Origin of the sequence: Pontibacter silvestris, from assembly GCF_020907275.1 — a bacterium.
Classification (GTDB): Bacteria; Bacteroidota; Bacteroidia; order Cytophagales; family Hymenobacteraceae; genus Pontibacter; species Pontibacter silvestris.
This window is the reverse complement of sequence record NZ_JAJJWI010000001.1, coordinates 57672-427637: the sequence shown is the minus strand read 5'-3', so window position 1 is coordinate 427637 and position 369966 is coordinate 57672. Positions and strand designations below refer to the sequence as shown.

Here is a 369966-nt window from a genome sequence, read left to right as displayed (position 1 = left end):
GTCTGTCCCGGCCCTGTCTCTTTTTTATCCTCTAATGGAATCGACGCAGTTAGCTTTTCAACTTTCCACGTGGACTTACCTTAAATTTCTATCTCAAACAATCTCTCAAAGAACTTGCAGAAGAACATTTTTCTTCTCTTGCACCTCTTGTTACGAGGTCTCAACTATCACCCTCAAATAACTTTCGTTTATTTGGGAGTGCAAATATCAGAACATTTTCCGAATCTACAAAACTTTTTTTTATTTTTTTTCTTAACCCTTCTGATCAAGCACTCTTCCTACTGAATTGGGATGCAAAGGTAAGCATTTTATTTTATTCTGCAAGGAAATACCAAACCTTTTCTCCTTTTTCATTAACACATATTGTGCAAAGTCTGTGCCTATAACTACTAACTAGCTATAAAACAGGCAATAATATCATTAGGTTACCACCTTTCATTTTACCTACTTATGGCACCAAAGCTTAAGCAGGCTCTTGAAGTAGGAGTGCTTTTTACGTAATATGTAAGTTAGACAAACTTAAAACCTGCCTGCAATTACTCTTGTGTAGATTTTTGAGCTACTAGCCTCTCTCTTTTAACAGAACTTTATACATAGAACTGTAATACTGGCTTGGGATAAATAACAATAGTTTACTGGAAAAATTTAAGACAGGTACTATTTTCCAAAAAACGCTTTTACACAACAAGTCTAAGCTTATGGCACAGTAATCGCCCACTTTAACACTTAAACATATCTTCCTGAGTATTTTATATAATCGTGCGTCTGTTCAGGGAGGTATACTCTTTATCTTTACTTAAATTTACATCTACTTCACAATTACCCCTTCTTTAGGAAGATCAAGGTTAAACAGCTTGTTCAACCCTTCCAACAGTGCTTCAGGTTCGCCGCGCTGGCAAGCACCTTTTAATTCAAGAGCCGGCATCTTTACTATTTTGTTCAAAATACTCTTGGTGATGATTTCTATTACCTCCTTCTCTTGTCCATTTAACTTCTTCAGGTACCGTGCTACTTCCTGCTGACGAATTTGCTCCAACTGATTTTTGAACTGCTGAATGGCAGGTGACATTACCATTTCACGAGTCCAGCCTTCAAACTCAACTATAGCCTCGGCTATAATATTTTTTACCTGAGGAATAGCAGCAAAGCGCATTTCAAGCGCCTCTGTAGCTCTGTTACGAATGCTGTCAACATTGTAAACATAAGCATCTGGCAATGTTTCTAATTCATTGTCTATACTTCGTGGCATAGACAGGTCTATAAAGAACTTTGGCCTACTTAGTTTGCGGTTTTCTACTTCTTTTTTGCTGATAAAAAAGCAATCTCCGGGTACTGAAGAGATCACAACATCGGCAAGCTGTATCTGTTGCCACACATTTTCCCAGTATACTGCCTGCGCACCTGTTTTCTTTGCTAGCTCAAGTGCTTTATGGTAGGTTCTGTTGGCAATAATGATATTTTGTAGAGTTGATTTCTGAAAGTTATCACATACGTTAGCCCCGATCTCTCCAACACCAATCATCAATATACGCGGGTTTTCTATATCTCTGGTAAGCTCTTCTACCAACTCCACTGTTGCATAAGATACAGAGGCAGCACCATCACGAAAAGCTGTTTCATTAACTACCTGCTTGTTAGCTGCAAAAATAGTATGCAGCAGTCTGTGCAGGAAAGGGCCAGCCATGTCGGCATCGGCTGTCCACTGGTAGGCTTTCTTTACCTGGTTTAATATCTGCATATCACCTACCACCTGAGACTCCAGCCCTAGTGATACATAAAACAGGTGCTGCACAGCTGCTTCATGTTGAGTTATTCTTTTGAAATAAGGAGCAACTTCTCTTGTCGCGATAAAGCCCTTTTCAACTGCAATCAACTTAATCAGTTGCCGGGAAAGATCAATGTCTGCGGAATAATAGATTTCCATGCGGTTACAGGTGGAAAGGACCAGCACATCATTAGCACTTGTAAACTCCCTGATTTTATCAAGCAGGTTCTTACAAGCTATTTCGTTCAGTGCTACCGCTTCCCGTACTGCAATCGGAACGTCTTTATATGATAAACTAAGTGCTTTAAATCTATTTTGCATTATCTTTCAAATTAAGTAATACAAAATTCAGAAAACATATGGTCAGTAAATATGATAAATATCAGTTCCTGACAGGATCTTTATCACCATATGAATTTAAAAACATTACCAACTGTATCAGCCTGAAGCCTAGTTACGCATACGGCTAAGTTTATCCATATCCAGGATCGTTATTCTGCTTCCCTGGCTATCAATCAATTTTTCATCTTTGAAATCAGCAAGGGTGCGGATTACGGTTTCTTTAGAAGCTCCTACTATGCTGGCAAGATCTTCTCTTGAAATGGTAATCTGCTTCTGGGCTCCCTCCTCGCGCTGATACTGTTTCTCCACAAGCATCAGAGATTCAGCCACACGCTTTCTAACAGAATTATAAGCTAACTTAAGCAGGCGTTCTTCCCTGTCAGCCAGGTTATCAGAAAGTATTTTTATAAACTTACTGGCCACGTCGCGGTTGCGGTGCAGCAGGTTAAAGAAATCATCTTTAGGAATGATGTATACCTCCGACTCCTCCAGAGCCATAGCCGATTCACGATATGTTGTTTCTTCCAGCAGATCAAGATAGCCTATAAAGTCTCCGTCTTTGTATAGGTTAGTAATATATTCCCTCCCATCTTCGTTTGACTTAAAAGCCTTTACCTTGCCTTTATTTAAAAAAAACAGTGCATTGGGTCTGTTCCCCTCCATAAACAGGTACTGCTTTTTCTTAATAGAAGTCAGTCTACGGTTTTCTGAGATCAGCTTCTCCAGTTCTTCGTAGCCCTTTGCTTCCTGAATAAACTCATCCAGCCCCTCTGCATTCTTCTTAAACTCTGACCTTAATATTTCGCTCTTTTTAAGGCGAATCTCAATAGCATCCAATAATTCCACATCGTCAAAGGGCTTAGTAAGATAATCGTCGGCTCCCAGGTTCATTCCTTTGCGGAAGTCCTCTTTCTCAGATTTAGCAGTTAGAAAAATAAAAGGAATACTTGCCGTTACAGGGTTCTTGCTAAGCATGTGCAATACTCCGTAGCCATCCAGCTGCGGCATCATAATGTCACATACAATCAGGTCTGGAAGCTCTTTTTTCGCCAGTTCCACTCCTGCTCTTCCATGCTCTGCCTCTATAACTTTATAGTTTGCTAATGCTAAAATTTCAGATGTGTTCTCCCTTATTTCCTGGTTATCTTCTATAAGAAGTATCTTTTTCATAATTCTGCTGCTGCTGCTGCGTTTGGAATACAGATAGTAAAAGTAGTTCCTTGGTTTAACTCGCTTTTGTATTGAAGTGTTCCTCCCATTATCTCCACATATCTTTTTACAATATTCAGTCCTAAACCAGTACCTTGAATGTTTGTAACATTTTGTGCTCTGAAAAAAGGAGTAAATAAATGCGCCTGATCAGCTTTAGGAATGCCTATACCTTCATCCTGCACCGTAATATTTAGCTCGTTGCCCTGCATTTCTGTTCTTAGAGAAATAGTTTTACCCTCACCTGAATACTTACTACCATTGGAGAGCAGGTTAAGCAGTATATTCTTTAAGAGTTGCTTGTCGAGGTTTATTACTTGATCACTTTCATATTTGTAGTCGATAACCTGCCCCACTTTCAGATAGCCCTGCATCTCATCCACAAGTTCTGTTGCAAACGTGATTAGATTGAATGTGGTCGGAACATTATAAATTTTGCCTTCCTCAATCCTGCTGATAGACAAGAAATCGTTTAAGATAGAAGTAAGGTTGCTAACAGAGGATTTAATGCGCTCTACATGCTTTTGCCTCTTTTCATCGTCTTCTGTTGTCTTATATTTGCCAATAAGCGAAGCCGATGAAAGTACAGTACTAAGAGGAGTCCGGAACTCATGAGAGGCAATTGTTACAAACCGGGACTTTAACTCATGCAGCTCTTTCTCTTTCTGCAGGGCCTTGTGTATTTCCTGCTGTGCTTTGTAGAGGCTCCTGTTAGTGTGCTCTAACTTTTTTATAGCTTCTGCCAACTCCTGCGTGCGCTCTACTACACGCTGCTCCAGTTCAGCATTCAGCTTCTGAATTTCAGCAAGACTTTTGGCGTGCTCTATACTGTAACGGATGGAACGCTCGAGGTCGAAAGGATTGAATGTTCCTTTTACCAGGTAATCCAGTGCTCCGGCCCGCATGGCTTTTTCATCGGTTTCGCGGTCACTCTGGCCTGTCAGAAGTATAAATGGAGCTGTAGTACCTCCCTCTACAGCGGTAGTGATCAGTTCCAGTCCATCATGCACACCTAATCTGAAATCAACAAGATATACATCATACTGGTCCTGCTTAATTAGTTCCAGCGCCTCTGTGAAGGAAGCTGTCCAGTCCAGCAGGAAGCCTCGCCCCGGGATATCATCCATAATATCACGGGTGATTATGTAATCATCCTCGTCATCGTCGATTAATAAAACTTTTGTTTTATCAGACATGAAGTTCAGAGAGTTTAAAAGGGTTTGAAAGTCAGGAAGCTTTAAAAGCAGAAATATGGTAATGGTTATTCACTAACTTTTAAATTATCCAAACTTAGATTATTCAGGGTTTTGGCAGCTCTACAATTTCAAACCAGTATTTGCTTAAGGTTTTCATTACATCTACCAGAGAAGCAAAGGTTACGGGTTTAGTTATAAAAGAGCTAACCCCTAAATCGTAAGTTCTGAGAATATCTTCTTCTGCTTTAGAAGTAGTAAGCACAACCACAGGTATAACCCGAAGGTGCTCATCCTCTTTAATCTCCTTCAAAGCCTCACGGCCATCTTTCTTAGGCATGTTCAGGTCCAGCAAGATCAGGCCTGGCGTCGGGTACTTTTCTTTATCAGAGAACTTGTTGCGGTTGTGCAGGTAGTCCATCAACTCCTCCCCGTTCTCAACAAACTGTATTCCGTTTGTTAACTGGCTTTCCTCCAGAGCCTCTTTTACCAGCATCCTGTCCTCTTCGTCATCGTCGGCTATAAGTATAATAATTGTGCTTCTGTTTCGGCTCATTATTTTCTATTATTTTATTCCTGAAGGTGCTTTTTAGCTAATGTTACAATAAAAGTTGTACCTGCTCCTACTTGGCTATGAGCTGTGATATCTCCTCCGTGCCGGATGGCAATTTTACGACAGATAGCCAAACCTATGCCGGAGCCCTCATACTTCTGTCCCTCCAACCTCTGAAAAATGTTAAATATACGGTCCAGGTACTTTTCGTCGAAGCCAATGCCATTATCCTCCACGTGTATCTCCACTAACTCGTCGCCTGGCGTAGCAGTCAAGTGTGCTTTTAACTGTAACTGTTTTGCAAATATATTAATAACCGGCTTTTCATTTTCTTTACAAAACTTAATAGCATTACTGATCAGGTTCTGGAACAGCTGACGCATTTGTGTAGGATCTGCGTCTACAGTTGGCAAAGGTGTGTGAGAAACAACAGCTCCTTTTTTTTCGATGATGATTTCCAGATCCGACAGTACCTCAAGCAGCACCTTATCGAGGTTTACTTCTACAAAAGGCTTTGATTTGGTAGTTACCCTGGAGAAATCCAGCAGGTCGTTGATCAGGTTCTGCATGCGTGAAGCAGCGTTCAGCATTCGGTCTACATAGTCTTTGCCTTGGCCACTGAGTTTATCATACTCTTTGGTTTTCAGCCTGTCGCCAAATGCCTGAATTTTCCGTAACGGCTCCTGCAGGTCATGCGAAGACACGTAAGCAAAATCCTGTAGTTCCCGGTTACTTCGCTCCAACTCAGAGGCATAACGCCTCAGCCTTTCCTCGCTTAGCTTTTGATAGGTAATATCATGTATAAAGCCAGTGTATACTTTACGGTCTGTCAGCTGTACCTCACTTATGCTCAAGTACAACGGGAATATTTTACCTGTCTTGGTTATGCCAGACACTTCACGGCCAATACCAATAATGTGTTTCTCGCCTGTTACATGATAGTGGTGCATGTAGCTATCATGTGCACTTCTGTCCGGCTCGGGCATCAGTATATCTATTTTCTGCCCTAGCAGCTCGTGCTCTTCATACTCAAATAACTTGGCCGCGGAAGGGTTAACCATTTCAATAACTCCCCTCGTATTAATCGTAATAATACCATCTACAGCCGTCTGTATAATTGAGTTAATCTTACTTTCACTTTCGCGCAGTGCCTCCTCCGTCTTTTTCAGGTCCGTAATATCATGCACAATGCCTGTAAAAATAACTTTGCCCTGTAGTTTTACTTCCGCAATGCTTAAAAAGAAAGGAAAAACTGTGCCGCTTTTTTTCTTGCCAAGCACTTCCCGTCCTTTCCCTATAATCTGCCCCACCCCTGTCTGCCTATACCGCTCAATATAATTATCGTGCAGGCCATGATCCGGTTCCGGCATCAGCATACGCACATTCTGGCCTGTCATTTCCTCCGGCTCATACCCAAAAATGTTGGCAGCAGCCGGATTGACACTTTCCATAATACCGCTGCTGTCAATAGTTATAACACCATCTACAGCAGTTTCAATAATTGCTTTCAGCCGCGACTGACTTTCTATGCTCTTATTCTGATTTTGTGGTGAACCGTTCAATTGCCTTCCTTTTTTATAAAGGTACTTACTCTTGCTAAACTAGGCAAAATGGCATTTACATTTTAACCCATAAACAAGATTTAAAAATTATTTATCTGCTGTTTAATTACAAGCTATCAGACTAATCTTGTAACGGCAGAAACTCCATATAAAAAAGGGAACACGTTATTCCGCAAGTTTTATATCACCAGCTATTTCTAGTATGCAACAGGTTACACAAGTGCAGCAGTTGAACTTTGCTTATTTAATTCTTCTTTTATCAGCTGTAGCAGGTCTTGCTGTAAAGCCAGGCAACGATCCTGTGCATACCACGCATGTAGCTGCAAGGCAACTTCTTCTGGTGTATCATCAGGGTTGTCAGCCTGGTACTTTAATAGCTGTTCCTGAATGGCAGCAGGACGTGGGCCCCAAGTAAAAACCCTTTTTTGGGTATGGAGATCTTTACAGATGAGTTTTGGAATAGCACGGCTGCCGTTGGTAAGACAGCTATCCATCAGTAAAGGATTTTCATCGCGCAGTAATACTGTAAGTTCTATGCCTGGTATAACTGAGGCTATTCTATCAATGGCTGGTAACAATTGTGCGGCATCACCACACCAAGCCTCCGCCAATACAAGCCAATGCCAGTTTGGCTGCAATAGTATTAACTGATTTTCCAGAGCAGGCATAATCGAGAACTGCTTTTCGACCCGATTTATACGCTGCAGGTTTAACTTCGTGTAAGCTACCTTCTGCTCCGATTGCTCTGCTCCGGTTGTTTTACCTTTCTTTACCAGACCTTCTACTAAAGCTTTGTATGCGGTATAAGTTTGCGGGTTTACCAGTTGAATAAGAGATATAGTGCGTGTATTCATAGGTCCAAAACATTTAGGCAAGTCTAAGGCAATATGTTGATCTATAAAATGATAGAAATCATTTCCCTTCGTTTTATGCCTCCAACACCTGAAAAGAGCATTAGTAAGGCATATTTATTACTGTGACAGGTATTACTTGTTTGAAGAAGCCTATACTTCCACCTAATATCTTTTTCTCTAGATTTCAAATTTCCATATGATGTAAGGCATCATTCAATGAAGTTTAAAAGCATACCTTACATCATGTTGTTCAGAGATTGTACACATCAATAACGTTAAAACATATAGCCATGAACACAATACTTGTACCTATCGACTTTTCACAGAATGCAGAATGTAATTTTGTGTATGGACTTGAGCTAGCCAAAGCTGTTAAGGCAAGGCTTGTTCTATTGCACGTGTTTTATCCTATTATGTCACCACCGGCTGCCTATGATGCTACCGACGTAATTTATGCTTTGGAAAAGGGCAAAGCAAAAGAGCTTGAGCTTTTTGCAAGGCAAACAACAGAAGCCATGTCTTCTGATAATAACGATCAGAAGAATACCACAACCACATCTGAAATACAAATTACTTATGTAGCTAAGTTAGGTGTAGCAGATGAACAGATTATAAAAGTAGCCAAAGATTACAATACAGATTTAGTGGTAATGGGAATGCAGGGAGGCGGAGCTGTTTGTCAGACATTGCTAGGAAGCACTACTATTTCTGTTATACAAAGTAGTACTGTTCCGGTACTCGTTCTGCCTAAAGGAAGCCTGTTTAAAGGCTATAAAGCTACTGTGTTTGCTACAAATTTATGCAAGGTAACAGACGGTGCAGTACTGGATATATTGCAGAACCTCATCCAGCCTTTTGATACGATACTTAGTGTTTTGCATCTATACAAAAATGAGAAGCAACAAGCCGTACTTGACACACAGGAGGCAATTGAACTGATAAGCGAACATTTTACAAAGCTGGATTATAAAGTTTATATTCAGCACGCTGAGGATGTTGCAGCAGGCATTCTAGACTATATCCAAAAGCAAAAGGCAGACCTAGTTGCCCTGGTTCCGCAAAAGCATACTTTCTTTGAAAGACTATTAGATAAAAGTATCACAGGAAGAATAACTGCTTTGCCAGTAGTTCCGGTGTTAGCTTTGCCCAACAAGGTTCTTCAAAAAGCTAATCAGCAACAAGAAGTACTTACAGAAGATACTGCTGTCTAACCTTTGCTGTAGAGAAAGGTTTTTGAAGTACTGTTGAATTACAGACTTTAAGCTACCCTTTCGTTCAAAGAACTTGCAAAGCTTACAGGGGGAGACTACAATATATAAACCAATTTTACAGCTACTCCCCGTATGCTTACAAGAATGTTTCAGCTAATTTTCCTGTTGAACTATCAGAAAACAGATGCAACCTTATAAACAGCTGCAGCAGTGCTTCCTTATATACTTTTTGTAAATTTAAAATCCACTAAAAGATAATAAGTAAGTATTATCTTTCCACAAAGATGTTCTGTAGAAGAGCACGATCAGGAGAAAACTTTATCAGACAGGTGCAGCTGATTATAGAACTTATGATGACTATTTGCTTTGTAAGGAAAACTTGGCCTTTTTATCCCTATATTTACACCTGATACTAACCAAACAATAACATGTATACCGGATTACTACATTCACACTCTTACCTGGCATACCTGGTGCTTTTAGGGCTGCTAATTAGCTTTGGCAATGCATTAGCTGGTTTATTCGGCAACAAACCTTTTTCTGATAAAGACAGAAAGCTAAGCCTGCTCGGTCTTATTCCTGCGCACCTGCAATGGGTGATCGGCCTTATCTTATATTTTGTGTCTCCCCGCGGTGCTTCCCTCGCTTCAGGAGCAGCCATGAAAGACTCAGTTTCGAGGCTTTACTTTCTGGAGCACCCTCTTACAATGGTTATCGCCGTTGTGCTGATTACTATCGGATATTCACGTGCCAAGCGTCTACAGATAGATAGCAAGCGTTTCAAAAGCATTGCTATTTTTTATGGACTGGCATTAGTGCTTATCCTTATCCGCATTCCTTGGATTTCATGGCCAGGAAATTAATTCTAAAAACTCCTTTATGCACATTTTACAGTTATTCGTGTAGATAAACTGTAAGAGCTTTATAATATGCTATTGCCATTCCTGGTTTAACAACAAAGGGCATATCAATAGTTGATGTGCCCTTTGTTGTTAGACACTTTTTTCTTTTAGAACATTTATCTTATGTTGTTAAGCTAGGTTATTAAAGAAACAGTTGCTATACTTTTAGCAGTTAGGATACTTCACATCAGCAAACGTTACAATACTTGTCTGCTTTTAACGCAGTTATAGCTTTTACTTTAACAGAACCTGCTTTATTTTTTCCTGTGTAATAGGCTTTAGTATATAATCGTATACTTGGAAAGCTTCAGCCCTGGCACGATCATCAGGGCTGAAAGAAGATGTCAGCAGCACAACTCGTGGCATATGTATGGTACCTTCCTTGTGGAGAAAGTAAAGAACTTCTACAAACTCAAATAAATCTATACCAGGTGTGGCTACATCCAGAAATATTGTGTCAAAGCAGTTTTCCGCCTGACGAGAAACGCAGTTTTTATGTACCCACTCTAATGCCTGGTGAGGACAGTTTGCTATATCAATGTGCTCTGTTACATCCATTTGCCTAAGCAGGCGCTCATTCGTATAACCAGAAACAGGATCATTATCTACTAACAGTATTCTTCCCAAACTTTTCATTACAGGTGTTAAGATAAAACATGATATGTTATACGTATATTAAGTTCTGTTAGTAATAAGATAAGTACCAATACCTGTTTTACCCTAAGCAAAAAAACAACTCTTTTTATATATTAAATTTACAATATAACTACATCCAAAATCTCCCTCTCTTCGTATAAGACAAAAAAAACGGGTATAAGTAGAAAAAACCAGTATTGGTTAGCCTACTTAAGCATTTATTGGGTCCTATTAAACATATATATGATGGAGAAGTTTATGGAGTATATACTCCCTTTTCTAAAAGATGGGTATATTAAGTATTCTACCGCAGACAAAGGGGTACAAACAGTATCAGCTGATTATTTCAGAAAGAATTTCAGAAGGCTTGCCACTCCCATGCTGCAAAGCATAGACCAGTGCACTTACTATTATGAACGTGTAGATGAACCCAACCTTGTGATGCGCTTTATAATTTCAGAAAATGCCTATTCAGCTACGCTTATTTCACAGAAGGACTTATCAGCTGTAAAAACCTACCGACAGGCTATAGCCAGCGAAAACACAGCAAACAATTTAGGAATAATAAGACATGGCTCTCTTTCTTATTCTCTTTAAAACCTTTTAAAACTTAAATATTTTTATATAAGTATATAATGGTAAGTTTTCTTTTTTGCCTTTTGCTTTGACAGGGCTTCAGTAGTGAACGGCTGAAGCCCTGTGTTTTTCTTTATACTTCACTAAGCATTTTTACTCTACAAGCCATTCCAGCGCTTGGTCCTGATCAACAAAGTTCTTAACAGTAAACTTAGTTACTCCCAGCGCTTCTGCCCTTGTCACTACTGACTCTAAAGATAATCTGTGAAAAAGTGAACTTGGCAGTATCCGGGCTAATTTCTTTAGTGGTGTCAGAGACAACAGTTTATAAAATTTAGTTGACATCCATTCTTTCGCTTCAGGGTTGAGAGCGCCCAAGGCTTGCATATAAGCTATTGCTCGTTCCACTTTTGTATCGCAACACACTTCGAACAACTTTGTTCCACCGGTAATCATCTCTCTGTCATTTACATTTCTTAGCCATGTAGCTCTTAGTAGGGTGTTAGCAGCATCTACTTCTATTCTGTAAAAGTCTGACTCGTACTTTATTTCAAATGGCATAAGTTCTGTAGAATTTAAAGGCGACAGACTAAAGGCAAATGTACTAAACATATATATTAGGGTATAATTTATTTATCAGAGCCTTTCTCTCCATAATCCAGCTACACTACTTAATTACTTACTGCCTCTGGTAAAAATAGACCCCACGCAAAATGAAAGCTTTTGCTCCAGAATTATAACCACAATTTTTGTTAAACAATTCCTCCTTTTTCGTTTATTCTAACAATACCTGGCTGACCTTCAGCATTCGTCATGTTTACCTCATAAACAATTTTTCCTTCTGCGTCTCCTTCAGTTGGTAATACTTTATAAATATCTCCTACAGTCCAGTTTTTATACACATCACATTTCAAAGAGGTTTTAACTGGCTCTGGAAGCTCATATTGGCTAACTTTAACTTTATTTTCGTCCTGCATGTTTTGCTCAATTGCCTGTGCCTGTTGAGTTTGCTCTTGCACCTGCTGCGCACTAGCATCAGTTGAAGTTACTCTTAAAAATGCAATTGCTGTGGCTATAAATATTACTTTTTTCATAGTTTGATTCTTAAGTTTTAATTAAGATTATAATATAACTATGCCAAAACTGTTCAAGCCTATATAGCCTTGAATTACAGGAAGCTAAGCAAGTAATCAATTATACAAAGTGTGTGGAAAAATTTAACCTGTGTGTGCCTTTTTCTACATTCTGTAGAAAAAATCCTCAGTAGGAACCACATACATTTTTAAAGAACAGCCACTGGCTTTGTAAGGACACATAATGTAAAAAAGAGTACAAAACCAACTAACAAATTTAGTCATTTGTGTGCAAAACTAACTAAATTAGCACCACCTAATATAATAATGTATCTTTTTATCAGAAGCAGAGTTGTTTAATATTTATGATAAGTAAGACAGCTGCATGATTTAAGATAAGTCGGTATAAAATCACGTTGTTGTATTTGGCCCTTCATAAAAGAATCTAAAGTTAAATGGCAAGTACCTCATCTTTATTTATGCCTGAAGCATTAAGTGACTTTTTCAGAACCAGGCGCAGCTATGCGGAGACAAAACAGGAGATTCTTGAAAAGCTCTTCGAAATATGGTGCAGCACCCAGCTGACTGTTCAACAAGTACAAGTAAAGGAGCCGGTACCCCTGCTGTACCTCGACTTATATGCCGGACCAGCGGAAAGTGACTTAACTGAATGGATTACTTCACCAGCAAAGGTGTTGGAAAGCCTCTACCGTAGTACAGGTAAAAAGCATGATTTAAACGAATCCGTCCGAACTTTTTTCAGTGGGCCCAATAAGGAAATCCTTGATAAGCTGCAACTAGCGCTTAAAAACCTGTCTTATTATACATCGCTAACTCACCCGCCAATGTTGCTACCTGAGCCTACCAGCCAGGAAGTTTTAGAAGAGTATTTTAATGTAGGCTGCCGATCACTTATCTTCACGAACCCTTTCGAGTATAATTACGCACAGGAAATGCTGGTACGTGCTACGGACTTATGGCAGCCAGACCTGTTTATGTTATTTAACCCTGATAATATTAAAAAAGCTTTAACAGGCAGAAAAGCAAGCCCATATTTAACAGAACTCTTTGGTGAGCGGTTTACCCAGATAAAAGCATACTACAAAAAAGAAAAGGACAACGCAAAGCGGCAGGAGTACACCCTAAAGCTCTTTGTTTCCCTGCTTCAAGAAAAAGGCTATCTTACATTTTTGTTCAGGATCAATGAACCAAGTAATGAACATGCGGATCATTACCTGCTGTTTTCTACTTTAGACAAAGCCTGCTATAGGAGCTTTAAAGAAATGGTTTTGCCTTACAGTAATTTTGAGGAGGATGGGGTTCCTATATTTGTAGCTAATAAAAAAGCTCATCATCAGCTTTCTCTGTTTCCTAAAACAAGAATGTACTCCGTTCAAAAACTGATGGAGGATTTGGTAGACAAGGCCAGTCAATATAAGTACAAGGCTGTAGCATATATTTATGAAGAACACAGCGTCAGCACCAACTACATCAGGGAAAACTATCTGTCAGCTTTTGAACAGCTTCAGCAACAAGGAAAAGTAGAACTGAAGAATCCTAAGACTATGCAGATAATCCGGAAGCCTACTCCTGCCTCCATTGTTAAGTTTAATACACTAAGTTAAACCCTATGAGCTTAAAATGTCACTTCCAGAGGCGAGGCAACACGTTTGGCAAAACTAGCCAAATACGCATCCCATTCGGCCAAAGACTTGAACTGCCCACTCTTATCCCAGCCGAAGCCAGCGTAGTACACCAGCCTGTTGTTTCCTGGCTTTGTTATCACGTACAGGTGGCTCTCATCCTTTGCCTCTACCCGGTGATCACGGAACTCCTGCACCACTTCAGGCTCTACCACAATACCTGTTCCAAGATAGGAGTCATCCATCGGCTCCCAATAACGAAACCAACCCTGTTCCTGGTTGCCTTTCACTTCTCCTCTTTTATCATGAAGTGTAATGCCGATGGTCAGGTTCGGCAGCGGCTTATCTGTCTCCAGCACCTCCTCTACTCTAGTCATGTTGCTGCCTAGGTCCAGGCTAATGCGTTTCTTCTCGTTTATCGTGCGGCCGTTGGCATCCCAGGGGGCATAGGTAAGCTCAAAAACGGTGCGGATAGGCCCTTCTGCTATCTTCTTAGAAGAGACAAAGTTCTTGGACACATATAGCGAGTCTACCTCCCATACGCCTATGCCTCCCAAGCCCCTGCTACTGCCTACCAGGTAAGGGTCGTAACCTTCGCCTGTATCTTCATGGTAGGAGCCACTCTTGCTTATATCCTTCTCGTACCACTTGTCCAGCACCGAGTAAGAAACACGCTTGAGCCAAATGTCAGGACCGCTGCCGAAGGCGCCCCCTGGTTCCCCGGCCTCCACCCGCCGCTGCCCCTCAGGGCCATAGACGCGGAAGCCGATGCGGTCATTCTCCCAGGCATAATCATCCACCCGCTCGGGCACCAGTCTTGAGTAGGTGGTTAGTTCGCTCTTTGGCTGCTGCACAGCGCCATCTTCTGCACCTGAAACAACAAAACTTTTCTCTGTCTTTGCCTTGATGTCTGCCTGAAAGAGGATTTCATCAACAGTACCGTCAGCATCAATATCCAGTGCCTGCGTCACCAACAGGCTGTCTGTTTCAGCATCCCGGAGGAGCAGGTTTTCTACTTCAAACTGCTGCACCAGTCCTGCTACCTTCTCCACGGGAATGCTAATGGTCTCTGAGTTGCGGTCCAGGTCCAGGTTGTTTTTTACCGTGAAAGATATCGCATTGTCATTTTGCTGCTGACAGGAACTAAGCAACACAGCGCCAAGCAACAGAAACGCCCATTTACTTTTGGTAAGCTTATCAGGTACCATGCAGAATTTGTTTATGTCTTTTTAGTTGTTTAAAAAAGCTCAGTAATTCTTTTTAAAGGTAACACAGCCTTAAGGTAAGGGTTAGTGTGCTACTGTCTTCTCCAGTTCTTCCAAAGATTTTCCTTTTGTTTCAGGTAAGAACTTGACGACAAAAATTAGATGCAGCACCATAGCCAGCGCAAAGAAGGCAAAAGCAACGGCACCACCATAACTTAATTCAGCCACCACCGGAAATATCCAGGTCATAACGGCGGCCCACAGCCAATGTGTCAGACTCCCTAATGATTGTCCTTTGGCACGAACTGAATTCGGGAAAATCTCAGATAAGAAAACCCATATAACAGCACCTTGCGAGAAAGCAAAACTGGCAATAAAGCCTACAATATAAATCAAAACGGAATACCCAGTGAAGCTCTGCTGATAAAAGGCATTCGCCGTTAAGCTTAAGAACAGAATCATTCCTATGGAGCCTATAATCAGGAGTGTCTTTCTGCCAAGTTTATCAATGACAAGCATAGCCAGAATAGTGAATAGCAAATTAGTTACCCCCACAGCCACAGACTGAAGCAAAGCTGTATCTTCGGCAAGACCAGTCATTGAGAAGATACGCGGGGCATAATACATGATAGCATTGATGCCTGTAAGCTGGTTAAATGTAGCCAGGAGCACTGCACAAATTATGGGAAACCGAAACTTATTGGAGAACAAAGGTTCATCCACACCTGCTCTTTCCAAATCCAAGGAAGCAACTATTTCCTGCATCTCCTGCTCCGGGGCGTTACTTCCCGTAGCTTTCAATACCGCTAAGCCTTCTGCCTCACGTTTCTTCCTTATCAGCCAGCGCGGGCTCTCCGGTATCAGAAAAAGCAAGCCAAAGAAGATAAAAGCGGGTACTGCCTCTACCCCCAACATCCAGCGCCACGTATCTACCTCTATTATTCTGTTAATGATATAATTAGACAGGAATGAAAGCAGGATGCCAAACACTACATTGAACTGGAAGGTAGCCACCAATCGCCCACGTAAATGTGCAGGGGCGATCTCTGAGATATAAGCAGGCCCCAGCACTGAAGAAGCTCCTATACCCAATCCTCCTAAAAAGCGATAGAACAGGAACAGATACCAGGAATTTGTAAACGCGCAACCTATTGCAGACACTCCATAAAACACAGCTAACACAATCAGCATTCTTTTTCGTCCATATTTGTCTCCTGCAGTGCCTGCTACCAACGCGCCAAATATAGTTCCTATTAATGCAATAGCATTGGTGAACCCGTGCCAGAAACCATCTAAACTAAAAAACCGCTTTATAGACTGTTCAGCTCCTGAGATAACCGCTGTATCAAAACCAAAAAGTAGGCCACCCAGCGCAGCAACTACAACAGCAGTTAAAAGTTTTCTGTTCATACAACAAATTTGTCTGCTATGTCTTTATCTAAAAGGTGATAGCTTTATACTAAAGATATCAAAAATATAAATTTTCCCAAAATCCTATTTCCAGGCATTGCTAAAACATAACTTTTCAAGTAATCTTATACACTTTATTTAAGCTAAATAATTTCTGTTTAACCCATGTTTCAAGAATAAATACCTTGCTTTCAATTTTATTCGGAGTGAGTTTTAAATGGTACATCCTTTTCCATGAGAGTCCTGCATCCTGAAAACCTGACAGAAATCTATAAGCTAATCAGGAAATTGTGGGGTTTTCTGATGAGCCTGCCGCCAGCTAACGGTGCTTACTATAAATTGAATTGTGATTACCGAACCATAAACCACATAGTAACCAGGCAAGAATCCTGGAGCAGAATTCAGTACTACAGCAGGATGCACAAGGCAGTATTACATATGTATTGGGAATGGGCAACGACATTATGCATTGGGGTAAAAAGCGAAAAGCAAATAGCTTCAGCTGTTTTGACAATACATAGTACCTGCTTACTTTTTACCTCTAATAACACAGGTTCACTAGCCCTGAGCCATGCAAAGCAAAAGAGAACTCCGGTACTCAAACTCATATATCAGAAGGCCATAGCAGCAAGTTAATTACTGATGAATTATGCATCAGTTTTCATACTGTAAACGCCCACCGCCAAAAAATCATCGAAAATACCAAGACCAGAAGTACCGGAGGTCTTGTGTAATTCACTGTCAGCAATGGGCTGATCTAATATTGCCCCCCTATTCTCAATAAATCTGAGTAAACGCCTCTTGCAGTAACTTCAGCACCAGCACCGGCTCCCTGAATAATGATGGGCTGTGTTCCGTAGCTTTCTGTATATATTTCAAAAATAGAGTCTGCATTACGGATGTTACCCAAAGGTGAGTTCTTGCTTGCTTTTACCAGCGATACTGTCAGTTTATTCTCATCTACTTCCAGGTCACCAACGTAACGCAGCACCTCATCGTCTTGCAGCTTAGACTTGATGTCTGCAAAATAAGCATCTAAAGCCTCTTTGTTTGAAATAAACTCTGAATAATCTTTAATAGCAGCCAAACTTTCAGGAACAAGGCTTTCCACAGATACCTCTTCCAGCTCAGTTCTCAAACCAACTTCCCGGGCAAGAATAATCAGTTTACGCGCAACATCCAGCCCGCTTAAATCTTCTCTCGGGTCTGGCTCTGTAAAGCCTTTGTCTCTGGCTTCTGTCAGCACAGTTGAAAAGCTTTTGTCCTCTACAGAATAGTTATTGAAAATATAGCTTAATGAGCCACTAAAAACACCTCTTATTCTCTCAATTTTATCAGAAGAATTATGTAAGTGCTTAATGGTATCGATCAGTGGCAAACCTGCTCCTACATTTGTTTCATAGTAGAACAGTTTACCTCTTCTTTTTAAATCATTCCGTAAGTTCTCATAGAACGAGTAAGCAATGGAGTTTGCTTTTTTGTTAGAAGCGACAATGTCAAAGCCACTGTTTACAATCTCCGGGTAATGTTCTGTAAGCTCTTGTGATGAGGTGTTATCCGCTATCACAATGTTTTCTAAGCCTGACTCTTTCAGGCGGCTGATGATAGCATTGAAGTTATTTGACTCGCTACTTGCCGCTAGCTTCTCTCTCCAGTTCTTATTCAAACCATCCTCATCAAAAATCGCTTTTTTAGAGTCAGCAACACCTACAATGTTTATTTTCAGGTTCCGACGTTTTACCACATCATCGCCTGTTTCAATAAGCTGGTCCAGCAATTTACCACCGACATTCCCTTTGCCAAAGGCAAACAGGTGAAGTGTTTTGATAGCACCAAAAACCTGGTTGTGAACTACGTTAACAGCTTTCTTCAATGACTTTTTATCAACCACCAGCGAAATGTGCTCTCCATTGATGCTGTTGCTAATCAGGTACATCCAGATTTTGTTTCTCCTTAACCCATAAATAGCTTTTTCGAGAGAATAATTGTGGCGGCCAACAATAGCAATAATGGCCATATCATTATTTATCTGGATGCGGGAAATATCTCTATGCTCCAGTTCCTCTCTGAACTCAGTGTTAAGTACAGTTTCTGTTATCACGGCATCTTCTTTGTTGATTACAAAGCCTATACCTCTTTCGGAGGAAGCCTGAGAGATAAGCCTCACGCTGATATTTTTACTGCTCAGTGCACTAAATATACGGGCATCTATTCCTACTCTACCCAGAAGTCCACGGCCTTCGATGCTTACCAGCGACACGTCTTCGATAGTAGAAACTGCTTTAATGCCTTTTCCAGAGCTTTTCTCATCAATTAATGTTCCCTCTCGCCCGGGAGTAAAGCTGCTGAAAATTTTTAAAGGAATACAGCTTTCCACGAGAGGCAAAATGGTTTTGCCATGCAGTATTCTGGCACCAAAATTAGCCAGTTCGTTTGCCTCTCGATAGCTCAGGTGAGGAATCTTCTGCGCATTTTTCACATATTTAGGACTGGCAGTGTATACACCGTCTATGTCTGTCCAGTTCTGCACTTCCGAAGCCTGAATAAAACTAGCGATTAATGTAGCAGTATAATTGCTGCCATTTCTCCCAAGAGTTATAGTTTTTCCGTTAGAGTCAGAAGCTATAAACCCCGTAATAACCGGTACCTGATGTGCTTTTAATGAACTGAAAAAAGCTTTTGTCTTTTCCTCTGACTTAGAAAAATCAACGGCTACATCATTAAAACTGAAACTCGCGTTTAGCAGCTGACGGGCATCAACAAAAAGAGCTTCTACTCCTTCATTCTTTAATATTTCAACTACTGTTAAAGCACTTAGTATTTCTCCATATGCCAACACCCTGTCTCTCGATCTATCGTTTCCGACACCTATTAGTCTTAGTGCCTGCAGTAGATTCCTAAGTTCATCGTGATATGCTTCTAAATCCAGGCTTATATTTTCGATGTACTGGAAATTAATGAACTCTTTCAGGTCCTGCTCAAATTCATCACCTGCAATAGCTTTTGAGTACAAGCTAAGGAGTAAGTCTGTACTTTGCCCTCTTGCAGAAACAACTATAGCAATGGCATCTGTACTTACCTCCTTTTTTATAATGTCAATTACATTTCTGATAGGCTCGCCATTGCCTAATGATTTTCCACCGAATTTTAAAACCTTCATTATCGCTTCAATAATATTTCCCGCCCAATTTCCTATTTTAACAGACCATTCCCAAATTCTTTCTTGAAGTTGTATAAGGTTAAAGGCTCTGTCAGCTGTTTAACATAGAAGATTTCTGTTTCATTTATCAGTTTATATAGCTCTCTTCTTGAAACATAGTGCAACTGACTCAGGCTCACAACAGGCTCTCTGACTGCTTTGTAAAAAATGATAACATAAGGTATATGAAATTTAACTTTCTGTTTACATATGGTAGATAGGTAATTTGCTATTTTTGGACTTAAACCAATCAGCTATGTTAAAACAACTACAACATCTTGTGCGTCTTTCCCTGTTAGGATTGGCGCTTGTTTCCTGTTCTAAAGAGGACATGCAGCCGAATGCATCTGTGCAGCAAATCAGCACCGTTAGTAAGGTTGCGAACGCCTCTGCTTCGCGCGACAATAATCTGGCGTTAGGCAACCCTAGTAGCGCTGGGGCAAGTTACTCAAACTACCTTATCCAGAAAACACAGTACGCTATGTCTTACAACAACTACCGGGGCACACCTAACTGGATAAGCTGGCACCTGAGCAGCGCCTGGGTGGGCAGTACGCCACGTCAGGATGATTTCAGGGCAGACAATACCCTGCCAAGCAATTTTAATAAAGTGCAATCAAGCGATTATACAGGTAGTGGTTTCGACAGAGGCCACAATTGCCCTTCTGCAGACCGTACAGGCAGTGTAGCTGACAACTCTGCTACCTTTCTGATGTCAAACATGATACCTCAAGCCCCGAACAATAATCAGAAGACATGGGCAGGTCTGGAAAACTATTGCAGAGCTCTTATTGACCAAGGCAATGAACTTTATGTTATTATGGGCAGCTATGGCAAAGGAGGCGACGGTACTAATGGCTACAAAGAAACCTTAGCCGGAGGGAGTGTAACTGTGCCAAACAGAGTATGGAAAGTAGTTGTAGTACTTCCCGTTGGAACCAGCGACGTAAGCCGAATTACAAGCAGCACACGTGTTATTGCCATCGACACGCCAAACTCAAACTCTGTTAATACCTCCTGGGGCAGTTACCGCACTACTGTAGATGCCATTGAGGCAAAAACAGGCTATAACTTATTGTCTAATGTGCCAGCCACCATTCAAAACGCAATCGAAGCCAAGGTTGATAATGGGCCGACGCAATAGACAAGATTTTTTCAACAAAAAGCGCCTCCACTTTGCTATAATGGAGGCGCTTTTTTAATTGCTTAGGTTTCTACTAACAGTGTTTTATAACCTGCAATGTCTCCATTCTCTGCCCTGCCAACAATATAAGCAGTTACACTTACCTCACCGATACGATAAACCTTTACGTCCTGCAAGAGGCTTTTAAGTTTTGTTACCATAGCTCCAAACTGATTTACCTCTTCCTGCTGCGTAATGGCTGCATTTGGCTGTGCTTTCAGCATGTTTCTGAAAAAGTAGTCCAATTCCTCTACTTCTACCTTATTGCTTCCCTCCTGGCTGGCCCATGCAGCAACAGGCATTTCTCCAGCAGAGCTATCAGCATAATAAAATTCGAAAGGAGCGTCTGTCTCACTCATCATCCACAGGCCATCAGCTGCTTTCGTCAGTTCATTTTCCAGTTCTTCTCTTTCCATATCTGTAGCTCCTTAAGAGCAACATGAGCATTCAATATTTTTGATCAGTTAAATTAAACTGATTAGTTAAAGAAAGAGAAATGAAAAGATTAATTTTCTTAGCCTTATTCTAAAACTTTATTCTACTAATCTTCTCTCTCGATCTTATTTTGCTGAAAAGATGATAGTTATCATGTTATTAAGCGATTAATTTCATCCTAAATAAGTAATGGGACAAATTTAGGTTGAATCGTGTTTAGGTTCCATTATGGGAAAGATACGAGTGGTTGAGTTAAATGAAAAGGAGCGAAAAGCTCTTGCAGAAGGTTTTCGCACAGGCAAGAGTCACGCCTTTCGAAAGAACTGCCAGTTGGTACTGTTGAAAAGCGAAGGCCGGGCTTCAAAAGAGGTAGGCGGTATTCTGCAGATCAATGTCGTAACGGTAAACAGTTGGCTTGACCGCTATGAGGCAGAGGGTATAGAAGGGCTGCGGGTAAAGCCGGGCAGAGGCCGTAAACAGGTGCTGGATCCTGAAGCGGATAAAGAGAAAGTTCGACAAGCGGTAGAAAAGGAACGTCAGCGCCTAAAGCAGGCAAAGCTCATTCTAGAGCAAGACTTAGGGAAGCAATTCAGCCTAAAAACATTGAAGCGCTTCTTAAAAAAAGTGGCTGCCGATACAAAAGGATAAGAAAAGCCCCAAAGGGCAAGCCTGACAAGGAGCTTTATGAGGTGCGGAAGCAGGCTTTGGCCCTCTTGGAGCAACAGAGCCAAAGTGAGCACATTTTTCTGAGAATGCAGCACAAGCTATCTGTTCCGCTATAGCGTTGGCCAACTTAACCAGAAGTAAATTGCTTTTGGTTCATGTACTTCCCATGCAGGTATTAACTGCTACCGAAAGTCCAATGTACATTACGCCCATTCCTCTTTTAAAGGAATTTTATTCCAATAAACTTCACGAGCAGGTAAAACAGATTCAGTTAGAAAACGGCTTCAGGTTTGAAGTAGGCGGCTTCTGCGAACATGGACCTTTCAACCAGCTAATAAACGAACTAGTTGTAAGCGAGCAGGTGGATTTAATAGTAATGGGTACCAGAGGAGCAAACTCACTTTTAGACAGTGTATTTGGTACAACTACTGCCTCTTTCATAAAAGCAGCATTATGCCCTGTGTTAGCTGTTCCAGCAGGGACTCGCCTGCTGGGCTTAAAAAAAATAGCGTATGCCTCTGATTTTGCTAATGAAGATGAGATATTTTTAAAACAGCTCTTCCATTTTGCTGCACCATTTGGCTCTGAAATAAACATTGTTAATGTTAACACCGGAGCACACCAGCACCATGCAATAGATGAGCACTTGCTACAGCATATAGCAGGGCAGTACCCGAACAACAGGTTTAGCGTGGCAAAGGTAAAGGCAACTAACGTAGCAGCAGGCCTCAGGACCTTTGTGAACGAAAACAACATAAACTTATTGGCGGTGTCTATACATGAACGTAGTGTTGTGGAAGATTTCTTTCATAAAAGTTTAACAAAGCAACTTGCTCTGAATTTAACTACACCTCTGTTAAGCTTGCCAGAAAAGCCTTATAAACTGCAGAATGTAACGCTATTACAGAGTATAAAGACTATTGTTGATTAAAACATTCTCTCGTTAACTTAAAACACCATAGGGCAATGTTGATGAAACTCCTAATCTTAGGCAGAGAGTAACACAGCCATATGAAACAAACAAAAATGAAGGCTTGGTGTTGGTGCCTGTTATTCATCTTATTAATAGTAGCCAATGACGCCACTTCACAGCAGTAAGTGTTTTCTGTAGATGAGAATACTATGCTTTACACTTCAGATAAATATCAAAAACAGAACCTTTACCAACCTCACTTTCTAGTTCTATTCTCCCATCCCCGTTTTCAACCATTCGCTTTACTATAGCCATTCCTACTCCTGTGCCTTCAATATGGTCGTGTAACCTTTTGAACATACCGAAAACCTTCGCCTGATCTTCCTCTCTTATGCCAAGCCCATTATCCCGCACAGATAAAACAACGAAGGAATCTACAGCAAAGGAAGTAATAGTTATTTCAGGTTTTCTCTCCGGCGACCTGTACTTAATAGCATTTGATACCAAGTTATACATAATGCTACGGAGGTTCTTCCTAGAGTAAACCAGTTCAGGTGCTTTAGAAAAATCTACGGTTATTTCTGCCTCTGATTCTTCTATCAGGCCTTGAATATTGATTTTTACATCCTCCAGTATTTCCTGAAAATAGATTCTATCCTTTGCCTCTGCTTCTGTATACTGAGCTTTTGCTACTTCTGTCAGATCCGATAAAGTAGTCTTAAAACGGCTTACTGCATCATGAATCATTTCCATAATAGGAGCAACTTCTTCGCTCCCATTTATAAACTTTTCTTGCAGGGTTTCCTGCAGTGCTGCCACCAAACCTTCAATGTTATTAATAGGAGCCTTTAGATCGTGAGATGCAGTGTAGATGAAATTATCCAGATCCTTATTGATTCTGGTTAATTCTTTTGTACGTTCTTTTACCCGCTTCTCCAGTTCGTTATTTAGTTCCAGAGCCAGTTTATTGGCTTCTTTAAGCTCTTTTTTCTGAAGATAATATCTTACAAAAGACGATACTTTAGCTTTGGTGATATAGGGGTGTAAAGGCTTAAACAAAAAATCTACAGCACCGGCCTCAAAACCTTCTTCCACATGAGAGGATTGCTCGTCTATCGCCGTCACAAAAATGATAGGAATATCACGCGTTTTTGAGATATTCCGCAGGTAGCGGGCCACTTCATAGCCATTCATATCCGGCATCTGCACATCCAGCAGAATAAGAGCCAACTCTTCTCTCAGAGCAATTTTAAGCGCCTCATCACCGGAGCTTGCAAACAGGTAGGTTATGTTATCCCCTTCCTGTGTAAGTAAACTCTCCAGGCTGATCAGGTTTTCAGGCCTGTCATCCACCAAGAGTATCTTCACCGGGTGAACAGATAGCTCTTGTGGCAGAGCAGGTTTAGTAGAATGATTAATGATCATGCGAGGGAATTTAGAAATTCTTGTATACGCTCTAGTTTCATTATCTTACAATCCGGGACAAGTTCCAAAGCCGATAAAGGCATTGTGCTTACTTCAGCTTCTTCAGGGTCCTGTATAATAGTGATGCCTCCTGCATTTCGGATAGCCTGTAATCCGGAGCTTCCATCTTTGTTGGCCCCGCTCAGAAGAATTCCTATCATATTTTCATCAAATACTTCAACAGCACTGGTAAAGGTTACATCAATAGACGGTCGTGAATAATTCTCAAGTTCTGAAACATCCAGAGAAAAGGTTCTGTCCTTTTCAATCAGAACGTGATAATTAGCCGGAGCGAGGTACACGTGGCATGCTTTTATCTCTTCTTTTTCCTCTATCTCCTCTACCTTTAGCGCCAGCTTTTTCTCATAAATATGCTGCAACTCCCCTTCCATACTTCGTAGCCGATGCAACACCAGCACAATGGGTATTTTATAATTTGCCGGCAACCCTTTCAGAATAGACAAAGAAGCCTGTATTCCGCCCCAGGATCCACCTATCACAATTAGTTCCGGAGTTGCTTCCATTAGCTTGCTTTGCGGTAAATACGGTTATTTTTATCAACAAAGTTGTAGTTCCTGCTGATCTGGGACATCGCCAGAGTTTCTTTCTTCCCTAGGGCTAGATATCCTAATTCAACAAGACTATCATCAAATAATTTAAATACCTTTTCCTGGAGCTCACGGTTAAAATAAATAAGCACGTTGCGGCAAAGTACCAGATGAAACTCATTAAAAGAGGAGTCGGTAGCCAAGTTGTGGGGGTAAAAGACCACATTCTTTATAAGCGAAGAATCAAACTTCATGTTACCATAATTGCTCAGGTAGTAGCTCGAAAATTCTTTCTTCCCTCCCGATGCATAATAACCGGAGGTATAAGCAGCAATGTTAGATGTCGGAAAAATACCCTCTTTCGCCTGCTTCAGCACTTTCTGATTAATGTCAGTGGCATAAATCTTGGTTCTGTCCAGCAGCCCCTCTTCCTGCAATAGTATAGCCAGCGAGAACAATTCTTCACCGGTTGAACAGCCCGCATCCCATATTTTAATAAAAGGGTACGTAGATAACATAGGCAACACGTTATTCCGCAAGGACTGGAAAAAAGAAGGGTCCCGGAACATTTCGGTTACGTTAACAGTGATCTCCTGCAGAAAGCTTTCGAAGTAATAACTATCGTCCAGCACCTTATTTTTCAACTCTGCTACCGTACTTACATTTTTATTGTTCAGGAAACGCTTTACCCGCCGGTACACGGAGGCTCTGGCATACCCACTGAAATCGTACCCGTACTGGCTATAAATATCTTCGATCAATGCCTCCACCTCCTGTTCGAAAAATTCCTCCTTTTCAACTTTCATAAAGCCACACCCGCATTAATGTTAATAGTTTGTCTGTATCCACTGGCTTAGGGATATAGTCCGATGCACCTGCCTTTATGCAGTTTTCACGGTCTCCTTTCATGGCTTTTGCAGTTAAGGCAATAATCGGGAGCTGCGTCAAACGCAGATTTCCCCTTATTTGTTTGATTGCCTCAATCCCATCCATTTCAGGCATCATGATGTCCATCAGCACCATATCAATTCCTTTCTCTTCCTGTAGTTTTTCAATGGCTTCTTTCCCGTCGTAAGCCACAACCACCTCCATACCGTGCAGCTCCAGCAAACTGCTCAGAGAATAAACGTTTCTTACGTCGTCGTCTACCACCAATACTTTCTTGCTATGCAGTACCTCTTCCGGAACATGAAGTTTCATTTTAAAATCTTTGCCCAGCGGAAGTTTCTGGTTTACTTTATGCAGGAACAGCTGTACCTCGTCGAGCAGGCGCAGGTAAGAATATTCATTCTTAATGATGATGGTATTGGCAAACTCTTTCAGCTTAGCTTCCTCCTCCTCGCTTAAATCCTTACCAGAGTAAACAATAATTGGTATATCGGCCTGTCCTTTTTTGGATTTAATGCGCTGCATCCATTCATACCCTTTCATGCCTGGCAGGTTCAGGTCAAGAATTATACAATCTACCCGCTGTTTTGCAAGTTTCTGCTCTGCTTCTTCCGCCGAAAATGCGGAGGAAGATTTCAACCCATGTGCAAGCAGCAGTTCTGCCACGGCCCTGTTTTCTATTTCATTGTCCTCCACTATCAGAATTTTCTCAATTGATTTGTCTGAGCTGCCGGAGATAGAGGAAAAAGCTTTATTGAGCATTTCAAGCGTTACAGGCTTTGGAAGATACTCCTCATTCTCCTGGAAATCGCCGATCACCTCCTTATCGTAAGCTGACATAACATGCACGTTCACATGGCGCAAATCATTGTCTTCCCTGATCTGCTTCAGCACATCCCATCCAGAAATATCAGGCAGGTTTATATCGAGCAGAATAGCATCCGGCTTTTGCTCTGTAGCCAGCTGCAATCCATCGTTACCAGTATATGCCTGATGCACTTTAAAGTTCTTAGCCTGTGCAAAATCAGCAAGAATATCACTAAAACCCTTGTCGTCTTCAATAATAAGAACTGAAGTATCCTGCTTACCATTTGACTCTATTGCTTCAAAAGCCTGACTTACCGAAGTTATTTTATTTTTTTCAGGAGCAGACGGTGCTTTAACAGGGGCTTTTTCTATTTGCTGGGCAGGCACTTGTGGCAGGTAAAGCGTAAAAGTACTGCCTACGCCCTGCTCACTTTCCAGTAGAAGTTCACCGCCTAAAAGAGCCGCCAGTTCTTTATTAATGGTTAGCCCTAAGCCTGTGCCCCCATATTTACGTGTAGTAGAAGAATCTTCCTGCTGAAATGCTTCAAAAACAAGCTCCTGCTTATCCTTAGGAATGCCTATACCGGTATCCCGCACTGCGAAAGCAACAATATCAGCTTGCTCATTAAGCTGTTCCGATCTGAACTTAGGTTTTTGTGTAACCGAGTAAATTGAGAGTTCTACTTCTCCACCCTCTTCTGTAAACTTAATGGCGTTGCTCAAAAAGTTCTTAAGAATCTGCTCCAAACGGAAGCGATCTGTTGTAATTGTATCGAGCCTGCCAGGAGTATAATGCTCGCTGAACCTGATATTTTTTTTGAGAGCTAATTCTCTGAATACAGGCTCCAGCTTAATATCCTCCAGCTTCACCTCGTCCATTTCAAGCTTAATCATGCCAGACTCTATCTTAGATAGATCCAGTATCTCATTAATCAGTTTCAGCAGGTCATTGCCAGATCTATGGATAATCTGAGCATGGTCGATCTGTTTGGTACTTAGGGTCTTGTCAGGATCATCAGACAAAAGCTTAGAAAGAATTAGAATACTATTCAGAGGTGTGCGCAGTTCATGCGACATGTTAGCCAGAAAATCACTCTTATATTTGCTGACTGTCTCTACCTGCTGAATCTTTAGTTCTATGGCCTCTCTGGCATCTTCCAGTGCTTTATTTTTTCCTTCCAGCGCTTCATACTGTTCCTCTAACTGTTGGGCTTTTTCTTCCAGTTCTGAGTTCTTTTCCTGCAGTTCTTCCTGGTTTACCCGTAACTCTTCTTCAGAAGCTTTCAGTTCAGCGTTCAGCTGCCTCAGTTCTTCCTGCTGCGTTTCAAGTTCTTCAGCCTGGTTTTGTGTTTCGTATAGGAGCTCTTGTGTTTGAAGGTGCGCTTTTAACGTATGTACCATTACGGCAATGCGTTCCGAAACTGCCTCAAAAAACTTAAGTTCCAGCTGATCATACCTATGTCGGGCACCAAGCTCTATCGCACCTACTACAGCCGAAGCAAACTGCAGTGGTAAAATTATAATGGTAGACGGATCAATTTCTGCAAGGCCAGTATGAATTTTCATGTGCTCATCTGTAACTCCCTCCAGTACTTTTACCTGTTGCTCGCTAACAGCCTGCCCTATTTTACCTGCCCCCACTTTAAAAGATTCCAGCTCATTAGTGCTGTTCTTAATGCCATAGCTGGCGGCAGGTTCCAGTATTCCACCATCGCTGTTAAAGAACATTATGCCAACCTCTGATTTGGTGTAAGCACATAAAAAGGAAACCACTTTCTCTGCTACAGTTTCCAGTGAGGTGTCTCCGGTAATAAGATTATTCAGCTCCGAAACTCCTGTCAAAATCCAGCTTCTGTTCTCATTTTCTACAGTAAAGCGATGCAGGTTGTCCTTCATGTCTTTCATAGCATAGCTCAAGCTGTCTTCAGGCCCTTGCACCGGTACCTCTACATCATAATTACCTTCTCCAATAGCCTGTGCGACTCTTGTAAGGGAAGCGCTCCTTTTTAAAACACCTCTGAAAGACTCTGCCACTTCACCAATTTCATCCCTACTGTTAATAGGTATGGTCACATCAGTTGCTCCCACCCTGATACGATCTGCAGCAGTTCTTAATGAAGAAAGTGAAGTGGAGATAAGGTTAACAATGTAAAAGGAAAGCAGTGTTGCCAGCACAAGAATTAGCACGAGTGAGCCAATCATCACAACCATGTTCTGCTGCGTCTGGTCTTGCTCCTCATCCAGCTGGCTCCTGATTCTACTAACCAACAGATTCTCTACCCGTGCAAATTCTTCAATGCTGGCTGAAAACCCATTAAAAACAGCAACGGCATTATAAGTCGAAAGGTCAGTCTGCGGATTAATTTGAATGGCATGCATGAGACCTGCTATATCTCTATGATTTGCAGATGATATAATATCCTGCACATCTTTTGCAGCTTCTCTACTCGCATACCTGTTAAAGTCACTTAAGTTCTGATTATATAGATTAAGATAAGATGTGAAACTGGCATAATTCTCGTAAGTGAAGCTGCCTGATTCTATTACATTCATCATCAAACTTCTGATTCTACCTAATTGCACCTTTGCCCCCACTAGATACCTGAAGCTTGAAAGCTTACGCGATAACTCCACATTACTGCTGCCTATCGCATTCTCATCCATTCGGTCCAGCATGCTTTCCAGCAGCATAGAAGAATAATCTCTAAACTCTATAACATTAAGCTGGTTTCGGTCTACATCATTTCTATATTTTTGCAGTTCATTCAGCATCGCAAGATCAGAGAAAGCATGACCGGAACTCTCCAGAAAAGAATCCAATTCTCGTTTTACCACATCTGTCTGCCTACGTAAAGACTGCGCCTCAAGCAGGAATGCTGTATTCCCCTGTGAGGCTGCTAAAATCCTAGCTCTCTCCTTTTGAAAAGCATGAATAAGATCAGATATTTTTTCTGACTCCGTCAGCTGGACTGTTTCCTGTTCAATGCGATTATTCTCTTCTATTTCCCGCCGGACAGTAGAAACAACAAAATAAAAAAGAGGAATTAATAGTAAAACAAGAAGGATTAACAGCTTATCCCTGATTTTCAGATTCTTAATTGAATTCATCTATTGAACTTAAATTCCGGCTTAAATAGTGTTTGAACTTAAACTGCAATTTATATAATCTTTTTTAAATTATCTGCCAGAAAAGATGTGCCTGTTAGTTCATATGAACATATGTTGCCTGTTTATACTAAACTGAACTACTTGCACCTGCTGCGAATATTCGCCTTTATATCAACTTTTAGGCAGTACAGCATCTGAACAAAGACATTATTTAATACACCAAAGTACTTTAAAAGAGCATTAACAGGTTGTTATTACTCTTTTCTTTACTAAAGCAACAATATAAATCAGATATACTACTTCTCTATATAAGTGGCTGTGGCTGCTGCTGATGCTACTGACATCCATTGGATGCCTATTAACGATATAACTGAGGCACAACTGGTTTGATAGCGTACCATTAGCAACCCAACATTATTAGACAGCATGAACTCCTACTCATAAACCATAAATTGAATAATAGTACCACCCATTGGATTTACACTAAAGCAGAAGAGCCTGACAAGTTGTTTGCCTGGCTCTTCTGCTTTAGTAAAATACTCTTTTCAAATCCTCTGCTTAACAGCAACAGTCACTGCCGCACAGGTTATCGCTGCTTGCTTTCTCGAAACATTCACGGCCTTCCTTAAAGGCAAAATAGGCTATTCCTAATGTACCTATGCTATCTATATAGGGTACACCTGTAAGTTCGTAAATACCACTGGCTACCAGCAAAATAACTGACATATAAATGCAAACCCTTGTACAGCCTGCATCTGCTAAAATGGCATCAGAATTAAGTTTATTGCCTACATGCTCTTTAGCATAAACTAAAGCCCACATTACAGCAATAGAAATTACAGATATCACAACACCCCAGAAAGTAGTCTCTGGCTTATGACCGGTCCAGATATTATAAATGCTCGTAATGGTAAGGCCAACTACTAAAGTATAAAAGGCGAAGCCTGTTATGCGCAACGCTGTTCGCTCAAAAGTATCTCTGGTGCTGTTAGCGCTTCGCTGGATTCGCAGCACCATGTGCGCGATGCCTATGCCAGAAATAACCTCTATAAAACTGTCAGCCCCAAACCCAAACAACGAAAGACTCTCGTCCTCATATCCTAAGTAAGTAGAAACCAGACCTTCAATGGTATTATAGCCAATAGTAAACAATGCCAGCCAGAAAGCCGCTTTATATAATTTTACTTTATTGTCTGTATTGATAAATGAGATTGTATCCATAGTATGCTAACAAAACTTAAGGGGAAAAAGTCATATCCTGACACTTTTCTACAAAAAAGACTGCAACTGCTACATTTAAATACGGCCAATGCGGCTTGCTGCTTTATGTGCACGCACTATAACAGATTTAGCTTTATGCCGCCATTGATAACTCTGCCATCCACAGGCGCATAAATCTCGTTGAAGACTGGATTCGTTCTGCTGCCAGTATAGATGCTGTCAAATCTGCTTTGGCGTGTATCAAATATGTTTTCGAAGTTCAAGAACAGAGAAAACTTAGGGAACATTTTCTCCATCATAATGCCACTTATCCAATAGTCCCGTCCTTTGCTACCATCAGAAAGGCGTTGCGGGCTGAAGTAATAAGCCTCCAAACCTATCCGGAAATTATCCTCCTTTTCAAGCATCAGCACATTGTTTACTCTATGCTTAGACGTAAGAGGCATGTCAGTTACAATGCCATTGTAATGTTGCCTGGCATCGGTGTAGGTATAACCGAGGAAAAGTTTCACCCACTCATACCCGAACTTTATGTTCGCCTCCACTCCTTTTGTGTCTACATATCCGTTGGCGTTCTGAAATTCATAGAGGTTATCAGGTCGCAACGTAAGGATCAGAGGGTTGTTCAGGTAAGTATAGAAGAACATCTGGTTAATACTGAAAGTAACTTTATCGCCTATGATGGTACTATAGTTGATGTCAGCATTACCACCAATAGAAGACTCAGCTTCTGTCTCATTAGCATTTAATGGCAGAATGTTTCGGAAAGTGATATTCTCAGCTTCCTGTGTAAAGATAGTAGGTGTCTTATACCCCATACCGCCACCGATACGCGAAGACAGGCGATCGCTTATTCTGAATAATGCTGAAACACGCGGCAGCACAAACAAGCCCTTAGACTCATTTTCGGGCGAAGGTGAAACATAATCCGTACGAAGGCCGGTTTCAAGCACTAACCAATCTACAGGTGTAAAAGTATTTTGGGCAAATGCTCCGACAATGGTATTATCATAATCTCTTGCTCCCATAGCGCCCACATTCTGCTCCGAAAATTTATCTGTCCATAAGTTCGCACCTATTACCCAATCTGATCTGCCTCTGTTCAGGCTGTAGGCTACCTCACTAAAACTGGAAGTTTGCTTCCCTTCAAAGTCATAGTCAGGAACAGCTATTTCTCTGTTGAAAAAGCTAACACTGTTCTTAACATAAATCATTGCCTGGTCAGAAAGCTTATGCTCAAAGTTAAACTGTGTAGAAAACCGCTTTGTTTTGTTTTGCTCAAAGTAGTAACTTTCTTCACTTCCATCTATGTAGCGCAAATCTCCACCTAAGCGGTCTTCTTGTGTTGTGTTTACTCCAAAGTAAAGCTGTGTGCGCTCGTTTGGATAATAGTACAACCTTGGATTAACTGTGTAACGCTCGAATTCGGGAATAGCAGAGAAGCCAATATCGGCAGGATCATACGCTTCATTAGTATTTCTTGCGGCAAATACTGTAACGCCAAGCTTTCCGAACCTTTTGCCATAAAAGCTGCTAAGGTCTAGCCCTGACGCGCTGGTAACGTTCGCCATAAAGCTTAGTTCCCCTTCTTCTGTAGGTTTTTTAGTAATCAGGTTCACAAGGCCCGCTATCGCACCTCCACCGTAAAGTGTAGAGGAACTTCCTTTGATCACTTCCACCTGGTACAGGTTAAGCGGCGGAATCTGCATTATGCTAAGTCCACTGGAAAAACCAGAGTAAAGAGGAAAACCATCCTGTATAATCTGTGTGTAACGCCCGCCCAGCCCTTGAATACGGATATTTGCATTGGCACTGGTAGCAGAGGTCTGCTGCGTCTGAATACCAGTGCTTTCGCTTAAGAGCATTCTGATATCACCTGGTTTCATGTTACCTTTCTCGCCTAACTCTTCCAGCGTAATGGCTTCAATGCGTGTCGGTATGTCATCAATAGTGCGGCTGCTTCTAGTAGTTGAAATAACAACCTCTTCCAGTTCCTCTCCTTCATGCTGCAGCAGCACTATAATTGGTGTTTGCTGAGCAAGCGGAAAAGTAAGTGTATCTAACCTGTCTTCATACCCAACATAACTATACCTGATAACCTGCTGACCATTGGGTATGCCAGCAAGATTAATTTCGCCTTTAGCGTTAGAGCCTGCCCCTATGGTTGTTCCGTTGATAGATGCCGTTGCGCCAATTAATGGCTCTTTTGTTTCACTATCTTTTATGATAGCATTTAACATATTCTGGCTGTACGCCATGGTATTGCTCAGCAAAAGGAGCAATACACAGATGTATTTATTCATTTTTCTAATCTAATGCTATAAAACTTTAAGCGCGGTACAGACTGTACCACATATATGTACAGTGACAATGTCACAACTATGGCATTAGCTTATCTTGGGGGGCTGCCAGATGGGATGGTAGTATTGTGTAAAAGTTCTTTGCTTATAGTGTGCAAAGTAACTGCTTTTAAACAGACGAAATGGCTGAACTGACTCTAAAGAGCTGCTAGAGACGGTAAAACCTACGCAAGTAGCGCAACTGTAGAAAGGGGAGCAAGTGTCAACACCATTATCATGGTTATCTGTCTGCTCAGTCTTAACTTCATTATCACTACAACTACCAGCCATGCAGCAAGGCAAAACCGAGAGTGCAACTACTAATATTATTAATATGATAGTTAAGACTTTCACAGTGCAAAAATACCACTTTCAATTTAAAACTTCAAAGGAAAAGATCTGTAGGTAATTATCTATTCATACAAAGTTGATAGCAGAAACAGCAAGTTCTACTTCAGTAGACAGAAAACTTTCATTGGTTTTAAAGCTTAAGCACTTGTTTGGTGTTTTCTTCTGTTACCAATGATTGGCGGGTTCATACATAAAAAAAGCTCTCTATTAATAGAGAGCTTTTTTTATGTATGAAAGTATAGTTCTTTATTTTAGAGCTTTATCTTAAGGTACCTTGGTTTACATTCTCGGTTGGCATAATCACGGCGTCTATCACATGAATTCTACCGTTAGATGCTTCAATGTCGTTCTTCACCACCTGGGCACCACCTACAGTAGTTACAGAACCATTCAGGCGTCTTTCTACAGGTATATAGCTGTCCTCTGACATTTGAATGCGTGTATTATCCTCTAGTTGTGCTGATGATACATCTGAAGGCAACACATGAGCCTGCAGTACCCGGTAAAGCAGGGCTTTATTTTCAGGCATCAGAAAAGATTCAAGCTTTTCTTCAGGTATTTTGCTGAATGCCTCGTTGGTTGGGGCAAAAAGAGTTAGTTTGTCTACACGCTGCAGGTCATCGACCATGTCAGCTTGCTCAATTAACTTTACGAAAGTGGAAAGATTAGGCGAAGATTTAATCAGCGACATAACATCATACTGCTCAGTATCGTCGATATCTTCAAACATATCGCCGACTTCAACAAGGTTGTCCATTGTCAGCGCTGTGACAGACAAAGTCGCAACCGGAACCACTGCCTGCTCTTCTACTACCAACACATCTACATCGTCTCTATTGGTATCCGAGGCGTTCCCGGCCATAGTAGCAGTTTCACTCATAGATGTACCACCCATGGCAGTTGTTCCTAAATTTTCATTTGAACTAGCGCAGCCATACATAGTGAACGCAGCCAGCACCATGGCTGCCAAGGGGTTTAAAATTATCTTTTTCATAGCTTTTTATCAGTTTAATTTAAAACAATACAAGAAGTAAATATTTCTTCTTACTATATTTAACTGATTAAATGCAAAGTTGTTACACTATTGTTGTTTTTACATACTTAGCTCTTAAAATAGGAAGCATAACTTTTTGGCAGCTCTTTAATGCTTTTGATTTTAACATCTTTATAATACACTTCTGCTGCTTCGCTTTGTAGTTGAATTTTTCCTCTAGTAAGAGGTACTGGCTTGCCATTATCCATGTAGCGGGAATTTTGAAGAACCATTACAACATGTCCGTTTACGATATGCAGGCTCTTGTCTCGGAAGCAAACTAATTCAATTTCTGTCCATTCTCCTTCCGGGCTTTCATGGTCTTCGCTACGCAGGCAAAAACCTTCTGTGTCCGTTCCTGCACCAAGAGCAAGAAAAGGCCTTCTGGTACTTGCTACTGTATTCATATTTCCTTCTGGTATGAAAGCACGCACATCTATGGCTGAAGAAGCAATTGTCCAGTAGTCCCCCATGTGACCCTCCATTATCTGGAACTCCTGTGAAAGCATCCATGCACGCCAATAGTCTTTTCCGCACGCACCAATCGAATGATATAGCACGCCAGAATCCTTTAACTTATCAGTTCTTGGCACCCACTTTTTGTCTCCCCATTTTACTTTAAGTTTCAAATGGTAATTTTCAAATTCCTGCTTTGTAAAAACACATCCGTATATTTCACCACTTATCTTCAAGACTGGTTCGCCGTTTTCCTCCATCACAGTGAATACATTATTGGTGTTCTTGTTGTACCCGATAGGTTCTATCGGCCTCCCATCCTCCTCTTTGGGCATTTCTCCGTTATAACTGTCAGTATGTCGGTAGCTCAGGTACATCTCCCAATTTGATAGGTCTCTGTCAAGCAAAGGCACCCATTCTTCTCTCTTATAAAAAGAACTCAAGCAAAACATTAGGCACAGTACAGAAGCACTGGTTATATAGCCTATTATAACTTTAGGTGTAATTTTCATATGGATCATTAGGTTAAAACTAAACAGTATGTAAGCATCTCCACCTTAAACAGAAGGATGTAGTACTGACTCGTATTTGATCAATTTTGCCAGTAAACAGATAATCAGTCTCAAAAGTAAAAAAAGGAATTTGCTGCACTGTTGTACAAATCCATTGTTTTATGGTAGGTCTGCATATTTATTTGTACTTTCATTCTATGAGGCGCTACATTCAATATGAACCCTTCAATATTTACTTGTTCGACACGAGCAAATGGCAGCACCCTGTTCATAAGCATAGCTATTTTGAAATTATATTCATCAGGAGCGGACGAGGCCTTCATGTGATAAACGACAATACTATTCTATACACAGCTGGCGATGTGTTTTTGCTCGGTCCAGAAGATTATCATTATTTTGACATTCAGGACCATACTACCTTCTGCTATATTCGGTTTACAGAGGTTTATATAAAAGATGAGGTAAAACTACGTGCTGCTGACTGGACACAGGCAATAGAATATCTTCTAAACTCCCCCTATCAGTGCAATGGGTCTATCGTTACCGATACTAAAGAGAAGGAACACCTAGACCGTTTACTTTCTGTGCTGCTTTATGAATATAGCCATCGTGGAGAGGGCTCCTGCGAACACATCATGTGTAGCATTATGAAAGCTATGCTTGGCATTCTGTCAAAAAACATGGTACGGCAGAAGCTAGTTGAAAGAGATAAAACAAAACACTCCCGGCTTATCGAGGACATTATGCTGTACATTAGCCAGCATATTTATGAACCTGATGCTTTGCGTTTAGAGCGACTGGTGGAAAAGTTTAATTACTCTGCTAGTTACCTGAGCATTTTTTTTAAGAAGCAAACTGGTGAACCTTTGCAGCAATATATTTTAAAGTATAAGCTTAAGATGATTGAGAGCCGCCTGCAGTTAAGTGAAACAAGCATCGCTCAGACTGCTTATGATTTTGGTTTTGCGGATGGGAGCCACCTTAATAAGCTGTTTAAGAAGTACTATGGTGTTGCCCCTGGTGCTTACAGAGTTAGTAAAACTATTCATAAAACGAAATAAGATTTCCGGAATGCTTTCTGATTAAGAATAATTTTAAGCTCAGGTAAATACACTTTATCCACTAACAGTTCTAGCCTAGATATAGGCAGACTGTATTATACTGCATTCAGACAGGGGGAGCGTATTTAGTCATCTTCTTTCAAAGATTCTATAGCCATTCAATGAATTTTCAATGCAATCTATTTATCTATGCGGCTTAAGTTGTACTTGCTATCCTGGCTTTACTGATAAAGTTACCATCAACCCCATTAATTTTAGCTTCAATTGTCTTTTCCATTGCAAGATACAGACTATCTGTCTTTTGAACACCCTTCACGTAAGCAACATATACACCATAAATTATCGCTTTCAGCACAGTATCAAAAGTTAATTTCATAATCGTATATGGGAGCATGAATAACAAAAAGAGGTATAACAGCTTCTGTTTTTTATCTATAATTATTGATTTCAGCTATTATTATGACTCTATTTACAATTACTTAATATGGCCTGATTCTTGTCGAGCCTCACCATAAAACAAAACCAGCTCTGAGAATTACTGGAGTTGGCATTTATAACAAACTGACCCGAATAAAGTAAAAGCCCAGGTGGCTTTGGTTAATTGTTGGTATCAAGAAAGAACATGAGGCGTACGCTGTTAAAGATCATCAGACTATTAGTTTACGGAGTTATTTCACCTGTTGTGAAGCTGTTAAAAGTACAGCTGCATCAATTTTATCTGAGTCAGAAACCAAAGCTTACCCTTTCATATTGGCACCACAAATGGTCAATGTTCCGGCAGTTTAGCTGGAAAGAAGCAAACGTTACTGACTTTATGAAAATCTTTAGACTAGCTTATAAGTTTGGCTTGTGGTTGCTTCTGTTTCTTGTTATTTTCTATGGAGCAATATATATCGGGGCGCTGGGACACATTCCGTCCCGAAACGAGTTAAAATCAAACATCACGAATACAGCCTCAGAAGTTTATTCTGCTGACAGTGTTCTACTAGGTCGTTATTACATTCAGGACCGGACGAATATAAAATTTGACGACATAGCTACTCCTGCCATCAGTGCTCTTATAGCCACAGAAGATGTGCGGTTCTATGAACACGAAGGCGTCGATGTCAAAAGCTTGTTTCGGGTACTGGTAAAATCGATTCTGTTGCAGGATGAAAGCTCTGGCGGCGGCAGTACATTAAGTCAGCAGCTTGCCAAGAACCTGTACCCTCGCAAAGATTACTGGTTTTGGGATATGCCGGTAAACAAGATGCGTGAGATGATTATAGCACGTAAGCTGGAAGGCATTTACTCTAAAGAAGAGATATTGGAGCTATACCTGAACACAGTGCCAATGGGTGGAAACCTTTACGGCATTGAGCGGGCATCACATCGCTTTTTTAACACCTCAGCTGATTCTCTTAAAACGGAAGAAGCAGCTGTACTTATTGGGATGCTGAAAGCGACTACCACCTATAACCCTCGTCTGAACCTGGAGCGTTCGAAACAGCGGCGTAATGTGGTGCTTAGCCAAATGGCCAAGTACGGCTATATTGCTCCGGCAGAAGCTGACTCACTTAAGCAGTTACCTTTAACCTTACACTACCGCTATACGACACACAACGATGGAATAGCGCCTTATTTCCGGGAACAGCTACGCCAGGAACTAGTTAGGTGGTCTGCCTCAAAACGCAAAAGAAACGGCGACCATTATAACCTGTACACAGACGGGCTAAAGATTTACACAACTATCGATGCCAAAATGCAGGTGCATGCTGAGCGTGCCTTGCATCGTAGAATGGCATCACTGCAAAAACAATTCGATGCGCATTGGAAAGGCCGCACTCCGTGGGGAAATGATATTAGTGTCGTAAAGAATGCTGTATTCCGATCTGACAGGTATAAAAAGCTGAAAGCTGAAGGCATGTCTGAAGAGGAGATTGTAGAAGTTTTTAAGCAGCCTGTACCTATGAATGTGTTCAGCTGGAGTGGAAACACAAAAAAGTCAATGAGTCCACTTGATTCTGTCGCTTACTACCAACGCTTTTTGAACGCAGGCTTGCTCTCCGTAGAACCCGAAACTGGGTATGTCAAAGCCTGGGTAGGAGGCATTGACCATCATTTCTTTCAGTACGACCACATAAAATCGCGGCGACAGGTAGGCTCTATTTTTAAACCAATTGTGTATGCGGCTGCCCTGGAAAAAGGTATTGCACCCTGCACTTTTTTCCCAAATGAGCTTAAGACTTATCCTGAATACGATAATTGGTCGCCACATAATGCAACTGAACAGTATGGAGGAGAATACTCTATGCGTGGCGCACTTGCCCATTCTGTAAATACTGTTTCGGCTCAGCTTATAATGCAGGCTGGTGTAGACAAAACAGTAGCTTTAGCACACAGAATCGGGATTCAAAGCGATTTACCTGCTGTACCATCGCTGGCTCTAGGTACAGCTGACCTGTCATTATTTGAAATGGTAAGTGCTTATTCATCTTTTGCCAACAATGGCAGGCATGCTACACCTGTATACATCAAAACGATCACAGACAGTAATGGTAAAGTATTATTGCAACATGCCCCAGGTAAAGATGCAAGACGTGTATTGTCTAAGAAAAATGCTGCTATTATGCTGCAGCTAATGCAGAGCGTTGTGGAAGAAGGAAGTGGCAGGCGGCTGCGCTCAGAATTTGGATTGGCGATGGACATTGCCGGCAAAACAGGCACTACGCAAGATCAGGCAGATGGCTGGTTTATTGGCATTACTCCTAATCTGGTAACAGGCGTTTGGGTAGGTGCAGAAAGCCCTAAAGTACGTTTCAGAACCCTTGCATTAGGACAGGGTTCTAACACTGCTTTACCTGTCTGGGGCGAATTCATGAAGCGGGTGTCTCAGGATAAAGCCTTTGCAGAGCTGCGGAGAAGTAAATTTCAGCCATTACCGGCCAACCTGCAGGCCAGCTTATCCTGTGAGTCGTTCCGGACAGGGCCTCCGCCAAAAGAAAACTTTTTTGACCGGCTCTTAGACAACGTTACCGAAAAGGCGGTTCAAACTTATGAAGAGTGGAAAGAGAAGCTGAGGAAACGTAAACCAAGAAAAAAGAACAGGTAGTAATAGATAAACTACTAAGACTTTACTAATCACTTTTTAAATGAACGGAGAAACAAACCTTGCTATTCTTTTAAACCAGATGACACCCGAACTAAATGAGGGAGAATATGTTTTCTGTCAGGTCTCAAATTCAATCAGTTTTGATACTGCTGATGCAATTTGTCAGTTCAGAGAAAAAGAAGGTTTAACAGCAATACTTCCAAGGCAAGTGGCTGACAAATTACAACTGAAATATTCCTTTATCGCCTCCTGGATTACTCTTACAGTTCATTCCTCATTAGAGGCAGTCGGACTTACTGCGGCTTTCTCCAATGCTTTGGCTGAAGCGGGCATAAGCTGTAATGTTATTGCAGCCTTTTATCATGACCACATTTTTGTATCAACTAAGGATTCACAAAAAGCAATGCAGGTATTAAAAGCTCTAACTGAGAAACATTAAGCCAAAGGCTCTACAGCCAACTGGCAATAATGGAGTGAAAAACAGATAATTGAGGTTGCTAATAACAAACAGGTTGTAGTTTCTCTTTTTAAACTGAAGCCAAATGTCTTCTACTCTTGCAAAAGTTACACTTGCAGTGGTTAAATTAAGCAGTTGTTGAGAACGCGGATGTTATACATTTCAATGTATAACTTTTACTTTTACCTAAAAGCTTTATTTAGTAAGAATTATTACTTAAGAACGCCTCCTAAATAGGCCCAGGTAATCATCTCGTTCGGGTGCTTCCGATCCAACTTGTTTAACATATTCTGGAGGCTAACTTCTACTGCTTTTTCTGTTACACCAAAGACTTCACCTATCTGCTTATTTGTAAGCCCATCTGCCAAAAGCATTATAATTTCACATTCCTGTTCATTAAGAAGTTTCTCATTACGATTCATAAACCGGGCAGTTTAAGGCCATATTTCCTTTACCAGAATCAAATATCGACATATCCTAATAAACGAACAATACCTACTTCTTGGTATTTCCTTACGTAAAATAACTGTCCAATTTGATAAATCTTTTACAAAGGAATCAACCCTAAAACAAAACTACCTAAAGCAAGCGACCTCTCATCACGAAGCAACTATTATTTTAATTTTTAGCAACATATTAGTATCAACGTAAAACCACTAAGTTTTTCGACAAAGGCGCGTTTAACTCTTTACAAAGACTAATAAAAATATTCAATACTATTTCTTTACCGAAAGAACTTTTAGCTCTTCATCAATGCGTTGGTTCCATTGTTGTTGCGCCACCTGGTTAATACCATGCTGCGTTTCTTCGTCATACTGTTCCTGCAGGTGGTTCATCTCCCGAAAAGATTCAATATATTCATACTGGATGATACTGTTGTAGTCTGCAACGGTTAAGTTTTCAGGCTGTATTTTTTTTCGGAACCTCTCCGCAACCAGTTTGGCTATATCAAAATGTCGCTGCTCATGATTAAGCCCATAAGCATCTTTGGCATTTGCCTTCACCCAGGAAGAATGCTGTAGTACATACACCTTTAAGGTCAGATTTAAATGTATGATGCCATTGATAACCTCAGTTTCACCTTCGTATGCAAAACTAGGAAAAACGGCCGCTGCATAACGACCGGCCCTTGGTGCAGCACGAAAATCATCCCAGACAAGTGGTCTGTTCAGGGCATAAAAAACAGTGTCATTCACTGGATTCATAGCATAATCAGTAAAACTTACTTTTATACCTTTAGCCAGTTTTGGGTTGCTGTTCGCTTCATGGTCCATCCAGGTGTTCAGGTACTTTAGGGCCTCTACCAATGACTGCCGGAGTGACGGCTCTACAACTGTATTATGGCTGGCAGGGCGGTTATAACGGGCACCTCCTTTGTACTCCAGCAGAGGAATTCTTTCTCCATCGCCCTGCAAATCAAAGGCCATAGCTACTATTACCTTACCATCTACACGCCCTTTGTCACCAACTGTTTCTGTAACACGGCATTCTTTTAAGCGCACTACCACAGGGCGCAGCTTCACATTGCGGGGCGTTCCCTGCCAGATAAACTGACGGATAGCTGTTAAGCCTCCCCCTTGTAAATCAACAGAACGTGTTTTAACAGATTGAGCAGCACCAACAGCATCTGGAAACAACCAGGCTACAGCTGTCCGGTTTTCACGTTCATCAATAACTTCAGAAATATAATATTCTTTCGGAGTAAAAGGCATCTGCTCTGCCAAGAGCGTGATAGGCTCATTATCTGCCACTGGCTGTCCGGCCGCAAAAAATAGCACTATCAGAAAAATAGCAGAACCCCAAAGGCTTACCTTTCCCCATAAAGCAGGCTTGTTTACCTGCACATGCTGTTTACCTAAAAGCTTATTTATCATTAAAATTAAAGTAGAGAGTAGTATTAGAGACACTAACCATGGCTTATGATGTATAAGCAATCCACTATTATGCCTCCCCAAGTAGATGAACACTAACAGATTTGTTTTTGGTTCGCTACCAAGAATTATAATAGTAGACTAAATATCCCTCCGAAAGCTAAATTAACACAGCTGCTCTTTTACTGTCTGCAGCAGTTGCTACAGAAACTACTCCACTAGACATAGTTGCTTTTACCCTCTTTTACAGCAAACGTCAAAAGAGCCGTTACTTTTAAATTTGTCTTGCTTAAATTAGAGGCTTATTAAAACCTATGATGAAAAAGATTGCTTGTTCTCTCTTCCTGTTCGCAGGAACATTTTTTTCAGCGATGGGGCAAAATGAACCCTCATGGCTGCGTTATCCTTCCCTATCTCCAGATGGAAAAACAATTGTATTCACCTACAAAGGAGATTTGTACTCTGTTCCTGCAACTGGTGGTAATGCTTACCCCCTGACATTGCACGAAGCTCACGATTTTATGCCTGTCTGGAGCCACGATGGCAAGTCTGTTGTTTTCGCCAGTGATCGCTATGGTAATTTCGACTTGTTCAAAATTCCGGCTACAGGTGGAGAAGCACAACGGCTGACTTACCATTCGGCCAATGAGTATCCGTATGAGTTCAGCCCGGACGATAAAACTGTTTACTTCGGGTCTACCAGAATGGATGCAGCCAGCAACAGGCAGTTCCCTACTGGCTCTATGCCTGAGCTTTATAAGGTAGCTGTTACAGGTGGCCAGGTGCAACAGGTGTTAACCACACCAGCTGAAGATATTAAGTTCAGCAAAAATGGCCAGGTAATGCTCTATCACGACAAGAAAGGCGGAGAAAACCAGTGGCGCAAGCATCATGTTTCTTCTGTTACCCGCGACATCTGGATGTATGACACTCAAAGCGGGAAGCACACCAAACTGACTAGCTATGCCGGTGAAGATCGCAATCCTGTTTTTGCTGATAACGAGAAAACCATTTATTACCTGGGTGAAACCAGCGGCACATTTAACGTGCACAAAATGTCAGCCGATAATCCGGCAGCAGCTACACAGGTAACATCTTTTACCAAACATCCGGTTCGCTTCTTAAGCGCCTCAAATAATGGCACCCTTTGCTTTAGCTATGATGGGCAGCTCTATACCAAACAACCTTCTGGTGAAGCTCAAAAAGTAAATATCCGTATAGCTGCTGATGTCAAATCTAACAACAACCAGATCATTTCTGTAGGCAGTGGTGTCCGTGATATGGCTGTATCTCCGAATGGCAAAGAGGTGGCCTTTGTTTTCCGTGGTGAGGTGTTTGTAAGTGCTGTGGAAGGCAGTATGACTAAAAGAATCACTAACACACCGGAGCAAGAGCGTACCGTTAGCTTCTCCCCAGACGGAAAATCTTTATTGTATGCCAGCGAAAGAGGCAAGGGCTGGAAAATCTATCAAACAGATATAGTCCGCAAAGAAGAGCCTTACTTTTATACTTCTACGGTGTTGAAGGAAACAGCTATTATAGATAACGAAAACCAAAACTACCAGCCGCAGTACTCTCCAGACGGCAAAGAAATAGCATTTATTGAAAACAGGGCAACCTTAAAGGTTTATAATGTAGCCAGCAAGCAGGTTCGTACACTTCTCACCACAAATGAACTGTTTTCGATGCGCGACAACGACCAGTACTTTACCTGGAGCCCCGACAACAAGTGGCTTTTGTTTGAATATTCTGAACCTGGCTTTGCCAATGGTGAAGTAGGCATTATTGCGGCAGATGGGAAAAGCAAAAAGATAAACCTTACCCAGAGCGGCTTTCAGGATTTTGCACCCAAATGGATGATGGATGGCAAAATAATGATCTGGAGCAGTACTCGCGATGGCATGCGTAGCCAGGCTAACAGTGGTGGTGCACAGGCTGATGTTTATGCGATGTTTTTCACACAGGATGCTTTCGATAAGTTTCACTTGAGTGAAGAAGAGTACACGCTTTTAAAGGAGCAGGAAGAGAAAGCTGAAAAAGAAAAGAAAGAACAGCTTGAAAAACATAAAGACAAAAAGAAAAAAGATAAGAAAGAGGAAAAGCCAGCTACAGAGTTAGTGAAAATTGACTGGGAAGGGCTAGACACCAGAAAAGAAAAACTGACGCTTCATTCTTCTAACCTATCAGACGCTTTAGTGTCTAAAGACGGTGAGACACTGTACTACCTGGCTAAGTTCGAAAAAGGCTATAACTTATGGAGCACCAACCTCCGCACCAAAGAAACAAAGATTGCAGTTACGCTTAATGCCCAGGGAGCCAGCATGGCATGGGATAAAGAGCAAAAGAATATTTTCTTATCAACAGGTGGTAAAATAATTAAACTGGACCCTGAAAAAGGGAAGCAGGAACCTGTTAAAATTAATGGTGAAATGCACCTTGACATAGCTGCTGAAAGAGCTTTTATGTTTGACCATGTATGGCAACGTACAAAACAAACATTCTACACAGCAGGTTATCATGGCGCTAAGTGGGACGAGTTGAAAACAGATTATGAAAAGTATCTCCCGCACATCGGCAACAACTATGAGTTTTCTGAAATGTTAAGTGAGTTATTAGGAGAATTGAATGTTTCTCACTCAGGTTCCAGCTACTATGGCAACTCCGAAAATAGCGATGCCACAGCTTCTCTAGGTGCTTTTTATGATCAGACTTACACAGGCAGTGGCTTAAAAATAGAGGAGATAATAGCAGGAGGTCCGTTAACGAAGGCTGGTTTAAATCTCAAAGAGGGAATGGTTATCGAAAAAATTGATGGAGAAGCGATTACACCGGACAAAGATTATGCTCAGTTCCTAAACCGTAAAGCAGATAAAAACACACTCCTGACAGTTTATGACCCTTCTGCTAAAAGCAGGAGAGAAGTTATTGTGAAGCCGGTTTCTACAGCAGATGAAAACACACTGCTATACAAGCGTTGGGTTCGCCGTAATGCCAATGAAGTAGATCGCCTGAGTAACGGCCAGTTGGGTTACGTACACATTCCTGGCATGAACGACCCAAGCTACCGTACTGTTTACGAAGAAGTAATGGGTAAGTACGCCAACAGAAAAGGTATGGTTGTAGACACCCGAAACAACGGAGGCGGTGACCTGGTAGCAGACCTTGCCATGTTCCTGAGTGGCAAGAAGTTCTTGGATTATACCACAGATACTCGTTCTAACGGTACAGAGCCTTTCTTCCGCTGGACCAAGCCAAGCATTGCCCTTGCTAACGAAGCAAATTACAGCGACGGCCATTGTTTTGCCTTCAGCTATATGGACCTGAAACTGGGGAAACTCGTCGGCATGCCAGTACCAGGCACCTGTACTTTTGCCGGCTGGGAAGTACTGCAGGACAACAGCGTTCGTTGGGGCGTTCCACCATTAGGCGTGAAAGACGTGCAAGGTCATTACCTGGAAAACCTGCAGACACAACCAGACATTGTGGTGATGAATGAATACGAGCAGGTAAGTAAAGGAAAAGATCAACAGTTAGAAACAGCCGTTAAAGAGTTATTGAAAGAGGTAGAATAGCAGCTTTTTCATATTCCTATCCGAGGCCTCCTGAGTTTACACTCAGGAGGCTTTTTTTGCTCCAGTGATCTCCTAAAACCCAAAACCACCCCTAGGCTGGCATCAAAGAAGCTAATCAACAAAAACGATTTTAACATTTGGGCGGTATAATATTACGTGTAATAGTAAAACAGCAAAGTTAAAACTGGTATTGTGTGTTTGGTTATAGCTATCAAAAATTCATCTAAAGGAGCAAGAACCATCACAAAAAACGGCTCAACTATATGAGAACATTTATTACAGGTGCTACAGGGTATATAGGAGAACAACTAGCTACAAAACTAGCCTCAGATAACCATCATGTTGTTGCATTGGTAAGGTCACCTGAAAAAGCCGGAAGTTTAGCTGCAGCCGGAGTAGAATGTGTAACAGGGGACTTGCATGATCAAGAGGCCATAGAAAACGGCATGAAAGGGTGTGATACGGTTTTTCATCTCGCGGCATATGCAAGCGTTTGGCCTGAAGATGAAGAAGTCTTCAGAAAAACAAATGTGCTGGGTACCAAAACCATACTGGATGCAGCCATTAAAAATGGTGTAAAAAAAGTAGTGGTCACCTCTACTGCTGGTGTTTACGGACCATCAGATTCTGCAATTTCGGCAGTAGATGAAAACACTACCCGCTCCTGCCCTTATTTCGCTGCCTATGAGGCAACAAAAGCCAAGGCTGAAGCATTAGCCAAAGAGTATGCTAAAAATGGGCTTCATGTTGTAATTGTAAACCCCGCCAGAGTATACGGACCAGGCAGACGCAGTGAGAGTAATGCCATCAATAAACTTGCACAGCTATACCTCGAAAACAAATGGCACTACATTCCTGGAAGCGGCAAAAGCACAGGCAGCTACTGTTATATAGATGATGTGGTGGACGGGCACATAAAAGCATTGGAACAGGGCCGTAGCGGAGAGGTATATTTATTTGGAGGAGAAAATGCTTCATATGACAGGTTCTTTCACCTGTTGCAGAAGCTCTCCGGCAAACAAAAGAAACTCTATCGTATCCCTGTCAACCTTTTGGTTACGGCAAGCCGCCTGATGGTTTTCTGGGCACGTACCACTAATACAAAACCATTGATTACGCCCAACTGGGTAAAGAAGTACATGTACAACTGGAGTGTATCAAGCCAGAAAGCAGTACATGAGCTAAACTATACGATTACACCTTTAGAAGAAGGTTTGAAAAGAACGTTAAATCATTTAAAATATGAGTATAGATAAGAACTACACTTTAATAACCGGTGCCAGTGCAGGAATAGGTAAAGCAATGGCGGAGGAGTGCGCTAGAAGGTTGCAGAACCTTATCCTGGTTGCCTTGCCTGGTACTGGTTTAGAGACTGTAGGAGATTTTCTCGGAAGTAAATATAAGGTTGATGTAAAGACCTTAGAATTGAATCTTGTAAAGCCACATGCCATTTCTTATTTATATGATTGGTGCCAGCAGCAAAACCTTAGAATTAACATTTTGATTAATAATGCCGGTACCGGAAACTACAGTTCATTTGTATCTACTTCGTTAGAGCAATACCAGAAAATGATACACCTGAACTCTGCAACAGTTGTATCTTTAACTAAAATGTTTGTTCCTAAACTTATGGAGCATTCGAAGTCTTATATTTTAAATGTTGGTAGCTTTGTTTCGTTGATGTCTGTACCTTATAAAAGTGTCTACTCCGCTACCAAAAGTTTTGTGCTAGCCTTTTCCAGAGCCTTACAAAGCGAACTGCAACAGCATGGGGTCTATGTAAGCTGCATTTGCCCTGGCCCTACCAGTACAGAAACTGTTATAAAGCGAAACAAATCTTTAGGCCGTAAATCAGACATATTGATGCAAACACCTGGCCAAGTAGCCAAACTAGCTATTGATGGTCTTTTAAAGAAAAAGGGATTGATCATTCCGGGGTGGAAAAACAAAGTTATCCTCAGGCTTGGCCCTCTTTTACCTTTCAGGCTCAGAAGCTATATCCTCGAAAGTATATTCAAATCTGGAATACAAAAGCAATCTGAGGAAGAGACCGGCTCTGTCAATTTGCGAACTTCTGAAGAAGAAAAGAAATGTCTCCCTCCTTTTATAGGAATCAGGTCTTATAGTAACTATATGTTTAAGAAAAACTTCTCTGAGGTAGCATAAGACAGAAGATTGATTCCAGGAGGTGTTATAAACCAAAGTAGCTTTATTATCTCGCTAGTATGAAAAGATAAATATTTAGTGCAGTATTTATTAATCTATATTTTGATTTTGGCAATGTAAAGATCATGCAGAGAATACTTGAATTAAGACACTGCAAGAATAATACAAAGCATTTTTTGCCATTTTTATAAAATTACTACCTTAAAATAAGTTTATTTTAACAAATATTTCATTTGATTAAATAAGTAAAAATTAATCTTTGTTAATATGTTTGGGTCTTATACATTTGCACCCTCTACAAACAATGTAGGGTGTTGAAATTGGCAGACAAGCCCTCCTATCTCGAGGGTGGAGGTTCTAGTACAAAGCAAGCTATTGCCTAACTACTCCGTGGAGGTTCGAGTCCTTCCCCTACAGCAGAAAAGTCCCTCTAGTAACTTAGAGGGACTTTTGCTTTTATCCCTAAAATACATCCAACAATAAAAGCTTGTTGAAAAGAAGACAAGTAATAAAACTATTCCATCTATCCTTTGCAATAAGCCTTACATATCTGTAACTGCGTTTAAAATACTATAACCTAGGTAATAAAGGTGGCTATACAAACCCATACCCGGCATATGCAATACTTAAACTCATGAACAAATGTTTATATTTAACATAATAAACAAACTTTAAACATTTAATAATTCCTCCTCCTATTGTTTAGCTATTCTTAAATAAGCAACTTGAGCAAAACAAAAAGAATTGATGTTGTTAGCACACCCTCCTGCCCCTGAAGTAATGTCCGTACTATCTCATGATCCGGTACTGACCCATATAATAGCCAATGGTAAATCGTTGAAATCAGCTAAATCAGAAGACCTGTACTTTAAACTGCTCAGTTCTATAGTGTCGCAACAACTCTCTACTAAGGTAGCGGCTACCATTTTCAGAAGGTTTTTAGAGTTGTTCCCTGAACAGTATCCTTACCCAGACCTTGTGCTGTCTGCACCTAACGAGACACTACGTGGGGCAGGTTTATCTTTCCAGAAGATTGGTTACTTACGAAATGTTGCCATGTTTGCAGCCAAGGGCAACCTTAACCACGCCATCATTGATGCTTTGGAAGACGAAGAACTTATAAAGCACCTGACACAAATTAAGGGAGTAGGTCGCTGGACAGTTGAGATGCTACTGATGTTTGCCTTAGAACGACCTGATGTGCTACCTGTAGATGATGTCGGAATACAAAATGCAATGAAAAGACATTATGGTTTAACAGAAACTGGCAAAGCATTACGTGTTCGAATGGCTGAAATCGGCGAAAGCTGGAGACCTTACAGAACAATAGCCTGTAAATACCTATGGCAGTCTTTGGATAACGAGCCGAAGTAAACAGTATTACAGCTTAAACAAATTTACCCTGTATGGCAAGATATTAAAAATGATAAAACGGTTTCAAAAATCTTCTATCCAAGAAAGGACTAAACTATAAATTTGACGCAGTATAATGCATTTACTACGACACAATTTGTAGCAACCTCCTCTCTATGTAATTAATCTTTTTACTTCACCTTAGCCCGCTTCACCAGGTAAGAATACAGTACCTTATCAAAAGGCTCACTGATATCAACCGGCACAAAATCTATTTTATACTGTCCGCATTTCAGCAGTAGATCACGCTTATAATTTTCGACAGCAGCGCGGTAGTGCTCTTTTACCTGAGAAGGCTGTAATTTTATCTCCTGCCCTGTTTCAACATCCACAAACACATAAGGCTGCTCGGCAAAATCAAATTCTTCCTCTGTTTTGCGGTCCATTACATGGAAAATAATCACCTCGTGGTTCTGGTGCTTCAGGTGTTGCAGGGCGGCAAAAATTTCATCGCTGTCTTCGTGGCGGCTCAGCATATCGCTAAAAATAATCACCAAAGAGCGCTTAGGTATCTGCTGGGCAATTTGGTTTACCACTACTGTTACATTGGTGTCTTTGCCTACAGGCTTGGCTTCCAGCTGCTTTTGCAAAATAAGCAAGAGCGTGTGCAAATGTGAGGACGTAGAACGAACAGGAGTTTGCAGCTCAATTCTATCAGAAAAAGTAACCAAGCCTACGGCATCTCTTTGCTTACGAAGCAGCGTAGCCAGGGCAGCAGCACAAAGAGCGCTAAAAGTAATTTTGCCGTGGCTATCGGTTGGGTAATACATAGAGGGGGATACATCCAGGAGCAGATGGCATCTAAGATTAGTCTCTTCCTCGTAACGTTTTACAAAAAGCTTATCAGTTCTTGCAAACACTTTCCAGTCGATGTGACGGGTGGTTTCACCACTGTTATACAGGCGGTGCTCTGAAAACTCTACCGAAAAGCCATGATACGGCGACTGGTGCAGGCCAGTAATAAAGCCCTCTACCAATTGCTTCGCCAGAAACTCCATGTTTTCGAATTTCTTAACATCAGCAAGGGTAAGAGGCTTTTTCATAAGAGAGGTTTTATTTTGTAGTAGCTGCTTTTGAAACGGCCAAAGGCGAAACTTGTTGCCCTGCGTTTTCCTCATTTATGATTTCCAACCTAACCTTTCCTATTCCATCCCGCACCATATCTATTTTCCTGGCAGCAGCCTTTGAAAGATCAATGATATGGTAACGACTACGGGCCATACGGTCGTTAATCTTAACGATGACACTTTTACCGTTTTTGTGGTTGGTTACCCGCACGCGTGTATTGAAAGGAAGCGTTGCATGCGCAGCTGTAAGCTGGGTTTTATCGTAGCGCTCACCGCTTGATGTCCGGTGGCCTTGCATACGATCGGAGTAAAAAGAAGCCTTACCCTCAGTTAAATAAGTGCTTTTAACGTTGAAAAACGAAAGGAGCAATACTAGTATAATTGAACATATATTCATGCTATACTATGTTGGTTCGTACACAAATATAGTAAGAAGAAAAAATATTCAAATTTTAAATTCAAAAACTTTTATATATCGGATCAATATGTTACTTTTATGTTCATAAAGTTGAATTTAACGTCTATTTAAACGGTGGAAGAGAACAACGAAAAAGCAGAGATTTATTCCCAAAGAGTAAGAGCAGGGAAGAGAACGTATTTCTTTGATGTGAAGTCAACTCGCTCTAATGACTATTATGTGACCATCACAGAGAGTAAGAGAAAGTTCAAAGACGAGAGCTTCTCCTATGAAAAACACAAGATTTTCTTATATAAAGAAGATTTTGCAAAATTTGTCGAGGCTCTACAGGGAACAATTGATCACGTTAAATCTGAACTTCTTACAGAAGAGGCACTTGCCACGCTAGAAGCACAGGTAGAACCAGAACCAGCAGCTTCATTTGACGAAGAACTTAAGTGGGAGTAGTTATTAAACTACTTCTCTTTTGAAAATAACTAGCTTATGGTATCCTCCATAAGCTTTTTTTATTTTGTACAAACCTTAGTTTCTCAAGGTTAAAACCTCTATTCCCTGTGCAGGGTATATTTCAAATAACTTATCAGCTATTTGTTATTGCGGTCAGTTTAAATGTATAATTCCAGTATTTTATACAGACTTAAATACACTCTGCTATCACGTGTATTGCCGCATAACCAGCCTTTCATTTATAAAATACCCGATAACAAGTTAGTTATAGTTTGTAGCAAAGCCTAAAGAGTATAAATGACGCTGCACACGTAGTTAAATTGTTGTATATTTGCGGCTGATTTTACTATAATTCAGAAATTAATGGGACTCAGATGCGGAATTGTAGGGCTGCCAAATGTAGGTAAGTCTACTTTATTTAACGCTATTTCTAACGCCAAGGCAGAATCTGCCAACTATCCATTTTGTACCATAGAACCAAACGTGGGGGTTATTACTGTACCTGACGAACGCCTGCAAATATTAGAAGAACTGGTTCATCCTGAACGTGTACTACCTACTGTAATTGAGTTTGTTGATATTGCAGGTTTAGTACAAGGTGCCAGCAAAGGCGAAGGTCTGGGTAATAAATTCCTGGCAAATATTCGTGAAGTAGATGCCATTATTCACGTAATACGTTGTTTTGAAGACCCTAATATTGTGCATGTTGCCGGCAAAGTAGACCCAATCTCTGACAAAGAAATTATTGATACTGAACTGCAACTAAAAGACCTTGAGTCTGTTGACAAAAAAATACAGAAAGTAATTCGTTCAGCAAAGTCCGGTGACGCAAAAGCTAAAAAAGAGCTGGCTAGCCTGGAAAAGTATAAAGCACACCTGGAGGCTGGCTTAAACGTCAGAAGCCTAGACACTACTGAAGAAGACAAAGAAGCTGTAGACGATCTGAAGTTACTGACAGAAAAGCCTGTTATATATGCTGCTAACGTAGATGAGGACGCTGTAAACACCGGCAATAAATTTTCCGACGCCCTAACTGAGTACGTAAAGAACGAAAATGCGCAGGTAGTACTTATCAGCGCTTCAATTGAAGCACAGATTGCAGAGCTAACGGACCCTGAGGAAAAAGAGATGTTCCTGTCAGAGTACGGCCTGCAGGAATCTGGTTTAAATAAATTGATTAGGGCTTCTTACGAACTGCTTGACCTTATTACATACTTTACAGCTGGCGTGAAAGAAGTACGCGCCTGGACAATTGGCAAAGGTTGGAAAGCTCCGCAGGCAGCCGGTGTCATCCATTCTGACTTTGAGAAAGGTTTTATCCGTGCAGAGGTAATCAAACTAAAAGATTACCAGGAACACAAGTCTGAAGCTAAGATTAAAGAAGCAGGCAAAATGGCTGTGGAGGGTAAAGACTATGTGGTACAGGATGGCGACATTATGCACTTCCGCTTTAATGTATAGTTTTTCATAAACCTGCAATAAAAAAGGAGAGTAGCTTTGGTCTGCTCTCCTTTTTTATTGCAGTATATCCTTTCTTGTAAATTAGTAACCTAACCCCTGGCTTCAGGAGTAGTTATAACTTTCATTAAGATAGCAAGGCTCACTCCACTCCTATCTTTGCGCCTGATTATCGGCAACAAAGTCAGCTCACTTAAAATTTACTTATACCCCCTGCACCAGCCAATACCACACAGCCAGTGTCAGAAACGAAACTGGTATGCCAAAACCAATCATCATGTTAGCCAGGCGAGGTTTTAAACCATAAGTGGCAGCTACAATAGAAGGCGTAATCATGGGAGCCATCGCTGCTTCTAACACACAAACCTGTACTACCTCTCCCCTGGCTTTAAACACCCACACATACAGCCCATAAATTATGGCCGGGGAAATAATTAACTGGTAAGCCAACCCCAAAGTAAGAAAGCCCCAATGCTTACTCCGCTTTTCAATACGCAACTGCATTCCAACTGATACCAAAGCCAAAGGGGTAACGGTGGTTCCTAATCGTTGAAATACATCATTTAAATCATCAGAGAAATGTAAACCAGCTATGTTCATAGCTAACCCCACAATAAAGGCAACTAGCGGTGGAAAAGTAAACACCTTTTTCAAAATAGCTTGGGCACTTGCCTTACCTCTAGAAAAGGAAGCTGCCACCGCTATGCCTAAAGTAGAAAGCACAAGAAATGAACCCGGTTGATCTATGATAATTGAGGTTCTCAGGCCCACGTTACCATAAAGTGCCTCCATAACCGGAAAACCAATAAATGATGTATTTCCAAGTCCTGCCATTAGAATAAGGCAGCCAGTAAGCTTCCGGGACCAGCTGTAGATCTTTCCCAAGCTCCAGAAAATAAGGGCTGAACCGGCAAAGCAAATCCAGGCTACACCTATCGGAAGAAAAAGCGTTTGGTCAAGCTTTATTTCTGGTATAAAGTTTAAAGCCAGTGCTGGCAGCGATATATATATAATAAACTGGTTCAGCACCAAAGGGGTATTAGAAGGAAAATCCCGCACATGACGAAGCAGAACGCCTATCGCCAAACACAGAAACAGCAATATAAAACTACTCATAACTAACCTTTAAATTAGAACGACCAAAAGTAAGTAGCTTCAATACAGTATCAATGTTGTTTGAACAATAGAATTTGCATCAGATCAGCTTAATACAGCAAAACCAGAGAAAGAGGTTTCTCTGGTTTTGCTGTATGTTTAAGGGTATAGGCATTACCTCTTATACTTAAAGTTCCAAATGCTTCGAATAAGCAACTTCCTTTAAAACACAAACCTTACTTGCTTACTACCTGGTTCTTATTTTGAGTAGCTGACAAAGAGATCTTTGAACATCTTAATCTGGAACTCTGGAGAAAAGCCATTCTGAACTCCTTCCTCTATGTCTTTATTCATTTGCTCATAGGTTAAGCCAAACTCCTCCCCTATATTAACCTTTAGCTCATGAAAGGTATAATCTGACATAAAAGGCGTACGCAATACCTCAAAAACACGATCAATTTCTTTTCTGTACTTAATTGCTGACATATTGTTGAAAAGTAAAAGGTTACTAACTCTATGATAAGAAATTAAAATCTGTTTTCATAACTTTTCAGGAACTTTCACACTTAAATCATCAGCTTAAAGTCCTAAGGATGCACTTTTGAACTTTAGCTGCAAAACACTACTTACATCTGCCAGGGAAGGCTAAGCTATAGTAAGAAACAAATGCATTAACGTACCTCTTGCAGTAGTTTTAACTTAGCTAATTGCTTTACCATATTCTGCCTTTGGTACCAATCATTGCTAACAAGCTCTACTTCATGTACTAATGCTGTACCAAAGTCATGGTCTCTGTATTTCTCTAACACCTCATTAAAAACCTTGCTATTAGTTGGCAACTCCTTAAACCTAAGCACAGTGCTATGTGCCGTTACAATTGTATACCGTGTGTCCATTGTCTGCTGAAGGCCTGAATCTTTAAAAGCAACTCTCAACTCGTCTCTCAGTTCTTGAAGGGAATCACCATTAGGGAAGCCTTGAACCATAATGCAGGACGGAGAAGCGGTAATGCCACTAAAGTGCACCTGGAAGGCTGCAAGCTTAGCCGTAATGCTTTGTATTAAGGATACATACTCCTCGACCTTAATCATGTTAAGGTGGAAACCAGCATAACAGGAAATAAAAGACATAACAGTAATGTGCAGGTCTGATGCAGGATAAAAATACTGCCCAGGCTCATGCAGCTTTAGCTTATCCAGAAACTTCAGAATATTTTCTTTTACTTCCGGAGATAGTCGGGCTAATAATGTAACACCATATCTGGTATCATCTTTTACATCAATTAATGGATCCAGCTCATAAGCTCCTTCTTCAAACAAATTAAAAGATGTATCCCACATCTTCTTATAGTGGTCGTGAAGATCAATTTTAGCGGTCATGCTGATGATGTCTTATTCAGACGAAAAGGTACGATTAACCTTGTGTCAGGTCTTTTTCCATTTTTACATAAGCCATTCCGCCTTTTGTAAAGGTTTTATTGGTTTTCTGCAAGCCAAACCTCTTATAAAAACCAGCCTTATCCGCACGCGCGTTACACCACAAAGTCTTTACAGTTAGTTCAGAAGCAACAGCTATAACATGTTTCAATAAGACAGAACCGCAACCTTGTCCTTGCTTAGCTGTTAATGTGGCAAACTTTCTAAACTGTGCTTCTTCACCCTTTACAAACAAAGAGACAACTGAAGTTAAAACGTCATTCAGGAACAGCCCATAATGTAGCCCTGTATCATCCTCCTCAAGCTTTACATAAGCAGTGTCCTTTTCTGGCCACATAACGCTTCTTCTCAATTCTAGTGTATCTTCTCCTTTTATTATTTTAATATGAATTTCAGGCAGACTCAAAGCTTTATTTTAAATGTGTGGTTCCATAAATATCACAATTATTCTGCATAAATAAAATAACAAAAAGAATAAAGCCTTAGCTAACTGATAAGCAGTAGCTAAGGCTTTACATATTATAAAATTTTAATTAGTCGCTGACTAACAACTACCAGGACTTACCCGAACAGGTTGTTGGTAAACTCCACTTTAATGTTTGACTGAAAATTAGAGATAGTCTTGAAAATCTCTTTCAGCGTTACCTGCTCAATTTTGGTCAAGCTCCTGATGTCAATATAATTATCTGGCTCTGATTTATCATTTATGATCTGGCTGGCCTGTTTCTGCAAGCGCAGACTCATCAGGTAATAATATGACTGCATAAGTTCATTATATTCCCTGTCAGTAAACACTCCTTTATCTTTTAAAGCCTCTAAACGTTCTCCTGTATTGGTTTTAAAAATCCTGTTCTTAAGGGCATAAGCTCTGACAAGATCCACTATAGGTGTCATGGCTTTTTTTATGTTGATCACCTGCTGTGTTCCCTTGGTAAAGGTTCTTATGTTGTTAAAGAAAGTCAAAGGTGGCTCGTACTGCAAAGCATTGTTTCCCATGTGGAATAGAAATCTGTTCAAAGGCTTTTGCAACTCCTCATCCATAAATTCCTTCAACTCATCCATAATAGACACTTCGCCATAGATGTAACGGCAGTCGAAGAAGGTAGAGAAATTCATAACAGTTTCCGGCACAGACTGCCGCATCCAACTTTCATAATTACGTTTCCAATGCGACAGGGAATGTGTCCATTTAGGGTTCTTTGCCATAAAACCACCTGTGCAAAAGCTAAAACCAACATGGTTAAGCCTTTCTGAAACCATATCAGCAAACTTAAGGAAATACTCCCTTACCAGTTCCCGCTGTTCGTTTGCTTTGTCTTCGTAAATAATGGCGTTATCCTGGTCTGTTTTAAGCGTTTGCTCTTTTCGTCCCTCACTACCAAGCACCATGTACACAAATTTAGCAGGAGGTGCACCCACTTCATCAATTACGCTTTCTATTACCTTCAGGGCAATAGTATCAGACACAGTGGTTATGACCTGATTTACAATTTCGGCCTTTACTCCGCGGGTAAGTAACTGCGTTACTATATCAGGCACCTTTTGCCATTTCTTTTTAAGCTCTTCTACAGAACGGGCCAACTTTACCGACTGTATAAACACAAACGGAGACTGTGCCTGCTCGCTTAGCAGTTTGTTACGGCTGATAACCCCTACATATTGTCCGGCTTCCTCAATAAGCAAATAGCGTGTCTTTGTCTGGAACATCAGCAAGATGGCTTCATACACGTAAGCCTGCGTATCGATAGACACAATGGGGTTGTCCATTATACTAATGATAGGTTGCTGTACATCCACTTGCCTTGCCACTACATTGTCCCGGATTGTGATATCTGAGAGGTAACCTATAATCTTTTCCGCTTCATCTTTCACAAACAGGCAACTGGTCTTTTGTTCAGCCATTACCTTGGCAGCTTCATAAATAGGTGTTTCGCTTGTACAGGACACAATATCACGATATTCCAAGCTTTCAATTTTCCTGGAGTACATCTGCTCAGAGGCAATGTAATTTTCCTCCATCGTCGTAATTGGGCGTTTCACAAAATGCGCATACTCATCGTTCAGCATCCGTTTACCGAACTCACCAGTAAAGAAGTGGAAGAATTCTTCATTCGCCTGACAAAGTGCCCTAAAATCCCTTCTGTGCAAAAAATATACGAGCGTGTCTTTTTTGGCTATAACTGTACGGAGCGATTTCTTTCTGTTAAGAAGCACAGACAGCCCCCCATAGCAGTAACCTGTTTTATGGTGTTCTATCACTCTTTTATTCTGCTCACTATCATAAAAGAATGCTTCATACTCTCCCTCTACAATAATGTCTATCCCTCTCATTTTAGTAACCTCCTGGTGATAGATGAAAGTCTCTTTTGAATAACGAACTTCCTGTAACAAGTCAACTACCCCTAACAGCACATCATCTGATAGTACATGAAATGGCTTTACCGTTTTAAGAAATGCCAGTTTATCTTTCATAGCCAGTTAATAACTAATAAAGTACAAATTAAAAACAATAATATAATTGAAACACCACAGCCTAATTTATGCTCCGTCTTTTCTTCTTCCTCTTTAGATAATTGCTGCAGTTCTATCTGGTTGTCATCAATGTCGCCCTTCTCTAGTAACCTAAAGAAGCATTTTGCGGTTGCTTTTGCATCTACTAAAGCATCGTGCTGCTGCTCCAGCGGAATACCAAAAAGCCTTTCGTATAAATCGCCTAACCTTAAAAACTTCTGGTATGGATTAAAAACATAATTGGCTGTAGCCTTCATAGTACAAAATGTAGGAAGCTCTTTAATAGGGTTTTGCATGCCTGCCCTGTAAAAGTCAGCTCCCAGCATATGAAAATCCAGTAGCATAAAATGCCCTACAACCATAGGCTTGTATTGAAGTAGATCCTCTGACAGACGCGCCATAACAACATTTCTGTCTTCACCATTCTTCAGAAGGAAGTCATGTGTAATGCCGTGTATCTTTCTGGAGGCAGCTTCGATCTTGAAGTCTTTGTCTTTGATGAAGTGATTTTCCGTCTTAACCTCCTGCCCCTCTTTTGTGTAGATCGTCCAGGCTACCTGAACAGAGTTAGGCCAGTTACCTTCTTCAGAATAAGGCTTGTTCCATTCTTTAGGTAATCCAGTGGTCTCGGTATCTATAAACAACAAATAGTCTCTCACAGCCTGAAAATACCGATTAAATTTATCGAATAGAAAATACTGGAATTATATTTTTAATGTGTATACGCACGAATCCCGACCTTGGCGTTCAGGTGCGTTAGCTAACAGCCTGTTTTAATTTTAGTTGGATGTTTTTGTATGAAATTTATCTTGACTATCGCCCCTTGCTATTTAAGTGTACGTTACCTACTTGTTCAGCTAGAGTCTATACTAGTGAAGTTATAACAAAGTCTACCTGCCCCTTTCCTTTTTCTATATAATTAATGGACTCCATGTCTTCTATAAAGCCTTGGAGAAACATTGCTTGATTGTTTTAATGCAGCTACTATCAATTTTTAAACCCAGGCAAGCTACGTCTGAGTTAAATGTATGGGCAAGTTCAGTATAGTCTATAGATATAAATCAGCTACATTGTTTTCAGGAAAAAAGCCACTATTGCAACTGCCCGTAAGCAGTAAGCATAAAAAGTTATAGGTTTTAATTAACTCTATATCATCTGAGGGCCAATATATTGATAAATAGTTCATATTTTTAGGCAATAATATTATATAACACAACAAAACATTATATCTTTTAAATAAGTAATGTAACATTTACTTTGAACACATAGATTCTGTTTTCACAACTTTGTAAGAATGAAATATATTAGCTCTAGAATCGGCCTTGCAGGCGATAGATATCGCTCCAAGGAAATCAATGCAGCAGATCTTACAGGTGTATTAACTATTAACATCATTTCTTAGCTTAGAATACCTCCTAAGCATATGCATATCATGAGTTTACTTAAGCATTCTTTAAACAAATTGAAGTTAGCTAAATGGGGCTGCGTAATATTATTTTTAAGTTCTGCTTGCCAAAAGACTGACAAGGAAATAGGAGAAATACTTAAAGACCCAACTCCCTACACACTTGTTTATCCAGCTACATTAGCACCACCTACAGTACCAGCCGATAATCCTTTAACCGAAGAAGGAGTTAAGCTAGGGCGGATTCTATTTTATGAAAAAAAGCTATCGGCAAAGGGTAATATTTCATGCGGCTCCTGCCATATACAAAAATTCGCTTTCTCAAGTGGTACAGCCTTAAGTGAAGGTACAGACGGATTAAAAGGCACCCGCAATACTATGCACCTTGCTAATATAGCCTGGGATAGCAATTTAACCTGGGATGGATCGGCTAAAACGTTGGAAGAGCAAGCCCGCATTCCGATAACCAATCACCTGGAAATGAACACTTCTTTAGATCAGGTCGCAGCTAAGTTACAGCAAACAGATGCCTACCCTAAGTTGTTTATGGATGCTTTTAAGTCTCCGGTCGTCACTCCGGAAAACATTCAGAAAGCTATTGCACAGTTTGAAAGAACGCTGATTTCCTCTAATTCAAGGTTAGATCGGTATCTGAGAAATCAAGCTACTTTAACGGCAGAAGAACTGGAAGGTATGAAACTCTTCATGACGACTCCTGTACCCGAGCAAGGTATACGAGGTGGCAACTGCGTTACCTGCCATACCGGAGCGTTGTCGGGGCATAAATTTACGAATATTGGCTTAGAGGAGCATATTACAGACAAAGGCTTAGGTCTGGTAACGGGAAACATCACAGATAATGGTAAGTTCAAAGTACCCTCCTTACAGAATATAGCTTTAACCGCACCGTACATGCATGATGGCCGCTTTAAAACATTAGAAGAAGTCTTAGATTTTTACAACGAACATGTCCAGGTAAACAGCCCCAACATAGATACTATTATGCTACAAACATCAAATGAGGTTAATGGCAAGACGCTAAAGCTGACAGAGACTGAAAAAGCGAAAATAATTAAGTTCCTGTTTACTTTCACCGACTCGTCTTTTGTCAACGACACCCGTTATTCCCCGATAGACCTCGAATAAACTTCTTCTGGCTTATTACTCCATACATAGTAACTTTATGAAGTTTCTGTGTTTTACCACCAACATATAACTACATGGAGAAACATGGTTGCCATGTGTGATTATAGGAGATTCCATAGGCAGATAAACACTCTTCTAAGTGCTAAAGAAAGGGTACTGAGGGTGAATAATCAACTTGTTATGAATATTAATGCTGAAATTCATAAAAAGTTAAAATAAGACCATACGCTAATATTTTTATGGCATATACAGTAGTAATATTAGAGGATACTGTAATAAATCTATTACTGCAGCATAAACAAATGCTCATCCCTAAAAGCTATTTATCATAAATAACCAAGGAAATCCTAAAACTTATAAGCAGGCACCTACAGCTAGTTTCATACTAGAAAAGAATATTATAAGCTCATTAACTTGTATTTAAGTAAATGTATAAAAGCAGCAAGCTTGATAGTATGGCTGCGTTTACAGAACATTGTTCCTTTCATGAAGCTTTCCATCAGACACGACATGAGCTGGGTCTTCAAAAAAACATCTAAAGAGAGTTCTGCAGTATTTTTGGCACTGTATTTAGTATATTAATAATAGGATGCACCTTAATTAATAAAACGGTATGGAAACGATAAAGAAAATATGGATCAGCTGCTTAATTGCTTTGTTGGCTATCAGCATTGTTCTTCCTGAAAAAGCAAAAGCTCAGGTAGGAGTCAGTATCTCTTATCAGACTTTTTACGATGAGCTCTCTCCGTATGGTCGATGGATAAACTATCCTAATCAGGGATATGTATGGATACCAGATGCCGGACCTGACTTTCAACCCTATGCTACAAACGGGCATTGGGTGGTAACTGAGTATGGCAATACATGGGTTTCTGATTATGATTGGGGCTGGGCTCCATTCCACTATGGGCGCTGGCTGTACGATGACTTGTATGGATGGGTGTGGGTACCGGGAACAGAATGGGGACCAGCATGGGTTAGCTGGCGTTCTGGTGGTGGATATTATGGCTGGGCACCCTTAGGACCTGGGGTTAATATTAGTGTTAACATTAACATTCCTATAAGACATTGGGTGTTTGTACCTCAGATGTACATTACCAGCCCTAGAGTTTACACCTACTGTGTACCAGGAACACGTGTTATAAATGTGTACCGAAAAAGCAACTTTATTAGAAACGAGTACAGACACAACAATCATGTGTATGCTTATGGCCCCCGCCGTGATGAGATAGAGCGTGTAACAAGAAGTAGAGTACAAGTACATAGAGTTGATAATATGGACAGGCCCGGCCGCTATGATGTAAGAGGGGGAGCCGTGAGAGTATATAGGCCAGACGTTGCTGATAACAGGCATAACACGGGACGCCCTGAACGTATTGCAAGTGCTAATACAGCCGGCAACAGAATAGGTACCTCTTCAGAAAACAGAAGCAGGCCTGATAGCAGAACGACTGCTACTTACAGCAGAGATCGTGCTATAAGAAGTAACACTAGTGTGCGTAAATCTGAAGGATTAAGCAGAACTGAAAACGTGACAATAAATCGTAGTGCTAACCCTACTACACAACGTCAGGAGTATCAGCGAGCGGAAAAGACGGAGTTTGGTAGAACCAGCAGAGGAGAAGCAATAAGAAGCAGGTCTACACAACAACCTACTTATGAACGGTCTCAGCAACAAAGATCTCAACTTAACAGAGAATCCGTACCTAACCAACAGCGTACGCAAAGAGAAGTGCAAACACAAAGGTCTCAGACCAAACAGAGAGAAGCCAGCACTGTAAGGTCACAAAGGTCGCAGCAAAGAAGCGAAAGACAACAGACCCAACAAAGAAACTCTTCCCGCACCGAAAGAAGTAGTAGCCACGAAAGAGACTAAGGCTGTTATAATATAATCAGATAAGAAGGAAAGCAGTACCTCGTTTGAGGTACTGCTTTCTATTATTGCAGCTGTGCTTAAGCTAAATAGCCTTTGCTTTCTCTTTTAGCCAGTTTAGCTCGCTTTCACTTAAATGTGGCCCGAGCTTCTCCACAACCTGTTGGTTATAGTTATTCAGCCAATTGATATGATGATCCTCCAGTAATTCTTTTTTAACCGGGGCAGTATCTATAAGGGCAACCGTCAGATGTTCAAAAGTGTAGAACTCACCGAATTCATTTACCTCATCCTCTACCGTCAGCACCAGGTTTTCGATGCGAATACCATAGCGGTCAGGGCGATAAATTCCAGGTTCCACCGAACTGATCATGCCTAACTCTATATCAACTGGAGTTGGTGTAGGATTGAACACATGCGGCCCTTCGTGTACGTTAAGAAAAAAGCCAACTCCATGGCCCGTACCATGACCGTAGTTGCGGGCATAATCCCAAAGAGGTTTACGCGTAATAGCATCAATTTGGTAGCCCCTAGTGCCTTTTGGAAAATGAGCCGTAGAGCCATCAATCATTCCTTTCAGCACTAAAGTATAGTCTGTCTTTTCTTCCTCCGTCAGGTTACCTAACGATACCACTCGGGTGATATCAGTTGTACCGGTTTGGTACTGCCCACCGGAATCCAGCAGGAAAAGCCCATCTGCTTTAAGGGCTACATTACTTTTTTCTGTGGCTCTGTAATGCGGCAAAGCTCCATGTGCTTTGTAACCTGCTATGGTATCAAAACTAGGGCCAACGAAGCCTTCCTGTGCTGCTCTGAACTGGTATAGCTGTTCCTCCGCCGATAATTCTGTTATTTCAGTATTACCAACATTCTCTTCCAACCATTTAAAGAACCGGGTTACAGCTACACCATCTTTCACCATTGTTTCACGGGTGTGAGCTACTTCTACCTCATTTTTAATAGCTTTAAAGAAGGTAGTTGGGTTGGTATTCTGAATTACACCAACAGAAGTTGGCAGCTGCTTATATAAAGCAAAGCAATTCCGCTTCGGATCTATAAAAATAGTTGAGGCAGCCGGAAGATTAGCCAGAGCTCGTTCAATTAAGTCATAAGGTTGTAGCTCTACGCCCGCCTCCTGTAACTGCATTCTATCTGATTCACTTAATTTAGTTCCATCAACAAAAAGCAAGGCTTTATCCTGGCTGATTAAAGCAAAATTAAGCACAACCGGATTGCACTTCACATCACTCCCACGCAGGTTAAAAAGCCATGCAAGATCATCTAATGAAGAGATCAGATTATAATCAGCTCTGTACTTTTTCAATGACTGACGCAGCCTCGTAAGTTTACTTGAAAGAGACTCTCCTACTATGTTTTTCCCTACTAAAAAAGCTGGTGCAGTTGGTAAAGAAGGTCTGTCTTGCCAGATCGGCTCCAGGTAATCTTTATCGCTTATGACTTCGGTACCTAAAGGCAGCAACTGCTGTTCTAATAACTGCGCCAACTGAACAGATATCAATTTAGCATCAAAAGCTACCACAGCCCCATTATCTAAGCGCTCAGCCAGCCACTGTATATATTCAGGAGCATTCTGCACGTTCAGTTTCACCAGTTCAAAACCTGTATCTGTTAACTGTTCTTTTGCCTGTACAAAATAACGGGCATCTGTCCAGAGACCGGCAAAGTCTTCTGTTATCACCAAGGTACCCGCTGAGCCTGTAAAACCAGACGCAAAATTAATGCATTTGTATCTATCAGGCACATATTCACTAATATGTGGGTCCGCTGAAGGGATAATGTAAGCACTCACACCTTCCCCTTTCATTTGGGCTCGTATGGCTTCTAATCTTTCTTTATAGGTCATATCATTGTTTTCTGGTCAAAGTGGCAAATTAAAGAAAGATCAGGAGAAATGCCCAAAACGTAGTGCTATAGCACAATTCAAAGGCATATTTAAAACTTCTACGCACTTACCTAACCTTCAGATAATATATACAAAATACAATTTATATAAAATTTTAATTAATTATAGTTAAAATAAATAAAGTTAAATTTAAAACACTAAAAACCCTGTTATATTAAACCACAAACACATTTTAATTGTATAACATGAAAATATTTCCTATTCCAGTATCCTGATAAAAGCAAAAACCATAACTTTACGACCGGCTTAAATCTTTAAATAATTCACATGCCCATAAATACTATAAATGATAAACCTATTGCCACAGCAGGAGAGCATGTGCAATTCGAAAAAGTGTGCAACTTAACATACCTTAAAAAGATGTCGAGCGGCAATAAGGACTTTGTGCAAGAGATTATCAAGTTATATTTAAAACAAGCACCAGTAGAACTAGCCAAGTTACAGAAGGCAATAACTACTGACGACCAGGAAGCTGTAAAAGTTATAGCACATAAACTAAAGTCTTCAGCCTCTATGCTTGGAGCAGACAGTATTGTCTTGCGGCTTAAAAGATTGGAAGCCTTAACTGTATCAGAAGCTGCAGATACTGAAAGGGTACAACTTTATAACGAGCTTGAAGCACTTAACAAACAGGCTACAGAAGAAGAACTACTGCCACTCATAATCCATACATAAAGTAGCAGTTCCATATTAACATTACTTAATCATAAAACACTATGAAGATCCTTGTTGTTGAAGATGATGAAATGGTTCTACGTGCGTTAGAATTCAGGATGAAAAAGGATGGCTATGAAGTTGCTGCGGCCAGAACAGGTAAGGAAGCTTTGGGAATGCTGAAATCTGACACTTTTTCTTTGGTTATCACAGATCTGATGCTACCTTTTGTAACTGGCATGGAGGTATTGTCTTATATAAAATCTTCTCTCCCAAACCTACCAGTTATCGTGCTTTCCGGTGCCGATGAAGAAGGAACCATAATGGACGCTTTTAAATTGGGAGCTGATGATTTTATAGCCAAACCTTTTAGCCCCGGTGAACTGACCTTACGGGTTAAGCGGCTTTTAATTCGCAATACTTCATTATAAGATTATGTCCCGAAAGTGGCGCATAGGGGCTCTAAGCCTTATAATAACCCTCCATATTATTACAAAAAAAGCTTTTGCTCAACATATAGCGCCTGTCGATTCACTTTTTAAACAAGCACAGGAGTTAGCTAAAGCTGGCAAATATAAAAATAGTCGTAAGCTGGCTCGCCAGGTTATAAGCATAGTACCACAGCATACCGATGCGGTTCTTCTTATTGGCAGAACCTTCGCCTGGCAGAATATGTCCGATTCTGCAAAGGCAACACTTTTACCCCTTATACAACAGGCTCCTCCAAACCAGGAGGCTCTGCTGGTATTAGCTGATGCAGAACTTTGGGCGGGAGAACCTGAACAGTCTTTACAGTTTGCAGAGACTGGCCAGAAAGCTTTCCCTGCCTCCCCCTTTTTTCTGCTTGCTAAAGCACGCGCATTACACCACTTGAAAAGGTATAAAGAAGCAACAGAAGTAGTAAGAGCTATCCCAGAAGAACAGCCTCAGTATGAAGCTGCCTTAACACTGCTTGAAAAAATAATAGATGCCAGCATGGTTAACCGCCTGAGGGTAGTGCACCAGAGTACAGTTTTTATGGAAAGTATGTCTCCCTGGCATCTAAGTTCTATAGAATATACCCGCCTTGCTCCTAAAGCTAAGTTTCTGGCTCGGGCAAGTTATGCACAAAGGTATTCGAAGCAAAGTATACAAGGTGAGTTGGAGACATACCCTCAGCTAACTAAAAATACATATGTTTACTTAAATGCTGGCTTTTCAGACAATAAGCTTTTCCCGACTTACCGTGCAGGAGCTGAAGTTTACCAGGTACTTCCTTTCAAAATAGAGGCTTCGCTTGGTGCAAGAACGCTCTTTTTCCCATCCGAAACGGTCGTGTTATATACAGGATATTTAGGTAAGTATTTTCAAAAGCAATGGTTATCATTCCGGCCTTACTTTCAAAAGCAACAGGATGGCTGGCAAACCACTGGTATTGTACAGTTAAGGCAATACCTGAAGCATGAGGATGAATATTTAACACTAACCCTGGCAAAAGGCTCCACTCCTTATAACCTAGTTGGTTTTGAGGAGATAAGCAGGTTAGATGCTGCCCGCGTTGGCATGGAAGGTCAATTCCGCTTAGGAAAGAGCTACTTAGCAGGTGGAACACTTATGTATGAGCAGGAAGAGTATGAATCGGATGCGTCTCATAACCGCATTACGATGGGCTTGTCTTTCCAGGTTAAATTTTAGTGTGTATGGGTAAATTCTACAAACTCCTAAACATTTTCGCAGGATTGCCTGAAACAGTAGATATGATTCTGCATATTTCACTTAGCTTTTTCGCTGTTACCTTTGTGGTCTTTCTCTTCATCATTTTCAGCAGAATAAAAGAAGGAATGCAGTTAAAGCGGCAAAAATGGCTTGAAAGGGAGTCTCAGGAATTCATTACTTCCTTTCTTTTTGATGAAGAATGGACTGGGGAGCGTACAGCCCTGTTTAGAGCTAAAACTCTTACGACTACCTCAAGCCGCCAGATTTTCCTGGAAAACCTGATCCGTATGCACAAGAACATCATCGGAGAATCTTCCAATAAGCTCAGTGTTCTGTATCAGGACCTGGGGCTATATCAGCATTCAAAACAGAAGCTGTACTCAGACTCCTGGGATGTTATTGCCACAGGTATAAGCGAATTAGCCGAAATGGGAATGCGGCAGGACACTGAACTTATCCGTTCATTCATTAAACAGTCAAATACAATTCTAAGGTCAGAGGCACTGGTCGCTTTGGTAAAACTGGAGAAAGATGTTCCTTTTTCTTTTCTGAATGAACTATCAGAACCACTATCAGGATGGCAGCAAATGCAACTGGCTAAAGCAAGTCATAAAGCTCATTTTGTTTTACTGCCAGAGTTCAAACAGTGGCTAACTAATCACGAAGAAAGCATTGTTGTTTTCAGTACCCGCATGGTTGTACAACATGCACAGCATAAAGCTATTCCAAGTTTAATAAAACTATTGCAACATCCTTCAGCAGAGGTTCGGAAAGAGGTAATTATAGCACTGCGGCAATTAGAAGCTTCTGAAGCCACCGAAAGCCTTATTGGCATCTACCCTGCTGAAACAAAAGAAAACAAGCTGCACATACTTAAAGCTCTTCCTATCATCACATTGGATGATACATTTGAATTTTACGAAACAGTACTGCGCGATAGCGACAAAAGTTTACAGATTGCAGCTGCCAGAGCTCTTATCAAAAGCGGAGGAACAGACTTTTTATTTAACATAAAAAATGACCTTCAACACGCACTACAGTCTGTAGCTGCCTTTGTACTTGACCCTAGAATATAGCATGCACTTACAAGATATTATACAGACACTAGCCAATCTCTTTAGTTACCTGGTCATGTTTTATGTTATCGGTATCTACTCCAGCTATTTTATACTAGGGCTTATCTCGGCCATAGCCATGGCTGATTATAAAAAGAAGAACAGCTTTGTTGACTATCGTTCAATACTTTCCTCAAAGTTTGCGCCCTCAGTTTCGCTTATCGCACCTGCCTATAATGAGTCTCTGACCATAGTAGAAAATGTCCGTTCACTGCTAACGCTGCACTACAACAACTATGAGGTTATTATCATAAACGATGGCAGTAAAGACAACACTATGCAGTTGCTCATAGAGGCTTATGAACTTGAAAAAGTAGACTTCATCTTAAGTGAGCATGTAGTAACTAAACCTGTAAGAGGCATTTATAAAGCAAAAAATCCTGCTTATCATAAGCTGGTAGTAGTCGATAAGGAGAATGGCGGGAAGGCAGATGCTCTGAATGTTGGTATTAATGTTTCAGTAAATAAACTAATTGCCTGTATTGATGTTGATTGTGTTCTGGAACACGATTCATTGCTAAAGCTGGTAAAGCCTTTTATGGAAGAAGACAGGAAGGTAATAGCAACTGGAGGCGTAATACGCATTGCCAACTCCTGCGTGGTAGAAGACGGGCGCCTGACACACGTTCACGTACCTGACAAATTCATAGCACGGGTACAGGTGCTGGAGTACTTCAGGGCATTCTTGATGGGACGCATGGCTTGGGCACACATGGATGCGTTGTTACTCATTTCAGGCGCGTTTGGCATGTTTGATAAGGAAACTGTAATAAAAGCAGGCGGTTATAATCATAACACGGTTGGCGAAGATATGGAGCTACTGGTAAGAATGCGGCGACTCATGTACGAGGAGCAAACTCCTTGTAAAGTAGCTTTTATACCTGACCCGCTTTGCTGGACAGAAGCTCCTCAAACCTGGAACATTTTAAAAAGACAGCGTAACCGCTGGACAAGAGGAACAGCTGAAACCCTGATGCTACACCGGAAAATGATTCTGAACAAACGCTATGGAATACTGGGTTTGGTGAGCCTTCCGCTGTGGGTGCTTTTCGAGTGGTTTGCTCCACTTTTCGAATTTTTTGGAATGCTTTTTTTCATGTGCATGGCCATTGCAGGATATGCAAACTGGCTCTACTTCTTTTCTTTTTTTAGCCTGATATACAGCTTTGCAATCATGAATTCGCTGTTTGCCATACTTTTTGAAGAATTGTCTTACAAACAGTACAAGCGCCTGACTCACATGTTAAAGCTAATTGGCACAGCTTTACTTGAGCCTATCCTCTATCACCCTGTAACAGTTTGGGCAGCAGTAAAAGGAAACTATGATTTAATTACCGGCAAGAAAAGCTGGGGGGAGATGACTAGAACAGGTTTTGTTCAGAAAGGGAAATAATAAAACCAACGGCCTTGCATCTTAAAACAACTTAAGATTACATTACCATTAAGTCAAATACAGTAACAAACTCTTTTCATGGTTACCTGACTACTTTTTTTTAAGACAACTGTTATTCCTGTTGCCCAATTTACTTTGTCAGAAATAGCTACTCTCGTATTCATAAAAATTTCTGAACACTCATTTCAAGTATAAAAACCATAAAGTAAATAACATTCAATCAAACATCAAAAACTGATATTAATGACACGAGAGTTGGCTACATAGTAGCCTGCAACAAAAAACAGAACTATGAATTGTTACTTTCAGCCTTTGCCAAACAAGCTACTAAGTGGAAACCCATCTGGCAAAATAGCTAACATCCTTAAGGTTTGCTTACTGTAAAGCTTAAAACAATCTTGTGACTTTTGATCTTTTTAACAGCTAAACATATATTGTATTAAAACCACATACAACGAATGTTACAATTTTAATAAATTAATAAGATTAATTTTATACACAACTTTTTTAACAAAAAATACGTAGCATATTTGCTCAAGTTTTAATTTATATCCCTATATTGTACCTATATATAGTTATCAAGCTTATGGAGTACAATATAATCATAGCCCCCACCCTTGAAAGTTTAGCTGTAGAAGTTTCCGGCTTTTTACCTAAGGGCTGGAAATTAAAAGGAGGTATTTTAGAGCACAATGATGGTTATGCTCAGCAGTTAATACGTAACCCATCAGAAAGCATTAGAAGCCAGGCTCGTAAACCAGTTGTGGCTACAAAGCCCAAACGCACTAAGTGGATTGAATAAGTAAGTATATCTTTAAATTTTAACTTTAGCCATTAAAGCCACTGCCTAAGCACATAATGTACTTAGGCAGTGGCTTTGATTTTTTAAATTTGAAAGTCCATCGCTGCTTAACTAACTTAACTAAGGTGTGTTTCTTTTACCTACGCCATTTTCTACCAACCTATCCCCTTTGTCATTCACAGTTTGGCTTTACTGTTAGAAATAGCGTTGACAATTATGATAGCTGTTGCTACTAAGCTGTTTATTTAACCCTTCTTTGTCTTTTTATCAACAACTTAAATTAAGTGCGGGTAAAGCTTTACAGTTTCAACTTGCTCTCGTCGCGTAAAAGGGGAGGCTAAAGCACCAGAACCTGTTCCCATAGGCAGCTGTTATACAAATTAACCCGGCTGACATAAACAACCTTTGATATAGCATAAAGCAGTTTTGTTAGCAACATCAGCACTAAAACACGCCTGTTTGACTCTTACAACGACATTCCTATAACTAAGTATCTATATATCTTGTGCAAATAGTATACTAAAATATGAATCCTTTTCAAATCAACAGCAGTAAAAGCAAGCAACAAAATCAAAAAAAGATTTGGATACCACTCTTTATTCAATCATATATGCTGAAAAAGTTTTTTTACCTGGTTTTATTTATCACAGTATCTTCTTGCGTATCAAACAAAGACCTAATATATCTACAAAATCAAAAGCTGTCTAAATTAACGCCAACAAACGTTGCCACAGCAGACTTTGTATATAAAATAAAACCAAGTGACGTGCTGTCTGTAAAAGTACAAAGCATTCAGCCCGAGATAACCAATATCTTTAACATTACTATTGGTCAGGCCGGTACGGTTCAGTCAGACCCAGGTAACCTTTACCTTTCCGGTTATGTAGTAGATGAAAATGGCTTTATTAATCTGCCCACTGTTGGCAAAGTAAAAGTTACAGGTTACACCGTAAATGAGGCACAACGCGTAGTACAGAAAGAAGTTGATAAGTACATCAGAAATGCAAACGTGATTGTGAAACTTACCAGCTTTAGGGTAACCGTATTAGGCGATGTCAATCGCCCGGGGCAGTACTACATCTTTAATGCAAAAGCTACCATACTGGAAGGCCTTGCTTTGGCTGGAGACCTTTCTGAATCAGGCAGCAGAAAGAATGTTAAGCTCATCCGCCAGACAGAAGGAGGCTCTGAAGTTGTGCTGATCGACCTGACTGATCCTGACCTGATGCAGTCAGAGTATTATTATTTACTGCCTAATGACGCGTTATACGTACAACCACAGACGGCTTACATAAAGAGAAACAACCTTACATTGCTTGGTGTAGTATTTTCTGGTATAACAACAGTTGTCTTGCTTTACAATGCATTCAAATAAGTGACATGAAGAGGAATAAGAGAGAGAAAGAGATTGACCTGAAGAGCTGGCTCTTTAAGTTCAGGAATAAGTGGTATTATTTTGCTTTGTCATTAGTAATACTCTTAGGCTTAGCTTTTCTATATGTTAAAACAACTACACCTCTTTACCAGGTTAAGTCAACCTTAAAGCTTGGTGATAAAAACACTGGTTCTAAAGAGGCACAGGAACTATTGTCTTTGCTAGGAACACAGGAGCAAGGAGTAACGGTAGAAGATGAGGTAGGTGTGTTAAAGTCTAAGACAATGCTGTATAACACCATTAACAGCCTGGACTTTGATGTATCATATTACCATATAAAAGATAACTGGATAAATACCTTTGGCAATCTGGTTGTGGAGGAGCAATATGAAAACACGCCTTATAAAGTAGTGCTTGACTCAACTTCAAATCAAATTGTTAATCAGCCTATCTACATAACAATGCTGCCTAACGGCAAGTACAGGTTTACGCTTACAGCCGAAGATGCTTCTATATACAACTTCGATAACCGGCGCGTTGTAAACATGCTGCCTATTGTTGAGCTGGATAGAGAAATGGAATTTGGAGAAAAGTACAATGATGGCAGCCTGAGCTTTACGATCTACAAAAACGACTCTACGGCAGCTTCTCCTGCAGCCAGCGCTGGTACATCTTATTTCAAAATTAACGACCCTACATCTCTTGTTACTTCTTATCAGAAAAGGCTTGAAGTAGTTCCTATTGGTAAAGATTCACGCATTCTGGATTTGCACCTCCAGAGCCCGGTGCCTAATAAGGACATTAAGTTTCTGGATGCTCTGGCAAAGCAGTTCAAAGCCCATGACCTGAACCAGAAGAATGAAACCGGCAAAAAGACCCTGGCTTTTATAGAAGAACAATTAGGCACTATAGCTGATTCGCTTGAGAAGAGTGAAGAGGCACTCACCTCCTACCGTTCTTCGCAGAACATTACAGATGTTGCTGTACAGTCCAGCACTGGTTTACAGAAACTAAACGACCTGGAAGCTGAGAGAGCTAAGCTCATGGTCAACAAGAAATACTATAGCAGTATTCTAAGCGGAGTTCGGAATGACAATGATTTAAGTAACATATCGTCTCCTCCTTCGGCTGAAAGCAGCCCTATTCTCAGCAGCCTTATTATGAAACTAACTGAGCTGCAAAGAGAGAAGGCCGGATACAGCATAAGCGCTACTGACGCTAACCCTGTAATCAAGGTAATGAACGAGGAGATCAGAAACACTAAGAATGCTCTATTAGAAAACATATCCAATACCATAAAGTCTATTAATATATCTCTTGCTGAGGTAGACACCAGAATAGCCACTGTAAGAACAGCATTGAACGCTTTACCGGAAAATGAACGCCGGTTGCAAAGCCTGAGAGGCAAGAGTGCTTTTAACGACAAAAACTATGCTTTCCTGTTAGAGAAACGCACTGAAGCATCTATTACATTAGCGACAAATGCATCAGACATAGAAGTTGTGGACCAGGCTCATTTGTCAGACACTAAACCTGTAAACTCTAAAGCAAGCGGCATTTTCGCTCTGTCTTTCTTAGTAGGCCTGATACTACCTGCAGGACTTATTATACTATCTGACAAAGCTGATGACACGATAAAAGGTAAAGATGAATTGAAAGCAATTACCAGTATACCTTTCTTAGGTGTTGTAGCCCATAACCCGGATAAAGACGATAAACTGGTGATGCTGCATAATAACAGGTCAGCTATTGCAGAATCGTTCAGGTCTGTCAGAATAAACTTTCAGTACCTCTCTTCCAGTACAGGAAGTAAGGTGGTAGGTATAACATCCTCCATTTCCGGGGAAGGAAAAACATTTTGCTCCGTGAATCTTAGCTTGGAATTAGCTTCTGCCGGAAGAAAAGTAATATTAATAGAGACAGACTTACGTAAGCCTACTTTTAGCAATTACTTTAATATTAATAATGAGATTGGCTTATCGAACTATATTACTGACGATATAAACCTGCGCGATGCCATACAACCCAGTGAGCATCCTAACCTCGATATAATATCATCAGGACCTATACCGGCAAATGCCATTGAGGTGCTGGAAATGCCGCGCATGCGAGAACTTGTGCATTTACTGCGTGAGCAGTACGACTATGTTATATTAGATACACCACCTGTTGGTTTCGTGTCAGAGTATTTCATTATGATGAAATACACCGATGCTACTATTTATGTAGTACGACAGCAATACACACAGAAGAACCTGTTGCAGCCAATCAACGAGCTCTATGAAGATGGTAAGATACAGAATATCTCGATGATTATAAATGACGTTAATTATAGCAAAACGTACGAATACGGCTACAAAACCAAAGCAAAGGGTTATTACGTATAGCTCTTGTTTCTACTAAATAGTTATTACTGGCAGTGCTCAATAACTGGAGTCATATAGCTCTCTTAAAGCACTACCAGTTTCATTCTTATGCCTGGGGCCTAAGGAGGATGATCACCTAAATATATAATGAGTCAGAACCTTACCTCTAAAACAGTAAATGGCTTAAAATGGAGTTCTGCCGCAACGGCTACAAACTCTCTGATGCAGATAGGTTATACAGCCGTAATGGCTCGTTTGCTGGACCCTGCAGCGTTTGGTTTGGTTGCCCTGGCTGGTGTAGTTTTAAGATTTGCCGCTTATTTTGCACAAATGGGTATGGGGCAGGCCTTAATTCAGAAAAAGGAGCTTGTTAAAGAAGATATCCGTTCTGCATTTACCTCTTCTCTGTTGCTTGGTGTTATTTTCCTGGGGCTTGTCTGGCTACTGGCTCCCTTTGCCACGCTTATTTTTGATAACAAAGGAGTAGTGCCAGTAGTAAGAGTAATGGCTTTTTCTTTCCTCATCACAGGTCTTTCTACCACCTCCGTTAGCTTGCTACGTCGCAACATGCAGTTCAAGTCAATAGCTATCATAGAGATAATTGCTTATGTGGTGGCTTATATAGGTGTGGGGGTTAGCCTAGGCTACCTGGGGTATGGCGTATGGAGCCTTGTCTATGCCAGCCTTACTTCAGCAGCCATTATAACGGTTTTGTCATACCTCGTAGTGCGGCACAATGTCATCTTTCTCTTTAGCTGGAAACACTATAAACCCTTTTTCGAGTTTGGCAGTAAGATATCTTTTATTTCATTCCTGGAGTTTCTGGCTTCAAACCTGGATACCATTATTATAGGTCGATTGCTTGGGCCTGCTTTGCTGGGTATCTATAACAGAGCCTTTATGCTAATCAGTTTGCCAATTAACTATTTAGCTAACAGCATATCAAAGGTTCTTTTTCCTGCCTTTAGCAAGTTACAAGGGGAGGTTGGGAAGCTAAAAAATATTTACCTGTCTACTGTCTCGCTAGTAGGCTTTATTATTATCCCTGCCTGTGCAGGTGTATGTGTGGCCGCTGATACCATTGTGCACGTACTATTAGGCGATGATTGGTTAGCGGCTATACCCGTACTGCAAATTCTGGCACTTTCTGTTCCTTTAAGCTTCCTTGCCCACTTTGGTGGAATTCTATGCGACGCCACAGGAACTCTGAAGCATAAGATTTACCTACAGATGGGCACCTTAGCTCTATTACCAGTTTTATTTTATCTGCTTTACGGCTACGGGTTACCAGGCATTGCCTTTGCCATCTTACTAACTACCGTAGTTAAACAACTCGCCTACATAATTGTAACAAAGTACATATTACATTTCAGCTTAAAGGAAGCTCTTTCCATGTACATCCCGGGCTTGTTTTCAGCTATAATTACGGGTGTCGCCATTTTTATTGTAGAAGCCCCCCTACATGCCATTGATGCTCCAAAATTACTGATGCTGCTGATAGACATAGCCATTGGGGCCATAACACTGTTCCTGTCGCTTTTCCTTAGCCCTAACAATAAGCTTAAGAAAGAAATTGGGAACAGGCTGGAGAGTGCTTTCCCGATCGGCAAAGAGGTTACTTCTTTTAAAGACAAAATTATATCCCGCTCCATTCAGATTTTAACATAAAAGCAGCAGCTACATTGTACAGGTAGTAGTGTTCTTCCTCAAGAGAAGCTAAGGCAAATCAGCTGATATTAACAGGTTATTAATAAAGTTTATTACTTGAGTATTGCGATTTTTTTCACTAAATAAGTGTATTTAAATACAACCATATTTTAAGAAAAAAGTAAAAACTCGAGGATAAGTTAACTAACATATGCTATGTTTAATATACATCCTCTTAAGGTAAATGTCTATAACCTGAAACAGGTTCCTGTTTCAGGTTATAGACATTTACCTTAACAATTTACCCAAGCGCTAAAAATATATAAGCAAGAGATTAACTTTGGTAAAAGCAACTCTCTCCAGTACACCTGTGGCTACCAATAACTACATCTGTCTCCTTTCAAACTTAATGTAATTAAAGTTCTACTTCGTGCAATTTTATGTATTCATATTATACTCATGTTGCTTATGTAGAACTCACCTAAAGTAGCAGCCATTAACGCTGTGTTATTATAATTCAGTAAACCTGATCTATGGAACAACAAACTACGCAAAAGAAGAAAAAGACAGTTTATCAGAAACTAGATGTTTTCCCGGTTTTTCATAAATACCATAAAAAATATCAGAAATTGCGGCAATTGGTTACACTAAAATGTGTTTCTTATATCCTTTTAAAAGAGAAGAAAATTAGCCTGCCCCAATACTCTAAAAAGATTCTCTTTTATCCGGAACTTCCGGGACCAGGTCATATTATACGATCAGTTTGTCAAGTTCTTGGTTATACTATCACCAATGATCCTACAGACAATTATGAGTTCATTATTAGCTACGAAGACAAGACAACCAGGAAACCTTCTCCTGTATTGGATACCCTGAGCCTTACCTATAAAATGCTTAACAGCAAATGTATGGACATTAGCAAGGAAAAGGTTGACAAGGTTCATGAAGCTTGCTACGGCTATAGCACAATAGTAGATCCTTTTACATATAAAGGGGTTTGTGTAGAAAAGAGCAGCAAGAATGGCACTCATGATGGTATTGTTGTTCAATGCCCTATCAAAGAAAAGAAGCCAGGAAAGTTTTACCAGCGCGTAATTAATAATCAAGTTAATGAGCAGGAAGTTGAAGATATACGCGTACCCGTTTATGGTGATATCATTCCCTTTGCCTTCGTAAAATACAGGTCTGTTTCTACCAGGTTTTCTACCTTTAACAGAATGGTTAAGTTGGTAAAGCCTGAAGAGGTACTTTCTCCGGCAGAGGTAAAACAAATTCTGAAATTTTGCCGCAGCATGGGCATCGATTTTGGAGAACTCGATATATTAAGAGACCGAGATGACAATAAACTATATATTGTAGATGCGAACCCTACTCCCGGAGGGCTTCCCAGCAGTGGTATAACCCGCCTACAGGGGCTTAATTGTATTTATTTGCTTGCAGAGGCATTCAGTAAGTCCTTCCTAAGAAAAGTTCCTGCCGAAAGAGTAAACACTGTAGCACCTCTAGTTACTGAAGTGCATGCAGCAGTTAAACAAGCATAAGGTATCTGTGTTATCAAAATCATTGCTATTAATCAGGACAGTAAACACCTGCATTATAAAACATTCATACATAAAATATAAAGAAGCTCCTCACATCTAATTTTTAGCAATAGGTAATTTAACCTGTAGTTACAAAGGAAAACCAAACTTATATATTTCTATATACCTGATTAATTCTAAACTATGGGTCTTATATAACGTAGAAAGAGTATCTGTTTCAGGTAGATATTCTTTTGCGTACCGTCATGCCTATTCTTAAAAATACATCTTTTCTTGCAGGCTATAGCAGGACCAGAAGATCTGTATCTTTTTTTGAATATGCTTTAGTAAAATCCTTTATTAACCAATGCAGCCACAGCTTACTAAAAAGATAGGAATTGCAAGCCCTATACAAATCAGCAGCCTTGCAAAACATCTTGATAATCTTTCTCCTGAACATTTAACACTGGGATTAGGAGGTACAGCTGTTAACACGATCATTAATGGCCTTATAGATAATGGTGTGTCTGTTTCGGTTTATACCCTAGACCAGACAAAAGAAATAACCAAACCCCTGGTACTGAGAGGCCCACAACTGACAGTTTATATTGGCACTTACCGGCCTAAAGGCAGGCACCGTATGCTGGACTTTTTCAGATATGAGGCCAAACAAATTCAAGGCTTTATTGAGCAAGACAAACCAGATATTGTAAATGCACACTGGTCTTATGAGTTTGCCTTAGGTGCCATCTGGTCTAAATACCCACACCTGATAACATTTCGTGATACTGCTTCTGAGATATTGCGGCTGCACAAGGACCCTTACCGGCTGGTCCGGTTCTTCTTAGACCTACAGGTAAAAAAAACCGGCTCTAATTTTAATGTAAACTCTGTTTACCTGCAACAAAAGCTTCAATCACCTAGACTGGAGCTACCAGTTATTCCAAATCCTGTTAATGAGGCTTACCTGGCAGAGCAAAGCAAGCACCACCCTACAGGTACAGTTAAAATTGTTGCCGTACTTAACGGCTGGAGCAAAAGGAAAAATGCCACCAAAGCTTTACAAGCCTTCAAGCTTTTGCGACAGGAGTTCGGAGACAAGGTAATGTTTGATATTTATGGACCTGGTTATGCAGAAAAATCTGAAGCGCAGAAATGGGCACAGCAGAACAACTGCGTGAATGGCGTAAGGTTTATGGGTTCTCTTGAGCATACAGAGTTGATGGATAGCGTAAAAGACTATGATATTTTATTGCATCCGGCCATTGAGGAATCCTTTGGCAATACTTTACTCGAAGGCTTAGCACTGGGATTGCCTGTAGTGGCTGGTGAGAGCAGTGGAGCTGTGCCCTGGGTATTAAACTTCGGCAAAAATGGACTTCTGGTGAATGTAACAGATGAACATGAGATATATAAGGCGCTAAAGAAGCTAATAACCAATTCTGTATTGTATGAAGCGCTCAGCCAAGAAGGTATCCATTATGTTAAAGAGAGGTTTACATCAAAAATGATAGCAGCCTCTTACCTAAGCCTTTATGATAAAATAATAAAACAAAGTCATTCAAATGGCTCAATTCAGAAAAATAAATCTAAAAAAGTACCGTATAACAGCCCGTCCTAACAACAAAGAGAAAAGTAAATCTTAAGCAAGGAAGTAAAGCCTTATACTAAACACATAAAAGCTTTACAGATACAGCATGCTTAATTTACCATTTCATGCTATGAAACATATAACAACTTCCTGAAGATTTATAACGAAATTACTATATTATGAAGAAAGTGCTGCACATTCTTGGTCATTTAAGATATAGTGGCGCTGAGGTAATGCTAGCCCTGGCAGCGCCTTATTTTAGAGAACAGGGTTTAGACACCCATATTCTGAGTATTGGCGAAGAGAAAGACTATGCTCCGGTTCTTGAAGAACGAGGTTACACGCTACATCATATCCAGGGAACTAAAACACTGTCTTACTTTATAAAGCTATATAAGTTTCTGAAAGAACAGAGGTACGATGTTGTACACATACACCCAGAATCAGTTTCTTTCTGGCATGCTCTTACCATAAAGCTTGCAGGGAGTAAAAGCATCGTAAGAACAGTTCATAACGTTTTCCAATACCAGGGTTTTTTACGTTTCGTAAGGGCCTTTCAACGAATAGTAGCCAGAAAGTTCCTGAGTGTAAAGTTTTTTTCCATCGGCCCCTCAGTTGAGGAGTTTGAGCGAAAACACCTTTTTAACGAAACAGTTGTTATCCCCAACTGGATAGACATGAACAGGTTTATGCCGGCTAAAGATGAGCAGGAAATTCTTGTTAACCGGCAAAAGTTAGGAATAGGAAGTGATGCTTTGGTATTAGTGTCTGTAGGAGCTTCTACAGAAGTAAAGAACCAGAGAGACATTATCACAGCAACGGCAAACCTCCTCAAGCAACGTAAAGACATATATTATATACATGTTGGTGATGGGCCTTTACAACCAGAACTAAAAGCCTATACAGCTGAACTTGGTATTTCAGACAAAGTTTATTTTGTAGGCCAGACCAGGCAAGTGCGGGAGATATTGATAGCCAGTGATATTTTTGTAATGCCATCCCGGTTTGAGGGACTGGGAAACTCTTTACTGGAAGCACTAAGTTGTGCTGTTCCGGCTGTCGTTTATAATGTTTATGGTTTAAAAGATCTGGTTGAAAATAAAAAGAATGGTTACATCGTAGAGCAAGACCCTACTCTTCTGGAAAATGCTATTGCCAAGCTGGCTGATGATAAGCAAATGCGTAAAAAGATGGGTAAAGAAGCAAGGCAAAAGGTGCTCAGAGACTATGACATGAAAAAGTCAATTGATAAAATGCTGGTCTATTATTAGCCATTGGCCACAGGAGAAATAGCTAACACCATACCTGCTCTTGATCTTTGCTTTGTCTGTTTGTTGTGTGCCTGTAGAAGGTTATTTTTTTGAAGCACTTCTCTCCTATTGTTAGTAGTGGTAACTCCTGAACTACAAGTTGCTCTTCATTAGCACCAGGAGCCTCTGCACCTATAGGTTTACAGATAATTACCAAAAAGCACAATAACCCTGTATAAAAGGGCTCGTATAAATTCCTATATAAAGCGACTTTAATATAGCTCAAAACAAAGTCATGAGGTCATAAAAGCAGCTATCGAGATAGTATAAATTACATTGTTCCTTTACTGCTCTAAAAAAGTTAAAGGTGTTATGTAGTTTTAGTAACACGAATTTATAATGAAGATAACCTACGGGAACCTAAGTGTTTCAACGCGCAACTTCTACATAATTGCTATTTTCCTGCTTTTCCTGACAGATAACCTCTTTTATTATTTACTAGTAGGCGATCAGGGACCGGAGGCAGGCCCTCCTGCTATTGACCCCGAAAAGTACCTTGCCATTATAGCACTAATAGTGCCAATACTCCGGTTTAATACCTACAGCCCTTTTATGCGTGCTTGGCTCGCAGTTATTTACCTGTACTTTTTGGCGCTGGTTATTGAGTCTTACTTAAACTTCGGGTCTTTTTTAATTTATCCGCACGTGTTTGCCAAAATCATGACACTGTGCCTGATCTTTATGTTCTTCTCTTTTTTTACAGAACCAGAAGACAAGCAGGCAAAGAACATCATGTACCTTATTGTGGCGGCTTTTTTTTTACATATACTTCTTTTTAAACGTGATGCCATCAGTTTTGCAGCCTTTGTAAGCACAGAACGTGCTATTTCGGCAGAGGCTACTTATTTAGTATCCTTGCCTTGCCTGTTTTTCTTTATCAGGTATCTAACCAAAGAACACCTGCTAGATCTTGCTTTCTTCTTTGTACTGTTTGGTTTTATACTTTTTTTACAACACCGCACCGTATGGGTAACGACAACTATAACCCTGGTATTAAGCTTCATTTTCCTGAAACTTAAAAGTAAAGCCAGGCCTTCTGTTACTTCAATCTCGTTACTCGTACTTGTGCCTGTTGTCATAGGTATTGCGGCTTCAACATTCATTTTTGTGGAGAAGCCAGAAATCCTAGACCAGTTTGCAAAAAGATTTTCTGATATAGAAAACGTAGAGGCTGAAGGCAGCACTAGTAGCTGGCGATTGCTGCAATTTGAATCTTACCTGCCATACATAAAAGACAATATTGTTTTTGGCATGCGGCTACAAGGCTTTGAGCTTCCTATACAGTTCTTTAACCCTGAAGCAGGTACGGCTTATTTTGAAGCTGGCACAGGACATCACTTCCACAGTTTTTATGTAGACCGGCTTTTCTACTTTGGAGTTTGCGGTTTGATAATCGCTGTGGTGCCTGCCATTTATGTTATTGCGCTTTTCCTGAAAAAGCCTTACCTCAGCACCCCAGAAATTGCACTGCTTGTTTTTATGATCAGTGGGTTTGTTTTTGGCTTATCGTATAACTGGCCTTTTTATTATTATGGGTTAATAGGGTTAGCAATGGGCTTTGCAGAAAGAGCACCGGAAGAAGAATTTGAAGAGTTTGAGGTTACCGAAGAAACAGATGCCTCCGACGAAACTACGCCACAGGTGTTTTCTCAGGTGCCATGGTAAAAGTTATTCAAGCTAACGATTTAATAAGTATTATGATTTTTATAGTAATACCAGTATTCAACAGAAAAGAGCTAACCAAAGCATGCCTTGTATCGCTATACAACCAAAGCAGTCCTAACTTTAAGGCAATAGTTGTAGACGATGGCTCAACAGACGGGACTGACGAAATGCTTGCGCAGGAGTTTCCGGAAGTAACTGTTTTAAAGGGTGACGGCAATTTGTTCTGGACAGCTTCTGTGAATATGGGTATTAAAGAAGCCTTAGCACAAGGAGCCCAATATGTACTTACCTTAAACAATGATGTTGTTGCTGACATACATTATCTTGAAAGCATGCAGCATCATTTAAAAGATACCAGCAAGGCTCTGATAGGTTCTTTTGCCATAAACTACAAAACCAAAGAACCAGACTATGGTGGAGCCATTATTGATTGGCGGTGGAATAAAACTACCTATCTTTTAGATGTACTTCCGAAGGAGCAACATTATGGCCTGCACCGGGTTAATCATTTCCCTGGCAGAGGCTTATTGATTCCGGCAGAAGTGTTCCAGAAAATCGGTCTCTTTGATGAGGTAAGCTTTCCGCATTACTATGCCGACTACGACTTCACCCACAGAGCCGACAAAGCTGGCTTCCCTGTTTTCTGTAGCTTTGATGCCAAACTCTTTACCTACCCTGAAGAAAGCGGAGATCGCCAGAACAGAAGGAAGAAAACCCTAAAGAACTACTACAACCATTTATTCGGCATTAAAGGCGGAGGCAATCTTGTAAATTTCACTAAATACACCTTACGGCACTGCCCACCTCAGTATATGCCCACTTTTCTGACACTAGGATATGTCAGGCGGCTGGGCGGGTACTTCTTGAAATAAGTAAGTAGTTACTCCAAACTGCGGCAAATTTTACATCATGTTAAAAGCAGATTAACAGGAAAAAAATAAACCCTACTGTTCATTTCCGTATGCCTAAATAGGCAGTTAATAAAAGCAGGCAGTCACTTTTAATCAGACTTAACTTTTGAAAAGTTTTCAATTGCTGTTTTACACTAAAGCCATTATGTTCGCGATTTTCAAGCTACCTTAACAGTACATTTTTTGTTTTCAACAAACTTAAACATGATAAGAATGATCTTTTTATTATTGCTTTTATTGTGTTTTTGTAACCAAAAAGAGAACAGACAGGGAAGTGATAAAACAGCAGAACAGCAAACAAATGCTATACATATAGCTGATACAGTTCACTTTAAAAAGCCAGATGGATATTTAGGCTTGCACTACACAAGAGATGAACTTGCAGTATGGCGGCAACGAGCTAAGAAAGGCCCTTATAAGAGTTTCGGTGATGCAGGAATAAATACACCGGGTGACTGGGATCGCATTCAGAAACAGGCAGATCAGTTTCTTCTTAATCCCTCAGCAGAGGTTTGGGAGGGACCGGAAGGGCAAGGGAAAAGCCCTATGACTGTAGGTATTAAATTACGCGATGCTGCTTTCGTATATCTTATCAAGCAGGACACTATTTACAGTAATGCCGTACGCAAAGCATTACTATCGTCAGCTTCGAAACAGGGAAACAACCCTTCTAGCTGGCCCAGGTTTGGAGATACCAATGGCTGGGGTACAGCAGAATGGCTCACCCGACTCCTTTTTGCCTACGATTATACTAAGGAAACTATCCCAACTTCAGATCGGGAAACTCTGGAAGATTGGTTCAGGAAAGCTGCTACAGTTATGGCTAACAACGTTCACGATGATATATACCAGAACTTCCCGGGCAGGCTTTCCGGTGACTATAGCCACTTAGGTTCTGTGGCAGAATCCGGAGAAACAAAAAGTACCTACACGCATATTAACCCCGATGGCAGCAAAGGCAACATGGTACCAAGGCTGTCTATCTGGCACAATAATCGCCGTTCACAACAAATACTCTTTGCAGGGCTTACAGGTGTTTTCCTCAACGACCCAAACCTGATACACCATGCTAAAACATATTATAAGGAGTTCTTCAGGTACAGTGTTTTTCCGGACGGAACGCAGGGTGAATACTACCGAAACGAACCGGACTATCCTCAGAAAGGCACTATTTATACTACAGTTTCCATGCAGGCCATGGCAGCTCTGGCAGACGTAATGGCCAGAGTTGGTGATACAGAGCTGTACAATTACTCTACTTCAGAGGGCATGCACGGTACAGAAGGAGGCAAGAAAAGCCTTCGTATGGCTTTTGAAAGTTACCTTCACCTAGTCGATGGCTCAAAAAAGATCTATGCTATTTCAGTTAAACCAGAACACCTTATTAATAACACTAGCACCAGCAAAAAACAGCATTGGGTTCACGACATTTATGCAGCAGTGCCTAATTTATACTGGCAAAGTTCCTATATACAGCATGTATATACTCGTAAGGCCTCCGGTACAGTTTCATATCCCAAGCCAGGTGGAAATATTAAGTTAGCTTCGGCAGGTCCTATCGCTGTGCCCTGGGGGGGGACAGCTGCTCTTTACCCAGGTGTGTTATTTATGTTCGGACAGATGGAGGGGAAAGTATGGCCTTATCCAGAGAGTAATCCTCACAAGAAATTAAGCTCTAATTAAAAAAGCTTTCTATAATGGGGCCTAACAAGATGAACTTTATCAGTATTTTATAACAGTCTCGTTAGCTTATATTTTTGAACTTAAGGTATCCGCATAAGTATTCGTTCGAATAACTTTTTTACCTCCTATCCCTTTTTCAACTAAGTCTGTCCTCTCTCTCCTAAAATAAGTCGTTAGTAGTCACTCTAACATTAATGTATAGAATCTCTCAAGAACGAGAAAACTTCTACTCCTGAATATACTCCCTTTACTATAATACTTACTTCCTTAACACAGAATCATCTTCTTTAAAAATATATTATCCCTACATTGTTGAACATTATATAGGGATGTACTATTACATAGGTTTTGTATAGACTTTGTTCTTGCGCAATTTCACCACCTGCACATTAGCTGTACTTACTGCTAAGCCTAATTTATTTAAATTGAATTATTCCAACCAACAAATTAACACCCGTTCTTTACTATTATACTTTTACTGTAAACACAGAATCAAAACCTCCCTTCAAATCTACTTTTCAAATAGCATTAAAATTACTCAGCTAATTAACCTACCCTCGTCAATACAAAGCATCGGTACAATTAATAATCTAAACTTTTTATTAAAAATACTGTATATATTAGGTTTAAAATATTTATAATTATTAACAAGCAATTACATAACATTCACCTTAACAAAGCATTCCTTTACTTAAAGTTCTCTCTTAATACCGCGTTTTAATCACCAAAAGCAATTACACTTCCAAAATAATGTTCTATTTTGCGTCACCAAAGAATGTAGAACTACGGATAATTTACAAATATGTTATATAAATTATCAAAGAATATAAAGGCAAAACATTTCAACTACATTTTTTTGCATACTTTTGAGTCAACTTTATTTTTAACATAAACAAAATATAACGTTTATGAGAAAACAACTTTTAGCCATAAGTTTATTTCTTATTACAATCTTCAACCTAAACGCACAAACGCGTCTGGGACTACATTATACCAAAGAGGAGCTATCAATATGGCGGCAGCGAGCTAGCAAAGGTCCCTACAAGAGCTTTGGTGATGCCGGGCGTAACAGCCCAGGAGATTGGGATCGTATTAAACAGAATGCAGACGCGTTTCTTTCTAAGCCTAACGACGAAGTATGGGAAGGCCCTGAGGTGAACGATGGAGTACATCAACCTCACCAACAAGGGATCAAGCTTCGTGATGCAGCCTTTGTGTATCTTATTACTCAAGACAACAAATACAGCGAAGCAGTACGCAAAGTTTTACTACAGACAGCAGCAAAAAGAGGGAATAACATAGCTTCATGGGGCTATTTTGGCGATACTAACGGCTGGATATCTGCTGAGTGGCTAACCCGCCTGCTCTTCGCTTATGATTATATTAAAGAGACAGTCCCTACCACAGACCGCCAGACACTGGATAACTGGTTTCGCCAGTCGGCCACAGCAATGGCAAACAATGTTCACAGCGACTTGGGGAAGAACTTTCCGAACCGCCTTTCCGGCAACTACAGCGTTACAGGCTCAGTAGCAAAGGCTGGTAGCATGAAGTCTGAATATACACATATTAACGCCAATGGCAGTAAGGGTAATAGAGTATCTAACCTCGCCATCTGGTATAACAACCGCCGTTCTCAACAGATTCTTATAGCAGGCCTTACTGGTGTATTTCTTAATGATGCGAACCTGAAAAATCATGCAAAAACGTATGTAAAAGAGTGGCTGAAGTACAGTGTATACCCTGACGGAACCCAAGGTGAATATGCTCGTAACGAAAGTGGCTATCCTCAAAAAGGGGCGAATTATACCACTGTCACACTACAGGCCATGGCCGCTCTGGCAGACGTAATGGCCAGAACTGGTGACACAGAACTGTATAATTACTCTACCTCAGAGGGTATGCACGGTACAGAAGGAGGCAAGAAAAGCCTTCGTATGGCTTTTGAGACCTATCTTAGCCAGGTGGATGGTTCTGTAAAACGTTATGCTATTTCTGTCAAATCCAACAACATTATCAACCACATCAGCAAAGATAAAAAACTGCACTGGGTAAAAGACATTGCAGCCGCTGTACCGAACAACTACTGGAAAAGTTCTTATATCAGAGGCGTTTATACCCGTTCTGGTTCGGGCTCTGTAGCTTATCCTGGACCTGGCGAAAAACCATCATTGGCATCAGAAGGCCCAATTGCATGCCCTTGGGGGGGAACCGGAGCCATATACCCGGGTATCTTGTTCATGTTCGGACAAATGGATGGCAAAACATGGCCATATAGCGGCAGTTATTCAGACACACCAGCGGCAAACGCTGCTCCCACAGTTAGTGCAGGTACCGATATAGCTATACAGCTACCAACCAACACTGCCAAACTACAAGGATCTGCCAAAGACAGTGATGGTTCTATAGCCTCCTACTCCTGGTCTAAAGTTAGCGGTCCGACAGCAAACTTAAGCGGCGACAACAGTGCTGTGCTTACAGCGTCCAGTTTGGTAGAAGGAGAATATGTTTTTAAACTTACTGTTAAAGACAATACTGGGGCTACAGCATCTGATGAAGTTGCTTTAACAGTAGCAGCAGCAGAACTCAGTATAAAATCGCCATCAGCAGGAAGCACAAACAGCAGCAATACGCAGGGTAACATTATATGGGAAATCTGGAAAAACATTAAAGGAGAAGAAATCTCATCTATCCCCCTAAATAAAACTCCTGATGAAACAAAAACATTAACAAGCTTCGCAACTCCAAGCAATACCGAAAACTTCTATGGTAGCCGAATAAGAGGCTATATCACAGCTCCTGCCACTGGTAACTATACCTTTTGGGCTGCCGGTGATAACTCAGTTGAGGTATGGTTAAGTACTGACGAGAGCACTAGCTATTCACAACAGATCATTTCCTTTAAAGGCTATACTGAAGCCCGACAGTGGGATAAATACAGTGAGCAGAAGTCCAAGAAAGTTAAACTGGAGGCAGGCAAGCGCTATTATGTTGAGGTATTACACAAAGAAGATTGGGGAGGCGACCATGTGGCACTTGGCTGGGAATTACCAGACGGAACAAAGGAAAGGCCAATAGCAGGAAACAGGCTGTCTGCTTATAGTAGTGAAGCTTCTACAGCCTCCACCCCTACAGCAGCAATACAATCTGCCTCGGTTACTGGCAGTATTAACTGGGAAGTCTGGAAGAATGTTTCTGGTGAGAAGATATCTTCAATTCCATTAACTAAAAGCCCGGACGCTGTAACAGCTCTAAAAAGCTTTTCAAGCCCTAGCAATACCGGAGACAACTATGGTAGCCGAATAAGAGGTTACATCACAGCTCCTGCCACTGGCAACTATACCTTCTGGGCTTCTGGTGATAACTCAGTTGAGGTATGGTTAAGCACAAACGAGAGTACCAGCAATAAACAGCAAATTATCGCATTTAACGGTTTTACTAATGCAGAACAATGGGATAAGTATGCCGGGCAAAAGTCTAATAAGATCAAGCTAGAAGCTGGCAAGCAGTACTATGTTGAGGTACTGCACAAAGAATCAGCAGGAGGCGACCATGTGGCACTCGGCTGGCAATTGGCAGACGGCACTTACGAGCGTCCTATTGCAGGAAACAGGCTGTCGCCATATGGAACAAGCAATACCCTGGCTCTTACAGCTGAGGCTAACTCTAACCTTACAGCAGATGTAGAAGAAGCTACCGTTTACCCTAACCCATTCAGCGATAGAATTGCCATTGTTCTTCCTGAAGGCACTGCAGATGTGTCAGCCGTTAACATAAAAAACCAGACAGGTAAAGAAGTTTACAAGATGTCTCAAGCTATGCCGACTAATCAGAGAATAGATATTGACTTATCGTATCTTAATCTTCAGAACGGGCTTTATTACCTGACATTGGTTTATGCAGACGGAAGCCAAAAAGTAGTAAAGTTAATTAAACAGTAGTACATACGTAAAAACACAAAAAGCCTGGCTCATGGAGCCAGGCTTTTTGTGTTTTATTAGCGGTTATATTCAGTATTAAAAGATTGAAGGATTGCTTTATCAAGCTATCAGCAACAAAGCCACATCATTAGCTTACCGTAGTAGTTGACTTAATATTCTTTTACTTCTGAATATTTAATCTATACGAGTATATTTTTGGACTTACTTAATCCGGCACTGGATAAACACTTTTATATTACGCTGAGAGGGTCAGTACCTTAACAGAACACTTTCATGTAAAAAGCCTTCTGCACCCGGAACTTAATATGCTAGATATAGTATATTAAAACAACATTAAAAATACTCCGAAGTACTTCAAATGTTAAAGAATGTAACCTTCTCTTATTTCATGAATAGAGAAAAAATTAATATAAAATAAACCAGCCACAGAGGCTTGCGTTTACTAGCTGTTTCTAAATGTACTGTCATGATAAATAAGAATTTACTAAAACTGAAAAGAAAGGTAAAAGATGTAATAAGGCGAACCATACGACATAACTACCATTTAAAGCCCTGTGGCTTCTACCGTACATCTAAAGAATACATTGACAATACATACTTTAAAGAATCTGTATATACAGAAATTACTCCTGAAGAAACTACATACCTGCCGTTACCGGAGGAATTGTTCAACACGCTGAACGATTATGCCAACCCGGATGCAAAATCAAACAGCAGGAAAAATACGCTGGTCAGTAAAACAAAAAACACAATGCTTAGTCTCCCTAAGGGGCGTTTGTATACTAATAACATAGATTGCATAGCCGTAATAGGACCTGACAACAAGCTTATAGCAGATGTATCTTTCCAGTTCAGCGAAGTTCGTGTTACAGAGCCGTATGAGAATAAAGTATTCGAGCTTTCCTACTTCGATAAGCCTACTTACTACCCAGGTATTGCCTTTAGTATGCTATCAGGCGGAGGGGCTGCCGTTAACTATGCACACTGGTTTGTTGATGCTTTTCCTCGCTTACATCTTTTAAAAGAGAGTGGCCTTTTTGATAAGGTAAATTGGTTTATAGTTCCTGCTTACAAATACGACTACCATATTGACTCTTTAAAAATGCTGGGTATAGAAGCAGATAAAATAGTTGTTGCAGATAACTACACACACCTACAGGCAGACACTTTAATTGTGACCTCACACCCTAGAGGCCTTCGTAATGTAACCGCACCTAAGTGGATCACCGACTTCCACAGAAACACATTTCTTCCTGCAAAAGGGAAAAGCAATAAGTCAGCAAAGCGTATCTATATTAGCAGACAGGACTCTTCTTTACGGAAAGTAACCAACGAGGAAGAGGTAATCGAGATGCTTAGCAAATATGGCTTTGAAACCTATGTGCTCAGCAAGCTGTCTTTTCAGGAAAAGATAGATCTTTTCTCCTCTGCAGATGTTATTGTAGCCACTATGGGAGCTGGTTCTTTTAACTATGCTTTTGCTAACAAAGAGACTACTATTATAGAAATGTTTTCTCAGAGCTTTGTACAGCATCTCTATTATAGTCTTGCTCATGCGGCTGGCGTTACTTATCATCCCATCATATTTAAGGCAGAAAAAGTAGCCCAGAGGTTTAAAGACGGCCATGTAGACGATATAACAGTAGATATAAAAGAGCTTGAACGCTTAGTACACCGTGTTATTACACAAGAGAGTGCAAAAGAGGAACCAAATTTACTGAACACAATTTAGGCTTAGAGATCATATAAGCTATACCCTTACATGAGCAAGAAAGTAGTTATCATCCAGAAAATTTTACCTCATTACCGTATTGACTTCTTTAACAGACTTAAAAACGCTCTTCAGAAATACCAGGTAGACCTGCATTTAATCTATGGCAAAAGCAGCAACCAGGATGCCTTGAAGTCTGATGAAGTGGAACTGGACTGGGCTACGTATGTGCCTAACAAAGTATTTAAGATAAACACAAAGGAGCTTTACTGGCAGCCTTGCTATAAATTCTTGACAGGAGCAGATTTAGTTATTGCTGAACAGGCCAACAAGCTCCTTATTAACTATTTGCTCTCTTTTCAGCGTTTAACCACTTCCAGAAAATTTGCTTTTTGGGGCCACGGCCTAAACAGGCAGGATGATCCTTCTTCGCCTGCTAACCGCTTTAAATCATTTTTCCTATCTCAGTGTGACTGGTGGTTTGCCTACACTGAAAGCGTGAAACAATTTCTGATATCAAACTCATCCTTTCCAGAAGAAAGAATTACCACCGTTCAAAATGCCATAGACACAACCGCACTTTTAAAGGCTTATGCTGAACAATCTCCTCAAAATGCGCTTAATACAAAAGAAGAATTAGGCATAAATTCTGAGCATGTTGCCATTTACTGCGGCGGAATTTATAAAGAGAAAAGAATTGATTTTGTGATAGAAGCATGTGATATCATCAAAACTAAAATACATGACTTTCACCTGATTGTTATTGGGTCCGGGGCTGATGCAGCTATAGTGAAAGAGGCAGCGCGTAGTCGCCCATGGATTCATTACCTAGGCCCTAAATTTGATAATGAAAAAGTTAAGTACTTTAAAATTTCTACAGCGTTTTTAATGCCTGGTTTGGTAGGGTTAGCCGTACTAGATGCATTTGCCTTACAAACACCAATGGTAACGACAGACTTTCCATTTCACAGCCCGGAAATTGAGTACCTGGAACATGAGGCAAACGGCCTTATCACAAAAAACAATTTGGATGATTATGCCTTTAATGTGGTTTCCCTTCTTTTAGATAATGATCAACACAGCAAGCTGGTAGCAGGATGTAAGAAGGCAGCAGAAAAATATACACTAAATCAGATGGTGAATAATTTTACAGAAGGAATACTCAGGTGCCTTGCAATAGAAACTGCAGCTATTGACTCTCTTCCTGTTAAAACAGCACAACTGTAACCAACAGTTTATCCTAAAAGACAATATTAGCAAGTATAACGTTATATTCTATCTTCATACTGCATCAATCAAAATGCATCAATTTTAATTCTGTCTTTTATATAGCCAACTTTGTAGAATAGCCTGCTGACTCTTCTGAATCTGAGCCAATAACATCATGATAGACAGCCATTAATAGTTCATAATTTCCTTCACGCGTATATTTTCTTTCAAATGTTTTACGAGCTTGCTTGTACAAGAATCTCTGACTTTCATCTATATCAGGATTAAACGTTTTTAAAGCATCAGCAAGTGAGTCAGAATCGCCAAGTCTGAAATGAATGCCGTTCACATTATTTTCGACAATTTCATTTATATTATCAATGTCCGATGCTATTACAGGTGTGCCTGTAGAAAATGCTTCCAGTATTGTAATTGGCATTCCTTCGTACCATACCGAAGGAAATATTAAACCTTTACTCTTCTTTAGCATTTCTGTAATAAACGAGCTGTTCTGAAAGCCACAATACTCCACATCATCATATTTAGCAGCATACTCCTGCACAAGTTCTTCTAAGGGCCCTGTTCCAATAATTTTAAGTTTGAAAGGAAATCTATCTCTGGCTTTAAGTAAAACATCTATACCTTTTTCCTGAGACAACCTTCCTACAAAAACAAAATAATCTTCTCTGTCATTAGGTAAGGTATAGCCATTATCAGGAACACAATTTGGTTTAACAGCAATTTGGTCACTTTTTAGGCCCAGACTTGAATTATGCAGCTTACGTTTAGCAAAATTGTTTAACACAATATAGCGCGTTACTTTCTTTCTCCAGGTTCCTGCAAGTTTATGAAAGGATGTCATACAAGTTAAGTGTGCTGTCTGCATTGCTGACCCTCCATAACACCCGTGTATAATACCATCAACAGGAAACTTACTGTGGATGCACTTCTCACATACTTTGCCATCGCGCAATAGCAACGCACCTGCACATATCATTCTGAAGTTGTGAACAGTAAGCACAACTGGTATATGATGTTTGTGTGCTACATAAAAAACAGCAGGAGAAGCTATGTAAAAGAAGTTATGTACATGAATAATCTGTGGCCGGAACTCCTGAATTTCTTTCTCTAAAGCAACAGCAGAATCTGAGTTATAAAACAACTTATAAGATAACTTAATGGTTGTAATAAGAGATGAGTCTATCACATCATTATCAAAAATCAGAGTACGCACCTTATGGCCATGCTCCCGAAGAAGGCCTGTCTCTGTCTCAAAACAACTATCTTCCCCTCCCCTGATTTTATACTTATTATGTATGACTAAGATGCGCATGTGTACTGTTAAAATCGCTGTTCAAAAGCCTTATTCCTTGGCTGATATTTACAAGTTATTTAGAACAGGTGTCCGTATTTTGTAAAGGAATGACAACTAAAACCTAATTATAGCTATAGTCAAAGTCTTCCATATTAGCATATCAGCCTATACGCTTAAACTTTAATAACGGACAATATTATTTAGGTTTGATTGTCTGGTTATGAACTTAAAAACCTTGCGCATTCACCCAGAGAGGAGCCAGACAATAATTGCAGTAACTAAACTCATCTGCTAAAAGTTTTGCTTATTTAAAGTTTTCGTGTTGTCAATAACATAGCATAAATACCTATCACCCTTCTAAATAGAACCTGAATAAGCAGTACTTCATTACTGAACTCTTATAAGATTATTTCTTTCAAAAACGGATGTTCATGTCTATGAACACCTGATTATAATATACAAATAGTTATATATTATACTGTTTTAACTTTTAACATTGAATATTTTTATCTATTCTTTTACAAAAATTGTTTGTTTATCACTATTTATTTATAGTTTTAGAAATACAATTGAAGAATACTTCACCCTGAAGTACCTCAATTAAATCAAACAAACTATTTCTAATTTTAAAAAGTTGTAACGTTTAATCGCGCTTATGAAATCACGCTACAAATCTAAAGTCCTTTATGGGCTAATGTTCTCTCTTACAGCGAGCTTTGGCTGTAGTACAGTAGAACAGGAGGTAACACCAACAGCCAGCCTTAGCCAGAGCATTGAAAGCGCTGTGCAGGATGGCTCCCTGAACCCTGCTGTAAAATTAAAAGGGAACAACTACATTGTTATTTCATCTTCTAACAGCCTCCCTTCTGACCTAAAAGGTCAGCTGAAATCTATAAAAGGTGAATTGACCAGCAGCATGGACAAAGTAGGTATCGCTACTGTTACCTCTACTGACCCTGAGTTCGCCACCAAAGCAGGTAAAATAAAAGGTGTCAGCTCTGTTATCCGCGATGTAGAAGTGCAGTGGTACAACCCGGCTGATGAAAAGGTAGTGGAGATAGAAGCCATTTATGGAAACCCTCCTTACAGCGGTGACAACGATCGCTATTTTGATTTGCAGTGGGGGCATGATGCTGTTAATGCTCCTGAAGCATGGAATGCAGGTGCTCGCGGCAAAGGTGTTCGTGTAGCAGTTCTGGATAGTGGCTTTGACCTTGACCACCTCGATTTAGCTCCTAATATTGATTTGGCTGCCAGTGCTAACTTTGTACCTGACGAAGTATTAGAATACAGACTTTCAGATGTTGGTAGCCACGGTACACATACAGCTGGTACTATTGCCGCTGCCGACAATGGTATAGGCATTATTGGTGTAGCTCCTGAAGCACAGCTTATTCTAGTAAAAGTTTTACGTGACTCTGGTTCAGGTTCTTTTTCCTGGATGATGCAAGGTATCTTACATGCCGTGGAACAAGGTGCTGACGTTATTAACATGAGCTTAGGTGCTGCCCTTCCACGTAACGGTAAATATTTAGATGACAATGGCACACCAGATGACACTTCCGATGACTTTATTGTAAATGACACCAAGGCTACACAAGAGTTAATCAATGCTATTAGCAAAGTAACCACCTATGCCACACAGCAAGGTGTTACTATTATTGCTTCAGCTGGTAACGATGCCAACAATGGTAACAAAGACAAGTCTTTGGTTCATATTCCAGCTGGTGCACCAAATGTAATCTCTATTTCAGCGACTGCGCCTCAAGGCTGGGCTTTGAACCCATTAACGGCTAATCTTGATTACCTGGCTTCTTATTCTAACTATGGCACATCTGATATTGATTTTGCTGCTCCGGGTGGAGATTATTCTTATCCAGGTAACGAAATAGTTACTATTGGAGGAGTTACGCAGTATGCTTACGTTTTTGATTATGTGTTCAGTTCTGGCAGTAATCTTGATCCAACAAGATCTTCTTACTATTGGTCAGTGGGCACAAGTATGGCCGCACCACATGCAACAGGTGTAGCCGCTTTGATTATTGGCCAAAATGGAGGACAGATGGCCCCAGCTAGAGTTGAGGCTGCCATGCGTGCCTCAGCTGACGACTTAGGCAAATCAGGCCGTGACCCATATTACGGACATGGCCGCTTAAATGCGCTTAAAGCTGTTACAGCCATTCAATAAACCGCAATTTCTCCTTTTATACAAAAGGCTGCCCTATCTGGGCAGCCTTTTGCTTTCCTGTCATTCCCGGGCCTTTTCAACCTCTGTTTTTAATGGTTCCTCTAAATGTTGGCCTGCCGGCTTATCTCCCTTATCAATAGCTGAGGCAAGGCTTTCAGAGAATTTGGCAGCTACCTTTGGTGTAAGTGTAACTATTTCAGGGTCTGTAACTGCTTCAAATACAACTGGCCTGTCTGCCTGTAAAGCCTTCTCCCATGCAGCCTCTACCTGCTCAGGATGATCAACACGAATACCGATCAAGCCCAGAGACTCTGCATATTGCGCATAGTTAAAATCAGGCAACACCTGTGACGCATCAAACTTTGGTTCCCCCTCCATTAGTCGCTGCTCCCAGGTAACGAAATTAAGGTCCTGGTTATTTAACACGACAATAATAAGGCGTGGATCGCTCCACTGTTGCCAATACTTTTTAATGGTGATGAGTTCTTCATTCCCATTCATCTGCATAGCGCCATCTCCGGCAAAACCTATTACCAGACGTTCAGGATAAGCAAATTTAGCTGCTATCGCATAAGGCACAGCGCAACCCATAGTTGCCAAGGTTCCTGAAACAGAAAACTGCATGCCATCGCGCATCCTTATATGTTGTGCCATCCAACTGGAGGTGGAACCAGAGTCCGACATTAGAATACAATTATCAGGTAACTTAGGAGAAAGCTTTTCAAAAACCAGCCGTGGGTTCAAAGGATTTGCTTCCTTGCTTGCCAACTCTTCTACCTGTTTCCACCATTCTTTAATGTTACGCTCAATCTTTTCCCTCCAAGAACGGTCTTCCTTCCTTTTTAGCAAAGGAATCAATGCCCGCAACGTCTCAGCACTGTCACCTGTCAGTGGCACCTCCATAGGATAGCGGATACTAAGCATGCGGCCGTCAATATCAATCTGAACCCCTCTAGCCTGCCCTTCCTGTGGCAGAAACTCGGCATAAGGGAAGCTGGAGCCAATCATAAGCAACGTATCACACTCAGTCATCATCGCATGCGTGGCATCAGTACCAAAAAAGCCTATGGCTCCCGTTACAAAAGGAAGTTCATCGGGTAAGGCAGCTTTTCCTAAATAAGCTTTTGCTACACCAGTACCCAATATATCAGCAACCTGTGATACTTCTTCAGCTGCTTTCATAGCCCCTGCTCCTATCAGAATCGCTACCTTCTTTCCGGCATTCAATACTTCAGCAGCTCTTTGCAGGTCTTCATCGCGCGGAATAATACGAGGTTCTGAATAGCCAATACCGGAGTGAACTGTTTGATGTTTGTGAGGAGGATCCTGATACTCCAGCTCCTGTACATCGTTCGGAATAATAACACAGGTAACAGTACGCTGTGCTTTGGCTATGCGTATGGCTCTGTCTACCAGGTGGCGCACCTGACTGGCATCCATAGCCATCTGCACATATTCCCCTGCCACATCTTTAAACAAAGACATCAAGTCCACCTCCTGCTGCGCATGTCCTCCCAAAGCAGTTCTGGCTTTTTGCCCCACAATGGCCACCACCGGCTGATGGTCCAGCTTTGCATCGTACAACCCATTGAGCAAATGAATGGCTCCCGGACCAGAAGTGGCAAAGCAGACGCCTACTTCCCCTGTAAATTTTGCATGCGCACAAGCCATCATAGAGGCCATCTCCTCGTGGCGCACCTGTATAAACTCCAGCAGGCCATCAGCTCTATTCATCGCCCCCATAATGCCGTTTATACCGTCTCCAGGGTAACCGAATATTCGCTTAATACCCCACTTTGATAACCTTTCAACTATAAAATCACTTACTTTCTGCTCCATGAGTTAGAATTTCTTAAAAGATAAATAACTGCCTCTCTTCAAGCAAGGTAAACACTATGGCCTGATCTCCTTAAATATTAGAAGCAAGCCATACTGTACTGAACATCAATCAGTAAACCTTAAAAGATACGACAGCATCAGGATAATGTTGAAATACCGTGGGTTCTAAAGAACTCCAGATATTATGTCTCCTAAAGAAACACTTCCTTCTCCTTAGACAGTTAGAACTGCAAGAGGTGCTTTGTATTAAACTTAAGCTCTAACTAAATAAGTAATTATTGGCATGTTAAGATATCTTTGCAGTTCTAACTAATTTATTGACAATTAACTTCGTTAAAATCACCTGTGAAAAAGCTTCTATTAATTGCCTTTCAGCTTGTCTTAATTTCTTTTGAAGTGGCTTTTGCGCATAATGGCTCAATAAAAGGGGGCGTGTTTGGTAAAGCAGATAATGCACCACTGGCAGGAGCCACGGTGGTAATAGCAGGTACCCAGAAAGCCACTACTACTGATGTGTTCGGAACTTACACATTTACAGAGCTCCCGGAAGGAAAGTATGAAATTCGGGTATCTTATCTTGGTTACAAATCTGCTATACAAACAGTAGAAGTAAAAGACAGCGAAACCACATTGGTAGCCACCCAACTGGAACACGGTGAATTTAATTTATCAGAAGTAGCCATAACAACTAACCAGGAAAAACCACTTAGCACTATCAGTGCTGTTGATATTAACCTGCGCCCGATTCAGAACTCTCAGGAGGTCTTACGTATTGTACCCGGCCTTTTTATAGCACAACATGCCGGAGGAGGTAAAGCAGAGCAGATATTTCTACGAGGTTTTGACATAGACCATGGTACAGACATCAACATTTCAGTTGATGGCATGCCTGTTAACATGGTATCGCATGCGCATGGGCAAGGCTACGCTGACCTGCACTTTCTGATACCAGAAACTATAGAGAATGTAGATTTTGGTAAAGGTGTTTATAAGGCAGATAAAGGGAACTTTGCAACAGCAGGTTATGTGGATTTTAATACCCGTTCCAGCCTTAGCAACAGCAGTTTAAAACTGGAGGCGGGTCGCTTTGACACGTACAGGGCTGTAGGCATGTTCGATTTATTAGGTGATGCAGCAAAACAAAAGCAACAAAATGCTTACCTGGCGACAGAATATATGTTTACAAACGGCTATTTCGACTCTCCTCAAAATTTTAACCGTCTCAACCTTTACGGTCATTATCAAGGTGTGTTAAATGGCAATAAGATACTGACTGCTTCTGTTTCCACTTTCCGTAGTAAATGGGATGCTTCCGGGCAGATTCCGGTACGAGCAATAGAAACAGACCTTATCAGCCGGTTCGGTTCTATAGACAATACAGAAGGCGGCAGCACCTCGCGCCAGAATATAAACCTGCATTTACAGACTTTGCTGGACAATGGAGCAATACTGGAGAACCAGGTCTACCTTATTAATTATGATTTTGAGTTGTATTCTAACTTCACTTTTTTCCTGAACGACAGCACCAATGGCGACCAAATACGACAGAAGGAAAGCAGGAACATTTTTGGCTACAAAGGCTCTTACAGCAAAGAGCTAACCTTGTTTAACAAACCACTCCGCAGTGAGGCAGGCTTAGGGTTGCGCTACGACATAGTGCAGGACTCAGAACTATCCCGTACAAAAGGTAGGCAAGTTACACTATCTAACGTTACAAAAGGAGACATAGAAGAACTGAATGCGTTTGCTTACTTAAGCGAGACACTGGAGCTTTCATCTAAACTGACTCTAAATGCAGCTCTGCGCTTCGACCAGTTCCAGTTTGACTATATAAGCCATCTGGCAGAGGATTCTACCTTTAACAGGCAAACAGCTGCACAGAACAGAGTAAGCCCTAAGCTAAACGTTTACTACACCTATTCCCCTACGTTACAGTTCTATGTCAGCACCGGTATGGGCTTCCATTCTAACGACACAAGAGTGTCGGTAGTAGCTGATAAGGATGAAATTTTACCGGCAGCCTATGGCACAGACATTGGCTTTATATATAAGCCATTCCCTAACCTGATTCTGCAAACAGCGCTTTGGGCACTGGACCTGGACCAGGAATTTGTATACGTAGGCGACGAGGGCATTGTGGAGCCATCTGGTAAAACACGCCGCTATGGATTGGATGTATCAGCAAGATACCAGTTGCACAACTATATTTTTGCAGATGCAGATGTAAGCTTAGCTAAACCAAGATCAAGAGAAGAGGATGAAGGAGAAAATTATATTCCGCTCGCCCCTACTTTTACCAGTACAGGAGGTATCACGTACCGCAATAACAAAGGCTTAAACGGAAGCCTGCGCTATCGCTATTTAAAAGACCGTCCAGCAAACGAAGACAATAGCCTGACAGCTGAAGGTTACTTCCTGCTGGATGCTGTGGCAGGTTATACCATCCGTAACTTAGAGTTTAAACTGACAGCAGAAAACCTGCTAAACAGCAACTGGAGAGAAGCCCAGTTTGAAACAGAGTCAAGATTAAGAACAGAAACAGAATCTGTTACAGAAATACATTTTACCCCAGGAACACCCTTCTTTTTAAAAGCAGGTATAACCTATTCTTTTTAGACTTTCGGAAGTCTGACCGGATTAAATCAGCTGAGAGCAACATCATAAAAAAAGCCCTGAAATTACTTTCAGGGCTTTTACTTTTTAAGGATTAGTAGACCACATACCAGCTTCTTTGATAAAAATACGGCGGTTGAGTTTTAATTGGGAAATGATAAACTCAGCTAAGTCCTCAGGCTGCATTACTTTTTCAGGGTTGCCGTCTGTTAACTTGTTGCTATAGGCAAGTTCAGTAGCCACTGTGCTTGGAGTAAGTGCACTTACGCGAATGTTGTGCTTCCGAACCTCCTGCATCAGAGATTCCGTTAAGCCCATCACGGCAAACTTAGAGGCACTATAAGCACTTGTTACAGCAGCACCACGCTGACCAGCTGTTGAGGAAATATTAATGATATCTCCTGTCTGGCGCTCAATCATTTCTGGCAATACAGCTCTGGTGACGTAGTAAACGCCCATCAGGTTTACTTTAATGATATTCTCCCATTCTGCCGGCTCCAGTTCCAGGAACTTGCCAAAACTGCCTATTCCTGCATTGTTAATCAGAATATCAATGGCACCTAAGTCACTTTTAACTTTTTCTACCGCTGCGTTTACACCTTCCATATCAGCGACGTTGGCTGTGGCGAAAGAGGCTTTTACTCCAATAACTTCTATTTCTGAAGCAACTTCTTCTAACTGGCTGGCAGTACGTGCCAAAAGGCCGACATTAACTCCTTCATTGGCAAGCGCTATGGCAATAGCACGGCCTATACCTTTTCCGGCACCCGTTACTATGGCATTCTTTCCTCTTAATGATTCCATATCTATTTTTATTTGTAATGATAACTTATGTTAATACATGCAAATATAAAACAAAAGAGTGTAAACAGTCAGAACAGACTAGGAAGCGATAGCTTCTGTTGTTTTACAGATATCCTGGCTAACCTTCAGCATAAAAGTTAACTGCTCCTTTAGCAGGACATCATCTTCGTTCAAAGCAGCTTTTTCTGGCACCTCATACTCTGAAAAAGAGACATCCTGGAAAGGCTCCTGAGGTGCTGCTACAGCTAAGCGTTTCAACCCCTCCTGTAGTGCTGCAATACTTCGCCTGACCTGGCCTGCATATTCAGCCGGATAAATCTGGGCATCCTTTGCCAGCAAGGCAGAAGCAGCAGACGCAATATTCGATGATAGTATATGATTCAGCACTAAAAAATTATAAATAGATTCCCCGAACCGCTGCTTTCTTTTTGGCTCAGAAATCATTCGCTGGAAAGCAGCCGAAAGGTTAGCAGAACTTACATATACATCTTTTCTAGCCAACTTGTATTCAGTTGCACCTACCCTTTTACCTAAAAAGCTCTCTGCTAGTTTTTGAAGATAATTTATATTGGCACGAATCATTTCCTGCATAAAAACATTCAGTTTATCCGACTCCCAGTTAGGGAATATTAAATAACTGGCCGTAAAGGCAATAACACAGCCAATTAACGTATCCACGATGCGCTCCTGAGCAACGGTAAAGTTTGACCCTCCCAAAAAACCAAAAATGATCAGAATAAAAGGTGTCATAAAAATGACACTAATTACATAATTTATGCGCTGGAAGCTGAAAGTGCCTATCATAAATATCACCAGCAACATAAACTGCGCCACCTTGTCTTCTATAACCGCCAGCATTAAGACACCTATTCCCCCTCCTATTATAGTACCGACCAGGCGCTGATAGTTTCGTAGTTTGGTAAGGCTAAAGGCAGGCTTCAGAATAACAATAATAGTAAGCAAAACCCAATAGCTATGGTGCCCTAAAGCAACTGATTTGGTAAGAATAAAACCTAAGAGGCACACAAATGCCACCCGTAGCGAATGCCTGAATATCCCTGATTCAGGAGTCAGATTATCAATAAACTTTTTGAAGTCATAATCCTGAAACGCCACAAACCTAGTGTACTCCAACTCTTCGCCAGCACTTGCCACTACACTGCGTGACTTTGCATCAAAATAGCTTTGTATGGCTTTGAGCCGCTGTGCCATACTACGAATGTTAACCAGAATCCTCTTCAGCACCAGGCTGCTTACCTCTAAGTTACCTGCCTGTATTTTATCAAATTCGATTCGAAGCAACTCAATCTCCTTATTCAGGTCAAGTTTAGGAGTAAAACGAGTATTCGACTGAATAGCCCAGCCTATATCATTCAGTTCATCAGCAACAAGCCTTATCAGCCGGCCAACATGCTCTAATACACCCGTTTTTCCCAATGACTCCCTCATGGCAGCATAATCATACTGTATGGCTGCGATCTGCTCATAGAGGTCAACAACATCCACAAAAGTTAGTACCAGCATACGCCCCTGCACCGTAGACTCCTTCATCATTAATCTACTCTTAATCAACAGTTCCCTAACAGCATCCTGTTTCTCGCTAACAACAATCTGCTGCAGCACCACTTTACGATAGTCTTCATCAAGATCTGTTATAGGGCTGTAAAACTCGGCCTTAAGCTTTAGGAACTTAGCCACCTCACGAATACACTCTCCTAAAGCATGCTGCGCCGGGCGATAAGGCAAAATATGGGAGAAGAGCATACTCAGCAACAAATACCATACACCTCCCGCTGCCAGTAAGCCTCCAAATACCCATATGTTCTCAGGATGAAGGCCCATTACCAGAATCATGACCAGCAGTGCGGCAGTTCCCACCACAGCAGCCCGGTTGCCATACACGGTAAACATGGAAAAGAAAAAGCAGAACAACAGGATCTCCAAGCCCATTGTAAAGTTATGCAACCTGGCAACCCCTGTTACCAGAGCTACTAAAAAAACGATCAGGACACATAGCAGTACACCATTACGCTTATGCTTTACAGGTCCGGGCACATCTGTCAGGCTGGCGCAAAGAGCTCCAATAGAAATAGGAAAGCCTGTTTGCAGTTGTCCGAACTGGGTAAGGATTAGGGCAGGCAAAAGAACTCCTATTGTCGTGCGTACACCGTCTGCGAAATACTCACTGAAAAGAAAATGCTTACTTGTCCGGATCAGTTTATCCATTTTAAAACGTTAGGGTGCGAATATACCTTTCGTGGTTGAGATTTCCATCAGAAGGGTATTAACGAATAATGAAAAGCTTTATCTGATTAACTAAGTACTTGTTCCGTAAATTTCAGTTCAATCTTTGTCCGCTTTAACAGCTATTCTGTCCGTTTTAACAAATTGACCCCTTATTATACAGATGTACTGCAAGCTTTTCATGGATGAGTGAAATCCATTGGTAATTTATATTCGTACAGCCATCTGTACCCTAAACTATTAAAGTTATCGCATCTGCAAAACATATCGGACTCATCTTTCTGAAAGTGCTAATGTGGCTATTACTGGCAATAGTCGGATTAGTGATACTTATTGTTATTGCCCTGCAATTTCAACCAGTACAGAACTTTTTAGCACAGAAAGGCGCCTCTTATCTTTCTAATACACTGAACACACGTGTAGAAATAGGAGGTTTTACTACTAACTGGCGCAACACACTTGTGTTGAAAAATGTGTATGTTGAAGACCAGCAACAGGACACCTTATGGTACAGCGAGTACCTGGGTGCTGACTTACGGATCTGGTCTTTGATCAGTGGGGAGGTAAATGTAGGTGAAGTAAATCTTGAGCATGCAACAGCTAATATTCACATCAGACCCGACAGCTCTACAAACTATGACTTCATTACAGAAGCTTTTGCCTCCGACACTGCTGCTGCACAACCTGCAGATACAGCATCGTCCAGTATGGCTATAAGTGTAGGGGAAGTCAACCTGGAAGATATTTATGTTAACTTCAGAGATGAAGCAGGCGGCAACCTGGTTCGTGGCCGGGTAGGGCAGTTAACCACTACCATGGATGAAATAGACCTGGATGCACAGCGCTACATTGTCGATGAAATTGAGTTAAGCAACACTGGCCTGAACTACGTTCAAGCCAAGCTACCTCCACCTGATACTACCGAAAGTGAACCGCTGGAAATGGAGTTTGGAATTAGTAGAGTAGCATTAAATAATATTGATTTAAGCTATGTAAGCCAGCCAGCAGAGCAGCGCATTGAGTTAAAGCTGGGGCAATCTGAACTGACAGCTGATAATATTGACATTCCCAATGCCAAAGTAAATCTTAACACATTCGAGCTGCACAACACTTCTGTTGTTTATGCCCAGGAAAGCAGCAAACCAATTGACTCTCTTGCAGTAAACCCAGCCCGCACAGAGGAAGAACTGGATGAGTCTGTAGAAACATCACAAGGGCAGCCAATGGACTGGGTAATAGGTTTAAATAACATGAATGTCAGTGGTCTGCAAATTATTTTTGATAACTTCAACATGCCAGCGCAGTCGCAAGGCATGGACTTTAACCACATAAGGTTTGATAGCGTCGAAGTTAAGGCAGGGGACATCTTGTACAGCCAGAACCGTATGGGGCTTAACATCGACCAGTTCAGAATGGTAGAAAAAAGCGGTTTCCGTTTAGAGAACCTACAGGCAGCCATAACTGTAGATTCTACCAGTGCCCGCATTGCTGATCTTGACCTTCGTACCGGTAACAGCCGACTGACAAACGAGTTGGCAGCAACATACCCATCCTTAGATGCTGTTGCTGATAATCCGGAGCAGGTGGCCGTGGATTTAAATATTGCCGACAGCTATATTGGCATGCAGGACCTGAAATATTTTGCACCAGACCTGGTTAGCGACCCCTCGTTCAGAGCTGTTGCTAACTCTACAATAAGGTTAGAAGGGCAAGCCGAAGGGCAGCTGGATAATATTACCATACCTCGTTTCCAGGCAGCAGGATTAAAAGGCACTGTAGTAGACATTAGCGGCAATGTTCGCAATGCGATGAATCCTGACCAGCTGTTCATGAATCTGGATATTAACCGCTTCGCTACCACCCGAACAGATATACAAGCGTTGTTACCACCGGGCACTTTACCGCCTGATATCCGAATTCCTGGCAACATTAGCATGACTGGTAACTTCCGGGGTGGCATGACTGAATTTGATGCCCAAGCCGATCTTCGCAGCTCTGCCGGGAACATTTATGCTGTCGTAGATATGGATCAGGACACGGAAGCGTTCAAAGCTACTATCCGGACCGGCAGGTTTGACCTTAGCCAGGTAACTGCACCTGAATTAGGACTTGGTGTTATGGCACTGGAAGTTAATGCCAATGGCCGTGGACTGACACCTGAAACCATGCGTGCGGAAGCTCAAGCCCATATTCAGGAGTTCAACTATAACAATTATACCTATAATGATATTGATGTTAATGCCAATATCAATCAGAACCTATACACAGTAACGGCCACAGCAGAAGATGAAAATCTTGCTTTTGATCTGAACGGTGATTTTAACATGCGCAACAGCGAGCAACCTGCTTATGCCTTTAACCTTGATCTGGAGGGAGCCAACCTGCAGGCATTAAACCTTTATTCAGAAGAACTCCGGCTACAAGGCCAGGTAGCAGGTAACTTTACAGGTGCTGATGCCAGTTCAATCAGTGGTACACTGGAAATGAACGAGTTTATTGTCCAGCATAGCGGGCAAACCATACCAGTAGACTCGCTAGTACTTGCAGTTGACCAATCTGGACCAGGTGCCGAAGTAACACTTAACTCTAACCTGTTAGCGGCTGACATGCGCTTTGCCAATAGCTTTGATACTTTACCAACCGCGTTACAGAAATATTTCTCTAACTATTTAGATCTGCAGCCTGACCCTCCTTACCCAACTGATGTTAACCTAGGAGATTTTGTATTTGAAATGGAGCTACTCCGACCAAGCGTGGTTACATCTTTTGTTCCCGGCTTAGAGAATTTTCAACCAGCAGGACCTATTACAGGCAACTACAATAGCAGCAGTCAGCAACTGGCGGTGCATGCTAACTTCAGCAACATCACCTACACCGACTATGCTTTACAGGACCTTGCGTTTCAGATAAGAGGTAACAGAGAAGAACTTGGCTATAGCCTGGAACTTGACAGACTTGTGTCTCCATCTTTCAGAGCAAACAATATTTCTTTATCGGGTGCAGCCGGCGAGGATGCCTTAACAGTAAGATTGGCAATGGCAGGAGACTCATCTGCCAGCCAAGAACAGTTTGTACTGGGAGGTACGCTAAATAGCATCGGCAATGGTTTCCGATTTTCCTTCAATCCTGACCAGTTGGTTATCAACGGCGACCAATGGACAGTACCTCAGGACAATTACCTGCAGTTTGGCGGAAATGTATTATATGCAAACAATATCCGGTTACAGCGTAACAATAGCTTCCTGCTTCTTAACAGCACAGGTGAGCTCTCCCCTACCGCACCACTCCAGGTACAGTTCGGCGATTTTGATATAGGCTACCTGTTGGAGACATTCCAGCCATCGCAGGACAGCGTTAATTTAGTAGACGGTACCATTAACGGCGAAGCTACATTAGAGAACCTGATGGCAGGAACGCTTTCCTTTACTTCAGACCTTACTATTACAGAATTAGCTTATATGGGAACACCTGTAGGCACAATAGGTTTAGAAGCAAACAGCTCTGGCAACAACCGCTATAACATTGATGCCTCCCTATCAGGTAACGGAAACCAGGTGCTGATAAATGGCTTTTACGAAGCGCAGCCTAACGCCAATTTACTTAACCTGGATGCCAACATTAACAGCTTGGCCTTAGCCTCACTGCAAGGGTTTACCCAGGGCATGGTAGAAGATATGGATGGCAGTGCTAATGGCAGGCTGCGCATTACAGGTACCTTAGATGATCCAAACATCATTGGTGACCTTAACTTTAATCAGGCGCAGTTTAACGTTAGCATGTTAAACTCCATCTATCGCCTGGAAGATGAGCGCCTGGCTTTCACCGAACAGGGTATCAATTTCCCTAACTTTACCTTAACAGATACATTAGGTAATGACTTGGTAGTAAGTGGTAATGTACTGACACAGGATTATACAGATTATAGCTTTGATCTGAATATTACCACAGATCAGTTCCTTGCCATGAACTCCACTTCCCAGGACAACGACTTGTTCTACGGCACGGTACTGCTTGCTGCTGATGCATCTATTACCGGTAATATGACACAGCCTGTAGTGGAAGTAGACGTAAGTGTGTTGGAGGGCTCAGAGTTTACGGCTGTGGTGCCTGCTGATGAGGCAGGCGCGGCAGAAAGAGAGGGCATTGTAGAGTTTGTAAACCTGAATGAATCTCTTTCGGCAATTACAGGAGGCCAGGAAGAAGAAGATTCAACTCAAACGACAGGCTTTGTTGGGGCAGATATTGAAGCGCAGGTAAGAGTAACTGACGAAACGCCTATCACTATTATTATAGACCCGACAACAGGTGATAATTTAGTAGTGCGTGGCACAGCAGATCCTCTCTACGTGGGTATTACCCCTAGCGGTCAGATAAACATGACAGGGCGCTATGAAATTACAGATGGTAGGTATAGCATGGATTTTTACGATCTGGCATCGCGAGAGTTAGATATTGCCGAAGGCAGCTACATTGCCTGGACCGGAGACCCATTACAGGCTGACCTGAATATAACAGCTATTTATCGGGTTGAAACAGCCCCTACTGAGTTAGTTGCGTCACAAATTGGAGGAGACACACAGGACCCATCACTAAGAAACGATGTTCCTTTTGAAGTACTTGTCGAAGTTGGAGGTGAAATTTTAAGCTTAGATATAGACTTTGATATTCAGCTACCGGAAGAGCAGCGTGGAAACGTAGGAGAACAAGTTACAGCCAGTCTTGCCAGTTTACGTCAGGATGACTCGCAGCTCAACAAGCAGGTGTTTGCTTTACTGGTGTTAGGACGTTTTCTGGCACCTGATCCACTGCAAAGTGCTGGAGGTGGAGGCATTGCCAGTGCTGCCCGTAACAGTTTAAGCCAGGTAATGACAGACCAGCTGAACCAACTTACCAATAAATATGCAGGAGGTTTGGGCCTAGAGTTAGGCGTAAACTCTTATGAGGATTACTCTTCCGGATCTGCCGAGGGTCGCACAGACCTTAATGTAGCTTTAAACCAGCAGTTCCTAAACGATCGCCTTACCGTACGTGTCGGCAGTGATATAGGCCTGGAAGGACAAAGTGAATCGACCAACTCTATGAGTGGTTTCGGCGGAGACATTTCTGTAGAATATTCTCTGACAGAAGATGGCCGCTTACGCCTGCGGGGTTTCCAGCGAAACCAGTACGAAGGTTTTCTGCAGGGAGATGTTCGGGCAACAGGTCTGTCACTCATATTCGTTCGGGATTACAACAATTTCTCTGACCTTTTCAGAAGCCTTGAAGGCCGCAAGGAAAGAGAAGCCGAGCGCCGTAAAGAAAAGGCGACAAGCAACAACAGTTCAAAATAACACAGAGACAAAAGCACTTTTATGATACCAGTAATATCTCGTAGGCACTTGCTGAGCTACCGTACCCTATTATTTCTTTTCGTAGTTATAATATTATCGGGTTGTAGCAGTACTAAAACAGTACCTGAGGGAGATGCTCTGTTTGCAGGATATGATATAAAGGTAAAGAATGAGGAAGACAGCAGTAACAGAGAATTAGGAACTGACTTAGATGGCCCTGTAAGGCCAAAGCCCAATGCATCTATACTAGGCCTAAAGCCCAAATTGTGGATTTATAATGCTTTCTACACAGAAAAGGAAAAAGGCCTGAAGCACTGGATACAAACAAAACTTGGCGAACCTCCTGTGCTACTCTCAGAAGTAGATACCAGTTCGATTAATGACATTATGCGAAACCAATTGCTCAACAAAGGTTACTTCAATAATTCTGTAGAAAGTACAACAACCATTGAAAAGAAGAAAGCCAATATTGAATGGACCACTTCTGTAAGTGAGCCCTACCGCATCAGAAAAGTAGAATATACACTCAATGACTCTTTGCCCGTACACCAGGCTATTCGTGCTACAAGCTCAGAGTCATTACTTATTCCGGGTGAGCCATATGATCTGTCTACTATGACAGCGGAGCGGGTAAGAATTGATGGAGAGCTTAAGGAAAAAGGATATTACTATTTCAGCCCTGAAAATCTTATTTTTAGTGTAGATACTACTGCGGGTAACAGGCAGGCTGATGTACTGCTACGGGTAAAAAGAGATGCCCCTTCCCAGGCTTTACAACCTTATACCTTAGATGATATTTATATATTCGCCAACTATTTTCTTGGCGATAGCTTATCTACCAGTGATACCATTGATGTTAGAGGCTACCACTATGTACCTAACGAAGACTATGTAAAAGCCAAGCATCTGCTAAGAGGCGTTTTTCTGCGGCAAGACAGCCTTTATACCCGGAGTGATCAGCTTCTTACTGTGAACCGCCTGATGGGCCTGCCTGCCTATAAGTTCGTGAACGTTCAGTTTGAAGATGATACCGCCAGCAACAATCAGTTAGACGCATTTATATACCTTACGCCGGCCATGAAAAAGTCTTTGCGGGCCGAAGCCAGAATGGTAAGTAAAACAAACGGTTTTGCAGGGCCAGGCATAACAGCCTCTTTCCGGAACCGCAATACTTTCAGAGGCTCAGAACAGCTTAATGTAGAGTTAACGGGTAGTTTTGAAAATCAGATAGGCGGTAACAGAACATCCGGTGAGGATACTAATTCAGAAACTGACACTAATAACAACGGCTTAACATCTTATGAGTTGGGAGTGCAAACAACACTGACTTTCCCACGCATTATGTCTCCCTTCCATTTACCGAACCTGCGAACGGAGTTTGTTCCTAAAACAAGAATTGGCCTTGGCTTTAATTTTCTGAACAGAGTGCAGTATTTCCAGATGAACTCCTTTAATGCTACTTATGCCTATAATTGGCGGCCTAAAAAGACACTGACTTTTGATGTAACGCCTATTAACCTGCAATATGTGCAGCTGGCTAATACTACTCCTGAGTTTGATGCCCTTTTAGCTGACAGGCCTTATTTACAGCGCAGCTTTGAAAATCAGTTTATCATCGGCTCTATCTATCAGGCAACATTTAGCACGCAGGTGTATGAGGACCATACGCATCAGTTTTATAATAGCACAACCCTAGATCTTTCAGGCAATGTTGTGAATGCATTATATTCTCTGTTTGGCTCTGAAGCGCCACAGGAGGATTACCCCCGAACACTACTCGGACAACGATACTCGCAGTATACCCGCATAGACAATGACTTCCGCTATTACCTGAACATTGGTGAAGAAAGCCAGATTGCTACCCGCTTTATAGCTGGTGTAGGCTTCCCTTATGGTAACTCCAGTGTAATGCCTTATGTAAAGCAGTTTGCCATTGGTGGCCCCAACAGTATCAGAGCCTTTCGTGCACGAAGCATTGGTCCGGGCTCCTATGACTTCTATGCGAATCAAACAGATAACAATCTATCTTACTTCGACCAGACCGGTGACATAAAACTGGAAGCAAACATAGAGTATCGCTTCCCGATAGTAGGCTTTTTTAAAGGAGCCTTGTTTGTGGATGCCGGTAATGTGTGGCTCATTAAAGATACCTACACCGAAACTGGTGAAGTAGAAAAGCCGGGAGGTAAGTTTGAATTTAACAATTTCACTAAAGAGTTAGCCGTTGGTACTGGCTTTGGCTTGCGTGTAGATGTAGAATTCTTCGTCCTACGCTTTGACTTTGGTATACCTGTGCAGGTACCTTATCTGCCGGAGGGCCAACGCAATGTCTTAAACGACTTTAAATTTGGCTTTAGCGGAGAAAACAGCATGACTCTTAACATCGCTATTGGCTATCCTTTTTAATAATGACGTCAGATACAGCTCACAAAAGTTTAGATATTAAAGAAAGGCCTTAGCTCAGGAAAGTTTATAACATGCTTCAAATCAACGCTGTTCACCACATTGCTATTATCTGCTCCGACTATGGAAGGTCTAAAGCATTCTATACAGATGTGCTGGGTTTAACTGTTATCAGAGAAATTCATAGAGAAGAGAGGCAGTCTTATAAGCTCGACCTTGCCTTGAACGGAGAATATCTTATTGAGCTGTTTTCCTTTCCTACTCCACCAGAGCGGGTAAGCAGGCCCGAAGCAACAGGCCTAAGACATCTTGCTTTTGAAGTAAACAAATTAGATGCAGCAGTTGAGGCTTTAACAGCTAAGAATGTTTCGGTAGAACCTATCCGAACAGACAAAACAACAGGTAAGCGCTTTACCTTTTTTGTCGACCCTGATGATCTGCCTATAGAGTTATATGAACTTTAGTAGATAAACATAAAACATATAAGGCACCAAATTAATATTAAATACCACAGCTTTCACACATCATAACAAGGTGTTAAACGCACACCTTTTAGCATATTGCCTGTTTTTTTCTGTTATGCCTGTTGGTAAAATCATAGTGGTACTACATATCTACTATAAAAAAAGTATTTATCAGATTTCTCCTATTACGGTCTCTCTATCTGGTAAATACCTCTTGCAGCTATAGTAGTTATAAGGGTTAACTTCATCTTTTACGCTGTAAGAGCAATGTAATCTCAATATTACAGGTAACTTTCAAAATAAGATAACTTCTTTGTTATCTTAGGCCTTTCTGATTCCTCTTTTCGTATACGCTGCTCCTTATGCTCATCCACATGCTCGTCTCTGGATATCCAGAATTTAAAGTCATCCTTACTCTCCCACTTAGAAACCAGCACATATTCAACTGTTTCAGAATGCTCACGTTTCCATACTTCAAAAGATACTAACCCCTTCGCATTTTGGCTCTTCTCATAATCCTTCTGTGTTTTGGCTTCCAGCACCGCCTCGTTAGGTTTATCAATTTCAAAACTGGCATTAACTATATAAAAGCTCATTTTGTACTTCTTAATTTAATATTGATTTAACCGACAAAAACACCATGTTAATTTCAAAGAAAACACTTTGCCTTAAGAAAAACGACTCCTATAGAAAACCTGGCTAAACTTGCCAGGTTTTACTGTTCTAACTGTTAGCGTCCGAAATCATCCTGCACTCGAACAATGTCTTCTTCATCAGAAGGATTGTCAACATCGGTATGCTGCCATATTTCTGAAAGTACACCCCAGTCATCAAGACCTACTAAACGGTGACGTTCTCCCTGCTTTAATGTAATCAGTTCACCAGGTGTAAATATCTTTACTTCCCCCTCTTCGTCTGTATCGCTGGTAACTACACCAACATTTCCTTTAACCACCCTCCAGATTTCGGCACGACGGTGGTGATACTGCCAGGACAAGCGCTTTTGTGGTGCAACAATTAAAATTTTAGGGCTTAGTTTACCAGAAATCTTTAACTGGTTTACATCCATGCCATCAAAATAAATATTGGCAAACTGCTGTGCCTGATCTTCATTGATTACAAAAAAACCACCCCATGGGCGAGTCTGGTCTTGTTTATCAATACTGAACCCTTGTTCCTTTAATGTCTTCTCTGTTTCTTCAAAAACCTTTAGCTTCTGGCTATCAATGCTCATAGTTTGAATTAAGATTTATAAAAATTTTAACAACAAAACTTTCTGTTTAATTATGTAAATATGCACATTATATTTCATTTGCCATATTCTATGAATAAGGGTTGAGTAAATTAAATACCTCGAAAACTACTTTGGCCTTACATCATAAATATTTCAGAAATTTAGTTCTTATTTTTTTGAACCAAGAGAACTATGCTTACATTTGCAGTGTTCTAACTACAGATAAGGAACAGCAAAAAATGACATTAACAGATAAACAGAAAGCACTGATAGAAAAGATAGGCATTTTTCATGAACAGTCAGGCATGCAGCCTGCAGCTGCGCGTGTAATGGGCCTGCTTTTTGTAGCAGATAAACCAGCGCTGGCTTTTGATGAAATAACCGATGCGTTAGGCATCAGCAAGAGTGCCACCAGCAATTCGATCAACCTGCTCATCCAAACAGACCAGATTGATTATACCACCTTCCCTGGCGACCGCAAAAGGTACTTCAGGCTGAAAATTTCGAACTGGCGTGATGGCTTTTCGAAGCGCATAGAACAGATGACAAGCTTTAAAGAGCTGCTACGGGAGGTACTAGAAGAGAAAAAGAGTGAAAACACTACCTCCAATTGCAGTGACCTGGAGGAAGTAATTGGCTTTTTAGATTACCTGCACCAGGAGCTTCCGAAGTTGCTGGATAGATGGGAGAAAAGCAGAGCTTAATTTTTACTCAGATAGTTCATTAATTTCAGAACAAACTGCATAAACAAAACTAAAAAACTTAAGACCATTCTAGCTTAAAAAGAAAGAAACATGTCTAACAAAAAGAAACAACAAAACCGCTGGCGTGGCTGGACAATCCCAGTCCTTCTTTCATGCTTTTTAAGCATGCCTGCCATAGCACAGGATAACACGGCAGTTTTTTCCATAAAAGATTGCATAGAGTACGCCAGGCAGAACAACAGCAACATAAAAGTTGCCCGCTACGACGAGGATATTGCACAGAAACAGATAAACGAGATTAAAGGCAGCGGCCTGCCGCAGGCTAACATCACAGGCGGTTTTGTAGATAACTTAAAGCTGCCACAGCTGGTATTAGCTGGAAACGCTTTTCCTGGAGCAGGTTCCGGTGGGGACAACGATGGCGAAGACACAGGAGCAACGGCTATTACATTGGGCCAGAAGTATAACTCCTCGCTGACAGGAGAAGTGACACAGATGGTCTTTAATCCGTCTTTCTGGGTAGGCTTAAAGGCAGCCAAGCAGTCTACGCAGCTCTACCAGCAAACAACGCAACAGGTAACCGAAGAAACTGCTTACGATATTGCCAATGCTTACAACCAGGTAATTGTAGTAGACAAGCAACTGGCTCTACTGCGCAGCAACCTCAATAATACAAATAAGATTCTTCAGACAACAGAGCTGCAGTTCGAGAACGGTGTAGCTAAAAAAGTAGACGTAAATCGTTTACGTGTGAATGCCAGTAACTTAGCTTCACAACTACGCCAGGCAGAGCTCAATAAGGAACAGGCCCTAAATGGCCTCAAATACCAGATGGGCATGCCACTGAACCAGCCTATCTTACTAAGCGATACTACCCTTAACTACTCAGCAGACATGAGTGCCGTTGTGCTGGAGAATGTGGCCGATAACTTGCAGGAAAACAGGATTGAATATCAGATTCTGCAAACTAATTTAGAGCTTCAGAAGCTGGATAGGAAAAACATTGCGGCAGGCTACCTGCCAACTATTTCAGGCTACGCAAACTATGGTTATACAGGCCAGGGAGCAAATTTTGGTTTTTTCGCAACCGAGAACAATGGCTGGATAGACTATACAACTTCCTCTATTGGTCTGCGTCTGAACATACCTGTATTTGACGGTCTGCAGCGAAACGCCCGCATTCAGCAATCAAGAATCAGGGCAAGACAGTTAGAGGAGCAAATAAACCTGACGACTCAGGGCATTAACCTAGAAGTTTCGAATGCCATGACGCAGTACCGCAACACGCTGCAGCGCATAGAGGCCGAGCAGCAGAATGTGGGCTTGGCACAGGAGGTGTATGAAGTAACGCAATTGGAGTTCAGGGAAGGCGTTGGTTCTTCTACAGATGTGGTAGAGGCTGAGACTTCTCTAAGAACAGCGCAGAATACTTACATCAACACACTGCTTGATTTGTATACAGCCCGCCTGAACCTGGAAAGAGCCAAAGGCAGCCTGATAACTTATATTAACTCAAAATAATAAAGAAATATCCAACCCAAATGAAAAGAATTATCATCATTGTCGTTATCGTCGGATTACTTGGCTTGGTTGCTCTCCGCTTGTTCAGCAACAAAAAGGAAATTGATGCCAATAACCAGATTGTTGATAACACCAACACAACCGTAGCCGTAAGCGTGGCCCCTGTTGAGAGCCGCATCAGCGAGCGCAACCTGGCCATGGTCGGAACGGTGGTCCCAAACAAAGAAATTAATGTGCTGTCGGAAGTACAGGGGCAAATCACCAGCCTAAACGTGGCACTGGGTGACTTTGTAAGAAAAGGAAGCGTGATAGCCAGAATCGACGACCAGATCAGAGCATTAGGTGTTGCCAATGCAGAGCAGTCGCTGGCCGATGCCCGCCAGAACTACGAGCGTTACACCAACCTGTACAACGGTGGCGCCGCTACTAAAGCGCAGCTAGACCAGTATACGTTGGCATACGAAAACGCTCAGAACCAACTGAAGCAGGCTCGCAAAGAGCTTTCTAACACCACCATTACAGCTCCTATCAGCGGTTACGTTACCCAGAAACCAGTAGAGACAGGTGCTTTCGCCAACATCGGCACACCTGTTGCCACGCTGGTGGATGTATCGCAGCTAAAGGTGCAGCTAAGCGTACCGGAGCGTAATGTGTACGCTCTGAACGAAGGTGACCCTGTTACCATCACCACCTCGGTTTACCCAGGCGTGAAGTTCAACGGAAAGATTACCTTTATCAGTGCCCGTGGCGACGAAGCGCATAACTATCCGATTGAGATCGCGATTCAGAACCAGGACAAAAACCCGCTGAAAGCAGGTACTTACGTAGACATCACCTTCAACAAAAAGAATGAAGTACCTACCCTGCAGATTCCGCGCGAGGCGCTGGTGGGAAGTATAAAAGATGCCCGTGTGTATGTGGTGAACAGCAATAACATGGCTGTAGTTAGAAACATAACCATAGGTGCTGACAACGGTACTTCCCTGGAAGTGCTGGAAGGCCTGCAAGAAGGAGACCGCGTGGTAACAACAGGTCAGATTAACCTGACCGACAGCACTAGAGTGCAAGTTGTATCAGCCCAAAGACAATAATAGCGGCAGGCCTTAACAGCCTGCGAAAACAAAATTAAGGAAAAGAAGAAATGTCAATAACCGAATTATCCATTAAACGCCCTGCACTGATCATCGTGATTTTTACGGTGCTGGGCATTTTGGGGATCATCAGTTATAACCAACTGAGTTATAACCTGCTCCCCAAATTTGATGCGCCTGTGATGACGGTGGCCACCATTTACCCTGGTGCCGCCGCCGGTGAGGTGGAGACATCCGTTACCAAGAAAGTGGAAGATGCGCTCTCCTCGCTCGAGAACCTGGACAAAATCCAGTCTACCTCGCAGGAAGGGGTTTCTATTGTAATTGTAAGGCTGAAACAGGATGCCGACATAAACCAGTCGGTGCAGGATGCCCAGCAGAAGGTAAATGGCATTCTGGCTACCCTGCCCGATGATGTGGACGCGCCGACGATCAGCAAGTTCTCTACCGACGACTTGCCTATACTTCGCCTGGGCGTAACTTCCGACATGAAGCCTACAGAGTTTTACAAGCTTATAGAGGACCGTATACAGCCTGCTTTGGCCAAAGCCGAAGGTGTGGGCCAGATCCAGATCATCGGCGGTGACCAGCGTGAGATACAGGTAAATGTAGACCCCGAGAGGCTGCGGGCTTACAACCTGTCCATCAACCAGGTAATGCAAACGGTTATCAGCGCCAACCAGGATTTCCCTACGGGTAAGGTAGAAAACACAAACCAGCAGTATAGCCTGCGTGTGGCGGCTAAATTTACGTCGCTGGACCAGATCAACAACCTGGTGGTTTCTTACCAGCCAAACGGCAGCCGCATAACAGTAGGTGACGTGGCCGAGGTAGTAGACGGTGTGGCCGAGCGCACTACCCTTAACCGTATCAACGGACGTTCTTCCATCGGTCTTAGCATCCAGAAACAGACAGACGCAAACGCCGTGGAGGTAAGCCGCTTGGTGAAAGTACAGATTGCCGAGATTGAGCGGATGTATGCAGATCAGAACCTGAAGTTCAGCATTGCCAGTGACAGCTCTGTCTATACGCTGGCCTCAGCCGATGCCGTAATGCACGACTTAATGCTGGCTGTGGTAATCGTAGCCTTTGTGATGCTGATCTTCCTGCACAGCTTAAGAAGCTCCCTGATCGTGATGGTGGCTCTGCCAACCTCAATGATCTCAACTTTTATATTGATGTACGTGGCAGGCTTCTCGCTGAACCTGATGACGCTGATGGCGCTCTCGCTGGTGGTGGGTATCCTGGTGGATGACTCGATTGTGGTACTGGAAAATATTTACCGCCACATGGAAATGGGCAAAGATAAACGTACCGCAGCCCTGGAAGGTCGTAACGAGATCGGCTTTACGGCCATGGCGATTACCTTGGTGGACGTGGTAGTGTTCCTGCCGCTCTCGCTGGTGCCTGGCCTTATCGGTAACATCGTGCGCGAGTTCTCGCTGGTGATCGTATTCTCTACGCTGATGAGTTTGTTCGTGTCCTTTACCATCACACCGATGCTGGCCTCACGTTTCGGCAAGCTCGATCACTTTACCAAAAACACGCTTTGGGGCCGCATCTCGCTTGGCTTCGAGAGCTGGTTCAAAGGCTTGCAGGATAGCTACGGCAACATCCTGAAATGGAGCCTGAGCCACCGCTGGGTAGTTTATTTAGCAGTTGTGGTCTTGTTTATCGGTTCCGTAGCGCTTGTTCCTGCTGGCTTTATCGGTAGTGAGTTTACTGCGCAGAGCGACCAGGGCGAGTTGGTAGTACAGTTGGAGATGGAGCCGCAAACTACGCTTTACCAGAATAACCAAATAACGGCCCAGGTAGAGAAGATGATTATGGAGCACCCTGAAGTGGAAAAAGTGTTCAGTAACGTTGGTTACGGTAGCTCACAGATGTCTGGTACTTCCACCAACTATCTCTCTGAGATTACCGTGATTCTGGTGGATAAAACCGAAAGAGCCGTTGGTATAGACGAGTTTGGTGATCAGTTGAAGGACGAGATCCAGAAACTACCTGGTGTAAAGGCAAAAGCTGCCCCTACCGGTATTACAGGTAACGCCAACAACGCGCCTATCCAAATTATACTTAAAGGTGCTGAGCTGGAAAACGTACAGCAGGCGGCTAACACGGTGCTGAATGTAACGAAAGGTGTAGCCGGCACTACCGATGTAGAGTTCTCGATAGAGGACCCACGCCCAGAGCTGCAGGTGCACATCGACCGTGAGCGTATGGCTGCCTTAGGCCTGAACGTGGCCGATGTGGGAAGCACCCTGCGCACAGCCTTCAGCGGCAACGACGACTCCAAGTACCGCGAAGGCGGCTACGAGTATGACATCAACGTTTCGCTGGACCGTTTCAACCGCTCTAACCTGGAGGATGTAAGCAACCTGACCTTTATGAACAACCAGGGTCAACTGGTTACGCTGAGCCAATTTGCAACGGTAACGCAGGAACTGGGAGCCAGTAAGCTGGAGCGTAACGACCGTATGACGTCTATCTCTGTGAATGCACAGGTGGTAGGCCGGCCAGTGGGTACCGTAGGTGCCGAGATTCAGCAGGCGATGGCCAGCAAAGATTTGCCGAACGGTGTGACGATTGAGTACGGTGGCCAGTTGGAGCAGCAAGGCGATGCCTTCGGTAGCTTAGGGCTGGCTATGTTAATAGCAGTAATATTCGTGTACCTGATTATGGTGGCGCTGTACGACTCGTTTATCTATCCGTTTATCGTACTGTTCTCGCTGCCTGTGGCCCTCATCGGTGCTCTGCTTGCCCTGGCGCTGGCTTTCGAGAACCTGAGTATCTTCTCCATGATCGGTATGATCATGCTGATGGGTCTGGTGGCTAAAAACGCGATCCTGCTGGTAGACTTTACGAACAACCTGAAAGCAGAGGGCATGCCAGTGCGTGAGGCCTTGATCGAAGCGGGCCGCGAGCGTCTGCGCCCGATCCTGATGACAACGCTGGCGATGGTGTTCGGTATGCTTCCGATTGCCTTAGCCTCCGGTGCCGGTGCCGAAACAAAGAACGGTCTGGCCTGGGTAATCATCGGTGGTCTTACTTCCTCGCTATTACTGACGCTGGTACTGGTGCCTTCGGTTTACCTGACAGTGGAGAATGCGATTGGTAAGATCAAGACACGCTTCGGCAAGAAAACTGATGATTTATCACCGTCTTTCAACACGCCAGCTCATGTGATAGCTGAAAGAAATCAAGAGTAAGCTTTAGCTAATAACTAAAGATGACAAACCGGGTAAATTGCTTTAGAAGCAGTTTACCCGGTTTGTTATAAAATAGTTAATACACTTTCAGGCGGTCTTCCTATAGCAGCCTTGTCACCTTTCACCACAATAGGCCTTTCAATCAGCATTGGGTTCGCAGCCATAATATCAATTCACTCTTCATCTGTAAAGCTTTTGCCTTTATAAGTTTCCTTATAAAGCTTCTCCCCTTTCCGCAGTAGTTGTTCTGGCTTTATGTTCAGCTTTTGCAAAATGCTTTTTAACTCATCAGCAGTAGGTGTTTCTTTTAAATACTCTATTACCTCTACTTCCTGCCCTGAGTTCTTTAGCAGTTCCAGTGTCTGACGACTTTTGCTGCACATTTTATTATGATAGATCTTAAGCATGCTCTTCCATATTTGTTGGTTAAAAATATGAAGGATAAGTTTAGTTTCAAAAGTAGATAAGCTTAACTGAAATTTGACATCTTATATGCAACCATATATTATCCTTCTGGATCATTGAATTGTTTCAACTAAATCCACCAAAACAGTATTACTATGAAAAAGACTTTATTGCCGACAGCCTTGCTGTTTCTTTTGCTTCCGGCCATAGCACAGGCACAAGATGAAGAAATTCAGACATTAGGTGGCAAAGCAAATATTACCGGAGCCTATGGTGCTGTAAGTAATAAGTTCTCTAGCATTAACGGCGACTTTGCTAATTTAGTAGGAGGTTATGGGGGCATACTGCTTAACAAAACTTACTTGCTCGGCTTGGGTGGCTACGTAACAGTAAATCCTGTTTATGAAAACATTGCCCCCTTAACAAGAAAGAAAAATGAACTGGTATACTTCGGTATAATGAATGAATATACCTTGCGCCCCAGCAGACTGATACATTTAAGCTTTAGTGCTCTGGCTGGCGCAGCGCTTTGGATAGCTCAGGAACAAACCAGAGAAACAATTAACAATGACTACTGGAACTGGGGCATGACAGAAAGAGCCAAAGGATATGTAGTAGTGGACCCTGGCGTAGAAGTAAACATCAACATCCTTAAAAACCTGAAAATAGCAGGAGGTGTATCTTATAGAGGCATTTTAGGTAATGACACACATAATGCAAGCGAATTTGCCGCTCAGGTTACCGTTAAAGCAGGTAAACTTTACTAATAAACAATGCTCCTGATGCTTGTACTAAGCATCAGGAGCATTGTTTTAAATTATAAATATATTAAACCTCCAGAATATAAAAAGGATACTCATACCCTTGCTGCTCCAGGATTGGTTTAGAAACGTTAAAGACTTTTACACCTTTAGATGTTTCTCCTTCGAGAGTACCAATGTGGGCGTGGCCATGAAAAACAGCCTCTACTTCCCTTCTATTGATTGGTTCTGCCAAACGTGACGAACCCAGGAACGGAAAAATCTGTTCCGGCTCTCCTACCACTGTTGCTTTTATAGGCGCATAATGCAGCAGCACTACTTTCTTAATATCAACGTGTTCGCTGTCGAGGCGCGCAAGGGCTCCATCCAGTTTAAGCGATTCGTCTACTGCTTCCTGTACAAACTCTTTCATCTTCTGCTCGCCAAACATGCCCAGCATAGCTTTATCAAAGCCTCCACCAAAACCTTTTACACCGGCAAACCCTACATTACCAATCACTACACTGTCACCATCCAGCATGTTTATGTTCTCCTGCAGCAATAGCTGTCTAATATCCCCCTGCTGCTCGCGTTCATAATCATGATTACCGAGTACGGCTACAACAGGTATAGAGCAGGATTTAAGTTCTTTAGCAAGCACTTCAGCTTCAGTAGCCCTTCCTGTATCGGTCAGGTCGCCACATAATAGCAGCACGTCTGCTTTCTGCGAAACTTCTCTGAAAAACTCTTCCCATTTCCCCTGATCGGCTTCGCGCACATGTATGTCACCGACAGCGGCTATTCTTGTTTTAGTTGTGTTGTCTTTTGTATTTGCCATTCTTTAAACTGATCTGATGGTTACTACCTTATAGTCCCAATCTGTAATATCGTTTGCATATTGTGTCTGGTCTATCAAAGGACCACGGCATATTTTTTCTAAAGGTATTGGCATATCGTACTGTTCCTGAGCACGATTTATCATTTCATCAAACAGCCACTTCGGAACTATATCCCGCTCTGATGGGTATACAAACTGGAACTGCAGTACCTGTGCCAACAGAAGATGCCAATGTTGCTCCATGTGCATCCAAAGCTTTTTCCAATCAAAGTGTTTACCGCAGCGCAACCAAACGTGGTTAATGTCTGCACCATCGTATCGTTCTCTGTTCTGCACATAAAGCTTAGACCAAACCAATTCTTCGGCAGGAATGAGCAGCACCTTTGAGCCAAAAATCTCACCTTTTGTAGCACGCTCAAACCAAGTGTCGTCTACAATGCAGTGGTTACCGGGGTTGTTAAAAATCAGGTCGACAAAGTGTTCTCCCTTTTTTGCTTTGGCTAACCAGCGAGCATCAGTAAACTCTGTCTCATAGCCGTTTTCAGCAAAGTGTTTCAAAATGCGCGGACAGTCTCCTCCTCTGCAAAACACATCCAAGTCTTTTGTATCACGAATAATACCCGTGTACTGCCTTAGGGCAAAACCACCGCCAACCATGAAATCATCTTTGCTGTTGATTAATACTTTTAAAGCATCACTGTAAAACTCATGGGCAGCCTGCTTATTATTATCATCTTGAATATCTATTACTTTTGTCATAACTCATCTATATCAGTCTCTCTTGCACCCTGAGCTTGAATGATTGCTGGTTACCTTAAAAGCTAAAGCTTTAGCAGCAACAACTTTTTGTACTACTCTAACCCAAAGGGTGTAAGTACATTTACTTATTTGAGCCAACTTGGGTTATATATAATTGGTTTATGAGCTGCAAAAGCTAGTAAAAAGGCGTTGCCGCAGCTTATGGACCTAAAGTAAAAATTGCAATATAAACAGGCTATATCAAGCATCAGTAGCTTGTAAGTACCGTAGAAGAGCAGGAATTTACCATGGCAAATTTTCATTGTGAGGAAGATTTGTTCAGCAAAAACAGTTAATCCAATTTTAGCCAACCACTGTTATCACACTTCGTTTACATAAGTAGAGATTAACTTATAATGATCACATTCAAACTTAAAGCTATGAACAGAAACGATTCAGATCGCTACGGAAACAACAAGGGCAGGTATCAGTCACGACGTTCGGAACAATACCGCCATCCGGAAAGAGACAGAGGCAATGACTTTAGAAAAGGCAGTGACTTTAGCTTTGATGATTATGGTTCATCAGCACGTGGTGGTTATGGAAACGAAAGTTATGGCGGCACTTTTGGCAACCAAGGCAACGAAATGGGCGGCTCCAGAAATGTAAGTAATTACGGCTTACATGATACTTCCAGCACGTCGAACAACTATGGCAACATGGGCAGTTATGGCGGAGCACAGGGGTTTGGTTCTTCCAGAGCTGGTTTGCCGTCACAGCGGGACTATGATTCTGATGTCAACTACAATTTTGACAGCGGCATGGGCTCACCCAGATCTGCCCGTGAACATCACTATAGCCCAGCCGGGCACCGTGCCTATGGCAACGAAAGAGACAGCGATCAGTACAACCGTGGCCGGGGCTCCGACATGGGACTAAGCTCAAACTCAAACAACAGAGACCTTTACGGAAACGACACATCCAGAAGATTCCAGGGCAGTGACCAGGGAAGATATGACTACAACCGTGACGATTTTGACTCTCCAAACTATGGTGGCTCCGAGGGTAAATATATGGGCAGCGGTTACGACCGCCATATACCTCGTGGACAATATGGCTCAAGAGACGGCAACTACGGATCAATTGGCGGATACGATGGCAGAAGAGACCATTACCGGTACAACGAGAGGTATAGGGAGCCTTATGGCGTGAGGAATGACTCAAGTGAAGGTTATAGATATAGATCCGGCTCTTCGGACAATGATTACATTCCTAGCCGAAATCGCAATCGCAGCCTCGACCATGATTATAAAAGAGAGCGTGACTTTGACAGAGACTATTAAACTACAAGTTAACATAAACCTGTAATACTTTTAAAGCTGTCATTTCTAATATTTTTAGAAATGACAGCTTTTTTATAGCTTCTCTTTAATACAAACACTTCTTAACTCGCGCATACTGCCGTAGAACACATTACAATCTACAATGCCTTCTATACCATCCACAGCACCGGCATCAGTATGCTGCCAGAAAGCCAGCTTTACAGTATCATTTCGCTCCAGCCGTGGCTTAGGCACCTTATAATGCGCAATCCATAGGTGGTAATCATCAAAATAACCTTGCAGGTTGTCTACATAAAATTTGTAATTGGTGTAGATAATAGGCTTTGCGCCATAGGCCTCCTCAACCAATGCTAACCATACCTGCAAGTCTTCCCGAAGCTTTTTTTTAGACTTCAGCCCCTTTACCTCCACATCCAGTACAGGAGGCAGGTCTCCGGGTTCCAGGGGTACTGTAGCTATAAAATGCTCTGCCTGCTTTTCTGGTTTTACATGAGGTCTGTAAAAATGATAAGCTCCTCTTATGATGCCAGCCTCACGCGCATTCTGCCAATTCTGCATGAAGTTCTTATCTCTTAAAGATTTTCCTTCTGTTGCTTTTAGAAAAGCAAAGGCAACTTCATTTAATCGTACTTTTTCCCAGTCAATGTCCCGCTGGTAATGCGATACATCTATACCATACACGCTGTAGCCTTCTGGCCAGATAGGCTTTTTCTTCTCTACAAAGATCTCAAAATAAAGCACAAACAGCACCAGCCCCACAAAACCAGCCAGTCCAACCCAGAACAAGACGGGAGACTGTTGCTTCTTTGGTTCTTTCCGCTTATTTCGCTTAACAGGTGCTTTAGCTGTTTTCATTTTAACCTCCAGTACAAAAGTAAAATTTTGGACTTTAATTCACCTCTACTCCCCCCATAAAAGATTCAGCACGTTTAACCTCTTATAAAAAAGACATTACTTTATAGAACTCATGCACTTGCTCGTTTAGCAAAATTCCTACAATCATCGTAAAAGTTACTATCCTGTAACACCAACCTTCAGCATCAAACCAGCTACAAGCCACCTTAAAAATTTGGTAAAAATGAGCAATAGTAAAGAAAGATTATATCAGCACGTGCAAAAGCTTACATCTATAAAACCATTCAGGAACTATCAGAACATGGATTCTTTGAATGAAGCAGCAACTTATATTAAAGAAGAGTTCTCAAAGCTTAATTGTTTAGTTATAGAACAACCATTTGAAGTAAGTGGCAAAACATACAAAAATATTATAGCCACTTTTAATGGTGCAGAAAGTAATGAACGGATTGTAGTTGGGGCACATTATGATGTTTGCGGAGACCAGCCCGGTGCCGATGACAATGCCAGTGGCATAGCTGGTTTATTGGAAACAGCACGACTCCTGGACGAGCAAAATCCTGAACTACATTACCAAATAGATTTTGTGGCTTTTTGTCCGGAGGAACCTCCTTTTTTCGCCACTGAGAACATGGGTAGCGCAGTGCATGCCAGATACCTTCACGAACAAAGCGTAAAAGTAAAGGCAATGGTTTGTTTCGAGATGATTGGCTATTTTTCAGATGAACCAAACTCACAAAGATTTCCGCACGATGAACTGAAGCAATATTACCCTCACACTGGTAATTTTATAGCGGTAGTAGGCAACCAGGAGCAGAAGGCATTTACAGAGCAGGTACGGGACCTGATGCGCCAACATACTACCATTGATGTGCAATCGGTTAATCTTCCTGCTGGTTTTGGCCTGGTTGGTCTATCAGATCATCGTAACTACTGGAAGTACGGCATCAACGCCATCATGATTAACGACTCATCGTTTCTCCGCAACCCACACTACCACCGGAACAGTGACACTATAGATACTTTAGATTTTGACCAGATGGAAGCAGTGGTTAAAGGAGCCTACGCAGCCATTATCAGATTATAAAACCACCCGCACAAGTACTTCATTACCAATGCGGGTGATTAAACTATTATCGGCAATAAACCCTCTGTTCCTAAAGCTTTCGTTAAACGCAAAAAGAGCATTGGTTGACTGCTGCTTTAACTATAGGCAGCAGAAAGAATCGTCTAGTAAACTTTCATCTCATTCATCGGTACTCCCGACAGGTGCTCCAGGCGTTCACCTTCTAAGGTCATGTAGCCTTTCATCAGGTCAGCTGTAAGACAAGAATGAACAGGCAGGAAAAACATCAGGTCACCAATATGGTATTTCTCGAACTGCTCTCTGCTAGCACGTACAATGCCATGCTCCTGCGAAAGAGAAACCAGCTCCAATCCTTCAACAGGCGAAGACCATCCGCTATTTGTCAGCTCTACACCTACCCCATAGTTTGCATTGCCATTCTCTAACATTAAAACATCTTTAGAAAAATGTACACTGCCACCGTAAATAATTATTTCATTTCGGCGTGGGTGCTTGGCTACTACAGGGCAAGCCATACAAACTGCTACGTCATCATAAGAGCATGAACCAATTCGCTGCTGCGTAATGTCATAAAAGACAAAGTTGCCTGGCCTGATCTCATCTACACCGGAAAGGTTTTCCAATATACTACAGGATGGGGTATCACCTATGGAAAGCTGTATGTGAGGGAAACGGCTCTTGTAACGGTTCTTAAGCAATTGCAGCAGGTAAACACTTGTATTATGTATGGTTTGTATAGCTGCCGTATCAGATTGCTTATAAGTGTGTCCATCATGTGCCAGAAATCCTTCAAAACGCAGCATCTTGCAGTTCTCAAAGAACTCAATCAGCCTATCAAGGTCAACATGGTTATGTGGCAGAATTCCTGTTCTACGATAGCCTGTATCGGCCTTAATCCAAATCTTTACCGGATGGCTTAACCCTTCCTCCAGCGCTTCTACTGTTTCCAGATTAACGGCTATTAAGTGCAATTTTACACGGGAAGCCAATTCATTAATCACATCCATTTCCAGTACATTAGCAGGAAAGGCCACCATAATGTCTTTCCAGCCGTGGTTAGCAAAGTAACGTGCCATTTGCACAGAAGACACCGTAATTGCTTCCACGCCAAGATCACGGAACCATTCCCCTACCTGCGCTGACTGATGTGTTTTAAAATGCGGTCGTAGCTGTATTTTATTTCTGTCTGCCTTTTCAACCATTCTACGGATGTTGCTGAGGCATTTATTTTTATCTAATAATAAAGTAGGTATCGTAATTCTCATATATTAATTAAAAACCCAGATAAACCAATTCTTGTGAAGTTATAAATCTTTCGTCAGATAAACACGCCTAACTACTATATTAAGGTGATGAATATCATTTTCTGTGCAATTCCTATTTGCGACTTTTGTTCTGTGCAAAGTTTAAAATCCTTGCCAGTTGAGTTTGAACAAAAAAGATTATGATATGGTTGCGCCTGTTACCTCCACCCCTGCCGAACTATTAGCTAAATATGATGTTCCATCGCCACGATATACCAGTTATCCTACTGTTCCCTTTTGGGATGACAAACCGCTGACACAAGAGCGTTGGTTACGACATGTAAAACATTGCTTTCAGAAGACAAACCAGAAAGAGGGCATTAGCTTATACCTTCACCTGCCATTTTGCGAGCAACTTTGTACGTACTGTGGCTGCAATAAGCGTATTACTAAAAACCATACGGTAGAAGAACCCTATATAGAGGCACTACTACAGGAGTGGGACATATACCTGGCTTCTTTTGGTAATATACCCCGAATAACAGAGTTACATTTAGGTGGCGGCACTCCTACTTTTTTTAGTGCCACCAACCTGAAAAAACTGTTAGAGAAACTATTGGAGAAAGCAGAGCTAACTCCAGAAGCCTCCTTAAGCATGGAAGTTCACCCCAATGCCACTAACAACGAACAGCTACAGGTGCTGTACGACCTTGGTTTCAGAAGACTTAGCGTTGGCATACAAGATTTTGATCCGTGTGTGCAGTTTATCATTAACAGGATTCAGACATTTGAGCAGACAAAAGCTGTTTTTGATGCTGCCCGAGCCATAGGATATACGTCTATAAACGCTGACATTATTTATGGTTTACCACAGCAGACTTCGGAATGCGTAAGCCAGACAATTGCACTCGTGAAGCAACTACACCCGGAACGCATTGCCTTCTATAGTTATGCACATACCCCCTGGAAGAGCAAAGGACAACGCCGCTACAACGAAAATGACCTGCCCAGCCCTGCTGAGAAAAGAGGCTTATACGAACTTGGCAGAAACCTACTTGAAGAAGCCGGGTATGTAGAAATAGGATTAGATCACTTTGCTCTGCCAGAAGATGAGCTATGTCTGGCAGTAAAGCGAGGAACTCTGCACCGCAATTTTATGGGCTACACACCACAGCGCACTGAACTATTAATTGGTTTAGGAGCTTCCAGCATATCAGACACAGGCACTGCTTTTATGCAAAACATAAAGGAAGTCGAAGCATACGAAGCAGCTGTTTTAGCTGGTCAGTTGCCTTTGTTTAAAGGGCATGAGTTGAACTCTGAAGACTGGGTAATACGCCAGCATATATTAAACCTGATGTGTCGCATGGAAACCACATGGAGCTTCCAGAACCAATCCTTTTTTACTGATGCTCTTGTGCGGTTGCAGCCTTTAGCTGAAGATGGTCTTGTAGAGTACAGCCAAAAGCATGTAAGAGTGTTGCCTGCCGGCAGGCCGTTTCTGCGCAATATCGCCATGTGCTTCGACACTAAACTTTGGAATGCTAAACCTGCCACACCAGTTTTCAGTAAATCTGTATAAAAAGACATGTTTTAAAGAGGCCGCAGTTACTATCCATGCCAAAGGATAAGTACTGCGGCTTTCTTTTTGGCAGGCTATCAACAGGAACAAATCCTTAATTAAACCATTTAATACCGTTACCTTTGCAGAAGCAAATAATTCTCTGAAAAAGATGAGCTTCTTTTACATTAAAGCTTTACATATCATATTTGTGGTGACTTGGTTTGCAGGCCTTTTCTATATTGTGCGTTTGTTTATATATTATGCCGAAGCTGCTGAAAAGTCTGAGCCGGAACGCTCCATATTGTTCAAACAATTTAGCCTAATGCAGAAACGCCTATGGTATGGTATTACCTGGCCTTCCGCTGTGCTTACACTTATTTTCGGACTGACTATACTGCACCTGTATGGCTCCATCCCTTCCTGGCTTGTCTGGAAACTTTGCTTTGTTGTGGGGTTATACGTTTACCATTTCCTGTGCCACCATATTTTTAAGCAACAACAGCAGGGCGTTATTAAATACAACTCTACCCAATTACGCATCTGGAACGAGGTGGCTACGCTCTTTCTGATTAGTATTGTTTTTCTGGTAGTTCTAAAAAGTTCCTTGAGTATGCTTTGGGGAATAATCGGGCTTATCCTGTTCTCTGCTATGCTGATGCTGGCGATTAGGATTTATAAGCGGTTGCGCGAACCTGGCGAAAGAGGTTAAGCAAGCGGCAATTTTATGTACATCTGCAAGAGTTCTGCATATTTTGTACCTTTGATAAAACCACACACTTATGAACCAACCAGCACTGAAGCAAAACGAGAGAGAACTAATAAAACTAATCCGCTTTTTTAGCAAAAGAGCCGGACAGCTAATGCAAACAGGAGAGCTAAGTGCAGAACACTCACAATTAACGGAAGCCTGCCAGAACCTGGAGACACAGCTTTATAACCATGCCAACAACCGGTCAGCCATTTTAGATAAACGGGAGCGGCTAGAGAATATTATTGATGATAATGCCGCTTGCCCAAAATGTACTAAAGCAGACATGCTGAAACGCACTGGAAGCACTACCACAGAACACGGCTGGAAAATTAACACGTATAAGTGCCGTCGCTGCAATACCTCTTTTACCTGGAATAAGCCCAATAACCCCTGGCACATGGTAGAGTTTCTGGAGATGTATATAGCGGAATTACAACAAAGCCTTCTTACAGAAGAAAACGCAGAGCTACGCAAACATGTTGAAGCTGCAATTGTGCAGCTAAATGATAGCTTAAATCGTTTACGCCCTGTACTGGAAATCTCTAATGAAGAAGTAGTGGCTCTTCATCAAAAGGAGCAGGAAATGGATAAGCTTATTCATCAATTTAAAAATTACCTGCAGATCGAGAAGATCAAGATCAATAATCACTATGAGTATCCTGATTCAGCTCAGGAATAGAGAGTGGAATGGTAGAAGAAAATGGCTTTGCTTATGGTGTTGTGGCTACTGCTTATCCAGCTACAAAAAACACCTTAGTAATATTCGCCTATTTTATGCCTTTTATCCAGAAGAAAAAACTTGAGTGCCTGCCGCCGAGGCAAATATTCATAAAAGGCTAAAGCCGATGCTAGAGAAACCTTCTTAACCTACTTTCATCATCAACACCTTTTAAGAGCAGCTTAAGTTAGAGCAACAGATCTTATTCTCTAGACTCATAAAGTTGGCCTGCAAAGTCTGCATGAGCTTTATCTTTCTCTGAAACCAGCTGAGGCTCCAACGGCCATTCGATTCTAAAAGCAGGGTCGTTCCAGCGGATGCCCTGTTCAGCACCAGGTGTATAGAACTCTGAAACCTGGTAAGTTACTTCTGTGTTATCTTCTAAAGTCAGATAGCCGTGAGCAAAGCCTTCAGGAACGTATAGCATGCGGTAATTATCTGCGGTTAACTTTACCCCCAGCCACTGCTTGTATGAGTCAGAACTAACACGTAAATCTATAATAACATCAAATATAGCTCCTCTGGTACAGCGCACCAGCTTACTTTCTTCATGGGGCTTCACTTGATAGTGCATCCCTCTCAACGTACCTTTCTTTGGGTTGAAAGATACATTTGTTTGCAATACCCGGTCAGCAAGACCATGCTCCGTCATTTCGTTCTGGCACCAGGCTCTGGCAAAGAACCCTCGCTCGTCTTCTATTTTTTTTAACTCAATTATGTATGCTCCTTTTAACTTTGTCTCTGTAAAAATCATACAAGCTGTAATTACTTTATGGGTATCGTTATAGCTGAAATGCAGGTAATAGTAATACTGCTACTGATTCAGACGTTATTTGTTAGCAGGTAACTACATAAATAATAGCAATGGCTAAGAGCTCAAAACTTTTCTTGTGACGTTCAGCCATTCCATCTGTTTATGCTGTAATATATTATGCAGAAGTATCTCCAACTACTGAAGCTGGTAAGTCAGCTAAGGTATAACGGAAGTCGAACAGGCGCTTGCTTTGCAGTAAGTCTTTATTTTCTTTGAACTCTGGCCATGCGGTTAGCAGTACCAGGTCGTCTGCCTGCTCCACAATATCTTCTAAAGAACCTACATACTTAATTGGGAAGTTATACATCTTATCAAAAATCTCATTAGCCATAGGGTCATAGGCAACAATATTTGTATAGCCTTTCGCCAGCAGCTTTTCAATGATAAACTTACTAGGTGTTAGACGAACATCATCTGAACCGCTTTTAAAGGCAAGGCCAAGTATAGCTATGGTGTTTTCTTTTGGAACAACAGCTGCAATTTTTTCTGCTACAAAGTCCTTTATCTCTTCATTAATCTTCAGGTTTCCTTCCAGCACTTTTGGCTCAAAGCCATGGTCTTTCGCAATGCTGTTGAGGGCAGCTGTATCTTTGGGTAAACAGTAACCGCCATAGCCACAGCCAGGGTATACATAACTTGCCATGGCGGCAGGTGTACCATACCAGCGCTTATCCTGGTGCAGTATCTTAAAAGCTGTCGGCACATCAATATCTCCAATATGATCGGCGATCATAGCCATCTCGTTAGAGAAACTGATCAGCGTAGACAACAGCGTGTTGGAAAGGTACTTGATAAACTCTGCAGAATTATAACTCACATAATGCACAGGAGCATTAAAAGGGATGTAAACCTGGTTCAGAATCTCTTTGGAGTCTTCATCTTCCACTCCTATTACCACCCTGTCTGGATTCATGAAGTCGTTCCAGGCATGGCCTTCGCGTAAAAATTCCGGGTTAGATGCTAAACCTATGGGCTTGTTGTAAGCTCTGTTCATCTCCTCTACAAAAGGCTTTACTTTTTTTGAGATAGTAGACGGAGGAACTGTAGACTTGGTAACAATAACTTTAAACTCCCCCTCGCTTGCTTTAAAAACACTTTCTACGGCGCTAAAAATATAAGACAAATTAGCACTTCCGTCTTCGTTACTTGGTGTGCCCACACATATAATTACTGCTTTGCTATTATTTACGGCTTCTTCAAGCGGAGCGTCCACAACAAAGTTATTGCCTAATTCCTCCCTCAACGCCTCGTCCAGGTGTGGTTCGTAAAAAGGGATGTTATAGTTGCTGATACTGTCAACTCTTTGTTTGTCGAGATCAATTCCATATACTTTAAAGCCTTTCTTACTAAAGCCTAAGGCTGTTGTAAGGCCCACAAAACCAAGTCCGAGTACTGTTATCATACTATACTAATTTACCTCTGTTTATATGTAAAAACTCTAAAAAGCGGGCAATGCCATCTTCTACATGCACCGACGGGTTATAGTCCAGCAACTGCTTAGCTTTGCTGATATCAGGGCAGCGTCTGTTAGGGTTATGCGTTAGGTATTCTTTGTCTTCCGGTTCCTGGAAAGTTATTTGCCCGCTATAGCCCCATATTTCGTTTCCTTTCCTATTAAATATCTCTGCAAACTCCCGCACCGAAAGCTCAGGTTTGTCCATACCTATGTTGAACACATCAAACTTTCCATGCAGCATCACCTTCAGGTAACCAGTAATGGCATCTGAAATATAGCAGAAAGTACGGGTGGGTGTGCCGTCAGAGAAAATTTCAAGGTCGCGCCCCTCCACAATAGCTTTGGCAAAGTCAGCAGGCAGCCGTTTGTCGTTTATGTTCATACCTGGGCCATAGTTATTAAATGGCCGGGCTACCCCAATTGGCATCTTGTGCTTTTGTGCAAACAGATAGCAAAGTGTCTCTCCAAAACGTTTAGCTTCGTCGTAACAGGCACGTGGACCAATAGTGGCTACATTACCTCGATAATCTTCTTTTGTAGGAATGAACTCAGGAAACGGATCTCCATATATTTCGCTACTGGAGAAGAACAGAAATGCTTTTACAGATTTTTCAGCATAAAAATCAAGCAGACGACGCAGACCGGTTATGTTCGCATCTACGGTTTCAATAGGGTAAATACGATAAAAAGTGGGCGATGCAATAGACGCCAAATGTAGGACCACGTCAGCCTCAGCAGCACCTGAAATATCTGCTACATCATCTGTTATAACGTTAAACTCATGTAAAGAAAAAACCTCCGGGTTACTACCTATCAGGTCATCCAGCCAGTCTTTCGTACCTGTCAGAAAGTTCTCCAGGGCTATTACTTTCTTTAACTGTAACTCCTCGGCAAATGCAGCAAAGAAGTGCATAAAGTAATAGCCCAGAAATCCTCCACAACCTGTGATCAGCACTGTGGAATTTCTAAGTTTATCTTTTTCTGCGGCTGAAAGGTTCTGAAAAATGTTTTCCATGTCTTCCTGCAAAACCTTATTAGTCTTTTTAGCCGCAACAGTATTCTCCATAGATATAGGTTATTCGTTCTTTATAATCTCTTTCCTGACGCTATGCTGGCACGTTCTCCTTATAGTGTTCAGGGAAAAAAGTTTTTAGCTGTTCTTTGTACAGGCGCTGTACCAAATTTTCCTCTGGTAGCTCTACATCATCAAAAGTAATTACATGGTCCCGTGGAAGATCGCGCTTGACAACTGCACCCTCAGCCAGCCCAACAGGAAGCAGGTTCTCCTGACGAGCTGTTGGCGCATTTTCACACTGCCCGTAATAATCGTATCCGCCAATGCCATTCAGCTTCTTGCCGGCTTTCAGTTCTGTTTTAGCCATGGTGATAACCTCTACCACAGGACCAGCAATAGGAGCCATGATAATGTCATTGAAAAGCACCATTCTGGCAATAGAATGTGGAATCTCGAAGTAAATAAGGTGGTATGGTGTATAGAAACTATAAAGAGGCCCCTCTCCCAGCTTACCATAGTTAAGGTAATGTTTTGTTTTAGGATCGGTGGTGGTGGCATATACAAAAACGCCTGGCCCAGGTTTAGGCCCCACTACATAGTCAACAATGCCTCCCAAGCGCTCCAGTTCTTCGGCATCGTACATAGTCACCATGTCATCAATGTGCCCTTTGTAATGATAACCAAGCATGCCGCGTTTAGCAACTCCCATTCCGGTAGCATTTGCCACACATGCCTGCTCAATAGATATCTTAGTTCCGTCTGCAAAGGAAGTTACCATTTCTGGTGTCAGGTGCCATTGCGCTGCAAAACCTGCCTGCGTTGTTGGGTTACGGTAAAAGTCCTGCAGCCCTTTAATATTTCCGCACAGCACAGGCTTCAGACCTATGCTTTTTACAAAACGGTAAAGATTCATGATAACGCCCGGCTGATCGCCATCGCAGCCGCTTAGCATAACACCAGCTTTATCGGCATATACCTTTAAGATAGGTCCAAGTGTGGCATCAACTTCCGGGTTAAACATAAGCACATGTTTCCCATTCTCAAATGCTTTCAGAATCAGGTTAGCTGCATATTCTATAGTACCTGTAGCTTCAACTAATATATCAAGTCCGTTTACCTCACACAGTAGTTCTGCATTAGTTGTTACAGCATAGCCTCCTTTATCCAGGCAATGCTGCAATGCTTCTAAATCCTCACATACTTCCGCTTTGGTATCAGTGTACTCATAAGCATCAATCGCTTTGCTTAAAGTTCTGTTAGCTATTACAGCCACCTCCATGCCTGGTGTGTATCGCATGATTTGGTTAACCATACCTTGTGCCATCTCGCCGGCACCAAACACGCCAACACGAATAGGGTTTCCTTCCCGCTCACGGGCTTGTAAATAGTTATCGACTATAATCATAATGTAAAAGTCTAGTTAACAGCCTCGGATAATACTTTATGCCAAACATTCCATGGTGCTTTTCCGCTTTGCCAAAGTTCTTCCAGCACATTCTTATCCCGCAGGGTATCCATTGGCTGCCAGAAACCTGTATGCCGATAGGCAGATAGCTCTCCTTCCTCAGCCAGCATTTCCATTGGCTTACGTTCCCAAACGGTACTATCATCTTCTATATAATCCATGACACCCGGTTCTAAAACAAAGAAGCCTCCGTTAATCCAGGGCATATCGCCACCCTCGGGCTTTTCCTTAAACTGGTTTACTTGTTTTGCTTCAGCAGATAGTGTGAATGCTCCAAAACGACCAGGTTGCTGTACAGCAGTAAGAGTAGCCAACGTGCCTTGTTGCTTATGAAATGCTATAGCTTCGGTTATATTCACATCACTTACTCCATCTCCATAAGTCAGGCAAAAGGTCTCGTCGCCTATGTACTTTCTTACCCGTTTCAAACGTCCGCCTGTCATAGTGCTTTCGCCGGTGTCTACAAGCGTTACTTTCCAAGATTCTGTATGGTTCTTATGTACTTCCATACTGTTCTTGCGCATATCAAAAGTTACATCGGAATTGTAAAGGCAGTAGTTGGCGAAATATTCTTTTATAATGTGTCCTTTATATCCACAGCAGATAATAAATTCATTTATACCGTGATAGGAATATATTTTCATTATATGCCATAAGATAGGCTTTCCTCCTATTTCTACCATTGGCTTTGGTCTTACACCACTTTCTTCGCTTATCCTGGTGCCAAAACCACCAGCAAGTAAAACTGCTTTCATAAGAAACGGGTTGGGGTAACATTCAATAATTTAATGCTAGCAATAGCTTACATTCTGTCAGCTACTGAGTAAATACGCGAATCAATATATTTTGATTTAACATATTTATTTTTTTGACACTTAATAAAGTCTGGCCTCAGGTAAAACAGAAGAACAAAAGATTAAAGACAGTAAAACCAAATAACTCAACCAACATATCATTCAGGTAGTTGTTACAGGCCAAGCTTCTATCAAAATCTGATATACTGTTACTGTTTAATTAGATTTAAAACTGTGCAACAAGCCAAAGTTGGGAAGCTAAGAGACCTCATAATGAACAGCCTGCTTCTCCTTACAAAATGAAAATACAAAAGCACCAGATAAAGGACACTAACTAAATTGTGTCTGATGAGTATCTTTCAAAGAAAGAACCCAGAACTTTAAGCACTGTCTATTAGCTCTAATGATATAATTTTAGACTACTAAATAATCTGATTCTGATTCATCAGATACAGCCTAATACAAGAGTTATTCCGGAAGGAGCTTATTACTTTTGTTGGTTTTATGTTGCAGTAATAGCTTCAATACTAATAGGATAAACATACTATTGGTGATCAGGTAGCGCTTCCACAGGCGACGAGGCTCCAGCCACAATCTATAAGTCCACTCCAAAGACAAGTTCCTAGCCCATTTAGGCAATCTTTTTTCCAGTCCTGCATACGTCATAAAGGCCTGCCCTACCCCTAACATACAGGCGTTTACCTTATCTTTATGCTCCTGCATCCATCGCTCCTGTTTAGGGCAGCCCAATGCCACAAATATAAGGTCGGGTTTAGCCTCATTTATCATATTTATGATAGCTGTATCTTCTATATGAGACAGCTTACGGAACGGCGGAGAAAACGAACCAGCTATTTTTAAAGCAGGAAATTCTTCTTTAGCCTTCGAGACTAAAGTATTTAACACGTCATCTGTGGAGCCATAAAAAAAAACAGACTTACCTCTGTTAGCAGCTTCCTTCAATAAACGGGGCAACATGTCCATGCCCGCCACCCTGTCCTGCGACTGCCCGTAAAGCATATGTATCAACTTAGAGACTGGGCCTCCATCGGGCGTAGCTACATCAGCCTCATTAAGTAACTTGTTAAACTCTTTATCATGATAAGCTTCCATCAGCATATGTACATTGGCAAAGCATACATAAGATGAAGGCTTATTTTCGGAAAGCCAGAATATATGATTTACAAATTCATCAAAAGTACCGACCGATATTAAAGATGTTAAGACCTTATACTTCTGTTTTAATGGTGGTTCTTGTTGTAATGTGGGCTCAGGTATGTTAGTAAGCATTTTTCTCTCCTTTGATCATATTCCAAACTGTCAGAAAGATAATTTTGATATCCATCATAAAACTCCAGTTTTCCATATACTGCACATCATACTCTACACGCTTTTCCATTAGTCGCATGTCTTTTGTTTCTCCACGAAAACCACTCACCTGTGCATACCCTGTAATACCTGGCGTTACAAAATGACGCATATTATATTTCGATATAAGTTTAGAATAGTGTTCCAGCTGTGATACCAGATTCGGACGCGGACCAACCACAGACATATCTCCTAAAAGGACATTGAAAAATTGCGGCAACTCATCAAGACTTGTCTTTCTAAGGAACGCTCCTACTTTAGTTATGCGTGGATCATTTAAAGTAGCCTGTAACTCAGTACTGTTGTTTACAGACATTGTCCGGAATTTGTAACACAAAAAAAGCTTGTTTTTCTTTCCGGGGCGTAGCTGTCTGAAAAAAACAGGCCCTTTAGACTCCAGCTTGATAAGCAATGCTATTACAGGGAAAACTATTGGAAACACTAACAGAATAACAGCCAGCGAAAAGGCAATGTCGAACACCCTCTTAGCTATACGATTAGGCACATGCACAAGCGGCTCCTTACGTACACTTATGATAGGCATATTGTGGTAAAAGTACATGTTCACTTCTTTCTGTACAAGACCACTAAAATCAGGCACTATTCTAAAGTAAATAAAGCTTTCGTCAGCAAAATTCGTGAGTTCTTCTATATGTTTTCTGTTATTTAATGGAAGTGTGTAATAAATTTCATCAATATTGTTTTGCAGGCAATACTCTTTTAAATCAGACAAAGAACCTTTCACTTGGTTGTAACAGAGGCTTTCTTCATCAGGATCATCATCAAAAAAACCCATAAACTTGTTGCCAGGGTTATCATCTCCTTCAAAAGTATGCAGCAAAGACAGGGCCGTCTGGCCTGTACCTACAATTACGTACCGGGAGTAAGCCATGTCGGACTTTGTAAAGAAGCGGTTCAGTTGAAACAGAAGAAGCCGGCTTGTACCAATAAGAAGAGCTGCGGAAATGTAGGTGTAGAGTAACAACAAGCGGGAAAGCTGCTCCAGGTTAAAAACAACAATGCAACTTGCCAGTAGAAAAGCATGCAATATAAAGGCATTGATTACATTTGCCAGTTTCTTTTCTATTGAGAAAAAACCATCTACTCTAAAAATAAAATTCTTAAACCCGGATACTATCCACCAAAAAATAGCAAACAGTATAAAGAATACATTGTACTGGTAACCCATTAATAAATCACCGTACCGGAAGTAGTTAGATATTTTAAAAGCAAAAGCAATCAAAGTAATATCTAACACCAAAAGGATAACTCTATTTAAACTATAGTAATGTCGGTACCTACTCATGGCGCATATATAACTAACTTAACTACTTGCCCCTCAAGTCTCCTGTTTATGGCTGACAACTCAACAACAAATAATTGTTATTTTCAATAAAAACAGAACAAAGTATTACTAAACCACCCTGTGAACCTCTTTTATCAGAAGCTTAATAACCTTTATTCAAAACGAAACTGGTTGCTGTTTAAAATCCTAGATAATCTTATTTCCATTATCCTTGGTAGCTATCCACAAATACGACCAAATCCAGATAATGTTTATCATTATTCATATATACCAAAAGCAAATATTCTGGCATGACCGCTAATACTAACAACTACAGTAAATCATTCAGCCTAAATCTTTAATAGTACCTCATCTTCAATTAAAATATAAATAATATTATTTATATATAGAATAAAACCTTTATATGCTATATATAAAGGTTTTATGCTATACCCCAGCCGCAGTTTATTATATAATATTTAAAGTTATTTTTTTGATTTTTCAGACTCGGTTTTCACTGAATAAAATTGTAATTATTTATTTATTCTTAACATTAAATAGAAAATATATAACAAAAGGATTAAATCAAGTTCTTATTACTTTATTAAAGCTAATACTTATATGTTAAATCCAATTACAAAACACTAATCAAGATATTTTAAAATGATAATATTAACTTTATCATATACTTAACTATGAACTTTTTAAACAGAAAAAACTTTTGCATTTCTAGCCATATTACTAGATTAGCAGAAAATATACCACATGAAGGCTGAACATAAAATTGTTAACTCAAGAATAATATTTAATATAGCAAATTTCACATGGCAGTTTAATCCACATAGATAAATACAAAATATGGATAAACTTTATACACCACAGTCATTGCATTTAATTTTGACAGATTAGTTGCCAATTTTAGTTCATAAATAGAACTAAACAATTTAAGCAAAACATATTATATATAAATATAAGTATATAAATATTGCATAGTAATTAAAACCCGCACAGATTAGCTGTCCCAGATGCTCTTATGTGCAACCTTTACTGCTGAAGCCGTTCAAGGCTTCAGCATTTTTACCATAACATAAAGACTTTATATTAAAACAAACTTTTACAGCTTTTAACCATGCAGCCAATATTAAAAGGCATTTTGTTAGTACTGCTCATTTTGTTCTGTGGGCTTAATAGCAGAAATGTGTACGCTCAGGCGTTAAGTACTGAGGACTGTGATGATGTGGATGCCAATATCATAAACACAAACTTAACAAAGAACTTCATCTATTGTAATTACAGTAGCAGTGGTGTTATTTCTGTTAGATTTGATTTTGAGAATACCTCTAGTACGAAAGATACAAATCTAAGCTATCATATTAGTTGGGGAGACGGCAATGAAAACACCTATGGGCCAGAATTCAGCAATGTAAGCCATGTCTACGAAACAGATGTAGCAACCTCCTTTGAGTTGGTGCTTACAGTTACAGGAGCATCGGGCTGTAAAGAAGTTAAAAAGGAAACAGTTTATATTGGCAGCAACCCCAATGTGTTGGTAGACGTCGGCGGTAGTTCTTATTTATGTGCGCCTGCTACTTATAAATTTACCGTTAAGGGCTTCAAAAAGAACCCGCCCAACACGCTTTATACTTTCACCATCAATGATGGCTCCGAAACTATTACACGCACACACCAGGAATTACTGCAAGATTCTGTTTTAGAACATACTTTTACACAAGCTTCAACGTCTGGCGGCTTTTCTGTAACTGGTGTAGCATCTAATAATTGTAGCAGTTCAGAAAGTACCTGGAAAGGTATTAGAGTGACCGAAGGCCCTAAGGCAGAAATAGGATTAACCAGCAGGAGTAGTTACTGTGTTAATCAGGAAATTATTCTGGAGGATAACTCTACAGATGGCTTGGATGGTAATGGCAATACGATGCCTTACACTGCCAGTTGGGAAATAACACCTGAAACAGGCTGGAATATTACTACGAGCTCAGAAGGAGCCAAAATCATTTTTACCCAGCCCGGAGATTACACTGTGGTGCTTACTGCATCTCCTGACGATCCTAATACAAATTGCCAGGCCAGCTCTGCAGACATGTCCTTTAAAATTGTAGCTCCTCCGGTAGCTGATTTTACACTGCAACCCTCTCCAACAACTAATTGCATCAATAATACGGTAAGCGTTCTAAACACCTCTACCGGGGAAGATGTCTTCTGGAATTGGGCGGTAACAGACTTAGATGGTCAACCTGTAAGCAATTGGGGCAACATGGCAGGTGGCGACGAAACTTCAAAAGAGCCAGTATTTAACTTTACTAAACCCGGCCAGTATAACATTACCCTTACAGCCAATAATGGCTGCGAACCAAGTACTAAAACAGAAACTATCACCATAAAAGGTAAGCCTATAGTTACTTTCCCAACGGCAGATCAATCCTATTGTGAATCACAGATAGTAAACTTTAGTGTTAATAACGACATGAAGCATCATCCACAGTATGATGCTCAGTTTGGCAACATCAGTTCTTATACATGGGAAGTGAATGTGATTTCCGGGCAAGGAGATTATTCCTTTGATAATGGCACTGACAGAAATTCTAAATACCCTGTTATCAACTTCAAGACGCCTGCTGTTTATAAAGTCTTGGTGTATGCCACAAACGAATGTGGTGTAACCTCTGAGGCTGGTGTACAAACCATAACGATCAATCCGCTACCTGATTTACAGATAGAAGCTCCAATAACTACTATCTGCGAAACGGAGAGCATCAGGTTAAAAGCTACCGGTGCTGATACGTATACATGGGAACCTGCTCCAGGCTTATTCACCACCGACATAGATGCTGAGGTAATAGTTGCTCCAACAGAAACGACCACCTACACCGTTACAGGTACCAATACTACAACAGGTTGTATTAGTACCCAATCTGTAACCGTGGTAGTAAATCCTTTACCTACAGTTACTGTTAAAAACTCTGCTGCAGAGATCTGTTTTGAGCAAGGCACAGCGACACTTATAGCATCAGGTGCAGATACTTATACATGGTCACCTGCTACTGGACTAAGTGCCACAGAAGGCAATAGTGTAACAGCATCTCCTAAAGAAACAACCATTTATACTGTAACAGGCTATAACTCAGAAACCACATGTAGCAACACAGCAACTGTTACTGTTACTGTAAACCCTCTACCGGTTGTTAATGCTGGCCCGGATATGATTGTATGTGACAACCCTACGCCAATACAGTTAAAAGGCAGTAGTCCTGCAGGCGGTACATGGAGTGGAGAGCATGTTAGTGCCGATGGCTACTTTGTTCCTGATGGGCACGGCTTCTTTGTTCTAAGGTATACTTACACTGACGCCAAAGGCTGCACTAACTTCGATGAGAAGACAATAGAGGTAAGGGATGCTTTTGAAGCCAATGCAGGAGTTGACAGAGAGGTATGCCTTAACAGTGGCAACATTAATCTGTATGGAACTCCTGTAGGTGGTTCGTGGAGCGGGTCTGAGTATGTGTCAGAAGCCGGAACTTTTACCCCAAGTAAGGCAGGAACTTATACGCTTACCTACACTTACTATACTGGCTCCTGCTCCACTACAGATGAGATGCAGGTAACAGTAAAGCCTCTTCCTGAAGCACCCGTAGTAAACGGCAACACCAATATCTGCTATAACAGCACAACCACATTAAGTGTAAACACAACAAATTTAGTTAAGTGGTACAGCGTAGCAAGCGGTGGCTTGCCTTTACCAACTAACGAAACAAATAAATACACCACTTCACCGCTTACTAAATCTACCTATTTCTACGCTGAGGTTACAGGCGAGAATGGCTGCGTAGGACCCCGAACACAAGTAATCGTAACTGTTAGGCCGCTAATACCTGCTCCTATAGTAGAGCCATATAGTATGTGCGGGCCAGGAGAGGCTGTGTTAGTGGCAGAAGGAATGTCCCCAAATGGTACAGAACCTATCTATAACTGGTACGACAGCGACGGTAATTTACAGTTTACAGGTAAAACATTTACTCCTTCTCTAACAGCCAGTGGCACTTACACTTACTATGCTGAAAGCGAAATTGATGATTGCGTAAGCCCTCGTACGGAGGTTAAGGTAACGGTTTACCCTGCCCTTGATAATAACACTATCGCTGTCACCGATAATGCTACCACCATATGTTATAACCAGGCACCAAACAAACTCATCGGCTCTGGGCCAACACCTAATGGTGGAAATGGCAGGTACACCTACAGATGGGAGTCTAAATCAGAAGAGGCTAACAGTGTATATACATTAGTGTACAGAGCAACTGACCCTTCTTATCAACCAGGCTCTCTTACCAAAAGCACATGGTTCAGAAGAGTTGTTATGTCTGCAGGTTGCGAGTTAGCATCAGAACCAATATTGATAACTGTACTACCCGAAATCTCCAACAATTACATAAATAACGTTCCAACAATTTGTGAAGGAGACGTACCAGCAACTATCACAGGTGAAATACCAGAGGGAGGCGAAGGCCCTGATTCTTACAAGTACACCTGGGAAATCAGTACAGACAATGGTGTTAGCTTTACCGCTGCTCCAGGCGATAACACCAAATATGATTATACAGCTCCTGCACCCTTAACTATTCCAACCTTGTACAGGCGCTCTGTTACATCAGGAGCATGTCTTAACAACTTAAGTAATGTTGTCAGAGTCAATGTTCTTCCTAAGATAGAGAACAACACCATCAGTATGGTTAATAATACTGTTTGTTATGGAGGACGACCCGGTTTAATTTCAGGTGTCAAACCATCAGGTGGCAATAACAGCTATACTTATTTGTGGGAGTATAGTGAAGATGGTGTTAACTATAAAGTAGCCCCTGCACCTAATACGAACATAACTTATGCTCCATACGAATTAACAAAAACTACATTATTCCGTCGTAAAGCAATATCCGGAGAATGTTATGACCTTTCGGATCCAGTAGAAGTTGTTGTGCATGATTTAATAGCTAATAATACCATTACTGCCAGCCAGGCTATTTGTACCAACACAGCTCCAGAAGAACTTATTGGCTCAGACGTAACTGGTGGCACAGGCTCTTATGACTTTGTTTGGGAGTACTCTACTACAAACACACCTGGGTCATTCATACCAGTGGCTACTGGCGGCAGAGGTAAGCATTACAAGCCGGGGGCATTAAAAGAGACCACTTACTTCAGACGCTCAGTTACCTCCGGTGCATGCGCCGAACCTTCTAATGTGGTTGAGATTTTAGTTTATCCGGAAATAACACGAAACACCATTACGCTATCTCAGAATATTTATTACGGACAGATTCCTGCTCCGTTATCAGGCTCAGTTCCTGCAGGAGGAAGAAGTGAAAATTATACTTACCTCTGGGAGTACAGTGAGGACGGCACTAACTTTACTCCTGCCGCAGACCCAAATACAGGTAAAAATTATGCTCCAGAAGCTTTAACAAAAGATACTTGGTACAGACGTATTGTTTACTCTGGTGGATGTGAAAACATATCTAACCTTGTAAAAATTACTATAACTCCGCCAATAGCAAATAACCTCATACAAGCAGACCAGATTATATGCTATAATAACCGACCAGCTACCATTACTGGCAATGCTCCGACTGGTGGTTATGGCGACTATGAATACCTGTGGCAAGCAAGTATTCAGGGGCCTGGCAGAGGCTGGGTAACAGCAGCAGGAATAAGCAATGACAAGGACTATACTCCACAAGCTTTAACACAGACGACATGGTTCAGACGCCTTGTTATTTCTAACACCCGAACAGATGAGAGTGCAGCTGTTATGATTACTGTAAACGCAGTGTTAACTAATAATGAAATAAGCACAAGCCAGACAATCTGTTATGATACAGCGCCAGCTACCTTAACAGGAACAGTACCTAGGGGAGGAAGCGGAGATTATAACTATTTGTGGGAATACAGCATCGAAGGGCCCAACAGTGGCTATACCATTGCACCCGGAGCAAACAACAGGAAAGATTATAACCCGAGGGAGCTCGTACAGAACACTTGGTTCAGACGAATAGCCACCTCAGAATCGTGCGAAGAACTGATAAGTAATACGGTTATGATAACTGTTACACCTCTTCCAGCAGCACCAGTTGTACATGATGCATCTATTTGCGGAGGCAATGCGGCAACCCTTACAGCTGCAGGCACAGGAGGCAGAATAGAATGGTACGCAGGCGCGTCCGGGGGAACTCCAATAAATGTTGGCAGCACCTTCACAACACCTGCACTTTACCACACTACTACCTATTATGTGCAGGAAGTACACTCATGCGTTAGCCCACGCATAGAGGTAACAGTAAATGTGGTGGAAGTTACGGCAAATGCCGGCCCTGATATAACTATTATCGAAGGTAGAAAAGCAGAACTTTACGCCACAGGAGGAATAAGCTATTCCTGGTCTCCGGCAATAAGCCTTAATAACCCGAATATAGCCAACCCGGTAGCTACACCTGAAAAGACTACTACTTATATTGTGACAGTTAAAACAGAAGAAGGGTGTGTTTTCACAGATGAAGTTACAGTTACTGTGCTGCCTTTAGTATCGGTGCCAAACACTTTTACTCCAAACCGGGACGGCATAAATGATATATGGATGATAGAAAACATCTCAAAGTACCCTAACTGTAAAGTGCAGGTATTTAACCAGTGGGGTAATCAGGTATTTATATCCGATGGTTATCAAGCCCCTTGGGATGGTAGTCAGAATGGTCAGGAACTGCCTCTGGCAACCTACTATTACATTATCCAACTAGACAAAGATGAGAAGCCAATAACAGGCAGTATAACAATTGTGAAGTAACTAAACATCTATGAACAAACTTCTAGCTTTTGTAACCGTGCTTTTACTGTCTGGCCAGGTGCTTGCACAGCAAAAGCCACAATACACGCAGTATACGCTTAACAACTACCTCCTGAACCCTGCCATTTCCGGTATAGAGGATTACGTGGACCTGAAACTGGGAACACGCCAACAATGGTCAGGCTTAGAAGGCGCACCGGTTTCCTATTATGCTACTATTCATACCCCTATCAATAAGGATATGACCAGCACATACAGCAGGAAACAAGCAGGAGGAAAATCAAATGAGATCAGCAACAAAAGCACAAATGTTTACCGCCGGGTAAAAGCGCACCATGGTGTGGGCGGCATGCTTATGACAACCAAAACTGGTCCTTTAAAGCGTAGTAGCGCCAATGTTAGCTATGCTTATCATTTACCAGTTTCCCGTACCACACGAGTCTCTGCAGGCATAGCACCTGGAGTTATTCAGTACAGCCTGGACCAGAACTATGTCAAAACAGGAAACCCAATGATAGATGACCCGGCTATTGTAGATGGCCGCGTGAATGAACTAAAGTTTAATCTGGATTTGGGTTTGTGGCTTTATTCCCAGAATTACTATTTAGGTGTAGCAGGATCACAATTAGTCCCTAGCAAACGACAGTACATAGATACAGGCTCGCCAGAATATAATAATGCTGAACTACAGAAACATTATTTTGTTACAGGAGGTTACCGCCTGGATGTAATGTACAATTTAACGGTTATACCATCTGTCATGATTAAAATGGCGCAGCCTAGCCCCGCTTCAGTAGATGCCACTGTTAAAGCACTTTATGCAGAAAGGCTGTGGGCAGGCATATCATACAGACACAAAGAATCTTTTGCAGCTATGGCAGGCATAAATGTGAGCCACTTAATGGACATAGCCTATTCTTACGATGCCAGCACATCACCTTTAGGTGTTGGGCATGCTGGTAGCCATGAGGTTGTACTTGGGTTTAAGTTACGCAATTCGAAGAAAGTAATATGCCCTAGTTGGGCCTGGTAATCTAATTATCAAATAAAAGCAGTGAGGGAAGGTTTAACAACCTTCCCTCACTGCTTTTATAGCACTTAATATCGGTTATGTGTTCATTTTTTATTAAGTTGATGTGGTTGAAATTACTAATCATATAACGCATGACCTTTATAAGAATTTGGGCTTTTACATTAGGCTTCTGCTTTCTAGGCTTTGCCGCAGTACAGTATAATGACCCGGATGCGCTCGCCTGGATAATAGTATATGCAATAGCAGCACTTTTAAGTTTTGCTGCAGCATTTAATAAAATTAACAAAGTAGTATTGTATGCAGCTTGCATTATATATGCCGCCGGAGCCTTCTACTGCTGGCCTGAACATTTTGAGGGAGTTTCTGATAGTATGCGTGACGCGACAACAGGATATCTTATTAAGAATGTTGAAGAAGGGCGGGAAGCGTTAGGCTTAACAATATGCAGTTTGGCTATGTTAAGCTATGGATTATTAATAACCTTTACTAATAAGCAAAACAGACCAATTATAAATGAAGGTGCTTAATTTAAAGGTTACAACTATTATCAGGTTAAAGCTGTTCAGCTTTAAAACCTACTTTCTCAACGGTGCCTTTTATAGTTTCAGCCTCCAGCATGTTTGCCATAACTTCTTAAAGCTTATCCAGGTTCTCAGTGTTTACTTTCGAGCCCTCTGCCCCATCGAATTTGTTTGAAGAAAGTATCTCTGCTTTAACACAACCACCGCAGTTTATGATGGATTAAAATCTGAGTATTGCCTTTATTCCCTTAGGTTTACAACCATAAAACTTATTTTTTAAGCTTTATGCCCTCTCCTAACTAAATGTGCAGCAACTAAGACATATAGCCAGATTCAGCTGATTCTAACCAGCTACATTAGCTGTATATAAAATCAGGTTTATCTATAGAAGCAGGAACCTTAAGCTTTTCCCATAGTCTCTCATGCTGAAAAAAATCATCCTAAAAAAACATTACAGCATGACTTATCTTTCGTAGCATGATCAATATAAAAGGAACCTTAGCTAGCAGGCTCATCTTGTTATTAAAATAATTATATAATTACTTTAAATAATATCTTATACTAAACAAAGTTTCTTGTGTTAAGGTTATGTTATCAGATTTTTAACAAAATAAGATATATATTTTAACACCTATATTCTGTCCGTTCGAAATAAAATAATTAATTTAAAGCCTGAAAGTGAGTTTTTAATTTCAAAATCATTTTTAGGCATTAATATATTAAGTACTTTTGCACAAACGCTTAAACCTTAAAGCTTAAGCATTTAAGCAATACTTTCACTAAGACACAGCACAACTAAACAAACTTAAGATATGGTTTGCTGAATAAGCAGCTGTATTATTAAAATTAAAAATGAACTTTAGTAATAGCAAAATAGGCTTTATAAATTGTCCTGATATTGTTGGCAGAAGTTTTTCTTTTGTTTTGATTGGTTTAGCCACAATATTAACTATTACCAGTATATACTCCTTTTACAACATCAATACAACAAAAGAAAAATACAAAAATATATCAAATTCGCTCCTAAGTCTGCAGTTGTTAGCCGATTCTCAGCATAATTTAGCCGTAACACATCAAGAATTACTGGCTCAACTTGCTATAACAAATCCTTCTGCTAAAACTATATATCATAGAAAGACAGATAGTAGTACAAATACATTAAAAAAGCTCCCAGTGCTATTAAAAGGCATAATAAGCAGAGACTTACTTGCCCAGCTCAATGCCAATAAAAAAGTATATTTTGAAGTTGCCGATAGTTTAAAAAAACTACATGCACAGCATAAGACTCAGGAAGCTGTTACCTACAGTGAAATGAATCTAGAACCTGCCTACCAGGCTTACCAGTATCTTCTTTCCGATCTTTATAACAAAGTACACCTGTATGCGCAGGGAAAAGATAAAGCTACTGTTACTTCTATTAATGAAATGGCTAAGCACCAGGCACTCTTATTATGCTTAGCTTTTATAACAGCAGGTATAGCTACGGTATTTTATAAGCGGGTATCTAAGCAATCAAGACAAAAAAGCCTTTCCCTAAGCGAAGTGGTTGACGAGAAACAGCTACTTGATAACAGTTTACTGAAAAGCAAACACCAGTATCAGATGCTTTTTGATAAGAACCCAATTCCAATGTGGGTTTTTGACCAGAATAGTTATAAATTCCTACAGGTTAATGAAGCTGCACAAAGAGAGTATGGCTATTCTCAAGAAGAGTTTCTTCAAAAAACCATATTAGAAATACGCCCGGAAAGCGATACCGACGAAGTCATTAAAAGGCTATCAGAAATTGGCAAAGAAAACTTTGCCTCTAGCGTACGTCGCCATAAGCGGAAAAATGGCAGCATTTTTTATGCTGAGGTCAGTTCTCATGCTCTACCACCTGAAGGCAACACCCAGCCACGACTTGTAGCCGCAGTTAATATACACGAGCGTGTACAAGCCTTAGAAGAGATTAATAAGCGGGAGAAACAGTTAAAAGAAGTCAGCTCCAGTATACCAGGTATCGTTTATCAGTTCAAGCTTAGTAAGCGGAAAGAATATGCTTTTACCTTCATCAGCGAAGGGATTAACAAACTGACAGATGTTTCTCCTGATGCAATATATCAGGCTCCTGAGTTACTCTTGCAATATATACACCCTGAAGACTTAGCCCTGGTAAAAGAAAGTGTTGAATGTTCTTATAAGAACCTGACCCCATGGGAGCTTGAATTTAGGGTAAATCATCCTAGCACAAAAAAAAGCATGTGGCTACGGGGACACAGTATTCCTACCTATGGGGAAGATGAAGAGGTTACATGGAATGGCACCTTCATTAATATTACCAAGCTTAAAGAAGCACAAGTGAAGCTAATAGAAAGTGAAGCCAGCCTTCACGCTTTGCTTAACAGTTCTCCTCAGGCTATTTTTTCTCTAGATCAGGAACTGAATATTACAATGTTCAATGCTGTGGCTGCCAAGGAAATAAAGAAATTCTTCTTAAAGGATTTAGCTACAGGTCAAAACTTTCTTGATTTTATAGTCCCTGAGAAAAAAGCATGTGTGACAGATTCTCATGCACGAGCACTGAAAGGTAGAACGGTGAAGTTTGAAGAAGCCGTAAATGACTTTTTCTATGAGATAATATTCAGACCAGTACTTAACAAAAATGCTGAAGTACTAGCTGTTTCTATCATTCTAAGGGATATATCAGAACATAGAAATGCCATTAAAACTATAAAGCAGAATGAGGCACAACTCGCTAGAGCACAGGAGTTGGCCAAAATGGGCAACTTTGAGTACAATGCTTTAACAGATACCCTCACCTGGTCTGATGGGGTTTATAAAGTTTTCCAGGTAACAAAAGAAACATTTACCCCTACCTTACATAGCTTTAAACAACGTATACACCCTGAAGACAGAGATACTCTGCAGCAAGAAATTAACAGGGTGTTTTCTCAAAAGCTAATTTCTAATATAGAATATTGCATTCTGCTCCAGAACGGATCAACCAGGCATGTTTATCAAATAACAGAACCTACCCTCGATGCAAATAACAACATAATTAAAATATCAGGGTCAATACAGGACATAACTGAACGTAAGCTGGCTGAACGTGAAATAACTGAAGCTAAGAACTTACTGCAGTCGACTATAGAAAACGTTCCTGAGGTTATTTTCTCCTTTGACACGTCGCTTAATATAACTTATGTTAGCCCTCAATCAGTAGAAATAACAGGTTATAACGAAAACGACTACAGAAATAATGCAGGGCTTTGGTTGGAAACCATGTACCCCGCGGATAGAGATAAATTTCTAAACCATGTAGTACCAAACCTGCTGACAGGAAAAAGGCAGCAGCAGGAAGTTCGTAAAATTGGCCGCACAGGAGAAATGAAGTGGTTACTGCTACGCATCTCTCCCATGAAGAACGAGAAAGGAAAAATTATCCGGTTTGATGCGTCAGCCTCTGATATGACCCAATACAAAATTGCTGAGGCGAAACGAAATGAGCTAACCGAACAACTAATACGCCAGAACCAGAACCTGCAACAGTTTGCCTATATTGTTTCTCATAACCTGAGAGCTCCAATAGCAAACATTCTAGGCTTAACGTCTATTTATGACCGGGCAAAGGCAGAAGCTCCTATGAACCAGCGCGTAATTGACGGGTTGGTAAAATCTGCACAGCTTCTTGACACGACAATACAGGATCTAAACGATATCCTCTCTATCAGAAATGAAGAGAACCTTGTTAAAGAAGAGATTGCCTTTGAAGATGTGCTCAAAGATGTACTGGAGAGTATTTCAGAGAAAGTAAAAGATATAGATGCTTCTATTGAATACAACTTCAAACTGGCTCCGACTGTTGTTAGTGTGCGAAGCTATGTGTATAGTATTATCCAGAACTTAGTTACAAATGCAATAAAATATAGATCATCTAATAGAAAACTGCATTTGAACTTAAATACAACAAAAGATAGTGACTATATTTGCCTCCGCATTAGTGACAATGGTTGTGGCATAAATTTAGCCAAGGAAAAAGATAAAATTTTTGGACTCTACAAACGCTTCCATTCCAATACCAGCGGCAAAGGTATTGGACTTCACCTGGTAAAGACACAGGCAGAAATGCTTGGAGGCAGAGTCGAGGTTGAAAGTGAGGTTAATGTAGGTACAACTTTTAAAGTTTATATAAAAGCATAGCTTAGTAAATGGGTTCCTTAAGAAGAGTAGTATTGATTGATGATGATCAGATTAATAATTTCGTTTGCGAGACTATTATTAAAAATAATAATTTTGCAAACGAAGTTTTAAGCTTTGAGTGGGCAGAAGATGCCGTAGCTTTTCTTTCAAAAGTATCACAAGAAACCCCTGAAAATTTTCCTGATTTGATATTTCTTGACATAAACATGCCAGGCATGGATGGGTGGTCTTTTATTGATGAGTATCGAAAACTACCGGAAGAAATAACAAATAAATGCTGTTTGTTTATGCTTTCGTCAGCTGTAGACAGAAAGGATGTTATTACAGCTAAGAATATGCAGGAAGTAAAAGATTTCTTTTCAAAACCACTTTCTCCTGAAATTTTGGATTTTATAAAAGATGAATTTATTAGCGAGTAGTAGTATACCATTAGCTTCTATATACCCAGTCTACAGTATTTAACCCTGTCTCAGATAACATAAGATATAAATTTTAAGCCCTGCAGTCTGTAACTTCAAAGCAAAACGCTTTAGCATGTAAGGAGGAAAAAGAAGAAGGTTGCTGAAAAATTTCAGTAACCTTCTTCTTTTTTATAAATAATAGTTAGCGTCTGCTAAAATCTGCATCGCTCGATTTCTCCTCATCCTCACCTAGAGGTTGATCACCACGCCGTATTCCAGATACACTATCGTCCATGGCTGTATCGCTTCCCTCGTACTCATAACCTGGGCCCTGAGCAAACGACTCAACACTGCTATGGTCATTATCACCATAACCTGTAGTTTCATTGCCACCAATGTGGAGGTTCTCCAACTTATCTTTTTGTCCAGCTCTCTCTTGTTCACCACCAGGTCCGATGTTACGTTTTGCTGAAGGGTCTGGTGTGTTGCCCATCGACATACGCTCGTTATAATCGTCGTTATTAGTCTTTGTGCTAGTTGGTTCTATTTTTTTATTTTTATCTTCTTCACGATTTTCCATAGTCAGTTTGTTTTAAAGTTATAGTATTTGTATACGCTAAGGCATGGGACATGTTGTAAACAAAAGAATGCTGTTTAACATGCATACATTAACTTACAGAATCCAAGATATGTTGTACCTGAATATGAATCCCTAATACAACTAGTGCTCGCTTTTGTAAGAACTTTCCAAAATACAGGAAGTAGTTGGCACCTCTCTTGCTTCTGTTTTGTTAACTTTAAAACCAAATAAACAGAGCGACAAATGAAATTATCAAAAGTTTATGACCCAAAGGAGATGAACTCCTACCAGTTTGTAGCTGCAACAGGCTTAGTTATGACTATCGTAGCCCATATTATTCTGGCTTTGGTAGGCAAAACAGTACAAACCTTTGAAGCGTTGTACATTTGTTGGGCTGTTTTTTTCACCTTAGGCACTATTGCTAACTTCAATTCCAAGCCTGACGACCATAGCCATCATCACCATCATTAATCAATATATTTTAGTTCTACTTTAGGAATTTCAACAGTGCCTGATGAAACTTATCTGTGGCCTCTAGATGAGGTATATGACCTACATTTTTTAGTTCTACAAGCTTCGCATTAGGTATAGCACCTGCAGTCTGCTGCCCGAGTAGGGGATATTGCCCATGCTGCTCCAGCTTCTGCTTGTCTTTTATGTAGCCTTTGCCCACTATTGTTCTGTCTGCCTGCCCAATTATCAACAGTGCAGGCACTTTAATCTGGCTAAATTCATACACAACTGGCTGTTGGTAAATCATAGCATAGGTTAGTGCCGAGGACTTTGCCACTTTAGGGTAATCCGGGCTTTGCAGCTGGGCAGATGGTACTCTTACCCACTCGTCATAAGACGGCTTCCAGGATGTGTAGTAGCTTTTGTGGTAGTTGCGTGTAGATTCTTCTGTTCGCTTCATTTCGGTTTGGTACAGCTCTTCCAGATTCTTGTAGGGTACAAAGAGCCTGTAGTCTTCCAGCCCGATAGGGTTCTCTAATACCAGTTTTGAAGTCATTTCAGGATACATGAGCGTAAACCGTGTCGCCAGCATACCTCCCATAGAGTGGCCAAGCACTACTACCTGTTTTACTCCCAGGTATTGCAGTAAATCATGCGTGTTTTGTGCCAACTCATGAAAGTTATAATATATAGCAGGCTTATCTGACTTTCCAAAGCCAATCTGGTCAGGCACTATCACACGAAACCCGTTATCTGACAAGAACTTTATTGTCTGCCTGAAATAAGCACCAAAAAAGTTCTTCCCGTGTAATAACATTATTGTCTGTGGGTTTTGTACTTGTTTGGAAGGAGCCACATCCATATACGCCATCTGATACTTCTCCCCTTCCACACCTACACTTACAGGCAGCTTTTTCACTTCATGAGGGTACTCATAACCGTCGAGTGTGGCATTGTAGGTTTGCTGCTGGGCCTGCACAAAATTTATAATGAGCAGTTGCAACGCTACAACTACATAAACTTTACATGAATTTATTATTCTCATCGTTTTTAATTTTTAGCTATTCTTACTTTAACAGTTTTAGATAGGTTTTAAGCAATATCAGCTATTAGATGTAGATGCCGTTGTATCAGGGCCAACTGTTATGTAAAAATCTATTTCAGATGGCGCTGTAATAACATTAGGTTTGTTGATTGGCACCTGAGAATCAACAAATCCTGTAACCACCACAATTACTACACACAAGAGTGGAAAGTGATCTATTATGGAAGTACAATTTACTGCCTGTGGTAGTATTGAGCAGTAGCAGATAGCTTCTGACTAGCATGCTGATAAAAAAACTCTTTCAAAAAGTCATAAATCAGTTTTGTTAGAAGCAGGTAATCTTGCACCTTAATCTACCCTGATATTACTGTTAAAGAATATCATCATCTGCGATAAAACCTTTAACTAATAAAAAAAGCCAGCCACTGTACTATTCCAGGGCTGGCTTTCCATCACCATAAACATTATAATAAAAATATTTTAGAATGAATAACCGATGGAAGCTTTAACAACACGATTGTAAGTTTCAAAACTTCCATTGGCATCAATTGGGCTTAAACCTAAGTCGTAGCCAGCACTAACATTAAAACCATTAGTAAAACGGTATCCAAGGCCACCACTTACAGCAAAATCAACCTCACGAAAACCACTGTTCATATCAAACTCTTGGTTAAGGGCATTAAATCCTAAAGCTCCCGCTTTTGCTTCTACTTTGTTCGACACCAAGTACGAAATCTGCGGCCCGGCATAAATGTTAAATCCATTTCCCACATATAGTCTGGCTAGCACAGGCAGATCTATGTATTCGGCTTTGTTGGTGATGGTTACATTAGCATTCAAAAAATCAAGTCCATCCACAGGCATCTTACCTGTTAGCTTAGTTCCTTTTTGCGAATACTGCAGCCCTGGTTCAATCTCAAACCCTGGCGCTACAGGTATGCTTACATAACCTCCTACATGAAAGCCTTCCCGCATACTACTGCTTACAGATCCTTCAGATAAACCAATAAGACCCTGCGCACTGTTCATTGTTTCGCCTTGCCAATCTGCCAGGTTAACACCTGCTCTTATTCCGAAATGCACCGGCTGTTGCTGCGCATTTACTTTAGTGGTTGCAAAACCCAGCACCACTATTGCTATTAGTAAGAATAACTTTTTCATCCCACATAAATTTAAAAATCACACATTCATTACTTTAAGCTGCGCAGCTTACTTAAGCAAATGGAAAAACCGTGCCAGAAATGAACTTATTTCAAATACTAAATTATCCCCAAAGTATAGTTAACTGATTATCAACATTATATTAAAAAGACTTCTCTAATACAAACTCAACACTTGATCATCATAACATTTTTATAGCTCATAATTTTCCTACCTTTGCGGCCTCTAAAGCATAACAATTATGAGTGAAAAAACACAGGTACGCTTAAAACAGCTAGCAGTACATAGGGTTGGCAATAAAGCGAAAGATGAAGGGGTGATTGTAGCCAAAGAGCTTGTAAACCTGCAAGATGAGCAACTGACAGACCTGCTACTTAACTATTTTCTGACGCCGTTTAAGCAGGAAGAATTCTTTAGATTTACACATACCTCTGACTTAGCTTTAAACGAGATGTTTGCCTATGCTACTCTCATATTTAATGAACCTGCTAAGTTTTACGAGTACTCGGTGCACATTCTGAACCACCTGTATGAGCAGTCTGATCACCCTAAGGTAAAAAGCGGGGAACTTTATGTGGTTCATTTTTCCGGTTCTGTTATGGAAGCAGAAATAGTAGATGCAATTGGCATCTTCAAGTCTGAGAACAAAGACACGTTTTTAACATTTCAGGACAGCAATGACGACCTTAATGTGAATTACCACTTTGGTGTTAACCTTAAAAGCGTTGATAAAGGCTGTATGATTTATAATACAGAGGCTGAAGATGGCTACCGAGTAAAGCTGATAGATGCCAATAGTACAGATGCTGTTTTCTGGAAGGATGACTTTCTTGGCGTTGCCGAAATAAAGGACACCAACTTTAACACTAAAACTTACCTTAACTTATGCAAAGACTTTTCGGAAGAGATTTTCGCGAAAAGCGAAAGCAAAAAAGAACAGGTAGATTTTATCAGCCGCTCCGTTGACTATTTTTCTAAGAATGACACCTTTGACCTCGAAGATTTTACCAGCAGCGTAATTGAAGAACCTGAGTCAGCCGAGCGTTTTAAAAACTACAGCCAGAACTTTGCGGAGGAACGAGACATTGAAGGCTTTCATAATTTTGCTATCAACAAGAATACAGTGCGTAGCATGAAGCGTAAATTCAGGAACTTTATCAAACTTGATACACAGATTGAAATTAAGTTCAGTGGCTATAACCCGGAACAAAGCGAGCAATATGTAGAGCGTGGCTTTGATGAGGAACGTGGCATGCACTTTTATAAGGTGTTTTTCTACAACGAATCATGATTTAATTAAAGAACTATACCCACAGCGACATTGTTTGTAAAACAATCAGATTGAAATAGGCTTTGGGTACAAAACTTGCACCTAAACAGAGAAGGAAACAATTTCTTAAACATGAAGAAGATAACCGTAGCTATATTTTTTGCTTTAGCCACTACAGCTACTTTTGCACAGGCACCAAAGATACAGCAAGGCTTACAGACAACTGCCCCGGCAGAAAAGACTCTGGAGCAAAGAGCAAAAGAAATTACAGTTGGTATGGCTAAAAATTTACGCCTTACTCCTGAGCAAACAGCCAAAGTAGGAGCTGTAAACCTGAGTAGTATGCAATCAGCTGAAGACGCGCAGAAGAAGTACAAAGCTGACCCAGCTAAAATAGTGCAACAGATGGATATTATAAATTATACACGCCTGTCTCAGTTAAAAGATATACTAACACCACAGCAGTTTACCCAATACCAGAGCCGGCGTGAAGAAAAAATGGGTGTGCCTCGTGAGGCCCGAAGTAATCCTGCAGCCAGGCAACAGAGCTCAGCTTATCAGGAATATTAAATCAGTAGAAGCATGGTTAAGGCCATGCTTTTTTGTTATTCTGCTTACTAACTGTTATTCCATAGCTTAGAAGATTATGTTATTTGTGCCTACACCGTTAGCCTGGCAGCATTAACAGAAAGCCTGATGCAATAAAACCAGTGCTGTTAATAGGTGCTACTGCCCGAGCTTTGTATTTTTGCCTTGTAAATCATAATGGTATGCAAATCAGAAAAAAAGTAAAGGTCACGCTGCCTGCACAAGCCTCACGCTTTGCCGCACTGGATATATTTGTAAAAGCAGCAGAAAAAGAAAACTGGACAGAACAGGAAATTCAATCGGTAATAGACGAGATAGTAGAGGCCGAAAATGATAAAGAAGGGCTAGAGATACTGAAAGATTATAGCTTGTAAAAGTAAAGCACAGCACCTAAACTTACTGGTGCTGTGCTTTATAGCCTAGGCCTGCGCACCCGCTTCAGGCTGAAGTAGTAGTTCTTCCTGGTATTGCTGTAATACATTAATTATAAAATCAATATGCTCCTTTAGCTCTACACCAAATAGTTCGGCACCAAGACGTACTTCTTCACGATCAACGGAAGCGGCAAAACTTTTCTGCTTAAGCTTCTTTATCACTGATTTAGCTTCCAAGCCCTCCAGCCGCTGTGGCCGTACCTGTGCACAGGCCACCACAAATCCTGTCAACTCATCGCAGGCAAGCAGCCCTTTGTCTAACAAGGTATCATAAGAAACACCCCATTTTGTGTAATGTGCTGATATGGCATGTGCAATTTCCTCTTCGCCACGCTCCCGCATCATATTTACAATAATGTTGGGGTGCTGCTCCGGATACTCCTGGTAATCGGCATCATGCAGCAGGCCAGTAACAGCCCACTTATCAGCATCTTCGCCAAACTTGTTAGCATACGCCTCCATTACCAGCTCCACAGTTCGTGCGTGGCGTAATAAGCTTTCGCTGGTGGTCATCTGCTGTAATATGGCTTTAGCTTCTTCTCGTGTCATAGTCTTGATAGTTTAAATATCTAAAATACTCATTTTACCTTTACTGCCAAAGCCTTTGTAGTACCTGTTCTAGTCTGTACTGTACTTACTCATAACAGACAAAGAAACAGGGCAACCTTGCGTGCTCCCCTGCACCACAAAACTGCCCTGTTTCTTTTTGCCCTGATAATATTACATCTTAGCAATATTAACCTTTTTCCAAAACCCCATTACGTCATCGTCGCTACCCACCAATATATCAATTCTATTCTTAATCCGTCGGTTCATCACATCCCGGACAATATACAGACCATCCAGTTTATCAGATATACCTGTCACTAATAAAGAATCTCCATAGTCTATTTCACCCCCCCACCGGCTGTGTAAATCTCTTGAAACAGCTATCCAGCGATGTTTACCCGGATTTCGTTTACTGATTTTAGAACCGTCTGCTGTTATAAAAGGTGTTCCATCGGTCTGGCCAGGAACCGGGTAATAAACAGAGGCCGAAACGGTTAGGGCCTGCTGCGGCTCATCTTCTTTCACTACTTCTTTGTCTTCTTCAATAGAATGGTGAGCTAATCTAATTGGCCAGTCTAGCTCGCTTTGTTCAATTTTAGGAGAGGGGGATTCAGCCTTTAATAGGGAAAATTCTTCAGCCAGAGCTACCAATACGGAGAATACTACTGCTAGTAATTTGTACCTAAACATAAGCAATCCTTTTCGTGGAACATCAATTTCATTAATTACAAACACGCTTTAACGTCTTAAATTCTTAATGGTTATGCAATGTACCCTTAAGGCATCTTTAGGCTATTTTTTCTTACTGAATCTCAACCATATACTTTTAATTAAATTCAATATTGTTAATGTTATAGCTACTGAAGTCATAGCTACTTTTAAGGCGTACTTTTTAGGCTGAAGGAATCAGAAAAAGTGGATTTAATGTCAAACTTCTTTCGTGAAACATTAATAAAAGAGCAGTATTAATTTGGTACAAAACAAGCATCCTATTGCACAACGAAGGCAATAAAAAAGGCTAGCTGAATGTCTCAGCTAGCCTTTTTTATTGCTTTAATATTTAATTACTTTTTTGTTTGTACTGTTGTTAATATCTCCTGCACAGCACGCTCCAGCTGCGGGTCTTTATTTTCTAACCTATCTTTAAAAGTATTTTTCACATAGATATCCGGCATTACTCCTTCTTTTTCTATGTTCCTGCCATCTAAAGTATAGCACCCCCAAGACGGAAGACGGAAATAAGAACCATCTACCAATTGCTTGCCAGATGTAAAAATAATCCAGCGGTAAGTATCGGTGCCTACAATTTTACCCAGCCCCATTTGCTTGAAGCCTGTAGCCGTCATTTCTCCATCGCTAAGTGTTTGCTCGTTCATCAACAGTACTATTTGGCTGGCAGCTGGTGTAAAGTTAGGCTGGCTGGTGAGTGTACCTCCGCGATACTTCCACTGCAGGTAGGGCTTCTGAGCCAGGAATCGCAACACATCGTCATGTACATTACCACCCGTATTATAGCGCAGGTCTAATATTAACCCATCCCGCTGATAGCCCTCTGAGGTCATTTCGATCAGGAACTGCTCCAGTGCATCGGTACTCATGTTTTTCATGTGTACATAAGCTATCTTCTTACCGGAAGCATTATCTACATACTTCTGGTTTTCTTCTACCCATTCGTCGTAAAGATTCTCTTTTTGGCTGCTGGAAGCCTCCGGATGTACTTTTACAGTAAAAGGTTTACCATTCCGCTCAAAAGTAAGCTCTGTTTCATCCAGCAACGAAGGCTTCGCAAAGTAGTATTCCCTGTTCATGGCTTTATCCACCGGATGCCCGTCGACTTTCACAAGTATGTCACCGGCCTTTACATCCTTATCCATTACATCGAGAGCGCCTCTGTGTACGACAGCCTTTACTTGGTAAGGGCTGCCTTCTTCGAATAGTAGACCTGTAGCCAATGTGCGGGAACTGTAATATGGCTTTTCTTCTGATCCGCTTGAAGAGAAGCCCATGTGTGAGGAGTTTAGCTCGCCCAGCATGTCGTTGAGCAACAGACGAAGATCGGTACGGTTACTAATGTATGGCAACAACCTAGCATACGATTCTTTCTTCTTTTTCCAATTAACACCGTGGAAGTTATCGTCATAAAAGTTTTCCTCTACCCCAGCCCAAACTTCGTAGAACATCTGGTTAAATTCATCTTTCAGATTTTTTCTGAAAGAATGCGCTATATCAATCTTTTCTACCTTACTCCCATCTAGATTCAGCGTATTTATATTGCCGTCGACCAGCATATAATAAGTACCATCAGCACTAGCCAGTTCTATAGAGCGCGTACTAGCCCCTTCTATTTTTTCTGTTTTAGGCTTCTCAAAAGGGCTTGTCATCAGTTTCCAGATGTTGTACTTGCCATTACCATGGTCCGAAGCAAAGAGCACAGTAGTTTTATCGTCTTTCTGCAACACGTAAGGGTTGTATTGGGAACCAAAGTTCTCCCCTATTTGCTCCCAACGGTTTTGCAGGTCTTCGAATTCAACTTTAACAACAGACGCTTCAGACTTCTTCTCCTCTGTTTTTACTTTCTTGCCTTTACCCTTACTGTCGTCTGCCTTTTCTTCTGGTTTAAATAGTTCATCAAACTTATCAGACCTGTAGGGCTTGTCTGTTTTATTCAGGGCCAAGCGGTAAAGATCCGGGTCTTTCATACCATACGGATAGCTTGGGCTGGTACGGTCAGTGGTAAAGTAAATGTAATTCCCGCATGGCGACCAGAACGGATCTGACTCCGTAACACCCGTATTAGTTAAATTGTAGGTTTTGTTGCTTGCCAGATGATGAATGAAAATATCCTGTTCGAAATTTCTGTGTGCAGTATACATAACATATTGCCCATCCGGAGAAAATGAAGGATTAGAATTCTGAATAGCCCAGATTTCATCTTCGGCAATAGTCTTTGTTTTAAGAGTAGTAAGATCAATAAGTTTTACCTGATTCCGACCGCTATAGTACACGCCTTGGCTTCTACCTTTGTTCAGCACCAGGTTACGGTTGTTCTTCAGTTCTTCTGTCAGCTGTTTTGCCGAAGTACTTCCATCGGCTGATATTATAAACCAGTTGAGATAGCCATGAATGGTCTGGCTGTAGATAATGCGTTTATTATCGGCCAACCATTTTACTTCGCTTACCCGCTCTGCCGGATTTGTCTGTAACTGACGTACAAACTCACCTTTAGCGTCGGAGACAAACAGCACTCCCCTCGACACAAAAGCCAGCTTTTTATTATCAGGTGATACATCAAAATGGCTAATGTTACCTGCTGTTTTAAAGTCTTTCTCTTTTTCTAAAGTATTATTATTAAGAACATTCGCCTTTACCTTTTGCGCCTGCCCAGAAGCTACATCATAAATATACAGCTGGTAATCTTTCTCAAACACTATCTTTTCGCCGTTGGCACTTACTGAAGGCCACTTAACTGATGTGTCAAAGCTGGTCAGCTGCGTCTTTTTACCGTCTTTGAAAGTATAAAGGTTATACTCCCCGTTGGCTTCATCAGAAACAAAATAAAACTTTCCTTTTCCGTCTATGGTTACCCAGAAATCTTTTCCTTCATAATCAGTATAACGCTTATATTCCCCGGTTTTCAGGTTATAAGACTGCACGTCCGGGTTATATGCACCTTTATAGCCTTTACGTTGGGCAAAGGTTTTACTTTCCCATGTTTCATCAAAGAAAATTTCTCCGCTGCTTGGGTGCTCAGCCACATTGTGTACCGTATGGAAGTAGTGCTGAAACATGCGCTGCGGAGTACCTCCTTCGCGGTTTACTTTATAGGCAGAGAAGCGGTTGGCACGGTCAGAGGTAAAATAGATCGTCTTGGAGTCCCAGCTCCAGGATTCTACCTGGTCAGCACCTTCATGAAAAGTAAGCTGCTTTATACTACCACCTCCCATTGGCATTACGTACACATCTTCGTTACCATATTGAGAGGAAGTAAAGGCTACCCATTTACCATTCGGCGAAATACGTGGCCGTGACTCATAGCCTTCCATTCCGGTAAGGCGGTTTGCTGCTCCACCACCGGAAGCAATCTGCCAGAGATCACCTTCATAACTAAAAATGATGTTTTTTGCATCGGGAGTAATAGTTGGGTTGGTAGCAAAATATACTTCCTGTTGCTGCCCCCATACAACAGAAGTACTAACTCCCAATAACAATGAGAGTAAAGCTTTCTTTTTCATAAAGTAGAAATACTGTGTTAGGATATCTAATTAGCACAATATTCTTATGTTCTGCAAGTCACTCATTATTTTTGATATACTTATCGTACACAATATAACCTATAAATATCGCCAGGCTGACGGCAGACACCCATATCAAGCCTGTTTTAAGTCGCTCATTATTTTCACCCAGCCATGCCAACAGAATAGCCAGAGGAGTAATACCAGACAGAGTCGCCAAAATAAACCGCCAGTAATTCATACCTGCCAGACCGGCCACAAAACTAACAGCATCATTAGAGAGAAAAGGAGAAACACGTGCAATAACAATGGCCCATATACCGTACTCTTTCATAAAGTCGGATACTTTATGCTCTGCCTTTGGGCCTATCAGTTTTTGCACGCCAGCCTCTCCGACACCTCGCCCAATAAAATACCCTATAGTAGAAGCAACTAGCACAGCACTTACTGCTATAACAGCTCCCCAAACAGGGCCATAAGCAATAATAGCCACCAGCATTAGCAGTACTACGTTTATGACCAGCAGGAACATCTGCGCAACCATTGCTAAAATAATAAAAAAAGGCCCCCAAAAACCAAACTTCCCTACCCACTCCGAAATGCGTTGCTCATCGCCACTAGTCAAAACCTCCCAACCTTCTTTTATAGTGTTCTGGAAACTTGGGAATAAAAAGTATGCGGCAATAAGTGCTGCTATAAGTAGTCCCGTTATAATCAGGGGCCACCTGCTTTCCTTTGTTTCCTGCCCCTGTTGTTCACCTTGCTGAACTTTCCCTGTATGATTATCGGCCATGGGTTTTCTTCATATTTTCTTCTTCTTAGTAGACGTTGAAGCTTTTTTATTGGTTGGGATAAAGAGCCCGTAATCGTTTGGATTTAAATTATAGTGATAATGCTTTTGTTCTTCCTTATCTGATGAAATTATATAGTTGATCTTAAAGTAGCTGTACTGTTCACCTAAGGTACTGCTCCTATGTTGCTCTATCTCATCCAGCGCTTCAATTTGTTGCCCCTCTGTACCAGTTTCTCCATAAACAACAGCAGCTATAAAGCCTGCTACCAAACCTGCTATATGTCCCTCCCACGACACACCTTCATCATTCGGAAAAAGTCCGTAAAATAGTCCACTGTATAAAAACAGCACTGCAAACGACACCGCCATGGCTCCTCTGTTCCTTCTGATAAAACCGTTAAACAGTAAATAGCCTGCCAGACCATACACCACACCACTTGCCCCAATGTGGTAAGCCTGCCGCCCGATAAGCCAGGTCAGGAACCCGCTTAACAGGTACACCAGTACAATTACCCGCAGTGCCACCCGCCTGTGCAGAAAGAGAATAAAGCCAGAAAGCAACACCAATGGAAAGGTATTGGACAACAGGTGCAACAAGCCACTATGAATAAGCGGCCCTAAAAACACACCCACTATGCCATAAAAGTTTCTGGGCAGCACTCCCAGCCAAACCAGGTTAGCATCTGTCAGGTAAGAAAGCAGGGCAATTAGCCAGAGCAGGGCTACAAACAGTAAACCAGGGAAAAAACTATATCCAAAATGGTTCTTCTCTTCCGCTAAAGACTCGCTTTTTTTATTGTAGGGTGTCAGGTGCATGAACGTTAATATGAATCTGCAATTGATATGAAAGATGAAACTATATATTAAATGAACAATTAACTTTTTTGTATGCTTTCATAACACAGAAGCTTTAAAGCTTTTTTTCCTCTGGTGACTAATTAACTTAAGTTACGATTTACAAAAGCAGGATAAGTATAACATGCAGTTTACCCACCCTGCCATCTCCGAGGAGGGAGCAGGGGTGGGTTCAATTTCAACATAGCAAATAAATCGCAACTTGAGTTAATAAACTAACACACCATTAACAGAAAGAGCGTATAAACTCTGAATTACTTAAAGAATATATGGCTCAGTGGCATTCCTTATATAGCATACTTATAACCTTATTTGGCATCGGCCCCACAGCCAAGCTACGTGTGCACAATTTAATGGTAGTGCTTCTACCAATATTGCTCGTGTCTTGTGAGGGTTCTGATGCACAGCAAAGGAGTTATAAAGACAATACGGATACCTTAAAGCAGATGATCCGTGAACCTTATGCCCGTCCGACTAACATTATCAGCGCCCTCGAAACTTCATCTCCCTGGGTAGACTCTGTTTTTAATACACTTACAGTTGATGAGCGTATTGCACAATTGATTGTTATTGAAGCTTTTTCGAATAAAGGACCGAAATATGAGGCAGATGTAATGCACCTGGTAAAGAAATACAAGGTGGGTGGCATCATCTTTTTTCAGGGGGGGCCTGTGAGGCAGGCTATCTTAACCAATCAATACCAAGCTGCTTCTAAAGTTCCTTTGTTAATTTCTATGGATGCCGAAACAGGAGTAGGCATGCGCCTTGACAGTACCATACAGTACCCTTACCAGCAAATGCTAGGTGCTATCGCAGATAATGGCCTGATTTATAGAATGGGAACTGAAGTAGCCTCAGAGTTTAAGCGGTTAGGAATGCATGTAAATTTTGCTCCGGTAGCAGACATCAACAACAATCCTGACAACCCGATTATCAGCTATCGGTCATTTGGAGAAAACCGCTTGGATGTGACCGCTAAAAGCCTGGCCTATATGCGAGGCATGCAGGAAAATGGTATTATGGCTGTAGCAAAACATTTTCCAGGACATGGCGACACAGACATTGATTCACATTACGACCTGCCTGTTATCCCATTCTCCCGCCATCGTCTGGACTCTCTTGAGTTGTACCCTTTCCAGGAATTAATTGAGTACGGTGTTGGAGGCATTATGGTAGCCCACATGCATATACCACAATTAGACTCAACAGAAAACCTCCCTTCTACCCTCTCCAAACCCATTGTTACTGGGTTGCTTAAACACCAGCTAAAGTTTAAGGGACTCATTTTTACAGATGCCATGGTTATGAAAGGTGTTACAAAATTCTTTTCCCCGGGTGAGGCAGAAGCACGTGCCCTGATGGCTGGAAACGATATAGTAGAGCGTTTGAATAGCGTACCCAGAGCCATTAAGGCCGTAAAAGCAGCCATTGCAAAAGGAGAGCTAAAGCAGGAAGAAATTGACCGCCGTTGTAAAAGAGTGCTTGCCGCTAAGCAGTGGCTGGGGCTGGATAATTACAAACCTATTGATCTGCAGAACCTGCACCAGGATTTAAAAACTTCACGTGCAGACAGTACCAACACAGCACTTGCAGAAGCTGCACTTACGCTCCTGCGTAATAAAAAGAACATGTTGCCTCTTAGACAGCAAAAAAGTAAGTCAGTCGCAACAGTATCTTTTGGTGCCAGGCGCCCTACACTTTTTCAACGGCAAGTGAAAGAAACAGTACAAACTACTGACTTTGTTATTTCACGTAAGGCAAAAGCTAAAGAAGCCCGGAAGCTCTGGAGTAAACTCCAGCGCTACGATGTCGTGATAGTCGCGTTGTATGGTCCTGGCTCCTCTAGCCCGAGCAATCATTTAGGTTACTCAAAAGACGCTGCTGCACTTGTAAGCAAGCTGGCTCATTCCAACAAAGCTATCATCACCTTATTTGATAACGCCTATACATTAAACCAGTTCAAAGGCATAGAAAACAGCAGAGGGTTGTTACTTGCCTATCAGTCGCACTACCATGCACAGGTAGCCGCAGCTAAACTGCTTTTTGGCGGCATACCGGCCCGGGGTAAATTACCTGTAACGGTAAACGAACATTTCCGATATGGAGATGGCATCAGTAAAGATAAACCCATCATTCATTCGGCTCTAAACTCACTGTAAAGTATCCTGTGGTATTGCTTTCCGTAAGAAAGGCTAGGATAACAAATCCACTTTAAGATAAACAACATGGATACTTTAAATAAAGCTCTAAAATTTACATTTGCCAGTTGCTTTGCCTTACTTCTTCTTAGTTGTGAGGGTAACCGGGAAATAAGCGATAACAATGAAATAACAGTAGATGCTGACACTTCAGAAGATACTGCCCGCGTTGTTAAGACTGGTGAGACAACCGAAGAGAAATTGGAAGAATTCCGGGGATGGCTTAATACACAGGCTGCCAAAGGGGACACAGCCATTAGGAGTGAGTGGCCGGAAGTAAAAGATAAACTGCGGCAACGAAATGCAGAGTTAGAGCAAAACTTTGAAAACTTATCGGCCCAATCGAAGCAGGAGTTCAGAAATCTTCAGAACAGATATGAAGAGTGGGAAGAGCGACAAGACCAGCGCCAACAGCAACCGTTAGATTCTGATGTGGCTACTCAGTGGCAGGACCAATTACTTGGCGAATATGATGAAATTGATAACATTACGCCAAACAATATTCGCGAAGCCTATCTTACTTTTATGGGAGTGGTACGCACCAAACGCCGCAATTGGTCTCAGAACGACTGGGACTATGTAGACCACATTTACTCTAAGCTTAACCAGCGCCGTCGCCAGATAGAAGATCAGATTGGCACCAGAGATAACCTGAAGATACGCTCTCTTCAGGCAGAATATCTAACATTGGAGAGTGCAGCAGATGCCGGAAGTTTAGCCAGTGGTGTTAGTGATGACAACTAAATCTAAAACAACAAAAGCTGGCATTTGCTACCAGCTTTTGTTGTTTTAGATTATTCGCAGAGTCATTTCTTGTGTAACCTCGCCCACTGCTGGGCAATAATAGTTTTTGCATCCTGGAACACCTCCTGCTGTAGTTCACCAGCCGAAAACCTTACAATCTCGATTTGTTCGTTTTCATGCGGATTCCCACCACCTTCCGAACGCTGCTCTGAAACTTCGGCATAATAAAGCTCTACGTGCTCTGTACTACCACCCGGCGAAGAGTAAAAAGTATGCAGATGCTCCAGCTTGTCAACATGATAACCAATCTCCTCCTCAATCTCTCTTCTGATACTTTCTTCGGGTTGTTCACCTTCGTCTACCATGCCAGCTACAATCTCTATCATTTCTGCTTCCGGCCCGATACGAAACTGTTTTGCCAGAATGTACTGCTCCTGCACGGTATCATATACAAGAGCTGAAACAGCATGTCCCCTATCAAACTGTTCACGTGTAAAGGTATTACCCTGCTGCTCTACAGTCAGTTCGTATATTTTAAAGTAACCATCGTAGGCTTTCTCTCTCTTTTTAATTTCCATAGTTAAATCTGTCACCTGTTTTTAAGGCGACATTGAATTTACAAAAAATATAGATAGTTGTTTATATCAAAACTCGTTGTTTTGCTTCGCAGCTTTTTGCGTGCGCTTCGTTAACGGCGACATCGAAAGCGGAGATTCGCTCTGATAGCCTTTTGCCCTGTCTTTACCAATGCCTCCCTCACCTGGCAGCACCATGTTTACCAGCCCTAAAATTTCGGTCATAAGCTCAGGAGACAAGTTGTGCAACATAGCACCCAGTTTAGCAGGCAACGTCGTTATTACTTCTGCATCACCATGTCGCAAAGCATTTAAGATACTTTTTGCTGACGACTCGGCAGTGGTTGATGTGAGCGGGTTGGAGCCCATCAGTTTAAACAAAGCATATTCTTCTTTATGATGCCCTTTTACAAGCGCCTGCCGCGGGCTTCCTGTTTGCATCAGTCCTGGATTAGCGGTAGTAACAGTTATATTATACTCTTTAAGTTCAGCCCGCAACCCTTCTGACAAGCCTACCAAAGCAAATTTGTTGGCACTGTAAGGTACCAGGTGCGGCACACTAATTTTCCCCCCAATAGATGCAATATTTAAAATGCGTCCTTCGCCTCTGTCCTTCATCCCTGGCAATACGGCCAGGGTAGTATAAACAGGTGCCCAGTAATAAATATCATTCGCCTCTTTAAATTCTTTGGTCGTCATTTCCGTTACGGGCCCTGCGTGTATAACACCTGCATTATTGACCAACACATCTATCTGGCCAAACTCATTCAGTATGCTTTTAACCATAGCGTTTACTTCCTGCTCTACAGTTACATCACAGACTTGCACCATCACATCAGCACCATTATCTGCCAGTTCCTTGCGGGCTCTTTCAAGTTCCTCATTATTCCGGGCACATAGCACCAGCCTCGCTCCCTCCTCTGCCAACTGCCTGGCCATCACCAAACCAAGTCCACGGGACCCGCCTGTTATCAGCACTACCTTTCCTTTAAAATTGTAGGCATTCAACTTTCTGCTAATAGCTCTTGCAGCCAACAATGCTCCGGCTCCGGCAGCTAAATACCATAGTTTGTTTGTGTCTTTTGCTTTTTTCATAGTCATAGAAATTAACAGCCGTTACAGCTACTTCCTCTACGACACTAGAAAGCAGTAGTTAAATAAAAATAATACAGGTTATTATCTGCCATGTCTTTTCCCGGAAAAAAGCGGATTCTTTACAACTGGAGTATAGAGTACTTTAACAGCAGCAACTCCATACCCATCGTTACGCATAATGCTTGTGTTCCTCATATCCTGAACCGTATTATCCAGATAATCAGTAGAGGTAAAGTGATAAATAAGCTCTCCGGCAATACTTATTTTGTCTGAAAAACGGAAGCGTAAGCCACCTCCAACTGGTACAACAGCCGCCAGTGCGGGATATTTGCGGGCCGGATCATATTTGGTTTGTGACTCATCAAGCTCTCCCTCCCCAGGGTAAGAAGTAGGCGTGTAATGTATAAAACCTACTCCGGCCTTTACATAGGGTACTATAAAACGCTTTCGTAAAGACCTGTACCCGCCTGAGCCAACATAACTGTCAATAAGATTAACATCTACTGTACCCGTAACAGCTACAGCTTCCGTTTCGAATGACATACTATAAGTTCTAGCTCCAAACTTCACATTATCCAGGCTTGCACTTACACTTACGTATGGCGATATTTTATAAAGAGCTCCTAAACCCAGGTAGCGGCCAGGCTTGCTACAGCGCCAGTTACAAAAGTCGCTTACTGCAGTAGAAACACCTCCACCTGCTACAATTACTAATCCTTTTTCCGGTGTTTTACTAATACCGCTTTTTCTGATAAAAGAAGGCTGTCCCTTTGCCTTCTCAGCAAGAGTTATCAGACATAAGAAAAACAGGACCAGGCAGTAAAGATTCTTATTCATACACAAGTAAAGAAGCAGACAATACTACAACATTTTTCACGAAACAGGAGACGAAAGCCCACAGAAATAGCTTTTACCAGATATTAAACGTTAATGCTCTTGTAATGGTCTGTAAAATAGAATATTCTTTCCTTCTTCTTTCTTGAAGCTTGTAGCGAATCAGGTTCTTTGCAGCCTAAGGATAAAATATGTTAAGTTGAAGCGTTTCTTCTTGCTCCCTCTTAGATTTCTTGCCTCTGCTGTTAACTGCATTTATAAACCTTAACTCTAGCCTTGGTAGTAACATAAAGATAATTTAACGTTTGCTTCATGTTCTCCTAACAGTCCATCTATAGGTTTGTAAAAAATATGAAGAAAGTTTTATATTTATCTTGCTACACTGCCTAAAGCATCAGCTTTGCACAATGCATTGTTGCGAGTGTTGAGGTAATGGCCACTTGCCCGGACGGTTTCCCATACCAGGCGATACAGGTTTGCTCGTAAACACTTCTATTTCAGTCGCAAAGCTTCTAAATTAACTAATTTAGTACTAATTATGCACCTCTTCTACCATCTGATTTACAAGGCTCACTTTTGGCTCCTATTTTCCACCCTGTACTTACTAATTACTAACACAGAGGCCCAGACCAAAGATTATAAAGCGGAATATGCCAAAGGGTACAGAGGTGGGTACATTAAGAGGCTGGAATCAGTGGATGGGGCACTGGAGTTTGCCTTAGTCGGTGATTGGGGGCGTGGCGGAGAGTATTACCAGAGAAATATGGCTACGCAGTTAGCCAAAGCTGTTACAGGTGTTAATGCCAGTTTTATAGTTTCTACGGGAGACAATATTTACCCCAATGGCGTAGCCAGTATACACGACCCTTTGTGGAATTTGTCGTTTGAAAACCTTTTTTATCAGTACCCTTTGCATCGCAGTTGGTATGCCGTATTAGGTAACCATGATTATCATGGGAATGCCCAGGCTCAGGTAGATTATACCAACATTAGCCAGCGCTGGAACATGCCGGCCAGGTACTACTCCTTTAAGAAAAAAGTGGGCAAAGACGCTGAGGCTTTATTTGTTTTTCTGGACACAAATACTTTTGATGGCAACGCTTACCAGTCTTCCTATGGGCAGGAACTGGTGCAGCAGGACAGCACAACTCAGAAGCGTTGGCTGGAGCAGGTTTTATCCGATACCAGTTCAACTGTGAAATGGAAAATAGTCATAGGACATCACCCGCTGTATACTGCCGGGAACAGAGCCCTTGATAAACCAGTTATGCGTAATTCTCTTGAGCCTGTTTTAGAAAAGTATAAAGTTGATATGTACCTATCGGGGCATGAGCATCATTTGCAATATTATCATCCCAAAGAAAAGCACACCCACCACTTTATTTCAGGAGCAGGCTCTGAGGCAAATGAAAGCTTGAAGCCTCGCGGACCACATGATTTCTTTGCTCCCATTCAGGGTTTTATGACATTCTCTATATCAAGTGATTCAGTTCTGATGCAGGCTGTCAATAGAAAAGGAAAGGTGCTCAAGAAAGTTCAGATCAGTAAAGCAAACAAAACAACTCCTGATGTTTAAGCAGCTACTACATACAGTACTTACAGATAAAACTTTTACTTATGAAAATCAGATTGCTTCTTAGTGTAATGTTTTGCACCACCCTCTTTGTTGATGCAACAGCACAAATGAAAATTACATCCTCCCAAAAGCATAAAGGCGTTAAAAAAGAAACCATTAGCAAAAGCATACCTCTAAACCAGATCCAGGTTATTGGCTCGCACAACAGTTACAAACAACCTATTGATGCTCCTTTATTTGAAATGCTTAAGCAATCGGACTCTACCCTGGCCAGGCACATAGAGTACAGCCACATAAGCTTATCCAATCAGTTATCATTAGGGCTAAGGAACCTTGAAATAGACGTTTACGCTGATGCAGAGGGAGGTAAATATGCTCATCCGAAAGGACTGGAATGGGAGAAAGGTCACAAAGAAGTACCTCCTTATGACCCGGAAGGGCTTATGACTAAGCCAGGCTTTAAGGTTTTCCATATCCAAGATATTGACTTTAGAAGTAGTAACTTAACCTTTGAAAAATGCCTGCAGGAACTAAAGGCATGGTCAGAAGCAAACAAAGACCATACACCTGTATTTATCACTTTAGAAGCGAAAGATAATGTTATAAACAGACAAGGCTTTACCGTACCGGAACAGTTTACTGCTAATGTATTTGATCAGCTAGATAAAGCGCTTATCGAAAACCTAGGAAAGGAACATCTTATTACTCCTGATGATGTCAGAGGAAGTTATAAAACACTGGAAGGCGCTGTACTGAACGGCAACTGGCCAAGCCTGGAAAAGGCAAAAGGCAAGTTTATTTTTGTTCTGGATGATGCTGGAGCGAAAAGAGAAACTTATATACAAGGTCACCCATCCTTACAAGGGCGTGTACTGTTTGCAAATGCAGAACCAGGCACTCCCGAGGCTGCTTTTCTGATATTGAATGACCCGGTGAAAGATCAAAATAAGATTCAGCAGCTGGTCAAGAAGGGTTACCTTATAAGAACCCGGGCAGATGCAGATACTAAGGAGGCCCGCAGCAATGATATGAGTAAGTTTGAGGCAGCTTGTCAGTCAGGAGCCCAGATTATTACCACAGACTATTATGCTCCCAGCACACATTTTAAGTCCGACTATTCAGTAAGTTTTAGTGGGAAAAAGTACTTCAGAGTTAATCCATTATTCACAGCTCAATAGTCTGTCGCCTGCTATAAGCTCCTAAGATTTTTTAAAAGTGAACGCTGATTTTGTAAGCCATTAACAATTAGGTTAAAGCTTATAAAATCAGCGTTCACTTATTATAGGCTGTCCTGCTTTACATCCACCAGTTTCAGGAAGTCAATCACTAGTGAGGCTGCATCAGGATAAAAGGCTTGGTTAACTTGTACAAACTCATCAGTCGGCTTATGGTAGTGTGGGTGATCTTCTACACCAAAATAAACAAAGGGAATATCTCGCTTATGAAACTGGTAATGGTCCGACTGGGAGGTCCAGTCGTCGTGCCCTTGCTCTGGCAGGTCGTGCCCCAGCACCAGCTTTGCCTCTGCCCGTGGTGCCACCTGCTCCAGGTAAGGTTTCAGCTGCGGATAATGATACGCTCCACTGGCATAGAGTTCACCTTTGTCATTAATGCTCAGCATATCCATATTAACATTCAACAGCATATTCTTAAGCGGAACCGGAGGGTTCTCCAGGAAAGCATCGGCTCCACGCAGACCAAGTTCTTCCCCGTCTAAGGCTACAAAAATTAGTGTGTGTACTGGCTTATGCCTTTTAAAGTAAGAGGCAGCAGCTAACAATGCTCCAACTCCCGAAGCATTATCATCGGCTCCGTTGTAAGTTTCGCCATCACGTTCCCCAACATGGTCGTAGTGGGCCGTTATCACAATGGCCTTAGTTGTTTTACCAGCAATGTAGCCTATCAGGTTAGTGGCCTGATCTACAACAACTTTCTTAGACTCAAGCCGGAAGTGTTGCTTATAATCACCATTATAGGGTTTGAGCCCAATCTGCTTAAAACGCTGCACAATATAATCCTGAGACATTTTATTACCAGTGCTCCCGCTCAGCCTACCTCCCATAGAATCGGCAGAAAGTATTTTGATATCCTTTAATATTTGCTGCTTATCCAGTACAGGCTTTTGTGCCAGGCTTAACAAGGGCAGCAACAGCATTAATAAAAAAGAAAAACTTATTTTCATTCTATCTTTATAAAACACTAAAATAAGTAAGCTGTATCAGTAACGTCTCTACATTTTAGCTATAGCTTAGCAGCCTAAGCCCTGACACAGCTTTAAATTTACAAAAGAATAATAAAAAGAAAGCCAAACTTGCATCTGGCTTTCTTTTTATTATTCTTTAATATTGATGAACCTGGGTATTTCTAAAGGACCAACAGAGGTAGCTATAGTTGGCTTAATCTGTAAAGTGACTTTTGGCCGCTGCCCCTCTTCTTTGTTCAGCATAGTTGCCAGCCTGAGCAGATTATTTAAACTGGCTCCTCCGCTTTCTTCAGAGAAAGTAACAGGAGTTTTTACAGTGATAGTATTAAGCCCATCATGCAGTTCAACCGGCTCACTAACCAATCCGCTTAATGTTTGCTGATCATCCAGCAACAGTTGCCACTTGAGTTGTGTAACCGTCATGGTTCGGTCTTTACTGCTTTCATCTAAACTTACATTAAGGCCTAAAGTAGAGGTAGCGTTCAGCTTATTATCTGAAAAAGCAGAAATAAGCGCTGCAGCCTCGCCAAAGGAAAAGTCTTTGCTATTCTTTATTTCCAGTAAATTAATACCATTTACGCGTACTTCATCCAGGCTTTCCAGAGAGTAATCAGCTTCTTTGAAAGCCTCTATATCATTTTTGGTACTACATGCCACACTGAACATCAAAAGCATGAACACTATCACGTAATTTTGCAATCTTCTTGTCATTAACTTAAAAATATATTTTAACTCTTAATAACTTTACCGGAGCCAGACACATCTGAAATTATATCAGGCTCACCTTTATAATAAACTTTACCGCTACCGCTTATTTCTACTTCCAGGTCTTCTTCAACCGCTACTTCGGCACTGCCAGACCCAGAAATATCTACTTCTGCGGCATTAGTCTGTAAGTCATAAGCTCTTACTTTACCGGAACCAGACAAGCCTAGCTCCAGCTCATTGGTGATGCCTGCTAACAAAATTGAACCGGAACCGCTGGTACGGGCTGATATGTTGTTAGCGGCTATCCGGGCCACTATTTCACCAGAGCCTGACACACGAGCCTTAAAATCATCTGCTCTGAAGCTATCCTGCAGTTCCACTAAACCGGAACCGCTTACTGCTGCATATTCCAGTTCCGGCATAGTAATATATACTTTAACTGTTTTATGGTCACTAACACAGCCATTAAAGCCTACCTGAAACACCTCATCATTATCAATCTCAGTCTCCAACAGGTCCAGAATATTAGCTTGCCCTTCCAGCTCAACCCGCTGTTCATTTCCCCGCTGAATGTACACTTCTGTGCTACCACTAACACTTACTCCTGTAAAAGTATCTAAATTCAGGTTCCGGGTTACCACATCTCCTTCGCCTTGAACACAATTTATACCAAAGTTACAGGAAGTAAACAGCATGCCTGACACTACCGAGGCAAGAGAAAGATTTAATAATTTCATAGTCCTGGGGTTTATCTGATTTAACTTAATAAAGCAAGTTAGAAAAATATAATAATCGGACTATTAAAAAAGGCTACACCTATAAGAAATTATAAGTGTAGCCGTATCTGACAATGCATGTTACAGCTTAGGTAAAATACCCAACCCGTTGCCCTTTCTTATTAACGACAGCACCTCTCTCAGAAACGAATAATGTCTGCATTACATTGCTTTGAAAATAATAAGGATAATCAGGGTCATTTGTACGGGCCAGTTTACCTATCACTTTTATTCCCTTATCAGTTACATGAACCAGTTGAAGGCGTGTGGTAACGTAAAACTCTTCGTTTGGCGCATTAGAGAAATGTACCTTTGTTAATATATAACGGCTATCAACACGGCTGCTTGCTGTTCTTCTTTGCTGCGCAATGGCAGGCCTTTGCTGTGTTGGCCTCGTGGCAATTGCTGTCTGGTCAGGCTGAGGGGCTTTGGCACTGGCTACCAGCTGGTCATTTGCGCTGCGCCAGCCTTTGCTAATGGCTGCTAAGCGGTAGTTTCTGCCTGGGTGGGTAGAAGATGTTTCTTCTTCAGATAGTAAATTGATAGCTGCCTGTGCCTCGGCAAGACTGGCACCAAGTTTACGCAATACAAACCCAGAAAACTCATCAGCCTCTAGCTCATCTGCCGGATTGCTTCCTCCTCTGGCAAGCGTATGTCCGTTCAGGTGGTGCCCAATTTCATGTGCAATGATGCTTACTCCGCCCCAGTCGGTATGCACTGCGTTATTGATTTCGGACAGGAAGCGTTCGTTATAAAGAATATAACGTTTGCCATTATACACTACAGCAGCAGCATTGTCTATATCAGCAGCACGAAGTTCAAAGCGGGCCTTCAGGCCAACTACGTTAATAATCTCCTGCACAATGTCGCGTGCACCTGTTGTGGCTACATCAGAAGATGGAGTCCTAGTATCGGTAACTAAGCCATCAGCAGAAGCTAAGGCTGGCACAAGTGCTATGCCCAGCATCAATATAAGTTTGTTCAAATAAGTTGTCATGTATTCTAAGTATCAGATTTCAGCTCTAGCAAAACGAAAATTGTGATGCCTACGGTATGTGTTTAATAGCAAGTTTTTTGCCAAAAATTTTAAGCTGTATCACTATTCCGTCATAATGCTGATAAGGGCTGCTTTTTTTAGGTATGACAGACTCTATAACTGCCTTATTTCACTAGCTAACATTACTTGATGAAGCATTTACTACTTGCACTAAAGCAGCTAACGAGTTCTTATCTGTTAAAGCTCCTGTAACTGCCTTAGGTTAATGTTCTTGAAAACAAACTAACCTTAAAACAAATGCCACATCCGTTACAGGAATTCCTGCACTCTCGCAGGTCCTTTCTAATGAAAGCAGGGCAAAGTGCCGCTGCAGCAAGCCTGACCACTATGTTACCTATTGTTACAGCATCCGATTCTATGGCACAAGGGCAGGCACAGCTTAACCAACAGGATACGTTACCGCCAGATAAGAAGCTCGGGTGGCCTTTGGTTGGTTTGGGAGCATTTGCCACAGAACAGCTTATTCCAGCGTTTCCGCTTTGCAAAAAATCTAAACTGGTTGCTTTGGTAAGTGGCGACGCAGCTAAAGCGAAGCGCATTGCTAACGAACAGGGTATTCCGGAAAAGAACATCTACAACTATCAGAATTACGACAGCATCAAAAATACCCTGATGTTGACGTGATTTATATTGTGCTACCAAACAGCATGCATGCAGAGTACACCCTTAGAGGTGCTCAGGCTGGAAAACATATTATGTGTGAAAAGCCTATGGCTACTTCTGTAGAAGATTGCCAGCAAATGATAGTTGCCTGTAAAAAACCGACAAAAAGCTAATGATTGCTTACCGGGCACAATACGAACCGTACAACCTGAAATCTATAGAAATGGCACGGAACGGAGAACTAGGCAAACTGCAGTTTGTAACCTCCGACCATGGCCGCATTCTTAACCCGGAAATGCCAAAGGATAAATGGAGAACTCAAAAAAGAATGGCAGGAGGAGGCTCTTTAATGGATATGGGTATTTACAGCCTTCAGGCAGCACGCTACATTACCGGCGAAAAACCAACAGAAGTACAGGCTATGATTTATTCTGACCCTACTGATCCTCGTTTTAAATAAGTAGAACAAAATGTAAGCTTTATGCTCCGCTTCCCGAGTGGTGCAATGGCTAACTGCACCTCCAGCTATAACACTCACAATGTAAAACGCTTCCGGGCATTCGGAGATAAAGGCTGGCTGGACTTAGATCCTGCTACCGAATATTATGAACACGAGATGAAAGTAAGCAAGGATAACAATATTCAAACTAAAAAGATAAAAGAAGAGAGCCAGTTTGCAAATGAGATAGACCATCTGTCTGAATGTATCATGGAGAACAAAAATCCTAAAATCACTGGTGAAGAGGGGCTACAGGATGTGCGCCTGACGATGGCTATTTATGAGTCAGCAGAAGCATATCTGAAGCTTGTCGGTGAACATTTTACTGGTCTGAAAGCTTTAGCAAAACAGCGGCTTTGGACATTTGCAGCACAGGGAGTTAAAAAGGCTTAAAAAATACTAACAAATGTTTGGATGTAATAAAAAAACCTATTACCTTAGTGTCAGAAGTTAGTAATAAAGCAAGTGCAATAATTGGTTAGGTTAGATTTTTTAGGTGATTTTAAGCCGGGGCTCTGAAGGTGTGCCTCGGCTTTTTCCTTTAGCAGGTATTATCACTACAAAGCCAAATAGCATTTAGCAACCTATGTTAAGTAAAATTTGCTACACCAAATTACGGTTTTAGTAAGGCTTTACTATTTTAGCAGTTAAAACTGTAGCCATGCTCATTACTTTTGTCCTTCTTTACCTGCTTCTGAATATTGGGATCGGATTCTGGGCCTCACGCCGTGTACATAATACACAGGACTTTTTACTGGCTGGTCGTAAGCTACCATTCTACATTTCCACAGCTGTGGTATTTGCCACCTGGTTTGGCTCCGAAACTCTTATGGGTGCTTCCTCTGAGTTTGCAGAACATGGCTTGCTAGGTGTAATTGAAGATCCTTTTGGGGCTGCGCTGTGCCTCGTGCTGGTAGGTTTGTTTTTTGCCAAAAAACTGTACCGCCTCAACCTGTTAACGATGGGTGATTACTACCGCATACGCTATAACCGCACTACGGAACTAATTGCAGCCTTTTTTATGGTGATATCTTATTTTGGCTGGATTGCCGCACAAATGGTGGCACTGGGTATTGTGATGAACCAGGTACTTAGCCTCGATACCAAAACCGGTATATTGGTCGGAAGCTGCATTGTTGTCGGCTATACTTATCTGGGAGGTATGTGGTCAGTTTCTGTTACAGATTTTTTGCAGACGGTTATGATTATCGGAGGCCTGATCCTTATAACTTATAACATTACGCAGGAAGTACCTTTACAAACCATTACAGCCACACTGCCTGACAACTTTTTCCGGTTTGTTCCTCAACACCATAGCTATAGCAACTGGCTCAATTACATTGCTATGTGGATTACTATCGGACTAGGCTCTATACCGCAGCAGGATGTTTTCCAGCGGGTAATGTCTGCAAAGTCAGAGCGTATAGCGGTTGCCTCTTCTATCAGCGCAGGATTTCTGTACCTCACGGTGGCTTTTTTGCCACTTGTACTGGCACTTTATGCCAAAGTTCTTCACCCTGATTTACTTGAGCAGGATGCACAGTTACTTGTGCCGGGCCTGATTTTGAATTATGCCTCGCCATGGGTTAAAGCCCTGTTCTTTGGTGCTCTTATTTCTGCCATAATAAGTACAGCAAGCGGAGGTATTCTGGCTCCTGCCTCCATTCTTAGTGAGAACCTGGTGCGTCCGCTCCTGAAAAAGCAGATTAATGATAAACAGCTACTACTCCTGTCTCGCCTGAGTGTGCTGGTAGTGGCACTGGTATCGTTGGGAATGGCTATGATGAGAAGTAATATTTATGAACTCGTAAGCGAGTCTTCCGCTCTTAGCCTAGTAAGTTTGTTTGTACCATTAGTAGCTGGAATGTTTTGGAAGAAGCCTAATGCTGCAGGTGCTGTAGGCTCTATGTTAGCAGGTATGGGGGGATGGCTTATAGCTCTAAATTTAAGTACCGAAATAAACCCTTTGCTTTATGGTTTGGCCGGAAGTGTAGCAGGCTTGCTTACGGGGCAGATTTTATTTCGTGAAACCTCCTCTAAAACAGTGCAATTTTCTTTTTCAAAAAATAACTAATCAAAGATATATAGATTTAAAACATTATTTTACTAAAAACACTTTTGTACAATTTTAAATTGCACTAATTTTAACGCCTAAACCTGTAGGTGCTAAGTAAAATTAAATGCATTTAACTATTAAAAATCTTGTGGTTCACCTCAGCTCAGCTGAAACAACCGTAAGCCATGACCCTGAACTGCAAATATTGCACCTTACATCAAGAGGTAATATTTCAAGCAGCCTTTATAGGTTAGGCCTGACAACAGCATTACAGGTTACTCAAAAGGAAAACCTACATTATTGGATAACTGATAATTTAGAAGCCGCTTATATATCTCCAACAGATCAAGATTGGTTTAATGAGGTTATAGCTCCTGCCCTGGCTAACTCTACAGATTTAAAGAAAATGGCGTTAATAGAGCCTAAAGATGTATATAACAGGATGATATTAGAGGAAATGATAGAAATGTTCATGCATACGTTTCCCTTTCCGATGCAATTTTTTAATGATGTTCCCAGCGCCATTGAGTGGTTCCATGATAGCAACTCCTTACTCCTTTTGTAAATGAACCTTTCTTCTCGACACGCAACTACCTAGCGAAGCCCATTTGACAACACTTATACTAACAGTAAGCCATAGCGAACTTATTCATATATTATACTTTTGATCCACACCACTAGCTCGGCTAAAATACTATTGGATATTTACCTTTTCCAGTCATACAAACCCACATTAACCTTAACAATATTATATAAAACAGTTTTAGTCATTTCCACCTATAATATCATTATATCATTACAAACTCCCCAGCTATTAATAATAGTTCTTTAGGTTATAGATTTTAGACTTTTTATTGTGTTTCTCCATTACTAACCGCCACCTCTGCCGGCTTCATTACAGTAATAAAACTTGGTGATTCAATGTTACCTACGGGCGTTTGTACAGTAGGCTTAATCTGGAAGGTTACATGCTGCCTGATATCTCTCTGCTGACCTATAAGTGTTATAAGCCTTGACAGTCCTGTATAATTTGGCTGCCCATCATTTTCTGTTAACTGCACAGGAGTGTTGAATGGAACAGTGTTTAACCCATCCTGCAGTACAATATCTCTGTTAATAGTTCCTGTCAGAGCTTCTTCTCCATTTACAAGCAGCAGCCACTTAAGTTTTGTTAATGTCAGGGCTCGCTCTTCTGTCTGATCCTGCAAATCAACGTACAGAGCCATAACAGCGCTTACTTGCAAACTGTTATTTGTTATAGCATTAAGCAGACTATCCTGCTCATTATAAGACAGATTTCGCTTCGTCTGCAAACGGTCCTCCAGATCTATGCCGTTCAATTTTACATCCTCTACCCCTTGTAAACTATAGTTTGCCTCCGTAAACGCTTTGATATCCTGTGCCTGCTTACATGAGAAAAGCAAAACAGTCATCGTTAGCAAAGCTGTAAAAATTGATATCTTCTTCATATTTCTTTCTTATCACCAACACCTTTCAACAAAATACGAACCAATGAGGCAGAAATGTTCCCGAATGTTACGCCTCCTACTCCAACATAGAGCAATAAAACAATAACGCCAGGCATAAGTATTATACCTGGCGTTATTTAGAGACAATAATAATGGTTAAGGAGTGAAAACTACACGCATACAGTTATCTGTTTTCTTTTTAAACATTTTATAACCCTCTGGTCCCTGATCCAGGCTCCATTTATGTGTAAGCATGTACGATGGATCTACCTCACCAGCCGCTACTCTGTCCAAGAGTTGCGGTATATATTTCTGCGCATACATCTGCCCCATTTTAAAAGTAAGTGCTTTGTTCATAGCCGCTCCCATCGGGAATTTATCAATCAGGCCTCCATATACACCCACAATAGACACTGTACCACCTTTACGACACGCCATAATAGCCTGTCGCAGCACAGCCGGACGACCAGTCTGCATGCGTACAGCCTGTTTCGCCCTGTCGTACACCTGCTCTACTCCTGTTGTATGCGCCTCCATACCTACAGCATCAATACAACGGTCTGGCCCACGACCTCCAGTCATCTCTTTCAGCGCTTCCAGCACATCCACTTTTTCATAGTTTAATACTTCTGCTTTTGCGTGTACTCTAGCTTTTTCTAAGCGGTCATCGAATCTATCGATGGCTATTACCCGCTCTGCCCCTAACAGGTAAGCACTTTGCATGGCCATCTGACCTACACCACCGGCACCCCATACTACTACCGTGTCGCCACGCTCTATGCCACACATATCGGCTGCCATAAAACCAGTAGGAAAAGCATCTGAAGTGAACACGGCGGCTTCATCTTTTACGCCCTCCGGCACTTTAAAAGAACCATGATCGGCATAAGGCACCCTAATATATTCGGCATGACTTCCAGCGTAACCTCCAAATGCATGAGAGTATCCAAAAATACCAGCTCCGGCATGGCCGTAAGCTTTCTCTAATATCTCAGGATTTGTATTAGAGTTATCACACAACGACCATTGATCTGTTTGGCAGAACTCGCAACCACCGCAGCCTAGCACTGAGCCCACTACTACGCGGTCACCTTTCTTTAGTTTCTTTACACCGGGGCCTATCTCCACCACTTCGCCCATAAACTCGTGCCCGATAATATCACCCTCTTTCATGGTAGGAACATAGCCATCCAACAGGTGCAAATCTGAACCACACACAGACGACATGGTAACACGAACAATCGCATCGCCTGGGTTGAGTATAGACGGGTCCGGAACCCGCTCTACATTCAGTTCATTGATGCCATTCCAGCATAATGCTTTCATAGTTTATTTCTTAATAGGGTTAAAAAATGATTATCTCACGCTAGGCTAGGCTTTATGCTCTCCCAGATGGTTGTCCTTCTATAGTCGAGATTTCGCCTGTTTCCATTAACCGTTTGAAACGGCGCAGATCTTCTTTTACTATCTGCTTGAACACAGGGTTTAGCAGCTTAGCTACCCCTCCTCCCACAGCGCCAGCTGGTGGACGGTAAGAAATAGTGGCCTGTACAACAGTACCTCTATTTGCTGGAGCATCCATAAAGCGGACCTCTCCTGCGTTGTCGATATCTGAACCAGGTAAAGACCGCCAGGCCAGCAGCGTATTTTTCTCTTCCTGAATAATGTCAGCATCCCATTCTACAGTACCAATACCTTTGGGCATACGGGCAATCCAATGAGAGTGCTTAGGTCCCATCTGGCGCACGTCCTGTAGATGTTGCATAAAGTTTGGCAGGTTTTCCAGCTGTCGCCAGTACTGGTACAACTCATTGCGAGGCTTAAGTATAGTAAGGCTTCGGGTTATTTCAATAGCAATACTTTCATTTTCAGCAGTATTAAGGCCAATAGCCCCACTTACTGGGCAGTACCCTGTAGCCCCTCTAAACAACAATGATCCACCTACAGCAGCCATCGCTAAACCTAATGTGTTAGGTTTTCTAAGACCATAGTAGGTTAACAAAGCACCACCAACAGCTGAAATTATGCGCTCGGTATTTCCAACATTTATTTGACTGGAGCCTGTAATTGGCGGTGAAATGTGAGCCGTATCAAACTGCTCAGAGAATGTTGAGTTGTATGTATCCATAAATAAAAGTTTCTTCTTGGATACGTATAACTTTGTACACGATGTTACTACACTGGCAATATTAAACAGTTAATTTGTGTTTTTAGCTAAAAATCAGCCAACAAGCGCATTGCTCAAACTTGATTAGGTTCTTCTTTATTTACAAATTGCTATTAACAGTCAAATAGGAACGGCCTGAAGTTGCTATTCTTTTCTTGTATTTTATAGAGAGTTGAAAATTAAAAGAGATATTCGGGCCTGTAACTTACTCGATGTGATGCAATCAGGGTTTTAGCTTAAATCTGAAGTACTTCAAACTGTTCGGATCTCACATTTGCCATCTACATTGTGCTCCCAAACATATTCACCTTGCCTGCAATAAGTAGATAGTTATTGATACTTCATAAATCGAATCGGTATACTGCTTACGTTAACTTTGGCCCCTTTCTGAATGAGGGGGCCAACAGAACGAGCAAAATCCTGCAGCCAAACTCTGTAAAGGTAAAGGCTAATAGAGTTACCTTTAAGATATCAGAAATACAGGGTTCTTCTTATTTGGCTAATCAAGAACTTACGTTTTAGGTACACGGCCCATGACTTTTATTGTACAACTCATGCTTAGCTCATTTTGCCCTTTCGATAAGCTTTATTAATGTGTATGCACAAAAAAGCACTTACAAGCTAAAGCTTATAAGTGCTTTTTTCAGTGATCCAGTTTGGACTAGAACCTATAAGCAACATAGAACATAGTAAATCATAAAAGCCTCTTATTTGGCCTAAATAAAGGGTTCTTACTTTAACACAAGAAACATAAGACAACAAAATACAGCATAAAACTTGACCTATAACTTGACCCATATTACCTTTCAGAAAAAATTAAAAGCAAAGGAATGGCAACCACAAAACTTATCATCCGAGAAAATAAACCAAACAAAAAGGGGGAGTGTATAATCTATGTTCGTTACACCCATGACCAGAAATCTATCCAAGTAAGTACAGGTGAAAAAATACTGCCTAACTATTGGGATGCAGAGAATGAGAAAGTAAAAAGATCTTTTCGTGGTTACACTACTCTTAACAGTGCTATTGAAGCTAAAGAGGATGAAGTTAAAGAGATTGCCAATATTGCTAAATCTATAGGTATTGATCCTACTGTAGAGTACATCAGAGAAAAAATAAGTGAATCTAAGGCACCTATCAGTAAAAAAGAACCTGACTTTTATGCCCTGTATAAACAGTGGGTGGAAGAAAATAAGGGGAGAAAAGTCGCAGGCTTTCTAGCTCAGCAGTTGAGTACTTTAAACCTTATAGAAGAGTTTGAAAAAGAGAAAGGCTACAAGATAACTCTTGATAGGATAGACATGGCATTTTACAATAAGTTTACAACCTGGCTAATGGTAGAAAAAGAGCGAACCGCAAACACAGTAGGAAAGCACATCAAGCACATCAAAGCCTTCTTAAACCATTTAACGCATCTTGGTATTAACCAAAACCTCGCATTTAAGAGCAAGAGCTTTAAAAGGCTTAATACAAAAACAGATATTATTTACCTTACACGCCAAGAGCTAGATAAACTATTTGAATTTGACCTTTCAAAGGATAAAAGGCTGGAACGTATTAGAGATATCTTTATATTTGAGTGTGCAACAGGGCTAAGGTATTCTGACATAGAAAACCTGAAACCAGAGAACATAAAAAAAGATCATATCGAGTTTACTACAATAAAGACCAGAGACAAGCTAATTATTCCTTTAAGTAAATATGCTAAGCATGTTTTAGCTAAGTATGATGGGCAACTGCCGGAAACCATCACAAATCAGAAAATGAATAAAGCTTTGAAAGATCTAGGAGAACATTGCGGCATTGATAGTACAGAGCAAAGGGTTACCCATGTTGGCAGCAAACGAGTCGAGATGAGCATTCCAAAATATCAACTTTTAACCACTCATTGCGCAAGAAGGACTTTTATCACACAGAGTCTAGAGCGCGGACTTAGACCAGAGGTTATAATGAAGATAACAGGACATAAAGATCTTGCGACAATGATGAGATATGTTAAAATTACCCAAGATGTAGTGAAAACTGAAATGCTTAAGGCTTGGGATTAAATAATATTATATTATATGTTTTTTTGGGAGATGTGGTATCTGGATTTATCTGGATCAGGGGAATCAAAAAGTATTGTATTAGACCAGTCTTACGTTAGCGAGTTTAAGTATAAACATGATGAATTTTTAACACTAGACTCTATTTCTGAGAAGTTAGAATTTTATGATGACAACAGACACCTTTTTGAATTTCCCTATAATGAATTTATTGTAAGAGACTACTTTAACATACAATATACCTTCAGCTTTAAGCCCGCTCCTCACTTTTTAGAAATCCACATTTACAATCCCTGGTTCATTGAACGCAGCATAGAGTATCTATCCCACATGAGTTACATAACAACTGGTATACCTTTTCATTCATGTGAACAACTCTGGGAAAATTTTATAGAGACAAAAGACAGCCTACCCTTGCTTAAGAAGTTTATTAAGCGTGAAAAGAAAAGGCTCAAAGCACTATGTGAAGTGCATGCTCCTGGCAGGTTTGAATACTGGTATGAATATAAAATTATTGACGCAAAGGTTCTGGGGCCTCGACACGAGTTAACCAAAGACTACTGGAAAGAGCTCTTTGTTAAAGAACTAGTAGATTATATTATAAAGCTTGAAAAGTATAACCAAGAAGATAAGAATAGCATATCAGCAGTAGAACCTCAGACTGCTAAAATTCAAAGGAGCTTTACCACTTCTTCTGAAGAATTTAACGCCAAGACTAATTCAACTGTAAATAATGACTTAACCTTCCTTCAATTATTCCGAAACAATCAGGAAAACGTAGACAAGTTTATTAGTATTCTAATTAAGCATGAGTATTTAACTCCTGAAGCTAAATGGAATTATGAGCTATATAAGCCTGGGTATCTAATACCAATTATTGATCACATTGAGAATGAAGGTATTATAAAGAACATTGGTAACAAAACTCAGATTAGCAGAATATTTAACCTGCAACTTAATATGGATATGTCATCTAGAAACTACAGTAAAACAAAAAAGACAATAACAATCGATTTGAACCTTTTAAAAGATTTAGAAGGCCTAAAGAGGTAAGCTACGACCTAAATTTGTTCCGATTGGTTCCTATCGGAACAACCTACAATCAATGAAATAATAAAGGTCTTTCTTGCTGAAAATTTCAACCACTTAATATTTTCAGCAATGACAAACCTATTATTAACACCAGTTCCATTAAATGAACTCGCCCTGATAATGCGGCAAGAGTTCGAAACAGCCTATCGTAAAATCTTAAAGGAAACGCCCACAGCTCCCGCTGTACCTCTAAAAGAATTCTTTACTGAGCCCGAGTCTCGAGAATTCCTTGGTGGTATCAGCCGCTCTCTCTTCCATAAGTTGAAGAAGGAAGAAAAGTTTAACACCTATCATTGTGGTGAAGGCCGCTGCCTTTATAGCCGCGAAGAACTCATTTTGTATATCAAAACTAACAAACCATCTGCTAAACAACAATAGCAGATAGTTTGTCAAACATACTTTATAAAAAATGAATCATCCCTTTTCTTCAACTTTAAAATTAACTTCCATGAACTTATTAGAACAGCAAGTAATGGATATGTATGATGCAGGACACTCATATCGCGAAATATCAAATCTACTGAACATATCCCTTTCAAAGGTCCAACGCATTATCCAAAAGCGTAAGGCTTCATCCATTTACGTCGATACAAATGATGATACACCATGCGATGACACACCTGATACAGTTATTGAATCAACCCTTGATACACTGAATGATACAGGCGATTCAGCTCATAAAACAGCTACTGATACACTCTCTGATACAGCCAATCATATTAAAATGAGACAGAACAGCAGTGAAAAAGGACATGTATCGGCTAAAAGAAGCTATTCACTTGCTGAAGTAAGAATCATGATGATGCAGTCAACTCTTTTGAAAGAAGAAATACATGATTATGTCTCAGAAGTATTGGATTTGCATTCCGGTGACACGTCAATTAAGGTCACAACCTACAGTTTCTATTTAAGAAGAGCCAAACGACTGATACAGTCAGCGCAACTATTAGCTGTTCAGCTTCAGGAAGACAAAGAAAACTATCCAGCTATCAAGTTGCTGCAAGAGATAAAGTCAACAATACAAAACATTCTCTCCAACGAGAAGAAATATCTAGATAACGATGGGCAGGTTTGGTTAGACATTGATGAACAGGATACCGATACGTGGCAGGATTATTTAGATGCTGACTTCTATCAACCCATAATATAGCAAGTATGGAAACAGATGTAAAGCAGAAGAATGGTACAGTAGTTGCCATGGCAACAAACAAAAGTGACAATGCTTATACTATTACAGTAAACGTATCACCAGGAACAGATTTAAATACCCCTATTCCGTCCCAACCTTGGAACGAAATAGGCCTTAAAGCTAACAAAAGGTTTCCAAATGAAGTTTATGAAAACCTTCCCGAACTACAGAGGCTGCTTTGTCAGAAAATAATTGACACCAATGAACGAGAAGTGCTTTTTGTAGGACTTTTGGGTGTTGTTAGCGGAATTCTCCCCAATGTCTGCGGCTACTACGGTGGTAAGCTGCTGCAGCCTAACCTATTTACTTATACACTCGGGCCTTACGGTGAGGGTAAAAGCGGTCTAATGTGGGCCAGAAAGATCGCAGAACCCATACATAAGGAGAAGCATGAGATGGCAAAGGAGCTAAGGAAAGCTCATAGAGACGAAATGGCACGCTACAAGAAAGAGTTTAAGCTTTTCGAGCAGGGTAAACTAGATAAAATGCCAGAACAGCCAGAGCAGCCGCCTCATTTAAAACTTTACATTCCCTCTAATATTGGAAAAACAGGTATGTTACAGCTCTTAGAGGAAAACCAAGGCAGGGGCATTCTTTTTGAAACAGAAGCTGATACACTTGCGGATGCCATAAAGCAGGACCATGGCGGATTCTCAGATGTATTGCGGCAGTCTTTTGGGCACGAGCCAATTAGTTTCTTTAGGCGCACTAACAATGAGGATGTTGAGATTCTATCTCCTGCTCTTTCCGTTGTTTTGTCTAGTACACATGATCAACTCCTGAAACTTATACCGACCATCGAAAATGGCTTGTTCAGCAGATTTCTGTACTACGAGTTTGACTCTACGCCTGAATTCAACGATGTGTTTGACAAGAGCAAGAATGGCTACAGTAGGTACTTCTCTGAAATGGGCTTACACTTCAAAGAGCTCTACGACAAGTTAACAGCCCTAAGCAGTCCATTTTTTTTTGAGCTGCAGCCGCACCAGGAGAAGAAGTTTCTCAAAGTTTTTTCGGAACAGAAAAGTGAGATGCGTGAATACATCAGCTCAAGCTTGGGAGGCACCGTTAATAGGATGGCGATGATCTGCTTCAGGATAGCAATGCAGCTAAGCATATGCAGAGCCTTTGAAAAAGGGTACTTACCACTTGAATTGGTTTGCTCCGATCAGGATTTTGAAAATGCACTAAGGATCAGCAGCACCTTTTCAAAACACACTATAGCTGTATACGACAAACTTCCCAAAGCTAGGAGCATAGTGTCTGAACAAAGCATTGACAAGGATGCAGTTAAGTTGGAGCAGAAACGCCAGTGCCTTGAGTTGTACGATAAGGGAGTGAAGAGCGTCAGAGAAATATCCACCATTGTTTTTGGATCTGAAGGGCCAAAGTCTACTGTACACCGATGGATAAAGGGCTTATAAACCACAATTTGTGTCCTGTCCCAGAAGTGGGACGGGACAGGGCACGTAATTCTGTACTAGATGTAAAGGTGAGCTGCTTTGCCAGCTACACCACACCAACTAACTCAGTTTCTATTAACCTGCTCACTTGGCTCTCATCAGCCAAGTACAGATTAGAAGTTGAAAAGATTAGAGCTACTGAGGATAAAAGCATCCGTGATAGCCTAAAGAGCAGGCTTCCTGCCATCACTCCTAGTGGCATATTCTCCGCTAGAAATGAAAAAAGTTTGATTAAGCACAGTGGCTTGATCCAATTTGACATAGATCTGAAGGAGAACCGACAAATAGGTAACTTTTACGAACTGAAGCAGCAGCTAAGCAACATCCCCAATGTTGCCTACTGTGGTCTCTCTGTTTCTGGCCAGGGCTTTTGGGGGCTTATTCCGATAGCCTTTACTGATAAACATAAGGAGCATTTCAGAGCGCTTAGGAAAGCTTTCCTGCAGATGGGCATAATAGTAGACGAGAAACCGAAGAATGTAGCAAGCTTGAGGGGATATAGCTTTGACCCTGAACCTTATTTTAATCATCAGGCTATTATGTTTAAGCTAAATGAGGCACCGTTGAAGCAAAAGGGTAACTCCTACTCCAACCTTAAAACTTTAAAAAGCTTTACTTCATCAATTAAGGATAAAGTAGAGGCTTGCATTGCCGAGATAGAGCGCACAGGAGTTGACATTACCTCCTCTTACGCTGCCTGGTTTGAAATTGGCTGCAGTTTAGCTTCTGAATTTGGGGAGAATGCCAGAGGCTATTTTCACCAGATAAGTCAATACCATCCTGAATATTCTTATACTAAAACAGATATGCAGTTTAATCGATGTTTAAAAGGAGGCTACAACTTTTCAATTGGTACTTTTTTCATGCATTGCAACAATCTGTAAAAGTTGGAAACATGGTAAAAGTCTTTTATTTTCCTTACAACTACAGCATATAAATTGCTAATTCTAACATACTTTACAACCACTTTCACATTTTATCAAGTGCTAATGCTTCAAAAGTAAATACTATTGTTGTAAATGACATTTTATAAATTATATTTTATTTTCTATATTTAGCTAATTAACTTTAGCTGTTCATATAAGCCACAAGCTCATACTTGAAAACAAACAATTATTTTTGATGCTAGGACAAGTTAACTTTCCCTTAGGCTGTGTTTATAAAAGCGGAAGAGAAGATGAGCCACTTAATTTTTTTGTTGAAGCACTACCTAAAAGTAAATCTTTTGATCTCCTATTAGGATATTTTAGCTTTTCTGCAGTCAATGTTCTCGCTCTTGGTTTTGCCCATTTTATTGCAAATGGAGGCAAAATGAGAATGGTGATCAATGATGTGCTTTCCATTCAAGATAAAGAGACTATAATAGATGGACAGAACAAACAGCTTCATTTAATTAAAGACTACAGCAATGACTTTAATGCTTTAAAGGAGAGTCTTAGTGGATATGGTGAACATTTCTTCAATTGCCTTTCATGGTTGATTGCAAAAGATAGAATAGAAATTGTTGCAATCAGACCCAAAGGAGGAAATGGTATTTCTCATTACAAATCAGGCTCCTTTTCTGACGGAGTAGATAAAATTCACTTTACAGGTTCATGTAATTTTACTGCAAAAGCACTTCTTGAAAACCTTGAAGAAATCACAATAAGGAGATCTTGGATTTCAAATTCTGATAAAGAATATGTTGATGTCTGTGATGATGAGTTTAATACTTTGATACATGGAAAAGCCGATTATGTAGAGTATGTAGATGCTTCTGAAATTAAAGGAATCATTCGTGACCAATATGGAGATAAGGACTTAGAAGAGCTACTAATTGAGGAGGAAAAGCTACTTAAATTAAAAAAGAGCAAGGTGAACAATAATCTGAAACTACAGAATCTACTGGGAGAACTAGAGATTAGCTACGACAACCTTAAAAATGAACCCAGGTTTCCTTTTGCTGAAGGGCCAAGAGATTATCAAAAGGAGGCTTATGATAATTGGGTAAAAAACAACTACCAAGGCGTTTTTGCAATGGCTACGGGTACAGGGAAAACAATTACTTCCCTCAATTGCCTTTTGCAGGAGTACCAGAAAGGGGAGGAACAGGTATATCACGCATTGATCCTTGTTCCCACCATTACTCTAGTTAATCAATGGGAGGAAGAAGCCAAGGAGTTTAATTTTAAAGAAACTATTAAAGTTTCCTCCAAGTATTCATGGGAGAAAGAACTAGCGACTGCATTATCTACATCCAAAAGAATTCCTACTTCTTTTATCGTTATAGCTACTTATGCTTCCTTCATTAAAACTAAATTCAGTAAGTATTTAAAAGACTTTCCAACTGATACAGTTTTCATTGCTGACGAGGCGCATAACATAGGCTCTCCTTCGATATTAGCAAACCTTTCCTTAATCCATTTTACAAAACGAATAGGATTATCTGCTACTCCTAAAAGGGTATATGATCCTTCAGGTACAGCAGCTATGTCTGCCTTCTTTAATGATGAAGAGCCTTTCACCTATTCGTTTACAATGGAGAGAGCTATTGATGAAGGTATACTCTGCAAATATTTTTACCATCCTCATCTTGTGAAATTAACAAAGGATGAAATGGAAAAATATATTGAAATAACTAAAAAATTAGCAAAGTTCTATAGTGCTGATAAGGGAGTTTTAGAGTCAAATGATATAGTGGAGAAACTGCTTTTACAGCGCAAAAGAATTGTTCATAAAGCAGACAATAAGCTTGACTTAACAACAAGCATACTAAAAGAAAGATTTTCAAAAGAGAAAAGCCTAAAATTTACTTTTGTGTATGTTCCAGAAGGCAGCAAGGAGGATATCTATGAAGCAGATACTGGCAGTGATGAAGATGTTCAGATTATAAAAATGTATACCAGAGAGATAGCTAAAATTGATGACTCTCTTATGGTTAATCAGTTTATTAGTGGAATGGCAGATAGGAATGAAATTCTTGAGCAGTTCAAAGAAGGTAAAATACATGTAGTTGCTTCTATGAAATGTTTAGATGAAGGAGTAGACATTCCAAGAGCAGAACACGCCATCTTTTGTTCAAGTACAGGAAATCCACGGCAGTTTATTCAAAGAAGAGGTCGTATTCTTAGAAGACACCGAGATAAGGATTATGCAGTTATTCATGATTTAGTAGTAATCCCAAGTATTACATCTGGCAATACATCGGATACTTTTAGAGTAGAAAGGAGCCTTGTAAAAAAAGAGCTAGAAAGAGTAATGTATTTTGCCTCTCTATCCTTAAACCCTTACGAAACAGAAGAAGTGCTCAAAAAAATATGTGAGCACTATGATCTAAATATTTATACCATTTTTGCAGAATTAAAAGCATCATGACAAAAGAGGAAGTACTGAGGTCTTTTTTAGCAGATCCATTATTCATTGAACAATGTATCCTGAAGCCTGGAGAGGCAGATAAGATAAGATGGAGTGATGACAAGAATAACGACTTTATTAAAGTGATTAAAATTGCCATCGAAGGTGAGGTTTCGAAAGAATCAAAAACAGTTACAGCAAGAAAAATAAATCAACTTTTGGGATAGCATTTATGATTTTACAGAGTATTGAGTTGAATAACTTTATGTGTTACTACGGTGAAAACAAGTTTGTCTTTACCGAGGGCATAAATGTTATCATAGGAGACAATGGTTATGGAAAATCTAAACTTTATGACGCATTTTACTGGGTCATGTACGATAGATGCTTCGATACTTCAAAAAAAGAATTTAGGCAGACAAGTCATCTTAAAAGGTTGATAGTTTCTGATAAAGCTTGTAAAGAAGTCGTTGATGGTTCAGTTACTACATATGTTAAGCTTACTTTTCACGATCAAATTAAAGACAGTGTTTATATAATCGAAAGGTCTTACAAAATTCACAAGAATGGCGATGAAATTAGAGAAGATAAGGATAGCCTGCAAACTATCTATAAGAAAGATCTAGCCTATTTGAATGCTAGAGAAGTAGATGATCCTTTTCAAATTGATCAAATCAAAAACCTTATACTTCCAGAAAACATTAAACCATATATGTGGTTTCAGGGGGAGCAGGTTGAGTCTATTATTGATTTTAATAAGCAAGACACGTTAACACAGGCTATCAATGTACTTTCTAACATAAGTAGATTTGATGACATCAAAGAGTTGGCAACCAGCCTTAACGATAATGCAGCTGCTGAATTAAACAGAAAAGTTCGATCCTTAAGTAAAGATAAAGGAAAGAGTGAACAGCTTGAGTTAGATAGGCAAACCCTAATCGAGCGGACTAAGGGATTACAGGTTCAAGAGTTACAATTAAAAGATAGCTTAGCTAAAGCTGAAGAAAATTCAGAATTACTTATCAACAAGCTAGAAGAGGCTCAAAAGATACGACAGTTAGAGGAGAAGAGGAAGAATATTGAAAAACAGCTATTAGAAGTTATTGCTGAGCTTGACCAAGAACATACTTCGCTTCATAAGAAAATGTTTACCAATAAATGGGTATTGAAGGGATGTGAACATTTATTTGAAGATTATAGCAAAAAGTATTCAGACTATGATTTCAACAAGCTGAAGAAGAAAGCTGAATTACAGGCTAGAATTGATGCAGAAAACGCTGTTTTGGCTGAATTACAAACGCGGCTACCTATCGATGTGCCTGAGCCTATTTATGTAGAGAGGATGTTGGAAGATGAACATTGCCTTGTTTGTGACAGAGAGGCAAAAAAAGGATCCGAAGCCTGGAATAAGATCAATGAATTACTTACAAGACAAACTGCTAAACTACAAACACTCAGTCCTGAAGATATTAGTACACATAATTTTAGTGGAGACTTTAAGAAGCTATATCAAAATGGCTTAGGGCTGCAATACAGTATTGGCAATGTTGATAAGGATATTGCAGATACATTTAAACGTCAAAGAAGAATTAACAATAAGAGAAAAAATTTACATACAGAATTAGTAGCAATTGAAAGCCAGATTCAGAATCTTATTTCTGAATCTGGTATAGGTATAAACGAAGCTAAAGACTTGCTTAGTAGTTACACTATTCAAAACGACTACGCTAAGAGCTATCAAAGACAAGTTTCTGATTTAGAAAACAAAATCAGAAACAATCATGAGAAGCTAAAGACTATTGATGAGCAACTTAATTCTCTAGTAACAGGAGAGATTCCTAGATCTTTACTTAGTAAGGTTGAGGTTTTGAAGGATTTCGAACATGTAGCAACAGCTACCAGAAATAGAGTATTCAGTCAGTTAGTCAAGATGCTAGAGGTTGAAGCGAATCACCATTATAATGATATGACTCAAAGCAATTTATCTGCTAGGGGCATCATTAAGTTGAAAGAGTTAAGTAATGGTAACTTTATGCCAGAACTTGTCGACAGTGATGGTAACGTTCTCCTCCAGTTAAATACTGGTAACATTATTCTTATCAAATTAGCCACTATAATGGCTATCATATCTGCTAGACAGGGGAGCAGGGCAACAGATTTATACACGTTAATTACTGATGCTCCAATGTCCGTTTTTGGTGAAGATTACACCATTGGATTCTGTAAAACAGTCAGCAAAGTTTATAGGCAAAGCATTATTATGAGCAAAGAGTTTTACAGGAATGAGAACCTAAGAAATGAACTTTTAAATAACCCTGAAATTACAGTTGGAAGAGTTTATATGATTACTCCATCTATACCTGAAACAGAGCGATCAAATCGCGAAAGCTTAACAACAAACATCAAAGCATTAAATTAAAATGGAGTTTCTGAAGCGAATAAAAGATAGAGCGCCAGAATATGATGCCTCTTTTGAAGAGATAATATTAGACTTCACCTTAGAGCAAGGTGGCAAGATGGGTACGTCTACAGAAGCTGATAAATGGACTAAAGGCAAATACTTCTCTACGAAGTATGAAATATATATGTATGCTGCGTTGCTAGGGCTTAAAACAAACTATTCTCTACCCATTTCTTATGGAACAGAAAAGAAGAAGTTTATAGAAATGCGTTCTTGGCAGCCAATGGAAATTACAGATTTTGTTATCATGGCTGTTCTTGCTAAATCAGATATTGACTTTAACGAACTTGAAAACTTAGAAGAAAAGGAAATCGAAAAGAAGCTTACTGAAATGAAGTCCATTTTAGAAAGCTATGCTAATGGTGGCTTTGATATGATTAGAGCAAAGAGGGATGCAGATCCTGCATTCTTTTTGCAAAATGAAAATTGTTTTCTTGATTTTTTGGAGCAATAAGCTTCTTGAAATATTACCCCCTATTAGTACTACTCAACATAATATTAATAGGGGGTAATAAAACTGAAAATACGATTCTACTGTATCAATACTATGGGAAGTAATTATGCAAAAGAATAGTATAATCTAATAAAACCTATCTATGCAGCATAGTATCTTTGGGCTATTGGTTCCAATTGCTTTTTAACAGTTGGTAGGTCTAAGCGATTTTCTTTAGACTGAAGTAGCATCCCTCGAAGGAGATTAAATAAATCATGATCATCCAACAAAAAATCTGATAGATCTAGTTGCCCAACTGGAATCCTCCCAACAAAAATATACCAGAATAATTTTCCTAGTTGGAAAACATCAGATTTTTCATCTATCAAAGAATTTGAGGATTCTTGATAATTAGAAGTTTTCTTTTTCCTTTCAGCATAATATTTATTCATCACCTCAGGTGATTCCCACCCAAATGCTCCAATCCTATTACCATATTCATTAAGAGTATCATTCTCTCTATGCCTAATCAAACCTAAATCCCCTACTTTACATTGCCCCCCACAAATTAACATGTTGTCATGTTTGATGTCACGATGGTAAATTCCAATTTTATGCAAATCCTCTATACCACGGAGTATTTCTTTACAGAGAACGATCTTTTGTTGTGTTCCTATCTCGTTTTCTGATAGATGATTAGTTAAATCATTACTTGCATATTCCATGGTATAGTAATGATAGGATTTTGTATCAATTATTATAGTACCAGATGAGTGTATTTGAATAACTCCTCTAGACTTAGCCGACTTAGCTTTCTTTAGAGCAGCAATTTCCCGTAAAAATCTTTTGCGCAGAATAGAATCTCTCTTCTCTTCAATAGGATAATTACATACTTTTAAAACTAGTGTATACTCATCAACTTCTCTAATGTCAGGATCAAGTAATAAGAATACATTAGAATGACCACCTTTATTACCTGGAGAGGTTAAATTAAGGTATTGTAACTCATAATCTACGCCTTCGAGCGCTATATAATTTTCATAGACATCATCTGATAATATTATCTGCCTACCTTCAAAATGTAAATCTTGTGATGTTACTATAGTTGACATAGGAAGATTAAATTATTGTTCATTAATAACTTTGAGTTTATCAATGTCGAAAACACAGAGGTCATACTTATTTACAACACTGTTCTTTGTTAGCTCAAAAAAATCTATTATATCCTTTTGTGTTTTGCTAATGTCACCATTGTCACCTAATAAAATTTCTGATACTATTCTTAAACGGTTTTTTCTTGCATCTTTTGAATTTGATTGAGTTACGCAATTTCTAGCATACTCTCTAAGTGGGGGGCAAGTGCTTGCAGATGGAGAAACTTTAGGAGCAAGTTCTAAGAGAACTGAATATAAATACGTGAAGGCTTCTAGGCTTAAAGTTCTATTTTCATGTATAAAATTAAATAAAGTAAAAAAGTCATTCCTTTGTCTAAATCTCGTTTTATTAAGCTTACAAATATCATTGAAGCTAGCTATTATCTTTATAGTCTCTGCAAATTTTTCCTTAGTCGTGTTATACTGCTCTTCCGTTATATCTTTTTCATAATAATGATCAACAGCATCTTTTTTATCATAAAGCTCATTCTTAAGCAAATATGCAGTCAATTCTGAAACTAAGTCAACATCATTCATTCTGTTTGATGCTGTTTCTGTAAACAAGTTTAAACCTTTGAAGGTTGAATTACTAGCTAACTCTTCATTTAAACTCAAATATTTCGTTTCATAAAACTCTGCCTTATTAAGCTCAGGTTTGTTCATTTTAAGGCCAGTTTTATTGACCTTAGCATAAAAATCTTCGATAGATTCATGTTCTGATATATCAGAAATGATTGTAACTGTAAGTTTGTATTTGTAGAATGCTTTCTCTTGTTCTTGTTCTTCAGCGTTTAGCTGCTTAGAAAAATAATTAGAGCCAAAATAACCTAAAATAGTGCGAATTCTTTGTTGTCCATCGACCACCTCTAGTTTATCGGTACTAATTTCGTACATAAAAAGATTAGGTAAAGGATAGCCTAATAAAATTGATCTAATTAAATCATCTTGATCTTTTTTTGACCAAATAAAATTTCTTTGATAAGGTGGACTCAATACCAACTTTTTTTGTTGGTGTTTCTCAATGAGTTCTTCTATCGTCCATTCTGTAGTAAAATATTTCATTTTGTTACCTTATTGTACATGAACTACATCTATGATAAATTGCATCTAACTATAAATTAAATGAAACAAGCTGCACAACCTTCACCTTCAGAATCATCCAAAATATCTAAAAGGTACTGTGATTTAATTGGTGTAGCTTGCTCTTGACGTTTGATGTAATCTTCCTTTATTTGTTTTATTCTTTCTGGCCTAATCAACTCTGAAAGACTTTCTTTTTGGTTCCAATTATAGCCATCCTTCTCATACTCTACTGCTTTTTGATATAGCTCTGGATGCTGCTCATAAAGCCAAACCCATTCAATTTTTTGCTGAAAGAAACAGAAATAACAGCCAGAGCGACTACGAGAATATTGCCCTTTTTTGCCTCCTTCTTCGAAATCTACTTTTTTATAGTACGATGGCACACCTACACCACTTTCTTCTAAAATTCTGAAGACATCATCACGTACTATCACATCTTCATTATCAAGCAGAGGAAAATCGCTTTCCTTTGCTAAAGGGTAACTAGTTGTTTTTAAGAATTCAAATATGAGATAATTTGTCTCCTTAACTCCCTGATTAAGTAATTCTGAAAGCTTACTTTGTTGATTGTATTTAGGAGTAACCTCTTTTGCAAGGACATCTATGAAATCAGCCTTTTTCTTTCCTAAATATACAGTATCAGTAAGTGCAACAGCTTTCTCTAAATCAAAATTTAAGAATTTTAATACAACATCTTCACTCCAAATATTTTGGCGATAAGGGAAAATCGACTGGATATTTGTACGTCTTGAAATATACCCCTCACGATCTTCGTCACCACGAATTCCTACATAAGAAACTACAAGATCTTCTCCAACATACTTCTCAAAAGGCTCCAGCTTAAGCTTCTTCGTACACCAACGCGACATAGACGAAGGTAAATAACCACCGTACGATTGCAAAAAATGGTCGAAAGGATCTAAATGACTTCCTTCTGCACCCTTTAATATTTGAATTGGTTTACCCAGATATATTTTTAGATTCTCAATCAACTGATATGTTTCATCAAGCTCTTTACCTGTATCACTTGTGTAGTACTCTATATCAAGGTTAGGGTACTTATCTTTCATATAAATAGCTAAAGCTGCGCTATCCTTACCCCCTGATATCCCTAATACATGTCTTATTTTAGCCATTCTGAATCAATTCTTTAAGTAGTTTAGCTAAAGCAGCGATATTGACTCTTGAGTCACTTGACAACGATTTCTCAAATGTCTTCTTTACCTCATTTATCTCTGATGCTTTATCCTTTGGTAATCTAACTAAACTCTTCTTTATTCCATCAACAAAAGTACTGAACTGGATACCTAAAACTTCTTCCTTATCGTCATTTATGTCTTGTTTAGAAATTTCTGTAAGGCTATCCAGTTCTAAGATCAGAGATCCAAACTTGTTATAGAGCTGCATCTCTTCCTTATCGCTTATAGTATCAAGAGGTTTGCCTATTATTGCTTGACACAAAGATTCTAACCAAGCTTTCCTTTCATCTATTTCTGAGCCTAAACGTTGGACAAAAGTTTTTTGATAGCCGACTAACATATGTTTCTTTAACTTCTTGAACCTCTTTTGTAGTTGCTCTTTATATTCTATAAAAGAAAGGCTGTCACCAATAATCTCGCTTTGTATGTACTCCTCAATCCTATTTAATAACCGATCATAGCTTGTTCTTAACTCTGTAATAGCCTCTTGTAACTTTGGAACATATTGATTTAGTGAAGAAGCATTCTCCTGGAGTTGCTGTGTTGACACGCCAAGAGCTGCTGGAAAAGCAACAAAGAAGGTTTCTTCAGGGTCTTTCGATTTAATGATAGCTTCTCGAATAGCTAAAGCCTCTTTTGTTAATCTGTTCGTATTCTTAGAGTACTCTGGGAGTTGCCTATAGAAAACAAGGAAAGGCTTGATTGTTTCAATAAACGCCTGATTTGAAAATATTTCTCTTGTCTCTTGGTTAAGGAGTACTCTGTAGCTATTGAATAGGTCTAGTTTTACTCCTTCTAAATCAAAAGCTTTAATCCAATAATCTTGAGGGTCTTTAGAAATGAGTTCTAAAGTTTGTTCTGTAAGTTCAGGTATATATCCATCCTTGCCAAACAAGGCAAAATCATGTCTCTTTAAGAACAAGAATACTGGGATCCACACGGAAATTAAGCCTTCCTTCAACTTAAAAGGCCTTCTTCCTAATCCTTCGGCAAATCTCTTTAGATTTGTCTTTTCTTTCTTTGCTTCCTCTAGGAAACTAAGACTGTGATCCCAAACGCCTTTGAAGGAAGACTCAGCAGCAATGCTAATTTCTTCCCCTCCGATTTCTAGACCATTAACCTTTAATAGTGTAATGTAAATAGTTTTCTCAGGCGGAAACTTGCCTGGAGCAAAAGCTAAATCTATATTGTTATGATGTTGTACTAGAGCTTCAAAAAGGTTTTTCTTAGCTGAATGTATAGCAGTAGAAACTTTATGCTTGTTTACTAGCTCATTCTTAAAAATAGGTGCCTTTTTATATACTTCCTCACATATATCTGATAGTAATGAGTTGAACAGCTTCTTGGAGTTTCGTCTAACTTTTTGACCACCCCAATACCAAATTATATCTGAGCTCTTACTATATAGATTATCAACCAAGTAATGGTTTAGAAGCTTCTTCTGATGTTCAATGATACCACTTAACTCTCGCTTCGCCACTCTATCACCTTCGTTATCTTCTAGCACCTTTTTACTCTTCTCAATATCTAGTAGTAGCTTCTTTATATCAGCTGAGTTTTGATAATAAGCGTACAGAATAGCCTCTTTTTGGCTCTCTGAAACTTTTTGAAGCTCATCAATGCTTAGGGATTCATTGAATATAAGATTGATGAAACCATCTACTTCTCCTTTTGGCTGGGTATCAATAGGAGAATCAGATATAACAAATTCAAAAGCTCTCGGAGTACCTTTTTTATAAGATTCAGCTTTAGCTAGAACAGGTGGTAATGAGATATACTTTTCTAATGCTGACTTTATATTTTTGATATCACTTACTTTTCCAACTGCTTCCTTCATTGCAGCTTGGATATCAAGATCAGTACCCTCAAAAAGAATATACCTTTGGCTATAATTGCGGAAGAATATGATCTTCTTTGTTTCTAGATTCTTTAGAAGGTCATCAGCATTTGGAATTCCTAAGCTTAAGGATGCATAGCTTGTCCAGAAGTTTCTGTCCAAAACTGCACCAGAGGCAGCAAATACATTTACTAAACCAATAGCTTTAATTAACTTTATATAAGCTGCTAAGTCAGTTGTTAACTCTCTCTCTACAATCTCTAAAGAAGACTTTATTGAAGCCCAAGCTGCAAAGTCATCATTAAACCTAGACGTTAAGTACGAATAGAAATTAAAATGTAAGTAGTCATACACATTAGCTAGATTGTAGAAAGGATCTTGTGCTGTCCTATGGTGTGCAAGGCTCGTATGGTCCGTACTTTCAAGAAAAGAAAACAAGGACCTCTCATTTTGTCCATAACGCTGTAGCGCAAGTGTTAGCACATTAGCTGATATTAAATCCAAAGGATATACCTTGGAATTTAATTCTTTACTAAAGCCTTCATTATAGCTAAAGGCTTTCGATTCTAAAAAGAGATCAAAAGAGTGTGTAAGGCTATTCTGATTAGTGTTAGTCTTTCTTGCTTCAGTTATGTGCTCAGAAGCTAAGTACAGCAACTGCTCAACAGGCTCATTGAAAGTCACATCTCTGAACCTTCCTTTAACTTTTGTCCACTCCTGCCTTTGCGAATCAGATAGTGCATATCCATAACTTTCAAAGCTTTGGTGAATCGTTGTTATGAGCACAAAGTTGTACTTAGTGTCATTTGCAAGTTCAGCAAGCTGTTGAATAAAGTAAAGCTCTCGCTCTGGCTTATTTTGCGCAGCATATTCAAGAAGTTTACCGAATTCGTCAATCACAATAAACAGCAACGGCTGACTACCTAAGCTTTTGTAGAAGCTAACTAACTCCGTAAGAATGTTATCAGTAACATCTGTATCAACAGTTATGTCTAGCTGATTAGCAAAGGTCTCAATAATGCTCTTGTAAGAACCTACAATTTTGAGTGTCCCAAAGTTCTGATCCTTTATGAAGGGCACACTAAAGTAAGGCTTAGTGCCCTTCAAGCTTAGCTCAAGTGCAAGAAGAAATGAAGACTTACCTGTGCCGTAAGAACCAATTAAATTAAATGAACGAACTCCATTTCTAAAGTCCTCAATAATTTGGCTTACTGTACGCTTTGTGTTAGGTGTAGGTATATATGTAACTTCTCTATCAATATCACGAATGATATTGATAGAGGGGGTGTAATTATTTCTCATAATAAGAAGTAAGCATTTCTATCGGATCAACTTTTCTCTTGAACTGTAATTCTTTGATACCTGCGTGATCAGTATAGATGATGTCTGAAGGGTATTTTTCTTGAGCTTCCTGTATTTTTGACACAAGGCCAGCTCGGCTCAACGCAAATACGTTTCCAGGACTATTAAAATCATTCTCAAGCGCTGGTAAGCTTATAGAAGTGCTGTAATTAGAGTTATCAAGTATAGAGTAAAGTAAAATTTCTACGGGTAAACTCTCTCTCTCTCTGTTATTAATGAAAAGGAGCTGTCTTGTCTTCTTCCTCGTTTTATCAGAATCGGAGCTTTCTTCTCTTTGTACAGTACCTACCAAGTGCAAGTCAGTAAGTATACCTATAAAACTATCATCAAAATTTTTATAATCTTCTGCAGAAGACACATACATCTTCTTGAAGATATCAAAGTCACTTTGGATTGTATTAGAGTTAAAATTGAGACCAGGAATCACATCTGATTTTCTCTTGATGAAAGCTTCATAGTTATCAGAGTTAAATTCCTGCCTTTCCTTTCTAAACTCATTAAATATCAAAGAATAGGTAGAAGCGAAATTTGTCTTAACTAAAAGGTAGTGTAATAGCCAAAGACTGGCATCGTCTTCCAAGTACTCATCAAACCCCTTATCATTCAATAAAAGCTCTCCAACTTCCGTTATTTGGTCTTTAGCGTCTGTTATACCAAAAGCCTTAAGCCAAAATCGAATAGAGGCAACCATGTTTTTACCAACTCCTAAATCTATTACAGCATCCTCATCTGTAAAAGATTTGTTAAGTTGTAAGTAATCATACCCTTTCTTAAGCCATAGATGCCTGCACTGAAATTTCTCGTGTCCTGAAAAGGTGTATTTTATTTGTGGGTCTCGCTCTAGTATCATAATAAATTAAAACATCATAAAATCTGCGATGCTTTCAAACGTGCTTAACAAAGATAGCAAACCTATATCTTTGTGCCCACATATATTAAGGAATTAGGACTACTGCACCCTTAAAAAATTATTGATGGCACTCGACAACTAATTCATAATCAAAAGCCACTTTGTACTTCCATTTAAGATAAACTAGTATTCAATAGTAAAGAATTGGTGTGGCACATTCTCTGCAGCTACCAGTAAACATCTATAATATACAAGCCTTCCATCTAATATATACATCTCGAAGTTGATTATATATGATTTCAGTTCCTTAGGCTTAAGTGAGAGATACTATACCGAGAAAAGGAATAAAAGAAAGCTAAAGAACTGAGCTGTAATTAGAGAATTAAAAAACAAGCTAAAAAGTAGTCTACCTTAGTGATGAATCTAATTAAGACACCTCCTACTTAAGAGTTTCAAAGGCGAGCAAATTTTATTGAGAATATCTGTTTAGGTTAAATCTTACATCACCATCCCAATAGAAACTCTTATTTCTCAAATTGTTTGCGAATAAAAAAGCGTCTATACTCTGAATAAATAGTGTGGGCACTTAAATATCAATGTGGCCCACTTAGGGTAGAATCAGGCACCTAATGATTATGAATCAGCAGTTGCGCTACTATACCCTTATCCTTACTGCTAATATCTAAATCTTTTCAAACCTAAACTTGACCTATAACTTGACCTAACAAAAAAAGCACCTGTAAATATTTGATTTACAGGTGCTTTTTTTGTTAAATGTGATCCCGTTTGGATTCGAACCAAAGACCTACTGCTTAGAAGGCAGTTGCTCTATCCAGCTGAGCTACGAGACCAGTGTTTGTGGGAAAGTAGTGAACTTCCTATAAACAAAAAATTTCGGAATTACTTCCGAAATTTTTAAGTCGGGGTGGCAGGATTCGAACCTACGACCTCCACATCCCAAATGTGGCGCGATACCGGGCTACGCTACACCCCGAACTTTGCTTTTAACCAGTTAACTTTAAAAGTTTAGTGGTTAATTGCGGTGCAAAACTAAGTGAAGTTTTTTAGAAATCCAAAATGTTTTTCTAAATATTTCCACTTGCGGAGAGAGGGGGATTCGAACCCCCGGTACCCTTACGAGTACGGCAGTTTAGCAAACTGCTGGTTTCAGCCACTCACCCATCTCTCCGTGGTACTTTCTGCTAAAGTGATGCAAACATATAACATTTGTTTGAACTAAACAACACTAATACTTAAATTTTGTGCATTCAACGCCTATTCTATCCCTGATATTAGCTTAACAAGAACATAAACTCCTGATTCTATTAAGCTTCCTCTTCCAAGGTGTTTTCTAAAAAAAAATTAAGTTTTATATGTTATCAGTTAAAAGTACTTTAAGCGTTATTGCTTGACAATATTACACAAACGTTGCTGTATCAGCATCTGTATTTAGGCAATTGTAAAGCAGCCTTTAGTATATTTGCAAGCTGCAACACAAATTATATTTGCAGACTTTTTTAAATCCATGACCTGGTACCAAAACATTACACTACTTGAAATTCTTTTTGGAACGCTGTTCCTAGGACTTTATGTGGGGTATTTATTACGAGTAAGGCGAGTCGCAAAATTTTTCCGGCAGTACCCGCACAGCATTTGGATTAAGTTTATCATACGCCACCTGTATGTTGTGCTTATCCTTATCTCTATACTGGGGCCATCGTTTGGCGCTATGAAAAAGGAAATAAAAACAATAGGCAAAGATTTATACATTGCTGTAGACCTCTCTAGGTCTATGGACGCAATCGATGTACAACCATCAAGACTTGTTAAAGCACAGCATGAAATGTTGCGTCTTATCAGTAGGTTCAACTCCGATCGTATTGGTCTGCTTATATTTTCTGACGAAGCTTTTATCCAAAGCCCCTTAACCTATGACCAAAACGCACTGGAACTTTACATACAGACACTGAGAACAAGCCTCCTCCCCTATTCCGGCACTAACTACGCCCCAGTATTACAGCTTGTACAGGAGAAGTTTAATGTAAACACCTATCCGGAGCAGGAAGAGCAGAAAGCACATGTGCTGGTACTTATAAGCGATGGCGAGGATTTCGGAGAAGCTACAGAAGTGATGGCAGAACGCTTAAGAGAATCAAACATTCGTGTGTTTACCTTAGGTATTGGAACAGCAGAAGGAAGCCGAATACCTATCAGGCAAGATTTTAAAAGAGACAACGATGGTAAACCAGTTATTACAAAGCTAAACCCAGAGCCTCTTGTTCGCTTAGCAGAGCTTACAGGTGGAAAGTACTTTGAGGTAACAGACCGGATTAGTGAAGTTAGTAGCCTGATCAATGCCATAAATAACATTGAGGGTGAACTACGGGAAAGCAAAACAATAGACGTAACAGCTAACAAGTATGTATATCCGCTTGCACTGGCTCTTCTTCTTATTGTGTTGGATGTGTTGCTAACAATTAAAATCATCCGGATATGAGGCTTTTGCTCTATATCTTGTTTCTGGTCAGCTTGCTTAATGGAGGCTTACAAACGATATCAAGAACAAATCGCTTCACCAAAGAGGCCGCTGCTGCCTATGCTCAACAAGACTACATTAAGTCAATCACAGCTTATGACTATTTACTAAACGACTTAGAGGTTGAGGATGACCAGATCCGGCTCAACTTAGCTCACTCATATTACAGAGCAGGCATGTTAACCAAGGCACAGGAACAGTACCGTTTATTAGCAGATAATCCTTCCCGTTACCTCCACTCAGTTGTTCACCTACAGCTTGGGAATATAGCTACTTCACAAAATAAATTTAAGCACGCAACAGCTTTATACAAACAGGCACTGGAGTCTGATCCTTCAAACGAAAGTGCCCGTTATAATTTTGAGCTGCTCAAAAAATACCTGCAATTACACCCTGAGCAGGCTGAAGATGTCGGACAGGACAAGTTACCTGAGAATCAAGAATCAAACCAAGAAGATAGCCAACAGGCTCCCCCGCCAGTTAAAGAGAATTTAGAGCCTCAGCCAAAGAAAAAGCCTGATGACAAGGGTACAGAACAGGAAGAGATGGATAAGCCTCAATCAGACCCAAATGGTCAGAATCAGAAAAGCGGTGGTAGTTCACTGCAAGTCCCGGATCAGGATGGTCAACCGGTAGAGCAGGAAAGAGAGGGGGCTGCAGGAAGAAACCCAGGAGACACTCAGGGCCAGAACCTGAACAGCACTTACGATCAGCAGCAGCAAACTCGTGGCAGCAGTCGGGAGTACCTACCAGAGGATGAACAACGGGCACAAACGCAACGTACACGGCTGCAACAAATGAATATTAGTCCCGAAAGGGCAAAACTATTACTGGATGCCATGCGAGATGCCGAACTTCAGTACATACAGCAACTGCCAAAAAAAGCGACCCGTAAGCCTGATAAGTCTAAACCTGACTGGTAATCAGCAAAAGCTCATAAAGAGGTAACACCGTTTTAAGGTGTCGCCGCCAGTAGAAATCACCCTATACTTAATTACTGTACAGCATGCACGGTTTTATTTTTTTACAATTCAAGAAGTTTATTCAGCAGGAAAAAGGACTTCAGGCTTGGCACTCTTTAATACAAAACTCTAACGTTTCACGAGGTCAGTTTGCGGCTACAGAAATATACCCAGATGAAGATTTAAAGGCGCTGGTTAATACCGCCGCAACCACATGGAATATACCTGTTAGTACACTCCTGGAACAACTTGGTTCTTTTTTAGTACCTGATTTAATTGATATTTACCAGTTGTACATTAATCCCACATGGCGCACGCTCGACCTGGTTGAGCAGACAGAGAATTCTATGCATCGGGCAGTACGCGTAAGCGCACCAGAGGCTACACCACCTGTGTTACATGTCACCCGCATCAATGCCACTAAACTTATTATAGATTACCATTCCCAACGCCGAATGGCACAACTGGCTATTGGTATCATAAAAGGGGTCTCCACTTATTACAATGAGGCAGATAAGATAAGCATTCTTATGCAGGAGTACAGCGGCGGTGATCGTGTACAAATTGAAGTTAACTATACACCATAAAAAGCTTCTGATTATTTAGAAAAGTGTGTCTTACAAAGATAGCTCAGGGAAAAGCATGCAATATAAAGAACTGGAAATGGAAACAGAAGAACATTATCAAAAGCTTGAAATGCTTTACCATTCAGCCAATATTCAGGAGTTTTATAGTGACAGCAAAATACATGTGGCACATGAAAAAGCTGAGATCCTGTTACCAATTGAACCAAAATTTTTTCATGGATCGCAGGCTATACATGGCTCTGTGTACTTTAAACTACTTGATGATGCCGCATACTTTGCTGTTGCGTCTTTAGTGAAGGATGTGTTTATTGTAACATCTTCTTTTCAGATTAACCTGATACGGCCTGTGGATAGAGGTAATTTGAAAGCTATAGGTACCGTACGTTCTAAAGCGAGGAATCTTTTTGTAGCAGAAGCTACCTTGTACAGTGATAAAGGAAAAGAAGTAGCTTTTGGAACGGGCCAGTTTATGAAAACACCAAAAGCTTTAACAGAACTGGAAGGTTATTCATAAGTTATCCTGTTCACAAAAATAAGTTCTAAGTAACAATAAAGGCTTTAAACAAAAATTTATAGCCATGTACTGTTATTAGTGCATGGCTATAAACGTAATTATGAAAATAATACTTGAGAGCTAAATTATTTAAGCAGTTGCTGCCATAGCATTTGAACTGGTTTGATATGTCAGATTAGCGCTTAATTCAGAATAAAGCTTTTTAGCTTTAACACGCAATGAGAAACTATCAAATGTATTTCTGAATACCTCAAAATTTACCCCTTCAATAATACCATTGACTCCTGATCTTTTTAGTGCAGTAGCTAATATTTCATCTTTAATAAAAAAGCTTCGGATCACAAGCCCCTCCCTTACAAAAGAGCACTCCAGTTGATTTCCATAGTCCTTCATTAATAAGATGCTGCTGTTCATTAAGCCATCGCGGAGTTTGTCAAGTTCGTTCATAAGTAATTTAGACTATTAGCTACACAAAAATTTATATTCAGATATTATAAATGCATTATACTTGTTTCATTTACCAATTTTAGGCAAAACGTGAAGTAGAATAAAGAAGAACCCTATTAATCGTTAGTTTCTGTTATATTAATGTACAAAACAAATTATTAGTTTCCTAAACTTCAATAAAATATAATTTAAATTTGTAACAATTGTCTTTATATAAGATAACAATTATCTTCTGTTACAAACTAGGCCTTCAATTATAATATAAATCAGCACTCTATACTACAAGTTATTATTTCACAAGAAATTAGAGTTTGCTATATGCTTTTGTCAAGCCTGGTCTCCCTTTTTAACACAATACGCTTCAACTAAATCGTCTAATAAAAGGCAACTTTAACATCAATAACTATAACTACTTCTTATACGAAGGCACTCAATTTTTGTTAGTAAAACTGTGCAATTTTTGGTGATGCCAATAAAAAAATAATTCAGTGTACTTATGACAGTTTAGTAGGCAAAATTGCCATCTCTCTATAAATAACATGGAACAGGAAGCTCCCCCTCTGAACACTGTTGAGCTATAAACAGCTGCATTTTGCAAAAAAAGTATATAGTAATAATAAGGCGGCGAGGCCATTAAGAGCTTTTAGAACACCCTTTGTTATATACACGCATCAGACATAACACACATATTATCAAATAGTAAAAACATAGCAAGCATAGACTACATTACCCTTTCCTTCATTAAGCTATTATAGAATTAGTACAGCTAAGACTTCTTTAATCAGCTAATTAATATTCATACAAAACAAAAAGGGGAGCAGACTTTCATCAGCTCCCCTTTCCAAAAAGTCTCAGATTATTTATTCCGTTGCTTCGCCTGCCACATCTGGTTTAACAGACCAAAGCCATCGCCATCCCCCTGCTGCGGGTTCACCGTAAACATTACATAATTACCGTTGTTTGAAATTTCAGAGTTCCTCACACCTTTCCAGCTATCGTAGACATCGTGCGTGAGCGGCTTTTTAGCAGCTGCCTGCTGCCAGTAATAGTCGTTTCATTATAAAGTAAGTTAGGTTGCTTAGAAATTACTGATTATAAACGCCCGAGGTAACCAGAGCATAATTAGATTTATATATGCAAAAGGTTTATTTTCCAAAAAAACCTGGAAGAAAGATGCTCATAAAAGCAAGCCGCATAAAACTTGAACAACAGAGCCAACTGAAACTCGAATTAATTGCAAACAATAATCAATCTTTTGCTCTTTTGACACTCCAGTTCACCTAACAATCGTTTTGCTTTTGCACTCAATTCTCCTAATTTCACATAACTAACAAAGTATATAAGGTATTATGCAAATAAAAGAAGTCTATATTATTTCGGCAGTTCGCACACCAATTGGCAGTTTCGGAGGAGCTTTAGCCAGCCTTTCTGCTACACAGCTAGGTGCAACAGCCATAAAAGGTACTGTCAAAAAAGCAGGAATAGATAAAGCCCTAGTGCAGGAAGTAATCATGGGTAATGTTCTTTCTGCCAATCTGGGGCAGGCTCCTGCCCGGCAGGCAGCTGTCTTGGCAGGACTTGGCCATGAAGTGGAATGCACTACTGTAAACAAAGTATGTGCCTCAGGTGCAAAAGCTGTTATGTTTGCGGCACAAGCTATTATGCTGGGTCATAAAGACATAATAGTGGCTGGTGGCATGGAGAGTATGTCTAACGTGCCGTTTTACCTGGACAAAGCACGCTGGGGCGGTAAGCTGGGGCATGGGCAAATGACAGATGGCTTATTAAAAGACGGCCTGTGGGATGTATACAACGATTTCCATATGGGTAACGCTGCTGAAAACACTGCCCGTGAAATGAAAATTACCCGCGAAATGCAGGACGAGTACGCGACAGCCTCTTATAAGAAAGTAGCAGAAGCCGCCGAAGCAGGTTACTTGAAAGATGAAATTGTACCGGTGGAGGTCCCGCAACGTGGCAAAAAACCTATGCTGGTTACGGAAGATGAAGAATACAGGAAAGTAAACTTTGAAAAGATGGCTGGCTTACGCCCTGTATTTGATAAAGCCGGCACGGTAACAGCTGCCAATGCCTCAACACTTAATGATGGTGCCGCAGCCATTCTGCTTATGAGTAAAGAAAAAGCGGAAGAACTTGGTGTAAAGCCTATTGCTAAAATACGTGGCTTCGCCGATGCAGAACAGGATCCCATCTGGTTCACAACAACGCCATCGCTGGCTATACCAAAGGCACTTAAAAACGCAGGTGTTGACGCGACAGAAGTAGACTATTACGAAATTAACGAAGCCTTTTCGGTCGTGTCCATAGCTAATAACCAAAAACTAGGTCTGGAGGGACATAATGTAAACGTTTATGGTGGAGCTGTATCTTTAGGACATCCTTTAGGTGCCTCAGGTGCCCGTATTTTGGTTACGCTCTGCAACGTCTTGGACAAAAAAGGTGGCAGAATTGGCGTTACAGGTATATGCAATGGCGGCGGCGGTGCATCATCCATCGTGATAGAGAAAATGTAATCTTACTTGCGGCATATATTTTGCATAAAGCCTTACGTTATCACACGTAGGGCTTCTTTATTTTAGAGCAGGGGCAGGATAGTTTAATGGAAAAGTGAATTACTTACATTTTCTTAACACGAACTTAATTAACAGATAATGATAAACTTCCATATTTGGGTATGGAAGAACTAATCTTGACTTATTGTAGTTTGATAGGACTGATTGTCCTTGGCATGCTAGGCATGTTACTGTGTGCTGATGATAAAAGCGAATTTGGTAGAAACACATTATCATCTGTAGATAAATGGATGATGGCAGGCAGTATGATGGTAGGAATCATGATCATTCACATGAACCTGCTTACACTGCCATCCCGCTCCCATGATTTAAGCTTTATTGCAGGATTGTCAGGCTTTGCTTTTTTAGTCATCTTATTGACCACCTATACTTGCTGGACCATATTGTTCAGCAGAAAAGATGTTCAGGCTAAAGAAAAAGTTATAAGAATAGCAAAGTCTGATGACAGAACTTCCTGGTGGCATGTCTACATCAAGCAAAAAGACATGCCAAGTAAAGTTGGTCATAGTGGTCCGAAAGGTAAAATAGTGAAGCAGCCTTAGCACCAAAGTCGGGGTTTCTCTTTTGCTTTAGGGTTTTTAAACAGTTATAAAAAGGAAGCAGCAGTTAAGCTTACCCGGTTTACTTTAGTATGAATAAATTTCTTTCAGCATTGTTGGTGTTAGGCCTAATACAAACAGTGGCCTTTGCACAAAAAAAAGTTATCACTTATCACGACGAGAGTAAAACTTCAATCAAAGAAGTATACTACATCACTCCCGATTCAGCCATTGTGGGCTTCTATAAGCGCTATTATCCTACTGGTGAACAGGAAGCTCTAGCTAAATTTGTAGAAGGTAAAAAGGATAGCATCTTCACAGAATTTTATCCTAATGGAAATCCTAAAATGCAGCTAACATATGTTAAGGATGTAAAGCAGGGACCTTTTAAAGCTTATCTCCCTAATGGAAGATTACTTCAGGAAGGTAGCTTTGAGGATAATCAGCAAAGCAACTTATTCAGAACCTTTTATGAAGATGGCACGATAAAGAAAGAGGCTGAATTTGTAAATGGCTTTCCGGAAGGGCTCGTCAAAGATTATTACAAAAACGGGAAACTTAAGTCTGAAATTAACTACAAAAACAGCAAGCAAAACGGGCTTGCCAAAACCTACTTCCCTAACAGGCAGCTAGAAACGGAAGCAACCTATCGTAATGGTATGTTAGAGGGTTCTTACAAAACCTACTTCGACAATGGCCAACTTGAAACTGAAGTAACAAATGTTGCCGGGCAAAAAAATGGTTCTTTTAAAAGTTACTACCGCAACGGCAGTTTAAGCACTGAAGGAAGTTTCATAGCTGGAAAAATGCATGGACCATCTAGATCTTATTATGAAAGTGGTAAAACCCGTAGCCAAATAACATATAAGAATGGTGAGATTAGTGGCTTGGCTCAATATTTTGCAGAAGATGGTAAACTGACAAAAGAGATAAACTCCAGCAACAATGGCGCAGATAGTAAGATAACACTTTACTACTCCTCTGGAAACATTCAGGCTGAGGAGCTGTACAAAGACAAGCAGAAGCATGGCAACTGGAAATCTTATTTTGATGCACCAGGCAAAAAAGTAGAGATAACTGAAACATATGCAGCAGATAAACTAACTGGAGATCGGTTCTCATACTATGAGAATGGTCAGGTAAAAGAGAGGCAAAAATATGAAAGCGGAAAGGTTATAGCACCCAGCTACATTTACTATCCATCAGGCAAAACCAAGTCCGAAACAAACTACAAAGACGGTCTCCGCTTTGGAACTTACAAACAGTACTTTGAAAACGGCAAAACGGAAGTTATAGGTCAGTATAGAAATAACCGTGAAACAGGCGAATGGAAGTATTATAGTGAAGAAGGAAAAGTAACCCAAACTGTTACGTACCGCAATGGCGAGATTATAGAAGGGAAAGCTAAATAAACATTCTTCTTTCAGTTCAGGTGAAGCATCTGTGCCTTTATGGCATAGATGCTTTTTTTATTAAGTAGTACTCCTAACTCCCGCTGTATTGAGCAAGCATACTGAGTTAACAGAAGCAATAATATGTTATTAATTAAATTTCCTCTTTTTTCAGCAATCAAGCAAAAGAACTTACCTTTACACTCTGTACTGCTACAAAATAGATGTATCTGCAATAACACATCAAACATAATTGTTCATATACATGAGTAAACTAACAATAAAAAGCTTCGAAGAACTTGCGCAATATGAAGGAGCTGAAATGGGGTTTTCAGAGTATCATACTATCACACAGGATCAAATAAACCAATTTGCCGATGCTACACTAGATCACCAGTGGATACATTTAGATACAGAAAGGGCTAAAACTGAATCTCCCTTTAAAAGCACAATTGCTCATGGTTATCTTACAGTATCGCTTCTTCCATATCTGTGGGGACAGATTGTATCTATAGAAAACCTGAAGATGCAGGTAAATTATGAGATAGAAAGCCTGCGGTTTAACCAGGCTGTAACTGTAGATAGTCAGGTAAGACTTCGGGTAAAACTCCTTTCCTTAAAAGATCTTAGAGGAATTGCCAAAGCACAACTAGAGGTAACTATGGAAATTAAAGACAATAAGAAACCTGCATTTACGGGTGTTATTACTTTTCTGTATCACTTTAACTCCTAATAGAATTGAACTACCTATCATTAGAAATCCTTTATTTCACCTATAAGGGCGTTCTTCTGGCTTAAAAGATAAAGCAGATGCCATGAAGCATCTGCTTTATCTTTTCTTTCTTACTTGTATCTAGATCTTTGTAACTATCTTTCTTCTGAGCTATACTCAGCAACTGGTTCTTCTGCCTTTTGGGTTTGCAGTGGTTCCCGAAGTTCTACATTACCAGGGATAAACAACATTGCTACCCCATAATTATAGATATAATGAAGTAAGGCATAGATAAAGACAGTTACTCCTACCATTTCCATCAACTCTTCCAAACAGTAAAGCAACTGATTGTAAATGTGGTTTAAGCCATATAATTTAAAAAAGTATCCTTCAAACAGCTCAAGTCCAATAGCCCCACCCACAAAAAGAAAAGCTGATAGTATAAATAGATTCCTGGTAAAAGCTGGTAGCGTTATAACAAATTTAAACAAATAAGCAGCCACAGCCAAAAAGAAAAGGAAGTAAGGTACTACCCATGCCCAATGTAATAGGCCATCCAAGTCATTCTTCAACAAAGGCCTCACAAGATTTGAACTTGCTTCATGTATTTGTACACTTTCATCTAAGGCCAGGAAAGAAAAGATGAGCCCCAATACAAGCCATTCTTTTTTCCCTTTACGATTAAATTTAAGCTTGGTCGGTGCATAAATAGAGTATAAAAGTATGCTGGCAAAAAACAAAAGAAGTGATGAAAAAAAGGATGGAAGATTATTCTCCCCATTAAAATTGAAAAACTTATCTAGTAAACGGGCTTGCCAAGCATTTTCAGGCATATTATACTGTACTACAATGTTAATAATATTAAATATTAACAGCAATAATACTATTACAGAAAGGTACTTTACAATCTTTACTGGATTAATAGCAACTTTATATACATTATCAGTATCTAAAAAACTTTTCATACATTTTTTTTCACAATTTGTGATTAAGGCAAAGTAACTGCTTTAATCATATTATTACCAAATTATAACCAATTTGTTGTCAAAACATCTATATAAAATATATTCCATTGAATTAAACTATTTCTATCCTCTAACCATATCATTTATTTCTGCAACATTTACCCTATCAAATTCTCAATGCTAACCTTTTAAAATCATCTTTATTAAAAATCACCATTATAAACAGGAGAAACAGTTCACTTGCAGGTTTAACATTAACCCCGTTTTAATTTAGTTCTTATGGCACCGGTTCTACCGAAAAGAGCCAGAACAAAGCGTCTATTGATAATGCTTATAATGACTTTACGCTATAAGAAATAACTATTGATGAACCCCTGCAAAAGATGCAGAAGGGGAGCTTGCAGCCAGATCAATCACCAAAATGTACCTAAAGCACCTTTAAGCCATAGCCAAAGATGGCTCAAAGGTAAACTCTTTCATAGAAGTAAATCCCAATACTTTAAGCATAGCTGATGCTATGGATAAAGAACGGCATTCTTGTAAAGTAAGAGGGCTCTTATATGGCATTCCGGTACTGATAAAGGATAATATTGATACGGCAGATAATATGCGAACTTCAGATCTACCAGGTCAGCAAGTGGGTGGTTTTGTTCTCAACAAATTCACAAAACAATTTTTCCACAGAGAAGGTACAACAGCAGAAGCAGTTAGCTATTTATCCACCACTTCCCAAGGATTTATGTATTTTTAATTCCTAAATCTTCAAATTACCTTCGCATTCTAAATTACTAGTACCATGACGCAAAACGGACAAAACAAAGACATCCGCAACGACTGGAGTCTGGAAGAAATAAAGGCAATTTATAATAAGCCGGTATTGGAATTAATTGTAGAAGCGGCAAACATCCATAAGCAATATCAGGCTACTGGCGAGGTGCAGGTCTGTACTTTATTATCTGTTAAAACAGGAGGTTGCCCTGAAGATTGCGCTTATTGTCCGCAGGCGGCACGTTACCATACTGGTGTTGACGCTCACAAGCTACTAAGCCAGGAACAGGTGCTGGCATCAGCACGACGTGCGAAAGAAGGTGGCTCTACTCGCTTTTGCATGGGTGCTGCATGGCGTGAGGTACGCGATAACCGCGACTTCGACCGTGTATTAGACATGGTAAAAGGAGTAAATGACATGGGTTTGGAAGTTTGCTGTACATTAGGCATGGTAAACGAGTATCAGGCACAAAAGCTTAAAGAGGCGGGCTTATATGCCTATAACCATAATCTGGATACCTCAGAAGAAAACTACGCCAGCATCATTACCACCCGCACTTACGAAGACCGTCTTCAAACCATTGACCACGTTCGTGAGGCTGGTATATCTGTTTGTTCAGGAGGCATTATAGGTTTAGGTGAAACAGACGAAGACCGTATTGGCATGCTTTTTACCCTTTCTAATATGGTACAGCACCCGGAATCGGTGCCAGTAAATGCATTGGTGCCTGTTAAAGGTACTCCACTGGAAAACCAGCCACGGGTATCGGTGTGGGAAATGGTGCGCATGATTGCCACTGCCCGTATCCTGATGCCAAAGTCAATGGTGCGTTTGTCAGCAGGCCGGGAGCAGATGAGCGTAACGGAGCAGGCGCTTTGCTTTTTAGCCGGAGCTAACTCTATCTTCACAGGAGAAAAACTACTTACAACGCCTAACCCTGATTTTGACGCTGATAAAGCTATGTTCAACCTGTTAGGGCTTACACCAAGGAAATCGTTTAAAGAAGAAAAACAGTCAGAAACAGTAGTTGCTTAAAACCCAGACATAGCTTGAATATGAGGCTTTACTTTGTCTAGGTAATAATATCTATAGTATCCTATGGATCTGAATAAGAGACTACAGCAAAAGCTGGCAGAACGAGCAGCACAGGGCAATCTGCGGCAGCTTAGGACCACAGCTAACCTTGTAGACTTTTGCTCCAACGACTACCTTGGCCTTGCCAGGTCAACTAAGCTGCGTGACCTGATAAAAGCGGAAGAACAGCGCTACAATTATTTACCTTCGGGAGCAACCGGCTCCCGGCTTTTGTCTGGGAACCATTTGCTGTTTGAGGAGTTGGAAAAAACAGTAGCGACCTTTCATCAAACTGAAGCTGCACTACTTTTTAACTCTGGTTATACAGCTAATGTTGGGCTTCTGTCGGCCCTGCCACAGCGGGGCGATACAATATTTTACGACGAAGCCAGCCATGCCTCCATGAAAGATGGCATGCGCCTTAGCTTCGCTAAAACATACGCATTCCGACACAATAGTGTGCAGGACCTGCGGCAAAAGCTAAAGTTTGCAACCGGGCAGGTGTACGTAGTAATAGAGTCGGTATATTCTATGGATGGCGATAAAGCGCCCTTGCAGGAACTGGCACAGGTTTGCCAGGAGCACCAGGCAGCTCTTATTGTAGATGAAGCTCATGCCGTAGGATTGTATGGAGAGCAGGGAGAGGGTTTAACGGTTGCACTTGGTTTGCAGAACCAGGTGTTTGCACAGATCATTACCTATGGTAAAGCCATGGGAGGCCACGGAGCAGCTGTGGCCGGATCAGGTATCTTGAAAGCATATTTGATTAACTATAGCCGTGCCTTCATCTATACAACAGCCTTGCCTACGCATGCTCTGGTTGCTTTAAAAAGTGCATATGCTTTGCTACCTGAAATGCAAAAGGAACGGGAAAAGGTAAAGACACTGGCAACGAAACTACACGAGCAGTTAAACAATATAAGTGGCATCTGCTGCAGACCAGAGGATAGTATTATTTTATCTGTTTTTCTGCCAGACATAAAGCAGTTGAAAACAATGGCTGCCAATTTGCAAAATAAAGGATATGATGTACGTCCTGTCATGAGCCCGACGGTGCCAGAAGGCAAAGAAAGACTCCGCTTAATAGTACACGCATTTAATACAGAAAAAGAAATTGATGGTCTCGTGAAGACTATAGCTCAAGGTACATGAAACGATATTTTGTTACAGGCATAGGAACGGACGTTGGCAAAACAGTTGCCGCAGCCATACTTACCGAAGCCTTAAACGCTGATTACTGGAAGCCCGTGCAGGCGGGAGGACTTGATTTCACTGATACAGATACAGTGCAGAGCTTGGTCTCTAACCCTGTGTCTGTTTTTCACCCGGAAGCATACCGCCTGAAAATGGCTGCTTCCCCTCATAAAGCCGCCGCCGCCGAAGGTATTGAGATTGACATCAAAGCCATGCAACTGCCACAAACCCAAAATAACCTTATTGTGGAGGGTGCCGGTGGTTTAATGGTTCCTCTTAATAAGCGTTCTTTAGTAATTGACCTTGTACAGCAACTGGGCCTGGAAGTAGTGCTAGTTTCCAGAAACTACCTTGGCAGCATTAACCATACCTTACTTACAGCAGAAGTATTACGCTACCGCAAAATACCTGTGGCAGGTATCATATTTAATGGTGAAGAAAACGCTACTTCAGAAGACTTTATTATCAAATATACTGGCCTGCGTCGTTTACCGTCCATTCGCCAGGAAGCTGATTTCTGTAAAGACACTGTAGCCGAATACGCCAAAGAATTTACATCTTATTTATAAGTAGACATCAAGACATTAGATTACAGACGCTAGAATATTAATATTAAAAAGGGAACAAGTAAAACATATGATTAAGGGATTCCTAGTTAGTATCAAGACAAAATAAGCTAAACCCAAACTTGATATCTATTTAAGCATGTAATTAACAGTATATTAATTCCAATATAGCTTAAAGTCTTATGTGTTAATACTTTTGTCCTTTCACTTATAAACAGTTAGCATGAACTTAGCATCTAGTATCTAGTGCCTACCATCTAACTTCTAATAACTGACAATGAATTTAGCCGAACGCGACAACAATATTATCTGGCATCCTTACACGCAGATGAAAACAGCTGCACTGCCTGTGCCCATTGTGCGTGGAGAAGGAGCACTTTTGTTTACAGAGGATGGCAAAACTATTATTGATGCAGTTTCATCCTGGTGGGTGAATCTGTATGGGCATGCCCACCCTCATATTGCCCGGAAAGTAGCAGAGCAACTGCAAACGCTGGAGCATGTAATATTTGCCGGTTTTACTCATCCTGCCGCTGTCACGCTGGCAGAAAACCTGCTAAAGGTTTTACCGGAAGGCCAAAATAGAGTATTTTATTCTGATAATGGCTCTACCGCTGTTGAAGTAGCCCTGAAAATGGCAATTCAGTACTGGGACAACACAGGTAATCCTAAACATAAAATTGTTGCTTTTCGTGATAGTTACCACGGCGATACATTTGGAGCCATGTCGGTTAGCAGCCGCAGTGCTTTTACGGCTCCATTCTGGTCTTACCTTTTTGACGTAGAATTTATCGATGTGCCTGTTCCGGGTAAAGAGGCGCAAGCAGTAGAGCAATTACAGCAGATAGCACAGCAACAGGATATAGCAGCTTTTATCTATGAACCACTGGTGCTAGGCACAGCCGGGATGGTGATGTATAGACCAGAAGTACTGGACCAGTTACTTTCCATCTGCCATGCAAACAACATTTTAACTATAGCCGATGAAGTAATGACTGGTTTTGGCCGCACAGGCCGTACATTTGCCAGCCATTACCTGCAGCAAAAGCCAGATATAGTTTGCCTTTCCAAAGGCTTGACAGGTGGTACTATGGCTTTAGGTGTAACAACCTGCAATGAACAAATCTATACTGCTTTTCTGCATGACGATAAAGCCAAAACATTTTTCCACGGCCATAGTTATACAGCCAACCCAGTAGCCTGCGCCGCCGGACTGGCCAGTTTTGACCTGCTACAGCAGGAAGAAACACAGCAGAATATAGCTCGCATCACAGCACAACACGCAGCTTTTGCACAGCAGGTAGAACAGCTGCCTCATGTGCAGGAAGTAAGGCAACAAGGTACTATTATAGCTATTGAGTTCGAGGCAGGAGGCACTTCATATTTTAGTAGCCTTCGTGATAAACTATATAATTTTGCCCTGGATAAAGATGTTCTACTGCGACCTTTAGGAAACATCATTTACATTATACCCCCTTACTGCATTACAGACCAACAACTACAGCAGGTGTATGAGGTAATAACAGGTATGCATGACTTGGTAGCTGAAGCCAGATCAGCAGAATAGGTATTGTTTTGGGAAACGACAACCAACAAATAGTAATCAGGGGAACAGGCATAATTTCCCCTCTTGGTTTTAATGAAGCAAGTATTGGAGCAGCTTATAAAGCTGGCAAACCGGCTTTTTCTACTGTAACACATCAAGGCCAGCGTATACCTGCTGCCCTCCTCTCCCCTGCTGCCAGGCTACTTTTACAGGAGCTTTTACAGCAGAACCCAGTTTACAGGCAGTTAGACTGCTCTGTGCTAATGGCTATTTACGCAGCTAGGCAAGCTTGCCAACAGGCTGGTTGGCTGCCCTCTGACGAAGATCGCCCCCTGTCCGATGATTTAGCTGTTAATATCGGTTCCTCTCGTGGAGCTACAGGTTTATTTGAGCAGCATTATGAGGCTTATCAGCAAGAGCAACTTTCTTCCAACGCCTCCCCTACTACTACCTTAGGTAACTTGTCTAGCTGGGTAGCACACGCAGTAAACGCTGGAGGTGGGCAAATCAGCCACTCCATGACTTGCAGCACTGCCCTGATGGCGATAGCAAATGGCGCAGCCTGGCTTAAAGCAGGTATGGCACAACGTTTTCTGGCTGGCGGCACAGAAGCGCCTCTGACAGATTTTACCATTGCTCAAATGAAAGCAGTTGGTATTTACTCCAAACTCTACGAAAATGCTTTTCCATGTCAGCCTTACGCCCTTGTAAAGCAGAATACATTTGTGCTTGGCGAAGGAGCTGCTGTGTTTGCTTTGGAACAGGTTCTCAGACATCAGCTAAAGTCGGGTGACATTGTAGTAGAAGCAATAGGAATGGGGTTTGAAAAAATATCCAGCAAAACCGGAATCAGTCCTGATGGTACTAATTTCCAGAAGTCGATGCGGCATGCTATTTCACAACTACCCACTGAAGATAAAACCATAGACCTTATTATCACCCACACACCTGGCACCTATGCCGGAGACAAAGCTGAATTAGCTGCTATAAAAACTGTTTTTGCTGATGCTGTTCCCGCCATCACCACAAATAAATGGCTTATCGGCCACACACTTGGAGCTTCCGGGGCTTTAAGTTTACAGTATGCTATCAATGTTTTAAAAGAGCAAGACTTCCCTTTTCTTCCCTATCCTTCAGCTGTTAAAGCATCATCTATTACCTCTATAAAACGTGTACTTATTAATGCCGCCGGATTTGGTGGCAATGCTTCATCAGTCATTATAACTATAATATAGTTATATACATATAATTATATTATTAAAATTAAAAAACAGCCCCCCTAACTGATTATCATCTTTATAAATAATAACCAATTTTATACTCACAACCCTCTCTATCAACATCTTATAGTTCATCAAATATAAAAAAGCTTATACAGCTAATTCTCACGCTGACATTATCTAACATTAATTTGTACATTCTTAGTTGCATATTTGAAGATTGGTGATTATACTAGTATAAATATAAATTTCCTCATACTTAATAGTAAGCAATACGTATAGCTTGCTGTAAGCTTTCTTTGTTACTCCAAGTCCTCATTTAGTATGAAAAAATCTTTACCACAGTTTTTAGCTGTACTTATTGCAACTGCACTTGTTTTAATAGTACAGTTCCCATCTCAGGCCCAAACCCCAGGCCTTATCTACCGTCCGGCTACTTCCGGGGGCAACAGTGTTCTAGACCCAAACGGTGACGGCTATGTTTCTACAACAACAGCAGGATGGATAGCAGGCACAAGAGACGAAGGTGTAGGCTACAGCGAAATTCCATACCGCTCTTTTCCAGCATTAGCCAATGAACCTGTTGGTGACTTAACAACAGGGACTTCCGGTGGACATACAGATCTGGCCCCACCACCGACATATCAAGGTTCTACAGGCTCTCCTATCTCAGCTTACTTTGATGGACGAAACCTGATGTTTCGGGTTAGGCTCGGGGGTGCATCTACTGCGTCTAAAGGGTACAGCATCATGATAGATTCAAATAATCAATTTGGCAACTTAGTAGAAGACGGCAATGCTGCCACCACACCTAATCCAGGCTTTGAGTTTGAAGTGGTACTGGCTTCTAATTTTGATGTAAGCATATATGATCATAGGAACAAACCTGCTGGTGGAACAAAAGCATGGGCCGGATCAGCCAGTCAGTATTCCCAAAAAGCTGTAGCAGCATCTACCTCTGGAGACAACACAGACTATTTTTACGATTTCTATGTCCCTCTTTCTGCTTTCCCTACAAACGGAACTGATTTAATAGACGCCTCTACTGCCCTTCGTATGTCAGGCGTAACCATTACCAGTGCCCAAAGCGGTATTAGCGGAACAGTATCAGATGTGGGTGGTGTGAACTTTGCATCTTACGGATACAGTAAACAAGAAGCATGGGCCGATGTTATCAACTCCTTTCCGCTTACAAGCCTGAACCAGTTACAGACTGGAAGTTTTTCTATGATTCAAGCCTTTGCACCAGTAGTAAATAGTAACATATTAGCTAACAGTACTTCCATATCAGGCACATCTGTAGAGGCTTCTGGTTCAACTATAACAGTATATAGAACTACAGACGAAACAAGTACAGCAATAGGTACAACAACTGTAAACGCTGATGGCACCTGGACTTTATCCGGTATCTCTGGTAGCTTACTGACCGAAGGAAACGTTATCACAGCTACAGTAAGGCCTCCAAACAAAACAGAGTCTCCTCTGTCTGCTCCGGTTACTGTTACTTCCGGAATATGTACAAGTACACCAGCCCCACGGCTTACTGGTATTACTGGGAATACTTCCGGAAGCCGATATCTTACTGTCATACCAAGTATTAGTGGTAACCAGATTATTACAGTTTATAATTTAACAGCAAACACCACTCAAACAACACCTGTATTAAACTTAACGGCTGGCACTTCTTTTCCTGCAGCAGCAGCTAGCACAAACCCAGCGGTACTTCTAGTTGCTCAGTCAAGTAATTATGTTGTTACTACTACCCCTACAGATGCTGCAGGTAACCCTATAGGCTGTCCTTCTCTGAGGTCAAACCAATTATGCTATTCCAGTGAAGATAACTTTACGCTGAACCGACATACAGTAACTATCACAGGAGTTACCTTCGATGGGGTTACCAACAGCAATATTAATACTACTAGCACTACTGAAGTGCCCGCAAACCTTAGTTCCATAACAGTTTCATTAAACTTTGGGACATCAACACAAGCGGGAAATCTGGTACTTTACAGAAATGGAACTGCCACTAACATCACAGTCCCTTACACTCTTGGTACAAACTCACAAACCATAAATGTTTCAGGTTTATCACCTGATTTAACAGCAGGAGACATACTTAGTGTCAGAACAGTTCAAACCAGTGGTTGTGCTGGCGCATCAACACCATCAAACTTTTTAGCCATACAGGATGTCTCCTCTACACCAACCATCAATCCATTAAACTGCGGTTTCGTAACCAGCGTCTCCGGTACTTCTTCTGAACCAACGGGAACAGTAATACAATTTTATACAGCCGGTACAACAGGACAGCGAGACGGAGCAGTTTTAACTCTGAGTGGCAATACTACACCTGTTACAGCCATTGTTACCTCCCAAGGCACATGGACTGCCGATCTATCCGGTATTGGTGGAAATGGCGTAGCAGCAGGAATCCCTATTAGTGCAAGGGCAAAAGCACCGGGCAAAGTGCAAAGCCTTAATTCTGAACCTGTAACTGCTTCTGCCGCACCGCAAGGTTCGCCAATTATAAATGGGGCTGTAGTTGAGGGAACTACCGAAATAACAGGAACAGCACCGGCAGGCACATTGGTAACACTTTATATTGAAGGAACACCTTTTACTCCTGTAACCACCGACCAAAGCGGAAACTGGACAGTAGAGGGTTTGTCTCCTTTAGAAGTTTTTGCAGGAGCCTCCATAACGGCAACTTACAGCGCTCCAGATGATGATGAGGATAACGAACAAGAAAATCAATGTGAAAGCGCTCAGGCAACAGCTGTAGTTGTAACCTGTAATGCCCCATCAACAGCACCAACTGTAACTCCAACAGCCCTTACTATTTGTAGTGGTAGTACTGCAGAAGTAGTGGTAGGTGCCTCAGAACAAGGTGTTTCTTACAGGCTGCTAAGCGTTAATGGCACTACAGAAACACCTACAGGTAGCTCTGTGTTGGGTACAGGGGGCAACATAACTTTAACATCAGACATTATAACTGATGCCACCACATTAAGAGTTAGAGCCAGAAGAATAAGCGGCACAGCTTGCGATGCCATATTAGCCGGTAGCGTATCTGTTGCTGTCAGTTCAGTTCCTGATAACAATTATACTCTCAGTATTGACAACTCATCTGGCTGTGCAGAAGCAAGCCCTACCATTACAGTAAGCGGAACTCAGCCTGGTTTTTCTTACCAGCTCATAGACAATGAAACTAAAGAGCCTGTACTCTTAGCCTCTGGAGGCACAGATGCTATAGCAGGAACAGGCGGTGATTTAGAATTCACAGTTGCATCAGCAGGTACCACCACCACCTATAGCCTGTTTATACTAGACACCTCTCAGGCAACTAACTGCCCCGTAGAAAATGTAAATACAGTAACTTACACTGTTGAAGGACCACAAACAGATCAGTCTGTTTCTATAAATACTAATCGTATCTGCGCAGGAAACGAGGCTACCATTTCTATTGTGACAAATGCTGATGGCCATACTTATCAAGTATTCAGCGCTCCTGATAATACTCCGGTAGGTGATTCATTTATCGGCCAAGGACAGAGACAAGAAATAAAAGTGAGTCCTACAGCCACAACAACTTATTATGTTCAGATTTCTGGTGCGGGATGTACTGCCAACATTTTAAACCGTGTTGTGTTGGAAGTTAGTTCTTCAAGTGCTGATGTTATAGCAGGAGAAAACCAGACATTATGTGGCAACAGTGTTACTTTACAAGGTAGCGACCCGGCTCCTGGTACTGGCTTATGGACAATAGAAAGCCCTGAGGATGATCCAAGCATTATTATTGCAGACCCTACAAATCCGAATACTACTGTTACAGGTTTGTCTTCAGGAACTTATGTATTTATCTGGACAGTGACTACAAATTGTGATGGCTCTGACACCCAAGTAAGTGCCAGTACAACTGTTCTTGTAAATTGCCCGGCTGTTTATAATGTTGCTCCTCCGAAATACCAGGTTCAATATCAGGTTAATGACATACTAGCATCTGTAGAAGATCCGGATGGAAATATTGGTGGAGCTGTTTTAGCAGCTAACAGTAACCCTCTTCCTTGGGGAACAGAGCTACTAAACGATGGTACCATAATAGTGTCTAACCCTGCTTTACTTGTAGCTGGCACATATAATTTCAGCATTACCACCACTGACGAAATAGGTGGAACTACAACCTCTTCCATTTTTATCCAGATTTATGGAGAAGTGCCCACCACCGGTGTATTCCCTGTCGAACTTGTTTACTTTACAGCCATAGTTCAGCAACAGTCAGTGTTGTTGCAGTGGGAAACAGCTTCAGAAGAGAATAACAAAGAATTTATAGTAGAGCGAAGTGCAGATGCAAAGATGTTTGAGAGTATTGGTACTGTAAAAGGAAATGGCACAACAAACCAGCTAATCAAATACAGCTTTACTGATAAGAACCTATTGTCTGGCATTGTTTATTACCGACTGAAGCAGATAGACTATGATGGCGCTTATGAGTACAGCAAGGTTATTGCTGTTAGCAGCCAGGGCATTACCCATAAGCAACAGCTACAGGTGTACCCTAACCCTGCTACCACTAAACTAAATGTTATCATAACCTCAAAAGTAACAGGGCCGGCTACTGTACAGCTTTTTGATTTGCAAGGCAAGTTAGTTTCCAGTAAAGACATCGAACTTAAAGAAGGAGTTAACGAACTGGAACAGTCGCTGCAAAGCTTAAGCACAGGAATCTATATCTTAAGACTTATTGGAGAAAACATGGAAGAGACTGTTAAAGTGATGAAAACGCAATAATAACAGCATAAGAAGCTTAAAAAGAGGCTGGCCAACAGGTCAGCCTCTTTTTTTGTAAAACAAGTAGCTAAAGCCCTAAGAAAGGATGTTTACTTTTTGCTAACTTTGCTGTATAACAATTTTTCATCTTTTATAATATTAAATGAAGATATTGAAGTTCGGTGGCACCTCTGTAGGGTCAGCCGAGAGGATGAAGGCTGTTGTTAATTTGATTAACAACGAAGAGCCTAAAATTGTAGTGCTGTCTGCTATGTCGGGTACTACAAACACTTTGGTGCAAATTGCTGAGAAGCTGTACCAGAACGAGAACCAAGAAGCAAACGAGATCATCAGCTCATTACACGATAAATATAAACAGGTAGTAGAAACACTCTACACCTCTGACGAAAAGAAGAAGCTGGCTTATGAACTGCTAAATGAACACTTTGACTATCTGAAAGCTTTTACCCAGGATCTGTTTACAGTACATGAAGAACGTGCTGTACTGGCTCAGGGAGAATTGCTGTCTACGGCGCTATTCCAGCTTTTTCTGGAAGAGCAAGGTATAAACTCTGTGTTGTTGCCTGCACTCAACTTCATGAAGATTGATGAAAACGAAGAGCCTGATGCAGCCTACATTGCCGAACATCTGAAAAAGGAACTGGAAAAATACCCTGGTGTTAACCTTTTCATAACGCAAGGCTATATCTGCCGTAACACCTTTGGCGAAATCGATAATCTGAAGCGTGGTGGTTCCGACTACTCTGCCTCGTTGATCGGTGCTGCTGCCGATGCTACTGAAATCCAAATATGGACAGATATTGACGGGATGCACAATAATGACCCGCGTGTAGTAAAGAATACCCACCCTATTGCAGAGCTTTCTTTTGATGAAGCAGCTGAGCTAGCTTATTTTGGTGCTAAGATTCTGCACCCGAGCAGTGTGCTCCCCGCCAAACAGAAGAACATACCCGTGCGCCTGCTAAACACCATGCAACCTGAGGCGAAAGGAACTACTATTCTTTCTGAAAGTGAGGGAGGTAAAATAAAAGCGGTGGCGGCAAAAGATGGTATCACAGCTATCAAAATAAAGTCAAGCCGAATGCTGCTTGCTTATGGCTTCCTGCGCAGCGTGTTTGAAGTATTTGAGAGATACAAAACACCAATTGACATGATCACTACCTCAGAAGTTGCCGTTTCGCTTACAATTGACAACAATAAGGCACTGAATGAAATATTAGCAGAACTGGCAGAGTTTGGCCAGGTGGAGGTAGACCAGGATCAGACGATAGTTTGTGTAGTAGGTGATTTTATTTCACAGCGCAGTGCTGCCAACCTTAAAATATTTGAATCACTGCAGCAAATTCCGATCCGCATGATTTCTTATGGTGGCAGCAAAAACAACATCAGCGTGTTAATTGACTCAGCAAATAAAACAAAGGCTCTAACAAAGCTGAATGAAGGTATTTTTGAAAGAGACATAACGAATGCTTAAAGAGAACTTACAGGAGTTGCATCAACAAACAACTCCTTTCTATGTATACGACATGAACCTGCTTCGGCAGACACTTCAAACAGCAAAGAAAGAAGCAGATAAGTATGATTATCATGTACATTATGCCTTTAAGGCGAATGTAAACGCTCCAATTCTTAGCGAGGTGCTTAAGAATGGCTTCGGTGCTGACTGCGTAAGTGGTAATGAGATAAAGGCTGCCATAGAAAATGGATTTTCTCCGGAAGATGTGGTTTTTGCCGGAGTAGGTAAGTCTGATGCAGAAATTAATTTTGCGTTAGACCAAAACATCTTCTGCTTTAACTGCGAGTCCAGCCATGAACTGGAGATACTTAACGAGCTTGCTGAGAAAAAGAACAAAACAGCTCGTATAGCTTTGCGTATCAACCCAAACGTAAATGCCAACACGCATAAGTACATTACCACTGGCCTGGAGGAGAATAAATTCGGTATCAACTCATGGGAGATTGATAATGTTCTGGAATTACTTCAGACGCTGAAACATATTGAGCTCATAGGCATTCACTTTCATATCGGCTCACAAATCACAGACCTGACAGTGTTTAAGAACCTTTGCACGCGTGTGAACGAGTTTCAGGAGTGGTTTACCTCTCATAACATTAAACTACAGCACCTGAATGTAGGTGGTGGTTTAGGGGTGGATTATTACCATCCTGAGGAGAATGCTATACCTGATTTTGCTGCTTACTTTGGCCTGTTTAATCAGTTCCTGGAGTTAAGACCCGGGCAGCAGGTTCATTTTGAATTGGGCAGATCCCTGGTTGCGCAAAGCGGTACGTTAATCTCCAAAGTACTCTACATCAAGAAGGGCATAACCACAAACTTTGCCATTCTTGATGCTGGTATGACGGAGCTGATCAGACCCGCACTTTACCAGTCTTACCATAAAATAGAAAACCTGACCAGCGATAAGGCAGCAGTAAAGTATGATGTGGTAGGCCCTATCTGTGAGTCTTCGGATTGCTTTGGGAAAGCAGTAGAGTTACCCGAAACTAACCGCGGTGATCTAGTTGCTTTAAGAACAGCAGGAGCTTATGGCGAGGTAATGGCCTCGAACTACAACCTTCGCGAAAAAGCAAAGGCTTTGTATATTTAATATCAGGCCTTCTTTGTTCGTGTATAGCAAAGGAAAATTAATCAAACAAAAAGCCCCGCCTCTAAAAAGAAAGGCGGGGCTCTTTGTTTGATATAGTATCTTTTTTTACATGTTAGTCATAACTTTCAAGTTTAAAGAGTTTCAACTTAAAACCTATAGAGAAACTACGAAATCAGGTTCAGCTTTTATAATGCCTGCTTCATTTTTTAGAGTGTTAGCTATATCTAAAGCGTTACCTATCGAGCTTTTATCTACTTTTACAAGATAAGTATCAGCACCTATAGGCTTTAATACATTTAGCTTGTAGGTTACTGCCAGCTTTTTCAGGTTATCATACTCACCTGGTTTTATTGTAACAGTTGCTTCATTGCTAACACCCAATAACTGCAGACTTCCGTTTACATCTGACAAAAAGTATGGAGCGGCATACGTTATTTTAGAGTCCTTTGCCAAGTCTTTCAATGCTTTCTCTACTTGTTTGCAGTTCATACCATCCACCAAGTTTAACTCGTACAACATAGCAGAACTAGTGCTTTGTTGCCCTTTAATACCTTCTAAAAAACTGTAGGCATCAATTAGTTCTTGCTGTTGCTCATAAGTTACACCATCGGCAAAGGAAACAAGTATCTGTTTTGTATAAACAGAGCCTAAACTTTTCTGGTCGGCTCCCTTAAAGTAGCTGTAGCTAACACAAGCGCTTCCGTCCATTATCCTATCGCCATCAGTAGGTTGGAAACGCACATTTTTTATAGGAGAAGCCGTTTCTTGCCTGCAAGAGCTAAAAGCAAATGCTACAAGTAATAAGGAGAGGAATGGTATAGATATTCTTTTCATTTTCGTACAAATTAAAATCACTGAACTGAGTATGTTTTGTACGAACAAGAACCAAGAATAGCTACGATTATTACCAAAATTAATTTTACTATTTAATGACACGGCATTTTAACCTTCATTAAATCCAGTTTATCAAGCTATAATTATAATATAATCTCTTGTATTTCTAAATAATTGATAATAAACCAATTAATATTAAATAAGCTTACACATATTAAGATAGTGCAAGACTTAAGAAAAATTCCTTCAAATAAAAATGCTCTGCCTTCTGATATTTAGGACTATTCTACAGCAAACGACAGCCTGTTCCTGATCAGCTATAACTTGCAGCACATTGCCAAGCTTTACATGGTCTGGCAAACATGCAACAAATGCTCTGGCTTTTCAAGTACATTTTCTTGTTACTTCAAGTGTAATACTTAGAATATCAGTGCACTATACAAGCCAAGCTATTAAATCATTCACAAAAGAATCTGTTCTTGCCATGTTAACTCTACAAAACTGATGCATCAGCACGTTAACAAGCCTTAACTAAAGTAGCATTTTCAGAAAGAACAAAACCTGTATTCCTTAGCCTATGATAGCATAGCTTCTTCAAGCACCAATAACATCAGTCTTTCAATGCTCCTCTAGTTAACACTTACCACCATTAACTACACTTCTACTGTTTCTTCTTTATAAAATTTTTCAATAGCACGTGTTATTTGGCTTGTCTCTACCAAAAAGCCATCGTGACCATGATTCGAATGTATAAGGGCAAGCGTAGAATCAGGCACGTGCTCATGCAGCAACTCCTGCTCCTCTATCGGGAAGAGCAGATCGGAGTCTACACCTATAAAAAGGCTCTTCGCCTGTATATGAGCCAAGGCTTTCTGCACTCCACCACGGTCGCGCCCCACATTGTGCGAATCCATTGCTTTTGATAGCAACCAATAAGTATAGGCATTAAAACGCTTTGCCAGCTTTTCACCCTGATATACCTGATATGAGGCGGCTCTGTAATCGTCGGTAATGCTGTTGCCTGGCTCCTGCTGCGACTGATTATAGCAAGCGTAGTGCCGATATGAAAGCATAGCGATAGCACGTGCTGTTTTCAAACCCTCCAAGCCAGCTTTTTCAGTATCTGTAGCCCAGGTTGGGTCCTGCCGGATGGCCATACGTTGAGTTTCATTAAAGGCAATACCCCAAGGTGAGTGGCGGGCATTAGATGCCACATGTATTAAACGCTGAAACACTGTTGGCTTTTGTATTGCCCATTCAAGTGCATGCTGTCCTCCCAAAGAAGCTCCTATCAGAGTATGAATCTCCTCAAGTCCTACATTCTGGCGCAACAGGTCAAAAGCGGCTACTATATCACGATTAGTCAGCTGCGGGAAATCATGGAAATAGGCTTTACCAGTAACAGGATTAACAGATAAAGGACCTGTAGAGCCGTAGCATCCACCTAAAACATTGGCACAGACAATAAACCAATCTTTAGGGTCATACAATTTACCTTCACCGAAAATGTCTCCCCACCAGTCTGAAAAATCTGAATTCCCGGTAAGGGCATGGCACACCCAGATAACGTTATCACGGTTGCTATTTAAGCGGCCAATAGTGGTATAGCTTAGCTGGAATTCCGGCAACTTAGCCCCTGACTCCAGTACAAACTCATTCTTATATTTAAATATATGATGCTCTGGCATTGGTATTCTTACTATTTAATGGAGGCTTCTGCTTCTTTTACTTTAGCAAAAGCCTGTTCAAAGTCTGATTTAATGTCGCCCAGGTATTCTATTCCAACAGATACCCTTAATTGTGTTGGCTCCACACCTGCACTTAGCTGTGCCTGCTCTGAGAGTTGTTGGTGCGTAGTAGAAGCCGGGTGAATAATAAGTGTTTTCGCATCGCCTACATTAGCCAGATGGCTTACCAACTGAAGGTTGTTCACAAATCTTTCTGCTTCCTGTTTATCACCTTTCAAGCTGAAAGAAAGTACACCGCCAAAGCCACGCTTCAGGTACTTTTTAGCAAGACTATGGTATTTGCTACTCTCCAGGCCCGGATAGTTCACTGTTGCTACCTGCTCATGTTGCTCCAGCCACTTTGCCAGTTCCAGCGCATTTTGCACTGTTCTTTCCACACGCAGCGAAAGTGTTTCCAACCCCTGAAGCAACAGGAAGGAATTGAAAGGGCTTATAGCCGGCCCAAAGTCACGAAGGCCTTCCACACGTGCCCTGATAGAGAAAGCAATGTTGCCAAAAGGCCCATCTGTTCCAAAAGTTTCCCAGAAGTTAAGGCCGTGGTAACCTTCTGATGGTTCAGAGAACTGTGGAAACTTACCATTTCCCCAGTTAAAGTTACCGCCATCTACTATTACTCCTCCAATACTTGTACCATGGCCACCAATCCACTTAGTTGCTGAAGCTACAACTACACTAGCCCCATGTTCCAGCGGGCGGAACAGGTAACCGCCAGCGCCAAAAGTGTTATCCACTACCAATGGGATACCGTATTGCTTAGCGAGGGCAGCGACTGCTTCAAAGTCAGGAATGTTAAAACGAGGATTACCGATGGTTTCAACATAAATTGCTTTTGTATGCGCATCAATCAGTTTCTCATAACTTTCAATCTCATCATCTTCTGCAAACCGTGCTTCAATGCCAAGCCTTTTAAAAGAAACTTTAAACTGGTTATAGCTTCCGCCATACAGGTTGCTGGTAGAAACAAAATTATCGCCTGCCTGTAATATATTACTTAAAGCAATGAACTGCGCAGCCTGCCCCGATGCAACAGCAACGGCAGCCACACCACCCTCTAATGCAGCCATACGCTTCTCAAATACATCCGTAGTCGGGTTCATAATACGGGTATAAATGTTACCAAACTCTTTCAGGGCAAACAAATTAGCTCCTTGTTCTGCATTTTTGAAAACATAAGAAGAAGTCTGGTAGATAGGAACAGCTCTGGATTGTGTAGTAGGATCTACCTCCTGGCCTGCATGTAGTTGTAATGTATCGAAGTGTAAGGTATTATTAGACATATTGCTTCTGATTTGATAAGTCTGGAAAATTATTGGACAATAGGTTTATCAAGGAGGCTGCCAACTGTAACTGCTTTGCTGGCTCTGATGATAAAGAATGTATTGTAAGCGTATTAACTACTTAGCAACGAAAGCAGCCACGCATGCACATGAGTGTGCGGATAAAACCAGAATTACCCTTATAAGAGTTGGCGAATGACGGCAGATGGGCTGCCGATAATGAAATAACTGATAGTTGTGCTTGTGTGATTCCCTTTTTCATTTTCTTATCAATTTATATTCTTCCGCTATTACGGAATCAGGAATTAGCACCTTTACCTCGTTGGTAGGTTGCTAGAGTTTCACCGAGCCTGTCTCTCCACTCTTCTTTATAAATCAACATCCTTATAAGGGATATTTGACTTGATATCGCAATGTTAAGCGATTTTTATTTCATACGCAAATTTCTACTTCTTTTGTTGCTGCAGTTATTAAAAAATGCTTTCAGAAGTAAGCTGTAGCTATCATATTACTACTACAACTTATGATCAAGTATTATCATGAAACTATTTCCTTCTAAAAGCTAATTCATGCAGAGCTGTCAGACGTGATACTATCAGGTTATTTCTTGGCCAGACATATTAAACCCACAGAGGCCTTCGTTACTTATACCATGTTCTTTAAACAACAAATAAAAATTCTATATATTATGCAAACTATAGACTGTTTAGTATAAAACTTTAAACCCCTCTTATAGTATAAGAGCAACATTACAGACAGCACAAGTTTCTTAGGTTATTTGAGACAATAAATGAACTGACTTTTAAAATATTTCTTGCCCTCTAAAATATACTTAACTTTGCTTGCTTATAACTCAACTGAATTAATGGAGGCTATAAAAGAAACAAATTTCTCCTTCCCTGGCCAGACTGGCTTTTACAGAGGTAAAGTACGCGATGTGTATTACTTTGAGGATAAACTGGCTGTAGTCGCCACGGATCGCATTTCTGCTTTCGATGTGGTGCTTCCCCGTGCTATACCTTATAAAGGACAAGTGCTTAACCAAATAGCAAGCCTTAACCTAAAAGCTACGGCAGACATTGTACAAAACTGGGTAATAGCAATACCAGACCCCAACATAACTATTGGCCACCGCTGCGAACCATTTAGAGTGGAAATGGTTATACGTGGCTATCTGGCCGGGCATGCCTGGCGAGAGTACAAAGCAGGTAAGCGTACTCTATGCGGGGTAACGCTACCAGAAGGGCTACGTGAAAATGACAAATTACCTGAGCCAATTATTACGCCAACTACCAAAGCTGACCAAGGGCATGACGAGGATATTTCCAGAGAAGAAATTCTGGACAAAGGCCTTGTATCTGAGCAGGACTATGCTAACTTAGAAAACTATACCAGGGCGTTGTTTGCTCGTGGCACAGAGCTGGCTAAACAACGGGGTCTGATTCTGGTTGATACAAAGTATGAGTTTGGTAAGTTAAATGGACAGATTTATTTGATTGATGAAATCCACACGCCTGACTCATCACGATATTTTTACAGTGACGGCTATGATAAGCGCCAGTCTGCAGGAGAACCGCAAAAGCAGCTTTCGAAAGAATTTGTGCGGCAATGGCTGATTGAAAATGGCTTTCAGGGTAAAGAAGGCCAGTCTGTACCAGAAATGACAGACGAAGTAGTTAGTAAAATTTCGGAGCGGTACATAGAACTTTTTGAGGCTGTAACAGGACAGCAATTTGAAAAAGAAAGCTATGATAATGCACTCCAACGGATTGAACGACACGTAAAAGATAACAATTTTTAACATTAAAACTTACATAAGTAAGGAGATTTTGGTACATTCGCATTTAAATCCTTATTGGTAGATCTATGAAGTACACGATTGATAAGAAAGAAAACTATACAATAATCACGATAGATGAGAAAAAGCTAGATACTTCAATTGCGCCAGATCTTAAGTCTGAGTTCGTGAAGTTGAATGCCGAAGGGATCAACAACCTGATTCTGGATATGTCTAATGTAAAATACACAGACTCATCCGGCCTTAGCTCTATTCTTATTGCAAACAGGTTATGCAACTCTTCCAGTGGTTTGTTAATTATGACAGGTCTGCAAGATCATGTAATGAAATTAATAACCATCTCTAAATTAGAGTCTGTCCTTAATATTCTGCCTACAGTAGAAGAAGCCATTGACCGTGTATTTCTGCACGAGATTGAGCAGGACTTAACTAACAAAGAAGACTAAGCCCAGCTGCCGCCCGTGGAATTCGAACTCAGGATACTAGGAAGTTCGTCCGCCACTCCTACGGCAAACAGGCATCATACTTCTCAGGTATTAACTATCGGCAATCAGTATCATTTAATTGATTGCGGAGAAGGAACGCAGATGCAGCTGATGCAATATAAGATAAAGCATCAGCGCATCTGCAATATTTATATAAGCCACCTCCACGGCGACCATTATTTCGGGCTTGCAGGTCTTCTGTCTACGATGCACCTACAAAACCGCCAAATGCCTCTGCATTTATTTGGCCCTCCCGGCCTTTCTGAAATTTTAAGCCTGCAGTTTAAGTATTCTGGCACAAACCTGTGCTTTAAGCTTATTTTTCATGAGCTTGATACTTACGCCTATCAGCAGATTTTTGAAGATAAGGACATTACGGTGCATACTATACCTATGCAGCATCGGGTGCCCTGCTGCGGTTTTCTTTTTCGTGAAAAACCAAAGCCCCGCCCGCTGATCAAAGAAAAGCTCCCTTCCTTTTTAACGCCACCCCAACTCATAAACCTGAAATGGGGACAGGATATTAAGAACGAACAGGGTAACATACTAGTACAAAACACTGATGTAACCTTAGAGCCAAAGCGTAGTCGTAGCTATGCTTATTGTGCTGATAGTCGTTTTAAACCTGACCTTATTTCTTACCTACACAAGGTAGATTTGCTGTACCACGAAGCTACCTTTACTGACGACCTACGGGAGCGAGCAGCTTATACTTTTCATAGCACTGCCCGCCAGGCCGCAGAAATGGCCGCTGCCGCTCAGGTACATCGTCTTATACTTGGGCACTTCTCTGTCCGGTACAAAGACTTAACTCCTTTGTTAACAGAGGCTAAAGAGCTATTTATAGAGGTAGAACTAGCTACAGAAGGGAGTATTTTTAGTGTAGAAGAGTAAGGTGCTTGATCTCATCTTCAAAAGACACAAATAGCTATGTCAGTAAAACCCAAGTTAAAAGATACGTTTTACCTCACTCTGCTTTGAGTAAATGTTCATAAAAATGACAAAGTACATCTGGTGCCCGTAAAAGTGTTTTAGCAGAAAGTCAAATACAGTAATAAAACGATGATAGCGAAAGTACTTATACTACCTGGTTTAGGAAGCTCTGGTCCCGAGCACTGGCAAAGCCTATGGGAAGCAAGAAACCCCATGTTCAAGCGAGTAGAGCAGGAAAACTGGGATGCACCAAACTGCAAAGATTGGGTCAGGAAGCTACAAGAAGAAGTGCAGCAGTTTACAGAAGACATTGTTTTGGTTGCACATAGCCTTGCTTGTATAACAGTTGTTCATTGGGCTAGGCAGTATCCGCGTTCAATAAAAGGCGTACTGTTGGTTGCCCCTCCCGATGTAGAAAGAGAAGACTTTCCGAACGAGGTAACAGGTTTTTCACCAATACCCTTAGTAAAACTACCTTTCAAATCAGTTGTGGTTGCAAGCACAAACGATGAATATGTAAGCATAGAAAGAGCCAGGTTCTTTTCTGAGAACTGGGGCAGTGAGTTTATCAACGTAGGTGCCTTAGGGCATATCAATTCTGCCTCAGGCCTTAGTGATTGGAAAGAAGGACAGGAACTACTGCAAAAGCTTCTTTGAATAGCCCTAAGTTTATTAAACAATGTTAGTACGACGGTTGCTTTATCAAAGCTTTAGCTGGCTATCAGGTGTAGCAAGCCACTTTTTATCAACTCAAAACTTATACATGTTGCTGTCGGAGCCAAAGAAGTAAAATATTAGTATCTTGCTATTATCTTTTAAAGCAACCTAGGAAAAATGGATATAACCTCTACGCTAACTAAAAAGCGTACGAATCTGTTTCTGATATTAAGCGGTATCTTTATCTCTAACGCTCTGCTTGCTGAGCTTATCGGGGTTAAAATATTTTCTGGCGAAGCTGTTTTTGGGCTTCCGGGTGCTCAACTAGGCATTCTGGGTTCCAAGTTAGATTTTAACTTAACAGCTGGTGTCATTATATGGCCTGTAGTGTTTATCACCACTGATATCATTAATGAATATTTTGGGAAAGAAGGCGTAAAAAAAATAAGTATCATTACTGTCGCACTTATTCTTTATGCTTTCCTGGTGATTACTATTGTAACAGGTCTGCCTCCAGCACAATTCTGGCTCCATGTAAATAGCACTGACCCGCAAGGAAACCCTTTTAATATTGACTATGCTTTTAACAGCATCTACCGGCAGGGTTTAGGCATTATTATAGGTTCAGTGGCCGCATTTCTTATTTCGCAGTTCCTCGATGCCACTGTGTTTCATTGGCTGCGCCGCTTTACAGGCAACAAAAAAATATGGCTTCGCGCAACAGGTTCAACACTCGTTTCTCAGCTAATAGACAGCATTGTTGTACTTATTATTGCTTTCTACCTTTTTGGTAACTGGCCACTTATACAGGTGCTTTCAACAGCTATATTAAACTACATTTACAAATTTATTGTAGCCATTGTTCTTACGCCACTGCTTTATCTCGCACATTATCTTATTGATAAGTATCTTGGTGAAGTGCAATCGAAAGAGTTGCTAGAAGAAGCTGCGACACAAGATTAAGCATCCTGAAACCCTAATATTAATTATATACAGCAGCTGGGCAGCATCCAGCTGTTTTTTTATTCGTAATTTCTTAAATAAAATTTTATTCATAAGCTTTTCCGCTTACCTTTGCAGCCCTGATAAAAAAACAATGCCTGCACATTTAGCACATACACAGATTTTTATTACAGGCTACGAGCTACACGACTTCTAGGAGTTGCTTCATTCCCGTGTTTTTGGAGGTCCATCAGACCTCTGTTAATTCCATTTTCCCGTCACTTTTTATTTTACAGGGACAAATTATGTTCAAAGGGATCGTTTTGGTTTTTCTTGGAGCATGCAGCTTCGGTGTTCTTTCTACTTTTGTTAAACTAGCATATAAAGAAGGCTTTACCTTGGGAGAAGTTACTGGATCTCAGGTATTTTTTGGGTTGGTTATTCTTTGGGTACTTGTGTTGTTGCGGCAGCTATTCGCTGCGAAAAGCAACAGCACAACGCTCAAGGAAAAAATAAAGCTGGCTGCTATGGGTACTAGTACAGGCCTGGTTAGTATTTTCTATTACAAGTGCGTACAAACAGTGCCTGCTTCCATTGCCATACTGCTACTCATGCAGTTCACCTGGATCAGTTTACTGTTTGATGCCATCATACACAGAAAAGCGCCAAGTAAGGTACAAATTGGCACTGTCATTTTAGTACTTCTAGGCACAGCTATGGCTGGCCGTTTGCTATCTGGCTCCATACCGGACTTCAATTGGGCCGGCATTGGTTATGGCTTTCTGGCTGCCTTTAGTTATTCTTTTTTTTTGATGATAAACGGTTCGTATGGCAACAACATGCATCCTACCACAAAGAGTGCATTAATATTAACCGGAGCAGGATTATTGGTCCTCAGTATTTTTCCTCCAGATTTTCTCATAAACGGGGCTTTAACAAAAGGGCTTCTAAAATGGGGGCTGTTGTTATCTCTGTTTGGAACAGTAATACCTCCCCTGTTCTATGCCTATGGTATACCTCGCGTAGGGCTTGGGCTTGGGGCCATTATTAGTGCTGCGGAGCTTCCGGTAGCTGTACTTATGTCTAGCTTTGTACTTCAGGAGGAGGTGTTGTTTGTACAGTGGGCAGGAGTTGTACTTATTATAGCTGCCATTATGTTGTCTAACCTGCATTCGCTACAACATAAAAGGCAAATGCAAGCTCATGTAGTAGAACAACAGTAGTTTTTTCGTTAGTTAATAAATAGTTATTTCAGTATGTTAGTTGATTTTTTAATGGGCAGATGGGCTACTATCTGCCCATTTTTGTTTCCTACTATTAACATCAGACAAGCTTACCTTAAGTTCCTGGCCTCTCTTTTTGTTTAGCTCACATACGCAAACAGTTCTTTAACCTGAAAATCCTGAACAAGTAAAATAAAACTATCTTTTAGCGGTTTAAGTTAGAGAGATTAGCCGTAATAGGCTTTAGAATAACAATAGATATTTAAACAAAACATGATCAATATTTTAGCTGTTGCCCTACTTTCAGTAGTGACGCATATACCTGATACAGATTTAAACTCAAACATATTTACTACTTCAAGCAGAGCTATAGAGACGCAACCGCTTAACCAAGCTAAACCAGTGGCTGTAACAACAGGAACCTATGTTGGTGTTATTCCTTGTGCTGATTGTGAGGGTATAAGAATGGAGCTTATCTTAAACAAAGACAAGACCTTCAGCCTGAAGCAAACCTATAAAGGAGAAGCAAAAGGGAAAAATAACCTGGAGGTGAAAGGAAAATGGTTTGCAGCAAAAGGAAACAGCCAGAATCCTAGTGCGGTTATCATTCAGCTTATTCCGGCAGGCAATCATGATCCTGCTTATTTCAGACAGGTAAGTAAAACAAGAATCAAAATGCTGGACAGGCAGCAAAACGAGATCAAAAGCAAACAAAATTACACCTTAGAAAAGCAAGGCTAATAAGTAAGCTAGCAATAACAAAGTTTAACTAGGCAAATTTCCGGCATTTTGCGTTATTTTTGCGCCTGAACACAAATATACTGTATATGGCACGTTACCTTACCGGAATCCAAAGCACGGGCAGACCTCACCTGGGCAACCTGCTGGGGGCTATTATCCCTGCTGTGGAGCTGTCTAAAACCTCTGATCAGGAAGCATTATTCTTTATTGCTGATATGCATTCGCTTACAACCATCCGCGATGCGGAGGTACTGCGACATAATACATACTCAGTTGCTGCAGCCTGGCTTGCCTTTGGTTTCGACACTGATAAGCACGTTTTTTACCGTCAGTCTGATGTACCAATGGTAACAGAACTAACCTGGTACCTGAGCTGCTTTGCGCCTTACCCAATGCTGGCTAATGCACATTCTTTCAAAGATAAGTCGAGCCGACGTGGCCTGTCCGATGTTAATGCAGGCTTATTTACCTATCCTGTACTAATGGCCGCAGACATATTAATGTATGATGCCAATGTTGTACCTGTAGGCAAAGACCAGATTCAGCACCTGGAAATTACCCGCGATATCGCCAGCTCCTTCAACCACATTTATGGGGAAACATTTGTTTTGCCAGAAGCAAAAACTGATGAAACCGTAATGACGGTGCCTGGTATCAACGGCGAAAAAATGAGCAAGTCGTATGGCAATATTATTGACATCTTTGAGGCTGACAAACCACTTCGCAAAACCATTATGAGTATCATCTCGGACAGCACCCCGCTGGAGGCTCCTAAAGACCCTGATAATGATACGACGTTTAAATTGTACAGCTTGTTTGCCTCCCCTGATCAAGTGGCCACTATGCGACAAAATTACTTAAATGGAGGCTACGGTTACGGGCATGCCAAGCAGGAGCTGTTTGAGCTTATCAAAACCAAATACGCAAAAGAGAGAGAACTCTTTAATTACTATATGTCTAACTTAGCAGAAGTAGACAAGAAACTACATTTAGGTGCTGAAAAAGCCAAAGCAATTGCAACGCCGGTTTTACAGCGCGTGCGCCAGAAGTTAGGTTACTAAAATTAGTGCAAAAGCAAGAGCGGCCACTATACTCCAGTGGCCGCTCTTGCTTTTGCACTAGTATAAATTTTTATCTTATCTTGATGCTTCGCTCTCAGACAGAGCCGGAAAGCGTGCTGGTGCTTTCCGGTGCTTTGTACCTTGCTCATATGAGTAAGTATACTTAATTAGTGTCGGTTCATCAAAAGGCCTTCCCAGAAACTGCAGCCCAGCCGGTAAGTTATCATAAGTAAAACCCATAGGCACAGTAAAAGCAGGCTGCCCTGTATGTGGCGCAATAAGTTGGCTGTTGTCTCCTTTGTAGCCTTCAAAGTCTCCCACTTTGGCTGGAGGATTGTTCCAGGTAGGGTAAACAACAGCTCCTAATTTATATCTATCCATTACCTCTACCATAGCCTTTCTGAAAGCAATTCGTTTAGGATCTGAGTAAGCATCGGAGCAGGCATGAAAACCAGCTTCTGCACTGTTCTCATGGTTCAGGTGGTACTTTAGGTTCTCTTCTATGTAAGGAGCATATTTACCGGAAGAAACAATTTCCTGCAGGTTCTTCACTGGCACATTCTCTCCCAAAGATGCCAGATACTCATTTACATCATGCTGAAACACGGAGCACCACTGGTCCGAACTTAAACTGTCGAAGTTTGCTATTTCTATGGGGTCTACAATTTCGGCACCTAAGTTTCTCAAATCCACAATTGCCTGCTCAAACAGCGCTTTAACCTGCGGGTCTGGGTTCTTTTCACTTAAGACTCTAAGTACTCCTATACGGGCACCTTTTAATCCGTCTTTGTACAGGAACTGACGGTAACTGGAAGGCACTTTGCCCTCGCTGTGTTTGGTAAGCGGATCAGCAGGATCATACCCGGCAATTACCTCTAATATCTTAGTCGCGTCTTCTACCGTTCTGGCCATTGGCCCTCCTACATCGTTGCGGAGATACAGCGGCGCTATACCTGCCCTGCTGGTTAATCCTAATGTAGAACGAAAACCAACAAGCGCATTATGAGAAGATGGGCCCCTGATGGAGTTACCAGTGTCTGTTCCAAGACCTACAGTACCGAAATTAGCTGCTACGGCAGCAGCTGTACCTCCACTGGAGCCAGCCGGAACATGGTTCAGGTTGTAAGGGTTCAAGGTTTCGCCTGCAATGGAACTGATAGTTACCATAGGGCTGAAAGCCCACTCCGCCATGTTAGACTTAGCCAACACGATAGCTCCTGCTTCCTTCAGTACCCTAACCTGGTAAGCATCATCTGATGGCTCAAAGCCTTTCAGGGCCAGGGAACCAGCTGTGGTCTGTAAGCCTTTTGTATTATAGTTATCTTTAACAATAACAGGTATACAATGCAGTTTCCGCAGCTTTTGGGAGCTGGCATATTCTGCGTCCAGTTGCTTGGCTATAGTAAGTGCCTCCGGATTGGTAACTACAATAGCGTTGAGCTTACTTGGCTGATCATATTTTTCAATACGTTCCAGATAGGCTGTCACTAACTGTTCGCAATTGCAGTTTCCTTCTTCAAAAGCCTGATGAATACTGGCTATGGTAGCCTCCATAAGTTTAAAATCTTTCGCGGAGGCCGTTTCCGTGGTTTTGGGGCTGCAACTGTTAATCAGGCAAAAGGCAATGAGCAGGTAAAAGGTTAAGACAAATCTTTGGGGCATAGGTTAGAAGTTAATTTAGGTTAATAGTTAGGCTGTAATTATGTCCTTATTTTTCAGAGATTAATGTTCGGCAGCGTAGCCATTATTATCCAGCACTGCTGACATTCTGTGCTTACTTTGAGTTTGCCTGAAACACTCTTAGTAGATTGCCTCCAAGGATTTTATTGATATCTTGCTTACTGTACCCTCTGGCAACGAATTCTCTGGTGATAACAGGCAAATCTTCTACACCATCCAGTTGTTGCGGAGCTGACGTAATCCCATCAAAATCTGACCCTAAACCTACATAATCAACACCTACCAGATTTATGATATACTCCAGGTGGTCCATCAGCAGTGATAAAGGAGGACGCACATCTTTTGCCTCTTCCGGATACTCTTCTTCCATCCACTCCCATATCTGAATACTGGATTTATTTTGCTGATTTAAGGAATCGATCTCTGTCTGATGCTTTTGAATAAACTGATCAAGGCGATCATTAAAATTACAGTCCAGGAACCCGGAATAGAAGTTAAGCTGAATGACACCACCATTTTTGGCAACGGCTTTTATCTGGTCATCTTTCAGGTTTCGGAAGTGAGAGCAGATATTATACACACAGCTATGTGAAACGAGCACAGGCTTAGAAGTAGTGTTAATGGCATCCCAGAAGGTCTGCTCCCCCACATGACTAAGATCTACCATCATACCTAAGTCATTCATGCGCTGCACTACCTGCTTGCCAAAGTCGTTTAAGCCTTTTTCTGGGTTTGGTACTGTGCCTTGTGCCTCGTCCATGGCAGAAGATGCCCAGGAGGTGGAATTATTCCAGGTTAAGGTCATGTACCTGACCCCACGACTGTACAGACTATCCAAGTATTTAAGATTATGTTCTATCATGTGTCCACCTTCTACACCAACCAGGCTTGCCAGCCTTTTCTGCTTTACAGCAGCATTAAGCTCAGCCGGAGTTCTGACTTTCATCATTTTGCCCGGGTTTCGAGCAATAATGGCATCCAGAGAATCTATCTGTTCATTGGCAAATTTAAAGGCAGTATCCTCTCCGTAGCTCTCATCACACCAGACAGAAAAAAACTGAACATCCACTCCACCCTCTTTAAACCTTGCCAGGTCTGAGTGAGTTTTACCTCTAAGATCGTCTTCTATTTTCAGGCCTTCCAGTACAGAGATAAGCACGTCGTTATGAGTGTCTACCACAACAGCATTCTGGTGCAGTTTTTTGTACGACTGGGCACTAACCAAATGACTCGTAAAAAGAGAAATTGAAAAAAGGGCACTCGTGATTAGTAATTTTGGACTTTCCATTAATTAATTAGTTGAGGTGAATATACTACAGCAAACTGCTGCAGAATAAAACTAAGTAAGAAACAGAAAGTAATATAGCTATTAGAAGTTAATTCTCCTAAGGCTTCCGCTGCAGTTGACTCTTTCTCAACAGCAAAGGCGACACTATTAAACTTATAAGTCCGGCAGAGATAGATGTGATGAGCAGATCCCGGTGTTCATGCAGGTCTAAACTTGTTTTAAGCCTGAAAACAAGAACTACTAACGCCACTAAAGCTACCGTAACCCAGTACTTAAGCATTTTGCCATAACTGTTTTGCCTTACTGTTTCATCTTTAGGCAGCAGCATAATAGCATAAAAAACAATTAAAGCTCCTATAAATGATCCTCCAAACTGCATCAGGTTATAAATTGCAACCCAACGGTGCCCTATTGGCACTCGGGCTTTCAAAAAAGGTAGCCATCTAACGAAAGCGCCATGTGAGTGGGTAAAACTATCGAGGGCAATGTGTGATACAGCACCAATAATAATAGAAATAATAATAATGAAATAGTGTTTCCTGAAATGGCTTCGCCAATCAACATTCTTAAACCTATCGAGCCTCTTCTTTAAAAAGCCAGGCAGATTATCTATCAGGACATCCCGTACTATTATATGAAACACAAAAGAAAGCACAATGCCCAATGGCAGGTTAAACCAGAAAATACTTTGCCATGTGTGGCTGTTGGTATTATGAGCGCCCATCCTAATAAACTTCTCAAAGTCAGGTGCCATACTACCAATTATTAAACCTGTCATAGAAAACCATCCTTTAGGCAGGTAGTTTAAAGGTAACACAACAGCTGGATGTGAAAATGTAAATGGCATTTATCTGGTTTTATCTTAAATAACAGTTATAACAATAAGTAAGCTTGTTTTATAAAAGGCGCAGCTCTTAAAAGATACGCTCTTCAGGTTAAGAGAACTGTAGTTCCTGATGAGCCTAAACAGACTTAATTTTACTTGCTCTTAATGCCCCCATATACCCCTAAAAGATTCCTTGCCGACAGGAAGTGCTTTCAGGTTTTCAATCAGCATAACAGAACGATCTATGCGCAACTGACAGCTTTTAACGGAAGAAACATATTGAATGATATACCTTTGCTTACCCGGTGCCAATTTTTTAAAACGCCTCCTCCCCTCGTCGTCCTGCTCCAGCAACTCTGCCAGTTCCTCAGGCATTTCTACGCCAAACTCGCTGTTATCTTTCTCCAGTAACACCTCAACTTCATCTCCACTCCTGGCTTTCAACTGCTTCATCCGCTTATTGTTGATGCTGATATAAGCCATACCGCCTCCCAAAGCAACCAATCCACATGGAAACGTAAGCGTACTATTGACAGTGCATAGCAACCTTACCTTAAATTTGCCACTTAATTGCTGCACTACTTCCTGCGGAATCTCCAGGTAATGTACTCCAAGCAGATGCTCTAGGCGGTTGATGCATGTACGAAACTGAACTATTGATGACGGAGGCATAACTTTAAATTTACATCAAGTTTATAACTGAACACTTTAACTAAGGCAGGCTTGAACGCTTCCAATACTAGTCCTTGACTTCTCTCCCAATATCATAATACACAAAACATTACTCATCTAATATAAGTATTTCTACCATTTACACCCATACGTAACAAGAACAGGGCAGCAAACTTCTTAGCTAATAACAAAGCCGCACCTACCTCTGCTACTGCATTGGAAAGTGCGGCTTATAAAAGCCCTCACTTAAAAAGTTAAGACAAAAAATCAGTTGTAGATAAAACTATTATTCTGCTGTCCAGAGTACACGCTGCTGGTCTCCGATAAGTACGACAAAGCGGGCAGGGTTTGCTATTAACACCAGGCGCATTTCCACATTCGGAAATTCATCTGATTCTATCCAAACGCCTTCTTTCTCACCACTTGGCGTTACAGCAGATCCATCCAGAGAACTAGTCAGGTAAGCAGTTGGTAACAGAATATCAGCATCAGAACGCAGTTTACCATGTACGTCCTCCAGCGCATCTTCTAAATAGTCACCATAATCATCGTTGAAATCGTCTTCCAGATCATGCAGTTCCTCCTCAATGTCATCGTAACGTTCATCGTTGTAATCAAGGGCATTCAGTTCTTCTTTCTTCTTTATGATTGCGACTAAAGCGTTATTTAAGGCAGTTGCGTCCATAGATTTTGCGTTGTTTTTTTACAAAGTTGAAACTATGCCCTAGCAATTGCAAGTAAACAAAAGATAATTTACAGAACAGGGGCAATTTATAGCCTCCGGGCAACACCGCAGCGTAACGCTAAAACTATAATTAATAACATTTTATGCTTATGTAGCTTAAGTATATTTTAGTAGTCGCTCTACCAGTGAAAACTTTCAGCCTCTCTGGTTGCTTAAGTTTAAGCAACATTATTAGCCGTTTTTAAGTACTCCTTTGCATCTGTTGCCTAAGGCTGGCTTTTCAGGTAATTTAATCTAAAAATATTGTATTACGCCATGTAATATTAAGCTAAAATGCTTTATTTTGATTTTAATATATTTACAAGAACTCTTATAATTGTTATAGGCAACATAAGAAACAGCGTAACTAATTACTGCTCTTGTAGCACTATCACTAAGGGAAATATAAAACACTATGATTGAGACTAGTATACGTCAAAAAATTGACTCGTGGCTATCAGGCAACTATGATGAAGCCACCAAAGCTGAAATCAGAGAGCTGCTTGATAAAAATGAAGATGATGCTCTTGCAGATGCTTTTTACAAAGATTTAGAGTTTGGAACGGGTGGCTTGCGTGGCATTATGGGTGCAGGCAGCAACCGTATGAACCGTTATACATTGGGTATGGCCACACAAGGCCTTTGCAACTACCTGAAGCAAAACTTCCCTGACCAGCAGATAAAAGTGGCTATAGCCCACGACAGCCGTAACAATTCAGATAAGTTTGCCCGCGTAACAGCAGATATTTTCTCTGCAAACGATATTAAAGTTTACCTTTTTGAAGCACTTCGCCCAACTCCAGAATTGTCTTTTGCTATCCGCCACCTGGGTTGCCAAAGCGGAGTAGTGATAACAGCATCACATAACCCCAAAGAATATAACGGCTACAAAGCTTACTGGAACGACGGTGGACAGGTTGTTGCTCCTCACGATAAAAATATCATAGCAGAGGTAAATAAGATCACTTCTATAGATGATGTTAAATTCGAGGCTAAGCCGGAGAATATAGAAATGGTTAGTGAGGAAGTGGATAATGCTTACCTCGAAAGGGTACAGAGCTTGTCTATCTCACAGGATGCTATCAAGCGTCAGCAGGACCTTAAGGTTGTTTACACTCCGATTCACGGTACAGGTATTACATTGGTACCAAAGGTACTAGAGCGTTTCGGCTTTAAGAATATTCATGTTGTAGCAGAACAGGCTGAGCCAAATGGTAACTTCCCGACGGTTGTATACCCAAACCCGGAGGAGAAAGAGGCAATGACTTTAGCCATGAAAAAAGCAGAGGAGCTGGATGCAGACCTCGTACTGGCTACTGACCCTGACTCTGACCGAGTGGGTATTGCCGTTAAAAACCTGAAAGGTGAGTTTGTCTTACTGAATGGTAACCAGACTGGTTCTTTACTTATTAATTACCTACTTCAGGCTTGGCAGAAAGCTGACAAGCTGACGGGCAAAGAATATGTGGTAAAAACAATTGTTACGACTGACCTGATTAAGAAGATTGCTGATAGCTACAATGTCAAAATGTACGAGACCTTAACCGGTTTTAAATATATTGCTGCTATTATTCGTGAGCTGGAAGGCAAGGAAACCTACATTGGTGGTGGAGAGGAGAGCTACGGTTACTTGGCAGGTGACTTTGTACGCGATAAAGATGCCATCTCGTCCTGCGCCTTGATTGCTGAAATGGCTGCCGTGGCAAAAGACAATGGTCAGAGCCTGTATGAAATGATGGTGGAAATGTACAGCAAATACGGCTTCTACAAAGAAGAATTAGTGTCTATCACTAAAAAAGGTATGCGTGGTGCCGAAGAGATTCAGCAAATGATGTCTGAAATGCGCAGTAACCCACCTCAGACATTGGCTGGTTCTAAAGTAGCAGTTGTGAGTGACTACAAATTCAGCACGCGTAAAAACCTGCAAACCGGCGAGGAGAGCAAATTAGACCTGGAAAGCTCCAACGTGTTGCAATACCTAACTGAAGACGGCAGCAAAATTTCAGCGCGTCCTTCAGGTACAGAACCAAAGATTAAGTTCTACATCAGCGTGAATGAACCTCTTTCTTCAAAAGAAGATTTTGACGCCACTGAGCAAAAACTAAAACAGAAAATTGATCAGATTTTAGGCGAGCTTAAGCTAAAATAAGTCCTGCTTATTGAGCAATTAAAAGGCTAAACTGCCGGAGATTTTCCACCCGCAGTTTAGCCTTTTTGTTTTTATTTAACCTTTACCTGTCTATTTAACTATAAAAGAGATCAGATTATGCTGTACATCTTTAGAAAGGCAGCTTACTTTTGCAGACAACATAATACAGAATGTAATAATGAATGAATTATTCTCAAGCATAAGCAATGTTATTCAAAACAGGAGAACTGTAAAGCCGCCCCAGATGAATGGGCAGCACATTCCGGATGAGCAGGTAAAACAACTGCTGGAACTTGCAGACTGGGCACCAACGCATGGCTACACAGAGCCTTGGCGCTTTAAAGTTTATGCTGGTGACAAGGTAAAAGATTTCTGTCTGGCACATGCCGAGCTGTATAAGCAGAATTCGAATCCGGAAAAGTTCCTGGAAGTAAACTATGAAAAACTCCTACACATGGGTGATGCAACCTCACACCTGATTGTAGCCATTATGCAGCGTGGCAGCTTGCCTAAAATTCCTGTGCTGGAAGAGATAGCAGCTACCTCCTGTGCTGTTCAGAACTTGCTATTAGGCGCTACAGCCATGGGCTTAGCTAGCTATTGGGGCTCTGGCGGTATGGCTTACCATCCTGCCATGAAAGAATACCTTAATCTACAGGAAGAGGACCTCGTGTTGGGTATTCTATACCTGGGCTATACTGATAAACCCGTACCCGAAGGTAAACGCACTGTACCTCTGGAGGAAAAGGTGGAGTGGGTTTCGTAGTTTTAGCATTATCAACAACACAAAAAGAAAGAGCCACTGCTAGTTTGCAGCGGCTCTTCAACCTTTGGCGTCGGTTGCTTATATCTATATAAACTACTCTTAAAAAGGAGGTTCTTCGTCAAAGTTTGAGGTAGGAAAGCCTCCTCCACCATTGCTGCCACCGTCGTTCATGCGGCTACCTAAGCGAATAGCACCAGGGACATCATCATCAAAGTTACTGTTTGGCAAAGGATTGAAGCCGCCCATGGCATCGCCTCCAAAGTCACCATCCAGGTTGGTAAACTTGGTGTACTTGCCAATAAACTTCAGTTGCACGTTTTCCAGTGAACCGTTACGGTGCTTCGCTATAATAACCTCTCCTACTCCGGCTGTTGGGTTACCCATTTCGTCTTCTGTGATGCCATAATACTCCGGGCGGTACAGGAAGAGTACCATGTCCGCATCCTGCTCTATGGAACCAGATTCTCGAAGGTCAGACAGCTGTGGTCGCTTATCACCACCACGGGTTTCCACGGCACGGCTTAACTGTGACAGCGCAATAACGGGTACATTAAGCTCTTTTGCCAGCATTTTTAAGGCACGTGAAATAGAGGCAATTTCCTGCTCCCTGTTTCCTCCGCCTTTGCCCTCGGCATTACCGCTCATCAACTGCAGGTAGTCAATAATAATCATCTGGATATCATACTGAGCTTTCAGGCGGCGGCACTTCGTACGCAACTCACGAATAGAAAGACCAGGTGTATCGTCAATAAAGATAGGCGCTTCAGTTAATTTAGATATCTTATGATTCAGCTGTGCCCACTCATATTCCTCTAAGCTACCTTTCTTAATCTTCTCTGACTCCAACTCTGCTTCAGAAGATATCAAACGATTTACAAGCTGCAGCGAAGACATCTCCAGCGAGAAGATAGCGACACCTTTTCTAAAGTCAACAGCGGCATTCCGCATACAGGAAAGCACAAAGGCTGTTTTACCCATCGCAGGCCGGGCAGCCAGGATAACTAAGTCAGACTTTTGCCAGCCAGAAGTTACACGATCCAGTGCCGTAAGGCCACTTGGCACGCCCGTTAAACCATCTGCCTGCTTGCGCTTTTCTTCCAGCTCCTGCAGGGCCTGGTGCATAAGAGAACGCATGTCGTCGAAGTTTTTCCGGATGTTAGACTCCGATACTTCATATAGCTTTGCCTCTGTTTTATCGAGCAGTTCAAACACGTCTGTCGTATCTTCAAACGCATTGGCAAGCACTTCTGAGGAAATTGAAATCAGATCACGCTTTATAGAGTTCTCTGTAATGATACGTGCGTGATACTCAATGTTAGCCGCAGAGTTAACGCGTGTTGTAAGCTGCGTTACATAATAAGCTCCACCAGCCAGCTCAAGTTCGCCCTGCTTACGCAACTCGTTCGTAACCGTCAGAATATCAATCGGTTCCGACTTATCAAACAGGGCAATAATGGCTTTAAAAATACGCTGGTGCGCCTCTTTATAAAAACTCTGAGGGCGCAGGATATCAATAACAGTGGTTAATGCATCTTTTTCCAGCATTAGAGCGCCTAGCACAGCCTCTTCCAAATCAAGTGCCTGCGGCGGTTTTTTACCCAGCTCCGAAACTACAGGTGCTTTTTTATTCCACCCGTTATTACGGTTTGTCGCTGGCCGCACGTTCATTTTCATTTCCTCCATAGCACAAATTTAATACACAAAGGCTCCGAATCAATCCACAATTCATCAAGAGTAATCCACAAAATCAAGAAGATATCCACATATTAGCGTATAGCTATTTTAATTTAGGGAAGGAATTTTAAATTTGCTGGCTTGCTAACCATCTTAGCACTGAATATGGAGAAGAAGGAATTACAGTACATCCACCTGATTGCCATCGGTGGAAGCATTATGCACAACCTTGCACTGGCGCTGCACGACAAAGGGCTGAAAATTACCGGCTCTGACGATGAAATTTTTGAACCTGCTAAAAGCAGACTGGCTGCTGCCGGCCTGCTTCCTGAAAAGGAAGGCTGGTTTCCTGAAAAACTGGACACCAGTCCCGATGCAGTTATTCTTGGAATGCATGCCCGTGTAGATAACCCGGAACTGGCAAGGGCACAAGAGCTTAATATTCCGATCTATTCTTTTCCGGAGTTCATATATGAACAGAGTAAAGACAAACAACGCATTGTAATTGGCGGAAGTCATGGTAAAACAACCATAACCTCAATTATTATGCACGTGCTCCGGCACCAGGGCCGCCTTTTCGATTATGCTGTTGGTGCACAACTGGAAGGCTTCGACCGCATGGTAAAACTAACAGACAAGGCGCCTATTATTATTATTGAAGGGGATGAATATCTGTCTGACCCTATTAAGCGAATCCCTAAATTCCACCTGTACAACCACCACATTGGGGTAATAAGCGGTATTAGTTGGGACCACATGAACGTATTTCCTGACCCTAAGATTTACCTGGATCAGTTCCGTATTTTTGCGGAAATGACACCTAAAGCAGGAACGCTTATTTACAACCAGGATGACGAGCAGGTACAACTGGTAAGTGTGCCGCGCAACCCGTCTGACATTGCTTATATTGGTTATACCGTACACGAACATTCTATCAGAAACGGCAAAACCATACTCCACACAAAAAAGGACGGAGACATAGAAATACAGCTTTTTGGCGAGCATAACCTGCGTAATATTAGTGCTGCCAAAGAAGTTTGTAAAAAAATCGGCATAAAAGGACATGACTTTTACGAGGCATTAAAAAGCTTTAAAGGTGCAGCAAAGCGGCTGGAGAAAATAGCAGAAAGTGAAGACAGTATTATTTTCCGTGATTTTGCCCACGCGCCTTCTAAAGTTAAAGCTACAACAGAGGCTGTAAAGAAACAGTATCCGAAGCGGGAACTAGTTGCCTGTATAGAATTACATACCTTCAGCAGCCTGAACAAGAACTTTATTCCTCAATACGCTAATGCTCTGGATGCAGCAGATGAGCCCATTGTTTATTTCAACCCTAAAACCATAGAGCACAAGCGCATGGAAATGCTGACAGAAGAAGAACTGAAAGCAGCTTTCCAGAACCCGCGCCTGAAAGTATTCACGGACTCGCAAGCGCTGCAGAAACATCTTGCAGCTTATAACTGGCAAAGCACAAACCTGCTGCTTATGAGCTCAGGCAATTACAATAACATTAACATAGAGGCGCTCACTCAAGCGGTTCTGTAACAGAAACTATCCTTATTATGAAGCTGAACCTGAAACGCCCTATTGTTTTCTTCGACCTGGAAACCACTGGCACCGACATCTGCAAAGACCGCATTGTAGAAATAAGTGTACTCAAGATTAAGCCTGACGGAGAAGAAATTCTAAAAACAAGAAAAGTTAATCCCACTATTCCTATTCCCCTGGAATCAAGCCTTATTCATAAGATATATGATGAGGATGTAAAAGACAGTCCTACTTTTCAGCAAATCGCTAAAGACCTGGAGCAATTTCTGAAGGGCTGTGATTTGGGAGGATACAACCTGGTGCGTTTTGACATTCCGCTGCTGGCAGAAGAGTTTTTACGTGTAGGAATTGATTTTGACCTGGACAACCGCCATGTGGTAGATGTTTGCCGTGTATTTCACATGATGGAGCAACGCACACTGTCTGCTGCCTATAAGTTCTACTGCGATAAGAAGCTGGATAACGCTCATAGCGCCGAGGCTGATACTGTAGCCACGTATCATATTCTGATGTCGCAACTGGACCGCTACCAGAACACTCCTCTGGAGGTTACAGAGGGTGTGGAAGAATATCCTATAAAAAATGATATGGCTGAGCTACATAAGTTCACGTTTCAGAAATCAGCTGATTTATCAGGCAGAATTACTTATAACAATACAGGACAGGAAATCTTTAATTTTGGCAAATATAAAAATGTGCCTGTAGAGGAAGTGCTACAAAAAGAACCAAGCTACTACGACTGGATGATGAAGAGCGAATTCCCGCTTTACACCAAGAAGATACTGACCAGAATCAGGTTGCGTGGCATGCAGGTTTCGTAACACCTGTGTTCGGTGCAGTATTTTTGCAGTAAGGTTTATTTTTTCCTTACATGGTTACTTTTCCTATCAAATTAAAAAGAGCGGCTTTCAGATTAATACCGGAAACCGCTCTTTTTAATTTAGCTCTAAACTGTCAGGTAGTGTGGCTAATCTTTTCTTGTATTCCGAAGCTCCACTCCTTGCAGCAGGTTATTAGTCTGGCTAACTGTATGTCTACAATTCGTACCCGCCTCACGGCTGGAGCACTCACAACCAATAATTTTGTTACCTGAAAAAGTAAAATAGCAAAAGTTACAATCTATTGCAGCCTCACAAATATGCTTTTCCCCCTTACTACTGAGGTATAAACTATTATCAGAAGACACATCCAATTCGAGCGCCATAGATTTAAAAGCACCATTTAGTATCCCTAATCCTACCAGATAATAGGCAGGCTCATCTTCCTTGCTCTCCTGCACTTTGTTTATCATTACCTTGTCTACTACTGTGCCATCTCCGAACTCACGGATAAATGGTTGTAGCAACTCCTGGCGTGGCGCTATATAATCTATACTATCAAATACCACCTGGGCCAGCAACTTCCCGTCATAAGGTTCTTCTTCTATAACCTCCTCTCCTTCTGCCTGAGCTTCGCTTTCCTCTGAAAAAGCCTCGCGGCCTGAACAGGCACTTCCGACGCAAGCAAATAGAAGCAAAAGAATAGAAAGTTTTAGTACAGACAGAAGCCTGTTATAAGTTGGGGTGTTATCTGACATATGGCTTTAGCTATTAATTTCCATTATAGTATTTCAGGGCCTCTGACATGTAATTCTGCAGATCTCTCTGGCGCGTTTCAGGGCTAGGGTGCGTTGACAGAAACTCAGGAGTTCCGGCACCACCAGCCTGCTGCTCCATACGTTGCCAGAAAGGTACGGCAGCTTGCGGATCGTAACCTGCCATAGCCATAAAGACGAGCCCCAGCTTATCTGCCTCTGATTCTTGTTGGCGGCTATACTTTAGCAACAAGCCTTGTGAGCCTACGCCATAGATGGCATAAACCAAACTCTGCGCTGTTGATGGATTTGTTCCTGCCAAAGTAGACAGGGTTTGGCTACCAAACTGTTGCGCCAGTTGCTGGCTCATACGTTCGTTACCATGTTTGGCAATAGCGTGCGCAACCTCGTGCCCCATTACCACAGCAAGACCCGTCTCATTTTGCGCCACTGGCAGAATACCACTATAGACTACTGTTTTACCTCCAGCCATGGCAAAAGCGTTTATCTGGTCGTCCTGCACCAAATTAAATTCCCACTCAAACCCGGCCAGCTCATCAGACAAATTATTCTGCGCCATGTATCGCTCCACGGCATCTTTTATCCTTACTCCAACACGTTTAACCATGGCTGTAGCCTGGGCATCATTTGAAATCTTGCTCTCACTTATAAACTCATTATAGGCAGCATAGCTTTGCTGTTGCATCTCTGCATCAGACACCAGGTTAAACTGCCTGCGACCTGTTATAGGCACTGTTGTACAGGCCACCATCATTAAAACGGCTATTGAAAAAGTAATAATCTTCTTGTACATAATTTTAAGGTTTAAAGTTAACGGTGAAAATTAATTCAAAATTTGAACCAATTTTCTGAAAACTGAACATCATTTGTTGCTAAAATGAAAAAAATAGCTATTCCTATACGTATTGTTTCAGGCTTGATAATCTGAAAATCAAAAAATATGATGCCTAAAAATTTCTGCTATGTATACGACTGCAGCTATGTCAAAAGTTATAAACTGTCTTCATTATAATATTTTATTGATACTGCTGTTACATACACCATAGAAGCTTCAACAGTTAAATGCAATAGCATGTTTTCTCAAAAGCATATATCTATCATGTTGCTTATCATTGTTTTGTTTGAGGCCCATCTTAGCATACATAGTGAGGAGAAAGATGACAGATTTTACCATCAATTCGGCTACAAATGCTAACTTTTTTCTGCACAAACCAATAGAAAGCCTATTTTTGAACTTTAGAACAAAACATAAACAAACTACTATATGAAGATATTAGCCATTGGGCGAAACTATGCTGCACATATTGCAGAGTTACAAAATGAAGTACCCGATGAACCTGTCATTTTTTTTAAACCTGATACAGCTGTTTTGCGCAATAACGAGCCTTTTTACTATCCGGACTTTAGCCAGGACATTCATCACGAGATAGAACTGATTCTGCGCATCAGCAAAGAAGGCAAAAGCATTGACAAGAAGTTTGCCCACAAGTACTATGATGCCATAGGTTTAGGTGTAGATTTCACAGCACGCGACATTCAAGCTAAAGCAAAAGCAAAAGGGCTTCCCTGGACACTGGCCAAAGGCTTTAACGGCTCTGCCCCTGTTTCAGAGTTTCTTCCGCTGGACCTGTTCCCTGACCTGCAGAACATCAGCTTTAAGCTGGATGTGAACGGAGAGACAAGGCAGCAAGGCAATACTAAAATGATGCTGAACACATTTGATGACATTATTGCTTACATCTCACGCTTTATCACACTTAAAAAAGGAGATATTATTTTTACAGGCACGCCAGAAGGTGTAAGCCCTGTGCAGATTGGAGACAGATTAGAAGGGTATGTGGAAGACAAAAAACTGCTGGACTTTGAAATTAAATAAACGCTTATCACTATTCGTACTTAGTGCTTTTACCTCGCTGAGCCTTGCCGCACAGCAAACACCTACGCCAGGTTATTTTATGTTCCCGATTAAGCCCGGTGAACGAAACTACTTATCAGGCTCCATGGGCGAAATACGTTCTAACCACTTTCATGGAGGTCTGGACATTAAAACAGATCAACGAATAGGGCTAGATGTTCATGCAGCAGCCGACGGCTATATTTCGAGGGTAAAGCAGTCTACTTATGGCTACGGCAACATTATCTATGTTACGCACCCTAATGGGTTAACAACGACTTATGCGCACCTTTCGGCTTATTACGAGCCACTGGCAAACTACATGCTACAGCAGCAGTATGAGAAACAGACATTTGAGCTGGAGCTTTTCCCGGAGCCCAGTATGTTCCCTGTAAAAAAAGGCGATGTCATAGCCTTGTCAGGTAACACTGGTGGTTCAGGTGGCCCACACCTGCACTTCGAAATTCGTGACGATAAAGATAAGCTGTACAACCCGCTCCGCTACAAGTTCTCTGAAATTATAGACACCACTCCTCCTGATATATTCAGCTTAGGAATTCAGACGCTCAATATACACGGCCGTGTAAACAACGAATTTGGCCGTGCTGAATTTACACCTGTTAAAAAAGGCAACAGCTACATAATTGCCGACACCGTTTATGCGCATGGCTTACTGGGGTTAGAACTCCAGACAACAGACAGGTACGATGGAGCCTCCAACAGAAACGGAACGCAGGAAGTAACACTATATGCCAACAACAAGCCTGCTTACCACCATCTGATAGAGGCAGTACCATTTGAACTGTCCCGGCAGGTGTCGCAGCACATAAACTACGAGATGTATAAGCGCCGTGGCCGTACCTTTCAGAAAGCTTTTGTAGACGATGGAAACGACCTGCCTCTTTACAACACCAATGCCCGGCAAGGTAAGCTGAGTATTAAACCAGACTCTGTTTACCAGATTCGTATAGAGGCGAAAGACTCTTATGATAATACCTCTACACTTAGCTTTATAATAAAAGGGCAAAAGCCTGCCTTTACCAAAACGTTGGCTAAAAGCGTAAAACAGCCACAGTTAGGATTTGAGCTAGTGGGCAACGTATTACAGGTAAATGCAACCGACACCAGCAGCACACCCCGCAATGTAGAGTTGTTTCTGGGGGATAAGCGTTATGACCTGGTGCCAAGTTATACCAAGAACTCAACCTCTGTGTGCCTTTACGATTTGCGTGCCGGAGTGCCAGATTCAATCAGCTTCTGTGGCATAAGCAGAAACATACCTGAGTTTGATGCAGTAATTCCTTCAGGCAAGGAAATCAGTTATTCTAACAGCTTTCTGCATGCGCTCTTTTCAAAAGAGTCGCTTTATGACACACTATATTTCCAAACAAAGAAAGAGGGTGATGTGTATACTATAGGAGACTATTTTACACCACTACTTAAGGCCATTAAAGTTACTATAGCACCAGAAACACCTATAACAGACAAGTCTAAAGCTGCAGTATACTTTTTAGGAAACAATGGCAGAGGCCGTGGGTATCAGGGCGGCACATGGAACGGGAACCGAATTACCTTTACAACCCGCAATATGGGTAAGTTCAGAGTATTAGAAGACGTTAAAGCGCCTACTATAAGGCTATTAAGTAAGAGTAAAGATCAGATTAAATTCCGTATCGGCGATGACCTGTCTGGTATCAATTCTTTTAATGCTTACATAAACGGGCAGTGGCTGCTGATGAAGTACGAACATAAAACAGCTACTATTTACTCTGAAAAAATCAATAAAAATATATCTTTGTCAGGTGAGGTTGTTCTGAAAGTAAAAGATAACGCAGGCAACGAAGCCACCTATACCACAACTATTTAGATACTCAATGGAATTAAAAATTGGCGACCAAGCCCCGGATTTTGAAAGCAAAGACCAAAATAGTAATATTATTAAGTTGTCTGACTACAGAGGCAAAAAAGTAATATTATACTTCTACCCCAAAGACAATACTTCTGGCTGTACGGCACAGGCTTGCAACCTCCGCGATAACTATAGCGATATCAAACAAGAGGGTTATGAAGTAATTGGAGTGAGCACCGACGATGAGAAATCTCACCAGAAATTTATCAGCAAATATGAATTGCCTTTTACTCTTGTTGCTGACACAGACAAGAAAATTGTGGAGCAATATGGTGTATGGCAGGAGAAATCTATGTATGGCCGTAAGTATATGGGCACCATGCGTTATACGTTTGTGATTGATGAAAATGGTGTTATTCAGGACATCATTACAAAGGTAAAAACCAAAGAACACGCTGTACAAATACTGGGTAAATAACAGGCTCCGGTGCATTCAGCTAGGATATTATCATAATATTTGTATATTTGACAATTATAAATTCATAAACCTTAATTAAAAGAAGTGAATCCACACAACAAGAGTATCGATGAGCTAAAGCAGGTTGCGGCGCAGGTGCGGCGTGATATCGTGCGCATGGTGCATGCCGTTAACTCCGGACACCCAGGCGGTTCCTTAGGATGTACTGATTATTTTGTATCGCTGTATTTCCGTGCAATGAATTACAGTACAGACTTTGACATGAATGGCGTTGGTGAAGACCTATTCTTCCTGTCTAATGGTCACATTTCCCCTGTATTCTATAGCACCCTGGCGCGAGCAGGCTTCTTTGATGTGAAAGAGCTGGCCACATTCCGAAAAATCAATTCCAGAGTACAAGGTCACCCTGCAACAGAGGAAGGTTTACCTGGTATTCGTGTTGCTTCCGGCTCACTTGGCCAGGGTTTATCTGTGGCTATCGGAGCTGCTCAGGCCAAAAAGCTAAACAATGACGACAGCCTTGTTTATGTACTGATGGGAGACGGAGAACTTGAAGAGGGCCAGATTTGGGAAGCTACAATGTATGCCGCTGGTAAAAAAGTAGATAATCTTATTGCCACTATAGACAGAAACGGCCAGCAAATTGATGGCTCTACAGAAGAAGTAATGCCATTAGGAGATTTGAGAGCTAAGTTTGAAGCTTTCGGGTGGCATGTATTAGAAGCTGATGGTAATAACTTTGAGACTTTGCTACCTGCGCTGGATGAAGCCAAGGGAGCCACTGGTAAGGGTAAACCTGTTATGATATTAATGGATACCCAAATGGGATATGGCGTGGACTTTATGATGGGCTCTCATAAATGGCATGGCGTGGCTCCTAACGATGAACAGCTGAAAGTCGCACTTCAGCAACTGTCCGTAAATATAGCTGCTGATTATTAATATATTAGAACTATCTTTCAGTGTTCTTTAAATTATGGCTGAAAGTATAGTTTATTCAACAATCGTACAGGCAGCCATGACATACTGGCACAGAACGTTTGCTACACTTTGCTTTTTAGTGGCATTTTCAGTAACTGTACCTGTGCTTGCACAGGAAAAAAAACCACAGCAGACCACCCGCATTTTGTTTTTACTTGATGCCTCCGGTAGTATGCTGGCAAAGTGGGAAAGCAGTGACCGTATGGAGATTGCCAAAAGCTTGCTAGCTAACCTGGTTGATTCACTGCAGAGTTACGAAAAAGTAGAGGTCGCACTGCGGGTGTACGGCCATCAGTTTGGGCGTGAACGCAACGACTGCAAAGACACGAAGTTAGAAGTGCCCTTTGCAGCAAATAATGCTGAGCCGGTTAAGAAGAAACTGCTGCAGATTATGCCACGTGGCAATACTCCGATTACTTACTCGCTACAGCAGACGGCTGGCGACTTTCCGGAAGACAAACAGGCACGGAATGTAGTTATTTTGATTACAGATGGCTTAGAGTCTTGTGGTGGTGACCCTTGTGCTACCTCGCTGGCACTACAGAAAAAACGTATTTTTCTGCGCCCTTTTGTTATAGGCATAGGCATTGACCCCAAGTATGAACAGCAACTTAGCTGCATTGGTCAGTACTTTAATGCCGCAGATGTACAGACATTCCAGAATGTACTTTCTGAAATAGTAGCACAGGCCTTAACACCTACCTCTGTTTCAGTTGAGTTGGTGGATGAACAGGGCAAGCCAGTGGAGAGTAATGTAAACATGACATTTCTAAATGCACTTACCAATGCACCTGAGTACAACTATGTGCATTACTTGGATGCTCAGGGTAAGTCAGATGTGCTTGATGTGGATGCTTTGCTGTCTTATGATCTGGTAGTAAACACCACACCACCGGTTGTGGAGCCTAAGCTTCCTATTACCCCTGGTAAGCACAATGTCATTAAAGTTAAAGCACCACAAGGAGAACTACACTTGCGCCAGGATGGTCCATCGCCTTACGGACAGTTAATAGCTATTGTCCGGCAGCATGGCTCTGAAACGACCTTAACTGCACAGCAATTTGGCAGCAGGCACAAGTACCTAGCCGGAAAGTATGATTTAGAGATTTTAACTTTGCCTCGCATCTTTGAAAAAGGTGTTGAAATTAAACAAGGGCAGACAAATACGATTACTATACCACCTCCAGGTCAGTTGTCGGTGCCCTCACAAATACAGGGCTACGGCAGCGTTTACCTACTGGAGAATGAAGGTAATCAGCGTTGGGTAACGAACCTGCCTGAACAAAGCAATGGAGTAGTAATGGCACTGCAGCCAGGAAAGTACAGATTGGTTTACCGCATGAAAACAGCCCAGGCGAGTAAATTTACTGATGTGCAGGATTTTACCATCAGATCGGGCGCAACAACAACTGTAAAAATTTTCAATAGATAATGAAAGAATATACTTATACAGAGAAAAAAGACACACGTTCTGGTTTCGGGGCTGGCTTACTAGAGCTTGGCCGTACTAACCCTAATGTAGTAGCCCTTTGTGCTGACCTGGTAGGGTCACTTAAAATGGGAGATTTTATCAAAGAAAACCCTGATCGCTTTTTCCAGATAGGTATTGCAGAAGCCAATATGATGGGCATAGCTGCCGGATTAACTATCGGCGGCAAAATTCCTTTCACAGGTACTTTTGCTAACTTCTCTACAGGTCGTGTTTATGACCAAATCCGTCAGTCTATTGCCTACTCTGGCAAAAATGTAAAAATATGTGCTTCTCACGCAGGCCTTACTTTAGGTGAAGACGGCGCTACACACCAGATATTGGAAGATATCGGTTTGATGAAAATGCTTCCGCATATGACAGTTATTAACACATGCGACTATAACCAGACGAAGGCAGCTACTATTGCTATTGCTGACTACGAAGGTCCGGTTTACCTGCGCTTTGGCCGTCCTGTTATCCCTGTCTTTACTCCAGCCGATCAGGAATTTGTAGTGGGTAAAGCAGTTATGCTGAACGAAGGTACTGATGTAAGTATTTTTGCTACAGGCCACTTGGTTTGGAAGGCTATACTAGCAGGAAAAATACTAGAAGAAAAAGGTATCAGTGCAGAAATCATCAATATTCACACTATTAAGCCTTTAGATGAAGAAGCTATCTTAAAATCAGTAGCTAAAACTAAATGTGTAGTATCTTGCGAAGAGCATAACCGCCTTGGTGGTATGGGCGATAGCATTGCACAGTTACTCATTAAAAATACTCCACTCCCAATGGAATATGTAGCTGTAGACGACACCTTTGGTGAGTCAGGAACTCCTGACCAACTGATGGAGAAATATGGCCTGACAGAAAATGATATTGTTGCAGCAGCAGAGCGTGCCATTGCCAGAAAACAACAATAGAAAAGCAAGGTTTACGTTTGTTAGTAAAAAGAGAGGATGGAACTCCAGTTTGGTTTCATCCTCTCTTTTTTATTAATAAATTACACCGTGCTAAAGAATACCACTATCTGCCCCCGTGGAAGACAAAGAGCTTTTAGAAAAATTTGCCCACCCCGAAAGCCGTAATCTGGCTTTTAACCAGCTTGTCCGGAAGTACCAGCAGAAAGTGTACTGGCAAATTCGGAAAATGGTAATCGACCACGACGATGCCGACGATCTTACCCAGGAGGTTTTTTTTAAAGTGTGGAAGAACCTGGAAAACTTCCGCCAAGATGCCCAACTCTACACCTGGATCTACCGCATAGCCACCAATGAGTGTCTTAATTTTCTTTCCAGTAAAAGAAGAAAGTTTTTTCTTCCTTTAAATGATGTCGCGGCCGAATTAGCAGAAAAGATAGACTCTTCCCCTGACATTACCGGCGATGAGATACAACTGAAACTTCAAAAAGCCTTACTACGTCTGCCTGATAAGCAACGGCTCGTCTTTAATATGAAGTATTATGATGACATGAAGTATGAAGAAATTTCTGAGATATTAGGTACCTCTGTAGGTGCTTTAAAGGCATCGTATCACTTGGCAGTGAAAAAAATTGAAGAATTTATCAAGTACCATTAAACTATAAGTGTTTATTCTTATCTAATAGCTATAAGAGCGTTTGCATGATGAAAGAGGATTTTAAACTAAATGATATACCAAAACGCAATGTTTATAAGGTGCCTGAAAATTATTTCGACCGTTTACCGATGCGCGTAATGGAGCAAACTGCTGCCCAAGAAGAAGCTACTGTTAGTATAAACTCAGCAAAGTGGTGGCGACTAGGCAGAATAGCTATAGCTCCTTTAATGTTGCTCCTTTTATTTGTGTGTGTGTATTTCTATAACAATAACCGGGAAGCAGAACAAAAAGATACATTTGCCATTCAGCAGATTCCTGCACAGGACATAGTGGAGTATCTTGATACTTATGCCACATTAGAGGCAGCAGATTTTGAAAATTTATCTGTATCACATAAGGGACTTGCAGCGGAGTTCCTGAATGTTAGCCCTACTTCAGCAGAAGAAGAGTTAGAATATTACACGCTTGATGAATCAAATCTCTAAACTTTTATATGAACCAATTAACCCTTATTTTATTTCTTTTCTTTTCCACCCTTACTGGCTTATCGGTATTTGCTCAATCCGATAGCTCACATGAGAAAAGAGAGAATATTGCAAGTGCTAAAGTGGCTTTTTTAACTGATAAAATGGAACTTTCACAGGATCAGTCGCAAAAGTTCTGGCCAGTTTACAACGAGTTTGAAGCAAAACGTCGTGAAATAGTAAAAGCTTACCGTAGCCGGCACCGCCCTGACCTCGACACGATGAATAACCAAGAAGTTAAAGCCATGGTAGACAATTATTTTATAATGCGCGAAAAAGAGCTGGCCCTGGAGAAAGAATACGCTGCAAAATATCAGAAAGTAATTTCTGTAAAGCAGCTAGTAAAAATGTACCGGGGCGAGCGTGAGTTTACAAAACTCCTCTTAAAAAAGCTTGATGACAAAAAATAGGTGAGTATCAAATCAAAAAAGAGAAAAAGCCTGGACTACTTTACTTGTAGTCCAGGCTTTTTCTCTTTTTTGATGAGCAAATCTGTTATTACCCTTTAGTTTAAGCAGCAGTAAGCATTACCTTACCTTTTACAGGCAAGTATAAACTACAATATAAACAAAAGCATGTTACAATATGCTTCTGTTATTTTTGCTGCTCAATCCACTCATTCATATGATTCTCCAGCACGGCCAGCGGCATTACGCCACCTCTTAATATCTCATCATGAAAGGCACTGATGCTAAACTTAGTACCTAACTCTTGCTCTGCTTTATGCCGTAGCTCTTTGATTTTCATTTCACCTATCTTGTACGATAATGCCTGCCCTGGCAGAGCCATGTAACGTTCTATTTCGGCTGTAGCAGCTTCTTCACTTGTAAGCTCGTTCTCCAAAGAATACTGTATAGCCTGCTCTCTTGTCCAACCTTTAGCATGCATGCCTACATCTACTACTAAGCGAATAGCACGGTGCATTTCCTCACTCAGGCGGCCAAAGTACTGATACGGATTAGTATACAGCCCCAGTTCTTTGCCTAAACTCTCAGAATATAAAGCCCAGCCCTCTCCAAAAGCACCATACCAAGCGTACTGCCTAAAGCGAGGCAGCCCCTCCTGCTCCTGCTGCAGAGAGATCTGGTAATGGTGACCAGGTATAGCCTCATGCAAAAACAAAGACTCCATGCCCACAGCATTATATTTAGTGGCATCCAGAATAGGCACATAAAAAATGCCCGGGCGGGAACCATCCGGTGCGGGTGGATTATACTCAGCACTAGCCGAAGCTGCTCTAAAGGCTTCTGTCTGCCTTACCTCAAAAGCCGATTTAGGCTGCAGGCCGAAAAGCTCATTTAACTGTGGCTGCATCAGGTTATGAATGGCTGTAAAAGCGGCCAATATTTCTTCTGAGGTTTTGAAAGGTGTAAACTTTGGGTCTTCATTTACATACTTAAAAAAAGCTTGCAGATCACCTTTAAAGCCTACCTGCTCTTTTACTTTCTCCATTTCACTGCGGATGCGAGCTACTTCACTTTGCCCCGTTTCGAAAATCTGGTCAGGTGTAAGCGCTGTTGTTGTCCAATAGCGTACCATGTAGCGATAATTATCTTCACCGCCTGGCACACCACTTATGCCAGATGTACTACGGCTTTGCGGCAGGTACTCCTGTTGCATAAACTCATACAACTTCTGGTAAGTAGGTACCACCTGTTGTGTAATAGCTTTAGTGTAAGCCTGCGAAATACTATCTCTCTGTGAAGAAGTAAAGCCTTCCGGCATGTTTTTGACAGGTTCCCAGAATATACTTTTAGTAGGGTCTTTTACCACCATCGACTGCAGTTGTGGCAGCACCTTAAGTGTTAGTGCCCGGGGCAATACTACACCGACTGCCATGCCACGCTTCATGTTGGCTACAGCCGTGTCGCCCCAAACCTGAAAAGCCTGAATACGGCCCAGGAAATTTGTATAGTCTTCTGGCGTTTTAAAAGGTTGGTTACCAGCACCGGAACCTAATTGCGCCATGGTAATAGGTAAACTCCAGAACTGATTAACAGGCATTAATTCTGTTGGCTGTTCCAGCCCTTCCAACGACATCTGCATCTCATATTTAAAAATATCATAGCTTATTTGCTCCTGCCCTTCCAGCATCTCCCTGTCTACCTGATTGATCTGATCCAGGTATTTCTGGTAAAATGCTTTCTGTGTTTGCTTATGCTCCTGTGTAATGTCATTTGGCAGCTGGTCGTTGTAACGATTATCTGCTATTGCTGTAGCCTCTAACGGAAATAGTTGAAGCCGCTCTTCATAGTAACTCTCAAATATCTGACTTAAGTCCTGCGCAGACTGTACAATAGTAGTTTCCTTACTTTCTGTGGTACGCGTGCAACTGGTTCCTACACTTGCTACAGCCAGTAGTGCAGCAAAGGTCAAGTGGTGTTTTTTCATATATCTTTAACAGACGTTTAACATTTCTTCTCTAAAATATAGCTTTTTCAAATGAAACGGTAAAATATCTGTCTGATGATCAAAATACCAATAAGAGGAGAGACAGATTGCCTCTCCTCTTATTCGAGCTTATTTCCAGAAGTACAATGAATAAAGTCTGCTTTTGATTTATGTTCTTCTAAACAGCCTCCAAAAGAAAGTTTATATCATCCTCAGGTTTGAACTCCTGTGGTTTTTGACCTTGTAGAAACACACGTGCAGTCAGAGAGCCTTTCAAGGTTATTCTGTCTCCTGAAATATGTAACATACTTCCCTCACGCAAACCAACAACAGGCTGTGTATTATGTGTATGGAACTCTTTGATTCTGGTCTCACGTGTCTCACCCATGTGAGTGGAACCTGGCTCAGGGTCCTGGTAGTGCGGGTTTAAATTAAACGGCACCAGTTGCAGCGCCTCAAATGACTTGGGAAACACAATAGGCATGTCGTTGGTGGTACCTATTGTTTTGCCAGCTACATTAGAGCCTGCACTAGTACCCATATAAGGCGTACCTTGCTTTACACGCTCCTGCAATGGTTTTATAAGGTTGTTCTGGTAAAGCTGCCTTAACAGCAAAAAGGTATTACCACCTCCTATAAACACCGCTTCTGCCTCTTTTACAGCAGCCACCGGGTCTTTCGCTTCATGCACGCCCGTTACGCTAATTCCCCACTTTTCAAATGCTTCTCTAACCTTGGCTGTATAATCTTTATGTGATACACTATCCGGACGGGCATATGGAATAAACAAGAGGCGGCTTTTCCCTTGCAAAAGATTTTTGATTTCGCCTTCGGCATGCTCCAGATAACCTGTGCCGTGTGTAGTAGAAGTACTGATTAAAAGTATATTTCGGCTCATAATTCACTTATTTTCCCCAAAAATAGCAAAACAAGAGTAAACAAGATATTTGTCTTACAAATGTTAAACTTACAAACTGAAAGATGCTAATTAATTAAGAGGGACAAGTTGAGTTTTATTTATTAATGATGGACAGCTTCAGCTTGATTGTTTCGACGTAAGGATCCAGAGAGGTATAATTAGTAAGAGCACGCACAAGGCCGATACTCTTGAGGTCGTAGAGAAACCACACCTCCACATAATAATCATGTAGCCAATATAAATCTATTTTACACCACCCCCGGATGCGGTGATGCAGATAATGTCCCTGCTCCAACACTAACTCTGCCTGTTGATGCGGCGGCAACTGATTAAATTCATTAGCGCTTAACATAAAATTCGTTCTGCTCTTATCCAACAAAGTATTAAAAAAGGCTGCACAGGGCAGCCTTTGGTAGTTTAACGATAATATCCTGATTTAGGTCTAATTCAGGTGTAAAGTATATAGCTCAAACCGATTGGAGGAAAAACTCCAGTGTGATGAAGATGGATGAATTTCGATACCATCCTCATCCATTATGGTAATAGCAAACCCTTCACCTTGGTTTAGAGGCTCCGTGAAGTGCTTCACCGGGTACACCTTTCCTTCCTCAATCCATTCTTCCGGCTCAAAAGCAGGCATGGCCGCATCTATGCACTTTGCATAAACGGCCATATAGCTAGGGGGTACAAATAAGTTAACCATATCTAATAAACTTTTCAGAAAGATAAAAAATTCCTATTAATCAGAAAATGAACACATGTTAATTTCTGCCATCATTATAACTTTTTTAAGATACTAAAATTATACCTCACACCCAAGTAAAACCACAAACTATATTGACAACAACTATTACGGCTTCAATGTTTACATTATACCTATATAGCAATTAATAAATTATATTACGTATCATTTTTAGTTTAGATAATTATAAATGCATCACACAGCCTCTTTTACGTCTACTCCGTACCTTATACTTTAATCTGATTTTGTATTTGTACATTAAAAAAATTTATGGTGGCATCAGGAGACAAGCTTAGACTAAGTAATAAAGATTCGTTTTATGTAGCCCAGGGAGTGTGGGGACTGAAGACAATTCTGGTGAATTTATACTTTATAGAAGACAAAGATGGTTCATGGGTGCTGGTAGATACAGGTATGTATGGGCATGCGCATAAAATTATACAAATGGCAGAGGAAATCTTTGGAGAAAATACCAGGCCCAAGGCCATCATACTCACACATGGTCACTTCGACCACGTAGGGTCATTAAAAGTACTGGCAGAAGAATGGGATGTGCCTGTATACGCTCATTCGCTGGAGCTACCATATTTAACAGGCCAGTCGAGTTATCCTCCACCAGACCCTACTGTAGGACGTGGCGCGGTAGCTTACATGTCTTTTATGTATCCTAAAAAACCTATTAACATAAAGAACAGAATAGAACTACTACCACCTGATGGAAGTGTACCCGGCCTGCCAGGTTGGAGCTGGATACACACGCCAGGCCACACACACGGGCACGTCTCCTTTTACAGGGATGAAGACAAGACTCTTTTAGCAGGTGATGCTTTTATTACCCGACACGGAGAGTCAGCGGTGGCCGTAATGACCCAGAAACGAGAAGTACATGGCCCTCCTGCATACTATACTTCAGATTGGGTGGCTGCACATCACTCAGTAGAGAAGCTTGCTAATCTTTCCCCGGAAACAGCTGCCACCGGGCATGGTCTGCCAATGTATGGCAACGAACTACAAACGCAACTAGATACACTGGTGAAAGATTTCTGGCTGAAAGCTGTTCCGACACGTGGCCGCTACGTAAATGAGCCATCTGTAGCAGATGAGCAAGGCGTAGTTTCAGTTCCTGACAGCTCTTTCCCTAAAATATTAGCCGTAGCTGGCGCTCTAACAGTTGCAGGGCTGGCAGTTATAGCGTTAAATAAACGTAACACCAGCAACAAGAGCCATCCTAAGGGCACTCAACGGCCATTTTCACATAATCGGGTTGCAACTGGCATACCGCCAACCATTGACCCGGATCATGATGACCCGACAGAACACTCGAATAATTACCCTTGATAATAACCAGAGTAGCCGGATGAATCTCACCCGGCTACTCTGGCTTTAAAGTGTTTATACTTGCTAACTTATATGGTTAGCTCGCCGAAACCACTCTTTTTACCACCTCCATCTTGCTTGTTAACAGTAGCCCAAGCTCTTTTCTCGGCTTCATCCTTACTTACACCTCTTGTTTCATATCCTTCTTTAACGTGCTGTGCTTTACTTTTCTGCTTACCTGTGTAAGCCGATTTATCACCTTAGAACATGTAAAATGTTCAGGTAAGCCTGATAAGGCCCCTCAGCTTTATCCGAAGCGATCGTTCAAAAGGAGAATCATTTAGGCTGTTACATAGACTGGTGGCAACACAAAGAGTATCTTCTGCCTTCAGCTATCTCAAAAAGTACTACCTTTGTACTCTACTATACATATTTATGATCAGGTTAAGCAGGACATCCAGCCACGACAAAGACTTTATATATTTAACAAAGCTGTTGGATAAGGTTTTGTGGGATAGGTATGCTGATATACAGGCGCAGTATGAGCAGTTTAATAGTATTGAAAACATTCCCTCCGTTATAATTGCTTACCTGAATGGTGAAGCTGTTGGTTGCGGGAGCTTTAAAAAATTTGATAAGCAAACTGCTGAAATAAAACGTGTATTTGTAAAACCAGAGCACAGAGGCAAGGGTATTGCAGCTGCTTTGCTTGCAGACATTGAATGTTGGATGCACGAATCTGGATTCACAAAAGCTGTTTTAGAAACAGGTGACAGACTTCAGGAAGCTATAGGCCTCTACCGAAAGAAAGGATATGAAGTTATAGAAAATTACGGACCTTATGCTGAAATGGAACACAGTATTTGCATGAGTAAAGAACTGGCAGCAACTGCAAACAATTAGTCTACCATTGTGCGAAGGCTAAAGCAGATATTTAAATATCTTTCTTTCCTAAATTGAAGAATACCTGAAAGACAGCCCCTTTTCCTACCTCACTAGTAGCTTCTATTCTATCTCCAGTGTTGTCCAGCATTCTTTTAACGAGGTAAAGCCCTAACCCGGAGCCCTCGACATGTGTATGCATACGCTTGAACATAGAGAACATTTTCTTCTTTTGCGAGGTTTCAAAACCCAGCCCATTATCAGCAACAGACAGCATCAAGGTATCAGCATCGGGCATTTCCGTTTTAATAGTGACAACAGGGCTTAAACCAGGAGAAGAATATTTTAAGGCGTTAGAAAGTAAGTTATAAAGAATACTTCTGAAGTTTTTCCTCGAATACCGCAAAGTTTTAAAAGAAGCTATGTCTTTAATAATTTCCGCATTCTTTTCACGTATGGTTTCTTCCAGGCTTTCTTCAATTTCCTGCAGCGTTTCCTCTATGTTTACTTCTTCATTATTTAGGTGATTCTGCTGCTGCACTTTTGTTATTTCAGTCAGATCACGAATAACATTATTCAGCCTGCTGATTGAGCTATTCATGCGAGAGAAAACATCCTGATATTTAGAAGCCTCTGTACCTATTTCATCTTTCAGTAAGCGTACTAAACCCTCCAGGTTTGCAATTGGAGCCTTAAGGTCATGCGAAGCCGTATAAACAAAATTATCCAGGTCAGTATTTACTCTCAACAGCTCCCTGTTTTTTAGCATCAGTTCTTCGTTACGTCTCCGCTCAGATAAATCTTTAGTTATTTTAGTAAATCCAAAAAGCACATTATCTGAATCGAACAAAGGTGTGATAACAACATGTGCCCAAATGGCTGAACCGTCTTTCCGAATACGCCAGCCTTCGTCTTCAAAGCGGCCATTTGACACTGCTTTACGCAGTTCATACTCAGGATAAGCACTGTCAATGGCTTCGTTACTATATATCATTGAAAAATGCTTCCCAACAGCTTCTGATGCACTGTAACCTGTCAACCTTTCAGCACCTACATTCCAGGTAACAATATTTCCTTCGGGGCTGAGCATAAGGATAGCATAATCACGGACACTCTCAATTAACAATCTGGACCGCCGCTCATTTTCCTGCAACTCCAGGTTAGCCATAGCTAATTTGTCCTGTAACTTCTTACGCTCCGTCAGGTCATGGGTAATTTTAGAAAACCCAATAAATTCATTGTTATTATTAATAATGACAGTTATGATAACATTGGCCCAGAACAAAGTGCCATCTTTCCGTACTCTCCACCCTTCATCTTCATAGCGTCCTGTTTTTCTGGCCTGTTGCAGTTCGTACCCTGGATAATCTCTGGCTATATCTTCTTCAGTATAAAAAACAGAAAAATGTTTCCCAATAATGTCTGCTGGCTCATAGCCTTTTATTCTTTTAGCTCCATCATTCCAGGTAACTACCTTGCCCTCAGTATCCAGCATAAAAATAGCATAGTCACGTATGTTATCCACCAACAGTCGATATCTTTCTTCACTTTCATGCAGTAAAGACGAGGTGTCATCAAAAGCTCCAAAACTGCTATTCATAAGAAAGTTACTATAAATTTCATAGCTAAAATACTATCTAAACTAAATAGAGACCTGCGTAATTTACAGAAAAGGCTTATTAAACTATAACTTCTACAAGTAATTCTCAAAACTAAACTTAAACGAAGCTACAGCATAACACCTTTTTATTAGCTTTTTTCACAATAGAAACATTGCGTAGTACGCAGAAAGAGGATATTAAGTAAGCAGTTTAATGAGAAAAAGATGTTAAAAGTGCTTTCTCAGCAACTCCTGTTTTGAATGAGATCAAAAATTAAAGTTGATACTTCTGTTATGTTACGCACTTCACATCTTTCCTACATAATTACCTACCTTTGCACTATGATTTCGATGAGACAATTATTTCTGCAGCACCAGGCGCAGACATCAGACTTTCCGCTGATGATAGAGATAGAAAAGGCAGAGGGGGTATACATGTACGGCAGTGAAGGCCAGCGTTACTTGGACCTGATTTCTGGTATAGGTGTGAGCAATGTTGGGCACCGCCACCCGAAAGTGTTGCAGGCTATACATAACCAACTGGACAAGTACATGCACCTAATGGTGTATGGCGAGTTTGTACAAGGGCCACAGGCACAGCTTTCACATGCACTTGTACAGACCTTACCTGCCAGACTTGATAACGTATACATTCTAAACTCTGGAGCAGAAGCTATAGAAGGCGCTCTGAAACTAGCAAAACGGTATACCGGTCGTACAGAACTTATCTCCTGCTACAATGCATACCATGGCTCTACACAGGGTGCTTTGTCGATAAACGGAAGTGAAAGCTTCAAAAACGCTTTCCGTCCGCTTTTACCAGACACGCGCCTTATACGCCACAACGTTTACGAAGACCTGGAGCACATTACCACGCGCACTGCCGCTGTTATCATGGAAACAATACAGGGCGAGGCTGGTTTACGTGTTCCAGATAAAGCTTACTTGCAACAGTTACGCAAGCGTTGTACCGACGTAGGAGCCTTATTAATTCTGGATGAGATACAGAGCGGCTTTGGACGCACTGGCACTTTCTGGGCATTTGAACAATTTGGGATAGAGCCTGATATACTTACCTGTGCCAAAGGCATGGGTGGCGGTATGCCTATCGGAGCTTTTATAGCTCCCCAGGAAATAATGGCAGCCTTCAAAACAAACCCCATCCTGGGCCATTGCTCTACATTTGGAGGACACCCGGTTTCATGTGCTGCCTCGTTTGCGACCTTACAAGTTATACAGCAAGAGAACCTACTCAATGGGGTAAAGGCAAAGGCAGAATTATTTAAGCAACTACTGGTACACCCACGTATAAAGGAGGTAAGAAACTGTGGTTTAATGATGGCTGCAGAATTTGAGTCTTTTGAAGTTTTAAAGGCTGTGATTGATCGCGCTATTTTGAATGGCGTGCTAACAGACTGGTTTCTCTTCTGCGACAACTCTATGCGCATCGCCCCGCCACTTACTATCACAGAAGAACAAATTAGAGAAGCATGCTCAGTTATTCTTCAGTCAATTAATGAAGCTACAAAGGCTCAGTAAGCAATAAAACAGGTGATTGGGTTCACTCGCAAATTTTAAAACGAGCTGATCTTAAAATTAAGTTTAAGGTCAGCTCGTTTTCTATAAACACACCTCATCAATAAAACTTTTTTCATCTAATTGTACATCAAGGATAACAGCCATACGTAAAAGCCGAAATTATACTAACTTATAGTATTAAATCCCATAACTTCCATGGAAATAGCCCTTGTGCTTATATTGCTGTTAGCAGCCGTAGTGCTTTTTGCTACAGAAAAATTATCTGTAGAGATTGTCACGCTGGTTATGCTGATCATCCTTGCCAGTTTCCGTATCATCACTCCTGAAGAAGCTTTTGCAGGATTCAGCAGCGATTTCATCATCATAATTGCCTCCATATTTATACTCAGCGCAGCACTGGAAGAAACAGGTATATTAGACTTTGCTGTAGTACGGCTAGTGCGGCTGGCCCGGAAAAGTACGAGCCTGATGCTGTTTACCATGATGATGATAACAGGTCTGATATCAGCTTTCATGAACAACACTACCGTTACAGCCATGTTTGTAACGCCACTTATAGGTCTTTCAAAAAGAATAAATACAAGCCCGTCTAAATTACTGATGCCTCTGGCTTATGCGGCTATACTTGGTGGCACCTGTACATTAATTGGCACCTCTACAAATGTGGCTGTAAGCGGGTATATAGCTAAAGCAGGTTTAGAGCCTGTTGGTCTGTTTGAAATATCTGGTGTTGGGTTCATTATTTTTTTAGTAGGCTTGGCTTACATGTTAACTATCGGGCAGCGCCTGCTGCCAAGCCACGATGACCAGCAACTGGCAGAAGAGTATAAATTGCAAAAATACCTTACAGAAATTGTCGTAATGCCGGACTCACCGTTAGTCGGGCAATTGGTTTTTGCCTCAGACCTCACTTCTCTAAATTTCCGGATGCTTAATATCATCAGGCAGGAAGAGAATTTCCTGCCTGATTTTCGTACCCGAATTGCGGCCAATGACATTTTACTGGTGGAGGGCGATCTGGATAATCTTATAAGAGTAAAGGAAACAAAAGGCATAGAAATTATGGCCGATGTGCTGGTGTCAGAGGACTTGGAGAGTGAAGATATCCGGCTGGCAGAACTAATGGTTACCCGCCGCTCAAACCTGATTAACAAAACGGTTAAAGAGGTTGAGTTCTCGCGCAGGTTCGGCCTTGTTGTTATTGCCATTTCCCGCTACGGAGAAACCCTTCGCAGTAAAATTGGCAGCATCGCTCTTAAAATGGGAGATGTACTGTTGGTGCAAGGTGCAGCTTCCAGGTTAGACCAGTTGCGAAGCTCCAGCAATATAGCTGTGCTTGATAAGTTTGAACCCGTACTCTATAAAAAAAGGAGAGGCATTACTGTGATAGCATGCTTTGCTGTGGCTATTCTGGCTGGCACTTTAGAGCTGTTACCGCTATCTATTGCGTTTCTGATGGCTGCTATTGCCAGTATATTGTTTCGTTGCATCAGTTCTACCAAAGCCTATGCTGCTATAGACTGGCGCCTGCTTATCTTAATTGGAGGTATGACTGCGTTTGGTACAGCAATGGAAAACTCAGGTGCTGCTGATTTTCTGGCAGAGGGAATCGTAAGTCTGTTGGGTCCATTAGGTAAGCTGGCAGTGCTTGCCGGATTTGTAGTGCTGACAGTTTTACTTACCCAGCCTATGTCTAACGCTGCCGCCGCACTGGTCATTGTTCCGGTGGCGCTCCGCACCGCAGCAGAGATGCAGTCAGACCCAAGGTCTTTTGCTATCGCGATTATGCTGGCCGCATCAGTATCGCTTATTACGCCTTTTGAGCCAGCCTGCATTTTGGTATACAGCCCCGGTAAATACCGCTTCAGGGATTTTATAAAGATAGGCTCACCGCTCACGCTTCTGTTAGTTATAGTGATACTCTTTCTGGTGCCGGTATTTTGGCCTTTGTAACAGCTTGCCTGTAACATCAGTATCCATATAATAAACCTTTGAAGATGAAAGCATCAATTAACATACTTTTCGCCTCCCTGTTATTAACTTTTTCCTGTTCTCCTAAAAATGAAGAAGTCCAGGACGAACAGGTAGAGGTTGGGCCACCGGCTCAGGCATTAGACTCTATAGTAGACACCAGAAAAGATGGTGTCAGAACTGATGAGAACGACACAAGCCCAACATTACCCCTACCCCAACCCGTACTTCAGCTTTTGTCAGAGGAGTACCCTAACTACAGGGAGCCAACTTTAACCAAAGAAGTTAAACAACATGCCGACAATCATGAACAAGGGCCTACCCTGGTACGTGGAGACTTCAACAGCGACAATAACCAGGATTATGCACTACAGCTACAGCAGGATAATAATATGGTAGTAGCAGCAGCTGTAAGTGACTCAGACAGTTCCTGGACGCTTCATGAACTAAAACGGGATATTCTTTTCAATGAAAGAGGCACCTTAAAAACACTTTATTACATTTATTTAGTTGATGAAGGAACACAGTTACAAAGTGAAGAAACAAGCGGCGAGATTGAATCACCACGCGATGCCGTTGCAATTGGTATAGAAAACAACACTACTACGTATTTATACGAGAACGGCCAGTTTGCAACTTATAATGTTGAAGACTAAGAAAGCCAAAAGCTGTTAAAGGGAAACCTGTATTTATTGTAAGTAAAACAGACCTGTTACTATAAATACTCCACCTAAAACAGCAATAACAAACATACTTTTTACGCAGCGCTTGCAAAATATTTTATCAACACCAGACAGGTGATAACGGTTTAGATAAAGGTAAATACCAAAAAATAACAGGGCTGCAGTAAAACTGAGGAACCAGAAAATACTAAACCGTAAAATAAATTCGATGGGCAGGCCTCTATTCATACTGCGTAGTAGAAATTTATTACGCAGTATGAATAGAAATGCTATGCCTATTAGAGAACAGGCATAAACAGTATATAAAACTTTGTTAGTTAAAATGCTGCTTCTCATTATTACCGTTTTCTCTAGCAGTCCAGGAAGTCTTCAGCATCTTGTTTTATAAGCTCACGCGCTAGCCCATCTTTCACTCCGATAGAAATCTTCCGCACCAGCACGCCTACAACAGTCTCTTTAAACCCAAGTTTAGAAGCCATGTTGATGCAGAACTCCATCTCACTTTCATCTACAATGCCATCAGCAAGCATCATTTCCACCAGATCATAAATCTGGTCAAAGCGCTCTGAGTCATTAGTAGGTAAGTGAGGCATGCTCTTGCTGGTATTGGAAATCAGATTACGAACCTCATCCGCTTTCATGCCGTGTTTTTTACCAATAGAGATAATATAGTTCATCTCAGTAGGATCTACGTGGCCATCTATCTTGGCCAAAGCGCCAAGGTTAGTAATGTGACTTCTTAATTTTTTTGTTTCTTCACTTTCAAAAAAACTAAACATACGTTGCCTCTGTTATTTAAATGTTATTAATTAGCTGTTTCTTGTTTGTTGCTTTTAGCAAAGGGATGCGTTGTTCTCATAACTTTATCCAGGGTGACACTATCGGCTGCACTTATAAGACACCCTCAGGCATTAATTTTTAATACGGTTCTTTGTATTTATGGGGCATGCTTTTATTTATTTTTTTGATTTGCCGTTAAAAACATGTACCGACCTATGATATTATGGTAACGACTTGTCCTATAAATAAAATATTCTAAACTTTGCACTGCTTAATCGCTTAACAAAACAACGATCGCAGAGCTTCAAAATTCTAATTAAGAAAAAAATTATACAACCATGAAAAAAATTGGCGTATTTACTTCAGGCGGCGACGCTCCCGGCATGAATGCATGTATCAGGGCGGTTGTACGTACTGCTGTTTATAATGGACTGGAAGTATACGGCATAAAGCGTGGCTACAATGGTATGATCAAAGGAGAGATTACCAAAATGGAGTCATCATCAGTTAGCAATATCATTCAGAAAGGCGGCACCATACTAAAGTCTGCTCGAAGCACAGAATTCAGAACTAAGGAAGGACGTCAGAAGGCTTATGAGCAACTGCAGAAGCATGGTATTGAAGGGCTAGTGGCCATAGGCGGCGATGGTACGTTTACAGGTGCCAACATCTTTTACGAGGAGTTCGGCATACCTACGGTAGGTGCCCCAGGCACCATCGACAACGATCTTTATGGCACAGACTATACCATTGGGTACGATACTGCCGTGAATACTGCTATAGATGCCATTGACAAAATCCGTGATACAGCAGACAGCCATGAGCGTGTGTTCTTTATTGAAGTAATGGGACGCGACTCAGGTTATATTGCTATTCCTTGTGCCATTGGTGGTGGTGCAGAAATCGTGATGATCCCGGAGGCAATTACATCCATAGAAGCTGTAGTGAATGCTTTACGAGCCGGTTACGACCGTTCTAAAACTTCTTTTATTGTTATTATAGCTGAAGGCGAAGTACCGGGAAATGCTAATGTGGTGGCTGCCAAGGTACAGGAAGCTCTTCCTAATATGGATGCCCGTGTTACTACGCTGGGCCACGTTCAGAGAGGCGGCTCCCCTAGTGGCGCTGACCGTATGCTGGCAAGCCAGTTAGGTATAGCTTGTGTGGAAGGTTTGCTGGCAGGTCGCAAATGCGAAATGGCCGGTATCATTAACTCTGAACTGGTTTACACTCCGTTTATTGACACTATCACTAAAGATAAACTAATAAGCCCACGATTACTGCAGATGGTTGAAGTACTTTCTGTGTAAGCTTTTTAAATGTTAACAGAATGATAGAATACTGAATTTGATTACAATGTTTCATTTGAACTGTAGTTAATTATTCAGATATTCTTTCATTCACAGTTAACTTACCTTCTCATCAATATACCTTACAATCTCCTGCCACTGGTCTGGATGGAACCAGGTGTAGTCGGGGTATTTATGAAACCAGGTTAACTGACGTTTTGCATAGCGGCGGCTGTTTCTCTTTAACAAACGCACTGCTTCCGGCCAGCCATATTTTCCTTCCAGAAAATCGAAAATCTCTTTGTACCCCACCGTCTGCAATGCATTGTGGCTTCTATAAGGATATAGTGCTGTAGCCTCTTGCAGTAGCCCCTGCTCCAGCATAATATCTATTCTGCTGTCGATGCGGCTGTACAGTTCTGAGCGCTCCCTGTTTAGCCCAATTTTGATAATGTTAAAAGACCGTTCCTGCTTTTCACTTCTCCGGAACGATGAATAAGGCTGTCCGCTACTCAGGCATACTTCTAAAGCACGTATTACGCGCTGTGAGTTAGCTTTGTCTACCTGTTGATAATACACAGGATCCAGCTCTTTTAACTGCTCCAGTAAAGGCTGAAGCCCCTGTTTTTCCAGTACATCACTGAGCTGCTCCCGTATCATTAAGCTTGTTTCAGGCATTTCATCCATACCATCTGTAACAGCTCTTATGTACAAGCCTGACCCACCCGTAAGCACAACCACGTCCTTCTCCTGAAAAAGCCTCTGTAACAACGCCAGCACATCCTGCTCAAAAGCTCCTGCATTATATTCTTCCGCAATACTATGAGAATCTACAAAATGATGCACCACCCCCATCTGTTCCTCAAAATCGGGCTTTGCAGTACCGATGGTCATTTCCTGAAAAAACTGCCTCGAATCTGCAGAGATAATTTCGGTGTTATAATGCTTTGCCAGTCGTACACACAGGGCTGTTTTACCAACAGCCGTAGGCCCTGCAACTACAATCAGATGTTTGTCATTTTTACCCTCTGCCATGATATAGTCTATACACTCTACTCTTCATAAACAAATAACAATTGACTCCTTTCGCGCTCACACTCTATACTTTAGCATTATTTCTGATAAAAGCTTAGCATAAGCTGCACCAACCACATCATAATATTGTTTATCAGGTTTTAGAAAGTAGTCAATGATGTATTTTTTTGCTAATTTATCGCTTAAATGCCGTTTGTTTGCATAGGATTGAGTTGCAACAGTCTTAATCCTGATTAAATACTTAAGTTTATAAACATAATGCCAAATACTACAAACTGGCAACCAACTGAGCAACTAAAACTGCAGGCTGAATTATTACTTAACCTGTTGGCTCAACTGGCCCAACCAACTCAAGGTTTACTTATAGCCTTGCCAGACGGGCGAGTGCTGGCTGCTGATGCTCAAACCCTAAATATTGAGCCTTCCGGTATAAATTTTACTTCCATTAACCATCTTCAGGAGCTACTAAATGTCTCTAAAGAAACATTTGAACAACAGATGGCTGATCTGCAAGCTCAAAAGAAAATTAGCGGTTACCTGAAAACAGATAAAAACTCCTCATTCAATTACCTACAATACATTTTTAAACTGGTTCAATATCAGAATGAAACCTTTATATGCGTAGAGGTTTCAGAGGCAGGCCAGGCATCTACATTTTCACCTTTAGATAGTGAAAACTACTATAGTGTGTTCGAAAACAATTCCGAGCCACTATTTATACTTAACAGCAACGGCAATTTTATTGACGCGAATCATGCAGCCCTGTCCCTTGTAAATAAGGAAAAGGATCAGCTGATGGGCCAGTCTATATTCCAGGGATTTAACCTTAACCTGTTTGAGCGTGTTGCGCTAAAAGGCCAGTTGCAACAAGTACTTGCTGGCGAACCCCGTAAGTTTGAGTGGTGGTTGCAAGAGAAAAACCAGGAGCTGCTTCCGATAGAAGTAGCCCTGCAAAAAGGAAACTTCAAAGGACAGGAAGTAATATTAGGTGCTGTAAAAAATCTTCTTAAAGTTGCCGGTACTGAACAGGAAATACGCTTCCGTAATCACCAGTTAGAATTTGTTAACCAACTCATAACAAAGCTATCCTCTTATGACAGCCAAGAGAATGTATTAAAATACACATTAGAACAGCTCCTGGAAAAGAGCAACATGACCGATGGCTGCGTTTATACTTACCAAAGTTCAGAGAGTAAGGCTTCTCTTTTATGTACTGTTGTAAGCACCAACAATTCAGCTCTTCCAGCAGAAATAAGTATTGATTCTGAATTAGTAGCTACACTTCTTGCACCTGATAAACGCAAATCGCTGAATAAACTGCGTCTGGCTCTACAAGAGCAAATACAGGAGAAAATCATAGTCGTTCCAGTCGCAACTGACCAGGAGCTTCTAGCCCTTATCCTGTTCTGGCCAGGCGATGAAACAAGTGCAACAAAATCATTTCTTTCCTTACTTGCTTTTGTTGGCAGTACCATCGGAAATTATATTGTACGCCATCAGTTACAACAACAACTTACCCTTACCGAAAACAGGTATAAGTTTCTTTTTGAAGCTTCTTATGATGCCATTCTGCTATTTTATAACGGTGTAGTTGTCGAGTGCAATAGCAAAGCTACCAATTTCTTTGGCTGTACACGTGAGGAGCTGATTGGACACTCTCCTACACAATTTTCGCCGGAGTTTCAGCCAGATGGAATGAAGTCTTCCGAAAAGACAGCCCTTATTATGGAAGAAGTATTAGCCACAGGCAAGCCTGCCTTGTTTGAGTGGCTGAACGTACGAAAAGATGGTAGTACCTTCTTCTCTGAAATAAATGCCAACAGACTTATTATTGACGGCAAGTATTATATACAGGTCTTCAAGCGAGATATCACACAGCAGAAATTAGCTGAGGCGGCAAAGAAAAGGGATGAAATATCTCGTGAGTCTATGGCTCAGTTCCGTAGCTTTTTAGAGAAAGTAAACCTTATTTATTACAGCTTAGATACAAAAGGAAACTTAGCCTTTGCCAATGATTATTTTCTGAAATACATTGAATACTCCAGAGAAGAAGTTATCGGGAAAAGCTTTTATGATGTATTGGTATCTGACACAGACAGAGAACAACGCCGGAAAGATTTCTTCAATATTCTTGAAACCAAGCATTTAAGTAACTACTACGAACGCGATATATTAACAAAATCCGGTAAACTGAAAACTATCCGCTGGAACAGCATGCTGGAGTTTGGGCCGGATGGAGAAGTGAGAGGACTTACCGTTGTCGGTAAAGACATGACCGACAAACGTATTGCGATGGAGGCTTTGAAAGACAATAAAATTCGTCTTCAGGACCTTTTTGATAATGCGCACGACCTGATTCAGAACATCTCTGCTGACAATAAATTTATATTTGTAAATAAAGCCTGGAAAGACAGGCTTGGCTATAGCGACCACGATATAGAGTCGTTAACGCTAAACGAGATAGTACACCCTTACTACAAAGCTAAGCTGATTTACCAGTTGCGTAATTTGTATAAAGGTGAGAATGTAAATAAAATAGAAACCGTTTTCCTTACAAAAGCCGGAAAACCAGTTCACCTTATAGGGAGTATTACCTGTAGCTGGCAAGATGGCCGCCCGGTTGCTACACGTGCCATTCTGCACGATATTACAGACCGCATTAAGGCAGAACGGCTGCAGAAAGTTTATTATAGTATAGCTAACCTGGCTATCAGCAGTAAGGACTTAAACTCCCTTTATAGCGCCATTCACCGTGAGCTCAGTAAGATTATTGAGACACGCAACATCTACATTGCACTTTGCGACCAGGAACATAAGTTTCTGAATTTTGTCTATCTGGTAGACCAGTTTGTAGATAAAGCTGATAAAGTACAGAAACGACGGCCATTCTCTTCTGGGCTCTCTGAATACATAATAGAAACAGGGAAACCGCTTTACATACAAAAACAAGAACTGCTGGAGCTGGCAGAACAGGAAAACCTGAATCTTTTCGGTACTATACCTGAAGTGTTGCTTTGCTCTCCATTAGCCATCGGCGATCGAATTATCGGTGTTATAGCACTTCAGGATTATCAGAACCCTGAAGCTTATGTAAACACAGATATTGAGATATTACACTTTATTTCAAACCAGGTAGCTCTTGCCATTGAACGTAAGCGAAACGAAGAGCAGATAAATAACCAAAACGCCAGGCTCAAAGCAATTTTCGAGAGTGGTACACACCACATGTGGTCACTGAACCGCAATTTTGAACTGACCTCTTTCAACAGAAACTTTGCCAATGATTTTGAAGCAAGAACAGGAGAGGAATTAGAGTTATACACTCCTCTTAACCATAAGGACATCATACCGCTACATGAAAATTCTTATGAGTTCTGGAAAGGTTATTACGAAAAAGCATTCGAAGGCGTACCACAACATTTTGAAGTGTCCCTGCAATACCAGAAAGGCTGGAGAGAAGTGTACTTAAACCCTATCTTTCTGGAAGATGGTTCTTTTGATGAAATTTCAGGTATAGCACTTGACATTACGGATAAAAAGGAATCTCAACTTGCTTTGGTACATAGTGAGGAAAAGTTCCGTCACATATTCGAATCATTCCAGGATGTTTATTATCGTATTTCAATTGATGGTACTTTAGAGCTTGTCAGCCCGTCCGTTCATCACCTGCTTGGCTACCGTGAAGAAGAAGTAATTGGCAAACCTACAGCTAACTTATATGTTAATCCAAAAGACCTGGAGGGGATAAAAGAGAGTGTCCTGACTAAAAAAATTATGAGGGACGTAGAAGTTGAAGTGCTTTGCAAAGACCAGACTCCTAAAACTGTTATACTGGACTCCCGCCTTATTACAGATGAAAATGGTACACCAACTGGCATGGAGGGAGTAATCCGTGATGTGTCTGAGCTAAAGCGAACACAGGTTGCCTTACTTAAAGCGAAAGAGGAAGCTGAAAACCTACTTAAGGTTAAAACGCAGTTCCTGGCAAACATGAGCCACGAACTGCGCACGCCTATGAATGGCATTATTGGCATGATTGATCTTCTGAATCAGGTAAACACTGATCCGGAGCAGAGTGAGTATATTGAGACATTACGTAAATCTTCAGATGCCTTGTTAGCTATTCTGAATGATATCTTGGACTTATCTAAAATACAGGCAGGCAAGCTGGTACTGCATGAAAACAGTGTTGATGTTCATGAAACACTTGAAAAAATACACTCACTGTTCATAAACAGAGCGCAACAGAAAGACCTGCAGTTTACCTACCAGATCTCTCCAGATACACCCCAATACATCTATACAGATGAGACAAGGTTGCTCCAGATACTTTCTAACCTGACTTCTAATGCCATTAAGTTTACTAATAGTGGAGCAGTTGGTATAAGTGTAAGCAGTGTTAAAATAGATAATGATTATTACCAGTTACATATCAGAGTTAATGACTCAGGCATAGGTATTAGCCCTGAAGACCAGGAACTGTTGTTCACTGACTTTACTCAACTGGATAATTCATCTACCAAAACCTTTGGAGGAACAGGCTTGGGCTTAGCTATATCCAAGCAACTGTCAAATTTACTAGGCGGCGACATTGGTGTAGAATCGGCACCAGAGACAGGCAGTACTTTCTGGTTTGATATAGTAGCCCGAAAAGCCACACCTGATGAAATAGAAAGTCAGATTCAGCATCAACAACAGTCCAGAGAAGAAGTAGAGGCATTGGAAAGCCACCCTACCATTTTGTTGGTTGATGATAACCAGATAAACCAGAAAGTAGCACAGAAACTACTGGAGCGCTTAGGCTGTATAACAGATGTTGCATCTAATGGGTATGAAGCCATAGAAAAAGCCTGTACAAAGGACTATAACATTATATTCATGGATATCCAGATGCCAGAGATGGATGGTGTAACAGCAACAGGGCACATTAAAGAAAGATTAGGAACAAACTGCCCTCCTATTATTGCCATGACAGCATATTCTATGAAAGACGATGCCAGTAAATTCATGAATCAGGGTATGGATGACTATGTTTCTAAGCCTGTCAGAAGCACCGACCTCCATTCTATGATTAGCAAATGGGAAAACAAGAGTTGGAGTAAGCAAAGCACCGAAGAAGTTGTAGCAGAAGAAACTCAGCCAAAGGATAATTTGCAACCCATTATAGATGAGAATGTTCTGGAACAGCTTAAGATGATTGGCGGCGAAGAATTTACAAAGCAACTGTACATGGAATTTGAGGAGGAAGCTGCAGGGCTACTCCAGGAGGCCAAAAAAGATCTTGAGGCACAACATTACAAGAGTATTTTGAGTACATTGCATCAATTAAAGGGGACTGGATTTACTTTAGGCATTAATCAATTAGCTGAACTTGCCAAGCAGCTGGAACACGATATCAAGCAAGACCAGTTAGAGAATGTTAAGGAAAAATTCTCTTTGTTACTGGAACAATACGAAAACTACCGGAATTCATACAAGGATATAATAACTAGTTAAAAAACATGGCTGATAGCAAAACCATTCTAATTGCAGAAGATAGTTCTGTAATCCTGAACCTGACCAAGAAGATCCTTGAGCTTCAAAACTACAAGATTCTTACTGCCAAAAATGGTGGTGAGGTAATTAAGCAAGTAGAAAGCGGCAAGATCGATACCATTCTGATGGACCTTAACATTCCTGTTAAGAACGGGATGGACTGCACACGTGAAATTCGTGCACATGAAAATAAAGACATTGCGAATATTCCGATAATAGCTGTTACAGGCAATGCCAACAACTATTCCATGGAAGACTTTAAAGAAGCAGGTATCAACGCTTATTTACCTAAACCACTGGATTTCGATTTACTGGTAAAAACTGTAAAACAGTACACAGCTTAATAGTACTACATGGAGCTAAAGTATACGCGGCCATTTTTAAACAAATTAGAGGATATTTTTGCAGAGTCGGATTTTGTGCTGCGCTACGAAAAAGGCAACTTTAAAGCAGGCTATTGTGTGCTGAAGGACATGAAAGTGGCTGTTGTAAATAAATACTATAGCCTGGAGGGCAAAATAAACTGCCTGTATGACATCCTTCGCACTATTGCAGTAGATGAAAGTTGCCTGAGCGAAAAAAACCGACAGCTCTACCTCGAAATCTGTAAACAAGAAAATTAGCTTGAAAATCACATTCCTAGGAACGGGAACTTCGCAAGGCGTACCATTAATCGGGTGCACCTGCGAAGTTTGCAGTTCAGTAGATTACCGTGATAATCGCTTGCGAGTATCAGTGCATCTGCAGGTCAATGGGAAAAGTATTATTATTGATTCTGGGCCTGACTTCCGGCAACAGGTACTGCGAGAACGTATAAAAAAACTCGATGCCTTAGTCTATACGCACGAGCATAAAGATCATATTGCCGGTCTGGACGATATCCGTCCCTTCAACTTTATGCAAAACACAGACATGCCACTCTATGGAGAGGAGCGTGTACTTGAACGGATTAAGCAGGAGTTTCCTTACATTTTTGCGGAATACAAATACCCAGGCATTCCCAAAGTAGAGCTTTATCCTGTTATCAATGAACCGTTTGAAGTAGCAGGTGTGGAGTTTATACCTATTCGGGTAATGCATTATAAATTACCGGTATTTGGCTACCGCATAGGAGACTTCACTTACATTACTGACGTAAGCTTTATTGCCGAAGAGGAAAAAGATAAAGTAAGAGGCTCTAAGGTGATTGTACTGGACGCACTTCGCCACGAACCACATATTTCTCATTTTTCTTTACAGGAAGCTATTGCCCTGCTAACAGAGCTAAAGCCTGAGAGAGCGTATCTTACCCACATTAGTCATTTACTGGGTTTACATCGGGAGGTAGAACAAAACTTGCCTGATTTTATTCGCCTGGCTTATGATGGCCTACAGATAGAAGTATAAGTGCATCAGAACTACTACTTTTTAAGGCAACTCACACAGGCACTGCAACCGAAACTAACCGGTATGCATGTGGCAACGTGTTTTAGCCAAAACAAGGATGAGCTAATCATTGGCTTTGCCAAAGAGAAAGAAGAGCTATATATACGGGCGATGCTTACCTCCCATTTCGCAGCCCTTTCTTTCCCGAATGAGTTCAGACGTGCTCGCGCAAATAGTGTGGAACTGTTCGAGCCAACGATAGGGCAAACAGTTGAAGGTATTGTACAGCACGAAAACGAACGCAGTTTTTACTTAATGTTAAGCAACAACATGTTGCTGCTATTTAAGCTGTTTGGTAATCGCTCCAATATTATTTTGTATGAGGATAATGCATCTGTAACGCTGTTCCATAAGAAGTTCGAAAGTGACCTGGAGCTAAACCCATTGCAAATGCACCGTAGCCTGCCTCAGAACTATGAAGCATTTGCGGCAGCTGGTGGCAACTTAAAAAAGATATATCCTACTTTTGGAGATATTCCTGCTTTGTATCTGGAAGAGAAAGGATACAAGCAACAGCCTGTGGAGGAAAAGTGGGAAATGGTTCAGGAAGTGCTGGATTTACTGCTGGCACCAGAGAGCTATTACATTATCAGGCTGGAAGGGAAACTAAGATTATCGCTGCTTCCGCTTGGTGAAGTGTTGCAGCAGATTGCTTCGCCTATAGAGGCTCTCAATACATATACCCGTACATACCTTTCTGAAACAGGTTTTGAGCGCCAGTATGAACAGGCAAAGCAACAATTAAGTAAAAAGTTACATGCTTCGCAATCTGTTTTGGAACAGTCCGAAGCAAAACTGAAAGAGCTTCGCCATGATAGATCCTACTCCCAAACGGCAGACATTATAATGGCCAACCTGACTAACATTCCGCCACGCGCCACACAAGTAGAACTATACGATTTTTACACCGACCAGAACCGCACGTTTAAACTAAAACAAGACGAAACCCCACAAAAGCAGGCAGAACGTTACTATCGAAAAGCAAAAAACCAACATGTAGAGGTCAAACAACTGGAGGAGAAAATAGAACGGAAGCTGGAGGAAGTGATTATTTTTGAAGATGCCTTAACTACTTTATCAGAGGCAAAAGATTATAAAGCCCTCAAAAACTTCCTCCACGATTATGCTCATTTGCTTACAACGAAGCAAAAGGCACAGCAGGAAATTCCTTTCCGTTTGTTTGAGACGGAGGGCTTTAAAATACTAGTCGGTAAGAGTGCCAAGAATAATGACCTGCTAACTCAGCGCCACACTTATAAGGACGACCTCTGGCTACATGCCAAAGATGTCTCCGGCTCTCACGTGGTTATTAAATACCAGGCTGGAAAAACCATACCTGTAACTGTGCTTGAAAAGGCGGCTCAGCTGGCAGCTTACTATAGCAAGCGAAAAAGCGACTCTTTATGTCCTGTGTTGTATACTCCTAAAAAATATGTCCGAAAGCCTAAAGGCTCAGCACCTGGTGCTGTGGCAGTAGATCGGGAAAAGGTCCTTCTGGTAAAGCCTGAAAACCCCTTTGAACGAAAAGTCTAATATAATCCAAGACTTTTACAATTTAGCTTATTTGCTGTTTTTTCCGGAAGTTTAAATTAGGCACTTCTAACGTTATAAGCGCCGACGCTCTTACTTTAAGCTACTAATATCATAACTGATATAAAAAACGGTCTGTGTACCACAGACCTTTAAGAAGAAAACAAAAGCAATAAAAGGTTAATTAGCTTTTAAAGTAGTAACGGAACCGGATACAGTAAAACCGGAGCTTAATGTACCTGCTGTATAAGTACCACCTTCATACAAACCATCGGAAGCAGTGCCAGAAGAACTGCCGCCAAGGTAAACAGAGTAGGAAGTACCTTGCACCAGGGAAGCAGAAGAGAAAATCAGAGACTGATAATCTTTGGCTGGACTAAAGGTTAATACATCATTTCCATTGCTATCCTGCACATGAATCAGCTGTTTAGCCTGCTTAGTTGAACTAAAGGTTGCCTTTACTGAATTTTGAGTAGACGATTGGCTTGGTGCCTGTGCCATGCCAGAGCTACCCACAGCTACTAACAGACCACCGGATATGTTGAAAGTTTTGTCATAATCGATAGCAGCATTGCCATTTCCAGTAGGCCCATTTACAACTACCACTCCACCTGTCATTTCAATATAACCATTTGAATCTATTCCATCTCCTTGGGAATTAATGTAAAGGTAGCCACCATTCATATAGAAGTGATTAGTAGACACATCATCTCCTGAAGAAGCATTTAGTCCGTCATCAGTTGATGTCAATTGAATACGCGTACCGTCATTGATAGTAATATCAGCGCTTTCCACCCCTTCCTCCGACTGTGTGATTAGAATGTCGCCACCATTAAAGATCAACGATTCTTCGCCATGAATACCATCATTTCCTGTAGCAAGAGTAAAGGTGCCCCCATCCACAATAATGTTTTTATTGCTTTTTATGGTTGATTCTGCTGCGGTAATATTATACTCTCCTTCCTTGATGATCAGGCCTCCTTCACTAACTATACCTCCATCTGCGTTTCCTGTAACAGTAAGAGATCCTGCACCAAACACAGACAGCTTTGCTGCACTATAAAGAGCTCCATCCAGCGTGTTTGCACTTCCATCCGTAAGTGAGTTTTCTGTTTCTGGAGTTAAATACAGAACAACCTTATCAGCACTTTTAACATAAAGTGGTACACTCGTACTGGCTATATTAACTCCATCCAACATAACCTTTACTTTATCAGATGTAGCGGCATCTACAATTATCTGTCCGTTTGACAGGCTACCGCTTACGTTATAGGTACCGGCTGCTGTAATTGTTGCCACAGCACCTTCTGTTGTTACACCGCTGCCTGTAACAGAAACAGATCTTCCATTCAGGACAATGTAAGTTATTTCACTGTCTAATATATAATCGTCTGAAGCTTCCTCGTTCGTTTCAGGAGACAGTTCAGTAGAATTTTCCGGCTCAGGGTCAGTTTCTGTGTCTGAATTATCGCAGGAAGTAAATAGGAACAGCACAAAAGCCAATGACATCAGGTAAACCTTTATTCTCATCATAATAGTTGCATTTTTTGCTTAACTAACGCCAAAAAGCACCCTTTTAATTTCAGAAGAGTCGAATGTATCGGTATATAACCAGATTGTACCGACCAATGAAGGGTCGTATTAATTTTTATCACCTTACTATTACCGCTTTCCCCTTATGACAGAGGTTAAGAGTAACAGTACACGAGACCTACTTCTTCTTCACAAGAGAATATATAGATTGATCAACATGAATGCTACTGTTATCAGTAAACAAAGAAGGCGTTCTGCGTGTGATTTAAATAGTGCTCCATATGTTGTGCTGTGTTAAGTTTGCTGAAAGCATTGTGCAACTTACAGTAAACATGTTCGACATAAGTTAGTATTGGTCCTTTAAAGGAAAGAGCGTTCTTATTTCAGGTCAACTAAGTATAGATTAACAGTTGAAATGAGTAGGTAAGATTGGCTAAAGGAATTGTAATTGGTTGCTTACTACGTAGCTAAACAAAAAAAGCACCTAAGATATTTAAGCAGAAAAAGAAAGGAGTGCGCACGGGGAGATTCGAACTCCCACACCCGAAGGCACCACCCCCTCAAGATGGCGTGTCTACCGATTTCACCACGTGCGCAAGGAATTGTGGCTGCAAAAGTAGCTAGCGGTTATTTAATTTGCAACTAAATCCTCCTCCACCAGCACAATTTCCCCTGTTAATTAACCATTCACTTGTCCAGTATGTAGCGTATTCCCATATATGTTCTTCTACCCTGCAGTGGTGCGTAATTATATTCCGTATCAAACGTGTAGTTATTGGGGTTATTAACTGCTATTTGCTTATCAAAAGGGTCAAAAGAGCGCATTAGCGGATAATCAGGCATAAAGTTAAAAATGTTCTTAAGCCCACCATACACTTCTAAACCACCGGCAAAAGCCTTAGTAAGTTGTATGTTTTGCAAAGTAAACCACGGAGACTTCTCCGGTCTGAAGTCCTTTTCCTGTACAGGTAAATACATAGGTCCTTTCACACTGCCAGTATAATCCAGGCTTAGTCCTGCATTTCTAAATGTATATGATAAGGCAAAATTGCCTGAAAAGGATGGCGCATGCAGTTGAGGTACCCGTTCCTCCTCCCCTTTCCTGTTCTTCTGTACCTGGTATACATCTATAAGTGTAACACCGGCGTTAAGGCGTAGCGGAAATGTAAAGGCAACTTCTGCATCCAGTGCTACTCCTTTTGAAACAGCGTGACCATGCAGGTTATCGTAGATAATCTTGTTGTTGTCTGTCAGGAAATCACCCACAATCCTATTTGTGAAGTAGGTATAGAAAGCTGTTCCCAGCAAATTAATATAGCCACCGTTCAAGTTCATGTACTTGTTATAGTTCAAACTTATGTTGTAAGACCGCTCTGGCTTCAGTTTATTTTTTATAACTACCTCACGTGCTCCGGTTAAAGCTGCATGATCTTCCGTGAACAAATTGACCACTCTATAGCCATTACCTAAGCTCAAGCGAAGAATATCAGCTTCACCTGGCGACCACTTCAGGTTTAACCGGGGCGTAAATATGCTACCATGCTCCGAATTATAATCATAGCGCAAGCCCGTGAGCAAAGTAAACACTGGTGAAAACTTTAACTCATCTTCCAGAAAGGCACCTGGTAAGGAAATATGTGAGGCTTGGTTCTTAAGTTCCTGCTCATCAGGTGACTGAGTAGCAGGAGTGTTATCATCATAATAAGTATAACGATAGGAGGTACCAACTAATAAGTTATGGCGCTGGCTTAAAGGCTTATCCCAAATGAGTTGCCCAACAAGTACACGCTGTTGCGCCTTGTAAAGCTGCTCGCCATAAGCCGAGTTCTGCTTATGATCGTTGTAAGAGTATCGTAGCATGACTTTTTCTAGCAGAGGCAACTGGTAAGCTCCTATAAGTTCATAACGACGTGTGTAGACGGATTCACCATAGATATCGTCTCCTCCTCTGTAGGCTGGCGTCCATTGCAGTTCACCTCCAAATCTGTCTTCGTAATAATAGCGTGCCGCCACTGTTGCCAAACGATTATGCTGGCGGTTAAAGCTCCACTTGTTAAACACCGATACCCGATGCTGCTGCGGAATATCCGTGAAGTTATCTTTGTTTACATCGCGCCAGTCCTGAAACCGGTAATAGTTTGTACTTAATATAGTGGATGCATCTTTATAGCGCCTACTCCAGCCAATATCAGCATTTAATTCTTTATGTGATGTATAAAACACATCTGCTGAAACAGCGGGTGACTTTGCAGATGCTTTGGTAATAACGTTAATGAGCCCAGCCATTGCTTCTGAGCCATAAAGAGTAGAAGCAGGACCTTTCACAACCTCTATGCGTTCAATTAAACTGTTGGGTATGCCACTCAAACCATATACTGTAGACAAAGCACTTACAATAGGCATTCCATCAATCAGCACCATTGTATAAGCTCCTTCCATGCCATTGATATGTATATCGCCAGTTCCACATACGTTACAGCTAACCTGCGGCTGTACGCCATTTACCATTTCAAGTGCCTCAAAAATGGCCGGAGTAGGATTCCTCTGAAAGTATTTGGGTGTGTATATTTCTACGGGCACCGGCGACTCCAACTGATAGGTCTCGCGCATAGTACCAGTTACCACTACTTCATTCAATCTGGAAGCACTTTGCCGTAGCACCACGTATACCGTTGTAGTCTCGCCAGCTTTAACCTTGATCTTTTGGCCTTTACTGCTGAACCCAATGGCTGAAATGTTTAACATATAAGAGCCTGCAGGTATATTATTGATATTAAAAGTACCTTCTTCTGTAGTAGTAGCTCCTGCATTTATTCCTGCAATACCTACACTTGCATACGCTACGGGACCTGTTTCTCCTGTTATCTGACCACTTATACTACCAATTTGTGCCTGAGCTATAACTGGCATCAATATAAATACCACAATGTTGTACAGTTCTTTCATACATACTTCGATTAATCTAAACAAGATACGCAACAAATAAAATATTAATAACAATAAAAATCAAAATTAATTTTAGATTAATCTAAATATTAGAAAATAAACAGCTAAATGACTATTAAATAACCTTTATGATTAAATACTTTATAAAGTAAGCGACTAACAGAAACCTTATATGGGATAGGAAATGTTGTGATAGCCAAAGCACAGGAGGAATAGCACCGTCCTAAGGTGTTGCAATTACTGACTCACCATTTAAACATTAATTCTAGGACTATAAAAGGTTTATCTTTAAATTTAAACACGTACAGGAAACATTAACATGCGCTAAGCTTACTATCAATCGGAGAACAAATGGGCATCGAAATAAAAGGAATAACAAAAGCATTTGGCAAGAAGCAAGTGTTGCAGGAAATAGACCTAATCATTGAAAAAGGTCAATGTTATTGTCTGTTAGGCAAAAACGGTGTAGGTAAAAGTACGTTTCTTAACTGTATCCTGGATCTCATAAAACCTGATAATGGTACTGTCACACTGTTCAATAAAGATTATACAAACAATAACCTGGACGTAAAGCAAAATATGGGGGCTCTGTGTGAAGATAACCCTCTGATTGAGGAGTTTACAGGCTTAGAGTATTTAAATTTCGTAGCTAAGTTATACCAGCTTCCTTTAGCTGAAGCTGAGGAACGTATTAAGAGTCTTACGAGCTACTTTTTTAATGATAAAGAGTCGCTGCACAAAAATATTGCGGGCTATTCTACCGGCATGAAAAAGAAAATAGGTATTGCCGCTGCTATTTTACATAAACCTGCTGTGCTTGTACTCGATGAACCTTTTACAGGCCTCGACCCTATTGCGGCTCAATTGCTGGTACAATTGATACGGAGCTATCGTAACACGAACCGTGTTATCCTGATTTCGTCACATGACCTGAACTATGTTGAAAGAATAGCCACACACATAGGTGTACTGAATGATGGACAACTAATGTACAATGGTTCCATTCAGGAATTTACCATGAATGGCAAGAACCTTATAGATCAGGCACTCTTCCAACTGCTGCTCCCACAGCATAATACCGAAACCAACATCGACTGGATGCTTAACTAGCCCAACTTAAGAATTACCCTGAAAGGCTGTACTATTATAAGTTGCAATTTATAGCGGTGACCTCTAAATTTTGGAAAATGTACAGGAATTACCTATGGATTTAATTATATTCTCGTGCAAAACACGCCTTGCCAGCTATTTTCGGCAGAAAAGGCTACAGCGTATATTGCTCTTTATGCTTGGCATTGTTGCTTCCGGCTTTTATAGCTGGATATTTTCTTTCATGCTGCAAAATACCCAGGAAAGTGAAATTAACCTTACCTCAGAGAAAGTGATTGGCTATGCGAATCTTGCACTATTGGCTATTACGGTTTTACGGGGCTTTTTTCCTGCCTATATTGCCCGAGTAGAAATTATTCAGCGCATTTACCCTATAAAGCCTCTGAAAAAGTTTTGGGTAGAAATGGTGGTAGAGCTTGCATCGCCATTTTACTTTATTTTGCTCAACTTCCTGTTCCTGCTTTTTTTAATGGCACCGTCCTACTCATTCCTGCACTTGATGCAAAGCGTACTGGTTCTGCTAACAGCACATGTTATAAAAAGATCGCTGCAAATATTTGTAGAACGAAAAATGCGCTGGAGCCATAAGCATTTTATCGCATCGGCTGTATTTACAGGGGCCTTTATAGCTTTACAAGTACGTACTCCGATGTATGAACCTGCTGCTTCCTGGTTTTTTCTCATTGCACACACAGTTGCTTTTGGGTTCTTCATAGCTGCTAACTTTTTCTTAGAACAGGCAGCCGCTGAACCACGGCGTAAAGTTGTAAACTATAGCCACAATGGGAGACGCAGCCTGAGCTGGAGGCTTTTCAAAAACCATAAACCAGCAAGACAGCTAATTATTTTTGGTTTGGCCTTTAAGGTCCTGATGTTAGCTGCGGATGCCGGAGCCTTCGCAGCAAAAGGGCACCATTTGTACGACCAAAATAAGGTAATCTGGATGTTCATGGGGCCGCTCGTGCTGTATACTTATGTATTTAATAATGTGTGGGGCTTTTACAAGAACTTGTGGCTTACAACAGAGCGTACAACAGGCAATTATAAAGATTTTCTTAAAGCTATCCTGCTGCCTTTAGCAATTCCATTGTTAGTTGATGCTATCGTATCTATTTTATATGCGGCATTCTTTAACCATGAGAATATGTTGTTTATTTTATTAATGTATGTTACCTCTGTACTGGTACTAACACCTGTGGGCATCGTTGCTTCATTTGTAAGCCCTAAAGTTGTAAAAGGTAGTTTAATGAGCTTCGGCTCCAAAACATCCTATCTCTACACTTTCATATCGATGACACTGTTTGCGATGCTGTTTTTACCTATGTTACACCCTCTTCTGTACCTTATTTACCCTTTACTGATTGCGGGAGCTCTCTTTGCTTTGGTTGCAGTGCTTAAAGAGTACCCGAAGTATAAGTATAAGCTCTTTGAAACATTATATAAAGCTGAAGATTAAATTTCAAATTTACAGATAAACAAAAGCTCTGGCTCAAGAGCCAGGGCTTTTGTTTATAAGCGACAGGATCAAAACCCTTATTAGTTCTTAAACTCTGAATGCTTTTCTTCAACTACTTTTTCACCAGCTGTTATAGTTAAAGGCAGCATATTGTCTTTAGGAGGTAAAGGGCAGGTAGCAAAAGCCGTGAAAGCACATAGTGGATTGATCTCTTTATTAAAGTCCAAAACAGTTTTTCCATCCCACCCCGGCTTATCTACATACAGAAAACGACCTGCACCATACGTCTCAGTTCCATTTGTCTTATCAGCAAAAATCACAAATAGCTGATTCCCGCCATCTGTTGCCTCCAAGTGATACTCCTGCCCCTTAAAACTGAACACTAAAGTACCTTTAGAGGCTTCTGTCTTCGTTTGTCCTAATACATCTGTTAACTGAACTGTACGAGGCAAAGCGGGTTCATCTAACCGTGCAGGTATGCTCCACTCAGCAGACACAGGGAAACGGTCAATGTAACTAAAGTTCTTTAAAGCTTTATGCCATACTTATCACCCCGTTTTATAACCATTTAGTTTAAGCTATTATGCTGTAGCACAGGAGCATGTTCCTTTTGCTGATAGATAATGTCTTTACCAGTTACCGGTTTATTATTAAGAGTGATGTCTGTTTGCGGTACAGCATCTAAGGTAACCATTCCTTTGTGCAGTATAAATGTACCAGCACTACCTTCAATTTTCCGGCTGGAAAAACAACGTCATTATCAGCGTTACCCCCAAAGGAGTTTTCTCCTTCTTTTAGCCAGTAAAGACCAGCTAAGGCAAGCCAGCTATTACCTTTTTTCAAAGAAGATATTCTGTGCTGGTGCCACTCCTCAATTTCATTTTGATATGCAGTAATATTATTAACTGAAGCAGATGGCGAAATCATTTTCTTACGGGCAACAAAAAATGTAAGCAGTAATAAGCTACCTAATATAACAGCAGCAAACAAGGTTTTCTTATTCATAGTTGTAGCCGATTTAACCCAACTTTGGATTTTCTACTTCAAACTTTTTTAAAGCGTTAGCTTAAGATCTGTCTTACGTAGCAAATGTTGAAAACAAAATGTGGGGTAAGGTATGTTTCTTTAATAGAAAGCATACCCTACCCCACATCTTCTAACTTAACAAGAACTACTGCACAGAGAATTTATAGCTTGTCGTTGTGCTATAAGTTTCTCCTTTGTCTAATGTAGTTGATGGGAAGTTTGGCTGGTTTGGAGAATCCGGGAAGTGCTGAGTTTCCAGGCAGAAAGCTGTTCTGAATTCATCTTTGTTACCACCTTTTATGGTGTTAGCACCTTCTAAAAAGTTACCGCTATAGAACTGGATTCCAGGCTCCTCAGTATACACATCCATTACAATGCCGGTTTCGTTTCCAATAACCTTTGCAGCATGTGTCATTCCTGGCTCCTGGCCAGTGTTTAACACAAAGTTGTGGTCGTAACCATTACCAAACTTAATTTGCTGGTTGTCCTGATCTATTCTGGCTCCAATGGCTGTTGGCTCACGGAAATCGAACGGTGTACTTTCTACAGGTGCCAGTTCACCAGTTGGTATCAAAGTAGAATCTACTGGTGTATAGGTGTCGGCAAAAATCTGCATTACATGCTCGCCTACAGTTCCGCTTCCTACGCCGTTCAAATTAAAGAATGAATGGTTGGTAAGGTTCACAACAGTTTTTTTGTCTGTTGTTGCCTTATAATCGATTTTTAATTCATTATCATCTGTAAGCGTATAGGTAACAGTTACATTAAGATTTCCCGGGTATCCTTCTTCCATATCTTCAGACAGGTAAGTAAGCTCCAATGTCTTATCATCTACTTGATTTGCATCCCATACAACACGAGAGAATCCTTTGTCTCCACCATGCAGGTGATTGGCTCCGTTGTTGGTTGCCAATGAGTATTCCTGCCCGTCCAGGGTAAATTTACCATTTGCAATCCGGTTACCATAACGACCAATTGTAGCACCAAAATATGTATCTGCTCCTTCGGTAAAAGACGCTACATCATTGAAGCCTACTATTACGTCTGTCATTTTACCATTTTTGTCTGGCACAAGTAAACTTATTACGCGTCCGCCATAATTCGTTATCGCAGCCTGCACATTGTTCTTATTCTTTAAGATATACAGGTCTGTTTGCTTGCCATCAATGGTTTGCTGAAAATCCTCCCGTGCAGGCAAAGTTGCTTCCTGTGAGGTGGTTTCTTCAGTCGCATCAGTTGTTTCCTGGTTATTAGACGATTGGTTACATGATTCTAATGTAAGAATGCATCCGCTCAGCAGGCACAATGCTGCTTGTTTAAATCGTAGGTTCATTTTGTTTTATATTAATTTAAAAGACTATTAAGGTTTGGAGAAAAACATAGTAGCATGTTTATACTATTAAAGATACTAACTTTCTACTGCTATCGGAGCTTATGTACAGGAAAATCTATATATAGTTTCATAAAACAAGCTTTAGCCACATCAACTCCAGGACCAGGTTCTAATCACTAAACAAATTACTTCTCTATTACTTCAGGCCAGCCCTTATTCCAGACTATTTTTTCTATCCTCAGTTTTGGTTTACCGTTATCTGCAGCATCGTACCCATGGAAAACAAGGTAGTCTTCTCCATCAAAACTACACACAGCGTTATGTCCGACTCCATGCCAATTTTCATTTCCTTGAAGCAAAATTGTACCACCTCCCTTAGCCATAGGCGTTCCGGATTGGTCTACGTAAGGGCCTTTAACATTCTTTGATCTACCTACTATCATTTTATAGGTGCTGTTTACACCTTTGCAGCAATAATCAATAGAGGCAAACAAGTAATAATTACCATCTTTTTGAAAGATAAAGGGAGCCTCAATAGCGTTACCACCTGCATCTACAGGGTTATCGTCTATGGCAGGAGGATTAGGCTCTGATGGGGCTTTCTTGCGGCTGGCAATGGTTAGCAGGTTATCAGGACTTTCGGCAATACTCATCCGGTCTTTGCTCAATTTTACAAGCTTTAAACCACCCCAGAACGAACCAAAAGATAACCAGGCTGTCCCAGATTTGTTTGTTATCAGATTAGGGTCGATGGCATTCCAATTTGTTTTACCTGGTACAGACTGTATCACCATTCCACGATCTATCCATTTATAATCTTTACTAGCTGGGTCAAGCGTTTTATTCGTAACCAGACCAATGGCAGAAGTGTTTTTACCAAATGCCGATATGGAATAATACAGGTAGTAGTTACCTTTATAATAACTGATATCTGGAGCCCATATATGGTTCTTAAATGTCGGCACTGCCTCCTCTGCCCATTCCGGTGCTTCCGGAAAAACAGGCTCTTCCCGCTTCCAGTTCTGCATGTCTTTAGATGACCACATGGCAATACCCGGACCAGTGCAAAACAGGTAGTAAGTATCTTTCTGCTTGATCATTACCGGATCATGCACCATAATATCTTGTTGTAACTTCTGTGCCTTAGCTGACAAACTAAACATCAGAAGAAGAACTAACCAATATGCCGATTTAATGTTCATAGGAGTGTTCATTAAGTTTTCAATAGAGTGTAGTGTAACATTCGGTCTCACTAACACCAGACATTAGAATAAACATCCCCCGCTGCAGGCAACGGGGGATGTTAAATTTTCAAGAAAATTATCTTATAGCCAACAGCTGAAGATTATTATCAAAGGCTTAAGACATTTTTACTCTAACCACATTTACAGAGTAAGGCTGCATGTTCAGTTTTACTTTTTTGTCCTTTACCTGCACCTGCTTTTGTGTCGGGCTAACGGCGTTCGGATTCGCAAAAGAATTCTCCTGGTTCAGGTTATCGCTTCTTAATACAGTTACAGTTCCTTTCTTATTTAGCTTCTTCACACCATCAACCACAAACTCGCTGGCAAGATCCTTATCTGAAGTGTTTACAACTTTCAGGATCAGCTCATTGGTATTCTTGTCAATTGTAGCTGAAGCAAATGTACCATTCTGGCCTGTTACTGCTTCATTATTAAGAAGCACTGGTACCACATGAGTACCTTTATTAGTAGAAAATATCTTTTGCACCTGGTAGTTTGGTGTACCGTAAGAACGCAGGTTATCTACCCAGATCATATCTGGTGTCCACTGCCACGCTTCTGCATGTGCAAACAGAGGAGCATAAGACGCCATTACAACCACATCAGCATTACGCTCTAACCCTGTCATAAAAGCAGCTTCAGACATGGCACCGTTCCAGGTATTCTTGTTATCCGGACTGGCGATAGCAACTGTTTGAGAAGCATATTCACCGGCAAAGATTTTAGGGCCGTTACGATCATAGTTGTCATATCTGGTTGCATTCTCCCTAAACCACTCTGGTGCACGATAATAATGTTCGTCAATGATATCTACTCTCGCATCTTTCATGCTTCTCAGCGTCGTGTTCAGGTATTCAAACTCTTCACCATCAGGGAAAGGTCCTGTTGTGGTAATAAGCTTAATATCCGGATACTTTTCGGTAAGGGCTTTTTCAAAAGCTTTGTAGCGTTCAATATACTGCTCACCCCATTGCTCATTACCAACACCCAGGTATTTCATATTGAAAGGCTCCGGGTGGCCCATATCAGCACGTTTTTTGCCCCAGGTTGTTTCTACAGAACCATTAGCAAACTCAATCAGATCAAGCGCATCCTGGATAAATGGATCAAGCTGATCCATAGGCACCAATTCACCTGTGTTAAACTGGCAAGCCATACCACAGTTCAAGATAGGCAATGGTTCAGCACCTATATCTTCTGACAACTGGAAATACTCAAAAAAACCTAGCCCAAACGACTGGAAATAGTCTGGTGTAAGGCGATGATTGAACTCAGTATTCCATCGGTTTACAATCAGTTCTCTGTCTTCCACAGGGCCAATTGTTTTTTTCCACTGGAAGCGTTCATCAAGGGTACGACCTTCTACAATACAGCCTCCAGGAAAACGAAGAAAGCCAGGCTTCATATCAGCTAATAACTGCACCATGTCGGCACGCAATCCATTTGGGCGTTCTTTCCAGGTGTGTTGCGGGAACAGGGAAATCATATCCAGGTCAACAGTACCTTCACCTTTTGGCCAGATGTTTAACTTTGCTTTAGGTTCTGTTTCAGTAGCCGTAAAGCTAGCTTTATATTCTTTCCACTGCTGCCCTTCCGGTGTTACAGTAGTAGTACCAATTACTTTTCCATCAGGGTTAACCAGTTCAACAGTAAGAGCTACATTATTGCCCTGCTGCTGACGCGCCAGAACAGAAAAGTTATACTGCTCTCCTTTTTTTATACCCATGCCGCGGAAGCCTTCGTTCGTCAAGCCATAACCATCTCCTGGTTTTGACTCTACACGAATGTAGCGTCTGTTTGCAGGGTTTATAGCTTCTCTGTTATGTACTAAAGCTTTTCCGGTAGCACCTTCTTTCTTCTGTTCTTTCCAGCCCATCATAGGTGTATCAAACTCAAAAGAACGGTTCTTTACCAACTCGGCATAAATGCCTCCATCTGCCCCCATGTTAATGTCTTCAAAAAAGAGTCCCCACATGGTTGGCTGTACAGTAGCTTTTACTTCGTTGGCTTTTACAGTGTAAACATTATTACTCTGTGCATTACTAAACGTAACGGGTGATAATGCACTTGCAGCAACAGCACAGAGAGCTAAAAACTTATTCTTCATCCTATTCAATTTATCACTTCATTTAAAGTCCATTATTTATTTGCCTTCAGATTAGCCAATGCAAAAGAACTTTCCTGTTATTTTAGTTCCAGTACAACTACTGAGAACGGCGGAAGCTTCACGTTTAATGTGTTGCCTTTCAACTTAGCTCCTTTAAAGTTCTCTGGCTTGATATTGTCAGGCTTTTCAAAGGTGTTATAATCCTGAATGCTTTTTGATGTCAGAATACGTCCGTTTACTGACTTATATTTGGCACCATCTATATTAACGGCTACTTCCTGTGCTTTCTTAGGATCAATGTTAGTAAGCGAAACGTGTGTTACTCCTTTGTTATCTTTAGAAGCTGATGCAGAAACTGCAGGAAGAGATTCGTTACCAACTGTAAAGTTTTCGCTCTTCACATTCATTGGTAAAAGAGTAGCATCCTGATGTACATTATACATCTCCATTACATGATAAGTAGGAGTTAGTATCATTTTCTCCTCATCTGTCAGGATAACAGCCTGAAGCACGTTTACTGCTTGTGCCAGGTTGGCCATTTTCACTCTGTCGCAGTGGTTGTTGAAGATGTTCAGGGTTGCTCCGGCAATCATGGCATCACGCATTGTGTTCTGCTGATATAAGAAACCTGGATTCGTTCCTGGCTCTACATCATACCAGCCTCCCCACTCATCAACTACCAGGGCAACTTTATGCTCAGGATCATATTTTTCCATGATAGCTGTGTGCTTGTTGATCAGTTCCTCCATAAATAAGGCACTTTTCATAGTAGCGAAGTACTGCTCATCTGAAAAACCTCTGGTTGGTCCTTTTTTATTCCAGTCAATAACAGAATAATGGTGCAGTGCCACTCCTTCTATTAAGGATTTTGGGATGTTCTTCATCAGCACTTCTGTCCAGTTATAATCGGCTGAGTTAGCGCCTGAAGCAATTCTGAACAAGCCGCCGGAGTTATTCCAGTCAGACACGAACGTAGCGTACTTGCGATACTCATTTGCATAGTATTCAGGTGCCATGTTTCCACCGCAACCCCAGGCTTCGTTACCAATACCCCAGAACTTCACATTCCATGGCTCATCACGTCCATTTTCACGACGCAGCTTAGACATTGGGCTCTCACCTGCAAAATTTACATACTGCACCCAATCAGATAGCTCCTGCACCTGCCCTGTTGCCATGTTACCAGCAAGGTAAGGTTCAGCACCCAATAATTCGCACATATTAAGAAAGTCATGCGTGCCAAAGCTGTTGTTCTCAGTAACACCTCCCCACCAGCTATTTACAATAGTAGGTCGTTGCTCTTTAGGGCCGATACCGTCTTTCCAATGGTAAGTATCAGCAAAGCAACCGCCCGGCCAACGCAAATTAGGCACCTTGAGTTTTTTAAGCGCCTCTACTATATCATTTCTGACTCCGTTCGTGTTCGGTATTTTAGTATTGTCTTCACCTACATAAAAGCCACCATAGATGCTACGTCCCAAGTGCTCTGCAAAATGCCCGTAAATATGACGACTGATTTTTAAGTTAGAATCGCCCTGCGCATTAAGGGTAGCTGTATTCTGCGCATAAGCGGAAGAAAGGCCGCAGAGCAAAACAAGTAGGCTTAATATTTTTTTTCTCATTAGTAATTTAGTGTGGTACATGATTAGTCTATTACTTTTCTAGTGGGGAATGTAGCTTTTATCTTAAGCTGAATATTAAACGTATTTTTTACGCTTATAAATATAACCCACTAATCCTTTATATAATAAGAATATTAAATATTTTTTCATTTTGGTAGACCAGCTATGAAGAGCAGAATAGTTCCTGTACAACTACCGTTTCAAAATCAGTTTACTATCAAGTGGTCTATTCCCCTGGTGATCTGCTTATATTTATCTAATTTTAACAAACGTTCATTAATAAATAATGCTTGATGCTAACATTTTAGCCTTTACAAACGCCAAGTTTCCTTCTGTACCAACACTCAGGCTTGAAAAGCAGAAAGTTGATAAATGATAAACTCACGAGTAATTGTTAGATTAACTATCGTAAGTACACATATCTGTAATTGATATAAGAGTTACAAGTTCATAAGGACTATTCTGTTCAATATTTGTGGTAGCATATTGAACAGAATAGTTTGGCAGGAAAATTATTTTGCAGGCTTTATACCTTCAGTCGTCATAACAACACGCTTCATAGAACCGTCTTTATTATAATACAGCCGATCGATACAAACGGATCTTCTAAAACTGCCGCCATCTGGTTGAATACCACCGTTATGATAGATAAAGTATGAGTTACCCTTAAAATCAATAATTGCTTGATGATTTGTATTAGAGTTTCCGGCGAGCTCGTTTAAAATTCCTTTATATTCCCAAGGCCCTTCAATACTGCGGCTCATTGCATAAGCAGTTTTCTCAGGGAACTGGTACGCGTAAGACAGATAATACTTTCCTTTGTGCTTGTGCACCCATGGCGCCTCAGTAAAGTTAGGCAACTTGATTGTTTTAATTGGCCCGTCAAGTTCTGTCATGTTATCCTTTAATTTAGCATAATGGCACACAGTATTCCCCCAGAAAATGTATGCCTGTCCATCATCATCAATAAATACAGCCGGATCTATATCATCCCAGCTAATATCAACATCGGTGGTCATGTCGTTGGTGATCAAGGCTGAACCACGAGCATCTTTGAAAGGTCCTGTAGGGCTATCAGAAACTGCTACACCAACTGCCTTTCCAGGAATGTCTTTATGGGTAACAGTAGCATACCAGTAAAACTTACCGTTTCGCTCCACCACATGCGAAGCCCAAGCATCGCCACTGGACCAGGCAAAGTCTTTTGGAGCCAACGGCACAGCATGTTCTGTCCAGTTTACCATATCCGGAGAAGAAAACACCAGCCACTCATTCATTACATACCCTTCGCGTCTGGCAGGAGCCTCGTCATGACCGGCATATAAATACACTTTGTCTTTATGCACTATAGCCGCCGGATCAGCGGTGTATTTATGTGTAATAATTGGGTTGCTGTTAGCTTTAACTGTGGTATCAGCAGGGTTTATTATTGTTTTACTTGCCATTGCAGGAGAAACACCAAGTACACCTGCTGCAAACAATAAGCCTGCAATTACACCTGTTGATGACTTTCTGTGATTATTGATCAATTTGATACGCATTATGTTGTCTAGAATTTAATACTACTCTGGATGCAGCTACTTATATTAAACAAATGGCACAAACTAAAGAGGCCTGGTTATTATCCTGAAGAGAACAATAACCAGGCCTGTAATTAGATGTTACTCTACTTTTTTAAGCCAGATAGCGGTGCCTTCACCATTAAAACCTGTCATTGCAATGGTAGAGGGTATCTTATTCTCCCAATCGCGTGCCCTAGATACATACAATTTATCTAGATACACTCCACCCCATCTCAATTCCAACCAAGGAGCTTCATATGTCCAAGTATTGTTAGGATCGTTATTAATAGTCCCATTAGAATTCAAGATGGTGATACTTGCGATAGAAAGGTTTGGATCAATCTGCTCATTACCAAAACCAGGTATAACAGGCTGCCATAGAACAATTTGTTCGTAATCTCCTGCTATTTCTTCTGTGGAAACAGGCGTTTGTTCTACATTAGCATAACGTTCAGGAGAAACCATAGGCCACCCATCCGGGGTCCAGAAAATTTTACGCACGTGCATCACCATAAAAGCAGGGTCTACAGTTGGTCTTCCCTGATGCGCCATAAAATACTGGCCATTATCTTGAAAAACAGCACAATGAGACACTCCTTGCCAGCCTCCATGATTCATAAACTTGTAAGGAGACAAAATCATGGGGCCATTATCAGCAAGATTATCCACATCTACTCCATTCCAATCTAAGAAAGGGCCATTTGGATTGTCTGAACGAAAAACTCTTACATTATATTTGGTAGAGAGCCAGTCATAAGCGACAAACAAGTAGTACTTGTTTGTCGCAGAATTATAAATGATTTCTGGTCCCTCTAAATTTCCATTCACCATTCCACCTGTCCACCCTCTTCTGGCAATGCGGGTACCTTTATCACCCGATTGTAAAGCAAGACCAGTAGCAGGATTTAGCTGAAGTACAAACAAACCATCCCAGGAGGAACCATATACCATCCAATGTTCACCAGACGGGGTTACGACCACAGACGGATCAATTGCATTTGTACCAGGGCCTTCGTTTACAGAAGTTACAGCCAAGCCTTTTTCCACCCATGGCCCTTCAGGTGAGTTGGAAGTGAGCAGACCTATGGCACTGGTACGTTCCTCAGTAGGTGCCAGTGAATAATAAAGTCTAAACTCACTCCCGACTTTCATAATGTAAGGTGCCCACAAACCCTGTGTAGGAGTTGCTCCATTAGAAGTAACATAATCTACCCCCATGGCCGGCAACCCATTCAAAGCCCAATCTAAAAACTGCCAGTTTACAAGGTCTTTTGACTTGCGCACCATAATACCTACACGAGGGATGGCGCCATAAGCAACATCAGTACTATAGCTGTAAAACCATTCTCCATCTTTTATAACAGAAGGGTCATGCGTGTTGTATGGCCCCCACTTTTTGTAGAGCGAGCTTGCAGCTATGTCTCTATAGGTATCACTTAAAGCATCTATATCAAAAGGTTGCTCTGTTGAAGAGTCAGGATCAATTTCTGCTACCGTTTCATCATCTTTCTGACATGCGCCAAGAAAAACTGTTGTCAGCATGATCAATCCCAGAGCCCTTTTAATTAAGATGTTCTTCATAATGATACCTGGTTCTGTTCTAATTAACTGAGATTACACTTTTAAATAAATCTTCAGCAATACTGGAATATTAATTAGCTGGATTGGTAGCTAAGTTGGGGTTTACATCAAGTTCCGTCTGTGGAATTGGCAAATACTCATTTCCAGGTGTCCAGGTGTTAAAATCAGCATCGTGCTGCTTAAGCATTGCTAACTTCTCAGGATCATACAACCAGCCCCAACGAATTATATCATTGATGCGCTGTCCCTCAATAGCAAACTCTAAAGCCCGCTCATGTGCAAGCTGATCACGCATTTCTTGCTGTCCCATTACGGGTTTTGTAGTTGCCAGGTCAGGCAGGTTCGCCCTGTCTCTTACCTGCTGAATGTATTGATAAGCCTCTGATGTTTGGCCTAATTCATTTAAAGCCTCAGCATACATTAACAGAATATCGGCAAAGCGTAGCACTCTGTAGTTGATACCTGAGTTTTCAATCCCCCCCTCATCTGTCCATCCGGGAATACCGTCATGAGTGTACTTTCTAGGGAAGATTCTATCTTCAGCAAATGGCCAAGGTGTACCACCATATACTGTTGTTGAATTATCTTCTGGCTCATAAGAAGCAATTGTCTCCAACAGACGAGGATCGCTATTACCATTGACTGTTTTTTCTTCCTTAAACTCATTGTAAATCCACCTGGTAGGTAAAACGTCTGAATAACCGTATCCTTCCATAGCATAAGTATAGCCTTGTGATGACACCTGTTGCCAGGTAGAGTTAGGATCTCCACCATAATTTCTGGTTGAACCACCCACCTCTTCTACCGACCCAAATTGGACTTCAAATAATGACTCAAAATTATTTTCGTTCGTTGGCTTAAAATTATCACGATAGTCTTCTACTAAGCTGTACCTACCTTGCAAGTCACCGGTAAAGAACTGTTCAAACTGGTCAGCTGCATTTTGCCACTGCTGTCTGTATAAGTAAGCTTTACCTAACATACCTGTAGCAGCTCCTTTAGTAGCACGTCCTTTCTGCCCCTGATCTGGCCCACTTACATTATCATAAGATATAGGCAGCAACTCTTTAGCCATTTGAAAATCAGAAAATATCTGATTCCACAACTCTTCCTCTGTTGCTGTTGCCGGATAAGTTTCGACCTGCACAGCTTCATCATCTGATATTACTGTTTGTGCTGTAGTAACAACAGGAACTACTTTATAAGTATTGGCTAAGTTAAAATATGCTAATCCACGCAAAAAATAAGCCTGTCCAAGTATCCTGTTTTTTAATGCCTCATCCATTTCAATAGCAGGTACATTATCCAAAACTTGGTTTGCGCGCCATATCAACTGGTATTTGGCTCCCCAAATCCATTGAACCGGGCCTGATGTAGTAGGAATGGTAAAATTACCTACCTGCGCTATATCCAACCAAGGCGTATCTCCTGTTATATCATCACCACGTGTGTCTGTTAATGTAGGAAACATCCTCATGTAGGTACCATCCAGAATCAGGCTATTGTAAATAGCATTTACGCCAGCCTGAGCCTGATCCTGTGTCTGCCAATAATCTGCTATTATTTGCGTATTAGGGTTCACGATATCCAATTTATCATCGCAACCAACTAAAGCCAGCAATAAAAATGAGAAATAATATTTTATCTTTTTCATGATTTGTACATTCATAAACTTTATACAACTCCTTAATGCCTAAAAACCAACCTGCACGCCTAACATAAATGTTCTTGGTCTAGGATATGATCCGTTATCATACCCAGGATTGAAAACTCCTGAAGTAAAATCAGGATTATATCCTTTGTAGGCCTGGAAAGTGTAGAGGTTTTGAGCTGTAGCGTATACTCTTACATTATTGATGTGCTTGATAAGCCCTGTAGGTAAGTTATACCCAAGAGAAACTGTATTAATTCGAAGATAGTTTCCACTCTGCAGCCATCCTTCTCGATCTGAGTCACGACCATTGTCATTAGGATCTCCAGCCACTAGCCTTGGTACATCTGTATTTGTATTGGTAGGAGTCCATCTATCAAGAGCATCCTCATGATAGTTCATATAGTCTGAGGTGTGCATCAAAGATCTGTACTGTCTGCTGTTAATCAAGTAACCTGTCGCACCCGATCCAAAAATTGTTAAATCGAAGTTCTTATAGGCTGCACTAAAGTTGAGACCATAAGTGAAGTCAGGTATTGCGCTCCCTAGGTATGTTCTATCTTCAGCATTGATTACTCCATCCTCATTCAAGTCTTTAAATATAAGATCACCTGGCGAAGTAGCAGCACTTTGAAAAGCATGATTAGCAATCTCATCCTCTGACTGGAAAATACCCTCTGTTACGTAACCATAATGTTCCCCAATTTCTCTTCCTACCTCTGTTCTGGAACCAGTACCATAAATTGGCTCATTATTCCCACCTAAGGCTAAAACCTTGTTTTTCACTGTTGTACCGTTTGCAGAAATATCAAAGGTAAACTCTCCTTCGGTTTTATGATAAGTAGCAGTAAACTCAAAGCCAGAGTTTCTTAAACTACCTGAGTTTACAATAGGAGCTGTATTGACTGAGCCAGTACTAGAAGGAATAGGAACACCTACCAGAATGTCAGTTGACTTGCTACTATAGTATTCAGCTGTAAAATCGAACATACCATTAAGTAAAGCAGCATCTAAACCAATGTTGGCTGTAGTTCTTGTTTCCCATTTTATATCTTGAGAAACCAGGTTTGTCTGCAAACCACCTGCTACAACTTGTCCACCAAAATTGTAGAGAATATTGGAATTCAAATAAGGTGTGTACAAATAGTCTCCGATGTTCTGATTACCTAATGAGCCGTAACTTCCTCTTAATTTTAAGTCAGAGATTGCATCTGGAAGATTAAGAAACTTCTCATTTGAAAGTTTCCATCCTAAAGCAACAGAAGGGAAGTAACCAAATCTATTGGTAGGCGCAAACCTAGAAGAGCCGTCTCTTCGCATGGTAGCAGTTATTAAATACCTATCATCATAACTGTAGTTTACTCTTCCCAGAAAAGAAGCTATTGTATTTTCAGTATCATATGATCCAACAGTCTGACTTCGTCCGTTGGCTAAAACAGGATAATATGGTTTAGAAAAGCCTTCAGCATGTCCGTAGCGGATATTATAACTGTTAACCTGGTACATCTGCCCTATTAAAACAGCTAAGGAGTGTTTATCAAATGTTTTTTCGTAGTTCAGAGTGTTCTCAACCAGCCCCATGCTGTATATCCTGGTATTATCATCTAGACGAGCAGTAGACTGTCTAAAGAAATAGCCCAAATCAAACTCCGGCTGAAATGAATAATCCCGGGTCAAGGTACGGTCATAACTTAGATTCAGCTTATATTTCAGGCTGTGTCCATTCTTGTTTATCAAATCTAACTGCCCCCATGCATTAGCAAACGTACGGTCTACATCAACCCAGTTTTCCAGCAAACTGTTAGCACCTACCACGTTTAGCACAATGGCCTCTTCCACCCCATTGGTTGTACCTGCAAATCCACCTTCTCTGTTAGGATCATAAACACCCATAGTTGGTATAGCCAGCAACATATCAATAACTAGTGGAGGCCGCCCACCTGTCAAGGCTGTTGTATTGTATGTCAGAGAGTTTTCATGTGAATGTGTATAAAACATTGACTCCCCAAAACTAAATATCCCTTTTTGCCCATTTGTGTTTGCGCGTACTGTATAGCGGTCATACGTAGGGCCATTTCCTTTCAACACCCCATCATTACCAAAGTAGTCTAAAGAAACATTATATGACGTATTTTCGCCACCTCCTGAAAAGTTTATGGTATGGTTTTGCCTAGTTCCTGTTTTAAAAGCTTCTTCCTGCCAATCAGTATCAATGTCATCTATAAACAAAGGAGAATTAGGGTCATTGGCGGGGGCTATTGCAGCACCACCATTTAGCTGAGATTCGTTATTCAGCATTTGATATTGAACTCTGTTTGTAACAGGTATTCTCTGCCAAACCTTATCTATACCATAATAACCACTGTAATTAACCTGCAAAGGAGTGTTCTTCTTACCTCTTTTCGTAGTAATGATAATAACACCATTAGCAGCTCTTGAACCATAGATAGCTCCGGCTGAAGCATCTTTTAGCACTTGAATAGACTCAATATCGTTTGGGTTAAAATCTCGCACACCAGTAGCTACAGGCACGCCATCAACAACATACAAAGGTGTATTATCACCAAAAGTAGTTATACCACGTATTCTGACATTAGGCGCAGCACCAGGCTGCCCATCACTTGTTACGTTAACACCAGATGCTCGCCCTTGCAATAATTGCGACACATCATTAGTAGCATATTTCTTCATCTCCTCTGGTTCCACCACAGCCACAGACCCTGTAATATCAGACTTCCTTTGTGTACCGTAACCAACAACTACCACCTCTTCCAATGCTTTTACATCAGGGGCAAGCGTCACATCAACTGAAGAGCGGCCATTCACAGGCACCTCCTGTGTTTCGTAGCCAATAAAAGAGAAAACAAGGACAGCACCATCTTCCACCTCTGGCAATGTAAAGCTACCATTGATATCCGTTGCTGTGCCCTGTGTTGTACCCTTAACAACAACGGTCACACCGGGCAATCCCACACCATTCTCATCTGTTACTGTTCCAGTTACAGTAGCTCTTTTTAACTTTCCAGAAATCATTAATCCTTTTTCGGCAACTGACGTGACCACACTTGCCTTAGCCACATTATCATAAGCCTTCAAGGGGGCATAACTTACAACCACCCCCAATACTGTCAACAAAACAGTTCTTCCTTTAAGAAGGATATATTCTGCGGATTTAAAATGCAACAACTCTCGATTCATAAATATGTATTTGTATATGCATTAAGATTTAACTATTTATTTAATATTGTTTGAAGCACATTTAATAAAGCTTTTCGCTTTTTCACTCCTTTCAAACCCACCTTTCAGTTTTCTTAAAACTATTTTTTTATTTGGATTTAAAGTTATCAAGGTGCAAAAGCAACTTTAACTGTTTTTATTACATTTATAAAGGTACAAAAAACATTTCTACATACAACTGTTAGTTGATATTTTTTTTTTAAAAAAAGCACCTACTCCAGAATAATCAATTTCAAAGCTTGCAATATACACCTAAAAGACAGCCTAAACTTTTCACTTCCTGAGCAAATCGGTCTAAACGTTGCATAACTTGTCAATCATTATAAATCAACCTAACCCTCGTACGTATAATCAAGTTAATAGTGTTACTTTAACCTTTATTTCACAAATAATAAAGCATCTGCCACTATCAAACAGTAGTTTGTTAAATTTATTTTGTATCTTTTCAGCATCAATATAAATTATACTGATAGTGTTAGTCTGTTACTTCTAAAATAGCAAGAACAACAGGCCGATAAGTGATACAATTTTAACGAGCAGAAGTTAGTCTTCCATATGGTTAATCGTATTAACAAATAAAATATAACCTTCATAAACTTAATTAACGCTTATTGACATAAGGAACTAAAACATTTTATCAATAAGCGTTAATTAAACAATTATATTATATTTGTATTAATACTTTTGCTTTACACGCTATTGTATATTGCTAGTATATAGAAACAGAAGTATAACCTATAATTTCTAATTAAGATATGCTGAAATACTCAGGACAGACGAGGATACTGGTAGCTGTAGACTGCGTAATATTTGGCTTTGACGGTGAAAACTATAAGTTACTGCTAATTCAACGAGGATTTGCACCCGAAAAGAAAAGATGGAGTCTAATGGGTGGATTTCTTCAACCTGAAGAGAGGTTAGAGGAGGCTGCCAACCGCATTTTAAAGCAACTCACAGGTTTAGAGAATGTGTATATGGAGCAGCTGCATGTTTTCAGCGATCCGCAGCGAGATCCTGTAGAAAGAACGGTTGCGGTAACTTACTTTGCTTTAATTGACATACAAAAGTATGAGAAACAATTAAGCAAAGAATTTCATGCAGAGTGGTTTCCAGTAAAAGAAATGCCGGAACTTATATTCGATCATGAAAAAATGGTAGAAACTGCTAAACACCGGCTTCGTTATAAGGCTGCGCTTCATCCCGTTTTGTTCGAACTGCTTCCAGACAAGTTTACACTACCGCAGCTGCAGGCACTATACGAAGGACTTTACGATACAACTTTTGACAAGCGCAATTTCAGCAGAAAGCTTCTTTCCACAGGACTGTTAGTCAAACAGACTGATAAGGACAAAGAAAGTTCTAAGAAGGGAGCCTTCTATTTTAAGGTTAACAAACAAAAGTATGAAGATGACTTTCAGGCAATTTTAAATCTTATCCCTAAACCTGACAAGTTATCTAACAGTGCTGTAATATTAAATTAGTTAGGTTTATTATATTATAAAATCAATATCCATAAATAAGATTGAAACTGACCTTACATAAATCACTAAAAAAATAAACCATACCTGTGAATAGAGACATATATGTTATAGGAGTCGATTACGGATCAGATTCCGTTCGCTCCGTTCTTGTTAACGCTCAAAATGGGCAGGAAATAGCCTCTTCTGTATATTACTATCCACGTTGGAAAAAAGGAGACTATTGCGTTCCTGCAGAAAACCAATTCCGGCAGCACCCTTTGGATTATGTAGAAGGGTTAGAAAAAACAATAAAGGACTGCCTGAGCCAGGCCGGAGACGAGACTATAGCCAAAGCAGTTAAGGGTATTTCTATTGATACTACTGGCTCTACTCCAGTTGCTGTAGATAAAACGGGTACTCCGCTGGCTTTGCTTCCAGAGTTTAAGGAGAACCCTAACGCTATGTTTGTACTCTGGAAAGATCATACCTCTGTAAAAGAGGCATCAGAGATAAATGAACATGCTAAAAAGTTTGACACAAACTACCTGAAATATGTAGGCGGCATCTACTCTTCAGAGTGGTTTTGGGCTAAGCTGCTGCATGTTTTAAGAACAGACGAAAAGGTACGCGAAGCTTGTTACTCCTGGGTAGAGCACTGTGACTGGATTCCTTTCCTGCTTACGGGTGGTGATAATGTACATGAAATGAAACGTAGTGTATGCTCTGCTGGTCACAAATCCTTATGGGCAGAAGACTTTGGAGGGCTGCCACCAGAAGAGTTTTTCACGTCGTTAGACCCACTGCTCAGTGGATTCACTGAAAGACTATTTACACAAACATACACTTCTGACAAGCCTGCCGGTAACCTGAGTCAGGAATGGGCAGAACGCCTCGGCCTGTCTTCAGATGTAGTAGTAGGTGTAGGCGCATTTGATGCACACATGGGAGCCGTAGGCGGACAGATTGAGCCTTATCATCTAAGTAAAGTAATGGGTACCTCCACCTGCGACATGTTGGTTGCACCTATACATGAAGTAGAAGACAAGCTTGTAAATGGAATCTGCGGACAAGTACCAGGCTCTGTAATTCCAGGCATGATGGGCCTAGAAGCTGGTCAGTCTGCTTTTGGTGACACCTACGCCTGGTTCAAAAGAGTACTCATGTGGCCTTTGCAAAACCTTCTTTCGCAATCTACCGTTATCGATGCCGAAAAAGCAGAAGCGTTACTTAATGATATATCTGATAAAATTATTCCAGAGCTAAGCAAACAGGCAGATCAGATTCCGCTGTCTGAAAACAATGAGTTTGCTGTAGACTGGTTTAACGGTCGTCGTACGCCGGATGCAAATCAAATGCTGAAAGGTGCCATTTTGGGCTTAGGACTTGGTAGTGATGCTCCAAGAGTTTTCAGAGCACTAGTAGAGGCTACGTGCTTTGGAGCCAAGAAAATTGTTGACAGGTTTAATGAGCAAGGTGTGCCGGTTAAAGGTCTCATTGGTTTAGGAGGTGTTGCTAAAAAGTCTCCGTTCATTATGCAGATGATGGCCGATGTTATGAACATGCCTATACGTATTCATAAATCTGAGCAAACCTGTGCTATAGGCGCAGCCATGTTTGCAGCGACGGCAGCTGGGATATTCTCCAGAGTAGAAGATGCTATGGCTGCTATGGGCCAGGGTTTTGACGCGGAATATCACCCGGACGCAGAGCGTGCTAAAGTATATGCCAAAAGGTATATTAAGTATTCTGAGATGGGTGGCTTTATAGAGCAGCACTCCTCCCCTGCCAAACCACAGCAAGTAGCTGATGTACAAGAAGAAGTTGTTAGATAATATTTATAAATGAGTAAATACGAACATATCAGACAAGCTGCATACGAAGCCAACATGCAGCTGCCTAAACTAGGACTCGTACTTTTCACTTTTGGCAATGTTAGTGCCGTAGATCGTGAACTTGGTGTTTTTGCCATCAAGCCGAGTGGAGTCCCTTATGTAGATCTTTCACCCGAAAAGATGGTTATTGTAGACTTTGACAGCAACATAGTGGAAGGTACACTACGTCCGTCTTCAGACACAAAAACACATGCAGTGCTTTACAAGCACTGGGAAAAAATTGGCGGTATCGTACATACCCATTCCACATACGCCACAGCCTGGGCACAGGCGCAACGCGACGTTCCGATCTATGGTACTACTCATGCAGACCACAATACTGTAGACATTCCGTGCGCTCCGCCAATGGATGATAAAATGATTGAAGGAAACTATGAGTATGAAACAGGCTTCCAGATCATGAATTATCTGCAAGAGAAAGGCATGAGCTACGAAGAAGTCGAAATGGTACTGGTGGGCAACCATGCTCCTTTTACCTGGGGCAAAACAGCAGACAAAGCTGTGTACAATAGTGCTGTGTTAGAGGAGGTTGCCAGAATGGCCTACCTGACGGAGCAAATCCGGTCAGACGTACCTCGTCTGAAGGATTCTCTTATAAAGAAACACTTTGAAAGAAAACATGGTCCAAATTCATACTATGGACAATAAAAATCTTGTGGTAAATCACTCACTAGTTTGTGTTTAAATATATAATATGAATATATTTAAATGATTTATCATATTAAACCATATAAACCCTTTCAAAATTTCAAATGACATCTGGATTCTCAACACTAGATTACGCCATCTTCATCCTATACGCCCTCGTCATACTATTCATGGGCTTATGGGTATCAAGATCTAAAACAGGCGTGGAAAAAACTGCTCAAGAATACTTTCTGGCGGACAAATCCCTTACCTGGTGGGCCGTAGGTGCCTCGCTTATTGCCGCTAACATTTCAGCAGAGCACTTTATCGGAACGTCAGGATCAGGCTTTGCCATTGGTCTTGCTATATCTGCCTATGAGTGGATGGCAGCCGTTGCCCTTATTGTTGTTGCCAAGTACTTTCTGCCTGTGTTTATCGACAAAGGCATTTATACCATGCCGCAGTTTCTTAACCAGCGGTTTAACAGAGGTGTAAGTACAGCTTTTGCCGTATTCTGGCTATTGGTTTACGTTTTCGTAAACCTTACTTCTGTAAGTTACCTTGGAGCCCTTGCAATGGAAAACATAATGGGAGTTCCTCTTGAGTACGGTATTATTGGCCTGCTTCTGTTCTCTGCTATTTACTCTATTTATGGAGGCCTAGAGGCTGTAGCCTGGACAGACGTAGTACAGGTAATCGTACTTGTTGGTGGTGGGCTTGTAACAACTTTCCTTGCCCTGGATGCAGTAGGCGAAGGAAGCGGTATACTTGCCGGTATTGCTAACATTTACGAAAAAGGCCGTGACCACTTTACAATGGTTCTTCCTCAGGGGCACCTTTTTGTTCCGGATGGTGAAACCGGAACAAGAGATGCTTTCATAGACCTACCGGGGATAGCAGTAATTGCAGGTGCTATGTGGGCAACAAACCTTGGTTACTGGGGCTTTAACCAATATATCATTCAAAAAGGACTTGCAGCAAAAAGCATTAACGAGGCGAAACGTGGCCTTCTTTTTGCAGGTTACCTGAAGATATTAATGCCGATTATTGTTGTTATTCCGGGTATTACTGCTTACGTACTACTTAATGCTCATACACCAGAAGAACTGGCTTCTATTCTTGGTAAATCAGTAGAAGCTATCGGTACTATTGACAAATCGGACCAGGCATACCCTTGGCTATTAAAGAACTTTGTGCCAACCGGTGTTAGAGGCCTTGCCTTTGCCGCCCTGGCTGCTGCTATTGTATCATCTCTGGCTTCTATGGTAAACAGTACTTCTACTATCTTCACCATGGATATTTACAGACCCTACTTTAAGCCAGAGGCAAACAACAAAGAACTGGTGTTAGTAGGTAGAGTTGTTGCTGTAATAGCGCTGGCCATTGCAGCTGTTGTAGCTCCTCAACTAGCGTCTCTGGATCAGGTGTTCCAATACATCCAGGAGTACACAGGTTACATTTATCCTGGTGTGATTGCCGTGTTCGGTATGGGCTTATTCTGGAAACAGATTACGCCTAACGCTGCTCTATGGACAGCTATTGCCACTATCCCGGCAGGAATACTGTTCAAAGTAGTTAGTCCGAACATGCCATTCCTTCTGCGTATGGGATATGTATTCATCATACTTTGCGTAATTGCTTCACTTATTAGCTTCGCCGAAAGAGGCAAAAAAGTTAAAAAGGATTTACCCGAGCCAGGAAGAAGAAAAACGATTGCAGGATATTCTTACCTTTTCTTTGCTCTTGGTATAATTGTGTTCATTGCAGCATTAGTATTTGGCGATGAGCTAAGCTACCTGGCTTTTGCTCCATCTATGTATTTCTTAGGAACTTTCCTTCTTATGATAGGCATCATTCTGTATACTAACGCTAACATGGAAGTTGCAGACCCGAAAGCGATCGTATCAGACCCTGTACTATTTAACACAGGTACTCCGTTTAATTTAGGAGCAGCTGGCATAGTACTTATCATCGGATTGATTTATTATTTCCTTTGGTATTAATTTTCAAGCGTTGCAGCGTAACTGCTGCAACGCTTTTTTTGTGGTTAATTAATTATTGTAAAATATACATTTTATTTTCATGATAGATTTAAAACAGTTTGAAGTATGGTTTGTGACAGGCAGCCAGCACTTATACGGCGAAGAAACTTTAAACCAAGTTGCAGCACATTCACAGGAGATTGCTAACAGCCTTAATCAGGCATCTCAAATCCCGGTTACTGTTGTGTTTAAACCAACGGTTAAAACAACAGAGGAAATATTTCAGATATGCCAGGAAGCAAACGTAGCTGAGAATTGTATCGGTGTAATTACATGGATGCATACCTTCTCCCCTGCTAAAATGTGGATACGTGGACTAGGCATTCTAAAGAAACCTCTTCTGCACCTACATACACAGTACAACCGCGATATTCCTTGGGATTCTATTGATATGGATTTCATGAACCTGAACCAAAGCGCCCACGGCGACCGTGAATTTGGGTTTATGGTATCCAGAATGCGTATCAACCGCAAGGTAGTAGTAGGCCACTGGCAGGAAGAATCTGTATTGGAGCAAATAGGCGGCTGGTCAAGAGCAGCCTGTGGCTGGAACGATTGGCAGGGGGCTAAGTTTGTACGCTTTGGAGACAACATGCGTTTTGTTGCCGTTACAGAAGGCGACAAAGTGGAAGCAGAAATGAAGTTTGGCTTTGCTGTGAACACACATGGTATCGGTGACCTGGTAGAAGTTATCAATAATGTAAGCGATGAAGCTATTGACAACCTGATAGCTGAGTACGAAGAAAAATATACCGTAGCAGATTCTCTGCGCAAAGGCGGCGAGCAACATAGTTCGTTAGTTGAAGCAGCCAGAATTGAAATCGGCCTGCGCACATTCCTGGAAAACGGAAACTACAAAGGCTTCTCCGATACTTTTGAAGACCTGCACGGCATGGTGCAACTACCAGGCATTGCAGTACAACGCCTGATGAACGATGGCTATGGTTTTGCCGGGGAAGGCGACTGGAAAACAGCTGCCCTTGTAAGAGCCATGAAAGTGATGGGTACAGGCCTGGAAGGTGGTAATGCCTTTATGGAAGATTATACTTACCACTTCGAACCAAACAATTCAATGGTACTGGGTTCACACATGCTGGAGGTGGATGAGTGCCTTGCCACTGATAAACCATCCTGTGAAGTGCATCCGTTAGGTATTGGTGGCAAAGCTGATCCGGTTCGTTTAGTATTTAACTCAAAAGGTGGTTCGGCTCTTAATGCATCTGTTGTGGATATGGGTAACCGTTTCCGCCTTATAGTAAACGAAGTGGAGGCCGTAGAACCACAACATGATCTGCCAAACCTACCGGTGGCCCGTGTACTCTGGAAACCACTTCCTGACATGAAAACAGGCGCAGCTGCCTGGATACTGGCAGGAGGCGCTCACCACACCTGCTATAGCCAAAACTTGAGCTCTGAAATCCTGCAGGACTTTGCAGAAATGGCTGGAATAGAGTGCGTACTTATTGATAAAGACACAAAACTAACTCAGTTTAAAAATGAGTTACGCTGGAGCGAGGTATACTACCAAGTTAGCAAAGCCTTCTAAGCTCTTTTATAGTTAAACATCATAAAACAGCAGAAGCGGACTATCAAGTCCGCTTCTGCTGTTTTATGATGTTTACAAGCCTATTTTCCAGCTTCTTGTAAAAAGTAGTCCTCAATATATGAGTCAGTATAATCTTTAATGAACGTAATTACATTATTATACTGGCTGAAATCTTCCTCAGGATGAGCAGTAGTTATAACCACGCACTGCATACCTGCATTCTGTGCCGCCTCTACACCCTTAGGGGCATCTTCAAATACAATACATTCCGCTGGTTCTGCCCCTAGCTTCTGCGCTGCTTTAATAAATGTCTCCGGGTCAGGTTTACTTCTTGTTACATCCGCAGCGCTGACTATAGCATTAAAATAATGCCGGACATCCAGGTTATCTAACACAAAGTCTATGTTAGAAGGAATGGCAGCCGAAGCAATGGCCATTTGTATGTTATGTTCCTTTGCCTTTTCCAGAAAACTATCCAGTCCGTTAATCAGTTTTAAATGTGGACGGAATGCTTCCTGATAGTGTCTCTCTTTTTCTTCAGACAGCTTCTCAACTTCTTCCTCAGAAAAATGCTCCTCTCCAAAAATGCGGGCCAATACTTCGCCATTCTTCCCATACATCTGCACTTTTACCTCATCCCAAGTCAGGTTAGCATTAAGGTCGTTGTTAAGCACCTGGTACCATGCTTTTGCATGATAGTGCATGTCATCAATAACTGTTCCGTTAAGGTCAAATAAAAATGTTTTAGGGGAAGAGTCCATCGTTATCAATTTCAATTTGGTTATAGGTTCAACTGTGTAGGTAAAAAGTATTTCCTTCTTAGTACGTAAAAAAGATACTTAATTTATCTGCTGCACAAAAGTTCTTGAACTGGATTTAAGAGTTTTTGTTTCTTAACATACATTCAGAGTCTCAAAAAGATACAGTGTAAGCATACTAGGGCAGCTCAAGTATTATTAAAAACAGCATTTAAAGCTAGACAATACAGCTTGATAGGAGACGGCACAGAACCAACTTTATACTTTATGGAATAGTATAGACATAGTGTTTGCTATAAACAACAGCATCCATTACAGACTTAACCAACTTAGCACCTCAAATGGAAAACAATAATATACCTGATAATGCCTTTATAGAACAGGTCACGCAACGGTTCGGACAAATATACTTTAGCTACGATATTACTGGAAGCGAATTCCGCTATATCTCACCGATCTTAGAAAAGTTTTGGGGCATAAAACCAGAAAGCATTCTTTCTAACCCTGCAACTTTTCTTACTTCTGTTCATGATGAAGATAAAGAATTCTTATCTCACCAATACCAAAAGCTATTGGTGAGTCATGAACAAACGCAGGCAGAATTTAGGATTGTACTGTCTAACAAGGAAATCAGGTGGGTTTGCCTTTCTGCCTGCTTTTTGCAGGATGAGAAGAACCACCAGAACCTGATAGGAGGATTTGCAGAAGATGTGACAGCACATAAAGAGTACACCACTAATATAATGAAGTACAACAACAAAAAGAACTCTACGCTTGAAATACTCTCCCATGATCTGGCTACCCCTTTTGCTAACATACAAGGCATAATAAGCGCCATTGAAGAGCAGATGAACCAGGGTGATGTGAATATACAGCAACTGTTAAGTTACATAAAGCAGGATGCCTTGAGAGGATCTGACATGATCCGGGATTTTGTGAATAACGAGTTTCTTGAATCTTCCCAGGTGGTACTGCATAAAGAACGGGTGGACTTAGCCAGTAAGATTACGATTATGATGGATAATTATAAGGACCAGGAACAGCTTGTTGCCAAAAGCTTTAAGCTTGTCTCCCCCAAAAAGCCAATCCTCATATACATTGATATGATGAAGTTCATGCAGGTAATGAACAATCTTATATCCAATGCCATTAAGTTTACGCAGGACAATGGAATTATTACTGTGTCTTTGGAAGACAAAGAAGAGCATGCTTTAATAACGGTGACTGACAACGGTATTGGCATCCCAGCAAAAATGCAACCGTTCCTGTTCGACAGGTTTACGCCAGCCCGTAGAGCAGGCATAAGAGGCGAGAAAAGCGTTGGGTTAGGCATGTCTATCATTAAAACCATTATAGAACTCCATAGTGGGGAGATATCCTTTGATAGTGAGGAAGGGGCTGGTACAACTTTTTACATTAAAATTCCCAAGGAGTAACCAGCTTCTGGTTCACAGCTTAATCTATAATGCTCTGTAACTTTTCCTTTGTTAAAGGCTTGCTTAGAAAGGCGGTTACGCAACTTTTCGTTGCCTTCTCTTTTTCCCATGGGCTTTGTGAACTGCTGAGAAGAATAATTATTGTATCGCTCAGGTTAAGATTCTGGAGTCCCTCTAGCCCCTCCAAAAAGGCAAAGCCATCCATTACCGGCATTTTAATATCCAGCAGTATAAGCTGAGGCAAACATTCATGTTCAACAGCTTCTTTTAAAATGTTTAAACCTGCTAATCCATTTAGCGCTGTTTGGGTACAATTATTAATTCCAATGCTGCTAAGCACGCGCTTAATCAGGAAAATACTGGTCTCATCATCATCTATAACTAAAACTCTCTCTATTGGCTTCATTCAAAATAAGGGTGAATCTGTGTTGTAACGGTTAGTCAGATACAATACGTAAAAACTCAGGGTTTGGTAAAAAATGAAGAATTTTAGCAGCAAAAAATTATAAAAGCAAAAGCCTCATAATCAATTATGATTATGAGGCTTTTAAACTCTAGCCATTTGGCTTTAANTAAATTTAAAAAAGCAAAATTTAATTTTAGATTCTTAGCGCTCCTCATTTCAAGAGTCAGAGAAAATATAAGCCTTCATCGTTTTAAAAAGGCTTATATTTTCTACTTGTGATCCCGCTGGGATTCGAACCCAGGACCCATACATTAAAAGTGTATTGCTCTACCAGCTGAGCTACAGAATCTTTTCATTAACTTGCTTTCTCAAGGGCGTTTCCCTTATTTGCGATGCAAAAGTAACAGCTTAGTTTTTAAATGCAAAACCTTTGGTTCAAAATATCTGCCTTTTTAGCTATTTTTTTGACATTATCAGCTAAACCAGCTTATTCTCAGGAAGATAATTTCACATTAAATAAAGCTGATTCTCTCTTCCAAACACAACACTACACCGATGCTCTTAAGCTTTACGAGCAAATCTTAGAGAATGATCAGCTTTACTCACCGCAAATGCTCCTGAAGATGGCTTACATTAAAGAGGGTCTGCGCGATTATACGGGAGCCATGTACTACCTGCATCTCTTTTACACAAAAGAACCCAGCCGCTCTGTATTAAGAAAGATGGAGGAACTTGCACAGGCACACAGGCTCAGCGGCTATGAGTACAATGATCTTCAGTTCTTTAAGACACAGTTTAGTAAGCACTACATGCGCATACTGGAACTGATGCTAATACTAGCTGTGGTAACTGTAACTGTTGCAGCACTGCGTTGGCGCCAGGGGTATCGGTTCAGTAAAAGCTTTAAAGTAGGTTTTGTTGTTTATTTGCTCTTTATCCTCTACTATGTCAACTTTCTGAACCTGGGAGATGCAGGCATTATCAAGAACAATTATGTCGCCATTATGTCGGCTCCATCGGCGGGTGCTTCCTGGTTAGCCACCGCCAAACAAGGCCATAAAGTACCCATTATTGGAGAACAGGATATCTGGTACGAAATTAAATGGAAAGGCAAAACTGCTTATATCAGGAAAAATAACCTGCTGGAGCTTCCTTGAGGTTAGGCATCTTAAGGAGAAAAGAACAAAAGGCCAGGAAATTAGCTTCCCAAGCTTTTTGTTCTTCCTCTTTCTGAAATGCTTATCGTTTTAGCGGAGAATCTTTTTCTTTCGCCATTACATTATAAACTAATCTATCGGCAAGGCCGGGGAATAGCTTGTTTACCCAAACAGCCATTTTGCCTTGCGTGGTCATCACTAAATCGCGTTTACGCTGTTTGGTCGCTTTCAGAATTCGGTCTGCCACTTCTTCCGCGCTCATCATCTTTTCTTCTTCGCGTGGTGTCTCTCCTTGTTGTTGTCCGTTGGCAGCCAGTGCTGTATTCCGGATGTTAGAAGCCGTGAAACCAGGGCAAGCCAGCAACACATGTACCCCTGAATGCAGTAGTTCTGTACGGAGGGTTTCTAAAAAGCCATGCATTGCAAATTTAGAGGCGGAGTAGCCAGTTCGTGCCGGTAAACCTCTATAGCCAGCAATAGACGACACGCCCACTATTGAACCTTTAACAGCCATAATGTGCGGCAAGGCAAATTTTGTTGTATACACGGTACCCCAGAAGTTCGTGTTCATCAGCCTCTCTATTACCTCCAGGTCCAGGTCCTGAAATAGCGCCCGCATAGAAATGCCTGCATTATTTATTAACACATCCAGGCGTCCGTACTTCGCTACCGTCTCCTGCACCATTCGTTCACAATCATCCTTTAAACTTACATCGACTTTTATAGCAAGGTGGTCTATACCAGCCTCAGCAAGTTCCTGCGAAGTCTGCTCCAGGTTCTGCAGGCTACGACCCGATACAGCCACTTTCGCACCATCTTTACCAAAAGCAAAAGCCAGGGCCTTACCTATACCGGAGGTACCTCCTGTAATTAGTATTACTTTATTTTTCATCCCGAATAAAAACTTTAAGACACAAGTATCAACACATCAGGCACAGCATCTTGTTAGAACAGAGTAAATTTACCAGACTCCGCCTGTTGTTTATGTTATGGTAATTAGTGCAAAGCTACTACTTTATTCAGAGACAAGAACATCCATCAGGCAGAAGTACTAACCAGTGCAGGTTCAGATTTTTAAAGTACAGTTGGTACTGGAAAAGTCATCAGGAAATCATGAACAGACATGGAAACCAAAGGCTTTAGCTGGTGTACAGGCGGGAAAAAGCTGGCATCGCTATAAATGCTTTTCAGTGAAGACAGTTGTGTTTGCCCCCTGGCATCCAGGCGAGTTAGCAGTAACTGGTCGCGGAGCTGCTGTATTACCCGAACCAACGGAAGCACCTTAGTTGTAATTGGTAACCGGATGCCAAACGGCTTTAAAGAGGCTTCGAAGAAGGTTTTGTCATTTTTACTCACCTCAAACTCTTTGGTACCATCAGCATATGTTGCCACGCTAAAATCAGCAAGTTCCTTCGGAATTCCCCAATTCTGTATGCCGTTCCACACACTGTCGTAAGTAGACACATATATCTTGGAGATAGAAAATGACAGTTTACCATTTAGGTCAAACAAGCCAGGAATAAAAATCAATTCCCGGTATGGCCCCACTCCCGAGGTTTTATAATCTACCATCATCACAGCTCCTACCCAACCTTTATAGGCTTGTTGCTGGTAATCTGCCATAAAGCTATATTGCTTGTTAAACTCATCCGGGAAATGATATAGGAGGACAACTCCATCTCCGGTAAGCTGCCAGGGTGGAGGAGAGACAAGGTTTGGTTGCATAGGCTATTCTGCTTAAGTTGTTATTTCTCTTCAAAACGAAAGACTACTAAGGCTGTTACGAGACAATACTGTATGCCATGTTTCTTTTTCTGCAATTACTAAGCAAAGATCTATAAGGCATTTATATTCAGGAACGGCAACAGCATTCAGAATATCTCAATAAACACGTAGCATGTCTCTCCCTTCCTGCTTCATCCTCTCCTGTACCATCTCCTTTAATTTTCGTACTTTTGCAGAGATAAAGATGACGAGACAATGAGTAATTATACGCCATTAAGCGAATTAGGCGAGTTTGGCCTGATCAAACTGATAAACGAAAAGATAGAGCTTACCCAAGCGTCTACGGTAAAAGGCATAGGCGACGATGCTGCGGTTATTGAACCCAAGGAAAAACAGATTGTCGTTTCTTCTGATATGTTGCTGGAGGGAGTACATTTCGACCTGACTTTTTGCCCGCTGAAACATTTAGGCTATAAAGCAGTGGCCGTAAATGTATCGGATATTGCAGCCATGAATGCGAACCCGACGCAAATTACGGTAAACATAGCCTTGGGTGCGCGATACACTGTAGAAGCTGTTGAAGAACTCTATGAAGGCATCAGGCTGGCCTGTGAAGATTATAAGGTAGATTTGGTTGGCGGCGACACAACCTCTTCCAGAGCAGGCTTAGTAATTAGTGTGACAGCTATTGGGGAAGTGGCAAAAGATGAAGCTGTTCTACGCAGTGGAGCTAAAGTAAACGACCTTATATGTGTTACGGGAGACTTAGGTGCTGCTTACTTAGGTTTGCAGGTTCTGGAGCGCGAAAAGCAAGCTTTTCTGGCAGACCCGGAGATGCAACCGGAACTGGAAAGCAAACAATATGTTGTGGGGCGCCAGCTGCGGCCACAAGCCCGTATGGATGTTATTCATGAGCTGAAAGAGCTGAACGTTAAGCCAACTGCTATGATTGATGTATCTGATGGATTAGCTTCTGAACTGTTTCATATATGCACCCAATCTAATGTAGGCGCTACTATTTACAAAGACAACCTGCCTGCCGATCAGCAGATGCTTGAAACTGCTGTAGAGTTCAACCTTGATCCTTTTACTTGCATTCTGAACGGTGGAGAAGACTATGAGCTACTCTTTACAGTGCCATTGTCAGACTACGATAAGGTAAAGAACAACCCGGACATTAGCATTATTGGCAAGATCACAGAAAAGAGCGAAGGTATAAACCTGGCAAATAAGCACGGCCAGGCATTCCCTCTACAGGCACAGGGCTGGAAGCACTTTTAGATACTATACTTTAGATAAAGCAAAGGCAAGCTTCCTTTCATTAGCTTGCCTTTGCTTATATAGATTGGTTTAATGCTTTTAGCCTAAACGGTGTTATCTAATACCTTGCCTCCTAGTCTTCTGGAAACGGAATAAATACAAAATTCTGGAAGTCTCCGTCTACCACAAACAGGCAGCAATATTCATCTGCATCTTTGTAAGCGGCTTTAAATTCGTCTACCTTCTCTTCAGTTATAAGCTGGCGCTGTACGAAGTCCTCCAGATAAGAGGCATTAATATGCCACTCCAGCGCCACTTCTTCTTTCGCTAAAAATACAGAACCCACAGGTACCTGGGTGCGGCTAAACACAAAAATAGGGTAATCAGATATTTTACGCTTCCGCACCTGGTATGATGCTTCTTTCAACGTTTCGGCCACTACCACAAAGTCCTTTGAAATAGTGCCTAAGTATTTACCATTTAATTCCGGATCGTTTTCCATACTTTATTTTAGATAATAGATGTCAGACTTTAGATGCTAGATTTTTCCTGTTATTGATAACTTACTTATTCTGATGTCTAACAACTAACGTCTGGTATCCAGGTTCTAACGTCTGTTCAACAGTACAATATTTTCTACGTGATGCGTCTGCGGGAACATATCAACAGGCTGTACACGTGCCACGTCATATTTCTCTGAAAGCAGTTCCAGATCACGTGCCTGCGTTGCCGGGTTACAGCTTACGTACACAATACGGTTCGGATGCACCTGCAGCAGTTTCTCCACTACATCTTGGTGCATACCAGCACGCGGCGGATCTGTGATAACCACATCCGGTCTGCCGTGGCGCTCAATCAGCTCATCAGAAAGAATATCTTTCATATCACCGGCATAAAAAGTAGTGTTCGAAATATTGTTGATCTGTGAATTGATTTTAGCATCTTCAATAGCACTCGGCACATATTCAATACCGATTACTTCGCGGCACTGTCTGGCTACAAAGTTGGCAATAGTACCGGCCCCTGTATAAAGGTCATAAACCAGCTCCTCCCCTGTCAGTCCTGCAAATTCACGCGTCTTCCTGTAAAGCTCATAAGCCTGATCAGTATTGGTCTGGTAGAAAGACTTCGGCCCTACACGGAAACGGATACCTTCCATCTCTTCATGTATATAAGGTAAGCCTTTATAGCAAACTACCTCCAGGTCATGAAATGTCTCATTCCCTTTCCCGTTTACCACATACTGCAGCGACGAAATTTCCGGGAAGGTCACCTGTAAATGATCAAGAATACCAGTTATTGCCTGCTGATCATCATGCTTCACCTGTAGTATTACCATTACCTCGCCCGTGTTTGCTGTACGAACGATGAGGTTTCGCAGAAAGCCTTCTTGCTTTACCAGATCAAAAAACTCCAGGTTATGCTCTCTAGCATACTTTCTTACTTCCAGCCGAATGGGGTTAGACGGGTCAGGCTGAAGATAGCAGTTCTGAATGTCCAGTATCTTATCGAAGCGCCCTGGTATATGAAATCCCAGTGCATAACGATCAAACTCTTCCCCTGAATTAATCTGCTCTTTGGTTAGCCAGCCGTTCCCAGAGAACGTAAACTCCAGCTTATTGCGATAATACCTATCTTTTGCTGAACCCATAATAGGATCAAAAGCAGGCAAAGCTACTTTCCCAATCCGCTCCAGGTTATCTTTCACCTGCTTTTGCTTATAAAGCAGCTGAGTATCATAGCCGATGTGTTGCCACTTACAGCCGCCACAAACACCAAAATGCTCGCAGAACGGCTCTACGCGCAGCTCTGAATAGGCATGAAACTTAACTGCCTCTGCCTCCAGAAAACTTTTCTTTTTGCGGGTTATACGCAGGTCCACCACATCGCCGGGAGCCACGCCCCCCACAAATATAACCATGCTGTTATGGCGCGCCAGGCATTTGCCTTCGGCCACCATTTCCTCTATTCTGATATTTTCGAGAATCTCGAACTTCTTTTTATGTTTATTTCTCACAATACTGCAAAATTAAATATTTTTTAGGAGATGTAATGAGAACTGATAAGTTCCTCCTATACAGCACAAAGGCAGGCCTCTATAATTCCACAACCAAAGCCCCCTTATCCACCACATCATAATAAGGCAAGCCTGCAGCAGCTAACTGCTCATGCAATTTCTGCCTGTACCAAAATGAGCTGGATCCATCTAACACGATGTTATTAAATGTATATCTCTTGAACTCCTCTGGCTTCAAGCGCACGTTGTTTTTCAGGATGATAAAATCAACTTTAACCTCCCCCACTGGTTCAAATTTTGGAGTTTCCGATAGCAGCAGCACCTTTTGCCCATTCCAGACATACAGCTTATTCCCATCCGGGAGCAAAGAAGAAGCCACACCTTCAGAAGCCGTTTCCCATTCCTGTAGCTCAGGAGCGTAAACTCCAAGATGCCATAAATGAGGTTGAATATTGAAAGTATAGTTATCTGGGCTTATCAACAAAGAAGAATCTGCCAATACGGTTGCCTGCTGCCCTTTTACAAATGAAACAGCCGTAGCACCACGCACATTATACACTGTCAGCTCCTGCTGATGCTTTTGTTGTATAACCTCTGCCAATTCCTGAATAGACAAAACTGCTACTACACAGACAGCCATTGCAAAATATTTAATCCGACGACCTGCAAAAAAGAATATCAGTAGCAGAATGAGCACATACAACAGCACCGTTTGCAAAAGGTTAATGTCTACGCCGTTCATTATTGCATAAGGTAAACTGGTCAGCAACAGGTTAAACTTGTTCATGCACCAGATTAAACCAGTATGAATGGCAAAAAGCAGATCTCCCAGCAGTGGTACCCACAAAAATGCCAACGCTGCTATCCCAAAATAGAGCACAAAAGAAGCCAATGGAACTACTATTATATTAGCAAACCAGAAGTACACCGGGAACTGATGAAAATAAAATAAACCTAAAGGAAGGGTAGCCAATTGTGCTGCCACAGCTATTGAACCTAACTCCCAAATTTTATCTAGTAATTGATTATCTAACTCCAGTAATTCTTTTAAGCGAGGCTGCAGGTACACAATACCCAGCACGGCCAGGAAAGACAACTGAAAGCCAACTTCAAGCAAGCTGTAAGGGTTCCAGCAAAGCAGAACAAGGGCAGCACAAGCCACTGTATTGTAAATGTTTCCGTTCCTTCTGCTTGCTTTTGCTACGGTAACAACACTAAACATCACCACTGCCCGCATAACCGAAGGAGATAAACCTGTCATGAGGGCATACAGTCCGAGTGCCCCTAAAATGATAATTGCCGCACTTAGCCGTTGCCACCATTTCCCTCCTATATAACGGCTGAAAAACAGCATAAGCAGGCCATAGATAAGCCCTACATGTAACCCAGACACAGCCAGCACATGCATGGTACCAGTATTAGCATAAGCATTTCGGATAGCATTATCCAGGTCATCTTTTATGCCTAGTACAAGAGCCGACGAAATATCGTACTGCTGCTTTCCTTCTATCCGCTCCCGAAGAATATTGTCTAGTTTGCGACGTAACTTAATACCGAAGCTTAAGATGGGGTTAGGTGGCGCAGAGGTAACTTTTTGAAACTGCAAAGGCTGCAGGTAATGCCGAAAGTGGATGCTCTTGTTGGCCAGGTACTGCCGGTAGTCGAATTGATTGGGGTTAGCAGGAGATGCTACTGGATCTGGTGCTCCTTTTATGAGCAGCACATCACCGTAATTTAATTCATACATCTGCTCCGAATCGTGCGGCACCGATAACTGTATCCTGCCTTCCGCACTTTGCCAGTTACTATTTGCCTGCACTTGCAGTACTTTTAACACAGTACTCTGGTAGCCAGGTTTCTGAACCACATAATCATCTACTACACCTAAATAATACTCTGGCTTTTGCTCCAGCTTACTCAGGTGTTTTGGGTGATGTATTTCTGTATGGTAACCGGTAGCCCAGATGCCTGCTGTTACAAAACACAGCACAGCCACTATGCCTGCTATATTAGTAGCAAACGTCGTTTTTAGCCTTTGGGCAGCAAAAAGCGCTGCCATAAAAGCAACGGCAAAAAAAGCAAACAGTTCAGTGCTATACCTAAACTCTCTACCGGCGCTTATGTAAAGCAGAATTCCTGCTATAAAGGCAAGCGTTACACGAACTAAAGGATATGGCGCCCAGCGCAACATCAGCCTCTGTAGTACATTTTATAATGTTGGATATCGCACTCACTGAACATATCACCTTTGGCTACAAAGCCATGGCGCTTGTAAAAGTTTACTGCAGGCAACTGAGCATGCAGGTACACATTTTTATCTGCATGTGTAGCAAGCACGTCTTTTAGAACTTTCTGCAATATGAGGCTGCCAACATTCTTGTTTCGATACTCCTGCAATACAGCAAAACGCTCCAGTTTTATGCCATGCTCTGTTATGCGCCAACGGGCAGCACCGCAAGGCACTCCTTCACAGGTAGCCAGGTAATGTTTCGCTATTTCCTCAAACGAGTCATATTCAGCATTGCGGGGTACTTGCTGTTCCTGCACAAATACTTTTTCTCTTACACTGAAAGCAGCATTTAAATCCTGCTCGCTTTCTGCTCTTATAAGCTTAATCATCTAAAATATAAAACGCAAAGCTAAGCATTTAGCAAACAAAACCCGGCAACTGATGAGAGTTGCCGGGTTTTAATATCACTTCATTCTGTTAAACTTCAGCTTCTTTACTGGCTGTTTTTTTACGGCCTCTTGTTGGTTTTGGCGCTGCATCTTTTTCATCAGCAGCTTTAGCCTCTTCCCTGGCAGCGCGGCGTTCTTCCTCCAGTTTGGCATAGGCATTTACAATGTCTTTTACCAACCTGTGACGCACCACATCATCTGCACTCATTTCTACAAAGCCTATACCTTTTACACCACGTAAAATGTTCAGTACCTCCATTAACCCAGAGCGCTGGTTTCGCGGCAGGTCTATCTGAGACCAATCACCATTTACCATCACCTTAGCATTCGGCCCCATACGGGTCAGGAACATCTTCATTTGGGCAGGCGTGGTATTCTGCGCCTCATCCAGCAACACAAAAGCATTGTTCAGGGTACGACCACGCATGTAAGCCAGCGGTGCAATCTCTATAATTTTATTTTCCTGGTAATACTTCAGCTTTTCAACCGGAATCATATCCTCCAGAGCATCGTAAATCGGGCGAAGATACGGGTCAACCTTCTCTTTCATATCACCGGGCAGAAAACCAAGGCTTTCGCCTGCTTCCACTACTGGCCTGGAGATAATAATTTTCTTTACCTCCTTGTTCTTAAGCGCACGCACAGCCAATGCTACAGAAACATAGGTTTTACCTGTACCGGCAGGTCCAAGCGCGAAAGTCAGGTCATTTTTAGACACCGTATCAACCAGTTTTTGCTGGTTCGGTGTTTTTGCCTTGATGACACCCCCTTTACTGCCATACACAATTATATCCGGAGAAGTAACAATTACCTCTTCGTCAGTAAAAGAATCGTCAGAAAGGTATCTGTTTACGCTATTTTGCGTAATCTTTCCAAACTTATGATAATGATCAATCAACGAGGAAAGTATTTCGTTTATCTTAGTGATCTCAGGCGTCTGGCCTTGTATCTTTATTTCGTTACCTCTGGATATAATCTTGCTGCTTGGAAAAGCAGCAGCCAGTTGCTTGATGTTCTGATTCTCTGTCCCCAGAAAATCAATCAGAGAAATATTCTCTAGAGTTATTACTTTCTCAACCAAATGTTTATCTCGTATATAGTACCTTAGTAATATTTCTTTTAATATAACTATATTTGTTATATATTAATACAAATCTACTTAAATTATAGTTCGTATTATGGCTGTAATTACGTTTCTGTCTGATTTTGGGTATAGAGACCACTATGTTGCTGCGGTGAAAGCTAAAATTCTTTCCAAGTATCCGGAAGCCTCTATCGTGGACATTTCTCATGCTGTACAACCTTTCAACATTGCCCACGCGGAGTATACGTTAAATTCGGTTTATGGTGAATTTCCTGAAGGAACCATACACCTAATTGCCGTAGATACACACGGTAATAGAAGTGGCAAATATCATGCAGCAAAGTACAAAGGGCATTATTTTTTAATGGCTGACAATGGTCTTCTCTCACTTATAACAGACAACAAGCCTGATGTTCTGGTAGAGTTGCACACAGATAACAGCTTTATGCCTTTTCCGGCAAAAGATCTGTTGGCTTCGGCTGCTGTTTTTTTGGCTAAAGGAGGAGATATAGAAGTCTTGGGCGAACGTACAAACCAGTTCAGGCAACTGCTCAACCGCCAGCTCCGCCTGAACGATCATGCCATTATGGGCCATGTGGTACACGTAGACCGCTACGGCAACCTAATAACAAATATTACCCGTGAAAGCATCGATACGATTGCCCATGGCCGGACTTTTACAATTCACTTCGGCCGTGAAACCTTGGGGCGCATTTACTCCAACTATAACCAGGTTGATGACGGTGACTGCTGCTGTATTTATAATTCTCATGGGCAGTTGTGTATTGGCATTAACAAAGGCCATGCGGAAGAGTTACTTGGTTTGGGATTTGACTCTCAGGTGGACATCCGCTTTTACCCAGGGAATTAAGCTCAGTCTCATGCGACATAAAAAAGCCTCTCTTTCATGTTTATATCTGAAAGGGAGGCAGCGCCAGTATTTTTAAAGTACCAATCTCTTGTAGTCAAGCAACAACTGCTTGTTTTTCATTAAAAAGCAGCCTGTTGTTAAACGTATCTATTACCTCCATCACCATTGCCCCCCAAGCAGACGTTTCTAAACGAGGTTTGTTGTACTTGTAATTAGTTTCAAGAAGCCTCTTATGAAAGCGCTGCAAACCCTCAAAGTTAATCAGTGCTTTTGCCCCGGGGCTACAATCAACATGATGCTCTGTTAAATGAAGCACAACGTTGCCCATGGAAACCTGCATATAAACAGGAGAATTATCAGAAAGCTGATGTTCCCAATCTATCTTAAGCCTCATCTACTTTACATAAAAGCCGACAGCTTTCTGATAATCAAATATACACAGTACAGTATAACCATCATCCTGATTCTTAAGAGTTCTTTTTAATAAGCCTATATTATCATATGAATAAAGTTAAATTATTTAATGAAATAATTTAAAATAATAAAAATTATTGATACAAGAACTATTGTTGAATAACAGGCCGATTTATTAGCTACGTCAAATATATTTTGCCTGATATGCCTGTAGATACCTCTCAATACAAGCTTCAGCAGTAACAGCTTATATAATATAATAGACACAATCTATAACACGATAGGTTAAATCAATTTGATTTATAAGCTTCAACTCAAGACTTTTGTAGCAGTTAAATCATCACATATACTTATATGTTAAGAAAATCACTTCTACTTTTAACCATTATTGTAAGTGGGCAGCTAGCTTTTGCACAGCAAAAGCAGCTAACAACCAACACTGGTGCGCCTGTAGGTAACAACCAGAGTTCTAAAACAGCAGGCGAAAATGGCCCGGTACTGTTAGAGGACGTAAATCTGATCGAGAAGTTAGCCACTTTTGACCGGGAACGCATACCAGAGCGTGTGGTGCATGCTCGTGGAGTAGGTGCTCATGGAGAATTTGAAAGCTACGGCGACTTCTCTAAGTTTACCAAAGCCTCTCTATTCAACAGCAAGGGAAAGAAAACGCCTGTATTTGTTCGTATCTCTACTGTCGTGCATGAGCAAGGATCACCAGAAACACTCCGCGACCCACGTGGTTTTGCCGTGAAGTTCTATACAGACCAGGGTAACTACGACCTGGTAGGCAACAACCTTCCTGTGTTCTTTATCCGTGATGCCATTAAGTTCCCAGATATGGTACATGCCTTTAAGCCGTCGCCAGTATATAACAAGCAAGACCAGAACCGTGTGTTCGACTTCTTCTCCAATGTACCAGAGGCTACGAATATGTTCACGTACCTGTACCAGGATTTAGGAACACCTGCCAACCTGAGGCAAATAGACGGGTACGGCGTACATGCTTTTAAATGGGTAAATGCACAGGGCGAAGTAGTGTACGTAAAATACAAGTGGAACTCAATGCAGGGGGTAAAAAGCTTCAGCGCTGCAGAAGCTGCCCAAATGCAGGCTAAAGACCACTCCCACGCCACCGCAGACATGTACGAGAATATCAGCAAAGGTAACTATCCGTCCTGGGAGCTGACTGTACAGATGCTAAAGCCTGAAGACCTGGATAAATTTGACTTCAACCCACTGGACCCTACCAAAATCTGGCCAGAAGATATTGCTCCTAGTATGGCAATCGGTAAAATGACTTTGAACAGAGTTCCAGATAACTTCTTCGAGACAGTAGAACAGGCTGCTTTTGCTCCTGCTACACTGGTACCAGGCATCGAGCCATCAGAAGATAAGTTATTGCAGGGCCGTGTGTTCTCTTACATGGATACGCAGCGTTACCGCCTGGGTGGCAACTTTCAGCGCATTGCTGTGAACGCTCCGCTAGTAGAAGTGAATAACTTCAACCAAAATGGTGTAGCAAGTAACCGTGGAACCAAGTCTGATGTGAACTACCAGCCTAGCACTACGCAGCCAACTTTTGTGGACGATAACCAATACAACTACTCTACCCGCAAAATTAATGAGGAGACCATGCAGCGGGTTATCAGTAAGCAAAATAACTTTAAGCAAGCTGGCGACCTGTACCGTTCTCTTTCTAAAGTTGAAAAAGAGCACTTGATCAGCAACTTGGCTGGTGACTTAGGCCAGGTAAAGAACAAAGAAGTAGTAAACAAAATGGTAAGCTATTTCTACCAGGCTGATGCAGATTATGGTAACCGCCTGATAAAAGCACTGAAGCTAAACAGAAATGACGTGGTAGCCTTAGTGGCAGCTAATTAAGTAATTAGCTTCTTATATTTAAATCCACCCCTTGCCCCCTACCAGTAAGGAAGCTCTACCTTTCTTATGAAATTACTTCTCTCGGGAAGGGCCAGGGGTGGATTTAACAAAACTGCTGCAGTAGTAAATGCGGTCATCGAATCCTAAACAGTACATCAATTATCAAGTTAAAATGAATACTCTCCAGGCAGTTTCTCTTTCGCACGAAATGGCATCATTAGAGTGGCGACAGGCGCTGCAGCTAAGCAAAGATGAGGCTGCGGAGTTTATGACCTCTCTTAAAAGCTGGGGGTTTGTAGACGGCATCATGGTAATAACCACCTGCAACCGTACAGAGGTTTACTACGAATCGGCCAATACACCTACAGCTGTTATACAAGACGAACTTTTAAGATTTAAAAACATCACTGACAAAGATGCTTATGCACCTCTGTTCAGTCACTATACCCAAAGCCAAGACACACTTTATTACTTATTAGAAGTTGGTTTGGGTTTAAGATCTCAGGTAGTTGGTGACAGGCAGATTATAGGGCAGTTTAAGGAAAGTTATCAACTGACGAATGATCTAAAATTAGGTGGTCCGCTGCTACACCAGGCACTTCAGACACTTTTCCGCACACACAAACGGGTACATAACGAAACAGCATTTCGCTCTGGTGCCGCCTCCGTTGGTTATGCTGCCCTGGAAAGAGTAACCGATTTTATTCCGAGAAAAGAATTCATTTCGAAGCGTATGCTTATTATAGGAGCAGGACAAATGGGTACTGATGTAGCCAAATATGCTACCTCCTTTGGATTCAGGAACATTACGCTTACTAATCGTACTGATGAAAAAGCAGCGCAATTAGCCGAAAAAATGGGATTGTACTTTATTCCCTATGCAGAGCGTTTATCAGAATTAAACCAGTACGATGTGATCATCTCCTGCGTAAGTGCCGGAGAACAGTTAGGTACTTCACAATTAAGCTCTTATCACAACGGACATAAACGAGTACTGTTAGACCTTTCAGTACCTTTAAGCATACAACCTGAAGCAACGGCTTTACCTAACACAGTATTGGTAAACATGGACCAGATTACCAGCCAGACACAGGCCGTACGAAAAGCCAGGGAAGCATCTACAACAGAAGTATATAATATTATAGACGAAGAAACTTTACTTTACACACACTGGCTGGAGGATCTCCCAATGGCTAAAACCATCAGCGAGCTGAAAGGCTTTTTTGCTTCGGTGCTGGAAAGTGAACTCCAGAAGCAGACGGGCTTAGAGCAGAAAACTGCCGCAGCAGCACTCGCAAAAGCTACACTAGACAGGCTAATACGCAGGCCTGCCGGCACGTTGCGGGCAAGCGAAGGCACAAACCGCAAAATATTGATTGATTCCCTCAATCAGTTATTTCAAATATCATAGACTTCATTTTATGAGTAAAACAGGCAAAACAGGCGTCCTGATTGTAAATCAAGGCACCCCCGACAGCCCTTCTGTACCCGACGTGCGCAAGTATCTCCGGGAGTTTCTGATGGATGAAAGAGTAATAGATATTCCTTATATGAACAGATGGGCACTGGTAAATCTTATTATTGCTCCTACCCGTGCACCCAAATCTGCTAAAGTATACCAGGAGGTATGGACAAGCAACGGGTCTCCACTTAAAATATATGGCTACCGTGTAGAAGAGCTGCTGCAAAAGGCGTTGGGCAAAGACTATGTAGTAAAGCTAGCCATGCGCTACCAAAGTCCTTCTATAGAGGAGGCGATGGAGAAGTTTAAAGGTCATCACCTCTCAAAGATAGTTATACTGCCACTGTATCCGCAGTACGCTTCTGCTACAACCGGTTCTGTTTACCAGAAAGTAATGGACCTGGTAAGCAATTGGCAGGTAATACCGGAGATTCGCTTTGTCAACAGTTTTCTGGATCATCCGAAGTTTATAGAAGCCTTTGCTGAGCTTGGGAAAAAACATATGTTAGCAGCAAGCTATGATCATTATGTTTTTACTTATCATGGACTGCCAGAGCGGCAACTGCACAAAAATGACAGCATTACCAGTTGCGAGCATGCCAATTGTACAACATCTTATAATGCTACGAACCAATTCTGCTATCGCGCACAGTGCTATGAGACCAGTCGCCTGTTAGCAGAAAAGCTAGGTATAGCCGAAGAACACTACACTGTTTCATTTCAGTCACGTCTGGGCAATGATCCATGGATAAAGCCATATACAGATGATGTGATACAAGCACTTACCGCCAAAGGAATAAAACGTGTGCTGGCTTTTGCCCCATCTTTTGTAGCTGATTGCCTGGAAACTACTGTGGAGGTAGGCCGTGAGTACAAGGAACTTTTTGAAGAAAACGGCGGTGAAATCTGGCAATTGGTAGAAAGCCTGAACGATAGCCCTCTTTGGATTGAATGCCTGCAGGAGTTGGTAACTGAAAACCCTGTGGTAGCACCTGCCAAGGTTTTAAGAGTAGCTTAAGTTTTGTGGGGCTCTAACTGCATATTCTTGGTTTACTTTATCTTTCAACACTAATATTTAAGCTGTCAGAAACAGATAGTAAAGCTTCTGCTAAAGACAATAACATCTTTGAAATAAAAAATAAATAATCATTTATAACAATCAATTCTTAAACCATGAAATCAGTCATATTAAACCTGTTATTCCTCCTGATACCTGCTGCTATCTTTGCACAGTCAACTGATCTTATATCAGCAGCAAGAACCGGCGATGTAGCTGCAATAGAACAACTACTGCAAAACAAAGCAGATGTAAATGCCCAGGACCAGAAAGGTTTCACTCCCTTGATTATAGCTGCGTACAATGGCAACGCGGAAGCAGCAAAGCTTTTAATTGAAGCTGGCGCAGACGTTAACCACCAGGATGCCACAGGCAACACAGCGCTGATGGGAACAGCATTTAAAGGTTATCCTGCTATTGCAGAATTGCTCATCAGCAAAGGAGCAAATGTTAATGTACAAAACGGAAATGGTGGTACTGCTTTAATGCTTGCTTCTATGTTTGGTCGTAACGAGGTTATTAAAGTTCTCCTCCACAATAGTGCCGATAAAGGAGTTAAAGACCAGCGTGGCTTTACTGCTCTTGACCTGGCACAACAGCAGCAGAACAAGGAGGCAATTGCACTGCTCCAATAGTTACTGGCGGAACAGCTAACTAGTAGCTTCCATATAAAGAGTCAGGACATAGGGCTTCCATTTAGTGGTCCAAGCTTTATGTCCTGACTCTTTTGTTTATTCGGCATCCAACAAATTTTCTTCTGCCTATTTTTGTTATTAGATACACGTCAACTAGAAGATTAGTGAGTATATAATCAATATATCTTGTAACTTAATATTTCCTTGTTTAGAGTAAAACTATTCCTGGTTTTACCACTCGGCACAATATAGCTCAACCTGCCCTTGCTACTATTGTGGTATTACAAAAGCTATACTCCATGATGTAGCGCACCATAAGGAAGAACAGAGGTTACAACATTTCAGGGATGATAGCTATGTAATTCCCGCGGCCATGTTCCATAAATAGAAAACCGTAGAGAATTACTTTTACCTGATAGATAAAAGCACCTCTACGGCTTAATATTTCCTGCCTTGGCAGATGATTATGGCCTAAAATACCAAGTCAGGATTACTCACCATTTAACTAACAATAAAAAACACAGATCTAACTCAAACTAATCTAAAAACTCTCTGCTACCATTTGGTTGCACCGCATACTGAAAGGTATAAACCTTACTTGTTGGTCTTGTACTCAGGCTTACAAACTCCTCTGTGGTTGTATTGGGGTTCCCTTTGTAATAGCTTAATATCTCTACTTTAGCGTAATTTCCATTAGCTGTTTTAAGCACAATTAATTTTCCGGCAATGGGTAAAATAGCATGCTGCGCTACATTAGCCTCCGTACCAGTGTAATGGTACCAGCTCTTATCAGATGACGCAACTATAGCAGGGGCACCAGCAGCATCTGTTACATACCCTGTTTCCGGTGCTTCTTCTATCTCCGCAAAAATACCATCCACTACCTGAGCTGCTCCTGTTCCTGGACCACTGCTACCTCCGTTAATCAGCACAGAAGTTCCTTTAAAAGCAATGTCCCATTCAGTAGAGGCAGAGTCAGTGTAAGGGACTTCGGTATTGCCTTCCAGGTCATAAAAAGCATAATGCGTTCCGGATGCATCAAGGTCAGAAACAGTTTCTACTTCTACGACTGCCTCAGGAGTTACCTCATCGTCGTCATCACAAGAAGTCATCACAGCAAGGGAAAGCAACATTAAACATAAAGGATAATACTTTTTCATATAGGTTGTCATGAATAAATAATTAGAAAATAAAATTGAAGAATGATTACTAGTTACTGCCCATATGCAGTATAAGGCCTGCGAAACACACTCTGCCAGATAAAGACGGCTCATAAATATTTTTGACAGCAAACAGATTATTCACACCCGCTTCTAAAGTCAGCTGCTTCAGCAGTTTTTTAGCAGCCGTTATATTCCATGTAAAGTAGCCATCGGCATATTCCTGATCCACGTCCAGAATCTGATTCCCATTGACATCTCCGGTACCAAATCGCCCCCTGTACAGACCTCGAAGTGAGAGATTGAAGTCATACTGCTGATTATCATAAAAAATCTTAACATTACCGGAATGCCTGGAGCGGTTGAATAACCCACCATAATCTGCTGGTTTAACATGCATAACTTCACCTGTCGCAGGATCTCTTTTGTACACTTCGCCGTTCTCCAGCTTCTCTTTTACCTCTACATCTTTGGCATCTAAAAACTGGTAGCCAAGGCTTAAAGTAAGGTTATGCAGGGGCTTATAATCTGCCTGCACCTCTACTCCCTGCGTTACCACTTTAGAGACATTAACGTAGCTGTACACACTCTGCCCATTTACTTTGGTAGCAATTGGTAAAGTCTGTATCAGGTCGTGAATATTATTGCGGTAAGCATTCAGGTTTACGTCAAGAATATTTTTGAGAGCACTTATGTGTAAGCCCATGTTATAGGCCATAGAATTTTCTGCTTTTATTTCTCCAATAGTGGCAGGATCAATTAAAATTCGGGCAATCTGCCCTTCCTGCTCCAGGCGTTCTACTCCCTCATTAGCCAAACGGGAGCCAAAAACACTGTAGCCAGCTACGGCGTTCGTAAAGTTCAGCAACAGTTGCCGAAAGTCGGGGGCTTTGTAACCACCTCCTGCTGAAGCCTGCACCGCCAGCCAGGGAAGCACCTCGTATTTTGCCGAAAGCTTTGGGCTAAATCTGGAAGCATAAGCATTATGATGATCATAGCGCGCACCAGCTACTATATTCAGCCGACTTCCGGGTGACCACTGATGCTGGCCGAAGACAAAAGTTGTTTTAAACTGGTTCTGGTCGTCGTAACGGGTAGCTTCTACCTCTTCCAAGGTATAACCTGCGCCTAGCGTACTGATATGATGCTTCTTAAACGGCACATCCAACTGAAACTGAGAACGGTTGAAAAGCTGGTTAAAGTAGCTTTCATCATACACGGAAGCATCATCTGTATACCGCATATCTGAATCAGTTTTATAACGTGAGGTATAGTTCTCCAGCGTCAGTTTACTGTTACTACCGAATGTGTACTCCAGCGTTGGCATTAGGCTCCAGTCCTGACGGTTCGCCTTTTCAAAAATAATCCGCTCCACATCACTGTCTGATACTCCGTACAGGTTCTCCTGATCTTCGGTGTACCACCTGGCTGAAACCTTTGCCTTTAACCTGGAGCTAAAGGAATAGCTAACTTTAGGATTAAGGGTATAAGAAGTAAAGGGAGGTGCTGTCCGGCCTACTTCACCCGGAGTTAAATCGTAGCCATCAGAAGATAACCTGTCAGCAAAAAGGTAGAATCCTAAGCTACCTTTATTCAAACGTATATCAGCACTTGTATTTAAGGTCTGAAAAGAGCTGTACCTTGCCCTGGCAGTAGAGGAAAAAGGAGCGATACTTTTTTTAGTGATGATATTCACTACACCAGCCATAGCTTCGCTACCGTATAAAGAGGAAGCAGGACCTTTGATAACCTCCACGCGTTCGATGTTACCAACAGCCAAACGTGTAAGGTCCAGTACGCCTGTTGTTCTACCTATCACAGGTTCCCCATCTACCAGAATCAGCACATAGTCTGCTGATAAACCTTGGATTTGTAAACCTGTGCCATGATCTGAAATAATCTGTAGCCCCGTTTGTTCAGCCAGCACCTCGTTGAGCCGCACGGAACCCATGCGCTGAATCTGTTCTGCTGAGATAACATTAACCGGAATAGGCACATCTTTGATATGCTGTTCCATACGTGTGGCTGTTACCACTACCTGTTTCAGTTCATCCACTTTCTCTTTAAGCTGAATTACCAGGTGCTGCTTTTGCCCCGCCTTGACACTTATCTCCTTTACCCGGTCCTGGAAACCAACTGCTGAGACATGTACTTTTTGTAGGCCTTCCGGTACCTTTGTTAGCGTAAACTTTCCTGCTTCACTAGCCGCACTTCCTATGTTATATCCCTCCAACTGAATAGTAGCATGTGCTAGCGGAGCACCGGCAACATCGGTTACCTCACCGGCTAAAGTGCCATAACCCTGCGCAAAAGCCGGAGTTACTACCACTGAGACATAAGCCAGCATTATAGAAACAATAAGTTTCATAGTTTTATCTTATCAATAGTATCAGATTGCACAAATTCAAGGGGGCTGCTTTATTGAATATAAATATTCCTAAAGCTCATATTATCCTATATGTGTTGGATTGTTTACGACTTGTTCTATTCGTGTAAACTTTTTTATAGCGGCATTAAAGTAGGCACCCAGCTATATTTCCTGCAAAGAATCAACTTAAGGCACAGTAATAGCTGCTGTATGCTATACGTTCTGTAAGTTTACTAAAAGAGTTAGCTCACTAACAATCTTTCTCCACTCCTCCATCTCTGGCTGCCCGGGTTTACGAAGACCAAAGAAGCTTAGCACCAGCTCTTTGTTTTCATCAAAAACTTCCACTGAGGTTACAATATCGTCCCTGGTTGGTTTGCGCACAATCCATGCAGTTGCTACTGTATCCTGGCGCAGGTGCATGTTAAAGGAAGGGTCCAGCACATTTACCCAGGTTTCAGGGCCGTTATGTCCTCGCTCAAGCACACGCACTGTTTTCACCTTATCCTGATGAATCTGAATATTGCCGCGATTTCCGACAAAAATCATAACAGGAAGCTTGACCTCCGCTGCTGACTCCAGAATTTGTAAGGTACTCGACGCAGCAACCGGAAAGGTAAATATGTTTCGTGCCAATTCCAGTGCATCGTGCCGGTGTATGTTGTGTTTAGCTAACATACCATGGAAATCATGCGTATCTTGCAGCTCTGACCAATCACCCAGAAAATCCTTGGTGTCAATTTCTCTGGCGTATACTTTTGCTGCATATGGCTGAGTATATTGCTCCGGGCTTTGGTCTTCGGAACGGAAATCCTGCACCAGGCGATAGTAAGCATCATAATCACTTTTGCCTTCCTGCAGGTACACTTTCAGAACAGCATCCCCAGCTTTATCAAAAACCTGTAGGCTGGTAAGCTGGCGACCACTTTTCTCCTGCTCCACTGCAAAAGCCACATGCCATTTAAAGAAGAACATCCTCGCTTCTATCGGGCCTATCACAGTACCTACTCCCCCGTTACCGGAACATGGTACATTTATATCAGCAAAAACTCCTTTATGCTCCAGAATACAACTTTCGTTACGGGTTAATGCCATCACATGCCCTAACTCTGGCAAGCGCTTTACCAGATCATGCCAGTTAGGAGCAAGCCGAATGCAGTTTTCACCTATTGTGGTGGCCAGTAAAGCAGCTTCACTTGTGTTAAGCTCTTTGGCCGCCTCCCGTATGCGCAGATAAGGTTTAGCATTTTGGATACCTTTCCATGCCTTTGATAACACTGCTGCCGAACTGTTTCTAACTGATGCGTCTATTGTTATATCTTCCATTGTTTTAAATTTAAATTTTTGTTCTTTCTGATTTTAATTTAATGATGTCTGCAACAGCACCTTGTCCTTTAGCAGGCTTTAAGACTGATTTAGACTTTACTCCTTATGCGACAAACTGTCCCCCTGCTTCACGCTTCTTTCTGAACAGCTTCCACTGTAATGAAAACCTTTAGACATGCTCCAAAGGATGCTTTTTAAGTAACAGATGACTTTTACTTAATGGCATTGTCATAACATGATGCTTTCCGCAGCAAGCATTGCACAGTACCTGTACCGGATGCGAGAAAGTATAACGAAGTACATCCTCCTGCATCAATTCTGCTGTTTTGCCCTGTGCCACTGTTTTTCCATTCTTCATAAAAAGAACCTCATCAGCATACTGAGCAGCTAAGTTCATATCATGTAAAATAGCTAATACACCTATCTCCTCCTGCTGTGTAAGCTCTTTTGCAATGTGCAACATAGCGTGCTGCTGTGCTATGTCGAGGCTTGAAGTTGGCTCATCAAATAACAGAAAGCGTGGCTGACCTGCCTTGTGCTCCCTAGTGATCTGGGCAATTACCCGCGCCAACTGCACCCGCTGCTGTTCACCACCCGATAGTTCGATGTACTTTCTATCAGCAAGAGCCATAATATTGGTATCTTCCATTACTTTATTTGCTATTACCAGGCTCTTACTTCGGGGCTCCCGATGCGGAAGCCTTCCCAGTTGTACAATCTCCCGGGCAGTGAAAGGGAAGTTTACCTGTACACTCTGAGGCAGCACTGCTCTTATCAGCGATAGTTCATGTGCCTTATATTTCCCTAACTCTTTCCAGTTAAGCATAACATTGCCAGAGCCTGCCTCTATTTCACCGGATAGTACCTTTAACAGCGTTGATTTGCCTGCACCGTTCGGCCCCAGCACTGCCGTGAAAGCACCTGGCTGCACCACTATGCTTACCTCCTGAAGTATTTGCTTGGCCCCTCTGGCTAAATTTATATTTTGAGCGATATACATAGGCTTAAATTATCCGTTTCTTTTTCGCATTTAGCAGCAACCAGATGAAGAAAGGAGCACCCAGTAAGGCGGTCACAATGCCTATCGGCAGTTCAGAAGGTATTACCACCGTTCTGGCAGATAGGTCTGCAAGCAGCAACACGATAGCCCCTGTAAGCATAGCACCCGGAAGCACTACATGATGATCTGGTCCAAAAGCTAACCGTAAAATGTGTGGCACCACCAGCCCAATAAAACCTATCATACCTGTGAGCGATACAGAAGCACCTACCGCCATAGAGCTTAGCAGAATAACCAGGTATTTTACCTGCTCTACATTTACCCCCAGGTGGTATGCTTCCGCCTCTCCCAGGGATAGTGCGTTTAGCTGATCCCGCAGCAGTGTCAGTGCGAGGGTGGGTAGTAATACCATTGGCAGGGCAATACTCATCCGGCTCCATGAAGCCCCTCCAAGGTCTCCCATACTCCAGAAAGTAAAGCTTCGTAAGGCCGCGTCATCAGCAAAGTATAAAACCAGACCAACTAAGGCTCCTGCTAAAGCATTGATGGCTATTCCACCTAAAATGAGTATCGTAATATCAGTTTTACCTTGCCTGTGTCCTAAGGTATAGGTAAGCATTGTAGCGACAAGTCCGCCAACAAAAGAGAACACCGGCAGGAAGAAGGAACTTGTAAAAGCTGCTCCCCAAATGCCTTGTATGCTAGTTCCAAACACAATGGCCACTACGGCAAACAAAGCCGCACCACTCGATACTCCAATCAACCCCGGCTCAACCAGCGGGTTACGAAACAAGCCCTGCAGCGAAGCTCCTGATACCCCCAGCGCTGCACCTACTACCATGCCTAATACAACACGAGGCAAACGTATGTGCAGCAATACCCTCTCCTGCTGTAATGTAAAATTATCAGCGCCCCCTCCTACCTGGTGCAGCATTATAGAAAGAACTTCGGGCACCGAGACAGCTACCGCTCCTACCTGCAGGGAAACCACAAAAAAGCCTGCAAGTAGTACAGCTAACCCGGCAAGTATTATCCAGGTGCTGTTGGCGGTACCTCTGGCATTTATACTATTGATCATCATAGAATCAAAATCAAGTAAAGAAGTATAATAAAAGCTAAACACAGCAGTTGTTTAACCACCTGTTTCTATCGGAACAAACCTTACACAGCAGGAAAACTGTCTCTATTGAACAGACGCAGTAGCCTGTAATTCAGGATGTATCTTTAGCACCAGTTCATCCACAGCTTTACCCACACGCGGACCAAAACCGGATAGGTACAGACCATCCATAGCAATAATATTCTTTTTTTTACCTGCCGTAGTTTCCTTTATGCCTGGAATAGACATAATGCCCTCTACTCCCCCTAAGCTTTGCTGTCCCGAATCAAAGAATAGCAGATAATCTGGGTTAGCAGCAATAACGGCTTCTGCAGTTAAGGGCTTAAACTCTTCCAGTTGGTTTACAGCAAGTTGTCCGCCAGCAAGATTTATCATTTTCTCAGCAAAGGTATTTTTCCCGCCAATGTTGAGTGTGCCCTGTCCGCGGGCGTACACAAAGAGTACTTTGGGCCTGGAAGAGGCTTCAGCCAAGTGTTTGTTAACCTGCGCAAAATCAGCTTCGATCCGTTCCTGCAGTTCTTTCGCTTTTGCCTCTTTACCCAACAGCTTACCCAGCTGCTGCACCATTTTTATGGTGCTTTCTTTAGATAAATTATTTTCGACTACATGCATCGCCACACCTGTGCTGCTAAGTTGATCTACCACGCTTTCATCCAGGTAATCAGCTTCGGCTAATACAAAGTCTGCACCTGTTGAAATAATGCCTTCTGCTTTAATATTGTTACGGTACCCCATAGACGGCAACTGCTGCATATGCTTGGGGTAAGTACTTGTAAGATCAGTAGCCACAATGGCATTGCAGTCGCCCAGGGCACAGACTATTTCTGTAACCGTGCCGCCTAATGTTACCATCTTTTTAGCAGGCACAGTCTCAGCAGCTGTTATTACCTGATGCTCTTTTGCCTGAGCGACCTCGTCAGTGCCCGGTTTACAGCCTGTTGGTACGAAGCTGAAAGCTGCGCCACAAAGCAAACCAACCCACCATTTTACTGGTTTACCAAGGCCGCTGATTTTATAGATATTGTTTCTTAAGACCATTTCAGTTGCTATTTTATTTAGAACTATTCTAAACAGAAACAAAGGTATCCGGTTCAACAGCATCAGGCAATCGCTGGAAGTAGCCAATTTAGTACACTATTAGTAGCATAGGCTATAGCTATAAGTAGTTAGCTAGTAGTTGACAAGTACTTATAAATAGCAGGATTACGAACGATACATGGCATATAGTTTCTTGATGAATGCACATAATATAATCCGATTTCGGTATGTGGGGCAAGCATAATCGCAGGAGCTTTATAACTCAACCTAAAGGTTATTCTAAAAGAAGAATTTATACAAGAGTAGAATTTATACCTATGAATGCTAGGGCCAAAGTTAAGGTCTAAACACTAACCAGAACCTAAATTAGTTATGCTATTTCAGTACTTATCTAATCTTAACAATACCTAAATCCAGGGCTTTTACAATAAGCTCGGCTGGAGACTTGATCTGCATTTTGCGAAGGATGTTTTTGCGATGGGAATTGATAGTATGTGGACTAAGAAACAGCTGTTCAGCTATTTCTGCGGTAGACTTTCCTTCCGCAATGAGCTGTATAATTTCTAGTTCGCGAGGTGTAAGATTAATTTTTTCAGTTATTGGCTCCGGGGCACTTTTATTTTCAGCCAATATTACGTCCAGCACTTTGCTGCATATGTAACGCTCTCCTTTAGCGGTCGCATACAGGGCATTCAGTATCTCCTGCTCCCCACACTCTTTCAGCACATAACTGCAGATACCATGGTTAAGGGCCTCTAGTATAGTTTCTTTATCAGAATGAGTAGTAATAACCAACAGGTTTGTTTGTGGAGCCGTTGCTTTTAAAGTCACCACATCTTCTAAACTGAAACCTTCTGATTGTGCACAATCTATAGTTACTACCTCTGGATGCAGCTCCTGTGATAGTGATAGTAGCTCTGCCGGAGTCTCTGCCTCTGCGACAACATTGATGTCCTTTTGATCTGACAACAAAGCATGAATCCCTCTGCGGATCAGCAGGTTTGTGTCAGCAATCAAAACAGAGGTAGATTTCATTAAACAATAGTTTTAAGTAATATTCTGCTAAAGTATAGAAGAAAGCTTATGCTTCAAAATTTATTTAGACTAATTCTATACAATCAGCAAAAGGACTATACTCCTACCGCAGAAAAACAGTTACAGCAGATCGTCGTATCTCGTTTCTGCAGCTGATGCAAACATTACAGCCCTGAATACTGTACCTTTGCAACATATAAGGTTTATCTGCTAGTTTATTTACCACTTACTGATAAAGATGAATTACTTTGAATTTTATGATATACCAGAAGCTTTTCTACTGGATGAAAAAGCACTAAAGAACAAGTACTACCAGCTCAGCCGCGAGTTTCACCCGGACTTTTATGCAAACGAAAGCGAACAGAAGCAACAGGAAATACTGCAACTGTCTACGCAAAACACCAATGCCTACCGCACGCTTATCGACACTGACCTGCGCATGCAGTACATTTTAAAGGAGTATGGCCTATTGGAGGAAGGTAAAAATGAGTTACCGTCTGACTTTTTAATGGAGATGATGGAGTTGAACGAGGAGTTAATGGAGCTGGAATTTAACTTTGATGCAGATAAACTGCACGAGATAGGAGAAAAAAGCAACGGAATTACAGCACAATTAGACAATGATATTTTGCCTACTTTACAGCGATATCCTGATCTTCATGGAGTTACGAAAGAAGAGGCACTACAGGAGATAAAAACCTATTACCTGAAGAAAAAATATCTGTTGCGAATAAAAGAAACATTATCTAAGTTTGCAGCACGTTCCTGATAGTCGTTCAGGATTACAGTAATTGCCCAGGTGGCGGAATCGGTAGACGCGTTGGTCTCAAACACCAATGAGGTTACACTCGTGCCGGTTCGACTCCGGCCCTGGGTACATTTAACAAATAAAAATCCCTGTAAATCAATAGTTTACAGGGATTTTTTTGTTTTTGGGGGACGGTGTAGGGGACGGAATTTTCTAGTATAGACTCTTTGTTACAATTAGTCTTCCATATCTCTTCCGTGAAATCCCCATCTTGAACCCTGCTCAGTCAATTCATCAAAGGAGATAGTAGTAGCTTTATTATAGATATTTCTAACCTTATTTTCAGTTTCCAATGAACGACTATGAGTATCAATCAGATAAAGGGTAAGAAAAGTATTCCAAACCACAAGAAGTCCGATAATAAGTCTTGTTCTGTTTTGCATCACTCGTTTTTATTAATTTTCGTTTCTGTTAGAATTGTTGCACCTAATTTACCACTGCTAAAAGCCGCGTTTTAATCTTCTGAAAATTTCAGCTAAATTGATTTTAAAGCCCTGTCCCTCATAACTATTGAGCGAAACAATTCCAGGTATCACATCTTCTTCTTCTTCTGATTCTTTCTTTAAGCTATGTGACTCCAAAAGTTGCTTATATTGGTAGTTAGATAGTTGAAGCATTTCTATGGTTGAATCCTTAGCTTGGATTATGCTTGTCGCAAGTGAAAGTTGAGATTTTAGATGATAAAAGTTTGCTTCCCACTGCTTTGCAGCAATATCAGTTTGATTGGATATTTGAGCTTGAAAATTATGTGCATTAGGGGCATTTAAGTAAATAGTTAAGGCTTCTTTAATGCGCTCTAAACTCTCCTCTTTATTTGCTGGAATAATTTTAAAGAGAGTATGATTTAATTCCTCTTTGAGTTCAGTATCAACTTTGATACCCATATCAGCTATAAATTGCGTGAAATATACTAAGTATTGTTTACAAGCTGTTTTAATTTCTTCGGGAAATTGAAAATAAGTAAGTACGACTTCGCTATCTAGCGATTCTAAAAGCCTTTTATTAGTTTCATCTATAATTGTCTTAAGTATAGGTAAAAGAGTATCAATTTCTTGCCTAATTAGTGCGGTGCTGCTAGGAACTTTATACTCGATACCAAAGCCGTTTAACACTGTCTCATCGTCTTCCTGCCAATAACTGATTCTTTCATTTCCTAATCTGGCAATATTTGTTTCAAACTCTTTTGCAAGACTAGACATACTCCATGGTTTAGCCCAATGCTCCCAATCATTTAGTCGCAATTCTATGGTAGTGCAAGGAATTTCCTGTTTAAAATAGTGATTGCAATAAACCTTTATATCAAGAGAGTCATCCCACCAATTTACTTCACGAGGAAAAGTAAATTTTGAGAATGATTTACTAATTTCTTCGAAAGTGTGACTTGTTAGTATGTTTATAATTTCACTATTATAAAAGTGAGCACTTGGAGGATCACCGGCTAAATAAAATGAATCTTCATCAGCAACTCCATTGATTGTCAAATATGTGGTAGTTCGTTCACGCTCATCTTCCTGGATTGTTTTTTTATTGTATTGAATTGTTATCATCTTTTTTATCAATAGATTATTTATGTATGAATTGTTTAGACTTAAGTATATCATATACTATATATGTAAAAAAATTTAAAACAAAAAAACCGGTGTTACCCGGTTCTTCTGTTAAAATTCTTCTGTCTTCAATAAAGCAGAGTACTCCTCGCAACTCGGACAGTATAGAATGAAATCTATTGATTGTTGTATTCCTGCTTTATCCCAATGTAGCTGCTCCTCTTTTGGTAGCTCATCATATTCAAACTTATCTCTAGCCCTTCCGCATTTCCTGCAATTATTAAACTGGAATTGAAATAGTTCATGGATGCACATAGGACTTGCTATTCTAGGCTTATTATTGTTATTCTGGTTATTCTTCTTTTTTCTATTTCTTGATACTGGCATAATCACGTTAGTTTAAGTTCTTCAATGTTTGTCTGTTCTTGTTCTCAAGTCTATCATAAAACCTTATTGTAGTCTTATCGAGTGGGATAAGGTGAAGCGTGCAGAACTCAAGCGGTACTTCCTTAATCTCACCTTGCTTTAGCCTCTGTAGCCCTTCTAAAAAGTTGCAATCTGTATAGAAGTCGGTATATAGGGCAGAGATAGACTTAGAGCAGTTCCAAACCTGACATTTAAACTCAGCTTTATTCTTCGTGACGTACTTCGTGAGGTAAATCCCTACTTGCTTGGGGTTCTTCGTGTCTACTTTCTTCACATCAAAAGCTGAGGAAGCCTTGAAGCTCTCATCTCTTGGAACAATGCCGTTCCTTCTTTGGAGATCTAGCCAGTAGTTCCAGGTCTTTTGAATATCCCAGTACTTGTTAGTGATCATGTGGAAGTGAATGTTATCTGGAAAGACTTTATTCTCTGTCTGCCTTTCAGCAACCCACAAGTATTGGAAGTTCTTGCTCCTCTTCTTTGTGTTGTCGATAAACTTCCTGAGCACCTTGATAGCTTGCTCATCAGTTACCTCATTCACAAAAGTGAGCGTGACGAATGTTAGGCGCTTATGAAGCCGAGAGAAAGCAAAGAGATTCTTTCTGATTTTAGTCTTAGTCCGGCTAGACATAACCCGAACTTTATCAGTAGTATCTTTCTCCTGTTCCTTCTCAGCAGGTTCCTTCTTCTTTGGCTTAGACTTTACTTGCTTTTCCTGTCCAGAGACGAGCCGGAATACTTCGTATAGAATAGCCTTTTAGTTAGAGTTGTGCCTAGCACAGCGCTGCAACCGTACGTGTTTTTAACTAGCACGGAATCTGAATCGTTGCAGTATTATTAAAACCATAAAGGAGGGTGTAATGAAGGTTCGTAATACTGAAGGTTAAAAAAAAGAAAACAGATAGGAAGTTAGGAATGTGCTGTCCCCTGTAGAAGCGTCTGATGAAGTTGCCGCATCTACTGTCATACACATTCATGTATTTCCATGCTGGGTGCTTCTGTCAGCTCCCCAGAAATTTTTTCTTATTTCCTAAAAAAGTTCGATCAGAAGATTATTCCTCTTATCCGCTTTCAGTACTATGACGGTGGGAAAAAACAGGAATTAGATGCAAGGAGTTACACGGTAAAAGAATGTGAAACAGGAGTTGAATGGCATCCTATTGATCATTTTGAACTGGTTGCGGTTTACACACTCTCCGACCGTAGGTATGAAGATTATGAAAATCCGAATAATCATCAAAAAGGTGAGTTGGTGCGTTTACAAGCACAATTAAGTTTCTAAAAAGGCACAGGCTATATATAAAAAGCACCATCTGTTTTTTAATGGGCAGCTGGTGCTTTTTATATATAGCTGTTCAATTACTTGCCAAGCTTAGAAGCTTTGATAACACAAGAGGTATAAAGTAGAGACGGAGTATTAAACCTGAAAATAGCTAATTATTCACTTATCCAAAATTGTAATTAAATATAAACAACCACTGTATTAAATTACAAAAAAATAGCTAAATTATACAGTTTTAATTTTAATAGAAACTTATGAAAAAACTGTTATTCCCATTACTTATTCTTTTAATCCTTTCTGCTTGTATAGATGAAGAACCCGAACCTATTACAAAAATGGATCTTGTGGTTACGAAAGAAAATAAACTATCATCAGGAAGCATCACTGCAGAATCTAAGATGGCTATTATCCATGTTTGGCAAGCAGATAATCGAGAATTTGATGTAGATGCATCACCAGATATACAGTTAGGCTACGCCTATGATAAAGAAAGTAACTCTTTTCAGACCATGAACTATGGAGCAGTAGGCAAGCGAATGAATGAAAGAATAAAACCTGGCAGATATTTTATCTATGTGTTACTCCCTAAGTCTTCTGCCGAAGGCAGCCTTGCCTACTCCTATACATACTTCGATATTAAAGAAGGTGAAACAGCTAGCTTGAGCAAAACTTTCAGTTATGATGTTGCTTCAGGAGCGTTCGAAGCCTGGGAGAAAACCAGTGTACTACAACCTAAATAAAATGCAATATAAATTATTCTTAAGAAGCAGAAACTTCACTGATAATGATTAACATATACTGCTTAACCAATAAAAAACTCTGATAGCTACTTGGCTGCACCCTACACCAATGAACTACTATTTTAATCATACATAAAAGCCTTGTAAGTTTAAAGCTTATAAGGCTTTTATGTTTTGTAAAGCTACTTATAACTTCTGCATACATGTTAAAATGCCAGTCTTGAATCCGCCCGCTTGGCCCCTACTTTCGCGAAAGATTCTTGACTATTTTGACTATAAAGAAAGCTAGTTTCACTCAGAAGCTACAGAGTAAACCTTACGCCACAGCATTGCTACCCCCGCTCTATTATAATATACCTAGCTGAATACCCATTGTGCTTGTAAAGTTCTTGCAGTGCCGTAATAAACGATTTAAGAGCTGTTGTTTTCGTATTATAATTTGTGATTGGCTCCAGGTAATTCTTATATCCCTGCCCTTTAATGCGCCATACATAACTTCTGACCTCTGCTTCCTCCACCTCCATAAGGCTTTTTGCCAGTACCACACGCCGCATGTAAGGCAAGGCCGACTTCATACTCCGGTAATCTGAGAAAGCATATAGACGGTAGTAAGAGCTCAGTTTAATTGAATTCATAAAGGCAAAGATAACCGGATACGACGCTAACTGCTACCTCTGTTAATAGAACACGATCAAATTTTAGCACCTCGCCGTAAGCCATTGCTTTTATCTTGTTTTTTCCGTAAAACAATTATTTCAAAACCAATGCTGACAATTTGTAGCTTATCATGCTTTTGGCAAGACAGTTGATAAGTGTACTACTCAACCAAGAACATATAATATGGCGGTACTACTTACTTATGATGTTTCAGAAAAACAAACTGAGGTTAAAAATGGCATGAAAGCTATAGGTTACCAGGAATCATGGAGCTATGGCGATCACACCATTTCGCTGCCGGATGCATCCTTGTGGAAGGATGGCATCAATCGTAAACAACCAATCGATGACCTTAACAGCATCGTTTTATCTATCAACACAGGCCTTCAGGAGGAGGAAAAAATTAGGGTAGAAAGAGCTGTTGTAGTTGAGTTTGATTTTGATAGTGGCTGGTGGGCAATTGCTGGCGCCCCACATAAAGGTTAAGTGCAGTAATAAGTTTATAGTTTGATCCCAAACTTTATTGCTGCCCTGTTATTTATGGCAGAATAACAGGGCAGCAATAAAAATAAAATAGACGCAGCTCGTAAAGCTGCGTCTATTTTATTTTGAAAGTGTAGTAGACTGTTAGCAAAAACAATTTCAGATGTACCTGCCTATGTCTGTTTTATTATGTTCTTTTGGAAAAAGCATTACTTGGCTGTATAAGCAACACGGTAAACTACTCCATTGTCGTCGTCAGATATAAGTAAGGAGCCATCTTTGTGAACAGCTAAACCTACCACACGGCCAAACTCCTGCTTGTTGTTGTTTACCAAAAACCCTGTTACAAAATCTTCAAACTGCGTAGGCTTTCCATTATCAAACTGTACCCTGATAACTTTATAGCCAACAGGATTACTGCGGTTCCAGGAGCCGTGCAATGTAACAAAGGCGCTTCCTTTGTATTGCTGTGGGAACTGTGCTCCATTGTAAAAAACCAGGTCCATAGGAGCTGAATGGGCATCGTAAGTCATTTCCGGAAACTTTGTTTTTTTAGCATATTCCTCCCAACTCATGCCTTGAGGCGGCTCATCAGCAAGGTTTGGCTTACCGTCTTCGAAAACATAAGGCCAGCCATAGTCTCCGTCTTCCACAATTTTGTTAAGTTCTTCTTTTTGAGTCTCATCACCGAGCCAGTCCATGCCGTGGTCGAAGGCATACAGTTCCTTTGTTTGAGGGTGCCAGTCAAAGCCGATGGTGTTGCGTAGTCCAGTGGCATAAATCCGGCGACCACTTCCGTCAGCGTTCATCTGCACAAGCGTGGCATTTTCATCATTGGTCTCTTTACAAGCATTACAGGTACTGCCAACTGATACATACAGCTTACCGTCAGGACCGAACTCTATCGTGCGGTTTGCATGCTGCCCACCCTCCGGAAAACCTTTTGCAATCTCTTTTAAATCGCCTAATGAGCCATCATTATTAATGTTGGCTGTATAGATATCGTTTACTGTCATCAGGAAAATTTTACCATTGCGAATGGCAATGCCATGCATTCCTTCTTTGGTTGCAACTATTCTCTGCTGTTCTGCTTTGCCATCGTTATTTGTGTCACGCACCATGGTTACTGTACCTTTATCCCGGTCTGTGGCATACACTGTACCATCAGAACTTACAGCCAGCATGCGGGGCTTACCCAAATCTTCAGCAAATTTAGTAATGGTAAATCCAGCAGGCACTTTCAGTTGACGTACGCGTTCGTCTGTAGCCGGCACTTTAGCGGGTTTATAAATATGTCCTTCCATGGAGGCAGTTATAGGCTCTTTGCTGTTCTGTGCTGTAGCAGTCGTTAATGTTGCAAACGCAAGGCCAAGAAGCATTGAAATACTTTTTGTTTTCATAATTGGTTGTTAGATGCTGTTCTTCAAAATTTACTGTTTGTTTAGAATATGTACTGGAATGAAAGGCATATGTTATCATAAACAGGAAAAGGGCTTTAGAAGCCCTTTTCCTGTTTATGATAACATAACAAATAGTTTATTGTTCAAATGCTTCTCTCAACTCTTCGGCAGCCAGGTTCTGCGCCTCTTCTGCAGCCGGTACTACTGCAGCCATGCCAAAGAACTCATGCGTTACCCCTTCATATACCCTGGCGGTTACAGGAACACCTGCTTCCTCCAACCTGTCAGCGTAAGCCTGCCCCTCGCTTTGCAGTGGATCTATTTGGGCGTTAATAACCGTAGCCGGCGGTAAGTTCTCCAGGTTTGGTGCATCTACCAATGAAATCCATGGGCTTTCAGCATCAGCTTCTGTACGCAGGTACTTGTCAAAGAACCACATCATCAGCGGGCGGTTTAAAGGTTTCGCTTCTGCGTACATTTCATAAGATGGTGTATTAAAATCGTAACCAGCAATAGGGTAAACCAATAGCTGATGCACCGGCATTTGAACGTTTCTGTCACGGGCCATCATGCTCACAGCAGCAGCTAAGTTACCTCCTGCACTCTCCCCGGCCACAGCAATACGATCCAGATCTACGTTAATGGAGGCAGCATTATTTACTACCCACTCATAAGCCGTAAAAGAATCTTCATGCGCTGTTGGGAACTTGTACTCCGGGGCCTGACGGTATGCAACGGCTACTACTACTGCACCTGTTTTCTCAGCTAAAGCACGAGCCGATGCATCATATGTATCGATGCCAGCAATTACCCAGCCACCACCATGGTAGTAAACAATTCCAGGAAAAGGTCCTGTGGCATTACGTGGTGTGTAAGTACGTAAATGTATCATACCGCCGTCTACTGCTATCTCCATTCCGGCAGTATCTACCTGCGAAGGAGGCACAGGAATATTGTTATTCTCCATTACTGCCATAGCTGCATCTGCTGCTGTAGGAGCCATACGTGCTTCTTCAGCAGTACGCTCATATAGCGGCGGTCCTGTCTGCAGGCTATCGAGCGCCTCAATTACAGCTAGCATCTCATCGCTAATGGTAGGCCCCCACTCCGGCCTTGGCCCGTCTGGCTCTATATCCATATCAGAATCATCGTCATTGCAGGAAGACACCATAACCACCACACCAAGGATGGTAAATAAGCGCATCATGCGCAGCCAGCTTCCTCCTAACAAAGTCTTTTTAGCAGGTGCCTGCGACCCAGACTTTGTTACCCCCTTTAATTTTGCTTTCATAGTTGTTGTACTTAATGTATAATTTAGATTTCATATGAGTACGAAGTTGTCATACTCAAGTTTTTATACTTACGTAAAAAGCTCTATTAGCAGCCCCGCCTCAAGTATTAATCAGAAAAAGCCTGTCAGCATTTTTTAGTAACTTGCAAATTATTTATCATATAGCAGCATAAGACCAAGATGCTGCATACTCACTTTAATTACCTATGGGAAACCCAATTATAACAGCTGGCAAACGATCAGGCTTACTCATCCTGCTGGCTTTGGCAAGCTGCACTTCTGGGCAAGTGCAGGAAAAATCTCAACAATCACAAGCAGTTATGGAGCAGAAGCAAAGCTTTGACAATGTTTTACTGGCTGAATGGACTGGACCTTATGGCGGTGTTCCTGCTTTCGACAAAATGAGCTTGGCAGATTTAAAACCTGCCATTGAAAAAGGGATGGCTTTGCAATTGGCCGAAATTAATGCCATTGCCACTAACCCCGCTGCCCCTACTTTCGAAAACACAATAGAAGCTCTTGAAGGAGCAGGAGAACCGTTAAGCAGAGCTCTTCTTTATTATGGTATCTGGAGCAGTAATATGTCGTCGCCTGAGTTCCGTACCATACAGGCAGATCTTGCCCCACAGCTATCTGAATTTTCCTCTAAAATTTCTCAGAATGGAAAACTGTTTGAGCGCATTAAAACTGTTTATGAGAATGCACAGAAAAAGCCTCTTCCGGCTGATCAGCAACGTGTAGTGCAACTGGTGTATGAAAGCTTTGCTATGGAAGGCGCTGACCTTGATGCAGCAGCTAAAGAACGCTATGCAGCCATCAATAAAGAGCTTTCTTCGCTTTACACTTCTTTTGCCAATAATGTTTTAGCGGATGAAGAGAAGTATGTAACCTACCTTACTAAGGACCAGCTGAGCGGACTGCCGGAGTCTTTTGTCAAAGCGGCAGCGAAAGCAGCAGCAGATCGTGGTCAGGAAGGCAAATATGCCGTAACCAATACCCGTTCTTCGATGGACCAGTTCCTGACTTATTCTGATGAAAGAGCTTTAAGAGAAAAGGTATGGAACACGTATTATTCTCGTGCTGATAATGGAGATGAAAATGATAACAACGCAAATATTGCCAAAATCTTAGAGCTAAGAAATGAGCGTGTAAAGCTGATGGGCTATAATAACTATGCAGAATGGCGCCTGCAAAACCGTATGGCTAAAACTCCGGAACACGCCATGGACTTAATGAATGCTGTTTGGCCGGCTGCCCTTGCAAGAGTTAAAGAAGAAGTAGCTGATATGCAAAAAGTGGCCAATGCCGAGGGGGCCAGCATTAAAATTGCCCCCTGGGACTACCGTTATTATGCAGAAAAAGTACGCAAACAAAAGTATGACCTTAACTCTGAAGAAGTAAAACAGTACCTGGAGCTGAATAACCTGACACAGGCGCTATTCTTCACCGCAGGAGAACTGTTCAACTTCAACTTTAAACCAGTACCTGCTGGCAGCGTACCTGTTTTTCATGAAGATGTGAAGGTATGGGAGGTAACAGATAAAACCACCGGCGAACACATAGGTTTATGGTATTTGGATGCATTTGCACGACAGGGTAAACGCTCTGGTGCCTGGGCATCGCCTTACCGTAGCCACACGACCTTTAATGGTCAAAAAACAGTACTGGCTTCTAACAACTCCAACTTTATCAAGCCTGCACCAGGCGAACCACTTCTAGTTTCCTGGGATGATGCCACTACGTTTTTCCATGAGTTCGGGCATGCTTTACACTTTCTGTCTTCTAATGTAAAGTACCCGACTTTGAACAGTGGCGTGCGCGACTATACCGAGTTCCACTCTCAGTTATTGGAGCGTTGGCTGTCTACTGATAAGGTGATCAATCAGTTCTTAAAACACCATAAAACTGGTGAAGTAATTCCTGCTGACTTAGTTGCTAAAATTAAAAAAGCTTCTACGTTTAACCAGGGTTTTGCTACTACTGAGTTCTTAGCTTCTGCCCTAATGGATATGAAGTTCCACTTGGCTAACCCTGAAGGCTTAGATCCTGACCAATTTGAAAGAGAAACATTAGAGGCTTTAAACATGCCAAAAGAAATTGTGATGCGTCACCGTTCGCCGCACTTTGGACATGTATTCTCAGGTGAAGGCTATGCAACAGGTTACTACGGATACCTATGGGCTGACGTACTAACCTCTGATGCAGCAGAAGCTTTTGAAGAGGCTCCAGGTGGTTTTTACGATAAAAACGTAGCTGCGAAATTGGTGAAATACCTGTTTGCCCCTCGCAACTCTATGGACCCAGCCGAGGCTTACCGTTTGTTCAGAGGCCGTGATGCTAAGATTAATGCTTTGATGCGTGATCGTGGTTTTCCGGTTCCGGCAGAGCAGCCACAATCTAAGAAGTAAACACGCGTACCTTTCTATAATACTTTTAAACAGCAGTGGCAGGTAATTGTTACCTGCCACTGCTGTTTAAGCTTTAAAGTAATTTATGATACTATAGTCACAGGTACTTCGGCCCCATTTCTTTCTGGGGAAACATAGCCAGCATAAATAGTGGCAATTACGTCAGCAGCCAAATGGCTATTACTTTCTATCTGCTCACCATAAGCTGCCGATCTGTAAAAAGCATCCTTCTCATGCTGATATCCGGCAAACCAGCCTTCATCCGGAGAAATGGATGACCACCCCTGCTTCGTTTCTGTTTTCTCTACCAAATAAACATCAAGCATGCAGGTTTGCAGGCGAGGGTGAGTATACTCCAGTTATTTTGACCTTAGCACTGAAAATACGCTGCAACGCCTCATAATGAAACTTTGCAGCAAAGCCAGAGCCTACTATTCCTGCTCTTACGACTTTCTTATCCATAGATAAATGATGTAGCTTAGCCTGGTGTAGTTAGTAATATGCTGATGATCTTTTCAATTAGAAACGCACAAGACAAGATTAATTTATTTAACTTTCCTTCTGTTAATTCAGAACTCGCAGCTTAATGTTGCGGTAATGTACTTCATCGCCGTGGTCCTGCAGCAGAATATGTCCCTTAGGTGCCTCTCCAAAGTTCTCATATTTTTTGTACTTACTGTCAGCCACTAAAGCCCGAAACTCAGGGCTACCTCTTTCGTATTCTACTACTTTAGTACCACTAAGCCAGTGCTCCACATGGTTGTTATTAGATACAATACGTATCTGGTTCCACTCTCCAATGGGCTTTGCTTGCTTGTTCTGAGCAGTGATTAAATCATACAACGAGCCGATAGTTCTGTTGCCATTTTTCCCCATTTTAGCATCCGGGTGCAGATCATCATCCAGAATCTGAAACTCCAGGCCTATCGCTGAACCCGGGCTTTTAGGCAGACGCTCCGTTACATAGTACTTTACTCCGCTGTTTGCACCAGGTGTTAATTTAGTCTCTAATGTCAGCTCAAAGTTTTCGTACTGATCCACCGTAATAATGTCGCCTCCGTTCTGCGACTCACTGCCATCTGATTTCACCACAACCAGTTCGCCGTCTTCTACCTTCCAGCCTTGTTCCGGGAAAGAATCTTTATAAGCTCCCCGCCAGCCATTCGTGCTTTTCCCGTCAAACAACAATTTCCAGCCGGCATCTTTTTCAGCTTCTGTAAGTGTGTTATCCGTGTTACTCGCCATAGCATTAGTTTCTGTTTGAGGTGGTGCCCCTGTTGCCTGTTGATTGCTTTGGCAGGCAGTTACTGCTACAGCTGTAACTGCACCAATAAACGTTATCTTTAACTTGTTCATTTTTGGGCGATTTATCGAACATTTACACTCTCATTCCTTTTCCTTTAAGGTAATTGCGACTAACCTGAGCGCATTGCAGCGGCGTCTTCCCCTTATCCGGTACGGAGTCCAGTTCTACAATACCCCAGCCTTGAAAGTTAATTTGCTGCAGAGCATCAAAAACAGCCGGCAAGTCTACTTCCCCCTGCCCCAGCTCTACAAATTTGTAAGCTTTTGGGCCTTCTTCCGGCACCGGCCGCACATCCTTGAGGTGCAGTGCTTTTAATCTGCCTTTATATTTCTGTATAGCTTGCGCCGGGTCGCCTCCGCCCTGGTGATAATGGGCTACATCCAGCAGCAATTTTACATATTGCTCATTGCTGTTTTCTATAATAACATCAACCTCCTCTGGTGTTTCGCCAAGCTGATGCATGTGGTTGTGGTAGGCTGTAAGTATACCTATCTCGCTGGTGCGCTTGCCTATCTCATTCAGTAAGCGCCCATACTGCTGCAGATCTGCTGTGCTGGGTGTGCCCTCTTTGGGGCGGGACGAGTTGGTTACCTGAATGTATTGCCCGCCCAGTGCTTTTACAAACCTGGCATGATCCACATGCTGCTGTATCACGGCCTCATCATCACCTGTATTAATGTTTGCGTTTCCACTAGAGAACATAGCCAGCTCCAGCCTGTGCTGGGCCAGTAACTTATGCAGCTCCTCAGGTTTATCGCCAAACTCCTTTAGTGCATTAGACCTAAGCTGTATTCCTTTAAAACCTAACGAAGAGATCTCTTTTACTGCCTGTCTGTCGTTGCCTCCCCACGTAATGGCGGAATAGCCAAGCTTTAAACCAGGCACGGCAGCTTGTGCAGAATTTACATAAGATATAAAAGGCAGGGCAGCTGCTGCAACTCCTAGCTTGCCTAAAAAACTTCTGCGTGTTTGTTTTGATGCCATAAGTGCAATTAGATTAAAGATATAAATACATTAAACGTTACCTCTGCCCTTACCAGGCTAAAAGCAGAGGTAACTTGTTTTATTCAATCAATATAACATTAATATTCAAGATTTTGAGCAAATTCTGAACTTGTTCGGTCAATCTGATCCTGAGGAATTGGACGCAGCACATGATGTTCCTGTATGTTAGGAGCTCCATATGGGTTATGTTCCCTTACTCGCTCCACAAGCTTTCCGGTTCTGACAAGGTCAAACCAGCGAAGCATCTCCCCTATAGTTCTCGGGCCCTTTCATCCAGTATAAAATCTATATTCAGCTGATCTGGTGTAATCATCATAGCCTGCCGGTACTGCTCCGTTTCCTCTGGTGTAGCCCCCACTCTTGCAGATCGTAATCTTAATGTGTTGATATACTCCGTTGCTTCTGCTGTTCTTCCTATCATCATGAGTGCCTCTGCTGCGATAAGGTACGTTTCTGCCAGGCGCATCATCGGGAAGTCGCGCACTCCGGCCGCCTGGTTATCAGGACGCATAGCATCTTCTAACTTCCTTAAAGAAGGATAAAGCTTAGGTGTGTATTCACTTAGAGTGATCTCTTCTGCCTTCACCGAACTCACAGCACCTGTTATGATTGATATATTGAAGAGTACAAGTATATTGCCAGTTAGGTAAAATGGTTAAATTTTTTAATTTTGATGGTGTAGCAAGAAACTCATGCCTTGCTATACATGCTATCTGTTTAGATCAGCAGAACAGGATAATTACCGCAACAGTTGTACTGGTAAGGTCTTTAATGCAACTTGTGTAAAGTTCAATAATGAGGGGTACTACATACTGCTATCATCATTGTTGATTTCTATCCAGTAACCATCAGGGTCCTGAAGATACAGCTGCTTTACGCCATCGGCCCGAACTGTAATGGCCTCAGGTTTTCCAGCCAGGTCTGAGTAAGTTACTTTATGCTTCTTCAAATGTGTTATAAAGTCCTCAACAGACGCCACGCTAAAGCATAAATGCCTCTTCTTATCCTGAAAAATCTCTTTTGGAGCACCTTTTATCAAGTGAAGCTGGCACACGTTACCTATGTTAAACCACTCATGTAACCCATCATGGAAAGGCTCAGGAATCTTTTTTAACTGCAATACATTTTCATAAAAATCTGCACTTGCTTTAAGGTCATTTACATGTAAGGCAATGTGGTTCAGCTTCAGCATTGGTTGGTCAGGAGCATCAGAGGGCATTGTGTGTTCTGGTTTAATAAGCACAGCAAGCAAGCTTATAATGAATAATTTGATTAAGTACTGCATGGTTGAAACATGATGGGGTAAAGTAAGCCGAGACTTTCCTTGAAGAGTATGACTTTACTGCTTAGAAAGCTCGGCTTACAAGACAGATATAAGACTTATTTCAATTCTTTGATTTTGATGCTTCTAAAACTAACACGATCGCCGTGGTCCTGAAGAAGGATGTGCCCTTCTGGCGCCTCCCCGAAGTTTTCCCATACTTTGTACTTACTCATGGCTACCAGATCGCGAAAATCTTTTGAACCTCTTACATATTCCAACACCTTAACACCATTAAGGTAATGTTCTACCTTATTATCCGGGTACACTACTACACGGCCTTTATTCCACTCTCCAATGGGCCGGATAAAGCGTTCCGGTTTATCAGCTGTAATCAAGTCATACAAAGATGTCATGGTACGGTTTCCGTCCCGCCCAAGCTTTGCATCGGGTGCAGTTGGTCATCCAGCACCTGGTATTCCAGCCCAATAGCTGAGCCAGTGTTGTTCTCGCTTAGCGTCACAAAGTATTTTACGCCACTGTTGGCTCCTGGTGTAAGTTTGTACTCGAAAGACAAATCGAAAGCACTATACTTATCTGTTGTTACAATATCTCCCCCGTTGGTTGACTCTTCTCCTCCTGATGGCAATACAACTAACTGCCCATTTTGCACTTCCCAGCCTTTTTCAGGAAAACCTGGTTTATAAGCACCTTTCCAGCCGTTAGTCGTTTTGCCATCAAAAAGTAGTTTCCAACCATCCTGTGCTTCGTAGGCAGTTAGGTTGTTTGGCAAATTATTAACTACATAAACACCTGCCGGAAAAGGAGTAGGCTTTAAGTCAGAGGTTTTAATTCGGATGTTCTTAAAATATACTTTCTTTCCTGCCTGCTCCTGGTTGCTTACAGCGTGTACCTGCAGCCCAATAAAACCAGAAGCATCAATGGTATCAACCACATAAGCAATAGGTATATTATTGATCCAGGTTTTGGTTTCGTTGCCGATGCACTCTATTTTTATTTTGTTAAATTCCCCCACCTTAAAAGCCTTCTGCGCTTTAGGGTTTAAGGTAAGGGGGTATTGCCAGCCTCTACGTGCTTCGTCATATATGCCTCCGCTCCACGCTCTGTCAGAAGGGTCGAATTCTACTTGCCTGCCGTACACCCTGCCTTTGCCATTGTTGGCTTTGGCATCAAGATGGCTCCTGGTTTGTACTCCGGAGTTGCTCACAGGGCTTTCCAGCATTACGTCTAGCTCCAGCACAAAGTCGCTGTATTCCTTTTCAGTTACCAGAAAGGTGTTGCCTGTATTTATAACTGTTGTGCCAACTATGGCTCCATCTTTAACTTCATAAGAAGCCTCTCCTGCTACACGTTTCCACCCGTTAAGGCTTTTGCCGTCGAACAATTTTTGCCAGCCGTTAGAAGAAGACTGTGCAAAAGTGGAGGCAGGTGCAGCAACTGAAGCCATAGCACCTACAAACGCTGCCCATATATAGTTTTTGTGTGTTTTCATTATTAAAACCTCACCTGATTACATTTTTAAAACATTAGATTTTGAGATAGTGAAAGTGGACTTTCTTAGCATCGCTTAATAGCTAAATACTTTGTCTCCAGTCATTACCTCTTGTGTAGTTTCATCGAAAGTTGCTTTTGAGCCTGTTCTGACAGCCGCATTCGTCATAATATTGGCAATAGAATGGTAATAACCAGCTTCGACAGGAGCATTGGGTTGCTTACGGCTTCGGATACACTCCATCCAGTTTTTCATATGGTTTGATGTCAGATTGTCGGCACCGGTATCGGCTGAGGCAACAGCTCTTACAGAAGGATCGTCGAGTAGCATCTCGGGGAGGAGAATAGGTTTCATGCCCATGGCCGCAGCAAACCTTTCCTGCAAGCCACCTTTTGGAGAAACTTTATTTGTGATTAGGTTCAGCTCACCACCTGTTGAGTAATAAATTTCTGCAGGGTTTTCGTCGCCGTTGTGCATGCGGGAACTGAATGTTACCTGAAAACCACTTTCCGGATTGTCAGAAGGACCATAGTCAAACACTGCCGTAGTTGTGTCCCAGTTTCTTCGGCCATCTTTCCATTTGTAAATACCTCCGTTAGCCACTACACTTCTGGGGTGCTGTAAGCCAGAGAACCAGTGCACCGTGTCTATCTGATGGCTCATCCACTGCCCCGGCATACCGGAGGAGTAAGGCCAGAACAAGCGGTACTCCAGGTACTTTCTTGGGTCCCACTGTTCAAAAGGGCGGTTCATCAGAAACCTTTTCCAATCAGTGTCCGACTCTTTAATTTTAGAAACAAGATCAGGTCTTCTCCAGCGGCCAGGCTGGTTTACGTTCCAGGTAAGTTCAACCATGGTTATGTCTCCGAACTTCCCTGATTTGATATAGTCAGCTGCTGCATGGTAGTTATTGCCGCTTCTGCGCTGTGAGCCGATCTGCACAATTTTACCAGAGTCTTTTACGGCTTTAAACGCTGCCTTATTATCGGCCATGGTTTCTGCAAAAGGTTTTTCTACATAAGCGTCACAGCCAGCTTTTACCGCTTCTATGGCATGTAAGGCATGCTGAAAATCTGCTGTACTAATAATAACAGCATCCAGATCTTTTAGCCTATACAGTTCGTCATTATTAACACAAGCTTTAATGTCATGCCCCAGCTTCTCGGCCAGGTAAGCCTGCCCTTGTTCTCTTCTGTACTTCCAGATATCTGACACAGCCACTATATCAAAATTTAACGCTTTGTTATGTGCCAGAAAGGCAGGCAACAAAGAAGACCTAAAGCGATCTGAAAACCCCACAACACCTACTCTTACACGATCATTAGCTCCTAAAATACGCCCATAGCTCTTTGCACTAAAGCCTAAGGCCCCTCCTACATAAGCACCGGCAAAAGCCAAGGTCGATTGCTTAATGAAGTTTCGTCTAGTGTGTTTCATTATTATATTATTTAGTTTACTGTTAAAAAACCTCCTGTTGAGACTATTGCCAATCCTTTATTCAAGCGTTCAAATCTAATTAAGCCTTCTATGAAATAATAATCGGCATAGTTGAGCGGTACATCTATTTCTGAATTACCTGGTAAGTGACCAGTAGAATGCAGGAGCACAAAATTGTTGTTTGTATTAGCTTTGGCGAGATAAGCTGATGAGGCTAAACTTCTTAATATTTGTGTTGCTATTTTCTTATAAGCTTCTCCGCTTCTACCAGTATACTGGCTTAGTTCCAGCATTCCCGAAGCAGCAATCGCGGCGGCAGAAGCATCACGTGGCGCATTGGGTATGTCTGGAGCATTAAAATCCCAATAGGGTATTTTATCTGTTGGCAAGCTTTTATGGTTTATAAAGAAATCTGCTATTTTCTGTGCCTGAGCAAGAAAACGCTTGTCTTTTGTTTCTCGATAAGCAACAGTATAGCCGTATAAACCCCAAGCCTGCCCACGCGCCCATGCCGACTCATCGGCATAGCCCTGATGTGTTTGCTTAAGGCGAGGCTGCCCTGTTATGGTATCATAATCTACTACATGGTAGCTGCTGTTGTCTTTTCTGAAATGGTTTTTAAGTGTAGTGAGTGCATGCGTTTTGGCTATGTTATAGTACACTGAATCACCAGTTGCTTTGGTTGCCCAAAAGAGCATTTCCAGGTTCATCATGTTATCAATAATCACCGGGAACTGCCATTTATCTGTATGGTGGTCCCAGGATCTTATACTGCCTACTTTTGCGTTATAGCGGGAAATAAGTGACTTAGAACCCTGTATGATAATATCTTTATACTTCGGGTCTTTGGTTAAACGGTAGCCATTGCCAAAGCTACAGAACAGCATAAAGCCTAAGTCGTGGGTAGCACGGTTAAACTGTTCTTGCTCCAAGCCTGCAGTCCATTGGCGGGCAAGGGTTTCCCACTGTTTGTCTTTTGTGTAGTCGTATATATACCACAGCGACCCAGGATAAAAGCCACTTGTCCAGTCTCGGGATGAAGTAGTGGCAATAGAACCGTCTTTTTTGGTAGAGCGAGGATATTGTGTTACGTCTGTATTAGCTGCTGCCATGTTAGCCAGGTGAACCTGAGCTGCTTGCAATGCTGCTTTTACGGGCACTTCTTTATCTTGTTTAAAAGCCAGAATGCCTGCCAGGCCTAAAGTAATAGCTATGCTTTTTGTTATTTTCATAAGGAATAATTAATTATGCTTAAACTGGATAAAGAAATTATCCTATAAGAGCTTCTGTTGTAGTAGAAGCTCTTATAGGATAACATATATTAATACCCCTCGTTCTGCCCCAGATTTGGGTTCAGCGCTACCTCATCCTGTGGAACAGGAAAGTAGACATGAGTTGGCTTTACACTGCTGTACCCTTTAGCCGACATGGTAGAAACTAAGCGGCCTGTACGAACCAAGTCAAACCACCGGTGTCCTTCAAAAGCCAACTCAAAACGCCGCTCCCCATAAACTGCCCTGCGGAATTCGCTTTGTGAGAGGTTGGCATAATCATGTGGCTGGGGGGCAGAGGCATTTATATCTTCCTCAAAAGCACGTCTTCTTACTTTATTTAAAGCTGTATATGCCTCCGGGTTATCAGGTGCTATTTCATTAAGTGCTTCCGCATACATGAGCAGCACATCGGCGTATCGTAATATCTTCCAGTTGTTATCCTGCTCATAAGCTGCTTTTGCATCTGGGTCAAAGTACTTGTCCACATAGTAATTATCATCCACCGGGTCCTGTACTAAGTTCACATCAAAGCGAGTATCAGCAGGGTCAGTTCGTAGAGTATCAATAACCTCCAGCGTTGGCTGGAACGAGCCCCAGCCACGACCTGTAACCGGAGAATTTTCACGGGCAAAATAGGTCATAAAGTTACTGCCCTGCCCAATGCCGCCACTCACATACTGTATCTCAAATAAAGATTCTTTACCGTTTTCGTTTTCTATTTTAAACGCTTCTGCATAAGTAGGCCATAAGTCATAAATACCCATATCCATTACTTCTTTGGCTTTCTGAGCTGCTAAAGCCCACTCCTTTTGTGTTAAATAAACTTTAGCCAATAAGCCTGTTGCCGAGCCTTTTGTAGCATGTCCATTACTTAAGGTGGCAGGTAAACCAGCTTCTGCAGCTGTTAAATCAGCAATAATCAGGTCATATACCTCCTCTACCGATGCCCTTGAGGGATACTCTACGTCTGCCAGCGCGTTCGTTTCTTTTGTAATTAATGGAAGCGGGCCATACCACCTTACCAGATAGAAATAGTACAGTGCCCTTAAGAAATGCGCTTCCGCTACAATTCTTTCTTTCTGATCATCGGGCATAGAAATGGCTGGCACCCGTTCTATAACTGCATTTGTGCGGGTTATAGCCTGAAACATGGTTCGCCAGGTTTCGCGCAGCACACCATTTACAGGCGTATGCACAAACTGATCAATCTGTACCCGATCGTTGTTATTGCTCAACGGAAACACATCGTCTGAGCTTACATCTCCCATAATAATGAAATTGCGACTATCAGGCCCAATGTTGTTTAAAAGATCGTAAGCAGCATTAAGAGCGGCCTCAGCATCTGCAGCAGACTGGTAAAAATTCTGAGGAGCAATAAATGATTCAGGGTCTTCTTCCAAGAAGTCTTTACAGCCCTGCAGGCAGCAGGCAATCAGGAGCATGTATAAAATATTCTTCTTCATGTTTCTTAATTCTTTTAAGTAGTTCTGATAAGCTTAATCCTCTTATAAAGTAAGGTTTACACCAACCGTGATGTTTTTAGAACCCGGATAAGAGCCATAGTCACTGCCCAGGCTCAGGGTGTTCTGCCCGAAACGACTCACCTCAGGATCATAACCGGAATAGTTCGTAAAAGTGAAGTAGTTATTAGCAGCAACATACACTCGGGCACCTGTTAATCTTGCCGCCTGTGCCACCGATGCAGGCAAGTTATAAGAGAGCGTGATGTTCTTTACCCTCAGGAAAGAACCATCTTCAATCTGGCGGTCCGATATCTGATAAGCATTACCAACAGCGTTGGCTCTCGGAATGGTGTTGCTAGGGTTGGTTGTTGTCCAGCGATCAAGCACATCCCTGGTCTGGTTGCTGATGCCAGTTAAAGACTCCAGTTCAAACCTGTTTATGTTAAAGATGTCGTTGCCATAAACACCCTGCAGGAATACGCTTAGCTCAAAACCTTTAAAAGAGAAGTTGTTGGTCATACCGCCGTAGAATTTTGGCTGAGCCCGGCCAATAATGGTGCGGTCGTTGGCGTTTATAGTGCCATTGTTATCTAAGTCTTTGTAACGGCGATCACCCGGGCGGGCATTCTTCTGAGCTGAGTTTCGGACCTCTTCTTCGTTTTGGAAAATACCATCAGTTACTAAGCCATAGAAGATGCCGATAGGCTGCCCGACACGTACTAAGCCTGAGTTAGCCAACTGTAAGTGTCCGCTTGCCTCACCCGAAGGAAACTCTGTAATATCACCCAAATCAATTACCTCGTTGCGTGTTGTGGCAATATTAAAGCTTGTACTCCAACTGAAGTCGCTCTTATCGATGTTTATCGTATTCAAACCAAACTCAAAGCCTGTATTCCTGATCTTACCTAAATTTTTAAGGGCTGTGCTGTAGCCGGAAGTAATAGGCAGCGGCACATCCAGTAAAAGGTCGCGGGTATTTTTCACATAATAATCGGCGGTAGCAGACACTCTGTTTTTAAATAAGGATATATCAAATCCAGCGTCAAACTGTGCTGTTGTTTCCCATTTAAGGTCTGGGTTAGCAATACGGTTAGGCCCAAACCCAATGTTTAGCAAACCGCCGTAGTTATAGCTTTGCACGCCTAATGCCGCTAATGACTGATACTGGCCGATCTCCTGGTTGCCACTAAGCCCGTAACTGGTCCTGAACTTTAGCTCACTCAGGTAAGCTATATCTTTCAGAAACTCCTCTTCAGAAATACGCCAGGCTACAGAGCCAGAAGGGAATACAGCATATTTGTTACCGGCTCCAAATTTAGAAGAACCGTCTACCCTCGTAGTTGCCGTTAACAGGTACTTGCCGCCAAAGTCGTAGTTTGCCCGCGCAAAATAAGACACAAGGCTGGCACTGTAAGCATTGGAAGAACCAGGGTTGGTTGTTCCTGCTGAACCGATGTTGTTGTATAATAAAATGTCGTTGGCGTAGTTTTGTGTGTTTGTTCTAACATCTTCAAAGTTGTTTTTCAGTAGCTCAAAGCCCAGCAACAAGTTCAGGTTATGCTTTTCGTTGAAGGTTGTGTTGTAGGTTAAGGTATTTGTATTCTGCCACTCCGTAAACTGAGATGAACCTACACTAGCCCGGCCACCTACCTGCAAGCCACTAAGTATTGTTCTCGGCACATAATCATTATCTTTATTGAAAGATGCATTGGCGCCTAAGCTTACCCGCAGGTTCAGCCCTTTAAAAAACTCATAGTCAGCAAAAATATTTCCCAGGAAACGGGTGCGCAGGTCTTCATTAACCGTTTCAGTAGCTATGCCAACCGGATTTGGAATTCTGATACCACCTGCAACATTATCCATCACTAAGGTGCCATCTGGATTATACACCGGTACTGTGGGCGAAAAGTTAAGGGCACTGTACACGGTGCTGGCACCACTGCCACCATCTGCATCGGTAGGTGCCAAGTTCTGGCGGATTCTCGATACAGTAAAGTTGTTTCCTATTTTAAATTTGTCGCTGATATTACGGTCGAAGTTGAAGCGCACAGATGCTCGCTCAAACATAGAGTTAATAACAATACCATTCTGCCGGTAGTAGTTGCCTGATATGGCGTAGCGGGTCTTCTCATCGCCACCGGTAAAGGTTAACTGGTAATTTTGCACTGAAGCTTTACGAAAAATCTCGTCCTGCCAGTCAGTTCCTTCTCCCATCGCTGCAATCTCTTCTGGTGTAAAGCGCAACTCTTTGTGCTGGCTCGGATCAGCAATATACTGGTTTGCATTTGTGATGGCTTCGTTAGCCAATGTAGCATACTCCTGTGCATTTAAGAGTGGAAGCTTTTTCTGAACCTCCTGCACCCCATAATAAGTATCAAAGCTGATAGTGGATTTACCTGCCTTGCCACGCTTTGTAGTAATCAACACCACACCATTGGCTCCTCTCGACCCATAAATAGCTGTAGCCGATGCATCTTTCAGAATGTCGATAGATTCAATATCATTCGGATTAATGCTGGCGCCGTTTTCATTATACAAAGGATAACCATCTACCACATAAAGCGGCTCATTCCCTCCCTTGATGGAGTTGCCTCCACGTATCCTGATAGACACACCTCCACCCGGCGCATTAGAGGCTTGTGTAACCTGCACCCCTGCCACACGCCCCTGCAGTGTTTGCGCCATAGAGGTAACAGGCACCCGCTGTATTTCTTCGGTTGACACAGAAGCCACTGAACCTGTTACATCGCTTTTCTTCTGCGTACCGTATCCCACTACTACTACCTCTTCCAGCGCTTTTGCATCAGGCTCCAGAGAAACATTAATAGTAGCACGGTTATTTATAGGCTCTTCTTTGGTTTTGTATCCAATAAAAGAAAATACAAGTGTTCCGCTTCCATCTGGTACAGAAAGAGAAAAGCTGCCATCTAAATTAGTAGAGGTTCCTTTTGAAGTTCCCTTAAGAACGGCAGTCACACCTGGTAGGGCAATTCCTTTCTCGTCTGTTACTGTACCTGTAACTGTAATTTCAGCCTGTTTAACAGAAACGCCTGCATCCAGCTTAATCAGGCTGGTCTTTTGCATACTGCTGGTTTTTACATCTTTTTTGTATATAATATATACATCCTTCACCTTTTTAAACTTAAGGTCTCTGCGCTCCAGTACTTTTGTTAGTATCACATCTATATCTTTCCCTTCTGAAAGCGAGGCTGGCACCTTCAGCTCCAGGTCCTGGGCAATGTCGGACCTGTAAGAAAACTGAATACCATGAGAGGCTCTTAAAGCTATAAGTACATCTTTAAGAGTAACGGTTTCGTTTTGCTCAACAGAGAAATTAGCAACGAGTGTAGCATTATGGCTCTGATAGTTCTGTGCATTTCCTGAAAAGTAAGGGCAACAGAGTGCCAGGGTAAGGCTGGAAGAGCCTAACCAACATGTAAATCTTTTTCTCATAGGAATCTAATTAGTCGTTAGATATCATAATCCTTTTTTGTTTGTCCTGAATTATCTTAACTCCAAGTGTCTCTGACAATGTTACGAGGATGTCGCTCAGACTCCCAGCATCGAGGAAGGCCGTTATCTTTTGGTCGGCAAGTGCTTTGTCTTGTATAACTACAGCATAGCCATAGTTCTCTTCCAGCATAGTTGCAATTTCTTGTAAGGATATATCATAAAATATAAGCTTGTTGTCTTTCCATGAAGTATAAATATCAGTGTCAATCTCTTGCTTAGTGATAGTACCTGCGTCTTCTGCTATCTCTACCAGTTCCCCCGGCTTCATGAGCAGTTGCTTATTCACGCCCGTACGTGCTATGTTAAGCATCACTTTTCCGGACGCTAATACCACTCTATTCCTGCTTCCACGGTCAGACACGTTAAACTCTGTACCTAATACTTCCACCTGCACACCATCAGAAGTGTGCACGATAAATTTCTGATTGTTCACTTTATGAGTAATAGAAAAGTATGCTTCCCCTTTAAGCCTTACCTCACGCGGCTCCTCCTCCCCCCAATCTGCAGCAGGTATGGTCAGTTGAGAGTTAGCATTCAGTACCACAATAGAACTGTCTGGCAGCAGTATGCTTTGCTTCTCCCCATAATGTGTAGCATAGATAACAGTTTTTTGCTGCCCTATGATGAACAATGTGATACCAGAAATTAAAAGCAACAGCGTAACGGCAGCCGCAGCTAGCATGCTTTTCCTCTCCCACAGCCTTAATGTCACAACTTTTTTATTAGCAACTTCCTGTACGGTACTAGCAGCACATGCCATGTTTAAGTTTTGCCACATCTCATTCAGCTCCCATTCTGAAAGATTATCTTCATCCTTTGTCAATATCAGCACCAATTCTCGAGCCTCCTGTAGCACCTCATACTTATCCGGATTATGCTCCAGCCAATGTATCCAGAACAGGTTGGCATTCTTTGTCGGCTTTTTAACCCACTGAATGAAAAAGTCATCCACTGCAAAATCCGCTACGCCATGTTTAGAGTAATCCATCTGATGAATTTTACAGTTACATGTCTTACTATAGCTAACAATTGTTAGTTTCTATATATAATATCCAGCTTGCTCAAAAACTATCCCTCTGTTCTTAAACTTTTTTATTCTTTGAAGATGAGGGATAAAAGGTGCCAGATTAGTGATAACAGGCTAGAAAGAAAATTTAGAAAAAGAGGAAGAACCCGAGTAGTACTGCAGCATACAACTTCAGAAAAAGTTGCTGAAGTTTGTCGATTGCTTTATAAGTTAACTTGTAAACAGACTCCTGCTCCAGGTCCATCATAACAGAAATCTCTTTCGGACTCAGGTTCATGTAGTATTTCAAAAATACTACTTCACGTTGCCTTGCAGGCAACTGCGCAAGTAAATTGTTTATTCTTTTCTGGTTGATCTCACAGGTCTGCAAATCAATCAGGTCAGACTCGTAGGAATTCGTCGAAAGAAACTGGTAGCTATCTGGCAAGGATTCAAAGGCATGTTTTTTATCAGACTTTTTAATGATCTCGAAACGCAGAGCTTTTAGTAAGTAATTTTTTACAGAGGCAGGATCACCTAAATGTTCCTTCCTTTTCCAAATATTAAAAAAAACCTGCTGTAAGCAATCTTTCACCAGATCTTTGTCTTTAGACAATTTGCAGCCATAGCGGTACATGATAGGAGCATATGCTTCATAAAGTCTATGAAAGCTAGCTTCGTTGCCTTTTTTAAAATCTTTCCATGTGTTCTGCTCAACCATACCTGAAGCGGTTAATGTTGCTTCCTTTACAAACTGTGCCTTCTTTTGCGGATTATTTATAATCGGTATTGGACCATGATGTTAAGGTCCAATTCAGGCTCTGTTCTACAAAAGAAAGATCTATATTTAAGCATAATTATACTAATTTTAGCTAACAAATGATAGTTTTTAAAGGTAATTATTTCATTAATTTATTTACAGGTGACCGCATAAGTAGGCATTAAACCATATTTATGAGTGCAACCAAACTTTGACGGCTATACTTGTTAGCTATAAAAACAATAGGGGCAGGTAAAAATACCTGCCCCTATTGTTTTATTTAAATGCCAGTCCTACAACCTACTGCACCATTATTCTTTTTAATAAGACTTTGTTCTGGTAGCTAACTTTAAGGAAGTATAGCCCTTTCGCAAGCTTAGACAGGTTTATGATGGCTTCACTCTTATTCTCGCTTATCTGTGGTTTGGCCTGTTGGCCAACACTGTTGTGCAACGTAAAAGTCGGATTATCACTTCCTTCTGCCTTCCAGAAAACCTTTATGTATTCTTTAGCCGGATTTGGATAAATAGTAAAGAAGCTGTTGAATTCATCTTCTAGTCCTAAAGGAGTTCTTTTGGCCTCCGGAAATTTATCTACTAAAGTATTGTAGGCAATATTTGTTTCAATAGCCGGGTTGTAGTCAAAGTAAATAAAAGCCAGATTGTTGATTATGGTACTATCTGGCAGCCCATGAACAGGTTTGATGCGATATAGTATATAACCGTGGCTACCTGGCTCATCTGCCTTATCATCCGGGAGCTCAATATTATCAAAATGAAAGCTTAACTCGTTTCCTTCTATAACAGTATACATGTTGTGGCTGCTTCCGATAACCTGAAAACTACTTAGGTCCAGCTCCTCCTGAAGTACATTTTTTACTACAATGTTAAAAGCTTTGTCTGTGCCCATGTTCTGGAAGCGGATAAGGTATTCCAGCACCTGGTTCTTCAGTGTCAGGTGCTTTTCTCCCAAACCTGCTGGGTTTGCCTGTATGTCATTCGGGTCGTAAGAACAAGTCAGGATTTGCTGTAGCGTTGTCGTATCGGCATAAAATGTAGCGTTATGCAATGCTCTGAAATTGGTAAATAATTCAGAAATAAGTGTATCTCCAATGTTTTCAACTCCTGGCATGGTAAAGTTTAAGGTAATTTTACCTTTTTGGCCAATCCCCAATTCATTTATATACCAGATCAGGGTGTCTGCGCTAATTTCACTTGGAGCCGGCAACGCTGATTCGTAATTAAATTTTGCCTCTGGTTTAAGTTTTATAGTACCGCTAACCTCTGTAAAGCCGTTGTTACTGTAATGCAACATATAAGTAGTCGGAAAACCGCAACGGGAAGCATCGGACATAAGGGAGGCATCCACCTTAGTAGTTTCCTGCTCTGGAGTTAAGCCTAAGCTATAACTTTTGCCGCTATCTTCTGGCAGATTAATGGCTGTACTTGTTTTGTCTGCTGTGGTCCAGCCGGTGGTTGGTTTTAAAGACAAGGTATATGAACCATCTTCTAAGTTTAAGCTGATCGTCTCCTGATTGGAGAAAACAGTAAGTCCATTACCGTTTAGCGAAAACTGCTGGTTAAGCAGGTAAGGCTCTTCTGTGTCCTTTGTTCCGTTAGCATTAAGATCGGCATAAGCGCTTAAGTGTATCGTGTTGGCAGTATCCGATAGCTTGTAGATATTTAGCTGCTTCGGGTTATCAGATGGTTGTGTTGTAAAATATAACTCATCTTCATACACATAGAACTGCACGTTTTGCAGCCCCTCCGGCCCTACAACAACATCCTCCACCATTGATACATGCTGCCCGTCATACTTAAAAAGCTCTGCTCCTATTGCTTCATCGCGCCTTATAAAGTAAAGCATTCCTTTATGTACTGTAATGGGATCTCCATTTTTAAAAAAGGCATCTATTTTATCTGCTATGGCACGAGTACCAGTTGCTGTTCCATCCGTTTCGTATAAAGTAACTAGCGAATCGCCTAGTGTGCTGGCACTGCTTGGTATTGTAAACAGGACCTTTGCATTATATTCTCCTTCAAAACTCACAAAGTTTTCAGATGGAAGCAGCGTAGCAGAACCACTCGCATCTGACTTTACAACTCCTTTGCTTGCAGTATTGTACCCGTACATTACATTGTTCTTAACAAAATTCTGGTTAGGGTATGGTTTAAAATCAGTAAAAGAACCTACATTGGTAACACCACTTTCGGAAAGCTTATACACATGGCTAAAGAGCCTGGATGGATTAGCATTCAGATAGGTGATATTAACAAAATGTATTTCGCTGCCATTGTTAAGAAAAAAGGAGTTAGAGATGGTTTCATCAGCACTTTCCTCTACATTACTCAGCAGTACTGTGCTACTGTAATCGCCGTCCGAAACATAAAGAGCTACAGTATTAGGAGAAGTAGTATTACTGAAGAATATAAGGTCTTCTGTTTCATCGTACTCCATCTTTAAGTTTGCCTCCGCCCCTGTTATCCAGAATTTCTTAGGGTTATAAGTTGAATTATCGATCTCGATCATCTTAAAACCTTCAAATGGATCTAAATAGATCATGAAAGCTGAGTTTTTTCCCGTAACAATTTGTTGAATGCCTATGCTTCCGCTAAATACCTGATAGTCCGCATTATCTGCAACATAAACACCTTGATTATCGGCATCTGTAAAAATTACCGAAGTGCCTAAAGCTCCAAAAGTGATGCCTGGCTCTAATTTTGGTTGTGCAGGTTTAGTAACTACTGAACTACTTCCGGAATTCAGATTCAGCACATTAAAATAGGTGTCTTTATTCAGGTAAAAGTTATTTCCGGCAAACAAATAGCCGCTTCTACTATCTGGAAAATCGAATGTCTGTAGTTTTACGACTTTCTGAGAATAGGCCTGCTTGCTTAGCAAAAGCAAACCAAGCAGCAGGAGAAATATTTGTTTCATTTATAAATTGGTAAAGGTGTTTCAAAGGCAAGAAGAAAGGTGTATTATATTAAGCCAAAAATTGGTCCTATTTTATATAAGAAGCTTTATAAAGGGTAAAAAAGCAAAATAACCACTCCTGTACTGTATAACAAGCATTTGGAGCATCAAAGTTAGCATAAAAGCAAAAAGAGGCTAGTATAAACAGCCTCTTTTTGTACAATTAATTTTATTCTTATTTTTAGCTGCCCTTTAGTTATTGCAGCATCGGTTTAACTACCCCTTATTAATGATTAGAAGTGCTATTCTGTACCCCAACACAGCTATCGCCGCAGGAATTGCTATAGTAGACATTATTTTAAGTGGATCCATATCTAACGTTTTTTATTATTTAAGTACGGCACTGTAAACATTTTAGATTTCGTTGCCTATATGAATACAGTTCTTCTTATGTTTCATATGCCTGCCAGCACACCATAGTTGACTTTACCAGCTAAACTTTAACAAGGTTATACCTTAGATGCTACAGCGTGTAAAACTTTTGTTATCAACACCTTCCTTATTATCATTTATTTGTTAAATAAAGTAAACAACTATTTTTTGTTCTACCCGCTTTATAATATTGCCCTTGTGAATCAGATTAACTATAGCAATGAAACAGTTGGTATTAAATGACAGTGAACTGGTCAGATTAAGAACTGCAGTAAAATCTATGTTTGAGAAACTGCAAGAAGATAAAAACGAAGTAGAATTACAGCTTTATAACAGCCTCTTATTTAAACTGAATTCAGAAGATTATCTAAAAGAAGAAAGTCACCACATCAGCAGTACGTCTATTTTTGCGGAAGATGACGAAGAAGGCTTCGACTACTTCTGGGATGATGAACATGAGGAAGACTTTGATGAAGAATACGATAATAGATTTAACAAGTAAGCTACAGAAAGTGAATAGCAGCATTAGTTTTGTTTCGCATCCTGTTGAATAGTATTTGCTAGGAGAGTAATAATCTTATGATCGCTCTCCTAGAAATACTATTATGTTTTGTAAGACAATCAAGAAACTTGAGCAGAATTAGCACGAACATATCGGCTTATTTCCTCCCCTATCTTCATTAGATTGCTGATTTCCTCTTCCGTAAAGTCATAAGGGACAGGCTTCGCTATTCCGAATACACCATATAACTCCCCTTCCAACAGCATAGGAACAGCAATAGACCCTTCTACCTTTGTTTCTTTTGCCGCAGGGCGAGCCACCCCAGATTCATCTGTTTGCAGATTACACATTTCTACAGGCTTTCTACGTTCAGCTGCGATGCCTGCCATACCCTTACCAATAGGAATAGTTTGCATTTTAGGCAACAGGAAAGGCGGTATCCCCTGGTACGCCTGCAGAACTAGCAAATTAGTACTTTTGTCCAAGGTATGCATAGTACCAGTAGAACAATCAAAAGCAGCAACAACGCTTTCCAGCAGTTGCTGCCAGTTTATTTCAGCCATAGTATTTTGGATAGAAGTAAGAATAGAGGAGATTTCAGTATGCATAATATATTTTTATGATAGATATATGATTGCAAAGCACAAGATTGTTTTAGCTCTTAAACTTTCGTTAGGTTACAAAGTATCCAGCGTTTTGTCAAGTTATTTATTTTTTTTGATAGTTCGCTCGCCAAAAGGCACAGGCAAGTATTAGTTGGCTATCTTTACGCGCCCTCACGTCACCTATTACTCCAGCTAATAAGTAGCTCTGTCGAATATGCTGCAATAAATTCACTAAAGAACTTTTATTAATCACCTAATAAACGTTAATTAGACAGTTCTTAAAACGCAGCAGCAGCAGTATATTGACTAAAAGCAATGTCTACTCTGCTTAGTTCTTTTCTGAATATTCAGCATTAAAAGTATTAACAAAGCTTATGAAGATAGCAACACTTGCTCTGTCTCTTTCACTATTTGGTCTGGCTACTGGTGCCAGTCTTGCACAAAAAGTAACCAAGCAGAAAGATTTTCATCAGTGGGCAGCCACACCACCTATGGGTTGGAACAGTTGGGATAGTTACGGGCCAACAGTCACAGAAGCAGAAGTAAAGGCTAATGCAGATTACATGGCTAAGAACCTGAAATCTTCGGGTTGGGAATACGTGGTCGTGGATATTCGCTGGTACGTCAGCAACGATAAGGCACATGGATACAACCAAACCAACCCTGAGTACAATATTGATGAATATGGGCGGTTTATTCCTGCTATTAACCGCTTCCCCTCTGCTGCAAACGGAAAAGGTTTTAAGCCGCTAGCCGATTATGTACACAGCAAAGGCCTCAAATTCGGTATACACATTATGCGAGGAATTCCGGTAGTAGCCGTTAAACAAAACCTACCAATTAAAGGCAGTACAGCAACAGCACAGGATATTTATTCTGAAGAAGATCAGTGCCGATGGCTGCGGGATATGTACACTATTGTGCCTGGCAAGCCTGGGTCGCAGGAGTACTATAATTCTCTGTTTGACCTGTATGCATCCTGGGGGCTTGACTTTGTTAAAATAGATGATCTCTCCTCCCCTATTTATTTTGCCGGTGAAGTAGAAATGATCCGCAAGGCAATTGATAGGACTGGGCGCAAAATTGTGCTTAGCACCTCACCGGGAGAAACACCAGTAGATAAAGCACATCACGTACAGCAGCATGCCAACATGTGGCGTACCGTAGGCGATTTCTGGGATAGCTGGCTACAGCTTAAGGAGCACTTTGATGTATTTGCACGCTGGAACCAGTACCGTAAACCAGGCGCTTACCCAGATGGGGACATGCTGCCGCTGGGCCGCCTGAGTATAAGAGGAGAAAGAGGTGATGACCGCATGACTGC

297 protein-coding genes, 6 tRNA genes, 3 pseudogenes and 1 riboswitch (1 of these 307 cut by a window edge) are annotated in these 369966 nt (G+C 41.3%); of the genes and pseudogenes, 152 read left to right on the top strand and 154 right to left on the bottom strand.

Annotated features, from left to right (window positions below; translation table 11 throughout):
- Positions 1 to 808: 808 nt before the first annotated feature.
- From hemA (LN995_RS01725) to LN995_RS01700, 6 genes are all read right to left on the bottom strand, one after another.
- Positions 809 to 2086 (bottom strand): glutamyl-tRNA reductase, encoded by a 1278-nt coding sequence (hemA, locus tag LN995_RS01725; protein ID WP_229957773.1) that lies wholly within the window; start codon positions 2084 to 2086, stop codon positions 809 to 811.
- 129 nt (positions 2087 to 2215) lie between these two features.
- The gene (locus LN995_RS01720) at positions 2216 to 3277 is read right to left on the bottom strand and encodes a response regulator (RefSeq protein WP_229957771.1); all 1062 of its coding nucleotides are present in this window, start codon (positions 3275 to 3277) and stop codon (positions 2216 to 2218) included.
- Positions 3274 to 4512, bottom strand: coding sequence for a hybrid sensor histidine kinase/response regulator (locus tag LN995_RS01715; protein ID WP_229957769.1), 1239 nt, complete (start codon positions 4510 to 4512; stop codon positions 3274 to 3276). The genes LN995_RS01720 and LN995_RS01715 overlap by 4 nt, the downstream gene beginning before the upstream one ends.
- 103 nt (positions 4513 to 4615) lie before the next feature.
- The gene (locus tag LN995_RS01710) at positions 4616 to 5065 is read right to left on the bottom strand and encodes a response regulator (protein WP_229957767.1); all 450 of its coding nucleotides are present in this window, start codon (positions 5063 to 5065) and stop codon (positions 4616 to 4618) included.
- Positions 5066 to 5079: 14 nt separating this feature from the next.
- The gene (locus LN995_RS01705) at positions 5080 to 6624 is read right to left on the bottom strand and encodes a sensor histidine kinase (protein ID WP_229957763.1); all 1545 of its coding nucleotides are present in this window, start codon (positions 6622 to 6624) and stop codon (positions 5080 to 5082) included.
- 212 nt (positions 6625 to 6836) lie between these two features.
- On the bottom strand, positions 6837 to 7478 hold the full coding sequence (locus LN995_RS01700; RefSeq protein WP_229957761.1) for a thioredoxin family protein: 642 nt from the start codon (positions 7476 to 7478) through the stop codon (positions 6837 to 6839).
- Between the two features lie 290 nt (positions 7479 to 7768).
- Between LN995_RS01700 and LN995_RS01695 the strand changes: the two genes are divergently transcribed.
- Together LN995_RS01695 and LN995_RS01690 are read left to right on the top strand one after the other, a co-directional pair.
- Positions 7769 to 8689 (top strand): universal stress protein, encoded by a 921-nt coding sequence (locus LN995_RS01695; protein ID WP_229957759.1) that lies wholly within the window; start codon positions 7769 to 7771, stop codon positions 8687 to 8689.
- 428 nt (positions 8690 to 9117) lie between these two features.
- Entirely contained in the window at positions 9118 to 9552 is a 435-nt protein-coding gene (locus LN995_RS01690) for a hypothetical protein (RefSeq protein ID WP_229957757.1), read from the top strand.
- 273 nt (positions 9553 to 9825) lie between these two features.
- Here the strand turns inward: LN995_RS01690 and LN995_RS01685 are convergent, their stop codons facing one another.
- Complete coding sequence (locus LN995_RS01685) at positions 9826 to 10218, bottom strand: response regulator (protein WP_229957755.1); 393 nt, start codon at positions 10216 to 10218, stop codon at positions 9826 to 9828.
- Positions 10219 to 10470: 252 nt separating this feature from the next.
- Between LN995_RS01685 and LN995_RS01680 the strand changes: the two genes are divergently transcribed.
- Positions 10471 to 10824, top strand: a complete 354-nt coding sequence (locus LN995_RS01680; protein ID WP_229957753.1) for a hypothetical protein — start codon at positions 10471 to 10473, stop codon at positions 10822 to 10824.
- Between the two features lie 132 nt (positions 10825 to 10956).
- Here LN995_RS01680 and LN995_RS01675 read toward each other — a convergent pair whose 3' ends face one another.
- Both LN995_RS01675 and LN995_RS01670 read right to left on the bottom strand, forming a co-directional pair.
- Positions 10957 to 11364, bottom strand: coding sequence for a hypothetical protein (locus LN995_RS01675; protein WP_229957751.1), 408 nt, complete (start codon positions 11362 to 11364; stop codon positions 10957 to 10959).
- A gap of 191 nt (positions 11365 to 11555) precedes the next feature.
- Entirely contained in the window at positions 11556 to 11897 is a 342-nt protein-coding gene (locus LN995_RS01670; RefSeq protein WP_229957749.1) for a hypothetical protein, read from the bottom strand.
- 458 nt (positions 11898 to 12355) lie between these two features.
- Here LN995_RS01670 and LN995_RS01665 point away from each other — a divergent pair, with 458 nt between their 5' ends.
- Positions 12356 to 13501, top strand: coding sequence for a class I SAM-dependent methyltransferase (locus LN995_RS01665; protein WP_229957747.1), 1146 nt, complete (start codon positions 12356 to 12358; stop codon positions 13499 to 13501).
- Between the two features lie 11 nt (positions 13502 to 13512).
- On the opposite strand, the gene LN995_RS01660 is transcribed toward LN995_RS01665, so the two are convergent.
- Together LN995_RS01660 and LN995_RS01655 are read right to left on the bottom strand one after the other, a co-directional pair.
- Positions 13513 to 14727: a DUF4861 domain-containing protein gene (locus LN995_RS01660; RefSeq protein ID WP_229957745.1), complete on the bottom strand. Its 1215-nt coding sequence runs from the start codon at positions 14725 to 14727 to the stop codon at positions 13513 to 13515.
- Between the two features lie 81 nt (positions 14728 to 14808).
- Entirely contained in the window at positions 14809 to 16134 is a 1326-nt protein-coding gene (locus LN995_RS01655; RefSeq protein WP_229957743.1) for a sugar porter family MFS transporter, read from the bottom strand.
- Between the two features lie 608 nt (positions 16135 to 16742).
- Here LN995_RS01655 and LN995_RS22130 point away from each other — a divergent pair.
- Positions 16743 to 16868, top strand: a complete 126-nt coding sequence (locus LN995_RS22130; protein ID WP_377470649.1) for a helix-turn-helix transcriptional regulator — start codon at positions 16743 to 16745, stop codon at positions 16866 to 16868.
- Positions 16869 to 16891: 23 nt separating this feature from the next.
- Here the strand turns inward: LN995_RS22130 and thrA are convergent, their stop codons facing one another.
- Positions 16892 to 19294 carry a bifunctional aspartate kinase/homoserine dehydrogenase I gene (thrA, locus tag LN995_RS01650; protein WP_229957741.1) on the bottom strand — a complete coding sequence of 801 codons (2403 nt, stop codon included), beginning with the start codon at positions 19292 to 19294 and terminating at the stop codon, positions 16892 to 16894.
- A gap of 295 nt (positions 19295 to 19589) precedes the next feature.
- Here thrA and LN995_RS01645 point away from each other — a divergent pair, with 295 nt between their 5' ends.
- Entirely contained in the window at positions 19590 to 20477 is an 888-nt protein-coding gene (locus LN995_RS01645) for a DNA/RNA non-specific endonuclease (RefSeq protein ID WP_229957739.1), read from the top strand.
- Between the two features lie 62 nt (positions 20478 to 20539).
- On the opposite strand, the gene LN995_RS01640 is transcribed toward LN995_RS01645, so the two are convergent.
- On the bottom strand, positions 20540 to 20932 hold the full coding sequence (locus tag LN995_RS01640; protein ID WP_229957737.1) for a nuclease A inhibitor family protein: 393 nt from the start codon (positions 20930 to 20932) through the stop codon (positions 20540 to 20542).
- A 247-nt stretch (positions 20933 to 21179) separates the two neighbouring features.
- Here LN995_RS01640 and LN995_RS01635 point away from each other — a divergent pair, with 247 nt between their 5' ends.
- Positions 21180 to 21599 (top strand): helix-turn-helix domain-containing protein, encoded by a 420-nt coding sequence (locus tag LN995_RS01635; protein ID WP_229957735.1) that lies wholly within the window; start codon positions 21180 to 21182, stop codon positions 21597 to 21599.
- Between the two features lie 106 nt (positions 21600 to 21705).
- Positions 21706 to 22548: pseudogene (locus LN995_RS01630) on the top strand (universal stress protein); the annotation flags it as partial.
- Between the two features lie 189 nt (positions 22549 to 22737).
- Here LN995_RS01630 and LN995_RS01625 read toward each other — a convergent pair.
- The 9 genes from LN995_RS01625 to LN995_RS01590 form a co-directional block, all read right to left on the bottom strand.
- Complete coding sequence (locus tag LN995_RS01625) at positions 22738 to 23955, bottom strand: sensor histidine kinase (RefSeq protein WP_229957731.1); 1218 nt, start codon at positions 23953 to 23955, stop codon at positions 22738 to 22740.
- Positions 23952 to 24518, bottom strand: coding sequence for a chemotaxis protein CheB (locus LN995_RS01620; RefSeq protein WP_229957730.1), 567 nt, complete (start codon positions 24516 to 24518; stop codon positions 23952 to 23954). Before LN995_RS01620 ends, LN995_RS01625 begins: the two co-directional genes overlap by 4 nt.
- On the bottom strand, positions 24518 to 25348 hold the full coding sequence (locus LN995_RS01615) for a CheR family methyltransferase (RefSeq protein WP_229957728.1): 831 nt from the start codon (positions 25346 to 25348) through the stop codon (positions 24518 to 24520). Before LN995_RS01615 ends, LN995_RS01620 begins: the two co-directional genes overlap by 1 nt.
- A complete protein-coding gene (locus LN995_RS01610) occupies positions 25338 to 29345 on the bottom strand; it encodes a response regulator (RefSeq protein WP_229957726.1) in 4008 nt (1335 codons plus the stop codon). Before LN995_RS01610 ends, LN995_RS01615 begins: the two co-directional genes overlap by 11 nt.
- 558 nt (positions 29346 to 29903) lie before the next feature.
- On the bottom strand, positions 29904 to 30566 hold the full coding sequence (locus LN995_RS01605; RefSeq protein WP_229957724.1) for a cation transporter: 663 nt from the start codon (positions 30564 to 30566) through the stop codon (positions 29904 to 29906).
- 116 nt (positions 30567 to 30682) lie between these two features.
- Positions 30683 to 32869, bottom strand: a complete 2187-nt coding sequence (locus LN995_RS01600; protein ID WP_229957722.1) for a TonB-dependent receptor — start codon at positions 32867 to 32869, stop codon at positions 30683 to 30685.
- Positions 32870 to 32953: 84 nt separating this feature from the next.
- Positions 32954 to 33259 (bottom strand): DUF6660 family protein, encoded by a 306-nt coding sequence (locus tag LN995_RS22125; RefSeq protein ID WP_377470518.1) that lies wholly within the window; start codon positions 33257 to 33259, stop codon positions 32954 to 32956.
- 256 nt (positions 33260 to 33515) lie between these two features.
- On the bottom strand, positions 33516 to 34250 hold the full coding sequence (locus LN995_RS01595; protein WP_229957720.1) for a fasciclin domain-containing protein: 735 nt from the start codon (positions 34248 to 34250) through the stop codon (positions 33516 to 33518).
- 107 nt (positions 34251 to 34357) lie between these two features.
- Positions 34358 to 35257 (bottom strand): 3-keto-disaccharide hydrolase, encoded by a 900-nt coding sequence (locus LN995_RS01590; RefSeq protein WP_229957717.1) that lies wholly within the window; start codon positions 35255 to 35257, stop codon positions 34358 to 34360.
- A gap of 197 nt (positions 35258 to 35454) precedes the next feature.
- On the opposite strand from LN995_RS01590, the gene LN995_RS01585 reads away from it, so the two are divergent.
- The gene (locus LN995_RS01585; RefSeq protein ID WP_229957716.1) at positions 35455 to 36318 is read left to right on the top strand and encodes an AraC family transcriptional regulator; all 864 of its coding nucleotides are present in this window, start codon (positions 35455 to 35457) and stop codon (positions 36316 to 36318) included.
- A gap of 196 nt (positions 36319 to 36514) precedes the next feature.
- On the opposite strand, the gene LN995_RS01580 is transcribed toward LN995_RS01585, so the two are convergent.
- Positions 36515 to 36673: a hypothetical protein gene (locus LN995_RS01580; RefSeq protein WP_229957714.1), complete on the bottom strand. Its 159-nt coding sequence runs from the start codon at positions 36671 to 36673 to the stop codon at positions 36515 to 36517.
- Between the two features lie 267 nt (positions 36674 to 36940).
- Here LN995_RS01580 and LN995_RS01575 point away from each other — a divergent pair, with 267 nt between their 5' ends.
- Entirely contained in the window at positions 36941 to 39409 is a 2469-nt protein-coding gene (locus tag LN995_RS01575; protein ID WP_229957712.1) for a penicillin-binding protein 1A, read from the top strand.
- 40 nt (positions 39410 to 39449) lie between these two features.
- Positions 39450 to 39848: an ACT domain-containing protein gene (locus LN995_RS01570; RefSeq protein WP_229957711.1), complete on the top strand. Its 399-nt coding sequence runs from the start codon at positions 39450 to 39452 to the stop codon at positions 39846 to 39848.
- Positions 39849 to 40078: 230 nt separating this feature from the next.
- On the opposite strand, the gene LN995_RS01565 is transcribed toward LN995_RS01570, so the two are convergent.
- Positions 40079 to 40288, bottom strand: a complete 210-nt coding sequence (locus LN995_RS01565) for a response regulator transcription factor (protein WP_229957709.1) — start codon at positions 40286 to 40288, stop codon at positions 40079 to 40081.
- A gap of 294 nt (positions 40289 to 40582) precedes the next feature.
- Positions 40583 to 41740 (bottom strand): hypothetical protein, encoded by a 1158-nt coding sequence (locus LN995_RS01560; RefSeq protein ID WP_229957707.1) that lies wholly within the window; start codon positions 41738 to 41740, stop codon positions 40583 to 40585.
- 314 nt (positions 41741 to 42054) lie between these two features.
- Between LN995_RS01560 and LN995_RS01555 the strand changes: the two genes are divergently transcribed.
- The 4 genes from LN995_RS01555 (at position 42055) to LN995_RS01540 (ending at position 48849) form a co-directional block, all read left to right on the top strand.
- Entirely contained in the window at positions 42055 to 45309 is a 3255-nt protein-coding gene (locus LN995_RS01555) for a S41 family peptidase (RefSeq protein ID WP_229957787.1), read from the top strand.
- A 263-nt stretch (positions 45310 to 45572) separates the two neighbouring features.
- The gene (locus LN995_RS01550; protein WP_229957705.1) at positions 45573 to 46565 is read left to right on the top strand and encodes an SDR family oxidoreductase; all 993 of its coding nucleotides are present in this window, start codon (positions 45573 to 45575) and stop codon (positions 46563 to 46565) included.
- Complete coding sequence (locus tag LN995_RS01545) at positions 46552 to 47475, top strand: SDR family NAD(P)-dependent oxidoreductase (protein WP_229957704.1); 924 nt, start codon at positions 46552 to 46554, stop codon at positions 47473 to 47475. Before LN995_RS01550 ends, LN995_RS01545 begins: the two co-directional genes overlap by 14 nt.
- Positions 47476 to 48222: 747 nt before the next feature.
- A complete protein-coding gene (locus tag LN995_RS01540) occupies positions 48223 to 48849 on the top strand; it encodes a DNA-3-methyladenine glycosylase family protein (protein ID WP_229957702.1) in 627 nt (208 codons plus the stop codon).
- Positions 48850 to 49019: 170 nt separating this feature from the next.
- Here LN995_RS01540 and LN995_RS01535 read toward each other — a convergent pair whose 3' ends face one another.
- Positions 49020 to 49931, bottom strand: coding sequence for a DUF58 domain-containing protein (locus LN995_RS01535; RefSeq protein ID WP_229957700.1), 912 nt, complete (start codon positions 49929 to 49931; stop codon positions 49020 to 49022).
- A 10-nt stretch (positions 49932 to 49941) separates the two neighbouring features.
- Positions 49942 to 50352 (bottom strand): septal ring lytic transglycosylase RlpA family protein, encoded by a 411-nt coding sequence (locus tag LN995_RS01530; protein ID WP_229957698.1) that lies wholly within the window; start codon positions 50350 to 50352, stop codon positions 49942 to 49944.
- A 135-nt stretch (positions 50353 to 50487) separates the two neighbouring features.
- Here LN995_RS01530 and LN995_RS01525 point away from each other — a divergent pair, with 135 nt between their 5' ends.
- On the top strand, positions 50488 to 50820 hold the full coding sequence (locus LN995_RS01525; protein ID WP_229957695.1) for a DUF3276 family protein: 333 nt from the start codon (positions 50488 to 50490) through the stop codon (positions 50818 to 50820).
- Positions 50821 to 51183: 363 nt separating this feature from the next.
- Positions 51184 to 52281 (top strand): redox-regulated ATPase YchF, encoded by a 1098-nt coding sequence (ychF, locus tag LN995_RS01520; protein ID WP_229957692.1) that lies wholly within the window; start codon positions 51184 to 51186, stop codon positions 52279 to 52281.
- A 201-nt stretch (positions 52282 to 52482) separates the two neighbouring features.
- On the opposite strand, the gene LN995_RS01515 is transcribed toward ychF, so the two are convergent.
- From LN995_RS01515 to LN995_RS01490, 6 genes are all read right to left on the bottom strand, one after another.
- Positions 52483 to 53394, bottom strand: coding sequence for an AEC family transporter (locus LN995_RS01515; protein ID WP_229957690.1), 912 nt, complete (start codon positions 53392 to 53394; stop codon positions 52483 to 52485).
- A 237-nt stretch (positions 53395 to 53631) separates the two neighbouring features.
- Positions 53632 to 53859: a hypothetical protein gene (locus tag LN995_RS01510; protein WP_229957688.1), complete on the bottom strand. Its 228-nt coding sequence runs from the start codon at positions 53857 to 53859 to the stop codon at positions 53632 to 53634.
- A 185-nt stretch (positions 53860 to 54044) separates the two neighbouring features.
- On the bottom strand, positions 54045 to 54752 hold the full coding sequence (locus LN995_RS01505; protein ID WP_229957686.1) for a 2'-5' RNA ligase family protein: 708 nt from the start codon (positions 54750 to 54752) through the stop codon (positions 54045 to 54047).
- 34 nt (positions 54753 to 54786) lie between these two features.
- On the bottom strand, positions 54787 to 55146 hold the full coding sequence (locus LN995_RS01500) for a GNAT family N-acetyltransferase (protein WP_229957684.1): 360 nt from the start codon (positions 55144 to 55146) through the stop codon (positions 54787 to 54789).
- 224 nt (positions 55147 to 55370) lie between these two features.
- Positions 55371 to 57281 (bottom strand): DUF294 nucleotidyltransferase-like domain-containing protein, encoded by a 1911-nt coding sequence (locus LN995_RS01495; RefSeq protein WP_229957681.1) that lies wholly within the window; start codon positions 57279 to 57281, stop codon positions 55371 to 55373.
- The gene (locus tag LN995_RS01490) at positions 57278 to 57979 is read right to left on the bottom strand and encodes a 3'-5' exonuclease (RefSeq protein WP_229957678.1); all 702 of its coding nucleotides are present in this window, start codon (positions 57977 to 57979) and stop codon (positions 57278 to 57280) included. Before LN995_RS01490 ends, LN995_RS01495 begins: the two co-directional genes overlap by 4 nt.
- An 803-nt stretch (positions 57980 to 58782) precedes the next feature.
- Here LN995_RS01490 and LN995_RS01485 point away from each other — a divergent pair.
- Complete coding sequence (locus LN995_RS01485; RefSeq protein ID WP_229957676.1) at positions 58783 to 59871, top strand: cytochrome-c peroxidase; 1089 nt, start codon at positions 58783 to 58785, stop codon at positions 59869 to 59871.
- Between the two features lie 613 nt (positions 59872 to 60484).
- On the top strand, positions 60485 to 61747 hold the full coding sequence (locus LN995_RS01480; RefSeq protein ID WP_229957674.1) for a DUF6600 domain-containing protein: 1263 nt from the start codon (positions 60485 to 60487) through the stop codon (positions 61745 to 61747).
- Between the two features lie 82 nt (positions 61748 to 61829).
- Here the strand turns inward: LN995_RS01480 and LN995_RS01475 are convergent, their stop codons facing one another.
- Positions 61830 to 63608 carry an aminopeptidase P family protein gene (locus LN995_RS01475; protein ID WP_229957672.1) on the bottom strand — a complete coding sequence of 593 codons (1779 nt, stop codon included), beginning with the start codon at positions 63606 to 63608 and terminating at the stop codon, positions 61830 to 61832.
- A 327-nt stretch (positions 63609 to 63935) separates the two neighbouring features.
- On the opposite strand from LN995_RS01475, the gene LN995_RS01470 reads away from it, so the two are divergent.
- The 18 genes from LN995_RS01470 to LN995_RS01385 all read left to right on the top strand — a co-directional run bounded on the left by LN995_RS01470 (position 63936) and on the right by LN995_RS01385 (position 90274).
- Positions 63936 to 64343, top strand: coding sequence for an Hpt domain-containing protein (locus LN995_RS01470; protein ID WP_229957670.1), 408 nt, complete (start codon positions 63936 to 63938; stop codon positions 64341 to 64343).
- Positions 64344 to 64384: 41 nt separating this feature from the next.
- Complete coding sequence (locus tag LN995_RS01465) at positions 64385 to 64753, top strand: response regulator transcription factor (protein WP_229957668.1); 369 nt, start codon at positions 64385 to 64387, stop codon at positions 64751 to 64753.
- A gap of 4 nt (positions 64754 to 64757) precedes the next feature.
- Positions 64758 to 65996 carry a YaiO family outer membrane beta-barrel protein gene (locus tag LN995_RS01460; protein ID WP_229957666.1) on the top strand — a complete coding sequence of 413 codons (1239 nt, stop codon included), beginning with the start codon at positions 64758 to 64760 and terminating at the stop codon, positions 65994 to 65996.
- Positions 65997 to 66001: 5 nt separating this feature from the next.
- Positions 66002 to 67093 carry a HEAT repeat domain-containing protein gene (locus tag LN995_RS01455; RefSeq protein WP_229957664.1) on the top strand — a complete coding sequence of 364 codons (1092 nt, stop codon included), beginning with the start codon at positions 66002 to 66004 and terminating at the stop codon, positions 67091 to 67093.
- A gap of 1 nt (position 67094) precedes the next feature.
- Positions 67095 to 68525: a glycosyltransferase family 2 protein gene (locus LN995_RS01450; protein WP_229957662.1), complete on the top strand. Its 1431-nt coding sequence runs from the start codon at positions 67095 to 67097 to the stop codon at positions 68523 to 68525.
- A gap of 586 nt (positions 68526 to 69111) precedes the next feature.
- Positions 69112 to 69327 carry a hypothetical protein gene (locus tag LN995_RS01445; RefSeq protein ID WP_229957660.1) on the top strand — a complete coding sequence of 72 codons (216 nt, stop codon included), beginning with the start codon at positions 69112 to 69114 and terminating at the stop codon, positions 69325 to 69327.
- 631 nt (positions 69328 to 69958) lie between these two features.
- Positions 69959 to 70702 carry a polysaccharide biosynthesis/export family protein gene (locus LN995_RS01440; protein ID WP_394801817.1) on the top strand — a complete coding sequence of 248 codons (744 nt, stop codon included), beginning with the start codon at positions 69959 to 69961 and terminating at the stop codon, positions 70700 to 70702.
- A gap of 5 nt (positions 70703 to 70707) precedes the next feature.
- Complete coding sequence (locus LN995_RS01435; RefSeq protein WP_229957658.1) at positions 70708 to 73089, top strand: GumC family protein; 2382 nt, start codon at positions 70708 to 70710, stop codon at positions 73087 to 73089.
- A 126-nt stretch (positions 73090 to 73215) separates the two neighbouring features.
- A complete protein-coding gene (locus tag LN995_RS01430) occupies positions 73216 to 74736 on the top strand; it encodes a lipopolysaccharide biosynthesis protein (RefSeq protein ID WP_229957656.1) in 1521 nt (506 codons plus the stop codon).
- A 512-nt stretch (positions 74737 to 75248) separates the two neighbouring features.
- Positions 75249 to 76256, top strand: coding sequence for an ATP-grasp domain-containing protein (locus LN995_RS01425; protein WP_229957654.1), 1008 nt, complete (start codon positions 75249 to 75251; stop codon positions 76254 to 76256).
- Between the two features lie 346 nt (positions 76257 to 76602).
- Positions 76603 to 77856: a glycosyltransferase family 4 protein gene (locus LN995_RS01420; protein ID WP_229957652.1), complete on the top strand. Its 1254-nt coding sequence runs from the start codon at positions 76603 to 76605 to the stop codon at positions 77854 to 77856.
- Positions 77857 to 78005: 149 nt separating this feature from the next.
- Positions 78006 to 79097 (top strand): glycosyltransferase, encoded by a 1092-nt coding sequence (locus LN995_RS01415; RefSeq protein WP_229957650.1) that lies wholly within the window; start codon positions 78006 to 78008, stop codon positions 79095 to 79097.
- 378 nt (positions 79098 to 79475) lie between these two features.
- Positions 79476 to 80801: an O-antigen ligase family protein gene (locus LN995_RS01410; RefSeq protein WP_229957648.1), complete on the top strand. Its 1326-nt coding sequence runs from the start codon at positions 79476 to 79478 to the stop codon at positions 80799 to 80801.
- A 32-nt stretch (positions 80802 to 80833) separates the two neighbouring features.
- Positions 80834 to 81673 carry a glycosyltransferase family 2 protein gene (locus tag LN995_RS01405; protein WP_229957647.1) on the top strand — a complete coding sequence of 280 codons (840 nt, stop codon included), beginning with the start codon at positions 80834 to 80836 and terminating at the stop codon, positions 81671 to 81673.
- 252 nt (positions 81674 to 81925) lie between these two features.
- A complete protein-coding gene (locus LN995_RS01400; RefSeq protein ID WP_229957645.1) occupies positions 81926 to 83395 on the top strand; it encodes an alginate lyase family protein in 1470 nt (489 codons plus the stop codon).
- A gap of 908 nt (positions 83396 to 84303) precedes the next feature.
- Complete coding sequence (locus LN995_RS01395) at positions 84304 to 87336, top strand: PA14 domain-containing protein (RefSeq protein WP_229957643.1); 3033 nt, start codon at positions 84304 to 84306, stop codon at positions 87334 to 87336.
- Between the two features lie 466 nt (positions 87337 to 87802).
- The gene (locus tag LN995_RS01390; protein WP_229957641.1) at positions 87803 to 89068 is read left to right on the top strand and encodes a glycosyltransferase family 61 protein; all 1266 of its coding nucleotides are present in this window, start codon (positions 87803 to 87805) and stop codon (positions 89066 to 89068) included.
- Positions 89069 to 89098: 30 nt separating this feature from the next.
- A complete protein-coding gene (locus LN995_RS01385; protein WP_229957639.1) occupies positions 89099 to 90274 on the top strand; it encodes a glycosyltransferase family 4 protein in 1176 nt (391 codons plus the stop codon).
- 97 nt (positions 90275 to 90371) lie between these two features.
- Here the strand turns inward: LN995_RS01385 and LN995_RS01380 are convergent, their stop codons facing one another.
- Positions 90372 to 91589: a glycosyltransferase family 4 protein gene (locus LN995_RS01380; RefSeq protein ID WP_229957638.1), complete on the bottom strand. Its 1218-nt coding sequence runs from the start codon at positions 91587 to 91589 to the stop codon at positions 90372 to 90374.
- A gap of 637 nt (positions 91590 to 92226) precedes the next feature.
- Here LN995_RS01380 and LN995_RS01375 point away from each other — a divergent pair.
- Complete coding sequence (locus tag LN995_RS01375; protein ID WP_229957636.1) at positions 92227 to 93759, top strand: S8 family peptidase; 1533 nt, start codon at positions 92227 to 92229, stop codon at positions 93757 to 93759.
- Positions 93760 to 93819: 60 nt separating this feature from the next.
- Here LN995_RS01375 and LN995_RS01370 read toward each other — a convergent pair whose 3' ends face one another.
- Positions 93820 to 95598, bottom strand: a complete 1779-nt coding sequence (locus tag LN995_RS01370; RefSeq protein WP_229957634.1) for a thiamine pyrophosphate-requiring protein — start codon at positions 95596 to 95598, stop codon at positions 93820 to 93822.
- Between the two features lie 345 nt (positions 95599 to 95943).
- On the opposite strand from LN995_RS01370, the gene LN995_RS01365 reads away from it, so the two are divergent.
- Complete coding sequence (locus tag LN995_RS01365) at positions 95944 to 98214, top strand: TonB-dependent receptor (RefSeq protein WP_229957632.1); 2271 nt, start codon at positions 95944 to 95946, stop codon at positions 98212 to 98214.
- An 84-nt stretch (positions 98215 to 98298) separates the two neighbouring features.
- Here LN995_RS01365 and LN995_RS01360 read toward each other — a convergent pair whose 3' ends face one another.
- Positions 98299 to 99015 (bottom strand): 3-ketoacyl-ACP reductase, encoded by a 717-nt coding sequence (locus tag LN995_RS01360; RefSeq protein WP_229957630.1) that lies wholly within the window; start codon positions 99013 to 99015, stop codon positions 98299 to 98301.
- A 78-nt stretch (positions 99016 to 99093) separates the two neighbouring features.
- Positions 99094 to 101241, bottom strand: coding sequence for an FUSC family membrane protein (locus LN995_RS01355; protein WP_229957628.1), 2148 nt, complete (start codon positions 101239 to 101241; stop codon positions 99094 to 99096).
- Positions 101242 to 101552: 311 nt separating this feature from the next.
- Here LN995_RS01355 and LN995_RS01350 point away from each other — a divergent pair, with 311 nt between their 5' ends.
- The 3 genes from LN995_RS01350 to gloA2 all read left to right on the top strand — a co-directional run bounded on the left by LN995_RS01350 (position 101553) and on the right by gloA2 (position 109456).
- Entirely contained in the window at positions 101553 to 106589 is a 5037-nt protein-coding gene (locus LN995_RS01350) for a translocation/assembly module TamB domain-containing protein (RefSeq protein ID WP_229957626.1), read from the top strand.
- Positions 106590 to 106610: 21 nt separating this feature from the next.
- The gene (tamL, locus tag LN995_RS01345; protein ID WP_229957625.1) at positions 106611 to 108995 is read left to right on the top strand and encodes a translocation and assembly module lipoprotein TamL; all 2385 of its coding nucleotides are present in this window, start codon (positions 106611 to 106613) and stop codon (positions 108993 to 108995) included.
- A 71-nt stretch (positions 108996 to 109066) separates the two neighbouring features.
- On the top strand, positions 109067 to 109456 hold the full coding sequence (gloA2, locus tag LN995_RS01340; RefSeq protein WP_229957623.1) for an SMU1112c/YaeR family gloxylase I-like metalloprotein: 390 nt from the start codon (positions 109067 to 109069) through the stop codon (positions 109454 to 109456).
- A gap of 281 nt (positions 109457 to 109737) precedes the next feature.
- Here the strand turns inward: gloA2 and LN995_RS01335 are convergent, their stop codons facing one another.
- Both LN995_RS01335 and LN995_RS01330 read right to left on the bottom strand, forming a co-directional pair.
- On the bottom strand, positions 109738 to 110052 hold the full coding sequence (locus LN995_RS01335; protein ID WP_229957621.1) for an antibiotic biosynthesis monooxygenase family protein: 315 nt from the start codon (positions 110050 to 110052) through the stop codon (positions 109738 to 109740).
- Between the two features lie 134 nt (positions 110053 to 110186).
- On the bottom strand, positions 110187 to 110690 hold the full coding sequence (locus LN995_RS01330) for a cupin domain-containing protein (RefSeq protein WP_229957619.1): 504 nt from the start codon (positions 110688 to 110690) through the stop codon (positions 110187 to 110189).
- 239 nt (positions 110691 to 110929) lie between these two features.
- On the opposite strand from LN995_RS01330, the gene LN995_RS01325 reads away from it, so the two are divergent.
- From LN995_RS01325 to LN995_RS01310, 4 genes are all read left to right on the top strand, one after another.
- Positions 110930 to 111394 (top strand): GbsR/MarR family transcriptional regulator, encoded by a 465-nt coding sequence (locus tag LN995_RS01325; protein WP_229957617.1) that lies wholly within the window; start codon positions 110930 to 110932, stop codon positions 111392 to 111394.
- Between the two features lie 90 nt (positions 111395 to 111484).
- On the top strand, positions 111485 to 112915 hold the full coding sequence (locus LN995_RS01320) for a TolC family protein (RefSeq protein ID WP_229957615.1): 1431 nt from the start codon (positions 111485 to 111487) through the stop codon (positions 112913 to 112915).
- A gap of 20 nt (positions 112916 to 112935) precedes the next feature.
- A complete protein-coding gene (locus tag LN995_RS01315; RefSeq protein WP_229957613.1) occupies positions 112936 to 114006 on the top strand; it encodes an efflux RND transporter periplasmic adaptor subunit in 1071 nt (356 codons plus the stop codon).
- Positions 114007 to 114056: 50 nt separating this feature from the next.
- Complete coding sequence (locus tag LN995_RS01310; protein WP_229957611.1) at positions 114057 to 117215, top strand: efflux RND transporter permease subunit; 3159 nt, start codon at positions 114057 to 114059, stop codon at positions 117213 to 117215.
- 65 nt (positions 117216 to 117280) lie between these two features.
- On the opposite strand, the pseudogene arsC reads toward LN995_RS01310, so the two are convergent.
- Positions 117281 to 117622, bottom strand: a pseudogene (arsC, locus tag LN995_RS01305) (arsenate reductase (glutaredoxin)).
- A gap of 153 nt (positions 117623 to 117775) precedes the next feature.
- Here arsC and LN995_RS01300 point away from each other — a divergent pair.
- Positions 117776 to 118387, top strand: a complete 612-nt coding sequence (locus LN995_RS01300; RefSeq protein WP_229957609.1) for a hypothetical protein — start codon at positions 117776 to 117778, stop codon at positions 118385 to 118387.
- Between the two features lie 61 nt (positions 118388 to 118448).
- On the opposite strand, the gene LN995_RS01295 is transcribed toward LN995_RS01300, so the two are convergent.
- Positions 118449 to 119198 carry a metallophosphoesterase family protein gene (locus LN995_RS01295; protein WP_229957607.1) on the bottom strand — a complete coding sequence of 250 codons (750 nt, stop codon included), beginning with the start codon at positions 119196 to 119198 and terminating at the stop codon, positions 118449 to 118451.
- 3 nt (positions 119199 to 119201) lie between these two features.
- Positions 119202 to 119957, bottom strand: coding sequence for a nucleotidyltransferase (locus tag LN995_RS01290; protein WP_229957605.1), 756 nt, complete (start codon positions 119955 to 119957; stop codon positions 119202 to 119204).
- 419 nt (positions 119958 to 120376) lie between these two features.
- On the opposite strand from LN995_RS01290, the gene LN995_RS01285 reads away from it, so the two are divergent.
- Positions 120377 to 121279 carry a hypothetical protein gene (locus tag LN995_RS01285; RefSeq protein WP_229957603.1) on the top strand — a complete coding sequence of 301 codons (903 nt, stop codon included), beginning with the start codon at positions 120377 to 120379 and terminating at the stop codon, positions 121277 to 121279.
- A 72-nt stretch (positions 121280 to 121351) separates the two neighbouring features.
- Here LN995_RS01285 and LN995_RS01280 read toward each other — a convergent pair whose 3' ends face one another.
- Complete coding sequence (locus LN995_RS01280) at positions 121352 to 122134, bottom strand: glycoside hydrolase family 25 protein (RefSeq protein ID WP_229957602.1); 783 nt, start codon at positions 122132 to 122134, stop codon at positions 121352 to 121354.
- Between the two features lie 223 nt (positions 122135 to 122357).
- On the opposite strand from LN995_RS01280, the gene LN995_RS01275 reads away from it, so the two are divergent.
- On the top strand, positions 122358 to 123221 hold the full coding sequence (locus tag LN995_RS01275; protein ID WP_229957601.1) for a M28 family peptidase: 864 nt from the start codon (positions 122358 to 122360) through the stop codon (positions 123219 to 123221).
- Positions 123222 to 123364: 143 nt separating this feature from the next.
- Here the strand turns inward: LN995_RS01275 and LN995_RS01270 are convergent, their stop codons facing one another.
- Positions 123365 to 124486, bottom strand: a complete 1122-nt coding sequence (locus LN995_RS01270) for an alanine racemase (RefSeq protein WP_229957599.1) — start codon at positions 124484 to 124486, stop codon at positions 123365 to 123367.
- Between the two features lie 184 nt (positions 124487 to 124670).
- Between LN995_RS01270 and hemN the strand changes: the two genes are divergently transcribed.
- The 3 genes from hemN to LN995_RS01255 all read left to right on the top strand — a co-directional run bounded on the left by hemN (position 124671) and on the right by LN995_RS01255 (position 127459).
- The gene (gene hemN / locus LN995_RS01265) at positions 124671 to 126047 is read left to right on the top strand and encodes an oxygen-independent coproporphyrinogen III oxidase (RefSeq protein ID WP_229957785.1); all 1377 of its coding nucleotides are present in this window, start codon (positions 124671 to 124673) and stop codon (positions 126045 to 126047) included.
- A 151-nt stretch (positions 126048 to 126198) separates the two neighbouring features.
- A complete protein-coding gene (locus LN995_RS01260) occupies positions 126199 to 126738 on the top strand; it encodes a CopD family protein (RefSeq protein ID WP_229957597.1) in 540 nt (179 codons plus the stop codon).
- 70 nt (positions 126739 to 126808) lie between these two features.
- Positions 126809 to 127459, top strand: a complete 651-nt coding sequence (locus LN995_RS01255) for a hypothetical protein (RefSeq protein WP_229957595.1) — start codon at positions 126809 to 126811, stop codon at positions 127457 to 127459.
- A 241-nt stretch (positions 127460 to 127700) separates the two neighbouring features.
- On the opposite strand, the gene rfbC is transcribed toward LN995_RS01255, so the two are convergent.
- From rfbC to LN995_RS01220, 7 genes are all read right to left on the bottom strand, one after another.
- Positions 127701 to 128252 (bottom strand): dTDP-4-dehydrorhamnose 3,5-epimerase, encoded by a 552-nt coding sequence (gene rfbC / locus LN995_RS01250; protein WP_229957593.1) that lies wholly within the window; start codon positions 128250 to 128252, stop codon positions 127701 to 127703.
- Between the two features lie 175 nt (positions 128253 to 128427).
- Positions 128428 to 129714 (bottom strand): UDP-glucose dehydrogenase family protein, encoded by a 1287-nt coding sequence (locus LN995_RS01245; RefSeq protein ID WP_229957591.1) that lies wholly within the window; start codon positions 129712 to 129714, stop codon positions 128428 to 128430.
- A gap of 1 nt (position 129715) precedes the next feature.
- Entirely contained in the window at positions 129716 to 130834 is a 1119-nt protein-coding gene (locus LN995_RS01240; RefSeq protein ID WP_229957589.1) for an NAD-dependent epimerase/dehydratase family protein, read from the bottom strand.
- 40 nt (positions 130835 to 130874) lie between these two features.
- The gene (locus LN995_RS01235) at positions 130875 to 132188 is read right to left on the bottom strand and encodes an NAD(P)H-dependent oxidoreductase (protein ID WP_229957587.1); all 1314 of its coding nucleotides are present in this window, start codon (positions 132186 to 132188) and stop codon (positions 130875 to 130877) included.
- Between the two features lie 11 nt (positions 132189 to 132199).
- Positions 132200 to 133003, bottom strand: a complete 804-nt coding sequence (rfbF, locus tag LN995_RS01230; protein ID WP_229957585.1) for a glucose-1-phosphate cytidylyltransferase — start codon at positions 133001 to 133003, stop codon at positions 132200 to 132202.
- 507 nt (positions 133004 to 133510) lie between these two features.
- Complete coding sequence (locus tag LN995_RS01225; protein ID WP_229957583.1) at positions 133511 to 134332, bottom strand: WecB/TagA/CpsF family glycosyltransferase; 822 nt, start codon at positions 134330 to 134332, stop codon at positions 133511 to 133513.
- Positions 134322 to 135716: an undecaprenyl-phosphate glucose phosphotransferase gene (locus LN995_RS01220; RefSeq protein WP_229957581.1), complete on the bottom strand. Its 1395-nt coding sequence runs from the start codon at positions 135714 to 135716 to the stop codon at positions 134322 to 134324. Before LN995_RS01220 ends, LN995_RS01225 begins: the two co-directional genes overlap by 11 nt.
- Before the next feature lie 1108 nt (positions 135717 to 136824).
- Between LN995_RS01220 and LN995_RS01215 the strand changes: the two genes are divergently transcribed.
- The 5 genes from LN995_RS01215 (at position 136825) to LN995_RS01195 (ending at position 148700) form a co-directional block, all read left to right on the top strand.
- Positions 136825 to 142545 carry an Ig-like domain-containing protein gene (locus LN995_RS01215; RefSeq protein WP_229957579.1) on the top strand — a complete coding sequence of 1907 codons (5721 nt, stop codon included), beginning with the start codon at positions 136825 to 136827 and terminating at the stop codon, positions 142543 to 142545.
- A gap of 10 nt (positions 142546 to 142555) precedes the next feature.
- Positions 142556 to 143578: a PorP/SprF family type IX secretion system membrane protein gene (locus LN995_RS01210; protein ID WP_229957577.1), complete on the top strand. Its 1023-nt coding sequence runs from the start codon at positions 142556 to 142558 to the stop codon at positions 143576 to 143578.
- Between the two features lie 131 nt (positions 143579 to 143709).
- Positions 143710 to 144105 carry a transmembrane 220 family protein gene (locus LN995_RS01205; protein ID WP_229957575.1) on the top strand — a complete coding sequence of 132 codons (396 nt, stop codon included), beginning with the start codon at positions 143710 to 143712 and terminating at the stop codon, positions 144103 to 144105.
- Positions 144106 to 145410: 1305 nt separating this feature from the next.
- On the top strand, positions 145411 to 148281 hold the full coding sequence (locus tag LN995_RS01200; RefSeq protein WP_229957573.1) for a PAS domain-containing sensor histidine kinase: 2871 nt from the start codon (positions 145411 to 145413) through the stop codon (positions 148279 to 148281).
- An 8-nt stretch (positions 148282 to 148289) separates the two neighbouring features.
- Entirely contained in the window at positions 148290 to 148700 is a 411-nt protein-coding gene (locus LN995_RS01195; protein WP_229957571.1) for a response regulator, read from the top strand.
- 184 nt (positions 148701 to 148884) lie between these two features.
- Here LN995_RS01195 and LN995_RS01190 read toward each other — a convergent pair whose 3' ends face one another.
- Positions 148885 to 149262, bottom strand: a complete 378-nt coding sequence (locus LN995_RS01190) for a hypothetical protein (protein ID WP_229957569.1) — start codon at positions 149260 to 149262, stop codon at positions 148885 to 148887.
- A 243-nt stretch (positions 149263 to 149505) separates the two neighbouring features.
- Between LN995_RS01190 and LN995_RS01185 the strand changes: the two genes are divergently transcribed.
- The gene (locus LN995_RS01185; RefSeq protein WP_229957567.1) at positions 149506 to 149733 is read left to right on the top strand and encodes a hypothetical protein; all 228 of its coding nucleotides are present in this window, start codon (positions 149506 to 149508) and stop codon (positions 149731 to 149733) included.
- Between the two features lie 16 nt (positions 149734 to 149749).
- On the opposite strand, the gene LN995_RS01180 is transcribed toward LN995_RS01185, so the two are convergent.
- Together LN995_RS01180 and LN995_RS01175 are read right to left on the bottom strand one after the other, a co-directional pair.
- On the bottom strand, positions 149750 to 150760 hold the full coding sequence (locus tag LN995_RS01180) for an alpha/beta fold hydrolase (RefSeq protein WP_229957565.1): 1011 nt from the start codon (positions 150758 to 150760) through the stop codon (positions 149750 to 149752).
- A 480-nt stretch (positions 150761 to 151240) separates the two neighbouring features.
- Positions 151241 to 151921, bottom strand: coding sequence for a porin family protein (locus LN995_RS01175; protein WP_229957564.1), 681 nt, complete (start codon positions 151919 to 151921; stop codon positions 151241 to 151243).
- A 241-nt stretch (positions 151922 to 152162) separates the two neighbouring features.
- Here LN995_RS01175 and LN995_RS01170 point away from each other — a divergent pair, with 241 nt between their 5' ends.
- The 3 genes from LN995_RS01170 (at position 152163) to LN995_RS01160 (ending at position 154153) form a co-directional block, all read left to right on the top strand.
- Positions 152163 to 153212, top strand: a complete 1050-nt coding sequence (locus tag LN995_RS01170; protein WP_229957562.1) for a nucleoid-associated protein — start codon at positions 152163 to 152165, stop codon at positions 153210 to 153212.
- Positions 153213 to 153323: 111 nt separating this feature from the next.
- Complete coding sequence (locus LN995_RS01165) at positions 153324 to 153761, top strand: hypothetical protein (protein WP_229957560.1); 438 nt, start codon at positions 153324 to 153326, stop codon at positions 153759 to 153761.
- 200 nt (positions 153762 to 153961) lie between these two features.
- Positions 153962 to 154153, top strand: coding sequence for a hypothetical protein (locus tag LN995_RS01160; protein WP_229957558.1), 192 nt, complete (start codon positions 153962 to 153964; stop codon positions 154151 to 154153).
- A gap of 45 nt (positions 154154 to 154198) precedes the next feature.
- Here LN995_RS01160 and LN995_RS01155 read toward each other — a convergent pair whose 3' ends face one another.
- From LN995_RS01155 to LN995_RS01135, 5 genes are all read right to left on the bottom strand, one after another.
- Complete coding sequence (locus LN995_RS01155) at positions 154199 to 154762, bottom strand: HD domain-containing protein (RefSeq protein ID WP_229957556.1); 564 nt, start codon at positions 154760 to 154762, stop codon at positions 154199 to 154201.
- 171 nt (positions 154763 to 154933) lie between these two features.
- Complete coding sequence (locus LN995_RS01150; protein WP_229957554.1) at positions 154934 to 155452, bottom strand: RlpA-like double-psi beta-barrel domain-containing protein; 519 nt, start codon at positions 155450 to 155452, stop codon at positions 154934 to 154936.
- A gap of 374 nt (positions 155453 to 155826) precedes the next feature.
- Positions 155827 to 158994 (bottom strand): S41 family peptidase, encoded by a 3168-nt coding sequence (locus LN995_RS01145; protein WP_229957552.1) that lies wholly within the window; start codon positions 158992 to 158994, stop codon positions 155827 to 155829.
- A 58-nt stretch (positions 158995 to 159052) separates the two neighbouring features.
- Positions 159053 to 159787, bottom strand: a complete 735-nt coding sequence (locus tag LN995_RS01140; RefSeq protein WP_229957550.1) for a TVP38/TMEM64 family protein — start codon at positions 159785 to 159787, stop codon at positions 159053 to 159055.
- A gap of 9 nt (positions 159788 to 159796) precedes the next feature.
- Positions 159797 to 160603, bottom strand: coding sequence for a rhomboid family intramembrane serine protease (locus tag LN995_RS01135; protein WP_229957548.1), 807 nt, complete (start codon positions 160601 to 160603; stop codon positions 159797 to 159799).
- Between the two features lie 308 nt (positions 160604 to 160911).
- Here LN995_RS01135 and LN995_RS01130 point away from each other — a divergent pair, with 308 nt between their 5' ends.
- Complete coding sequence (locus tag LN995_RS01130) at positions 160912 to 162801, top strand: glycoside hydrolase family 3 protein (RefSeq protein WP_229957546.1); 1890 nt, start codon at positions 160912 to 160914, stop codon at positions 162799 to 162801.
- Positions 162802 to 162867: 66 nt separating this feature from the next.
- Entirely contained in the window at positions 162868 to 163584 is a 717-nt protein-coding gene (locus LN995_RS01125) for a hypothetical protein (protein WP_229957544.1), read from the top strand.
- Positions 163585 to 163646: 62 nt separating this feature from the next.
- Here LN995_RS01125 and LN995_RS01120 read toward each other — a convergent pair whose 3' ends face one another.
- The 3 genes from LN995_RS01120 to LN995_RS01110 form a co-directional block, all read right to left on the bottom strand.
- Positions 163647 to 164162, bottom strand: coding sequence for an NUDIX domain-containing protein (locus LN995_RS01120; protein WP_229957542.1), 516 nt, complete (start codon positions 164160 to 164162; stop codon positions 163647 to 163649).
- 66 nt (positions 164163 to 164228) lie between these two features.
- On the bottom strand, positions 164229 to 165254 hold the full coding sequence (locus tag LN995_RS01115; protein ID WP_229957540.1) for an SDR family NAD(P)-dependent oxidoreductase: 1026 nt from the start codon (positions 165252 to 165254) through the stop codon (positions 164229 to 164231).
- Positions 165255 to 165335: 81 nt separating this feature from the next.
- Positions 165336 to 166091, bottom strand: coding sequence for an outer membrane beta-barrel protein (locus tag LN995_RS01110; protein ID WP_229957538.1), 756 nt, complete (start codon positions 166089 to 166091; stop codon positions 165336 to 165338).
- A 535-nt stretch (positions 166092 to 166626) separates the two neighbouring features.
- Here LN995_RS01110 and LN995_RS01105 point away from each other — a divergent pair.
- Positions 166627 to 167664 carry a metallophosphoesterase gene (locus tag LN995_RS01105; protein ID WP_229957536.1) on the top strand — a complete coding sequence of 346 codons (1038 nt, stop codon included), beginning with the start codon at positions 166627 to 166629 and terminating at the stop codon, positions 167662 to 167664.
- 41 nt (positions 167665 to 167705) lie between these two features.
- Positions 167706 to 168842 carry a phosphatidylinositol-specific phospholipase C1-like protein gene (locus tag LN995_RS01100; protein ID WP_229957534.1) on the top strand — a complete coding sequence of 379 codons (1137 nt, stop codon included), beginning with the start codon at positions 167706 to 167708 and terminating at the stop codon, positions 168840 to 168842.
- A gap of 101 nt (positions 168843 to 168943) precedes the next feature.
- Here LN995_RS01100 and LN995_RS01095 read toward each other — a convergent pair whose 3' ends face one another.
- The 4 genes from LN995_RS01095 to LN995_RS01080 form a co-directional block, all read right to left on the bottom strand.
- Positions 168944 to 169846, bottom strand: a complete 903-nt coding sequence (locus tag LN995_RS01095) for a M28 family peptidase (RefSeq protein WP_229957532.1) — start codon at positions 169844 to 169846, stop codon at positions 168944 to 168946.
- A gap of 150 nt (positions 169847 to 169996) precedes the next feature.
- On the bottom strand, positions 169997 to 170578 hold the full coding sequence (locus tag LN995_RS01090) for a hypothetical protein (RefSeq protein ID WP_229957530.1): 582 nt from the start codon (positions 170576 to 170578) through the stop codon (positions 169997 to 169999).
- Positions 170579 to 170595: 17 nt separating this feature from the next.
- Positions 170596 to 171312: a head GIN domain-containing protein gene (locus tag LN995_RS01085; RefSeq protein ID WP_229957529.1), complete on the bottom strand. Its 717-nt coding sequence runs from the start codon at positions 171310 to 171312 to the stop codon at positions 170596 to 170598.
- A gap of 127 nt (positions 171313 to 171439) precedes the next feature.
- Complete coding sequence (locus LN995_RS01080; protein ID WP_229957527.1) at positions 171440 to 172336, bottom strand: M48 family metalloprotease; 897 nt, start codon at positions 172334 to 172336, stop codon at positions 171440 to 171442.
- Between the two features lie 309 nt (positions 172337 to 172645).
- On the opposite strand from LN995_RS01080, the gene LN995_RS01075 reads away from it, so the two are divergent.
- From LN995_RS01075 to LN995_RS01060, 5 genes and pseudogenes are all read left to right on the top strand, one after another.
- Entirely contained in the window at positions 172646 to 173032 is a 387-nt protein-coding gene (locus LN995_RS01075; protein ID WP_229957525.1) for a Gfo/Idh/MocA family oxidoreductase, read from the top strand.
- A complete protein-coding gene (locus LN995_RS22120) occupies positions 173029 to 173184 on the top strand; it encodes a Gfo/Idh/MocA family protein (protein ID WP_394801816.1) in 156 nt (51 codons plus the stop codon). Before LN995_RS01075 ends, LN995_RS22120 begins: the two co-directional genes overlap by 4 nt.
- Positions 173184 to 173903 (top strand): annotated as a pseudogene (locus tag LN995_RS01070) (Gfo/Idh/MocA family protein). The gene LN995_RS22120 and the pseudogene LN995_RS01070 overlap by 1 nt, the downstream one beginning before the upstream one ends.
- Positions 173904 to 174171: 268 nt before the next feature.
- Positions 174172 to 175584, top strand: a complete 1413-nt coding sequence (locus LN995_RS01065) for a sodium:solute symporter family protein (RefSeq protein WP_229957523.1) — start codon at positions 174172 to 174174, stop codon at positions 175582 to 175584.
- A gap of 106 nt (positions 175585 to 175690) precedes the next feature.
- Complete coding sequence (locus LN995_RS01060; protein WP_229957521.1) at positions 175691 to 176131, top strand: hypothetical protein; 441 nt, start codon at positions 175691 to 175693, stop codon at positions 176129 to 176131.
- Between the two features lie 286 nt (positions 176132 to 176417).
- Here the strand turns inward: LN995_RS01060 and LN995_RS01055 are convergent, their stop codons facing one another.
- From LN995_RS01055 to LN995_RS01045, 3 genes are all read right to left on the bottom strand, one after another.
- A complete protein-coding gene (locus LN995_RS01055) occupies positions 176418 to 177035 on the bottom strand; it encodes a hypothetical protein (protein ID WP_229957519.1) in 618 nt (205 codons plus the stop codon).
- A 156-nt stretch (positions 177036 to 177191) separates the two neighbouring features.
- The gene (locus LN995_RS01050; RefSeq protein ID WP_229957517.1) at positions 177192 to 178361 is read right to left on the bottom strand and encodes a zinc-dependent alcohol dehydrogenase; all 1170 of its coding nucleotides are present in this window, start codon (positions 178359 to 178361) and stop codon (positions 177192 to 177194) included.
- Positions 178362 to 178413: 52 nt separating this feature from the next.
- Entirely contained in the window at positions 178414 to 179163 is a 750-nt protein-coding gene (locus tag LN995_RS01045) for a YgaP-like transmembrane domain (RefSeq protein WP_229957516.1), read from the bottom strand.
- Positions 179164 to 180032: 869 nt separating this feature from the next.
- On the opposite strand from LN995_RS01045, the gene LN995_RS01040 reads away from it, so the two are divergent.
- The 10 genes from LN995_RS01040 (at position 180033) to LN995_RS00995 (ending at position 191239) form a co-directional block, all read left to right on the top strand.
- Positions 180033 to 181250, top strand: coding sequence for a site-specific integrase (locus tag LN995_RS01040; RefSeq protein ID WP_229957514.1), 1218 nt, complete (start codon positions 180033 to 180035; stop codon positions 181248 to 181250).
- A gap of 15 nt (positions 181251 to 181265) precedes the next feature.
- Positions 181266 to 182300, top strand: coding sequence for a hypothetical protein (locus tag LN995_RS01035; protein WP_229957512.1), 1035 nt, complete (start codon positions 181266 to 181268; stop codon positions 182298 to 182300).
- A 108-nt stretch (positions 182301 to 182408) separates the two neighbouring features.
- Complete coding sequence (locus tag LN995_RS01030; RefSeq protein WP_229957509.1) at positions 182409 to 182717, top strand: hypothetical protein; 309 nt, start codon at positions 182409 to 182411, stop codon at positions 182715 to 182717.
- Positions 182718 to 182787: 70 nt separating this feature from the next.
- Positions 182788 to 183489 (top strand): helix-turn-helix domain-containing protein, encoded by a 702-nt coding sequence (locus LN995_RS01025; protein WP_229957507.1) that lies wholly within the window; start codon positions 182788 to 182790, stop codon positions 183487 to 183489.
- Between the two features lie 5 nt (positions 183490 to 183494).
- Positions 183495 to 184952, top strand: coding sequence for a DUF3987 domain-containing protein (locus tag LN995_RS01020; protein ID WP_229957506.1), 1458 nt, complete (start codon positions 183495 to 183497; stop codon positions 184950 to 184952).
- Positions 184934 to 185875, top strand: coding sequence for a BT4734/BF3469 family protein (locus LN995_RS01015; protein WP_229957504.1), 942 nt, complete (start codon positions 184934 to 184936; stop codon positions 185873 to 185875). Before LN995_RS01020 ends, LN995_RS01015 begins: the two co-directional genes overlap by 19 nt.
- A 238-nt stretch (positions 185876 to 186113) precedes the next feature.
- The gene (locus tag LN995_RS01010; RefSeq protein ID WP_229957502.1) at positions 186114 to 188345 is read left to right on the top strand and encodes a DEAD/DEAH box helicase family protein; all 2232 of its coding nucleotides are present in this window, start codon (positions 186114 to 186116) and stop codon (positions 188343 to 188345) included.
- Positions 188342 to 188551: a hypothetical protein gene (locus LN995_RS01005; protein WP_229957500.1), complete on the top strand. Its 210-nt coding sequence runs from the start codon at positions 188342 to 188344 to the stop codon at positions 188549 to 188551. Before LN995_RS01010 ends, LN995_RS01005 begins: the two co-directional genes overlap by 4 nt.
- A 5-nt stretch (positions 188552 to 188556) precedes the next feature.
- Complete coding sequence (locus tag LN995_RS01000; RefSeq protein ID WP_229957499.1) at positions 188557 to 190743, top strand: AAA family ATPase; 2187 nt, start codon at positions 188557 to 188559, stop codon at positions 190741 to 190743.
- 1 nt (position 190744) lies between these two features.
- On the top strand, positions 190745 to 191239 hold the full coding sequence (locus tag LN995_RS00995; protein ID WP_229957497.1) for a hypothetical protein: 495 nt from the start codon (positions 190745 to 190747) through the stop codon (positions 191237 to 191239).
- Between the two features lie 140 nt (positions 191240 to 191379).
- On the opposite strand, the gene LN995_RS00990 is transcribed toward LN995_RS00995, so the two are convergent.
- From LN995_RS00990 to LN995_RS00955, 8 genes are all read right to left on the bottom strand, one after another.
- On the bottom strand, positions 191380 to 192330 hold the full coding sequence (locus tag LN995_RS00990; RefSeq protein ID WP_229957494.1) for a protein kinase domain-containing protein: 951 nt from the start codon (positions 192328 to 192330) through the stop codon (positions 191380 to 191382).
- A 12-nt stretch (positions 192331 to 192342) separates the two neighbouring features.
- On the bottom strand, positions 192343 to 193434 hold the full coding sequence (locus LN995_RS00985; protein ID WP_229957493.1) for a DUF262 domain-containing protein: 1092 nt from the start codon (positions 193432 to 193434) through the stop codon (positions 192343 to 192345).
- 56 nt (positions 193435 to 193490) lie between these two features.
- Entirely contained in the window at positions 193491 to 194591 is a 1101-nt protein-coding gene (locus LN995_RS00980; protein WP_229957491.1) for a phosphoadenosine phosphosulfate reductase family protein, read from the bottom strand.
- Positions 194584 to 197793, bottom strand: a complete 3210-nt coding sequence (locus LN995_RS00975) for a hypothetical protein (RefSeq protein WP_229957489.1) — start codon at positions 197791 to 197793, stop codon at positions 194584 to 194586. The genes LN995_RS00980 and LN995_RS00975 overlap by 8 nt, the downstream gene beginning before the upstream one ends.
- The gene (locus LN995_RS00970) at positions 197783 to 198703 is read right to left on the bottom strand and encodes a DUF4007 family protein (RefSeq protein WP_229957487.1); all 921 of its coding nucleotides are present in this window, start codon (positions 198701 to 198703) and stop codon (positions 197783 to 197785) included. Before LN995_RS00970 ends, LN995_RS00975 begins: the two co-directional genes overlap by 11 nt.
- Before the next feature lie 777 nt (positions 198704 to 199480).
- Positions 199481 to 199554: transfer RNA gene (locus LN995_RS00965), tRNA-Arg, on the bottom strand.
- A gap of 69 nt (positions 199555 to 199623) precedes the next feature.
- Positions 199624 to 199697, bottom strand: a tRNA-Pro gene (locus LN995_RS00960).
- Positions 199698 to 199805: 108 nt separating this feature from the next.
- Positions 199806 to 199892, bottom strand: a tRNA-Ser gene (locus tag LN995_RS00955).
- Between the two features lie 336 nt (positions 199893 to 200228).
- Between LN995_RS00955 and LN995_RS00950 the strand changes: the two genes are divergently transcribed.
- From LN995_RS00950 to LN995_RS00935, 4 genes are all read left to right on the top strand, one after another.
- Positions 200229 to 201200, top strand: coding sequence for a VWA domain-containing protein (locus LN995_RS00950; protein WP_229957485.1), 972 nt, complete (start codon positions 200229 to 200231; stop codon positions 201198 to 201200).
- The gene (locus tag LN995_RS00945) at positions 201197 to 202162 is read left to right on the top strand and encodes an aerotolerance protein (protein WP_229957483.1); all 966 of its coding nucleotides are present in this window, start codon (positions 201197 to 201199) and stop codon (positions 202160 to 202162) included. Before LN995_RS00950 ends, LN995_RS00945 begins: the two co-directional genes overlap by 4 nt.
- A gap of 83 nt (positions 202163 to 202245) precedes the next feature.
- Complete coding sequence (locus LN995_RS00940; RefSeq protein WP_229957481.1) at positions 202246 to 202788, top strand: heme NO-binding domain-containing protein; 543 nt, start codon at positions 202246 to 202248, stop codon at positions 202786 to 202788.
- A gap of 55 nt (positions 202789 to 202843) precedes the next feature.
- Positions 202844 to 203302 (top strand): PaaI family thioesterase, encoded by a 459-nt coding sequence (locus LN995_RS00935; protein WP_229957479.1) that lies wholly within the window; start codon positions 202844 to 202846, stop codon positions 203300 to 203302.
- 129 nt (positions 203303 to 203431) lie between these two features.
- On the opposite strand, the gene LN995_RS00930 is transcribed toward LN995_RS00935, so the two are convergent.
- On the bottom strand, positions 203432 to 203749 hold the full coding sequence (locus tag LN995_RS00930) for a hypothetical protein (protein WP_229957477.1): 318 nt from the start codon (positions 203747 to 203749) through the stop codon (positions 203432 to 203434).
- Positions 203750 to 204605: 856 nt separating this feature from the next.
- Positions 204606 to 204731 (bottom strand): hypothetical protein, encoded by a 126-nt coding sequence (locus LN995_RS21820; RefSeq protein WP_262910376.1) that lies wholly within the window; start codon positions 204729 to 204731, stop codon positions 204606 to 204608.
- Positions 204732 to 205098: 367 nt separating this feature from the next.
- Between LN995_RS21820 and LN995_RS00925 the strand changes: the two genes are divergently transcribed.
- The 4 genes from LN995_RS00925 (at position 205099) to LN995_RS00910 (ending at position 209006) form a co-directional block, all read left to right on the top strand.
- Positions 205099 to 206283, top strand: coding sequence for an acetyl-CoA C-acyltransferase (locus LN995_RS00925; RefSeq protein WP_262910375.1), 1185 nt, complete (start codon positions 205099 to 205101; stop codon positions 206281 to 206283).
- 161 nt (positions 206284 to 206444) lie between these two features.
- On the top strand, positions 206445 to 206885 hold the full coding sequence (locus LN995_RS00920) for a hypothetical protein (RefSeq protein ID WP_229957475.1): 441 nt from the start codon (positions 206445 to 206447) through the stop codon (positions 206883 to 206885).
- Between the two features lie 89 nt (positions 206886 to 206974).
- On the top strand, positions 206975 to 208294 hold the full coding sequence (locus LN995_RS00915; RefSeq protein WP_229957473.1) for a toxin-antitoxin system YwqK family antitoxin: 1320 nt from the start codon (positions 206975 to 206977) through the stop codon (positions 208292 to 208294).
- A 244-nt stretch (positions 208295 to 208538) separates the two neighbouring features.
- Positions 208539 to 209006 (top strand): MaoC family dehydratase, encoded by a 468-nt coding sequence (locus tag LN995_RS00910; protein ID WP_229957471.1) that lies wholly within the window; start codon positions 208539 to 208541, stop codon positions 209004 to 209006.
- 134 nt (positions 209007 to 209140) lie between these two features.
- Here the strand turns inward: LN995_RS00910 and LN995_RS00905 are convergent, their stop codons facing one another.
- The gene (locus tag LN995_RS00905) at positions 209141 to 209950 is read right to left on the bottom strand and encodes a multidrug transporter (RefSeq protein WP_229957469.1); all 810 of its coding nucleotides are present in this window, start codon (positions 209948 to 209950) and stop codon (positions 209141 to 209143) included.
- Between the two features lie 445 nt (positions 209951 to 210395).
- Between LN995_RS00905 and LN995_RS00900 the strand changes: the two genes are divergently transcribed.
- From LN995_RS00900 to lysA, 9 genes are all read left to right on the top strand, one after another.
- Entirely contained in the window at positions 210396 to 210701 is a 306-nt protein-coding gene (locus tag LN995_RS00900; protein ID WP_317206917.1) for an amidase family protein, read from the top strand.
- A gap of 45 nt (positions 210702 to 210746) precedes the next feature.
- On the top strand, positions 210747 to 211754 hold the full coding sequence (gene bioB / locus LN995_RS00895) for a biotin synthase BioB (protein WP_229957464.1): 1008 nt from the start codon (positions 210747 to 210749) through the stop codon (positions 211752 to 211754).
- Positions 211755 to 211817: 63 nt separating this feature from the next.
- Positions 211818 to 212945, top strand: a complete 1128-nt coding sequence (locus LN995_RS00890) for an aminotransferase class I/II-fold pyridoxal phosphate-dependent enzyme (protein WP_229957462.1) — start codon at positions 211818 to 211820, stop codon at positions 212943 to 212945.
- Positions 212942 to 213556 carry a dethiobiotin synthase gene (bioD, locus tag LN995_RS00885; RefSeq protein WP_229957460.1) on the top strand — a complete coding sequence of 205 codons (615 nt, stop codon included), beginning with the start codon at positions 212942 to 212944 and terminating at the stop codon, positions 213554 to 213556. Before LN995_RS00890 ends, bioD begins: the two co-directional genes overlap by 4 nt.
- 274 nt (positions 213557 to 213830) lie before the next feature.
- A complete protein-coding gene (gene bioA, locus LN995_RS00880; protein ID WP_229957458.1) occupies positions 213831 to 215120 on the top strand; it encodes an adenosylmethionine--8-amino-7-oxononanoate transaminase in 1290 nt (429 codons plus the stop codon).
- 8 nt (positions 215121 to 215128) lie between these two features.
- Positions 215129 to 216334, top strand: coding sequence for a beta-ketoacyl synthase N-terminal-like domain-containing protein (locus LN995_RS00875; protein WP_229957456.1), 1206 nt, complete (start codon positions 215129 to 215131; stop codon positions 216332 to 216334).
- A gap of 309 nt (positions 216335 to 216643) precedes the next feature.
- Positions 216644 to 221107, top strand: coding sequence for a T9SS type A sorting domain-containing protein (locus tag LN995_RS00870; RefSeq protein ID WP_229957454.1), 4464 nt, complete (start codon positions 216644 to 216646; stop codon positions 221105 to 221107).
- A gap of 142 nt (positions 221108 to 221249) precedes the next feature.
- Positions 221250 to 222581 carry an aspartate kinase gene (locus LN995_RS00865; RefSeq protein ID WP_229957452.1) on the top strand — a complete coding sequence of 444 codons (1332 nt, stop codon included), beginning with the start codon at positions 221250 to 221252 and terminating at the stop codon, positions 222579 to 222581.
- On the top strand, positions 222574 to 223716 hold the full coding sequence (lysA, locus tag LN995_RS00860; protein WP_229957450.1) for a diaminopimelate decarboxylase: 1143 nt from the start codon (positions 222574 to 222576) through the stop codon (positions 223714 to 223716). The genes LN995_RS00865 and lysA overlap by 8 nt, the downstream gene beginning before the upstream one ends.
- Before the next feature lie 153 nt (positions 223717 to 223869).
- On the opposite strand, the gene LN995_RS00855 is transcribed toward lysA, so the two are convergent.
- From LN995_RS00855 to LN995_RS00845, 3 genes are all read right to left on the bottom strand, one after another.
- Complete coding sequence (locus LN995_RS00855) at positions 223870 to 224550, bottom strand: hypothetical protein (RefSeq protein WP_229957448.1); 681 nt, start codon at positions 224548 to 224550, stop codon at positions 223870 to 223872.
- Positions 224551 to 225203: 653 nt separating this feature from the next.
- On the bottom strand, positions 225204 to 226238 hold the full coding sequence (locus LN995_RS00850) for a homoserine O-acetyltransferase family protein (protein ID WP_229957446.1): 1035 nt from the start codon (positions 226236 to 226238) through the stop codon (positions 225204 to 225206).
- A gap of 11 nt (positions 226239 to 226249) precedes the next feature.
- Positions 226250 to 227575 (bottom strand): O-acetylhomoserine aminocarboxypropyltransferase/cysteine synthase family protein, encoded by a 1326-nt coding sequence (locus LN995_RS00845; RefSeq protein ID WP_229957444.1) that lies wholly within the window; start codon positions 227573 to 227575, stop codon positions 226250 to 226252.
- A gap of 271 nt (positions 227576 to 227846) precedes the next feature.
- Positions 227847 to 227952, bottom strand: a riboswitch (SAM riboswitch).
- Between the two features lie 488 nt (positions 227953 to 228440).
- Between LN995_RS00845 and LN995_RS00840 the strand changes: the two genes are divergently transcribed.
- The 8 genes from LN995_RS00840 to trpS all read left to right on the top strand — a co-directional run bounded on the left by LN995_RS00840 (position 228441) and on the right by trpS (position 235415).
- Positions 228441 to 229376, top strand: coding sequence for a phosphoribosylaminoimidazolesuccinocarboxamide synthase (locus LN995_RS00840; RefSeq protein ID WP_229957442.1), 936 nt, complete (start codon positions 228441 to 228443; stop codon positions 229374 to 229376).
- Positions 229377 to 229441: 65 nt separating this feature from the next.
- A complete protein-coding gene (locus LN995_RS00835; protein WP_229957440.1) occupies positions 229442 to 229819 on the top strand; it encodes an STAS domain-containing protein in 378 nt (125 codons plus the stop codon).
- 15 nt (positions 229820 to 229834) lie between these two features.
- Positions 229835 to 230752 carry a ribonuclease Z gene (locus LN995_RS00830; protein ID WP_229957438.1) on the top strand — a complete coding sequence of 306 codons (918 nt, stop codon included), beginning with the start codon at positions 229835 to 229837 and terminating at the stop codon, positions 230750 to 230752.
- 168 nt (positions 230753 to 230920) lie between these two features.
- Positions 230921 to 231448: an RBBP9/YdeN family alpha/beta hydrolase gene (locus LN995_RS00825; protein ID WP_229957436.1), complete on the top strand. Its 528-nt coding sequence runs from the start codon at positions 230921 to 230923 to the stop codon at positions 231446 to 231448.
- 177 nt (positions 231449 to 231625) lie between these two features.
- On the top strand, positions 231626 to 232411 hold the full coding sequence (locus tag LN995_RS00820; protein WP_229957434.1) for a queuosine precursor transporter: 786 nt from the start codon (positions 231626 to 231628) through the stop codon (positions 232409 to 232411).
- Positions 232412 to 232695: 284 nt separating this feature from the next.
- Positions 232696 to 233613: an EamA family transporter gene (locus tag LN995_RS00815; RefSeq protein WP_229957432.1), complete on the top strand. Its 918-nt coding sequence runs from the start codon at positions 232696 to 232698 to the stop codon at positions 233611 to 233613.
- Positions 233614 to 233886: 273 nt separating this feature from the next.
- Positions 233887 to 234354 (top strand): copper resistance protein NlpE, encoded by a 468-nt coding sequence (locus LN995_RS00810; RefSeq protein ID WP_229957430.1) that lies wholly within the window; start codon positions 233887 to 233889, stop codon positions 234352 to 234354.
- Positions 234355 to 234440: 86 nt separating this feature from the next.
- Positions 234441 to 235415, top strand: coding sequence for a tryptophan--tRNA ligase (trpS, locus tag LN995_RS00805; RefSeq protein WP_229957428.1), 975 nt, complete (start codon positions 234441 to 234443; stop codon positions 235413 to 235415).
- A 75-nt stretch (positions 235416 to 235490) separates the two neighbouring features.
- On the opposite strand, the gene LN995_RS00800 is transcribed toward trpS, so the two are convergent.
- The 5 genes from LN995_RS00800 to LN995_RS00780 all read right to left on the bottom strand — a co-directional run bounded on the left by LN995_RS00800 (position 235491) and on the right by LN995_RS00780 (position 240566).
- Positions 235491 to 237077 (bottom strand): amidase family protein, encoded by a 1587-nt coding sequence (locus LN995_RS00800; protein WP_229957426.1) that lies wholly within the window; start codon positions 237075 to 237077, stop codon positions 235491 to 235493.
- Positions 237078 to 237189: 112 nt separating this feature from the next.
- Positions 237190 to 238383 (bottom strand): dipeptidase, encoded by a 1194-nt coding sequence (locus LN995_RS00795; RefSeq protein ID WP_229957424.1) that lies wholly within the window; start codon positions 238381 to 238383, stop codon positions 237190 to 237192.
- 97 nt (positions 238384 to 238480) lie between these two features.
- Complete coding sequence (locus tag LN995_RS00790; protein WP_229957422.1) at positions 238481 to 239230, bottom strand: DUF4184 family protein; 750 nt, start codon at positions 239228 to 239230, stop codon at positions 238481 to 238483.
- 141 nt (positions 239231 to 239371) lie between these two features.
- Positions 239372 to 239881, bottom strand: coding sequence for a YdeI/OmpD-associated family protein (locus LN995_RS00785; RefSeq protein ID WP_229957420.1), 510 nt, complete (start codon positions 239879 to 239881; stop codon positions 239372 to 239374).
- Between the two features lie 286 nt (positions 239882 to 240167).
- Complete coding sequence (locus LN995_RS00780; RefSeq protein WP_229957419.1) at positions 240168 to 240566, bottom strand: hypothetical protein; 399 nt, start codon at positions 240564 to 240566, stop codon at positions 240168 to 240170.
- A 454-nt stretch (positions 240567 to 241020) separates the two neighbouring features.
- On the opposite strand from LN995_RS00780, the gene LN995_RS00775 reads away from it, so the two are divergent.
- Entirely contained in the window at positions 241021 to 242754 is a 1734-nt protein-coding gene (locus LN995_RS00775; protein WP_229957417.1) for a phospho-sugar mutase, read from the top strand.
- 178 nt (positions 242755 to 242932) lie between these two features.
- Entirely contained in the window at positions 242933 to 243520 is a 588-nt protein-coding gene (locus LN995_RS00770; RefSeq protein WP_229957415.1) for a nitroreductase family protein, read from the top strand.
- Positions 243521 to 243619: 99 nt separating this feature from the next.
- Here LN995_RS00770 and dnaB read toward each other — a convergent pair whose 3' ends face one another.
- Complete coding sequence (gene dnaB / locus LN995_RS00765; RefSeq protein WP_229957414.1) at positions 243620 to 245203, bottom strand: replicative DNA helicase; 1584 nt, start codon at positions 245201 to 245203, stop codon at positions 243620 to 243622.
- Positions 245204 to 245359: 156 nt separating this feature from the next.
- On the opposite strand from dnaB, the gene LN995_RS00760 reads away from it, so the two are divergent.
- Positions 245360 to 246739, top strand: coding sequence for a UDP-N-acetylmuramate--L-alanine ligase (locus tag LN995_RS00760; RefSeq protein ID WP_229957413.1), 1380 nt, complete (start codon positions 245360 to 245362; stop codon positions 246737 to 246739).
- Positions 246740 to 246756: 17 nt separating this feature from the next.
- Positions 246757 to 247563 (top strand): 3'-5' exonuclease, encoded by an 807-nt coding sequence (locus tag LN995_RS00755; protein ID WP_229957412.1) that lies wholly within the window; start codon positions 246757 to 246759, stop codon positions 247561 to 247563.
- Between the two features lie 146 nt (positions 247564 to 247709).
- Here the strand turns inward: LN995_RS00755 and LN995_RS00750 are convergent, their stop codons facing one another.
- Positions 247710 to 248318, bottom strand: coding sequence for a hypothetical protein (locus LN995_RS00750; protein WP_229957411.1), 609 nt, complete (start codon positions 248316 to 248318; stop codon positions 247710 to 247712).
- A 13-nt stretch (positions 248319 to 248331) separates the two neighbouring features.
- Positions 248332 to 249129, bottom strand: a complete 798-nt coding sequence (locus LN995_RS00745) for a M48 family metallopeptidase (protein WP_229957410.1) — start codon at positions 249127 to 249129, stop codon at positions 248332 to 248334.
- Between the two features lie 471 nt (positions 249130 to 249600).
- On the opposite strand from LN995_RS00745, the gene LN995_RS00740 reads away from it, so the two are divergent.
- The 9 genes from LN995_RS00740 to LN995_RS00700 all read left to right on the top strand — a co-directional run bounded on the left by LN995_RS00740 (position 249601) and on the right by LN995_RS00700 (position 257518).
- A complete protein-coding gene (locus tag LN995_RS00740; RefSeq protein WP_229957409.1) occupies positions 249601 to 250212 on the top strand; it encodes a fumarylacetoacetate hydrolase family protein in 612 nt (203 codons plus the stop codon).
- The gene (locus LN995_RS00735; RefSeq protein ID WP_229957408.1) at positions 250199 to 252097 is read left to right on the top strand and encodes a M23 family metallopeptidase; all 1899 of its coding nucleotides are present in this window, start codon (positions 250199 to 250201) and stop codon (positions 252095 to 252097) included. The genes LN995_RS00740 and LN995_RS00735 overlap by 14 nt, the downstream gene beginning before the upstream one ends.
- Positions 252098 to 252104: 7 nt before the next feature.
- Positions 252105 to 252557, top strand: a complete 453-nt coding sequence (gene bcp / locus LN995_RS00730) for a thioredoxin-dependent thiol peroxidase (protein ID WP_229957407.1) — start codon at positions 252105 to 252107, stop codon at positions 252555 to 252557.
- Positions 252558 to 252641: 84 nt separating this feature from the next.
- Entirely contained in the window at positions 252642 to 253499 is an 858-nt protein-coding gene (locus LN995_RS00725; protein WP_229957406.1) for a transketolase, read from the top strand.
- Between the two features lie 34 nt (positions 253500 to 253533).
- Positions 253534 to 254970: a vWA domain-containing protein gene (locus tag LN995_RS00720; RefSeq protein WP_229957405.1), complete on the top strand. Its 1437-nt coding sequence runs from the start codon at positions 253534 to 253536 to the stop codon at positions 254968 to 254970.
- Complete coding sequence (locus LN995_RS00715) at positions 254970 to 255929, top strand: transketolase family protein (RefSeq protein ID WP_229957404.1); 960 nt, start codon at positions 254970 to 254972, stop codon at positions 255927 to 255929. Before LN995_RS00720 ends, LN995_RS00715 begins: the two co-directional genes overlap by 1 nt.
- A 115-nt stretch (positions 255930 to 256044) precedes the next feature.
- Positions 256045 to 256584: an RNA polymerase sigma factor gene (locus LN995_RS00710; RefSeq protein WP_229957403.1), complete on the top strand. Its 540-nt coding sequence runs from the start codon at positions 256045 to 256047 to the stop codon at positions 256582 to 256584.
- 44 nt (positions 256585 to 256628) lie between these two features.
- Complete coding sequence (locus tag LN995_RS00705; protein ID WP_229957402.1) at positions 256629 to 257069, top strand: hypothetical protein; 441 nt, start codon at positions 256629 to 256631, stop codon at positions 257067 to 257069.
- A gap of 8 nt (positions 257070 to 257077) precedes the next feature.
- Entirely contained in the window at positions 257078 to 257518 is a 441-nt protein-coding gene (locus LN995_RS00700; protein WP_229957401.1) for a hypothetical protein, read from the top strand.
- Between the two features lie 184 nt (positions 257519 to 257702).
- On the opposite strand, the gene LN995_RS00695 is transcribed toward LN995_RS00700, so the two are convergent.
- From LN995_RS00695 to LN995_RS00680, 4 genes are all read right to left on the bottom strand, one after another.
- A complete protein-coding gene (locus LN995_RS00695) occupies positions 257703 to 259499 on the bottom strand; it encodes a DUF885 domain-containing protein (protein WP_229957400.1) in 1797 nt (598 codons plus the stop codon).
- A gap of 178 nt (positions 259500 to 259677) precedes the next feature.
- A complete protein-coding gene (gene pepE / locus LN995_RS00690) occupies positions 259678 to 260397 on the bottom strand; it encodes a dipeptidase PepE (protein ID WP_229957399.1) in 720 nt (239 codons plus the stop codon).
- Between the two features lie 115 nt (positions 260398 to 260512).
- On the bottom strand, positions 260513 to 260770 hold the full coding sequence (locus LN995_RS00685) for a hypothetical protein (protein WP_229957398.1): 258 nt from the start codon (positions 260768 to 260770) through the stop codon (positions 260513 to 260515).
- Between the two features lie 90 nt (positions 260771 to 260860).
- Positions 260861 to 261121, bottom strand: coding sequence for a hypothetical protein (locus LN995_RS00680; protein ID WP_229957397.1), 261 nt, complete (start codon positions 261119 to 261121; stop codon positions 260861 to 260863).
- 309 nt (positions 261122 to 261430) lie between these two features.
- On the opposite strand from LN995_RS00680, the gene LN995_RS00675 reads away from it, so the two are divergent.
- Together LN995_RS00675 and LN995_RS00670 are read left to right on the top strand one after the other, a co-directional pair.
- On the top strand, positions 261431 to 262498 hold the full coding sequence (locus LN995_RS00675) for an MBL fold metallo-hydrolase (protein ID WP_229957396.1): 1068 nt from the start codon (positions 261431 to 261433) through the stop codon (positions 262496 to 262498).
- A 474-nt stretch (positions 262499 to 262972) separates the two neighbouring features.
- On the top strand, positions 262973 to 263380 hold the full coding sequence (locus tag LN995_RS00670) for a GNAT family N-acetyltransferase (RefSeq protein ID WP_229957395.1): 408 nt from the start codon (positions 262973 to 262975) through the stop codon (positions 263378 to 263380).
- A 31-nt stretch (positions 263381 to 263411) separates the two neighbouring features.
- Here LN995_RS00670 and LN995_RS00665 read toward each other — a convergent pair whose 3' ends face one another.
- Positions 263412 to 264959, bottom strand: coding sequence for a sensor histidine kinase (locus LN995_RS00665; RefSeq protein ID WP_229957394.1), 1548 nt, complete (start codon positions 264957 to 264959; stop codon positions 263412 to 263414).
- Between the two features lie 345 nt (positions 264960 to 265304).
- Here LN995_RS00665 and LN995_RS00660 point away from each other — a divergent pair, with 345 nt between their 5' ends.
- The 3 genes from LN995_RS00660 to LN995_RS00650 all read left to right on the top strand — a co-directional run bounded on the left by LN995_RS00660 (position 265305) and on the right by LN995_RS00650 (position 269125).
- A complete protein-coding gene (locus LN995_RS00660; protein WP_229957781.1) occupies positions 265305 to 266498 on the top strand; it encodes an aspartate aminotransferase family protein in 1194 nt (397 codons plus the stop codon).
- A gap of 195 nt (positions 266499 to 266693) precedes the next feature.
- Positions 266694 to 268451: an SLC13 family permease gene (locus LN995_RS00655; RefSeq protein ID WP_229957393.1), complete on the top strand. Its 1758-nt coding sequence runs from the start codon at positions 266694 to 266696 to the stop codon at positions 268449 to 268451.
- A gap of 44 nt (positions 268452 to 268495) precedes the next feature.
- Complete coding sequence (locus tag LN995_RS00650; protein WP_229957392.1) at positions 268496 to 269125, top strand: hypothetical protein; 630 nt, start codon at positions 268496 to 268498, stop codon at positions 269123 to 269125.
- Positions 269126 to 269502: 377 nt separating this feature from the next.
- Here LN995_RS00650 and LN995_RS00645 read toward each other — a convergent pair whose 3' ends face one another.
- Positions 269503 to 269931 (bottom strand): TerB family tellurite resistance protein, encoded by a 429-nt coding sequence (locus LN995_RS00645; protein ID WP_229957391.1) that lies wholly within the window; start codon positions 269929 to 269931, stop codon positions 269503 to 269505.
- A gap of 339 nt (positions 269932 to 270270) precedes the next feature.
- Between LN995_RS00645 and pfkA the strand changes: the two genes are divergently transcribed.
- Positions 270271 to 271242: a 6-phosphofructokinase gene (gene pfkA / locus LN995_RS00640; protein ID WP_229957390.1), complete on the top strand. Its 972-nt coding sequence runs from the start codon at positions 270271 to 270273 to the stop codon at positions 271240 to 271242.
- Between the two features lie 96 nt (positions 271243 to 271338).
- On the opposite strand, the gene miaA is transcribed toward pfkA, so the two are convergent.
- A complete protein-coding gene (gene miaA, locus LN995_RS00635; RefSeq protein ID WP_229957389.1) occupies positions 271339 to 272256 on the bottom strand; it encodes a tRNA (adenosine(37)-N6)-dimethylallyltransferase MiaA in 918 nt (305 codons plus the stop codon).
- Positions 272257 to 272514: 258 nt separating this feature from the next.
- Between miaA and LN995_RS00630 the strand changes: the two genes are divergently transcribed.
- The 5 genes from LN995_RS00630 to LN995_RS00610 are packed head-to-tail and all read left to right on the top strand — an operon-like array spanning position 272515 to position 280749.
- Complete coding sequence (locus LN995_RS00630) at positions 272515 to 277752, top strand: PAS domain S-box protein (protein ID WP_229957388.1); 5238 nt, start codon at positions 272515 to 272517, stop codon at positions 277750 to 277752.
- 5 nt (positions 277753 to 277757) lie between these two features.
- Entirely contained in the window at positions 277758 to 278135 is a 378-nt protein-coding gene (locus LN995_RS00625; RefSeq protein WP_229957387.1) for a response regulator, read from the top strand.
- A 9-nt stretch (positions 278136 to 278144) separates the two neighbouring features.
- Entirely contained in the window at positions 278145 to 278414 is a 270-nt protein-coding gene (locus LN995_RS00620) for a hypothetical protein (RefSeq protein WP_229957386.1), read from the top strand.
- A 1-nt stretch (position 278415) separates the two neighbouring features.
- On the top strand, positions 278416 to 279177 hold the full coding sequence (locus tag LN995_RS00615; protein ID WP_229957385.1) for an MBL fold metallo-hydrolase: 762 nt from the start codon (positions 278416 to 278418) through the stop codon (positions 279175 to 279177).
- A complete protein-coding gene (locus LN995_RS00610; RefSeq protein ID WP_229957384.1) occupies positions 279178 to 280749 on the top strand; it encodes an NFACT RNA binding domain-containing protein in 1572 nt (523 codons plus the stop codon). It abuts the gene before it with no gap.
- 177 nt (positions 280750 to 280926) lie between these two features.
- Here LN995_RS00610 and LN995_RS00605 read toward each other — a convergent pair whose 3' ends face one another.
- From LN995_RS00605 to LN995_RS00595, 3 genes are all read right to left on the bottom strand, one after another.
- Entirely contained in the window at positions 280927 to 282279 is a 1353-nt protein-coding gene (locus LN995_RS00605) for a carbohydrate-binding domain-containing protein (protein ID WP_229957383.1), read from the bottom strand.
- Positions 282280 to 282793: 514 nt separating this feature from the next.
- Positions 282794 to 282875 (bottom strand) — tRNA-Leu (locus LN995_RS00600).
- 91 nt (positions 282876 to 282966) lie between these two features.
- Complete coding sequence (locus tag LN995_RS00595) at positions 282967 to 285225, bottom strand: TonB-dependent receptor (protein ID WP_229957382.1); 2259 nt, start codon at positions 285223 to 285225, stop codon at positions 282967 to 282969.
- 351 nt (positions 285226 to 285576) lie between these two features.
- On the opposite strand from LN995_RS00595, the gene LN995_RS00590 reads away from it, so the two are divergent.
- Both LN995_RS00590 and LN995_RS00585 read left to right on the top strand, forming a co-directional pair.
- Positions 285577 to 286335 (top strand): ABC transporter ATP-binding protein, encoded by a 759-nt coding sequence (locus LN995_RS00590; protein ID WP_229957381.1) that lies wholly within the window; start codon positions 285577 to 285579, stop codon positions 286333 to 286335.
- A 94-nt stretch (positions 286336 to 286429) separates the two neighbouring features.
- Positions 286430 to 287791: a hypothetical protein gene (locus LN995_RS00585; RefSeq protein WP_229957380.1), complete on the top strand. Its 1362-nt coding sequence runs from the start codon at positions 286430 to 286432 to the stop codon at positions 287789 to 287791.
- A gap of 80 nt (positions 287792 to 287871) precedes the next feature.
- Here the strand turns inward: LN995_RS00585 and LN995_RS00580 are convergent, their stop codons facing one another.
- From LN995_RS00580 to LN995_RS00535, 10 genes are all read right to left on the bottom strand, one after another.
- The gene (locus LN995_RS00580; protein ID WP_229957379.1) at positions 287872 to 288288 is read right to left on the bottom strand and encodes a DUF1684 domain-containing protein; all 417 of its coding nucleotides are present in this window, start codon (positions 288286 to 288288) and stop codon (positions 287872 to 287874) included.
- Between the two features lie 184 nt (positions 288289 to 288472).
- On the bottom strand, positions 288473 to 288796 hold the full coding sequence (locus tag LN995_RS00575; RefSeq protein WP_229957378.1) for a hypothetical protein: 324 nt from the start codon (positions 288794 to 288796) through the stop codon (positions 288473 to 288475).
- Between the two features lie 166 nt (positions 288797 to 288962).
- The gene (locus LN995_RS00570; RefSeq protein ID WP_229957377.1) at positions 288963 to 290150 is read right to left on the bottom strand and encodes an aldose epimerase family protein; all 1188 of its coding nucleotides are present in this window, start codon (positions 290148 to 290150) and stop codon (positions 288963 to 288965) included.
- A gap of 185 nt (positions 290151 to 290335) precedes the next feature.
- A complete protein-coding gene (locus LN995_RS00565; protein WP_229957376.1) occupies positions 290336 to 291352 on the bottom strand; it encodes an arabinan endo-1,5-alpha-L-arabinosidase in 1017 nt (338 codons plus the stop codon).
- 157 nt (positions 291353 to 291509) lie between these two features.
- On the bottom strand, positions 291510 to 293501 hold the full coding sequence (locus tag LN995_RS00560) for an alpha-L-arabinofuranosidase C-terminal domain-containing protein (RefSeq protein WP_229957375.1): 1992 nt from the start codon (positions 293499 to 293501) through the stop codon (positions 291510 to 291512).
- A gap of 77 nt (positions 293502 to 293578) precedes the next feature.
- A complete protein-coding gene (locus LN995_RS00555) occupies positions 293579 to 295123 on the bottom strand; it encodes an alpha-N-arabinofuranosidase (RefSeq protein ID WP_229957374.1) in 1545 nt (514 codons plus the stop codon).
- Between the two features lie 512 nt (positions 295124 to 295635).
- The gene (locus LN995_RS00550) at positions 295636 to 296664 is read right to left on the bottom strand and encodes a glycoside hydrolase family 43 protein (protein ID WP_229957373.1); all 1029 of its coding nucleotides are present in this window, start codon (positions 296662 to 296664) and stop codon (positions 295636 to 295638) included.
- 120 nt (positions 296665 to 296784) lie between these two features.
- The gene (locus LN995_RS00545) at positions 296785 to 298266 is read right to left on the bottom strand and encodes an arabinan endo-1,5-alpha-L-arabinosidase (protein WP_229957372.1); all 1482 of its coding nucleotides are present in this window, start codon (positions 298264 to 298266) and stop codon (positions 296785 to 296787) included.
- Positions 298267 to 298336: 70 nt separating this feature from the next.
- Positions 298337 to 299920, bottom strand: a complete 1584-nt coding sequence (locus LN995_RS00540; RefSeq protein ID WP_229957371.1) for a RagB/SusD family nutrient uptake outer membrane protein — start codon at positions 299918 to 299920, stop codon at positions 298337 to 298339.
- 39 nt (positions 299921 to 299959) lie between these two features.
- On the bottom strand, positions 299960 to 303115 hold the full coding sequence (locus tag LN995_RS00535) for a SusC/RagA family TonB-linked outer membrane protein (protein WP_229957370.1): 3156 nt from the start codon (positions 303113 to 303115) through the stop codon (positions 299960 to 299962).
- A gap of 794 nt (positions 303116 to 303909) precedes the next feature.
- On the opposite strand from LN995_RS00535, the gene LN995_RS00530 reads away from it, so the two are divergent.
- From LN995_RS00530 to araA, 5 genes are all read left to right on the top strand, one after another.
- Complete coding sequence (locus tag LN995_RS00530; RefSeq protein WP_229957369.1) at positions 303910 to 304635, top strand: NUDIX hydrolase; 726 nt, start codon at positions 303910 to 303912, stop codon at positions 304633 to 304635.
- A gap of 86 nt (positions 304636 to 304721) precedes the next feature.
- A complete protein-coding gene (locus LN995_RS00525) occupies positions 304722 to 306446 on the top strand; it encodes a ribulokinase (RefSeq protein WP_229957368.1) in 1725 nt (574 codons plus the stop codon).
- A gap of 9 nt (positions 306447 to 306455) precedes the next feature.
- Positions 306456 to 307154, top strand: coding sequence for an L-ribulose-5-phosphate 4-epimerase (locus tag LN995_RS00520; RefSeq protein WP_229957367.1), 699 nt, complete (start codon positions 306456 to 306458; stop codon positions 307152 to 307154).
- A 104-nt stretch (positions 307155 to 307258) separates the two neighbouring features.
- On the top strand, positions 307259 to 309136 hold the full coding sequence (locus tag LN995_RS00515; protein ID WP_229957366.1) for a sodium:solute symporter family transporter: 1878 nt from the start codon (positions 307259 to 307261) through the stop codon (positions 309134 to 309136).
- A 79-nt stretch (positions 309137 to 309215) separates the two neighbouring features.
- On the top strand, positions 309216 to 310721 hold the full coding sequence (gene araA / locus LN995_RS00510) for an L-arabinose isomerase (RefSeq protein WP_229957365.1): 1506 nt from the start codon (positions 309216 to 309218) through the stop codon (positions 310719 to 310721).
- Between the two features lie 80 nt (positions 310722 to 310801).
- On the opposite strand, the gene LN995_RS00505 is transcribed toward araA, so the two are convergent.
- Positions 310802 to 311482 (bottom strand): HAD family hydrolase, encoded by a 681-nt coding sequence (locus LN995_RS00505; protein WP_262910382.1) that lies wholly within the window; start codon positions 311480 to 311482, stop codon positions 310802 to 310804.
- Positions 311483 to 311820: 338 nt separating this feature from the next.
- On the opposite strand from LN995_RS00505, the gene LN995_RS00500 reads away from it, so the two are divergent.
- A complete protein-coding gene (locus LN995_RS00500; RefSeq protein WP_229957363.1) occupies positions 311821 to 312915 on the top strand; it encodes a PAS domain-containing sensor histidine kinase in 1095 nt (364 codons plus the stop codon).
- A gap of 19 nt (positions 312916 to 312934) precedes the next feature.
- Here LN995_RS00500 and LN995_RS00495 read toward each other — a convergent pair whose 3' ends face one another.
- Together LN995_RS00495 and LN995_RS00490 are read right to left on the bottom strand one after the other, a co-directional pair.
- Complete coding sequence (locus LN995_RS00495) at positions 312935 to 313321, bottom strand: response regulator (protein ID WP_229957362.1); 387 nt, start codon at positions 313319 to 313321, stop codon at positions 312935 to 312937.
- A 276-nt stretch (positions 313322 to 313597) separates the two neighbouring features.
- Positions 313598 to 313670 (bottom strand) — tRNA-Lys (locus LN995_RS00490).
- A 115-nt stretch (positions 313671 to 313785) separates the two neighbouring features.
- On the opposite strand from LN995_RS00490, the gene LN995_RS00485 reads away from it, so the two are divergent.
- Complete coding sequence (locus tag LN995_RS00485; protein WP_229957361.1) at positions 313786 to 314478, top strand: SH3 domain-containing protein; 693 nt, start codon at positions 313786 to 313788, stop codon at positions 314476 to 314478.
- A gap of 82 nt (positions 314479 to 314560) precedes the next feature.
- Here the strand turns inward: LN995_RS00485 and LN995_RS00480 are convergent, their stop codons facing one another.
- On the bottom strand, positions 314561 to 315370 hold the full coding sequence (locus LN995_RS00480; RefSeq protein WP_229957360.1) for an SDR family oxidoreductase: 810 nt from the start codon (positions 315368 to 315370) through the stop codon (positions 314561 to 314563).
- 182 nt (positions 315371 to 315552) lie between these two features.
- Positions 315553 to 316203 carry an acetoacetate decarboxylase family protein gene (locus LN995_RS00475; protein WP_229957359.1) on the bottom strand — a complete coding sequence of 217 codons (651 nt, stop codon included), beginning with the start codon at positions 316201 to 316203 and terminating at the stop codon, positions 315553 to 315555.
- Positions 316204 to 316458: 255 nt separating this feature from the next.
- Between LN995_RS00475 and thiL the strand changes: the two genes are divergently transcribed.
- Entirely contained in the window at positions 316459 to 317484 is a 1026-nt protein-coding gene (thiL, locus tag LN995_RS00470; protein WP_229957358.1) for a thiamine-phosphate kinase, read from the top strand.
- A gap of 112 nt (positions 317485 to 317596) precedes the next feature.
- Here the strand turns inward: thiL and LN995_RS00465 are convergent, their stop codons facing one another.
- From LN995_RS00465 to LN995_RS00445, 5 genes are all read right to left on the bottom strand, one after another.
- The gene (locus LN995_RS00465) at positions 317597 to 317965 is read right to left on the bottom strand and encodes a hypothetical protein (protein WP_229957357.1); all 369 of its coding nucleotides are present in this window, start codon (positions 317963 to 317965) and stop codon (positions 317597 to 317599) included.
- 105 nt (positions 317966 to 318070) lie between these two features.
- A complete protein-coding gene (gene rlmD / locus LN995_RS00460; protein ID WP_317206915.1) occupies positions 318071 to 319480 on the bottom strand; it encodes a 23S rRNA (uracil(1939)-C(5))-methyltransferase RlmD in 1410 nt (469 codons plus the stop codon).
- A gap of 79 nt (positions 319481 to 319559) precedes the next feature.
- Positions 319560 to 321671 (bottom strand): ComEC/Rec2 family competence protein, encoded by a 2112-nt coding sequence (locus tag LN995_RS00455; protein ID WP_229957356.1) that lies wholly within the window; start codon positions 321669 to 321671, stop codon positions 319560 to 319562.
- Positions 321671 to 322099, bottom strand: a complete 429-nt coding sequence (locus LN995_RS00450) for a GNAT family N-acetyltransferase (RefSeq protein ID WP_229957355.1) — start codon at positions 322097 to 322099, stop codon at positions 321671 to 321673. The genes LN995_RS00455 and LN995_RS00450 overlap by 1 nt, the downstream gene beginning before the upstream one ends.
- A gap of 88 nt (positions 322100 to 322187) precedes the next feature.
- The gene (locus LN995_RS00445) at positions 322188 to 323240 is read right to left on the bottom strand and encodes a PhoH family protein (RefSeq protein ID WP_229957354.1); all 1053 of its coding nucleotides are present in this window, start codon (positions 323238 to 323240) and stop codon (positions 322188 to 322190) included.
- A gap of 97 nt (positions 323241 to 323337) precedes the next feature.
- On the opposite strand from LN995_RS00445, the gene LN995_RS00440 reads away from it, so the two are divergent.
- Complete coding sequence (locus LN995_RS00440) at positions 323338 to 324114, top strand: SAM hydrolase/SAM-dependent halogenase family protein (RefSeq protein ID WP_229957353.1); 777 nt, start codon at positions 323338 to 323340, stop codon at positions 324112 to 324114.
- A gap of 94 nt (positions 324115 to 324208) precedes the next feature.
- Here LN995_RS00440 and LN995_RS00435 read toward each other — a convergent pair whose 3' ends face one another.
- The gene (locus LN995_RS00435) at positions 324209 to 324508 is read right to left on the bottom strand and encodes a glyoxalase superfamily protein (RefSeq protein ID WP_229957352.1); all 300 of its coding nucleotides are present in this window, start codon (positions 324506 to 324508) and stop codon (positions 324209 to 324211) included.
- 374 nt (positions 324509 to 324882) lie between these two features.
- Between LN995_RS00435 and LN995_RS00430 the strand changes: the two genes are divergently transcribed.
- From LN995_RS00430 to LN995_RS00415, 4 genes are all read left to right on the top strand, one after another.
- Positions 324883 to 326409, top strand: coding sequence for a catalase (locus tag LN995_RS00430; RefSeq protein WP_229957351.1), 1527 nt, complete (start codon positions 324883 to 324885; stop codon positions 326407 to 326409).
- A gap of 172 nt (positions 326410 to 326581) precedes the next feature.
- A complete protein-coding gene (hemA, locus tag LN995_RS00425; RefSeq protein WP_229957350.1) occupies positions 326582 to 327820 on the top strand; it encodes a glutamyl-tRNA reductase in 1239 nt (412 codons plus the stop codon).
- Between the two features lie 10 nt (positions 327821 to 327830).
- Positions 327831 to 328889, top strand: coding sequence for a ferrochelatase (hemH, locus tag LN995_RS00420; protein WP_229957349.1), 1059 nt, complete (start codon positions 327831 to 327833; stop codon positions 328887 to 328889).
- 155 nt (positions 328890 to 329044) lie between these two features.
- On the top strand, positions 329045 to 329563 hold the full coding sequence (locus LN995_RS00415; RefSeq protein ID WP_229957348.1) for an ankyrin repeat domain-containing protein: 519 nt from the start codon (positions 329045 to 329047) through the stop codon (positions 329561 to 329563).
- Between the two features lie 536 nt (positions 329564 to 330099).
- Here the strand turns inward: LN995_RS00415 and LN995_RS00410 are convergent.
- The 7 genes from LN995_RS00410 to LN995_RS00380 all read right to left on the bottom strand — a co-directional run bounded on the left by LN995_RS00410 (position 330100) and on the right by LN995_RS00380 (position 338610).
- Positions 330100 to 330723, bottom strand: coding sequence for an HmuY family protein (locus LN995_RS00410; RefSeq protein WP_229957347.1), 624 nt, complete (start codon positions 330721 to 330723; stop codon positions 330100 to 330102).
- Positions 330724 to 330772: 49 nt separating this feature from the next.
- Positions 330773 to 333091, bottom strand: coding sequence for a TonB-dependent receptor (locus LN995_RS00405; protein WP_229957346.1), 2319 nt, complete (start codon positions 333089 to 333091; stop codon positions 330773 to 330775).
- Positions 333092 to 333304: 213 nt separating this feature from the next.
- Entirely contained in the window at positions 333305 to 334417 is a 1113-nt protein-coding gene (locus LN995_RS00400; RefSeq protein ID WP_229957345.1) for a hemin-degrading factor, read from the bottom strand.
- Positions 334418 to 334586: 169 nt separating this feature from the next.
- On the bottom strand, positions 334587 to 335411 hold the full coding sequence (locus tag LN995_RS00395) for a heme ABC transporter ATP-binding protein (RefSeq protein ID WP_417629334.1): 825 nt from the start codon (positions 335409 to 335411) through the stop codon (positions 334587 to 334589).
- Between the two features lie 10 nt (positions 335412 to 335421).
- A complete protein-coding gene (locus tag LN995_RS00390) occupies positions 335422 to 336540 on the bottom strand; it encodes a FecCD family ABC transporter permease (RefSeq protein WP_229957343.1) in 1119 nt (372 codons plus the stop codon).
- A 60-nt stretch (positions 336541 to 336600) separates the two neighbouring features.
- Entirely contained in the window at positions 336601 to 337575 is a 975-nt protein-coding gene (locus tag LN995_RS00385; RefSeq protein ID WP_229957342.1) for a heme/hemin ABC transporter substrate-binding protein, read from the bottom strand.
- A gap of 387 nt (positions 337576 to 337962) precedes the next feature.
- Positions 337963 to 338610, bottom strand: a complete 648-nt coding sequence (locus LN995_RS00380) for a LuxR C-terminal-related transcriptional regulator (RefSeq protein ID WP_229957341.1) — start codon at positions 338608 to 338610, stop codon at positions 337963 to 337965.
- A 238-nt stretch (positions 338611 to 338848) separates the two neighbouring features.
- Between LN995_RS00380 and hscB the strand changes: the two genes are divergently transcribed.
- The gene (hscB, locus tag LN995_RS00375; protein ID WP_229957340.1) at positions 338849 to 339379 is read left to right on the top strand and encodes a Fe-S protein assembly co-chaperone HscB; all 531 of its coding nucleotides are present in this window, start codon (positions 338849 to 338851) and stop codon (positions 339377 to 339379) included.
- Positions 339380 to 339403: 24 nt separating this feature from the next.
- Positions 339404 to 339487, top strand: a tRNA-Leu gene (locus tag LN995_RS00370).
- Between the two features lie 107 nt (positions 339488 to 339594).
- Here the strand turns inward: LN995_RS00370 and LN995_RS00365 are convergent.
- The 4 genes from LN995_RS00365 to LN995_RS00350 form a co-directional block, all read right to left on the bottom strand.
- Entirely contained in the window at positions 339595 to 339801 is a 207-nt protein-coding gene (locus tag LN995_RS00365; RefSeq protein ID WP_229957339.1) for a hypothetical protein, read from the bottom strand.
- A 57-nt stretch (positions 339802 to 339858) separates the two neighbouring features.
- Positions 339859 to 340965 carry a hypothetical protein gene (locus LN995_RS00360; RefSeq protein ID WP_229957338.1) on the bottom strand — a complete coding sequence of 369 codons (1107 nt, stop codon included), beginning with the start codon at positions 340963 to 340965 and terminating at the stop codon, positions 339859 to 339861.
- A 111-nt stretch (positions 340966 to 341076) separates the two neighbouring features.
- Positions 341077 to 341352, bottom strand: coding sequence for a hypothetical protein (locus LN995_RS00355; RefSeq protein WP_229957337.1), 276 nt, complete (start codon positions 341350 to 341352; stop codon positions 341077 to 341079).
- Between the two features lie 7 nt (positions 341353 to 341359).
- Entirely contained in the window at positions 341360 to 342019 is a 660-nt protein-coding gene (locus tag LN995_RS00350; RefSeq protein ID WP_229957336.1) for a rolling circle replication-associated protein, read from the bottom strand.
- Positions 342020 to 342373: 354 nt separating this feature from the next.
- On the opposite strand from LN995_RS00350, the gene LN995_RS00345 reads away from it, so the two are divergent.
- Together LN995_RS00345 and LN995_RS00340 are read left to right on the top strand one after the other, a co-directional pair.
- On the top strand, positions 342374 to 342670 hold the full coding sequence (locus LN995_RS00345; protein ID WP_229957335.1) for a porin: 297 nt from the start codon (positions 342374 to 342376) through the stop codon (positions 342668 to 342670).
- Between the two features lie 254 nt (positions 342671 to 342924).
- Positions 342925 to 343410, top strand: a complete 486-nt coding sequence (locus LN995_RS00340) for a lipoprotein (RefSeq protein ID WP_229957334.1) — start codon at positions 342925 to 342927, stop codon at positions 343408 to 343410.
- 332 nt (positions 343411 to 343742) lie between these two features.
- Here LN995_RS00340 and LN995_RS00335 read toward each other — a convergent pair whose 3' ends face one another.
- Positions 343743 to 344045 (bottom strand): hypothetical protein, encoded by a 303-nt coding sequence (locus tag LN995_RS00335; RefSeq protein ID WP_229957333.1) that lies wholly within the window; start codon positions 344043 to 344045, stop codon positions 343743 to 343745.
- 205 nt (positions 344046 to 344250) lie between these two features.
- Here LN995_RS00335 and LN995_RS00330 point away from each other — a divergent pair, with 205 nt between their 5' ends.
- Positions 344251 to 344553 carry a hypothetical protein gene (locus LN995_RS00330; RefSeq protein WP_229957332.1) on the top strand — a complete coding sequence of 101 codons (303 nt, stop codon included), beginning with the start codon at positions 344251 to 344253 and terminating at the stop codon, positions 344551 to 344553.
- A 206-nt stretch (positions 344554 to 344759) separates the two neighbouring features.
- On the opposite strand, the gene LN995_RS00325 is transcribed toward LN995_RS00330, so the two are convergent.
- A complete protein-coding gene (locus LN995_RS00325) occupies positions 344760 to 345950 on the bottom strand; it encodes a PQQ-dependent sugar dehydrogenase (RefSeq protein WP_229957331.1) in 1191 nt (396 codons plus the stop codon).
- A 136-nt stretch (positions 345951 to 346086) separates the two neighbouring features.
- Positions 346087 to 347241: an alpha/beta hydrolase gene (locus LN995_RS00320; RefSeq protein ID WP_229957330.1), complete on the bottom strand. Its 1155-nt coding sequence runs from the start codon at positions 347239 to 347241 to the stop codon at positions 346087 to 346089.
- 206 nt (positions 347242 to 347447) lie between these two features.
- On the opposite strand from LN995_RS00320, the gene LN995_RS00315 reads away from it, so the two are divergent.
- Positions 347448 to 349649, top strand: a complete 2202-nt coding sequence (locus LN995_RS00315; protein WP_229957329.1) for a M3 family metallopeptidase — start codon at positions 347448 to 347450, stop codon at positions 349647 to 349649.
- 83 nt (positions 349650 to 349732) lie between these two features.
- Here the strand turns inward: LN995_RS00315 and LN995_RS00310 are convergent, their stop codons facing one another.
- The 16 genes from LN995_RS00310 to LN995_RS00245 form a co-directional block, all read right to left on the bottom strand.
- On the bottom strand, positions 349733 to 349975 hold the full coding sequence (locus tag LN995_RS00310; RefSeq protein ID WP_229957328.1) for a hypothetical protein: 243 nt from the start codon (positions 349973 to 349975) through the stop codon (positions 349733 to 349735).
- Entirely contained in the window at positions 349968 to 350111 is a 144-nt protein-coding gene (locus LN995_RS00305; protein WP_229957327.1) for a Gfo/Idh/MocA family oxidoreductase, read from the bottom strand. The genes LN995_RS00310 and LN995_RS00305 overlap by 8 nt, the downstream gene beginning before the upstream one ends.
- Positions 350112 to 350213: 102 nt before the next feature.
- On the bottom strand, positions 350214 to 351005 hold the full coding sequence (locus tag LN995_RS00300; protein WP_317206914.1) for a 3-keto-disaccharide hydrolase: 792 nt from the start codon (positions 351003 to 351005) through the stop codon (positions 350214 to 350216).
- 22 nt (positions 351006 to 351027) lie between these two features.
- Positions 351028 to 351939, bottom strand: coding sequence for a sugar phosphate isomerase/epimerase family protein (locus LN995_RS00295; protein WP_229957326.1), 912 nt, complete (start codon positions 351937 to 351939; stop codon positions 351028 to 351030).
- 98 nt (positions 351940 to 352037) lie between these two features.
- Positions 352038 to 352205, bottom strand: coding sequence for a RagB/SusD family nutrient uptake outer membrane protein (locus tag LN995_RS21815; RefSeq protein WP_262910373.1), 168 nt, complete (start codon positions 352203 to 352205; stop codon positions 352038 to 352040).
- Positions 352206 to 352210: 5 nt separating this feature from the next.
- Complete coding sequence (locus tag LN995_RS21810; protein WP_317206913.1) at positions 352211 to 352555, bottom strand: RagB/SusD family nutrient uptake outer membrane protein; 345 nt, start codon at positions 352553 to 352555, stop codon at positions 352211 to 352213.
- A 210-nt stretch (positions 352556 to 352765) separates the two neighbouring features.
- Complete coding sequence (locus LN995_RS00285) at positions 352766 to 353203, bottom strand: VOC family protein (RefSeq protein WP_229957325.1); 438 nt, start codon at positions 353201 to 353203, stop codon at positions 352766 to 352768.
- Between the two features lie 137 nt (positions 353204 to 353340).
- The gene (locus tag LN995_RS21980) at positions 353341 to 353637 is read right to left on the bottom strand and encodes a 3-keto-disaccharide hydrolase (RefSeq protein ID WP_317206912.1); all 297 of its coding nucleotides are present in this window, start codon (positions 353635 to 353637) and stop codon (positions 353341 to 353343) included.
- Positions 353634 to 354734, bottom strand: a complete 1101-nt coding sequence (locus LN995_RS00280; RefSeq protein WP_317206911.1) for a 3-keto-disaccharide hydrolase — start codon at positions 354732 to 354734, stop codon at positions 353634 to 353636. Before LN995_RS00280 ends, LN995_RS21980 begins: the two co-directional genes overlap by 4 nt.
- A gap of 75 nt (positions 354735 to 354809) precedes the next feature.
- Positions 354810 to 356171 carry a Gfo/Idh/MocA family protein gene (locus LN995_RS00275; RefSeq protein WP_229957324.1) on the bottom strand — a complete coding sequence of 454 codons (1362 nt, stop codon included), beginning with the start codon at positions 356169 to 356171 and terminating at the stop codon, positions 354810 to 354812.
- Between the two features lie 11 nt (positions 356172 to 356182).
- On the bottom strand, positions 356183 to 357403 hold the full coding sequence (locus LN995_RS00270; protein WP_229957323.1) for a glycoside hydrolase family 88 protein: 1221 nt from the start codon (positions 357401 to 357403) through the stop codon (positions 356183 to 356185).
- 89 nt (positions 357404 to 357492) lie between these two features.
- Complete coding sequence (locus LN995_RS00265) at positions 357493 to 358908, bottom strand: RagB/SusD family nutrient uptake outer membrane protein (protein ID WP_229957322.1); 1416 nt, start codon at positions 358906 to 358908, stop codon at positions 357493 to 357495.
- A gap of 42 nt (positions 358909 to 358950) precedes the next feature.
- Positions 358951 to 362361 carry a SusC/RagA family TonB-linked outer membrane protein gene (locus LN995_RS00260; protein ID WP_229957321.1) on the bottom strand — a complete coding sequence of 1137 codons (3411 nt, stop codon included), beginning with the start codon at positions 362359 to 362361 and terminating at the stop codon, positions 358951 to 358953.
- 10 nt (positions 362362 to 362371) lie between these two features.
- Positions 362372 to 363409, bottom strand: a complete 1038-nt coding sequence (locus tag LN995_RS00255) for a FecR family protein (protein ID WP_229957320.1) — start codon at positions 363407 to 363409, stop codon at positions 362372 to 362374.
- Positions 363410 to 363575: 166 nt separating this feature from the next.
- Positions 363576 to 364148, bottom strand: a complete 573-nt coding sequence (locus LN995_RS00250; protein ID WP_229957319.1) for an RNA polymerase sigma factor — start codon at positions 364146 to 364148, stop codon at positions 363576 to 363578.
- Between the two features lie 339 nt (positions 364149 to 364487).
- On the bottom strand, positions 364488 to 367124 hold the full coding sequence (locus tag LN995_RS00245; protein WP_229957318.1) for a T9SS type A sorting domain-containing protein: 2637 nt from the start codon (positions 367122 to 367124) through the stop codon (positions 364488 to 364490).
- A 631-nt stretch (positions 367125 to 367755) separates the two neighbouring features.
- On the opposite strand from LN995_RS00245, the gene LN995_RS00240 reads away from it, so the two are divergent.
- Complete coding sequence (locus LN995_RS00240; protein WP_229957317.1) at positions 367756 to 368037, top strand: hypothetical protein; 282 nt, start codon at positions 367756 to 367758, stop codon at positions 368035 to 368037.
- Positions 368038 to 368156: 119 nt separating this feature from the next.
- Here LN995_RS00240 and LN995_RS00235 read toward each other — a convergent pair whose 3' ends face one another.
- Positions 368157 to 368600, bottom strand: a complete 444-nt coding sequence (locus tag LN995_RS00235) for a GAF domain-containing protein (protein WP_229957316.1) — start codon at positions 368598 to 368600, stop codon at positions 368157 to 368159.
- Between the two features lie 416 nt (positions 368601 to 369016).
- Between LN995_RS00235 and LN995_RS00230 the strand changes: the two genes are divergently transcribed.
- On the top strand, positions 369017 to 369966 hold the 5' portion of the coding sequence (locus tag LN995_RS00230; RefSeq protein WP_229957315.1) for an NPCBM/NEW2 domain-containing protein. 904 nt of this gene lie beyond the right edge of the window; the window shows 950 of its 1854 coding nt (coding positions 1–950); the start codon lies at positions 369017 to 369019; its stop codon lies off the right edge, out of view.

What these genes read in the sequence shown, in the direction of transcription:
- hemA (WP_229957773.1), bottom strand. Translation starts at nt 2,086, where the DNA reads ATGCAAAATAGATTTAAAGCACTTAGTTTATCATATAAAGACGTTCCG.
- LN995_RS01720 (WP_229957771.1), bottom strand. Translation starts at nt 3,277, where the DNA reads ATGAAAAAGATACTTCTTATAGAAGATAACCAGGAAATAAGGGAGAAC.
- LN995_RS01715 (WP_229957769.1), bottom strand. Translation starts at nt 4,512, where the DNA reads ATGTCTGATAAAACAAAAGTTTTATTAATCGACGATGACGAGGATGAT.
- LN995_RS01710 (WP_229957767.1), bottom strand. Translation starts at nt 5,065, where the DNA reads ATGAGCCGAAACAGAAGCACAATTATTATACTTATAGCCGACGATGAC.
- LN995_RS01700 (WP_229957761.1), bottom strand. Translation starts at nt 7,478, where the DNA reads ATGAATACACGCACTATATCTCTTATTCAACTGGTAAACCCGCAAACT.
- LN995_RS01695 (WP_229957759.1), top strand. Translation starts at nt 7,769, where the DNA reads ATGAACACAATACTTGTACCTATCGACTTTTCACAGAATGCAGAATGT.
- LN995_RS01690 (WP_229957757.1), top strand. Translation starts at nt 9,118, where the DNA reads ATGTATACCGGATTACTACATTCACACTCTTACCTGGCATACCTGGTG.
- LN995_RS01680 (WP_229957753.1), top strand. Translation starts at nt 10,471, where the DNA reads ATGATGGAGAAGTTTATGGAGTATATACTCCCTTTTCTAAAAGATGGG.
- LN995_RS01675 (WP_229957751.1), bottom strand. Translation starts at nt 11,364, where the DNA reads ATGCCATTTGAAATAAAGTACGAGTCAGACTTTTACAGAATAGAAGTA.
- LN995_RS01670 (WP_229957749.1), bottom strand. Translation starts at nt 11,897, where the DNA reads ATGAAAAAAGTAATATTTATAGCCACAGCAATTGCATTTTTAAGAGTA.
- LN995_RS01665 (WP_229957747.1), top strand. Translation starts at nt 12,356, where the DNA reads ATGCCTGAAGCATTAAGTGACTTTTTCAGAACCAGGCGCAGCTATGCG.
- LN995_RS01660 (WP_229957745.1), bottom strand. Translation starts at nt 14,727, where the DNA reads ATGGTACCTGATAAGCTTACCAAAAGTAAATGGGCGTTTCTGTTGCTT.
- LN995_RS01655 (WP_229957743.1), bottom strand. Translation starts at nt 16,134, where the DNA reads ATGAACAGAAAACTTTTAACTGCTGTTGTAGTTGCTGCGCTGGGTGGC.
- thrA (WP_229957741.1), bottom strand. Translation starts at nt 19,294, where the DNA reads ATGAAGGTTTTAAAATTCGGTGGAAAATCATTAGGCAATGGCGAGCCT.
- LN995_RS01645 (WP_229957739.1), top strand. Translation starts at nt 19,590, where the DNA reads ATGTTAAAACAACTACAACATCTTGTGCGTCTTTCCCTGTTAGGATTG.
- LN995_RS01640 (WP_229957737.1), bottom strand. Translation starts at nt 20,932, where the DNA reads ATGGAAAGAGAAGAACTGGAAAATGAACTGACGAAAGCAGCTGATGGC.
- LN995_RS01635 (WP_229957735.1), top strand. Translation starts at nt 21,180, where the DNA reads ATGGGAAAGATACGAGTGGTTGAGTTAAATGAAAAGGAGCGAAAAGCT.
- LN995_RS01625 (WP_229957731.1), bottom strand. Translation starts at nt 23,955, where the DNA reads ATGATCATTAATCATTCTACTAAACCTGCTCTGCCACAAGAGCTATCT.
- LN995_RS01620 (WP_229957730.1), bottom strand. Translation starts at nt 24,518, where the DNA reads ATGGAAGCAACTCCGGAACTAATTGTGATAGGTGGATCCTGGGGCGGA.
- LN995_RS01615 (WP_229957728.1), bottom strand. Translation starts at nt 25,348, where the DNA reads ATGAAAGTTGAAAAGGAGGAATTTTTCGAACAGGAGGTGGAGGCATTG.
- LN995_RS01610 (WP_229957726.1), bottom strand. Translation starts at nt 29,345, where the DNA reads ATGAATTCAATTAAGAATCTGAAAATCAGGGATAAGCTGTTAATCCTT.
- LN995_RS01605 (WP_229957724.1), bottom strand. Translation starts at nt 30,566, where the DNA reads ATGGATACAATCTCATTTATCAATACAGACAATAAAGTAAAATTATAT.
- LN995_RS01600 (WP_229957722.1), bottom strand. Translation starts at nt 32,869, where the DNA reads ATGAATAAATACATCTGTGTATTGCTCCTTTTGCTGAGCAATACCATG.
- LN995_RS01595 (WP_229957720.1), bottom strand. Translation starts at nt 34,250, where the DNA reads ATGAAAAAGATAATTTTAAACCCCTTGGCAGCCATGGTGCTGGCTGCG.
- LN995_RS01590 (WP_229957717.1), bottom strand. Translation starts at nt 35,257, where the DNA reads ATGAAAATTACACCTAAAGTTATAATAGGCTATATAACCAGTGCTTCT.
- LN995_RS01585 (WP_229957716.1), top strand. Translation starts at nt 35,455, where the DNA reads ATGAGGCGCTACATTCAATATGAACCCTTCAATATTTACTTGTTCGAC.
- LN995_RS01575 (WP_229957712.1), top strand. Translation starts at nt 36,941, where the DNA reads ATGAGGCGTACGCTGTTAAAGATCATCAGACTATTAGTTTACGGAGTT.
- LN995_RS01570 (WP_229957711.1), top strand. Translation starts at nt 39,450, where the DNA reads ATGAACGGAGAAACAAACCTTGCTATTCTTTTAAACCAGATGACACCC.
- LN995_RS01565 (WP_229957709.1), bottom strand. Translation starts at nt 40,288, where the DNA reads ATGAATCGTAATGAGAAACTTCTTAATGAACAGGAATGTGAAATTATA.
- LN995_RS01560 (WP_229957707.1), bottom strand. Translation starts at nt 41,740, where the DNA reads ATGATAAATAAGCTTTTAGGTAAACAGCATGTGCAGGTAAACAAGCCT.
- LN995_RS01555 (WP_229957787.1), top strand. Translation starts at nt 42,055, where the DNA reads ATGAAAAAGATTGCTTGTTCTCTCTTCCTGTTCGCAGGAACATTTTTT.
- LN995_RS01550 (WP_229957705.1), top strand. Translation starts at nt 45,573, where the DNA reads ATGAGAACATTTATTACAGGTGCTACAGGGTATATAGGAGAACAACTA.
- LN995_RS01545 (WP_229957704.1), top strand. Translation starts at nt 46,552, where the DNA reads ATGAGTATAGATAAGAACTACACTTTAATAACCGGTGCCAGTGCAGGA.
- LN995_RS01540 (WP_229957702.1), top strand. Translation starts at nt 48,223, where the DNA reads ATGTTGTTAGCACACCCTCCTGCCCCTGAAGTAATGTCCGTACTATCT.
- LN995_RS01535 (WP_229957700.1), bottom strand. Translation starts at nt 49,931, where the DNA reads ATGAAAAAGCCTCTTACCCTTGCTGATGTTAAGAAATTCGAAAACATG.
- LN995_RS01530 (WP_229957698.1), bottom strand. Translation starts at nt 50,352, where the DNA reads ATGAATATATGTTCAATTATACTAGTATTGCTCCTTTCGTTTTTCAAC.
- ychF (WP_229957692.1), top strand. Translation starts at nt 51,184, where the DNA reads ATGGGACTCAGATGCGGAATTGTAGGGCTGCCAAATGTAGGTAAGTCT.
- LN995_RS01515 (WP_229957690.1), bottom strand. Translation starts at nt 53,394, where the DNA reads ATGAGTAGTTTTATATTGCTGTTTCTGTGTTTGGCGATAGGCGTTCTG.
- LN995_RS01510 (WP_229957688.1), bottom strand. Translation starts at nt 53,859, where the DNA reads ATGTCAGCAATTAAGTACAGAAAAGAAATTGATCGTGTTTTTGAGGTA.
- LN995_RS01505 (WP_229957686.1), bottom strand. Translation starts at nt 54,752, where the DNA reads ATGACCGCTAAAATTGATCTTCACGACCACTATAAGAAGATGTGGGAT.
- LN995_RS01500 (WP_229957684.1), bottom strand. Translation starts at nt 55,146, where the DNA reads ATGTGGCCAGAAAAGGACACTGCTTATGTAAAGCTTGAGGAGGATGAT.
- LN995_RS01495 (WP_229957681.1), bottom strand. Translation starts at nt 57,281, where the DNA reads ATGAAAGATAAACTGGCATTTCTTAAAACGGTAAAGCCATTTCATGTA.
- LN995_RS01480 (WP_229957674.1), top strand. Translation starts at nt 60,485, where the DNA reads ATGGAAACGATAAAGAAAATATGGATCAGCTGCTTAATTGCTTTGTTG.
- LN995_RS01475 (WP_229957672.1), bottom strand. Translation starts at nt 63,608, where the DNA reads ATGACCTATAAAGAAAGATTAGAAGCCATACGAGCCCAAATGAAAGGG.
- LN995_RS01470 (WP_229957670.1), top strand. Translation starts at nt 63,936, where the DNA reads ATGCCCATAAATACTATAAATGATAAACCTATTGCCACAGCAGGAGAG.
- LN995_RS01465 (WP_229957668.1), top strand. Translation starts at nt 64,385, where the DNA reads ATGAAGATCCTTGTTGTTGAAGATGATGAAATGGTTCTACGTGCGTTA.
- LN995_RS01460 (WP_229957666.1), top strand. Translation starts at nt 64,758, where the DNA reads ATGTCCCGAAAGTGGCGCATAGGGGCTCTAAGCCTTATAATAACCCTC.
- LN995_RS01455 (WP_229957664.1), top strand. Translation starts at nt 66,002, where the DNA reads ATGGGTAAATTCTACAAACTCCTAAACATTTTCGCAGGATTGCCTGAA.
- LN995_RS01450 (WP_229957662.1), top strand. Translation starts at nt 67,095, where the DNA reads ATGCACTTACAAGATATTATACAGACACTAGCCAATCTCTTTAGTTAC.
- LN995_RS01445 (WP_229957660.1), top strand. Translation starts at nt 69,112, where the DNA reads ATGGAGTACAATATAATCATAGCCCCCACCCTTGAAAGTTTAGCTGTA.
- LN995_RS01435 (WP_229957658.1), top strand. Translation starts at nt 70,708, where the DNA reads ATGAAGAGGAATAAGAGAGAGAAAGAGATTGACCTGAAGAGCTGGCTC.
- LN995_RS01430 (WP_229957656.1), top strand. Translation starts at nt 73,216, where the DNA reads ATGAGTCAGAACCTTACCTCTAAAACAGTAAATGGCTTAAAATGGAGT.
- LN995_RS01425 (WP_229957654.1), top strand. Translation starts at nt 75,249, where the DNA reads ATGGAACAACAAACTACGCAAAAGAAGAAAAAGACAGTTTATCAGAAA.
- LN995_RS01420 (WP_229957652.1), top strand. Translation starts at nt 76,603, where the DNA reads ATGCAGCCACAGCTTACTAAAAAGATAGGAATTGCAAGCCCTATACAA.
- LN995_RS01415 (WP_229957650.1), top strand. Translation starts at nt 78,006, where the DNA reads ATGAAGAAAGTGCTGCACATTCTTGGTCATTTAAGATATAGTGGCGCT.
- LN995_RS01410 (WP_229957648.1), top strand. Translation starts at nt 79,476, where the DNA reads ATGAAGATAACCTACGGGAACCTAAGTGTTTCAACGCGCAACTTCTAC.
- LN995_RS01405 (WP_229957647.1), top strand. Translation starts at nt 80,834, where the DNA reads ATGATTTTTATAGTAATACCAGTATTCAACAGAAAAGAGCTAACCAAA.
- LN995_RS01400 (WP_229957645.1), top strand. Translation starts at nt 81,926, where the DNA reads ATGATCTTTTTATTATTGCTTTTATTGTGTTTTTGTAACCAAAAAGAG.
- LN995_RS01395 (WP_229957643.1), top strand. Translation starts at nt 84,304, where the DNA reads ATGAGAAAACAACTTTTAGCCATAAGTTTATTTCTTATTACAATCTTC.
- LN995_RS01390 (WP_229957641.1), top strand. Translation starts at nt 87,803, where the DNA reads ATGATAAATAAGAATTTACTAAAACTGAAAAGAAAGGTAAAAGATGTA.
- LN995_RS01385 (WP_229957639.1), top strand. Translation starts at nt 89,099, where the DNA reads ATGAGCAAGAAAGTAGTTATCATCCAGAAAATTTTACCTCATTACCGT.
- LN995_RS01380 (WP_229957638.1), bottom strand. Translation starts at nt 91,589, where the DNA reads ATGCGCATCTTAGTCATACATAATAAGTATAAAATCAGGGGAGGGGAA.
- LN995_RS01375 (WP_229957636.1), top strand. Translation starts at nt 92,227, where the DNA reads ATGAAATCACGCTACAAATCTAAAGTCCTTTATGGGCTAATGTTCTCT.
- LN995_RS01370 (WP_229957634.1), bottom strand. Translation starts at nt 95,598, where the DNA reads ATGGAGCAGAAAGTAAGTGATTTTATAGTTGAAAGGTTATCAAAGTGG.
- LN995_RS01360 (WP_229957630.1), bottom strand. Translation starts at nt 99,015, where the DNA reads ATGGAATCATTAAGAGGAAAGAATGCCATAGTAACGGGTGCCGGAAAA.
- LN995_RS01355 (WP_229957628.1), bottom strand. Translation starts at nt 101,241, where the DNA reads ATGGATAAACTGATCCGGACAAGTAAGCATTTTCTTTTCAGTGAGTAT.
- LN995_RS01350 (WP_229957626.1), top strand. Translation starts at nt 101,553, where the DNA reads ATGTGGCTATTACTGGCAATAGTCGGATTAGTGATACTTATTGTTATT.
- tamL (WP_229957625.1), top strand. Translation starts at nt 106,611, where the DNA reads ATGATACCAGTAATATCTCGTAGGCACTTGCTGAGCTACCGTACCCTA.
- gloA2 (WP_229957623.1), top strand. Translation starts at nt 109,067, where the DNA reads ATGCTTCAAATCAACGCTGTTCACCACATTGCTATTATCTGCTCCGAC.
- LN995_RS01335 (WP_229957621.1), bottom strand. Translation starts at nt 110,052, where the DNA reads ATGAGCTTTTATATAGTTAATGCCAGTTTTGAAATTGATAAACCTAAC.
- LN995_RS01330 (WP_229957619.1), bottom strand. Translation starts at nt 110,690, where the DNA reads ATGAGCATTGATAGCCAGAAGCTAAAGGTTTTTGAAGAAACAGAGAAG.
- LN995_RS01325 (WP_229957617.1), top strand. Translation starts at nt 110,930, where the DNA reads ATGACATTAACAGATAAACAGAAAGCACTGATAGAAAAGATAGGCATT.
- LN995_RS01320 (WP_229957615.1), top strand. Translation starts at nt 111,485, where the DNA reads ATGTCTAACAAAAAGAAACAACAAAACCGCTGGCGTGGCTGGACAATC.
- LN995_RS01315 (WP_229957613.1), top strand. Translation starts at nt 112,936, where the DNA reads ATGAAAAGAATTATCATCATTGTCGTTATCGTCGGATTACTTGGCTTG.
- LN995_RS01310 (WP_229957611.1), top strand. Translation starts at nt 114,057, where the DNA reads ATGTCAATAACCGAATTATCCATTAAACGCCCTGCACTGATCATCGTG.
- LN995_RS01300 (WP_229957609.1), top strand. Translation starts at nt 117,776, where the DNA reads ATGAAAAAGACTTTATTGCCGACAGCCTTGCTGTTTCTTTTGCTTCCG.
- LN995_RS01295 (WP_229957607.1), bottom strand. Translation starts at nt 119,198, where the DNA reads ATGGCAAATACAAAAGACAACACAACTAAAACAAGAATAGCCGCTGTC.
- LN995_RS01290 (WP_229957605.1), bottom strand. Translation starts at nt 119,957, where the DNA reads ATGACAAAAGTAATAGATATTCAAGATGATAATAATAAGCAGGCTGCC.
- LN995_RS01285 (WP_229957603.1), top strand. Translation starts at nt 120,377, where the DNA reads ATGAACAGAAACGATTCAGATCGCTACGGAAACAACAAGGGCAGGTAT.
- LN995_RS01280 (WP_229957602.1), bottom strand. Translation starts at nt 122,134, where the DNA reads ATGAAAACAGCTAAAGCACCTGTTAAGCGAAATAAGCGGAAAGAACCA.
- LN995_RS01275 (WP_229957601.1), top strand. Translation starts at nt 122,358, where the DNA reads ATGAGCAATAGTAAAGAAAGATTATATCAGCACGTGCAAAAGCTTACA.
- LN995_RS01270 (WP_229957599.1), bottom strand. Translation starts at nt 124,486, where the DNA reads ATGAGAATTACGATACCTACTTTATTATTAGATAAAAATAAATGCCTC.
- hemN (WP_229957785.1), top strand. Translation starts at nt 124,671, where the DNA reads ATGGTTGCGCCTGTTACCTCCACCCCTGCCGAACTATTAGCTAAATAT.
- LN995_RS01260 (WP_229957597.1), top strand. Translation starts at nt 126,199, where the DNA reads ATGAGCTTCTTTTACATTAAAGCTTTACATATCATATTTGTGGTGACT.
- LN995_RS01255 (WP_229957595.1), top strand. Translation starts at nt 126,809, where the DNA reads ATGAACCAACCAGCACTGAAGCAAAACGAGAGAGAACTAATAAAACTA.
- rfbC (WP_229957593.1), bottom strand. Translation starts at nt 128,252, where the DNA reads ATGATTTTTACAGAGACAAAGTTAAAAGGAGCATACATAATTGAGTTA.
- LN995_RS01245 (WP_229957591.1), bottom strand. Translation starts at nt 129,714, where the DNA reads ATGATAACAGTACTCGGACTTGGTTTTGTGGGCCTTACAACAGCCTTA.
- LN995_RS01240 (WP_229957589.1), bottom strand. Translation starts at nt 130,834, where the DNA reads ATGGAGAATACTGTTGCGGCTAAAAAGACTAATAAGGTTTTGCAGGAA.
- LN995_RS01235 (WP_229957587.1), bottom strand. Translation starts at nt 132,188, where the DNA reads ATGATTATAGTCGATAACTATTTACAAGCCCGTGAGCGGGAAGGAAAC.
- rfbF (WP_229957585.1), bottom strand. Translation starts at nt 133,003, where the DNA reads ATGAAAGCAGTTTTACTTGCTGGTGGTTTTGGCACCAGGATAAGCGAA.
- LN995_RS01225 (WP_229957583.1), bottom strand. Translation starts at nt 134,332, where the DNA reads ATGCTTACTAACATACCTGAGCCCACATTACAACAAGAACCACCATTA.
- LN995_RS01220 (WP_229957581.1), bottom strand. Translation starts at nt 135,716, where the DNA reads ATGAGTAGGTACCGACATTACTATAGTTTAAATAGAGTTATCCTTTTG.
- LN995_RS01215 (WP_229957579.1), top strand. Translation starts at nt 136,825, where the DNA reads ATGCAGCCAATATTAAAAGGCATTTTGTTAGTACTGCTCATTTTGTTC.
- LN995_RS01210 (WP_229957577.1), top strand. Translation starts at nt 142,556, where the DNA reads ATGAACAAACTTCTAGCTTTTGTAACCGTGCTTTTACTGTCTGGCCAG.
- LN995_RS01205 (WP_229957575.1), top strand. Translation starts at nt 143,710, where the DNA reads ATGACCTTTATAAGAATTTGGGCTTTTACATTAGGCTTCTGCTTTCTA.
- LN995_RS01200 (WP_229957573.1), top strand. Translation starts at nt 145,411, where the DNA reads ATGAATCTAGAACCTGCCTACCAGGCTTACCAGTATCTTCTTTCCGAT.
- LN995_RS01195 (WP_229957571.1), top strand. Translation starts at nt 148,290, where the DNA reads ATGGGTTCCTTAAGAAGAGTAGTATTGATTGATGATGATCAGATTAAT.
- LN995_RS01190 (WP_229957569.1), bottom strand. Translation starts at nt 149,262, where the DNA reads ATGGAAAATCGTGAAGAAGATAAAAATAAAAAAATAGAACCAACTAGC.
- LN995_RS01185 (WP_229957567.1), top strand. Translation starts at nt 149,506, where the DNA reads ATGAAATTATCAAAAGTTTATGACCCAAAGGAGATGAACTCCTACCAG.
- LN995_RS01180 (WP_229957565.1), bottom strand. Translation starts at nt 150,760, where the DNA reads ATGAGAATAATAAATTCATGTAAAGTTTATGTAGTTGTAGCGTTGCAA.
- LN995_RS01175 (WP_229957564.1), bottom strand. Translation starts at nt 151,921, where the DNA reads ATGAAAAAGTTATTCTTACTAATAGCAATAGTGGTGCTGGGTTTTGCA.
- LN995_RS01170 (WP_229957562.1), top strand. Translation starts at nt 152,163, where the DNA reads ATGAGTGAAAAAACACAGGTACGCTTAAAACAGCTAGCAGTACATAGG.
- LN995_RS01165 (WP_229957560.1), top strand. Translation starts at nt 153,324, where the DNA reads ATGAAGAAGATAACCGTAGCTATATTTTTTGCTTTAGCCACTACAGCT.
- LN995_RS01160 (WP_229957558.1), top strand. Translation starts at nt 153,962, where the DNA reads ATGCAAATCAGAAAAAAAGTAAAGGTCACGCTGCCTGCACAAGCCTCA.
- LN995_RS01155 (WP_229957556.1), bottom strand. Translation starts at nt 154,762, where the DNA reads ATGACACGAGAAGAAGCTAAAGCCATATTACAGCAGATGACCACCAGC.
- LN995_RS01150 (WP_229957554.1), bottom strand. Translation starts at nt 155,452, where the DNA reads ATGTTTAGGTACAAATTACTAGCAGTAGTATTCTCCGTATTGGTAGCT.
- LN995_RS01145 (WP_229957552.1), bottom strand. Translation starts at nt 158,994, where the DNA reads ATGAAAAAGAAAGCTTTACTCTCATTGTTATTGGGAGTTAGTACTTCT.
- LN995_RS01140 (WP_229957550.1), bottom strand. Translation starts at nt 159,787, where the DNA reads ATGGCCGATAATCATACAGGGAAAGTTCAGCAAGGTGAACAACAGGGG.
- LN995_RS01135 (WP_229957548.1), bottom strand. Translation starts at nt 160,603, where the DNA reads ATGCACCTGACACCCTACAATAAAAAAAGCGAGTCTTTAGCGGAAGAG.
- LN995_RS01130 (WP_229957546.1), top strand. Translation starts at nt 160,912, where the DNA reads ATGGCTCAGTGGCATTCCTTATATAGCATACTTATAACCTTATTTGGC.
- LN995_RS01125 (WP_229957544.1), top strand. Translation starts at nt 162,868, where the DNA reads ATGGATACTTTAAATAAAGCTCTAAAATTTACATTTGCCAGTTGCTTT.
- LN995_RS01120 (WP_229957542.1), bottom strand. Translation starts at nt 164,162, where the DNA reads ATGGAAATTAAAAAGAGAGAGAAAGCCTACGATGGTTACTTTAAAATA.
- LN995_RS01115 (WP_229957540.1), bottom strand. Translation starts at nt 165,254, where the DNA reads ATGAAAAAAGCAAAAGACACAAACAAACTATGGTATTTAGCTGCCGGA.
- LN995_RS01110 (WP_229957538.1), bottom strand. Translation starts at nt 166,091, where the DNA reads ATGAATAAGAATCTTTACTGCCTGGTCCTGTTTTTCTTATGTCTGATA.
- LN995_RS01105 (WP_229957536.1), top strand. Translation starts at nt 166,627, where the DNA reads ATGCACCTCTTCTACCATCTGATTTACAAGGCTCACTTTTGGCTCCTA.
- LN995_RS01100 (WP_229957534.1), top strand. Translation starts at nt 167,706, where the DNA reads ATGAAAATCAGATTGCTTCTTAGTGTAATGTTTTGCACCACCCTCTTT.
- LN995_RS01095 (WP_229957532.1), bottom strand. Translation starts at nt 169,846, where the DNA reads ATGAAAATAAGTTTTTCTTTTTTATTAATGCTGTTGCTGCCCTTGTTA.
- LN995_RS01090 (WP_229957530.1), bottom strand. Translation starts at nt 170,578, where the DNA reads ATGACAAGAAGATTGCAAAATTACGTGATAGTGTTCATGCTTTTGATG.
- LN995_RS01085 (WP_229957529.1), bottom strand. Translation starts at nt 171,312, where the DNA reads ATGAAATTATTAAATCTTTCTCTTGCCTCGGTAGTGTCAGGCATGCTG.
- LN995_RS01075 (WP_229957525.1), top strand. Translation starts at nt 172,646, where the DNA reads ATGCCACATCCGTTACAGGAATTCCTGCACTCTCGCAGGTCCTTTCTA.
- LN995_RS01065 (WP_229957523.1), top strand. Translation starts at nt 174,172, where the DNA reads ATGCTCATTACTTTTGTCCTTCTTTACCTGCTTCTGAATATTGGGATC.
- LN995_RS01060 (WP_229957521.1), top strand. Translation starts at nt 175,691, where the DNA reads ATGCATTTAACTATTAAAAATCTTGTGGTTCACCTCAGCTCAGCTGAA.
- LN995_RS01055 (WP_229957519.1), bottom strand. Translation starts at nt 177,035, where the DNA reads ATGAAGAAGATATCAATTTTTACAGCTTTGCTAACGATGACTGTTTTG.
- LN995_RS01050 (WP_229957517.1), bottom strand. Translation starts at nt 178,361, where the DNA reads ATGAAAGCATTATGCTGGAATGGCATCAATGAACTGAATGTAGAGCGG.
- LN995_RS01045 (WP_229957516.1), bottom strand. Translation starts at nt 179,163, where the DNA reads ATGGATACATACAACTCAACATTCTCTGAGCAGTTTGATACGGCTCAC.
- LN995_RS01040 (WP_229957514.1), top strand. Translation starts at nt 180,033, where the DNA reads ATGGCAACCACAAAACTTATCATCCGAGAAAATAAACCAAACAAAAAG.
- LN995_RS01035 (WP_229957512.1), top strand. Translation starts at nt 181,266, where the DNA reads ATGTTTTTTTGGGAGATGTGGTATCTGGATTTATCTGGATCAGGGGAA.
- LN995_RS01030 (WP_229957509.1), top strand. Translation starts at nt 182,409, where the DNA reads ATGACAAACCTATTATTAACACCAGTTCCATTAAATGAACTCGCCCTG.
- LN995_RS01025 (WP_229957507.1), top strand. Translation starts at nt 182,788, where the DNA reads ATGAACTTATTAGAACAGCAAGTAATGGATATGTATGATGCAGGACAC.
- LN995_RS01020 (WP_229957506.1), top strand. Translation starts at nt 183,495, where the DNA reads ATGGAAACAGATGTAAAGCAGAAGAATGGTACAGTAGTTGCCATGGCA.
- LN995_RS01015 (WP_229957504.1), top strand. Translation starts at nt 184,934, where the DNA reads ATGGATAAAGGGCTTATAAACCACAATTTGTGTCCTGTCCCAGAAGTG.
- LN995_RS01010 (WP_229957502.1), top strand. Translation starts at nt 186,114, where the DNA reads ATGCTAGGACAAGTTAACTTTCCCTTAGGCTGTGTTTATAAAAGCGGA.
- LN995_RS01005 (WP_229957500.1), top strand. Translation starts at nt 188,342, where the DNA reads ATGACAAAAGAGGAAGTACTGAGGTCTTTTTTAGCAGATCCATTATTC.
- LN995_RS01000 (WP_229957499.1), top strand. Translation starts at nt 188,557, where the DNA reads ATGATTTTACAGAGTATTGAGTTGAATAACTTTATGTGTTACTACGGT.
- LN995_RS00995 (WP_229957497.1), top strand. Translation starts at nt 190,745, where the DNA reads ATGGAGTTTCTGAAGCGAATAAAAGATAGAGCGCCAGAATATGATGCC.
- LN995_RS00990 (WP_229957494.1), bottom strand. Translation starts at nt 192,330, where the DNA reads ATGTCAACTATAGTAACATCACAAGATTTACATTTTGAAGGTAGGCAG.
- LN995_RS00985 (WP_229957493.1), bottom strand. Translation starts at nt 193,434, where the DNA reads ATGAAATATTTTACTACAGAATGGACGATAGAAGAACTCATTGAGAAA.
- LN995_RS00980 (WP_229957491.1), bottom strand. Translation starts at nt 194,591, where the DNA reads ATGGCTAAAATAAGACATGTATTAGGGATATCAGGGGGTAAGGATAGC.
- LN995_RS00975 (WP_229957489.1), bottom strand. Translation starts at nt 197,793, where the DNA reads ATGAGAAATAATTACACCCCCTCTATCAATATCATTCGTGATATTGAT.
- LN995_RS00970 (WP_229957487.1), bottom strand. Translation starts at nt 198,703, where the DNA reads ATGATACTAGAGCGAGACCCACAAATAAAATACACCTTTTCAGGACAC.
- LN995_RS00950 (WP_229957485.1), top strand. Translation starts at nt 200,229, where the DNA reads ATGACCTGGTACCAAAACATTACACTACTTGAAATTCTTTTTGGAACG.
- LN995_RS00945 (WP_229957483.1), top strand. Translation starts at nt 201,197, where the DNA reads ATGAGGCTTTTGCTCTATATCTTGTTTCTGGTCAGCTTGCTTAATGGA.
- LN995_RS00940 (WP_229957481.1), top strand. Translation starts at nt 202,246, where the DNA reads ATGCACGGTTTTATTTTTTTACAATTCAAGAAGTTTATTCAGCAGGAA.
- LN995_RS00935 (WP_229957479.1), top strand. Translation starts at nt 202,844, where the DNA reads ATGCAATATAAAGAACTGGAAATGGAAACAGAAGAACATTATCAAAAG.
- LN995_RS00930 (WP_229957477.1), bottom strand. Translation starts at nt 203,749, where the DNA reads ATGAACGAACTTGACAAACTCCGCGATGGCTTAATGAACAGCAGCATC.
- LN995_RS00925 (WP_262910375.1), top strand. Translation starts at nt 205,099, where the DNA reads ATGCAAATAAAAGAAGTCTATATTATTTCGGCAGTTCGCACACCAATT.
- LN995_RS00920 (WP_229957475.1), top strand. Translation starts at nt 206,445, where the DNA reads ATGGAAGAACTAATCTTGACTTATTGTAGTTTGATAGGACTGATTGTC.
- LN995_RS00915 (WP_229957473.1), top strand. Translation starts at nt 206,975, where the DNA reads ATGAATAAATTTCTTTCAGCATTGTTGGTGTTAGGCCTAATACAAACA.
- LN995_RS00910 (WP_229957471.1), top strand. Translation starts at nt 208,539, where the DNA reads ATGAGTAAACTAACAATAAAAAGCTTCGAAGAACTTGCGCAATATGAA.
- LN995_RS00905 (WP_229957469.1), bottom strand. Translation starts at nt 209,950, where the DNA reads ATGAAAAGTTTTTTAGATACTGATAATGTATATAAAGTTGCTATTAAT.
- bioB (WP_229957464.1), top strand. Translation starts at nt 210,747, where the DNA reads ATGACGCAAAACGGACAAAACAAAGACATCCGCAACGACTGGAGTCTG.
- LN995_RS00890 (WP_229957462.1), top strand. Translation starts at nt 211,818, where the DNA reads ATGGATCTGAATAAGAGACTACAGCAAAAGCTGGCAGAACGAGCAGCA.
- bioD (WP_229957460.1), top strand. Translation starts at nt 212,942, where the DNA reads ATGAAACGATATTTTGTTACAGGCATAGGAACGGACGTTGGCAAAACA.
- bioA (WP_229957458.1), top strand. Translation starts at nt 213,831, where the DNA reads ATGAATTTAGCCGAACGCGACAACAATATTATCTGGCATCCTTACACG.
- LN995_RS00870 (WP_229957454.1), top strand. Translation starts at nt 216,644, where the DNA reads ATGAAAAAATCTTTACCACAGTTTTTAGCTGTACTTATTGCAACTGCA.
- LN995_RS00865 (WP_229957452.1), top strand. Translation starts at nt 221,250, where the DNA reads ATGAAGATATTGAAGTTCGGTGGCACCTCTGTAGGGTCAGCCGAGAGG.
- lysA (WP_229957450.1), top strand. Translation starts at nt 222,574, where the DNA reads ATGCTTAAAGAGAACTTACAGGAGTTGCATCAACAAACAACTCCTTTC.
- LN995_RS00855 (WP_229957448.1), bottom strand. Translation starts at nt 224,550, where the DNA reads ATGAAAAGAATATCTATACCATTCCTCTCCTTATTACTTGTAGCATTT.
- LN995_RS00850 (WP_229957446.1), bottom strand. Translation starts at nt 226,238, where the DNA reads ATGCCAGAGCATCATATATTTAAATATAAGAATGAGTTTGTACTGGAG.
- LN995_RS00845 (WP_229957444.1), bottom strand. Translation starts at nt 227,575, where the DNA reads ATGTCTAATAATACCTTACACTTCGATACATTACAACTACATGCAGGC.
- LN995_RS00840 (WP_229957442.1), top strand. Translation starts at nt 228,441, where the DNA reads ATGGAGGCTATAAAAGAAACAAATTTCTCCTTCCCTGGCCAGACTGGC.
- LN995_RS00835 (WP_229957440.1), top strand. Translation starts at nt 229,442, where the DNA reads ATGAAGTACACGATTGATAAGAAAGAAAACTATACAATAATCACGATA.
- LN995_RS00825 (WP_229957436.1), top strand. Translation starts at nt 230,921, where the DNA reads ATGATAGCGAAAGTACTTATACTACCTGGTTTAGGAAGCTCTGGTCCC.
- LN995_RS00820 (WP_229957434.1), top strand. Translation starts at nt 231,626, where the DNA reads ATGGATATAACCTCTACGCTAACTAAAAAGCGTACGAATCTGTTTCTG.
- LN995_RS00815 (WP_229957432.1), top strand. Translation starts at nt 232,696, where the DNA reads ATGTTCAAAGGGATCGTTTTGGTTTTTCTTGGAGCATGCAGCTTCGGT.
- LN995_RS00810 (WP_229957430.1), top strand. Translation starts at nt 233,887, where the DNA reads ATGATCAATATTTTAGCTGTTGCCCTACTTTCAGTAGTGACGCATATA.
- trpS (WP_229957428.1), top strand. Translation starts at nt 234,441, where the DNA reads ATGGCACGTTACCTTACCGGAATCCAAAGCACGGGCAGACCTCACCTG.
- LN995_RS00800 (WP_229957426.1), bottom strand. Translation starts at nt 237,077, where the DNA reads ATGCCCCAAAGATTTGTCTTAACCTTTTACCTGCTCATTGCCTTTTGC.
- LN995_RS00795 (WP_229957424.1), bottom strand. Translation starts at nt 238,383, where the DNA reads ATGGAAAGTCCAAAATTACTAATCACGAGTGCCCTTTTTTCAATTTCT.
- LN995_RS00790 (WP_229957422.1), bottom strand. Translation starts at nt 239,230, where the DNA reads ATGCCATTTACATTTTCACATCCAGCTGTTGTGTTACCTTTAAACTAC.
- LN995_RS00785 (WP_229957420.1), bottom strand. Translation starts at nt 239,881, where the DNA reads ATGCCTCCGTCATCAATAGTTCAGTTTCGTACATGCATCAACCGCCTA.
- LN995_RS00780 (WP_229957419.1), bottom strand. Translation starts at nt 240,566, where the DNA reads ATGGACGCAACTGCCTTAAATAACGCTTTAGTCGCAATCATAAAGAAG.
- LN995_RS00775 (WP_229957417.1), top strand. Translation starts at nt 241,021, where the DNA reads ATGATTGAGACTAGTATACGTCAAAAAATTGACTCGTGGCTATCAGGC.
- LN995_RS00770 (WP_229957415.1), top strand. Translation starts at nt 242,933, where the DNA reads ATGAATGAATTATTCTCAAGCATAAGCAATGTTATTCAAAACAGGAGA.
- dnaB (WP_229957414.1), bottom strand. Translation starts at nt 245,203, where the DNA reads ATGGAGGAAATGAAAATGAACGTGCGGCCAGCGACAAACCGTAATAAC.
- LN995_RS00760 (WP_229957413.1), top strand. Translation starts at nt 245,360, where the DNA reads ATGGAGAAGAAGGAATTACAGTACATCCACCTGATTGCCATCGGTGGA.
- LN995_RS00755 (WP_229957412.1), top strand. Translation starts at nt 246,757, where the DNA reads ATGAAGCTGAACCTGAAACGCCCTATTGTTTTCTTCGACCTGGAAACC.
- LN995_RS00750 (WP_229957411.1), bottom strand. Translation starts at nt 248,318, where the DNA reads ATGTCAGATAACACCCCAACTTATAACAGGCTTCTGTCTGTACTAAAA.
- LN995_RS00745 (WP_229957410.1), bottom strand. Translation starts at nt 249,129, where the DNA reads ATGTACAAGAAGATTATTACTTTTTCAATAGCCGTTTTAATGATGGTG.
- LN995_RS00740 (WP_229957409.1), top strand. Translation starts at nt 249,601, where the DNA reads ATGAAGATATTAGCCATTGGGCGAAACTATGCTGCACATATTGCAGAG.
- bcp (WP_229957407.1), top strand. Translation starts at nt 252,105, where the DNA reads ATGGAATTAAAAATTGGCGACCAAGCCCCGGATTTTGAAAGCAAAGAC.
- LN995_RS00720 (WP_229957405.1), top strand. Translation starts at nt 253,534, where the DNA reads ATGGCTGAAAGTATAGTTTATTCAACAATCGTACAGGCAGCCATGACA.
- LN995_RS00715 (WP_229957404.1), top strand. Translation starts at nt 254,970, where the DNA reads ATGAAAGAATATACTTATACAGAGAAAAAAGACACACGTTCTGGTTTC.
- LN995_RS00705 (WP_229957402.1), top strand. Translation starts at nt 256,629, where the DNA reads ATGATGAAAGAGGATTTTAAACTAAATGATATACCAAAACGCAATGTT.
- LN995_RS00700 (WP_229957401.1), top strand. Translation starts at nt 257,078, where the DNA reads ATGAACCAATTAACCCTTATTTTATTTCTTTTCTTTTCCACCCTTACT.
- LN995_RS00695 (WP_229957400.1), bottom strand. Translation starts at nt 259,499, where the DNA reads ATGAAAAAACACCACTTGACCTTTGCTGCACTACTGGCTGTAGCAAGT.
- pepE (WP_229957399.1), bottom strand. Translation starts at nt 260,397, where the DNA reads ATGAGCCGAAATATACTTTTAATCAGTACTTCTACTACACACGGCACA.
- LN995_RS00685 (WP_229957398.1), bottom strand. Translation starts at nt 260,770, where the DNA reads ATGTTAAGCGCTAATGAATTTAATCAGTTGCCGCCGCATCAACAGGCA.
- LN995_RS00680 (WP_229957397.1), bottom strand. Translation starts at nt 261,121, where the DNA reads ATGGTTAACTTATTTGTACCCCCTAGCTATATGGCCGTTTATGCAAAG.
- LN995_RS00675 (WP_229957396.1), top strand. Translation starts at nt 261,431, where the DNA reads ATGGTGGCATCAGGAGACAAGCTTAGACTAAGTAATAAAGATTCGTTT.
- LN995_RS00665 (WP_229957394.1), bottom strand. Translation starts at nt 264,959, where the DNA reads ATGAATAGCAGTTTTGGAGCTTTTGATGACACCTCGTCTTTACTGCAT.
- LN995_RS00655 (WP_229957393.1), top strand. Translation starts at nt 266,694, where the DNA reads ATGGAAATAGCCCTTGTGCTTATATTGCTGTTAGCAGCCGTAGTGCTT.
- LN995_RS00650 (WP_229957392.1), top strand. Translation starts at nt 268,496, where the DNA reads ATGAAAGCATCAATTAACATACTTTTCGCCTCCCTGTTATTAACTTTT.
- LN995_RS00645 (WP_229957391.1), bottom strand. Translation starts at nt 269,931, where the DNA reads ATGTTTAGTTTTTTTGAAAGTGAAGAAACAAAAAAATTAAGAAGTCAC.
- pfkA (WP_229957390.1), top strand. Translation starts at nt 270,271, where the DNA reads ATGAAAAAAATTGGCGTATTTACTTCAGGCGGCGACGCTCCCGGCATG.
- miaA (WP_229957389.1), bottom strand. Translation starts at nt 272,256, where the DNA reads ATGGCAGAGGGTAAAAATGACAAACATCTGATTGTAGTTGCAGGGCCT.
- LN995_RS00630 (WP_229957388.1), top strand. Translation starts at nt 272,515, where the DNA reads ATGCCAAATACTACAAACTGGCAACCAACTGAGCAACTAAAACTGCAG.
- LN995_RS00625 (WP_229957387.1), top strand. Translation starts at nt 277,758, where the DNA reads ATGGCTGATAGCAAAACCATTCTAATTGCAGAAGATAGTTCTGTAATC.
- LN995_RS00620 (WP_229957386.1), top strand. Translation starts at nt 278,145, where the DNA reads ATGGAGCTAAAGTATACGCGGCCATTTTTAAACAAATTAGAGGATATT.
- LN995_RS00605 (WP_229957383.1), bottom strand. Translation starts at nt 282,279, where the DNA reads ATGATGAGAATAAAGGTTTACCTGATGTCATTGGCTTTTGTGCTGTTC.
- LN995_RS00595 (WP_229957382.1), bottom strand. Translation starts at nt 285,225, where the DNA reads ATGAAAGAACTGTACAACATTGTGGTATTTATATTGATGCCAGTTATA.
- LN995_RS00590 (WP_229957381.1), top strand. Translation starts at nt 285,577, where the DNA reads ATGGGCATCGAAATAAAAGGAATAACAAAAGCATTTGGCAAGAAGCAA.
- LN995_RS00585 (WP_229957380.1), top strand. Translation starts at nt 286,430, where the DNA reads ATGGATTTAATTATATTCTCGTGCAAAACACGCCTTGCCAGCTATTTT.
- LN995_RS00575 (WP_229957378.1), bottom strand. Translation starts at nt 288,796, where the DNA reads ATGAATAAGAAAACCTTGTTTGCTGCTGTTATATTAGGTAGCTTATTA.
- LN995_RS00570 (WP_229957377.1), bottom strand. Translation starts at nt 290,150, where the DNA reads ATGAACCTACGATTTAAACAAGCAGCATTGTGCCTGCTGAGCGGATGC.
- LN995_RS00565 (WP_229957376.1), bottom strand. Translation starts at nt 291,352, where the DNA reads ATGAACATTAAATCGGCATATTGGTTAGTTCTTCTTCTGATGTTTAGT.
- LN995_RS00560 (WP_229957375.1), bottom strand. Translation starts at nt 293,501, where the DNA reads ATGAAGAATAAGTTTTTAGCTCTCTGTGCTGTTGCTGCAAGTGCATTA.
- LN995_RS00555 (WP_229957374.1), bottom strand. Translation starts at nt 295,123, where the DNA reads ATGAGAAAAAAAATATTAAGCCTACTTGTTTTGCTCTGCGGCCTTTCT.
- LN995_RS00550 (WP_229957373.1), bottom strand. Translation starts at nt 296,664, where the DNA reads ATGCGTATCAAATTGATCAATAATCACAGAAAGTCATCAACAGGTGTA.
- LN995_RS00545 (WP_229957372.1), bottom strand. Translation starts at nt 298,266, where the DNA reads ATGAAGAACATCTTAATTAAAAGGGCTCTGGGATTGATCATGCTGACA.
- LN995_RS00540 (WP_229957371.1), bottom strand. Translation starts at nt 299,920, where the DNA reads ATGAAAAAGATAAAATATTATTTCTCATTTTTATTGCTGGCTTTAGTT.
- LN995_RS00535 (WP_229957370.1), bottom strand. Translation starts at nt 303,115, where the DNA reads ATGAATCGAGAGTTGTTGCATTTTAAATCCGCAGAATATATCCTTCTT.
- LN995_RS00530 (WP_229957369.1), top strand. Translation starts at nt 303,910, where the DNA reads ATGCTGAAATACTCAGGACAGACGAGGATACTGGTAGCTGTAGACTGC.
- LN995_RS00520 (WP_229957367.1), top strand. Translation starts at nt 306,456, where the DNA reads ATGAGTAAATACGAACATATCAGACAAGCTGCATACGAAGCCAACATG.
- LN995_RS00515 (WP_229957366.1), top strand. Translation starts at nt 307,259, where the DNA reads ATGACATCTGGATTCTCAACACTAGATTACGCCATCTTCATCCTATAC.
- araA (WP_229957365.1), top strand. Translation starts at nt 309,216, where the DNA reads ATGATAGATTTAAAACAGTTTGAAGTATGGTTTGTGACAGGCAGCCAG.
- LN995_RS00505 (WP_262910382.1), bottom strand. Translation starts at nt 311,482, where the DNA reads ATGGACTCTTCCCCTAAAACATTTTTATTTGACCTTAACGGAACAGTT.
- LN995_RS00500 (WP_229957363.1), top strand. Translation starts at nt 311,821, where the DNA reads ATGGAAAACAATAATATACCTGATAATGCCTTTATAGAACAGGTCACG.
- LN995_RS00495 (WP_229957362.1), bottom strand. Translation starts at nt 313,321, where the DNA reads ATGAAGCCAATAGAGAGAGTTTTAGTTATAGATGATGATGAGACCAGT.
- LN995_RS00480 (WP_229957360.1), bottom strand. Translation starts at nt 315,370, where the DNA reads ATGAAAAATAAAGTAATACTAATTACAGGAGGTACCTCCGGTATAGGT.
- LN995_RS00475 (WP_229957359.1), bottom strand. Translation starts at nt 316,203, where the DNA reads ATGCAACCAAACCTTGTCTCTCCTCCACCCTGGCAGCTTACCGGAGAT.
- thiL (WP_229957358.1), top strand. Translation starts at nt 316,459, where the DNA reads ATGAGTAATTATACGCCATTAAGCGAATTAGGCGAGTTTGGCCTGATC.
- LN995_RS00465 (WP_229957357.1), bottom strand. Translation starts at nt 317,965, where the DNA reads ATGGAAAACGATCCGGAATTAAATGGTAAATACTTAGGCACTATTTCA.
- LN995_RS00455 (WP_229957356.1), bottom strand. Translation starts at nt 321,671, where the DNA reads ATGTTGCGCTGGGCGCCATATCCTTTAGTTCGTGTAACGCTTGCCTTT.
- LN995_RS00450 (WP_229957355.1), bottom strand. Translation starts at nt 322,099, where the DNA reads ATGATTAAGCTTATAAGAGCAGAAAGCGAGCAGGATTTAAATGCTGCT.
- LN995_RS00440 (WP_229957353.1), top strand. Translation starts at nt 323,338, where the DNA reads ATGGCTGTAATTACGTTTCTGTCTGATTTTGGGTATAGAGACCACTAT.
- LN995_RS00435 (WP_229957352.1), bottom strand. Translation starts at nt 324,508, where the DNA reads ATGAGGCTTAAGATAGATTGGGAACATCAGCTTTCTGATAATTCTCCT.
- LN995_RS00430 (WP_229957351.1), top strand. Translation starts at nt 324,883, where the DNA reads ATGTTAAGAAAATCACTTCTACTTTTAACCATTATTGTAAGTGGGCAG.
- hemA (WP_229957350.1), top strand. Translation starts at nt 326,582, where the DNA reads ATGAATACTCTCCAGGCAGTTTCTCTTTCGCACGAAATGGCATCATTA.
- hemH (WP_229957349.1), top strand. Translation starts at nt 327,831, where the DNA reads ATGAGTAAAACAGGCAAAACAGGCGTCCTGATTGTAAATCAAGGCACC.
- LN995_RS00415 (WP_229957348.1), top strand. Translation starts at nt 329,045, where the DNA reads ATGAAATCAGTCATATTAAACCTGTTATTCCTCCTGATACCTGCTGCT.
- LN995_RS00410 (WP_229957347.1), bottom strand. Translation starts at nt 330,723, where the DNA reads ATGAAAAAGTATTATCCTTTATGTTTAATGTTGCTTTCCCTTGCTGTG.
- LN995_RS00405 (WP_229957346.1), bottom strand. Translation starts at nt 333,091, where the DNA reads ATGAAACTTATTGTTTCTATAATGCTGGCTTATGTCTCAGTGGTAGTA.
- LN995_RS00400 (WP_229957345.1), bottom strand. Translation starts at nt 334,417, where the DNA reads ATGGAAGATATAACAATAGACGCATCAGTTAGAAACAGTTCGGCAGCA.
- LN995_RS00385 (WP_229957342.1), bottom strand. Translation starts at nt 337,575, where the DNA reads ATGGTCTTAAGAAACAATATCTATAAAATCAGCGGCCTTGGTAAACCA.
- LN995_RS00380 (WP_229957341.1), bottom strand. Translation starts at nt 338,610, where the DNA reads ATGAAATCTACCTCTGTTTTGATTGCTGACACAAACCTGCTGATCCGC.
- hscB (WP_229957340.1), top strand. Translation starts at nt 338,849, where the DNA reads ATGAATTACTTTGAATTTTATGATATACCAGAAGCTTTTCTACTGGAT.
- LN995_RS00365 (WP_229957339.1), bottom strand. Translation starts at nt 339,801, where the DNA reads ATGCAAAACAGAACAAGACTTATTATCGGACTTCTTGTGGTTTGGAAT.
- LN995_RS00360 (WP_229957338.1), bottom strand. Translation starts at nt 340,965, where the DNA reads ATGATAACAATTCAATACAATAAAAAAACAATCCAGGAAGATGAGCGT.
- LN995_RS00355 (WP_229957337.1), bottom strand. Translation starts at nt 341,352, where the DNA reads ATGCCAGTATCAAGAAATAGAAAAAAGAAGAATAACCAGAATAACAAT.
- LN995_RS00350 (WP_229957336.1), bottom strand. Translation starts at nt 342,019, where the DNA reads ATGTCTAGCCGGACTAAGACTAAAATCAGAAAGAATCTCTTTGCTTTC.
- LN995_RS00345 (WP_229957335.1), top strand. Translation starts at nt 342,374, where the DNA reads ATGCTGGGTGCTTCTGTCAGCTCCCCAGAAATTTTTTCTTATTTCCTA.
- LN995_RS00340 (WP_229957334.1), top strand. Translation starts at nt 342,925, where the DNA reads ATGAAAAAACTGTTATTCCCATTACTTATTCTTTTAATCCTTTCTGCT.
- LN995_RS00335 (WP_229957333.1), bottom strand. Translation starts at nt 344,045, where the DNA reads ATGAATTCAATTAAACTGAGCTCTTACTACCGTCTATATGCTTTCTCA.
- LN995_RS00330 (WP_229957332.1), top strand. Translation starts at nt 344,251, where the DNA reads ATGGCGGTACTACTTACTTATGATGTTTCAGAAAAACAAACTGAGGTT.
- LN995_RS00325 (WP_229957331.1), bottom strand. Translation starts at nt 345,950, where the DNA reads ATGAAAACAAAAAGTATTTCAATGCTTCTTGGCCTTGCGTTTGCAACA.
- LN995_RS00320 (WP_229957330.1), bottom strand. Translation starts at nt 347,241, where the DNA reads ATGAAAGCAAAATTAAAGGGGGTAACAAAGTCTGGGTCGCAGGCACCT.
- LN995_RS00315 (WP_229957329.1), top strand. Translation starts at nt 347,448, where the DNA reads ATGGGAAACCCAATTATAACAGCTGGCAAACGATCAGGCTTACTCATC.
- LN995_RS00310 (WP_229957328.1), bottom strand. Translation starts at nt 349,975, where the DNA reads ATGCTTGATGTTTATTTGGTAGAGAAAACAGAAACGAAGCAGGGGTGG.
- LN995_RS00305 (WP_229957327.1), bottom strand. Translation starts at nt 350,111, where the DNA reads ATGGATAAGAAAGTCGTAAGAGCAGGAATAGTAGGCTCTGGCTTTGCT.
- LN995_RS00300 (WP_317206914.1), bottom strand. Translation starts at nt 351,005, where the DNA reads ATGAACAAGTTAAAGATAACGTTTATTGGTGCAGTTACAGCTGTAGCA.
- LN995_RS00295 (WP_229957326.1), bottom strand. Translation starts at nt 351,939, where the DNA reads ATGGCATCAAAACAAACACGCAGAAGTTTTTTAGGCAAGCTAGGAGTT.
- LN995_RS21815 (WP_262910373.1), bottom strand. Translation starts at nt 352,205, where the DNA reads ATGCTTCGCTGGTTTGACCTTGTCAGAACCGGAAAGCTTGTGGAGCGA.
- LN995_RS21980 (WP_317206912.1), bottom strand. Translation starts at nt 353,637, where the DNA reads ATGACATCTTTGTATGACTTGATTACAGCTGATAAACCGGAACGCTTT.
- LN995_RS00280 (WP_317206911.1), bottom strand. Translation starts at nt 354,734, where the DNA reads ATGAAAACACACAAAAACTATATATGGGCAGCGTTTGTAGGTGCTATG.
- LN995_RS00275 (WP_229957324.1), bottom strand. Translation starts at nt 356,171, where the DNA reads ATGAAACACACTAGACGAAACTTCATTAAGCAATCGACCTTGGCTTTT.
- LN995_RS00270 (WP_229957323.1), bottom strand. Translation starts at nt 357,403, where the DNA reads ATGAAAATAACAAAAAGCATAGCTATTACTTTAGGCCTGGCAGGCATT.
- LN995_RS00265 (WP_229957322.1), bottom strand. Translation starts at nt 358,908, where the DNA reads ATGAAGAAGAATATTTTATACATGCTCCTGATTGCCTGCTGCCTGCAG.
- LN995_RS00260 (WP_229957321.1), bottom strand. Translation starts at nt 362,361, where the DNA reads ATGAGAAAAAGATTTACATGTTGGTTAGGCTCTTCCAGCCTTACCCTG.
- LN995_RS00255 (WP_229957320.1), bottom strand. Translation starts at nt 363,409, where the DNA reads ATGGATTACTCTAAACATGGCGTAGCGGATTTTGCAGTGGATGACTTT.
- LN995_RS00250 (WP_229957319.1), bottom strand. Translation starts at nt 364,148, where the DNA reads ATGGTTGAGCAGAACACATGGAAAGATTTTAAAAAAGGCAACGAAGCT.
- LN995_RS00245 (WP_229957318.1), bottom strand. Translation starts at nt 367,124, where the DNA reads ATGAAACAAATATTTCTCCTGCTGCTTGGTTTGCTTTTGCTAAGCAAG.
- LN995_RS00240 (WP_229957317.1), top strand. Translation starts at nt 367,756, where the DNA reads ATGAAACAGTTGGTATTAAATGACAGTGAACTGGTCAGATTAAGAACT.
- LN995_RS00235 (WP_229957316.1), bottom strand. Translation starts at nt 368,600, where the DNA reads ATGGCTGAAATAAACTGGCAGCAACTGCTGGAAAGCGTTGTTGCTGCT.